General features: G+C 67.9%; 431 protein-coding genes and 4 pseudogenes (2 of these 435 running past the window's edge). 245 read left to right on the forward strand and 190 right to left on the reverse strand.

Annotated elements, in window-relative coordinates; all coding sequences use genetic code 11:
• The 8 genes and pseudogenes from K2W61_RS21560 to K2W61_RS21595 all read right to left on the reverse strand — a co-directional run.
• A protein-coding gene (locus tag K2W61_RS21560; RefSeq protein ID WP_236756522.1) for an FUSC family protein crosses the window boundary here: on the reverse strand, positions 1–503 show its beginning. It extends 1480 nt beyond the left edge of the window; 503 of the gene's 1983 nt are visible here — the first part of the coding sequence; it begins with the start codon at positions 501–503; the stop codon falls past the left edge of the window.
• 134 nt (positions 504–637) lie between these two features.
• Positions 638–1114, reverse strand: a pseudogene (locus tag K2W61_RS21565) (YbaK/prolyl-tRNA synthetase associated domain-containing protein); the annotation flags it as partial.
• Between the two features lie 162 nt (positions 1115–1276).
• Positions 1277–1996, reverse strand: coding sequence for a response regulator transcription factor (locus tag K2W61_RS21570; protein ID WP_175135268.1), 720 nt, complete (start codon positions 1994–1996; stop codon positions 1277–1279).
• A gap of 143 nt (positions 1997–2139) precedes the next feature.
• Positions 2140–3621, reverse strand: coding sequence for an efflux transporter outer membrane subunit (locus K2W61_RS21575; RefSeq protein WP_236756524.1), 1482 nt, complete (start codon positions 3619–3621; stop codon positions 2140–2142).
• Positions 3622–3631: 10 nt separating this feature from the next.
• Complete coding sequence (locus tag K2W61_RS21580) at positions 3632–4777, reverse strand: ABC transporter permease (protein WP_236756525.1); 1146 nt, start codon at positions 4775–4777, stop codon at positions 3632–3634.
• Positions 4774–5736 (reverse strand): ABC transporter ATP-binding protein, encoded by a 963-nt coding sequence (locus K2W61_RS21585; RefSeq protein WP_175135265.1) that lies wholly within the window; start codon positions 5734–5736, stop codon positions 4774–4776. The genes K2W61_RS21580 and K2W61_RS21585 overlap by 4 nt, the downstream gene beginning before the upstream one ends.
• Positions 5733–6701, reverse strand: a complete 969-nt coding sequence (locus K2W61_RS21590) for an HlyD family secretion protein (protein ID WP_175135264.1) — start codon at positions 6699–6701, stop codon at positions 5733–5735. Before K2W61_RS21590 ends, K2W61_RS21585 begins: the two co-directional genes overlap by 4 nt.
• A gap of 2 nt (positions 6702–6703) precedes the next feature.
• Complete coding sequence (locus K2W61_RS21595; RefSeq protein ID WP_175135263.1) at positions 6704–7486, reverse strand: TetR/AcrR family transcriptional regulator; 783 nt, start codon at positions 7484–7486, stop codon at positions 6704–6706.
• Positions 7487–7607: 121 nt separating this feature from the next.
• Here K2W61_RS21595 and K2W61_RS21600 point away from each other — a divergent pair, with 121 nt between their 5' ends.
• The 3 genes from K2W61_RS21600 to K2W61_RS21610 all read left to right on the forward strand — a co-directional run bounded on the left by K2W61_RS21600 (position 7608) and on the right by K2W61_RS21610 (position 10072).
• Positions 7608–8645, forward strand: a complete 1038-nt coding sequence (locus K2W61_RS21600) for an NADP-dependent oxidoreductase (RefSeq protein ID WP_175135262.1) — start codon at positions 7608–7610, stop codon at positions 8643–8645.
• A 9-nt stretch (positions 8646–8654) separates the two neighbouring features.
• On the forward strand, positions 8655–9335 hold the full coding sequence (locus K2W61_RS21605) for a type 1 glutamine amidotransferase domain-containing protein (protein WP_175135261.1): 681 nt from the start codon (positions 8655–8657) through the stop codon (positions 9333–9335).
• Positions 9336–9457: 122 nt separating this feature from the next.
• Positions 9458–10072 (forward strand): HD-GYP domain-containing protein, encoded by a 615-nt coding sequence (locus K2W61_RS21610; protein WP_175139815.1) that lies wholly within the window; start codon positions 9458–9460, stop codon positions 10070–10072.
• A gap of 17 nt (positions 10073–10089) precedes the next feature.
• On the opposite strand, the gene K2W61_RS21615 is transcribed toward K2W61_RS21610, so the two are convergent.
• Together K2W61_RS21615 and K2W61_RS21620 are read right to left on the reverse strand one after the other, a co-directional pair.
• Complete coding sequence (locus K2W61_RS21615; protein ID WP_236756526.1) at positions 10090–11688, reverse strand: glycerol-3-phosphate dehydrogenase/oxidase; 1599 nt, start codon at positions 11686–11688, stop codon at positions 10090–10092.
• A gap of 95 nt (positions 11689–11783) precedes the next feature.
• A complete protein-coding gene (locus tag K2W61_RS21620) occupies positions 11784–12575 on the reverse strand; it encodes a DeoR/GlpR family DNA-binding transcription regulator (RefSeq protein WP_076409667.1) in 792 nt (263 codons plus the stop codon).
• Positions 12576–12804: 229 nt separating this feature from the next.
• Between K2W61_RS21620 and K2W61_RS21625 the strand changes: the two genes are divergently transcribed.
• The 6 genes from K2W61_RS21625 to K2W61_RS21650 all read left to right on the forward strand — a co-directional run bounded on the left by K2W61_RS21625 (position 12805) and on the right by K2W61_RS21650 (position 18833).
• Entirely contained in the window at positions 12805–13890 is a 1086-nt protein-coding gene (locus K2W61_RS21625) for an ABC transporter ATP-binding protein (protein ID WP_236756527.1), read from the forward strand.
• Entirely contained in the window at positions 13890–14978 is a 1089-nt protein-coding gene (locus K2W61_RS21630; protein ID WP_175135257.1) for an ABC transporter ATP-binding protein, read from the forward strand. Before K2W61_RS21625 ends, K2W61_RS21630 begins: the two co-directional genes overlap by 1 nt.
• Positions 14975–15865 carry a carbohydrate ABC transporter permease gene (locus tag K2W61_RS21635; RefSeq protein ID WP_175135256.1) on the forward strand — a complete coding sequence of 297 codons (891 nt, stop codon included), beginning with the start codon at positions 14975–14977 and terminating at the stop codon, positions 15863–15865. The genes K2W61_RS21630 and K2W61_RS21635 overlap by 4 nt, the downstream gene beginning before the upstream one ends.
• The gene (locus K2W61_RS21640; RefSeq protein ID WP_175135255.1) at positions 15858–16670 is read left to right on the forward strand and encodes a carbohydrate ABC transporter permease; all 813 of its coding nucleotides are present in this window, start codon (positions 15858–15860) and stop codon (positions 16668–16670) included. The genes K2W61_RS21635 and K2W61_RS21640 overlap by 8 nt, the downstream gene beginning before the upstream one ends.
• Before the next feature lie 12 nt (positions 16671–16682).
• Positions 16683–16991 (forward strand): DUF2160 domain-containing protein, encoded by a 309-nt coding sequence (locus K2W61_RS21645; RefSeq protein WP_175135254.1) that lies wholly within the window; start codon positions 16683–16685, stop codon positions 16989–16991.
• A gap of 111 nt (positions 16992–17102) precedes the next feature.
• Entirely contained in the window at positions 17103–18833 is a 1731-nt protein-coding gene (locus tag K2W61_RS21650) for an ABC transporter substrate-binding protein (RefSeq protein WP_236756528.1), read from the forward strand.
• 113 nt (positions 18834–18946) lie between these two features.
• Here the strand turns inward: K2W61_RS21650 and catB are convergent, their stop codons facing one another.
• Positions 18947–19597, reverse strand: coding sequence for a type B chloramphenicol O-acetyltransferase (gene catB / locus K2W61_RS21655; RefSeq protein ID WP_175139819.1), 651 nt, complete (start codon positions 19595–19597; stop codon positions 18947–18949).
• Between the two features lie 166 nt (positions 19598–19763).
• Between catB and K2W61_RS21660 the strand changes: the two genes are divergently transcribed.
• The gene (locus tag K2W61_RS21660; RefSeq protein WP_175139820.1) at positions 19764–20723 is read left to right on the forward strand and encodes an alpha/beta hydrolase family protein; all 960 of its coding nucleotides are present in this window, start codon (positions 19764–19766) and stop codon (positions 20721–20723) included.
• 59 nt (positions 20724–20782) lie between these two features.
• On the opposite strand, the gene K2W61_RS21665 is transcribed toward K2W61_RS21660, so the two are convergent.
• Complete coding sequence (locus K2W61_RS21665) at positions 20783–21235, reverse strand: hypothetical protein (protein WP_175135250.1); 453 nt, start codon at positions 21233–21235, stop codon at positions 20783–20785.
• Positions 21236–21324: 89 nt separating this feature from the next.
• Between K2W61_RS21665 and K2W61_RS21670 the strand changes: the two genes are divergently transcribed.
• Positions 21325–21960, forward strand: a complete 636-nt coding sequence (locus K2W61_RS21670; RefSeq protein ID WP_236756529.1) for a DUF2971 domain-containing protein — start codon at positions 21325–21327, stop codon at positions 21958–21960.
• Positions 21961–21990: 30 nt separating this feature from the next.
• Here the strand turns inward: K2W61_RS21670 and K2W61_RS21675 are convergent, their stop codons facing one another.
• Positions 21991–22950, reverse strand: a complete 960-nt coding sequence (locus K2W61_RS21675) for an NAD(P)/FAD-dependent oxidoreductase (protein ID WP_175135249.1) — start codon at positions 22948–22950, stop codon at positions 21991–21993.
• Positions 22951–23043: 93 nt separating this feature from the next.
• Between K2W61_RS21675 and K2W61_RS21680 the strand changes: the two genes are divergently transcribed.
• Both K2W61_RS21680 and K2W61_RS21685 read left to right on the forward strand, forming a co-directional pair.
• Entirely contained in the window at positions 23044–23490 is a 447-nt protein-coding gene (locus tag K2W61_RS21680) for an Rrf2 family transcriptional regulator (RefSeq protein ID WP_175135248.1), read from the forward strand.
• A gap of 127 nt (positions 23491–23617) precedes the next feature.
• A complete protein-coding gene (locus K2W61_RS21685; protein ID WP_175135247.1) occupies positions 23618–24745 on the forward strand; it encodes an acyl-CoA dehydrogenase family protein in 1128 nt (375 codons plus the stop codon).
• A gap of 82 nt (positions 24746–24827) precedes the next feature.
• Here K2W61_RS21685 and K2W61_RS21690 read toward each other — a convergent pair whose 3' ends face one another.
• The 5 genes from K2W61_RS21690 to K2W61_RS21710 form a co-directional block, all read right to left on the reverse strand.
• Positions 24828–26720 carry a tetratricopeptide repeat protein gene (locus K2W61_RS21690; RefSeq protein ID WP_236756530.1) on the reverse strand — a complete coding sequence of 631 codons (1893 nt, stop codon included), beginning with the start codon at positions 26718–26720 and terminating at the stop codon, positions 24828–24830.
• A gap of 93 nt (positions 26721–26813) precedes the next feature.
• Positions 26814–27389, reverse strand: coding sequence for a restriction endonuclease (locus K2W61_RS21695; protein ID WP_175135245.1), 576 nt, complete (start codon positions 27387–27389; stop codon positions 26814–26816).
• Complete coding sequence (locus K2W61_RS21700) at positions 27386–27610, reverse strand: RNA-binding S4 domain-containing protein (protein ID WP_236756531.1); 225 nt, start codon at positions 27608–27610, stop codon at positions 27386–27388. The genes K2W61_RS21695 and K2W61_RS21700 overlap by 4 nt, the downstream gene beginning before the upstream one ends.
• Positions 27611–27646: 36 nt before the next feature.
• Positions 27647–28321: a DUF502 domain-containing protein gene (locus K2W61_RS21705; protein WP_175139823.1), complete on the reverse strand. Its 675-nt coding sequence runs from the start codon at positions 28319–28321 to the stop codon at positions 27647–27649.
• A 109-nt stretch (positions 28322–28430) separates the two neighbouring features.
• Entirely contained in the window at positions 28431–28898 is a 468-nt protein-coding gene (locus K2W61_RS21710) for a winged helix-turn-helix transcriptional regulator (RefSeq protein WP_026383576.1), read from the reverse strand.
• A 135-nt stretch (positions 28899–29033) separates the two neighbouring features.
• Between K2W61_RS21710 and K2W61_RS21715 the strand changes: the two genes are divergently transcribed.
• The 5 genes from K2W61_RS21715 to K2W61_RS21735 all read left to right on the forward strand — a co-directional run bounded on the left by K2W61_RS21715 (position 29034) and on the right by K2W61_RS21735 (position 35665).
• Positions 29034–30335: a D-amino acid dehydrogenase gene (locus K2W61_RS21715; RefSeq protein ID WP_175135243.1), complete on the forward strand. Its 1302-nt coding sequence runs from the start codon at positions 29034–29036 to the stop codon at positions 30333–30335.
• Between the two features lie 185 nt (positions 30336–30520).
• Positions 30521–31651 (forward strand): metallophosphoesterase family protein, encoded by a 1131-nt coding sequence (locus K2W61_RS21720; protein ID WP_175135286.1) that lies wholly within the window; start codon positions 30521–30523, stop codon positions 31649–31651.
• Positions 31648–34275, forward strand: a complete 2628-nt coding sequence (locus K2W61_RS21725) for an AAA family ATPase (RefSeq protein WP_236756532.1) — start codon at positions 31648–31650, stop codon at positions 34273–34275. Before K2W61_RS21720 ends, K2W61_RS21725 begins: the two co-directional genes overlap by 4 nt.
• Before the next feature lie 81 nt (positions 34276–34356).
• Entirely contained in the window at positions 34357–34626 is a 270-nt protein-coding gene (locus tag K2W61_RS21730) for a hypothetical protein (protein WP_236756533.1), read from the forward strand.
• 163 nt (positions 34627–34789) lie between these two features.
• Positions 34790–35665: a DMT family transporter gene (locus tag K2W61_RS21735; RefSeq protein WP_175134622.1), complete on the forward strand. Its 876-nt coding sequence runs from the start codon at positions 34790–34792 to the stop codon at positions 35663–35665.
• A 131-nt stretch (positions 35666–35796) separates the two neighbouring features.
• Here the strand turns inward: K2W61_RS21735 and K2W61_RS21740 are convergent, their stop codons facing one another.
• A complete protein-coding gene (locus tag K2W61_RS21740) occupies positions 35797–36678 on the reverse strand; it encodes a hypothetical protein (protein ID WP_175139827.1) in 882 nt (293 codons plus the stop codon).
• A 488-nt stretch (positions 36679–37166) separates the two neighbouring features.
• Complete coding sequence (locus tag K2W61_RS21745; RefSeq protein WP_175134624.1) at positions 37167–38153, reverse strand: Bug family tripartite tricarboxylate transporter substrate binding protein; 987 nt, start codon at positions 38151–38153, stop codon at positions 37167–37169.
• Positions 38154–38704: 551 nt separating this feature from the next.
• Here K2W61_RS21745 and K2W61_RS21750 point away from each other — a divergent pair.
• The 17 genes from K2W61_RS21750 to K2W61_RS21830 all read left to right on the forward strand — a co-directional run bounded on the left by K2W61_RS21750 (position 38705) and on the right by K2W61_RS21830 (position 55253).
• Complete coding sequence (locus tag K2W61_RS21750) at positions 38705–41620, forward strand: monovalent cation/H+ antiporter subunit A (protein WP_175134625.1); 2916 nt, start codon at positions 38705–38707, stop codon at positions 41618–41620.
• A complete protein-coding gene (locus tag K2W61_RS21755; protein WP_175134626.1) occupies positions 41620–41964 on the forward strand; it encodes a Na+/H+ antiporter subunit C in 345 nt (114 codons plus the stop codon). The genes K2W61_RS21750 and K2W61_RS21755 overlap by 1 nt, the downstream gene beginning before the upstream one ends.
• Positions 41961–43592 carry a monovalent cation/H+ antiporter subunit D gene (locus tag K2W61_RS21760; RefSeq protein ID WP_175134627.1) on the forward strand — a complete coding sequence of 544 codons (1632 nt, stop codon included), beginning with the start codon at positions 41961–41963 and terminating at the stop codon, positions 43590–43592. The genes K2W61_RS21755 and K2W61_RS21760 overlap by 4 nt, the downstream gene beginning before the upstream one ends.
• Positions 43592–44074 (forward strand): Na+/H+ antiporter subunit E, encoded by a 483-nt coding sequence (locus K2W61_RS21765; RefSeq protein ID WP_175134628.1) that lies wholly within the window; start codon positions 43592–43594, stop codon positions 44072–44074. The genes K2W61_RS21760 and K2W61_RS21765 overlap by 1 nt, the downstream gene beginning before the upstream one ends.
• A complete protein-coding gene (locus K2W61_RS21770; RefSeq protein ID WP_175134629.1) occupies positions 44071–44352 on the forward strand; it encodes a K+/H+ antiporter subunit F in 282 nt (93 codons plus the stop codon). Before K2W61_RS21765 ends, K2W61_RS21770 begins: the two co-directional genes overlap by 4 nt.
• A complete protein-coding gene (gene mnhG / locus K2W61_RS21775; protein WP_236756534.1) occupies positions 44349–44690 on the forward strand; it encodes a monovalent cation/H(+) antiporter subunit G in 342 nt (113 codons plus the stop codon). Before K2W61_RS21770 ends, mnhG begins: the two co-directional genes overlap by 4 nt.
• 203 nt (positions 44691–44893) lie before the next feature.
• Positions 44894–45415, forward strand: a complete 522-nt coding sequence (locus K2W61_RS21780; RefSeq protein WP_236756535.1) for a hypothetical protein — start codon at positions 44894–44896, stop codon at positions 45413–45415.
• Positions 45416–45548: 133 nt separating this feature from the next.
• Positions 45549–46397 (forward strand): HAD family hydrolase, encoded by an 849-nt coding sequence (locus K2W61_RS21785; protein ID WP_175139828.1) that lies wholly within the window; start codon positions 45549–45551, stop codon positions 46395–46397.
• 10 nt (positions 46398–46407) lie between these two features.
• Entirely contained in the window at positions 46408–46899 is a 492-nt protein-coding gene (gene tadA, locus K2W61_RS21790) for a tRNA adenosine(34) deaminase TadA (RefSeq protein ID WP_175134690.1), read from the forward strand.
• Positions 46896–47945, forward strand: a complete 1050-nt coding sequence (locus K2W61_RS21795) for an LD-carboxypeptidase (RefSeq protein ID WP_236756536.1) — start codon at positions 46896–46898, stop codon at positions 47943–47945. Before tadA ends, K2W61_RS21795 begins: the two co-directional genes overlap by 4 nt.
• A 145-nt stretch (positions 47946–48090) precedes the next feature.
• Positions 48091–49695: an ABC-F family ATPase gene (locus tag K2W61_RS21800; RefSeq protein WP_175134633.1), complete on the forward strand. Its 1605-nt coding sequence runs from the start codon at positions 48091–48093 to the stop codon at positions 49693–49695.
• A 108-nt stretch (positions 49696–49803) separates the two neighbouring features.
• The gene (locus tag K2W61_RS21805; protein ID WP_236756537.1) at positions 49804–51021 is read left to right on the forward strand and encodes an MFS transporter; all 1218 of its coding nucleotides are present in this window, start codon (positions 49804–49806) and stop codon (positions 51019–51021) included.
• Between the two features lie 111 nt (positions 51022–51132).
• A complete protein-coding gene (locus tag K2W61_RS21810; protein WP_175139832.1) occupies positions 51133–51903 on the forward strand; it encodes an ABC transporter ATP-binding protein in 771 nt (256 codons plus the stop codon).
• A gap of 71 nt (positions 51904–51974) precedes the next feature.
• On the forward strand, positions 51975–52973 hold the full coding sequence (locus K2W61_RS21815; protein ID WP_175134636.1) for an ABC transporter substrate-binding protein: 999 nt from the start codon (positions 51975–51977) through the stop codon (positions 52971–52973).
• Positions 52974–52990: 17 nt separating this feature from the next.
• Positions 52991–53746 (forward strand): ABC transporter permease, encoded by a 756-nt coding sequence (locus K2W61_RS21820; RefSeq protein ID WP_419761653.1) that lies wholly within the window; start codon positions 52991–52993, stop codon positions 53744–53746.
• An 8-nt stretch (positions 53747–53754) separates the two neighbouring features.
• Complete coding sequence (locus K2W61_RS21825) at positions 53755–54570, forward strand: transporter substrate-binding domain-containing protein (RefSeq protein ID WP_419761613.1); 816 nt, start codon at positions 53755–53757, stop codon at positions 54568–54570.
• A 95-nt stretch (positions 54571–54665) separates the two neighbouring features.
• Positions 54666–55253, forward strand: a complete 588-nt coding sequence (locus K2W61_RS21830; RefSeq protein WP_175139833.1) for an IMPACT family protein — start codon at positions 54666–54668, stop codon at positions 55251–55253.
• Between the two features lie 33 nt (positions 55254–55286).
• Here K2W61_RS21830 and K2W61_RS21835 read toward each other — a convergent pair whose 3' ends face one another.
• Together K2W61_RS21835 and K2W61_RS21840 are read right to left on the reverse strand one after the other, a co-directional pair.
• Positions 55287–55661: a thioredoxin family protein gene (locus K2W61_RS21835; protein ID WP_175134640.1), complete on the reverse strand. Its 375-nt coding sequence runs from the start codon at positions 55659–55661 to the stop codon at positions 55287–55289.
• A gap of 185 nt (positions 55662–55846) precedes the next feature.
• A complete protein-coding gene (locus K2W61_RS21840) occupies positions 55847–56869 on the reverse strand; it encodes an LLM class flavin-dependent oxidoreductase (RefSeq protein ID WP_175134641.1) in 1023 nt (340 codons plus the stop codon).
• 239 nt (positions 56870–57108) lie between these two features.
• Here K2W61_RS21840 and K2W61_RS21845 point away from each other — a divergent pair, with 239 nt between their 5' ends.
• Positions 57109–57900, forward strand: a complete 792-nt coding sequence (locus K2W61_RS21845; RefSeq protein WP_236756538.1) for a helix-turn-helix domain-containing protein — start codon at positions 57109–57111, stop codon at positions 57898–57900.
• An 82-nt stretch (positions 57901–57982) separates the two neighbouring features.
• Entirely contained in the window at positions 57983–58339 is a 357-nt protein-coding gene (locus tag K2W61_RS21850) for a VOC family protein (protein WP_175134642.1), read from the forward strand.
• Between the two features lie 34 nt (positions 58340–58373).
• Here K2W61_RS21850 and K2W61_RS21855 read toward each other — a convergent pair whose 3' ends face one another.
• Positions 58374–59666: an NCS2 family permease gene (locus K2W61_RS21855; protein ID WP_175134643.1), complete on the reverse strand. Its 1293-nt coding sequence runs from the start codon at positions 59664–59666 to the stop codon at positions 58374–58376.
• A gap of 108 nt (positions 59667–59774) precedes the next feature.
• Between K2W61_RS21855 and tsaD the strand changes: the two genes are divergently transcribed.
• Positions 59775–60806 carry a tRNA (adenosine(37)-N6)-threonylcarbamoyltransferase complex transferase subunit TsaD gene (gene tsaD, locus K2W61_RS21860; protein ID WP_175134644.1) on the forward strand — a complete coding sequence of 344 codons (1032 nt, stop codon included), beginning with the start codon at positions 59775–59777 and terminating at the stop codon, positions 60804–60806.
• Between the two features lie 80 nt (positions 60807–60886).
• Here the strand turns inward: tsaD and plsY are convergent, their stop codons facing one another.
• On the reverse strand, positions 60887–61528 hold the full coding sequence (plsY, locus tag K2W61_RS21865; protein ID WP_175139834.1) for a glycerol-3-phosphate 1-O-acyltransferase PlsY: 642 nt from the start codon (positions 61526–61528) through the stop codon (positions 60887–60889).
• A gap of 217 nt (positions 61529–61745) precedes the next feature.
• Here plsY and surE point away from each other — a divergent pair, with 217 nt between their 5' ends.
• From surE to rlmD, 7 genes are all read left to right on the forward strand, one after another.
• Positions 61746–62504: a 5'/3'-nucleotidase SurE gene (surE, locus tag K2W61_RS21870; RefSeq protein WP_175134646.1), complete on the forward strand. Its 759-nt coding sequence runs from the start codon at positions 61746–61748 to the stop codon at positions 62502–62504.
• Positions 62489–63313 carry a protein-L-isoaspartate(D-aspartate) O-methyltransferase gene (locus tag K2W61_RS21875; protein WP_236756539.1) on the forward strand — a complete coding sequence of 275 codons (825 nt, stop codon included), beginning with the start codon at positions 62489–62491 and terminating at the stop codon, positions 63311–63313. Before surE ends, K2W61_RS21875 begins: the two co-directional genes overlap by 16 nt.
• 17 nt (positions 63314–63330) lie before the next feature.
• Positions 63331–64176, forward strand: coding sequence for a peptidoglycan DD-metalloendopeptidase family protein (locus K2W61_RS21880; RefSeq protein WP_175134647.1), 846 nt, complete (start codon positions 63331–63333; stop codon positions 64174–64176).
• Positions 64173–64952: a 3'-5' exonuclease gene (locus K2W61_RS21885; RefSeq protein ID WP_175134648.1), complete on the forward strand. Its 780-nt coding sequence runs from the start codon at positions 64173–64175 to the stop codon at positions 64950–64952. The genes K2W61_RS21880 and K2W61_RS21885 overlap by 4 nt, the downstream gene beginning before the upstream one ends.
• Before the next feature lie 161 nt (positions 64953–65113).
• Positions 65114–65722: a DNA recombination RmuC family protein gene (locus tag K2W61_RS21890; RefSeq protein ID WP_175134649.1), complete on the forward strand. Its 609-nt coding sequence runs from the start codon at positions 65114–65116 to the stop codon at positions 65720–65722.
• Between the two features lie 329 nt (positions 65723–66051).
• A complete protein-coding gene (locus tag K2W61_RS21895; RefSeq protein WP_175134650.1) occupies positions 66052–66804 on the forward strand; it encodes a TorF family putative porin in 753 nt (250 codons plus the stop codon).
• A 164-nt stretch (positions 66805–66968) separates the two neighbouring features.
• On the forward strand, positions 66969–68462 hold the full coding sequence (rlmD, locus tag K2W61_RS21900; protein ID WP_236756540.1) for a 23S rRNA (uracil(1939)-C(5))-methyltransferase RlmD: 1494 nt from the start codon (positions 66969–66971) through the stop codon (positions 68460–68462).
• Positions 68463–68539: 77 nt separating this feature from the next.
• Here the strand turns inward: rlmD and cueR are convergent, their stop codons facing one another.
• Together cueR and K2W61_RS21910 are read right to left on the reverse strand one after the other, a co-directional pair.
• Complete coding sequence (gene cueR, locus K2W61_RS21905; RefSeq protein WP_175134652.1) at positions 68540–68932, reverse strand: Cu(I)-responsive transcriptional regulator; 393 nt, start codon at positions 68930–68932, stop codon at positions 68540–68542.
• The gene (locus tag K2W61_RS21910; protein ID WP_236756541.1) at positions 68929–71235 is read right to left on the reverse strand and encodes a heavy metal translocating P-type ATPase; all 2307 of its coding nucleotides are present in this window, start codon (positions 71233–71235) and stop codon (positions 68929–68931) included. Before K2W61_RS21910 ends, cueR begins: the two co-directional genes overlap by 4 nt.
• Before the next feature lie 163 nt (positions 71236–71398).
• On the opposite strand from K2W61_RS21910, the gene K2W61_RS21915 reads away from it, so the two are divergent.
• The 3 genes from K2W61_RS21915 (at position 71399) to K2W61_RS21925 (ending at position 74138) form a co-directional block, all read left to right on the forward strand.
• Positions 71399–71599 carry a heavy-metal-associated domain-containing protein gene (locus K2W61_RS21915; RefSeq protein ID WP_175134654.1) on the forward strand — a complete coding sequence of 67 codons (201 nt, stop codon included), beginning with the start codon at positions 71399–71401 and terminating at the stop codon, positions 71597–71599.
• Between the two features lie 168 nt (positions 71600–71767).
• Complete coding sequence (locus tag K2W61_RS21920) at positions 71768–72496, forward strand: glutathione peroxidase (protein WP_175139838.1); 729 nt, start codon at positions 71768–71770, stop codon at positions 72494–72496.
• Between the two features lie 205 nt (positions 72497–72701).
• Positions 72702–74138 (forward strand): dihydrolipoyl dehydrogenase, encoded by a 1437-nt coding sequence (locus tag K2W61_RS21925; protein WP_236756542.1) that lies wholly within the window; start codon positions 72702–72704, stop codon positions 74136–74138.
• Between the two features lie 104 nt (positions 74139–74242).
• Here K2W61_RS21925 and K2W61_RS21930 read toward each other — a convergent pair whose 3' ends face one another.
• Positions 74243–75133 carry a 23S rRNA (adenine(2030)-N(6))-methyltransferase RlmJ gene (locus tag K2W61_RS21930; RefSeq protein WP_175134657.1) on the reverse strand — a complete coding sequence of 297 codons (891 nt, stop codon included), beginning with the start codon at positions 75131–75133 and terminating at the stop codon, positions 74243–74245.
• Between the two features lie 12 nt (positions 75134–75145).
• The gene (gene ugpQ / locus K2W61_RS21935) at positions 75146–75895 is read right to left on the reverse strand and encodes a glycerophosphodiester phosphodiesterase (RefSeq protein WP_175139840.1); all 750 of its coding nucleotides are present in this window, start codon (positions 75893–75895) and stop codon (positions 75146–75148) included.
• A gap of 288 nt (positions 75896–76183) precedes the next feature.
• Between ugpQ and K2W61_RS21940 the strand changes: the two genes are divergently transcribed.
• Positions 76184–78151 (forward strand): SurA N-terminal domain-containing protein, encoded by a 1968-nt coding sequence (locus K2W61_RS21940; RefSeq protein ID WP_236756543.1) that lies wholly within the window; start codon positions 76184–76186, stop codon positions 78149–78151.
• Positions 78152–78191: 40 nt separating this feature from the next.
• On the opposite strand, the gene K2W61_RS21945 is transcribed toward K2W61_RS21940, so the two are convergent.
• Positions 78192–78854 (reverse strand): arylesterase, encoded by a 663-nt coding sequence (locus K2W61_RS21945; protein WP_175134660.1) that lies wholly within the window; start codon positions 78852–78854, stop codon positions 78192–78194.
• Here K2W61_RS21945 and K2W61_RS21950 point away from each other — a divergent pair.
• Positions 78853–79524, forward strand: a complete 672-nt coding sequence (locus tag K2W61_RS21950; protein ID WP_175134661.1) for an ABC transporter ATP-binding protein — start codon at positions 78853–78855, stop codon at positions 79522–79524. The two genes, K2W61_RS21945 and K2W61_RS21950, sit on opposite strands and share 2 nt — an antisense overlap.
• Before the next feature lie 121 nt (positions 79525–79645).
• Here K2W61_RS21950 and fabV read toward each other — a convergent pair whose 3' ends face one another.
• Entirely contained in the window at positions 79646–80842 is a 1197-nt protein-coding gene (gene fabV, locus K2W61_RS21955) for an enoyl-ACP reductase FabV (protein WP_175134662.1), read from the reverse strand.
• A gap of 107 nt (positions 80843–80949) precedes the next feature.
• A complete protein-coding gene (locus K2W61_RS21960; RefSeq protein WP_175134663.1) occupies positions 80950–81909 on the reverse strand; it encodes a DMT family transporter in 960 nt (319 codons plus the stop codon).
• Positions 81910–81996: 87 nt separating this feature from the next.
• Between K2W61_RS21960 and K2W61_RS21965 the strand changes: the two genes are divergently transcribed.
• From K2W61_RS21965 to K2W61_RS21995, 7 genes are all read left to right on the forward strand, one after another.
• Positions 81997–82902: a LysR family transcriptional regulator gene (locus tag K2W61_RS21965; protein ID WP_175134664.1), complete on the forward strand. Its 906-nt coding sequence runs from the start codon at positions 81997–81999 to the stop codon at positions 82900–82902.
• Positions 82903–83318: 416 nt separating this feature from the next.
• Positions 83319–84365, forward strand: a complete 1047-nt coding sequence (locus K2W61_RS21970) for a TRAP transporter substrate-binding protein (RefSeq protein WP_175134665.1) — start codon at positions 83319–83321, stop codon at positions 84363–84365.
• Between the two features lie 82 nt (positions 84366–84447).
• On the forward strand, positions 84448–85068 hold the full coding sequence (locus K2W61_RS21975) for a TRAP transporter small permease subunit (protein ID WP_175134666.1): 621 nt from the start codon (positions 84448–84450) through the stop codon (positions 85066–85068).
• Positions 85065–86348: a TRAP transporter large permease gene (locus tag K2W61_RS21980; protein ID WP_175134667.1), complete on the forward strand. Its 1284-nt coding sequence runs from the start codon at positions 85065–85067 to the stop codon at positions 86346–86348. Before K2W61_RS21975 ends, K2W61_RS21980 begins: the two co-directional genes overlap by 4 nt.
• Before the next feature lie 76 nt (positions 86349–86424).
• A complete protein-coding gene (locus tag K2W61_RS21985; protein ID WP_175134668.1) occupies positions 86425–87108 on the forward strand; it encodes a DUF2848 domain-containing protein in 684 nt (227 codons plus the stop codon).
• 92 nt (positions 87109–87200) lie between these two features.
• On the forward strand, positions 87201–88547 hold the full coding sequence (locus K2W61_RS21990) for an amidase (protein WP_175139843.1): 1347 nt from the start codon (positions 87201–87203) through the stop codon (positions 88545–88547).
• Positions 88548–88602: 55 nt separating this feature from the next.
• Positions 88603–89409 (forward strand): putative hydro-lyase, encoded by an 807-nt coding sequence (locus tag K2W61_RS21995; protein ID WP_175139844.1) that lies wholly within the window; start codon positions 88603–88605, stop codon positions 89407–89409.
• A 126-nt stretch (positions 89410–89535) separates the two neighbouring features.
• Here K2W61_RS21995 and K2W61_RS22000 read toward each other — a convergent pair whose 3' ends face one another.
• From K2W61_RS22000 to K2W61_RS22015, 4 genes are all read right to left on the reverse strand, one after another.
• Positions 89536–90606 carry a porin gene (locus K2W61_RS22000; RefSeq protein WP_175134671.1) on the reverse strand — a complete coding sequence of 357 codons (1071 nt, stop codon included), beginning with the start codon at positions 90604–90606 and terminating at the stop codon, positions 89536–89538.
• A gap of 335 nt (positions 90607–90941) precedes the next feature.
• Positions 90942–92243: a TRAP transporter large permease gene (locus K2W61_RS22005; RefSeq protein ID WP_175139846.1), complete on the reverse strand. Its 1302-nt coding sequence runs from the start codon at positions 92241–92243 to the stop codon at positions 90942–90944.
• Positions 92236–92736 (reverse strand): TRAP transporter small permease, encoded by a 501-nt coding sequence (locus tag K2W61_RS22010; protein ID WP_175134673.1) that lies wholly within the window; start codon positions 92734–92736, stop codon positions 92236–92238. Before K2W61_RS22010 ends, K2W61_RS22005 begins: the two co-directional genes overlap by 8 nt.
• A 7-nt stretch (positions 92737–92743) precedes the next feature.
• Complete coding sequence (locus K2W61_RS22015) at positions 92744–93718, reverse strand: TRAP transporter substrate-binding protein (RefSeq protein ID WP_175134674.1); 975 nt, start codon at positions 93716–93718, stop codon at positions 92744–92746.
• A 278-nt stretch (positions 93719–93996) separates the two neighbouring features.
• On the opposite strand from K2W61_RS22015, the gene nudC reads away from it, so the two are divergent.
• The 3 genes from nudC to K2W61_RS22030 all read left to right on the forward strand — a co-directional run bounded on the left by nudC (position 93997) and on the right by K2W61_RS22030 (position 99143).
• Entirely contained in the window at positions 93997–94767 is a 771-nt protein-coding gene (nudC, locus tag K2W61_RS22020) for an NAD(+) diphosphatase (RefSeq protein WP_175134675.1), read from the forward strand.
• Positions 94768–94924: 157 nt separating this feature from the next.
• The gene (locus K2W61_RS22025) at positions 94925–95434 is read left to right on the forward strand and encodes a winged helix DNA-binding protein (RefSeq protein ID WP_236756544.1); all 510 of its coding nucleotides are present in this window, start codon (positions 94925–94927) and stop codon (positions 95432–95434) included.
• Between the two features lie 85 nt (positions 95435–95519).
• A complete protein-coding gene (locus tag K2W61_RS22030; protein WP_175139847.1) occupies positions 95520–99143 on the forward strand; it encodes a hydantoinase B/oxoprolinase family protein in 3624 nt (1207 codons plus the stop codon).
• A 79-nt stretch (positions 99144–99222) separates the two neighbouring features.
• Here the strand turns inward: K2W61_RS22030 and K2W61_RS22035 are convergent, their stop codons facing one another.
• Positions 99223–99375, reverse strand: coding sequence for a hypothetical protein (locus K2W61_RS22035; protein WP_175139848.1), 153 nt, complete (start codon positions 99373–99375; stop codon positions 99223–99225).
• 166 nt (positions 99376–99541) lie between these two features.
• Entirely contained in the window at positions 99542–100582 is a 1041-nt protein-coding gene (locus K2W61_RS22040; RefSeq protein WP_236756545.1) for a C45 family autoproteolytic acyltransferase/hydrolase, read from the reverse strand.
• Positions 100583–100746: 164 nt separating this feature from the next.
• Here K2W61_RS22040 and glnH point away from each other — a divergent pair, with 164 nt between their 5' ends.
• The 3 genes from glnH (at position 100747) to glnQ (ending at position 103047) form a co-directional block, all read left to right on the forward strand.
• Positions 100747–101499, forward strand: a complete 753-nt coding sequence (gene glnH / locus K2W61_RS22045) for a glutamine ABC transporter substrate-binding protein GlnH (RefSeq protein ID WP_175134680.1) — start codon at positions 100747–100749, stop codon at positions 101497–101499.
• A gap of 166 nt (positions 101500–101665) precedes the next feature.
• On the forward strand, positions 101666–102322 hold the full coding sequence (gene glnP, locus K2W61_RS22050; protein WP_175134681.1) for a glutamine ABC transporter permease GlnP: 657 nt from the start codon (positions 101666–101668) through the stop codon (positions 102320–102322).
• On the forward strand, positions 102319–103047 hold the full coding sequence (gene glnQ / locus K2W61_RS22055) for a glutamine ABC transporter ATP-binding protein GlnQ (RefSeq protein WP_236756546.1): 729 nt from the start codon (positions 102319–102321) through the stop codon (positions 103045–103047). The genes glnP and glnQ overlap by 4 nt, the downstream gene beginning before the upstream one ends.
• A 140-nt stretch (positions 103048–103187) precedes the next feature.
• Here the strand turns inward: glnQ and K2W61_RS22060 are convergent, their stop codons facing one another.
• From K2W61_RS22060 to K2W61_RS22080, 5 genes are all read right to left on the reverse strand, one after another.
• On the reverse strand, positions 103188–105482 hold the full coding sequence (locus K2W61_RS22060; protein ID WP_175134682.1) for a RelA/SpoT family protein: 2295 nt from the start codon (positions 105480–105482) through the stop codon (positions 103188–103190).
• 23 nt (positions 105483–105505) lie between these two features.
• Entirely contained in the window at positions 105506–105709 is a 204-nt protein-coding gene (gene rpoZ, locus K2W61_RS22065) for a DNA-directed RNA polymerase subunit omega (RefSeq protein ID WP_006219679.1), read from the reverse strand.
• A gap of 46 nt (positions 105710–105755) precedes the next feature.
• Positions 105756–106388: a guanylate kinase gene (gene gmk, locus K2W61_RS22070; protein WP_175134683.1), complete on the reverse strand. Its 633-nt coding sequence runs from the start codon at positions 106386–106388 to the stop codon at positions 105756–105758.
• A 166-nt stretch (positions 106389–106554) separates the two neighbouring features.
• Positions 106555–107484 (reverse strand): c-type cytochrome, encoded by a 930-nt coding sequence (locus tag K2W61_RS22075; RefSeq protein ID WP_175134684.1) that lies wholly within the window; start codon positions 107482–107484, stop codon positions 106555–106557.
• On the reverse strand, positions 107481–108197 hold the full coding sequence (locus tag K2W61_RS22080; RefSeq protein WP_175134685.1) for a c-type cytochrome: 717 nt from the start codon (positions 108195–108197) through the stop codon (positions 107481–107483). The genes K2W61_RS22075 and K2W61_RS22080 overlap by 4 nt, the downstream gene beginning before the upstream one ends.
• 225 nt (positions 108198–108422) lie before the next feature.
• Here K2W61_RS22080 and K2W61_RS22085 point away from each other — a divergent pair, with 225 nt between their 5' ends.
• The 4 genes from K2W61_RS22085 (at position 108423) to K2W61_RS22100 (ending at position 114357) form a co-directional block, all read left to right on the forward strand.
• Positions 108423–109193 (forward strand): SDR family oxidoreductase, encoded by a 771-nt coding sequence (locus K2W61_RS22085; protein WP_175134686.1) that lies wholly within the window; start codon positions 108423–108425, stop codon positions 109191–109193.
• A 297-nt stretch (positions 109194–109490) separates the two neighbouring features.
• Positions 109491–112010 carry a hemagglutinin repeat-containing protein gene (locus tag K2W61_RS22090; RefSeq protein ID WP_336885401.1) on the forward strand — a complete coding sequence of 840 codons (2520 nt, stop codon included), beginning with the start codon at positions 109491–109493 and terminating at the stop codon, positions 112008–112010.
• A gap of 485 nt (positions 112011–112495) precedes the next feature.
• Positions 112496–113479, forward strand: coding sequence for a hypothetical protein (locus tag K2W61_RS22095; RefSeq protein ID WP_236756547.1), 984 nt, complete (start codon positions 112496–112498; stop codon positions 113477–113479).
• The gene (locus K2W61_RS22100) at positions 113440–114357 is read left to right on the forward strand and encodes a hypothetical protein (RefSeq protein ID WP_236756548.1); all 918 of its coding nucleotides are present in this window, start codon (positions 113440–113442) and stop codon (positions 114355–114357) included. The genes K2W61_RS22095 and K2W61_RS22100 overlap by 40 nt, the downstream gene beginning before the upstream one ends.
• A gap of 160 nt (positions 114358–114517) precedes the next feature.
• Here K2W61_RS22100 and K2W61_RS22105 read toward each other — a convergent pair whose 3' ends face one another.
• The 3 genes from K2W61_RS22105 to K2W61_RS22115 form a co-directional block, all read right to left on the reverse strand.
• On the reverse strand, positions 114518–115111 hold the full coding sequence (locus K2W61_RS22105; protein ID WP_236756549.1) for a C40 family peptidase: 594 nt from the start codon (positions 115109–115111) through the stop codon (positions 114518–114520).
• Between the two features lie 206 nt (positions 115112–115317).
• Positions 115318–117399, reverse strand: coding sequence for a TonB-dependent receptor (locus K2W61_RS22110; protein ID WP_236756550.1), 2082 nt, complete (start codon positions 117397–117399; stop codon positions 115318–115320).
• A 57-nt stretch (positions 117400–117456) separates the two neighbouring features.
• Positions 117457–117753 carry a hypothetical protein gene (locus K2W61_RS22115; protein WP_236756551.1) on the reverse strand — a complete coding sequence of 99 codons (297 nt, stop codon included), beginning with the start codon at positions 117751–117753 and terminating at the stop codon, positions 117457–117459.
• Positions 117754–118014: 261 nt separating this feature from the next.
• Here K2W61_RS22115 and K2W61_RS22120 point away from each other — a divergent pair, with 261 nt between their 5' ends.
• A complete protein-coding gene (locus K2W61_RS22120) occupies positions 118015–119514 on the forward strand; it encodes an AMP nucleosidase (RefSeq protein WP_419761614.1) in 1500 nt (499 codons plus the stop codon).
• A gap of 159 nt (positions 119515–119673) precedes the next feature.
• Positions 119674–121257, forward strand: a complete 1584-nt coding sequence (locus K2W61_RS22125) for an amino acid permease (protein WP_272909334.1) — start codon at positions 119674–119676, stop codon at positions 121255–121257.
• Positions 121258–121335: 78 nt separating this feature from the next.
• On the opposite strand, the gene K2W61_RS22130 is transcribed toward K2W61_RS22125, so the two are convergent.
• On the reverse strand, positions 121336–122265 hold the full coding sequence (locus tag K2W61_RS22130; RefSeq protein ID WP_175131989.1) for a YicC/YloC family endoribonuclease: 930 nt from the start codon (positions 122263–122265) through the stop codon (positions 121336–121338).
• Positions 122266–122442: 177 nt separating this feature from the next.
• Here K2W61_RS22130 and rph point away from each other — a divergent pair, with 177 nt between their 5' ends.
• Positions 122443–123177: a ribonuclease PH gene (rph, locus tag K2W61_RS22135; protein WP_236756552.1), complete on the forward strand. Its 735-nt coding sequence runs from the start codon at positions 122443–122445 to the stop codon at positions 123175–123177.
• 148 nt (positions 123178–123325) lie between these two features.
• Here the strand turns inward: rph and K2W61_RS22140 are convergent, their stop codons facing one another.
• Together K2W61_RS22140 and K2W61_RS22145 are read right to left on the reverse strand one after the other, a co-directional pair.
• The gene (locus tag K2W61_RS22140) at positions 123326–124690 is read right to left on the reverse strand and encodes an MmgE/PrpD family protein (RefSeq protein WP_236756553.1); all 1365 of its coding nucleotides are present in this window, start codon (positions 124688–124690) and stop codon (positions 123326–123328) included.
• Positions 124691–124692: 2 nt separating this feature from the next.
• Positions 124693–125853, reverse strand: coding sequence for an acyl-CoA dehydrogenase family protein (locus K2W61_RS22145; RefSeq protein ID WP_175131992.1), 1161 nt, complete (start codon positions 125851–125853; stop codon positions 124693–124695).
• Positions 125854–126086: 233 nt separating this feature from the next.
• On the opposite strand from K2W61_RS22145, the pseudogene K2W61_RS22150 reads away from it, so the two are divergent.
• A pseudogene (locus K2W61_RS22150) lies at positions 126087–127520 on the forward strand (methyl-accepting chemotaxis protein); the annotation flags it as partial.
• 141 nt (positions 127521–127661) lie between these two features.
• Here the strand turns inward: K2W61_RS22150 and K2W61_RS22155 are convergent.
• The gene (locus tag K2W61_RS22155) at positions 127662–129518 is read right to left on the reverse strand and encodes an EAL domain-containing protein (protein WP_236756554.1); all 1857 of its coding nucleotides are present in this window, start codon (positions 129516–129518) and stop codon (positions 127662–127664) included.
• A 126-nt stretch (positions 129519–129644) separates the two neighbouring features.
• Between K2W61_RS22155 and rdgB the strand changes: the two genes are divergently transcribed.
• The 5 genes from rdgB (at position 129645) to ntrC (ending at position 135890) form a co-directional block, all read left to right on the forward strand.
• Complete coding sequence (rdgB, locus tag K2W61_RS22160) at positions 129645–130268, forward strand: RdgB/HAM1 family non-canonical purine NTP pyrophosphatase (RefSeq protein ID WP_175131993.1); 624 nt, start codon at positions 129645–129647, stop codon at positions 130266–130268.
• Positions 130269–130307: 39 nt separating this feature from the next.
• A complete protein-coding gene (hemW, locus tag K2W61_RS22165; RefSeq protein WP_175131994.1) occupies positions 130308–131531 on the forward strand; it encodes a radical SAM family heme chaperone HemW in 1224 nt (407 codons plus the stop codon).
• A 184-nt stretch (positions 131532–131715) separates the two neighbouring features.
• Positions 131716–133128, forward strand: coding sequence for a type I glutamate--ammonia ligase (gene glnA, locus K2W61_RS22170; RefSeq protein WP_175131995.1), 1413 nt, complete (start codon positions 131716–131718; stop codon positions 133126–133128).
• A gap of 189 nt (positions 133129–133317) precedes the next feature.
• The gene (gene glnL / locus K2W61_RS22175; RefSeq protein ID WP_175131996.1) at positions 133318–134382 is read left to right on the forward strand and encodes a nitrogen regulation protein NR(II); all 1065 of its coding nucleotides are present in this window, start codon (positions 133318–133320) and stop codon (positions 134380–134382) included.
• Entirely contained in the window at positions 134382–135890 is a 1509-nt protein-coding gene (gene ntrC, locus K2W61_RS22180) for a nitrogen regulation protein NR(I) (RefSeq protein WP_175131997.1), read from the forward strand. The genes glnL and ntrC overlap by 1 nt, the downstream gene beginning before the upstream one ends.
• Positions 135891–135939: 49 nt before the next feature.
• Here the strand turns inward: ntrC and K2W61_RS22185 are convergent, their stop codons facing one another.
• Positions 135940–136854 carry a LysR family transcriptional regulator gene (locus K2W61_RS22185; protein WP_175139861.1) on the reverse strand — a complete coding sequence of 305 codons (915 nt, stop codon included), beginning with the start codon at positions 136852–136854 and terminating at the stop codon, positions 135940–135942.
• A 183-nt stretch (positions 136855–137037) separates the two neighbouring features.
• Between K2W61_RS22185 and K2W61_RS22190 the strand changes: the two genes are divergently transcribed.
• From K2W61_RS22190 to K2W61_RS22200, 3 genes are all read left to right on the forward strand, one after another.
• Positions 137038–137736 (forward strand): pirin family protein, encoded by a 699-nt coding sequence (locus tag K2W61_RS22190; RefSeq protein WP_175139862.1) that lies wholly within the window; start codon positions 137038–137040, stop codon positions 137734–137736.
• Between the two features lie 147 nt (positions 137737–137883).
• The gene (locus K2W61_RS22195; protein ID WP_236756555.1) at positions 137884–138789 is read left to right on the forward strand and encodes a pirin family protein; all 906 of its coding nucleotides are present in this window, start codon (positions 137884–137886) and stop codon (positions 138787–138789) included.
• A 121-nt stretch (positions 138790–138910) separates the two neighbouring features.
• Positions 138911–139888: a Bug family tripartite tricarboxylate transporter substrate binding protein gene (locus K2W61_RS22200; protein ID WP_175132001.1), complete on the forward strand. Its 978-nt coding sequence runs from the start codon at positions 138911–138913 to the stop codon at positions 139886–139888.
• Between the two features lie 108 nt (positions 139889–139996).
• Here K2W61_RS22200 and K2W61_RS22205 read toward each other — a convergent pair whose 3' ends face one another.
• From K2W61_RS22205 to K2W61_RS22215, 3 genes are all read right to left on the reverse strand, one after another.
• Positions 139997–140773, reverse strand: coding sequence for an ABC transporter ATP-binding protein (locus K2W61_RS22205; protein WP_175132181.1), 777 nt, complete (start codon positions 140771–140773; stop codon positions 139997–139999).
• A gap of 5 nt (positions 140774–140778) precedes the next feature.
• Positions 140779–142449 (reverse strand): ABC transporter permease, encoded by a 1671-nt coding sequence (locus K2W61_RS22210; RefSeq protein ID WP_236756556.1) that lies wholly within the window; start codon positions 142447–142449, stop codon positions 140779–140781.
• Positions 142450–142601: 152 nt separating this feature from the next.
• Entirely contained in the window at positions 142602–143645 is a 1044-nt protein-coding gene (locus K2W61_RS22215; protein ID WP_236756557.1) for a Fe(3+) ABC transporter substrate-binding protein, read from the reverse strand.
• Positions 143646–143922: 277 nt separating this feature from the next.
• On the opposite strand from K2W61_RS22215, the gene K2W61_RS22220 reads away from it, so the two are divergent.
• Positions 143923–144699, forward strand: coding sequence for a ferredoxin--NADP reductase (locus K2W61_RS22220; protein ID WP_175132004.1), 777 nt, complete (start codon positions 143923–143925; stop codon positions 144697–144699).
• Positions 144700–144797: 98 nt separating this feature from the next.
• On the opposite strand, the gene K2W61_RS22225 is transcribed toward K2W61_RS22220, so the two are convergent.
• From K2W61_RS22225 to K2W61_RS22235, 3 genes are read right to left on the reverse strand one after another with little or no spacing between them, the layout of a single operon-like run.
• Entirely contained in the window at positions 144798–145775 is a 978-nt protein-coding gene (locus K2W61_RS22225; protein WP_236756558.1) for a Bug family tripartite tricarboxylate transporter substrate binding protein, read from the reverse strand.
• A 45-nt stretch (positions 145776–145820) separates the two neighbouring features.
• Complete coding sequence (locus tag K2W61_RS22230) at positions 145821–146204, reverse strand: AtuA-related protein (RefSeq protein ID WP_175132006.1); 384 nt, start codon at positions 146202–146204, stop codon at positions 145821–145823.
• Positions 146201–147559, reverse strand: coding sequence for an acyclic terpene utilization AtuA family protein (locus K2W61_RS22235; RefSeq protein ID WP_175132007.1), 1359 nt, complete (start codon positions 147557–147559; stop codon positions 146201–146203). The genes K2W61_RS22230 and K2W61_RS22235 overlap by 4 nt, the downstream gene beginning before the upstream one ends.
• Before the next feature lie 92 nt (positions 147560–147651).
• Between K2W61_RS22235 and K2W61_RS22240 the strand changes: the two genes are divergently transcribed.
• From K2W61_RS22240 to K2W61_RS22310, 16 genes and pseudogenes are all read left to right on the forward strand, one after another.
• Complete coding sequence (locus K2W61_RS22240) at positions 147652–148554, forward strand: LysR family transcriptional regulator (protein ID WP_175132008.1); 903 nt, start codon at positions 147652–147654, stop codon at positions 148552–148554.
• 135 nt (positions 148555–148689) lie between these two features.
• Entirely contained in the window at positions 148690–149076 is a 387-nt protein-coding gene (locus K2W61_RS22245; protein ID WP_175132009.1) for a Rid family detoxifying hydrolase, read from the forward strand.
• Between the two features lie 33 nt (positions 149077–149109).
• Positions 149110–151200, forward strand: coding sequence for an ATP-dependent DNA helicase RecG (gene recG / locus K2W61_RS22250; protein ID WP_175132010.1), 2091 nt, complete (start codon positions 149110–149112; stop codon positions 151198–151200).
• An 83-nt stretch (positions 151201–151283) separates the two neighbouring features.
• Positions 151284–152234 (forward strand): LysR substrate-binding domain-containing protein, encoded by a 951-nt coding sequence (locus K2W61_RS22255; RefSeq protein WP_175132011.1) that lies wholly within the window; start codon positions 151284–151286, stop codon positions 152232–152234.
• Positions 152235–152356: 122 nt separating this feature from the next.
• Positions 152357–152857, forward strand: coding sequence for a Dps family protein (locus K2W61_RS22260; RefSeq protein ID WP_175132012.1), 501 nt, complete (start codon positions 152357–152359; stop codon positions 152855–152857).
• A gap of 169 nt (positions 152858–153026) precedes the next feature.
• Positions 153027–153236 (forward strand): annotated as a pseudogene (locus K2W61_RS27910) (autotransporter outer membrane beta-barrel domain-containing protein); the annotation flags it as partial.
• On the forward strand, positions 153227–153445 hold the full coding sequence (locus K2W61_RS22265) for an autotransporter outer membrane beta-barrel domain-containing protein (protein WP_272909523.1): 219 nt from the start codon (positions 153227–153229) through the stop codon (positions 153443–153445). The pseudogene K2W61_RS27910 and the gene K2W61_RS22265, both read left to right, overlap by 10 nt.
• 642 nt (positions 153446–154087) lie before the next feature.
• On the forward strand, positions 154088–155347 hold the full coding sequence (locus tag K2W61_RS22270; RefSeq protein WP_236756560.1) for a nucleotide sugar dehydrogenase: 1260 nt from the start codon (positions 154088–154090) through the stop codon (positions 155345–155347).
• A 39-nt stretch (positions 155348–155386) separates the two neighbouring features.
• Positions 155387–157867, forward strand: a complete 2481-nt coding sequence (locus K2W61_RS22275) for a hypothetical protein (RefSeq protein WP_236756561.1) — start codon at positions 155387–155389, stop codon at positions 157865–157867.
• Complete coding sequence (locus K2W61_RS22280) at positions 157864–159933, forward strand: glycosyltransferase (protein ID WP_175139868.1); 2070 nt, start codon at positions 157864–157866, stop codon at positions 159931–159933. The genes K2W61_RS22275 and K2W61_RS22280 overlap by 4 nt, the downstream gene beginning before the upstream one ends.
• A 38-nt stretch (positions 159934–159971) precedes the next feature.
• On the forward strand, positions 159972–161126 hold the full coding sequence (locus tag K2W61_RS22285) for a polysaccharide biosynthesis/export family protein (RefSeq protein ID WP_175132015.1): 1155 nt from the start codon (positions 159972–159974) through the stop codon (positions 161124–161126).
• A gap of 7 nt (positions 161127–161133) precedes the next feature.
• Positions 161134–162474 carry an ABC transporter permease gene (locus K2W61_RS22290; RefSeq protein WP_175132016.1) on the forward strand — a complete coding sequence of 447 codons (1341 nt, stop codon included), beginning with the start codon at positions 161134–161136 and terminating at the stop codon, positions 162472–162474.
• 9 nt (positions 162475–162483) lie between these two features.
• Positions 162484–163197: a P-loop NTPase family protein gene (locus K2W61_RS22295; protein ID WP_175132017.1), complete on the forward strand. Its 714-nt coding sequence runs from the start codon at positions 162484–162486 to the stop codon at positions 163195–163197.
• A 121-nt stretch (positions 163198–163318) separates the two neighbouring features.
• The gene (locus tag K2W61_RS22300) at positions 163319–164350 is read left to right on the forward strand and encodes a KpsE/RkpR family capsule polysaccharide export protein (RefSeq protein ID WP_175132183.1); all 1032 of its coding nucleotides are present in this window, start codon (positions 163319–163321) and stop codon (positions 164348–164350) included.
• Positions 164343–166295: a tetratricopeptide repeat protein gene (locus tag K2W61_RS22305; RefSeq protein WP_236756562.1), complete on the forward strand. Its 1953-nt coding sequence runs from the start codon at positions 164343–164345 to the stop codon at positions 166293–166295. Before K2W61_RS22300 ends, K2W61_RS22305 begins: the two co-directional genes overlap by 8 nt.
• A gap of 50 nt (positions 166296–166345) precedes the next feature.
• Positions 166346–167545, forward strand: a complete 1200-nt coding sequence (locus K2W61_RS22310; protein ID WP_419761654.1) for a pectate lyase family protein — start codon at positions 166346–166348, stop codon at positions 167543–167545.
• A gap of 26 nt (positions 167546–167571) precedes the next feature.
• Here the strand turns inward: K2W61_RS22310 and K2W61_RS22315 are convergent, their stop codons facing one another.
• Positions 167572–168177, reverse strand: a complete 606-nt coding sequence (locus K2W61_RS22315) for an RBBP9/YdeN family alpha/beta hydrolase (protein ID WP_175132019.1) — start codon at positions 168175–168177, stop codon at positions 167572–167574.
• Positions 168178–168445: 268 nt separating this feature from the next.
• On the opposite strand from K2W61_RS22315, the gene K2W61_RS22320 reads away from it, so the two are divergent.
• The 5 genes from K2W61_RS22320 to K2W61_RS22340 all read left to right on the forward strand — a co-directional run bounded on the left by K2W61_RS22320 (position 168446) and on the right by K2W61_RS22340 (position 174022).
• Positions 168446–169573: a branched-chain amino acid ABC transporter substrate-binding protein gene (locus K2W61_RS22320; RefSeq protein WP_175132020.1), complete on the forward strand. Its 1128-nt coding sequence runs from the start codon at positions 168446–168448 to the stop codon at positions 169571–169573.
• Positions 169574–169774: 201 nt separating this feature from the next.
• A complete protein-coding gene (locus K2W61_RS22325; RefSeq protein WP_175132021.1) occupies positions 169775–170476 on the forward strand; it encodes a response regulator in 702 nt (233 codons plus the stop codon).
• Positions 170469–171761, forward strand: coding sequence for an ATP-binding protein (locus K2W61_RS22330; protein ID WP_175139871.1), 1293 nt, complete (start codon positions 170469–170471; stop codon positions 171759–171761). The genes K2W61_RS22325 and K2W61_RS22330 overlap by 8 nt, the downstream gene beginning before the upstream one ends.
• Positions 171762–171954: 193 nt before the next feature.
• Positions 171955–173058, forward strand: a complete 1104-nt coding sequence (locus tag K2W61_RS22335) for a serine hydrolase domain-containing protein (RefSeq protein WP_175132023.1) — start codon at positions 171955–171957, stop codon at positions 173056–173058.
• A gap of 64 nt (positions 173059–173122) precedes the next feature.
• Entirely contained in the window at positions 173123–174022 is a 900-nt protein-coding gene (locus tag K2W61_RS22340) for a MipA/OmpV family protein (protein ID WP_175132024.1), read from the forward strand.
• Between the two features lie 52 nt (positions 174023–174074).
• On the opposite strand, the gene K2W61_RS22345 is transcribed toward K2W61_RS22340, so the two are convergent.
• The 4 genes from K2W61_RS22345 to ugpB form a co-directional block, all read right to left on the reverse strand.
• A complete protein-coding gene (locus K2W61_RS22345; RefSeq protein WP_236756564.1) occupies positions 174075–175163 on the reverse strand; it encodes a sn-glycerol-3-phosphate import ATP-binding protein UgpC in 1089 nt (362 codons plus the stop codon).
• A 62-nt stretch (positions 175164–175225) separates the two neighbouring features.
• The gene (gene ugpE, locus K2W61_RS22350) at positions 175226–176077 is read right to left on the reverse strand and encodes a sn-glycerol-3-phosphate ABC transporter permease UgpE (protein WP_175132026.1); all 852 of its coding nucleotides are present in this window, start codon (positions 176075–176077) and stop codon (positions 175226–175228) included.
• An 18-nt stretch (positions 176078–176095) separates the two neighbouring features.
• On the reverse strand, positions 176096–176977 hold the full coding sequence (gene ugpA / locus K2W61_RS22355; protein WP_236756565.1) for a sn-glycerol-3-phosphate ABC transporter permease UgpA: 882 nt from the start codon (positions 176975–176977) through the stop codon (positions 176096–176098).
• Between the two features lie 226 nt (positions 176978–177203).
• Complete coding sequence (ugpB, locus tag K2W61_RS22360; protein WP_175132028.1) at positions 177204–178517, reverse strand: sn-glycerol-3-phosphate ABC transporter substrate-binding protein UgpB; 1314 nt, start codon at positions 178515–178517, stop codon at positions 177204–177206.
• A 194-nt stretch (positions 178518–178711) separates the two neighbouring features.
• Between ugpB and proC the strand changes: the two genes are divergently transcribed.
• The 7 genes from proC to K2W61_RS22395 all read left to right on the forward strand — a co-directional run bounded on the left by proC (position 178712) and on the right by K2W61_RS22395 (position 185429).
• Positions 178712–179545, forward strand: coding sequence for a pyrroline-5-carboxylate reductase (proC, locus tag K2W61_RS22365; RefSeq protein ID WP_175132029.1), 834 nt, complete (start codon positions 178712–178714; stop codon positions 179543–179545).
• Positions 179546–179571: 26 nt separating this feature from the next.
• Entirely contained in the window at positions 179572–180096 is a 525-nt protein-coding gene (locus K2W61_RS22370) for a queuosine precursor transporter (protein ID WP_175132185.1), read from the forward strand.
• A gap of 398 nt (positions 180097–180494) precedes the next feature.
• Entirely contained in the window at positions 180495–181610 is a 1116-nt protein-coding gene (locus K2W61_RS22375) for a branched-chain amino acid ABC transporter substrate-binding protein (protein ID WP_175132030.1), read from the forward strand.
• Positions 181611–181801: 191 nt separating this feature from the next.
• A complete protein-coding gene (gene livH / locus K2W61_RS22380) occupies positions 181802–182728 on the forward strand; it encodes a high-affinity branched-chain amino acid ABC transporter permease LivH (RefSeq protein ID WP_175132031.1) in 927 nt (308 codons plus the stop codon).
• Positions 182728–183963: a high-affinity branched-chain amino acid ABC transporter permease LivM gene (locus K2W61_RS22385; protein ID WP_175132032.1), complete on the forward strand. Its 1236-nt coding sequence runs from the start codon at positions 182728–182730 to the stop codon at positions 183961–183963. The genes livH and K2W61_RS22385 overlap by 1 nt, the downstream gene beginning before the upstream one ends.
• Positions 183960–184727, forward strand: a complete 768-nt coding sequence (livG, locus tag K2W61_RS22390; RefSeq protein WP_175132033.1) for a high-affinity branched-chain amino acid ABC transporter ATP-binding protein LivG — start codon at positions 183960–183962, stop codon at positions 184725–184727. The genes K2W61_RS22385 and livG overlap by 4 nt, the downstream gene beginning before the upstream one ends.
• Positions 184728–185429, forward strand: coding sequence for an ABC transporter ATP-binding protein (locus tag K2W61_RS22395; protein WP_175132034.1), 702 nt, complete (start codon positions 184728–184730; stop codon positions 185427–185429).
• A 196-nt stretch (positions 185430–185625) separates the two neighbouring features.
• Here K2W61_RS22395 and cuyB read toward each other — a convergent pair whose 3' ends face one another.
• The 3 genes from cuyB to K2W61_RS22410 are packed head-to-tail and all read right to left on the reverse strand — an operon-like array spanning position 185626 to position 188853.
• Positions 185626–186369, reverse strand: coding sequence for a cysteate racemase (gene cuyB, locus K2W61_RS22400; protein ID WP_236756566.1), 744 nt, complete (start codon positions 186367–186369; stop codon positions 185626–185628).
• Positions 186362–187861, reverse strand: coding sequence for an N-acyl-D-amino-acid deacylase family protein (locus tag K2W61_RS22405; RefSeq protein ID WP_236756567.1), 1500 nt, complete (start codon positions 187859–187861; stop codon positions 186362–186364). The genes cuyB and K2W61_RS22405 overlap by 8 nt, the downstream gene beginning before the upstream one ends.
• A gap of 8 nt (positions 187862–187869) precedes the next feature.
• Positions 187870–188853, reverse strand: a complete 984-nt coding sequence (locus K2W61_RS22410; RefSeq protein ID WP_236756568.1) for a Bug family tripartite tricarboxylate transporter substrate binding protein — start codon at positions 188851–188853, stop codon at positions 187870–187872.
• A 119-nt stretch (positions 188854–188972) separates the two neighbouring features.
• On the opposite strand from K2W61_RS22410, the gene K2W61_RS22415 reads away from it, so the two are divergent.
• Positions 188973–189926 (forward strand): LysR family transcriptional regulator, encoded by a 954-nt coding sequence (locus K2W61_RS22415; RefSeq protein ID WP_175132038.1) that lies wholly within the window; start codon positions 188973–188975, stop codon positions 189924–189926.
• A 71-nt stretch (positions 189927–189997) separates the two neighbouring features.
• Here the strand turns inward: K2W61_RS22415 and K2W61_RS22420 are convergent, their stop codons facing one another.
• On the reverse strand, positions 189998–190612 hold the full coding sequence (locus K2W61_RS22420; RefSeq protein WP_236756569.1) for a glutathione S-transferase family protein: 615 nt from the start codon (positions 190610–190612) through the stop codon (positions 189998–190000).
• Positions 190613–190729: 117 nt separating this feature from the next.
• Between K2W61_RS22420 and K2W61_RS22425 the strand changes: the two genes are divergently transcribed.
• A complete protein-coding gene (locus tag K2W61_RS22425) occupies positions 190730–191899 on the forward strand; it encodes a PQQ-dependent sugar dehydrogenase (protein ID WP_419761615.1) in 1170 nt (389 codons plus the stop codon).
• Between the two features lie 5 nt (positions 191900–191904).
• Positions 191905–192543 (forward strand): glutathione S-transferase family protein, encoded by a 639-nt coding sequence (locus K2W61_RS22430; protein WP_236756571.1) that lies wholly within the window; start codon positions 191905–191907, stop codon positions 192541–192543.
• A 170-nt stretch (positions 192544–192713) separates the two neighbouring features.
• Here the strand turns inward: K2W61_RS22430 and K2W61_RS22435 are convergent, their stop codons facing one another.
• From K2W61_RS22435 to K2W61_RS22450, 4 genes are all read right to left on the reverse strand, one after another.
• The gene (locus tag K2W61_RS22435) at positions 192714–193202 is read right to left on the reverse strand and encodes a GlcG/HbpS family heme-binding protein (protein WP_175132042.1); all 489 of its coding nucleotides are present in this window, start codon (positions 193200–193202) and stop codon (positions 192714–192716) included.
• Between the two features lie 121 nt (positions 193203–193323).
• Complete coding sequence (locus K2W61_RS22440) at positions 193324–193938, reverse strand: response regulator transcription factor (RefSeq protein ID WP_236756572.1); 615 nt, start codon at positions 193936–193938, stop codon at positions 193324–193326.
• A complete protein-coding gene (locus K2W61_RS22445; RefSeq protein ID WP_175139881.1) occupies positions 193935–195374 on the reverse strand; it encodes a sensor histidine kinase in 1440 nt (479 codons plus the stop codon). The genes K2W61_RS22440 and K2W61_RS22445 overlap by 4 nt, the downstream gene beginning before the upstream one ends.
• A 90-nt stretch (positions 195375–195464) precedes the next feature.
• Positions 195465–196361 (reverse strand): LysR family transcriptional regulator, encoded by an 897-nt coding sequence (locus K2W61_RS22450; protein ID WP_236756573.1) that lies wholly within the window; start codon positions 196359–196361, stop codon positions 195465–195467.
• Between the two features lie 134 nt (positions 196362–196495).
• Between K2W61_RS22450 and argC the strand changes: the two genes are divergently transcribed.
• Positions 196496–197440 (forward strand): N-acetyl-gamma-glutamyl-phosphate reductase, encoded by a 945-nt coding sequence (argC, locus tag K2W61_RS22455; protein ID WP_236756574.1) that lies wholly within the window; start codon positions 196496–196498, stop codon positions 197438–197440.
• 81 nt (positions 197441–197521) lie between these two features.
• Here argC and K2W61_RS22460 read toward each other — a convergent pair whose 3' ends face one another.
• A complete protein-coding gene (locus tag K2W61_RS22460) occupies positions 197522–198403 on the reverse strand; it encodes an MBL fold metallo-hydrolase (protein WP_236756575.1) in 882 nt (293 codons plus the stop codon).
• A gap of 97 nt (positions 198404–198500) precedes the next feature.
• Positions 198501–199433, reverse strand: coding sequence for a LysR family transcriptional regulator (locus K2W61_RS22465; RefSeq protein WP_236756576.1), 933 nt, complete (start codon positions 199431–199433; stop codon positions 198501–198503).
• 139 nt (positions 199434–199572) lie between these two features.
• Here K2W61_RS22465 and K2W61_RS22470 point away from each other — a divergent pair, with 139 nt between their 5' ends.
• Genes K2W61_RS22470 through K2W61_RS22485 form a run of 4 tightly spaced genes read left to right on the forward strand, consistent with a single transcriptional unit; the run spans position 199573 to position 203978 of the window.
• On the forward strand, positions 199573–201156 hold the full coding sequence (locus K2W61_RS22470) for an ATP-dependent acyl-CoA ligase (RefSeq protein WP_236756577.1): 1584 nt from the start codon (positions 199573–199575) through the stop codon (positions 201154–201156).
• Between the two features lie 31 nt (positions 201157–201187).
• On the forward strand, positions 201188–202501 hold the full coding sequence (locus K2W61_RS22475) for an MFS transporter (protein WP_236756578.1): 1314 nt from the start codon (positions 201188–201190) through the stop codon (positions 202499–202501).
• The gene (locus K2W61_RS22480; RefSeq protein WP_236756579.1) at positions 202498–203640 is read left to right on the forward strand and encodes a thiolase family protein; all 1143 of its coding nucleotides are present in this window, start codon (positions 202498–202500) and stop codon (positions 203638–203640) included. Before K2W61_RS22475 ends, K2W61_RS22480 begins: the two co-directional genes overlap by 4 nt.
• Positions 203637–203978 carry a zinc ribbon domain-containing protein gene (locus tag K2W61_RS22485; RefSeq protein ID WP_236756580.1) on the forward strand — a complete coding sequence of 114 codons (342 nt, stop codon included), beginning with the start codon at positions 203637–203639 and terminating at the stop codon, positions 203976–203978. The genes K2W61_RS22480 and K2W61_RS22485 overlap by 4 nt, the downstream gene beginning before the upstream one ends.
• Positions 203979–204029: 51 nt before the next feature.
• On the opposite strand, the gene K2W61_RS22490 is transcribed toward K2W61_RS22485, so the two are convergent.
• Positions 204030–204854 (reverse strand): TlpA family protein disulfide reductase, encoded by an 825-nt coding sequence (locus K2W61_RS22490; RefSeq protein ID WP_236756581.1) that lies wholly within the window; start codon positions 204852–204854, stop codon positions 204030–204032.
• 342 nt (positions 204855–205196) lie between these two features.
• Here K2W61_RS22490 and K2W61_RS22495 point away from each other — a divergent pair, with 342 nt between their 5' ends.
• The 3 genes from K2W61_RS22495 (at position 205197) to K2W61_RS22505 (ending at position 207537) form a co-directional block, all read left to right on the forward strand.
• The gene (locus tag K2W61_RS22495; RefSeq protein ID WP_236756582.1) at positions 205197–205988 is read left to right on the forward strand and encodes an amino acid ABC transporter substrate-binding protein; all 792 of its coding nucleotides are present in this window, start codon (positions 205197–205199) and stop codon (positions 205986–205988) included.
• Between the two features lie 117 nt (positions 205989–206105).
• Positions 206106–206759, forward strand: coding sequence for an amino acid ABC transporter permease (locus tag K2W61_RS22500; protein WP_175132055.1), 654 nt, complete (start codon positions 206106–206108; stop codon positions 206757–206759).
• Positions 206760–206784: 25 nt separating this feature from the next.
• Entirely contained in the window at positions 206785–207537 is a 753-nt protein-coding gene (locus tag K2W61_RS22505; protein ID WP_175132186.1) for an amino acid ABC transporter ATP-binding protein, read from the forward strand.
• A 60-nt stretch (positions 207538–207597) separates the two neighbouring features.
• Here the strand turns inward: K2W61_RS22505 and K2W61_RS22510 are convergent, their stop codons facing one another.
• The 12 genes from K2W61_RS22510 to K2W61_RS22565 all read right to left on the reverse strand — a co-directional run bounded on the left by K2W61_RS22510 (position 207598) and on the right by K2W61_RS22565 (position 222273).
• Positions 207598–208422 (reverse strand): ABC transporter ATP-binding protein, encoded by an 825-nt coding sequence (locus K2W61_RS22510; protein WP_175139891.1) that lies wholly within the window; start codon positions 208420–208422, stop codon positions 207598–207600.
• The gene (locus K2W61_RS22515) at positions 208401–209459 is read right to left on the reverse strand and encodes a FecCD family ABC transporter permease (protein WP_236756583.1); all 1059 of its coding nucleotides are present in this window, start codon (positions 209457–209459) and stop codon (positions 208401–208403) included. Before K2W61_RS22515 ends, K2W61_RS22510 begins: the two co-directional genes overlap by 22 nt.
• Positions 209456–210493 carry a FecCD family ABC transporter permease gene (locus tag K2W61_RS22520; RefSeq protein WP_236756584.1) on the reverse strand — a complete coding sequence of 346 codons (1038 nt, stop codon included), beginning with the start codon at positions 210491–210493 and terminating at the stop codon, positions 209456–209458. Before K2W61_RS22520 ends, K2W61_RS22515 begins: the two co-directional genes overlap by 4 nt.
• Positions 210493–211608, reverse strand: coding sequence for an ABC transporter substrate-binding protein (locus tag K2W61_RS22525; protein ID WP_175132058.1), 1116 nt, complete (start codon positions 211606–211608; stop codon positions 210493–210495). Before K2W61_RS22525 ends, K2W61_RS22520 begins: the two co-directional genes overlap by 1 nt.
• 39 nt (positions 211609–211647) lie before the next feature.
• Positions 211648–213852, reverse strand: a complete 2205-nt coding sequence (gene fauA, locus K2W61_RS22530) for a TonB-dependent alcaligin siderophore receptor FauA (RefSeq protein WP_419761655.1) — start codon at positions 213850–213852, stop codon at positions 211648–211650.
• Positions 213853–213968: 116 nt separating this feature from the next.
• Positions 213969–215198 (reverse strand): multidrug effflux MFS transporter, encoded by a 1230-nt coding sequence (locus tag K2W61_RS22535; protein ID WP_276512706.1) that lies wholly within the window; start codon positions 215196–215198, stop codon positions 213969–213971.
• 131 nt (positions 215199–215329) lie between these two features.
• The gene (locus tag K2W61_RS22540; RefSeq protein ID WP_236757063.1) at positions 215330–216244 is read right to left on the reverse strand and encodes a helix-turn-helix transcriptional regulator; all 915 of its coding nucleotides are present in this window, start codon (positions 216242–216244) and stop codon (positions 215330–215332) included.
• A gap of 207 nt (positions 216245–216451) precedes the next feature.
• Positions 216452–217618 (reverse strand): aromatic ring-hydroxylating oxygenase subunit alpha, encoded by a 1167-nt coding sequence (locus K2W61_RS22545; protein WP_175132062.1) that lies wholly within the window; start codon positions 217616–217618, stop codon positions 216452–216454.
• 39 nt (positions 217619–217657) lie between these two features.
• Positions 217658–218407, reverse strand: a complete 750-nt coding sequence (locus tag K2W61_RS22550; protein WP_175132063.1) for a siderophore ferric iron reductase — start codon at positions 218405–218407, stop codon at positions 217658–217660.
• A complete protein-coding gene (locus K2W61_RS22555; protein WP_272909337.1) occupies positions 218404–220257 on the reverse strand; it encodes an IucA/IucC family protein in 1854 nt (617 codons plus the stop codon). The genes K2W61_RS22550 and K2W61_RS22555 overlap by 4 nt, the downstream gene beginning before the upstream one ends.
• The gene (locus K2W61_RS22560) at positions 220254–220859 is read right to left on the reverse strand and encodes a GNAT family N-acetyltransferase (RefSeq protein ID WP_175132064.1); all 606 of its coding nucleotides are present in this window, start codon (positions 220857–220859) and stop codon (positions 220254–220256) included. The genes K2W61_RS22555 and K2W61_RS22560 overlap by 4 nt, the downstream gene beginning before the upstream one ends.
• A gap of 16 nt (positions 220860–220875) precedes the next feature.
• A complete protein-coding gene (locus K2W61_RS22565) occupies positions 220876–222273 on the reverse strand; it encodes a lysine N(6)-hydroxylase/L-ornithine N(5)-oxygenase family protein (RefSeq protein ID WP_236756585.1) in 1398 nt (465 codons plus the stop codon).
• 387 nt (positions 222274–222660) lie between these two features.
• Between K2W61_RS22565 and K2W61_RS22570 the strand changes: the two genes are divergently transcribed.
• Entirely contained in the window at positions 222661–223683 is a 1023-nt protein-coding gene (locus K2W61_RS22570; RefSeq protein WP_236756586.1) for a tyrosine-type recombinase/integrase, read from the forward strand.
• Here the strand turns inward: K2W61_RS22570 and K2W61_RS22575 are convergent.
• The 32 genes from K2W61_RS22575 to K2W61_RS22725 all read right to left on the reverse strand — a co-directional run bounded on the left by K2W61_RS22575 (position 223643) and on the right by K2W61_RS22725 (position 249326).
• Positions 223643–224434 (reverse strand): DNA adenine methylase, encoded by a 792-nt coding sequence (locus K2W61_RS22575; RefSeq protein WP_236757066.1) that lies wholly within the window; start codon positions 224432–224434, stop codon positions 223643–223645. The genes K2W61_RS22570 and K2W61_RS22575 overlap by 41 nt on opposite strands.
• A 134-nt stretch (positions 224435–224568) precedes the next feature.
• A complete protein-coding gene (locus tag K2W61_RS22580; RefSeq protein ID WP_236756587.1) occupies positions 224569–224928 on the reverse strand; it encodes a phage tail protein in 360 nt (119 codons plus the stop codon).
• Positions 224929–225699: 771 nt separating this feature from the next.
• Complete coding sequence (locus tag K2W61_RS22585) at positions 225700–226536, reverse strand: phage tail protein (RefSeq protein ID WP_236756588.1); 837 nt, start codon at positions 226534–226536, stop codon at positions 225700–225702.
• A gap of 21 nt (positions 226537–226557) precedes the next feature.
• Positions 226558–227151: a YmfQ family protein gene (locus tag K2W61_RS22590; protein ID WP_236756589.1), complete on the reverse strand. Its 594-nt coding sequence runs from the start codon at positions 227149–227151 to the stop codon at positions 226558–226560.
• On the reverse strand, positions 227148–228200 hold the full coding sequence (locus K2W61_RS22595) for a baseplate J/gp47 family protein (protein WP_236756590.1): 1053 nt from the start codon (positions 228198–228200) through the stop codon (positions 227148–227150). The genes K2W61_RS22590 and K2W61_RS22595 overlap by 4 nt, the downstream gene beginning before the upstream one ends.
• A 1-nt stretch (position 228201) precedes the next feature.
• Positions 228202–228684, reverse strand: coding sequence for a phage GP46 family protein (locus K2W61_RS22600; RefSeq protein WP_236756591.1), 483 nt, complete (start codon positions 228682–228684; stop codon positions 228202–228204).
• A gap of 53 nt (positions 228685–228737) precedes the next feature.
• Positions 228738–229283 carry a phage baseplate assembly protein V gene (locus K2W61_RS22605; protein ID WP_054437594.1) on the reverse strand — a complete coding sequence of 182 codons (546 nt, stop codon included), beginning with the start codon at positions 229281–229283 and terminating at the stop codon, positions 228738–228740.
• Positions 229280–230407 carry a phage baseplate assembly protein gene (locus K2W61_RS22610; protein ID WP_236756592.1) on the reverse strand — a complete coding sequence of 376 codons (1128 nt, stop codon included), beginning with the start codon at positions 230405–230407 and terminating at the stop codon, positions 229280–229282. Before K2W61_RS22610 ends, K2W61_RS22605 begins: the two co-directional genes overlap by 4 nt.
• Positions 230407–231657, reverse strand: a complete 1251-nt coding sequence (locus K2W61_RS22615; RefSeq protein WP_336885402.1) for a DNA circularization protein — start codon at positions 231655–231657, stop codon at positions 230407–230409. Before K2W61_RS22615 ends, K2W61_RS22610 begins: the two co-directional genes overlap by 1 nt.
• A 1-nt stretch (position 231658) precedes the next feature.
• Entirely contained in the window at positions 231659–233836 is a 2178-nt protein-coding gene (locus K2W61_RS22620; protein ID WP_236756593.1) for a phage tail tape measure protein, read from the reverse strand.
• Between the two features lie 139 nt (positions 233837–233975).
• Positions 233976–234275, reverse strand: a complete 300-nt coding sequence (locus K2W61_RS22625; RefSeq protein ID WP_236756594.1) for a hypothetical protein — start codon at positions 234273–234275, stop codon at positions 233976–233978.
• 30 nt (positions 234276–234305) lie between these two features.
• Complete coding sequence (locus tag K2W61_RS22630; protein WP_236756595.1) at positions 234306–234659, reverse strand: phage tail tube protein; 354 nt, start codon at positions 234657–234659, stop codon at positions 234306–234308.
• Positions 234660–234671: 12 nt separating this feature from the next.
• Positions 234672–236144: a phage tail sheath subtilisin-like domain-containing protein gene (locus K2W61_RS22635; protein WP_236756596.1), complete on the reverse strand. Its 1473-nt coding sequence runs from the start codon at positions 236142–236144 to the stop codon at positions 234672–234674.
• A 17-nt stretch (positions 236145–236161) separates the two neighbouring features.
• On the reverse strand, positions 236162–236407 hold the full coding sequence (locus tag K2W61_RS22640) for a DUF2635 domain-containing protein (protein ID WP_236756597.1): 246 nt from the start codon (positions 236405–236407) through the stop codon (positions 236162–236164).
• A 15-nt stretch (positions 236408–236422) separates the two neighbouring features.
• Positions 236423–237046 (reverse strand): DUF1834 family protein, encoded by a 624-nt coding sequence (locus K2W61_RS22645; RefSeq protein ID WP_236756598.1) that lies wholly within the window; start codon positions 237044–237046, stop codon positions 236423–236425.
• Entirely contained in the window at positions 237036–237626 is a 591-nt protein-coding gene (locus K2W61_RS22650) for a phage virion morphogenesis protein (protein ID WP_236756599.1), read from the reverse strand. The genes K2W61_RS22645 and K2W61_RS22650 overlap by 11 nt, the downstream gene beginning before the upstream one ends.
• Entirely contained in the window at positions 237626–238132 is a 507-nt protein-coding gene (locus tag K2W61_RS22655; protein WP_236756600.1) for a gp436 family protein, read from the reverse strand. Before K2W61_RS22655 ends, K2W61_RS22650 begins: the two co-directional genes overlap by 1 nt.
• Before the next feature lie 144 nt (positions 238133–238276).
• Positions 238277–238540, reverse strand: a complete 264-nt coding sequence (locus K2W61_RS22660; protein WP_054485808.1) for an HI1506-related protein — start codon at positions 238538–238540, stop codon at positions 238277–238279.
• 56 nt (positions 238541–238596) lie between these two features.
• Entirely contained in the window at positions 238597–239487 is an 891-nt protein-coding gene (locus K2W61_RS22665; protein ID WP_033454029.1) for a Mu-like prophage major head subunit gpT family protein, read from the reverse strand.
• Between the two features lie 36 nt (positions 239488–239523).
• Positions 239524–239937, reverse strand: a complete 414-nt coding sequence (locus tag K2W61_RS22670) for a hypothetical protein (protein ID WP_236756601.1) — start codon at positions 239935–239937, stop codon at positions 239524–239526.
• 40 nt (positions 239938–239977) lie between these two features.
• A complete protein-coding gene (locus K2W61_RS22675) occupies positions 239978–241081 on the reverse strand; it encodes a phage protease (RefSeq protein ID WP_236756602.1) in 1104 nt (367 codons plus the stop codon).
• A 111-nt stretch (positions 241082–241192) separates the two neighbouring features.
• Positions 241193–242467, reverse strand: coding sequence for a phage head morphogenesis protein (locus tag K2W61_RS22680; RefSeq protein ID WP_236756603.1), 1275 nt, complete (start codon positions 242465–242467; stop codon positions 241193–241195).
• A gap of 1 nt (position 242468) precedes the next feature.
• Positions 242469–244088, reverse strand: a complete 1620-nt coding sequence (locus K2W61_RS22685; protein WP_236756604.1) for a DUF935 domain-containing protein — start codon at positions 244086–244088, stop codon at positions 242469–242471.
• Positions 244089–244108: 20 nt separating this feature from the next.
• The gene (locus K2W61_RS22690) at positions 244109–245911 is read right to left on the reverse strand and encodes a hypothetical protein (protein WP_236756605.1); all 1803 of its coding nucleotides are present in this window, start codon (positions 245909–245911) and stop codon (positions 244109–244111) included.
• Positions 245912–245951: 40 nt separating this feature from the next.
• Positions 245952–246530, reverse strand: a complete 579-nt coding sequence (locus K2W61_RS22695; protein ID WP_033454020.1) for a DUF3486 family protein — start codon at positions 246528–246530, stop codon at positions 245952–245954.
• Positions 246531–246533: 3 nt separating this feature from the next.
• Positions 246534–246842 (reverse strand): hypothetical protein, encoded by a 309-nt coding sequence (locus K2W61_RS22700; RefSeq protein WP_033454018.1) that lies wholly within the window; start codon positions 246840–246842, stop codon positions 246534–246536.
• Complete coding sequence (locus K2W61_RS22705) at positions 246832–247224, reverse strand: hypothetical protein (protein WP_236756606.1); 393 nt, start codon at positions 247222–247224, stop codon at positions 246832–246834. Before K2W61_RS22705 ends, K2W61_RS22700 begins: the two co-directional genes overlap by 11 nt.
• Positions 247221–247352: a hypothetical protein gene (locus K2W61_RS27760; RefSeq protein WP_272909338.1), complete on the reverse strand. Its 132-nt coding sequence runs from the start codon at positions 247350–247352 to the stop codon at positions 247221–247223. The genes K2W61_RS22705 and K2W61_RS27760 overlap by 4 nt, the downstream gene beginning before the upstream one ends.
• A complete protein-coding gene (locus K2W61_RS22710; protein ID WP_236756607.1) occupies positions 247336–247770 on the reverse strand; it encodes a hypothetical protein in 435 nt (144 codons plus the stop codon). Before K2W61_RS22710 ends, K2W61_RS27760 begins: the two co-directional genes overlap by 17 nt.
• Positions 247767–248399, reverse strand: a complete 633-nt coding sequence (locus tag K2W61_RS22715) for a transglycosylase SLT domain-containing protein (protein ID WP_236756608.1) — start codon at positions 248397–248399, stop codon at positions 247767–247769. Before K2W61_RS22715 ends, K2W61_RS22710 begins: the two co-directional genes overlap by 4 nt.
• The gene (locus tag K2W61_RS22720) at positions 248399–248770 is read right to left on the reverse strand and encodes a putative holin (RefSeq protein WP_236756609.1); all 372 of its coding nucleotides are present in this window, start codon (positions 248768–248770) and stop codon (positions 248399–248401) included. Before K2W61_RS22720 ends, K2W61_RS22715 begins: the two co-directional genes overlap by 1 nt.
• 139 nt (positions 248771–248909) lie before the next feature.
• Positions 248910–249326, reverse strand: coding sequence for a hypothetical protein (locus K2W61_RS22725; protein WP_236756610.1), 417 nt, complete (start codon positions 249324–249326; stop codon positions 248910–248912).
• A 150-nt stretch (positions 249327–249476) separates the two neighbouring features.
• On the opposite strand from K2W61_RS22725, the gene K2W61_RS27765 reads away from it, so the two are divergent.
• The 21 genes from K2W61_RS27765 (at position 249477) to K2W61_RS22830 (ending at position 260458) form a co-directional block, all read left to right on the forward strand.
• Positions 249477–249602 (forward strand): hypothetical protein, encoded by a 126-nt coding sequence (locus K2W61_RS27765; RefSeq protein ID WP_272909566.1) that lies wholly within the window; start codon positions 249477–249479, stop codon positions 249600–249602.
• A 512-nt stretch (positions 249603–250114) separates the two neighbouring features.
• Positions 250115–250366 carry a helix-turn-helix domain-containing protein gene (locus K2W61_RS22735; RefSeq protein WP_236756611.1) on the forward strand — a complete coding sequence of 84 codons (252 nt, stop codon included), beginning with the start codon at positions 250115–250117 and terminating at the stop codon, positions 250364–250366.
• Entirely contained in the window at positions 250363–250668 is a 306-nt protein-coding gene (locus tag K2W61_RS22740) for a helix-turn-helix domain-containing protein (protein ID WP_033454010.1), read from the forward strand. Before K2W61_RS22735 ends, K2W61_RS22740 begins: the two co-directional genes overlap by 4 nt.
• Before the next feature lie 26 nt (positions 250669–250694).
• A complete protein-coding gene (locus tag K2W61_RS22745; protein ID WP_236756612.1) occupies positions 250695–250895 on the forward strand; it encodes a hypothetical protein in 201 nt (66 codons plus the stop codon).
• Positions 250896–250900: 5 nt separating this feature from the next.
• A complete protein-coding gene (locus K2W61_RS22750; RefSeq protein ID WP_236756613.1) occupies positions 250901–251782 on the forward strand; it encodes a DUF3102 domain-containing protein in 882 nt (293 codons plus the stop codon).
• Positions 251783–251792: 10 nt separating this feature from the next.
• Positions 251793–253598, forward strand: coding sequence for a DDE-type integrase/transposase/recombinase (locus K2W61_RS22755; protein ID WP_236756614.1), 1806 nt, complete (start codon positions 251793–251795; stop codon positions 253596–253598).
• Between the two features lie 9 nt (positions 253599–253607).
• Positions 253608–254798 (forward strand): ExeA family protein, encoded by a 1191-nt coding sequence (locus K2W61_RS22760; protein ID WP_236756615.1) that lies wholly within the window; start codon positions 253608–253610, stop codon positions 254796–254798.
• Positions 254789–255091, forward strand: a complete 303-nt coding sequence (locus K2W61_RS22765) for a hypothetical protein (protein WP_236756616.1) — start codon at positions 254789–254791, stop codon at positions 255089–255091. The genes K2W61_RS22760 and K2W61_RS22765 overlap by 10 nt, the downstream gene beginning before the upstream one ends.
• Positions 255081–255362, forward strand: a complete 282-nt coding sequence (locus K2W61_RS22770) for a hypothetical protein (protein WP_236756617.1) — start codon at positions 255081–255083, stop codon at positions 255360–255362. The genes K2W61_RS22765 and K2W61_RS22770 overlap by 11 nt, the downstream gene beginning before the upstream one ends.
• Before the next feature lies 1 nt (position 255363).
• Positions 255364–255738 (forward strand): hypothetical protein, encoded by a 375-nt coding sequence (locus K2W61_RS22775; RefSeq protein ID WP_033453994.1) that lies wholly within the window; start codon positions 255364–255366, stop codon positions 255736–255738.
• Complete coding sequence (locus tag K2W61_RS22780; RefSeq protein WP_236756618.1) at positions 255735–255923, forward strand: hypothetical protein; 189 nt, start codon at positions 255735–255737, stop codon at positions 255921–255923. The genes K2W61_RS22775 and K2W61_RS22780 overlap by 4 nt, the downstream gene beginning before the upstream one ends.
• Entirely contained in the window at positions 255920–256552 is a 633-nt protein-coding gene (locus tag K2W61_RS22785) for a DUF3164 family protein (protein WP_236756619.1), read from the forward strand. The genes K2W61_RS22780 and K2W61_RS22785 overlap by 4 nt, the downstream gene beginning before the upstream one ends.
• A 2-nt stretch (positions 256553–256554) precedes the next feature.
• A complete protein-coding gene (locus K2W61_RS22790) occupies positions 256555–256776 on the forward strand; it encodes a hypothetical protein (RefSeq protein WP_236756620.1) in 222 nt (73 codons plus the stop codon).
• 167 nt (positions 256777–256943) lie between these two features.
• Positions 256944–257336 carry a Mor transcription activator family protein gene (locus tag K2W61_RS22795; protein ID WP_058665320.1) on the forward strand — a complete coding sequence of 131 codons (393 nt, stop codon included), beginning with the start codon at positions 256944–256946 and terminating at the stop codon, positions 257334–257336.
• Positions 257337–257403: 67 nt separating this feature from the next.
• Positions 257404–257772: a hypothetical protein gene (locus tag K2W61_RS22800; RefSeq protein ID WP_236756621.1), complete on the forward strand. Its 369-nt coding sequence runs from the start codon at positions 257404–257406 to the stop codon at positions 257770–257772.
• Entirely contained in the window at positions 257765–258454 is a 690-nt protein-coding gene (locus tag K2W61_RS22805) for a DUF7168 domain-containing protein (protein ID WP_236756622.1), read from the forward strand. The genes K2W61_RS22800 and K2W61_RS22805 overlap by 8 nt, the downstream gene beginning before the upstream one ends.
• Before the next feature lie 195 nt (positions 258455–258649).
• A complete protein-coding gene (locus K2W61_RS22810) occupies positions 258650–259264 on the forward strand; it encodes a gp16 family protein (RefSeq protein WP_236756623.1) in 615 nt (204 codons plus the stop codon).
• Positions 259261–259548: a hypothetical protein gene (locus tag K2W61_RS22815; RefSeq protein WP_236756624.1), complete on the forward strand. Its 288-nt coding sequence runs from the start codon at positions 259261–259263 to the stop codon at positions 259546–259548. The genes K2W61_RS22810 and K2W61_RS22815 overlap by 4 nt, the downstream gene beginning before the upstream one ends.
• Positions 259541–259753, forward strand: coding sequence for a hypothetical protein (locus K2W61_RS22820; RefSeq protein ID WP_236756625.1), 213 nt, complete (start codon positions 259541–259543; stop codon positions 259751–259753). Before K2W61_RS22815 ends, K2W61_RS22820 begins: the two co-directional genes overlap by 8 nt.
• Positions 259746–259946: a hypothetical protein gene (locus K2W61_RS22825; protein ID WP_236756626.1), complete on the forward strand. Its 201-nt coding sequence runs from the start codon at positions 259746–259748 to the stop codon at positions 259944–259946. Before K2W61_RS22820 ends, K2W61_RS22825 begins: the two co-directional genes overlap by 8 nt.
• Complete coding sequence (locus K2W61_RS22830; RefSeq protein ID WP_236756627.1) at positions 259943–260458, forward strand: hypothetical protein; 516 nt, start codon at positions 259943–259945, stop codon at positions 260456–260458. Before K2W61_RS22825 ends, K2W61_RS22830 begins: the two co-directional genes overlap by 4 nt.
• A 125-nt stretch (positions 260459–260583) precedes the next feature.
• Here the strand turns inward: K2W61_RS22830 and K2W61_RS22835 are convergent, their stop codons facing one another.
• Positions 260584–260880 carry a hypothetical protein gene (locus K2W61_RS22835; protein ID WP_236756628.1) on the reverse strand — a complete coding sequence of 99 codons (297 nt, stop codon included), beginning with the start codon at positions 260878–260880 and terminating at the stop codon, positions 260584–260586.
• A gap of 303 nt (positions 260881–261183) precedes the next feature.
• Between K2W61_RS22835 and K2W61_RS22840 the strand changes: the two genes are divergently transcribed.
• The 3 genes from K2W61_RS22840 (at position 261184) to K2W61_RS22850 (ending at position 263346) form a co-directional block, all read left to right on the forward strand.
• Positions 261184–261798 (forward strand): ABC transporter ATP-binding protein, encoded by a 615-nt coding sequence (locus K2W61_RS22840; RefSeq protein WP_236756629.1) that lies wholly within the window; start codon positions 261184–261186, stop codon positions 261796–261798.
• The gene (locus K2W61_RS22845; protein ID WP_175139897.1) at positions 261789–262589 is read left to right on the forward strand and encodes an ABC transporter permease; all 801 of its coding nucleotides are present in this window, start codon (positions 261789–261791) and stop codon (positions 262587–262589) included. Before K2W61_RS22840 ends, K2W61_RS22845 begins: the two co-directional genes overlap by 10 nt.
• A 115-nt stretch (positions 262590–262704) precedes the next feature.
• Positions 262705–263346 (forward strand): VTT domain-containing protein, encoded by a 642-nt coding sequence (locus K2W61_RS22850; protein WP_236756630.1) that lies wholly within the window; start codon positions 262705–262707, stop codon positions 263344–263346.
• 141 nt (positions 263347–263487) lie between these two features.
• Here K2W61_RS22850 and K2W61_RS22855 read toward each other — a convergent pair whose 3' ends face one another.
• Positions 263488–265716 (reverse strand): NADP-dependent isocitrate dehydrogenase, encoded by a 2229-nt coding sequence (locus K2W61_RS22855; RefSeq protein WP_236756631.1) that lies wholly within the window; start codon positions 265714–265716, stop codon positions 263488–263490.
• Between the two features lie 443 nt (positions 265717–266159).
• Between K2W61_RS22855 and K2W61_RS22860 the strand changes: the two genes are divergently transcribed.
• Complete coding sequence (locus tag K2W61_RS22860; RefSeq protein ID WP_236756632.1) at positions 266160–267683, forward strand: winged helix-turn-helix domain-containing protein; 1524 nt, start codon at positions 266160–266162, stop codon at positions 267681–267683.
• 222 nt (positions 267684–267905) lie between these two features.
• Positions 267906–269486 carry a threonine ammonia-lyase, biosynthetic gene (ilvA, locus tag K2W61_RS22865; protein ID WP_175139899.1) on the forward strand — a complete coding sequence of 527 codons (1581 nt, stop codon included), beginning with the start codon at positions 267906–267908 and terminating at the stop codon, positions 269484–269486.
• A 24-nt stretch (positions 269487–269510) separates the two neighbouring features.
• On the opposite strand, the gene kdgD is transcribed toward ilvA, so the two are convergent.
• Positions 269511–270425, reverse strand: a complete 915-nt coding sequence (gene kdgD / locus K2W61_RS22870) for a 5-dehydro-4-deoxyglucarate dehydratase (RefSeq protein WP_175132071.1) — start codon at positions 270423–270425, stop codon at positions 269511–269513.
• Positions 270426–270676: 251 nt separating this feature from the next.
• Here kdgD and garD point away from each other — a divergent pair, with 251 nt between their 5' ends.
• Positions 270677–272251 (forward strand): galactarate dehydratase, encoded by a 1575-nt coding sequence (gene garD / locus K2W61_RS22875; RefSeq protein ID WP_236756633.1) that lies wholly within the window; start codon positions 270677–270679, stop codon positions 272249–272251.
• A 153-nt stretch (positions 272252–272404) separates the two neighbouring features.
• On the opposite strand, the gene K2W61_RS22880 is transcribed toward garD, so the two are convergent.
• A complete protein-coding gene (locus K2W61_RS22880; RefSeq protein WP_175132073.1) occupies positions 272405–273046 on the reverse strand; it encodes a ProQ/FinO family protein in 642 nt (213 codons plus the stop codon).
• A gap of 136 nt (positions 273047–273182) precedes the next feature.
• Here K2W61_RS22880 and K2W61_RS22885 point away from each other — a divergent pair, with 136 nt between their 5' ends.
• The 3 genes from K2W61_RS22885 (at position 273183) to copD (ending at position 275018) form a co-directional block, all read left to right on the forward strand.
• Entirely contained in the window at positions 273183–273611 is a 429-nt protein-coding gene (locus K2W61_RS22885) for a hypothetical protein (protein ID WP_175132074.1), read from the forward strand.
• 161 nt (positions 273612–273772) lie between these two features.
• Positions 273773–274129 carry a copper homeostasis periplasmic binding protein CopC gene (gene copC / locus K2W61_RS22890; RefSeq protein WP_175132075.1) on the forward strand — a complete coding sequence of 119 codons (357 nt, stop codon included), beginning with the start codon at positions 273773–273775 and terminating at the stop codon, positions 274127–274129.
• A 1-nt stretch (position 274130) separates the two neighbouring features.
• On the forward strand, positions 274131–275018 hold the full coding sequence (copD, locus tag K2W61_RS22895; protein ID WP_175132076.1) for a copper homeostasis membrane protein CopD: 888 nt from the start codon (positions 274131–274133) through the stop codon (positions 275016–275018).
• A gap of 31 nt (positions 275019–275049) precedes the next feature.
• Here copD and K2W61_RS22900 read toward each other — a convergent pair whose 3' ends face one another.
• The 3 genes from K2W61_RS22900 to K2W61_RS22910 form a co-directional block, all read right to left on the reverse strand.
• The gene (locus tag K2W61_RS22900) at positions 275050–276510 is read right to left on the reverse strand and encodes a hypothetical protein (protein ID WP_236756634.1); all 1461 of its coding nucleotides are present in this window, start codon (positions 276508–276510) and stop codon (positions 275050–275052) included.
• A gap of 67 nt (positions 276511–276577) precedes the next feature.
• Entirely contained in the window at positions 276578–277291 is a 714-nt protein-coding gene (locus tag K2W61_RS22905; RefSeq protein ID WP_175139905.1) for a glutamine amidotransferase, read from the reverse strand.
• A gap of 155 nt (positions 277292–277446) precedes the next feature.
• Positions 277447–279570 (reverse strand): LamG-like jellyroll fold domain-containing protein, encoded by a 2124-nt coding sequence (locus K2W61_RS22910; protein ID WP_236756636.1) that lies wholly within the window; start codon positions 279568–279570, stop codon positions 277447–277449.
• A 211-nt stretch (positions 279571–279781) separates the two neighbouring features.
• Here K2W61_RS22910 and K2W61_RS22915 point away from each other — a divergent pair, with 211 nt between their 5' ends.
• The 4 genes from K2W61_RS22915 to K2W61_RS22930 all read left to right on the forward strand — a co-directional run bounded on the left by K2W61_RS22915 (position 279782) and on the right by K2W61_RS22930 (position 284968).
• Positions 279782–280180, forward strand: a complete 399-nt coding sequence (locus K2W61_RS22915) for a DUF2946 family protein (protein WP_175132083.1) — start codon at positions 279782–279784, stop codon at positions 280178–280180.
• 91 nt (positions 280181–280271) lie between these two features.
• A complete protein-coding gene (locus tag K2W61_RS22920) occupies positions 280272–282344 on the forward strand; it encodes a TonB-dependent copper receptor (protein WP_236756637.1) in 2073 nt (690 codons plus the stop codon).
• A 105-nt stretch (positions 282345–282449) separates the two neighbouring features.
• Positions 282450–284123: an NAD(P)/FAD-dependent oxidoreductase gene (locus K2W61_RS22925; RefSeq protein WP_236756638.1), complete on the forward strand. Its 1674-nt coding sequence runs from the start codon at positions 282450–282452 to the stop codon at positions 284121–284123.
• A 218-nt stretch (positions 284124–284341) separates the two neighbouring features.
• Positions 284342–284968: a dihydrofolate reductase family protein gene (locus tag K2W61_RS22930; protein WP_236756639.1), complete on the forward strand. Its 627-nt coding sequence runs from the start codon at positions 284342–284344 to the stop codon at positions 284966–284968.
• Positions 284969–285013: 45 nt separating this feature from the next.
• Here the strand turns inward: K2W61_RS22930 and K2W61_RS22935 are convergent, their stop codons facing one another.
• Positions 285014–285934: an AraC family transcriptional regulator gene (locus tag K2W61_RS22935; protein WP_217467953.1), complete on the reverse strand. Its 921-nt coding sequence runs from the start codon at positions 285932–285934 to the stop codon at positions 285014–285016.
• A 279-nt stretch (positions 285935–286213) separates the two neighbouring features.
• Here K2W61_RS22935 and K2W61_RS22940 point away from each other — a divergent pair, with 279 nt between their 5' ends.
• The 16 genes from K2W61_RS22940 (at position 286214) to K2W61_RS23010 (ending at position 302209) form a co-directional block, all read left to right on the forward strand.
• Positions 286214–287593, forward strand: a complete 1380-nt coding sequence (locus tag K2W61_RS22940) for an NAD-dependent succinate-semialdehyde dehydrogenase (RefSeq protein WP_175132087.1) — start codon at positions 286214–286216, stop codon at positions 287591–287593.
• 205 nt (positions 287594–287798) lie between these two features.
• Positions 287799–289007 carry an amino acid ABC transporter substrate-binding protein gene (locus K2W61_RS22945; RefSeq protein ID WP_236756640.1) on the forward strand — a complete coding sequence of 403 codons (1209 nt, stop codon included), beginning with the start codon at positions 287799–287801 and terminating at the stop codon, positions 289005–289007.
• A gap of 49 nt (positions 289008–289056) precedes the next feature.
• Positions 289057–289920, forward strand: coding sequence for a branched-chain amino acid ABC transporter permease (locus K2W61_RS22950; protein WP_175132089.1), 864 nt, complete (start codon positions 289057–289059; stop codon positions 289918–289920).
• Positions 289917–290864 carry a branched-chain amino acid ABC transporter permease gene (locus K2W61_RS22955; protein ID WP_175132090.1) on the forward strand — a complete coding sequence of 316 codons (948 nt, stop codon included), beginning with the start codon at positions 289917–289919 and terminating at the stop codon, positions 290862–290864. Before K2W61_RS22950 ends, K2W61_RS22955 begins: the two co-directional genes overlap by 4 nt.
• On the forward strand, positions 290861–291595 hold the full coding sequence (locus K2W61_RS22960; protein WP_175132091.1) for an ABC transporter ATP-binding protein: 735 nt from the start codon (positions 290861–290863) through the stop codon (positions 291593–291595). Before K2W61_RS22955 ends, K2W61_RS22960 begins: the two co-directional genes overlap by 4 nt.
• A complete protein-coding gene (locus K2W61_RS22965) occupies positions 291592–292314 on the forward strand; it encodes an ABC transporter ATP-binding protein (RefSeq protein ID WP_175132092.1) in 723 nt (240 codons plus the stop codon). The genes K2W61_RS22960 and K2W61_RS22965 overlap by 4 nt, the downstream gene beginning before the upstream one ends.
• A gap of 126 nt (positions 292315–292440) precedes the next feature.
• Entirely contained in the window at positions 292441–293757 is a 1317-nt protein-coding gene (locus K2W61_RS22970; RefSeq protein WP_236756641.1) for a DUF2254 domain-containing protein, read from the forward strand.
• 54 nt (positions 293758–293811) lie between these two features.
• The gene (locus K2W61_RS22975; RefSeq protein WP_236756642.1) at positions 293812–294213 is read left to right on the forward strand and encodes a DUF2946 domain-containing protein; all 402 of its coding nucleotides are present in this window, start codon (positions 293812–293814) and stop codon (positions 294211–294213) included.
• A gap of 231 nt (positions 294214–294444) precedes the next feature.
• Complete coding sequence (locus K2W61_RS22980; RefSeq protein WP_175139917.1) at positions 294445–295230, forward strand: helix-turn-helix domain-containing protein; 786 nt, start codon at positions 294445–294447, stop codon at positions 295228–295230.
• A 131-nt stretch (positions 295231–295361) separates the two neighbouring features.
• Positions 295362–295625, forward strand: a complete 264-nt coding sequence (locus K2W61_RS22985; protein WP_236756643.1) for a FeoA family protein — start codon at positions 295362–295364, stop codon at positions 295623–295625.
• Positions 295618–297441, forward strand: a complete 1824-nt coding sequence (gene feoB / locus K2W61_RS22990) for a ferrous iron transporter B (RefSeq protein WP_236756644.1) — start codon at positions 295618–295620, stop codon at positions 297439–297441. Before K2W61_RS22985 ends, feoB begins: the two co-directional genes overlap by 8 nt.
• Positions 297441–297740: a DUF6587 family protein gene (locus K2W61_RS27915; RefSeq protein ID WP_419761616.1), complete on the forward strand. Its 300-nt coding sequence runs from the start codon at positions 297441–297443 to the stop codon at positions 297738–297740. The genes feoB and K2W61_RS27915 overlap by 1 nt, the downstream gene beginning before the upstream one ends.
• Positions 297741–297900: 160 nt before the next feature.
• The gene (locus K2W61_RS22995; RefSeq protein ID WP_175139920.1) at positions 297901–298326 is read left to right on the forward strand and encodes a universal stress protein; all 426 of its coding nucleotides are present in this window, start codon (positions 297901–297903) and stop codon (positions 298324–298326) included.
• Between the two features lie 173 nt (positions 298327–298499).
• Complete coding sequence (locus K2W61_RS23000) at positions 298500–299291, forward strand: L,D-transpeptidase (RefSeq protein ID WP_236756645.1); 792 nt, start codon at positions 298500–298502, stop codon at positions 299289–299291.
• Positions 299288–301681, forward strand: a complete 2394-nt coding sequence (locus K2W61_RS23005; RefSeq protein ID WP_236756646.1) for a phosphoketolase family protein — start codon at positions 299288–299290, stop codon at positions 301679–301681. The genes K2W61_RS23000 and K2W61_RS23005 overlap by 4 nt, the downstream gene beginning before the upstream one ends.
• Positions 301682–301750: 69 nt before the next feature.
• Positions 301751–302209, forward strand: a complete 459-nt coding sequence (locus K2W61_RS23010) for a universal stress protein (RefSeq protein ID WP_175139923.1) — start codon at positions 301751–301753, stop codon at positions 302207–302209.
• Here the strand turns inward: K2W61_RS23010 and K2W61_RS23015 are convergent, their stop codons facing one another.
• Positions 302210–303583, reverse strand: coding sequence for an MBL fold metallo-hydrolase RNA specificity domain-containing protein (locus K2W61_RS23015; protein WP_236756647.1), 1374 nt, complete (start codon positions 303581–303583; stop codon positions 302210–302212).
• A gap of 184 nt (positions 303584–303767) precedes the next feature.
• Here K2W61_RS23015 and K2W61_RS23020 point away from each other — a divergent pair, with 184 nt between their 5' ends.
• From K2W61_RS23020 to K2W61_RS23045, 6 genes are all read left to right on the forward strand, one after another.
• On the forward strand, positions 303768–304235 hold the full coding sequence (locus K2W61_RS23020) for a CBS domain-containing protein (RefSeq protein ID WP_236756648.1): 468 nt from the start codon (positions 303768–303770) through the stop codon (positions 304233–304235).
• On the forward strand, positions 304232–304753 hold the full coding sequence (locus tag K2W61_RS23025) for a flavodoxin family protein (RefSeq protein ID WP_236756649.1): 522 nt from the start codon (positions 304232–304234) through the stop codon (positions 304751–304753). The genes K2W61_RS23020 and K2W61_RS23025 overlap by 4 nt, the downstream gene beginning before the upstream one ends.
• Before the next feature lie 146 nt (positions 304754–304899).
• Positions 304900–305988 (forward strand): PAS domain-containing sensor histidine kinase, encoded by a 1089-nt coding sequence (locus K2W61_RS23030; protein ID WP_175139927.1) that lies wholly within the window; start codon positions 304900–304902, stop codon positions 305986–305988.
• Positions 305985–306638 (forward strand): response regulator, encoded by a 654-nt coding sequence (locus tag K2W61_RS23035; RefSeq protein WP_175139928.1) that lies wholly within the window; start codon positions 305985–305987, stop codon positions 306636–306638. The genes K2W61_RS23030 and K2W61_RS23035 overlap by 4 nt, the downstream gene beginning before the upstream one ends.
• A 172-nt stretch (positions 306639–306810) precedes the next feature.
• The gene (locus K2W61_RS23040) at positions 306811–307542 is read left to right on the forward strand and encodes a helix-turn-helix domain-containing protein (protein ID WP_236756650.1); all 732 of its coding nucleotides are present in this window, start codon (positions 306811–306813) and stop codon (positions 307540–307542) included.
• Between the two features lie 66 nt (positions 307543–307608).
• Positions 307609–308091, forward strand: coding sequence for a hypothetical protein (locus K2W61_RS23045; protein ID WP_175139929.1), 483 nt, complete (start codon positions 307609–307611; stop codon positions 308089–308091).
• Here K2W61_RS23045 and K2W61_RS23050 read toward each other — a convergent pair.
• Entirely contained in the window at positions 308076–309308 is a 1233-nt protein-coding gene (locus K2W61_RS23050) for an MgtC/SapB family protein (RefSeq protein WP_175139930.1), read from the reverse strand. The genes K2W61_RS23045 and K2W61_RS23050 overlap by 16 nt on opposite strands.
• Before the next feature lie 194 nt (positions 309309–309502).
• Here K2W61_RS23050 and K2W61_RS23055 point away from each other — a divergent pair, with 194 nt between their 5' ends.
• Complete coding sequence (locus K2W61_RS23055) at positions 309503–309961, forward strand: universal stress protein (protein ID WP_175139931.1); 459 nt, start codon at positions 309503–309505, stop codon at positions 309959–309961.
• Between the two features lie 214 nt (positions 309962–310175).
• On the opposite strand, the gene K2W61_RS23060 is transcribed toward K2W61_RS23055, so the two are convergent.
• Complete coding sequence (locus tag K2W61_RS23060; protein WP_175139932.1) at positions 310176–311225, reverse strand: CHAD domain-containing protein; 1050 nt, start codon at positions 311223–311225, stop codon at positions 310176–310178.
• Between the two features lie 241 nt (positions 311226–311466).
• On the opposite strand from K2W61_RS23060, the gene K2W61_RS23065 reads away from it, so the two are divergent.
• Entirely contained in the window at positions 311467–312114 is a 648-nt protein-coding gene (locus K2W61_RS23065; protein WP_236756651.1) for a BON domain-containing protein, read from the forward strand.
• A 137-nt stretch (positions 312115–312251) separates the two neighbouring features.
• Here the strand turns inward: K2W61_RS23065 and K2W61_RS23070 are convergent, their stop codons facing one another.
• From K2W61_RS23070 to K2W61_RS23085, 4 genes are all read right to left on the reverse strand, one after another.
• The gene (locus K2W61_RS23070; RefSeq protein ID WP_419761617.1) at positions 312252–313235 is read right to left on the reverse strand and encodes a zinc-binding alcohol dehydrogenase family protein; all 984 of its coding nucleotides are present in this window, start codon (positions 313233–313235) and stop codon (positions 312252–312254) included.
• A 24-nt stretch (positions 313236–313259) separates the two neighbouring features.
• Positions 313260–313907, reverse strand: coding sequence for a BON domain-containing protein (locus tag K2W61_RS23075; RefSeq protein ID WP_175139935.1), 648 nt, complete (start codon positions 313905–313907; stop codon positions 313260–313262).
• A 63-nt stretch (positions 313908–313970) separates the two neighbouring features.
• Positions 313971–314396: an Hsp20/alpha crystallin family protein gene (locus K2W61_RS23080; RefSeq protein ID WP_175139936.1), complete on the reverse strand. Its 426-nt coding sequence runs from the start codon at positions 314394–314396 to the stop codon at positions 313971–313973.
• A gap of 96 nt (positions 314397–314492) precedes the next feature.
• Positions 314493–315110 carry a TetR/AcrR family transcriptional regulator gene (locus tag K2W61_RS23085; RefSeq protein ID WP_175139937.1) on the reverse strand — a complete coding sequence of 206 codons (618 nt, stop codon included), beginning with the start codon at positions 315108–315110 and terminating at the stop codon, positions 314493–314495.
• Between the two features lie 131 nt (positions 315111–315241).
• Here K2W61_RS23085 and K2W61_RS23090 point away from each other — a divergent pair, with 131 nt between their 5' ends.
• The 9 genes from K2W61_RS23090 (at position 315242) to K2W61_RS23130 (ending at position 324335) form a co-directional block, all read left to right on the forward strand.
• A complete protein-coding gene (locus tag K2W61_RS23090) occupies positions 315242–316333 on the forward strand; it encodes an MBL fold metallo-hydrolase (RefSeq protein WP_236756653.1) in 1092 nt (363 codons plus the stop codon).
• Between the two features lie 110 nt (positions 316334–316443).
• Complete coding sequence (locus K2W61_RS23095; protein WP_175139938.1) at positions 316444–317400, forward strand: hypothetical protein; 957 nt, start codon at positions 316444–316446, stop codon at positions 317398–317400.
• A 234-nt stretch (positions 317401–317634) separates the two neighbouring features.
• Positions 317635–318960 carry an MFS transporter gene (locus tag K2W61_RS23100; protein ID WP_175139939.1) on the forward strand — a complete coding sequence of 442 codons (1326 nt, stop codon included), beginning with the start codon at positions 317635–317637 and terminating at the stop codon, positions 318958–318960.
• A complete protein-coding gene (locus K2W61_RS23105) occupies positions 318957–319976 on the forward strand; it encodes a histone deacetylase family protein (RefSeq protein WP_175139940.1) in 1020 nt (339 codons plus the stop codon). The genes K2W61_RS23100 and K2W61_RS23105 overlap by 4 nt, the downstream gene beginning before the upstream one ends.
• 61 nt (positions 319977–320037) lie before the next feature.
• A complete protein-coding gene (locus tag K2W61_RS23110; RefSeq protein ID WP_236756654.1) occupies positions 320038–321009 on the forward strand; it encodes a LysR family transcriptional regulator in 972 nt (323 codons plus the stop codon).
• Positions 321010–321183: 174 nt separating this feature from the next.
• Positions 321184–321810, forward strand: coding sequence for a glutathione S-transferase family protein (locus K2W61_RS23115; RefSeq protein WP_175139942.1), 627 nt, complete (start codon positions 321184–321186; stop codon positions 321808–321810).
• Positions 321811–321968: 158 nt separating this feature from the next.
• Positions 321969–322499, forward strand: a complete 531-nt coding sequence (locus K2W61_RS23120) for a GbsR/MarR family transcriptional regulator (protein ID WP_236756655.1) — start codon at positions 321969–321971, stop codon at positions 322497–322499.
• A gap of 109 nt (positions 322500–322608) precedes the next feature.
• On the forward strand, positions 322609–323865 hold the full coding sequence (locus K2W61_RS23125; protein WP_236756656.1) for an SDR family oxidoreductase: 1257 nt from the start codon (positions 322609–322611) through the stop codon (positions 323863–323865).
• Positions 323862–324335 carry a DUF2269 family protein gene (locus tag K2W61_RS23130; protein ID WP_175139945.1) on the forward strand — a complete coding sequence of 158 codons (474 nt, stop codon included), beginning with the start codon at positions 323862–323864 and terminating at the stop codon, positions 324333–324335. The genes K2W61_RS23125 and K2W61_RS23130 overlap by 4 nt, the downstream gene beginning before the upstream one ends.
• Before the next feature lie 68 nt (positions 324336–324403).
• Here the strand turns inward: K2W61_RS23130 and K2W61_RS23135 are convergent, their stop codons facing one another.
• The 10 genes from K2W61_RS23135 to K2W61_RS23180 all read right to left on the reverse strand — a co-directional run bounded on the left by K2W61_RS23135 (position 324404) and on the right by K2W61_RS23180 (position 333143).
• Positions 324404–325384, reverse strand: a complete 981-nt coding sequence (locus tag K2W61_RS23135) for a Bug family tripartite tricarboxylate transporter substrate binding protein (protein ID WP_175139946.1) — start codon at positions 325382–325384, stop codon at positions 324404–324406.
• A gap of 97 nt (positions 325385–325481) precedes the next feature.
• Positions 325482–326282 (reverse strand): 2-oxo-hept-4-ene-1,7-dioate hydratase, encoded by an 801-nt coding sequence (gene hpaH, locus K2W61_RS23140; RefSeq protein WP_236756657.1) that lies wholly within the window; start codon positions 326280–326282, stop codon positions 325482–325484.
• A gap of 49 nt (positions 326283–326331) precedes the next feature.
• Positions 326332–326739 (reverse strand): nuclear transport factor 2 family protein, encoded by a 408-nt coding sequence (locus tag K2W61_RS23145; RefSeq protein WP_236756658.1) that lies wholly within the window; start codon positions 326737–326739, stop codon positions 326332–326334.
• Between the two features lie 18 nt (positions 326740–326757).
• Entirely contained in the window at positions 326758–327987 is a 1230-nt protein-coding gene (locus K2W61_RS23150; RefSeq protein WP_175139948.1) for an NAD(P)/FAD-dependent oxidoreductase, read from the reverse strand.
• A complete protein-coding gene (locus K2W61_RS23155) occupies positions 327984–328304 on the reverse strand; it encodes a non-heme iron oxygenase ferredoxin subunit (protein ID WP_175139949.1) in 321 nt (106 codons plus the stop codon). The genes K2W61_RS23150 and K2W61_RS23155 overlap by 4 nt, the downstream gene beginning before the upstream one ends.
• 2 nt (positions 328305–328306) lie before the next feature.
• Positions 328307–329575 carry an aromatic ring-hydroxylating dioxygenase subunit alpha gene (locus tag K2W61_RS23160; protein WP_236756659.1) on the reverse strand — a complete coding sequence of 423 codons (1269 nt, stop codon included), beginning with the start codon at positions 329573–329575 and terminating at the stop codon, positions 328307–328309.
• A gap of 22 nt (positions 329576–329597) precedes the next feature.
• Positions 329598–330089: an aromatic-ring-hydroxylating dioxygenase subunit beta gene (locus K2W61_RS23165; RefSeq protein WP_175139951.1), complete on the reverse strand. Its 492-nt coding sequence runs from the start codon at positions 330087–330089 to the stop codon at positions 329598–329600.
• 28 nt (positions 330090–330117) lie between these two features.
• Positions 330118–331218: a cupin domain-containing protein gene (locus tag K2W61_RS23170; RefSeq protein WP_175139952.1), complete on the reverse strand. Its 1101-nt coding sequence runs from the start codon at positions 331216–331218 to the stop codon at positions 330118–330120.
• A gap of 64 nt (positions 331219–331282) precedes the next feature.
• Entirely contained in the window at positions 331283–332275 is a 993-nt protein-coding gene (locus K2W61_RS23175) for an ornithine cyclodeaminase family protein (RefSeq protein WP_236756660.1), read from the reverse strand.
• 16 nt (positions 332276–332291) lie between these two features.
• A complete protein-coding gene (locus K2W61_RS23180; protein WP_236756661.1) occupies positions 332292–333143 on the reverse strand; it encodes a fumarylacetoacetate hydrolase family protein in 852 nt (283 codons plus the stop codon).
• Between the two features lie 217 nt (positions 333144–333360).
• Here K2W61_RS23180 and K2W61_RS23185 point away from each other — a divergent pair, with 217 nt between their 5' ends.
• The gene (locus K2W61_RS23185) at positions 333361–334095 is read left to right on the forward strand and encodes a GntR family transcriptional regulator (RefSeq protein ID WP_175139955.1); all 735 of its coding nucleotides are present in this window, start codon (positions 333361–333363) and stop codon (positions 334093–334095) included.
• A gap of 68 nt (positions 334096–334163) precedes the next feature.
• On the opposite strand, the gene K2W61_RS23190 is transcribed toward K2W61_RS23185, so the two are convergent.
• Positions 334164–334511 (reverse strand): hypothetical protein, encoded by a 348-nt coding sequence (locus K2W61_RS23190; RefSeq protein ID WP_175139956.1) that lies wholly within the window; start codon positions 334509–334511, stop codon positions 334164–334166.
• A 108-nt stretch (positions 334512–334619) separates the two neighbouring features.
• On the opposite strand from K2W61_RS23190, the gene K2W61_RS23195 reads away from it, so the two are divergent.
• The 10 genes from K2W61_RS23195 (at position 334620) to K2W61_RS23240 (ending at position 345485) form a co-directional block, all read left to right on the forward strand.
• A complete protein-coding gene (locus K2W61_RS23195; protein ID WP_236756662.1) occupies positions 334620–335765 on the forward strand; it encodes an NAD(P)/FAD-dependent oxidoreductase in 1146 nt (381 codons plus the stop codon).
• A gap of 10 nt (positions 335766–335775) precedes the next feature.
• Entirely contained in the window at positions 335776–336153 is a 378-nt protein-coding gene (locus tag K2W61_RS23200) for a RidA family protein (protein WP_175139958.1), read from the forward strand.
• A 64-nt stretch (positions 336154–336217) separates the two neighbouring features.
• Positions 336218–337663, forward strand: a complete 1446-nt coding sequence (locus K2W61_RS23205) for a M81 family metallopeptidase (protein ID WP_236756663.1) — start codon at positions 336218–336220, stop codon at positions 337661–337663.
• 50 nt (positions 337664–337713) lie between these two features.
• Positions 337714–339291, forward strand: coding sequence for an ABC transporter substrate-binding protein (locus K2W61_RS23210; RefSeq protein ID WP_175139960.1), 1578 nt, complete (start codon positions 337714–337716; stop codon positions 339289–339291).
• Positions 339292–339383: 92 nt separating this feature from the next.
• Entirely contained in the window at positions 339384–340319 is a 936-nt protein-coding gene (locus tag K2W61_RS23215; protein ID WP_175139961.1) for an ABC transporter permease, read from the forward strand.
• Positions 340320–340331: 12 nt separating this feature from the next.
• Positions 340332–341207, forward strand: coding sequence for an ABC transporter permease (locus tag K2W61_RS23220; protein WP_175139962.1), 876 nt, complete (start codon positions 340332–340334; stop codon positions 341205–341207).
• 8 nt (positions 341208–341215) lie between these two features.
• Positions 341216–342229 (forward strand): ABC transporter ATP-binding protein, encoded by a 1014-nt coding sequence (locus tag K2W61_RS23225; protein WP_236756664.1) that lies wholly within the window; start codon positions 341216–341218, stop codon positions 342227–342229.
• Positions 342226–343218 (forward strand): ABC transporter ATP-binding protein, encoded by a 993-nt coding sequence (locus K2W61_RS23230; RefSeq protein WP_236756665.1) that lies wholly within the window; start codon positions 342226–342228, stop codon positions 343216–343218. Before K2W61_RS23225 ends, K2W61_RS23230 begins: the two co-directional genes overlap by 4 nt.
• Before the next feature lie 85 nt (positions 343219–343303).
• Complete coding sequence (locus tag K2W61_RS23235) at positions 343304–344758, forward strand: N-acyl-D-amino-acid deacylase family protein (RefSeq protein ID WP_236756666.1); 1455 nt, start codon at positions 343304–343306, stop codon at positions 344756–344758.
• A gap of 76 nt (positions 344759–344834) precedes the next feature.
• The gene (locus K2W61_RS23240; RefSeq protein WP_175139965.1) at positions 344835–345485 is read left to right on the forward strand and encodes a helix-turn-helix domain-containing protein; all 651 of its coding nucleotides are present in this window, start codon (positions 344835–344837) and stop codon (positions 345483–345485) included.
• A 76-nt stretch (positions 345486–345561) separates the two neighbouring features.
• Here the strand turns inward: K2W61_RS23240 and K2W61_RS23245 are convergent, their stop codons facing one another.
• The 6 genes from K2W61_RS23245 to K2W61_RS23270 form a co-directional block, all read right to left on the reverse strand.
• A complete protein-coding gene (locus K2W61_RS23245; RefSeq protein ID WP_236756667.1) occupies positions 345562–346710 on the reverse strand; it encodes a zinc-binding metallopeptidase family protein in 1149 nt (382 codons plus the stop codon).
• A 24-nt stretch (positions 346711–346734) separates the two neighbouring features.
• Complete coding sequence (locus K2W61_RS23250; protein WP_175140115.1) at positions 346735–347673, reverse strand: S66 peptidase family protein; 939 nt, start codon at positions 347671–347673, stop codon at positions 346735–346737.
• Positions 347674–348070: 397 nt separating this feature from the next.
• Positions 348071–348856 (reverse strand): RNA pseudouridine synthase, encoded by a 786-nt coding sequence (locus K2W61_RS23255; protein ID WP_236756668.1) that lies wholly within the window; start codon positions 348854–348856, stop codon positions 348071–348073.
• Between the two features lie 212 nt (positions 348857–349068).
• Positions 349069–350163, reverse strand: coding sequence for an AI-2E family transporter YdiK (gene ydiK, locus K2W61_RS23260; RefSeq protein ID WP_236756669.1), 1095 nt, complete (start codon positions 350161–350163; stop codon positions 349069–349071).
• A gap of 83 nt (positions 350164–350246) precedes the next feature.
• Entirely contained in the window at positions 350247–351329 is a 1083-nt protein-coding gene (locus K2W61_RS23265; protein WP_175139969.1) for a DNA-binding protein, read from the reverse strand.
• A gap of 213 nt (positions 351330–351542) precedes the next feature.
• Positions 351543–354167, reverse strand: coding sequence for an autotransporter family protein (locus tag K2W61_RS23270; RefSeq protein WP_236756670.1), 2625 nt, complete (start codon positions 354165–354167; stop codon positions 351543–351545).
• 224 nt (positions 354168–354391) lie between these two features.
• On the opposite strand from K2W61_RS23270, the gene K2W61_RS23275 reads away from it, so the two are divergent.
• The 6 genes from K2W61_RS23275 to K2W61_RS23300 all read left to right on the forward strand — a co-directional run bounded on the left by K2W61_RS23275 (position 354392) and on the right by K2W61_RS23300 (position 365542).
• On the forward strand, positions 354392–358531 hold the full coding sequence (locus tag K2W61_RS23275; protein WP_236756671.1) for an autotransporter domain-containing protein: 4140 nt from the start codon (positions 354392–354394) through the stop codon (positions 358529–358531).
• Between the two features lie 168 nt (positions 358532–358699).
• On the forward strand, positions 358700–360118 hold the full coding sequence (locus K2W61_RS23280) for a 3-deoxy-D-arabino-heptulosonate 7-phosphate synthase (protein ID WP_236756672.1): 1419 nt from the start codon (positions 358700–358702) through the stop codon (positions 360116–360118).
• A gap of 175 nt (positions 360119–360293) precedes the next feature.
• Positions 360294–361298 (forward strand): site-specific integrase, encoded by a 1005-nt coding sequence (locus tag K2W61_RS23285; protein ID WP_175140116.1) that lies wholly within the window; start codon positions 360294–360296, stop codon positions 361296–361298.
• A gap of 95 nt (positions 361299–361393) precedes the next feature.
• On the forward strand, positions 361394–362956 hold the full coding sequence (locus K2W61_RS23290) for a GGDEF domain-containing protein (RefSeq protein ID WP_236756674.1): 1563 nt from the start codon (positions 361394–361396) through the stop codon (positions 362954–362956).
• A 128-nt stretch (positions 362957–363084) separates the two neighbouring features.
• On the forward strand, positions 363085–363549 hold the full coding sequence (gene soxR / locus K2W61_RS23295) for a redox-sensitive transcriptional activator SoxR (RefSeq protein WP_236756675.1): 465 nt from the start codon (positions 363085–363087) through the stop codon (positions 363547–363549).
• Between the two features lie 229 nt (positions 363550–363778).
• Positions 363779–365542: a GGDEF domain-containing protein gene (locus tag K2W61_RS23300; RefSeq protein WP_236756676.1), complete on the forward strand. Its 1764-nt coding sequence runs from the start codon at positions 363779–363781 to the stop codon at positions 365540–365542.
• 207 nt (positions 365543–365749) lie between these two features.
• On the opposite strand, the gene K2W61_RS23305 is transcribed toward K2W61_RS23300, so the two are convergent.
• Entirely contained in the window at positions 365750–365899 is a 150-nt protein-coding gene (locus K2W61_RS23305; RefSeq protein ID WP_175139975.1) for a hypothetical protein, read from the reverse strand.
• Positions 365900–366213: 314 nt separating this feature from the next.
• Positions 366214–366543, reverse strand: a complete 330-nt coding sequence (locus tag K2W61_RS23310; RefSeq protein WP_175139976.1) for an Rdx family protein — start codon at positions 366541–366543, stop codon at positions 366214–366216.
• 100 nt (positions 366544–366643) lie between these two features.
• Here K2W61_RS23310 and K2W61_RS23315 point away from each other — a divergent pair, with 100 nt between their 5' ends.
• Entirely contained in the window at positions 366644–367849 is a 1206-nt protein-coding gene (locus K2W61_RS23315; RefSeq protein WP_175139977.1) for a multidrug effflux MFS transporter, read from the forward strand.
• Positions 367850–367873: 24 nt separating this feature from the next.
• On the opposite strand, the gene K2W61_RS23320 is transcribed toward K2W61_RS23315, so the two are convergent.
• Positions 367874–368347, reverse strand: coding sequence for a DMT family transporter (locus tag K2W61_RS23320; protein WP_175139978.1), 474 nt, complete (start codon positions 368345–368347; stop codon positions 367874–367876).
• An 83-nt stretch (positions 368348–368430) separates the two neighbouring features.
• On the opposite strand from K2W61_RS23320, the gene K2W61_RS23325 reads away from it, so the two are divergent.
• Together K2W61_RS23325 and K2W61_RS23330 are read left to right on the forward strand one after the other, a co-directional pair.
• On the forward strand, positions 368431–369327 hold the full coding sequence (locus tag K2W61_RS23325) for a LysR family transcriptional regulator (protein ID WP_175139979.1): 897 nt from the start codon (positions 368431–368433) through the stop codon (positions 369325–369327).
• 89 nt (positions 369328–369416) lie between these two features.
• Positions 369417–370211, forward strand: a complete 795-nt coding sequence (locus K2W61_RS23330) for an enoyl-CoA hydratase (RefSeq protein WP_175139980.1) — start codon at positions 369417–369419, stop codon at positions 370209–370211.
• Positions 370212–370257: 46 nt separating this feature from the next.
• Here K2W61_RS23330 and chrA read toward each other — a convergent pair whose 3' ends face one another.
• Positions 370258–371517, reverse strand: coding sequence for a chromate efflux transporter (gene chrA, locus K2W61_RS23335; protein WP_236756677.1), 1260 nt, complete (start codon positions 371515–371517; stop codon positions 370258–370260).
• 255 nt (positions 371518–371772) lie between these two features.
• Between chrA and K2W61_RS23340 the strand changes: the two genes are divergently transcribed.
• A complete protein-coding gene (locus K2W61_RS23340; protein ID WP_236756678.1) occupies positions 371773–373083 on the forward strand; it encodes an ATP-binding protein in 1311 nt (436 codons plus the stop codon).
• A gap of 16 nt (positions 373084–373099) precedes the next feature.
• Here K2W61_RS23340 and K2W61_RS23345 read toward each other — a convergent pair whose 3' ends face one another.
• Positions 373100–374665, reverse strand: a complete 1566-nt coding sequence (locus K2W61_RS23345) for a TerC family protein (protein ID WP_175139983.1) — start codon at positions 374663–374665, stop codon at positions 373100–373102.
• A 724-nt stretch (positions 374666–375389) separates the two neighbouring features.
• Here K2W61_RS23345 and K2W61_RS23350 point away from each other — a divergent pair.
• The 4 genes from K2W61_RS23350 to K2W61_RS23365 all read left to right on the forward strand — a co-directional run bounded on the left by K2W61_RS23350 (position 375390) and on the right by K2W61_RS23365 (position 379243).
• Positions 375390–375749 carry a hypothetical protein gene (locus K2W61_RS23350; RefSeq protein ID WP_175139984.1) on the forward strand — a complete coding sequence of 120 codons (360 nt, stop codon included), beginning with the start codon at positions 375390–375392 and terminating at the stop codon, positions 375747–375749.
• A 97-nt stretch (positions 375750–375846) separates the two neighbouring features.
• A complete protein-coding gene (locus K2W61_RS23355) occupies positions 375847–376560 on the forward strand; it encodes an MgtC/SapB family protein (protein ID WP_175139985.1) in 714 nt (237 codons plus the stop codon).
• A 69-nt stretch (positions 376561–376629) separates the two neighbouring features.
• Positions 376630–377034 carry a DUF2946 family protein gene (locus K2W61_RS23360; protein ID WP_236757107.1) on the forward strand — a complete coding sequence of 135 codons (405 nt, stop codon included), beginning with the start codon at positions 376630–376632 and terminating at the stop codon, positions 377032–377034.
• Positions 377035–377083: 49 nt separating this feature from the next.
• Positions 377084–379243: a TonB-dependent receptor gene (locus K2W61_RS23365; protein WP_236756679.1), complete on the forward strand. Its 2160-nt coding sequence runs from the start codon at positions 377084–377086 to the stop codon at positions 379241–379243.
• 1 nt (position 379244) lies between these two features.
• Here the strand turns inward: K2W61_RS23365 and K2W61_RS23370 are convergent, their stop codons facing one another.
• The 3 genes from K2W61_RS23370 to K2W61_RS23380 form a co-directional block, all read right to left on the reverse strand.
• Positions 379245–380348: a DUF748 domain-containing protein gene (locus K2W61_RS23370; protein ID WP_236756680.1), complete on the reverse strand. Its 1104-nt coding sequence runs from the start codon at positions 380346–380348 to the stop codon at positions 379245–379247.
• Positions 380349–380465: 117 nt separating this feature from the next.
• Positions 380466–380648: a hypothetical protein gene (locus K2W61_RS23375; protein ID WP_175139989.1), complete on the reverse strand. Its 183-nt coding sequence runs from the start codon at positions 380646–380648 to the stop codon at positions 380466–380468.
• Positions 380649–380729: 81 nt separating this feature from the next.
• A complete protein-coding gene (locus tag K2W61_RS23380) occupies positions 380730–381635 on the reverse strand; it encodes an EAL domain-containing protein (RefSeq protein WP_175139990.1) in 906 nt (301 codons plus the stop codon).
• A 346-nt stretch (positions 381636–381981) separates the two neighbouring features.
• Here K2W61_RS23380 and K2W61_RS23385 point away from each other — a divergent pair, with 346 nt between their 5' ends.
• Complete coding sequence (locus K2W61_RS23385; RefSeq protein WP_236756681.1) at positions 381982–384093, forward strand: FUSC family protein; 2112 nt, start codon at positions 381982–381984, stop codon at positions 384091–384093.
• Between the two features lie 118 nt (positions 384094–384211).
• Entirely contained in the window at positions 384212–385051 is an 840-nt protein-coding gene (locus tag K2W61_RS23390) for a universal stress protein (protein WP_175139992.1), read from the forward strand.
• 15 nt (positions 385052–385066) lie between these two features.
• On the opposite strand, the gene K2W61_RS23395 is transcribed toward K2W61_RS23390, so the two are convergent.
• Positions 385067–386008, reverse strand: a complete 942-nt coding sequence (locus K2W61_RS23395; protein ID WP_175139993.1) for a 2-hydroxyacid dehydrogenase — start codon at positions 386006–386008, stop codon at positions 385067–385069.
• A 111-nt stretch (positions 386009–386119) separates the two neighbouring features.
• On the opposite strand from K2W61_RS23395, the gene K2W61_RS23400 reads away from it, so the two are divergent.
• Positions 386120–387298, forward strand: a complete 1179-nt coding sequence (locus K2W61_RS23400; protein WP_236756682.1) for a PepSY-associated TM helix domain-containing protein — start codon at positions 386120–386122, stop codon at positions 387296–387298.
• 29 nt (positions 387299–387327) lie between these two features.
• On the opposite strand, the gene K2W61_RS23405 is transcribed toward K2W61_RS23400, so the two are convergent.
• Both K2W61_RS23405 and K2W61_RS23410 read right to left on the reverse strand, forming a co-directional pair.
• Positions 387328–387480 (reverse strand): DUF3309 family protein, encoded by a 153-nt coding sequence (locus K2W61_RS23405; protein ID WP_175139995.1) that lies wholly within the window; start codon positions 387478–387480, stop codon positions 387328–387330.
• A gap of 44 nt (positions 387481–387524) precedes the next feature.
• A complete protein-coding gene (locus K2W61_RS23410; RefSeq protein WP_175139996.1) occupies positions 387525–387686 on the reverse strand; it encodes a hypothetical protein in 162 nt (53 codons plus the stop codon).
• Between the two features lie 261 nt (positions 387687–387947).
• Between K2W61_RS23410 and K2W61_RS23415 the strand changes: the two genes are divergently transcribed.
• Positions 387948–388289, forward strand: coding sequence for an ElaB/YgaM/YqjD family protein (locus K2W61_RS23415; protein ID WP_175139997.1), 342 nt, complete (start codon positions 387948–387950; stop codon positions 388287–388289).
• Between the two features lie 78 nt (positions 388290–388367).
• Here the strand turns inward: K2W61_RS23415 and K2W61_RS23420 are convergent, their stop codons facing one another.
• Entirely contained in the window at positions 388368–388955 is a 588-nt protein-coding gene (locus K2W61_RS23420) for a hypothetical protein (RefSeq protein ID WP_236756683.1), read from the reverse strand.
• A gap of 95 nt (positions 388956–389050) precedes the next feature.
• Positions 389051–389347 carry a hypothetical protein gene (locus K2W61_RS23425; protein ID WP_175132094.1) on the reverse strand — a complete coding sequence of 99 codons (297 nt, stop codon included), beginning with the start codon at positions 389345–389347 and terminating at the stop codon, positions 389051–389053.
• A 142-nt stretch (positions 389348–389489) separates the two neighbouring features.
• Here K2W61_RS23425 and K2W61_RS23430 point away from each other — a divergent pair, with 142 nt between their 5' ends.
• On the forward strand, positions 389490–389873 hold the full coding sequence (locus K2W61_RS23430) for a hypothetical protein (protein WP_236756684.1): 384 nt from the start codon (positions 389490–389492) through the stop codon (positions 389871–389873).
• 13 nt (positions 389874–389886) lie between these two features.
• On the opposite strand, the gene K2W61_RS23435 is transcribed toward K2W61_RS23430, so the two are convergent.
• Positions 389887–391254 carry a sigma-54-dependent transcriptional regulator gene (locus tag K2W61_RS23435; protein ID WP_175140000.1) on the reverse strand — a complete coding sequence of 456 codons (1368 nt, stop codon included), beginning with the start codon at positions 391252–391254 and terminating at the stop codon, positions 389887–389889.
• A 190-nt stretch (positions 391255–391444) separates the two neighbouring features.
• On the opposite strand from K2W61_RS23435, the gene K2W61_RS23440 reads away from it, so the two are divergent.
• Both K2W61_RS23440 and K2W61_RS23445 read left to right on the forward strand, forming a co-directional pair.
• Entirely contained in the window at positions 391445–392365 is a 921-nt protein-coding gene (locus tag K2W61_RS23440; protein WP_175140119.1) for a sigma-54 interaction domain-containing protein, read from the forward strand.
• A 169-nt stretch (positions 392366–392534) separates the two neighbouring features.
• Positions 392535–393974 (forward strand): RNA polymerase factor sigma-54, encoded by a 1440-nt coding sequence (locus K2W61_RS23445; RefSeq protein ID WP_236756685.1) that lies wholly within the window; start codon positions 392535–392537, stop codon positions 393972–393974.
• Between the two features lie 133 nt (positions 393975–394107).
• Here K2W61_RS23445 and K2W61_RS23450 read toward each other — a convergent pair whose 3' ends face one another.
• From K2W61_RS23450 to K2W61_RS23460, 3 genes are all read right to left on the reverse strand, one after another.
• Positions 394108–394464 (reverse strand): hypothetical protein, encoded by a 357-nt coding sequence (locus tag K2W61_RS23450; RefSeq protein WP_419761618.1) that lies wholly within the window; start codon positions 394462–394464, stop codon positions 394108–394110.
• A 173-nt stretch (positions 394465–394637) separates the two neighbouring features.
• Positions 394638–397616: a GAF domain-containing hybrid sensor histidine kinase/response regulator gene (locus K2W61_RS23455; RefSeq protein ID WP_175132098.1), complete on the reverse strand. Its 2979-nt coding sequence runs from the start codon at positions 397614–397616 to the stop codon at positions 394638–394640.
• A gap of 374 nt (positions 397617–397990) precedes the next feature.
• Positions 397991–398704 carry a DUF2325 domain-containing protein gene (locus tag K2W61_RS23460; RefSeq protein ID WP_175132099.1) on the reverse strand — a complete coding sequence of 238 codons (714 nt, stop codon included), beginning with the start codon at positions 398702–398704 and terminating at the stop codon, positions 397991–397993.
• A gap of 316 nt (positions 398705–399020) precedes the next feature.
• Between K2W61_RS23460 and K2W61_RS23465 the strand changes: the two genes are divergently transcribed.
• Positions 399021–399317 (forward strand): flagellar transcriptional regulator FlhD, encoded by a 297-nt coding sequence (locus K2W61_RS23465; RefSeq protein WP_175132100.1) that lies wholly within the window; start codon positions 399021–399023, stop codon positions 399315–399317.
• A 67-nt stretch (positions 399318–399384) separates the two neighbouring features.
• Here K2W61_RS23465 and K2W61_RS23470 read toward each other — a convergent pair whose 3' ends face one another.
• Positions 399385–399774, reverse strand: coding sequence for a VOC family protein (locus K2W61_RS23470; RefSeq protein ID WP_236756686.1), 390 nt, complete (start codon positions 399772–399774; stop codon positions 399385–399387).
• 31 nt (positions 399775–399805) lie between these two features.
• A complete protein-coding gene (locus K2W61_RS23475) occupies positions 399806–401098 on the reverse strand; it encodes an MFS transporter (RefSeq protein WP_236756687.1) in 1293 nt (430 codons plus the stop codon).
• A gap of 104 nt (positions 401099–401202) precedes the next feature.
• Between K2W61_RS23475 and K2W61_RS23480 the strand changes: the two genes are divergently transcribed.
• Together K2W61_RS23480 and K2W61_RS23485 are read left to right on the forward strand one after the other, a co-directional pair.
• Positions 401203–402105 (forward strand): LysR family transcriptional regulator, encoded by a 903-nt coding sequence (locus K2W61_RS23480; protein WP_175140003.1) that lies wholly within the window; start codon positions 401203–401205, stop codon positions 402103–402105.
• Between the two features lie 146 nt (positions 402106–402251).
• Positions 402252–403895, forward strand: coding sequence for a mucoidy inhibitor MuiA family protein (locus K2W61_RS23485; protein WP_236756688.1), 1644 nt, complete (start codon positions 402252–402254; stop codon positions 403893–403895).
• Between the two features lie 24 nt (positions 403896–403919).
• Here the strand turns inward: K2W61_RS23485 and K2W61_RS23490 are convergent, their stop codons facing one another.
• The gene (locus tag K2W61_RS23490; protein ID WP_236756689.1) at positions 403920–405146 is read right to left on the reverse strand and encodes an EAL domain-containing response regulator; all 1227 of its coding nucleotides are present in this window, start codon (positions 405144–405146) and stop codon (positions 403920–403922) included.
• 263 nt (positions 405147–405409) lie between these two features.
• Here K2W61_RS23490 and K2W61_RS23495 point away from each other — a divergent pair, with 263 nt between their 5' ends.
• Complete coding sequence (locus K2W61_RS23495) at positions 405410–406537, forward strand: 3-deoxy-7-phosphoheptulonate synthase (protein ID WP_236756690.1); 1128 nt, start codon at positions 405410–405412, stop codon at positions 406535–406537.
• A gap of 40 nt (positions 406538–406577) precedes the next feature.
• On the opposite strand, the gene K2W61_RS23500 is transcribed toward K2W61_RS23495, so the two are convergent.
• On the reverse strand, positions 406578–407816 hold the full coding sequence (locus tag K2W61_RS23500; RefSeq protein ID WP_175132104.1) for an NAD(P)/FAD-dependent oxidoreductase: 1239 nt from the start codon (positions 407814–407816) through the stop codon (positions 406578–406580).
• 116 nt (positions 407817–407932) lie between these two features.
• Here K2W61_RS23500 and K2W61_RS23505 point away from each other — a divergent pair, with 116 nt between their 5' ends.
• The 8 genes from K2W61_RS23505 (at position 407933) to K2W61_RS23540 (ending at position 416584) form a co-directional block, all read left to right on the forward strand.
• Positions 407933–408559: a GNAT family N-acetyltransferase gene (locus tag K2W61_RS23505; protein ID WP_175132105.1), complete on the forward strand. Its 627-nt coding sequence runs from the start codon at positions 407933–407935 to the stop codon at positions 408557–408559.
• 126 nt (positions 408560–408685) lie between these two features.
• Positions 408686–409186, forward strand: coding sequence for a hypothetical protein (locus tag K2W61_RS23510; protein ID WP_175132106.1), 501 nt, complete (start codon positions 408686–408688; stop codon positions 409184–409186).
• Positions 409187–409543: 357 nt separating this feature from the next.
• The gene (locus tag K2W61_RS23515) at positions 409544–410263 is read left to right on the forward strand and encodes a response regulator transcription factor (protein ID WP_175132107.1); all 720 of its coding nucleotides are present in this window, start codon (positions 409544–409546) and stop codon (positions 410261–410263) included.
• Positions 410264–410275: 12 nt separating this feature from the next.
• Positions 410276–411160 (forward strand): HpcH/HpaI aldolase/citrate lyase family protein, encoded by an 885-nt coding sequence (locus K2W61_RS23520; protein WP_217467950.1) that lies wholly within the window; start codon positions 410276–410278, stop codon positions 411158–411160.
• Between the two features lie 175 nt (positions 411161–411335).
• Positions 411336–412970 (forward strand): ATP-binding cassette domain-containing protein, encoded by a 1635-nt coding sequence (locus tag K2W61_RS23525; RefSeq protein ID WP_054419566.1) that lies wholly within the window; start codon positions 411336–411338, stop codon positions 412968–412970.
• Positions 412971–413142: 172 nt separating this feature from the next.
• A complete protein-coding gene (asd, locus tag K2W61_RS23530) occupies positions 413143–414027 on the forward strand; it encodes an archaetidylserine decarboxylase (RefSeq protein ID WP_175132108.1) in 885 nt (294 codons plus the stop codon).
• A 71-nt stretch (positions 414028–414098) separates the two neighbouring features.
• Complete coding sequence (locus K2W61_RS23535; RefSeq protein WP_175132109.1) at positions 414099–415313, forward strand: alpha-hydroxy acid oxidase; 1215 nt, start codon at positions 414099–414101, stop codon at positions 415311–415313.
• Positions 415314–415420: 107 nt separating this feature from the next.
• A complete protein-coding gene (locus K2W61_RS23540; protein ID WP_236756692.1) occupies positions 415421–416584 on the forward strand; it encodes a metallophosphoesterase in 1164 nt (387 codons plus the stop codon).
• Between the two features lie 14 nt (positions 416585–416598).
• On the opposite strand, the gene K2W61_RS23545 is transcribed toward K2W61_RS23540, so the two are convergent.
• Positions 416599–417054, reverse strand: coding sequence for an Lrp/AsnC family transcriptional regulator (locus K2W61_RS23545; RefSeq protein ID WP_175132111.1), 456 nt, complete (start codon positions 417052–417054; stop codon positions 416599–416601).
• A gap of 92 nt (positions 417055–417146) precedes the next feature.
• Here K2W61_RS23545 and K2W61_RS23550 point away from each other — a divergent pair, with 92 nt between their 5' ends.
• On the forward strand, positions 417147–418358 hold the full coding sequence (locus K2W61_RS23550) for an MFS transporter (protein WP_236756693.1): 1212 nt from the start codon (positions 417147–417149) through the stop codon (positions 418356–418358).
• A gap of 7 nt (positions 418359–418365) precedes the next feature.
• Here the strand turns inward: K2W61_RS23550 and K2W61_RS23555 are convergent, their stop codons facing one another.
• Together K2W61_RS23555 and K2W61_RS23560 are read right to left on the reverse strand one after the other, a co-directional pair.
• Positions 418366–419337 (reverse strand): GGDEF domain-containing protein, encoded by a 972-nt coding sequence (locus K2W61_RS23555; RefSeq protein ID WP_175132112.1) that lies wholly within the window; start codon positions 419335–419337, stop codon positions 418366–418368.
• A 135-nt stretch (positions 419338–419472) separates the two neighbouring features.
• Entirely contained in the window at positions 419473–420294 is an 822-nt protein-coding gene (locus tag K2W61_RS23560; RefSeq protein ID WP_236756694.1) for a MetQ/NlpA family ABC transporter substrate-binding protein, read from the reverse strand.
• A gap of 153 nt (positions 420295–420447) precedes the next feature.
• Here K2W61_RS23560 and rocF point away from each other — a divergent pair, with 153 nt between their 5' ends.
• Complete coding sequence (gene rocF, locus K2W61_RS23565) at positions 420448–421386, forward strand: arginase (RefSeq protein WP_175132114.1); 939 nt, start codon at positions 420448–420450, stop codon at positions 421384–421386.
• Between the two features lie 7 nt (positions 421387–421393).
• Here the strand turns inward: rocF and K2W61_RS23570 are convergent, their stop codons facing one another.
• Positions 421394–422134 carry an IclR family transcriptional regulator gene (locus K2W61_RS23570; RefSeq protein WP_175132115.1) on the reverse strand — a complete coding sequence of 247 codons (741 nt, stop codon included), beginning with the start codon at positions 422132–422134 and terminating at the stop codon, positions 421394–421396.
• Between the two features lie 187 nt (positions 422135–422321).
• Here K2W61_RS23570 and K2W61_RS23575 point away from each other — a divergent pair, with 187 nt between their 5' ends.
• From K2W61_RS23575 to K2W61_RS23590, 4 genes are all read left to right on the forward strand, one after another.
• Positions 422322–423554: an ABC transporter substrate-binding protein gene (locus K2W61_RS23575; protein ID WP_236756695.1), complete on the forward strand. Its 1233-nt coding sequence runs from the start codon at positions 422322–422324 to the stop codon at positions 423552–423554.
• A gap of 25 nt (positions 423555–423579) precedes the next feature.
• A complete protein-coding gene (locus tag K2W61_RS23580) occupies positions 423580–424641 on the forward strand; it encodes an alcohol dehydrogenase (RefSeq protein WP_175140010.1) in 1062 nt (353 codons plus the stop codon).
• Between the two features lie 148 nt (positions 424642–424789).
• Positions 424790–425167, forward strand: coding sequence for a DUF423 domain-containing protein (locus K2W61_RS23585; protein WP_175132118.1), 378 nt, complete (start codon positions 424790–424792; stop codon positions 425165–425167).
• 78 nt (positions 425168–425245) lie between these two features.
• Positions 425246–426172 (forward strand): DMT family transporter, encoded by a 927-nt coding sequence (locus K2W61_RS23590; RefSeq protein WP_175140011.1) that lies wholly within the window; start codon positions 425246–425248, stop codon positions 426170–426172.
• Positions 426173–426253: 81 nt separating this feature from the next.
• On the opposite strand, the gene K2W61_RS23595 is transcribed toward K2W61_RS23590, so the two are convergent.
• Complete coding sequence (locus K2W61_RS23595) at positions 426254–427087, reverse strand: DUF4189 domain-containing protein (RefSeq protein WP_175132120.1); 834 nt, start codon at positions 427085–427087, stop codon at positions 426254–426256.
• Between the two features lie 307 nt (positions 427088–427394).
• Here K2W61_RS23595 and K2W61_RS23600 point away from each other — a divergent pair, with 307 nt between their 5' ends.
• The 4 genes and pseudogenes from K2W61_RS23600 (at position 427395) to K2W61_RS23615 (ending at position 431828) form a co-directional block, all read left to right on the forward strand.
• Complete coding sequence (locus tag K2W61_RS23600) at positions 427395–427961, forward strand: hypothetical protein (RefSeq protein WP_175140013.1); 567 nt, start codon at positions 427395–427397, stop codon at positions 427959–427961.
• A gap of 233 nt (positions 427962–428194) precedes the next feature.
• Entirely contained in the window at positions 428195–429748 is a 1554-nt protein-coding gene (locus K2W61_RS23605; protein ID WP_236756696.1) for a hypothetical protein, read from the forward strand.
• Between the two features lie 20 nt (positions 429749–429768).
• Positions 429769–430428, forward strand: a pseudogene (locus K2W61_RS23610) (LysR substrate-binding domain-containing protein); the annotation flags it as partial.
• Positions 430429–430652: 224 nt separating this feature from the next.
• Positions 430653–431828, forward strand: coding sequence for a hypothetical protein (locus K2W61_RS23615; RefSeq protein WP_175132125.1), 1176 nt, complete (start codon positions 430653–430655; stop codon positions 431826–431828).
• 76 nt (positions 431829–431904) lie between these two features.
• On the opposite strand, the gene K2W61_RS23620 is transcribed toward K2W61_RS23615, so the two are convergent.
• Positions 431905–432789 (reverse strand): LysR family transcriptional regulator, encoded by an 885-nt coding sequence (locus K2W61_RS23620; protein ID WP_175132126.1) that lies wholly within the window; start codon positions 432787–432789, stop codon positions 431905–431907.
• 107 nt (positions 432790–432896) lie between these two features.
• Between K2W61_RS23620 and K2W61_RS23625 the strand changes: the two genes are divergently transcribed.
• Both K2W61_RS23625 and K2W61_RS23630 read left to right on the forward strand, forming a co-directional pair.
• On the forward strand, positions 432897–434021 hold the full coding sequence (locus K2W61_RS23625) for a muconate/chloromuconate family cycloisomerase (RefSeq protein WP_175140018.1): 1125 nt from the start codon (positions 432897–432899) through the stop codon (positions 434019–434021).
• Positions 434022–434102: 81 nt separating this feature from the next.
• Positions 434103–435089: a tripartite tricarboxylate transporter substrate binding protein gene (locus tag K2W61_RS23630; protein WP_175132128.1), complete on the forward strand. Its 987-nt coding sequence runs from the start codon at positions 434103–434105 to the stop codon at positions 435087–435089.
• Between the two features lie 109 nt (positions 435090–435198).
• Here K2W61_RS23630 and K2W61_RS23635 read toward each other — a convergent pair whose 3' ends face one another.
• From K2W61_RS23635 to araD, 3 genes are all read right to left on the reverse strand, one after another.
• A complete protein-coding gene (locus tag K2W61_RS23635) occupies positions 435199–436188 on the reverse strand; it encodes a Bug family tripartite tricarboxylate transporter substrate binding protein (RefSeq protein ID WP_236756697.1) in 990 nt (329 codons plus the stop codon).
• 64 nt (positions 436189–436252) lie between these two features.
• Positions 436253–436963: a ribonuclease activity regulator RraA gene (locus K2W61_RS23640; RefSeq protein WP_175140122.1), complete on the reverse strand. Its 711-nt coding sequence runs from the start codon at positions 436961–436963 to the stop codon at positions 436253–436255.
• Between the two features lie 53 nt (positions 436964–437016).
• On the reverse strand, positions 437017–438747 hold the full coding sequence (araD, locus tag K2W61_RS23645) for an L-arabinonate dehydratase (RefSeq protein ID WP_175132130.1): 1731 nt from the start codon (positions 438745–438747) through the stop codon (positions 437017–437019).
• 177 nt (positions 438748–438924) lie between these two features.
• On the opposite strand from araD, the gene K2W61_RS23650 reads away from it, so the two are divergent.
• Entirely contained in the window at positions 438925–439614 is a 690-nt protein-coding gene (locus K2W61_RS23650; RefSeq protein ID WP_236756698.1) for a GntR family transcriptional regulator, read from the forward strand.
• A gap of 11 nt (positions 439615–439625) precedes the next feature.
• Here the strand turns inward: K2W61_RS23650 and K2W61_RS23655 are convergent, their stop codons facing one another.
• Positions 439626–441011, reverse strand: a complete 1386-nt coding sequence (locus K2W61_RS23655) for a beta propeller repeat protein (RefSeq protein ID WP_236756699.1) — start codon at positions 441009–441011, stop codon at positions 439626–439628.
• A 164-nt stretch (positions 441012–441175) separates the two neighbouring features.
• On the opposite strand from K2W61_RS23655, the gene K2W61_RS23660 reads away from it, so the two are divergent.
• The gene (locus K2W61_RS23660; protein ID WP_236756700.1) at positions 441176–441742 is read left to right on the forward strand and encodes a surface-adhesin E family protein; all 567 of its coding nucleotides are present in this window, start codon (positions 441176–441178) and stop codon (positions 441740–441742) included.
• A 49-nt stretch (positions 441743–441791) separates the two neighbouring features.
• Here K2W61_RS23660 and K2W61_RS23665 read toward each other — a convergent pair whose 3' ends face one another.
• From K2W61_RS23665 to narI, 11 genes are all read right to left on the reverse strand, one after another.
• Entirely contained in the window at positions 441792–443087 is a 1296-nt protein-coding gene (locus K2W61_RS23665) for an O-acetylhomoserine aminocarboxypropyltransferase/cysteine synthase family protein (RefSeq protein WP_236756701.1), read from the reverse strand.
• 78 nt (positions 443088–443165) lie between these two features.
• On the reverse strand, positions 443166–443603 hold the full coding sequence (gene ubiT, locus K2W61_RS23670; RefSeq protein ID WP_236756702.1) for a ubiquinone anaerobic biosynthesis accessory factor UbiT: 438 nt from the start codon (positions 443601–443603) through the stop codon (positions 443166–443168).
• Complete coding sequence (locus K2W61_RS23675) at positions 443600–444496, reverse strand: U32 family peptidase (protein ID WP_419761619.1); 897 nt, start codon at positions 444494–444496, stop codon at positions 443600–443602. Before K2W61_RS23675 ends, ubiT begins: the two co-directional genes overlap by 4 nt.
• A complete protein-coding gene (gene ubiU, locus K2W61_RS23680) occupies positions 444487–445503 on the reverse strand; it encodes a ubiquinone anaerobic biosynthesis protein UbiU (RefSeq protein ID WP_175140022.1) in 1017 nt (338 codons plus the stop codon). Before ubiU ends, K2W61_RS23675 begins: the two co-directional genes overlap by 10 nt.
• An 82-nt stretch (positions 445504–445585) precedes the next feature.
• Complete coding sequence (locus tag K2W61_RS23685; protein ID WP_175132137.1) at positions 445586–446257, reverse strand: response regulator; 672 nt, start codon at positions 446255–446257, stop codon at positions 445586–445588.
• A gap of 12 nt (positions 446258–446269) precedes the next feature.
• Positions 446270–448207: a type IV pili methyl-accepting chemotaxis transducer N-terminal domain-containing protein gene (locus tag K2W61_RS23690; protein ID WP_175140023.1), complete on the reverse strand. Its 1938-nt coding sequence runs from the start codon at positions 448205–448207 to the stop codon at positions 446270–446272.
• Between the two features lie 93 nt (positions 448208–448300).
• On the reverse strand, positions 448301–448825 hold the full coding sequence (mobB, locus tag K2W61_RS23695) for a molybdopterin-guanine dinucleotide biosynthesis protein B (RefSeq protein ID WP_175132139.1): 525 nt from the start codon (positions 448823–448825) through the stop codon (positions 448301–448303).
• Entirely contained in the window at positions 448822–449481 is a 660-nt protein-coding gene (locus K2W61_RS23700) for a carbonic anhydrase (protein WP_175132140.1), read from the reverse strand. The genes mobB and K2W61_RS23700 overlap by 4 nt, the downstream gene beginning before the upstream one ends.
• A gap of 3 nt (positions 449482–449484) precedes the next feature.
• A complete protein-coding gene (gene moaA / locus K2W61_RS23705) occupies positions 449485–450528 on the reverse strand; it encodes a GTP 3',8-cyclase MoaA (RefSeq protein ID WP_236756703.1) in 1044 nt (347 codons plus the stop codon).
• Positions 450525–451295 carry a peptidylprolyl isomerase gene (locus K2W61_RS23710; protein ID WP_175132141.1) on the reverse strand — a complete coding sequence of 257 codons (771 nt, stop codon included), beginning with the start codon at positions 451293–451295 and terminating at the stop codon, positions 450525–450527. Before K2W61_RS23710 ends, moaA begins: the two co-directional genes overlap by 4 nt.
• A 17-nt stretch (positions 451296–451312) precedes the next feature.
• Positions 451313–451508, reverse strand: partial view of a respiratory nitrate reductase subunit gamma gene (narI, locus tag K2W61_RS23715; RefSeq protein WP_175140024.1) — the 3' portion only. 488 nt of this gene lie beyond the right edge of the window; the window shows 196 of its 684 coding nt (coding positions 489–684); its start codon lies beyond the right edge, outside the window; its stop codon occupies positions 451313–451315.

The following is a 451508-nucleotide window of genomic DNA, read 5'->3' on the forward strand; positions in this document are numbered from 1 at the left end:
AGCGCCAGTCCGAACAGGCCGCCCGCGCCCACCAGGGCGGGTGGCACCCAGGCGGGCAGCGGCGAGCTCAGGCTGGCGCCCACGATCACGTAGGTGGCGAATTGCAGGGTGGCCACGGCGGCGATGTTGTTGAAAGTGCCGAGCAGGCTGGCGATCAGCACCAACACGGTCATGCCGACACTGCCGAGCAGGCCGTGGCCGGCCAGGAGCGTGCCCAGGAAGTAGCCGAACGCGCCGCCGAACACCGTGCTGCCGATCGACAGCGCGCGGTTGCGGTAAGGGCCGCCGTTGTCGCCCGTGATGGCCGGCAGGGCGCCCAGCGCCACCAGTGCCGCCGCCGCGCTCTGGTCCAGCAGCAGGCCGGCGGCGGTCGGCAGGCCGAGCGCCAGCGCGGCGCGCAGGGCCACCCAGCGGCTGACCGGCGACGGCTCCATGTGCGCCAGGCTCATCAGCCAGCGCATATTGGTGCTGCGGGCGCGGCGGGCGGCGGGGAGATCGGGCAAGGGAACCTCGCTGACGGAAAGCGGGAGCCTGTTGATACTACCGGGCGCCTTGGTCACTCACTGGGGCGTTCATTGGGGAGCTCATGCGAGGCGCCTTCCTGTGCCGGCTGGCTCGCACGCGCGCCGTCCTGGCGCTTGATCAATGGTGCTTCCTGTGGCGCGGCCAGGCGGAAGTAATCGGCGGTGGCCATCAGGATGGAGGCGTCCAGCCGGCCGGCGTTGAACACGATTTCATCGTGCCGTAGGCGCAGGCTCGGATCCACCAGCAAATGCAGATCGGGATTGAAGCTGAAGGGCGGAATCGCGCCGATCTCGCAGCCGGTGAGTTCGCGCGCCAGATCCTGCGAGGCCAGCGATGCTTTCTTGCCACCGGCGGCGCGGGCGATGGCGTCCAGGTCGGCCTGTTGGTCGGCGGGAAACACCGCCAGCACGTTTCTGCGCTGGTTGGATGAGATCTTGACGCGGCAGACCAGCGCCTTGGCGCCCTGGCTGACGGCGGTGCCGCGCACGGCGGCGACTTCCACCGAGCGGCCGGCGGCGGGATGGGAAATGAGGCGGTAGCGGGCCCGGTGCTCGTTCAACAGGGCTTGCAGGCGGTCGTAGACGTGCATGATGAGGGCAAAGGGTCGTGGCGGGGGGCCGGCAGGCACGCCGGCCATGCCGCATGATACGTCGGCCGGCAGCCATCCGCGATGGCGCGGCCGGCGCGCCCCGCTCGCGGCCGCCGTGGCGCGGCGGGGGGCGCCCGCCATTGCGTGCGCGCGATGCGTTGGTCAAATGTCGCCGGTGAAGGCGTAGCCCCATCCCCAGACGGTGCGGATCGGCAATTCCATATTGGTTTCCTGGGCCTTGCGCCGCAAGCGGCTGACCACCACATCGGTGCGCCGCAGCGATTCGCGGCCGGTTTGCGGATCGCCGGCCAGCACGTCGCCGCGCGGCATGCGCTTGTCGGGACTGGCGGTCAGCTTGAGCAGGAAATCGCGTTCGGCCTGGGTCAGGGCCAGGCGCTTGCCGCGCGGGCTGACCAGGGTCCAGGCGGCGTCCTGGAACTGCCATTTGCCGTTGGGTTCGGCAGGCGGGGCGACGCTGGCGCGGGAGTCGGCCTCGGCCGGCCGCCGGCCGCTCAGCGGCACGCGCCGCACCAGCGCCTGCAATGCCGCGGCGATCTCGGCGCTGGCCACGTCGGGCGGAAAGCAGGCGTCGGCGCCGCAATGCAGGCCGAGGATGCGGTTTTCGGGGGAGTCGAAGGTGGACACCGCGACGATGCCGGCGGTGGTGTCCATGGCGCGCAGGCCGGCGACGGCCATGCACAGGTCGGTCAGTTCGGCTTCCATTACCAGTAGCGGTGTGCGGCGAGCCTGGAACAGGCGGAACAGGCCATTGGAGTCCTCGCAAGCGCGCGGCGAGAACCCCATGCCCGCCAGCGCGTCGCTGCGCAGCGCGCGTTGGCGGGAGTCGGGTGAGAAGACGATCAGGTCTAGTAGGTCATTCATGAATCGTTGTCGAGATCAGTGCAGCTTGAGCGCATGCATGATGCATCGGATACAACGGATTCCTAAACGTCGCACAACACCATTTTCTGACCCGAATTCTCGGACATGATGCGGGATCGCTTGCCCTGGCGCGGCCTCGCGGGCTATGGCGCGCCGCGTGTCGGGTCTGGCGCCGGGGTGTTCCACCACCCGCCTCCGAGCGCCTGCAGCAGGGCGGCGGTGTCGGCATAACGGGCGGCATCGGCCGCGCCGCGGGCAATGCGCGTCTGCAGCAACTGGCGCTGGCTGTCCAGCATCTCCAGGTGGCTGATGCCGCCGGCCTGGTAGCGGGCGCTGGCGATGCGCGCGGCGTCGTCGGCGCGGCGCCAGGCGGTGTCATACGCATCGTAGGCCTGGGCATCGGTCTGCAGCGCGCGCAGGGCGTCGGCCACCTGACGGAAACCGTCGAGCACGGTCTGGCGGTAGGCTGCGGCGGCGGCCTCGTAGGCGGCTTGGGCCGAGCGCGTGCGGGCGCGCAGCTCGCCGCCACGGAACAGCGGTTGCACCAGCCCCAGCCCGAGGTTCCAGACATTCACGCCATCGGTGATATCGCCGGCCCGGGTGCGTTGCGACCCGAAGCTGGCGGTCAGGGTGAACCGCGGGTACTGATTGGCGGTGGCTACCCCGACCTGGGCGGAGGCCTGGTGCAGCAGGGCTTCGGCGGCCAGGATGTCGGGCCGCTGGCGCGTCAGCGCCGAGGGCACGCCGGTGGGAATTTCGGCCGGCAGCGTCAGGTCTGCCAGGCGCAGCGGCGGCGTCTGCCAGGCGGCCGGCGGCAGGCCCAGGTAGGTGGCCAACTGGTGGCTGGCCTGAGCCAGTTGGTATTGCAGCGGCGGCACGCCGGCCTCGGTCTGCGCCAGCAGCAGTTCCTGGTTGCGCAGATCGGCCTCGGCGATGCCGCCGGCCCGCAGGCGTTGCGCCATGATGTCGCGCTGGCGTCGTTGCGCGCGCAACAGCTCGCGGGTGTCGGCCAGGCGGGCGGCCAGGTCGGCCTGGCGGATGGCGGTGGTGACCACGTTGGCGGCCAGCGTCATGCGCGCGGCCTGCAACTCGTGCGACTGGTAGTCCACCTGGGCCGCCAACCCTTCCAGCGCGCGGCGTTCGCCGCCGGACACATCCAGTGTGTAGGACACGTCGATCGAGGCGTTGTAGAGCGTGAACGGCGGCGGCTGCTCGGCCACCGGCACGCCAAAGGCGGACGGGTCGACTTTCTGGCGCGCGGCCGACAACTGGGCGTCGACTGCCGGCAGCAGGCGGCCGCCGGTCTCCGCGTTCAGGTCTTCGCTGGCCTGGCGCAGGCGCGCGCGGGCCTGTTCCAGCGTCGGGCTGGCCTCCAGCGCCTGGCGCACCAACGCGTCCAGCGCATCGGAGCGGAACAGATGCCACCATTGCGCCGGAATGTCGGCGGCGGTCAGGCGCGGCTGTGAGGGGCTGGCGTTGGCCGCCTGCGGCGTGGCGTAGGCGGCGACCGGCGGCGCGGCCGGCCGGCTGAAGTCAGGGCCGACGGCGCAACCCGGCAACAGGGCGCAGGCGGCCAGCCAGGCGCTGCGGCGGACTAGGCGAGGGCGAACGGGCGGAAGGGGCATGGGCGGGCCTTCAATCCAGGGTACGGCGGTAGAACTTCACGGCGGCGGCCATCACAACCACGGTTAACAGCAGCATGGGCCAGATGGTGGGCCACAGGTCCCACCAGCCGTTGCCTTTGAGCAGGATGCCGCGGATCAGACGGTTGAAATGCGTCAGCGGCAACAGGTTGCCCAGGTACTGGGCCCACTTGGGCATGCCCAGGAATGGGAACATGAAGCCGGACAGCAGCATGTTGGGCAGGAAATAGAACATCGTCAGCTGCATCGCCTGCAACTGGTTCTGCGCCAGCGACGACAGCGTGATGCCGACGGTCAGGTTGGCGGCCACGAAGATCAGCGCGCCCAGGTACACCGTCACCAGGCTGCCCAGGAACGGCACATGGAATACGAAATACGCCGCCAGCAGGATGATGGTGGACTGGATCAGGCCGATGGCGATGTAGGGCACGATCTTGCCGGTCATCACCTCCAGCGGCCGCACCGGCATGGCCAGCAGGTTCTCCATGGTGCCGCGTTCGCGTTCGCGCGTCATCGCCAGGCCGGTCATCATCACCAGCGTCATGGTCAGGATCACGCCCATCAGCCCCGGCACGGTGTTGTATTGCGAGATCTGTTCTTCGTTGTAGAGCTGGTGCACGCGCACATCGAAGGGCGGCTGGCCGCCGGCCAGGTGCGCCAGCGGACCGGTCAGGTCCTTGCGCGCCACCGCCTGCGCCAACTGCGTGGCCGAGCCGATCGCCAGGCCGGTCGCCATCGGGTCGGTGGCGTCGGCCTCGATCAGCAGGGCCGGGCGTTCGCCGCGCAGCAGCCGGCGCGAGAAATCCGGCGGTATCGTCAGCACGAACAGCACCCGGCCCTGCGCCAGCGCGGCGCGGCCCGCCTCTTCGTCGGGCAGGGTCTCGACGATGTCGAAGTAGTCGGACGCGGTCATCGCCGCCAGGAAACTGCGCGTGAACGGGCTGTGGTCGGCCACGATCACGGCGGTCGGCAACTGCTTGGGGTTGGTGTTGATGGCGTAGCCGAACAATGCCAGCTGCATGATCGGAATGCCGACGATCATGCCGAAGGTGATGCGGTCGCGGCGCAGTTGCAGGAACTCCTTGAGCACCATGCTCCACCAGCGCGACCACGAGAAACCCTCCAGGTAGCGCCTCATGCCGGACTCGCGTAGTTGTCGTCGGAGCGATTCATCAGGTAGATGAAGACGTCTTCCAGGCTGGTGTCGATGCGTTCCAGGCGCAGGTCCTGGCCGGCCACCACCTGGCGCAGCGTGTGTTCGAGCACGGCGGCGTCGCGGCCGCTGATGTGCAGCGCGGTGCCGAAGGCCACGGTCTGGTCCACCCCTGGCGCGCCGCGCAGCCGCTGCGCCAGCGGCACCAGGTTATGGCCGTGGATGGCCCAGGTGCTCAGGCGTTGCTGCGCGATGACTTCGTCGGCGGTGCCCTGGACCAGCAGCTTGCCGTAAGAGATGTAGGCCAGCTTGTGGCAGCGTTCGGCCTCGTCCATGTAGTGGGTGCTGACCAGCACCGAGATGCCGCGCGCCGCCAGTTCGTGCAGTTGCTCCCAGAAGTCGCGCCGGGCGGTCGGGTCGACGCCGGCGGTGGGTTCGTCCAGCAACAGCAGGCGCGGCTGGTGCAGCAGGCAGGCGGCCAGCGCCAGGCGTTGCTTCCAGCCGCCCGACAGGGCGCCGGTGAGCTGCTTGGCGCGGGTCTGCAGCCCCAGGTCCTCGAGCGCGCGGTCGACGGTCTCGCGGCGGTCCGGCATGCCGTACATGCGGGCCACGAAGTCCAGGTTCTCGCGGATGGTCAGGTCGTCCCAGTACGAGAATTTCTGCGTCATGTAGCCGACGTGGCGCTTGATCTGGGCGCTGTCCTTGAGGATGTCGTAGCCCAGGCAGGTGCCGCTGCCCGAGTCGGGCGTGAGCAGCCCGCACATCAGGCGGATGCTGGTGGTCTTGCCGCTGCCGTTGGGGCCGAGAAAGCCGAAGATCTCGCCTTCGCGCACCTGCAGCGAGACGTCGTTGACCACGTGCTTGTCGCCGAAATGCTTGTTCAGGCCGTGCACGTCGATGACGTAACCGGCCTCGGCGTTGGGGCGGGAGACGGCGCCATTCATTGCAGCGCCGCCTCGACCGGCTGGCCGGGATGCAGCCGCGTGGCCGCATCCGGCGCCGGCCGCGCCTCGACCATATAGACCAGCTTGCCACGGGTCTCGCGGCTGTAGATCACCGGCGGCGTGTACTCGGCCTGCGGCGAGATGTAGTCGATGCGCACCGGCACCGGCTCGCCACAGCCGTCGCAGCGCACCGTGGCCTGCTGTCCGGGCTTGAGCGCGCCGGCCACGGTTTCCGGCACGAAGAAGCGCACCTTGATGTTGCCGGGCGGCAGCAGGCTGACCACCGGACTGCCGGCCGGCACCCATTCGCCTACGCGGTACAGCGTGTCGAACACCAGGGCGGCGGTGGGCGCGGCCAGGCGTTTCTGCGCCAGGGTCCAGTCGGCCTGCGCCAGCGCGGCGCGCGCCGCCTCGACCTGGGCGGCCTGGGCGCGGCGCTGTTCCTGGCGGCCGGGCAGGTTGGCCACTTCCACCTGGGCGCGCAACTCGCGTACGCGGGCGGCGTCCGACCGGGCCTGTTCGCGGCTGTCGTCCAGCTGCGCGCGGGCCACGCCGCCGGCGCGGAACTGCGCGGTATCGCGCGCCAGTTGCGCCGCCGAGCGCCGGCTGGCGGCTTCGGCCTGGGCCAATTGGGCGCGGCTGACATCGACCTCGGGCGCGCGCTTGCCGGTGGCGCTGTCCTCCAGCTGGGCCGTGGCCGCGGCCAGTTGCGCCGCGGCCTGCTCGCGCGCGGCGTTCTCGCGCGCCGACTCCAGCGCGAACAGGGGCGCGGCGGCCGCGACCTGCTGGCCGCGCCGCACCGTCAGCGTATCGAGCCGCCCGGCCTCGGGCGAGGCGATGTAGAGATACTCGCCTTCGACGTAGCCCTGGTAGACAGCGTCGTCCTGCCGGCCGCAGGCGGCCAGTAGCAGCAGGCCGAGGGCGGCGGCGGGGCGCGCGAAACGCGTAAGGGAATCGGTGCGCATGGTCAGCGTCCTGTGGCGGGCGGATCGGTTTTCGCGGAGGCGACGCCCGCGCCGGCGCGGCGGCGTGGGCGGGCTGGAGGCGGAGCCGGCGGCACCCCAGCCTGGGGTGAAAACAAGCCGCCGGTCAGCATGGCGGTGGCATGGGCGGCGATGGCTTCGTGGTCGATGGCGCCGACCCGCGGGTCGGCCTGCCAGATGCGGCGCCACAGGCTCGAGGTGGCCAGCGGCAGCAGTGTCAGGCCGAGGATCGACAGGAACACCAGCCGCGGCTCCACGCCCGGCGTGATGGCGCCGGCCCGCTGGCTGTCGGCGATCAGGCCGGCGAACACCTGCAGCCGCTGCGTTGGCAGATGGCGCAATACTCGCTCGCGCAACTGGCCGCCCTCGTTGACGACCTCGTGCATCCACAGCGCCGGCAGCCAGGGCCGGTCGGTGGCGCAACGCACCAGTCGCGCCACGATCTCGCCAATGACCGCGCGCGCATGGTCGACCGATCCGTCGAGCCGCCGGGCTGTCTGCGGCACCGGGCTCCAGACGAAGGCAATGACCGGCACCACGCGCTCGTGCACGACGGCATCGAGCAACTGATCGCGGCTTTTGAAGTAGTAGTGCAGCATCGCCGGCGTCACCCCGGCGCGCGCGGCGATATGGGCGATGCGGGTAGCGGCCACCCCCTGGGTGGCGAACAGGTCAGTGGCGATGTCCAGCAGTTGGTCGCGGACGGCGGCGCTGTCGGGCCGCGCCGGGCGGCCCGGGCGGCGTGCGGGGGAAGTCTTGGCAGGCATGGCGCAGATTCTAATTAAATATTTAATTAATTAAAAGTGGCGCCACCACAAGGGTCTGCCGGCGGCCGCCCAGCCATCAGTGGTGTAATGCCAGAACCGGAATAGAAGGAGTCAGCACGCCATGCCGCAATCGTCCTCCCTCAATCGCCGTATCGTCCTGGCGGCCCGGCCGCGGGGCGAGCCCGCCGACAGCGATTTCCGCCTGGAAACCGGCGCGGTGCCCGAACCCGGCCCCGGCCAGCTTCTGCTGCGCACGGTCTATCTTTCCCTCGACCCCTACATGCGCGGCCGCATGAGCGACGCGCCTTCGTATGCCGAGCCGGTGCAGGTCGGCCAGCCCATGGTGGGCGGCACCGTGGCGCGGGTGGCGGCCTCGCGCCACCCCGACTACCCGGTGGGCGAGTGGGTGCTGGCGCAGTCCGGCTGGCAGGACTATGCCGTTTCCGATGGCAGCGGCCTGCTCAAGCTGGGGCCGGCGCCCGAACACCCTTCGTATTCGCTGGGCGTGCTGGGCATGCCCGGTTTCACCGGCTACATGGGCTTGCTGGACATCGGCCAGCCCCAGGCCGGCGAAACCGTGGTGGTGGCCGCCGCCAGCGGCGCGGTGGGCGCGGTGGTGGGCCAACTGGCCAAGATCCATGGCTGCAGGGCGGTCGGCATCGCCGGCGGCCCCGACAAGTGCCGCTATGTGGTCGAGGAACTGGGCTTTGACGCCTGCATCGACCACCGCGATCCGGCCATGGCCGACCTGCTCGCGAAGGCCGTGCCGCAGGGCATCGACGTGTACTTCGAGAACGTCGGCGGCGCGGTGTTCGACGCGGTGCTGCCGCTGCTCAACGCACGCGCGCGGGTGCCGGTCTGCGGCCTGATCTCGGCCTACAACGCCACCAGCCTGCCGGACGGCCCGGACCGCCTGCCGCTATTGATGCGCACCATCCTGACCAAGCGCATCAAGATGCAGGGCTTCATCATCTTCAACGAATACGCGCCGCGCTTCGGTGAGTTCCGCGCCGCCATGCAGGAGCTGTTGCGCGGCGGCCGCATCAAATACCGCGAAGATGTGGTCGAGGGCCTGGAAAACGCGCCGCGCGGCCTGATGGGCCTGCTCAAGGGCGAGAACGCGGGCAAGCGCATCGTGCGCGTCGGCCCGGATGCATAGGAGCGCAACATGAATATCCTGATCGTGCTGACTTCCCACGACACACTTGGCGACACGGGCCGCAAGACCGGCTTCTGGCTGGAGGAGTTTGCCGCGCCGTACTACGCTTTCCTGGACGCGGGCGCCACGCTGACGCTGGCCTCGCCGCAGGGCGGGCAACCGCCGCTCGATCCCAAGAGCGACGATCCCGACGCGCAGACCGACGCCACGCGCCGTTTCCGCCAGGACGCCGAGGCGCAGCGGCGCCTGGCGCACACGCGCCGGCTGGCCGAGGTGCAGGCCACCGATTACGACGCGGTGTTCTATCCCGGCGGCCATGGCCCGCTGTGGGATCTGGCCGAGGACCCCAAGTCCGTCGCGCTGATCGAGACCATGCTGGCCGCCGGCAAGCCGGTGGCCGCCGTGTGCCACGCGCCGGGCGTGCTGCGCCACGCCAAGACCGCCGACGGCAAGCCGTTGGTGCAGGGCCGCCAGGTCACCGGTTTTTCCAACGCCGAAGAGGCGGCGGTGCAATTGAGCGCGGTGGTGCCGTTCCTGGTCGAAGACGAACTGGTGGCGGCGGGCGGCCTTTACAGCAAGGGCGCCGACTGGCAACCGCACGTGGTCGCCGACGGCCTGCTGATCACGGGCCAGAATCCGGCGTCGTCGGTCGGCGTGGCAGAAGCGTTGCTCGCGCGCCTGAAGGCCTGAGCGCGAGGCTGCGCGGGCCGTTGGACAGGCCGGCGGCGCGTCGAAACGCTACGCGCTTGTGTCAGAATTGACACTTTCTGACACAAGCGCGCCGTTCCGTTGCAACCGCGCGCGCCAAGACCATGCCTCCAGATGTTCCCCCCAGCGCGTCCAGCGCGCCCGCACCCGGCTCCTGCGAAGCGGCGCTGTTCGCCGCCATGCAGGCCCGCGACGCCGCTACCGGCCGCCATTGCCACCGCGTCGTCGCCCTGAGCGTGGCGCTGGCGCGGGCCTGCGGCCTGAACGAAGACGAACAACAGGCCGTGGCGGTGGCCGCCCGGCTGCACGATGTAGGCAAGGTCGGCACGCCGGACCGCGTGCTGTTCTCGCCCAAGCGGCTTGAAAAAGACGACTGGGAAATCATGAAGTCGCACGCCACCGTGGGCGCCGACATCATTCTGCAAAGCGACATCCCCCAGCGCGAGCGGATCGCGCTGGCGGTGCGCCACCACCATGAGCATTTCGATGGCTCGGGCTACCCCGACGGACTGGCGGGGCATGACATCCCGCTGCCGGCGCGCATCATTTCGCTGGCCGATTCCTATGACGCGCTGGGCGATGCGCGGCCCTACCATCCGGCGCGCACGCACGCCGAGATCATGCGCATCCTCAACCTGGAGGCGGGGTCCAAGTGCGATCCCGACCTGCTGCGCGTATTCGAGACGATGATCCAGGCCAGCGCGCTGCGTGTGCCGTAGCGCGCCGCTTCAGCGAATCACTTCAGGCGGTAATGCGCCGCCACCGTGGCCAGTTCCTGCAGGGTGCGCTGCTGCCAGGCGGCGTCGTGGCCCAGTTCCTCGGCCAGGATGCGCGCCACTTCGGGCGCGGCCAGCATGGCCGCCTCGGCATCCAGGAACAGCGCGCGGTTACGGCGCGCCAGCACGTCCTCGGCGCTGCGCGCCAGTTCGAAGCGCGCGGCGAAGCGCACGTGCGCCTCCGACAGGCCGCTGCTCTTGACCAGCATGCGGTCGGCGCCGGGCAGGGCCTTGAGCGTGGGCAGATCGCTGCCGTAGTAGCTGTCCGGCGTGCCGGCATGTTCCTGCGACGGCGCCAGGCCGTTGGCGCCGTGCAGCGCCAGCGACTCGGTGCGGCAACTGGCCTGCGTCAGCAACTGGTGCTGGATGGCGGTGTCGACCACGTCCTGCGCCATGCGCCGATAGGTGGTCCACTTGCCGCCCGTGACCGTCACCAGGCCAGCCTGCGACACCAGGATGGTGTGCTCGCGCGACAACGATTTGGTGGAGGCATCGCCGGTGGCCTTGACCAGCGGCCGCAGGCCGGCCCAGACACTGGTGACGTCGTCGCGCGTGGGCTTGCGGCTGAGGTAGCGCGCGGCCGTGCCGAGGATGAAGTCGACGTCCTGGGCGCCGGCTTCCGGGTCCAGCGGCAGATCGTTGCGGGGCGAGTCGGTGGTGCCGACGATGGTGTGGCCGTTCCATGGCACCACGAACAGCACGCGGCCGTCGTCGGTCTTGGGAATCAGGATGGCGCGCTTGCCGGGCAGGAAGTCGTGCGGCAGCGTCAGGTGCACGCCCTGGCTGGGCGCGACCATGGTCGGCGCGTTCTTGTCTTCCATGCGGCGCACGCTGTCGACCCAGACGCCGGTGGCGTTGACGACGCAGCGCGCCCGCAGCGTGAAATTGGCGCCGCCCAGCGCGTCCTGCGCGGTGACGCCGTCGACCTTGCCGCCGGTCATGGTCAGGCCGGTGGCGCGCACGTAGTTGACCGCCGTGCCGCCCAGGTCGAACAGGGTGCGCATCAGGCTCAGCGCCAGGCGCGCGTCGTCGAACTGGCCGTCGTAGTACAGCACGCCGCCCTTCAGGCCGCGGCCGTTGACGCTTTCGGCCAGCGTGGGCGCGTTGGCCAACGTCTCGCGGCGCGACAGCCAGCGGCTGGGCGACAGGTTGAGCTTGCCGGCCAGCATGTCGTACATCTTCAGGCCGATGCCGTAGAAGGGCTGGTCCAGCAGGTTGTAGGCCGGCACCACGAAGCCCAGCGGCCACACCAGGTGCGGCGCGTTGCGGTTGAGCAGGCCGCGTTCGTGCAGCGCCTCGCGCACCAGGCTGATGTTGCCCTGCGCCAGGTAGCGCACGCCGCCGTGCACCAGTTTGGTCGCCTTGCTGGAGGTGCCCTTGGCGAAGTCGGCGGCTTCGATCAACAAGGTGCGGTAGCCGCGGCTGGCGGCGTCGACGGCGGTGCCCAGGCCGGTCGCGCCGCCGCCGATGACGATCACGTCCCAGGCGGGCGTGTTGTCCAGTTGCGCCAGCAGGCGGTTGCGGTCGGGCGGGGTGACGGTGGCGAGCGGTTGGTTCATATGCATGGGGCGGCGGGGCCGCTAGGGTTCGGTGCGGTGGTTCGTTTCGTTTCGTGCCGGCTGGGCGGGACGCAAGCGCCGTGCCCGCGGCCGGGTCAAGCGGGAGCCTTGGCCGCGTTCGGCGCGGCGGCCACTTCGCAGCGCACGCCGGCGTCCAGCAGCACTTGCGCCAGCGGTTCCTGCGGATGCGCGTCGGTGAAGAAGCGGTCGATCTGCGAGATGTGCGCCAGTTCCACCATGGCCTGGCGCTTGAATTTGCTGCTGTCGGCGGCCAGCCACACTTCACGCGATTGTTCGATGATGGTGCGGGCCACGCGCACTTCGCGGAAGTCGTAGTCGCGCAGCGTGCCGTCGGCCTCGATGCCGGAAATGCCGATCAGGCCGATGTCGACCTTGAACTGGCGGATGAAGTCCATGGTGGCTTCGCCGACGATGCCGCGGTCGCGCGAGCGCACCACGCCGCCGGCGACGATGACCTCGCAATCCGGGTTGTCGGAGAGGATGTCGGCCACGTGCAGGTTGTTGGTGATGACGCGCAGGCCGCGGTGGCGCAGCAGGGCGCGGGCGATGGCCTCGGTGGTGGTGCCGATGTTCAGGATCAGCGAGCAGCCGTCGGGCACGGCGCGGGCCACGGCCTCGGCAATGCGTTGCTTGCCGGCCGCGTGCAGCCCCTGGCGCTTGCGGTAGGCGATGTTCTCGATGGTGGAGGCTTCGATGCGCACGCCGCCATGGAAGCGCGACAGCAGCCCGGCTTCGGAAAGAATATTGACGTCGCGCCGCACGGTCTGCAGCGTGACGTCGAAACGCTTGGCCAGCTCTTCGATCGTGGCCGAGCCCTGGGCTCGGACCATTTCGATCAAGGCGCTTTGTCTGGGATTGAGTGTCATGTTGGCAAAGTGAGTGTCACGTTCGCATCATAAAACAACAAAAGCGAAAAATAATGACGCAGTGCAAGATTGTTTTTTGTTCGCTTCTTCGGTAAAACGCACAAAAAACGAAAGCTATCTGAAAGAAGAACCCGAACCGGCGCGTTCCCGCGCGTGGCAAGGGCCGCTGTACCGATGTACCGACGCCCGGTCAAAGAACCGGGGACGTATTAGAGGTAGAGGAGACCAGATGCAGCTGACCCTGGACAGGATAGGTTTGCGAGCCGGCTCGCAGACGCACCTGTATCCGATGAGCCTGGCCCCGGTGCCGGGCGCCATGACCGTGTTGCTGGGGGCGACCCTGGCGGGCAAGACTTCGCTGATGCGCATCATGGCCGGCCTTGACCGGCCCACCGAAGGCCAGGTGCGGGTAGACGGCGCCGATGTGACCGGGGTGCCGGTGCGCCAGCGCAACGTCGCCATGGTGTACCAGCAATTCATCAACTATCCGTCGATGACGGTGTTCGACAATATCGCCTCGCCGCTCAAGCTGCGCGGGGTGCCAGGCATCGCCGACAAGGTGGCGGCCATGGCCGCGCGCCTGCACATCGACCACCTGCTGGGCCGCCATCCGTCGGAACTGTCGGGCGGCCAGCAGCAGCGGGTGGCGCTGGCGCGCGCGCTGGTCAAGGAGGCGCCGCTGATCCTGCTGGACGAGCCGCTGGTCAACCTGGACTACAAGCTGCGCGAGGAACTGCGCGACGAGCTGTCGGCCTTGTTCGCCGAGGGGCGTTCGACCGTGGTCTATGCCACCACCGAGCCGGGCGAGGCGCTGTTGCTGGGCGGCCACACCGCGGTGCTGGATGCCGGCGAACTGCTGCAATACGGCCCGACCGCCGAGGTCTTCCACCACCCCAATTCGATCCGCGTGGCGCGCGCTTTCAGCGATCCGCCCATGAATCTGTTCGCGGCGCAGCGCGGCGCCCGCGGCTTCACGCTGCAGGGCGGCATCGAGGTGGCGCGGCAACTGCCTCCGGACGGCGGCGCCGCGCTCACCGCCGGTCTGCGCGCCGGCGCGCTGGATGTGGCGCCGCGCCCCGGCCACATCGGCCTGGACGGCGTGGTCAAGCTGGCCGAGATTTCCGGGTCCGACACCTTCGTGCACGCGGCAACGGCCGCCGGCGACGTGGTGGCGCAATTGCCGGGCGTGCACCGCTACACGTTGGAGCAGCGCCTGGCGCTGTACTTCGATCCGGCCCAGACCTATGCTTTCGCCGCCGACGGCGCCTTGCTGGCCGCGCCTGTGCGTTCCACGACCGCCGGGGGGATGGCCTGATGGCACAGATCGAGCTGGACCTGTCCCATTCCTACGTCGCCCATCCCCAGGCCGACGAGGACTACGCGTTGCTGCCGCTCAAATTCACCTTCCAAGACGGCGGCGCCTATGCCTTGCTGGGGCCGTCGGGCTGCGGCAAGACCACCTTGCTCAATTGCGTCTCGGGCCTGCTTCGGCCGTCGCATGGCCGCATCCTGTTCGACGGCCAGGACGTCACCGGCAAGTCGCCGCAGGCGCGCAACATCGCCCAGGTGTTCCAGTTCCCGGTGGTGTACGACACCATGACGGTGGCCGAGAACCTGGCGTTCCCGCTGCGCAACCGCGGCGTACCCGCCCGGCAGATCCGCGACCGGGTCGGCCGCATCGCCGAGATGCTGGAGATGTCGCAGGTGCTGGACCGGCGCGCCAGCGGCCTGACTGCCGACGCCAAGCAGAAGATCTCGCTGGGGCGCGGCCTGGTGCGCAGCGATGTGTCGGCGGTGCTGTTCGATGAGCCGCTGACCGTGATCGACCCGCAGCTCAAGTGGGAATTGCGCCGCAAGCTCAAGGAAATCCACCACGAATTCAAGCTGACGCTGATCTACGTCACCCACGACCAGACCGAGGCGCTGACGTTTGCCGATCAGGTGATGGTGATGGCGCGCGGCCGCGCGGTGCAGGTGGGCGGCGCCGACGACTTGTTCGAGCGGCCGGCGCACACCTTCGTGGGCCACTTCATCGGCTCGCCCGGCATGAACTTCCTGCCGGCGCAATGGCGCGACGGCGGCCTGATGGTGGGGCAGCGGCGCGTCGACGGCGCACCCGCTGCGATGGCCGCCAGGCTGGCCGACGCCGGTCCCGTCAAGCTGGGGGTGCGGCCGGAGTACCTGCGCCTGGCCGATGCCGGGACGCCCGGCGCCGTCCCGGCCGTCGTCCAACGGGTGCAGGACGTGGGCACCTACACCCTGTTGCTGGCCGACTTCGAGGGCACGCCGCTGCGCGCGCGGCTCGGCACCGATGCCGCGGCCATCGCGCCCGGCGCCACGGTGTGGCTGTCGGTGCTCAATCCGCACACCTGCTTTTACCGCGACGAGGAACTGATCCGATGAAACCGATAGATCACCGGGCCTGGTTCCTGGTCCTGCCCGTGGTGCTGTGCGTGGCGTTCTCGGCCATCCTGCCGCTGATGACCATCGTCAATTATTCGGTGCAGGACATCATCGCGCCCGATCGCCGCGTATTCGTCGGCACCGAATGGTTCGCCGCCGTGCTGCAGGACGAGGAACTGCACGGCGCGCTGCTGCGCCAGATCGGCTTCTCGCTGGCGGTGCTGGCCATCGAGATCCCGCTGGGCATCCTGCTGGCGCTGTCGATGCCGGCCAGCGGCTGGCGCGCCTCGGCGGTGCTGGTCGTCATCGCGCTGTCGCTGCTGATCCCGTGGAACGTGGTGGGCACCATCTGGCAGGTGTTCGGCCGCACCGACATCGGCCTGCTGGGCGCGGCGCTGTCGTGGCTGGGGGTGGACTACAACTATACCGGCAACGACCTCGACGCCTGGGTCACGGTGCTGGTGATGGACGTCTGGCACTGGACGCCGCTGGTGGCGCTGCTGTGCTATGCCGGCCTGCGCGCCATTCCCGACGCCTACTACCAGGCCGCGCGCATCGACGGCGCCTCGCGCCTGGCGGTGTTCCGCTACATCCAGCTGCCCAAGATGCGCGGCGTGCTGATGATCGCGGTGCTGCTGCGCTTCATGGACAGCTTCATGATCTACACCGAACCGTTCGTGCTGACCGGCGGCGGTCCCGGCAACGCCACCACCTTCCTGTCGCAGTACCTGACGCAGAAGGCGGTGGGGCAGTTCGACCTGGGACCGGCGGCGGCGTTCTCGATCATTTATTTCCTGATCATCCTGCTGCTCTGCTTCATTCTGTACAACTGGATGCAGCGCGCCGGCACCACCGGCGGTTTCGACGAGGAGCGCGCCAATGCGTGAGCAATCGACCTGGTGGCGCGGCGCCTTTCTGGCGCTGTACCTGGTGTTCGCCATCCTGCCGCTGTACTGGATGCTGAACATGTCGTTCAAGACCAATACCGAGATCGTCAGCACCCTGACGCTGTGGCCGCGCGATTTCACGCTGGAGCACTACCGCACCATCTTCACCGATCCGGCCTGGTATTCAGGCTACATCAACTCGCTGATCTACGTGATCATCAACACGGTCATCTCGCTGGCGGTGGCGCTGCCGGCGGCCTACGCGTTCTCGCGCTACCGCTTCATCGGCGACAAGCACGTGTTCTTCTGGCTGCTGACCAACCGCATGACGCCGCCGGCGGTGTTCCTGCTGCCGTTCTTCCAGTTGTACAGCTCGTTCGGGCTGATGGACACGCACCTGGCGGTGGCGCTGGCCCACCTGGTGTTCAACGTGCCGCTGGCGGTGTGGATCCTGGAAGGCTTCATGTCCGGCGTGCCGCGTGAGATCGATGAGACCGCGTATGTGGACGGCTATTCGTTCCCGCGTTTCTTCCTGACGATCTTCCTGCCGCTGATCAAATCGGGCGTGGGCGTGGCGGCGTTCTTCTGCTTCATGTTCAGCTGGGTCGAGCTGCTGCTGGCGCGCACGCTGACTTCGGTCAACGCCAAGCCCATCGTCGCCACCATGACGCGCACGGTGTCGGCCTCGGGCATGGACTGGGGCGTCCTGGCCGCCGCCGGGGTGCTGACCATCGTGCCCGGCGGCATCGTCATCTGGTTCGTGCGGCACTACATCGCGAAGGGCTTCGCGATGGGCCGGGTCTGAGGGGGGCTGCGCATGTTCAGCTGGATGGTATGGACCACGCCCGTCGCCGTGTTCTTCTCCTGCATCGTGCTGATGCTGGTGGGCATGACGATCTGGGAACTGAAATCGCCCACGGTCGAGCGCAAGGGCTTGCTGCCGCTGCGCACCACCCGGGGCGACCGCCTTTTCATCGGCCTGATGGCCGCGGCCTGGCTCAACCTGGCGTTCCTGGGGTTGGGGCAGAAGGCGATGGAATGGTTTTCGCTGGACGAGCCGCCATCGGTGTGGATCAGCTTCGTGCTGTCCATGCTGTTGCTGGCCTTCATCATGAGAAAAGGCTGAAGGGGCGCAGACCCCGCGCGATATCAGCGGTATGGAAGGACGATCGGCCAGTGTCTTCCCCGGCCAGAAGTCCGCAGCACCCATGGGGAGGACTTATCGAGGAGACAGGTCATGAAATTGCGCATGCACGCCATGGCGGCCGCCATCGCCCTGATCGGTACGTCGGGCGCCTGGGCCGGCGAGCCGGAAGCGAAAAAGTGGGTCGATTCGGAGTTCCAGCCGTCGACGCTGTCCAAGGACCAGCAGATGGCCGAGATGAAGTGGTTCATCGAGACCGCCGCCAAGCTCAAGGCCAAGGGCGTCGATGAAATCAACGTGGTGTCGGAAACCATTACGACCCACGAGTACGAATCCAAGGTGCTGGCCAAGGCCTTCACCGAGATCACCGGCATCAAGGTCAACCACGATCTGATCCAGGAAGGCGACGTGGTCGAGAAGCTGCAGACCTCGATGCAGTCGGGCAAGTCGATCTACGACGGCTGGATCTCCGATTCCGACTTGATCGGCACCCATTACCGCTACGGCGCCATCCTGCCGTTGTCCGACTACATGGCCGGCGCCGGCAAGGAATGGACCAACCCCGGCCTGGACCTGAAGGACTTCATCGGCACCAAGTTCACCACCGCGCCGGACGGCAAGCTCTACCAGCTGCCCGACCAGCAATTCGCCAACGTCTACTGGTTCCGCGCCGACTGGTTCGCGCGCCAGGACCTGAAGGACAAGTTCAAGGCCAAGTATGGCTACGAGCTGGGCGTGCCGACCAACTGGTCGGCCTACGAGGACATCGCCGACTTCTTCACCAACGACGTCAAGGAAATCGATGGCAAGAAGGTCTATGGCCACATGGACTATGGCAAGAAGGACCCGTCGCTGGGCTGGCGCTTCACCGACGCGTGGCTGTCGATGGCCGGCGCCGCCGACAAGGGCCTGCCCAACGGCATGCCGGTGGACGAGTGGGGCATCCGCGTGGCCGACGACAAGTGCACGCCGGTGGGCGCCTCGGTGGCGCGCGGCGGCGCCACCAACAGCCCGGCCGCGGTCTACGCCCTGACCAAGTACATCGACTGGATGAAGAAGTACGCGCCGCAGCAGGCCATGGGCATGACCTTCTCGGAATCCGGCCCGGTGCCGGCGCAGGGTCAGATCGCCCAGCAGATCTTCTGGTACACGGCCTTCACCGCCGACATGACCAAGAAGGGCCTGCCGGTGGTCAACGAGGACGGCACGCCGAAGTGGCGCATGGCGCCGTCGCCCTACGGCCCGTACTGGAAGGACGGCATGCAGAACGGCTACCAGGACGTGGGCTCGTGGACCTTCTTCAAGTCCACCAACCCCGACAAGATGGCGGCCGCCTGGCTCTACGCCCAGTTCGTCACGGCCAAGACGGTGTCGTTGAAGAAGTCGATCTCCGGCCTGACCTTCATCCGCGACAGCGACATCCACAGTGACTACTTCAGCAAGAACGCGGCCAACTACGGCGGCCTGATCGAGTTCTACCGCAGCCCGGCGCGCGTGGCCTGGACGCCGACCGGCAACAACGTGCCGGACTACCCCAAGCTGGCGCAGTTGTGGTGGAAGAACGTCGCCACCGCCGTCACTGGCGAAAAGACGCCGCAGGCCGCGATGGACAACCTGGCCAATGAAATGGACCAGGTCATGGCGCGGCTGCAACGCGCCGGCATGGCGCAATGCGCGCCCAAGCTGAACGCCAAGAGCGATCCGAACAAGTGGCTGTCGGATCAGCACGCGCCGTGGAAGAAGCTGGCCAATGAAAAGCCCAAGGGCCAGACGGTGGCTTATGAGAAGCTGCTGGAAGCCTGGAAGGAAGGGAAGGTGAGGTAAGCCGCGCGATCGCGCGAGGGCCTCGAAGCGCCACGGTTGCCGTGGCGCTTTTTTTTCTGGGCGCCGCGATGCGGGCGCCTCGCAAGGTTGGACGGGACCTTCGCGGGATGGCCTCAGGCGGGGCGCGGCGCCGCGGCCTGGCTGTCGCGCCAATATCGGTACAGTTGCTTGATATCGCCCGAGCACAGCAAGGGCATGGCGCCGGCCAGCCTGTCGTCCGGCCAGTCCCACCACTGCATCTCCAGCAGCAGCGCGATGTCGTCATCGGCAAAGCGCTTCCTGATCGGCTTGGCGGGATTGCCGCCCATGATCGTATAGGGCTCCACGTCCTTGGTGATGAGCGCGCGGCTGCCGATCACGGCGCCGTGTCCGATGGTGACGCCCGGCATGATCATGGCTTCGGAGCCGATCCAGACGTCGTTGCCGACGACGGTGTCGCCGGCCTTCTGGTAGGCATCGCGCGCTTGCGCGAAGGCCGGCGCTTCGCTCATGTAGAAGAACGGGAACGACGATGCCCAGTCGTACCGATGGCCCTGGTTGCCCGCCATGATGAAGGCGGCGCCGGAGCCGATGGAGCAGAAGCTGCCGATGATCAGCTGGTCGACGTCGTCGCGGTCCGGCATCAGGTAGCGGGCGCAGTCGTCGAAGCAATGGCCATGGTAATAGCCGGAGTAGTAGCTGTAGCGGCCCACCTTGATGTTCTTGTTGGTGACGTCCTCGGACAGCAGCTTGCCCTTGAAGGGGCTTTCGAAGTGGTTAGTCATGGATATCCTGGTGCGTGCCCAGAGCCGCGTGGCGTCATGGCGATTCGTGGGCGGGCTGCGGGCTTCGATGATCGCACAATCGTGTGGGGACGCTCCAGACCGTACGGTATGCTGGCGCTTTTTCCAGCATCGGCCGCCGGGGCTGGCCCAACTTTTCTTCGATGCCATGTTCAAGCCCTTCTTGCGTTCCTGCCTCGCCCTGTCATGCCTCATCGCCGGCGCTGCGCACGCGGCCGGGTTCCAGCGCTTGAGCCTGCCCATGGACATGAACGGCCCGGCGTTGCAGGGCGGCGTCTGGTATCCGTGCGCCGCGCCGGCGCGCGAGGTGGCCATCGGCCGCGTCACCCTGGCGGCGACGCCGGACTGCCCGATGACCGCAGGCCCCAAGGCGCTCATCGTCATTTCGCATGGCTCGGCCGGGTCGTACCTGAGCCACCATGACACCGCTGCGGCGCTGGCGGATGCGGGCTTCGTGGTGGCGGCAATCAATCACGTCGGCGACAACGCGCTGGACCGTTCGCGGCAGGGCTATCTGTCGATATTCTCGACCCGGCCGCGCGAGATCCGGCGGCTGATCGACTACCTGACCGGTGTGTGGCCGCAACGGGCGCAACTGGATGGCGCGGTGGGTTTGTTCGGCTTCTCGCGCGGCGGTTATACGGGGCTGGTGCTGGCGGGCGCGGCGCCGGACTTCAGGCTGGGACTGGACATCTGCGCCGATCAGCCCACGCTGCCGATGTGCCGTGACATCCGCGACGGCAAGGTGCCGGCGCAACCCTATGTGAAGGATGCGCGTATCAAGGCGCTGGTCATCGCCGACCCGCTCAACGTGTTCAGCGCGGACGCGCTCAAGGCGGTGTCGATGCCGGTGCAGTTGTGGGCCTCGGCGCAAGGCGGCGATGGCGTGACGCCGGCCCGTGTCGACGCGCTGCGCCAGGGCCTGGCATCCGCCGAGTTCCATCGGGTCGCCGGCGCCGGGCATTTCGCCTTCCTGGCGCCGTGTTCCGCCGCGCAGGCCGAGGCCGTGCCGGCGATCTGCCAGGATGCGCCCGGTTTCGACCGGGCGGCATGGCACCGTGATTTCAACGCGGCGGTGGCCGCGTTTTTCAAGACGGCGTTGCGCTGACCGACCACCTGGGGCGCGGCCTTCAAGGCAGGCCGCCGCGCCTGCCGGCGTGCGCGGCGCTAGCGACCCACCTGTCCGGCGGCCCGCCGCCTGGCGGCCGCTTTGGGCGCATCGCGCAGGTGAACGTAGTTGCAGTAGTGCTCGAAGTCTTTTCCCGCCAGGGCCAGATACAGCCCCGTGGCCACCATGAAGCCGCTGAACACATAGACGTGCGCCCAGAGACTGGCGGAGTAGCCGATCAGCGAGGACGCCATGTACATATTCCACGCGCCAAAGCCCAGCAACAAGGCCATCAGCAACCAGCGGGCGCTGCTGCTGCCGCGATAGAGCCAGGCCAGCAGCGCCCCGGGGATCAGCAGTTTCTTCAAGGCCGACAGGTCGCCCTGCAGGAGCGGCAAGAGGTCATAACCGAGGGCGGCCAGCGTGCCTGCCAGGACGATGAACCAGAACCGCCGGCTGGTGGGCGCGTGGCGCCGTGGCGCCGGTCTTTCTTCACCATTGTGCTGCTGCATGGGGTCTCCTTGTGGCAAGCGGCCAGTGTAACGTCGTGGCGGCGGCGTTGCGGGTAGACTGGCAACTGGATAGACACCGGAGCACCGCCTTGGCCACCTCGTTGCGCAGATACACCGAGCTTCCCTACCTGATCGACTACCTGCATACGGGCGAACTGGCGCTGCTCAACCCGAAGGCGTGGGACGACCGCAACGACTCGTTCTACATCGAGGAATACGCGCGCGCCAAGCGCCTGCAGGGCATTTATGCGCTGTGCATGGCCGAGGCCTCCGAGACCTATCACCACTGGCGCGTGTTCTCGCACGGCAGCGGCGGGGTCTGCGTCGAGTTCGACAAGGAAAAGCTGGTGGCGCAGGTGCGCGGCGTGCCCGACCTGCGGGCCGAGACGGTGCAGTACCGCACCATCAAGTCGCTGCGCGAGCAGCCGCCGGCTGAGGCCGACCTGCCGTTCCTCAAGCGTCATGCCTTCCGCGACGAAAAGGAGTTCCGCCTGTTCGTCTGCCGCAGGACCCGCGATACCCCGGTGCTGCGCATCCCGGTGGCGCCGGCGACCATCAAGCGCGTCACGCTCAGCCCGTGGCTGCCGGCCACGGTGTGCGATCAGGTCAAGAAGGTGCTCAAGTCGATCAAGGGCTGCGAAAAGCTGCGTGTGTTCCGTTCGACCCTGGTCGAGAACGAGGATTGGAAGAAATTCGCCAGCGCGGGCCGCAAGGCGCTGCCATGACAGACCCGCGCTAGCCGGACGCGCGTTTTCTCATGCCGGCCGGCTGGGCGGTGCAGGCCAGCACTTGACCGGGCCTTCGCGCACCAGCGATTGATGCACGCCGAAGCCGGCCATCACCCCCGAGGCGCTGGCCAGCGTGGCATTGCCCATCGCCATGCTCGCATCGCCCGCCGCATGGACGCCGGGCACCGTGGTCTGCTTGAAATCATCCACCCGCAGGTAGGGCCCCAGCGGTCCCTCGTCGAAGGCGCAGCCCAGTTGCATGGCCAGCGGGCTGGCCATGTGCACGCGGCTGGCGACGAACAGCGCATTGACCAGCAGGCGGCGGCCATCGGCCAGTTGCACCGCGTCGATGCGTGGCGCCGGGCCCAGCAACTGTGTCACCGGGGTGCGCTCGATGCGCACGCCGCGGGCGGCCAGTAGCGCGGCCTGTTCGGCATCCGGCTCGAACTGCCCCTGCGTGAAATAGGTGGTCGGCCCCCAATCGGGCAGCAACGCCGCCTGGTGCGAAGACATGGGATGGGCGGCCAGCACGCCGAGCGGCTGGTCGGCCACTTCATAGCCGTGGCAATAGGGGCAATGCAGCACCGAACGGCCCCAGCGTTCGGCGAGGCCGGGCAGGGCGGGCAGTTCGTCGCGCACGCCGATGGCCAGGATCAGGCGGGCGCCGCGCAGTTCGCGGCCGTCTTCCAGGGTGATGCGGAAGCGTCCCGATTCGCCGCTGGCGCTGGCGGCGGTGCCGTCGATGCAATCCACCGTGCGGTAGGCGGCCAACTGGGCGCGGCCCACGGCCACGATCCCGGCCGGCGTATTGCCGTCCTGGCCCAGGAAACCATGCGAATGGGCCGCGAATCGGTTGCGCGGCTGGCCGGCGTCAACCAGTGCGATGCGGCGTCGGGCACGGGCCAGTTGCATGGCGGCCGACAGGCCGGCGAAGCTGCCGCCGATGATGATGGCGTCGTAGCAGAGGGGCGGTTTTGCGGGCGACATGACTTTCTCGATACTTTAAAAGTTGCATGATACGGCGGGCGGCGACAGTCATGCAACTTATAATGTTTCAAACCATGAATCAGGAGTCTTTCCATGCGCAGCGATAACCGTCTGTCCCGCATGCTGCATGTGCTGCTGCACATGGCGGAGCAGGATGCGCCGCTGACCTCCGAGACCATCGGCAAGATGCTCAACACCAATCCCGTGGTGGTGCGGCGCATGATGTCCGGCCTGCGCGACCGCGGTTACGTGCAATCGGAGAAGGGCCACGGGGGCGGCTGGGTGCTGACGCGCCCGTTGTCCGGGCTGACCTTGCTGGATGTCTACCAGGCGCTGGGCGAGCCGCCGATCTTCGCGCTCGGGCTGGACCAGAGCGAACCGAAATGCCTGGTGGAGCAGGCCGTCAACGCCGGGCTCGAGGGCGCGATGGCCGAATCTCGCCGCCTGCTGCTGGAACGCTTCGCGACGATCCGCATGGACCAGCTGGCGCAGGACTTCCATCGACGGCTCAAGCGGCATCCGCACTGCGGCGAACGCTAGGGCGCCCGCCGCCGGTGTATCCTCGCAAGCGTGCCGCGCCCGCATCCCGGGCCGCCGGCCCGCGCAAGAGAACATGGACGGCGCTCACCCGCGCCAGTCCGGCACTGCCCGACCAGGAGACATCGACATGCTTTTGACCGAAGAACAACTCAGCGTCCAGGACATGGCGCACCGTTTTGCGCAGGAACGCCTGGCGCCGAATTCGGAGCGCTGGGACCGCGAACACCACTATCCGGCCGATGCCATCCGCGAAATGGCCGAGCTGGGCTTTTTCGGCATGCTGGTGCCGGAGGAATGGGACGGCAACGCCAGCGGCTACCTGTCGTACGCCGTGGCGCTCGAAGAGATCGCGGCCGGCAACGGCGCCTGCTCGACCATCATGAGCGTGCACAACTCGGTCGCCTGCATGCCGATCCTGAAGTACGGCACCGACGCGCAGAAAGACCAGTTCCTGCGGCCGCTCGCCAGCGGTGCGTCCATCGGCGGCTTCGCGCTGACCGAACCGCAGGCTGGTTCCGACGCCAGCAGCCTGCGCACCCGCGCGGTGCGCGATGGCGACCACTACGTGCTCAACGGCGCCAAGCAGTTCATCACCTCGGGCCGCACCGGGCAGTTGGTGATCGTGTTCGCGGTGACCGACCCGCAGGCCGGCAAGCGCGGCATCTCGGCCTTCATCGTGCCGACCGACACGCCGGGCTATCAGGTGGTGCGGGTCGAAGACAAGCTCGGCCAGCATCTGTCGGATACCTGCCAGATCGCCTTCGAGGACATGCGTATTCCCGCCGCGTGGCGGCTGGGCGAGGAGGGCGAGGGTTACAGGATCGCGCTGTCGAACCTGGAGGGCGGGCGCATCGGCATCGCCGCCCAATCGGTCGGCATGGCGCGCGCGGCGTTCGAGTGCGCGCGCGACTATGCGCGCGACCGCCAGGCTTTCGGCAAACCGATCATGGAGCACCAGGCGGTGTCGTTCCGGCTGGCGGACATGGCCACGCAGATCCACGCGGCGCGCCAGATGGTGCTGCACGCGGCCGCGTTGCGCGAGGCCGGCCGGCCGGCGCTGACCGAGGCCTCGATGGCCAAGCTGTTCGCTTCAGAAATGGCCGAGAAGGTCTGCTCGGCCGCCATCCAGACGCTGGGCGGCTATGGCTACCTGGCCGACTTCCCGGTCGAACGCATCTATCGCGATGTGCGCGTGTGCCAGATCTACGAAGGCACCAGCGATATCCAGCGGTTGGTGATCGCGCGCGCGCTGTAAGCGGAGGCGCCGTTTGGCGGCCGCCCGCGCCGGCGGCGCGCTGGACGTGGCGGGCAGGGCAGAACGCCGCGCCCGCCGGGTCTCAGTCCAGCAGGGCCTGCACCGCGGCCTGCGCCGGCGCCGCCAGTGGCTGCTCGCGTTGCAGCCGCGCGATCTTTTCCTCGAACTCGCCGGCTACGTCGGGCCGTACCGTCTTCATGGCGCGCACCGTCTGCGCCAGCAGCAGGCGCGCGTTGACGCTGTGCGGAAAATCCAGGCACTGGCGCAGGTTGCCGTCCAGGATCTCGCGTTCGCCATTGAGCTGCCCGGGCTGGTCCGGGTTGGCGCCGTTGCAGCGCACCGCCAGCAACTGCTCCAGGCGCAGCAGGTAATACGGGAAGGCCGCGCCGTCCGGGACCGTATAGTGGGCCGGGGCCGTCAACGGCGGCCGCGCGGTGACGCGGCCTGCCAGCGCCACCAGCTCCTCGGTCAGGCGCTGAATCGCGGCGGTCGGGTCGGCCATCGGGAATTCGGCCGACAGGGCGCCGACGCACTCGGCGTCTTCGGTGCGCACCATGCGCACCTCGGCGCGCCACGGCTCGGCGGTGGTGACCAGGTGCGAGATCACTACGAAATCGCTTTGCGCCTCGCATTGCTGCGCGTAGCCGACGGCATCGGTGTCGTCCCAGGCCGCGCCGCTGAGCAGGAAGCCGGGATGGGGTTCGGTCAGCCACGGCACCAGCGTCTGCGTGCGCAGGCCGCAGCGCAGCGCCAACTGCTCGTTGAAGTACAGCGGCAGCGCGCGGCTCAGGCGGCCGGTGGCGTCGGCCAGTTGCCGCTCGGCGCGCTCGGGCGCCGCGCCGATCTCGGCCGAGCCGCCCAGGAACGACACCAGTGGACGGTCGGGCGTCACCGGTGTGAACAGTGCCGCCGCGGGCGACTCGGGCGTCAGCCACACCGGGCCGCGACCCAGCAGCATCGCCAGCCGCATCTGCGCCGGTTCGGCCGCGCCGTCGCCCAGCGCGGCGCGCGCCAGTTCGGTGTCCCAATAGGCCAGGTTGTCCTTCCAGTCGGGGCGCTGCTGCGCGTAGAGCTGGTCGAGGATGGCGCGGGCCTGGTCGGGCCGGCCCAGTTCGACGTAGGCGCGGATCAGGTTGTTGCCGACCTGGATGCCGTGCACGGCGGCATCGAAGCGCGGCCCGGCGAGCTGCACGATCGGCTCGATCGCGCCGGCGTTGCCCAGATCGCCGCTCATCTGCGCCAGCAGGTCGGCGGGCGCGGGCGTGCCGGCGCGCGTCAGCGCTTGTTGGTACATGGCGAGCGCGCCGGACAGGTTGTGCGCGCCCAGTTCGCCGTGCGCCAGCCACAGCTGGGCGCGCCAGCTGCCGGGCAGCGCGGCGACCTTGCGCATGGCGGCCACGCCGGCCGCATCGCCGCCGTGCTCGCGGTGGATGGCCTCGTACCAGCCCAGGCCGTTGTCCTGGTTCGGGTCCAGCTCCAGCGCGCGCCACAGCGTTTCCAGGGCGGCGGCCTCATCGCCGCGCTCGTCCTGGATCTTGGCCAGGTTGGTCAGGACGACACCGGTTGCGCCATGTTGGCCGATGAAGTCGCGCAGGGCACGCTCGGCCTGGTCCAGGCGGCCGGTTTTCATGTGGACGATGGCCTGCAGCACCACGCCGCGCTCGACGCCGGGCTGCAGTTCGACCAGACGGTCGGCGGGCTTGAGCATTTCATCGATGAAACCGTCGCCAAGCGACTGGATGATCAGGCCGGCCAGGGAATCGGCGTCATCCCAGTGGCGCTCGATGGCGCCGGCCAGCACGTTGTCGCGCCATTGGTCGCGCGGCACGAAGATCTCGCGGCCGTAGGCGTCGTAGGCGCGGATCATGCCGGCCTGTTCGTCCGGTCCGGCAACCGGCACGGCGTCAGTCGCGGGCGAGGCGCCGTCAGCGGCGGGGGCGGCTTGCGTGCCAGGCTGTTTCTTCAGGAAGCTCATGGGATGTGGTTTCCAGGGTTCAGGCGCCAAGCGCGCGGGCGCGGCATTCGCGGCGGCTGGGATCGGCGCGGGCGTCCGGCCCGGCGCCGGCGGTCAGGGTTTCAGGTCGCGCAGCAGCTTGGCCAGTTCCGGCGCCGTCATCAGCGACACGCCCTGGGCGCGGGCGTACTGCAGTGCGTTGTCGGATACCTCGCCCAGGGCGATATAAATGGCTTCGCGCGCGCCGCGCTTTTCGCGCGCGGTCTGCAGTTCGCGCAGGGGCTCGACGCCGACGCGCGCGGCCTTCCAGCGCTTGGCGCCGACCATCGCGACGTGGCCGTCCTTGGTCAGGGCGAAATCGGCGCCGGGTCCTTGCAGCCGTTCGACCTCGCAGCCGTCGCGGCGAAAGCCGGCTTCGACCGTGGCGGCGAATTGCTGCCAAGACATGGCCGCGGCGGCTTGCGCCACGGCCTCGACGCGGGCGCCCGAGGGCGCGCGCAGTTGCTTGTAAGCCGCCATGATGGCGATCACCGCGAACGGCACCGCCGCGAACACGCCCATGGCCGCGTACTCCAGCGGCAGGACGGCGAAACCGCCCGCCGACAGCAGCAGCGCCACGCCGGCGCTCATCCACCAGGGCGAGCGCAGCAGCACCGCGAAGATGGAATTCTGCGACATCTTGAACTTCATGATGCGCGCACCACGATACGCGTGTCGCCGCAGGTGACGATCTGGCCGGGCCGGATCTTGGCGGTCTTGCGGTGTTCAACCACGCCGCCCACGCTCACGCGGCCGGCGGCCACCAGCATCTTGCCGGCGCCGCCGCTGTCGCAGACGCCGGTGGCCTTGAGCAGCTGGTTGACTTCAATAAAAGGGCTGCCTTCGGCAAGCGTGAATTCGATGATGGGCATGGAAAGAACGGCTGTTGAAAGAAAGGCGGGCGGCGCTCAGCCCTGGCCATCCGGCACATTGCCGCCGGCGGGGGGCACGGGCGGGCCGGGCGGCGCGTCGGCCGGCGCCACCGGACGGCCATTGGGGGCTTCGGCGCGCGCCATCCAGGCAATCAGCGACGAGCGCATGGCTTCCTCGACCGACATCTGGATCGGCTGCACCCATTCCTGCGGCACGAACACGGTGTACCCCCCGATCATATAGCCCATCGGCAGATAGACGGCGACCCGGTCGCCCTGGGAGAAACCTTCCGGCAGGCCTTCCAGGCTGCGGCGCGTCACCAGGCCGACCAGCTCCAACTGCTGGCCCGGGATGCGCAGGATCACCACCTGCTGGGCGGTGGCCTTGGAGCTGGGCGAGAAGTAGTCGGCGAAGCTCTTGAGCGACGAATAGATGCTCTTGACCACCGGCAGGTTGGTGAAGGGCATTTCCAGCAGCGTCATGACGCGCTTGACGCGCTCCTTGGACACCAGGTAGCCGATCGCCAGGATGCCCAGGATGCCCAGCAGCAATCCCAGGCCCGGGAAGTAGAAGCCGCCGATGAAGGGGCGCAGGAAGGTCAGCGCCACTGCCTCGGTCCAGGCCAGGAAGATGTACAGCAGGTAGATCGTCAGCGCCAGCGGCAGGACGGTGATCAGTCCACGGAAAAAGTACTTGTAGAGACGGGTCATAGTCGTAAAGCCAGGAAATCGGGGTCGGGCTCGGCGCGTCGCGCGAACCGGAAGGGCCGCCAGCATAGCAGCAGGCGGCGCAAGGTCCGGTAACAAGACGCGGGAATTGCTACCGGTCGACGGGCAGGTACAGGGTCTCCTTGATTTCCTCCATCACCACATAGCTGCGTGATTCGGCCGACGCGGGCAGGCGCTTGAGGATCTCGCCCAGAAGACGGCGGTACTCGTTCATCTCGGTCAGGCGGGCCTTGACCAGGTAATCGAAATCGCCCGACACCAGGTGGCATTCCATGACTTCGGGCACATACAGCAGCTCTTTCTTGACCTTGTCGAACACGTCGCCCGACTTGGCAGAGAGCTTGATCTCCAGGAACACCAGCAGGTTCTTGCCGAGCGCCGCCGGATTGACGCGCGCATGGTAACCGGAGATCACACCCTCGCGCTCCATGCGCTTGATGCGGTCCGAGCAGGGGGTGGCCGACAGGCTCACCCGCTCGGCCAGTTCCGTCACGGAAATACGGCCTTCGCGCTGCAGGATATCCAGGATTTTGAGGTCGATACGGTCGAGGTCGCGCATTTCACTTTTGGCGGTCGAAAAAGGAGGTCTGTCCGGGAAAAAGCACTGCCGAATGAAAATAATCAGTGTTTTTCACTGCGATCAGGCTCTTAGACTACCGAAATTCCCGACCAAATCCAAACTTCGGAAAGAATCATGCACGTCATCGTCCTCGGCAGCGGCGTCATCGGCACCACCACCGCCTATTACCTGGCCCGTCAGGGCGCCAAAGTGACGGTGCTGGAGCGCCAGCCCGGCTCCGCCCTGGAGACCAGCTATGCCAATGCCGGCCAGGTCTCGCCGGGCTATTCCACGCCATGGGCCGCGCCTGGCATTCCGCTCAAGGCCATCAAGTGGCTGTTCAAGAAGCACGCGCCGTTGGCGATCCGCCTGGATGGCAGCCTGTATCAGCTGAAATGGATGGCGGCGATGCTGGCCAACTGTTCGGCCGAGCGCTACGCGGTCAACAAGGAACGCATGCTGCGCCTGGCTGAATATAGCCGCGACTGCCTGCGCGAACTGCGCGCCGACACCGGTATCCATTATGAAGAGCGCGCCCGCGGCACGCTGCAACTGTTCCGCACCGAGGCGCAGATGGAAGCCGCGCGCCGCGATATCGCGGTGCTGGAAGAAGTGGGCGTGCCCTACGAACTGCTGGACCGCAACCGCCTGGTGACCGCCGAACCGGCCTTGGCGCGTTCGCTGCACAAGCTGGCCGGCGGCCTGCGCCTGCCCAACGACGAGACCGGCGACTGCCGCCTGTTCACCACCCGCCTGGCCGAAATGGCCGCGGCGCTGGGCGTGGAGTTCCGCTACAACCAGTCGGTGAGCGGCCTGAACACCGCCGGCGGCCAGGTCACTGGCGTGCGCGTCGGCAACGACGTCCTGACGGCCGACCGCTACGTCGCCGCCTTCGGCAGCTACACCCGCGACTTTCTGGCGCCGCTCGGCCTGGAACTGCCGGTGTATCCGGTCAAGGGCTACTCGCTGACCATCCCCATGAAGGACGACGCCGCCGCGCCGGTCTCGACCATCCTGGACGAGACCTACAAGATCGCCGTCACCCGCTTCGACGACCGTATCCGCGTCGGCGGCATGGCCGAGTTGTCGGGCTTCGACCTGCGCCTGAAGGACGCCCGCCGCAAAACCCTGGAACTGGTGGTCGACGACCTGTTCCCGGGCAGCGGCGACGTGGCCCGCGCCGAGTTCTGGACCGGCCTGCGCCCCATGACGCCGGACAGCACGCCCGTGGTCGGCCCGACCCGCTATGGCAACCTGTTCCTGAATACGGGGCACGGCACGCTGGGTTGGACCATGGCCTGCGGCTCGGGCAAGCTGGTGGCCGACCAGGTGCTGGGCCAGCGTCCGCAGATCCGCACCGACGGCCTGGCGCTGTCGCGCTACGACCGCCACGCGTCGGCTGAACGGCCGTTGGTGCTGGGCGGCAAGGGCGCCTGATCCGCGGTCGATCCCTCCCATCCATTTTTCCCCCGGCGCCGGCCATAAGCCGGCGTCCCGACGGCCCGGCCGGCACACAATGCCCGCCGGGCCGTTGTTCCGTGCGAATCCGGGCGGATGTTTCTGCGACAGCGCCACGCGTGCGGATGTCCCTGGCGGCCGGCCTGGGCCTCTACAATCCCGGCATGACCCATTTCCTGCATACCGCCGATTGGCAGATCGGCCGTCAGTACGGCCAGTTCGACACCGATGACGCCGCCTTGCTGGCCGAGGCCCGCATCGATGTCGTCACGCGCATCGCCGCGCTGGCCGCCGAGCGCCAGGTCGACGCGGTGCTGGTGGCTGGCGACGTGTTCGACACCCAGGCCGTGTCCGACCGCACCATCCGCCGCCTGTTCGCCGCGCTGGCCGGCTACACCGGCCCCTGGGTCATGATCGCCGGCAACCACGACGCGGCGCTGGCCGACAGCGTCTGGAGCCGCGCCGCGCAACTGGGCTGCATTCCGCCCAATGTGCAGGTGCCGTTGCGTGCGGGCGTGGTCGACCTGGCGCCGCAGAACCTCGCGGTGCTGGCCGCGCCGCTCACGCAGCGCCATACCTACGACGACGTCACCCAGGCCTTCGACGCCATGGAATCCCAGGCCGGCCGTGTCCGCGTCGGCCTGGCCCACGGCAGCGTGGCCGGACGCCTGCCCGACACGATCGACGCCACCAACCCGATCGCGCCCGACCGCGCCGCCCGCGCGCGGCTCGACTACCTGGCGCTGGGCGACTGGCACGGTTGCCTGTCCATCGACGAACGCACCTGGTACGCCGGCACGCCCGAGCAGGACCGCTTCCGTGGCAACGAACCCGGCTATGCGCTGGACGTGCGCATCGCCGCGCCCGGCGCCGCACCGCAGGTCGAACGCGTGGCCACCGGCAGGTACCGCTGGTCGGCCTGGACCGAAACCCTGAGCCTGCCGACCGACGCCCAGGCGCTGGCCGAACGCCTGGCGGCGCTGCGGGCCGATGACGTGCTGCGGCTGGAATTGCAGGGCCACGTCAACGTGCCGACCTGGGAGGCGCTGCAACGCGCCGTCGCTCAGGCTGCCGCGCAGGCCAGGGCCGTGCTGGCCGATTTTTCCGGCCTGTTGCTCGAACCCGACGAGGCCGATCTGGCGCAACTGGGGGCCGCCAGCGGTTATGTCGGCGAAGTGGCCGCGCAGTTGCGGGCCATGCAGGCCGATCCCGATCAGGCGGCGGTGGCTGGCGAAGCGTTGCGGCTGCTGCTGCGGTTCCAGCGCGAAGGCACGGCCGCGGGAGGCGCGCAATGAAGCTCACGCGCATCGCCCTGGAAGAGTTCCGCAAGTTCCGCCAACCGCTGGTGCTGGATGGCCTGCAGGATGGCCTGAACCTGTTCGTCGGCCCCAACGAAGCCGGCAAGAGCACCGTGGCCGCGGCCATCCGCGCCGCGTTCCTGGAGCGCTACAGCACCCGCACCGTGTCCGACCTGGCCCCACGGGGCGAGAGCGGCGCGCGGCCCGGCGTCGAGCTGGCGTTCAGCCATGACGGCCATGATTACCAGCTGAAGAAATACTTCCTGTCGCGGGCCCGCTGCGAGCTGCTGGTCGACGGCGGTGCGCAGCGCCTTGAAGGCGAGGAAGCCGAGAACACGCTGGCCGCGCTGCTCGGTTTCGAACTGGCCACGCGTGGCCAGAGCAAGCCCGACCTGGCCGGCGTGCCGGGCCTGCTGTGGATCCAGCAGGGCGAGGGCCAGAACCTGCAAACCGCCGCCGGCCATGCCGGCAGCCATCTGCGCGAAGCCCTGACGCAATTGTCGGGCGAGTTGGCCTCCGGCGACGGCGACCGGCTGTACGAGCGCGTGGCCGCAGAACGCGCCACCTTGCTGGACGCGCGCAATGGCCGTCCCAAGGGCATCTACAAAGACGCGGAGGACGCGCTCGCCGCCGCCCAGGCCGAGCGTGACAGTTGCGCCCAGGCCAAGGCCCAGCTCGATGCCGACGTCGACCGGCTGGCGGCGCTGCGCGCCGAGCATGCGCGCGCCGAGGCCGGCCAACCGTGGAAGGACTTCGAGGCCCGCGCCGCCGAGGCGCGCGCCCGGCTGGCCGCCGTGGCCAAGGAACGCGAGGCGTTCGAAGGGCTGCAACGCGAACAACGCCAGGCGGCGCAGACGCTCGCGGTGCTGCAGGAACAGGTGCGCCGCGACCAGCAGGATGAAGCCGAATTCCAGGCCCTGGCGGCGCAGGCCCGGGCTGCGCGCGCGGCGGTCCATGAGGCGCAGGCGCCGTTGGCCCGTGCCCGCAAGCTGCGCGACACGCACGCCGCCGCCGCCGAAGCGGCGCGCCAGCGGGTCGCGGCCGTACAGGCCGTGGCCGACCGCCGCGACCTCGAACACCAGCTCGAGCAGTTGGCGCGCGACATCGAACGCCTGGATGGCGCGCTCGAGGAAGCCACCCGCCTGATCGAGCAGGGCTCGACCTTGAAGGCCGAATCCGTGCGCATCGAGATCGCCGACGCCGACATCCAGGCCTTGCGCAAGAGCGAACGCGCATTGGGCGACTTGCAATTGCGCCAGCAGGCCATCGCCACGCGCCTGTCATACGCGCTGGAGGCGGGCCGCGAGGCGCGGCTGGACGGCGCCGCGCTGGCCGGCAGCGGCGAGTTGCTGCTGACCGCCGCGGCCGAACTGGAACTGCCCGGACTGGGCCGCCTGCGCATCGAGCCGGGTGGCCAGGACCTGCCGGCGCTCAAGCGCGAGCTGGCCGAGATGCAGGCGGCCAGCGCCGCCTTGCTGTCGCGCCTGGGCGTGGCCCACGCGGCCGAGGCCGAGGAACGCCATGCGCGCGGCATCGCCTTGCAGCGCGAGCTGGAAGCCATGCGCAAGACACTGGCGATCCACGCGCCCAAGGGCGTGGACGCATTGCGCGCCCAGCGCAATGAGGCTCAGGCACGGCGCACGCAGCTGGCCGACAGGCTGGCGCTGCTGCCGCCGGCGGCGGCTGCAGGTGACGCCGATGCGCCCGCCGCGCGCCAGGCGCTGCGCGATGCGGAAGCCAGCGCGGCGCAAGCCGAGCAGGCGCTGGCGGCGGCCCAGCGCGCCTTGGATGCCGACAGCGCCCGCGCCCAACTGCTGGAGACCCAGGCCGGCGCGCGCGGCGCCGAACTGCAGTCGCCCGAGCGCGCGGCGCAGCGCCAGGCCCGCGCCGGCCGGCTGGCCGAAGCGCGCAATGGCCATGACCTGCTCGAACAACGCCTGCGTCAGGCGCAAGCCGCTTTGGAGGCGCTGCGCCCGGAATTGCTGGAACAGGACGCCCAGCGCTACGAGAAATCCGCCGCGATCGAACGCGACGCGCAGCACAAACGCCATAGCGAGATCCAGCAACTGCTGGGCAAGCTGGAACAGGCCGGCGCGCAAGGCCTGGGCGAGCGCCTGTCCGAAGCCGAGGCCGCCTGCGAACGCCTGCAGCGCCGCCGCGACGAATTCCAGCGCCGCGCGCAGGCGCTGGATCTGCTGTCGACCCTGCTGGCGAGCAAGCGCGATGCCGCCACCCAACGCCTGCAGGCGCCGCTGGCGCGCCGCCTGGGTCACTACCTGGCGCTGCTGTTCCCCGATTCCGCGCTGCGCCTGGACGAGGCCTTGCTGCCTGCGGCCTTGCAACGCGCGGGCGGCGAGGACCCGCTGGACGCGCTCAGCTTCGGCACGCGTGAGCAATTGGGCATCCTGGCGCGCTTTGCCTATGCCGACCTGCTGCGCGAGGCCGGTCGGCCGACGCTGTTGTTGCTGGACGATGCGCTGGTGCACACCGACGATGGCCGCCGCGACCTGATGAAGCGTGCGTTGTTCGATGCCGCCACGCGCCACCAGATCCTGATGTTCACTTGCCATGGCGAAGCCTGGCGCGACCTGGGCGTCGAACAGCGCCGCATCGGCGGTTGACGCATCGGCGCCAAGCCCAAGCCCGGTGCGGACCGGTGCCGGCAAGCGCGTGGGCGGCGGCGTGTGCAGGCGCCGGTCAGCTTGACGCCGCTTTCCGGCGTCGGTAGCCTATGCGGGTTCCTCTCCGAACCTGACGCCTTCCACATGCCCAACTTCACGCCCTCCGCCGAATCTGCCTTGGCTGCCCTCGCAGCCGGCGCCGGCCTGCGCGCGAGCCTGCGGCATGGCGTGCAGTCTCCCGTGGTTTCTCCTGTCGTCTCGACGGTCGTGTCGCCGCCGGCCGCGCCGCCGTGCGATGTCGTCGTCGGTGTCGCGGGCGCCTATCCGCCCGTGGCCACCGTCGCCGGCTGACCGCCGCAAACTTCCCGCTCCCGCTTTACCGCCTGGATCCGCCGCGCTGATGCGCCGACGCGTTCGCGTCCGCCCGCCGCGAGTCCTGGCCTGATCCGTCCGCGCATCGCAAGGCGCGCGGCGCCGCGGGAGCCTGTTCCATACCCGACAGGTAGAAATTCTCATGTCTTCAAATCGCAATGCGTGGGCCGCCTACGGCTCCACCACGTTGTTCGTGCTGCTGTGGAGCGGCGGCGCGATCTTCGCCAAATGGGGCCTGGCGCATGCCTCGGCCTTTGGCTTCCTGCTGCTGCGCTTCGTCCTGGCCCTGGCTGTCCTGCTGCTGATCTGCGCGGGGCGGCGGCGCTGGCTGCCAGCGCCGGGCACGCGCGGCATCGTCGCGCTGACCGGGCTGCTGTTGATCGGCAGCTATTCCATCTGCTATCTGCTGGCGCTGGACCACGGCATCACGCCGGGCGTGCTGGCCACGCTGCTGGGCGCGCAACCCATCCTGACCCTGGCGCTGCTGGAGCGCCGCTTTGCGCCGCGACGGCTGGCGGGCCTGCTGCTGTGCCTGGGCGGATTGGGCATGGTGATGTTCCAGAGCATCGGCATGGCGCGTTTCTCGCTGGTCGGCATGGCCTTCGCTTTCGCGGCGCTGCTCAGCATGACGGCCGGCGCCATCCTGCAAAAGCGCGTGCGCCAGGCGCCCATGGACGTCATGCCGCTGCAGTACGTGGTGAGCCTGGCGCTGTGCCTGCTGTTCGCGCCGTTCCAGCCGCTGCGCGCGGATTGGAGCCCGGGCTTCATTCTGCCGCTGCTGTGGATGGGCCTGGTGATTTCGGTTGGCGCGACACTGCTGTTCTACCGCATGATCCAGTCCGGCAACCTGGTCAACGTCACCAGCCTGTTCTACCTGGTGCCGGCCGGCACCGCGGCGCTGGATTACCTGGTGCTGGGCAACCGGCTGTCGCTGCTGAGCCTGGGCGGCATGGCGGGAATTCTGCTGGGGTTGATGCTGGCGCTGCGCGCGCCGGCGGCGGTGCGCTCGGGCGGCTGACCGGGGGGGCGTCGCGTGGGGCGGGAGTCTCTCCGCGCCGTGCACGCGGGGTGCCGCGTTGCGCATGGGCATCGCGGCGGCGCCAGCCGCGCCACGCGGGTGTCCACGCGTGGCCTGTCGTTTCGTCCGTGCTACGCGTGCGCGGCTTCTTCCTGGCCGGCCCAGTGTCCGCTGACCAGTTGCAGCGGCCGTTCGCGGGCCTGGACGCGGGCGCAGACCGCCCAGGCGTCCAGGCGCACGTTCAGGCCGGCGTAGACGCCATGGCCGTCGCCGGCCTCGATTCGGCCGTCGGCCTGCACGCCTTCGCCGGCGCGGATCGCGCCGTCGGCGCGGATGTCTTCGCCGGCGATCAACCCCCAGCCGGCGGCCAGGTGGCCGCCGCAGGCGATCGTGGCGCCGGCCTGGATGCCGCAGGCGGCGTTGATGTCCTTGGCGGCCTGGACGTTGCCGCCGGCTTTGATTCCTTGGCCGCACTTGAGGCCGCCTTGCACCTGCACGTCCTGGCCGGCCCGCAGGTGACCGGTCACGGCCAGGTCCTGGCCGGCGCAGATGTCCCACTTGGCGCGCACGTTGCCGCGGCAATCCAGCATCGTGGCGACCTCGATGCCCCATTCGGCGGCAATGTCGCCGCCCGCGCGCAGGTCGCCGGCGCTGGCGATATTGGCGCCGGCGGCGATGTTCTCTCCGGCGACGATCGACTCGCCGGCGCGGATGCCGCCGCCGGTGACGATGCTGCGTCCGGCGCGCACCACGCTGTCGACGTTGATGCCCATGCGCACTTCGAGCGTGCCGGCGAAGACGATGGCGTGGGCATCCAGCGTGTCCAGCTTCAACACCGCATCGGTAGGGCCGAACTGGTCCAGCAGCCAGCAAGCGTCACCGACGCGCCCGTCGGCCACCAGGGCATCGAGGACTGCCTGGTAGTCCCCCTGGCCGTTGTGGTCGCGCAGGAACCATTTGTAGCCGCCCGCGCAGGGGTTCTTGGCTTTGACGAATTTCTTGGTGAGTTGCATGGCGTTCGGTGGCAATCGAGGCGTGGCGCCGCCCGCCGGGCTGGGCCGGCGCGCGGACGAAACAGGGAGCAAAGACCGCCTGGCCATAAAGCGAGGCGGCGGTGCCGGCCGGCCGGGCGCCAGACCGTGCGGTACGTCATCGGGACGTACGGACGTGCGGGCGGCCGGCGGCGGGCCGGGGAGGGCGAGACGGAAGGGAGAGGGAGCGGGCGCTTAGCCGGGCTTGGAACGCGCGTAGGCGCGGCGCGCGGCGACTTCCTGCGAGCTCAACAGGGTCGAGCGCAGGGCGCAAAGGACGCAGGCGGCGTCGGCGGGAGGAGAAAAACGGGTTCGCACGGCCGAGATGGTATCAGAGCGCGGCCGGCGCCGGCGACCCTTGCGGCGCCGGGGCGGCCCTGAATGGTCCGAGTTTCATGCGCCGGGGCCGTTGAACGGGCCGCCGGCCGGCGGCGGCCGGCAACGACGGCCACCGCCCCGCAGCGCGCGGATCAGTTGGTCGACTGGATATGGCGTTCCTTGGCGATGCGCTGGCGCAGTTCCAGTTCACGCTTGATCTGCGCGGCGTACTCGGCCGGCGTGTTGCCGTCGATCAGTGAACCGCCGTCGGCCAGGCGCTGGACGATCTTCGGATCCTTCAGCGCCTTGACGGCGGCGTCGTGGACGCGGTCGATCACGGCCTGCGGCGTGCCCGCGGGGGCCACCAAGCCGTACCAGGCCATGTTGTCCATTTCCGGCAGGCCGCCTTCGGCGAAGGTGGGCACGTCGGGCAGGGCGGGCAAGCGCTTGGGCGCGGCCACGGCCATGGCGCGCAGCTTGCCGGCCTGGATGTGGGGCATGGACGAGGGCAGATTGTCGAACTGGGCGTTGACCTGGCCGGCGATCACGTCGTTGAGCGCGGGACCCGAGCCGCGGTAGGGCACATGCACCATATCCGTCTTGGTCAGCGATTTGAACAGTTCGCCGTCCAGGTGGCCGATGCCGCCGGCGCCCGACGAGGCATAGCTGTACTTGCCGGGATTGGCCTTGAGCAGGGCGATGAACTCGGCCAGCGACTTGGCCGGCACCGCCGGATTCACCGTCAGCACATTGGGCACGTTCACCAGATTGGTGATGGGCGCGAAGTCCTTGATCGGGTTGTACGGATTCTTGGGATTGGTGGCCGGGTTGGTGGCCATGGTGCTGACCGTGGCCACGCCCAGGGTGTAGCCGTCCGGCGTGGCGCGCACCAGCGCATCCGCGCCGATCGAGCCGCCGCCGCCGCCGCGGTTTTCCACCACCACGGGCTGGCCGAGTTCACGGCCCAGGCCTTCGGCCACGATGCGCGCGACGATGTCGGTGGTGCCGCCGGCCGCAAATGGCACGATCAGTCGGATGGGCTTGTTGGGGTAGGCGTCGGCGGCATGCGCGGTGCCGCTGAGGCAAAGGCCGGCGAGGGCGGTGGCCAGGATGGCCTTGGCTTGGGATAGCACGGTCAAGAGTCTTCTCCATATTATTGAATCCGAGCCGGCCGGCTTCGTTGGCCGGCGTCGGCGAAGCGCGCCCGGCTCGGGTTCTGGCCAGGCCGACGCTTCGTGGGCGCCATTGCACACAGTTACAGATCGCGGGTCAATCGGGATTCCCCCTGGCCGGCATGGGGGTATTTGCGCGCGGCAAGAAGGCGCCCGGATCGCCGACGTTGTTGCAAAAAAACGCATGCTGACAATAACTTGAATCGATGTCCGGGCATCTCGCCTGCGTAACGATTGCGCATCGAACATGCCGTCATCGCCTCGGTACATGCATAAATTTCTGCATAACTTACAAGAATCTGATATTTTTCGGATGAGATTCCTGGCCGGTCCTGCAAGAAAGTTATTGCGCTTGTTTCTGTCTGCGCCGTTCAATGGGGCGTTGGTCGATGTCCCCGCGGGGCAACGTGTAGTGCTGCGACGCACCGGGCCAGGGTTCCGTCCGTTTTTCAATCCCCGGTCCGTTTCGTCTCTCGCTGCCGCGCTGGCGGGAGGGGCCCGGACACTCTCGGAACGCCATGTCGCTGATACTGATCCTCGCTCTGCCGTTTGCCGGCAGCCTGTGCGCCGCGCTGTTGCCGTCCAACGCCCGCAATGCCGAGGCCTGGTTGGCGGGCATCATCGCGCTGGTCTGCGTGGTGCTGGTGGCGAGCCTCTACCCCGAGGTCGCAAACGGCGGGGTGATCCGCGTGGACATGCCCTGGGCGCCGGCGCTCGGACTGCAATTCACGTTGCGTATGGACGGGTATGCCTGGCTGTTCGCCCTGATCGTCTCGGGCATGGGCGGGCTGGTGGTCCTGTACGCCCGCTACTACATGTCGCCGGAAGATCCGGTGCCGCGGTTTTTCTCGTTCTTCCAGGCCTTCATGGCCGCCATGCTCGGCGTGGTGCTGTCGGGCAACCTGATCCAGCTGGTGATGTTCTGGGAAATGACCAGCTTGGCCTCGTTCATGCTGATCGCCTACTGGCATCACCGCCTGGATGCCCGCCGCGGCGCGCGCATGGCACTGACCGTGACCGGCGCCGGCGGCCTGTGCCTGCTGGCCGGGGTGCTGATCCTGGGCCACATCGTCGGCAGCTACGACATGGACCGGGTGCTGGCCGCTGGCGACCTGGTGCGCGCCGATCCCTGGTATCCCGCGGTGCTGCTGCTGGTGGCGCTGGGCGCGCTGACCAAAAGCGCGCAATTCCCGTTTCATTTCTGGCTGCCCAACGCCATGGCCGCGCCCACGCCGGTGTCGGCCTATCTGCACTCGGCCACCATGGTCAAGGCCGGGGTGTTCCTGCTGGCGCGCTTCTGGCCGGTGCTGGCCGGCACTGATGAGTGGTTCTGGGTCATCGGCGGCGCGGGGCTGATCACGCTGGTGCTGGGCGGCTATGCCGCCATCTTCCAGCAGGACATGAAAGGGGTGCTGGCGTATTCGACCATCAGCCACCTGGGCCTGATCACATTGCTGCTGGGACTGAACAGCTCGCTGGCGCTGGTGGCGGCGGTGTTCCACATGGTCAACCACGCTACCTTCAAGGCCTCGCTGTTCATGGCGGCCGGCATCGTCGACCACGAAACCGGCACGCGCGACCTGGGCCGCCTGTCGGGCCTGTACAAGGCCATGCCGATCACCGCCACGCTGGCCATGGTGGCGGCGGCCTCGATGGCCGGGGTGCCACTGCTCAACGGCTTCATTTCCAAGGAAATGTTCTTCGCCGAAACCACCTTCGTCAGTGGCGATGTGGTGACGAAGGTGGGGCTGCCGCTGGCGGCCACGGTGGCGGGCGCCTTCAGTGTGGCCTATTCGTTGCGCTTCATCCTGCAGGTGTTCTTCGGCCCGCCGGCCACCGACCTGCCGCGCGCGCCGCATGAACCGCCCGGATGGATGCTGGTTCCCAGCGGTTTGCTGGTGCTGATGTGCCTGGTGGTGGGTATTTTGCCGGGCGTGACCCTGGGGCCATTCCTGGCCACGGCGGCGCAGAGCATCCTGGGCGCCGACATGCCCCAATACAGCCTGTCGGTGTGGCATGGCGTCAATCTGCCGCTGGTGATGAGCTTCGTGGCCATGGCCTCGGGCGTGATCCTGTACCTGGCGCTGCGCGCGCACCAGCGCGCCAACCCGGGCCGGGTGCCGTTCATCTACCGCCTGGACGGCCGCCGTTCGTTCGAGGCGTTGCTGGATGGCTCCAGCGTCGCCGCCGCCTGGCTGTTGCGCTGGCTGGCCTCGTCGCGCCTGCAGGTGCAGATGGGGCTGATCGTGCTGGGCACGCTGTTCGTGGCCTGGCTGCCGCTGCGCGGCGGCGGCTGGCTGGACGGGACCGGGCGCGCCAGCGCGGTCGATCCGGCGTTCGCGCTGCTGTGGCTGGTGGGCGGCGTCTGCGCCGTGGCCGCCGCCTACCAGGCGAAATACCACCGCCTGGCATCGCTGGCGCTGGCCGGCGGCGCGGGGCTGGTGACCTGTCTGACGTTCGTCTGGTTCTCCGCGCCCGACCTGGCCCTGACGCAGCTGTCGGTGGAAGTGGTGACGGTGGTGCTGCTGCTGCTGGGCCTGCGCTGGTTGCCGCGCCGTATCGCGCTGGACGAGGACGAAGGCCTGGGGGCGACGCTGCGGGCCCGCGGCCGCCGGCTGCGTGACCTGCTGCTGGCGACCGCCGCCGGCACCGGCATGGCAGCGCTGGCCTACGCGGTGCTGGTGAGGCCGCAGACCGACACCATTTCTTCGTATTTCGTCGATCGGGCGCTGCCCGACGGCGGCGGCACCAATGTGGTCAACGTGATTCTGGTGGACTTCCGCGGATTCGATACGTTTGGCGAGATCACGGTGCTGGGCGTCGTGGCGCTGACGGTCTATGCGCTGCTGCGCCGCTTCCGGCCGGCGCCCGAGAGCGCCGACCTGCCGCGCCAGCAGATCGACCAGGACGGCCCGGTGCCGGCCGCCCCCGACATCAAGTCGGCGGTGCCCAGCGGTTCGATGATGGTGCCCACGGTGCTGGTGCGCCTGCTGTTGCCGACGGCGGCCCTGATCTCGGTGTATTTCCTGCTACGTGGCCACAACCAGCCCGGCGGCGGCTTCGTCGGCGGTCTGGTCTTTGCCACCGCGGTGATCCTGCAATACATGGTGGGCGGGGTCTACTGGGTCGAATCGCGCAGCCGTCTGAACCCGCAGAACTGGATCGGCATCGGCCTGCTGTTCGCGGGCTCGGCGGCCCTGGCCGCCTGGCTGGCCTACAAGCCGTTCCTGGCGGCGCTGGCCTGGGATATCTCCTTGCCACTGGTGGGCCACGTGCATTTGTCCAGTGTGCTGCTGTTCGACCTGGGGGTCTACATGCTGGTGGTCGGGTCCACCGTGCTGGTGCTGGTGGCGCTGGCTCACCAATCGCTACGCGCGCAACGCAAGGCAGCCGCCGACAGCCAGGCGGCCGCCGCACAACCAGGGGAAGCCTGATGGAATTGATTTACGCCGTCGCGATCGGCGTCCTGGCGGGCTCGGGGGTCTGGCTGCTGCTGCGGCCGCGCACCTTCCAGTTCATCATGGGCCTGTCGCTGGTCTCCTACGCGGTCAACCTGTTCATCTTCGGCATGGGCCGGCTGAACTCGGGCCGCCCGCCGGTGATCGATCCGGCCACGGCCCATGATCCTTCCTGGTATGCCGATCCGCTGCCCCAGGCCCTGGTGCTGACGGCCATCGTGATCGGCTTCGCCACCACCGCGCTGTTCCTGGTGGTGCTGCTGGCTTCGCGCGGTTTGACGGGCACCGACCACGTCGATGGACGGGAGTCCCAATCTTGAGTTTCTGGCTGCAACATCTTCCCATCCTGCCCATCATCACGCCGCTGCTGGCCGGCGCCGCGATGCTGCTGCTGGGCGACACCCGGCGCTACACGCGCGGCGCCATCGCCATGGTGTCCACGCTGGCCCAATTGGCCGCCGCCATTGCGCTGCTGGCGGTCGCCGGAGGCGTGGTGCCAGGCGTCTGGCCGGAGGGCGTCGGCGTCTATCTCGTGGGCGACTGGCCCGCGCCGTTCGGCATCGTGCTGGTGGTGGACCGCCTGGCCGCGGTCATGCTGACCCTGACTGCGGTGCTGGGCCTGGCCACGCTGACCTATGCGCTGGCGCGCTGGGACCGGGCCGGGGTGCATTTCCATTCGCTGTTCCAGTTCCTGCTGATGGGCCTGAACGGCGCCTTCCTGACCGGCGACCTGTTCAATCTGTTCGTGTTCTTCGAGGTGCTGCTGGCGGCGTCCTATGGCCTGCTGCTGCATGGCTCGGGCGTGGCGCGCGTCAGCGCGGGCCTGCAGTACATCGCCGTCAACCTGGTGGCCTCGTTCCTGCTGCTGATCAGCATCGCGCTGATCTATGGCGTGAGCGGCACGCTCAACATGGCCGACCTGGCCTTGCGCGCCGGCAACCTGACCGGGTCGGACCGCATGCTGTTCGAGGCTGGCGCCGCCATCCTCGGCGTGGCCTTTCTGGTGAAGGCGGGCGCCTGGCCGCTGAATTTCTGGCTGGTCAAGGGCTATGGGTCGGCCGGCGCGCCGGTGGCGGCCATGTTTTCGATCATGACCAAGGTCGGCATCTACGCCTTGCTGCGCATCGGCTCGCTGCTGCTGCCGAGCGGCGCGCCCGCCGCTTTCAGCCTGGACTGGATGTTCGCGGTCGGCCTGGCCACGCTGCTGTTCGGCGCGCTCGGGCTGCTGGCCACGCAGCAGCTGGAGAAGATGGTGGGCTATTGCGTCATCGTCTCGGCCGGCACCTTACTGACGGCGCTCGGCATGCCCGGGGTGACGCTGACCGGCCCGGCGCTGTTCTACCTGATCAGCTCGGTGCTGACCACGGGCGCCTTCTTCCTGCTGGCCGAACTGATCGAGCGCACGCGCAGCTTCGGCGCCAATGTGCTGGCGGTCACGCTGGATGCGTTCGACCTGGACGACCCGGCCTCGGTCAATCGCTCGGATGACGTGGTCGGGGTGGCGATTCCGGCGGCGATGGCATTCCTTGGGCTGGCATTCATCAGTTGCGCCCTGTTGGTGACCGGATTGCCGCCCTTGTCCGGCTTTGTCGCCAAGCTGTCGCTGTTGTCGGCGGCGGTTTCGGCGGCCACCGAGTCGGCGCCGCCGATGGACGCCTGGGTGCTGGTGGCGGCGGTGCTGGTGTCGGGCCTGGCCGGGCTGATCGGCCTGGGCCGCACCGGCATCCGCGTGTTCTGGGCCAGCGACGAGCGCAGCACGCCGCGCCTGCGGGTGATCGAGGCCGGACCGGTCGCGGTGCTGGTGCTGCTGTGCGTCGGCCTGGCCGCCGGGGCCGGGCCGGTGTCGGCCTATCTGGACGACGCCGCCCGCTCGCTCGACCAGCCCAGGAGTTATATCGACGCCGTCATGTCGGCGCAGACGGCGCGCGCCGCGCAAGGGGGACATTGATGCGCCGCCTGTATCTGCTCTTCCTGCCGGTATTCCTGTTCCTGCTGTGGTTGGTGCTGAACCAGAGCCTGTCGGCCGGCCAGATCGCGCTGGGCGCGGCGCTGGCGCTGTGGTTCACCTGGGCCGCTTCGCGCCTGCGTCCGCTGCGGGCGCGGCCGCATCGCCTGTGGAAGGCGATTCCGCTGTTCCTGCATGTCACGCTGGATATCATCAAGTCCAATATCGCGGTCGCCAAGCTGATCCTGAACCCGCGGCGCAATGATTTTTCGCCCGGTTTCATCCGCATCCCGCTCACCATGCGAGATCCGCACGGACTGGCCCTGCTGGCTTGCATCGTGACCTACACGCCCGGCACGGTCTGGGTCGAACTGACCGATGACCACCGCCTCAAGCTGCATGTGCTCGACCTGCAGAACGAGGACTACTGGGTGCGCCTGGTGCAAGACCGCTACGAGCGTCCCCTGATGGAGATATTCGAATGAACGCCATACTGTATTGGTCGGCTTCCTTTGCCCTGGTGTGTTTCGCGCTGGGCATGGTGTTCGCCACCGTCCGCCTGTTGCGCGGCCCCACCGCGCAGGACCGCGTGCTGGCGCTGGACACGATCTATATCAACGGCATGCTGATGATGCTGGTATTTGGCATCCGCTCGGGCACGCCGGTGTATTTCGACATCGCGCTGCTGATCGCGCTGTTCGGTTTCGTCGGGTCCACCGCGATGGCCCGCTTCCTGTTGCGCGGCGAGGTGATCGAGCCATGATCGATACCGCCATTCCGCTGTGGGCCGGAATTCCCGCCAGCATCCTGCTGGTACTGGGCGGCCTGCTGACGCTGACCGGGTCGGCCGGGCTGCTGCGCTTTCGCAGCTTCTATGCCCGCATCCACGCGCCGACGCTGGGCAACACGCTGGGCTGCGGCTGCGTGCTGGCCGCCTCGATGCTGGTGTTCTCGGCGTTGTCGGCGCGTCCGGTGTTTCACGAAGTGATCATTACGCTGCTGTTGATCGTGTCGTCGCCGGTGACGGCGATGCTGCTGATGCGCGCGGCAGTGTACCGTAACCGTTTGACCAAGGCCGATGCCGATCTGGATGCGCGCTGACGGGGACGGAGCAGCGCAAATCCGGGGACGAGTTGCGCTGGCGCAATGAATATTGCGCCGCGGCATCGGAAACTTCGGCTTACGATTGCACGTTGCTGGACATGTCCCCGAAGCCTCATCGTGGGATAGTGGTATCAAGCAGATGGCCGCGGCCTCCAGGCCGCGCCGTCCGGGTTCAATCCTCTTTCTCCAAGGAGCTGGCCATGAATGTACGTCCCATGCACCCCAAACGCCTTGCCGCATCCCTTTGCGCGGCGGGCCTGCTGCTGGCCGCGGGAGCGGCCCAGGCGGCCGACCCGATCGGCCGCGCCGGCATCCAGGCGCAATACGAACAGGATGTGGCGGCTTGCAAGAGCGGCAGCACCGGGCAGGAGCGCACCGCTTGCATGCGCGAGGCGGGCGCCGCTCGCCAGGAAGCCAACCGTCAGCACCTGAGCGATGGCACCGCCGAACAGCACCGCCAGAACATGCTCAACCGCTGCAACCGCCTGCCGGCCGCTTCGCGCCAGGATTGCATTACGCAGATGACTTCGCCGACGCAGGTGCGCGGCAGCGTCCAGGGCGGCGGCGTGCTGCGTGAAACCGTGATTCAGGTGCCGGCCGCCGGTATGCCGCCGCCCCCGCCTGCGCCCGGCATGGCGCCGGCTCCTGGTACGGCGCCCGCCCCGGGCATGGCACCCGCTCCCGGCATGGCGCCACCGCCGCCCGCGCCGATGCGTCAGTAAAGGCGAGCCGCGGGCCAGGAGAGGGCGGCCGCGTCCTTTCCCCGCGCCCCGGGGCGCGGCCGCCGCCACAATCAGGCAAAATGGCGGCTGTTCCCTTCAGGCTGCCGCCTTCACTCACGCATCACGCATAGCCATGTCCGATGTCATCGCCCTGATTTTCGACTTCGACGACACGCTGGCCTCGGACAGCACGTCCGGTTTCCTGGACAGCATCGGGGTGGACACGGCGTCGTTCTGGAAAGACCAGGTCGACCCGCTGCTGTCCAACCAGGACTGGGACCCGGTTCCCGCCTATCTCTACCAGATGATCCAGCTCTCGCGCGAGGGCAGGCACGGCCTGATCACGCAGCAACGGCTGCGCGACTGGGGCGCGCGGCTCGAACTGCATGACGGCGTGACGACGCTGTTCCAGCGGCTGCGCGCGGCGGTACGGGCCGCGCAGCCGCAGGTACAGCTGGAGTTCTACCTGATCTCCAGCGGCATCGGCGACGTGGTCCGGTCCACGCCTATCGCCCACGAATTCACCGAGATCTGGGCATCCGAATTTACCTATGGCGCCGACGGCGGCATCGAGTTTCCGCGCCGCATCGTCAGCTTCACCGACAAGACGCGCTACCTGTTCCACATCCAGAAGGGCATCATCGGCCGCGATTTCCGCAACAAGCCGTTCGAGGTCAACCGCAAGGTGCCCGAGGACCGGCTGCGGGTGCCGTTCGACCAGATGGTGTTCGTCGGCGACGGCTACACCGACATCCCGTGCTTCTCGCTGATCCGGCGCGCCGGCGGTTACGCCTTCGGCGTCTGGGACCCCAAGCACCGCGACAAGCGCAGCCGCGCCTGGGGCTTCATCGAGGAGGGCCGGGTGTCGAACCTGAACCAGGCCCGCTACGACGAGAACGCCGAGCTCTACCAATGGCTCGAAGAGGCCGTGACCAGCCTGGCCGGCCGCATCGCGCTCAAGTCGCGGGTGTACCGTGGTTGAGCCGCTCGCCATGGCGGCGGTGCCGCCCTGGACCGCGCAGGATGCCGATTTCATGACCCAGGCGCTGGCGCAGGCGCAGGCGGCCTATGACCTCGGCGAGGTGCCCGTGGGCGCGCTGGTGGTCTCGGCCCAGGGCGACATCCTGGGGCGCGGCTACAACCGCACCATCATCGACCACGACCCCACCGCGCACGCCGAGATCGTGGCCTTGCGCGGCGCCGCCCGCGCGCTGGAAAACTACCGGTTACCGGGCATCACCGTGTACGTCACGCTGGAGCCCTGCGTCATGTGCATCGGCGCCATGCTGCACGCGCGGCTGGCGCGGGTGGTGTTCGGCGCCTACGACCCCAAGACCGGGGCTTGCGGCAGCGTGCTGGACGTCGGCTCGGTGCCCAAGCTCAATCATCACACTTCAGTCACCGGCGGCGTGCTGGCGGAACCCTGCGGCGAGCTGCTGCGCCGGTTCTTCCGCGAACGCCGCGCCAAGGAATCCATCGCATGAGCAATACCCGAGGCGCCAAGGCGCGCGGCGCCAAAGCGGCCGCCGCCCCGGCCCAACCGCACGCCAGCGGCGCGCACGACCCCGATCACGAATGCGGCGAGGCCTGCGGTCATGATCACGGCCACGAGCCGGGCCATGTCCACGGCCTGCCGGACGCGCGCGGCATCTACCTGATCTCGCCGTCGTCGGCGGTGCGTGATCCGCGGACCGTCGAATTGGCGCGCGAGCGCCTGGCCGCGCAGGGCTTCAAGACCGCGCTGGACCGCAGCGCGCTGGCCCAGCACCAGCGCTTTGCCGGCACCGATGCGCAGCGCCTGGCCAGCCTGACGCGCGCCACCAAGCAGAAGCTGCCGATCGTCATGGTCACGCGCGGCGGCTACGGCATGGGCCGGCTGCTGCACATGGTTGACTGGAAGGCCATGGCCGACAGCGGCAAGCGCTTCGTCGGCATGAGCGATTTCACCGCCTTCAACCTGGCGCTGCTGGCGCAGACTGGCGCGGTCAGCTACACCGGCGCCACTGCCATCTACGACTTCGGCGGCAAGAAGGTCGACGACCTGACCGAAGCGCTGTTCGGCGAAGTGATGCGCGGCGAGCTGGAGATCCTCAGCTTCGAGACCCAGGACGCCGACCCGGTCGATTGCCGCGGCATCCTGTGGGGCGGCAACCTGGCCATGCTGACCTCGCTGGTGGGCACGCCTTACCTGCCCAAGGTGCGCGGCGGGATCCTGTTCCTGGAAGACGTGGCCGAGCATCCCTACCGCATCGAACGCATGCTGATCCAGCTGTGGCAGGCGGGCATCCTGGCCAAGCAGAAGGCCATTGTGCTGGGCCGCTTCTCCGACTACAAGCTGGCGCCGCACGACCAGGGTTACGACCTGCACGAGGTGGTGGCGTGGCTGCGCAAGACGGTCAAGGTGCCGGTGGTGACCGGCCTGCCGTACGGCCACGTGGCCACCAAGGCAACACTGCCGATCGGCCAGAAGGTCGGCATCGCCACCGAGAAGGGCCTGGCCCACCTGGTGCTGGACGAGCACCACCATTGAGGGCTCCGCCCGCCTGGTTTTTCCAGCCGCCCGGCCCGTGCCGGGCGGCATGCCATCCGGGCTTGGTACACTATCAGGTTTCGCCGCATGCCGGCGTTGTCGCGCCATCCTGGCGCCACATCCATTCTCCCGCTGCTAAAACACTGTGATATCCACCGCCAATCTCACCATCCAGTTCGGTCCCAAGCCCCTTTTCGAGAACGTCAGCGTCAAGTTCGGGGAAGGCAACCGCTACGGGCTGATCGGGGCCAACGGGTCCGGCAAGTCGACGTTCATGAAGATCATCGGCGGCGACCTGGAGTCGTCGGCCGGCAACGTTTCGCTGGAGCCGGGCGTGCGCCTGGGCAAGCTGCGCCAGGACCAGTTCGCCTTCGAGGACCTGCGCGTGCTGGACGTGGTGATGATGGGCCACACCGAGATGTGGGCCGCGATGTCCGAGCGCGACGCCATCTACGCCAACCCGGAAGCGACCGAAGACGACTACATGCGCGCGGCCGACCTGGAGGCCAAGTTCGCCGAATATGACGGCTACACCGCCGAAGCCCGCGCCGGCGAGCTGCTGCTGGGCCTGGAGTTGGGCGTCGACCAGCACAACCTGCCGATGCGCGAAGTGGCCCCGGGCTGGAAGCTGCGCGTGCTGCTGGCGCAGGCGCTGTTCTCGAACCCGGACGTGCTGCTGCTGGACGAACCGACCAACAACCTGGACATCAACACCATCCGCTGGCTGGAAAACGTGCTCAACAGCTACCAGAGCACGATGATCATCATCAGCCACGACCGCCACTTCCTGAACCAGGTCTGCACCCACATGGCCGACCTGGACTATGGCGAGATCCGCATCTATCCGGGCAACTACGACGACTACATGCTGGCCTCGACCCAGGCGCGCGAGCGCCTGGTGGCCAACAACGCCAAGGCCAAGGAGCGCGTGGCCGAACTGCAGGACTTCGTGCGCCGCTTCGCCGCCAACAAGTCCAAGTCGCGCCAGGCCACCTCGCGCCTGAAGCAGATCGACCGCATCAAGGCCGAGCAGGTGGTGGTCAAGCCGTCCTCGCGCCAGAACCCCTACATCCGCTTCGAGCAGAACAAGGTCATGCACCGCCTGGCGGTGACCATCGAGAACCTGTCCAAGGCCTACGACGCGCCCGTGATCCGTAATTTCTCGGCCATGATCGACGCCGGCGAGAAGATCGCCATCATCGGCGCCAACGGCGTCGGCAAGACCACCTTGCTGCGCCTGCTGGCCACCGACCTGGCGCCGGATGCGGGCTCGGTCAAGTGGTCGGACAATGCCGATCTGGGCTACATGGCGCAGGACGTCTCGGATCAGTTCCTGCAGACCGACATCAACCTGCTCGACTGGATGGGCGAGCACCGCCAGCCGGGCGACGACGACCAGTCGATCCGTTCGGTGCTGGGCCGCCTGCTGTTTTCGGCCGATGACCTGCCCAAGGCGCCCAAGGTGCTGTCCGGCGGCGAAAAGAACCGCATGACCTTCGGCCGCCTGATGCTGGGCCGCCACAACGTCATGCTGCTCGACGAGCCGACCAACCACCTGGACATGGAATCGATCGAATCGCTGCAGTTCGCGCTGGAAAAATACGAAGGCACGCTGTTCTTCGTCTCGCACGACCGCGAATTCGTCTCCGGCCTGGCCACCCGCGTGATCGAAATCCTGCCCTCGGGCGAGATCGTCGACTACCGCGGCGGCTACGAAGACTACCTGTCCTCGCGCGGCATCGAGGCCTGATACCCGCCTCGGGGCGGCTGGCTGGCTCCCTTTCAGCCAGCCGCAATCCTGCTGGGCTATCATCCGGGTAAACCCTGGCCTGTCGCGCCAGGTTCCACCCTGTCAGCCATGCCTCCCACACCGCATACCACGCCCGACGGCCAGCCCATCGGGACGTTCGCATTGACCGCGCGCATTGTCGCGATCGCCTTCTTCACCTTCATCTGCTATCTGGCCATCGGCCTGCCGCTGGCCGTGTTGCCGGGCTATGTGCATGGCCAGCTCGGCTACGGCTCCGTACTGGCGGGGCTGGCCATCAGCGTGCAGTACGTGGCGACGCTGCTGAGCCGCTCGCACGCCGGCCGCATGGCCGATACCGTAGGACCGAAGCAGACCGTGGTGATCGGCATGGCGGCCTGCGCCGCCAGCGGCGTGTTCCTGCTGCTGGCCTATGCCTTCGAGCGCAGCGCCTGGCTCAGCCTGGGCGCCATCATCGTCAGCCGGCTGGCGCTGGGCTTTGGCGAAAGCTGGGTTGGCACCGGTTCGGCCACCTGGGCAATTGCCCGGGTCGGCCCGTTGCACACGGCGCGGGTGATCTCCTGGAACGGCATCTGCACCTATGGCGGGCTGGCGCTGGGGGCGCCGCTCGGCGTCTACCTGGAAACCGAATGGAGCCTGGGCGCGCTGGGCGGCGCGGTGCTGCTGTTGGGGCTGGCCGGGCTGGGGCTGGCGCTGGCGCGCACGGCGGTGGCCATCGTCGGCGGCCATCGCATGGCGTTCAAGAGCGTGGTGCTGCGGGTGTTTCCGCATGGCATGGCGTTGGGGCTGGGCTCGGTCGGCTTTGGCTCGCTGGCGGCTTTCGTGGCGTTGTACTACGCCAGTTTCTCGTGGGACGGGGCGGCGCGCGCGCTCAGCGCCTTTGGTTGCGCCTTCATTGGCGTGCGCCTGCTGTTCGCGGGCACCATCACGCGCTATGGCGGCTTCAAGGTGGCGCAAGTGTCGTTCCTGGTGGAAGCGGCCGGCCTGGCGCTGTTGTGGCTGGCGCCCAATCCCACCGCCGCGCTGTTGGGCGCGGCCCTGACCGGCTGCGGCTTCGCGCTGGTGTTCCCGGCCATCGGGGTCGAGGCGGTGGCGCGCGTGCCGGCCGGCAGCCGCGGCGCGGCGTTGGGGGCTTATTCGGCGTTCCTGGACCTGGCGCTGGGCGCCACCGGGCCGGTGGCGGGCTACATCTCGGGCGGCTTCGGCTATCCGGCGATCTTCCTGTCGGCGGCGGTGGCGGTGCTGTTCGGCTTCCTGATCGCGCTGGGCCTGCAGCGCCATGCCGGCCGCCAGGCGGTCGTAACCTGAAGACGTTTCATATAACCAAGAGACGTAAGAACATTCGATATTTATCGTTGGGGTTCATATAGCGAATTGTTAGATTAGGCCCGTTTCCCACGCGCGCCCACGATTCCTTCCATGAACCTGACCTTTGACCACGTCCACAAGCAATTCGGCGACCTGCCGGTCGTCGACGGCTTCCGCGGTGAATTCAAGACAGGCGAACTGGTCGCGCTGGTGGGGCCGTCGGGTTGCGGCAAGTCGACCCTGCTGCACCTGGCCGCCGGCCTGGAAAAGCCCACGCAAGGGCAGGTGCTGGCCGACGGCAAGGCCGTGACCGGCCCGCACCCCAGCCGCACGCTGGTGTTCCAGGAGCACGCGTTGTATCCGTGGCTGACGTTGGAAGACAACGTGGCGCTGGCGCTGGAGTTCCAGAAAACCCCGAAGAAGCGCGCGCGGGACGCGGCGCGCGAGTGGCTGGCGCGCGTCAGCCTGGCGGGTTTCGAGCACTATTACCCGCACCAGGTCTCCGGCGGCATGCGCCAGCGGGCGGCGCTGGCCCGCGCCTTCATCGCGCAGCCGCAGACCATGCTGATGGACGAACCCTTCGGCGCGCTCGACGCGCTGACGCGCCTGGCGCTGCAGGATGTGCTGCGCCAGCTGATCGCGCAGGAAAAGCCCACCGTGCTGCTGGTGACCCACGACGTCGACGAGGCGCTGTTCCTGGCCGACCGCATCGTGGTGTTCAGCCCGCGCCCGGCGCGGGTGCTGCGCGAATTCAACCTGGCGCACCGCGCCAAGAGCCACGACCTGTCCGACCTGGCCGCTGAAAAGCGCGAGATCCTGCGCCTGCTGGGCATCGCCGTGGATGGTTCGTCCGCGCACGCCGACCTGGCGCTGGCCGCCTGATTTCCCCGATTCCGCGCTTTCCGGACGGCGCCGCCGGCGCCCCCCATCCCCGATTCCCTGGAGCTTTTCCCATGAAATTCAAGCAATGGCTGTCCCTGCCGCTGGCCGCGGCGCTCCTGGCCGCGGCGCCCGCCATGGCCGCCGAGAAATTCCGCGTCGGCTACCTGCGCGTGATGGACGACGCGCAGGCCATCGTGGCGCAGGAAGGCGGCTACTACCAGAAAGCCGGGCTCGATTCCGAATTGATCGAGTTCAAGTCGGGCACCGACTTGATCAAGGCCATCGTCGGCGGCCAACTGGACATCGGCGTGCTGGGCTTCACCAATGCCGTGGCCTGGGCTTCCAAGGGCGCAGACCTGAAGGTGGTGGGCGGCGCGCAGCAGGGCTACCACTCGCTGGTGGTGCGCGATGATTCCGGCATCAAGGACATCGCCGGCCTGAAGGGCAAGACGCTGGCCTCGCAGGCCGAAGGCAGCACGGCGGATGTGGTGCTCAAGGGCGTAGTGCTCAAAGAGGGCAAGCTGACGGCCGATGATGTCAACGTGATGGGCGTGAGCCCCGCCGTGGCGGTGCAGTCGCTGGTGGGCAAGCGCGTCGACGCGGCTTTCCTGTTCGAGCCGTACGACCGTATCGCGCAGTTGGTGGCGCCGGTCAAGCAGATCTACGAAGTGGGACAGGCCTGGCCGTTTCCGTGCATGGTGGTGATCACCTCGGGCGAAACGCTGGCCAAGCGCAAGGACGACGTCTGGAAGGCGCTGGACGCGCAGAACCAGGCCATCGCGCTGCTGCAGCAAGAACCGGCCCAGGCTTCCAAGCTGATCGCCTCGTACTTCATCGCCGAACCCACCCTCAAGACCCTGAGCCGCGGCGAGCTGCCGCGCGAAACGGTGATCGCCGAAGCCATCCGCACCCAGGTCTTCACGCCCAAGCTGACCACGAAAGACACGGCGCGCATGCAGGAAATCGCCGATATCCTGCAGGCCCAGGGTTCGCTCAAAACGCGCGACGGCAAGCCGTATGACGTGTCCAGCATCATCGACCTGTCCTGGCAGGAGGCTCGCAAGCTTTGAGCGCGTCGACCACCCGTGTGACCGGCGCCCGCAAGCATCTGGCGGGTGTGCTGGGCGTCCTGTTCATCCTGGCGCTGTGGCAGGCGGCGGCGTTCTCGCTGCCGGACTTCCTGATGCCCGGCGTGCCCGCGGTGCTTGAGCGCCTGTTCGAGGACCTGGGTAAACAGTCGTTCCATCAGAGCCTGCTGGGCACGCTGGGCCGGCTGGGCGCGGGCTACGGCCTGGCGCTGGCGGCGGGCATCGGCTTCGGGCTGGTGGCGGCGGTGCTGTTTTTCTTCCGTGAAGTGCTGCGCAGCGCCATCGTCATCCTGCAATCGATTCCATCCATCGCCTGGGTGCCGCTGTTCCTGATCGTGATGGGGTTCGGCAGCACGCCGATCATTGTCGTGGTGGCGTTGGCGGCCTTCTTCCCGGCGGCCCTGAGCGTGATGAACGCGACCGAGTCGGTGCAACGCGTGCATGTGTCGGCCGCCCGTGTGATGGGCGCCACGCCGTGGGGTCTGGTCAAGCGGGTGTACCTGCCGGCCGTCATGCCCGAGCTGATCACCGGCGCCCAGCTGGCGTTCGGCAACGCCTGGCGCGCGCTGATCTCGGCTGAGATGCTGATCGGCTTCGGCAAGGGGCTGGGCCGCTCGCTGGCCTATTCGGGCGAGATCGCCGACATGACTGGCGTGATGACCAATATCCTGGTCATCGCGGTGCTGGCGGCGCTGATCGACCAGTTCGTGCTCGAGAACCTCAAGCACCGGCTGCTGCGTTACCAGTACGTGTGAGGCCGGCGATGCGACGCGGCTTTCATCTCCTGGCCCTGATGGCGGCTTTGCTGTCCGCCTCCAGCGGTGCGGCAGCGGCCGACCGCCTGGCTGCCGCGCGCCAACGCGGCGAGCTGGTGGTGGGCGTGCCGTACCTGGCGCCCGCGCCGGCGGCCGGCGCCAAGATCCGCACCCCGGAAGGGCTGGACATCGCCATGGCCGAGCGGCTGGCGCAGGACCTGGGCCTGCCGTTGCGCCTGCGGCAAGTGGCGGCCGGCGATGCCGCCCGGCTGCTGGGCGCGGGCGAGGTCGATGTGGTGCTGGCGGACCGCTCCCCCGCGGCGCAGGCGCTGCCCGACAATCTGGCTGCGGTGGCCACGGGCTACGCCGCGCGCCCCAAGGCTGTGATCCGCAGCGATACCGGCATGCGCCAGGGGGCCGATGCCCGCGGCCGCAGCGTCTGCATGGCCGAGGCCGCTACTGGCGCGCAGGCATTGGCGCACAGCTGGGGCGCGCGGGTGCGCACCTTTCGGGTGCCATCCGACGCGCTCGTGGCGGTGCGCGAAGGCAACTGCGATATCGGTCTGGTCGATGACGCGGTATGGGAGCCGCTGATGCGCTTTCCCGAATGGAAGAAGTTCTCGGCCACGCTGCCCGCCGATGGCGCCCGCCATGAGCGCGTCTGGCTGCTGCCGGCGGCCGACTCGGCCACGCGCTCCTGGCTCGATGCCCGCATGCGCGAGTGGGCGCGAGCCGGCGCCTGGCAAGCCCTGCCGGCCAAATGGGCGCGCGACGTGGCCTTCGACGTCTACCTGGACCAGGAAGTGCCGGACTGCCACGGCTGACGGCTGACGGCTGACGGCTGACGGCTGCGCAGCAGGCCCCGGCGCGGCCCATGTCGGACCCTTGGCCGCCGGCCTGGCCCTTACAATGCCGGGCTATGACCTCCACCCTGACTGCTGTCTGCTCGCACGAGGAAGACATCAAGAAAAGCCGTTTTGTCGCTCACGCCGCGCCCGTCGCCTCCATCGATGAAGCGATGGCGTTCTTCGCGGCGCACAGCGATCCCGAGGCCACCCACAACTGCTGGGCCTACCGCATCGGCCAGGAATACCGCTTCAATGACGACGGCGAGCCCGGCGGCACCGCCGGCCGCCCGATTCTGCAGGCGATCGAAGGGCAGGACATGGACCGCGTGGCGGTGCTGGTGGTGCGCTGGTTTGGCGGGGTCAAGCTGGGAGCGGGCGGACTGGTGCGCGCCTATGGCGGTTGCGCGGCCAATTGCCTGCGCAACGGACCGCGCGCCCAGATCGTGGATCTGGCCACGGTGGCATGCGTCTGCGGCTTTGCCGAATTGCCCCTGCTCAAGTCGCGCTTGGCGCAGGCCGGCGCGGTGATCGTGCAAGAGGACTTTGGCCCGGCGGGGGCGGCGCTGCGCTTCACGGCGCCGCGCGGCGCCTTGGCCGAGCTGGAGATGACGGCCGCCAACATCACGCGCGGCCGTTCGGCCTGGGAACAGTTGGCCTGACGAATCACAAGGGCCCCGCGGGGCCCTTGTGGTTTACGCGTCCTGGCCGTCCTGGGCCGCCGCGATCTCCTGGTGGACTTTTTCCATGTCCACTTCCTTGATCTTGGTGAGCAGCTCGTTGAGCTGGCCGCCCGACAGGGCGCCCGGTTGCGAGAACAGCAGCACTTTTTCGCGGAACACCATCAGCGTGGGAATCGAGCGGATGCCCAGTGCGCCGGCCAGTTCCTGTTCGACATCGGTGTTGACCTTGGCAAAGGTGACGTCGGGATGCTCGGCGGCGGCCTGTTCGAACACCGGCGCGAAGCCGCGGCAGGGGCCGCACCAGGGCGCCCAGAAGTCCACGATCAGGGTGCCGTCCGGCGTGATGGCGTCCTGGAAGCTGTCTTTGGTGAGTTCAACAATACTCATTTTGGATCCTTGCCGCTGGCGCGGCGCAAAGTGTCGGTATCGGCGGCACGGGGAGAATGGCCCGGGCCGGATTCGGCGACGCGGTATTGCCGGTCCATAGTAGAGCGAGGACCGGCCGGGTCGCAATGGTTGGCGCTATGGCGAGCGCAGTCTGCGGCGCAACGAGGCTGTGGCGGCGCCGGGCCTCAGGCCGTGGTTGTTGTGGATACCCCTTCGCCCTGTTTGAGCGAGGCGACGATCTCGAAGGAACGCAGGCGGTCGGCGATGTCGTAGAAATCCGAGACGATCATCACTTCATCGGCCTCGGTCTCGGCCACCAGGGCTTCCAGCTTGCGCTTGACGGTGTCGGGGCCGCCCACGATGGCGGCGCCCAGGCGCTGGTTCACGGCCTCGCGCTCCCATTCGTTCCACAGGCCGTCCATGCTGTCGACCGGCGGTTGCAGCTGCAGGCGGTTGCCGCGCACCAGCGACAGGAACTTGAGCTGCTGTGTGGTCGCCAGGTGACGGGCCTGGTCATCTGTCGGCGCGGCCACCACCGGCACGCCGATCATGGCGTAGGGACGCGCCAGCGTCTCGGACGGCTTGAACAGGTGACGATACAGCCGCATCGCCGCCATGCCCTCGGGCGAGAAGTGCCCGGCGAACGAGAACGGCAGGCCGAGTTCGGCGGCCAGGCGGGCGCTGAAGTCGCTCGAACCCAGCAGCCAGATCGGGATGTCCAGGCCTTCGCCGGGAATCGCGCGCACCGGCTGACCAGGGCGCGACGGCGCGAAAAAGCCGCGCAACTCGTCGACCAGCGCCGGGAATTCGAGGCCACTGCGCGGACCGCGCCGCAGCGCGTGCTGGGTGGCGCCATCGCTGCCCGGCGCGCGGCCCAGGCCCAGGTCGATGCGGCCGGGGTAGAGGGTTTCAAGCGTGCCGAACTGCTCGGCGATGATCAGCGGCGCATGGTTGGGCAGCATCACGCCGCCCGAGCCCACGCGCAGGGTCGTGGTGTGCGAGGCGACATGGCCGATCAGCACCGCCGTGGCGCTGCTGGCCACGCCGTTGATGTTGTGGTGCTCGGCCAGCCAGAAGCGCTTGTAGCCCAGCCGCTCGACGTGCTGCGCCACCGCCACGCTGTTGCGGAAGGCGTCGGCGGCATCGCGGCCCTGCACGATCGGGGCCAGGTCCAGCACCGAGAAGGGGATGCGGGCGAGGGGGCTCATACGCGGCGCTCGATGTGGCGGCGGAGGCAGGAGGAATGCGGGGTGTGGCGAGACAAGGTCGGCTCCATAGTCTTATATACATGGGGAGTGTATCGGCGAAATCAACCGCTGCCGCCAGCAACCATGCGGGCCGGCGGGTTGATAGCGGAGCTCAATGGCGGCGATTGGCCGCACGGCCGGCGAACCCCTGACAGCCGTACCGGTATAGTGGTCATTTCGGCTTCGCAGGCACCGTTCCCATGGTCGTTGGCCCGACCCCCGATCCCGCCACGCCCGCCGTCGCGGGCATGACCGGCAGCTATCACGAGACCTCGCCGGCGGCGCTGTTGCGTCCGCATTTCCTGTGCGCGTGGCGCAGCGAACTGGCGCCGGGCCAGCCCGCCGATGTGGCGGTGCTGCCCGACGGCTGCGCCGACATCCTCTGGACCGATGGCCGCCTCAGCGTTGTCGGCCCCGACGTGGTTGCCGCGCGGCCGCAGCTCGCGCCGGGCGCGCGGGTGCTGGGCCTGCGCTTCCAGCCGGGCGCCGCCCGCGGCTGGCTGGGCGTGCCGCTTTCCGAGTTGGTGGGGCGCCGGGTCGAGCTGGGCGCGCTGTGGGGCGACGGCCGCGCCGGGCGCGTCGCGCGGCGCGTGCGCGAGGCCGCCACGCCCGAGGCCCAGATGCTGGCCCTGCAGCAGGCGCTGGCGGGCGAAGCGCCACGCCACGCGTCACCCGCGCCACGGGCCGCTGCCTTGTTCCACTGGCTCGCGGCCGCGCCCCAGCCCGGCGGGCGCGGTCTCGAAGACCGCCTCGAGATGAGCGAACGCAGCCTGCGCCGCCTGAGCCACGACCATTTCGGCTATGGCCCCAAGATGCTCGAACGTATCCTGCGGCTGCAACGCTTCATCGCGCTGCTGCGCGGTCCGGCGGACATCCCGCTGGCCATGCTGGCCGCGGACGCCGGCTACGCCGACCAGGCCCACCTGAGTCGCGAGGTGCGGGCGCTGTGCGGCTTGACGCCCTCGGCGCTGCGTGGGCAGGCGCAGGGCTAGTGGCGCATGGCCGTTTCGTTCAAGACGCGGCCGTGCGAATCGGGGATGATGCGGTTTTCTTCGATATTCGCGGGAGACACGCATGGGCGCCACCGGCAACAACCACCAGATCGACAACATCGAGTTCAACGTCGCCGACATCGCGCGCAGCAAGCGCTTCTATGGCGATGCATTCGGCTGGTCCTGCACCGACTACGGGCCGACCTACACCGAATTCACCGATGGCCGCCTCAAGGGTGGCTTCACCACTGGCGAGCCGGTGCGTCCGGGCGGCCCGCTGGTGATCCTGTATGCCGATGACCTGGCCGCCGCCCAGCGCCGGGTCATCGCGGCGGGCGGCCGTATCAGCCGCGAGGCCTTCGATTTCCCCGGCGGCCGGCGCTTCCATTTCACCGACCTGGACGGCTACGAGCTGGCGGTCTGGACCGCAGTGGCCTGATGGCGGGTTCGCGGAAAGGTGCGCCTGGCGGGCGTTATTCCGGGAAGAACGCGTAGCGGATCACGAACAGGATCGCCACCAGCCAGGTGGCCGGGTGCACGTCGCGCACGCGGCCGGTCGCGGTCTTGAGCACCACGTAGCTGATGAAACCGAAGGCAATGCCGTTGGCGATGGAGTAGGTGAACGGCATCACCAGCGCGGTCAGCGCGGCCGGCGTGGCTTCGCAGACGTCGTTCCAGTCGATGTCGATCAGTTCGCGCATCATCAGGCCGGCCACGTAGAGCAGGGCGGGCGCGGTCGCGTAGGCAGGCACGGCGCCGGCCAGCGGCGAGATGAACAGCGCGGCCAGGAACAGCAGCGCCACCACCAGCGCGGTCAGGCCGGTGCGGCCGCCGGCCTGCACGCCCGAGGCGCTTTCGACGTAGGCGGTGGTGCTGCTGGTGCCCAGCATCGAGCCGGCGACGATGGCGGTGCTGTCGGCGAACAGGGCGCGGCCCAGGCGGTTGGGGCGGTTCTCCGGCACCAGGCCGGCGCGCTTGGCCACGCCCACCAGGGTGCCGGTGGCGTCGAACACTTCGACCAGCACGAACACCAGGATCACGTGCACGAAGCCGGTGTGCAGCGCGCCCAGGATGTCCAGCTTGAACAGCGTCGGCGCCAGGCTCGGCGGCGCGGCGAACACGCCCTTGAATTCGTTGTAGCCCAGCGCCATCGACAGCACCGTGACCACCAGGATGCCGATCAGGATGGCGCCGCGCACACGCAGGGCATCCAGCGCGGCAATGATGAAAAAGCCCAGGATGGCGAACAGCGGCCCCGGCGCGGTCAGGTTGCCCAGCGTGACCTTGGTGACCGGATGCGCCACCACGATGCCGGCGCTGGACAGCGCGATAATGGCCAGGAACAGGCCGATGCCGGCGGCGATGGCGCTGCGCAGCGAATGCGGGATGCCCTTGACCAGCCAGACGCGGATGCCCGAGATCGTCAGGATCAGGAAGATCACGCCCGAGATGAACACGGCGCCCAGCGCCTGCTCCCAGGTGTAGCCCATGGTCTTGACCACGGTGAAGGCGAAGAAGGCGTTCAGCCCCATGCCCGGCGCCATGCCGATCGGCCAGTTGGCGATCAGCGCCATGACCAGCGAGCCCAGCGCGGCGGCCAGGCAGGTGGCGACGAACACGGCGTTGCGGTCCATGCCGGTGGACGACAGGATGTCCGGGTTGACGAAGATGATGTACGACATGGTCAGGAATGTCGTCAGGCCGGCCACGATTTCGGTTCTCGCGGTCGTGCCGTGTTCACGCAGGTTGAATAGCTTCTCCAGCATTCTTATCCCCAGGGTGCTTGCAGGCTCGGGTTGTCGGGAGAGGGCGTGGGCGCCCTCGATCATTTTGTAAACGGGCGTATTTTCGCATCAGTTGTAAACTCTGCCGCCATGATTATTCTCGGCTTTGAAAGCTCCTGCGATGAAACGGGTGTCGCAGCCGTCTGTACGGAACGCGGCCTGCTCGCGCACGCCTTGCATACCCAGATCGCCATGCACCAGGAATACGGCGGCGTGGTGCCCGAACTCGCCTCGCGCGACCATATCCGGCGCGTGGTGCCGCTGACCCGCCAAGTGCTGCAAGAGGCGGGCCTGAACATGTCCGACATCGGCGCGGTGGCCTATACGGCCGGGCCCGGCCTGGCCGGCGCGCTGCTGGTGGGCGCCAGCGTGGCGCAGTCGTTCGCCTGGTCGCGGCACCTGCCCGCCATTGCCATCCATCATCTGGAAGGCCATCTGCTGTCGCCGATGCTGGCCGATCCGCGGCCTGACTTTCCGTTCGTGGCGCTGCTGGTGTCTGGCGGCCATACGCAATTGATGCGGGTCGACGGGGTGGGGCGCTACGAATTGCTGGGCGAAACCCTGGACGATGCCGCCGGCGAAGCCTTCGACAAATCCGCCAAGCTGATGGGGCTGGGCTATCCCGGCGGCCCGGCGCTGGCGCGCCTGGCGGAGCAGGGCGATGCCGCGCGCTTCGACCTGCCGCGCCCCATGCTGCACAGCGGCGACCTGGATTTCAGCTTCAGCGGCCTGAAGACCGCCGTGCTGACCCGGGTCAAGGCGGCCGAGCAGAACGGCGGGCTGGACGACCCGACCCGCGCCGACCTGGCGGCGGCCACCCAGGCCGCCATTGTCGAGGTGCTGGCGGCCAAGTCGATCCGCGCCTTGAAGCAGACCGGCCTGCGCCGCCTGGTGGTGGCCGGCGGCGTGGGCGCCAACCAGCTGCTGCGGGCCAGGCTGGCGGCTGCGCTCAAGCCGCTCAAGGCACAGGCCTATTTCCCGCCGCTGTCGTTGTGCACGGACAACGGCGCCATGATCGCCTTCGCGGCGGCCGAGCGGGTCAAGGCCGGGCTGGTGACGCTGGACCCGGACGCGCATGGCTTTACCGTGCGGCCGCGCTGGGACCTGGCCGAGATCGCCTGAGACGGCAATGAAAAAAAGGGGCCTTGGCCCCTTTTTTTACCCCGTATTGCGGCGCCCATGCCGGCCGCGCCCTGCGCGGATCACTTCTTCTTGCCGCCGCCGATGCGGCTTTCGGTGCCCTGCACCAGGCGCGCGATGTTGGCGCGGTGGCGGTAGAACAGCAGCACGCCGATGATGGCCAGGGCGATGCCCATGGCCGGCTGGGCGCGCCAGGCCAGACCGGAGCCGAACACGTAATAGACCGGCGCGAAGAACGCGGCCACCAGCGAGGCCAGCGAGGAATAGCGGAAGAACACCGCGATGATCAGCCAGGTGGCCGCGGTGGCGAGCGCCAGCCACGGCTGGATGGCGACCAGCACGCCGAGCGCGGTGGCCACGCCCTTGCCGCCCTTGAAGCCCAGGAAAATCGGGTACAGATGGCCCAGGAAAGCCGCCACGGCCACCGCCGCCAGCGGGCCGGGGGTGATGCCGGGCGCCAGGCGCTGCGCCAGCCAGACCGCGAACCAGCCCTTGGCGGCGTCACCCAGCAGGGTCAGTGCGGCGGCGGTCTTGTTGCCGGTGCGCAGCACATTGGTGGCGCCGGGGTTCTTCGAGCCATAGCTGCGGGGGTCCTGCAGCCCCATCAGTTTGCTGACCACCACCGCGAAGGGCACGGAGCCGATCAGGTAGGCCAGCAGGATGAGCGCCGCGGAGAACGCCAGGGAGGGTTCGGTGATCGCCATATGGAGGAGGTCCGTTGTTGTCGTGTTGTTGTCTCGATGGCTGCGGATTCTACCCCGCCTGCCGCGACGGCGAACACGGCGGCGGCCGGCGCGCGGGCCGGACAGGGGGGGCGCGGCGGCTCATCCGACACCGGTTCCAGGTCGGACATGCCGCTGTCGCCCGCGGACGGTACAATCCAGCCGGTCCACCCGCGTTTTATTTTCTTTCGGATGCACAATGCGAATTCTGGTTTCGAACGATGATGGTTACTCGGCCCCCGGGCTCGAAGCGCTGGTCAAGGCGCTGCAAGGCCTGGGCGACCTGACCGTCGTCGCGCCCGAGACCAACCACAGTGGCGCGTCCAACTCCCTGACGCTGAACCGCCCGCTGTCGGTGCGCACCGCCGCCAACGGCTTCATCGCCGTCAGCGGCACGCCGTCCGACTGCGTCCACGTCGCCCTGACCGGGCTGATGGACACCCGCCCCGACCTGGTCGTGTCCGGCATCAACAACGGCGCCAACATGGGCGACGACACGCTTTATTCGGGCACGGTGGCCGCCGCCAGCGAAGGCTACCTGTTCGGCATCCCGGCCATCGCCTTCTCGCTGGCCGAGAAGGGCTGGGAACACATCGAGTCGGCCGCCCGCGCCGCACGCCTGGTGGTCGAGCGCCATCTGGCGCAGCCGCTGGCCGCGCCGGTATTGCTGAACGTCAACATCCCCAGCCGCCGCTTCGAGGACATGCATGGCTTCCAGGTCACGCGCCTGGGCAAGCGCCATCCGTCGCAGCCGGTGGTGCGCACCACCACTCCCTACGGCGACGAGGTCTACTGGATCGGCCCGGTGGGGCAGGCGGCCGACGCCACTCCCGGCACCGACTTCCACGCGGTGGCGCAGGGCATGGTGTCGGTGACGCCGCTGCGCCTGGACCTGACCCAGCACAGCCAGCTCGACGAAATCCGGACCTGGGCGGAGCCGCTATGCGCCGACGCATAAGCCAGCCAGACGTCTCGCAAGCCGTGCCCGGGCGCCCCAGCCCGGTGCGCTACGACTCCGGCCGGCTCAGCCCCGGCGTCACGCCGGCCAACAGCAATACCCGCATTTCCGCCGCCACCCTGCAAAGCCAGGCCAAGACGCCGGCGCCCGCCGCCGGCGGCAATCTCGGGCTCAATTCCGACCGCCTGCGCCAGGCCATGGTGCAGCGCCTGCGGACCCAGGGGGTCTCGGACGAGCGTGTGCTCAACGCGATGGCGGCGGTGCCGCGCCACCTGTTCGTCGACGAGGCGCTCGCCAGCCGTGCCTATGAAGACGCGGCCCTGCCCATCGGCCATTCGCAGACCATCTCGCAGCCGTGGGTGGTGGCACGCATGATCGCCGCCATCTGCGAAGATCGCAGCCCCACTCGGGTGCTCGAAGTGGGCGCCGGCTGCGGCTACCAGGCTGCGGTGCTGGCGCAATTCGTGCGCGAAGTCCATTCGATCGAACGCATTCGCGGGCTGTACGAACTGGCGCGCGAACACCTGCGCGCCTTGCGGCTGACCACCCGGGTCCGCTTGATCTATGGCGACGGCATGCTGGGCCTGCCCGGCGTGGCGCCTTTCGATGCTATCGTTGTGGCTGCCGCCGGCCTGGCCATCCCGCAGGCGCTGCTGACGCAGCTCGCGCCGGGTGGTCGCCTGATCGCTCCCGAGGGGGGCGCCAACCAGCGCCTGGTGCTGATCGAACGCACCGGCGCAGCCAGCTGGAAACGTACTGAACTAGAGGCCGTGCGCTTTGTGCCGCTGCGTGCCGGAATACAATCTTGAGCAAACAGGAGAAACGTATGCTCAACGGGCAGTTGCAACTGACCGATATGAACCTTGGCGTGTCCATCACGCGCCTGCGCCGCCCGGTATTCGTGGCCGGCGTCCTCAGCCTGGCCATCCTGGCTGGCTGCGCATCCAAAGGCACGCGTGCCCCGGTCGTGGACCTGACCGGTGGCCAGCCGTCCGCCGTCCAGTCCGGTGGCAGCTATGTCGTCAAGCCGGGTGACACGCTCTACAAGATCGCCCGCGCCAACAACGTCGATGTCGAGAACATCAAGCGCTGGAACAACCTCAGCGATCCCAACCAGATTTCAGTCGGCCAGGTGCTGAAGATGTCGGGCGCGTCCGGTAGCGCCGCGCAGCCGGCGCCGATCGCCAGCTCCAAGCCGCAGCCGCGTCCGCTGGACCAGCCGGACGACACCTCGGCCACCGCCACGGCCTCCCTGCCGCCGCCCGCGCCGGCCGAGACCAAGCCCACCACGCGCGCGGCCGATGCCGGCGTGATCAACTGGACCTGGCCGGCCAACGGCCAGATCATGCAGGGCTTCAACAACAACAGCAAGGGCATCGACATCGTCGGCGCGCTGGGCGACCCGGTCAACGCCGCGGCCGACGGCAAGGTCATGTACAGCGGCAACGGTGTGCGTGGCCTGGGCAACCTGATCATCGTCAATCACCAGAACGGCTTCATCACGGCCTACGCGCACAACCGCACGCTGCTCGTGAAGACCGGCCAGGACGTCAAGCGTGGCGCCAAGATCGCCGAGATCGGCCAGAGCGACACCACCTCGCCGCGCCTGCATTTCGAGATCCGCCGCCAGGGCACCCCGGTTGACCCGATGCAATACCTGCCCGCCAAATGACGCCCACCCTGGTATTCGACCTCGAGACCATCCCCGACGCGGATGGCCTGCGCAAGCTCAACGGCTGGAGCGCCGACGTTCCCGATGCCGAGGTGGTCGAGCGGGCGTTGACCGCGCGTCGCGAAGCCGTGGGACACGACTTCCTGCCGCTGCACCTGCACAAGGTCGCGGTGGTGGGGTGCGTATTCCGCGACGACCAGGGGTTTCGCGTCAAGACCCTGGGCCAGGCCGATGACCCCGAAGCCGCCTTGCTGGCGGGCTTCTTCAAGACCATCGAGCGCTATACGCCCCGGTTGGTGAGCTGGAACGGGTCGGGCTTCGACCTGCCCGTGCTGCACTACCGCAGCCTGATCCAGGGCGTGCCCGCGCCGCGCTATTGGGACATGGGCGAGGAAGATCGCGATTTCAAGTTCAACAACTACATCTCGCGCTATCACAACCGCCACATCGACCTGATGGACCTGCTGGCCAAGTACAACGGCCGCGCCAATGCGCCGCTGGACGAACTGGCCAAGCTGTGCGGCTTTCCCGGCAAGCTCGGCATGGACGGCAGCAAGGTCTGGGAGGCCTGGAGCCAGGGCCGTGCCGACGAGGTCCGCGCCTATTGCGAAACCGACGTGGTCAACACCTGGCTGGTGTATTGCCGCTTCCGTTTCCTGCGGGGCGAGCTGGACCGCACCGCCTACGATGCCGAGATCGCGCTGGTGCGCGAGACGCTCGCGGCCAGTGACGCGGCGCATTGGCAGGAATACCTGGCGGCCTGGGACGCCAACTGAGCGGGCGCGTCCCGCCGCTGATCCACAACGGGGCCTGCGGGCCCCGTTGTCATGCCGGCAGAGGGCGCAATCGACTGAAACATAGCTTGCGGGGGCGAAACCTGAATGAAACCGGGCAAATCGCACAATGGCCTCGCTTTCTTCACTTTCAGGAGACCTACATGTCCCGATTCGCACTCCGCACCAACCTGGCCGCCCTGGCCATGGTCGCCGCCACCGGCGGTCTGCTGGCAGGTCCCGTCATGGCGGCGGCGCCCGCCGACGGCGGCCCGGCCGCCATGCACCAAGGCCAACGTGGTGGCGGTTTCCACAAGGGCATGCGCGATGGCCTGTGGATCCCGGGGCTGGGCCCGGTGTCCAAGGCGCAACTCGATCAGCTCAAGCTGGATCAGAAGCAGCAGGCCCTGGTCAAGACCGCGCAGGACGGCCAGCGCGGCCTGCATGAAGCCATGCGTGCCGCCGGCGGCCAGCGTCACGATCTGCTCAAGGCGCAACTGGACAGCGGCAAGCTGGACCCGCGCGCGCTGCTTGAACAATCCGACAAATCGCGTGACCAGTTCAGCGCCCAGGCCAAGCAGGTGCGCGACCAATGGCTGGCGGTGTGGGACAGCATGAACGACGCCCAGCGCACCCAGCTGACCCAGATGCTGAAGGAGCGCCAGGCCAAGATGCAGGACCGCCACGCCAAGATGGAAGGCCGTCATGGCAGGGGGCCGGGTAATGCACCCGGCGCGGTGCCGCCGCCGCCCGCGCCGCCCGCCGCCAACTGACCTGCCGTCCTGCCGCCGCCCGGCGGCGGGCCGTCCAGCCCCGTTCCGCATACCCGCGGGCCGGGGCTTTCTTTTGTGCGTCGGGGGCCGCCATGGCGCGCCAGGCCCCATATTGAAGCACCGCCTGCCTGCCGGCGCGGCGTGGCGCACCGCGATGGTGCGCAAAGGGCGTGGCGCCAGGGCATCGCCAGCGCGCTGACACGTGAATGAAACCTGGCACGGACATTGCTTCAAAGACGGTGAGCCGGTTACCTGCCGTTGCAAGACCGGCCTGACGGATGCGCCCCCGGCCTTCCTCCTCCTCGTTAAATCCGATCAGGACACGCACCATGAAGAAGACGTTGCTAGCCTTGCCCGCCGTGCTCGCCGCTTGTTTCGTTGCAACGGCACAGGCCGAACCCACTGACCTGGGCGGCGGTTTTTCGCTCAGCGGCAATGCCACGATCGTCAGCGACTACCGTTTCCGCGGCTACTCGCAGACCGACTTCCGTCCGGCCGCCCAGCTGGGCTTCGATCTGACCCACAGTTCCGGCTTCTACCTGGGCAACTGGAACTCGAATGTGTCCAACTTCGTCTTCACCGACGGCAATCTGGAAATGGACTTCTATGGCGGCTGGAAGGGCGACGTGGGCGGCGGTTTCTCGCTCGACGCCGGCGTGCTGCATTACTACTATCCGGGCTCCAGCTCGCCCAAGGGCGGCAACTACAACAACACCGACCTGTACCTGGGCGCGACCTACGGCAACTACACCCTCAAGTATTCGTACACGCCCAGCGATTTCTTCAGCACGCCCGACAGCAAGGGCACCTGGTACCTGGACGGCACCGCCAATTTCGATCTGGGCGATGGCTGGGGCCTGGTCGGCCACGTCGGCTACCAGAAGCTCAAGAACCAGGTCAACATGAACGGCGATTCCATCAGCCACTACGTCGATTACAAGCTCGGCGTGACCAAGGACCTGAAGGGCTGGGTGCTGGGCCTGGCGGCGGTCGGCGCCACCAAGGACAACTGGCTGCCGACCAAGTACGGCCATCCCTCGGGGCGCCTGGGGGCGGTGTTCTCCGTATCGCGTTCGTTCTGATACCCATCCGTGGCGGCGTCCTGACCGGCGCCGGCTTTTGGGGGGCTTGATGGAGACTGCCCGGCGGGCCGTCTCCGGCAAGTCCCCCCTTTTTTTGGCGCAGGCGGGGCGCCGCCGAATCCTCATACAATGCCGGGTTGCGTGAATTTTCTGGACTGCGTGAGATGTCTGACGTTTTGAGTATCGAATCCCTGGACCTGGAAGCCCGGGGCATTGCCCGCCGCGACGGCAAGGTCGTGTTCGTGGAAGGCGCCCTGCCGGGCGAGCGGGTCACCACCACGACCGTGCGCCGCAAGCCGTCCTATGAAATCGCGCGGGTGGATCAGGTGCTGCGTCCGTCGTCGCAGCGCGTGGTGCCGCGCTGTCCGCATTTCGGCGTCTGTGGCGGCTGCGCCATGCAGCATCTCGAACCCACCACGCAGGTGGCGATCAAGCAGCGCGCGCTGGAAGACACCTTCTGGCATGTCGGCAAGCTGCGCCCGGCGCGCATCCTGGCGCCGCTGCACGGCCCGACCTGGGGTTACCGCTACCGTGCCCGCCTGTCGGTGCGCGTGGTGCCGAAAAAGGGCGGGGTGCTGGTGGGCTTTCACGAGCGCAAGAGCAGCTACGTGGCCGACATGCGCGAATGCCATGTGCTGCCGCGCCACGTCAGCGACCTGCTGATGCCGCTGCGCGCCATGATCGCGTCGATGTCGGCGCCCGATCGCCTGCCGCAGGTGGAAGTGGCCCTGGGCGAGGGCGTCACGGCACTGGTGCTGCGTCACCTGCTGCCGCTGACCGACCACGACATCGCCGTGCTGCGCGCCTTTGCCGACAAGCACGACGTGCAATGGTGGCTGCAGCCCAAGGGCCCGGACACGGTGCACCCGCTGGTGCCCGAGCACCGCGATGCGCTGACCTACACCATGCCCGAGTTCGGCCTGCGCATGCCGTACCGGCCGACCGACTTCACCCAGGTCAACCACGCCATCAACCGCGCGATGGTGTCGCGCGCGCTCACGCTGCTGGAAGTGCAGCCGACCGACCGCGTTGCCGACCTGTTCTGCGGCCTGGGCAACTTCACGCTGCCGCTGGCCACCCAGGGACGCGAGGCCGTGGGCGTGGAGGGCAGCAAGGCCCTGACCGACCGCGCCCACGAGGCCGCCGCGCGCCACGGGCTGGGTGAGCGCACGAGCTTCGCCACGCTCAACCTGTTCGAGGTCGACGTCGAATGGCTGCGCGGCCTGGGCTTTTTCGACCGCATGCTGATCGACCCGCCGCGCGAAGGCGCGCAGGCGGTGGCGCAGGCGCTGTCGCAACTGACGGTCCAGGAGCGCCCGCGTCGCATCGTCTACGTATCCTGTAATCCCGCCACGCTGGCGCGCGACGCGGCCATCATGGTGCACGAGGGCGGCTACCTGCTCAAGAGCGCCGGGGTCATCAACATGTTCCCGCACACCGGGCACGTGGAGTCGATCGCGGTATTCGAATCGCTGGACGCCGAGGGCGTGCGCGAAGTGCAGGAGCGCGCCCGCCAGCGCGCCTTGCAGCAGGCCGCCGAGGCCCTGGCGGCGGAAGCGGAAAAGGCGGCCGCGGCCGCCGAGAAGGCCGCGGCCAAGCAGGCGGCGACCGACGCCTACCACGCCCGTGTCGCGGCCGAAGGCGAAGCGTCGGCGTAACGCCAGGCGTGAGACTTGCGGTCGGCATACCCCCGGCCCCATGCACGAAGGGCAAGCCAGCTGGCTTGCCCTTTTGCTTACGGGGCGCGCCCCAGGTTTTCCAGGATGGGGCAATCGGGCCGGTCGTCGCCGTGGCAATGGTGCGCCAGGTGCTTGAGCGTGGCCGCCATGTCGCGCAGGGCACAGGCCTTGCGTTCCAGTTCGGCCACGTGTTCGAGCGCGATGCGTTTGACGTCGGCGCTGGCGCGGCTGCGGTCGCGCCACAGCGCCAGCAGCTCGTTCATCTGCTCCACCGAAAATCCCAGGTCGCGCGCGCGCCGCACGAAACGCAGCGTGTGCAGGTCGTTCTCGCTGTAGACGCGATAGCCCGAGTCCTTGCGCAGCGCCGGGCCGATCAGGCCGATGCTCTCGTAGTAGCGGATCATCTTGGCCGAGATGCCGGATTCCTGCGCGGCCTGTCCGATGTTCATGCGTGGTCTCCCAGAGAGGCGGCGCCTGGGCGCGCGGCGCGCGGCGGACGGAAGGTCTTCAGGCGCAGCGCATTGCCCAGCACGAAGACGCTGGACAGGGCCATGGCGCCGGCCGCGAAGATCGGCGACAGGGACAGGCCGTAGGCCGGGTACAGCGCGCCCGCCGCCAGCGGGATCAGCGCGGCGTTGTAGGCGAAGGCCCAGAACAGGTTCTGGCGGATGTTGGCCAGCGTGGCGCGGCTGAGCGCGATGGCGTTGGGCACGCCGTGCAGGTCGTCGGCCATGAGCACCACGGATGCGGCCTCGATGGCGACATCGGTGCCGGTGCCGATGGCGATGCCGGTATCGGCGGCCGCCAGCGCCGGCGCGTCGTTGATGCCGTCGCCCACGAAGGCCAGCTTGCGGCCGTCGGCGCGCAGCGCGGCGATGGCCTCGACCTTGCCGTCGGGCAGGACCTCGGCGCGCACTTCGTCGATGCCCAGTTGCCGCGCCACGGCCTGCGCCGTGTGGCGGTTGTCGCCGGTGATCATGGCGATCTTCAGGCCTTGCGCGTGCAGCGCCGCGATGGCGTCCGCCGCGGACGGCTTGACCGGGTCGGTCACGGCCATCATGGCGGCGGCCTGGCCGTCAATGGCGACGTAGATGGGTGTCTTGCCCTCGTTGCCCCATTGCTCGGCGCGCTGGCCGAAGGCGCTGACGTCCACGCCACGTTCGGCCATGAGGCGATCGGCGCCGGCCAGCACGTGCTTGCCGGCCACGCTGGCCTCGACCCCGGCGCCGGTGATGGCGGCGAAGCCTTCGACCGGCGGCAGTTCGATCTTGCGTTCGGCGGCGGCCGCCACGATCGCCAGCGCGATCGGATGTTCCGAACGCGCCTGCACCGCGGCGACCCATTGCAGCACGTCGCGGTCATCGAAGCCGGCGGCCGCTTGCAGATCGGTCAGGGTGGGCTTGCCCAGCGTCAACGTGCCGGTCTTGTCGAATGCCACCACCTGCACGTCGCGCAGCGTCTGCAAGGCATCCCCCTGGCGGAACAGCACGCCCATGTCGGCGGCGCGGCCGGTGCCGACCATGATCGAGGTGGGCGTCGCCAGGCCCATGGCGCACGGGCAGGCGATGATCAGCACCGCCACCGCGTTGACCAATGCGTGCGACAGCGCCGGCGACGGGCCCAGGAAGAACCAGGCCAGGAAGGTCAGCAGCGCCATGCCCATCACCGCCGGCACGAACCAGGCGGTGACCTGGTCCACCAGGGTCTGGATCGGCAGGCGCGCGCCCTGGGCCGCTTCGACCATGCGGATGATGCGGGCCAGCATGGTGTCGGCGCCGGTGTGGGTGATGCGCAGCGTGAAGCTGCCCGAGGTATTGAGCGTGCCGCCCGTGGCCTGCATGCCCGGCTGCTTTTCGACTGGCACGGGTTCGCCGGTCAGCATCGATTCGTCGACGTACGAGCTGCCTTCGATGATCTCGCCGTCCAGCGGGATCTTCTCGCCCGGGCGCACCATGACGATGTCGCCCTTGCGCACCAGTTCGATGGCGATGTCCTGGGGCTGGCCATCGCGCAGCACGCGCGCGGTGCGTGGCTGCAGGCCGATCAGGCGCTTGATGGCGGCGCCGGTCTTGCCCTTGGCGCGCGCTTCCAGCGTGCGGCCCAGCAGGATCAGCGTGACGATGACGGCGGCGGCTTCATAGTAGACGTTGCGGGCCGCCTCCGGCAGCCAGCCGGGCGCGAAGGTCGCCACCACCGAGTAGCTCCAGGCGGCGCCAGCGCCCAGCGCCACCAGCGAGTTCATTTCCGGCGCGCGGCGCCACAGCGCGGTCAGGCCCTTGGTGAAAAAGTGGCGGCCGGGCCAGGCCAGCACGGCGGTGGTCAGCGCGAATTGCAGCAGCCAGCTGTTCTGCTGGCCAAGGGACGTCATGACCCAGTGATGCATGGCGAGAACCAGGTGCGAGCCCATCTCCAGCGCGAACACCGGCAGCGTCAGCACCAGCGCGGCGATGAAAGCCTGACGCAGGCGCTGCGCCTCGGCGTCGCGCGCTTCGGACTGGCGCTCGGCGTGATCGTCCTGGGCTGCGATGGGGCGGGCCTCGTAGCCCATTTTGACGACCGCCTCGACCAGCGCGCCGGGCTGTGCCGCGGCCGGGTCGTAGGACACCAGGGCGCGTTCGGTGGCCAGGTTTACCTGGGCCTGGGCCACTCCCGGCACGCGGGTGAGGGCCTTTTCCACGCGCTTCACGCAGGACGCGCAAGTCATGCCTTCGATGGCAAGTTCAAGCTCGACGGAAGGGTTGGCAGCGCTCATGGCAGTCTCGGTTGAGGTAGGAAGACCTCAGTGTCGACCTTCCTATCGTGGGAAGGTCAAGGATTATTCGACGCTTGACCTTCCTATGATAGGAAGGTTTAAGCTGGGTACCAGATCGCACCGGAGGCGGCGCGACCATCCTTGATTCACTCGGAGAAACACCATGAGCATCGAATTCAACGTGCCCGACATGACCTGCGGCCATTGCGTCAAGACCATCACCGGCGCGGTGACGGCGGCGGCGCCGGGCGCCAGCGTGGCGGTGGACCTGCCCACGCATCGCGTCACCGTCAGCGGCACCGACCAGGCCGACAAGGTCGAGGCCGCGATCCGCGATGCCGGCTACGAGCCGCAACGCGTGTGAGGGGCGGCCGCCGCGAGCGTATGATAGATAGCGCCTCGCGGCCGCTCACGTGATATTGCTAAAAACTATTAATCAATTAAGTTAATTAAATTTGATTAATTGATAGCTGGGATTTATCATTCTTTCCATGGTGGTTGATCAGACCCCGCTACCCCAAGGAGAGATTGCATGCTGCAAAACCGTGAAGGCCAACGTGTTCCCAACGTAACGTTCCCCGTTCGCGAGGGCAACACCTGGAAGAAGGTCACGACCGACGACCTGTTCAAGAACAAGACGGTCGTGGTCTTTTCGCTTCCCGGCGCTTTCACGCCGACCTGCTCGTCGACCCATCTGCCGCGCTACAACGAACTGGCCCCGGCCTTCGCCGCCGTCGGTGTCGACAGCATCGTCTGCGTGTCGGTCAACGACACTTTCGTCATGAACGAATGGGCCAAGGACCAGGAATCGTCCAACATCACGCTGCTGCCCGACGGCAACGGCGAATTCACCGAAGGCATGGGCATGCTGGTCGACAAGAGCGACCTGGGCTTCGGCAAGCGCAGCTGGCGCTACTCCATGCTGGTCAAGGACGGCGTGGTGCAGAAGATGTTCATCGAGCCCGAAAAGGAAGGCGACCCGTTTGAAGTGTCGGACGCCGACACCATGCTGGCTCACGTCGCTCCGACGGCCAAGAAGCCCGACCAGGTGGTGGTGTTCTCCAAGCCCGGTTGCCCGTTCTGCGTGGAAGCCAAGGCGCTGCTCGAAGACAAGGGCTACGCCCCGATCGAGATTCCGCTGGAGAACAAGGTGCGCGGCCGCGTGATCGGCGCCGTGTCCGGCAAGGGCACCGCTCCGCAGGTGTTCATCAACGGCTCGCTGATCGGCGGCCTGGACGACCTGAAGGCGCACTTCGCCTGATGCCGGCCGGGAAAGGGGCCGCGCCTCTTTCCCTCGCCGTGGCCGCGCCGACAGGACGCGGTCCGGCGCACCGGTTTCCCTTGTTCCGCATCTTCGCGCGGCCCCGACCGGGCGCCGCGGGACGGCTTTCGTCCCGAGGGTGCGCAACAAGGCGGAACCGCCTTTGACAATATCTGCGCCACGCTACACCCGGGGGACCCCACTGATGAAGACTCTGCACACCGATATCGCCATCCTCGGCGCCGGCACCGCCGGCCTGGCCGCCTACCGTGCCGCCAAGGCCGCCGGCAAGCGCGCGCTGCTGATCGAGGGCGGTCCTTACGGCACCACCTGCGCCCGGGTCGGCTGCATGCCGTCCAAGCTGCTGATCGCGGCCGCCGAAGCCGCGCACCAGGCGGCACACACCGCGCCGTTCGGCGTGCACGTCGAAGGCGAGGTCACCGTCAATGGCGAAGAAGTGATGGACCGCGTCAAGCGCGAGCGCGACCGTTTCGTCGGCTTTGTGCTCGAGGGCGTGGAGAACATCCCGGCCGAAGACAAGATCCGCGGCTATGCCCGCTTCGAGTCGGATACCGTGCTGCGGGTCGACGACCATACCGAGATCCACGCGTCGCGCGTGGTCATCGCCACCGGTTCGCGGCCCTCGGTGCCGCCGCCGTTCCGGGCGCTGGGCGACCGCCTGGTGATCAATGACGACGTGTTCGCCTGGGATGACCTGCCGCGGCGCGTGGCGGTGTTCGGCCCCGGCGTGATCGGGCTGGAATTGGGCCAGGCGCTGGCGCGGCTGGGCGTGCAGGTGCGCGTGTTCGGCGTCAGCGGCAGCCTGGGCGGCATCAGCGATCCGCAGGTGCGCCATAGCGCCCGCAAGATCTTCCAGCGGGAGTTCTACCTGGACCCGGATGCGCGCGTGCTGGAAACCCAGCGCGTCGGCGACGAGGTCGAGGTGCGCTACGTGGCGCTGGATAACAGCGAACGCACCGAGCGTTTCGATTACGTGCTGGTGGCTACCGGGCGCCGTCCCAATGTGGACGGCCTGGGCCTGGAGAACACCTCGCTGCAACGGAACGCGCAGGGTGTGCCGCTGTTCGACCGCGACACCATGCAGGCGGGCGAGTCGGCCATCTTCATCGCTGGCGATGCCAACGCCGACGCGCCGCTGCTGCACGAGGCGGCCGACGAAGGCCGCATCGCCGGCGAGAACGCGGCGCGCTATCCGGAAGTGCGCCAGGGCCTGCGCCGCACGCCGTTGGCGGTGGTGTTCTCGGACCCGCAGATCGCGCTGGCGGGGCAGGGCCACGCCCGCCTGACGCCGGGCACCTTCGTGACGGGCGAGGTCGATTTCGGCGACCAGGGCCGCTCGCGGGTGATGCTGAAGAACCGCGGCCTGCTGCACGTGTACGCCGACATTGCCAGCGGCCGCTTCCTGGGTGCGGAAATGGTCGGCCCCAGCGCCGAGCACATCGGCCACCTGCTGGCCTGGGCCGTGCAGCAGGAACTGACCGTGGCGCGCATGCTGGAAATGCCGTTCTACCATCCAGTCATCGAAGAAGGCCTGCGCACCGCGCTGCGCGACGCTGCCGCCAAGCTGGCGCGGGCGCAGGAGGCGCTGCGCCAGGTGGAGGCGGAGGACGCCGAGGCCTGAGCGCCGGTGGTGATTGAATGCAAAAAGGGCTGCCCCGGTGTGGGGCAGCCCTTTTGCTTGCCGCGGCGCTCGCGAGCCCGGCCGCGATGTCAACGCGGCCGGTATCAGTCGTCCGACTGCTTCTTGGGCGCGGGGAAGGGATTCTCGCGGAATTGCAGCGTGAAGCCGGCGCGCTCGTCCTGGCCCAGTTCACGCGCCAGGTAGGGCATGGCCTGCTTGAGGGCGTCATGCAGCGTCCAAGGCGGGTTGATCAGGAACATGCCGCTGCCGTGCAGGCCGTAGCCGTCGATGGTGGCCTTCTTGACCGTGAGGGTGGCGTGCAGCCAGCTCTTGACCTTCAGGTTCTCGAAGTGGCGCGCCATTTCGCTGGCCTCGCGCCGCTGCACCAGCGGATACCAGACGGCGATGGTGCCGGTGGCGAAGCGCTTGACGCATTCCTTGACGGTGATCAGCGTGCGGCGGTAGTCGTTCTTGTCTTCATAGGACGGGTCGATCAGCACCATGCCGCGGCGCGTCGGCGGCGGCAGCAGGGCCTTGACACCCTCGAAGCCGTCGTCGCCGTAGATGGTGGTCTGGCGCTGGGCGGCGCGGTCCATGTGTTCGAGATTGCCGACCAGGGTGTCGATCTCGGTCGGGTGCATCTCGAACAGGCGCAGGCGGTCGGACGGACGCAGCGCGTCCAGCGCCAGCCAGGGCGAGCCGGGATAGCGCTTGAGGCGGCCGTTGGTGTTGAAGGCGCGAATGCGGGCGACGTAGTCGGCCAGCAGCGGCGGCAGGTCGTCGCGTTCCCACAGGCGGCCGATGCCGTCGGCGAATTCCGAGGTCTTGGCGGCCCAGTCGCTGTCCAGGCTGTAGAGGCCGGCGCCGGCATGGGTGTCGATGACCCAGTAGGGCGCGTCCTTGCGGTTGAAGTAGTCCAGGGTGTGGACCAGGATGGCGTGCTTGAGCACGTCGGCGTGGTTGCCGGCGTGGAAGGCGTGGCGATAGCTGAACACGGGGCGGGGGCCTCAGGCGGCCGGCCGGATGGCGGCCAGTTCGTCGGTGAAGATGCCGTCGATGCCCCAGTCGAGCAGCAGACGCGCGCGCTCGGGGTCGTTGACGGTCCAGGCGGCGATGCGATAGCCGGCTGCGTGCACGGCATCGATCAGTTCGCGCGTGGCGTCCTTCTGGTTGATATTCAGGGCGACGCAGTCGTACTTGACCAGGCGGTCGAGCCAGTCGGCCGGCACCTTTTCGACCAGCAGGGCGCGCGGCAGCTCGGGCGCGGCGTCCTTGGCGGCCTGCAGGGCTTCCTCGGCGAAGGAGGACAGCAGCGGCGCGACGGCGGCGCCTTGCCAGAGCGCGCGGGCGGCCAGGGCGACGGCGGTGCCGGTCTCGGCCTCGCGGCCGGGGCAGGGCTTGATCTCGACGTTGCTGGCGATGCCGTTGGCGACGGTGTAACGGGCCACGGCGGCGAAGGTGGGCAGCGGCTCGCCGGCGTAGGCGGCGGAGTGCCAACTGCCGAAGTCCAGTTGCGCCAGTTCGCTGAAGGTCTTGGCGGCGGCGGGGCCGTGGCCGTTGGAGGTGCGGTCGACGTCGTCGTCATGCATCAGGACCAGGACGTTGTCGCGGCTGAGCTTGACGTCGTATTCGAACATCGTGAAGCCGTGTTCGGCGCCGACGCGCATGGCGGCAAGCGTGTTCTCCGGGGCCAGGCGGCCGCCGCCGCGGTGGGCGATGTGGCGGGAATAGGGCCAGGAGGGGAGGGATGCGGACATTTCTTTTGATGCTTTTGGGGTTCTTTGGGATAGGGTGGAAGGATACTCTGTTCTGAGGGTTCTTTCCCTGTGGCGCTTGGCGGGCGCGCGCGGGTTCTTTCGGCGCGGCGGCGGGGACCGGCCGGGCCGATGTAAGCAGACGCTGCGGGACGAATGAGAAATGCTAAAATCCGCCCGCTGACCCGGTTTGACCGGTATGGGAATAGGGCGAATCAGATTCGCCTTTTTTTATGCGTTTTCGTGCGGCCCGGGCGGAAGTCTCCGTCCGAGTGCGGCAACAGGGATTCCATGTTCGAATTTATTCGCAGCCACCGGCGCTGGATGCAGCTGATCCTGCTGCTTCTGATTGTGCCGTCCTTCTTCCTCGTCGGGATCCAGGGCTATGAGAGCTTCATGCGCAAGGAGCCGGAATTGGCGACGGTCGCCGGCCAGCCGATTTCCCGCGCGGAATTCGACCAGGCGCACCGCAATCAGCTGGAACAGTACCGCCAGCGTCTGGGCGCGCAGTTCGACCCGGCCGTGATCGACACGCCGCAGCTGCGCGAAGCGCTGCTGAACCAGCTGATCAACCAGCGCCTGTTGGCGAACGTGGCGGTCGACAACCGTTTCTCGGTGTCCGACGCCACGCTGCGCAACACCATCGCCGCCATTCCGGAAGTGCAGGACAACGGCCGCTTCTCGCCTGAACGTTATCGCCAGGTGCTGGCTGCCCAGGGCATGTCGCCGACCTCGTTCGAGGCCGGCCTGCGCCGCGATCTGGCCGTGGCCCGCGTGCTCGAGCCGGTCGGCCAGTCGGCCCGCGCGCCGGCCGAGGTGGTGGCCTGGCTGGAAACCGCCCTGACGCAGCAGCGCACGGTGCAGTTGCGCCGCTTCGCGGCCGCCGATTTCCGTTCGCAGGTGACCGTCACGCCGGCCGACATCCAGGCCTGGTACGACGCCAACAAGCAGCAATTGCAGATCCCCGAACAGGTGCAGGTGCAGTACCTGGTGCTGAACGAAGCCGCCGCCACCGAAGGGGTGCAGGTCAAGGACGAAGACCTGGCCGCTTATTACGCACAGAACAAGAACCGCTTCGGCCAGCCCGAGCGCCGCCGCGCCAGCCACATCTTGATCGAAGTGCCCGCGAGCGCCTCGGAAGAGGCCCGCAAGGCCGCGCGCGCCAAGGCGGAAGACCTGGCCAGGCAGGCCGCCGCCAATCCGGGGCAGTTCGCCGAGCTGGCTCGCAAGAACTCGCAGGACGCCGGTTCGGCCGCCAAGGGCGGCGACCTGGGCTGGCTGGCGCCGGGCATGCTGTCCGGTCCGCTGGAAAAGGCCATTTTCAGCCTGTCCAAGGACCAGGTGTCGGGCGTGGTCGAAAGCCCGGCGGGTTTCCACGTGGTCGAGGTCACCGAGATCCAGCCGGCCTCGATCAAGCCGCTGGCCGACGTCAAGGAGCAGCTTACCGCCGAAGTCCGCAAGCAGCTGGCCGCTGTCCATTTCTCGGAAATGGCCAGCCAGTTGAACAAGCAGGTCTACGACCAGCGTGACAGCCTGCAGCCGGCCGCCGATGCGGTGGGCCTGAAGCTGCGCACCGCATCGGGCGTGACGCGCGAAGGCCTGCTGCCGGCCAATGAGGCCGGTCCGGGCGCCGCCGCGAGCAGCCCCGACGCCGCGCTGCTGGACAATCCGCGCGTGCGCCAAGTGCTGTTTTCGCCCGACGTGTTGCGCGAAAAACAGAATTCCGGCGTGATCGAGCTGTCGCCCGACACCATGCTGGCGGTGCGCGTGGCCGCGGTCGAGCCGGCCCATGTGCCGGCGCTGGCCAAGGTCAGCGAGTCGATCCGCGCCAAGCTGCTGGACGAGCGCTCGGCCGCGGCGGCCAAGAAAGCGGGCGAGGCCGCGCTGGCGGCCGACCAGGCCAATCCGGCCGCGGCGCCGGAAGGTTTCGGCGATCCGCTGTTGGTGTCGCGCCAGGATCCCAAGAACCTGCCGCGCCCGGTGCTGGATGCCGTGATGCGCCTGCCGGCCGGCAAGCTGCCGGCTTATGCCGGGGTGCAGTCGGGCGCCGATTACACCTTGGTGCGGCTGGAGAAGATCGAGCCCGGCAAGGTCGAGGCTGAAGACAAGGAACGCCTGGCGCAGCAACTGGCTGGCGCCTGGGGCCAGGCCGAAAGCGACGCAATGGTGCGCATGCTGCGCGAGCAATACAAGGTTCAAGTGCTGCCGGGGGCCGCCGAGGTCATCCGCGGCGATGCCGAGCAGCAGGCGGCCGGCTGATCGGCCAGTTCGTGCCGCGCGGGCCGGCCAGGCCCGCGCGTCAGCGCAGCAGTGGCCGCAGCACCGGCCAGACATTGTCCAGCAAGCGGGCCTGGGCATCCTCGTTGGGATGGATGCCGTCGGCCTGGAACATCGCCCGGTTCGTTGCGATACCTTCCATCAGGAAGGGCACGAGCCGGGCGTTTTCGTCTTTGGCGACGGTGGGAAATACCTGGGCGAAACGCTGGGTGTAGTCGCGGCCGTAGTTGGGCGGGATCTGCATGCCGACGATGACCACCTCGGCGTCGGCCTTGCGGGCCGCCTGCGCCATGGTGCGCAGGTTCTGTTCCGTCATGGTCAGCGGCAGGCCGCGCAAGGCATCGTTCGAACCCAGTTCCAGCAGCACTACCGCGGGCATGTGCTGGCGCAGCAGCGCCGGCAGGCGCGCCACGCCGCCGCTGGTGGTATCGCCGCTGATGCTGGCGTTGACCACCTTGTACTTCGGGTATTGTTCGGTAAGCCGCTCGGCCAGCAGCGGCACCCAGCCGGTGCCGCGCTTGATGCCGTATTCGGCGGCCAGGCTGTCGCCCACCACCAGCACGGTACGCGGCTGCGCGGAACCCTGGGCCGTGGCGGTGGTCTGAGCGTGGGCGGGCGCCATCAGGCCGGCCGCCGCGAGCGCGGGTATCAGTAGCAAACGGGGAATCAGGGGAATCAGGCGCATGGATAGCAAGAATTCGATCGAGGTGAAAGGGCTGGGCAAGCGGGTGGCCGATGCCGGCGGGACGCTGTCTATCCTGGAAGACATCGATTTTACGGTGGCGGCCGGCAGCGCGGTGGCCATCACCGGCAGCTCCGGCTCGGGCAAGTCCACGTTGTTGGGACTGCTGGCGGGGCTGGATGTTCCCAGCGCGGGCAGTGTGCGCCTGGCGGGCCAGGACCTGTTCGCGCTGGACGAGGACGGCCGTGCGCGCCTGCGGGCCAACCATGTGGGGTTCGTGTTCCAGTCGTTCCAGCTACTGCCGAACCTGACGGCGCTGGAAAACGTCATGCTGCCGCTGGAACTGGCCGGCCAGCCGGCGCGCGAGGCGGCCCAGGCGATGCTCGAACGCGTCGGCCTGGGTGCGCGGCTGCACCACTATCCGCGCACCCTGTCGGGGGGCGAGCAGCAGCGCGTGTCGCTGGCGCGCGCCTTCGTGGTGCGGCCGGACCTGTTGTTCGCCGATGAGCCCACCGGCAGCCTGGATGCCGCCACTGGCGTGACGGTGATCGACCTGATGTTCGACCTGCACCGCGAGCACGGCACCACGTTGGTGTTGGTGACGCACGATCCGCAACTGGCGGCGCGCTGCGGCCGCCAGGTGGTGCTGGCGGCGGGGCGCATGGCCTCGTAGCACGGTGACGCCGTGCCCACGTCCGCGCGGCTTGGGCCGGCACGGGAACGCCACCCTAGGGTGGCGTTTTGCATTGCACGGGCCCCGCGGTTCACGCGGCGCGGGCCGCCGCGATCCCGCCTCAGGCGCTGATCAGGCCGGGAATCTTCACGTCCGGATCGACGTCGGCGTCGTAGTCGACGCCGTCGATCTCGAACCCGAACAGGCGCAGGAATTCCTGCTTGTAGCCGGCGAAGTCGGTCAGCGCATAGAGGTTGGCGTCCGTCACCTGGTGCCACAAGGCCTGTACCCGCGCCTGCACGGACGGGTCCAGTTCCGGGTAGTCGGCGCGCAGGCGGCCCTCGCCATCCAGGATGGGCGCCGATCCGCACAGGCTGTCGCGGTACAGGCCGTAGACCTGCTCGATACAGCCCTCGTGCGTGCCTTGTTCCTTCATGACCTTGAACAGCAGCGACAGGTACAGCGGCATCATCGGGATCGCCGAGCTGGCCTGGGTCACGACCGCCTTGAGCACGGAGACGCGCGCATCGCCGCCCTGGGCGGCGAGCTTGGCGCGGATGTCCAGCACCTTCTGGTCCAGATCCTTCTTGGCGGCGCCGATCGAGCCGTTCCAGTAGATGTCGTGAGTGATCTTCTCGCCCAGGTAGGTGAAGGCCGTGGTGGTGGCGCCCGGGGCCAGCACGCCGGCCTCGAGCAGGGCGTCGATCCACATCTGCCAGTCCTCGCCGCCCATGACCGCCACCGTGGCGTCGATTTCTTCCTGGGTGGCGGGTTCCAGCACCGATTCCTTGATCACTTCCTTGTCGGTGTCCAGGCCGCGCAGGGTGACCGCCTGGCCGACCGGCTTGAGGGTCGAGTTGAAAACCGCGCCGCTGACCGGATGGGTGCGGCGCGGCGCGGCCAGGCTGTAGATCACCTGGTCGACCTGGCCCAGGTCCTGGCGGATGGCGGCAATGGCTTGCGCCTTGACCGCGTCGGAAAAGGCGTCGCCGTTGATGCTCTTGGCGTACAGGCCCTCGGCGCTGGCGTATTTGTCGAAGGCGGCGCTGTTGTACCAGCCGGGAGTGCCGGCCTTGGCGGCATCGCCGGGGCGTTCGAAGAAGATGCCCAGGGTCTGGGCGCCGCAGCCGAATGCGGCGCTGATCCGGGCGGCCAGGCCATAGCCGGTGGAAGCGCCGATCACCAGCACGCGCTTGGGGCCGCCGGCGAGCGGGCCCCGGGCGCGGACGTAGTCGATCTGGTTCCTGACGTTGGCGTCGCAGCCGGCGGGATGGGTGGTCACGCAGATGAAGCCGCGCACGCGGGGTTTGATGATCATGGAGCCCTCGTTCCGGGAATGGCGGGAGACCGCCCGCATGGGCGGGCGGCGCCGGGCATTGTACGGGAGGCCGGCGCGCAGGCCGCCCGGCGCCGGGCGGCCAAGCTTCAGCGCGCCTGGGCTACCGCGGCGGCGGCCGCCAGGGCGCGGCCGCGGCGCCATTCGACCAGGCCGATGCCGATGCCGCTGGCGCAGATGATGGCGATGCCGAGCCAGGTCAGGGGATCGGGGAAATGCCCCCAGACCAGCCAGCCGACCGTGCTGGCGCTGATGATCTGCAGATAGATGAATGGCGCCAGCGTGGAAGCCGGCGCGCGGCGGTAGGCGGCGATCTGGAACAGGTGCCCCAGGCCGCCGGTGAGGCCGGTGGAAATCAGCAGGGTCCAGTCCAATGGCGTCAGCGACTGCAGCACCGGCAGCGCGGGCGGCAGGATGAAGGGCAGGGCCAGCGTCAGGCAGCCGGTGCCCACCGCGCCGCTCCAGATGAGAGAGGTGAACGGGTCATCGCCGGCCACGCGGCGCGTGGCGATGAATTGAGCCGCGAAACAACAGGCGGTCAGCAGGCCGAAAATGGTGCCGACCGGGTGCAGCCCGCCGCCCGGGCGGATGACGATGATGACGCCGATGAAGGCGATGCCCGCGGCGACGAAACGCGACATCCGGGCCGGTTCCTTGAGGATCCAAGGCGCCAGCGACAGCACCAGCAACGGCGCCAGGAAGTTGATGGCGGTGGCCTCGGCCTGGGGGATATAGCTGAGCGTGGTGAAGAACATCAGCGTGGCCAGGAACATCGAGCCGCCGCGCAGCAGCTGTTCGCGCGGCTTCCTGCTGCGCAGGATGCCGATTCCGCGCGTGGGCAGCACCAGGGCCAGCACCAGCACCAGATGCACCGCGTAGCGGAACCAGGACAGCACCAGCAGCGGCACCCCGGCATTCATGACCCACTTGCCACTGGCGTCCAGGCATGACAGCGTCCACATCGACAGCACCAGCAGCAGGATCCCCACGAGGGGGCCGCTGGTGGCGGGCGCGCCTGGGCGCGGGCGACCCGTATCGGCCGGGGGCATGGACAGACTCCTTGTGCGGGATCAAACCCGGGCAGGGCCCCGGGGGCGGCTGACATGATACGCTCATCGAGGCAGAGGGAACGGTTCATGATCGAACTACGCAACATCGAAACATTTTTCTGGGTCGCCACGCTGGGCAGTTTCCGCGCGGCTTCCGACAAACTGAACACGACGCAGCCGGCTGTGTCGCAGCGCATCGCCTCGCTCGAGGCCGATCTGGGCGTGCGCCTGTTCGAGCGCGATGCCCGTGGCGTCAAGCTCACCGCCAAGGGCCATGAGCTGCTTTCGCACGCCGAACGCATGCTGCAGGTGCGGCGCGACATGTTCGAGGCCGCGCGCGAACAGAACGTCATGACCGGCACGGTGCGCATCGGCGTGGCCGAGACCATCGTGCAGACCTGGCTGCCCGCGCTGATCGAACTGGTGCATGCCTCGTATCCGGCGCTGGTGCTGGAGATCGAGGTGGACACCACCCACGTGCTGCGTTCGCACCTGATGTCACGACAGATCGACCTGGCCTTCCTGATGGGGCCGGTGCTCGAGGCCCGGGTCGAGAACCTGCCGCTATGCGCCTATCCGCTGGCCTGGGTCGCCAGCCCCCTGTTGGAACTCGGGCCCGAACCGCTGACACTCGAACGCATCGGCCGCCTGCCGATCATTACCTATCCCTCCAACAGCGCGCCGTACCGCGTGGTGCGCGACATGCTGACGCGGGCCGGGGTGGGATCGCCCCGCATGTATGGCAGCGCTTCGATGTCGATGGTGGTGCGGATGACGCAGGATTGCATCGGTACCAGCGTGATCGCGCCGGTGTTCCTGGGCAAGGAACTGGCGCGCGGCGAGTTGCGCATCCTGCGGGTCGACGCCGATCCGTTGCCCGAACTGAGCTTCACGGCGACCTGGGTCCAGGGGCCCGACAGCCATGCGGCGCGCCTGATCGCGCAGATGGCGCAGAAGGTCGCGGCGCAGGCCAGCGATGGCGTGCCGCCGTAGTCGCGCCATCGCCGGCCTGCGCGCTCCGGCGGGCCGAATGGCGTTTCAGAGCAGGCTTGGCGTCTAGGTGTTTTCCCGAGCAAGGCCGCGGCGGGCGGTCTGGCGGCGATGCCGCCCGGACCGGGTGCGGGACCGTCCGCCTGCGCGCCAGCCCGCATGGTTGCTGGATCTACGATGCCCGGGCCGGCGCGCCGCGGCCAGACCAAAGAAAAATTTATACCCCCATATCGCAACATACGATTGGACGCTGGGCGGCCCTGGGGCTGCAATGGCGGCACATCAAGAAGATCGCCTGGTTCGACAGGCCCCGGGGGAAAATTTCCGCTCCTCTGACGTTTCGATTTCTACCCACGCGCTCAAAGGGGTAACGGGGACCCGCGCGTGCCAGACCATCCCGCCAGCCTGGAGTTTTGACCATGAAGAAGTCGCTCGCTCTCGCCGCCGTTGCCGCCAGCCTGTTGGCCGGTGCCGCGCAGGCCCAGGACCTGCCCAAGACCCACCTGAAGGTGGTCGGCGGCCTGTCCAACCTGACTGCCTACAACGATTACGAAAAGCCGTTCTGGACCAAGACCATCCCGGAACTGTCCAAGGGGCAGGTCACCGCGGACATCAAGGGTTTCAACGAAATGGGCCTGAAGGGGCCGGAACTGCTGCGTCTGATGTCCACTGGCGTGGTCGAGTTCGGTACCGCCACGCTGTCGTACTTCGCCAGCGACAACCCGATCAATGAAGCCATCGACCTGGCCGGCCTGGCGCCGGACGTGAAGACGGCGCGCGAAGTGACCAACGCGTTCGAGCCGGTCTACGCCCGTCTCTACGGCGAAGGCAGCAACGTCAAGCTGCTGGGGATCTCCACGTATCCGGCGCAGGTGCTGTTCTGCAACGCCGACATCAAGGGCCTGGCCGATATCAAGGGCAAGAAGGTCCGCACCAGCAGCCGTACCACAGCCGAGTTCGTCGAGGCGCTGGGCGGCTCCAGCGTCACCATGGCGTTCGGCGAAGTGGTGCCGGCGCTGCAGAACAAGGTGGTCGATTGCGCCATTACCGGTTCGCTGTCGGGCTATTCGGCCAAGTGGTACGAAGTGTCGACCCACCTGGTGGCGCTGCCGATCAACTGGAACCAGCAGATCCATGCCGTCAACCAGAAGGCCTGGGATAAGCTCGACCCCAGCGTGCGCACCTTCCTGCAGGCCAACATCAAGACGCTGGTCGACAACATCTGGGACGCCGCGGCGCGCCAGACCCAGGAAGGCTATGACTGCAACACCGGCGCGGCGGCGTGCCCGTTCCCGGTCAAGGGCAAGATGGTGCTGGTGCAGCCTTCGCAGGCCGACCGCGACCTGCTCAAGAAGGTGACGCAGGAAGCCGTGCTGCCCAAATGGGCCGCGCGTTGCTCGGCGCAGTGCGTGAAGGACTTCAACGCCACGATCGGCAAGACGCTGGGCGTGACCGCCAGCAAGTAAGCGTGTCGGCGCGCCGCCGTTCGCGGCGGCGCGCCCGCGAATCATCATCCGGGCCGCGATGCCGGCCCCAGAGGTTTTCCCAATGACCCGATCCGAACACTTCCGCCTGCTGGGCGGGTTGCTGCGGCGCGCTGAGACGTTTTCGCGCGTGGCGGTGTGGGCGGGCGGCGCGCTGACCATCGCCAGCGTGCTGCTCATTTCCTTCGACGTGCTGGCGCGCAAGTTCCTGGGCTTCAATACCGGCGGCGCGGACGAGCTGTCCAGCTATGCCTTCGCCATCAGCACCTCGTGGGCGCTGGCATTCGCCACCTTGCAGCGCGCCAATGTGCGGGTGGATGTGCTCTACCAGAAACTGCCGGTGCGCGTTTCGGCCGTGCTCGACTGGCTTTCCATGGTGGCCCTGGCGGTCTTCATGGTGTTCGTGACCTACTACGCCTTTGAAGTGGTGCAAATGTCGTGGGCGCAGAAGTCCACGGCGAATACGCCGCTGGCCACGCCGCTGTGGATCCCGCAGGGCCTGTGGCTGCTGGGCCTGGCCTGGATGTGCATCACCGTGGCCTTGATGCTGGCGCGCGCCTCGGCCGCCCTGGTGACGGGCGACATCGCGCTGATCAAGGAAATCTGCGGCGTGCGCTCGGCGCAGGAAGAGGCCGAAGAGGAAGCCGCCTCGGGTGAACGCATGGTCAAGGGAGCCGCAACATGATCGCCACCGCCCTGACGCTCCTGCTGGTCCTGATCGGCCTGTCGATTCCGGTGGGCGCCGCCCTTGGCGTGCTGGGCTTGATCCTGGACCCGATGTTCTCGATGCTGCCGCTGTCGCGCGCGATCGGCGAGATATCCTGGAGCACCAACAACGAATTCCTGCTGGTCGCCATTCCCTTGTTCATCATGCTGGGCGAGGTGCTGCTGCGGGCCGGTTTCGCCGAACGCATGTACGGCGCCATGAGCCTGTGGCTGTCGTGGCTGCCGGGCGGCCTGATGCACGCCAACATCGGCGCCTCGACGCTGTTCTCGGCCACGTCCGGCTCCAGCGTGGCGACCGCCGCCACGGTCGGCACGGTGGCGATTCCGCAGATCCGCAAGTACGGCTACAACGAACCGCTGTTCCTGGGCAGCCTGGCCGCCGGCGGCACGCTTGGCATCCTGATCCCGCCGTCGATCAACCTGGTGATCTACGGCGTGCTGACCAACTCGTCGGTGCCCAAGCTGTATCTGGCCGGCATCATCCCCGGCTTCGCCATGGCGGCGCTGTTCATGCTGATGGTGGTGATCGCATGTGTCGTCAAACCCTCCTGGGGCGGCAAGAAGATCCAGGCGACCTGGGGCCAGCGCTTGGCCAGCCTGGTGCACCTGGCGCCGCCCATGGGCATCTTCCTGCTGGTGGTGGGCTCGATCTACGCCGGCCTGGCCACGCCGACCGAGGCCGCCGCGCTGGGCGTGCTGGGCGCGCTGATCCTGGCCGCCTGGTTCCGCCGCCTGACCTGGACCATGCTGCGCGAGGCGATGGAAGGGACGATGCGCTCGACCGCGATGATCATGCTGATCGTGGTGGCCGCGAGTTTCCTGAACTTCATCATGTCGGCCACCGGCCTGACCGATGCGCTGACGCAGTCCATCACCGGACTGGGCCTGTCGCCCGGCTGGATGCTGCTGATCGTGGTGGTGTTCTACCTGGTGCTGGGCTGCTTCATGGAGACGCTGTCGATGATGATCACGACCATCCCCATCGTCGCGCCCATCATGATCGCGCTGGGCTTCGACCCGATCTGGCTGGGCATCGTCATCATCATCCTGGTCGAGGCCGCGTTGATTACGCCGCCGGTCGGGTTGAACCTGTTCGTGGTGCAGAGCCTGCGCAAGAGCGGTTCGATGGGCGCCGTGATCATCGGCAGCCTGCCGTTCGTGCTGGCCATGTTCCTGATGCTCGCATTGCTGGCATGGTGGCCCGACCTGGCCTTGTGGCTGCCGCGGGTGTTCGGCTAGCGCGCCGCGTTCGCAGTTGTTGCGGGCGCGGCCGGGGCCGCGCCCATTTCCCCGTTTTCCTCAGCAGGATTTTTTCATGAAAGCCGTATTCCAGATCGAAGCCGATATCCCCCGCCAGATCGAGGTGGATTTCAATACCCTGATCGTGGCTGGTTGGGCCGGCCGCGATATCGCGGCCATCGAGCACCATATCGAGGAACTGGCCGCCATTGGCGTGCCGCGTCCCAGCAGCGTGCCGCTGTACTACCGCATTGCCGACAACCAGTTGACCCAGGCCGCGCGGGTGCAGGCCGTGGGCGGTGACTCCTCCGGCGAGATCGAGACCTTCGTGTTTGCCGCCGGCGGCGAGATGTACGTCAGCATCGCCTCGGACCACACCGACCGCAAGCTGGAGACGGTCAGCGTGGCCATGTCCAAGCAGGTCTGCGTCAAGCCGGTGGCATCGTCGGCCTGGCGCCTGGCCGATGTGGCCGATTACTGGGACGAGCTGGTGATCCGCTCGCATATCGTCGAGAACGGCATCGAAGTGCTGTATCAGGAAGGCCCGCTGTCGTCGCTGCGCACGCCCCAGGAACTGATCGCCGGCTATACCGGTGGCGCCGCGGTGCTGCCCGAAGGCGCGGGCATGACCTGCGGCACGGTGGGCGCCATTGGCGGCATCCGGCCGTCGGTGGAATTCAGCATGGAGCTGTACGATCCGCGCCGCCAGCGCAGCCTGCGTCACCGTTATCATGTCGAGGTCCTGCCGGTGGTGGCCTGACCGCCGGCGGATCGGTTGATCGCCACGGCGCGCCCGGGCAGGGCGCGCCCATTCATGCCTCTCTTGCGCCGCCCGGCGGCACCTGGAACCGTATGTACCCGACCCTGAACGACCTGACCGCGGCTCTGAACGACGGCCGCACCACTTCCGTTGAACTGACCGAAGCCGCGCTGGCGCGGGCTGCCGATCCGGCGGGCGAGGGCGCTCGCGCCTTCACCCGGTTGTATGCCGATGCGGCGCTGGCGCAGGCGCGCGCCTCCGATACCCTGCGCGCTGCCGGCATCGTGCGCTCGGCCATCGAGGGCCTGCCCATCAGCATCAAGGATTTGTTCGACGTCGAAGGCGAAACCACCATGGCCGGTTCGGTGGCGCGCGAAGGCGAGCCCGCGGCCGACGCCAATGCCGAAGTGGTGCAGCGCCTGATCGCGGCCGGCGCGGTGATCGTCGGCCGCACCAACATGACCGAATTCGCCTATTCCGGCCTGGGCATCAATCCCCACTACGGCACGCCGCTGAATCCCTGGGACCGCGCCACCGGCCGCATTCCCGGCGGCTCTTCATCGGGCGCGGCGGTATCGGTGGCCGATGCCATGGCGGTGGCCGCCATCGGCTCGGACACCGGCGGTTCGGTGCGCATTCCGGCCGCGCTGTGCGGCCTGACCGGCTTCAAGCCCAGCGCCTGGCGCGTGTCCATGGAAGGCGTGCTGCCGTTGTCGGCCAATCTGGATTCCATTGGCCCGATTGCCGCCAGTGTGCGCTGCTGCGCCGAGCTCGATGCCATTCTGTCGGGCGAGGGCGGTCCGGTGCCCGAGGCGCTGCCGCTGCGCGGCCTGCGCCTGGCGGTGCCCAAGACGCTGGCGCTGGACGGCATGGACAAGCACGTGTCCGAGACCTTCGCCCGCGCCGTGGCGCGCCTGAAGGAAGCCGGCGCGCTGGTCGACGAGATCGCCATCCCGGAATTCGCCGAACTGGCCAACATCAACGCCAAGGGCGGCTTCACTGCCGCCGAGGCCTGGGCCTGGCATCGCGACCTGATCGCCCGCGCCGGCAAGCGCTACGATCCGCGAGTGGTCTCGCGCATCCTGCGCGGCAAGGACATGAGCGCCGCCGACTACCTGGATCTGCTGGACGCACGCGAAGCCTGGGTGGCGGCGGTGGACCGCCGCATCGCCGGCTACGACGCCCTGATCATGCCGACCACGCCGATCGTGGCGCCGGCGGTGGCCGACCTCGAGGCTTCTGACGAGGCTTACTACGCCGCCAACGGCCTGATCCTGCGCAACCCGACGCTGATCAACTTCCTGGATGGCTGCGCGCTGTCGCTGCCATGCCAGGCCGCGGGCACCGGGCCGGTCGGCCTGATGATCGCGGGCAGCAATGGCGCCGACCGCCGCATCCTGGCCATCGGCCTGGCGGTCGAGGAATTGCTGGCGGCTTGACGCGATTGCGGGCCTGCGTTGCGCGGGCCCCGTTTTTTTGAAGAAGGACACTCACATGGTTTTCGATCCGGTGGCGCGCGCCAGCGTGGCGCTGGCGCGGCAGGCGCGGCTCGATGCGCGCAGCGGCAAGCTGACCGGCCCCACGGCCAATCTCGCGCCTGGCCACGTGCAGGCCAACCTGGCGATCCTGCCGCGCGCGCTGGCGGCGGATTTCCTGCATTTCTGCCAGCGCAATCCCAAGCCTTGCCCCTTGCTGGCGATGTCCGAGCCGGGCGATCCGGCCTTGCCCGAACTGGGCCAGGACATCGACATCCGTACCGATATCCCGCGCTATCGCGTATGGCAGAACGGCGAGCTGGTGGCCGAGCCGACCGACGTGCGCGCGTTCTGGCGCGATGATCTGGTGTCGTTCCTGATCGGTTGCTCGTTCTCGTTCGAGGAAGCCATGCTGGACAATGGGCTGCCGGTGCGCCATATCGAGCAGGGCTGCAATGTGCCGATGTACCGCACCAACATTGCAACGCAGGCCGCTGGCGTGTTCGGCGGTCCGTTGGTGGTGTCGATGCGCCCCTTGAAGGCCGCCGATGCCATCCGCGCCATCCAGGTGACATCGCGTTTTCCGTCGGTGCATGGCGCGCCGGTCCACTTGGGCGATCCGGCGCTGATCGGCATCGCCGATATCGATCGGCCGGACTATGGCGATCCGGTGGAGATCCGGCCCGGCGAGATCCCGGTCTTCTGGGCCTGCGGCGTCACGCCGCAGTCAGTGGTGGCGGCCGTGCGCCCCGATTTCTGCATCACGCACGCGCCTGGCCACATGCTGGTCACGGATCTGGTCAACAGCCGCATGGCGGTCATGTAGGCGCCAGGGACGCGTCCCTGGCGCTGCAAACGGACAGCCCCGGCACGCGCAAGTGATAAAAAAACCCATCGCGCGCGATGGGTTTTTTGCGCGATGGCCCGGTGCGGGCCGTTCGCGGCGGCATACTCAGAAAATGTGGCGGATGCCCACGCCGGCGCCGATCTGGCTGGTGCGACCGGCGATTTCGCCCGTGGCGGCGTCGCGGACCTTGTTGTAGTCCACGGTGCCGTACACCTGGGTGCGCTTGGACAGCGCGTACTCGGCCACGGCCACCAGGGCGTAGCGCTTGCCCTTGTCGCCGTCTTCCACGATGTTCTTGCTCTGGTCGTAGTAGGCGGCGCCGGTGATGGCCCAGCGCGGGGTGGCCTGCCAGGTCACGCCGGCGAAGTAGCCGTTGTCCTTGCGGTCGAGCTGGGCTTTGGTGGTGCCGCCCATGATCATGTTGACCCAGCCGGTCTGGTCCTTGCCGTTGAAGTAGCCGGCGAAGATCTTGGCGCTGTCGAACTGGTACGAGGCGCTCAGGTTCCACACTTGCTGGCGCAGATCCGAGTTATTGCCCTCGTAGGTCTTCATGAACGCGCCGCCCAAGCCGAGCTGGCCGACGGTGTAGCGCAGGCTGATGCCCATCTGCTGGCCCGCCTTGCGATCCGACCACTTGTCGCCATTGGCCCACGAGGCGATCACGGCCAGGTCGCCGATCGTGTTCGAGTAGCGGACGGTATTGTCGTTGCGCACGCGGCCCATGGCGGCGGGCAGCCAGGAGTTCTCGGCATAGTTACCGACGGTCAGCGGATCGAAGTAGTCCGCCATCAGGTCCTGGATCACCGTGTTCTGCAGGCCCAGGGTCAGCGCGCCGATGCTGCCGCCATCCAGGCCGACGTAGGCCAGGCGGTTGAAGGTCTTGCCGGAGCTGGACGATTGGCCATTCTGCACGTTGAAGCCTTGCTCCAGGCGGAAGAAGGCGCGGTTGCCGTCGCCCAGGTCTTCCGAGCCGCGCAGGCCCCAGCGGCTGTTGGAGATGGCGCCGTTTTCCATCGAGATGCGGCTGCCGTCCACGCCGGTCGAGCCCGAGCTGGTGTTGACATAGCGCATGCTGACATCGGCGATGCCGTACAGGGTGACGCTGGTTTCGGCGCTGGCGGCGCCCGCGGCCAGGCCGAGGCCGGCAGCGGCAAGCGTAAGGGTAATGCGTTTCACGAAGGCTTCTCCTAATGTTTCTGTTTTTAGCGTGAACCGGACTTGTGGCCCGGCTGGATGCGCCGGGCGGTTCGCCTGGCGCTGGGCCGCAGCACCGACGCCAGGGTTGGCGCGGGTCCGGAGCATAGGCCCAGTGGTGGATTCCATGCGCCAACTTGGTGCGCAATGAAATGCCTCGCCGATTCTAGAAAAGTTACGACGGGGAGTGGAGGGTTCTCGTTTTCGTGTTTTCCCTGGGTTTACAGAACCGCAAAAAAGGGGCCGCCCTGAAGCGATCGCCGTGGCGGGCCAAAAAAAACCCCGTTGCGAGAACGGGGTTTCGGCAGGCCATGGCGTCACAGCTTCATATGCAATGGCAGCCAGGTCGCGATGCCCGGCACCAGATACAGCAGCAGCACCGCAACGATCATCAACAGGAACATGGGCATCGAGGCGCGCGCGATATACGGCAGCTCGCGGCCGCTCATGCCTGACAGCACGAACAGATTGAAGCCCACCGGCGGTGTGATCTGTGCCATTTCCACAACGAACACGACGAAGATGCCGAACCAGATCAAGTCGATGCCGGCGGCCTGCACGGTCGGCAGCAGCACGCCCATGGTCAGCACCACGATGGAAATGCCGTCCAGGAAGCAACCCAGCACCACGAAGAACACCATCAGGGCCACGATCAACCAGAACTGCGACAGGCCCAGTCCGCCGATCCATTCGGCCAGCGCACGCGGCAGGCCGATGTAGCCCATCGCCAGCGTCAGGAACTGCGCGCCCGCCAGGATCAGGGCGATCATGCAATACAGCCGGGTGGCGCCCAGCAGCGATTGCATGAACGTGGCGCGGCTGAGCGACCCTTGCAGTCCCGACAGAACCAAGGCGCCAACCACGCCCACGGCCGCCGCTTCGGTGGCGGTCGCCACGCCGCTGTAGATCGAACCCAGCACCGCGCCGATCAGCAGCATCACCGGGATCAGGTGGCGCGAACGCGACAGCTTTTCCTTGAGCGTCAGGCCGGGGTCGGCCGACGGTACCTGCTCCGGATTACGCAGCGCCCACCAGGCGATGTAGCCCATGAACAACAGAGCCAGCAACAGGCCGGGCAGAATGCCGGCGATGAACAGCTTGGCGATGGACACGTCCGCCGCCACCCCGTAGACGATCATGATGATCGACGGCGGGATCAGCAGCCCCAGCGTGCCTGCGCCCGACAGCGTGCCCAGGATCTTCTCCTCGGGGTAGCCGCGGCGCGTCAGCTCGGGGATGGTCATCTTGCCCACCGTGGCGCAGGTGGCCGCGGACGAGCCCGACACGGCCGCGAAGATGGCGCAACCGATGACGTTGGTGTGCAGCAGCCGGCCCGGCAGGCGGTTGAGCCAAGGCGCCAGGCCCTTGAACAGGTCTTCGGACAAGCGGGTGCGGAACAGGATTTCGCCCATCCACAGGAACAGCGGCAGGGCGGTCAGCGTCCAGCTGGACGAGGCGCCCCAAATGGTGACGGCCATGGCATCGCCGGCCGGCCGGCTGGAGAAGATCTCCATGCCGATCCAGGCGGTGCCGGCCAGTGTCAAACCGACCCAGACGCCGCATCCGAGCAGCGCGAAGATCGAGATCAACAGCAGGGTAATGACGAGAAGTTCATTCATGGGTTTGCTGCGAGTTGGCGGCGGCCAGGCCGCGCGAACGGCGGACCAGCTCATCGAGCAGGGCGACCAGGAAAAGGACCGTGCCCACCGCCATGGTGAGCTGCGGAATCCACAACGGCGTGGCGTCGTTGGACGTGGAGACGTCGTTGAATTGCCAGGAGTCGTAGGCGAGCTTGACGCTGAAGAAAGCGAAGGCGGCGGCCATCAGGCTGCCCGCCGCCAGCGCGAAGATATCCAGGCGGCGGCTGCCGGCCGGCGGCAGCGCGTTCAGCAACAGCGTTACGCGAATGTGTTCGCCGTGCTTGAACGTGCTGGCCAGCGCCAGGAAACCGGCGGCGGCCATGAAATACCCGGCATAGGCATCGGTGCCGGGGATGTTCAGGCCGAGCTGGCGCGCGATGATCGCGGCCAGCACTGCCACCAGCACGCCGATGGTGCACAGGCCGGCCAGCAGGCCGGCCGCGCCGTAAAGTCCATCCAGAAAGCGGCGCATGGCGATATCACTGCTTCCGGTAGGCGTCGATCATGGCCTGGCCATCGGCGCCGGCCTTTTTGAGCCAGTCATCCAGCATGCGCTTGCCGATCACCGACAGGCCTTCCTTGAGTTCAACCGTCGGCTTGATGGTTTCCATGCCGTTCTTGGCCAGCTCTTCCTGGTACCACTTGTTCTTCTCCTGCGACAGCTTCCAGCCGCGTTCCTCGGCTTGGGCGCCGGCCTTCTTCAGGGCTTCCTGCGTGGCCGGATCAAGCGCGTCGAACGCCTTCTTGTTGACGATCACGGCGTTCTTGGGCAGCCAGGCCTGGGTGTCGTAGAACTTCTTGATGTACTCATATGTCTTGGTGTCGTAGCCGGTCGAGGCCGACGACATGTACGAGTTGATCACGCCGGTGGCCAGGGCCTGCGACAGCTCGGCCTGCTGCACCGTGACGGGTTGCGCGCCGACCAGTTCGGCGATCTTGGCGGTCACCGGGCTGTAGGCGCGCCACTTCAGGCCCTTCATGTCGCTGATCTGCTTGATGTCCTTGTTGGCGAAGATGCCCTGGGGCGGCCACGCCACCGCGTACAGCAGCATCATGCCTTGCGAGTTCAGTTTCTTTTCCAGGAACGGCTTCTGCGCCTGGTAGAGCTTGAAGGACGCATCGTAGCCGGTGGCCAGGAAGGGCAGGCCGTCCAGTTCGTAGACCGGGTCTTCGTTGGCGAAGTTGGTCAGCAGGATTTCGCCGATCTGCGCCTGGTTGCCTTGCACCGCGCGCTTGATTTCCGGCGCCTTGTACAGCGAGGCGTTGTTGTGCAGGGTGATCTTGAGCTTGCCCTGCGAGAGGGTGTCGACGTCCTTGATGAAGGTGGCCAGGTTTTCGACGTGGAAGTTGCTGGCGGGGTAGGCGCTGGGCAGGTCCCACGTGGTCTGGGCCTGGGCGCCGGCGCTGAACGCCAGGACGATGGAGCCGGTCAACAGCGAGAGCTTCTTGATCATGATGGTCCTTCTTTGCGAATGAGGAGTGCGGAACGGGCCCGATAGACAGTGCGAAAAAGCGGGCTGCGCCGAATGCCGCGTTGCGGAAAAGCCGTGCCATTCTATGTTGCCGGACCGCCGCAATGTGCCCGGAACGGCGCGTTTACGGGTAATTCCTAGGCTGACGCGGGCCGTTTGCTTGAAGATTGAAATAGTGTGCCCACAGGCCGGACGCCGCATTGCGCCGACGCTTTTTTCTTCTAAGATCTTGTCATCGCAGTCGTATCGCAGAGGGTCGTGTGAATTTCGTTTTTCGTCGTGACGAGTTGCTGGTCGAGGAAGCGACCAGCGTGTTGCCGGACCTGGACGCCTGTGTGCGCGCCGGACTCGCAGCCGAGGCCTTGCAGCCGGTCTGGGCCGCGCCCGAATCGCCGGCCCGCGCCGCCCATGTCGAGCCGGGCATCGAGGCGCCGCACGGCTACGCGTTCAAGAAGCTGCGCTCGCTGTTCGGTGTGCTGGACGAGGAACGCATGGCGCTCGCCGGGCGCGCTTACCAGATCGCCGAATGGGCCCGCACCCACCGTTTCTGTGGCGCCTGCGGCACGCCCACCACGCGCGTCAACGGCGAGTTCTGCCAGCGCTGCCCGGCCTGCGGCTTCTCGGCCTATCCGCGCATCTCGCCGGCCATGATGGTGCTGATCCGCAAGGGCGACAGCATCCTGCTGGCGCGCCACACCGCCAATGCCGCCGGACGCTACACCGCGCTGGCCGGCTTCGTCGAGCCGGGCGAGAGCATCGAGCAGACGGTGCATCGCGAAGTGCTGGAAGAGGTCGGCCTGAAGGTCGGCAACCTGAAGTACTTCGGCAGCCAGTCATGGCCGTTTCCGCATTCGCTGATGGTGGCCTACACCGCCGAGTACGTGTCGGGCGACATCCGCGTGCAGGAAGACGAAATCGCCGACGCGCGCTGGTTTGGCCCGGGTGACCCGATGCCCGAGATCGCGGCGCGCATCTCCATCGCCGGCGCGTTGATCCGCGCCCACCTGCCGGCGGGCTGGGACGCGCCGTAGTCACCGCCGGCCGCCTTGTTCCGGCCGGGGCGCGGCGCGCGGCCCTAGGGTATTCCCTCGAAATGAGGGTTTTTTTCCGTCCCTCAATTATTTTTTATTGATGAAATATAGATAAATTATTAGTATTTCGCACAGATAAACTTGTTGCGCGGCCTCTATGACCTCCACGTTGATCGCCTCGTCGGCCCACTTGGCCGGCGGCAGCGCGCCGGACCTGTCCGAAGTCGAATTCGGCCTGATGATCGCCAGCCATGCCTTCGATCGCTGGACCGTGCGCTGCATGGCCGCGGCCGGCCTGCCCGACCTGACGCCCACCGACGTCATGGTGTTCCACCACGTGTTCCACCGCCAACGCCCCAAGAAGCTGGCCGACATCTGCTTCACGCTCAATATCGAGGACACGCACATCGTCAACTACGCGCTGAAAAAACTCGACCGTCTGGGCGCAGTCAAGGGCGAGCGCGCTAGCAAGGAAGTGTTCTACAGCGTCACGCCCGAAGGCGCGGCCATCATCAAGCGCTATGGCGAAATCCGCGAGCAATGCCTGACCGCCGGCCTCGATGCGCCGGGCGGGGGTGGCCTGGAATTCAGCCGCCAACTGGCGCACACGCTGCGCGCCCTGTCCGGCCTGTACGACCAGGCCGCGCGCGCCGCGACGTCCCTGTAACCCGATACGCGGGATCGTTCCCGTACCGCAACCCGCACGCCGCGGCCGGCAGCGCCGTGGCGGCTTCTTGTACCCGAGGATAGTTATGAAGTGGCAATTCTGGATTGATCGTGGGGGCACCTTCACCGACATCGTGGCGCGCCGCCCCGATGGCACCACCACCACCGCGAAGATGCTGTCGGAGAACCCGGAGCAGTACCGCGATGCGGCGGTGGCGGGCATCCGCAAGCTGCTGGGCATCGCGCCCGGCCAGCCGGTGCCGGCCGAGCAGGTCGAATGCGTCAAGATGGGCACCACGGTCGCCACCAACGCGCTGCTCGAACGCAAGGGCGAACGCACGCTGCTGGTGACCACGCGCGGTTTCCGCGACGGCCTGCGCATCGCCTACCAGAACCGTCCGCGTCTGTTCGACCGCAACGTGCTGCTGCCGGAAATGCTCTACGAGGCCGTGGTCGAGGCCGACGAGCGCGTGGCCGCCGACGGCCAAGTGATCCGCGCCCTGGACGAAGCCGCGTTGCGCCGCGATATGCAGGCGGCCTACGACCGCGGCATCCGCACCGTCGCCATCGTGTTCCTGCACGCCTGGCACGCCACGGACCATGAACAGCGCGCCGCCCGTATCGCGCGCGAGATCGGCTTCACCCAGGTGTCGGCCTCGCACGAGGTCAGCCCGCTGATCAAATACGTCTCGCGCGGCGACACCACGGTGGTCGACGCCTACCTGTCGCCCATCCTCAAACGCTACGTTGACCAGGTGGCCGGCGAACTGCCCGGCATCCGCCTGATGTTCATGCAGTCGAGCGGCGGCCTGACCGATGCGCACCGCTTCCGCGGCAAGGACGCCATCCTGTCCGGCCCGGCCGGCGGCATCGTCGGCATGGTTCGCACCAGCGAACAGGCTGGCTTCGACAAGATCATCGGCTTCGACATGGGCGGCACTTCGACCGATGTATCGCACTATGCCGGCGAATTCGAGCGCGAGTTCGAAACCCAGGTGGCCGGCGTGCGCATGCGCGCGCCCATGATGAGCATCCACACGGTCGCGGCCGGCGGCGGCTCGATCCTGCATTTCGACGGCGCGCGCCTGCGGGTCGGCCCGGATTCGGCCGGCGCCAATCCCGGCCCCGCCTGCTACCGCCGGGGCGGCCCGCTGGCCGTGACCGACTGCAACGTGCTGCTCGGCAAGATCCAGCCTGACTTCTTCCCCAAGGTGTTCGGCCCCGACGCCAACGAGCCGCTGGACCGTGATGCCGTGGTGCAGCGGTTTCAGGCCATGGCCGACGAGGTCCGCGCCGCCACCGGCCGCGACATGACGCCGGAACAACTGGCCGAGGGCTTCCTGGAAATCGCCGTCGGCAACATGGCCGAAGCGATCAAGCGCATATCCGTGCAGCGCGGCCACGATGTCACCGAGTACGCGCTGACGGTGTTCGGCGGGGCCGGCGGGCAGCACGCCTGCCTGGTCGCCGACGCGCTCGGCATGACCACCGTGTTCGCGCACCCGCTGGGCGGCGTGCTGTCGGCCTACGGCATGGGCCTGGCGGACCAGACCGACATGCGCCAGAAGACTGTCGAGAAGGTGCTCGATGCCGCGCTGATGGCCGAATTGCAAGGCGAGCTGGATACGCTGGCCGAGCAGGCCGTGGGCGAACTGCGCCGCCAGCACGTCGCCGACAGCGACATCCGCGTGCTGCGCCGCCTGCACCTGAAGTACCGCGGCACCGACACCGCGCTGGAAGTGCCGTATTCGGACCTGGAGCAAGCTCGCCAGGATTTCGAGGCGGCCTACCGCCAACGCTATTCCTTCCTCATGCCCAACCGCGAACTGGTCGTGGAAACCATTTCGGTGGAAGCCACCGGCGGCGGCGAGCGCGTCACCGAGACGCCCGCTTCGCGCAGCCGCGACGGTGCGCTGGCGCCGCGCCGCACGGTGCGCATGTACAGCGGCGGCGCCTGGCGCGACACGCCCTTGTTCGTGCGCGAGGACATGGCCGGCGGCGACCGCGTGGCGGGCCCTGCCATCATCTCCGAGCCGAACCAGACCACCGTGGTCGAACCCGGCTGGCAGGCCGAGTTGACGCCACAGGACCACTTCGTGATCCGCCGCGTCGAGGCCCGCCCGCAGCGCCGTGCCGTCGGCACGCAGGCCGACCCGGTGATGCTGGAGGTGTTCAACAACCTGTTCATGTCGATCGCCGAGCAGATGGGCTACCGCCTGCAGAATACGGCGTACTCGGTCAACATCAAGGAACGCCTGGACTTCTCCTGCGCCATCTTCGACGCCCAGGCCCGCCTGATCGCCAACGCGCCGCACATGCCGGTGCACCTGGGTTCCATGGGCGAGTCGGTGCGCACGGTCATGAATGCCAACGCCGGCCGCATGCAGCCGGGCGACGCCTACGTGGTCAACGACCCGTACCACGGCGGCACCCACCTGCCGGACGTCACGGTGATCACGCCGGTGTTCGACCGCAAGGGCAGCGAAATCCTGTTCTACGTCGGCTCGCGCGGCCATCACGCCGACATCGGCGGCACCACCCCGGGTTCGATGCCGCCGGATTCCAAGACGGTTGAAGACGAAGGTGTGTTGTTCACCAACTTCCAGCTGGTCAAGGGCGGCGAGTTCCGCGAGCAGGCCGCGCGCGACATCCTCGGCTCGGGCCGCTGGCCGGCGCGCAATCCGGACCAGAACATCGCCGACATGCACGCGCAGATTGCCGCCAACGAAAAGGGCGTGCAGGAACTGCTGCGCATGTGCGATCACTTCGGCCTGGATGTGGTGCGCGCCTACATGGGCCACGTGCAGGACAACGCCGAAGAAGCGGTGCGCCGCGTGATCTCGGTGCTCAAGGATGGCAGCTACGAGTACCCGCTGGACAACGGCGCGGTGATCCGTGTTGCGGTGCGGGTCGACCAGCAGGCGCGCAGCGCCGTGGTCGACTTCACGGGTACCTCCGACCAGTTGGACAACAACTTCAACGCGCCGGGCGCCATCGCCGTGGCCGCGGTGCTGTACGTGTTCCGCACCCTGGTCAACGACGACATCCCGCTCAACGATGGCTGCCTGGTGCCGCTGTCGATCATCCTGCCGGAAGGCTCGATGCTGCGCCCGAACCCGCCGGCCTCGGTGGTGGCGGGCAACGTCGAAACGTCCATGTGCATCGTCAACGCGCTGTACGGCGCGCTCGGCGTGCTGGCCGCCAGCCAGGGCACGATGAACAACTTCACCTTCGGCAATGCGCGCCACCAGTACTACGAGACCATCTCGGGTGGCACCGGCGCCGGTCCCGTGCGCATCGACGCCGCCGGTCCGCACGACGAGGGCTTTGCGGGCACCTCGGTGGTGCAGGCGCATATGACCAACTCGCGCCTGACCGACCCCGAAGTGCTGGAGTTCCGTTTTCCGGTGCGGTTGGAGTCGTACGAGATCCGCCACGGTTCGGGCGGGGCGGGGCGCTATCCGGGCGGCAATGGCGGCATCCGCCGCATCCGCTTCCTGGAAGACATGACCGCCGCGATCCTGTCCAACAACCGCCTGCACGCGCCGTTCGGCCTGGCCGGCGGCGCACCGGGCGCCATGGGCCGTAACTACGTCGAGCGCGCGGATGGCTCGGTCGAGGAACTCGGCCCGCAGGACAGCGCCCAGTTGCATCCGGGCGACGTGTTCGTGGTGGAAACGCCGGGAGGCGGGGGCTACGGCGCCCGTTGAGTCGGCGACTTCAATGCGGGGCGATCCGGATGATCATCAGGGGTCGCCCCGTTTGCGCAGGAGCCATGGGATTCGTTTCTCAGCCGAAAAGCCAATTTCGAATAGCGGCGATCGCGACGAGGATGAGAGCGATCACGATCGCCACGATTTGAACCAGGTCAACGATAAACGCGCCCGTTCCCGGGTCGTTCCACTGTATCGAACGCAAGTAGTTGAGTATCTTGTCGCGCATGAGACTTTCAAAAAAAGAGTCTCATTCTATGCAGTGTTGCCCCATTTTCAGCTGGCGATTGATCCGAGATTTGTCGGCGGCGCGTAGGGATCGAGTCCCAATCGACGCGCGGGAGCATCAATCAATGCGAAGGTTGTGCGGTCCGCGTGGAACGATCCGCGTCCCCTCACTCCGGATCGTTCATTACATCCAGCACGATGTCCGCCTTCGGCCTGCGGTCGTAGACCCGCAGCGTCACCTCGCCATCGCCGATCTCGAAGACCGCGGTGGCGAGCGTGTTTTCGCCGTCCGGATCATTGCGGTCGGTGCGCAGGATCGGCAGCTCGCCTTCGGTATCATGCAGCGCCTTCAGCAGGTCGTCGCCGGTGGTGGCGGGCGACCAGGTATCGACGATGCCCTCGATGCGGCGCTGACGTTCGCGCGACGAATCGGTGATGACCTGCGCCTGGTCGCGGCTGGCCTGGTGCACCATATGATTGGCGTGACCATAGCGGGTGCCGATTTCCTGCGCCGAGACGGCGCCGGGCGTGGCCTCGACGCTGAAGATGCGCGCATCGGCGGCCGAGCCCAGCGTATGGTGGAAGCCGCCGGCGCGCGAGGCGTCACTCAGCAGCGTCACGGCCTCGTCCAGCGTGGCGCAGTCGAGCACGGCGCGGGCCAGCAGCATGCGCGGCACGCCGGGCTGGCGCTGGCGGGTGCGCAGGTTGTTGATGGTCTGCACCAGGCCGGCGCGGTTGGCGCCGAAGGTGTGGCCGGGCAGCGAGCCCGGGTAATAGAAGCTCAGGTAGCCGGGCGCGTCCTCCAGCGCCACGTCGACCAGATGGCAGCGGCCATACAGGAACGGATCGCCGTCCTCGTTGTGGCCGATCCAGCGGGTGCCATCGGCCGCCTTCAGCGCCACCGAGGTGCAGCCGTCGCCGCTGCCGCTGCTATGCAGCAGGTCGCCACGGCAATTCCACAGCAACACGTCCGACAGCGGCATGTCCAGCCCCTCGGCCAGCCCCTCCAGTTCCTCCCAGAGCGCGGGCAGGGCAGCTTGGGCCTGTTGGCCCAATTCCTCCAGGTAAGGATGGCCGCGCCAGGGGCGCAGCGCCTTCCAGGTGGCGCTCTGGTCCAGGTAGGTTGGCATCAACGGGCGGGCCAGCCGGCCGAGCGCCACGCCGGTCTGGCGCCGGTTGCCTGCGATGCGTACATACTTGTAGGGCATGGGGATTCTCCGGGTGTCATGCGGATTGTAATTTTTCTAAGCTCTGTCGGGTGGGGACGGATGCGTTAAGATTCCCAGTAAGTTGCTCCGGCGATCCCGGCGCGGCCCGCGCATCATGTTCCAACTGCAACCCCGGGTGCTATCGGCCCCAAGAGGAGAGTTTCATGATTAAACGTAAAGTCGCCGCCGCCCTGGTCGGCCTGTCCGTGGCCATGTTTGGCGCCGCCTCCGGCGCCTACGCTCAAGGCAAGGAATTGGTGGTGGCCACCGACACGGCATTCGTGCCGTTCGAGTTCAAGCAGGGCAACACCTATACCGGCTTCGACATCGACCTGTGGGCGGCCATCGCCAAGGAACTGAACGTCAAGTACAAGCTGCAGCCGATGGACTTCAACGGCATCATCCCCGGCCTGCAGACCAAGAACATCGACGTGGCGCTGGCCGGCATCACCATCCGTGACGACCGCAAGAAGGTGATCGACTTCTCCGATCCCTATTACGAAAGCGGCCTGGCCATCCTGGTCGGCGACAAGAACACCGACATCAAGGACGCCAAGTCGCTGGCCGGCAAGACCGTGGCGGTCAAAACCGGTACCGCCACCGTGGACTTCCTCAAGGCCCAGGTGCCGGACGCCAAGCTCAAGCTGTTCCCCAACATCGACAATGCCTACCTGGAACTGGCCACCGGCCGGGTCGATGCCGCCGTGCACGACACGCCCAACGTCCAGTACTACGCCAATACCGCCGGCAAGGGCCGCGTCAAGGTGGTCGGTACGGTCAAGAGCGGCGACTTCTATGGCATCGCCTTCCCCAAGGGCAGCGAGCTGGTGCCGCAGGTCAACAAGGCCCTGGCCACGCTCAAGTCCAACGGCCAGTACGACGCCATCTACGAGAAGTGGTTCGGCAAGAAGCCCTGAGCTTGACCGCCGGATCGATACGGCATTTCGGGGCCGCCCGGCAGTCTGGGGCCCTGGCGCTTCGCTACGGCGGCGCCGGGCCCGGGACGGGGCGGCCCCGAGCCGCTTGCGGCGCCGGGCGTTCCCGCCATGAGGCGGCGCCCAGGCGCGCCATTGAGGGGTAATCGTGGATTTTGACTGGAAAGTAGTGATGGACGCGCTGCCCAACCTGTGGGTGGGCACGCAGATGACCATCAAGATCACCTTTTGGGGCCTCGTCGGGGGCTTCCTGTTGGGCGCGCTGTCCGGGGTGGCGCGGGCCTACGGGCATCCGATACTGTCGGGCATCGCGCAGGTATATGTCGCGGTGATCCGCGGCACGCCGATCGTGGTGCAGGTAATGTTCATCTATTTCGCCTTGCCGCTGCTGGCGAATATCCGGGTGGATGCCGAGTGGGCGGCCATTGTCACCCTCATCATCAATTCGGGCGCCTATATCTCCGAGATCGTGCGCGGATCGTTGCTATCGGTGCACAAGGGCCTGAAGGAAGCCGGGCAGGCGATGGGCCTGCCGTTTCACAAGATCCTGTTCCACATCATCGGGCCGGTGGCGTTTCGCCGCATGATTCCTCCGCTGGGCAACCAGTGCATCATCAGCCTGAAGGATTCATCGCTGTTCATCGTGATCGGCGTCGCGGAACTGACCCGCCAGGGCCAGGAAATCATGGCCAGCAACTTCCGCGCGGTCGAGATCTGGTCGGCGATCGCCATCGTCTACCTGATCCTGACGGGCACGATGGCGCTGATCCTGCACCTGGTGGAAAAGAGGATGCGCATACTATGAGCATGGTTGAATTTCACGACGTCACCAAGACGTTCGGCGAGTCCACGGTACTGGATGGCATCTCGCTCAATATCGATGCCGGCGAGGTGGTTGTGGTGGTCGGGCCGTCCGGCTCCGGCAAATCCACCTTCCTGCGCTGCATCAACGTGCTGGAGACCATCAACGGCGGCGACCTGCTGGTCGATGGCCTGAGCGTCAATGGCCCGCCCGCGCAGATCCGCGAGATCCGCCGCGAGGCCGGCATGGTGTTCCAGCAGTTCAATCTGTTCCCGCAGATGACCGCGCTGCAGAACGTCATGTTCGGGCCGGTCCACACGCGCGGACAAAGCCGCGACGAGGCGCGCGAACTGGCCGAACAATTGCTGCGCAAGGTCGGGCTGGCCGAGCGCATGAACCACTATCCGTCCGAACTGTCCGGCGGCCAGCAGCAGCGCGTGGCGATTGCCCGCGCCCTGGCGATCAAGCCCAAGCTGATGCTGTTCGACGAGCCCACCTCGGCGCTCGATCCAGAGCTGCGCCACGAAGTGCTGAAAGTGATGCGCGATCTGGCCGAAGAGGGCATGACCATGGTGGTGGTCACGCACGAGATGGAGTTCGCGCGCAAGGTCGGCAGCCGGTTGATTTTCATCGATGGCGGCAAGATCGCCCATGACGGTCCGCCAGCCGAGCTGCTGGAGAATCCCCCCAGCCAGCGCCTGAAGGACTTCCTGCAGCACGTGGCCTGAGCGCGGATCGCCCCACGCTTCAAAGGCCGGAATGAAAGCGCCCCAAGCGGGATGTCACGGATCCGGCTCCGCCGGTCCGTAGACATGCCCCCTTGAGGGGAAAGCGCGCAGCGCTTCGGGGGTGGGCTTCCTCCCCCCGCTCAGCCCTTCACGCGCACGATCTTCTGCACTTGCGGCACGTGGCGGATGGCGCGGATCACCTGCGCCAGATGCTTGCGGCTGTCGACCTGGATGGTCAGGTGCAACGAGACCGTAGCGACCGCGTCATCGTGCATGGTGACATGCATGATGTTGGCGTCGGCCGCGGTGACTTCCGCCGCCAGCCGGCCCAGCACGCCGCGCTCGTTGCGCGTGACGATGTCCAGGCGCGTGGCCAGGTGCTTGGCGGTGTGGGTATCCCAGGCCACGTTGATCCAGCGTTCCGGTTCGCGCAGGCGCTGGCGCATGGCCACCGGGCAATCGGCGGTGTGCACCACCAGGCCGTGGCCCATGCGCATGCCGGCGATGATCGGGTCGCCCGGCAGCGGGCCGCAGCAGGGCGCCAGTTGCACCGCCTGGCCTTCGTTGCCCTGGATAAGAATCGGCGCGCTGCGTGCCGAGGTCAGCTCGTCGACCGCCGCGGCGGTGGTGGCCACCAGTTGGTGCTCGGGCGCGAAGCGGCGCGCCACGACGGCGGCCAGGCGCTTGCCCAGGCCGATGTCGGCCAGGATTTCCTCGCGCGAGCTGGCGCCGGTGCTGCGCGCCAGCTTCTGCCAGGCCGGATCGTCGGTGGCCGGCAGCGGCATGCGCAGTTCCTGCAGGGCCTGGCCCAGCAGGCGCTCGCCGAAGGCGACCGATTCCTCGTACTTGACGGTGCGCAGGTAGTGGCGGATCTCGGAGCGGGCGCGGCCGGTGCGCACGTAGTTGAGCCACTGCGCGTTCGGCCGCGAAGCCGGCGAGGTGACGATTTCCACCGTGTCGCCGCTGTTCAGTTCGGTGCGCAGCGGCACGAACTCGCCGTTGACCTTGGCCGCCACGGCCTGGTTGCCGATGTCGGTATGGATGGCATAGGCCAAGTCCACCGGCGTCGCGCCGCGCGGCAGGGAAATGATCTTGCCGCGCGGGGTGAAGACGTAGACCGCGTCGGGGAACAGGTCGACCTTGACGTGTTCCAGGAACTCGCCCGAATCGCCGGTCTGGCTCTGGATGTCCAGCAGCGATTGCAGCCACTGGTGGGTGCGCTTTTGCAGGTCGTTCAGCGTCAGGTCGGCGCCCTTGTACAGCCAGTGCGAGGCCACGCCTTCCTCGGCCACGTGATGCATGTCGCGGGTGCGGAACTGGAATTCCACCGGCGTGCCATAGGGTCCCACCAGCGTCGTGTGCAGCGACTGGTAGCCGTTGACCTTGGGGATCGCGATGTAGTCCTTGAACTTGCCGGGGACCGGCCGGTACAGCTGGTGCAGCGTGCCCAGCGCCAGGTAGCACTCGGGCAGCGTATGCACGATGACCCGAAAGCCATAGATGTCGAGCACGTCGGAGAACGACTTCTTCTGGTCGACCATCTTGCGATAGATGCCATACAGGGTCTTCTCGCGGCCCGTGACCTCGGCCTCGATGCCAGCGGCGGGCAGGGCGGCGCGCACCGAGTCGGCGATCTTGCCGATCACTTCGCGGCGGTTGCCGCGCGCGGCCAGCACCGCTTTGTACAGCACCTGGTAGCGGTTCGGATACATGGCCGCGAAGCACAGGTCCTGCAATTCGCGGAACAGCAGGTTCAGGCCCAGCCGGTGGGCGATGGGCGCGTAGATGTCGAGCGTTTCACGCGCGATGCGGCGGCGCTTCTCGGGGTTGACCGCATCCAGCGTGCGCATGTTGTGCAGGCGGTCGGCCAACTTGATGAGGATGACGCGCACGTCGCGCGCCATCGCCAGCAGCATCTTGCGAAAGCTCTCGGCCTGCTGTTCGGCCTTGGTGGCGAAGTCGAGCCGGTCCAGCTTGGACAGGCCATCGACCAGTTCGGCGACTTCAGGGCCGAATTTCTCGGCCAGCTCGTGCTTGGCGATGCCCTGGTCTTCCATCACGTCGTGCAGCAGGGCGGCGGACAACGCGTTCGCGTCGAGCTTCCAGCCCGCGCAGATTTCCGTGACGGCGATGGGATGCGAGATGTAGGGCGAACCGCTGGCGCGGAACTGGCCCAGGTGCGCCTGGTCGGCGAAGCGGTAGGCTTCGCGCACGCGTTCTACATCTTTCTTTTCGAGATAGCTGCCGATGATTTCGGTCAGCGGCGCCAGCGAGGCGACCGGCGAGGCGGTCGCTTCCGCCGCCTCTTGGGCGGCGACGGCGGATGGCGTGGAGGAGTGCTTGTCTTTCTTGCCCGTGCGGCGCCCAAGGCGGGAGCCGGCACGTAGCGCGGCAAGCAGACCAGATGAAGCGTATTTCAGCCCGGGAAAAGCCATTGCTTGCCGCCCCCCGGGGAATGTCAGGTGGGAACTTTACGCAGCATTTCCACGCCGGTGAGGCCGCCCGCGATCTCGCGCAGGGCAGTGACCGTGGGCTTGTCTTTGCTGTCCAGGCGCGGGGCATGGCCTTGCGCCAGCTCGCGGGCGCGGTAGGTCGCGGCCAGCGTGAGCTTGAAACGGTTGGGAATCTGGTTCAGACAGTCTTCGACGGTAATGCGAGCCATTAGGACACCTGGTGCTGACGGAGGATAGGGAGAACGCGGTTTCGTTTCAGTGGGCCGCCGGGATGCCGAGTTGCGCGAACAATTCGGCATGGCGGACGGCCTGAGACGAAAAGCGCAGCCGCGCCGCGCTGACGATTTGAGTCAGTTCCGACAAGGCCACGCTAAATTCTTGATTAATAATAACATATTCGCATTCCGGCGCGTGTGCGATTTCGCCGCCGGCGGCCATCAACCGGCGCGCGATCACTTGCGGCGCATCCTGGCCGCGCGCCTTCAGCCGGCTTTCGAGTTCTTCGATGGACGGCGGCAGCACGAAAATGCCGATCGCGGCGGGGAAGCGCTGGCGCACCTGGCGCGCGCCTTGCCAGTCGATCTCCAGCAGGACGTCGTGGCCGTCGCGGGTGGCTTCGTCGATGCGGTCGCGCGGCGTGCCATAGAAATTGCCGTGCACTTCGGCCCACTCCAGCAGGCGCTGCTCGTCGCGCATCTGCTTGAATTCGTCGGTGCCGATGAAACGGTATTCGCGGCCATCCTCTTCGCCGGGACGCGGCGCGCGGGTGGTGCAGGAGACGGACAGGAGGATAGACGGGTCTTGCTGCAGCAAGGCCTTGACCAGACTGGATTTGCCGGCCCCGCTGGGGGCGACAACCATGAAGACATTGCCGGAAGTGGCGTGCATGAATGTGACGAGCGTGTGATGCCAAGACCCGAAGAATAGCAAATCGCGCGGCGCGGCAGGGGAAAACCCCTTCGTGTCCGGCCGCCGCGGGCAGTCCGGCAGGCGGCGCCGGGGCCGGCGAACGGCGCCATGCGCCCGCCGGTCCGCGGTTGCCTGGGGCGCGGGGTCAGCGCGCCGCCGCCTGTGTCAGCTTGCCGCCGGAGGGCGGCGCATCGCTGCCGAGCAAGTGGCCATTGACCTCGATGCCATACAGCGAATCGGCGGAATCGTGGTACTTGGCGCGGGTCTCGGCCACCGACCCGGTGTAGCGCGGGTCCTGCGGGCGCTCGTGGGCGTTCATGAAATAGGCCACGTCCCAGGCTTCCTGGTCGCTCAGCATGCCGGCCTGGCTCAGCGGCATGTTGGCCTTGATGAAGCCGGCGGCGTTGCCGATCTGGTGCATGCCGGCGCCCCAGTTGAACGAGTCCGGTCCCCACAGCGCGGGGAAGACCCAGTGCTGGCCGTGCTTCTGGCCCTTGCCCTCGGCGCCGTGACAGACGGCGCAGTATTGGGCGTAGACCTCGCTGCCGCGGACATAGTCGGCCTTCTGGGCCGGCTTGGGCAGCTTGGGGTAGCCCTGGCCCTTGAGCGGCACGCCGGTGGGCGCCTTGCTGGCCAGCCAGAACATATAGGTCTGCAAGGCGGTCAGCACCGGATCGTCGGCCGCCGGCGGCTTGCCGTTCATGCTGAAGCGGAAACAGCCCTGCAGACGCTCGGCCAGCGTGTTGACGTGGCCGTTCTTGGCCCGGTAGGCCGGGTACAGCACGTAGGCGGCCCACATCGGCGCCGAATCCGGGCGACGGCCGGCGTCCAGGTGGCAACTGGCGCAATTCAGGTCATTGCCGACGAACTTGGCGGCATTCTGCGGGGTGTGCAGGAAGATCTGCTCGCCCTGGCGCACCACCTTGCCGAATTCCGTGTCGGGCAGCGAGGCGGCGCTGGGCGGCGTGAAGTCGGGACGCGCGTCGGCGGCGAAGGCCGGCGCGCTCGATAGCAACGCAGCGGTTCCTGCCGTGGCGAGCAGGGCATGGGCGATTCGGTGGCGGATCGGGGTCATTGCTTGGCTCCCGCGGCGTTGGCTTGCGCGGCAAGCAGGTCGGCGGCCTTGGGCAGGCCGGCGTAGTAGGCGGATACGGCGTCGATCTCGGCGTCGGTCAGGCGGGTGGCGACGGCCGGCATCAGGCCGAGCGGTCCGGGCGGACGCTGGCCCTGGCGCCAGGCGCGCAATTGGCCGGCGATATAGGCAGCGGGCTGGCCGGCCAGACTGGGGAAATTGGCGCCCACGCCGATGCCGCCGGGACCGTGGCACTGATTACAGGCAGGGACGTTCTTGTCCCAAGCGCCGCGCGTGGCCAGCCAGGCGCCGGTATCGTCGGGCTTGACCGGATGCCGGGCCGTGGCGGCCAGCCGGTCGATGTTCAGGGGCGACGGCAGGCCGGCGTAGTATGCCGCGACCGCCTGCCGTTGCGCCGGGTCCAGGGCCTTGGCGGTGGCGGCCATCACCGGACTCACGCGCGAGCCGTTGGCCATGGCCTCGAGCTGTTCGGCGAGGTAGGCGGCGCCCATGCCTGCCAACTGCGGAAAGCCGGCGGCGGGGTTGCCCTCGCCATTGGCCCCGTGGCAGGTCATACAGGCGGGCGCGCCATTGACGCCCTGCGTGGTGATCTGGCGTGCGTCGGGCGCGGCGTGGACTGGCAGCGCGCCCAGCGTGCCGGCCCCCAAGGCCAGCGCGCTTGCCCAGCGGACAGCGGAAAAGGGCCGTAGTGCCATGGTGTGGACTCCCTGGGTTGGCGGGTTTGGTAATAAGTTAATTTCCAGAAATTATAAGAAAGTTTGTGACATATCAACGCACCCGTTGCGTATTTGCGCCGGCATAACCTGCAACCCTGCCGTTGCCGACGGCGGTAAACCGCAAGTAGCGAATGGAACGTTCGCTTGCACCACGCCCAGATCGATTCGGGTAGCATTTCGCCGATCGATAACAAGGAGCATCCGATGCACACGAACGAGATCGAACCGCCGCGCGTCGCGCTGGTCACGGGCGCCGGTACCGGCATAGGACGAGCGGTCGCGCTGGAATTCCTGGCGCAGGGGTATCGCGTGGTGCTGGCCGGCCGCCGGCGCGAGCCGCTCGAAGCCACGCGCACGGCGGCGGGCGAAGACGGCGTGCGGGCCCTGGTGGTGCCGACGGACGTGTCCGATGAGCAGGCGGTGCGTGAGCTGTTCGACACCACGCAGCGCGAATACGGCCGGCTCGACGTGCTGTTCAACAACGCCGGCCGCGGCGCCCCGGCCATGCCGATCGAGGAACTGCCGGTCGCGGTCTGGCGCGAGGTGGTCGATACCAACCTGACCGGCATGTTCCTGTGCGCGCAGGCCGCGATCCGGGTCATGAAGGCGCAGACGCCGCAGGGCGGCCGCATCATCAACAACGGTTCGATTTCGGCGCATGCGCCGCGCCCGTTCTCGATCGCCTACACCGCCACCAAGCACGCGGTCACCGGGCTGACCAAATCGATCTCGCTCGATTGCCGTCCCTACCATATCGCCTGCGGCCAGATCGACATCGGCAATGCCGCCACCGAGATGACCGAACGCATGGCCGCCGGCATCCTGCAGGCCGACGGCAGCACCAAGGTGGAGCCGCGCATGGACGTGGCCCACGTCGCCCAGGCGGTCGCCGCCATGGCACGCCTGCCGCTGGAGGCCAACGTCCAGTTCATGACCATCATGGCCACCAACATGCCGTTCGTCGGACGCGGCTGAACGGGGCTGCGCCGGCACCCAAAAAAGCGCCTTCTGAACTGCCCCCCGAAGGTTGGATTTAAGTCCAACTTTCGGGGGGCAGTTCATTCGGGCGCTTTTTTGTTGATTGCCGCTTTCCCGTGCCGGGCATGAAGCCTGAGGCGCTGCCGCCGTTCACCGTCAATAGGTTATGTGATCCGAGATCGCGAGTGACGGCTAACGGGTGGTCCGACAAGCAGGCTCTCCGCATCCTAATGTCCGCGCTACCGCCATCCAATCCCGAAGCATGACTGCGCACGGATATGTAGGAGGGAGAGGATGGTCGGGGAGGTGTGGCAGCGGGCATGGATCTCGTTCAGCCTGCTGCTGTTCATGGTATCGGCGTCCGCACAGACGCAGGCTGGCGCCGCGCAGGAGCTGCTGCGTCAGCAGGAGCGCGAGCGGATACTACGCAAGCAGCAGGAAGCGACGCCGAGTGTACGGGCGCAGCCGGCGCGCGCTCCGTCGCCGGATCTGTTGCCGCGCGACGAGACGCCATGCTTCCCGATTGGCCGCATCCGCCTCGATGGCGAGGATGCCCGGCGGTTTGTCTGGGCCCTGAACGCCGCCGATCCCGACAACGATGCCGCCACGGGGCGCTGCCTCGGCGCCGAGGGCATCAGCGTGGTCATGACGCGCGTCCAGAACGCCGTCGTGGCGCGGGGGTTCGTCACCACCCGTATCCTCGCCGCGCCCCAGGATCTGACGGGCGGCACGCTGACGCTTACCGTCGTGCCCGGCCGCATCCGCGCCATTCGTTTCGCGCCCGGCACGTCGCCCCGGGCCACGGCCTCGAACGCCGTGCCCGTCGGGCGCGGCGACCTGCTCAATCTGCGCGACATCGAACAGGCGCTGGAAAACTTCAAGCGCGTACCGACGGCGGAGGCGGACATCCAGATCGTCCCCGCCGATGGCGAAGACGCCCGCCCCGGCGAGAGCGACCTGGTCATCGCCTGGCGGCAGCGCTCGCCCCCGATCCGCGTGTCCGCGTCCCTGGATGACGCCGGAAGCAAGGCGACCGGCAAGCTCCAGGGTGAGTTGACCGTCTCCCTTGACGATCTCCTCATGCTGAACGACCTGTTCATCGTGGCGCGTGACGATCTGACGCTCCAGGCCGCCACGGAAACCAGCAAGGAAAGCCACTTCAAGGAAATCCGCAATAACGGTTTTCTCTATAACGGCGGGCTGGCCTTCACGATCGGCAGCCAGATGCAAAGCGGCGACCGCCAGGACGTCAGTACCCGCGCGGCCGCCGCGACCGTGGGCGCCACCGGCGGCGGCGTGACGCTGGCGGCGGGCAATCAATACCAGCAGGCCGGCAGCCAGGTGCTGGCGCCGCAAGGCGATATCGACATCCATGCCCAAAAAGTGGACATCGTCCAAGCGCAGGAAACCGGCCAGCGCGTGGAACAGAGCAAGTTCCGCCAGTCCGGCCTGACCGTGGCGCTCTCCGCGCCGGTGCTGTCGGCCATCGAGACCGCCGGGCAGCTCAAACGCGCCGCCAGCCAGACGACTGACGGGCGTATGCAGGCGCTGGGCGCCGCAGCCACGGGGCTGGCGGCCAAGAATGCCTACGATGCCGTCCAGGCCGACCCGCAGGCGGGCGGCGGGGTCAGTATCTCCATCACCGTGGGCGCCAGCAAAAGCGACAGCAAATCCACTGCCACCTATGAGACCGCGGCCGGCTCCACCGTGGCCGCGGGGGGCGACGTGCGCATCCGCGCGACCGGCGGCGGGGGGGATTCCAACCTGACGGTACGCGGCAGCAACATCCGCGCCGGCGGCGATGCCGTGCTCAAGGCCGATGGCGATATCAACCTGTTGGCGGCAAAGAACACCGTCGAAACCGACCGCAAGAGCAGCAGCGTCAGCGCGGGGGTAGGCGTGGCGATATCCGTGGGGCAAGGCGGCGCGTCGTTCGGCGTGACCGCCAATGCCAGCGGGTCCAGAGGCAAGGGTGAAGGCCGTGACGTGACCTGGAGCAACAGCCACGTCACGGCCGGCGAACGCCTGACCCTTGAATCCGGCAACGACACCCGCTTGCGCGGCGCGGTAGCCAGCGGCAGGCAGGTGGTGGCCGATGTGGGCGGCAACCTCGATATCGAGAGCCTGCAAGACACCAGCGCCTTCAAGAGCAAGGATCAGAGCATCGGCGGCAGCGTGACGGCGGGGTTGCCGGAGGCGGCCGATCGTATGCGGCGCTACACGATTGCGGATTCGGAGAAGTTCGCCGGTATTACCGATGGCGAGACGACGTTGGATAACAAGAGCGGGGAAAGCGCGGGTATTCGTGGCGATGGATTCAAGACGGCGGGGACGCGGGTGGAGTTGGACACACTGTGCGGCGATGTGAATGAAAGGTGCAAGACTCAGCTCGACGCGAACGGCATTCCGAAACTTGAGTTGGATGGAAACGGGTTCGTTCGGTTTGATCCATCCAAGGCTGGAATGTCGTTGGCCAAGTTTCTTGAATCCGACCGAGGCAAGGACATGGCCGGGCTTACTGGCGGAAACCAAGGCGGACCGGGAACACTCTTCGGTTTTCCGTATTCGCCTGGGGGGATTCTTGATCTGGTGCACGAGGCTTATGGCGGTTCACATGACTTTATCAGCGGCACGCTGAGCGGCTATTACGACGAGCAGGGCAATGCCCGGCGCGGTCTGACGCCCGTGCAGAAAGGTCTGTACGAAGTCTGGACCGACATTGCGCTCGTGCCAGCCACTCCATTTGCGCTGTCGGAAGCGCTGCCGCCCCAGGCATGGAAAGCGCTGGATATTTTGTTGAGGATGAAGCGATGAAAACGACGATAAGACTATTTTTTGCTTCTGCTTTCTTGCTATTAGCGGCGGGCTGCTGCCTCACATCTCCGCGATATATGTGCAGATCGCCCACAGCACAAGCCTGGAGTTTGTATTGGGTCCACCCGATGGAGATGTATTGGCCGTTGAGTGGACAAACAGAGGAAACCCGTTGGACGGATTGGAAGGAATGCGGCGGAAGTGAAGACGGATACTACGAGGTTAAGAACCAGAACAAGCTTACTGACAAACAGTATATGAGCGAGTCAAAGGCATTGTTCGCTGAGCTTAAAGGCTGCATGCTGAAGAAGAGCTACCAGTTCGTTCCCCAGTGCAACGAACTAGAGAAGTGCGGCCCCGCCCCCCCTGCGCCAAACGGCGGATCGTGGCCGACATGGGCGTCGGCAGTGTGGCCGCCTAAATCGCTGGGGGATCGCCCGCCGCCGCGGCATTTTTCACCGCCGCGGCAAGGAACGCCTTGAGCAATGGCGCGCACCGGCAAGACCGCCGACCAGGTGCTGGCGATGCTGGATCGAAACATCCTGAGCGGCGCGGCAAGCAGCAGCCTGACAAAAAAATGGGACGGCGACAAGCTGCGCGAGCAAGTCCAGGCCGAAGCGCAAATGGTCGCGGCGTTCGGCCAGCAGGCCGGCGCGGCCATCGAGCGCCACGCGGAACAGAAACGCGCGGACCTGCGCCAACAGATCAAGGCCACGCAAGACCCAGAAAAGATCAAGGCGCTCCAGGCGCAAATCAACGAGATCAATACACAGGAGCGGCTGCTGAACGTGGCGGTGGGCGCGCTGAGCGGCTCGGGCGGCGTGGCGGCGGTGCAGGCGGGGTTGTCGGAGGCGGCCGATCGTATGCGGCGCTACACGATTGCGGATTCGGAGAAGTCCGCCGGTATTACCGATGGCGAGACGACATTGGATAACAAGAGCGGGGAAAGCGCGGGTATTCGTGGCGATGGGTTCAAGACGGCGGGGACGCGGGTGGTGTTGGACAAACTGTGCGGCGATGTGAATGAAAGGTGCAAGACTCAGCTCGACGCGAACGGCATTCCGAAACTTGAGTTGGATGGAAACGGGTTCGTTCGGTTTGATCCATCCAAGGCTGGAATGTCGTTGGCCAAGTTTCTTGAATCCGACCGAGGCAAGGACATGGCCGGGCTTACTGGCGGCAACCAAGGCGGACCCGGAACACTCTTCGGTTTTCCGTATTCGCCTGGGGGGATTCTTGATCTGGTGCACGAGGCTTATGGCGGTTCACATGACTTTATCAGCGGCACGCTGAGCGGCTATTACGACGAGCAGGGCAATGCCCGGCGCGGTCTGACGCCCGTGCAGAAAGGTCTGTACGAAGTCTGGACCGACATTGCGCTCGTGCCAGCCACTCCTTTTGCGTTATCGGAAGCGCTGCCGCCCCAGGCATGGAAAGCGCTGGATATTTTGTTGAGAATGAAGCGATGAAAACGACGATAAGACTATTTGTTGCCTCTGTTCTTTTGCTGTTGGTGACTGGCTGCTATATCAATAAGAGGGGGTACTTGTGCGGCATTACCCTGGGGGAATATATGTGCGACCCGGTGCTGGATGCCTGGTTGAGCAGGGGACTCCTTCCAATAGACACGTATTGGCCGCTCAGCAACCAAACCAAGGAAACCCGTAAAGAAGATTGGGTGGAATGCGGCGGATCCCCATACGGATATGTTGATCTCAAGCCGCTTCCTGACGGGCAAGCGCGTACAAGGGAACAAAAGAATAGGGAATGGGAGCGACTGTCGGGGAAGGTTGCCATCTGCATGCAGAAGAAAGGCTACCAGTACATTCCCCGGTGCTTCTCCTTGGAGGATTGCGGCCCGCCGCCACCCGCGCCAAACGGCAGTTCGTGGCCGGCATGGGTGTTGCGGGAGGCGTGGCCGCCGAAAGCGATATGGCAAGGATACCGCCTCCCCAAGAAGGGATATGTTTGCGACCCGGTGTTGGACGTTTGGCTTACCAGCGGAATTTTCCCGATACATAGGTATTGGCCGCTGAATAACCAAACCGAGCAAACCCGTAGGGAAGATTGGGTGGAATGCGGCGGCTTCCCTGACGGAATGCTTGCTATCGAGCCGCTTGCTGACGGGCAAACGCGTACCAGGGAGCAATCCGATCGGGAGTGGGCGCGAATTTGGGATAAGGTTGACCTTTGCATGCAGAACAAGGGCTACCAGTATTTTCCCATATGCTTCACGCTGGACGAGAAGTGCGGCCCGCCGCCGCCTGCGCCAAACGGCGGATCGTGGCCGGCGTGGCTGTTGCGGCAATCATGGCCAGAGAAATCACTGTGTCTAAGAATGCGTTGAAGCATGGCGCACCGGCAAGCCCGCCCATCAGGTGCCGGCGGTGCTGAATCGAAGCGTGCTGGCGGGCGATGGCGCCGGCGGCCTCGCGACAAGGCAGCTCCCTCGGGGGCGGGGGAGGCTGCAAGCGCGCAGCGCGCGGCGGCGGCCCTTACTCAGGGTCTTACTGCTGCGCCAGCATCTGGCCCTTGGCCGTATCGATGTAGCTGCGCGCGCCGAGATAGCGCTTGGACCAGTACGGATTCTTCATTTCGTCCACGCGCACCTTGGCGCCACGGCGCGGCGCATGCACGAACTTGTCCTGCCCGATATAGATGCCGACATGCGAGGTGATGCCGCGGCCGCGGGTGGCGAAGAACACCAGATCGCCGGGCTTGAGCTGTTTCTTGTTGCGCACCGTGTCGCCGCGCGTGCGTTGCTGACGCGCGGTGCGCGGCAGTTCGAGGCCGGCGATCTCACGGTAGACGTACAGCACCAGGCCGCTGCAGTCGAAGCCTTCGGCGGCGTCTTCGCCGCCCCAGCTATAAGGGGTGCCGATGGCGGCCAGGCCGGCTTGCACCACGCGTTCGCGCAGGGTGGGCACGGTGGGTTCCTGCGCCAGGCGCAGGCCGGACAGGGAGGCGCGGGCCTGTTCGGTGGGGAGGGACGCCTGGGCGGCGCCGGGTAACCAGGAGAACGTCAGGGCCAGCAGGGGCGCTGACAACAAAGCGGGAAGGCGGAAAAAGGCAAAGCGGGCTTTTCGCGTGGGCGGCGTCATTACGTCACTTCAGGCATCGGAGTGGGCGGCATGGCTTTGTTTCAGGGAACAAGCCGGCGGAAAGGGGCAGGGGAGGCTTGAGCTTCACGAACTGCCACCGCATTGTAATGGAATAAAGTTTCATTACATTTGTAGTGCATTGCAGCATTCAAACGCTGCGCCCATCGCCTCTCGCCCGGCCGGGCGAGGGGCGATGGGGTTCAGGCTCAGAAGCTGCCGCGCAACCCCACCATGACGGCGCGGCCGCCTTCAGGGGCGACATCGCGCAGCACCGAGGTGGCGTAGCGGATCTCCTGGTTGGTCAGGTTGATGCCGCGCACATAGGCCTGCCATTGCACGGCGGCAACCTTGAAGCGGTAGCCGGCGTTGGCGTCCAGGCTGTAGTAGCCAGGGGTGGCGGTATCGTTGTCCGGGTGGCTGTGCTGGGCGAAGGCCTTGGACACGCTGAGGCCGGCGCTGTACGGGCCGAAACCGTAGTCCAGCGCGACGCGCAGGCGCAGCGGCGGAATGCGTGGCAGCGAGCGGCCGGTGTCATTGTTGCGGGCCACCGTGTAATCGCCCGACAGGCCCAGGTCGAGTTTGTGGCCGCCCCGTTGCAGCACGCGGGTGCGGCTTTCGGCCTCCACCCCATACAGGCTTGCGGACACGCCCTGGTAGCGGGCCTCGGGCAGGGCGTCGTCATCGCCCGCCGCCACCAGGCCGCCGTCATCGTCGCGGAAGCGGCCGGTGTTCATCTCGGCCAGGTAGTTGGAGAAGCGGCTGTAGAACACGCCGACGCTGGCGCTGTCGGTGTCCTTCTTGTAGCGCAGCGACAGGTCGCCGGACCAGGCGCGTTCCTTGGCCAGGTTCTGGTCGCCCACCAGGTATTGGCCGGTGGCGGCGTGCGGGCCGTTGGCATACAGCTCGTAGAAGGTCGGCGCGCGCTCGGTGTAGGCGGTGTTGGCGGCCACCGACCAGGCGCTGTCCAGTTTGTAGATGCCGCCCAGCGAGAAGCTGCCGGCGGTGAAGGCGCGGCGGGTGGCGCCGTCGAAGCGTTCATTGCCGCCGCCGCCCGGGGTCAGGCGGGTGTGCTCGGCGCGCGCGCCGGCGCTCAGCGTCAGGCGGTCGTCGATCTTCCATTCCTCCAGCGCGAACAAGGCGGCCGAGTCGGTGTCGGTGGTGGGCACCAGGGCTTCCTCGCCCAAGGCCGAGAAGCGCGTCTGGCCCAGTTGCAGGCCGACCACGCCGCGCAGCGGACCGATGTCGGCGTGGCGCGCCTCGATACGGGCCTCGTAGCCGCGGTTCTTGAAGATCGTGCCGGTCTCGCCGTCCTCGATTTCCTTGTGCTGGTAATCGGTATAGGCGAAGTTCAGTTTGACGCTGGTGAACAGGCCGTCCAGGTCGCGCAGCTCGCTGGCGAAGCCGAAACGCTCCTGGCGCATCTTGATGCGCACGTCCGGCTCGGCCACCGAGCCATAGTTCGAGTCATAGCCGCTGTAGGACAGTCCGGCATAGCCGCGGTCGCCGGTCCAGGACATGCCGAGCGCGCCGCCGCTGGCCTGGCCATCGCTGTTGGGCAGTTTGCCGCGCGGCTGGTCCTGGTCGGGGCCGTCGGCCGCGCGTTGTTGCGCGGTGCGGGCGTAGCCGGGGATACGCAGGTCGCCGGTCTTGCGGCTGAAGGCGTCGGCGTGGATGGCGAAGGCGCCGTCGCCGCCTTCGAGCTGGATCGCGCCGTTGCGGTCGTTGTTGGCGCCGCCATAGCTGCCGGCCACGTCGCCGTGGATGCCGTCGATGGGTTCGGTGGGGATGCGGTTGTCGATGGTGTTGACCACGCCGCCGATGGCACTGCCCCCATACAGCAGGGCCGCCGGACCGCGCAGGATCTCGACCCGGTTGGTCGACAGCGGGTCCTGCGGCACCGCGTGGTCGAACGACAGCGACGAGGCATCGAGCGAGCCGACGCCGTTGTTCAGCAAGCGGATGCGGTCGCCGTCCATGCCGCGGATGATGGGGCGGCCCACCATCGGGCCGTAGGTGGTGGTGGACACGCCTGGCAGGCCGTTGAGCGTTTCGCCCAGGTTCGAGGCGCGCCGCAGGTCCAGGGCGGTGCCCTGCACCACGGTCGATGGCGAGGTCAGCGCTTCGCTGCCCAGGGGATTGGCGGTGATGATGACGGGCGACAGCGTGGGGGCGTCGGCCTGGGCGCGGGCGGCTTGCGGCAAGGCGAGCAGGCAGGCGAGGGCGAGCGGGCTCAGGGAAAAGGCGCGAACGGACGAACGCGTCCCCGCGTGGGAAGAAGCAAAAGACATGGTGGCAATCCTGGTTGCGGCCGGCGGGCGGCGGCGGTTGAAATCGGGTGGCGGATTTCAGGCCGCGACGGGCGGGGCGCGCGATTGGAACCAGGGCAGGACGGCGATGGTGGCGCCGCGCGGGGCCGGCGCAGGCGGCGCGATGCGCGGCGCGCTGCCGGTGATGGGGACAAAGGACACCGGCAGCGTGGCGTCCAGCAGGTCCCAGATATGGCACAGGTCGCAGTGCCCCAGCTTGTCCGGCGTGTGGGCATCGTCCTGGCTGGAGGCGGGAGCGCCGGGCAGGTGCGACAGCGCATGCCGCACGCCGCCCAGCGGTGACAGCAACAGGCAGGCGCACAGCCAGCCCAGCATTGCCCATCGGGCAAGGCGCGCATCGGAGCGGGGACGAGGGGCCGGCGGCATGGACGAGGTCGGAATCGCAAAAAAACGGAATGATATATTGTTTCTAATGTTGTGGCGATCCACGTCGGCCGTGCCACGCCGCGCAACGCGGCCGAATATGACACTTCATGGCGCCCCGGGGTCGGGCATAATCGTCGGCATCGGCCCTCCCGGCTAGATCGCCGAGAGCAGCCGCTGAAAGAAGACCATAAGAAAGCGGAGTCAAGCTCAATGATGAACGCAGTACACCCTTTGTCCTCGATGAACCGGCCCGAGGCGATGCCTTTCGAGCCCTACCACGACGCGGTGGCGGCGGTGGACCGGTTGGCCGAAATCTATGCGCGCAATACCGCTTTCCTGCGCGCGGCATTCCGCGATGTCCTGAAGGGGGCCACCAGCGGCCGCGAACGGGCCCGCGCCTACTACCCCGCCATCCGCATCCTGGTCGAGACCTACGACCCCATCGACACGCGCCTGTCGTACGGCCACGTGGCCGAGCCCGGCATCTACCAGACCACCGTCACCCAGCCGGCCCTGTTCCGCGACTACCTGATCGAGCAGGTCGGCCAATTGCTGCAGAACCACCGCGTGGCGGTGGAGGTCGGTGAATCCGATTCCCCGATTCCGTTGCACTTCGCCTTCCCCGAGGGCGCCTATGTCGAAGGCGAGCACCTGGAGGCGCTCAAGCGCCCGCTGCGCGACCTGTTCGACGTGCCCGATCTGGCGGTGACGGACGACGCCATTGTCAATGGTTCCTGGCGCGGCAAGGACGGCGAACCCAAGCCGCTGGCGCCCTTTACGGCGCAGCGGGTGGATTATTCGCTGCACCGCCTGCAGCACTACACCGCGACGGCGCCGGCGCATTTCCAGAATTTCGTGCTGTTCACCAATTACCAGTTCTACGTCGACGAGTTCTGTGCCCGCGCCCGGGCGCTGATGGCCAGCGGCAACGAAGACTACGAGATGCTGGTGGAACCGGGCAACCGCATCACGCGGCGCGGCGAATCCGGGCCGGCCGATGACGGCCAGGCGCAGCGCCTGCCGCAGATGCCGGCCTACCACCTGGTGCGCGGGGACCATTCCGGCATCACGCTGGTCAATATCGGCGTGGGGCCGTCCAACGCCAAGACCATCACCGACCACATCGCGGTGCTGCGCCCGCACGCCTGGCTGATGCTGGGCCACTGTGCCGGACTGCGCGATTCGCAGCGGCTGGGCGACTATGTGCTCGCCCACGGCTACGTGCGCGAGGACCACGTACTCGACGACGACCTGCCCACCTGGGTGCCGGTGCCGGCCCTGGCCGAGGTGCAGGTGGCCCTTGAGCAGGCGGTGGAAGAGGTCGCGGGGCTGTCCGGCTGGGATCTGAAACGCATCATGCGCACCGGCACCGTGGCCACCATCGACAACCGCAACTGGGAGCTGCGCGATCACGTCGAACTGGTCGAGCGGTTCGCGCAGTCGCGCGCCATCGCCCTGGACATGGAGTCGGCCACCATCGCCGCCAATGGCTTTCGCTTCCGCGTGCCATACGGCACGCTGCTGTGCGTGTCGGACAAGCCGCTGCACGGCGAGCTGAAGCTGCCTGGCATGGCCAGCGCCTTTTACCGGCGCCAGGTCAATCAGCACCTGGAAATCGGCATCCGGGCGCTCGAGCGCCTGCGCGGCATGCCGCCCGAGCGGCTGCATTCGCGCAAGCTGCGCACGTTCATGGAAACGGCGTTTCAATAGCGCCGTAGCCGATATCCCCCGAGGGGGACGGACCCCCGACTGCCCCTGGCCGTTTCCACGGCCGGGGGCAGTTGCGCTATGCTCGCGCGTTGCGTGGAAATCCCACGGCGCCCGGGGACACAATCCGCGGGGGCCTTTTCGCTCTGAAGGAACTCGACTTTGGCATTACCGGAACACGACCAGCACCGCGACGGCGGCAAGCAAGGGGCGTCAGAATCGTCCGAATTGCGCCGCGCGCTGTCGGCGCGCCACCTGACGATGATCGCGGTGGGCGGCTCCATCGGGACCGGCCTGTTCGTGGCCTCCGGCGCCACCATCGCCCAGGCCGGCCCCGGCGGCGCGCTGCTGGGCTACGTGCTGATCGGCGTGATGGTCTATTTCCTGATGACCAGTCTGGGCGAGCTGGCCGCGGCCATGCCGGTGTCCGGGTCGTTCTCGACCTACGGCGCGCGCTACGTCGAAGACGGCTTCGGTTTCGCGCTGGGCTGGAACTACTGGTACAACTGGGCCGTCACGGTGGCGGTGGACCTGGTGGCGGCGCAGTTGGTGATGGCGTACTGGTTTCCGGATGTGCCGGGGGTCTACTGGAGCGCCTTGTTCCTGGCCATCACCTTCGGCCTGAACGCCCTGTCGGCGCGCGGCTTTGGCGAAGCCGAATTCTGGTTCGCCCTGATCAAGGTGATCGCGGTGCTGGCGTTCGTCGCCATGGGGGTGATGATGCTGCTGGGGATCATCCGCGGCGGCGAGGGCGGCGGCGTGGCCAACTGGACGGTGGGCGACGCCCCGTTTGCCGGTGGTTTCGCGGCGCTGATCGGCGTGGCCATGGTGGTGGGATTTTCCTTCCAGGGCACCGAACTCATCGGCATCGCCGCTGGCGAATCCAAGGACCCCGCGCGCAACCTGCCGCGCGCCGTGCGCCAGGTGTTCTGGCGCATCCTGCTGTTCTACGTGATGGCGATCCTGGTGATCGGCCTGTTGATTCCCTACACCGACCCGCACCTGCTGCGCAACGACGTCACCGACGTCAGCGTCAGCCCGTTCGCGCTGATCTTCGAGCGCGCCGGGCTGCTGGCGGCGGCGTCGATCATGAACGCGGTGGTGCTGACCTCGGTGCTGTCGGCCGGCAATTCCGGCATGTACGCGGCCACGCGCATGCTCTACAGCCTGGCGCGCGACGGCAAGGCGCCGCGCATCTTCGGCCGGGTGGCGCGCAACGGCGTGCCGCTGTGGGCGCTGCTGGCCACCACCGTGGTGGCGGCGCTCTGTTTCTTTTCGTTCATCTTCAGCCCCAAGGCGGTCTACATCTGGCTGCTGAACACCTCGGGCATGACCGGCTTCATCGCCTGGCTGGGCATCGCGATCAGCCATTACCGCTTCCGCCGCGGCTACGTCAAACAGGGCCGCAACCTGGCCGACCTGCCGTATGTGTCGCCGTTCTTCCCGTTCGGCCCGATCTTCGCCTTCGTGCTGTGCCTGGTCATTACGCTGGGCCAGAACTACCAGGCCTTCCTGGAACACCGCATCGACTGGGGCGGCGTGGCCGCCACCTATATCGGCATCCCGCTGTTCCTGCTGATCTGGCTGGGTTACCGCCTGACCAAGGGTTCGCGCTTCGTCAGCTACAAGGACATGACGTTCCCCGACGCCCGGGCGCGCAGCGCCTATCTGGATTCGGCCCTGCGCGGCGAACCGGCCACGGTCGGGCCGCAGACGGCCCCCGCGCCCGGCACGGGCGGGCAATGAAAAAAGGCCGCGGATGTCCGCGGCCCCTGCATCCGGCCCAGGCCGCCGCGGCAACGCGGCGGCCTTGTTGTTTCCGGGTCACTCGATGTTCTGCGCCTGTTCGCGCATCTGCTCGATCAGCAGCTTCAGGTCCATGGCGGCGCGGGTGACGTCCATGCTGCCGGCCTTGGAACCGAGCGTATTGGCCTCGCGGTTCATTTCCTGGAACAGGAAGTCCAGGCGCTTGCCGGCGCTGCCGGCGTTCTTCTTGCCCGCGGGCTTGCCGCCGCCGTCGGTCAGCAGGTGGCGCAGTTCTTCCAGATGCGAGCGCAGGCGCGACAGTTCCTCGGCGACATCGATGCGCAGCGCGAACAAGTTGGCTTCCTGCGACAGGCGCTCGGACAGCTCGGCGCCCGAAATATGCGTGAAGCCGCCCGGAAAAGCGGTTTCGACGCTTTCGCGCAGCTTGGCGGCGAGCTTGTCGCGGTGGTCGGCGAGCAGTTGCGGCAGATGGTGCTGTACCTGGTCGACGATGGTCGCCACGCCGTCGGCGCATTCGCGCATCATACCGGCCAGGCGTTCGCCCTCGCGCGCGCGGCCATCCTGCAGTTGCTTGAGCGCTTCCTGCGCGGCCTGCATGCAAGCCGCGCCCCACACTTGCGGGTCGAGCGCGTCATTGGCGCGCTGGCCGGGCCAGTTGAACAGTTCGACCAGGCGCGGCGCGGCGATGTCGGGCAGGATGCGGCGCGCGGCCTGCAACTGTTCGGCCAGGCTTTCGAGCCAGGCCGGCTCCAGTTTCGACAGGTCGGTGCTGGTGTTGCGGGTGTAGGACACGCGGATCTCGACCTTGCCGCGCGCCAATTGCGCCGTCAGCAGTTCGCGCAGCGGCGTTTCCACATGACGCAGCTCGTCGGGCAGGCGGAAATAGAGGTCGAGGAAGCGGCTGTTGACGCTGCGCAGTTCCAGCGCCAGCGTGCCTTGCTCCAGGTCAGCCCGGGCGTTGCCGAAGGCGGTCATGCTGCGAATCATGGTGTCGGTATCCTGTTGCTTGTCTTGGATCGGGCCGCGCCGGTTCCGCCGGTCCGCCGAAGCGGGCGAGGGCGGGTATATGCGGCCCGTCTATCGCGGCAGGATACTCCAAACCCGGGCGGGGCCGCGACCGCAGCCCGTACAATGCCGCCATCCGAATCTGATTGGAGTCTTGCAATGACCTCTGCCAACGCCATCGCCCGACCTTCGGGCCGCGCCGTCGACGAACTGCGGCCGTTCAGCCTGGAGCGCGGTTTCACGCGCTACGCCGAAGGGTCGGTGCTGGTGAAGGCCGGCAATACCCATGTGCTGTGCACCGCCAGCGTGCTGGAAAAAGTGCCGCCGTTCCTCAAGGGCAAGGGCGAGGGCTGGGTGACGGCCGAATACGGCATGCTGCCGCGCGCCACCCATACACGCGGCGACCGCGAGGCCGCGCGCGGCAAGCAGAGCGGCCGCACCCAGGAAATCCAGCGCCTGATCGGCCGCAGCCTGCGCGCCGTATTCGACATGCGCGCGCTGGGCGAGCGTACGCTGCACCTGGATTGCGACGTGCTGCAGGCCGATGGCGGCACGCGCTGCGCCAGCATCACCGGCGCCTGGGTGGCGGCCTCCGACGCGGTCGCGCTGCTGATGCGGCGTGGCGACCTGGCGGTCAACCCGATCCGCGACGCGGTTGCGGCGGTGTCGGTCGGGCTGGTGCAGGGCCGTCCGGTGCTGGATCTGGACTACGAGGAAGACTCGGCCTGCGATGCTGACGTCAACGTCATCATGACGGGCGGCGGCGCCTTCGTGGAAGTGCAGGGCACGGGCGAGGGCGCCACCTTCACGCGCGCAGAACTGGATGCCATGCTGGGCCTGGCCGAAAGCGGCATCGCCGGCCTGGTGCGGGCGCAGCGCGCGGCGCTGGCGTAAGCGGCAGGCGCGCTTCGGCCCGATAGCACATCGCGGCACGAGGCGGACATGGCGCGCTCTGCGCGCCAAACAGAACGGGATCACGGCCGTGGGCGGCGTGATCCCGTTTTGGTTTGTCGGCCCGCGCCGATGGCGCGGGGGCAGCGTTTCAGGGCAGCAGGGCGCCCAGCTTGTCGGCCCGCTCCAGGTTCCAGATCGCGCCGATCAGGCCGCGCAGCTCGGCTTCGGTGGCGGCGTCGGCATAGCGGCCCAGGCTCAGCGCCTTGGCCTCGATCTCGTCGCGCGACAGCGTATTGCCCGGATCGCCCTTGGGTTCGTCGACGCGACCGTGCAGCACGCGGCCGTCGCGAGTGTGCACCGTGACCTTGCCGATCCAGCGCTGCGGATAGGCGGCGTCGACCTCCGGATCCAGTTCCATCGTGACCCGGCCGCGGAAATCGGCCACCGCCGGATCGTCCAGCGCGGCATCGAATTCCGGCAGGCCGGCGCGGCCCTGGCGCGCGATCAGGCCCAGCACCGTGCCCATCGAGAACTTGGACTGGTGCACCGTGCGCGGATCGACCACTGGCCCCAGCACGTCGATGGCGCCCTGGTGCACATGCGCCACCACGCGCGCGATATCGCCTTCGGCCAGGTCGTGTTCGCGCAGCACCTGCTGCAGCGCATCGGCCGCCGGATGGGTGTGGCGGCAGGAGGCATGGAACTTGAACGAGGTTTCGGCCAAGGCCCAGCGCGTGCCCAGGCGATCGGTCAGGCGCGCCGGATCGGCATCGCTCGACATGCCGGCGGCCATGCCCTGCGGGCCTTCAAGGATGTGGCGCGCGCCGGTGAAGCCTTCCCGCGCCAGGTAGGCCGCGGCGATGCCGTTGGCGGCGGCGCGGGCGGTGTGCAGTTGCTTGGAGTCGGCGGCGTCGCGCAGGAATTCCCACAGGCCGGCGGCCTGGGTGCCGGCCGAGCCGAAGGCGTCCAGCATGGCGGCCGGCGACAGGCCCAGCAGGCGGCCGGTGGCGGCGGCGGCGGCCAGGGTGCCGGCCGTGCCGGTGGTGTGGAAGATCTTGTAGTGCGAGCGGCCGAGAAATTCGCCGACGCGGATGCCGACCTCGTAACCGGCCACGGCCGCCACCAGCGCGTCGCGGCCGCAGCGGCCCAGCGCCTGGGCCACCGCCAGCACCGGCGGGAACACCACGGCGGCCGGGTGGAACACCGAGCCGTTGTGCACGTCGTCCTGCTCGACCACGTGGGCGGCGGCGGCGTTGACCATGGCGGCGAACACGGGCGAGGTGCGGCGCCGGTTGATCAGGATTTCGCTGGGGCCGTCGGCCGGCCCCATGAGGGCGGCATAGCGGTCGATGGCCAGCACCGGGCGCGACGCGGCGCCCGCCAGGATCGAGGCCAGACAGTCCAGCAGCAGGTCTTCGGCGCGGCGCAGCACCGGCGCGGGGATGTCCTCGAAGCGCAGGTTGGCGGCGAAGGCGGCAAGGGTGGCGCTCGGGGGGGAGATGTCGGAGGTCATGGTCAGAAGGAGCGCGGCAGGCCCAGGATGTGTTCGGCGACGTAGGACAGGATCAGGTTGGTAGAGATCGGCGCGACCTGGTAGAGGCGGGTTTCGCGGAACTTGCGCTCGACGTCGTATTCGGTGGCGAAGCCGAAGCCGCCGTGGAACTGCAGGCAGGCGTTGGCTGCTTCCCAGGAGGCGTCGGCGGCCAGCAGCTTGGCCATGTTGGCCTGCGCGCCGCACGGTTCGTGGGCGTCGAACAGGCGGCAGGCCTCGTAGCGCATCAGGCTGGCGGCCTCGACGTTGATGTGGGCGCGGGCGATGGGGAACTGCACGCCCTGGTTCTGGCCGATGGGGCGGCCGAACACCATGCGTTCCTTGGCGTAGGCGGTGACCTTGTCGACGAACCAGTAGCCGTCGCCGATGCACTCGGCGGCGATCAGGGTGCGTTCGGCGTTCAGGCCGTCCAGGATGTACTTGAAGCCCTTGCCTTCCTCGCCGATCAGGTTGTCAGCGGGGATTTCGAGGTTGTCGAAGAACAACTCGTTGGTCTCGTGGTTGACCATGTTGGGGATCGGCCGGATCGACATGCCGTGCTTGACCGCTTCGTGCAGGTCGACCAGGAAGATCGACATGCCCTCGGACTTGCGCGTGACCTGGTCCAGCGGCGTGGTGCGCGCCAGCAGGATCATCAGGTCGGAATGCTGCACCCGCGAGATCCAGACTTTCTGGCCGTTGATGACGTAGCGGTCGCCGCGGCGCACGGCGGTGGTCTTGATCTTGGTGGTGTCGGTGCCGGTGGTGGGCTCGGTCACGCCCATGGACTGCAGGCGCAGCTCGCCGGCGGCGATCCGTGGCAGGTAATCGCGCTTCTGCGCCTCGGAACCATGCCGCAGCAGGGTGCCCATGTTGTACATCTGGCCGTGGCAGGCGCCGGAATTGCCGCCGCTGCGGTTGATTTCCTCCATGATGACCGAGGCTTCGGTCAGGCCCAGGCCCGAGCCGCCGTATTCCTGCGGGATCAGCGCCGCCAGCCAGCCGGCCTCGGTCAGGGCGCGCACGAAGGCGTCGGGGTAGCCGCGTTCTTCATCGACCTTGCGGAAGTATTCGGCGGGGAACTGGGCGCACAGGTCGCGGACGGCTTCGCGGATGTCCTGGTAGGCGTGGGAGGCTTGAGACATGGGATGGGCTGCGGTGTCGATGGGAAAGTGGAATTCGGGACAGGATCGAATGTGCCGCAAGGGGCCGCGCCTGCCAATTCACAATTCATTAATACGGGGTTCCTGTTCGCAAAAGCGCATTCATGTGACGGCCGTTCGTCATGGACCGGCCGGGGTTGTGTCAAGAAATTGCCAAACTGCATCCCCATAATCGGCCGCATACGCCCCGGTGGCGATGCAACAGATGGATGGATATGCGGAAAAATATCAGAGTGACGACGGCGGTTTCCGCCATTCTGGCGCTGTTCGTGGTGCTGTTCGCGCTGGCCGCGGCGGCCGGCGTCTTCGTGCTGCGGGAGAACCGCGCCGACATCGAGGCGCTGGGCCGGGGCAGCATCGAGCGCGCCAGCGACCTGTCGGACATGACCAGCCGCCTGTTCCAGGCGCGCGCCGCGCTGACCGATGCCAAGACCGCCATGGAAAGCGGGCTGGAGCAAGGCCGTGACCAGTCGCTGGCACACGCCGATGCGCTGCTCAAGCAGGCTGCCGCCAGCCTGGCGCGGCTGCGCGCCAATCCCGATACCAGCGCCCAGGGCGCGCCGCTGTTCGATCAGGCGCTGGCAGCCTACGCCGCCTTTGCCGACCAGACGCTGGCGCCCATGTTCAAGGCCATCAAGGGCTGGAACGGCATCGAGGTCAACCGGCTGGTCGACAACGTGCTGCCGGTGTCGGGCTCGGCCTACGTCAAGCAGGCCGACGCTTATCAGGCCTACGCGCGCCAGCAGGGTCAGGCGGCCGTAGCTGGCGCCAGCCAGACCATGCAACGGGTGACGATGGTGGCGGCGGCGGTGCTGGCATTCGTGCTGGCGCTGGCGGTGCTGATCCGGCTGGCGTTCCGCCGCCGTATCCTGCGGCCATTGAACGAGGCCGGCGCGCACTTCGACCGCATCGCCGACGGCGACCTGACCGGACAGATCGCGGCGCATGGCGATAACGAGATCGGCGTGCTGTATTCGGCCATGCGCCGCATGCAGACCGGCCTGTCGGCGGCGGTGGCGTCGGTGCGCCGCGGGGTCGAGGAAATCCATGCCGGCTCGGGCGAGATCGCCGCCGGCGGCGCCGACATGTCGGACCGCACCGCGCGCCAGGCCGGCTCGCTGCAGGAGGCCGCGGCCAACATGACACAACTGGCGCACACGGTGCAGACCACCGCTGGCAACGCCGACCTGGCCAGCCGTCAGGCCCATAGCGCCACCCAGCTGGCGCAGCGCGGCGGCGCCGCGGTGCAGGAAGTGGTGACCAGCATGCAGGGCATCGCCGACAGCGCGCGCCGCATCGGCGAGATTGTCGGCGTGGTGGACAGCATCGCGTTCCAGACCAACATCCTGGCGCTGAACGCGGCGGTGGAGGCGGCGCGCGCGGGCGAGCAAGGCAAGGGTTTCGCGGTGGTGGCGGGCGAAGTGCGCTCGCTGGCGCAGCGCAGCGCCCAGGCGGCCAAGGAAATCAAGGGCCTGATCGAGGATTCGGCCGCGCGCGTCGAGGCCGGCGTGCGCCAGGTGAGTCTGGCCGGAGACACCATGCGCGACATGCTGGCCTCGGTCGATCGCGTCACCCAGATCGTGGCGGAGATCTCCAGCGCCACCGCCGAGCAGGCGGCGGGCATTGCGTCGGTCAACGACGCCGTGGCCGACATCGAGCGCAGCACTCAGGAAAACGCCGCCATGGTCGAGCAGACCGCCGCCGCCGCGGCCGCGCTGGAGCAGCAGGCCCAGGGCCTGCGGCGCGCGGTATCGGTGTTCCAGATCGTCCCGGCGGCCGCCGGGCTGGCGTCAGGGAGCGAGTTGCGGCAGGGCGGCGCCGCTGTAGCGCTCGGCCACCAGCGACAGGTTCCCATGCTTGACCTTGTGCTTGACATGGGCGGCGGCCGACGCGATGTCCTCCGGGCGGATGCGCTCGCATAGCGAAGGCGTGACGGTGAGCGCGCCGACGCCCAGCGTCACGAACGGGAAGAAGCGCGGCACGCCGTAGCGGTCCTCGGCCTCGATGCCGCCGTTGCGGCGGCCTTGATCGTCGTACAGATCGACGGCGCGCTCATTGAATTCGGCGATGATGCGCTGGATGCGTTCGCGCCAATCGGCGCTGCGCAGCAGCACCACGAAGTCGTCGCCGCCGACGTGGCCGACGAAATCGCGCAGCGGATCGCAATGGCGCTTGATGACTTCGGCGGTCAGCATGATCATGTCGTCGCCGCGCCAATACCCATAGACGTCGTTGAACGGCTTGAAATTATTCAGGTCGCCATAGCAGATGGTGAAATCCGCGGCGTCCTCCAGCAGCGTGGCGATGTGCCGGCTGATGGGGATGTTGCCCGGCAGCGAGGTCAGCGGATTGGCGTAGCGCGCGGCTTCGATGCGCATTTCGGTCACCGAGCGCACCAGCGTCTCGCCGGTGGCCAGACCGTCGTAGCGGCCGTCGCGGGTGATGATCAGGCCGTCCATCAGGTAGCGCTGGTCTTCCGAGATCAGCACATGGCTCAACTGGTCGATCGACACGTCCAGGTCGACCAGCACCGGCTCGGCATTCATGAACGTGGAGCAGGTATCGCGGCCGAACAGCTCGCGGGTGTAGCGCTGCGCATAGTGTTCGGAGAAATCGCGGCGGTTGATGATGCCCACCGGCCGATTGTCGCCATCGACCACCGCCACCGCGTGCAGATTCTTGTGCTCGATGAAGAGGCGGTGCACGTCGTCGTTGGTGTGCTGGTTCAGCAGCGCGGCCGGCGCTTCGACCCGCAGGCTGGCGGCGGTGCCGCCCGCCGAGCGCTGCGACAGCGGGGCGGGCGTGCGCACCCGCAGCGAATCGCGCAGCGGCGGGGTCAGCTCGGTCAGCAGGGCTTCGTCGGGGCGGCCCAGCAGCCAGCCCTGGGCGTAGCGGATCTCCAGGTCGCGCACCACCGCCAGGTCCTCGGCGGTCTCGATGCCTTCGGCGACGATGGCGGTGCCCAGATACTGCGCCACCTTGAGAATGGCGCGCACCATGTTCTGCTTGCGGTCGTCGTGGCCGATGCCGTTGAAGAAATAGCGGTCGATCTTGACCAGGTCGGGCTGCATCTCGGCCCACAGCTGCAGGTTCGAATTGCCCACGCCGTAGTCGTCCAGCGCGATGCGCATGCCGAATTCGCGCAGGCAGGCGAAGGCGCTGCCCAGCGTCGCCATGTGTTCGGACAGCGGGTCCTGTTCGGTCAGCTCGACAATGATGCTGGAGGGCGCCAGCGTGCAATCCTTGAGCAGGCGCAGCGGCATTTCGTCGCCCCACAGGGTCCAGTAGTGGATCAGCGCCGAGCCCGACAGGTTCAGGAACAGCTTGCCGGCGGCGGCGTGCTGGTGGAAGCCCTGGGCGCCGGCGCGAAAGCTGGCCAGCTCCAATTGGGGATGCACGCCCTGGCGGCGGGCCTCGGCGAACAGGGCGTCGGGAAAGTGCAGGGGGGTGTCGACCGGGCCGCGGATCAGGCTTTCATGGCCGTAGATGCGGCTGTGCGACAGGTCGATGACCGGCTGAAAGCGGGGCCTTAGCAGCCGTTCGCGCAGAATGCCGGCCAGGCTGACCGGGACGGGCGCGGCGGCGCTGACGGAAAGAGGGGACGCGCTGGCCGCGGCCGGCCGGGGCAGAGCGTGAAGTGGGTTCATCGCCGGGACATTCAGATACGATCAGTGACAAGATCGGCCATATTGACAATGAAATATGTCGGTGTTGTTGCGCCGCGGACAGGGTTGCTCCCTGACCGCGGCGCCGCGCCCTATACAATTTCGGCCATGACCTCTCCCAAGATTCCCGAATCCCTGCGCCGCGTCGTGCTGGCCTCCAACAACCCCGGCAAGCTGCGCGAGTTTTCCGCCTTGTTCGCGCCGCTCGGTATCGAGTTGGTGCCGCAGGGTGAGCTTGGCGTGCCCGAAGCCGAGGAACCCCACGTCACTTTTGTCGAAAACGCCCTGGCCAAGGCGCGCCACGCCAGCCGCCTGACCGGCCTGCCGGCGCTGGCCGACGATTCCGGCCTGTGCGTGGCCGCGCTGGACGGCGCGCCTGGCGTGTACTCGGCCCGCTACGCCAAGATGCATGGCGGCGAGAAGTCGGACCCGGCCAACAACGCGCTGCTGGTCGAGAAGCTGGCCGCGGCCACCGACCGCAGCGCCTGTTACGTGGCGGTGCTGGCGCTGGTGCGCGCCGAAAACGATCCGCGCCCGCTGATTGGCGAGGGCCTGTGGCAGGGCGAGATCATCGACCAGCCGGAAGGCGCCAATGGCTTCGGCTACGACCCGCACTTCTTCTTGCCTGACCAGGGCCTGACGGCGGCCGCGCTGGAACCCGAGGAAAAGAACCGCATCAGCCATCGCGCCCGCGCCCTGCGCGAACTGTTGAGCAAGCTGAACCAGGCTTGACCACCGCGCGCATACGCGCCGCCCGCCGGAATATCTCGAATGTCCATCACCATCCCCATCCGCAACGACATGGGCGCGGCGCGTCCGCGCCTGGTCACGCCGGCCGGCGCCAGCCTGACCAGCCTGCCGCCGCTGTCGGTCTACGTGCACGTGCCGTGGTGCGTGCGCAAATGTCCCTACTGCGACTTCAATTCGCACGCTACGCCCGACGGCGGGATTCCCGAGCGCGCCTATCTGGACGCGCTGCGCAGCGACCTGGAACAGGCGCTGCCCTCGATTTGGGGCCGCCAGGTGGTGTCGGTGTTCATCGGCGGCGGCACCCCCAGCCTGCTGTCGGCGGCGGGCCTGGATGAGCTGTTGGCGATGCTGCGCGCCTGTCTGAACGTGTGGCCGGACGCGGAAATCACCATGGAAGCCAACCCCGGCACCGCCGAGGCCGGGCGGTTCCGCGATTACGCCGCCAGCGGCGTGACCCGCTTCTCGCTGGGCATCCAGAGCTTTGACGACGCGCAGTTACGGCAGTTGGGCCGCATCCACGACGCGGCCCAGGCCCGCGCCGCCATCGACATGGCGCAGCGCGCCGCGCCGCGCGTCAACCTGGACATGATGTTCGCGTTGCCGGGGCAGACCCTGCAAGCCTGCGTGCGCGACCTGCGCCAGGCCATCGGGTTCGGCACCGAACACCTGTCGCTCTATCACCTGACGATGGAACCCAACACCGTCTTCGCCAAGTTTCCGCCCGAGGACTTGCCGGACGACGACACCAGCGCCGCCATGCAGGACGCAGTCGAGGCCGAATTGGCGGCGGCCGGCCTGGCGCGTTACGAGGTCTCGGCCTACGCCAGGCCGGGTGCGCGCTGCCGCCACAACCTGAACTACTGGGAATTCGGCGACTACCTGGGCCTGGGACCGGGCGCCCACGGCAAGCTGTCGTTCCATGACCGGATCGTGCGCGAGGCCCGGCTGCGCAGTCCCGACTCCTGGATGCGGGCGGCGGCCGCGCGCGACGGCAGCCATCTGGCGGAAAGCCGCCAGGTCGGCCCGGACGAACTGCCGTTCGAGTTCATGTTGAACGCGCTGCGCCTGAAGGACGGCGTGGCGGCCACCCTGTTCAATGAACGCACCGGCCTGTCGCTCGCGGCGATCGCGCACCAATTGGAGGCAGCCGCCGACAAGGGCCTGCTGGACGCCGATCCCACCCGCCTGCGGGCCACGCCGCTGGGCTGGCGCTTCCTGAACGATCTGCAGGAAATGTTCCTGTAGCAATCAGGCACCACAATGGGGCAATCATGCCCCATTATTTGCACCAGAATGGTGCTACATTTTCCCATCGCCTTGTCGCCTCCCCCGGGCAATCCCGGGGGTAAAACCTGGCACGCTTATTGCTTCCCTCTTTTATGCCAGTCGAGCGGCACAGCCCTCGACCCTTTTATCTAATGGAGATGACATGGCAAGCCCGAAAGACGTCCTGAAACAGATCGCCGACAACGAAGTCAAATTCGTGGATTTCCGCTTTACCGATACGGTTGGCCGCGAGCACCACGTGTCGGTGCCCACGAGCGCGATCGATGAAGACAAGCTGGAAAGCGGACAGGCCTTCGACGGTTCGTCGATCCCGGGCTGGAAGGGCATCGAAGCCTCCGACATGCTGCTCATCCCCGACCTGTCGACCGCCAACCTGGACCCGTTCCGCGAAGAGCCGACCCTGATCCTGTCGTGCGACGTGGTCGAACCGTCCGACCTGAAGGGCTATGACCGCGACCCGCGCTCGCTGGCCAAGCGCGCCGAAGCCTACCTGAAGTCCTCCGGCCTGGGCGACACCGCCTACTTCGGTCCGGAACCCGAATTTTTCGTGTTCGACGGCGTGACCTGGAACACCGACATGTCCGGCACCTTCGTCAAGATCAAGTCGGAAGAGGCCTCCTGGTCCACCGGCCTGGAATTCGAAGGCGGCAACACCGGCCATCGTCCCGCGGTCAAGGGCGGCTACTTCCCGGTTCCCCCGGTCGACTCGTTCCAGGACATGCGTTCGGAAATGTGCCTGCTGATGGAACAGATGGGCGTGCCGGTCGAAGTGCACCACCATGAAGTGGCCGGCGCTGGCCAGCTGGAAATCGGCACCAAGTTCAGCACCCTGGTGCAACGCGCCGACTGGACCCAGATCGTCAAGTACATCGTGCACAACGTGGCCCACGCCTACGGCAAGACGGCCACCTTCATGCCCAAGCCCGTCGTCGGCGACAACGGCTCCGGCATGCACGTGCACCAGTCGATCTGGAAGGACGGCCAGAACCTGTTCGCGGGCAACGGCTACGCCGGCCTGTCGGAATTCGCGCTGTACTACATCGGCGGCATCATCAAGCACGCCCGTGCCCTGAACGCCATCACCAACCCGGGTACCAACTCGTACAAGCGTCTGGTGCCGCACTTCGAAGCCCCGGTCAAGCTGGCCTACTCGGCCCGCAACCGTTCGGCCTCGATCCGCATTCCGTACGTGGGCAACCCGAAGGGCCGCCGCGTCGAAGCGCGCTTCCCGGACCCGCTGGCCAACCCGTACCTGGCGTTCTCGGCCCTGATGATGGCCGGCCTGGACGGCGTGCAGAACAAGATTCACCCCGGCGATCCGGCCGACAAGAATCTGTACGACCTGCCGCCGGAAGAAGACGCCAAGATCCCGACCGTGTGCTCTTCGCTGGAGCAGGCGCTGGAATCGCTGGACAACGACCGCGAGTTCCTGACCCGCGGCGGCGTGTTCAGCAACGACATGCTCAACGCCTACATCGACCTGAAGATGGCCGACGTGAGCCGTCTGCGCATGACCACGCACCCGGTCGAATTCGACATGTACTACAGCCTCTGATCGTCAGAGGCCGTGGCTGGGGGAGCGCGATGATGTAGGCAGAAACCAGGGCCGACACCACGCGCACCGCCAGGTCGCCGACCGACAGTTTGCCCCGCCGGCCCCGTGCCGGCGGGCAGGGCGCCGCAGATGAGCGCCGCCGGGCCGGTGTGCCGATTTCCCCCTTGTAGTCATTCGGGTACGTTGAAAATGAATGTAGAAGCTCTCGATCTGCTTGCCACGTCCGTTTTCCTGGTCAACGAACGCGGGCACATCGAATACGCCAACGCGGCCGCCGAGGATCTGTTCGGCCGCTCCCGCAAGCAGCTGTGCGGCCATTCCGCCGCCACGCTGTTCGATAATCCGGAAAACATCCAATCGTCCATCGACCGCGCCGCGGCCGGCAGGTATGCCGACGTCAGGCAACTGGCGTCTTTGCGCCGCGCCACCGAATCGGTGGAAGTGGCGGTGACCACGGTGGGGTTGAGCGGCCAACGCTGGCCCGCCCTGATCGAGACGCGCGAGATCGAACAGCGCGTGCTGGCCGACCGCAACCACCGCCTGGTCGATGAGATCGAGGCGCACCGCGAGTTGCTGCGCAACCTCGCGCACGAAGTCAAGAATCCCCTGGGCGGCCTGCGCGGCGCCGCGCAACTGCTGGAAGCCGAGCTGCCGAGCGCGGCGCTGGCGGAGTACACCCAGGTCATCATTTCCGAAGCCGATCGCCTGCAGGCGCTGGTGGACCGCCTGAGCGGCCCGCAGCGCGTGCCGCTGAACGCGCGGCCGGTGAACATCCACGAGATCTGCGAGCGCGTCTGCGCCCTGATCCAGGCCGAATTCCGCAACGACGTCACGCTGGTGCGCGACTACGACGCCTCCATGCCCGACCTGAAAGGCGATGCCGCGCGCCTGATGCAGGCGGTGCTCAACGTGGCCCGCAACGCCGCCCAGGAACTGGTGGCGCGGCCGCAAGTGCCCGGCCTGGCGCCCGGCGTGGTGACGCTGCGCACCCGCGTCGCCCGGCAGGTCATGCTGGCGCACCGCCAGCATCGGCTGGCGCTGGAGTTGTCCATCATCGACAACGGTCCGGGCGTGCCCGAGCACATCCGCGACCGCATTTTCCATCCCCTGGTCACCGCGCGTGCTGGCGGGACCGGCCTGGGCCTGAGCCTGGCCCAGGATTTCGTGCAGCAGCACGGAGGCATCATCGAATTTGAATCCCGACCCGGGCGCACCGAGTTCCGCCTGGTCCTACCGATGGAGCCCGCAAACTGATGAAACCCGTATGGATCGTCGACGACGACCAGGCCATCCGCTGGGTCCTCGAAAAGGCCCTGGCCCGAGCCGGAGTCCCCACCCGTAGTTTCTCCCAGGCGGCCGACGTGCTTGAAGCGCTGTCGCACGACACGCCCGTCGCCCTGGTTTCCGATATCCGCATGCCCGGTGGCAATGGCCTGGAGCTGTTGCGCCAGTTGAAAGAGCGCCATCCCGGCCTGCCGGTCATCGTCATGACCGCCTTCGCCGATCTCGACAGCACCGTGTCCGCCTTCCAGGGCGGCGCCTTCGACTACCTGGCCAAGCCCTTCGACGTCAACGAGGCGGTGGCGCTGATCCAGCGCGCCATGCAGGAATCGGCCCAGCCCGAAACCCCCGAAGGGCAGGGCGAGGCCCAGAACAACGAGCGCTGGATGATGACGCAATCGTCGTCCACCGCCATGCAGGAAGTGTTCCGCGCCATCGGCCGGCTGGCGCAGTCCAAGGTCACCGTGCTGATCACCGGCGAGTCCGGCACTGGCAAGGAACTGGTGGCGCGGGCGCTGCACGGCCATGGCGTGCGCGCCAGCGGCCCGTTCGTGGCCCTGAACGCCGCCGCCATCCCGCGCGACCTGCTCGAAGCCGAACTGTTCGGCCATGAGCGCGGCGCTTTCACCGGCGCCAACACGCTGCGCCGCGGCCGCTTCGAGGAAGCGCACGGCGGCACGCTGTTCCTGGACGAAATCGGCGACATGCCGATCGAATTGCAGACGCGTCTGTTGCGGGTGCTGGCCGAAGGCAGCTTTTATCGGGTCGGCGGCGCGCAACCGGTGCGGGTCGACGTGCGCATCGTCGCCGCCACCCACCAACCGCTGGAGCAGCGGGTGGAGCAGGGCCTGTTCCGCGAAGACCTGTTCCATCGCCTGAACGTCATCCGGCTGCGCCTGCCGCCGCTGCGCGAACGGGTCGAGGACATTCCGGCGCTCGCCAACCATTTCCTCACCGCCAGCGCCCGCGCGCTCGGTGTCCCGGTCAAGCGCCTGACGCCGGAAGCGCTGGCCGTGCTGACCAAGTTCGACTTTCCCGGCAACGTGCGCCAGCTGGAGAACTTCTGCCACTGGTTGACCGTCATGGCGCCCGGGCAGACCGTCGAACCCGCCGACCTGCCGCCCGAGATCCGCGCCATGGAGCACGCGCCGGCGGCCAGCGCCTTTGCCGCGCGTGCGCAGGCCGGCAGCGCGGTGCCCGCCATCGGCACCGTGGTGCAGCAGGCACCCGTCGGCGCGCTGGCGGCCGACGACGGCGCCCCGCGCAATTGGCAGGACTCGCTGCTGCGCGATGCCCAGTACCGCCTGGAACGCGGCGAACCCGCCGTCATGGCCACGCTGACGCGCCAGTTCGAGAAGATCCTGCTGCAAAGCGCGCTCGATGCCAGCCGTGGCCGGCGCGTCGAGGCGGCCTCGCGCCTGGGGATCGGCCGCAATACCATCACGCGCAAACTGCGCGAACTGGGCATCGAAGACGAGTAGGGCGCGCTTGCCTGGAACACGCGGGCGGCGCAGCGCCGCCCGCGCGCGCTCAGGCCATGCCGAGTAGCCCCTCGCACAGGCGCGGCGACTTCAACTTCTGCAGCCACCACTTCAAGGCCTCTCCCGGCGCCTCCGCGCGCCAGGCGTACGCCACGTGCTCGGTCAGCGACATGCCTTCGTCTGTCTCGCATATCACCAGCATCCCCTGCGCCAGATAAGGCGCCGCCAGGGTCAGCGGCAGATACCCGCATCCCAGGCCGCGGATCTGCGCTTCGATCTTGGCCTGCATGGTCGGCATCACCAGGGTGGGCTGTTCCGCCAGGATGCCACGCGACTGGGGCGGCAGATTGCGCGATGTATCGGCCACCACCACCGCGCAATAGCGCGTGATGTCGGCGCGGCTCAAGGGTTGGGGCAGCGATGCCAGCGGATGATGCGCCGCCACGCAGAAGCCGAACTGCGCCTGCCCCATCGTCTGCGAACGGTAGGGTCCGGTCGGCTCGCCCGCCGCGCCCGCGCCGATCACCAGGTCGGCGCGGTTCGAGGTCAACGCATCCCAGTTGCCGCTCAACACCTCGGTCGAAAAGCGCAGCGTGGTGGCGCTGCCCAGCGCCTGGAATTCTTCGACCAGGTCGTACAACGGCCGCCAGGGCAGCACCGCGCTGACCGCGATGCGCAGTTCCACCTCCCAGCCCGTTGCGATGCGCTTGACGCGGCACGCCAGATCGTCCAGCGACTGCAGCACATGGCGCCCATCCTTGAGCAGGGCCTCGCCGGCCGGCGTCAGCAGCGCCCGATGGCCAGAGCGGTCGAACAGCAGCACATCCAGCCCGTCCTCCAGCTTGCGGATCGCATAGGTCACGGCGGAGGGTACCTTGTCCAGCTCGCGCGCCGCTTTGGCGAAGCTGCCGTGGCGCGCGATCGCATCCACCAGGACGAGCAATTCGGGGGTGATCGGCTGCATGGAGGCGCTCCGGAAAATATCGTTCAAATAATTTGAATGGTTTCTTCAAATCATAGCGTCAAACCGGTCTCGGAGTCCGCGCACAATGTCACTCATGCCGGTTGAGCAGCGAGGCTTTCAGCAAGAACGCAAAGAAAGCCAGAGACCGCCAGACCATTCATTTATTTGAAACAGGAGTCCACCATGCTTACCCTTCGCCGCAGCGCCGAACGCGGTCACGCCAACCACGGCTGGCTCGATTCGTTCCACACCTTCTCGTTCGCCAACTACTACGATCCCGCCCACATGGGCTTCGGCGCGCTGCGCGTGATCAACGACGACCGCATCGCCGCCGGCCGCGGCTTCGGCACCCACGGCCACCGCGACATGGAGATCATCACCTACGTGCTGGATGGCGCCATCGCGCACAAGGACAGCATGGGCAGCGGTTCCACCATCCAGCCCGGCAACGTGCAACGGATGAGCGCGGGCCGCGGCGTGATGCACTCCGAGTTCAACCCGCGCGCCGACCAGGAAACGCACATGCTGCAGATCTGGATCGAGCCGAATGTCACCGGCATCGCGCCGGAATACGAAGAAAAGGCGTTCAGCGACGCGCAAAAGCGCGGCCGCCTGCAGGCCCTGGTGTCGGGTGACGGCGTCGATGGCTCGATGACGATCCATCAGGACGTGCGGCTCTACGCCGGCCTGTTCGACGGCGACGAGGCGGCCGCGCTGGAGCTGGCCCCGGGCCGCCGCGCCTGGGTGCATGTGGCGCGCGGCAGCCTGACGGTCAATGGCGTGGCGCTGTCGGCCGGCGACGCGGTCGCCATCAGCGATGAAACGCGGGTGGCGCTGTCCGGCGGCGACAACGCCGAGGTGCTGGTATTCGATCTGGCCTGACGGCCCGCGCCCGGGCGGACCAACGGTCCGTCCGGCCTGGTTTTCGATACGCGTGGCCGGCCCGCCCGCCATCGGGCGGCGGCGCGGCAGGCGATTCCACAAAGCCCTAACATGGCCCTGAGACGGCCAACCTACAGGAGCAATTCCATGTCCACCTTGTCCCAACCCGGCGACAGCCAGATCGAAACCGTGGTGGTGCCGCGCACCAGCGACCTGGGCGGTTTCGAAGTCCGCCGCGCGCTGCCTTCGGCGCAGCGCCGCACCGTCGGCCCGTTTGTATTCCTGGACCACATGGGTCCGGCCGAATTCGCGGCCGGGTCGGGCATCGACGTGCGCCCGCATCCGCACATTGGCCTGTCCACCGTGACCTACCTGTACGAAGGGTCGATGGTGCACCGCGACAGCGCCGGCAACACCCAGACCATTCTGCCCGGTGAAGTGAACTGGATGACCGCCGGCCGCGGCATCGTCCACTCCGAGCGGTCTTCGCCCGAAAGCCGCCAGGCCGCGCAGCGCCTGGCTGGCTTGCAGATCTGGGTCGGCCTGCCCAAGGCGCACGAGGAAACCGATCCTGGCTTCACCCACTACGGCCTGGACGCCCAGCCGGTGGTCGAAGGCGAGGGGGTGCGCGCGCAGGTCGTGGCCGGCTCGCTGTTCGGCAAGACCTCGGCCGTCAAGACCCATTCGCCGCTGTTCTACGGCGACATGCAGTTGCGCGCCGGCGCCGTCACCGTGCTGCCCGCCGAACACGAAGAGCGCGCCGCCTACGTGGCGATCGGTTCGGTCGAGGTCGATGGACAGGTGTTCGAGAGCGGCCGCCTGGTCGTGTTCGCGCCGGGCCGTCCGGTGCAGATCCGCGCCTGTACCGACGCGCGCTTCGCCGTGCTCGGCGGCGAGCCGCTGGAAGGCCCGCGCTTCATCTGGTGGAACTTCGTCTCCAGCAGCAAGGACCGCATCGAGCAGGCCAAGGAAGAATGGCAGCGCAACCGCTTCGGCCAGACCGTGCCGGGCGACGAGACCGAGTTCATACCGCTGCCCGAGCCGCGCGCCTGACACGGCGCCGGGGCCAGGCCCGCGCCCCGGTGTCCATGGGCTGGAACGCGCCGCGCCGTCCTGGCCGGCGCGGCAGTATGATGCGCATCCCTAACGTGATAACAATCGGGATGGAGACATCATGCAACGCTTTTCCCTGAACGCGCTGCGCGGCCTGGCCGCGCTGGCGCTGGTCCAAGGCGCCGCCGTGGCGCAGGCCGCCGGCTATCCGGCCAAGCCCATCGTATTCATCGTGCCGTACACCGCCGGAGGCACCACCGACCTGGTGGCGCGCACCGCCGGCGCCAAGGTCGCCGAGAAGCTGGGCCAGCCCGTCATCGTCGAAAACCGCCCGGGCGCCGGCGGCAACATCGGCATGGACGCCGTGGCCAAGGCCGCGCCGGACGGCTACACCATCGGCTTCGGCGCGATTTCCACCAACGCGCTCAATCCCTTCGTCTACCCGTCGATGCCGTTCGATCCAACCAAGGATTTCACCGGTATCAGCATGCTGGGCGCGTCCTCGGTGGTGCTGGAAACCGGGCCGGCGCTCAAGGTGGGCAGTGTCAAGGAACTGGTGGCGTACGCCAAGCAGCATCCGGGCACGGCCTTCGGCACGCCCGGCACCGGCACCTCGATGCACCTGGCGGGCGTGATGTTCGAGCAGGTGACGGGCGCCGGCATGCAGCACATTCCCTACAAAGGCAGCGCGCAGGCGCTGAACGACCTGCTTGGCGGGCATCTGCCGGTCATGTTCGACAACCTGCCGGCTTCGCTGCCGCACATCAAGTCGGGCAAGGTCCACGCTTTGGCGGTCACCGGCAGCAAGCGCGCGCCGGCCTTGCCGGACGTGCCGACGCTGGCCGAGCTGGGCTATGGCGGGGCGGTGGTGGACCCGTGGTTCGCGGTCTATGGCCCGGCCGGGATGTCGCCGGAAGTCACGGCCGCGCTGAGCGAGGCGTTCCAGGCCGCGCTGGCGATGCCCGAGGTCAAGGACAAGCTGGAGCAGGCCGGTTTCATGCCGTATGGCTCGACGCCCGCCGAGGTGGAGCGCCTGACGCGCAGCCAGCATGAGTCGTTCAAGGCGCTGTCGCAGAAGGTGAAGCTGTCGGCCGATTGAGCGGCGCACGCCAGTGCCAGCGGCGTGGTCCACCGCGATCGCCGGCCGGGGGCGTGGTCACTGCGGGCCCCGGCCGCGCCGCGGGCGCGCCGATCCGGGGCCGGTGGCTCAACGGCCGCGCGCGAACACCTGTTCGCGCTGCTCGACCAGCGCTTCGCGGCGGATGAAGTCGCGCACGAAGTCGTCGGCCGGGTGGTGATGCAGGTTGTAGGGCGTGTCCCATTGCGCGACGCGCCCGGCCGTCATGACGCCGATGCGATCGGCGATGGCGAAGGCCTCGGCCTGGTTGTGCGTGACAAGAATGGCGGTGTGGCCGGTGGCCTTGAGGATCTCGCGCACCTCGAATGCCAGGCGCTCGCGGGTGTCCACGTCCAGGTTCGAGAATGGCTCGTCCAGCAGCAGCAGGTCGGGCGAGGGCGCCAGGGCGCGCGCCAGCGCCACGCGTTGCTGCTGGCCACCGGAGATCTCGTGCGGATAGCTCTGGGCGACATGCGCCAGGCCGACCAGCGCCAGCATTTCCTCGACCCGGCGGGCGCGTTCGGCGCGTTCCAGGCGGCGCAGGCCGAAGGCCACGTTCTGCGCCACCGACAGGTGCGGAAACAGCGCGTAATCCTGGAACATCATGCCGACCCGGCGCTTTTCCGGGGCGACCTGTTCAGTGGGCGAGGAGATGACCATGCCATCGAGCAGGATGCGGCCGGCGCGCACCGGTTCGAAGCCGGCGATGGCGCGCAGCACCGTGGTCTTGCCGCAGCCGGATTCGCCCAGCAGGCAGCCGATATGGCCGGCGGGCAGGCCCAGCGTCAGGTCCTGCACCACGGGCCGCAGGCCCTTGGGGGTGTCGTAGGCCAGCGAGAGATGATCGAGTTCGAGCAGATCGGGCACGATGTTCAATGTCCCATTTTCAGATTGGTGCGGGCCAGCAGAATGACGGGCAGCAGGCCGGCCAGCACGATGGCCAGCGCGGCCACGGCGCCTTCTTCATAGATCCCTCGCGCCGCCTCGGCATAGAGCCAGGTGGCGAGGGTGTCGAAATTCATGGGCCGCAGCAGCAGCGTGGCCGGCAATTCCTTCATGGCATCGACGAACACCAGCAGGGCGCTGGCCGCCAGCGCCGGGCGCAGCAACGGCAGGTGGACGCGGCGCAAGGTGCCGGCCGAGCTCTCGCCCAGCAGTCGCGAGGCCTGTTCCAGGGAGGGCGGGATACGCGCCAGCCCGGCTTCCAACGCGCCGGTGGAGATGGCCAGGAAGCGGATGACATAGGCGCAGACCAGCGCCGCCATCGAGCCCATCAGGAACAGGCCATTGCCGCCGAACACGGTGGCCACGGCGGTGTCGATCCAGACGAAGGGCGTCAGCAGGCCGATGGCCAGCACGGTGCCGGGCACGGCATAGCCCAGACTGGCGACGCGCGCGCAGGCGCGTCCGGGATTGAAGCCGGCGCTTTCACGCAGCGTGCGGCCGGCCCACGCCACCACCAGGCCGCAGAGCAGGGTGACGAGCGTGGCGCTGAAGGCCACGATCAACGTATTGCCGAGCCCGTTGAGCAGTTGGTTGGAGACGCCGCCCACCAGGTGCAGGCGCTTGTAGGTTTCGACCACCAGGTACAGGGCCGGCGCGACGAAGCCCACCAGCACGGGAATCCAGCCCAGCACCAGCGCCAGCAGCGCGGCCAGGCCGCGCAGCGGGCGCGGCTGCATCGGCCGCATGCGCTGGGTGTTGGCGTAGCGCTGGCGCTTGCGGCCATGGCGTTCCAGCAGGATCAGGCCGATGACGATGGCCAGCATGGTCAGCGCGATCTGCGCCGCCCCGGCCAGGTCCGAGCGCGTGACCCAGGTGGTGTAGACCGAGACGGTCAGCGTCTGCACGCCCAGGAATTCCGAGGCGCCGATATCGTTCAGGGTTTCCAGCAGCGCCAGGCTGACGCCGACCACGATGGCCGGACGCGCCAGCGGCAGCGCCACCCGGAAGAACACGGCGTAGCGGCCGGCGCCCAGCGTGCGCGCCGCTTCCAGCAGGCTGGCGGCCTGCGTCATGAACATGACGCGGGTGCTCAGGTATACGTAGGGATACAGCACGAAGCCCAGCACGAAGATGGCGCCGTAGATCGAGCGCAGGTCGGGCAGGCGGAACTGGCGCGGGCTGTCGTAGCCGAGCAGCGCGCGGATGGCGCCCTGGACTGGGCCGATCGGGTGCAGCAGGTCGAGATAGGCGAAGGCGATGATGTAGGTGGGCACCGCCAGCGGCAGCAGCAGCGCCCACGTCAGCGCGCGCCGCGTCGGGAATTCGTATGCCGTCACCAGCCAGGCCGCGCCGGTGCCCAGCAGGGTCACCAGCACGCCGACGCCGGCCAGCAGCGCGGCGGTGTTGGCCAGTGCCTGCGGCAGGACATAGGTGGCCAGGTGCTGCCAATGCGACAGGTCGCCGCCCAGCGCCCACCAGACCAGGGTCAATACCGGTGCCAGCACCGCCAGGCCGATCAGGGTGGCGCCGGCCAGCCAGCCGGTACCGCGTTCAGCCCAGCGCAAACGTAACGGCCGGGGCAGGGAATCTGTATGCATGCTTCGGGAAAATTGCAGCGAGGAAGACGCCACGTGGGCGGCGCCTATAGTAGCGTCAAGGCCTGCCGCCGCCCGGCCCGGGATTTTCCGGGCGGGCAGGGGCAGGCCTGAATGCCGCGAGACGGCGCCCTCTGGCGCCGTCCTGCCGCGTGTCAGTTGTCGAAACCGACCTTGTCCACCAGTTCACTGGCTTGCTTGCGGTACTTGGCGATCTCGGTCAGGGGCAGGGGATCGACCTTCAGTTCGCCGAAGCTGGCGATGACCGGGTCGAGCTTGACGCCCTTGCGCACCGGGTATTCGTAGTTGGCCTGCGCGTACAGCGCCTGCGCCGGCTCGGACACCAGGAAGTCCAGCAGCTTGATGGCATTGGCCTTGTTGGGCGCATGGGCCGCGACCGCCGCGCCGCTGACATTGACGTGGGTGCCGCCGCTCTTCTCGTTGGCGAAGGTCGGGCGGACCACCTTGATGGCGTCGCCCCACTTGCGGGCGTCGGTGCCGGGTTCGGCGTTCTTCATGTGGCCGACGTAATAGGCGTTGGCCAGGCCGATGTCGCAGATGCCGCCCAGGATGTCGCGGGCCACATCGCGGTCGCCGCCGGCAGCCTTGCGCGCCAGGTTGGCCTTGACGCCGCGCAGCCATTTCTCGGTGGCCTCGGCGCCGTCATGGGCGATCATGGAGGCGACCATGGCGGTGTTGTAGGGGTGCTGGCCCGAGCGGATGCAAACCTTGCCCTTCCATTTCGGATCGGCCAGGTCTTCGTAGCGGAAGGCGTCCAGCTTCAGGTCCTTTTCGACGTACAGCACGCGGTCGCGCAGCGACAGGGCGTACCATTTTCCGTCGGCGCCGCGCAGGTTGGCGGGGATGACCGATTCCAGCGTCTGCGACTTGACCGACTGCGTCACGCCGCCGTCGACCAGGTCGAGCAGGTTGCCGATATCGACGGTCATGAGCACGTCGGCCGGCGACTTGGCGCCCTCGGCCTTGACGCGCTCGAGCAGGCCGTCCTTGACGAACACGGTGTTGACCTTGATGCCGCTTTCCTTGGTGAAGGCGTCCAGCAGCGGCTGGATCAGCTTGGGTTCCCGGGTGGTATAGAGGCTGACTTCGCCGGCCGCATTGGCCGGGACGGCGAAGGCGGCGGCGCCGGCCAGGGCCAGGGCGCGCAGCAGGGTGGTCATTTGGGGACGCATGGACATGAAGGGAACTCCGGCAAGGGAAGCGCGGTGGGCGCAGACGCCGCCGCGGCTCAAAACGGTCTGCTAACGAAAATGATTATCAAGTCAGAGCGGCACGATAACAGGAAGTCTTATCGTATTCAACTACATGTAAGACTGGAGTTAAGACCTTGATTCGATACCGTTGATCCCCATCAATACGGCATAAGGGTATTACGGAATAATGAGAGCAATTATCATCGAGTCCCTGTAGAATAGGGACAACCCTAATACCGGACGCGTCCTTACTAGATACGACATGGCTGCTTTCAATACCGAGCGCGTGCTGAGCGTGCACCACTGGAACGACACCCTGTTTTCCTTTACCACCACGCGTGACGCGGCCCTGCGGTTCCACAACGGCCACTTCGTCATGATCGGCCTGGAAGTCGAAGGCAAGCCGTTGCTGCGCGCCTACAGCATCGCCAGCGCCAACTACGAGGAAAACCTCGAATTCCTCAGCATCAAGGTGCAGAACGGTCCGCTGACCTCGCGCTTGCAGCACCTGAAGGAAGGCGACACCATCCTGGTCAGCCGCAAGCCGGTCGGCACGTTGGTGGTGGACGACCTCAAACCGGGCAAGCATCTGTTCCTGTTCGGCACCGGCACCGGCCTGGCGCCCTTCATGAGCATCATCAAGGACCCGGACGTCTACGAGCGCTTCGACAAGGTCATCCTGGTGCACGGCGTGCGCTGGGTCAGCGAGCTGGCCTACGCCGACTTCATCGAAAACGAATTGCCGAACAACGAGTTCTTCGGCGACGTGGTGCGCGAAAAACTGGTCTATTACCCGACCGTCACGCGCGAGCCGTTCCGCAACCAGGGCCGTATCACCGAGCTCATGGAAAACGGCAAGCTGTGCCAGGACATCGGCATTCCCCAGATCAACCCTGAAACCGATCGCGCCATGATCTGCGGCAGCCCGCATATGCTGGCCGACATCAGCGCCATGCTGGACAAGCGCGGTTTCGTGGTGTCGCCGGGTGTGGGCCAGCCGGGCGACTACGTGGTCGAGCGCGCCTTCGTCGACAAATAAGGCACGGCCGGTCCGCGCCAGCAAAAATCCCCGTCGCGTGCGCGACGGGGATTTTTTTTGCCGGTGCCGCGGGCGAGCGGGTCGCCCGGGGCGGCGCATCATTCCGGCTGGATGCCGGCCTTCTTGATGATCTCGCCCCACTTCTTCGACTCGGCTTGCTGGAACTGCGCCAGTCCGTCGGGCGTGGAAGTGGCCGGATCGGTGCCGGTCTGGGCATAGAACTGCTTGGCCGGCGCGGTCTGGGTGGCCTTGACCAGCAGCTCATTCAGGCGCTTGACCACCTGCGGCGGGGTGCCGGCCGGCGCATAGACCGCGAACCAGTACCCCATCTCGTAGCCCGGCACGCCCGATTCGGCGATGGTGGGCACATCCGGCGCGAGCGGCGAACGGGCCTTGCCGGTCACGCCCAGCGCCCGCAGCTTGCCGGACTTGACCTGGGGCAGGCCGGTAGCGGTGTCGGTGATCATCATGTCGATCTGCCCGCCGAGCAGGTCGGTGACGGCCAGCGGGTTGCTCTTGTAGGGCACATGCAGCAGTTGCACGCCGGCCATCTGCTGCAGCAGTTCCCCGGCGATACGGCTGCTGGAGCTGCCGCTGCCGAAACTCAGCTTGCCGGGCGACTGGCGCGCCAGCGCCAGAAAGTCGCCCACCGATTTGGCACTGGAACTGGGGTTGACCACCATGATCTGGCCGCCCTTGCCGAGCAGCGAGATCGGCGCATAGTCCTTGACCGGATGATAGGTCAGGGTCTTGTACAGGTGCTCATTGGCGGCGTGGGTGGTGTTGGTGGTGATGAGGACGGTGTAGCCGTCCGGGGCCGCGCGGGCGGCGGCCGAGGCGCCGATCATGGCGCTGGCGCCCGGCTTGTTCTCGATCACCACGGCCTGGCCGGTCTGCTCGGTGACGCCCTGGCCGATGGCGCGGCCGATCTGGTCAGTCGCGCTGCCGGCGGCAAATGGCACGATGAAGGTGATGGGTTTGCTGGGGAAGTCCGCGGCCGGATTGGCCTGGGCCAGGGCCGTCAGCGGCAGGGCCGCCAGCAGCAGGGCCAGCCGGCCCTTGAGGGTAAAGCGCATGGTGTGTCTCCTGTTGGGTGTTGTTGTCGTGGTGGGGAAACCGGGTCAGGCCGGAGCCGGCGGGTCGCCGGCGATGTCCGGCAGGCGCGCGGCCAGCGCCGGGCTGACCGCTACCGTCATGTCCAGCAGATGGAAAGACAGGCTCTTGCCGTGGGCGTCCAGATTGAGGGCGTCATTGACGCCGCCATCGAGCACGCCTTCGAGCACGAAATTCATGGCGTGCAGGGTGGGCAGGAGATAGCGGGTGACGCGCACCGGGCGACGGTAGGCGAACCAGTCGGCCACGCGCGCCTCGGTTACTTGCGCCGCCAGCACCGCGTAGCATTCGGGGTCCCAGGCGATGAGGCTGAGGTTGGAGGTGTCGCCCTTGTCGCCGGAACGGCTGTGGCCGAGGCGGTACAGGGGAACGGCGGTCAACGGGTCGGTCATGGCGAGATCTCGTCCAGGAAGCGCCAGCCGCTGGCCACGGCGTCGCGGGGAATGGTGCAGGACACCATGTTCAGGCGCGGGCGCAGCGCGGTGCGGACGCCGCCGCCGCCGGCCGGGCCGCAGGTGTAGAGCGCGGTCACTTCGCGCAGCACGCGCTCGGCCACGGCGCGGTTGGCGTGCTCGCCGGCCACCCGCAGGCGCACGTCGCGCGCGTGGCCGGCGGTGCGAGCCTGGCGCAGGGCGCCTTCGTCGTTGTCGAGAATGCTGACCGCGCCGATCAAGTCGGCGCGCAGGCGCAGCGCGGCGCCCAGGCGCCGATTCACGATATCGGCGGCCAGGCGCGCGCGCGCTTCGGCCTGCACGCCAGCGTAGGAAATCTCGGCCTCGGCCAGCCAGCCGCCGTGGTAGCAGACGTTGACCTTCAGTTCGGCCGGCCGCGCGTGGCCGGTAATGCCGCGCAGCGCCACACGATCGCGGCCCAATTCCTCCACGTGCGCCTGGCTCAGGTCGGCCACCACGTCGGGCGTCAGGTAGCGCGCGGGATCGTGGACTTCGTACAGCAGTTGTTCCTTGACCGTGCGGGCATCCACCATGCCGCCGGTGTCATCGGCTTTGCCGATGACGAATTCGCCGTCGGCCTGGATCTCGGCAATGGGAAAGCCCGCGGCGTGCACGTCCGGCACATCCTTCAGTCCCGGCACGCAGAAATAGCCGCCGCTGACCTGCAGGCCGCATTCGAGCATGTGGCCGGCCATGGTGGCGCGGCCCAGGCGCGGCCAATCGTCCAACTGCCAGCCGAAATGGGCCAGAGCCGGCCCCAGCGTCAGGGAGGGGTCGGCCACACGGCCGGCCACTACGATCTGCGCGCCCGCGGCCAGGGCCTGGGCGATTTCGGCGGCGCCGAGGTAGGCGGTGGCGCTGACCACGTCGACGCCGTCGAGCGCGGCGCCCAGGCGCCGGCGCAACAGTTCGCGTTGGGCTGGGGTGTCGAGCGCATCGCCATGGACCACGGCGATGCGCGGGGCCGGCAGGCCCTGCTGCGCGGCCAGTTCGGCGATGCGGCGCGCCGCACCCACCGGGTTGGCGGCGCCGAAATTGCTGACGATGGCGATGCCGTGGCGCAGGCAGTCGGCCAGCACCGGCGCCACCAGTTCGTCCAGCAGTGGCTCGTAGCCCTGGCGCGGATCGGCGTTGCGCGCCAGTTGCGCCAGCGCCAGGGTGCGTTCGGCCAGGGTTTCGAAGATGAGCGTGCCGCCGCCCCGGGCGATCAGGGATCGCACCACGGCGGCGGCACCGTCGCTGCGGTCGCCGGAAAAACCGGAAGCGCAGCCGATGAACAGGGGACGAGAGGACATAAACATCGCCAGGGGAAAGCCGGAGGCCCACTATAGGCAGCGCCCGATCATCCGTAAAATAGAAATATCGGATCAATTAATCCATAAAACCCATGAATCTATCCGCCCGGCAATTGCGCGCTTTCGTGGCCCTGGCCGACGAGCGGCACTTCACCCGCGCCGCCCAGCGCTGCCACCTGACCCAGCCAGCCTTCAGCGCGCTGATCCGCCAGTTGGAAGACAGCGCGGGACTGCGGCTGTTCGACCGCACGACCCGCAATGTGGAGTTGACGGCGGAGGGGCGCGTGCTGGACGCGTCGGCGCGCCGCCTGTTGGCCGACATGGACCTGGTGATGGAAGACCTGCGCGATCACGCCGCCCGCCGCCGCGGCCGGGTGGCGCTGGCCGCGCTGCCATCGCTGGCGGCCGGCTGGCTGCCGCCGCTGCTGGCGCGGTTCCGCGCCGCGCATCCCGGCATCGCGGTGGACTTGCGCGATGCCTTGCTCGATCCGTGCCTGGACATGGTGCGCGACGGCCAGGTGGATTTTGCGGTGGCCTCGCGGCGCCCGGACATGAGTGAGCTGGACAGCGAGTTCCTGCATGCCGACCGCTATTTTCTGGTGTGCCGGGCCGACCATCCGCTGGCGGCGATGACGCGGGTGAGGCTGCGTGACGTGGCGCGGCACGCGGTGATCCAGCTGGCGCGCAACAGCAGCGTGCGCAAGCACCTGGACGCGGCGTTTGGCGCGGATGCGCCGCCGCCGGTGTTCGAGGTCGAGCACCTGGCCACCGTTACCGGATTGGTACGGGCCGGGTTGGGCGTGGCGGTGGTGCCCGCGATGACGCTGTTCCATTTTGGCGGCCCGGACCTGCGCATCGTGCCGCTGGCGGGCAAGGCCTTGCTGCGGCCGCTGTACCTGGTGTGGCGCCAGGGTCGCAGCCTGCCGCTGGCGGCGCAGGCGCTGTATGACCTGCTGTGGGCCAGCCGCGCCGAGATCGGCGCGGCTTTCCGATGACCAATTGCGGGAAGGCGGCGCCGAAGTGTGGGTAACATGGAAGACTCGGCCGGGCTCGCCTGAACCTTTCGCAAAACCCTATTGCCGATTAAAATCCGATAGTTGTAGCTATCCGTCACCAGAAGGATTCCGCCCATGAGCAAGCAAATCATCCATACCGACGCCGCGCCCGCCGCCGTCGGCCCTTACTCGCAAGCGGTTGCCGTCAATGGCACCAAGACCGTCTACCTGTCCGGCCAGATCGGCCTCGAACCCGGTACCGGCGACCTAGTGTCCGAGAATTTCGACGCGCAGGTGCGCCAGGCCTTCGCCAACATGAAGGCGGTGGTCGAGGCGGCCGGCGGCACGCTCGACAACGTGGTCAAGCTGACCCTGTTCCTGACCGATCTGGGCAAGTTCACCGCCGCCAACGCCATCATGGCCGAGCTGATTCCGCAGCCGTTCCCGGCCCGTTCGACCGTGGGCGTGGCCAGCCTGCCCAAGGGCGCGCAGTTCGAAGTCGAGGCGATCCTGGTCCTGTAACGCCAGCGCGCGTTCGAGCCAGGGGCATCCCATATGCCGGCCGCGGCCGTGGCTACCAAGCGATCCGGCGCCCAAGCCAAAGGCGCCGGCAAAGCCATGACGGATACGGAGCGCAAGCTGCGTAACCTGGGTCTGGTGCTGCCCGAGGACTTCGTGCTGCACCTGCCGCTGCGCTATGAAGACGAAACCCGCGTCATCCCGATCAGCCAGTTGCGGCCCGGCTTTGCCGGCCAGGTCGAGGGCGAGATCACCAAATCCGAAGTCCTGTACCGGCCGCGGCGCCAGCTCACCGCCACCCTGGCCGACGACAGCGGCGAATTGCAATTGCGCTGGCTCAATTTCTACCCCAGCCAGCAGAAGCAGGTCAGTGTCGGCAAGCGCCTGCGCGCGCGCGGCGAAGTGCGCGGCGGCCTGTTCGGACGCGAGATGGTGCATCCGCGGTTGACCAATGCCGATGCGCCGCTGCCGACCGCGCTGACCCCCGTCTATCCCACTACCGAAGGCCTGCCGCAGCTGACGCTGCGGCGCGCCATCGCCCAGGCGCTCGACCGCGCCGACCTGTCCGACACCCTGCCGCCGCAGGCATTGCAGCGTTACGACCTGCCGCCTTTCGCGCCGGCGATCCGCGCGCTGCATACCCCCGCGCAGGGGGAATCGGAGGCGGCGCTGCTGGACCGGGTGCATCCGGCCTGGCGCCGAATCAAGTTCGACGAACTGCTGGCGCAGCAGTTGTCGCTGGCCGCGGCGCGGGCCGCGCGCCGCGTCAAGGAGGCCGAAGCGCTGCCGGCGAGCGACGAGCCGGGCGGGCTGGTGGCGCGGCTGTACCAGGCGCTGCCGTTCAAGCTGACCGGCGCGCAACAGCGCGTGGTGGCCGAAATCTCGGCGGATCTGGCACGGCCGTATCCCATGCACCGCCTGTTGCAGGGCGACGTCGGCAGCGGCAAAACTGTGGTCGCGGCCATCGCCGCGGCCCAGGCCATCGCCGGCGGCGCGCAGGTGGCGCTGATGGCGCCTACCGAAATCCTGGCCGAGCAGCATTTCCGCAAGCTGGTGTCGTGGCTGCAGCCGCTGGGCGTGAATGTCGCGTGGTTGAGCGGCAGCCTGACGGCCAAGGCGCGCCGCGAGGCGGCCGCGGCGGCGGCCGACGGCAGCGTGCAGTTGGTGGTGGGCACCCAGGCCCTGATCCAGGATCACGTCGAATTCCATCGCCTCGGGCTGTCCATCGTCGACGAGCAGCACCGCTTCGGCGTCGGCCAGCGTCTGGCGCTGACGCGCAAAGGCGAAACCGTGCGCGGCCGCATCGTGCCGCACCAGCTCAATATGAGCGCCACGCCGATCCCGCGCACCCTGGCCATGACCTTCTTCGCCGACCTGGATGTGTCGGTGATCGACGAACTGCCGCCGGGCCGCACGCCGGTGCTGACCAAGCTGGTGTCGGACGCGCGGCGCGAGGAAGTCATCGCGCACATCGCGCAGGCCGCGCGGGGCGGCCAGCAGGCTTATTGGGTCTGTCCGCTGGTCGAGGAAAGCGAGGCCCTGGAGCTGCAGACCGCGGTCGATACCTACGAAGGCATGCGGGTGGACCTGCCGGATCTGCGCATCGGCCTGGTGCACGGCCGCCTGCCGCAGGCCGAGAAGGCCGCGGTGATGCAGGCCTTTCGCGAAGGCGAGATCGACCTGCTGGTCGCCACTACCGTGATCGAGGTTGGCGTGGACGTGCCCAACGCCTCCCTGATGGTGATCGAACACGCCGAGCGTTTCGGCCTGGCGCAGCTGCACCAACTGCGCGGCCGGGTAGGGCGCGGCACCGCCGAATCGGTCTGCGTGCTGATCTACCAGACGCCGCTGTCGCAAGTGGCGCGCGAGCGCCTGCGCGCCATGTTCGAGACTTCCGACGGCTTCGAGATCGCGCGCCGCGACCTGGAACAGCGAGGCCCCGGTGAATTCCTGGGCACGCGCCAGTCGGGCATGGCGCTGCTGCGCTTTGCCGACCTGGAAACCGATGCCGAGATCGCCGAGCAGGCGCGCGATGCCGCGGTCTGGCTGCGCGCCGAACATCCCGCCGCCGTCCAGGCGCACCTGGCGCGCTGGATGCGCGGCCGCGAAGACTTCCTGCGGACGTAGCGGACGGACACGCCATGATGAAATTCCCTTTTTCCTGCGCCGTCCGCCGTGCCGGCGCGCAACTCCCGGGGGCCTAGTCCACCATGACTCTGACCGAACTCAAATACATCGTGGCCGTGGCCCGCGAACGCCATTTCGGCCGCGCGGCCGAGGCCTGTTTCGTCAGCCAGCCCACGCTGTCGGTCGCGATCCGCAAGCTCGAGGACGAACTCGGCGTGACGCTGTTCGAGCGGGGCGGGGCCGAGGTGGGCGTCACGCCCATCGGCCAGCGCATCGTGGCGCAGGCGCAGAAGGTGCTGGAGGAAAGCGCCAGCATCAAGGAGATCGCGCGCCAGGGGCATGACCCGCTGGCCGGCCCGCTGCGGGTCGGCGTGATCCACACCATCGGCCCGTACCTGCTGCCGCGCCTGGTGCCGGTGCAGATCGGCCGCACGCCGCAGATGCCGCTGCTGCTGCAGGAGAACTTCACCGTGCGGCTGGTGGAACTGCTGCGCCAGGGCGAGATCGATTGCGCCATCATGGCGCTGCCGCTGCCGGAAGCAGGGCTGGTGATGCAGCCGCTGTACGACGAGCCGTTCGTGGTGGCGGTGCCGCAGGATCATGAACTGGCGCAACGCACGTCGATCGACGCGCAGGACCTGAAGCAGCAGACCATGCTGCTGCTGGGCAGCGGCCACTGTTTCCGCGACCAGGTGCTGGAGGTTTGTCCGGAGCTGTCGCGCTTCTCGGCTGCCAGCGATGGCATCCAGCGCACCTTCGAGGGTTCGTCGCTGGAAACCATCCGCCACATGGTCGCGGCGGGCATCGGCGTGACGGTGCTGCCGGTCACGGCCGTGCCCGAGCAGCCGCCCGCCAACAGCTTGCTGCGCTATCTGCCATTCGAAGGCCATGTGCCGGAACGCCGCGTGGTGCTGGCATGGCGCCGCAGCTTTCCGCGCCTGGCGGCGATCGAGGCGCTGGCGCAGGCTGTCTACGAATGCGAATTGCCGGGTGTGCGAATGCTGTCGGATGAGGCCGCGGCGATGCAGGCCTGAGATCGATATTGCGGGCCGGTTTGCGCGCGGTCAAACCGTGGCGCGCTGACCGGCGCCGGCAACGGATTGCCGCAACCGCGGTGTTATCCTAGTTTTGTCTACCAACCCACAGGGAGCTAGCAATGGCAAAGTCCTCCAAGAAGACCCCCAGCGTTCCGCGCATCAACATCGGCATTTCGGACAAGGACCGCGCCGCCGTGGCCGATGAGCTGTCCAAGTTGCTGGCCGACTCGTACACCTTGTACCTGATGACCCACAACTTCCATTGGAACGTGACGGGGCCCATGTTCAACACGCTGCACCTGATGTTCATGACCCAGTACACCGAGTCGTGGAACGCGCTGGACAGCATCGCCGAACGCATCCGCGCCCTGGGCCACTACGCCCCGGGCACGTACCGCGAGTACGCCAAGCTGTCGTCCATCGCCGAGCCGGACAGCGTGCCGGAAGCGCTGGAGATGGTGCGCCTGCTGGTCAGCGCCAACGAATCGGTCGCCAAGACCGCCCGTGCCGCGTTCGAGAAGGCCGACGCCGCCAACGACCAGCCGACCGCCGACCTGCTGACGCAGCGCCTGGACGTGCACGAAAAGAACGCCTGGATGCTGCGCAGCCTGCTGCAGTAAGCATTGCGAGCGCCGCGCCGCCACCGGCGCGGCCTGGCAGGCGCGAGCCCGCGGCCGTTTTTCCCCCATCCCCCTGCCTAGAATTCTTGATGCGCCTGCCTGTGGCTACCGCATCTGCTTTCACATTTCCGGATGAACTTGTCGGCCGCCGTGGACTGCGGCGGCCGGTGCTCGTATAGGCAGTCATGACCTCCCCTCCGGCTATCAGTCCGGCGGCGATGTGCGGGGTTACCGCGCGGGCCTGTATGGCTCCTGGCGCCAGGACGCCAAAACGTGCAGCGGCTTGTATCTGGACGGTTGGGCGCTCTATAACCGCTTCAACAATACGGTAGCGCGCCGTCGCTGGGCCAGGGCGCCGCCGACACCTTCCTGGAAGTGAATTGGCTGCACACGCCCAAAGCGTATGGCGTGAGCATGGATGACACCCAGGCCCTGATTCAGGGGAGCAAGAACGTGGTGGAACTGAAGGCAGGCGTGGAAGGCAATCTGAGTGAACGCCTGAGCGTATCGGCGAGCGTGACGCGGCAGCAGGGCAGCCTGGGGTTCCGTGACACGCAGGGCTCGCTGAACGTGAAATTCCGCTTCTGAGCACCGCTTCCACGCAGGGCATGACGCAAGCCCCGGGGCGATCCACGTGCGATGATGAACCGCATGCGGATCGCCCGGGAGCTGCGCCGCATCCAGGCCAGGCCGCTCGTGTCATCCGCGGGCCGCAGCGCACCGCAGGGATTTTCCAGGGGCGCGCCTAACATGATATTTCCGGGTATTCAGCGCGTCATCCGTGTCTTGACATTGCAATAAAGACATTTCCCCTGGACGTCCATAGATATTCCAGGCGAATACTCATTCCTTGCAGTTTGATTAAACCAAGATACGAAAACGACTTTATATATCTGCTAACAAGACAAACAATCTCAGTTATTTCAAGTTGTATGGAAAAAGAGATTATTTGAGGGATTTCCCCACGTTTATTACGAACGCGGCGACTTATTTCCACAGCAACGAAAACTTTTAGAAAAAAATTTGCTGTGTACGCGGCCTACGATTCGGTGGCTCGCTACCCCTACGTATGACGGGGTATCAAGTTGTAATCAATTTTGAGTAACGCGTCTGCCTCAGGCGGGAATAAGCCATTTGATCGCGGCATGGCTTCCCGGTTCCTGGGTGTCGGTTTCTAGTGTCTTCGACACGACGAAAACAGTGAGGTCCCCCTTGGTAAAGAGAATCGCAGTGTGCGGTCTTGGATATGTCGGCCTGCCCGTGGCCGTGGCATTTTCCAGGCGTTTTGATGTAGTCGGATTCGATGTGGACAAGCGGCGGATCGCCAGCCTGAAACAGGGAGAGGATTGGACCGGCGAAATCGAGCGTGATGCATTGCTGGCGTCCCCCATGCTGTTCACCGACCAGGTGAGCGAGCTGGTCGGCTGCGATTTCTTTGTGGTCGCCGTGCCGACGCCGGTCGATGAAAAGAACAATCCCGATTTTTCCCTGCTGGTGCGCGCCTGCCGTTCGATCGGCCCGGTGCTGCGCCCCGGCTGCATTGTGGTGTTCGAATCCACGGTGCACCCCGGCGCCACCGAGGAGATCTGCGGCCCCGAGCTGGAAAAGGCATCGGGCCTGCGTTGCGGTATCGACTTCAAGCTCGGCTACAGCCCCGAGCGCATCAACCCGGGCGATCGCGAGCATCCGCTGGAGAAGATCGTCAAGATCGTGTCCGGCCAGGACGCGGCATCGCTGGAGGTCATCGCGGGCGTGTACGAGCAGATCATCGAGGCGGGCGTGCATCGCGCCTCGTCGATCAAGGTGGCAGAAGCGGCCAAGGTGCTCGAAAACACGCAGCGCGAAATCAATATCGCGCTGATGAACGAGATGTCCAAGATCTGCGATCTGGTCGGCATCCGCACCGCGGAAGTGCTGGCGGCCGCGGGCACCAAGTGGAACTTCCTCAAGTTCACGCCCGGCCTGGTCGGCGGCCACTGCATCGGCGTGGACCCGTATTACCTGACCTCCAAGGCGCAGGAGTTGGGCTACCACCCCGAAGTGATCCTGTCGGGCCGCCGCATCAACGACGGCATGGCCAGCCACGTCGCCTCGCGGGTGGTGCAGACCCTGGCCCGCAACGGCCGCCTGAACGCCTCGACCCGGGTCGGCATCCTGGGCATGACGTTCAAGGAAAACGTGCCGGATATCCGCAACTCGAAGGTGGTGGACCTGTATCACGCGCTCGGCGATTACGGCATCACGCCAGTGGCCTGCGACCCGATGGTCGACGCCGACCAGATGCGGCACGAGTACGGCATCAGTCTGGTGGACCGCGACCAGTTCCGCGACATGGACGTGCTGATCCTGGCGGTGCCGCTCCGCGAAACCATGGACAGCATCTGGGAAGACTTGCCCGCGCTGGTCAAGGCCGGTGGCATGGTGTGTGACCTGAAGTCCGTGCTCGATAGCCGCCGCCTGCCGTCCGACCTCTTGTACTGGACGCTCTGAGTCCAGGCCCGCAACCCATCAACCCAGGAGAGGCCCGGAATGACCGCCTTTACCATCGCTCCGATTGGCACCTGCCGCATCCACACGCCGCTGCGCGATGCCGTGGGACGCTATCCGATCAAGCAACAGCTCGGCCGCAATTACGGTTTCGTGCATACCAGCGCCGAGGCGCTGCAGCAGGCCCGCTTCATGTTCGGCCAGGCCGAGATTCCCGTTGACGTGCAGCGCGTGATTTTCCGCCCGTCGAATGGCGAGCAGGCCCGCCGTGGCGTGCACAAGCCGGCCGACCTGTACATGGTCGAGCTGTCTTCGCGCAAGCTGCTGACCGTCGACGGCTATCCGATCCAGTCCAATTACCTGGTGCGCTATTTCAGCGAATTCTTCGCCGACCGCGCGCGCACCCGCGCGTTCTGGTCCCAGGCCAGCGACGAGCGGCTGGCCGAAAGGCGCGCCTGGCTGGACCAGGACCCGGTCTTCAAGAGCCTGTCGGCGGACAATCGCGATCTGCTGGCCCGCATCGTCAAGCGCGAGCAGACGGACGAAGAGATCGAGCAGCAGATGCATGCGCTGGTCGATCTGCTGGGGCGGGACAAGGTCGTGTTCGTCACGCACGTCAATGCCGTGACGCCCGACAATGTGCCGATCGAGCAGCGGGCGCAACTGATTGCGGCGGTGAGCGCGAGCGCACAACGCCTGGGCGTTCCCTGCTATGACCCGACGCCGTTGATGAACAAGATCGGCCAGGCCGAGGCCATGGAAGACGGCGGCCTGGACCTGACCCACTACACCGCGCTGTTCGCCGAGCGGCTGTACACGGAGTGGTACAAGGCCTTCGTGCGGCCACGCATGAGCAATGCCGCGCCGCAGTCCTCCGTGCCCAAACTGGGCGCCGACGAAAGCGCCGAGCGCATCGAGAAGCTCTGGGACGCTGGCGAGCTGCGCGAAGCCTCGCGCCGCCTGCGCGACGTGCTGCGCCGCCATCCGGGCCTGCCCGACCACACGCTGCTGTTCGCGCGCATCCAGGAAGAACTGGGCGACTACGAAGGATCGCTGGCGCTGCTCGGCGGCGCCGACGGCGCGCTGGCCACGGGCAGCAAGGCCGAGCAGATCCTGATGCGCAACCAGTTCAGGCTTGGCCAATACGAGGCGGCGCATTCGCTGGCCGCCGGCCTGCTGGGCGACGAGATCGAGACGCCGGAGATCGTGCGCATCGCGGCGATTTCGGCCGGGCACCAGGGCTTCGTGGACGAGGCCCTGGGCAACTGGAAGCAACTGTTCCGCATTTCTCCGCCGCAGGACGCCACCGCCACGGAAGCGGCCGATACGGTGCTCTCGCTGCTGCAGGCCGGCAGCGACATGGAGGCCATCTTGCGCTGGGTCCATGAAGTGCGCGCCGCCATCCCGTCGCACGGCCGCTGCTTCGCGGTGCTGTGGCGCGACCGCCTGATCGCCGGTGACCGGCCGGGGCTGCGCGCACTGGCGTCGGAAGCGCCCGCGCTCAAGGATGTCGAGGCGTTGGAGCTGGTCAAGGAAGCCACCTGGCGCGGCTGCATCATGGCCGCCGCCGCGCTGGCCGTGTCGTGCAAATTGGCCGACAGCGAGCAGGAAGACATTGCCGCGTGGTTGCGCGGGCAGTCCGCGGCGTGGGCCGAGGAGGGCGCGCAGGCGCTGGAGGAGGGCCGCCTGCGCGATGCCGCCGAGCGCATCTGCGCGCATCGCCTGCTCAACCCCGATGCCCTGGCCGGCGTGCGCGCCCAGCGCGCCTTCGAGCGCGCGATGCGCCTGGGGGTGCGGGCCGCGCTGGTGGCGGGCAATCACAAGGAAGTGATCGACCTGACCGACATCGCGCTCGATACCCAGGTCGAATTTCCCGAGCTGCACGCCATGCGTGGCCGCGCGGCCGATGCGCTGGGCGACAAGCAGACCGCCATGCGGCACCTGGAGCAGGCGGCCGCCAACGAATCCGCGCCGTTCAGCACCCAGTTGCACTTCGCCCGGGTTGCGTTCAACGGCGGCTGGTTCGGCGAGGCCATCGATGCCTACAAGATGGTCCTGGCGCATGCCTCGGCCGACCAGAGCGCCAAAGACGAGGCCGAGCGCCAGCTTGGCAGGCTCGGCCCACGCGCCATCCGCGGCGCCCGGGAAATCCTGTCGGCCGGCGATCCCAAGGCGGCCTGGAACCTGCTCGAACGCGTCGCGCAGTCCTGGCCGCAGATGACGGAAGTGGAGCACGAGAAGCGGCGCATCCTCGCCGTGCTGTACGCGGAATCGCGCGCGCTGGATGCGTCCAGCACCAGCGAGCGGCTGGCGCTGGGCGAGCGGATCCTGCAACTGGTGCCCGACGATCCCATCGGCCTGCGCCTGGCCGCCGTCGGCGCCATGCGCCTGCACCGCTTCGAGCAGGCCTTGCCGTACTGGCGGGCGCTGCAGGAACGTTCGGACAATCCGGCCCAGTACGACCACTACATCCAGCGCTGCCAGGTGTGGATCGACAAGGCCAACCGCAGGAAGGCCGCATGAACCCGCCGCTGACTACCGAACGCAAGCCCGCCGCGTCCGACCTGGCGCAGGTGCAGGCCAGGCTGGAGGAGATCGTCGCGGCGTCGGGGCGGGTCCAGGTCGCGCAGGAGAATCTGGCCGAGGCGCAGGCGCTGGCGCGCGGCCATATGGCCGACTCCAAGGTGCGCTTCCTGCTGCTCAGGTTGAAAGAGGCGGCCGGCCTGAACGAGGGGATGTCCGAACAGTGGGCCACGCTGTTGCGCGAATGCCCCGATGACCTGGAGATCGTCCGTTACTGCGCGACCCGTCTGGTCAAGGAGCGCCGTGTCGAGGACGCCCTGGCGCTGGTCGAGCGGCACCTGCCCGAGTCCACCGACAACCCGTCGCGGCTGTTCGCCCGCGCCAAGCTGTTGAGCGATATCCGGGCGTACGAGCAGTCGGACGAGCTGTTCCGCCGGCTGATCCTGCAGCACACGGACCGCAACATCCGCGTCGAGTTTGCCAAGCGCCTGCGCAAGCGCGGCTTGCTGGCCGATGCCTTCGAGGTGATCGCGCCGGTGGCCAAGCACCTTGCGCCGGGCAGCAAGGCGGCGGAACTGGCCGATGGCCTGGCCAGCGACTATGCCTTCTACCAGCGCCTGGAGCCTGAAACCGCGCTGGCCGGCAAGGACATCCGGATCGTGTCTATGAAGCATGCCATCCTGCATTTCCGCAACCGGCAGATCCCGGAGTATTCGCCCGACAAGCCGGTCTCGGTCGCGCTGGTGACGGGCAGCCTTGGGCCCGGCGGGGCTGAGCGGCAACTGACGCGGCTGGCCGGGGAACTGGCGCGCATGGCGGACACGCCCGACCCGCGCCCGGCCGATGCACCGATGAAGCCGGAGAAGGTCGAAGTGCTGGTCAAGCAGCACAGCGAGCCGGCCGGTTCCAGCAAAAAGCAGGGCCTGGACTTCTTCCTGTCGGTGCTGGTCAAGGCGCGCATTCCGGTCACGGAGATCAACAAGCTGCCGGCGATCTCGGTGGCGCACCAGACCGTGCCGGACGGCAGCCTGGGGCGCTTGCTGGAAAAGCTGCCGCCGCCGGTCCACTATGGCGTGACGCGGCTGGCGCCTGTGCTGCGCGCGAACACGTTCGATGTGGTGAGCCTGTGGCAGGATGGCACCTGCCTGTTCGGTGCGCTGGCGGCTTTGCTGGCCGGGGCGCCGACCATCCATCTGGTGTTCCGCGGCCTGCCGCCAAACATCCGCAAGGACCGCTTCCGCGAAGAGTATCCCGAGCTGTATCAGGCGCTGGCGCAGGTGCCCGGGGTGCACTTCGTCAGCAACAGCCGCAAGGCCGCCGAGGCCTACGCCGACTGGCTCGGCATTCCGATCGTGCGGTTCCACGTGCTGTACAACGGCGTGCCCGACCTGGCCACGGACGCCGCGCAGACCGATCAGGAAAAATGGCGCGCCTTCCAGGAAAGCACGGCCGACGCCACGGAAACCATCGGCGGCGTGTTCCGCCTGGAGCCGGACAAGCGGCCGCAATTGTGGATAAAGCTCGCCGCGCTCTACCTGAAGCAACGCCCGCAGGCGCGCTTCGTGATCGTCGGCGACGGCCGCCTGCACGAGAACATCGTGGCGCTGGCGCAGGAGTTGTGCGTAATGGACCGTTTGCTGCTGGTCGGCCTGTCCAACCACGTGGGCTACTGGTATTCGCAAATGGATGCCAAGGTCCTGTTGTCGCGCTACGAAGGCCTGCCCAACGTGTTGATCGAAGCCCAGCTGCTCGGCGTGCCCGTCGTGTCGACCCCCGCGGGCGGCGCGGGCGAGTGTTTCGAGGAAGGCCAGACCGGACACCTGCTGGGCGATGTCGAGCATCCGGACTTGCACGAGGCCTGCGACAAGGTGGTCTCCATCGTCGACCGGGTGCGGGCCGACGCGAGCCTGAAGGCGCAAAGCCGCGACCGGGCGCAGACCCTGTTCTCGCTGGAGGCCATGCTGGCCAAGTTCCTGAGCCTGTGCATGCCGCTTATGCCGCTCATGCCGCAGTCGGAGAACGACGAGAGCATGGAGTTGCCGCCGATGCGGCTGATGCAGGCCTGAGGCCGCGTCCGACCCTGGTCCTGAAGATAAAGGAAATTATGCAAATGACTGTCCCGGCCGCGGGTCCGCGCCGCCTTGCGGCGCCGGCCCTGCTGCTGATTACCGTGCTCATGCTCGGCGGCTGCCAGCTGCCGCGCTCCGGCCCCATGCTGAGCGAGATGACAGGGGCCCACGACGAGAAGGATGTGATCGTGATGCCGGCCTCGCGCGAGCTTGCGCGCGCGAGCCGGGTGCCCGAAGTCGCCGATTTTCCCGTGCGCTATCGCGACCTGACCCAGGCCGGCTTCGACAGCCTGGTTCCAGGCGACGGCGTCAATGTCAAGGTCTGGGAGCGAGGCGGGCTGGGCGTGTTCGCGGCGGATCCGTCCGGCGTGAGCGATCTGGGCAACCAGCAACTCGACCGCAACGGCAATGTCGTCTTTCCCATCCTCGGCAAATTCCAGGCCGGCGGTATGACGCTGACGCAGTTGCATGACGCCATCGTGGCGCGCCTGAGCCGGCTGGTGGTGGGCGCTGACGTCAGCGTGACGCGCGTGGCCGACGCGCGTGGGCAGATGGTGACGGTGCAGGGCAACCTGACCAAGCCTGGCATGTATCCGATCACTCAGACCTCGCAGCGGCTGAGCAGCGCGCTGGCGCAGGCGGCGCCGGTGCAGACCAATCCCGAACAGCTCGTCATCAGCCTGCGGCGCGACAACCAGGTGGCCTCGGTGCGCCTGTCGGACATCTACCGCAACCAGAATAACGACATTCTGCTGCGCGCCGGCGACGTCATTACCGCGTACGAAGCGCGCGAGTTCCTGACGGTGCTGGGCGCTGCCGGCAACCAGGGGCGCGTGGCCATCAGCAAGCGCAACTACAGTGTGCTGGACGCGCTGGCCGACGCCAGGGGCCTGGACGACAAGACGGCGGACCCGCGCTCGGTGTTCCTGTTCACGCCCGCGCAGGCCGGCGTGGACGGCAAGCCGGATCTGCTGCCGGTGGTGTACCAGTTCGACCTGACCCGTCCGGAGCAGGTGGCGCTGGCGCGCGAATTCAGCGTGCATGAAGGCCAGGCGATCTATATCTCGGATGCGCCGTTCACGCAGGTGCAGAAGGTGCTGTCCGCGTTCCGCGTGACCATGAGCGCCGGCTTCAGCGCCACGCGGGCCATCGACTCGGATTCCGGCTCATCCGGCGGCGTCAGCCAGTGACGTGTCGATGAGTAACGAGGATCGGATCAAGGGGTGGCGCGCGCGCAGGAAAGACAGCCGCTACGCGGTGGGGGCAGGCGTTGCCGCCTGGCGTCTGGACCCTGCCGCGCTGTTCGAGGCCAAGGCCGAGCCGGCCGTCCTGTTCAAGCCTTTGCTGGCGCGCCTGCAAGGCGAACCGCACGATTCCGTGGCCGCCCGGCGGGCGGTCTACGAGGCGGTGCAGGCCGAGTTGGACGCGGAGATCGCGCGCGCCGGAGTCGATGAGACGCTGGCGGATTTCTCCCGGCGGCGCCTGCGCCTTATCGTGCGGCTGCTGGAGCAGGACGTGCGCGCGGGGATCGAGGTCTTCGCGCCCGGTTACATGCCGGCGCGGCTGGTGGCGGAAGACCAGCGCCTGGCCCAGGCGCATGCGCGGCGCGCGGAGCGGCGCCGGCAGGATGAGGCGCGCGATGCGCGGCGCCATGCCTCGCGCAACGATATCGCGCTGCAAATGGCGCTGCCCGCGGGCGAGGCCGGCGATCTGGAGATCCTGCGGGACCGGGTGCGCGGACTGCATGCCGGCCATCATCCGCGCATCGCCGGCCGCGGCTGGCCGGGCGGGCGCACGCTGCTGGCGTTGTTCGTCTACCAGCTGCATGTGATGCATGGCGAGAGCCGGGTGGCGCTGCTGTGGGCGCTGGTCGGGCCGGTGGTGCTGCTGACGCTGATCTCGTCGCTGTACATCCTGATGGGCACGCACTACATCCTGGGCATGGATGTGCAGACCTTCTCGCTGCTGGGCGCCACCACCTGGATCATGTTCCGCCAGATCATTTTCCGCAGCAGCACGGCCTATGTATCGGCCCGCGGCCTGCTGAACTTCCAGGGCGTGTCGCCCTTGATGTGCGCGCTGGTGCAGGCGCTGCTGTATGTGTCGGTGTACCTGGTGGTGTTCGTGGTGCTGATCACTGCCGGCCATGCGCTCGACCTGATCACGCTGCCCCGTAGCTGGCCGGGCTTCATGCTGTATGTGGTGCTGATGGCGTGCTGCGCGGCCGCGATGGGCCTGCTGTTCGGCGCGATCGCGACGTTCTGGCACTTCTTCCTGCGGCTGGCGCCGGTGATCGAGCGCTTCCTGCAGATTTTCTCGGGCGTGTTCTTCGTTTCGGAACAACTGCCCGAGCATCTGCGGCCCTGGATGCTGTGGCTGCCGTTCGCGCACGGCATGCAGTTGTTGCGCTCGGCCTACTTCGACGCCTATACCTCGCACGATGCGAGCCTGGGGTACTTCCTGACCAGCATGGTTTTCCTGATGGTGGTGGCCCTGGCGGCCGAGCGGCTGGCCCGCCCCAACATCCAGCCCATGTGAGCAATGACCATGATCCATCTCAATGGCGTAACGGACAATCCCCTGGCCTTCGGCCACCGGCAGGCGCTGCTAGCCCAGGCCCACCTCGACATTCCGGTCGGGCGCTACGCCTTGCTGTCGCCCGCGCCGGAGCTGCACCGGCAGATCATCGACCTGCTGTGCGGCCTGCGGCCGCCGCGTCAGGGATTTGTGCAGCATGACGGCAACGTGTCCTGGGCAATCGGCCGGCAGGGCTTCATCCGCGGCAAGGCCAGCGGCCTGAGCATGATCGAGCTGGTAAGCCAGATGTACGAGCTTGACGCCGACGCCACCTATGAACTGGTGGCCGACCTGCTCAGCGATCCCAGGATCCTGAGCCGGCCGATGGAGCATTGGCCACTCTATGCGCGGCAGGAGTTTTCGTTCGCGCTGGCGCTGGCGCCGGCGTTCGACGTCTACGTGATCGAAGGGGCCATTCCCTTCGAACCCTGCCGCTTCACCCGTCTGTGGCTGGCGCTGTTCGAAGAACGGCTGGTCGGCCGGACGCTCATTCTTTCCAGTTACCGCCAGAATCAATTGGCGGACTATTGCCTGAAGGGCCTGATTTATGAACGAAGCGCACTCCGCATCGAAGACGACCTCGACCAGTGCATCCAGCAGTTCCCTGCGCGACGATCACGAAGCGAATCCGGAACAGGCGACGACGTTTTCGGCGGCTTCGACGACGGCCAGCTCGGCTTCTGAGCGTGGTTCCGAGATCGAGCGCCGGCGCCATGAGCGGCAGGCCGCGCTGCGCGAACGCCGCCGCCAGCGCTGGATCAATGTCCTCATCGTCATCGCCCCGGTGGTCCTGGCCCTGGTGTATGTGCTCGGCATCGCCACGCCGCGCTATGAAGCGGAATCGCGCTTCTTCGTGCAATCGGGATCGGGCCAGCAGGGCGGCGGCGGCATGGCGGCCAGCCTGCTGACCACGGGAAATTCGGGCGGCATGCTGGGCGGTTTCGTCGACGGCTGGGCGGTCAGTGATTTTCTCAGGTCGCGCGACAGCATGCGACAACTGGACAAGAAGGTTGGCCTGCGCCGCTATTTGCTGAACCAGGGCATGGACCCGGCGAACCATCTGGCCGAGGACTCCAGCGAGGACGATCTTTATCGTGCCTATCGCGCCGCGGTCCAGGTTTCCTTCAACGCACTGGAGCAGATCGACGTGCTGCGCGTGCGCGCCTATTCGCCTGAAGACGCCGAGACCCTGTCCAAGGCCTTGATCGGCCTGGCCGAGGATTTCGTCAGCTCCATGAACGAGAAAGGCGTGGCGGACAAGCTGAAAGTGAGCGAGGAATCGGTCAGGCAGGCCGAACAGAAGGCGCTCGGCGCGCGCGAAGCCTTGACCGCCTGGCGGACCCGGCATGGCAACATCGACCCGACCGCCACGGTGGCGATGCTGCTGAACCTGTCCAGCCAGCTGGAGGCGGAACTGAGCAGCGCCCAGATCAACCTGGACAAGATCCGCGCGATCGGCAACAAGGACCACTTCATGCTCAAGCCCGCCGAAATGCAGGTCGCGGCGCTGAAGAAGCGGCTCGCCAATGTGCGCCAGCGTCTGAGCGGCGAAGGCAACACGGAAGCGAAGCAGCTCAAATCGTACGAAGCGTTGCGCAATATGCAGGCCTTCGCGGATTCGAACCTGACGCTGGCGCAGCAGTCCTACCAGCAGGCCGTGACGGACGCCCTGCGCCTGCAACGTTATCTGTCCATCATCGCCCAACCGGTCTCCACGGACCGGCCCAGCAGTCCGCGCACGGCGGTGCTGCTGCTGCAGGCGCTGGCATTGGGCTTCGTGCTCATGTTCGTGCTGCGCGCGGCGATGGCCTTGCTGAGGGGGTTGCGCCATGGTTGATACGACAATAGAACGCCCCGGCGCCGCCGCGGCGCCGGCTGCCGCAAGCGAAGCCGTCAGCCAGCTGCGCGAGGTGATGGCGCGGCTCCTGGAGGCAGAAGATCCCGCGCCGGCCCTGGCCGCGCTCGGGCCGGCGCTGGCGCGGGTGGAGCAGGGCTGGCGCGATGCGCGCCGCCTGCTGGTGTCGCCGCTCGTGCGGGCCGGCCGCCTGGAGCGGGCGATCGCCGTGCTGGAGCGGCTGGTCGAGGCCTATCCGGCGCGCACCGACGACCGCCGCCTGCTCGCCAGCCTGCTGGGGCGGACCGAGCAGTGGGACCGCGCCATCGCCCAGGCGGATGCCGCCGCCGCGCTGGCCCCCGATGCCGCGCCGTTGCAGGCGGCGCGGATCCAACTGCGCGTGCAGGCCGGCCGTATCGCCGAGGCCGCCAACGTTGCGCGCCAGACCGCCGCCCTGGCGCTGGCCGACCCCGGCGAAGCGCACTGGTGGATGTTGGCCTATTCGCGCCATGGCGATGCCGGCGAGGCCGCCGCCATCGCCACGGCCCTGCGGGCGGACGATCTGCCGAACGCGCGCGTGGCCACCGTGGCGGTGCGCGCGCTGCTCGACGACGACAGGGTCGAGGCGGCGATCCAGCTGGGCAACGCGGCGCTGGACGCGGATCACGACGCCCCGGCGCTGCGCGCGTCGCTGGGGCTGGCGCACCTGCGGCGCGCCAGCGACGACGACCGCAAGCGGCACGCCCTGACGCATTTCGAGGCCGGCCTGAAGGCGGCGCCGGCCGACGTGCGGCTGTTGACGCTGCATGGCGAAACGCTGCTGCGCGCCGGCCGTTACCAGGATGCCGTGGCGCCGCTGCGGCAGGCCATGGAACTGGCGCCAGAACTGGAGCAGACCCGCGCCCTGTACGCGCGGGCACTGCGCTACACGCTGCAGTACGGCGAAGCGGCCGACCAGCTGTTGCGGCTGCTCGATAAATCGCCGGATAAGCCATTGTGGCAGCGCGCCGCCATCGGCGCGCTGTCGCAGGCAGGGCGCAAACAGGAGGCGGAGGCCTTGTTCGCGCGCTATGTGGCGCAACGCGGCCAGGCATTGCCGGCGACATTCCAGCACGCCCTGGAGCAGTTGGAGCATGAGCTCGATACCGCGCCGATACCGCAGGCCCGCCTGGACTGGGCCTGGTCGCTGCGCGGCGACGCCACGGCCGACCGCACGCAATGGGAGCGGCGCGCGCGTTGGGGCCATTTGGTCGACCACCTGCTGTTCGATTGGCTCGAATGCCGTGAAGACCATGTCGAGCAGGCCATGCAGGTGCTGGGCGAGCTGGATACCGGTGAGCGTTTCTTCGCGCCGCTGCTGGCAAGTGGCCGGGGCGTGGTGGTCGCCACGGCGCACGTGGGGCCCATGTATGCCGGCCTGATGGCGCTGGAATTGCTGGGGATTCCCTCGCGCTGGCTGGCGACCGCGCCCAGCATCGCCCAGAGCAGCTATGCCGCCGCTCTGATTTCCACCGCCGACCAGACCGAGGCGCAGGTCGCCAAGGCCTGCATGCGCGCGTTGGCGGCGGGCAATGTGCTGTGCCTGGCCGTGGATGGGGCGGCCAACCCGGCCGCTCCGCGCACTTCCTTCGAAGGGCAGTCAGTGACCTATTCCAGCTTCGCGGCCCACCTGGCGCATCGCCAGGGCGTGCCTTCGGTGTTCTATACGCCGCGCTGGGAAAACGGCCGCGTCGCCTACACGCTGGAAATGCTGCCCGCCGTGGCCCCCGGCGAAGATGCCGATACCTACGCGCGGCGCTGGCAGGCGGCATATTTCAAGCACCTGCGCGCGCATGTGGCCGGCCCGCCGGAAAACCTGCGCCTGAGCGGGGGCATCTGGCGCCACGTACAGCCCGCCGACCGGTCCGCGCAGCCTCAGGGAGTGAAGTTCGCATGCAACCAGGAATGATTTCGAGACAGGCGGCGCCGGACGTGGCGCCGTCCCGGACCCGGCGCGGTCTGTTGCGGGCGCTGGCCTGGCTGCCGGCGCTGGGCGTGCTGTACGGCGGCGCGGCCGGCGCCAGCGCAACCTGCGCGGTGCCGGACGCGCAGTGTGCCTTTGTCTCGGCGCTGTTGCAACAGCGCGAAGGCTACGGCGCCCGGGCCACGGGCGGCCTGGGCGGGCGCTTCATCGAGGTCACCTCGGATCAGGACGCCGGACCGGGCACGCTGCGCGCCGCGCTGGCGCAGGCCAGGAAGGGGCCGGTCTGGATCCGCTTCGCCTCGGACATGACCATCGTGCTCGATTCGCAGCTGCGCGTGCCGTCCAACACGACCATCGACGGCCGGGGCAAGCGCGTGGTCCTGATCGACGACGGCCTGGGCGTGTATGGCAGCACCAATGTGATCCTGACGCATCTGACCATCGATGGCCGCCTGAACCGGCTGACGCAGGCCGTGAACATCGCCAACGACAGCCGCGACGTGTGGGTCGACCACATGGACCTGTCACGCATGTCCGACCGGCTGCTGAACGTCAAGAACGGCTCGACCGACGTCACCATTTCCTGGACCAAGTTCCATAACTCGAACAAGGTCATGCTGCTCAACAACATTACCTCGAAGAACCTGTTCGCGAACTACGATCGTGATTCGATCGCGCGCGTGACGCTGCACCACAATTATTTCTTCAACACGGTGCAGCGCAACCCCAGAGGGCAGTTCGGCACGTTCCATCTGTTCAACAATCTGCTGGAGAACTGGGATTTCTACGGCATGAGTTTCAGCCTCGAAGCCAAGGCGCTGGTCGAAGGCAATATCTTCAAGAATGACGCGCGGCGCCAATGCGTGGAGCCGGCCTTCTTCCCCACGGTGGAAGGCGTGAACGTGAATTACTGCCGTTACATCCCCACGGCCGCCCGGCGCAGCGCGCTGGACAACGGCGCGTCCGACGCGGGCGCCTATCGGGCATTGAAGGCCACGCACGGCTACACCCGCGACTACAAGGCATTCCTGCGCCTGAGGGACAACCTTTACCTGGGGGATGCGAAACCGGTGTTGCAGGACTACCGGCCCGAGGCCGCGCCGACGCCGCCATATTGCTACGGATACGAAAAGCCCTCGGCGGAACTGGCGGACAGGATTCGCAAGTTCGCGGGCAACACGGACGGCGCAACGCCATTGCCGGCGGCGCGGATCGGGGCGGGCTGCGGCGGCTGAGCGGCGGCGGCGGGCCGGCAAGGCCGTCAGGCCGGGTGTTGCCAGGGCCGTTCGGGAATCGGCGCGATGCGCTCGGGCGGCGGCGAGACGCGCCACGAGGCGCGCCGGCGCAGCGCGGCGAACAGCTTGAGGCCTTGCGGCCAATCCGCCAAGCCGCTGTCGGCGTTGAGGTGGCCGCCGCCGGCAATCACGACCAGGCGGCTGCCCCAGTGCTCGGCAAAGGCGCGCGCCCGTTCCAGCCTGCAATAGGGGTCGTTGTCGCTGGCCACCACCACGCTCTGGAACGGCAGCGAATGGCGTGGCACCGGCGCGAATCGACGCAGGCAGTCGGGCGCGTCGGGGCGCTCGACGTCCGCTGGCGCCACCAGCAGCGCGCCGGCAACCTTGGCGCGCAGCGGTACCGGCAGCGCCACGCTGATCAGGCAGCCCAGGCTGTGGGCCACCAACAGCACCGGGCTGCGGGCCTGGTCGACCTGCGCGGCGAGGGCGGCGATCCATTCGGCGCAGACCGGATGCTCCCAATCGCGCTGGCGCACCCGCACGGCGTGGGGCAGCAGGGCGGCCCAGCGCGATTGCCAGTGTTCCGGTCCGGAGTCTTTCCATCCGGGGACGATGATCGGTTGGAGTCTCATGGCGGCCATGATGCCGCGCCGCCTTACCAACGCAAACGAATAAATGCGCTTTTGCATATACCGCGGCGGGTATAAGGGCGATGGCCCGCGATGCGGCGCCGCAATATCGGCGACGGCGCCGCGCGGGTCCTGGAACCCCTGCAAAAGCCGCTATTTTTCAGTGTATGCTTGCCCTGCTAATGCAACGTAACGGGGCGTGACGATTACATTTCCGGCTGTCCGCCCGGTTCATAAACCAACGATTACAAGCCATTAAAGGAGTGCACTCATGAAGCAAGCATTTCGTCTGACCCCGGTCATCGCGGCCCTGGGCGTCGCCGCGGGACTGGCGTTCAGCGCTGGCGCGCAGGCGCAGACCATCAAGATCGCCGTGGTCGGCCCCACCACCGGCCCCGTCACCCAGTACGGCGACATGGTGCGCGAGGGTGTCGACACCGCGGTGGAACGCATCAACGCCGCTGGCGGCGTCAACGGCAAGAAGCTCGAAACCGTGGTCATCGACGACGGCTGCGAACCCAAGCAGGGTCCGGTCGCCGCCAACCGGGTGGTCAACAGCAAGATCGGTTTCGTCGTGGGCCACGTGTGCTCGGGCGCCACCATCGCCGCCGCCGACATCTACAACAACGAAGGCGTGGTCATGATCACGCCTTCGGCCACGTCGCCGGCCCTGACCGACGGCAAGAACTACGAGTTCATCTTCCGCACCATCGGCCGCGACGACCAGCAAGGCCCGGCCGCCGCCAAGTTCATCCTGGACAAGATCAAGCCCAAGAAGGTCGCCGTGCTGCACGACAAGCAGTCGTACGGCCAGGGCATCGCCACCGCCGTCAAGAACGATCTGGAGAAGGGCGGCGTGCCCGTCGCGATCTTCGAAGGCATCAACGCCGGTGACAGCGACTACTCGGCCGTCATCACCAAGCTCAAGGGCGAAGGCGTGGACTTCGTCTACTACGGCGGCTACCACCCCGAAATGGGCCTGCTGCTGCGCCAGGCCGCCGAACAAGGCGTGAAGGCCAAGTGGATGGGTCCGGAAGGCACGGGCAACCCGGACATCAACGCCATTGCCGGGGACGCGGTCGAAGGTATGTTGCTGACGCTGCCGGCCGACTTCACCCAGAACGCCGCCAACGCCGAGATCGTCAAGGCCTTCGCCGCCAAGAAGCGCAATGCTTCGGGCGCGTTCCAGATGACGGCCTACGCCGCCACCCAGGTCATCGCCGACGGCATCAAGGGCGCCGGCAGCGAAGACCCGACCAAGGTCGCCAAGTACCTGCACGCCAACACGTTCGACACCCCGATCGGCAAAGTCAGCTGGAACAAGCAGGGCGACCTGACGAACTTCCAGTTCGACGTGTTCGTGTGGCACAAGGACGGCTCCAAGTCGGTCTACAAGTAAGCGTCCGGCGCGTGCGGCGGGCGCGCCGCGCGCCTGGCGCCAGACTCCCCGGCCGGGCCGGAAGCATCGTCTTCCGGCCCGGCTTTTGCTTGGGCGGCAAGCACCGGGAGCCGGGCCGCCGCCCTGGCGGTCGAGCGCCGCTCGCGCCGTTTTGCGTAGAATGCGGCGAAATCGAATTCCCTTTTCCTGTCCGGACCCCCCATGACCAAGGCCTTGCTAGTCGAAGACGATCCGAAGCTGTCGCGCCTGATCGCGCAGTTCCTGGAACAACATGGATTCCAGGTCGCCCAAGCGTATCGCGGCGACCACGCGGTGGAAGCGTTCCGCCGCCACGATCCGGCCATCACCATTCTCGACCTGATGCTGCCCGGCCGGGATGGGCTGCAGGTCTGCCGCGACCTGCGCGCCTTCTCGGCGGCGCCCATCCTGATGCTGACCGCCCGCGAGGACGACCTGGACCAGATCCTGGGCCTGGAGTCGGGCGCCGATGATTACGTCATCAAGCCGGTCGAGCCGCGCGTGCTGCTGGCCCGCATTCGCGCGCTGCTTCGGCGCCACAGTCAGCTGGATGAACCGCCGGAGCGCCTGGAATTCGGCCCGCTGGTCATCGACCGGCGCACGCGCGCCGTGGTGCACGCCGGCGCCGAGGTCGATCTGACCACCATGGAGTTCGAAATGCTGTGGGCGCTGGCCAGCCAGGCCGGTCAGGTGTTGACCCGCGACGACCTGCTCAACGCCGTGCGCGGCATCGAATTCAACGGCCTGGACCGCAGTGTCGACGTCTGCGTGAGCAAGCTGCGCCGCAAGCTGGATGACGATCCGCGCGACCCGGCGCGCATCAAGACCGTGTGGGGCAAGGGCTATCTGTTCTCGCCCAAGGCGCACGAGGGCCGTGATGATTAAATTCGTCCTGCGGCTCTTCGTGGTGCTGGCGGTGGGGTTCGTGATTTCCAACGAAGTCGTGGACCGCTCGGCCAACTACCTGTTCGAGCCGGTCAGCGACGCCTATACCCGCGAGTCGGTGCGCGGGCAGATGCACAGCCTGGTGCGCGAGCTTTCCCAGGTTGAACCCGGCGCGCGCGCCGCCTACATCGAGCGGGAGCTGGCGCCGTACTACGGCCTGGGCCTGCGGGTCTTCAATGCCTCGGACTACAACGCCAGCGACAAGGAACGCCGCATCGCCGCCAGCGGCGATTTTTTCATCCGCGACAAAATGCAGACCTTCGTGGCCGCTATCCCCGGCCCCGGCGACCAGTGGCTGGAGGTCAGGCTGCCGCCCGACCCCTCGTTCGGCCCCTGGGTGGTAGCGGCGATCTATTCGGCCCTGGGGCTGCTGCTGTGCGCCTTCATGCTGGTGTGGGCGCTGCCGATCTGGCGCGACCTGGAGGCCTTGAAGACGGCGGCGTTGCGCATGGGGCAGGGCGATCTGCGGGCCCGTGCGCGGCTGTCGCGCCATTCCAGCATCGGCAATCTGGGCGACACCTTCAACCAGATGTCCGAGCGCATCGGTGCGCTGATCGGCAGCCAGCGCGAGCTGACCAACGCGGTGTCGCACGAGCTGCGCACGCCGATCGCGCGTCTGTCGTTCGAGCTGGACATGATCGAGCGCGCCGGGGCGCCGGCCGAGCGCAAGCGCCTGATCGAAGACATGAAAAGCGATGTCGCCGAACTCGACAGCATGGCTTCCGAATTGCTGATGTACGCGCGCCTGGAACACAAGGATGACGGCGTCGCGCTGCAGGCGCAGGATGCGCGCGGCTGGCTCGATGGCGCGATGCAGCACGCCAGCTTCCAGGCCGGACAATCGGGTGTGCGCTGCGAAGTGGCGCTGTGCCAGGTGCGCGAAGTGCATCTGCACCAGCGCTATATGACGCGGGCCTTGCTGAATCTGCTGCAGAATGCCATCCGCTATGCCGGCAGCCGCGTGCAGGTCAGCCTGGTGTCGCCCGCGCCGCGCGCCTACGTGCTGATGGTCGATGACGATGGTCCGGGTATTCCGGTGGCCGACCGCGAGCGCATTTTCGAGCCGTTCATCCGCCTGGACGAAAGCCGCGATCGCGGCACCGGCGGCACCGGTCTGGGATTGGCGATCGTCAACCGTGTGGCGCGCTGGCATGGAGGCACCGCCGAGGCCGCCGACAGTCCGCTGGGCGGAGCCCGCTTCATCGTCAGCTGGCAGGCCGCCTGAAACGCGCGCCGTCCCGGCGTAGCGGGCGCGGCGCGTCCGCGGGGCAGGCGTGCCCCTGTCATCCGGCACGCCTTTAACAAACTTCACAATCTGCCCGGCGGTTTTTCACAAACTCGATACAAAGCGGGAAAGATCGGCGCGCAGGCGCTGACTAGCATGACGGCAGTTCTTCAAAGAGGCCGCCGTCCCCGCCATGTTTTCGCTCACCCGCCTGGCCGCCGTCGCCACGCTCCTGATCGCCGTTGGCGGCTGCCAGGGCATGGGCCCGGCCGCGCCGCCCGCCATCGCCCAGGGCGATTACCCGGCGGTGGTGGCCTATCTGAAGCAGCGCATCGCTCACGACCTGGACGCGCAAGGGGTGCCCGGCCTGTCGATCGCCATCGTCGATGATCAGCGCACGGTCTGGAGCAGCGGCTTCGGCTACGCCGATCCGGCGCGCCATCGCAACGCCACCAGCGATACGTTGTACCGGGTCGGCGCGATTTCCAAGATTGTGACCGCCGCCAGCGTGCTGCGCGCGGCCGACGACGGCCGCCTGTCGCTGGACCGGCCGGCGGGGCAGGCGCTGCCGCCCTGGCAGGTCGAGCCGCGCCGCGCCGCCATGCACTGGATGGGCGCCCATCCCTTCACCGCCCGCCGGCTGTTGGCTCTGCGCCCGGACACGTCCGTGGACACCATGGGCCGGGCCCGCGCCGATATGGGCTACGCGCTGCTGGGCGAAATGGTGGCGCATGCCGCCGACGAACCCTTCGAGGCCTACGTGCGGCGCACGCTGCTGCAGCCGCTGAACATCTCGCGCACGGGCTTTCGGCTGGCGGCCGCTGGCGGCGAGGCGCGCGCGTTGCGCGCGGCCGGCTATCGCCGCGGCGTGCCGTGGATCGAGCAACCGCAGACCAATGAGGCGGCCGAGGGCCTGTGGGCCAGCTCGGCTGAGATGGCGCGGTTTTCCAGCATGCTGTTCGCCGGCGGCCTGTACCGGGGACGCCGCGTCCTGAACGAAGATTCCGCGCGGATCCTGCTCGATCTGGAGACCGTGGCGCACGGCATCGGGCTGGAGTGCCGCCTGGCGTTGTCCTGGCTGGCGGCGCCCTGTGACGGGGACGACGTCGCGGGCCTGACGCTGCGCGATCACCGTGGCGCCACCGAGGCATTTCATGCGCGCTGGCTGCTGGACCCGCACGAAAAGCTGGCGGTACTGGTCATGAGCAATGCCGACAGCGCCGAGCCGCTGGTGGCCTCGGTCTCCACCCTGGCGATGGACCTGATGCGCCAGGCCAAGGGGAGCCCGCAAGAGTAGTGGCGCCGCGAGCGGGTCGCGGCGTCTGGCTGTATCCCTCCAACCTCGTTTCCCGGATGCATTTATGAAGCGATATTCCTCCAAGTCCTCGATGCGGCGCCTTGCCGGCGCGGCGAGCGTGCTGGCGTGCCTGCCCGCGTTGTCGTGTGCCGCCGGCGGTCCGCAGGTGGCCGACAATTCGGTCTACGGCTCGCGCGGCGCCAGTTCACGCGGCATCGAGGTGTCGACCGGCGCGCCCAAGCCGGCCGATGAGTGGAAGTTCTATGGCACGCTCGGCGTGGGTTACGCGCCGCGCTACAGCGGTAGCGATGAAAGCGCCGCGTTGCCGATCTTCGGCCTGGGTATCCGTAGTCCGGGCGGCTTTTTCCTGGACACGGAGCGCGGCCTGGGCTGGCAAACCGAGGCCTTGAACAGCACTTTCCGGTTCTACGTGGCTCCCAGCGCCTCGCGCCGAGACCACAAGAAAGGTACCGAAGGCTCGAACCAGCTGCGCGGCATGGGCGATATCAAGAGCCGCGCCGAGATCGGCATGGACGCCGAGACCCAGTTGGGGCCGGTGACGCTGTCGGCAACGGTGGTGCACGCCTTCAAGAAGGGCGATGACCGCGACGTGGGCAGTGCCTACACGTTGTTCAACCTGGGCGCCAGCACCACGGTCTACGAAGGTGCGGCGGGCGCGCTGTCGCTGTCGCTCAGCGGCGATTTCGGCGACGGCAACTACATGCGCACCTGGTATGGCGTCAGCGAGCGCCAGTCGTCGCGGTCGGGGTATCGCCGCTACAAGCCCAAGGGCGGCCTGGAAAGCGTGGGGCTGGGCGCGACCTGGGTATTGCCCTTGAGCAAGGCATGGTCATGGTCGGTGGCGGCCGAGGCGCGCCGCCTGTACGGCGATGCTGCCGACAGCCCGATCGTGAAGGACCGCAACCAGTACTCGATCGGCACCATGATCACGTACACGTACTGAGTTTGACGGGCGCGCTGGCCCGTCCCGGCGCGGGACGGGCAGGGCGCGGCGCTTACAGTCCCAGGACGCGGCGGCCGCTGTCGGCCTCGAACCAGTGCAGCGGATGGCGGCCGTCGGGGCCGACGTTGACGCGGTCGCCGACCTTGGCGGAGGCTTCGGACAGCTGGCGCGTCGTGCAGCGCACCACCAGGGTCGATTTGCCGCAGCGGCAGTGGACCAGTTGTTCGGAACCCAGCGTTTCGACCATTTCGACTTCAGCCGGCACGCCTTGCGTGTTCAGCAGCATGTGCTCGGGGCGCATGCCCATGATGACCTTGCGGCCGCGCACTTGCGACGGCACTTGCAGCGGCGAGATCTCCAGCGCCAGGCCGTCGGTGGTCTGCACGGTGCCGTCGCCGGCCACGTTCACTTCCATCAGGTTCATCGGCGGCGAGCCGATGAAGCCGGCCACGAAGGTGGAAGCGGGCTTTTCGAACACTTCCATCGGCGTGCCGATCTGCTCGGGCACGCCCTGGTACATGACGATCATGCGGTGCGCCAGCGTCATGGCCTCGACCTGGTCGTGGGTCACGTACAGGCTGGTGGTGCCCAGGCGGCGGTGCAGCTTCATGATTTCCAGGCGCATCGCCACGCGCAGCTTGGCGTCCAGGTTCGACAGCGGTTCGTCGAACAGGAACACCTTGGGCTCGCGCACGATGGCACGGCCCATGGCCACGCGCTGGCGCTGGCCGCCCGACAGGGCGCGCGGGCGGCGGTCCAGCAGGTGGCTCAACTCCAGGATCTGGGCGGCGACGTCGACGCGCTTTTTGATCTCGTCCTTGGAGAACTTGCGGATCTTCAGGCCATAGGCCATGTTCTCGAACACGGTCATGTGCGGATAGAGCGCGTAGTTCTGGAACACCATCGCGATGTCGCGTTCGGCCGGTTCGAGATTGTTGACGACCTTGTCGTCGATCACGATTTCGCCGCTGGTCACGGTTTCCAGGCCGGCGACCATGCGCATCAGCGTGGACTTGCCGCAGCCGGAGGGGCCAACGATGACGATGAATTCACCGTCCTTGACATCCATGTCGATGCCATGGATGACCGGCACGTTGCCGGCATAGGTTTTCTTGACGTTGCGAAAGCTGAGAGTAGCCATGAGTTATTCGTATCGGAGTCGTTGTCGTGGGGGCAGCAAGCCGAGGACGCGGCGTGGGGGCCTCATTTTTCAGTGTCGACCAGCCCCTTCACGAACCATTTCTGCATCAGGATGACGACCAGCGCCGGCGGGATCATCGCCAGCATGGCGGTGGCCATGGTGATGTTCCATTCGGTCACGCTGTCGCCGCCGCTGATCATGCGCTTGATGCCGATCACGACGGGGTACATGTCTTCCTGCGTGGTTATCAGCAGCGGCCACAGGTATTGGTTCCAGCCGTAGATGAACTGGATCACGAACAGCGCGGCGATGCTGGTCTTGGACAGCGGCAGCAGCACGTCGCGGAAGAAGCGGATGGGGCCGGCGCCGTCGATGCGGGCGGCTTCGATCAGCTCGTCCGGAACCGTCAGGAAGAACTGGCGGAACAGGAAGGTGGCCGTGGCCGAGGCGATCAGTGGCAGCGTCAGGCCGGCGTAGCTGTTGAGCAGGCCGAGGTCCGCCACCACCTTGTAGGTGGGCGCGATCCGCACTTCTACCGGCAGCATCAGGGTGACGAAAATCATCCAGAAAAAGAACATGCGGCCGGGGAAGCGGAAGTACACCACCGCAAAAGCCGACAGCAGCGAGATCGCGATCTTGCCGATGGAAATCGCCAGCGCCATGATCAGGCTGACGTACATCATGCGGCCCACCGGCGCGCCGGACGAGCCGCCGCTGGAGCCGCCGAACAGCGCCTGCATGTAGTTGTCGACGAAGTGCGGACCGGGAATCAGCGACATCGGCGCGGAGGCCACTTCCTGCGCGGTCTGGGTCGACGCGACGAAAGTGACATAGAGCGGAAAGGCCACCATCGCCACCCCGCACAGCAGGATGACGTGGGCCAGAATATCCAGCCAGGGACGGCGTTCAACCATTGTTATCTGCCTCGAAAATCAATACTGCACTTTGCGGTCGACGTAGCGGAACTGCACGACCGTCAAGGCAATCACGATGAACATCAGCACCACCGACTGGGCCGCGGACGAACCGAGGTCCAGGCCGCGGAAGCCGTCGCTGTACACCTTGTAGACCAGGATGGAAGTCGACGTGCCGGGACCGCCCTGCGTGGTGGTGTCCACCACCGCGAAGGTGTCGAAGAAGGCGTAGATGATGTTGACCACCAGCAGGAAGAAGGTGGTGGGCGAGAGCAGCGGGAACACGATGCTCCAGAAGCGGCGCGACGGGCTGGCGCCGTCGATCGCAGCGGCTTCGATGAGCGAGCGCGGAATCGATTGCAGGCCGGCCAGGAAGAACAGGAAGTTGTACGAAATCTGCTTCCAGACCGCGGCGATCAGCACCAGGACCATTGCCTGGTTGCCGTCCAGGCGCGGGTTCCAGTCGACACCGGCGTGGCGCAGCGCCACCGCCAGGATGCCGACCGAGGGCGAGAACAGGAACAGCCACAGCACGCCGACCACGGCGGGCGCGACGGCGTAGGGCCAGATCAGCAGGGTCTTGTAGAGCCCGGCGCCGCGGATCACGCGGTCGGCCATGACGGCCAGCAGCAGCGACACGCCCAGGCCGACCACCGCAACCAGGATCGAGAACACCGCCGTGACGCGGAAGGAATCGAGGTAGGCCTGTTGAGAGAACAGTTCCATGAAGTTGTCGAAACCGACGAATTCGGACGACAGCCCGAACGCATCCTCCAACCGCATCGACTGCCACATGGCCTGGCCGGCGGGAAGGAAGAAGAAGACCACGGTAATGACGATCTGCGGCAGGAGCAGCAGATAGGGCAGAGTCTTATGCCCGAAGACGACACGTTTTTCCATAGGGGGAACCCAAGGTACGAAAAGCGGCGGTTGGATTAACCGCCGCCTGATGAATCCGCCGCCGGGGTGGGCCGGCCGCCTGCGGCGCGGGGTGCGCCGGTACTCATAAAAACACGATAGGCTTAAAGCCCTTAAATGACCAGGGCTTTAAGCCATCTTTGCAAGTCCCTGCCGCGCAACGGAAATTGTGCGGCGCGGGACCGGCTGGCAAGCTTCGGAATGGGCGTTACTTTACACTTTTCTCGAACTTTTCCAGCAGTTCATTGCCGCGCTTGACGATGTTCTCGGCGCCGTCCTTGGCCGAGACCTTGCCCGCCACGATACGCTCGATTTCGGCGTCCTCGATTTCACGGATCTGCGGCAGGAAGCCCAGGCGCAGGCCGCGCGATTGCGCGGTGGTTTCGACGTTCAATTGCTTGACGCCGACTTCGGTGCCCGGGTTCTTGTCGTAGAAGCCTTCCTTCTTGGTCAGCTCGTAGGCGGCCTTGGTGACCGGCACGTACCCGGTCTGCTGGTGCCAGCGGGCGGCGATTTCGGGGCTGGCCAGGAACTTGAAGAACGCCGTCACGCCCTTGTAGGTTTCCGGCTTCTTGTTGGCGAAGACCCACAGCGAAGCGCCGCCGATGATGGTGTTCTGCGGCGCACCCTTGACGTCGGCGTAGTAGGGCAGGGTCGAGGTGCCGAACTCGAACTTGGCGTTCTTGGCGATGTTGGCGCGCAGGCCCGAGGAACCGGTGATCATGGCGCACTTGCCGCTGATGAACAGCGAGTTCGGCTCGTCGCCGCGGCCGCCGTACATGAAGATGCCTTCCTTGCCCAGCTTGGCCAGGTTTTCCAGGTGGCGCACGTGCAGCGGAGTGTTGATCGCGATGCGGGCGTCCAGGCCGCCGAAACCGTTGTCCTTGGTGGCGTACGGCACGTTGTGCCAGGCCGAGAACGTTTCCAGCTGGACCCACGACGGCCACGAGGTGGTGTAGCCGCATTCCTGGCCGGCGGCCTTGAGCTTCTGGCCGGCGGCGGCCAGCTCTTCCCAGGTCTTGGGCGGATTGTCGGCGTCCAGGCCAGCCTTCTTGAAGGCGTCCTTGTTGTAGTAGAACACCACGGTCGAGCTGTTGAAGGGCATCGACACCAGCTTGCCGTCGGCCGACGAGTAGTAGCCGGCCACGGCGCCGATGAACTGCTTCGGATCGATCGGGTTGCCGACTTCTTCCGACATCTGCTGCACCGGCTTGATGGCGCCCTTGGCGTACATCATGGTGGCGGTGCCGACTTCGAATACCTGGAGGATGTCCGGGGCGTTGCCGGCGCGGAACGCGGCGATGCCGGCGTTCATCGATTCACCGTAGTTGCCTTTGTAGACAGCCTTGACCTGGTAGTCGGGGTTCTTCTTGTTGAACTCATCGACCAGGCCGTTGACGCGGTCGCCCAGCGCGCCTTCCATCGAGTGCCAGAACGTGATCTCGGTGGCCGCGTGCGCGGAAGCGCCGGCGAAGGCCGCCATGACGGCGGCGAAAGTAAGGGCAATTCGGTGGGATCGCATGAGAGGTTTCCTCCAGTTGGTCGTGTCGCGCCGGGGGTTGTCCGGGCGCGGAAAACACGTCACCTTATGAATTGTTTGTGACAAAACCGTGACTTTCACATCACTTAAAACGCCTGTCAAATTGCGCGTTTCAGGCGCGAACGAACATTTTTCCTTTTTTCCCGCAGGGGCCGACCGGTTTACAATCGCATCCCATGAAAAACGAACTTTCGATTGCGTTCATTGGCGGCGGCAATATGGCCGCCGCGCTGGCTTCCGGCCTGGCGGGCAAAGTATGCCCCGCCGGAAGCATTCATGTCATTGACATTAACCAGGATTCGCACGCTGCCTGGCAAGCCCGCGGCATGACCACCGCGAGCGCCCCGGACGAGGCCCTGGCGCGGTGCCGCGTTTGGGTGTTCGCGGTCAAGCCACAGAACATGAAAGAGGTTGTGGCTTCCACGCGTCAGTGGTTGCGCGACGACACTTTGGTGGTAAGCGTTGCGGCCGGCATCCGCGCCGACACCCTGGCTGGCTGGCTCGGCACGCCCGCGGCGCCGTGGCGCCGCCTGGTGCGCTGCATGCCCAACACGCCGGCGCTGGTCGGCGCCGGCATCACCGGCCTGGCCGCGCTCGATGGCGTGGGGCAGGCCGACCGCGACCTGGCCGCCCGCATGCTGGCCAGCGTCGGCGAGGTGGTCTGGGTGGCCGACGACGCCGCCCTGGACGCCGTGACGGCATTGTCGGGCAGCGGCCCAGCCTATGTGTTCCTTTTCCTCGAAGCCCTGATCGCGGGCGGCCAGAAGGTCGGCCTGACGGCCGAACAGGCGCGCCAGCTGGCGCTGGGCACCTTCGCCGGCGCCACCAGGCTGGCGGCCGAATCGTCCGATCCGCCCTCGGTGCTGCGTGAGCGCGTCACCTCCAAGGGCGGCACCACCGCGGCGGCGCTGGCGGCGTTCAATGCCGCCGGCTTCACCGGCATCGTCGAGGACGCCATGGCGGCCGCCGCGCAGCGTTCGCGCGAACTGGCCGAGGAGTTCGGCAAGTGAGCCACGCCGCCACGCGCTTCGCGCCCATGAGCCGGACCCAGTTCGGCATCGCGGTGCTGTGCATGGTGCTGGTGGTGGTGGGGTCGAACATCCTGGTGCAAGTGCCCCTGAACGACTGGCTGACCTGGGGCGGCCTGTCGTATCCGGTGGCGTTTCTGGTCACCGACGTGCTCAACCGCCGCTTCGGTCCGGCGGCGGCGCGCCGCGTGGCCTGGTTCGGTTTCGCCGCGGCGCTGGTGGTTTCGGTGTGGGTGGCCTCGCCGCGCATCGCGCTGGCCTCGGGCCTGGCCTATATCTGCGCGCAATTGGTGGACATCCAGGTGTTCGACCGCCTGCGCGACCAGCGCTGGTGGCGCGCGCCGCTGGTGTCCGGGGTGTTGGGCGCCGCGCTCGATACCGCGGTGTTCTTCAGCGTGGCCTTTGCCGCCACCGGCGCGCCCTGGCTGAGCTGGATGCTGGGCGACCTGGCGGTCAAGCTGGCGGTCAATATCAGCATGCTGGCGCCGTTCCGGGCGTTGATGTGGAATCTCGCCAAACCGGCCAACGCCTGATTTTTTTCGAAAATCGGGCGATTATTATTAACGGGATAATCATTATTCGTAAGACTCGCGTAAGTACTGTATGAAAATGCGAAGTCAAACAATGTATTAATGATTATTCATATAAATCGCCTGCCATCCAATGGTCCGCGGCGCCAGCCGCAATCCCAGGCGCCACGCGGATTTCTTCTGCGTTTTCACATACTTGTCGCGTCTATCCGTCACGATTAAAAGTTGTTCTTCAAATATTGGGGATTACACGCAGTGACAGTATGTCGGCTTGCTTCCAGAATACCGGCCACACAGTGTTTTCGCCCAAGAAGCCGGCGACGGGCGATGCGGGTTTAGGGGAATCCACCCGATACTCCGTATCGAACAGAGCCGCTCAAAACCTCGCTGGAGAACTCCGCATGAAGTTTCTGCATCGCCTTACCCCGGTAGCTATGGCATTCGGGGCGCTCGCCCTGGCAGGTTCCGTGCACGCCGCCGATACCATCAAGATCGGCATCCCGCAGCCCATGACGGGCCCCAACACCCAGTACGGCGACCAGATCCAGGCTGGCGCGCTGACTGCCATCGAGACCATCAACGCCAAGGGCGGCGTCAAGGGCAAGAAGCTCGAACCCATCCTCATCGACGACGGCTGCGAGCCGAAGCAGGCCGTGCCGGCCGCCAACCGCGTGGTCAACTCCGGCGCCAAGTTCGCCGTGGCCCATGCGTGCTCGGGCGTGACCGTGGCGGCCGTCAACGTCTACGAACAGGAAGGGATCGTCGGCATCACGCCGGGCGCCACGTCGCCGCTGGTGACCGACACCATCAAGCCGCACTTCTTCTTCCGCACCATCGGCCGCGACGACCAGCAGGGGCCGTACGCCGCTCGCTATATCGCCAACACCCTCAAGCCCAAGAAGGTCGCCGTGCTGCACGACAAGCAGACCTACGGCTCGGGCGTGGCCACCCAGGTCAAGGACACCCTGGACAAGGAAGGCGTGAACGTCGCGATGTTCGAAGGCATCAACGTCGGGGACAGCGATTACTCGGCCATCATCACCAAGCTCAAGGCGGCCGGCGTCGATCTGGTCTACTTCGGCGGCTACCACCCCGAGCTGGGCCTGCTGTTGCGCCAGTCGCGTGAGCAGGGCCTGAATGTCCAGTTCATGGGTCCGGAAGGCACCGCCAACCAGGATCTGGTGGCGATCGCCGGCCCGGCCATCGACGGCCTGCTGGTGACGCTGCCTGCCGACTTCACCAAGCTGCCGGGCAACGAGAGCATCGTCAAGGCCTTCAAGGACGCCAAGCGCGATCCGGACGGCGCCTTCCAGATGCCGGCCTACGCGGCGGTGCAGATCCTGGCCGACAGCATCAACGCGGTGGGCGAAGACCCCGCCAAGGTCGCCGATTACATGCACAAGACCACTTTCAATACCGGTATCGGCAAGGTCGAGTACGACGCCAAGGGCGATCTGAAGAACTTCGAATTCGCCGTTTACAAATGGGACAAGAACGGCAAGAAGACCCAGCTGTAAACTCCCGCGATTCCGCCGGCGTGGTGCCGGCGCGAGGGCCTGTCGTCGTCGATGTGCCGTAATCCGCGTAGCGATGCGCCAAAAGCGCTGTGCGGCCGGCGCGCGATGAAGACAGGCCCTTAAAATACGCCCAGGTTTCCGGCTCCGGGTCTCTCTACCGGAGCCGGAACTATTTGGAGCATAGAGAAATAATGTCCGACCTCATACCCCAACTTACCCAGCAATTCTTCAACGGATTGTCTCTGGGCGCGATCTACGCGTTGATCGCCATCGGCTACACAATGGTCTACGGCATCATCGGTATGATCAACTTCGCCCACGGCGAAATCTACATGATCGGCGCCTATGTCGGCCTGGTCACCCTGACGGCCATCGGCACCAACAGCGGCTTGCCGGTGCCGTTCATCATCGCCGCCATGCTCCTGGTGGCCATCGTCGTCACCGGCGTCTATGGCTTCAGCGTCGAGCGCGTGGCGTATCGCCCGGTCCGCGGCAGCCCCCGCCTGGTGGCGCTGATCTCCGCCATCGGCATGTCGATCTTCCTGCAGAACTGGGTCGCGCTGGGCCAGGGCGCGCGCGACATGGCGGTGCCATCGCTGGTGTCGGGCGCGGTGCAGTTCCAGATGGGTACCGATTTCGACGTGACGGTGCCGTATTCGCGCATCATGATCATCGTGGTGACCGTGGTGCTGATGGTGGCGCTGACGCTGTTCATCAAGTATTCCCGCATGGGCCGCGCCTCGCGCGCCTGCTCGCAGGACATGCACATGGCCAACCTGCTGGGCATCGACACCAACCGCGTGATTTCCTTCACGTTCGTGATGGGCGCGATCCTGGCGGCGGTGGGCGGCGTGCTTATCGCCATCACCATCGGCAAGCTCAACCCCTTCATCGGCTTCCTGGCCGGCATCAAGGCCTTCACGGCGGCGGTGCTGGGCGGCATCGGCAGCATCCCCGGTGCCATGCTGGGCGGCGTGCTGCTGGGGCTGGCCGAAACGTTCGCGGCCGCCTATATCTCGTCGCAGTACAAGGACATCGTGGCGTTCTCGCTGCTGGTCCTGATCCTGCTGTTCCGTCCCACCGGGCTGTTGGGCAAACCTGAGGTGGAAAAAGTCTGATGTCGAACAACAATCTCAAAAACGCCACCATGGCGGCGGTGCTGACCGCCGTCATCGTCACCCCCATCTTCGGCCTGGAACTGGTGCGCCAGGGGGCCCGGACATCGATGCAATCGCATTGGTCGCTGGTGGCCATCGCCGCCGCGGTCGTGTTCGTGTTCCAGCTGTTGCGGCCATGGCTGACCCGGCCGCTGCGCCAATTCAAGGCAAGCCTGCCGACGCTGCCGTCGGCGCCGGCCAAGAACCACAAGCTGCTGATGCTGTTGCTGTTGGCGGTGGCGGTGACCTGGCCGTTCTTTGCCGGCCGCAGCTCGGTCGACATCGCCACCCTGGTGCTGATCTACGTGATGCTGGGCCTGGGTCTGAACATCGTGGTCGGCTTCGCGGGCCTGCTGGACCTGGGGTTCGTCGGCTTCTATGCCGTCGGCGCCTATACCTATGCCTTGCTGTATCACTGGGGCGGCTGGAGCTTCTGGGAAGCGTTGCCGTTCTCGGGCGCGATGGCGGCGTTGTTCGGTTTCGTCCTTGGCTTCCCGGTGCTGCGGCTGCGCGGCGACTACCTGGCCATCGTGACACTGGGCTTCGGTGAAATGATCCGCCTGCTGCTGATCAACCTGAACACGCTCACGGGCGGTCCGGATGGCATTTCGGGCATTCCCAAACCGTCGGTGTTCGGCCTGGAAATGACCCGCCGCGCCAGCGAGGAGGGCGCCACCACGTTCCATGACTTCTTCGGCCTGACGTTCCAGAACCAGCACATGGTGATCTACCTGTACATGATGGCGCTGCTGCTGGCGCTGATCACGCTGCTGGTGTCCACGCGCCTGATCCGCATGCCGGTCGGCCGCGCCTGGGAAGCCCTGCGCGAGGACGAGATCGCCTGCCGTTCGCTGGGCCTGAATCCCACCCGCATCAAGCTGTCGGCGTTCACGCTGGGCGCAACCTTCGCCGGTTTCGGCGGCGCGTTCTTCGCGGCGCGCCAGGGCATGGTCAACCCCGAGTCGTTCACCTTCATCGAGTCGGCGCTGATCCTGGCCATCGTGGTGCTGGGCGGCATGGGCTCGCAGGTGGGCGTGATTCTGGCGGCGATCCTGCTGACGGTGTTGCCCGAGCTGGCGCGCGAGTTCGCCGAGTACCGGATGCTGATGTTCGGGCTGGTGATGGTGTTGATGATGATGTGGCGTCCGCAGGGGTTGTTGCCCATGAAGCGTCCCCACGTGGAGCTGGCTAAATGAGCGAGGCATTGCTGAAAGTATCCGGGCTGACCATGCGTTTCGGCGGTCTGCTGGCCGTTGACAGCGTGGCGTTCGAAGTCAAATCCGACGAGGTGTTCGCCATCATCGGCCCCAATGGCGCCGGCAAGACCACGGTGTTCAATTGCGTGGGCGGGTTCTATTCGCCGACCGCGGGCGATATCGTGATGGACGGCAAGCCGATCACCGGCCTGCCGAGCCACAAGGTGGCGCGCCACGGGTTGGTGCGCACGTTCCAGAACGTGCGGCTGTTCAAGCAGCTGACGGTGCTGGAGAACCTGCTGGTGGCGCAGCACACGCAGGTGGAATCGCGCCTGTTGCCGGGCCTGCTCAAGACCAAGGCCTATCGCCAGGCGGAAACCGAGGCCTTGTCGCGCGCGGCGCAGTGGCTGGATTTCATGGGGCTGCGCGAGTATGCCAACCGCGAAGCGGGCAATCTGGCCTACGGCCACCAGCGCCGCCTGGAGATCGCGCGCTGCATGATCACCAAGCCGCGCCTGCTGATGCTGGACGAGCCGGCGGCGGGCCTGAATCCGCAGGAGAAGCGCGACCTGCAATCGCTGATCGACCAGCTGCGCCGCGAGTTCGGCGTGGCGGTGCTGCTGATCGAGCACGACATGAGCCTGATCATGGGTATTTCCGACCGCATCCTGGTGATGGAGCACGGCAAGCCCATTACTACCGGCACCCCCGAGCAGGTGCGCAACGACGAGCGCGTCATCAAGGCGTACCTGGGGGAGGAATAAATGCTGAAGCTGGAAAACATCCACACCTACTATGGCGCCATCCAGGCGCTGAACGGCGTGTCGGTGGACGTCAACCAGGGCGAGATCGTGACCCTGATCGGCGCCAACGGCGCCGGCAAGACCACCTTGCTGATGACGGTCTGCGGCAACCCGCGAGCCAAGGAAGGCACGATCACCTTCGAGGGCGAGGACATCACCCACAAGGATACGCACCACATCATGCGCAGTGGCATTGCCATTTCGCCGGAGGGGCGGCGCGTGTTCAAGGATCTGACGGTGGCCGAGAACCTGAAGATGGGCGGCTTTTTCTCCAAGCGCGAGCAGATCCAGGAGGGCATCGACCATGTCTATGGCCTGTTCCCGCGCCTGAAGGAACGGGCCAGCCAGCGCGCCGGGTTGATGTCGGGCGGCGAGCAGCAGATGCTGGCGATCGGGCGGGCGCTGATGACGCGGCCGCGATTGCTGTTGCTGGATGAGCCGACGCTGGGACTGGCGCCGCTGGTGATCGCGCAGATTTTCGACATCATCCGCGAGATCCGCGAGCAGGGCGTGACGGTGTTCCTGGTCGAGCAGAACGCCAACAAGGCGCTGCAGGTGGCGGATCGCGGCTACGTGCTGGAGAACGGGCGGGTCGTGCTGCAGGATACGGGGGCGAATCTGCTGGTCAATGATCAGGTGCGTAAGGCGTATCTGGGCGGGTGATTCGAATTACGGTTTATTCCCCGCGAAGGGAAATTTGGGCGCTACTGCAAGGGGCGCCCTTTTTTTGTCTTGCTGGGCATGCTGCTTTGTAGGTCGCCCGAGGCGGGCGGCGCCCTGGCGAGGCGCGCCAACGACTGCGGTCCGGCGCGCTCGCTCCGGACTGCTGCGTCGTCATCTTGGTCCGCCTTCGGCGCCCCTATGCCGCGATGCGTTGCTCGGGCTGGTCGGCCAGGTAGTGCGCGATGGCGGCGCGGGCCAGGGCGTCGATGGAGTCGGTCAGGGTGATACCGAGGCTGGGGCGCAGGGCGTGGGGCACGGCCAGCGGCAGTTCGGTGCAGCCCAGGACGACGGCATCGGCGCCGCGCGCCTTCAGGCGGGCAATGCCGTCGGCGGCGGGAGCGAAGGCGGCGTCGAGCTGGTTGCCCTTGACGGCGCGGATCGAGGCCATGCAGTAGCGCTCGACCTCCTCGTCGTCGGGGACGATGCATTCGTAGCCCTGGGCTTCGAGGTGGCGCTGGTAGAGACCGAGCTTGAGCGTGGCGGCGGTGCCCATCAGGCCGATGCGGCCCTGGTGCAGGCCGAGGCGGCGCAGGTCGTCGATGACGGCCTGGATGATGTGCAGGACCGGCAGGCGCGTGGCCGCGGCGATTTCGTCGTACCAGAGGTGCGCGGTGTTGCAGGGGATGGCGATGAGCTGGGCGCCGGCGCGTTCGAGGAAGCGCACGCCGTCGACCATGTAGGGCAGGGGATTTTCGCCGCCGGCCATGTAGGCGCTGGAACGGTCGGGGATGCGCGGGTCGTTGCGCAGCAGAGTGGGGATGTGTTGCTGGTCCGCGTCGGCGGGCGTGAGCGCCGCCAGGCGCAGGGCGAAAGCGGCGCCGGCCATGGGGCCCATGCCGCCCAAAACACCCAGGTAACAGCCCTGGGAATAGCTATTCACTTTGTTGACTCCAAGGTATTGCTTCACCGGGTGCCAGTACCTGGCCCGGGCGCTCGGTGCCGGTTCGTTCCCCATCCCACACTTGCCTGCCGTTGACCCATACTGCGCGGATGCCCTGGCTGACCTGAATGGGAGCTGAAAAAGTGGCCGTGTCCGTGACGTTGGCGGGATCGAACAGCACCAGGTCAGCATGATACCCCTGCCGCAGCAGGCCGCGTCCGGACAGGCCGTATTGGGCGGCCGCCAGGCCGGTCATCTTGTGGATGGCGCTTTCGAGCGACAGCAACTGTTGTTCGCGCACCATGGTGCGCAGCACGTTGGTGAAGGTGCCCCATTGGCGCGGATGCGGATGCGGGTCGAAGGGCAGGCCGTCGGAGCCGACCATGGTCAGCGGATGGCTGAAGATGCGGTTGACGTCGGCCGGGTCCATCAGGAAGTAGATGGCGCCGGCGGGCGCCAGGCGGGCGATGGCGGCCGCGTCATCCAGGCCCAGTTCAGCCATGACCTCGCCGAAATCGCGGCCGGTGGCCTCGGGGTATCCCTTGGACCAGGTGATCATGGTGCGGCTGGCCAGGCGGGCCCGGTCCAGCCGCAGCATGGTCGAGGTGGCCGGGTAGGGATGGCAGTCGAGGCAGACGCGTTGCGCGGCGGCGGCGCGGCTGATCAGGTCCAGGGTTTCGCGGCTGCGGCCGTGATTGCGTTCGCCGGCCAGCTTGTGGTGCGAGAACACCACGCGGCAATCCAGCTCGCGGCCGATCAGCAGGGCTTCTTCCATGGCCGGCACGATGTGGTCGGCTTCGTCGCGCAGGTGGGTGGCGTAGATCGCGCCGGCGCGGCCGCGCAGCGGCTGGCAGACATCGATGATCTCGTCGGTGGGCGCGGCGCTGGCGGGGGGGTAGAAGGTGCCGGTGGACACGCCGAACGCGCCGGCCTCGAGCGCCTCGTCGAGCAGGCCGCGCATGGCCTGGCGCTCGGCAGCGGTGGCGGCGCGCCCGGTATCGTCCATCGTCGCCACGCGCAGGGTGGTGTGGCCGACGAGGGGGATCACATTGACGGCCGCGGGCGTGTCGGCCAGGGCCTGGACCCACTCGCGGAAGGTGCCGAAACGGAACAGCGCGGGCGGGCCCAGCAGGTCCAGCGGCTGCGGAATCGCCTGGCGCGATAGCGGCGCCAGGCTGATGCCGCAGTTGCCCGTGACCACTGTGGTGATGCCTTGCGACACCTTGGGCAGCATCCCGGGATGGGCCAGCAGGTAGCCGTCGTCGTGGGTGTGCGAGTCGATGAAGCCGGGCGCCAGGGCCAGGCCGCGGGCGTCGATCACGACGCGCGCGCCGGGCGGGTGGGCGAAATCTCCCAGCGCCGCGATGCGCCCGCCCCGCACCGCCAGGTCGCCCTGGCGGGCGGCGCCGCCACTGCCGTCGATGAGGGTGGCGCCGGCGACGATGAAGTCTGCTTGCAAGGCGTGGGCCGCCGGGGTGCTGCTGTCCGTCATGGCGGGGCTCAATCCAGTTTTTCGATGCCGGCGGTATCGATGATGCGCTTCCATTTGGCGGTTTCGCGATCGATCAACTGCTTGAAGTCATCGGGATTGCCGGTGGCCGGCTCGGCGCCCAGCGTTGCCAGTCCGGTGCGCACTTCGGGGGCCTGCAGCGCCTTCTGGATGGCGCCATTGAGCTTGGCCACCACGTCGGGGGGGGTGCCCTTGGGCGCGACCACGCCGCCCCAGGCCACGGTTTCGTAGCCCTTCAGGCCGGCCTCGTCCAGGGTCGGCACATCGGGCATCAGCGCTAGGCGCTTGAGGCTGCTGACGCCGATGGCGCGCACCTTGCCGCTCTTGACCAGCGGCGTGGCTTCGGAGGTGTTGACGAACATGTAGTCCAGGCGTCCGCCCAGCAGGTCCTGGATGGCGGCGGGACCGCCGTTGTACGGGATGAACATGACATCGACCTTGGCCATGCTCTTGAACAGCTCGCCGCCCATGTGGCCGGTGGTGCCCACCCCCGAGGCGCCATAGGACAGGCGGCCGGGTTCTTTGCGGGCGCGCTCGATCAGGTCCTGCACGCTCTTGATGGGCGAGCCGGCCGGCACGATCAGGGCGTTGTACAGGTCGAACAGGTGCGCCACGGGGGCCAGGTCCTGGTCGACGTCGTAGGGCAGGCGCTTGAACAGCGAGCGGTTCACGGCCAGCGTGTTGATGTTGCCGTAGCCGATGGTGTAGCCGTCGGCCGCGGCGCGCTTGATCAGGGTAATGCCGATGTTGCCGGCCGCGCCGGGACGGTTTTCCACCACCAGGGTGGCGCCGGTGTCCTTGGCCAGTTGCGTGGTGATCAGGCGCGACAATACGTCGGGCGAGCCGCCGGCGGCCGAAGGCACGATGAAGGTGATGGGCTTGTCGGGATAGGTCCCGGCGGCCTGCGCGCCGCTGGCGAGCGTGGTGGCGGCCAGGGCCAGGGCGGCGACGTGGCGCAGGAAGGTGCGTTGCATGCTGGATTCCCCTTGTTTTGTTGTGTGGAGGCGGCCAGATTAGCACCGGGTTTGCGGCACTGCGTCATCGAAAAATGTCGAAAACCTATAATCCGCCGTTATTGATCAAGGGGGTAAAAATGGATGCGCACGACGATGCCGGCGAACGCGCGCCAAGCGCCGGCCGGCCGCTGAACCTGCGCCAGATCGAGGTGTTCCGCGCCATCATGATGGCCGGCTCGATCAGCGGCGCGGGCCGCATGCTGCACGTGTCGCAGCCGGCGGTGAGCCGGGTGCTGGCGCTGACCGAAGACCGGTTGGGCTACCGCCTGTTCGAGCGCGTGCGCAGCCGGCTGTCGCCCACGGCGGAGGCGCGGCGCCTGTATGCCGAAGTCGAGCAGGTCTACGGCGGCATCCAGCGCGTCAATGACCTGGCCGCCAGCCTGGGGCAGTCCGGCGCCGGCATGCTCAGGGTGGTGGCCAGCGCCAGCTATGGCCAGCGGCTGGTGCCGATGGCGCTGGGGCGGTTTCGCGACCGCAATGCGGCGGCGCGGGTGGATTACCGCAGCGTCACGTTCGATGAGCTGGCGGCGTATTTCCTGTCGGGCCAGGCCGATATCGGCATCTCGATGCGGCCGCCGGACCATCCCAACCTGACCTCGGTCAAGCTGGCCACGGTGCCGGTGGTTTGCGTGCTGCCCCGGGACCATCCCCTGGCCGCGCACGAGGTCGTGCATCCGGAGGATTTCGCTTCGGCGGCCTGGATCGGCTATCCGCGCGATACGCCGCTGGGACAGGCCCTGCAGTCGTTTTTCGGCGGCGCGCCGGCCTGCGCGGCGGCGGTCGAGGTGCATTCTCCGGTGACCGCCTGTTCGTTCGTGCAGCAGGGGTTGGGGCCGGCGCTGGTGGACGCCTGGTGCGTGTCGCCGGACCAGGCGGCAAGCGTGGTGCTGCGGCCGATCGCGCCCGCCGCCAGTGTCGAGATCTGGGCGACGCATTCGAACCTGAGCGCGCCGCCCCTGCTGGCGCGGCGCTTCCTGGCGGCGGTCAAGAAGACCCTGGACGTCGCCGCGCCGACGCTGGCCGGCGGCTGAAAATGGCATCGCCCCGGCGCGGGCGGCGGGGCGATCCGACTTGCCGGGCCGTCAAGGCGGCCCTGGCGGCATTACGCCAGGCCTTCGGCCTTGAGCGCGGCCTGGACGCCGGGGTTGTCCTGCATGCGCTTGAAGAACGCGGCCAGGTGATCCTGGTCGGACAGGTCGATCTGCTTGGCGTGGGCCCAGCGCATCACCACGTACAGATAGGCGTCGGCAATCGAAGGCGCGTCGCCGCCCAGGTATGGTTGGTCGATCAGTTGGGCGTCGAGCAGCGCGAACAGGCGCGTCAGCAGCTTGGACGCGGAGGCGGCCAGTTCCTGCTGCGGGGCTTCCTCGCTGAGAAAGCGGCCGGCGCCAAAGATCATCGAAAAGGTCTTGTGGATGTCGGAGTTGATGAAGCCCAGCCAGCGGCGCACGTCGGCGCGCGAGCGGGCCGAACCGTCGCCCAGCAGCTTGGCCTGGGGGGCCTGTTCGGCCAGGTATTCGAGAATCGCAACGTTCTGGGTCAGCTTGAAACCGTCGTCGTCCAACGCGGGCACGGCGCCGAGCGGGTTGACCTTGAGGAACTCGGCGCCCTTGAGTTCGTCGCGGCTGAGCTTGTGGGTCTCGTACGGCTTGCCGATCCATTCCAGCACGATGTGGGAAGCGAGCGAGCACGCGCCGGGCATGTAGTACAGTTTCATGTAAGGGAGTCTCCTGAGAGGATAGGACGGGAGGCCACCCGTCGCTGCGTCTATGGTACGCCACCCGCGCGGCGCCGCCGAGTACCGCCGCGCCCCCCTTAGCCGCCGGAGATGTCCATGCCGTCACGTCCGCCCGCGATCCGTCGCGTCTCGTCCCTGATCGCCTGCGCCGCCTTGTTCTTGTGCGCGCCGGCCTGGGCCTCGCCACAGCAAAGCCCGGACCGGCCACCCGCCGCGCGCGTGCAGGTGACGGCCGTGGTGGGCGGGCTGGACCGTCCCTGGTCGATGGCATTCCTGCCCGACGGCGGCGTTCTGATCACCGAACGGCCCGGCAAGCTGCGCCTGCTGCGCACCCCCGGCGGCCTGTCCGAGCCGCTGGCCGGCGTGCCCAAGGTGGCGGCGCAGGGGCAGGGCGGCCTGCTCGACGTGGCGCTGTCGCCGGGCTTCGCGCAGGACCGCTACGTCTATCTTTCGTATGCCGAATCCGACGGTTCGCGCAGCGGTACCGTGGTCGGCCGCGGCCGCCTGTCGGCCGACGCCAGCGCGCTGGAGGATTTCCAGGTGCTGTTCCGCCAGGCGCCCAAGCTGTCGCAGGGGCTGCACTTCGGCTCGCGCCTGGTGTTCGACGGCAAAGGCTACCTGTTCATCTCGCTGGGCGAGAACAACCAGCGCCCAAGCGCGCAGGACCTGGACAAGCTGCAGGGCAAGGTGGTGCGCCTGAAGGCCGACGGCTCGGTGCCGACCGACAATCCCTTCGCCGGCAAGGCCGGCGCGCGTCCCGAGATCTGGTCGTACGGACATCGCAACCCGCAGGGCATGGCGCTCAACCCCTGGACCGGCGCGCTGTGGGAGAACGAGCACGGCCCGCGCGGCGGCGACGAGATCAACCTGGTGCAGCCCGGCAAGAACTATGGCTGGCCGCTGGCGACCCATGGCATCAACTATTCCGGCCAGCCAATACCCGAAGCCAGGGGCGAGACGCTGCCCGGCATGGCGCCGCCGCTGTACTGGTGGGCCAAGTCGCCGGCCATCAGCGGCATGGCGTTCTATGACGCCGACCGTTTCCCGGCCTGGCGCCGTTCGCTGTTCATCGGCGCGCTGGCCGACCAGGACCTGATCCGCCTGACGCTGGACGGCGACAAGGTGGTGGCCGAGGAACGGCTGCTGGGCGAGCGCAAGGCCCGCATCCGCGACGTGCGGCAGGGGCCGGACGGCTATATCTATGTGCTGACGGATGCCTCGCCGGGCGAATTGCTGCGGCTGGCGCCGGCGCAGCCGGGAGGGTGAGCATCATGAAGACCTACGAACTGATCGGGTCGCCGGGCTGCGGTTCGGCCATCGTCGAGATGGCGCTGGCGCTGGCCGACGTGCCGCATGTGCTGACCGATGTGCCGTATCTCAAGCCCGGGCCGCAGCGCGACCGGCTGCTGCGCCTGAACCCGCTGGGCCAGGTGCCGACGCTGATCACGCCCGATGGCGAAGTGATGACGGAGAGCGCGGCGATGGTGCTGCACCTGCACGACGTCGCGCCCCAGGCCGGCCTGGCCCCGGCGGCGACGCGGCCGGAGCGGCCGCGCTTTCTGAATCTGCTGCTGCGGCTGGTGGCAGCCATCTACCCCACCTTCACCTACGGTGACGACCCGCCGCAGTGGACCACCGCGGGAGCGCCCGCGGAACTATTTCGCGAACGGGTGCATGGCCGCCGCGCTGATCTGTGGCTGGAGCTGGAGCGCCAGGCCGGCGCGCCGCACATGCTGGGCGAGCGCTTTTCGGCCCTGGACCTGTACGTGACGGTGATGACGCACTGGCGTCCCGGGCAGGCCTGGTTCGAGGCCAATTGTCCGGCGCTGACATCGGTGGCGCGCCAGGCGGCGCAAGAGCCGAAGGTGGCGGGGGGCCTCAAGCGCAATTTCCCGCCGCCGACGGAGTAGCCGCGCACAGACCGAGGCGGCAGCGTCCGCACGGCGCATCCGCTGATGCGTCCGATGGCCCCTTCTATGCGGAGCTGGTCGACCCGCCATTTCCCGCAGATGGGACCGGCTCGACGGGGCCGCCATCGCCGCCGACCATCCGGCGGCATTCGAGATCAGCTTCGCCCGCCTTACTTGAACAACGCCGCGTTCTCTTCCAACACCGCATCCGCGCATTGCGCGTCCAGGTTGCCGCCCGGCGCGCCGGCCACGCCGATGGCGCCGATGACGCTATTGCCGGCCTTGATAGGCACGCCGCCGCCCAGCAGCAGATAGCCGGGGATGTCGGTCAGGTTGGCGGCGGCGGGGTTCTTTTGCGCGTTCTCCATGATGGCCAGCGTCGGCGCCTTGGCCGAGGCCGACGTGAAGGCCTTGGCGCGGCTGGCTTCGATAGTGTGCGGGCCGGCGTTGTCGGCGCGCGCGAAGGCCTTGAGCAGGCCGGCGCGGTCGACCACCGAGGCGCTGACGTGGTAGCCCTTGGCCTGGCAGGCGGCGACGGTGGCGCTGGCCAGCTTCTGGGCGTCGGCGCTGGAGATATTGCTTTCGCTGAGCACGGCGGCGTGGGCGGCGCCGCTGACGGCAAGCGTGGCAACCAGGGTGGCGAGCGGGTAACGGGTCATGGTCTGCGTCCTTTCTTCAAGTGGGGATCAGGAGCAGTCAGTGTGGCCAAAATGCCGGCGGCGCGGTATGCGCCCGATTACCCACGGGCCTCCGTAGCGCTACGGAGGTGGCGGGCCGGCGTTAATCCAGCAACGTGGCGTACTGGCGGATCAATTGCGCCAGCGAGTCGGCTTCGAGCTTGGCGAAGACGTTGGCGCGATAGGTTTCGACAGTGCGTGGCGACAGGTCGAATTCGCGCGCGATTTCCTTGTTGCTCATGCCCTGCACGATGCGTTTCAGCACCTCGTGCTCGCGCGCCGACAGGCGCGCCAGGCGGTCGGCGGCGGCTTGGGTCACGGCCAGGCGCTCGCGGCGGGCGATGTGGCCGCGCACGGCGGACTGCACCGCGTCCAGGAAGACGTCGTCGTCCACGGGTTTCTGCAGAAACTCCATGGCGCCGCCCTTGAAGGCGCGTCGGCACAGGTCGACATTGGCGTGGCCCGTGAGCATCACCACCGGCAGGTCCGAGGTGTCGGCCAGCCGCGCCAGCACGTCGAGTCCGCTGATGCCGGGCATGCGGATGTCCAGCACCACGCAGCCGATGGCCTGAGGCCCCAGTTGCGCCAGGAACTGCTGCGGATCGGCATGGCTTTCGCTGCGCAGGCCGACCGTGCGCAACAGCAGCGCGAGCGCGTCGCGCACGGCGTCGTCGTCGTCGACCAGGTAGACCAGGGGCGATTGGGCGGACAGGTTCATGCGGTGTCTCCGGCCAGCGGCAGTACCAGGGTGAAGCAGGCGCCCGAGGGCTGCAGGTTGCGCGCGGCCAGGCGGCCGTCCATGGCGCCCGCCAGCGTTTCGCAGAGCGCCAAGCCCAGCCCCATGCCCTGGGCGCGGGTGGTGTAGAAGGGCGTGAACAGCCGGGGCAAGGCGTCGGCGGCGATGCCCGGGCCGTTGTCGCTGACGCTGAAGACATAGGTGGCGCCCTCGGCGCGCCCTTCGAGCGCGATCTGGCGCGGGCCGGCGGTGGCGGCCAGCGCGTCGGCGGCGTTCTGCACCAGGTTGTGCAGGATCTGTTCCAGGGCGACCCGGTCGCCCAGCGGCCGGGCCAGCGGGCTGGCGTTGCGCCAGTCCAGCTGGATGCCCTGGCGCGCCAGCTCGGGGCCGCGCAGGAAACGCAGCGAGTCCACCAGCGCGTCCGGGTCCAGCGCCTCGCGCCGACCCGGCGCGCTGGGTTGCACCAGGTCGCGCATGCGGCTGATGATGTCGGCGGCACGCTTGGCCTGTTCGGCGCTGGCCAGCAGCGCGCGGCGCACCGCGGGGCGCTCGTCGTCGTCGTCCAGCAGGCGTTGCGCGGCGCGCGTCTGCGCCAGGATCGCGGTCAGCGGCTGGTTCAATTCGTGGGCGATGCCGGCCGCCATTTCGCCCAGCGTGCTGAGCCGCGCCATCGCGGCCAGGCGCGCCTGCTCCTGCCGGCGCCGGGTCTCGGCGCGGGAGCGCCGGGTGGCCGCCACGCCCGCCACCAGCAGCGCGCTGGTCAGGCCCCACAGCAGCCAGGGCAGCCAGGGCCAGGTGGCCGGCGTGAGCGTGCGGGCGCTGTACAGCATGAAGGGCTGGCTGGCCGCGCCCAGCGGCTTGGACAGCGCCAGCGGCCAGCCGGATGGTGCGGGATCGGGCTGGCGTTGCAGCAGCGCCAGCGGCTGTGGGCCGATGGCAAGGGTCAGGTTGGACAGGCCGGCGGGAAAGTCGGCGGCGGCGAGCAGGTCGCGCGCGTCCACCAGCAGACTCCAGCTGGAGGGCGACACCAGCCAGTAGCGGGCGGCGTCCAGCGGCAGCGTGACCGGACGGCCCAGGCTGCGGGCCTGTTGCACTGCGGCGCGCAGGCCGGGCGGCTCGGCGCTGCTGCCGGCCCAGGCGCCGTCCGTCAGGTAACCGAGCGCCCGCAGTTGCGGCATGGCCGGCCGCAGGCTGGGAAACAGCCGTTCCGGCGCGGGGGGATGCGACAGCGCGGCCAGCGTCGCCAGCACCGCCTCGTGCTGCACGGCCTTCTGGCTCAGCATGCGCTGCGCAATGCTGGTGTCCTGGAAAAAACGGTCGTACTGGTCGACGTAGTGCTGGCGGCCGATCCAAAGGGTGCCGAGGCAGAACAGGACCAGCCAGTAGAGGAGGGCGCGGCGGCGCAAGGGGGGATTCACGCTGGGATTATGCCCTGCGGCCTGTCCGCACTGGAATCCGTAGGGCTACGGAGGCGGCGAGCCGTCCGCCGCCGTGGCGGGCAGGCAGGGTCAGGCGCGCGCGGCGGGCGCGCGCAACTGCCATAACGCATCCAGCACGTATTGGGTGGCGCGTTCGATCTGGCCATCGCGATGCGCGATGCCCAGCGGACGCCACAACGCGGGCCGCAATGGCCGCATCGCGATGCGCGGATCGGGTTGCGGCGCGGTGGCCTCATGCGGCAACAGGGTCGCGCCGTAGCCGGCCGCCACCAGGCTCTTGATGGCGTCGTTGTAATTGAGCTGGATGCGCGGACGCGGGTTGAGGCCGGCGCCGGCGAACCATTCGCCGGTCTGGCGCGAGAGCCGGGTGCTGGCGTCGTTCAGGATCAGCGGCCGTTCGCCCAGCCACGCGGGCGTGACGCGGGGCGGCGCGTCCCAGGCGGCGGGCAGGAAAGCCATGATGGGATCGCGCCGCCACGGCCGCAGCACCAGGCCGGGCACCGGCGGCTGCGGCAGCGCCACCAAACCGACATCGAGGGTGCCGTCGCGCAGTTGCTGCAGGGTTTCCTGGGACGTCAGCACGGCGACCTGCACGTCGATGCCGGGATGCTCGCGCCCCAGCGTTTCCAGGGCGCGCGGCAGCAGATGGGCGATGGCGCCGGTGGATGCGCCCAGCCGCACCCGGCCGCCCAGGCCCTGCACCTGCCGCTGCACATCGTCGAGCGCCTGGTCGGCGTCGGCCAGCAGGCGCCGCGCGCGTTCCAGCAGGGTGTCGCCGATGGGAGTGGGCCGCACCTGGCCCCGCGTGCGCGTCAGCAGCGGCGCGCCGATGCGGGCTTCCAGGTCGGCGACGTGCAGGCTGACGGTGGGCGGCGCCAGGTGCAGCGCGCGGGCGGCCTCGGCGAACGAGCCCAGGTCGGCGATGGCGACCAGGGTGCGCAGGCGGTCGAGGTTGATTTCACGCATGGCGGTCTCGTTCAGGAATACTGTATTTCATCGTCATGATATTCGACTTTTCCTATCCCTGGCGTTGCGCAATGATGACGTCCATCAACCCCGTTCCGCCGGCACCGCGCCGGCTTACCCGCAAGGCCACGCACATGACGCATCCTCTCGTATTCATCGACGGCGACCAGGGCACCACTGGTCTGCAGATCCACGAACGCCTGCGCGGCCGCGCCGACTTGCGCCTGCTGACCTTGCCGGAGGCCGAGCGCAAGGACGAGCGGCGCCGCGCCGAGGCCATCAACGCCAGCGACATCGCCATCCTGTGCCTGCCCGACGAACCGGCGCGTCAGGTGGTGGCGTCCATCGTCAATCCCGAAGTGCGGGTGATCGACGCCAGTTCGGCGCATCGCACGACCCCCGGCTGGGTCTATGGATTCCCGGAGATGGAAGCGGAGCAGGCGCGGCGCATCGCCGAGGCCAAGCGCGTCAGCAACCCGGGCTGCTATCCCACCGGCGCCATCGCTTTGCTGCGGCCGTTGGTGCAGGCCGGCCTGGTGCCAGCCGACTATCCGCTGGCCATCCATGCCGTGTCCGGCTATTCGGGCGGCGGGCGCGCCAGCGTCGACGCCTACGAGGCGCCGGGCGCCGCGGGCGGGTTGGCCTTCCAGGTCTACGGATTGGGGTTGGCGCACAAGCACACGCCCGAAATCGAGCGCCATGCCGGCTTGTCGCAACGGCCGGTGTTCGTGCCATCGTACGGGGCGTTCCGCCAGGGCATCGTGCTGACGGTGCCGTTGCAGCTGCGCCTGTTGCCGGCCGGCGTCACGATCGCGCAATTGCACCAATGCCTGGCGCGCCACTACGAGGGCAGCCGCCATGTGCAGGTGATGGCGCCGCAGGACGCCGCCGCGCAGACCCACCTGGATCCGCAGGCGCTCAATGGCACCAATGACCTGCGCCTGGCGGTGCATGGCAATGCGTCGCACGGCCAGGTGCTGCTGAGCGCCGTGTTCGACAACCTGGGCAAGGGCGCCTCGGGCGCGGCGGTGCAGAATTTGGACCTGATGCTGCACGCACTGGCGCTGGCGACGGCCTGAACCAGACGAGGCGCGCCGGCCAGCGCGCCTCGCGGGGGCACCGCGGCCGGGCGCCGTCACGGCTTTGGCCGCTTCACCCGTTCACCACTTCATTTCGCCCTTGGCCACCTTGGCGCTGATTTCGAGCGAGGCGGCCGCGCCCGCCTGCGGGTAGCGCGCGCGCATGGCCCGGATCAGTGCGGCGCTGTCCTTGGCCTGGGCCGCCTCGGCCTCGAAGGCGCGCAGGTAGCCCTGGGTGTAATGCACCGATTCCAGGGTCAGCGGCGCGCCGGGGGCGTAATGGCCCGGCACCACGGTCGTGGGCTTGAGGCTGTCGATACGGGCCAGCGTGGCGAGCCAGTCGGCGCGCGATTGCGGCGTCTGCGTGTCGGCGGTCCACACGTGCAGGTTGCCGAACACCACCACGCCGCCCACCACCGCTTTGCGTGACGGAATCCAGACGAAGCTGCGGTCGGGCTGTGGGCCGTCCAGGCCAGTGATTTTCAGGGCCTGGCCTTCGAGCGTCAGAGTGTCGCCTTGCAGCACCTGCGGGATGACGGCCTTGCGCGGCGCGTCGGCGCCGAGCTTGGGCCCCCAGAACGCCAGCTTGGCGTCGACCGTCTCCTGGATGTGGCGCACGATGGGGGCGGTGGCCACGACCTTGGCCTGCGGGAACGCCGCCAGGACGGTGTCGAGCCCGAAATAGAAATCCGGGTCGCCGTGGCTGATGTAGATGGTGGTCAGCGTCTTGCCGCTGGCGCGTACCAGCGCCACCAACTGCTCGGCCTGCGATTTGCCGAACTGGGCGTCGATCAGGATGGCTTCGCGCGCGCCGCTGACCAAAACGGACGACACCTGGAAGATGGCGTCGTTGCCCGGGTTGTAAGGCGTGATTGTCAGTTCGGTGGCGGCGGCCAGGCCGGGGATGGATAGGGCCAGCGCCAGGGCGGGCAGCAGGCGACGCGGGGAGGACACGGTGAGCATGGCGGTTTCCTGGAAGAGAAAGGGAATGACCGCAGTCTAGTTGCGCCATTCGACCAGATAAACCGCGATTGCGCCGCCAGTCTGTTGCGTATATCGCTCAAATAGAGGCCGCCACTGACGGTTTTCCCGCATCGGCCGGATCCGCCAAGGTCTCCACCACCAGCGTGCGCAGCCAGCGCGTGCCGGGATCGCTTTCGAAGCGCGCATGCCAGTGCACCGTGACGCTCAGGGGCGGCAGCGTCAGCGGCAGCGGCCGGATCTCGAAGGCATTGTCGCGGTTGAACCAGACCGCCGCGCGGTGCGGCAGGGTGACGGTCAGGTCGGTGCGGCGCACGATCTCGGCGGCGGCCGAGAAATGCGGCAGCGTCAGGTAGGGCTGGCGGTGCAGCCCGGCTTCGCCGAGCACGTCGTCCAGCAGCCGGTGGGCGCTGGCGCGCGAGTCCACCAAAATGTGGTCCAGGCGCTTGAACTGGCCGCGCGTCAACCCCACCGACAACACCGGGTGGCCGCGCCGGCCCATGCAGGCATAGCGCTCGCTGAACAGGTCGGCGTGACGCGTATGGCGGCCCAGGCCGGCCAGGTTGCCGATGGCCAGGTCGATGTCGCCGTCCTTGAGCGCCTGCGGCAGTTGCTCCAGCGGCACTTCCACCACCTCCACCTGCAGGCGCGGCGCCAGCGCATGGACGCGCTCCATCAGGCTGGGCAGGAACACCATCTCGCCGATATCCGACATCGACAGCCGGAACCGCCGCGTGCTGCTGGCCGGATCGAAATGCTGCCGCAGGCTGACCGCCTCGGCAAAGCTGTTCATGCCGCGCTCGATCGGGCCGGCCAGCGCGAAGGCCACCGGCGTAGGACGCATGCCCGAGGGGGTGCGCACGAACAACGGGTCGTCGAATTTCTCGCGCAGCCGGGCCAGGGCATAGCTGACCGCGGGTTGCGTCAACTGCAGCCGCTGGGCCGCGCGCGTGACGCTGCGTTCATGCAGCACGGTCAGGAAAACCCGCATGAGATTCAAGTCGAAGTCCATGCCCGCCCTTGTTATCAGTCTGGTTTATGCAATGAATAATACCCATAAATTTGACACATAAATAGTTGATTCCTAGACTAATTTTCACGAGCCGCGGCAGTGACCTTGCGGCCGCCGACAACAAGGGGAAGAGCACGTCATGCATGCATTGACTTTGCCGTCGCTGTTGCGCGACCAGGCGGCACGCCAGGAAACGCGGCCGTGGCTTCAGGCGCCGGGCGGCGCGCTGCGTTACGCCGAGGCGCCCGAACACGCGGCCCGCTGGGCGGCGCTGCTGGCGCGGGCCGGGGTGGCCCGGGGCGATCGCGTCGGCCTGATGGCGGGCAATCGCATCGAGTTCATGTCGCTGGTGCTGGGCTGCGGCTGGCTCGGCGCGGTGGTGGTGCCGATCAACACCGCGTCTCGCGGCATGCAGTTGCAGCACATCGTGGCCAACAGCGGTTGCGTGCTGCTGGTGGCGGATCATGCCTCCTGTCCCGCGCTGGCCGGCCTCGACGCCGCCGGGCTGGCCCTGCGCCAGATCTGGCTGCTGGACGACGGCGCGAATGATACGGGCGCCGCCACGGCCGGCCTGCCGGCGCCCGCCGCCGCGCTGCCGGCCTTGCCGGACACGCTCGCGCCGGAGGCCGATCTTGGCCCGGGCGATACCCTGGCGATCCTCTATACCTCCGGCACCTCGGGCCTGTCCAAGGGGGTGTGCTGCCCCCATGCGCAGTTCCACTGGTGGGGCGTCATCGCTGCGCGCAACCTCGGGATCGGCGCCGACGACGTGCTCTACACCAGCCTGCCACTGTTCCACACGAATGCGCTGAACGCCTGCTTCCAGGCGCTGGTGACCGGCGCGTCGATCGTCTGCGATGCGCGCTTCTCGGTCAGCCGCTATTTCGAACGGCTGGCGGCCAGCGGCGCCACCGTGACCTATCTGCTCGGCGCCATGGTGCCGATGCTGCTGGCGCGCGAGCCGTCGGCCGCTGAGCGTGGCCATCGCGCGCGTATCGCGCTGGCGCCGGGCGTGCCGGAGCGCTTCCACGCCGTCTTCACCGAGCGCAGCGGCATCGCGCTGCTGGAAGGCTACGGTTCCACCGAAACGAACTTCGCGCTGGGCGGCACGCTGGCCGAGCAGCGCCCTGGCACCATGGGCCGCGTGGCGCCCGAGTTCGAGGCCATCGTCGCCGACGAGCACGACGCGCCGCTGCCCGACGGCCAGGCCGGCGAGCTGCTGCTGCGCGCGCGGCCGCCGTTTGCGATTGCCACCGGCTACTTCGGCATGGCCGACAAAACAGTCGAGGCCTGGCGCAACCTGTGGTTCCACACCGGCGACCGCGTGGTGCGCGAGGCCGACGGCTACTTCCGCTTCCTGGACCGCATGAAGGACGCGATCCGCCGGCGCGGCGAGAACATCTCGTCGTACGAGGTCGAGCAGGTGCTGCTGGCGCATCCGTCGGTGGCGGTCGCGGCGGTCTACGCGGTGCGCTCGGAGCTGGCCGAGGACGAAGTCATGGCGGCGTTGGTCTACAAGCCGGGTTGCGCGCTCACGCCCGAGGCCCTGCTGGACTTCTGCCAGCCGCGCATGCCGTATTTCGCCGTGCCGCGCTATCTGCGCGTGCTGGACGACCTGCCGCGCACCGAGAACGGCAAGGTCCGCAAGTTCCGGTTGCGCGATGAGGGCGTGACGGGCGACACCTGGGATCGCGACGCCGCCGGCTACCGCGTGGCGCGTTGAATCCCGTCCATATAAAACAAGGGGCAAGAGCATGACGATGGCATACCAGGGCGCGACGCAGAGCGCCGAGGAGCAGGCCCGCCGCAAGCGCACGCGGCGGGTGGTGATGGCGTCCGTCGCCGGCAACGCGATGGAGTGGTACGACTTTTTCATCTATGGCACGGCGGCGGCGCTGGTGTTCGGCGAGCTGTTCTTTCCCCACGGCACCGACCCGTTGCTGGGCACCATGGGGGCCTTCGCCGGCTTTGCCGTGGGCTTCCTGGCGCGGCCGCTGGGCGGCGTGATCTTCGGCCACATCGGCGACCGCTACGGCCGCAAGCTGGCGCTGGAGTGGACGCTGGGCATCATGGGCGCGGCCACCTTCCTGATCGGGCTGTTGCCGACCTATGAGCAGGTCGGCATCTGGGCGCCGGTGTCGATGGTGGTGCTGCGGGTGCTGCAGGGCGCGGCGGCCGGCGGGGAGTGGGGCGGCGGCGTACTGCTCATCAGCGAGGCGGTGGGCGGCAAGCGCCGCGGCTATTTCTCGTCGTTCAGCCAGTTGGGCGTGGCCGGCGGCTTCGTGCTGTCGTCGGGCGTCTTCATGCTGGCGCAGCAATTGCCGCAGGACGCTTTCATGAGCTGGGGTTGGCGCCTGCCATTTCTGTTGAGCGTGCTGATCTTCGGCATTGGCCTGTACATCCGCAAGCACATCCCGGAAAGCGATGCGTTCGTGCAGGCCAAGAAGACCGCCAAGCGCGGCATGCCGGCGGTGGAAGTGTTCCGCCGCTACCCGCGCCAGGTGTTCACGGCCATGGGGTTGCGCGTGGCGGAGAACGGCGGCTCATACATCTTCCTGGCGTTCGCGCTGGCCTATGGCAAGTTCCTGGGGATTTCCAACGATGTGATGCTGGGCGGGGTGCTGGCGTCCATGTTCATCGAGCTGGGCACGCTGGTGGGGTTCGGCCACCTGTCGGACCGCATCGGCCGGCGCACGGTCTACCTGATCGGCTCGGCCGGGTTGATGCTGGCGGCCTTCCCGTTCTTCTGGCTGGTGCAGACCAAGGAGCCGATGTGGATCTTCCTGGCGTTCTTCCTGGGCAATACCGTGTGCCACGCCGCCATGATCGGCACGCAGCCGGCCTATTTCGCCGAGCTGTTCCCGCCCGAAGTGCGCTACACCGGCCTGGCCCTGGGGCACGAACTGGCCTCGGTGTTCGCCGGCGGCCTGTCGCCGCTGATCGCCATGGCGCTGCTGCGCAAGTATGAATCGGCCACGCCGGTGGCCTGGTTCCTGGTGGGGATGGCGGCGATCACGGTCATCACCTTGCTGTTGACGCGCGAGCCGCCGCGGCAGGAATCGGCATGAACGCCGGCCCCGGTATCGTCGGGGTGGGCGAGACCCCCGCGCTGCGCCATCCCGAGCCCGGCTGCAACACCGCCACCCTGATCGCGCAAGCGGTGCGCCTGGCGCTGGACGATGCCGGGCTGCGGCCGGCGGAGGTGGACGGTCTGGGGCTGGCCTCGTTCACATTGCGTCCCGACCGCGCCATCGACATGGCGTGGCGGCTGGGCCTGACACTGGACTGGTGCATGCAGGACGAGATGGGCGGCGCCAGCGCCATCAACCTGCTGCGTCATGCCTGGCTGGCGCTCCAGGCCGGGCAGGCGCGCACCATCGTGCTGGTGGCCGGCGACCATTTCAGCGGCGCCGATTTCGCCGACCTGGTGGGACGCTACAACCGCAGCGCGCAGGATTACCTGAGCCCGCTGGGCTGCGCCGGGCCGAACCCGCTGTTCGCCATGCTGACGCAGCGGCAGATGGCGCGGACCGGCCTGCGGCGCGAGGACTACGGCGCGCTGTGCGTGGCGCAGCGCGCCTGGGCCGGCGCCAACCCCAACGCCGCCTACCGCCAGCCGCTGACGCTGGCGCAGTACCTGGAGGCGCCGCTGGTGGCCGCGCCGCTGGGCCGGCTCGATTGCGTGCCGGTGGTCAGCGGCGCCTGCGCGCTGGTGCTGCGGGCGCGGCCGCAAGGCGTGCACGTCGCGCTGCGGGCCAGCGGCGCGCGCTACAACGCCGACCAGCAGGAAGGCGACGGCCTGGTGACCGGCATCGCCGGGTTCGCGCCCGCGCTGTGGGCCGAGGCCGGACTGGGGCCGCGCGACATGGACGTGGCCGGGGTCTACGACGATTACCCGGCCATGGCCCTGGCGCAGTTGTGCGACCTGGGCCTGGCGCCAGCGGATGATCTGCCGGGCTTCATTGCGCGCCGCATCGCCACGCGCGCGCTGCCGGTGAACACGGCAGGCGGGCAGTTGTCGGCCGGGCAGGCCGGCACGGCCGGCGGCATGCACGGACTGGCGGAAGTGGCGCGCCAATTGCTGGGCCGCGCCGGCGCGCGCCAGGTGGCGGGCGCGCGTTTCGGGGTGGCGACCGGCTACGGCATGGTGCAGTTGCGCTATGGCATGTGCGCCAACGCGGCGGTGCTGGCCAGGGAGGACGCATGAGTTTCAACGTGATGGAGTGCGCGCAATGCGGGCACCGGGTCTACCCGGCGCGGCTGTGGTGCCCGGCTTGCGGGCACGATGGCGCACACGCGGTGGCGCTGGAGGAGGCCGAGCTGCTGGCGTGGACGCAAGTGCCCGGCAAGGCGGGCGAGAGCGGTAGCGTCTTTGCCACCGTCAATGCGTTGCCGCGCGGGCCGCTGCTGGTGGTGCGCTTGCCTGAGGCGCCGCGGCAGGGAGCGGGGCAACGCCTGCGCCTGCTCGCACACACTTGGCAAGGGGTGACGCTGCCCTGGGCGCAAGCGCCGTCCGACGGGGAAGGCGTCCCGGGCAAGCACTGACGATTCGGCGTGACTGCGCGGGGACTGTCCTGAGCATGTCGGCGGCGCCAGTTAGTGCCTGGCGCCGGCCGTCCGGATCGATTGCAACCGTTGCGCCAGGGTGGCGCTCGACAACTCGCCGACGCGTATGTCCAGCAATCGGCCCTGCGCATCCAGGAACAACGTCGCCGGCAGGCCGCGATTGCTCACCTGGCGCGAGGCCTCGCCGGCCGGGTCGAGCAAGGCGTTGGCCAGCGACGGCGCGTGCGCGCCCAGGTATTGGCGAACGGTGGCCGCCGCCTCGCCCTGGTTGAGAAAGACGAAATGGATGTCGGGATGAGCCGCTTGCGCCTGCTCGAAGGCCGGCATCTCGCGGCGGCACGGCGGGCACCAACTGGCCCACAGGTTCACGACCATGGGCTTGCCATGGAAGGCGCCGAGCGTGGCGGGCGCGCCATCGAGCCGCTGCAGCGACAAGCCGGCCAAGTGGGGTTGCGATGGAGGCGGCCCCGCCAGCAGCCGGCCGCCTCCCAGCCAGACGGCCGTTGCCAGCGCCAGCGCGGCCGCCAGGGCGCGGCGCGGCGCGCGGTCACGCAACAGCGCGTAGAGGCCGTAGGCGAGCGCCGCGGCCAAACCGGCGGCGCCGGTCCAGCCGCCATCGCGCAGGTCCAGGATCTTAATGGGATCCTGCGCGAAGTGATCGCGGTATTGCCACACGAATGCCAGGCGCGCTGCCAGCAGGCCCAGCAGCAGGCAGCGCCACAGCTCGCGGCTTGCGGCTTCGGCGCGGGCGCCGGCCAGCAGCCGGCCGGCGATCAGGCCGATGGCGATGGCGGCCGCCAGCAGCGCGAGTTCGATCGGAAACACCAGGGGGCCGAGACGCAGGGCGGGGGTCATACGGCGCGCTCCCGGCGCGTGGCCGCGCCAGGGCGGCCGGTGTTGCGAAATTCCATGGCATGGGACCCGTCGGGGGGAAGGGCCAAGCCTAGCATGGCGCCGCGCGGTGCCTGGGCGGCCTTCGGTGTCGCCAGAGGCCCGAATTGAAACCGCTGCCTGCGCGCTGACCGGCTGAGCCTGACGCCGATGGCCGGTTGCCGCCTGCCGCGCCTGCGCACCCGGCCGGTCCGATGCAGGGCACGCTGAAACACATATTTCCAGGGGCGTTAAAATAGCCGGCTCGCGGCTTTCGTCGAGCCCTCCGGCCATCTTCATTCCGGCGCCCCGCGCCCTCGATAAAACATGAAAAAACTGACTGCTGTTCTTCTCGTGTCCGCCACCACGATGCTGACCGCCTGCGGCCCGTCCGACAATGCGCCGGCCCCCAGCGCGCAGGCGCCCGCCGCTGCCCGCAAGGTCGTGGTCGGCCTGGACGACAACTTCCCGCCCATGGGGTTCCGCGATGCCAGCAACCAGATCGTCGGCTTCGACATCGACATGGCCAAGGAAGCCAGCAAGCGCCTGGGCCTGGAGGTCGAATTCAAGCCGATCGACTGGAGCGCCAAGGAAGCCGAACTGAACGGCAAGCGCGTCGACGTGCTGTGGAACGGCCTGACCATCACGGAAGAGCGCAAGAAGAACATCAGCTTCACCGCGCCCTACATGGCCAATCACCAGATCATCATCGTCGGCAATGCTTCGCCGGTGAAGACCAAGGCCGACCTGGCCGGCAAGGTGGTCGGCGCCCAGGACGGCAGCAGCGCCACCGACGCCATCGCCAAGGACCCGGTCGCCGGCAGCATCAAGGAAGTCAAGAAGTTCGGCGACAACGTCACCGCGCTGATGGACCTGGCCGCCGGCCGCCTGGACGCCATCGTGGTCGACGAAGTGGTGGGCCGCTACCTGATCAGCAAGCGCGCCGGCGAATACCGTGTGCTGGACGAGAACTTCGGCACCGAAGACTACGGCGTGGGCGTGCGCAAGGACGACACCGAGCTGCTGGCCAAGCTCGACAAGACGCTGGATGCCATGAAACAGGACGGCACCGCCGGCCGCATCGCCACCCAGTGGTTCGGCGCCAACATCATCAAGTAACATCCCGGGAAATGCCCGGACCGCCGCGCGGTCCGGGCATTTTTCAGTCCGGCGGGCCGGCCGCGCCGGCATTTCCGCCCCTGAACCACCCCGCCGGCTAGGCGCTCATCCCTCCGCATGGACTACGTACTCTCCCTTCTGGGGCCCATGGCGCAAGGCGCGAAAGTGACCTTGACGCTGTTCTTCATCACGCTGGCGCTGGCCGTGCCGCTGGGCCTGGTGCTGGCGCTGCTGCGGATCTCCAAATGGGGTTTCGTCAGCCAGCTGGTCAACGGCTATATCTGGCTGATGCGCGGCACGCCGCTGATGCTGCAGATGCTGTTTATCTACTTCGCGCTGCCGTTCGTGCCGGTGGTGGGCGTGCGCCTGCCCGATTTCCCGGCGGCGGTGGTGGCGTTCGCGCTGAACTACGCGGCGTATTTCGCCGAGATCTTCCGCGCCGGCATCCAGGCGGTGGATCGCGGCCAGTACGAGGGCAGCAAGGTGCTGGGCATGACCTACCTGCAGACGCTGCGCCGCATCGTGCTGCCGCAGATGGTGCAGCGGGTGCTGCCGCCCATGAGCAACGAGACCATCACCCTGGTCAAGGACACCTCCCTGATCTACGTGCTGGCGCTCAACGACATCCTGCGCACCGCGCGCGGCATCGTGCAGCGCGATTTCACGACCACGCCGTTCCTGGTCGCGGCCGCCTTCTATCTCATCATGACGCTGGTATTGACGTGGTTCTTCCAGCGTATGGAAAAGCGCTATGCCAAATACGACCAGTAATCCGTCCAACGGCGGTCGCGGCACCATGATCTCGGCGCGCGGCATCGTCAAGTCGTTCGGCGCCAACCGGGTGCTGGACCAGGTCTCGCTGGAACTGGGCAAGGGCGAGGTGGTGGCGGTGATCGGGCCGTCGGGCTCCGGCAAGAGCACCTTCCTGCGCTGCCTGAACCATCTGGAAACCATCGACGACGGCACCATCGAGATCGAGGGCGAAGCCCTGGCCACGGCGGTGCCGGGCGGCCAGAGCCGCTACGCCAGCGATGCCGAGGTGCGTCGCATCTGCCGCAAGATGGGCATGGTGTTCCAGTCGTTCAACCTGTTCCCGCACATGACGGTGCTGCAGAACATCATCGAAGCGCCCATGATCGTCAAGGGCATGCCGCGCGCGGCCATCGTGCCCAAGGCCGAGGAACTGCTGCGCAAGGTCGGCCTGCTGAACAAGCGCGACAACTATCCGACCCGCCTGTCGGGTGGCCAGAAGCAGCGCGTGGCCATCGCCCGCGCGCTGGCGATGGAGCCGGACATCATGCTGTTCGACGAACCGACCTCGGCGCTCGATCCCGAGCTGACGGGCGAGGTGCTGCGCACCATGCGCCAGCTGGCCGACGAGCACATGACCATGCTGGTGGTGACCCACGAAATGGGCTTTGCCCGTGAAGTAGCGCACCGCGTCATCTTCATGGACGAGGGCCGCATCGTCGAAGAGGCGCCGTCGGCCGAGTTCTTCCGCGCGCCGCGGCATCCGCGCAGCCGCGAATTCCTGGCGCACATGCTGTAGCAAGCGGCAACGGCGCCGGCTCCCGCCGTTGGCGCGCGCCCGTGGCCGCCGAGCCCCGGCTCAGCCCTGGCCGCGCCGGGGCACGATCATCGGGCTGCCGGTCTCAGGATCGGGCAGCACCCGGCAGTCCAGGTCGAATACCTGCCGCATCGCGGCCTCCGTCACCACCTGGTGTACTTCGCCCTGCGCCGCGATGGCGCCGGCGCGCATCATGACGACGTGGCCGGCATAGCGGAACGCCAGATTCAGGTCGTGCAGCACCACCACCAGCGTGCGCCCGGCGCGGTGCAGGCGCGCGCACAGTTCCAGCAGGTCGATCTGGTGGCGGATGTCCAGGAAGGTGGTGGGCTCGTCCAGCAGCATGATGCCGGCGTCCTGCGCCAGCACCAGCGCCAGCCAGGCGCGCTGGCGCTGGCCGCCGGACAGTGTGTGAACCGGATGGTCCGCCAGCGCCGCCAGATCGGTGTCGGCCAGCGCCGCGTCGACCGCTTGGGCGTCGGCCGGCGACCATTGCCGCAGCAGGGTCTGGTGCGGATAGCGGCCGCGCGCTACCAGGTCGCGCACCGTGATCATTTCCGGCGCCAACGGGTTCTGCGGCAGATAGGCCAGATGCCGCGCCACCGCTTTGCGCCGCAGGCTCGCCAGGTTGGCGCCGTGCAGCAGCGCCTGGCCCTGGGTGGGCGCCAGTGCGCCGCCCAGCACCCGCAGCAACGTGGACTTGCCGCAGCCATTGGGACCGACCACCGCCGTGAACGCGCCCGGGGCGACCGCCAGCGACAGATCCTGCAGCACGGCCGTGCCGCCATAGGACAGGCAGACCTGCCGCAGTTGCAGGGCCGGCTCGCGGTCGGCCGCAGCGTTCTTCAGGTTGCAGTCTTGCGCCATTCGAGTACCAACAGGAAAGCGAGATAAAGGCCGCCGATGCCGGCGCTCAGGACGCCCACGGGCAGGCCGTTGGGGCCGGCCGCGCGGGCCAGCAGGTCGGCCGCCGCCAGCAGCACGGCGCCGGTCATGGCCGCCAGTAGCGGCTGCGGACCGCTGGCACGCACGCAGCGCCGGGCGATCTGCGGCGCCGACAGGGCGATGAAGGCGATTGGGCCGGCCACCGTGACGGCGGCCGCGGCCGCCAGTACCGCCACCAACGTCGCGGCCAGCCGGCTGCGCGCGGGCGCGGCGCCAAGCGCCTGGGCCAGGTCGTCGCCCATTTCCAGCAGACGCAACCGCGCGCACAGCGCCAGCCCGAGCGGCAGCAAGATCGCGCAGGCCGCGCCGATCACGGCCACGTCGGTCCAGGTCTTGCCGGCCAGGCTGCCGTTGAGCCAGGCGGCGGCCAGGTAGGCCTGTTCGCGCCGCAGGTTGGACAGGCCATACTGCACGAAGGCAAAGGCAATCGCGCCCACCGCGATGCCCGCGATCACCATGCGCTGGGGCGCGGCAAAGCCGGCGCCGGAGCCGAACCAGACGCCGGCCGTGGCCAGCAGTGCGCCCGCCGCCGCTCCCCAGGCCACCGGCATCAGTCCGGGCCAGACCATGGCCACCGCCACCGCACCCGCCGACGCGCCAGCCGTCAGGCCGATGACGTCGGGACTGCCCAGGGGATTGCGGGTAAGGCTCTGGAACAGCGCGCCCGACAGGCCCAGCGCGGCCCCGGCGCCCAAGGCCGCGAGCACGCGCGGCAGGCGCACCGTAAATATCAGCCATTGCGCCACGGCGCCGCCGGTTCCCTGCAGGGTCTGCCACAGCGTGCCCCAGGACAGGCCGGGGTGGCCGACCCGCAAGGCCGCGACGACCAGGGCGCAGGCCAGCGCCAGCAGCAGCGCTGCATAGGCCAGCGCGCGCGGCGCCACGGGCCAGGCCAGCCAGTTGCCGGCGCGCAGCAGGCCTGCGGGCCCTGGAGCGCAAAGAGGCGCGCCGCGATTCATGCCAGGCTCCGCGACCGGCGGCGTAACGCAGCCAGCAAGAAGGGCGCGCCGATGAAGGCCACCACCACGCCCGTGAGGAGTTCCGCCGGCGCCCGCAGCAGCCGCGCCAGGATGTCGGCGATCAACATCAGCAGCGGGCCGAGCACCACACAATAGGCCAGCAGCCAGCGCAGATCGGGGCCGGCGTAGCGGCGGGCAATGTGGGGCACGGCCAGGCCCACGAACGCGATCGGACCCGCGGCGGCGGTGGCGGCCGCGGCCAGAACCGCCACGCACAGCAGGCCCAGCGCGCGATACAGGCCGGCGCGCAGGCCCAGGGCCTGCGCCAGTGTCTGGCCCAGGGCCAACAGATTGAGCGGCCGCGCCAGGGCCGCTGCCACCAGCAGAGCGGCGCCGATATAGGGTGCGGCACGTACCGCGGCATCCAGAGACTGGCCCGCCAGCGAGCCCACCGCCCAGAAACGATAGGCATCGAAGATGTCGTCGCGCAGCAGCGCCACCGCCTGCACATAGGCGAACAGCACCGCGTTGACGGCGGCGCCGGCCAGGATCAGCCGCACCGGTTGCAGTCCGCGGCCGCCAGCCCCGATCAGGTACACGGCCGCCGCGGCCGCCAACGCGCCGGGCAGCGCGGCCCAGAACGGATGCGCCGGCAGGCCGCCCAGGACCAGCGCCGCGGTGACGATGGAGGCGGCCGCGCCGGCATTGACACCCAGCAGTCCCGGCTCGGCCAGCGGATTGCGGGTCAGCGCCTGGATCAGTGCGCCGGCGACCGCCAGGGCCGCGCCGGTCAGCACGGCGAGCACGGTGCGCGGGATGCGTGAGGCGACCACCAGCGCGGCGTGGCTGCCGTCGGGCTGCAGCAGCACGCGCCAGACCGTGGCCGCCGACAGGCCGCGCGAGCCGAACCACAGGCTCGCCAGCGCGGCGGCGGCCAACAGCAGACAGGCGCCCAGCAGCAGCGGCGCGCGCAGGCGCGGCGTGTGGGGCCGCAGGTCTTCGGCGCCTGGCGCGAGAGGCTGGCGCGACGGCATCAGGGCGCGGCTCCGCCGGCTTGGGCGTGGCGCGCCGCCCGCGCCAGTTGCGGCGCGAGCCGGTCCAGCATCCAGGCCACCGCCAGCGGCGTGCCGGAGGACGACGCCATGACCAGCGCCGGATCGCTCAACGCCACGTAGGCGCCGCGCCGTACCGCGGCAATCGAGGCATACAGGGGCAGGGCGGCGGTACGGTCGCGCTCCTCGGGCGAGTAGAACCACGACACCAGGATGTCGGCATCGCCAAGCGCGTCGGCATGCTCGAAGCCCAGGTAGTGGGCGAAGTGCCCGGCGCTGGGCCGCAGGCCGCGTACCGACGGCGCCAGGGTCAGGCCCATGGCCGCGAGCGTATCGACGCGCGGATCGCCGGCCACATAGGCGGCGAAGTTGCCCGACCCCAGGTCGGCGCGCACGTAGGCGAAGGTCTTGCCGGCCAGTTCGGGGTAGCGGCGCGCGGCCTGGGCCAGCGCGCCATGGATGCGGGCCTTGAGCGGCGCGGCCGCCTCGCGCTTGCCGAGCGCCGTGGCGATCAGGTCGATCTGCGTGTCCACCGGCGTCAGGAAGGGCTGATCGGGGTAGGCCACCACCGGCACCAGCCGCGACAGTTGCGCGTAGGCCTCGGGCGTGACGCCGGAAAACGGCGCCAGCACGACGTCCGGACGCAGCGCGATGATCTTTTCGATGTCCAGTTCGGGATACACCGTGATGCGTTCGGGCAAGGGCTGGCCGGCGGCCTCGATGGCGGCTCGCACCCATGGCCAGTAATGATCCGCGTCGCCGCCCCAGTCGGCGCGGCCCACGCCCACCGGCACCACGCCCAGCGCCAGCGTCAGGTCATCGGCGCCCAGGCCGAGGGTGACGACGCGCTTGGGCGGGGCCGCGATCACGGCCTTGCCGAGCGCGCTGTCGAGCGTTACCGGAAAGCCGCTGGCCGGGGCGCCGTGGCGTGGCGCGGGGCCGGCCGGATTCGTGCTGATGGCGGCGGCAGGCGCCGGCGCGGCAGCGGACGGCGCGGGGCGGTCGCACGCCGTCAGGGTCAGGGCCACGGCCAGCGCCGCCGCGCCGAACGCGGCGCGGCGGCGCCAGGGCCGCGCGAAAAGCGGAATCAAGTGCATCGTGCGGGGAATCTCCTTTCTGCGAGACGTGCCGTGGGTTCAATACTGCGCGCGCAGCGTCAGCATGACGTTGCGGGGCGCGCCATACCAGCCCTGGCTGTAGAAGCCGATCTGGTCGTAGTACTTGCGATCGAACACGTTGTTCAGGTTGAGGGTGGCCGACACCTGCTTGCTGAAATCGAAGCGCGCCATCAGGTTGACCAGCGCGTAGCTGCCTTGCTCGACATCCACGTTGCCGCGCGGGCTGGACGCGGACTGGTACATGCGGCTCTGCCAGTCGACCCCGCCGCCCACGGTCAGGCGATGCAGGTCGCCGGGCAGCCGGTAGGTGGTGTAGACCTTGAACAGGCTGCGCGGGTGGTTGGTGTTGATCGGCTTGCCGTCGGCGTCCTTGGCGGTGAAGTGGGTGTAGCTGGCGCCGATGTTCCAGCCCGGCGTGAGCTGCCCGCTGGTCTCCAGCTCGAAACCTTCCACCTTGGCGCCGGAGGCGGCGCGATAGGCCTGGGTGCCGGGCATGCCGATAACCGATTCGCCGGGAATGGCCTGGGCCAGGTTGTTCTGGCGGGTCTGGTAGAGCGCCGCCGAGGCGTTCAGCAGGCCGTCCAGGTAGGCGGCCTTCAGGCCGATCTCATAGCTCTTGCCGTCGATCGGCGGCAGGATCGAGCCGCTGGGCGAGCGCGCATTCTGCGGCTGGAAGATCTCCGTGTAGCTGGCGTAGGCCGTGTAGGTGCTGTTGATGTCGTACAACAGGCCAGCGTAGGGCGTGAACTGGTCGTTGATCTTGTAGGCGCGCTTGCTGCCGAAGTAAGTCTGGTTGGTTTCCCAGTTGCTCCAGCGTCCGCCGATGATCAGATGCAACGGATCGGCCAGCGAGAAACGCCCGACCGCGTAGGCGCCGGTCTGTTTGACACGCAGGTCGTCGGCGGGCGTCTTGTTGCCCGACCAGTTGGGTTCGGCGATGTGGTCCTGGCGCCAATCGAAGAAGCTGCCGATCGCCGGCTTGGCGCCCGTCATCGCGTACTGGCCGATGTTGCTGTGGTCGTTCACGCTCATCCAGCCCAGCGCCAGCTCGTGCTTGCGGCCCAGCAGCTGGAACGGACCCGACACGGTCAGGTGGATGTCGTCGCGCGAGCGGTCGCCATCATAGTTGTTGAACGAGCTGCTCATGCCGGTGCCGGTGACCTTGTCGGGGTAGCCGCCGCGAAACAGCTGCTTCATGCGATAGTCGCCATCGGTGTGGCTGTAGGCGGCGCGCACCTTCCAGTCATTGGCGAAGCGGTGCGTCAGGTCGACGAAGGTGGTGGTGGACTCGGTGTCCATGCGGGCCCAGCGGGTGTTGTTGGCCACCGAACGGTTGAAGTCGGTACGCGAACCGTCGCTGTAGAACAGTGGGAAGCCGCTGCCGAAGCCGTTGCTCTGGTTGCGCGAATACTCGACGCTGGCGGTCAGCACGGTGTCCGGCGTCAGGTCGGCGCTGACCACGCCGTAGAAGGTGCGTCTGCGCGAATCCAGGAAGGTCACGTAGTCGTCGCCCTGGCTGTAGGCCGCCACGAAGCGCGAGCGGATGCGTCCGTTCTCGGTGACCGGCACCGACAGGTCGAGGTCGCCGCCGACATGGTCCCAACTGCCGGCGCTCGCACTGCCGGACAAGGCGAATTCGCGCAGCGGCTTCTTGCGGATGAAGTTCACGGCCGCTGACGGGTTGCCGGAGCCGGTCATCAGGCCGGTGGCGCCGCGCACGATCTCGACCCGGTCGTAGATGGCCGCGTCGATATCGGTGGCGCCGTAGTTCCATTGACCCAGGATGGGCGAGTTCAGGCCGTCGAACTGGAAGTTGTCGATGGAGAACCCACGCGACGAGAACGACAAGCGGTTGCTGTCGCTGCGCGTGACTGAAATGCCGGGCGCGCTGGCCAGGATCGCGCCGGTATCGCGCAGGCCCTGGTCCTCGATCTGCTGGCGCGTCACCACGCTGACCGATTGCGGCGTCTCGCGCGGCGACAGCGTCAGGCCGGTGGCCGTGCTCATGGCGTCGGTGGTATAGGAATGGGTGCCCTCCGTGGTGCCGGGGATGCCCGCGCCGCTGACAATGACGGCGGGCAACTGCGCCACATCGCCGTTATCGGTGGCGGCGGCGCTCTGGGCGCTGGCGTGCTGGTGGGTCAGGGCAGAGCAGAACAGGGCCGTCCGGATCGCGTAGACAAGGGGACGCACCCGGCGCGGACGGGCGGCGGGCGAGGGCATGACGGACAGCATGAGGGCAAGCTCCAGCAGAAAGATTTGGTAATGAGAATTATTGATTTTTACCGTTGTGCTGATGTATGCCGGACGATGCGATGCATATGGAGAATGCCGGCGGGCTACCCCAGGCCCGCCTCGGTCTTGGCCACGGGCGCCGCAAGGCGATGCAGCCACGCCCAGCCGATGGCGCTGGCCGCCACGCAGGCCAGCATGGCCGCCGCCAGCCGCAATGGTTGGCCGTAGACCCATGGCACGCCCCAGCCGCTGGCCACCGAGAACGTCAGCATCTGCATGAAGCCCAGCACCGACGCGGCGGTGCCCGACAGGTCCGGCACATGGCCCAGGATGCGCAGCGTCATGGCGGGCACACCCATGGCCAGGCCGCAGGTGAACAGGCCCGGCAGCAGTACCGCCCAAGGCAGGCGCGGCGCGTCGGCGGCGGCCATGTACAGCACATAGGCCAGGCAGCTGCCGCCCATCAGCAGATAGGACAGCAGCGTGATGCGCCCGTCCGACCAGCGGCCGGCCTTGCGCGCCGCCAGCAGCGCGCCGGCCATGGCGCCAGCCACCAGGGGCACGAACAGATAGGCGAAATCGGTTTCCGGCAGGCCCAGCACGTTGCTGATGAAGTCGGGCGCCGCCCCGATCAGGAATCCCTGGGCGGCGAACAGCAGACTGAACGCCGCGCCAAGCGCGACATAGCGGCGGGTGCCCAGCACGCGCGCATAGTTGCCGCCCAGCGTGCGCCAGGCCAGCGGCTGGCGCCGTTCGGGCGGCAGCGTGTCGGGCAGGCGCCGCGCGCACAGCAGCCAGGCGGCGCCGGCCAGCGCGGTCAGCAGCACGAACACCGCGCGCCAGCCTTGGTGCGCGGCCAGGTAGCCGCCCACGATCGGCGCCAGCGCCGGCGACAGGTTGAACACCAGGATCAGGTAGGACATGGCGCGGCGCGCCACGGCGCCGTCGTAGCAGTCGCGGATGATGGCCTGGCCGACCACGATGCCGGCGCCGGCCGACAGGCCCTGCACCGCGCGTCCGGCCAGCAGCCAGCCGAAGCTGGGCGCCAGGGCGGCCATCAGGGTGCCGCACACGTATACCCCCAGCGCCGTCAGCACCACGCGGCGGCGCCCCAGCGAGTCCGAGAGCGTGCCGTGCAGCAGCAGCATCGACGCATAGCAGGCCATGTAGACGCCCAACGTCAGTTGCACGGTCTCTTGCGGCACGGCGAATTCCCGGCCCAGCGCGCCGAATGCGGGCAGGTAGGCGTCGATGGTGGCGGGAGCGACACAGGACAGCAGGCCCAGCATCAGCACCATGACGGGAAAGGAAGGCAGGGGTTCGCGGCGAGACACAACGGCATCCATGGCGGGAGCCTCCCGGGTTGGGAGGCGCTGCCGCATGGTCGCCTGTGATGGCAGGTTGCAGGAATGGAGAATGCCGCAAGACCAATGGGCGCCGCCGTAAGCCGTGCACGGCGGGGCGCTCAGTTCAGTTCGCTGGGCGCGATGCCGTAGCGTTCGCGGAACGCCGTGGCGAAGTTGGTGGCGTGGCGGTAGCCGACGAAATGCGCCGCCTGCTGCACGCTGCAGCCCTGGGCCAGTTGCTCGCGCGCCACCTCCAGGCGGCGCTCGCGCAGCCAGCTGAAGACCGAGCGCTGGTAGGCGGCCTGGAACTTGGCGCGCAGCGTGCTGGGGCTCATGCAGGCCAGCCGCGCCAGCTCGTCCAGGGTGTGTTCCTCGCCGGGCGCGTGATACAGGCGTTCGCGCACCCGTTCCAACAGCTGGCGGTCGCGTTCGGAAACGGTGGTGTCGGCCGGCGTGCGCTGCGCCAGCGCCGCCAACGCATGGGCCAGCAGTTGCAGGCCCACGCCCTCGCGCAACATGGCCTGCAGCGGGCCGTCCCAACTGCAATCGAGCAGGTGTTCGATGGCCTGCAGCAAATGGCCCTGCGCCTGCCAGCGGCGCAACCGCAGCGACGGCGAACGCAACGCCTTCCAGATCATCTCGCTGGTCTGGTCGTCGCCCGCGCCGTCCGGATCGGACAGCGACAGGTTGACGCTGCGCAGGCGCTGGCCGGGCGCGTGGATGCCGGTCATGGCGACGGTGTCGCCGTACAGCGCGCTGACGCCGCTATGCGCGGCCAGCCTGACGTCGTCGTGGCGGTCGATGCGGGTCTGGGCGTGGCCCTGCAACATGACGATGGCGGAAAAGCGCGGCGACATCATGGAGGTGGCTTCGTAGTGCTGGTGCACGCGCACGTCGGACAGCACCAGTGTCAGGCCAGGTCGGATCGCGTGGGTCTCGACCCGGCCTTCGGCGATGCAGAGGGTTTCCGGGTCGCTGCGCTGGGCGCCGTTCAACTGCGGCAGGCGGTAGCGGAAACCGCTCTGGCTGCCCATGCGGTTGAAGTCGGCGACGGTGAATTGGGCGGGGGAGGGTACTGGGTTCAAGATCGTCACTCGCGTTACGGGATGAGCCCCTACGGCGGCCGTTCATGCGCCGCTCAATGTGAGAATGAGAATAACATATGTTCGCATTGTTGCGGTTGTTTTCATCACTCCGGCACCCTATTGGCGGCGCCGTCCCCGCGCCGCGCCGCCGTTATTTCAAGGCGCCGCGCAGTCGCCCAGGTCATCGCCCATGATGTCGCGGTACCACTCGTGGAAATGCTGCATGCCGTCTTCCATTGGCGACTGGTACGGGCCGCTTTCGGAGGTGCCGCGGCGCAGCAGCGCCAGCCGGCCGGCATCCATGCGTTCGCCGATCTCGTCGTCTTCGACCGCGGTCTCCATGTAGGCCGCGCGCTGCGCCTGGACGAACTCGCGTTCGAACAAGGCGATCTCCTCGGGGTAGTAGAACTCGGCGATGTTGATGGTCTCCTGCGGGCTCTTGGGGTAGAGCGTGGACAGCACCAGCACGTGCGGGTAGAGCTCGATCATATGAGTGGGGAAGTAGGTTACCCAGATCGCGCCGAATTCGGGCGCCGAGCCATCGCGATAGCGCATCAGCGTGTCGTGCCAGTCGCGGTAGACGTCGGAGCCGGGCTTTTCCAGTGAATCGTGCACGCCCACGCGCTGCAGGCTGTGCCGGCGGCCGAATTCCCAGCTCAGGTCGTCGCAGGTGACGAAGCGGCCCAGTCCGGGATGGAACGGGCCGACGTGATAGTCCTCCAGGTAGACCTCGATGAAGGTTTTCCAGTTGTAGTTGCACTGGTGCACCTCGACGTGGTCGAGCACGTAGTCGGAGAAGTCGAACTCCGGCCGCGCGAACAAATGGCCCAGGTCGGCGCGCGGGTCGCGCGGGCCTTCGAACAGCAGGCCATGGCAGTTGTGCAGCGGGAAGCGTGGCAGGTTCAGGCACGGCGTGCTGGGAAACTGCGGCGCGCCCAGGATCTGGCCGCGGTTGTCGTAGGTCCAGCGGTGCAAGGGGCAGACGATGTTGCCGCCGCTGGCGGACAGATTGCCGGCGGGGTTGCCGGGGCCGGTGACCGCGCCGGTCTCGCCCCCCAGGATCAGCGCCTGCCGGTGGCGGCACACGTTCGAGACCAACTCGACGCCATGGGCGTTGCGCACCAGCACACGGCCGCCGTCCTCGTGCGGCAGGCGGCGCCAGTCGCCCGGCTCGGGCACGCCTTTCTCGTGGCCCACGTACAGGGCCGATTGTTTGAATATCCGTTCCTGTTCGCGGGCGAACAGGGCTTGGTCGAAATAGGCCCGAACGTGCAGCGGGCTCAAGGCCTCGCGCACATGCTCAAGGCGGCCAATGTCCGTCATTTCCGACTCCTTGTGCCATCCCGCAAGGCCCGGCCGCCCTCAGGCGGTCACGGCGTGCTCGGCGTCGATCCGGGCCATGCGTTCGGCAAGATCCAATTTGGGGCAGGTGCTGCAGTAATCGCCGTCGCGCCTGCGGAAGTAGTGGCAGCAGACCTGCCGGTCCACCGCGATGGCCGGCTGGTCGGCGCGCTGCCAGGTCAGGTAGCCGCTGCGCCCGCGCAGGCCGAGCAGCGCCATCCATTCGACGGCCTGCCGCTGAGCCCAGTCGTTGGCGGCGGCGCCGTCATCGCGGCGCGCCGCCAGCAAGGCATACAGCACGCAGTCGGCCTGCATGCTCTCGGCGGCGCGCGGGCTGACCCGCAGCACCTGGGTCAGCTCGCGGTAGAAGGTGGCGCAGACATTGCGCAGTTGCGCGGCGGCGGCCTGCATGCGCCGGCCCAGGCAGGCGCGCAGGGGGTCATGGCGCTCCAGCGTGTAGCCGATGATGAAGCCGTCATCCGGCACCGGCTGGTGCATGCGCGACAGGTCGGGCAGGATCGGGCTGCGATGCACGGCGATCACGCTCAGGTAGACCGGCTGCCAGATCAGCAGGCCCCAGCAGCGCAAAGCCAGGTAATGCGGCCCGGCTTCCGGATAGCGCTGGCCCCAGAGATCGCGCAGCCGCGCGATGCTCTGAGCGTTGTCGGCGCCCGGGCGGACGCCCGGGCCGGCCGGCGTCGCGACCTGGCCCGACAGCCCCGGCACCAGGCGGCCGGTCAGGTCCAGCAGATCGTCCAGGTCCCGATTCACGCAAGCGCCCGCGCAGTGTCGGCCTGGCCCTGGCCCAGCCACTCCGGGCGGTAGCGGGCGATGGGGTTGACCAGATTGGGCGCCATCTGGAAGCTGCCGATGGGATCGGCCAGGTTGACCATCTGCAGGTTGTTGGCCAATTGCAGGCGGTTCAGGCACGAATGGATCATCTCGGGCGCGAACAGGTCGTACTGGCGGTACTTTTCCAGGCGCTCGGGGTGGGCGCGCAGGTAGGCATCGATGCGGCCGGCCACCAGTTGCCAGAAGGCATCCTCCCGCATCACGTCGTTATCGACCAGCACTTGCGCCAGGTGGCGGAAGTAGCCTTCGAACACATCGACGAAGATGGTCAGCAGCTTGTACTCCTCGGGCACGTCGGCGGCCAGGCGGCGGGCATTCTCGGGCAGCACGGCGTTGGGGTTGAGGATCGACGATTCTTCGGCGATGTCCTTCATGAAGGCGCGCACCGGCACGTGATCCTCGACCACCAGGATGACGTTCTCGCCGTGCGGCATGAACACCAGGTCGTGGGCGTAGAAGCAGTGCACCAGCGGCGTGAGGTAGGCGTCGACGTAGCGTTCGAGCCACGCGGCCGCGTCCAGCCCCGAGGCGCGGATCAGTTCCGGCAGCAGCGCGCGGCCCTGCGGATCGACGTGCAGCAGCGCCGCCATGGTCATCAGGCGCTGGTTGGCGCCGATCAGCGCGGTCGGGTTTTCGCGCCACAGCGCCGAGAACATCTTCTTGTAGGGGGTGTCGACCGAGATCGCCGCTTCGTAGTAGTAGTTGCGGAATCCCAGCGAGGCCGCTTCGCGCAGGATGGTGAAGCCGTTCTGGCGCAGCCACGGGTCGGCCGAGATCAGCCCGTGCAGGTATTCGTTGATGGCCGGCGTGCCGGACATGTAGTACGGCGACAGGCCGCGCATGAAGCCCATGTTCAGGATCGACAGCGAGGTCTTCACATAGTGCTTGCCGGGCTGGCTGATGTTGTAGAAGGTGCGGATCGACTGCTGCGCCAGGTACTCGTCATCGCCATAGCCCAGGCACACGATCTTGCGCGTGGCCACATAGGGCGCGAACGCCAGCGACAGCTTGTTGAACCACTGCCACGGATGCGAGGGCATGAAGTAATAATCGGCCGGATCCAGTCCCTGGTCGCGCAGGGTCCGGGCGTGGCGCTCGACGGTGTCGGCGCCCAGTTCGTCGCGCAGCAGGCTGTCGTAGTCCATGCTGGACAGGCAGGCAAAATGGGCGTTGTCCTTGTGCACCGCCAGCCACATCACGCGGATCGGGCTGGCGCATTCGGGCGCATAGACGTGGTAGTCCTCGGCGTCAAAGCCCAGCCGGCCATTGTTGGCGACGAAGCTGGGATGGCCTTCGATCATCGCGGTTTCGATGGCCTGGTAGTCGGCCAGCGCCAGCTCGGCGGCAGTCGGCGCGGCGCGGGTGTGCTTGTAGGCGCTGCCGTGCAGCGTGCTGGTGATTTCGTCCAGGTAGATCGGCAGGCGGTCCTCGGGCATGCCGAGCTTGTCGCGGATCTCGATGACGAACTGCAGCGCGTCCAGCGGCGCGGGCGTGCCGGCCATGGTCTTGCTGATGGATTCGGGCGGGATGCGCCAGTGGCGCATGGCCATCAACTGCGCATCGAACTGATATTCGGCGTGGCCGTCGGCCAGCACCAGGCGGTAGCGGTCAAACCCGGACGCCTCGGCGGGGCCGAGCCGTTCGGGTTCGAGCAACCATTCGTGGGCATATTCCGAGATGGCCTTCTTCACCAGCAGGCGGTTCACTTTGTCCCAGACCTCGGGGGCGAGGTGGCTGGCGATCCGGGCGGGATGGGGTTGGGTGCTCATACGGATGACTCCTGGGGTTGGGCCTGTTCGAATTGCTGCCGGGTGCAAAAGGCGATGCTGGCGGTCTTCTCGCGAAAGCGCGCCTGGCCGGCGTAGACAAAACCCATGGCCAGGTTGAGCGCATGGATCTTGCTGTTGTTGCTGTCGGGTTCCACCACCACGCGCCGGGCCTGCAGGCGGTCGAACATGAAGCGCATGACGAAGGCCAGCACGTGGCGGCTGAAGTTCGGGATGCGGACCCGCGGCGGGCCGATGAAGATATGCATGCCCAGATCGCCGGGCTGCACCGGGTAGTGCTCGCCGACCTGGTCGTGGGCCGGGTCGTAGCACTCCACCAGGAAGGCCGGGCGGCCGTCGTGGCTGCCGAGCCAGGCGCCGGCGTGGCCGCTGTCGATCAGGGCCTCGTAGAAGTCGCGCACTTGCGCTTCGGTGAAGGTCTGCATCGACCAGAAGCGGGCGTAGTCCATCGCGAACCACTGGCGCAGCAGGGCGGCATCGCTGGCCGGATCGAGCGGCCGCAGCGCCAGGCCCGCGCCTTCGTCGTAATGGCTGCGCGCCTGGCGGTCAATCTCGCCCAGGAAGGTGGCGGTCATGGTGATCATGGCGGGCTCTCCGGGGTCAGACCGTGGCGGCGCGATGGCCGTCCAGCCGGGGCAGCAGTTCCGTGGCGACACCGCCACGGCATGCCGTGGCGGCTTGCGCCGGGCGATGCGCCAGCACGCCGTTGGCCGGCGGACGGAAGTCCTGCAGCGCGGTGCGCGGCTCGATGGCGTAATGCTCGTGGCCGGTCAGCTCGCGCAGGATCTGCGAATTGCGGTAGCAGCAAAAGCCCAGGTCGGGGTTGGTGACGCCGTGGCTGAGCAGGCCGCTGTTCTGCACGAAGATCTCGTTGCCGCCGTGGTCGATGCTGTAGTTGCGGGCGATCCGGTAGGCGCCGTCCTCGGCCCAGGCGATGCGGTCATGGATCGGGTTGACGCACGCGGGAATGCTGCGGGCGTAGCCGGTGGCCAGCACCAGCCCGTCGGCCGTGTGCGTGAACGGCTGGCCGGTGTCGACGTGACGGAACTCCAGGTGGTAGCGGGCGGCCTGGCGGTCGTAGCGGCTGGCGCGCAGCTCGGCGTTGGTCAGCAGCGTGTAGCGGCGGTCGCCGTTGTGGATCTTCTCGTCCAGCAAGTCGTAGATCTGGTTGATGAGCGAGGCATTGATGCCCTTGTACAGGCTGCTCTGCTCGGCCAGGATATGGCGGCGGCGGGCTTCGGGCAGGTCGTAGAAATAGTCGGTGTAGTCCGGCGAGATCAGTTCCAGTGTGAGCTTGGTGTTCTCCATCTGGAAAAAGCGCGGCGAGCGCGTGATCCAGGCCAGGCTGTAGTCGTGCTCGTCGCTGTCGCGCAGCAGGTCATGGAAGACCTCGGCCGCGCTCTGGCCGCTGCCGATGAGGGTAATCGACGCCTGCCGTTGCAGTTGTTGCTTGTGCCGCAGGTAGTCGGCGCTGTGGATGTAGGGCGCCTCGCGCCGGTCGCAGCAGGCTGGCAACGCTGGCTGCGAGCCCAGGCCCAGCACCAGCTTGCGGCAGCGGACCATGAAGCGCTCGCCATTGACGCTGTGCTGGCCGGTGACCAGGTAGGTATCGGTCTCGGGGTCGTGCAGCACGCTCTGCACGTCGCTGTTGAAGCGCAGGTTGGGCAGGCGCGCGGCCACCCATTTGCAATAGCGGTTGTACTCGGCGCGCGTGAGATAGTGGTTCTCGCGCATGTAGTACGAATAGATGCGGCCGGTCTGCTTGCAGTAGTTCAGATAGCTGTATTCGCTGCGGGGGTCGGCCAGGCTGACCAGATCCGCCAGAAACGGATTCTGCAGCGTGGACGCCTCGATCAGCATGCCGGGATGCCAGTCGAAGCCGGGCTTCCTGTCGAGGAAGAGGGCGCGTACGCCGGGCAGCGGCGCCGTCAGGCAGGCCAGGCTGAGGTTGAAAGGGCCGAGGCCGATCGCGACGAAGTCATGGATTTCACGGTTCATGAGGGTGACGCCTTTTGCTGAGTCTGCGTTGCACAGGCGGCGCCGGGAACGGGCACCGCGGAACAGGTCGGGCCGTGGCGCCTAATCAGGCGGAGCGGGACGCGACTGGCGCGCCTGCCTGCCGGTCGACCGCAATGACAAAGGATTCCCAGCGCCGGTATTGCATGAATCGAACATCTGTATAGGTATGATTTTCATTTGCAATAATGGAACTCTAGCAAATGCTTTTTGGGCGCGAAGCGTCGCCGCGTCCTCCCAGGCGGCGCTCATATGCAGGGTGAAGCGGCGCGCGAAATTTCGGGCGTCTGATGTGAGATAAATGCCCGCTTGCTGATTTACACCAGCAGAAAAGTAATTACAGATTGGGGAATCTGACGGCTTTTGATTATGAGCCGCTGGAAACACAGACCCCAAAATCTCACCCCGACCCTCTCCGATTCTCTGGCCCGATATCTGGCCGAGATATCCCCTCGAAAGAAAGGAACAGCCACCGACATCTCCATCGCAGCGCGCTGGCTGGAGACACGACTGGCCAATCGTCGTCTGGCCTCAATAACGGACACCGACATCAGCGATATCGCCGACGCCTGGTTAAAGGTCCTCGAGCCAGCGACAGTGGTGCGCCGCCTAGCCCTCGTGTCCCATCTATATACAGTGGCCCGGAAGACTTGGAAGTACCGGACCCTGGTCAACCCGCTTCAGTTTGTAGACCGTCCCGCCGTCAACGATGCCCGGGAACGCCGCCTCTACGACAACATCCGCCTTCGAGGCGTCCCGGAAACAGAGTGCCCTAGAAGCGAGATCGAATGGCTGATTCGGTCGACAACCTCGGCCGAGTTGCCAACCATCATGGTCCTGGCTGCCGAGTCCGGCATGCGCCGCTCCGAGCTGATCGTCGCAGCGAAACGAGAGCGTATCGACCTGGCCCACGGCGTGATCTACCTCGACGACACCAAGAATGGTCAACGCCGCGCTGTCCCATTGACTCCCTGGGCTCTGGCCTGGTTGAAACACTACCTCGTCGGCAAGCCCTCCCGAGGACGGATTTTCTCAATCTCGCCCTCGTCAGCCACTCGGGCATTTGCCCGGGCCCGAAAGCGCGCACGAAGGGACTATGAGGCCCTTTGCGCGCGGTATGGGCGTACGCCCAAGCCAGAGTACTTCGCCGATCTCCGGCTGCACGATCTACGCCACGAGGCCACAACCCGCCTTGCCGAGGTATATGACATGCACAAGCTGGCCAAAGTGACTGGGCATCGAGATACTCGGATGCTGCTGCGCTACTACCACCCGTCGGGGCGAGACCTGGCCAAGGAGCTAGCCCGCAGCGATCTTGGTCGCCAACAGCGAGCCCGCTTGGCGGCAGGCCTCACACCAGCCCTGCTGGCTCAGCGTGCACGTCCCAGCTGAATATCACCAGCTCACGCCGTTGGGCGCCAGTGCCACCACCAACGGTGTACGTGATGTCAGTGGACTCAATCGGAAAGCTGGCAAATAGATCACGGATGGCGGGGTGATCGTTCAGGGTCACCATCGCCTTTCCCTTGAGCTTTCCCAACACAGCCGCGAGGCGCTCGTACTGCTCCCAGCCGAATTTCACCCCGTAGCCCTCGGTCTCCCAATACGGAGGGTCCATGAAGAAAAAGGTGTGCGGCCGGTCATAGCGGCGGATGCACTCGATCCACGGCAGATTCTCGACATAGGCGCTGGCCAAACGCAAGTGGGCGGACGAGAGGTTCTCCTCAATGCGCAACAGGTTGAGCCCAGGCGGCGCGGTGGTGGCAGTGCCGTACGACTGACCATCGACGCGCCCTCCGAAAGCGGAATGCTGTAAGTAGAAGAACCTGGCCGCCCGCTGGATGTCGGTCAGTGTCTCCTCGGGCGTTATCTGAAGCCATTTGAACACCTGGCGACTCGATAGCGCCCACTTGAACTGGCGGACGAACTCCTCCAGGTGGTGCTTCACGACCCGGTACAGATTGATCAGCTCACCATTGACGTCGTTGAGCACTTCAACGTCGGCCGCCATGGGCCGCAGGAAGAACATGGCCGCCCCGCCAGCGAACGGTTCGACATAGCACTGGTGAGGCGGGAAGTACGGAAGCAGACGGTCGGCCAAGCGGCGCTTGCCGCCGAGCCACGGAATGATAGGGGATGCCATTTTGTAAATTCGTTTCAAAATGGTAGCCTTGGCGCGCCTGTGCACAGGTGACGCGGCCTTGGCCACGCTGGCAGCTCCTTTCTGCCGGTGAGGGGCATAGTCGGCGTTCCCGCGCCGACTATGCCGCCGCGTCTTTATTCACCCGCCCCGGTTGCCGGGATGGGGGCTGTCGGAGTCAGCCAGGCCGGCACCTTGCCCCAGCCTGGATAGCTTACGGGTTGCCCGTCGACGTCGACGACGCTACCCAGTGAATACTGCGCGCCGCCGTCGACCAGGTAAAACACCTCGCCTCGGTGATCTTCCGCCACTTCCCAACCTGACGTTGCCGGATTCCGCCGCGCGACCTCGCCCGCCGCTACTGCCGGCGGTGCATCCTCGTACGAGCCGAAGGGAATATTGAACACCCCCGGGACCAGGGCCAGCTCATTGGCTTGTGTCGCGAAAAGATAGATCCCGCTGACGGGGTCAGTTTGATAGACAGTCTTGGTAGCCATTTGGCTCTCCTTGGGTTGGAATTAACACTGCAAATGCGCGGGCGCTCGCTTCGCGCCAGGCCGGGGCCACGGAGCGGCATCGCCACTACGCTAGCAACTCGAACCTCTGGGGGCCTGTTGGGACAGCCTCGGGCGGCGCAGTGGCCATTTACAGCCTTGGCTCGCAAAGTGGCTTCGAGACTGGGGACGGCAGCGCGCAGGGTCTGAAATCGGAGACCAGGCCGATGAATGCTGCATTCCATCCCCGAATCCATGCCTGACGTCCGCCTCACTGCAAATGCAAGAGCTATGGCCAGCCGTCAGGACGATGCGTTGCGCCTGCACGGTCACAGGGTGCGCGGCACGAATACAGTAACCCCGTTCTCGACGCTCTACGCTGTGGGTGGCGCTGCAAACACGCTTGCTGGCGGCCAGGCTAGCGGGGACAACTTCTACGAGAAGGGGCCCGCAGGTGGTTCGTTGCCATACATCGAACAGACAGGGGGGGTCGAAACCCGTGGGACGAACGTCGCCTATCACCCTCGGATCCATGCCTGAATTCATGCGTGGATCCGTGGGCAATAGGCGGTGTTTACAGGTCGGGTCTCTTGACCTCCCGTGTCGCCGATGTATGTCGAGCTGGTTCCAGACCCAGAGCCGGTGTTCAGGCCGAACAACCCACCGCCGGTCGGGTTGGCCGACATCAGGTAGCCATATAGCAGGTGCCGATGTGCCTGGAGAGCTCCAGCCTGGCGACTTGCCAGGGCCCGTGCATTTGCAGTGAAGTGGGCATTAAGCATGGATACGTGGGAGGTAAGCAGTGTTCACCGGCCGGGTTTCAGCGCCGCCAGCAGACGTGGTTGATCGACCGATCACAGTGCCCGATGTCCCGCTGGCAGAGCCCATCGACGATGTACCGCTGAAAGCGTCCCAGGTGGCATTGGGCAGCGTGTGCAGATGGCTACGTAGGCTATCGCCTTGTTCGCTGCCGAGCGCCCGCGCATTTGCAGTGTCGAGGTCAGTCCCCGTAAAACGGCGGAACATGTCGCGCAGGTCGGGCACGCGGAACTGCGTGGCCGAGTAGTCCGAGAACCAATGCGCGCCGCGATTGGCCTGCCACACAGCTTCCGTACGAACCAGGCTTTGCTCCTGCGCATAGCCCCACAGGCCCGCGTAGGCTCCGACCTTCGGCAGCAGGCCGCCGACCGCGTCGACCTCGCTGGCCAGCGGCGCGGCGGTGTGACCATCCAAGGGGCGCCCGCACAGCAGCGAGCGGTAGCCGGTGAAAAACGCCGTGTTGGCCCAGGTCCAGACCTCGCTGCATTCGGTCACGATGATCGGGCCCACGTCGGTAGTCGGCAGATCCAGGATCGAGCAGATCAACGGCCGGCTGGTCAGCTTTTCCGCAATGATGCGCAGGATCCCTTGCAGGACCTGTGTGTTGTCGCTGGGATTGAGCGCCACGCCGCCATACTCGGCGACTGCGGCGACCTCTTCCTGCAGGGCGTCGAACCAATCAGCCTCCAGATCCGTTGACACCCTGCCGGCGATCGGATCTCCGTCGGTAAAGCCGTCGCGGCCGGGGCCGAACTTGTTCAGTTCTCGGGTGGGAGTGGATATTCGTCGCATGGTGCACCTGGAAAAGGAAAATCAAAGGGAGTCGACATATCCGACCAGCACGACAGTGTGGGCGGGCTTGTAGCGGGATAGGAGGCACAGCAGCCCCGGATCGCCCCAGGCACGCAGCGGCGCCGTACATTTGCTGGTGGCGGTGGCCTGGACAATGTTTGCCGAGGCGACGACATTCACTCGGAAGGCAAAACGCCAGCCGCCCTGGTTGATCGCCGCGGTGCACTTGCTCGTGGCCCGGAAGGGGCGGAACTCATCGATTCGCGCGTCCGGGTAGCCTAGGCCGATGACCATCTGCCGGAAGTACTCGGGCGTGGCGCCGCCCAGCATGAGGCGGCGCATGTTGACGCGCTGGCGCCGCTGTTCCTTGCCTACCGGGGTATCCAGGCACTCATCGGGCAAGTCATAGAGCTGCTCCCAGTCCTCCAGTACCTCGTCGGCCAGCAATGGGTCGAACTGGGCCACCAGCGACATCGCCAGTCGCTCGACCGCGCGCATTGATGAGCCGAACGCCTCCAGCACGCGAACCAGCACACCGCCAGGCTGGCGGTTGAGCATGGAGCTGGGTGGCAACAGCGCCAGGAGCGCCTCGCGCCAGGCTTCTATGCTCCTCACGCCCACGTCACACCCCCGAACGTGGCCAGCTCGCCAGGCAGGCAGGTCACATTGCCAGCTGGAGACACCAGCACGTGGTCGTTCTCGCCGGCTGCGATCGAGATTGCTTCCCTCATGTGGCTGACCAGCAGCGTGCCCCCTGGGATTGCGTCACGGACGTGCATGTCCTTGAGCTCGGCGACAATCGCGGCCCGGATTTCAGCAGTGTCGGGCTGCAGATCCGAGATCACGTAGGCAACAGGCTTTGCCACCGACAGCGGCACAAACAGCTCGGCGGTGGCCGGCCGTTGCGCCTCGATATGTGCCCGAACCGCTTCGATCTCACCCGCATCCGGGATCGGGTCCTCATCGTCATCCCGGACGAAGCGCACGACAACCGTGCCGGCACCCATGCCGTTGGGCGTGCACCAGGCACGCGTGACGCCAGGGACTTCCTTGGCCCAGGCCACATAGTCATCGCTGTTCCCGCCATGAGGCGGGCGGCGAATCCGCTCCAGGATCCGGGCCCGGAACAGTTCCGGCCGCTCGACATCCGCGCCACCAGAGATCTCGGTCGACGCGACGGCCGTACTGTTGATGCCGACCACTGGGCTGGCCAAGGTGAACTGAACGCCGGCAGCGGTGTTGCCAGCTTGGCCGACTTCGTCTGCGGTGATGGCGACCGTGGCGCTGCTGCCCACAATGGTCACGCCGACGTCGACCGTAAACTGCACGCCGTCGGCACGCTGAAACACAGATCCGGCCATCAGCGATGCCCCGTTCTCTCCGCCGATCAGCAGCGACCCGGTCGCCGGCGCCGCCGTCTTCTGCAGGACGCCCCACCGCGCCCCGTGACCAGGCAACTCGTCCTCGTCACACTGGTCGGGCCAGGCCTGCTTAAACACCCGCTCGAGGAACTTGTAAAGGGCATCCAGACCGCCGGAAAACACGCGTACCAGCACGCCGGCCAGGCTGCGGCGAGCCCGGGGCAGGATCCCTGGCAGGCGGCTCTCCATCTCGGAGGCCAGTTGCTCGATCAGCTTGGGTAAGGAGGGACGGGGAACCGGCATGTCAAGCCTCTGCAGGGGCGAATGACTCGCCTGCCAGGCGCCAGGCCTGGGTCGCGGCGTTCCATTCAAATCGATAGCGGCGGTCTACGCCGTTCAGGGCGAGCGTGATAAGCAGGACGAGCCAGCCCATCCGGGGGACGAAGGCACTTACCCCGACGGAGGTGACCAGGCCGTCTTCCTGCATCCACTTGAGCGCCTCGAGGGCGTAATCACGCGCCCGCTGGACGGTGGATTGCAACTGCTTTTCTCGGGCGAGCAACCACCAGCGGCAGCCGAATTTGTCCTGGGGGGACGAGGCGTAGGCGTCGGCCCACCAGCCGCGACGGTCTTCACCGGCCGCCACCTCGTGCGGTTGCGCCAGGCGGTCGGTGCACAAGCTGAGAATGACCGCCGTCACCAGCGTATCGTCGCCGGCGAAATCCGCGCCGGCCAGGCTCATGTCGAGCAGGCCGGACTCGGGGTCAAGGGAAAGGGAGAAGTCCATGTTCCGCAGTCTCGCGGAACATGGCGGGCAGTGCCATTAAACAGGTTTACCGGCTACGCGACGGGTGTGCCTGAGATGTCGTCGCCTTCTTGCACACCGCCGTGCTTGTGCTGATGGCCGATGTCTGTGCCGTTGTGAGTTGCCTTCCCGCCTCGCAGGTCCACATCACCGTCAACGCGTAGGCCCCGCGTCACGCGCACGAACGAATCCAGCTCGATCTCGCTGGTATCTGTCAAGCGCATGGGCTTGCCGGCGCCCCGTATCACGATGCCATCGCGGGTCAGGTGAACCGACTGCTCCTGGTCGTCGTATATGGCCATTTCACCCGTTTTCAGGCCGCGCATCCGGTAGCGGCGATCATCGACATTGATCACCACCTGGTGGTCGGTGTTCCCGCCCACGGACAAGGTCACGCATTCGGCACCAGCGTGCGGCACCGAGGTCATGCCGTACTGCTGAAACCGCTCGACCTGGTCGCGACCGACGTCGGCCTGGATGCCGATCTGGACGGTCTGCAGGCCGCCACCGTCGCTGACCTGGCCTACCAGGGCCCGGGCGATGGCCAGCCGGATCCGATTCAGGGCCGATGAAATGCTCATTCCTCGCGTCTCCCTGTTCCGGACAGATCCCAGGGGGAATCGTCAGGGTGTTGTTTGCGACGCTTGCGCCGGCGGCGCGGTGACGCGCCCTCCAGATCGAACGCCTCCGGCCGGCAGACGGTGAGCGCGGTGCGCCGGGCATTGGTCTCGTCCAACGTGTACCGGCAGGATGTGATCAGCAGATCAAGGTCCAGGAACATGCGCGGGCTGGTGACCCTCACCAGGGTATTGGGCAGCCACAGGTCGCCAACCTGGCCGTCCTGGCCGGTACGCCAGCCCACCACCACGATCTGAGCGCGCTTGCCACGCCCCATCCGGGTCGAGACTTCCCACTGAGCGCGTTCCTTGGCTTCAGCGTTGCTCAGGCCCTGCTCGGAATGGATGATGAGCGGCCGGTACCGGTCAATCTCCGGATCCGTTGCCTTGGCCTGGATATGGGCTGCCGTGGCGCCGAACTGGTTGTCGTTGCCCGCGACCTGCGCCTTCATGCGGATCTCGGAATGGCGTCGCGCCCAGGTGTGCCGCGCGCTGATTCGCAGGATGTTCAGGCCTTCAATCAGCTTGGTCTCGATTAGCGTCTCGCTGGCACGGGTCAGCACCAATTGGCCGCTCGGCGAGCTGGTCACCAGGATCGCCTTGGACCGCGCAGCACGGTCGATCGCGTCGAACGCCTTCTCACCGTCGTCCAGCGAGAAGCTGCTGATCGCCTCGCCGGTATCCGTTTGCACCTGCACCTCGATGCCAAACGGCTTGCAGATGTCACGCACGATCTGTTCTAGGCGCACGTTTTTCCACTGGCCGCTGCCGTGGATGGCCGAGCTGTCGACCAGGTCGCCCGTCTTGTCGCGTCCGCTGACGTTGAGCCTGCAGGAAGTATCGGTCAGGTCGATATCGATCGTGTCGATGTAGCCGGTGATCAGCAGGTCCTGACCAAACTTCACCTCACACGGCAGGCCCTCGCGCAGACCGATCGGAGCATCTTCGCCCGGCCACCGGTGGGTCAGCGTGAGCTGGAACTCGCCAGCAAGCTGCTCGATGCCGCGCTCGACCTCCAGGCTTTTCCAGCCCCCATAGGCCTGGCCGCCCACCACCAGCGTGATCAGGTTTTCGTTGACCGGAGCCATCAGCGCAGCACCTCCAGGTCGCCCGCCGGCACGAAGAGCGGGTTGCGCACCTGGTTGCGCGTGACCAGTTCGTCGGCCCGTGAGCCATCCTGGTACACCCGCTGGGCGATCAGCAGCGCCGGCAGCATGGCCTGGGTGGAATAGGTGGCCCGCTGCTGCAGGCGGTCGGCTTGCTGGGCCACGTCCCGAACGATAGCGACGCGAAGCGCAATGAGCGCTGCCGCCATCTGCGCCGGTGGGTCGTAGGCCTCGAGCTCGTGATCGATCTCCTCCAGCACCACGTCGGCCTGGTCGCGTGCGTCCTGGGCCGTCGTCACTTCCTTGGCTTCAATGGCGTCGGTCAGAATGCGCGCCTGGGTCGCAATCACCTGGGTGCGGGTGAATTCCTCCATTGCGGCCGCGTTCGCCACCCGGCGAGCGGACGTGGCGCCCTGAGGTGGGGAAACGGATCCAACAGGAGCCGTCCAAGGCGCTGGGTCATTGGATCCGTATTCCGCGCGTAGATCTGCGATCGCTGACTTCGGACGCTTGATTGCCTGACCCAGCTGCTGATACAGCCCCTGCAGTTGCAGAGCGAGCGTCTCGGGCGTACGGATCAGGGTGGACAGCCGGCCGGCGATAGACGAAGCGCCGCGTACGATGTCGCCGGCGATATCGACCAGGCCGTTCAGGCCGACCATCCGTTGCAGGGTGTCCAGGCTGGAGTGGACGCGGCCGATGAGGTCAGAAGCAAGGGCCGAGGCGCCGGCGACATCTACCAGCGAGGCAAAGCGATCTACGGACGCGGTGCCAAGCACGTCGGCCGCATCAAAGACCCCATCCTGAGTGCTGGTGGCCGCCTGCGGAAAGGTGTTCTCACCGGCCTCGGCGAACGTGATCGCAAACCGGGCGATGCCGCCTTCGGTGTGAGACTCCCGGATGCTGACCCGGCCCAGTACGACCACGTTGAGCATGCCGTACTTGGGATGAATCAGCTCGCCTGGCCCGTACGTCTCGAGCGCCTTGATGAGCGCGTCTCGCTCCTGCACGTAGTTCTCGCCCACGACATAGCCATTGACCTGGAACTCGCGCCCGCGGCGTCCCAGGTCATCAGCATAGGGCAGATCCCGCATGGGGTACTCGTGCACCTCGTTGCGCCGTCCGACACCGGTATCCGAGTCGGTCGTGCGAAACGGCACGCCTCGAAAACTTGCGCCCACGGCCATCCCATTGGGATGCGCCACCCTGCGCTGTTCTTCACGCCAGCCCATATCAATCCGTATTCACGTTGGTGCGCCCGACATTTCCCGTCATGCGGGTGCCGTCATTGGGCTGCAGGTCAGCATTGGCTTGAATGCCCGGGGCGGCGGTGATGTTGACGTTGACCTCGCCGCCGATCTTGGTGTTGGCCAGCAGCTCCTGCAGCCGGCGGGTCATGTCATCGCGCGAAGCAGCCAGCGCGTCACGTTCAGCCTGAACGCGACCGATCGACAACGGCGTGTCCCCAGCCTCACGCTTCAACGCAATCATCTGATCGAACTCCTGGATCCTTGCCTCTCGGTCGGCGATGCGCTGGCGGAGTCCACTTTCAGTGTTCGTCATCTGATCGTACGCGTAGGCGCCGACGACCGGCGCCGCAACCAGAAAGCCGGCTGACAACGCGCCGGCGGCACTGATGCCTCCAGCGGCGCCTGCTCCGGCACCGCCCAGTGCGCTTGTGGCACCGGCAGGAGCGGCTGCCGCGGCAGCAGTGGCAGCCGCTCTGGCAGCTCGCGCAGCCCCTATGGAGGTTGCCACCTTTCCGACGCCAAGCGCCGCGCCGCCCACCCCAACAACTCCGGCGGCGACGGCCACGCCCTGCAGGATGGTGGTAGCCCCGCTGATCGCGGCAGCGAACTCTGGAGACGTCTTAGCAAGTTCGGCGAATGAGTCCGCAACTGTCGAAACGGCCGGCCCCAACTTGGTCATGGCGTCGTAGTTTGCAAACTCAGCGGCCTGCTTCGCCCGATTCAGGTCGAAACTTGGAGATGCTTTCACCGTCCACATGTTTCGTTCGATGGAATCCGTTCCGTACAGCAATGATTCCTGGGCGATCTTGTTGGCGTTCGCACGGTCGAGGATATATGCCGCCATGCCGCTGCCGGCCTCTCTATCGGGGAAAATCTTGGAGATCACTTCGCCTTTGGCGATGTTCATGACATCGTCCAATGCTGCCTTGCGCGCACTCCCCTCCGGCGCAACGTTGTAGGCCGTCAACGCCTTCTGGTAGTTCTTGTTTTTGCCAAGGAGGCCTTCGATGAGGTTTGCAGTGACATCCAGAGCATCCAAGCCTTGCATCCGCCCTTCAGCGATCTTCTTGTTGTACGGAATCCCTAGCTTGGCAAAATTGTTCCTAGCGTCCTCCGAACCCATTTTGGCCAAGAGATTCTCGGATAGCGTCGCTGCCTGGTCGGAAGTCCCCGCCACCAGCCGCGTAGCCTGATTCAATGCAGCGATCTTTGCGGCGCCCTCTAGACCTGTAATCCCTACGTTTCGTGCCAAGCCGAACTGCTTGGGTAGCGCCCTAGCCATGTCGCTTACTTCGAAGGGGCCGCTTTGACCAGCATAAGTGGCAATGCCAAACAGCCGCGCCATGTCCTTGGGTGCGATGCCCATGGTTTCTTTGGCAGAAAATGCGATCTTGACGAAGTCGGTCGCTGCGGTCTGGTTGGCTTTTCCAGCGAGCACGGCTTCCTTAAAGATGGCCAGCGAATCATCCGTACCGAACCGACCGGAAGATAGCACTTCGCTAAGTGCCCCCGCCGCCTCTTGTTGAGTGGTGCTATTGGCGTCGACGGCCGCGCGGATTGCCAGGTCCATCGCTTTCATACCCTCAAAGCGCCGCTTTCGGTCCTCGGCGGCGCTGAGAGAGGCGTCTCCGTACGCGGTGTTGGCCATATTCGCGAGCTGATCTCCGTACGAGAACGCCCGATTGACCTTCGGGGCCACCACAGCCGCGCCCGCCATGACGCCTGCCGCCATCAGGCCAGCCTTCTGAGCACCGGCGACCAAGCGCTGCTTTCCGCTGTAGACGCCCATCTCGGCATTCAGCCGTCCGACCGTCTGGCGCATCTGCTCGGCGGCGCGCTGCTGCTCGCGCCATGTCATCGTGCCGCTGTTGGCTAGGCGCTGGTAGGCGGCCTGTGTGCGCAGGATCTCCTGCTGGATTCGATGCTCGGAGCGAATGCCCAGGGTTTCGCGCGCCTGGGCCATGCGGGCGAACTCGCGCTGGGTGCGCGTCGCCATGGTCACGAGCGAGGTTTCGGTCTGCTTGGTGGCACGGCTGATCGCGGTGAGGTCTTTGGCCCCTGCTATGGCCATGTTGTCCAGGGCCTTCTTGGCTTCCAGCGCGGCCTTGGTAAGGCCGGCCGCGGTGCCATCGACACGAACCCCAACGACGAATTCGCTCATTCCCCAGACCTCTTCTTAGTGAGCTGATCTACATAAAACTGCGCTTCCGCCAACGGAAGCGCCAGAATCTCGGCCCGGCTCCAACCCAGCCGGGATGCCAAGAGCATGATCTGCAAGAGCGCGCCCTCCCGGCCGCGCGTCAGTCTTCCCCCAGCTTTTCCGCCTCCTGCATGGCCTCACGGAAGACCGCCCACTGCTTGCCCTTGAGGGCCTTGAACTGCGCCGGCACGAAGGGGCCGGTATCTTCGCCCGCGCGCACCAGCACTTGGCAGGCCAGCGCGACCTGGAAGGCGGTCGGCTGCAGGGCCGGGTTGGCTTCCTTCTCGGCCTCGAGCGAGTCGCCCAACGACGCCTCGCGAACTTCGATCTCGGTGACGGGCTTGCCGCCTACCACCCAGGGCGATGGCAACTTCTTGATAACAGTCAGGGGGTTCTTCATGGTTTTCCTTGAAATGGATTTACAGAGGGGCTAGCTCTCGATGCACTCGACGCCGTTGAAGGCGAGCGTGACCTCGCCGCCACCGCCCAGCACGGGCGGTGCCGCCAACCAGGCACCGCGGATCGTGTAGCCGATGCCGGTGTCGGTCTGGAACCGCATGGTTTCGTCGCGGATCGCGGCCAGGTCAGCCAGGCTCACGCCGGACATGTGGCTGATGGTGCAGTTGACCGCCGGCGCGGTGGTCGATTCCGTGTAGCCATCGACGCCGCTGTCGCTGGTGACGGGATCTCGCCGCACGCCACCGATATCGAGCGTGGCGCCAGGCTTGCTGCGCAGGCGGCGACCGCCTACGCTGATGAATACTCGGCCAGTAACTTGAGGCATGTTCTTGATTCCTTACAGGATGAACTGGATGCTGCCCGCGAACACCCGGAACTGGTTCACCAGGTCAGGCGGGATGACGGCATTGACACGGTCGCGGTCGACCATGCTGCGCTGGACGATGAGGTTCTTCTTGAAGTCCGCGAAGTTCTCCAGAAGGCCCGCCTTCTCCAGGGACTTGGCCGTGGCGATCAGCACGCCGGCGATCATCGACGGCGTCGCGATCGGCTGGGCAGGGTCGAAGTCGGTACCGTCGTCGGCGAGCTTGTGCCGCGGGAAGTTCGTGGCCACGGCCGTGCGGAAGGCATAGCGCATGTAATCTGCCGTCCACACCGTCTCCACGTCCAGATAGGAGACATCCTCGATCCCCCAGGCGTTGGTCTGGTACGTGGTGACCACACGTTCGATCTGGACAATGCCGTCCTGAGACACGGTGAACGTGCTGCAACCATCGTGCAGCAGCAGGTTGCGCTCCTCACGACGGAAGCGATCCTTCGGGCTCGGTGGCAAGAGGCCCGGCAGATCGAGCGTCTGGAACGGACGGGCCGGGTCGATGGCGCCGTTGAACTCGACCACTGCGCCGTGTACGGCCGCCCACAGGTACGGCGCCTGGGGAGGGTTCTTCACACCGATGAACGAGCTGTTCTCGCTGTTGCGAGCCGAGCCATAGGTGCTGAGTTGGGCGTGCGTGCCGGCCACGCCCGTAAAGAGGTGGCCCGTGCGCATGTCCATTCCACCGAACCGACTGGCGAGCTCGGCCTCGATGATCGCCATGTTCGCCGAATCGCTCCAGGGCGAAATGATCGTGTAGAACCACTCGTCGGAGATTGCCGCCACCACGTCCGCGGCATCCGGATTGCCGGTACCGGCCACGCTGTTGGCGATCTCCAGGGTCAGCCCGGCCGGCAGGGACTCGTCGTCATAGAAGTTGACCAGCACACCGATGCCCTGGGTAAAGGCGCCCTTGTGGCGCGCCGTCAACGTCACCACGCCGGCCGTGGCCGCAGCGGTGACCGGGCCGTTCTGGTAGCCATTGACGACCGCAGCGATCGCCGTGGCGACCGCCGAGGCGGCGTCGCCAGCAGCCACACCGATCGAGAGCTTCTGGCCGTTGATGTAGAGCGCGATCGTGCCGGCGGCGGCCGCGGGCCCGGTGACGGTGATGGTCTTGGTGGCGGCCACGCCCGCCACGAGGTCCTCGACGCCCAGCGCCCAGATGTCGCTTGTCTTATTGGCCGAACGGGCCAGGCGCAGCATTTCGTGCAGCACGCTGCCGCGGCCAAAGAGCGTGGCGCCCTCGTCACCGCTGTTCACACGATAGAGGGTCAGCGGGGCCGCGGTGCCGGCGGGCAGTTTGTTGCCCACCACCAGGATGCGGCGGTTGAGCGACGGCAGCCCGCGCAGCGCCTTGGAGTTGTCGATTTCGACATACTGCCCCGGCGTGAGGATGTCGGTCGGGATGGTGTTGAAGATGATGTTGTCCGGCATGGCGGTTCCTTGGAGCGTTACTCGGTAGCGGGCTTGGTGCCCTTGGCCGAGGCGGACTTGGCGGCCGCCGGCGGGGTATCCGCCGGATCGGTGGCTTGCGAAGCGGCGCTGACCTCGGTCACGTCGCCGTCATCGCGGCGGCGGCGCCAGTAGGTGGTCAGCACGATGGGCTCGCCTTGCGTGGCCAGGTAGCCGCCTTGGGGCTTGCGGACCTTGAGCGGCTCGCCATCGACGATGGCGGGTTTGAGGGTGACGGTCTGCATTCGGGATCCTTGATGTCAGTTTTCAGTGCCGGCGCCAGCCAGCGGAATGTCTGCCTGCAAGTCAGGCCGGTCGGTGGAGTAATCGGGCGGCTCGGCGAGCCATTTCTCGTGCTCTTCGCGGCTTGCGTGCGGGGCGATGTCCATGTCCAGATGAACGTGGCGCAGGTCGTCCAAGCCGTCCAGTTCCTCGGAGTCGTCCGGCAGCGCCATCGGCGTGCTTTCCACGGACACGCCAACCACGGTCAACCCGGCAGCCTCGAACACGTCGACGGGCTCCAGGTACTCGGCACGACGGATGTTCCAGCTCGCATCGCCGATGCGCCGGCCATGCAACGCCCGGATCACCAGCGTCAGGAGTTGATCCGCGCTGATGGACTGGCCATCGCCAAGGCGCGCCTGGGTATTGCCGCCCACATTGCGCACGACGATCCCGACGGTGAAAGCCAGTACGCCCATGTCATCCACGATTCGGTACACGCCCTCGGTGACGTACAGGGCAGGAGCGTCCACCAGGTAGCGCTGTAGCAGCTTGGCGTCATCCGGCACAGTGGGCAGGCTGCCCACCGTGCGCGTGGTCTTCTGGATGCCCGGGCGTGCCTTCAGGGCCGCGATCAGGGCCAGTTCATGCTTACCGAGCACCGCCACCTCCCTCCGCCGCCTGGATGGTCTGTACCGTCAGGCGGCCCATCGACCACAGGTCCTCACGATTGACGCCCAAGAACGACCGGGCGGGCATGCGGATCTTGTAAGCAGCAACCTCGTGCCAGCTTGTGCGGGCGCGCTTGTGGCTATCGCGGGCGAATACCGCCAGCTTGCGATTGCCAGGCTGGCGCACCAGGTTGCCGCGGGCGTCCGTACGCAGGCGAATGCGCGTGGAGTGCGCCGCCCGGCTGATATCGCCGCCTGCCTGGTGGATGCGTGCGTAGGCGACATTGCTGCCCCAGGCCGCATACGTATCGCCATAGACATTGGTGATGCTGCGTAGCAGGCGCCGGCTCTTGACGAGCGTCTGTCCACCGGACTTCTGGACCCGGCGGCTGGGCTTCCAGGCCGAGCCATCGGGGCCGCGCTGCCGCTCAAAACGCAGACGGGTCGAGGATTCGCCGTAGTTGGCGATCGCCTTGAAGATCGGCCGGGGCGAGCGGCCAAGCGCGGCCAGGCGAGACAAGGCGGCATCCAGCCCGCGCTGCCCCTCGTAGCGGATCGTGGCCTGCACCATCAGAGAAACCCTCCCGAGGAGCGGCGATCCCAGATGCGGCCGGCGGTGTACAGCTCGGCGCCGGCGCCGCCGGCAGGCTCAACGCCAGATTCTGCGTCCACGCCCAGCTTTACATCGCCCGAGGCCACGCCGATCAGGAATTTGATGTTGGCGTCATAGCGCTGCTTGACGGTCTCGGTGAACTGATCGTCGTAGAGGTAGTAGCGGGCCAACTCGCAGGCGATCCGGATCAGCACCTGCGGCACAGACGACAGCGGCAAGGTGTACCGCCCGGCGATGTAGCTATCGATCGTGTTGCGCGCATCGGTCAACGCACGGTCGACCTTTTCCATGGCCCGCGCGATCGCGGCGCGCTCCTCGGGCGTGAAGCCGCTCAGATCGCCACCGGCGGCCGCGATACGGAGCATCTCATCGGTGACCAGGCGCGGCACCATGCGATCGGCACGCTGGGAGATCTCGTCGGAGTCAAAGCGGATCAGCAGTTCGGTGGCAGTGGCGTAGGACATGGGAAAGACCGTAGAAATGCCGGGACTAGACCAAACCGGTTCCCGCTCTATCCAGCCCCGGCAGAGGTTGGGCGGTAGCGTCTGCAAGGCTCCCCCCATCCATCAGACGCAACAGATGGGGTTCAGCGCCCGTCGCATGAGGTGTCAGGTAGCGCCGGCCTGGCTGGCTTCGTCCGGCGCGCCGGGCAGGTCGATCAGCATCGTCACCAGTTGCGGCTCGGTGGTGAGCTGCTCGAACTGCTCATCGGTCAGCTCGGACAGCGGAATCACCGTCTCGCCGGCGAAGGCGCGGCCGGCACGACGAAAGCCGTCGGTCTTGGGAACGACCTTCAGGGCCTTGGCGCCGTCGGGCTTGACGACGGCAGGTTTTGCGGTGGCCTGGCGGCCTCGGGGTTTGGCGGTAGCCATGTGGGCAATCTCCGGTGAAGCGGGTTGGGTCAGGTGGTGCGGGCGGGGGTTGGTGGTCAGCCCAGGTACGGGCAGACCACGACCTTGGCGGTGCCGCGCATCACGTTGCTTGCGCCGTTGGCCAGGCGGTCAGCCTGGATGACTTCCAGCGCGGCTTGCTCCAGCGACGGCGGCACCCAGAGTTCGGCGGCGCGGATCACCAGCGGCTTGCCGTTGTCGGCCTTCTGGCTCTGCATCGAGGCGCGGGCATCGGAATACGCCTGCAGGTCGAGGCCTTCCTTGGACGCATAGGCCAGTTGCCACAGGCCATAGCCGACGTTGCTGCGGCCATCGGCACCCCAGACGAACTCGTTGCGGTTGAAGACGTTGTCGTCGGTCAGGCTCGTCTTGGCCTGGAAGGCGTAGGGCCGCCGACGCTGGTAGATGATCGGCTTGATCACCTTGGTCGTGTCCACCAGGAACCAGGCTGCGCCCGAGCCGCCTTGGAAGTTGCTCACGCTCACTTCCTTGCCGGGCATGCCGACAGGGTGATCCGTGTCGAAGAAGTACTGGCCGTCGAAGCAGCGCGTGGAGAAGCCCGCCTGCAGGAGTTCGAAGACGAGCTCGTCGGGGTGCGTCGCGGCGTCCTGGCCCAGTTGCTGGATGACGGGCTTGTACACGCCGTATTGGTCGTCCTCGATCTCGTCGCGGCCGACCGACACGGTGTTTTCCCAGGTCTTGTTCTTGATCGAGTAGTCCGATTGCTTCAGGTTCTGATAGACCCGTTCACCCAGCCACTCGCGGAACTTCGTGATGGAGCCCAGCCAAGCGTACTTCTCCGCGCTGGTGGTGCTGGGCACCATCATGGCCAGCTGGTTCCACATGGGAGCCGCGATGGTCAGGCCCGACTGGAAGGCCGCGTTGTAGGCCGTGTTGAGGATCGCCAGGTTGGCGTGATTGATGATCATGTTCGAAATCTCCGAATTCGAGGGACTGGTGGCCGATCAGGCGAAGTCGACCCAGACGCCGTCGGCGTCCACGTCGAACACCTTGCCGGCCACGCTGCGGGTGTTCGTGCCCGAGGTCTTGGCCACCGTCTGGTCGTCGACGATGTAGCAGTCGGTGCCGATGTCGGCCAGGGTGATGAGGTCGGCCGAAGCGCTGTTGGCGAAGCGGTGCGGGCCTTTGCGCAGCCGCACGCGGATCTCGCCCGCGGCGCCCGCGCTGTTGTCGGCGCGATCTTCGGCAACGCCAGCAGCCTTGAGGGTGGTCGAAGTCGATCCCGGCACGGCGTAGCCCGTGGCGGTGTTGATGCACACGATCGAGCCGCCAAAGATCTTGGTGGCAGCCGCCACGGGCGGTTCGATCTGGTGGCCGTCACGGCGCAGTGTGTTGCGATCCTGGGTCAGCGCGGTCATGGAAGTGTCCTGAAGGTGAGAAACGGGGGGGAAGCGGCGATCAGCCGTTGGCCAGGCCTTGGGCTTGCTTGCCGGCCTTGAACTGCTCGGGGGTCAGCCCCATGGCAGCGCAGACGGCGATCTCGGCCTGGCTCAGTTCGCCCGCCTCCTGACCCGGCTGCTTGCCATCGGTCTGGCGTTTGCCGGCCAGGACCGGGTTGGCGGGCGTGGCGGCAACCAGTGCCTTGAGCTGCGCCAGGTCGGCCTTGCCGATGTCGCGCCAGGTCTTCTCGACGACGTCGCTGGCCACCTTGCCCTCGGCCTTGGCCTGATTGAGGACCTGGTCGATCTCGACCTGGGCGTTCTGCGCTCGCAGGGCCGCAAGTTCAGTGTTCAGGTTGGCAACGGCCTCCACCGACACGTACTTGGCCGGGTCGGGTGCCGCCGCCTTGAGCGTTGCGATCTGGGCGTTCAGGCCAGCGATCTGGCTGGCTTGCGCGGCCTGGGACTTCAGGGCGGCCAGGGCGGACACGCCCTGTTCGGTGGTGGCGGTCTCGGGCAGGCCGAGGCCTTCGAGCAGGGCTTTGAGCAGAGGGTTCATGTCGTCCTCGGAGGTGGGGGGAAGGAATTGGCGCGCAAGCTGCGCGCTGAGGGCGGCCAGCTGAGCGCTGGTCAATCCGTCCAGGGCCGGACGGTTGGTGAGCGCAGCGCCAACAATGGCCAGCACATCACCGGTTTCGGGGTGATAGAGGAAGGTGGCGCTCTGGTAGCGGTACTCGTCGTCATCGAGCATCTGCTTGGCGCGTGCCGTCCACCGCACGTCCTGGGCGAAGAGCCCCTCGCCCGGGCGGAAAACGAACTTGGCGCCTGCCATCCACCCAGCCGCCGGCGCGGGCTGGCCGTTCTTGGCGGCCTGTTGCGTCTGGTGCTCGTAGTCGATCGGCAGATCGTTGACGCTCGCACGCGCCAGGGCGATGACCTTCTCCGCGATCTGCGCGTTCATGCGGTAGGTGCCCGACTTGGGCATTTCGCGCGCATCCTCGGCCGCCTGAGGCTTGAATTCGCCATCAGGCAACAGATGCAGCTCAGGGACGGCGCCATCGTCGCCCGTGCGCTTGATCTGCACGGCGAACGCGGCAAGGAGTGGAGTGGTGGATTTAGGCATGGGCGCCAGTCTGACGCCATGCCTTGGAACGCTCTATTAAACGGGTTTACCGCGTTTTCGGGTGCGCACCTGGTGCGGTCGGTGTAGCTGTTGCCTGCCCGCCGTCGTCAGCTATTGCAGCTTGGAGAGACCGGTGCGATCAAACGATGCGGGGTCGATCACTTCCATGGAAACTACGCCATTGCCCCCGGCAGTGCCGCGCGCTTTGCCGGTGAGGTCCACGACGACCTTCACCACGCGCTGCGAATCGGAGGGGGAGGTGCACAGCAGCACCGCGTGGTCGCCGTCCAGCCACGCCTCACCGACCTGGCGCAATAGCGTTGGCAGCTGCGTGACGAGCGCGGCGCTAGCGTCCGCGGCCTGGGCGGGCGCGCGTTGCCCCTGACCCAGCACGTTGCGAAGCCTGGTCATGTCGACATGAATCGTGCCGCGGGCGTCCGCGCCGCGCAGCTGGCCAGCCTCCCGCAATGCGTCGACCTGGTCACTGGAGAATGCGCCGACCACGCGCCGCTGACCGACCGCACGGCGTTCGCCGCGGGTGTAGCGTCCAACGAAGTCATCGAACTCGGCCTGCACCAACGGCGTCCATAGGTCGGCGCCGTCGGCCAACATGCGCGCCGCAGTGCGTGGCTCGGCCGCATCGGCCTTGTCCATCAGCGCCCGGGCAAGGTTTTCGCGCCGCAGACCTGGCCGATAGTTGAAGGCCGGATGCACACCCACCGGCACATCCAGGGTTTCGCCGGTGCGGGTGTTCGTGTATTCGACATACCGCTCAGGCGGCGCTTCGCTGACCTGCAGCCCCATCTGGCTCACCTGGCGCGCGGTCAGCTGCAGCACCCCGCATTTGCAGCCCCATTCCTTGACCGGCATGTGCGACCGCCACCAGGGATCGTCTGCACGCATAACCCGGCCTGCAAAGGCAGCGTGCGACAAGCGAGGATGCTCGCTCGAGCTGCGCAAGTACTGCAGGTAGGGAAACAGCTCGATATTGCGCTCGATCCGCTCGGACTGCCCCTCGGAATACGCGGTGGCCACGTTGGTGTCAAAGATCTTGCGCAACCTGGCATCGCTGCCAAGCTGGGCGTTCACCGTCTCGCCTGTGACGGGGTCGACCATCTCGCGCTTGCCCCACCAGCCCTTGTCCTGCAGCTGCGGGCCGAGCGTGCGCCGAAAGTCCTGAAACGTCGTGCCCTCAGCGATCGCCCGGTCGGTGGCGCCGCGGATGTCCTTTAGCACATCCAGCCGCATCGCCTTGGCCACCGTGAACGCGGCGGCGTGTTCCTGGGCAGGCATGTCCTGCCAGGAGAACGCCATCCGGTAGCCCTTCTGGCGAAAGAACTCGACAGCCTCTCGCGGTGGCAGCGGTTCCAGCTCGATGGCAGCCATGTCAGGTGCGTCCGCCGTTGGTCAGGTTGCCCCAGAGGCGGGCTGCCAGCGTGCCGCGGCTGAGCAGGTCCGCCAACGCCGTGGCGTCCATAGCGGCCAGGCGCTGCTCGACGGCCACCTGGAAGTCCTCGAATGACGTGCTGCTGTCCAGGGCTTCCTGGATCGCCTTCTGGACCGGGTCAGGCTTTCCCTGCCACTCATCGAGCATGGCATCCACCAGGCTGTCGATCGCGTCGGCCGCCGTGTTGCTCGGATCGCCCGGAGCAGCTTTCAACCGCGCCAACTGCGCAGGAGCGGATTGGCGTCGGCCCATCGCAGCCAACCCCGCTAGCCCGCCGGTGTCGTCGCCATTGCCAAACGACGGCGCAATCGGCTGCAGGATCGGATCCTTCTCCTCGGCCATCGGGATCTTGAGCTTGCTGTGCGCCCAGTCCGTTTTGATCCGCATGCCCATGTTCACCAGCTTGGGCAGCGAATCGGAGAGCAGCTTGATGTCCTCGGGCTGCTGTGTGTCCAGCACCAGGCGCGGGCAGCGGTGCAGCGACGTGCGGCCCCGGTTGACCGCCAGGATCGGGTACACCAGCTGGCGAGTCAGGGTGGTAGCGAGCTGGCGCGCGTCGGATTTCTTCAGATCGTGGCGCAGTTCGTTGTGCACCTTGCCCAGCGCCTGCGTGCCGTGCTCGCCCTCGCCGCTGGTGAGCGTGCCGCCTAGCACCGCCTTGCTGGTGCTGCGCTCCATCAGGCCGATCATGCTGTCAAACGGCGTGGACTCGCCCTTGGCGGCCTCTTTGAACTCGATCTTCATGCCCTCGGGCACGATGGCCGCGGCGTCGTGCCCGATGCCGATCACCGCGCGCAAGAGCGTCGCGCGCGCCTTGTCGTCCGAGGTATTGGGGTTGTACGTGCCCAGGCGCAGCGGCAGTCCGTAGATCTCTAGGAATTCGGCCAGGTCGCGCACGGCAAAATTCTTGAACAGCCACGGCCAGGCGAGCACGCGGAAAAGGCCGGTGCGGGCGATGTAGCCGCTGCGCGAGCGGTGCGTGTGCATGATCCAGCCGAACGGCCAGAGCGATTCCCCATCGGCGCTGTTGTCGCGCAGGCGCAGTTCGTTGCGATCCAGTCCTGGGGAGATGGGCGTGCGGAACCAGCCCTGCGGGCGAAACGTTGCCGTGACCGGCATGCGCGCCTTCTCGATCGTGTCCCATCCGAGTTCAATCGGTGAAAAGCCGTGACCGACCGCATCGGTCATGTCAAAAAGGATGTCCTCCATCTCCAGACCCTGCAGCACCTCGGTCACGAAGGCTGCTTCGTCTTGTTCCGCGCTGGTGGCATTCGCAGGCGGCTCGATCGACCAGTCGAGCTGGCTGACCGTCAAGCGGCGCGTCTGCATGACGCTGAAGAGGTGTGCGTCTTTTTCCTCCATGTCCGCGAACATCTCGTGCTGCGCCGTGATGTCGCCCGTCTCGGCCTGTTGCAGGGTCTGCGCCAGCTTGGGCGGCGTGAGGCCGCGCGTGGGGTGATTCTCCCATTCCGATTGAAGGTGCCCGAGCCGAGCGGTCTGCGGCTCCTCCAGTTGCGTGTTGGTGATCGGGCGGCCGAATTGATCAACGATTTGAGCCATGAATCTCTCTCTTTCGGGTCTCAGCCCAGACCTACGACGGTTCCCTGGCGCTCCAAAGCCCCAGAAAGCCGTTTGCAGGCGTTTATAAAGGCCCTTTGGCACGCCGCCGGGGTCAGCGTAGCCACCCACCCGGAAAAACGCCCCAAAACGCCGGAAATTTGAAGTGCTTCACGCCAGGCGCCATCGCCTGCCCATGGGGTGTCGTCATCGACCTCACCAGGAAGCGCATCCCAGCGGCTGGTTTGCCGTGGCACCGCCGTGTAGTCGATAGGCGCGGACAGGTTCATGGTGGCGAACCACAACAGCGCCAGCATCACCGCCGAGTCACCGTGACGGGTCAACTCCGGATCCTTCAGATCCTTGCGCCGCAGCTTCACAACCATGGGTATCCCCTCGACGTCCTCGATCGCACGAAGGTCGGCCGCCACGTTCGCATCGCGCGGCAAGTCGATCATCCCGTCTTCGAACCCCTGGATCAGCTTGGGCATCCAGGTGCCGTACCAGGCCCGGTTGAGCTTGATCTGGTGGACATGGTCGTGCCCGAACTTGTCGGCCGTGTACTCGGCCAAGGTTTCGCCCGAGCCAGTCGCGTCCATGGCGCCGCCGCAGCGACGCGGCAGCTTCTCGATGATGTGCCAGATGACCTGCTCTTGCTGACGGGTCGGAACCTTGTGCATTTCGACGACGAACACCACACGCCGGCGCAGGTTCGGCTCGATCTGACCAACGCCAAAGACCGAGAAGTCGCGGTGGCGTGCGAAGTCCTGGGCGAAAACGCTTTGCAGTTTCGGGTCGACCAGAGTCAGGGCTGGCTCGACCTCGCGCCGGATCCAGTCCTCCACAAAAGACCGGCGTTCGGCTTCGCTCTTGCGCACAAAGTCGTCGTCGAGCGCCAGGCGAACGACCGGCCGCTCTTCGCTCATGGCGTTTTCAATCCAAACACCTGGTAGGCTGACGCCGCTGCCGTCGCGCGGGATGGCATCGAGCTCCTCGCGCATGGCCGCCTTGCGCACACCATAGGCGTTGCGGATCTTGCTGTACCACTCTTTCTTGCCTTCGGCCGTGGCCGGCGTGCCCTTCATGAAACACACGCGCTCGTACAGGCCGTTGGTGACCGCATCGTCGAACGTGACCGTGACCACGGCTGCATCTGCACCATAGCGCCCGGCCTCGATGTCACGGCACAGCTGAGCGAACGGGTTGTTCTTGCCGTTGTGGGAACTGATGATCGTGATCTGGCCGCCCCAGATCAGGAGCGCGGTGGCCGCCTCCAGCACGCCCTGCACGTCCGGATGGAAAGCAGCCTCGTCGATGACGACGTGGCCCTGCAGGCCGCGGATGTTTGCCGGCCGGCTGGACAGGGCACACACCTGAAAGCCGCTAGCGAACCGGATGCGATAAGCGGTGATGTGCTTGGTCTTGCCGCCTTCGTCCTGGTCTTCGAAGAGGAACTCCTCGACGCCCGTGACGCCTTCGCCCTGGGCACGCGCGATCACTCGTGCGAACTTGGCGCAATAGCCGATCGCCTCCAGGCCCTTCTCTTTGGTGTCGCCGATGTAGTAGACGTTGTCGCCGCCTGCGGACTTGCGCGCCGCAGCTACCAGCGTCTTGTTCAGCATCGTGCCGAAGGTGATGCCCGTGCGCCGGCCCTTCGGAATGGCGATGATCGACGCCTTGAGCGCAGCGACCTGGCGCTGGTGCAGCATCAAGATGCCATCGGCCAGCGGGTTGAAGCTGTCGGAAATCGCTCGCACGCTGGCCGGCAGATCGTCCCATTCCAGGACGCGCAGGGTTGAGGCAAGGGGTTTGATGACGGCGGCCATCAGCGATCTCCTGCCGGTGGTGCGATCAGAGAGAGGACGCTCATGGTGCGTTGATCCCCAAGAAGTCGCGACGCCAGAAGTCGACCTGGTCGGCGCTCATGCCTTGGGCCTTGGCGACTTCCTGCAGCTTTGCATCCTGCTGCGCGAGCAGCGCACGCCGGGCCCGCTCTTCTGCCTCGGCCTGGAACTTCTTCAGGTTGACCGAGCTTCGCGCCAGCGTGGCGATGTTCTTGGCGGCCTTGCTCAGCAGCTCCACCCGCTTGCCGGAGTCCGTTTCTTCGTCAGCTTCCTGCAGCTCGATTATGGCTTCGAAGAGCTCCGTCTGTACCAGGGCCGTCAACGCTTCGCTGCGGGCGTCGATCTCATCGCCCGCATGCGCGCGAATGAGCTTGGCCGCTTCGGTGCTGGCCCTGATCGCCGCCAGGCGACGCTCCAGCTTCTGGCCGTAGCGCCCGATGGCACTGCGGCTGGGGAGCGACCCGGCATTGGCCTCGGCCGGAAAGCGCTCGCGCAGATCCTCGATCAGACTATCGAGGGTATGGCAACCGGTGGCTAGCTGCGCCTCGATATAGGTCTTGATCTCTGCCGGCAGGCGGTGAATGCTGCTTTTGCCAGCCATGATTCACCAGTACTTCACGGGCCGAGCAATGCCAGGCTCACAGTCGATCGTGTATTCGGCGACGTCCGTACCGTACCGCGTGAGATCGGCGAACCACTTGCCGTCCGGGCGCTTCTCCAGCTTGACCAGGTCGCGGTCCGACAGGTAGTCGAGCTCGCGGCGCAGTTCCAAGGGCGTGGCGTCCGGATACTCGGATTGCGCTACGGACAGAATCGGGCCTTCGAAAGCGCCGATCGGACGCGCATTGTTGAGGGTCAACAGGATCAGCCAGCGCAGCGATTCGCGGCGCGAGCGGGCCAGGTCAATTTGCATTTTGTTTTCCATCCAGTACTCCCCGCAGCTGCAGGTTTTCGATCTTCACGGCCAACCCATCCAGCTTGGCCTCAACAACGCTCTGGCCGCGGATGTAGTCCTCGCGGCGCACATACTGCAAGGCCATGTCACGCTGCATCTGCAGGAACTCGCGTTCGACACGCTGCCACTCGCCGGCTTCCAGCTTGGCCGACTCCTCGAGTTTTTCGAGGCGGTGCTGGACCTGCTCGTGGTTAGCCGATCGCGCATCTTCCTGCGCACGAAAGCGCAGGTCGATCTGTCGCAACATCTGCGCGAGCAGCAGCCTTCCGGCGCCTGCGCATGCTCCGAAAAATCCGATCAGCAGCGTAATGAGCTGCCAGACTTCCAATTCGATCTTCACCGATCCTTCCCCGGCTTGTTGATGTAGTCCACGGTGTCCACGTGCTTGCCTGCGCAGGTGCCGTACAGGCCGTACATCGCCTCCAAAGCGACGGCGGCCGCGGCGTCCGAATCATCGATCGGGCGCACGACCGGCTGGCACCGCGCGGCCAGTTCCGCTGGCAGCAAGACCGCCGGCCGCCAGGGCATCGGCTCGGTCTGCCGCGGCGCCGAGGATCCGCATGCTGTCAGCATCGAAACGGCACTGAACAGCACCAGTCGGACGAGATTTCGCAATCGCATTTTTGAGTTCCGCACTCGAGGTCTTGTTCTGCTGCTCCAACCCGTTCATGGCCGTGCGCACGTCTTTGTTCAGCACCATGCTGGCCACGACATCCGCGCGAAGCTTGCCCAGTCCATCTGCCAGCGCCTCGACCTGGCGGGCGTCATGAGCGGCCTGGGTTTCGAGAACGCCGCGCTCGTGGCCATTGACGGTGCCACGCCAGTAGCCCAGGCCGGCGGCCACCGCGCCCAGCGCGATCGCCCAGCCCACGATATTGATGTTCACTGACATACGCCTGGCCCCCAGGATGCGGCGACATAGGTCGGCTGATGGTGGTGGATGATGCGGTCGGGATAGGCCCGGTTCTCGCGCCAATTGGCCGCAGATCGGCCAGCATTGACAGTCTCGACCGATCCCCACCAGATGAGCGGATCGAGCCCCGCACCCGATGCTCGTTTCTGGTCACGCGAGATCCAGCCCAGTCCACCGTTGTAGGCGGACAATGTCATCGCCATGCGCTCGCAGTCGTCACGGGCGCGGATGCGGTCGTAGAGGTAACGGTCGTAGGTCACCAGGGCGCGCAGGGCCCAGGACGGATTGAAAGGGGCATGCGGAGCCAGCGCGGGATATAGCCCCGCGATCCAGCTGGAAGTGGCCGGCATGAACTGGGCCATGCCTTGCGCTCCTACGGCAGAGACCGCACCGGGCCGCCAGGCGCTTTCCTGATGGACCTGGGCGGCGAACGTCGCGACCGGTGCGTCCATGCCCCAGACGACACGGGCGTTGCGTACGAGCTCCGAGCGGTACTGCTGGGCTGCACGCGGCACGTCGGCCGCCGGTGCTGGCAGCGCCGTGCAACTGGCCACGAGCAGGACGACTAGGTGTCGGCCGAATCGGATGATCTGCTGGTGCATCACAGCCCCAGCGCGACAGCCAGAATGACCGCGGCGGCGATCACCGTACGGCGGATCGTGGCCACCATGAAGGGGATCTCGTAGCCATCGGCGATCGGGTGGTCAACGCGGTGCGAGCCGATGCATGCGCCGCAGCGCCAATCACGCACCAGATAGCCGTCAGGCCTTGCATAGGGGAACAGTGCGCGGTCGATCCAATAGGAGCCGACGGCCGCCAGGCTAATCAAGCTCAGCTTATAGATGGCGACAGGGACTTGCTGGGGGGAAACGATGCCGATCACGATGATCAGCACCGCGGCGACGATGAGCCAAGTGGTCAGGCGCGGCAGGCGGCGACGCAGGGGAACAGTGGGGTATACGGTACGGACCAAGGCAGCACTCCAGAGCAAGAAAAAGGGCGGCGAGCAGAATGAACCTGCATCGTGCCGCCCGCGTGTCTGAAGCGCTATTAAATGGATTTACTGCGAGTCACCGGATTGGGATCTGTCCTTGCCCTTACCGCCGAAAAGTTCAGTTCAACCCTTCAATCAATGCCTCACAGCGTTGGTAGGCGGCGCCAGCGTGAAAGCTGGTAGATGCTAAATACGTAACCCGATCGGATAAGCGGTCCGCCGCGGCATCTGGTGTTAGCGATTTAATCTGCCATCCTAATGCCGCACGAAATTGTGAGACTGCTGCGATGCAGATGACATAAGGGTTGGGCGTCTTCGACTTATCAGTGAATAGTCTTTTTGCGCGATCTTCCAGTTCCGTGACGGGTTGAATCTGCGATTCAAAGTAAGACTTTTGACGACCGGCGTTAGCCAGCATCTCAACTTTTATCTTTGAGAAATCATCAAGCCAATTATTGGCCGCCTCTCGAGATGGTGCTGCATGAGCATTGAAGGCAAAAGCAAGAGAGAGAACCACTGGCAGCAACCGTTTCATTGAATCGACCTTAGTTGATGAGAGTTGACCTTGACATTGTTAGTGTCGGACTTTTTTAAAGCCAACCATGGTCACGTGCAAGACGACCTGCAACGTCACAGGAGTTGACTCATTGTGAAGACATATCTGGCCGATCAGTGGAGCTCCAGCATGAAACTCCTGGTGCGTGTTACTGCCGCTGTATCGACGCCCCGCTTGCTTGCGCTGTTCGTTCACGACTTCTTCTTCCTCGATAGAGTAGAGACAACCTTCCCGATGACAGGAGCGCCCGCGTGAAACTCTTGATGCGTAGTCGGCCCCAAATACTTCCGCGCCCCGTGGGACCTTGATCGACTGGCCCCCGCGATGGCCGACGCGCCTAGCGCGGTCGCGGCCGCCATTCGTCGGATCGCCTCTTTTCCATCATGGGAACTGGCCTCGTAGTCCGCAATCAAGGTGCGATGCTCCGCAGGTACGGCTGGCGCAGGTGTAAATGAGCGGCTTCCCGTTAGGACGAACAAGACGTCGACGCCCGCATGCGCCGCTGCTGCGAGATATGCCGCGTCAGGAAGTCGATCACCGCTCTCGTAGAGCATCTGCGTCTTCTTTGTGACCCCCCCGATCTCGCCGAAGTCGGTTTGGTTCATGCCAAGGCGCTGGCGCTCCTCCCTCAAGCGGCCTCCAATAGAAACCGTTTGAACCATCTGATCCTCTCTTGACAGGGAACCGAATGGTTCCCATAATTCACCCTCAAGAACCTACCCAGTTCCCGACCCTTAAAACCACACCCCGCGAGGATAGCAGACGCCATGCATCGTGAAATGATCAAGGCCGAGATCCGCATGAAAGGCACCACGCCTACTGCGCTGGCCGCCAAGCTGAAGGTCACTCCCAATACGGTCTTCGAAGTCATCGCTGGCCGCACCCGGTCGGCGCGCATCGAAGGAGCCATCTCCAATCTGATCGGTAAACCCGTATCCGCAATTTGGCCGGACCACGCCCAAGCCAAGGGCATCAATCGTCGTCTGAAGCCCGCCGCCCCGCGCAGGGTGGCCGCATGAGCAAGGAAACCATCAACAGCGCACAACGCGTCTTGCGTGTCATGAAGGCTCTGCGTGGCCGGCGCCTGAATGGCATCTCCAACCAGGAACTGGCCGCGTTGACGGGCGAATCTCCCACGAACGTCACGCGCGCGCTTGCCACGCTGATGGCCGAGGACTTCGCGGTGAAGTTCGACAACGGTCTGTACGCACCTGGCATCGCGTTGCTGCAGATCGCCCAGGCCCATGCCGAAGAGTGCGCGCGGATGACCGCCCGCATCGCCGAGACCAACCAGCGCATCGCCGCCGGGGCCCAACTGTGACCCAGGCCCCGCCTGTCGATCACCACATGACCGTCGATATCTATATCGCGGGCAGGTCGGACTATCGCGTGCGCGTGAACCGCATCCCGACGGCCGAAGCCGATGTGGCGTTCGAGGTGGCCCGCAATGTGTTGCGCGAGCTGCTCAAGCACGCCGGCCGCCCCCATGCCCTGCGCATGGAGCTGGTCGACGTCCAACCCATTCACGAATCCCCGACAAAAGGATAGTCACCATGGCACGTCCGAAGAATTCCCCCGCCGCCGCGCCTGACACCGCCAAGCCCGCCGCCGACGTCGAGGCAGCGCTGGTTCTGGCTGCCGAGCGCTCTGCCTTGATCCTCAAGCAGTTCGGTGACGGCTTGCCGTTTGACCTGCCGCGCTACGAACACGTCATCCGCACCCACCTGGCGCGTAGCGCCGATGAAATGCTCGCGGCCGGCCGCGCGCTGCTGGTTGTGCGCGAGCATGTGCCCCATGGCGAGTGGACTGAAGCCCTGGGCCGGCTTGGTCTGGACGACTCCGTCGCACGCCGCATGACACAGGCCGCCCTGAAGTTCTCAAACCGTGCGACGTCGCACGATTTGGTTGCCGCTGCCGGTAACAAATCGAAACTCTTTGAGCTTCTCGTTCTTGACGACGAGGAGGTCGCTGAACTGAACGATGGCGGCACGGTTGCGGGCATCACGCTCGACGATGTCGCCGCCATGTCCGTGTCGGACCTTCGCAAGGCGCTGCGAGAAGCCCGCGCTGATGCCGAAGCCAACGACAAACTGCTCTCGGAGAAAAACGACCAGATCGACACGCTCAAGAAAGAGCGCGACGCCGCCACTCGACGCATCAAGGCGGAGAAGCCCGATGAGCAGCTGGTAGGCCTGCACACCGAAGTCGAAGCCGAACTGGTCGGCCTGGAGGCTTCAATCGGAGGCAAGCTCCGCGAAGGGCTGGAGAAGCTGTGCGAGGCATATGTCGCGCACGGTCAGGGCGATGCGCAACGCACGCGCCTCATCGCGGCCAGCCTGCGCGCCATCCAGCAGCAGATCGGCGACCTCTTTACCGAGTTCAGCTTGCCCCAGGACGACGGCGACGCAATGCCGGCCTGGGCCCAGGACGAGTAAGGAGGCGACGATGGGAGCCCCCGCCAATGCTGTCATCGCGGAAGAGCTGGCCGACGTTGCCCGTGCCTGGCGCGTTGCGCCGCACGGGCGTAAGGGCGAGATCCTGGCCGGCGCTGCTGCGCGGCTGCAGATGTCACAGGCCCGGCTGTACCGCCTGCTCGGCGACCTGGTCACCAGACCGACTCGCAAGCGCCGGTCGGACGCGGGCAAGACCGCGCTGCCCGTGCAGGAGGCGCAGATGATCGCGGCCGTGCTGCTCGAACACATGCGCAAGCAGGGCAAGATGCTCAAGAGCGTCGAGGCCGCAGTGGAGGTGCTGCGCGCCAACAACATGATCGAAGCGCTGCGCATCAACCCGGCGACGGGCGAAGTTTCTCCCCTGTCGATCTCCACCATCCGTAAGGCGCTGCGCAACTATCGACTGCACCCGAAGCAGCTGCTCGCACCGGCGCCGGCGATGAGCCTGCGCAGCCTGCACCCGAACCATGTATGGCAGATCGACGCCTCGCGCTGCGTCCTGTTTTACCTGCCACGCGCGTCGAAAGGCGACAACGGGCTGCGCATCATGGATCACACCGACTTTTACAAGAACAAGCCGGCCAACGTCATCAAGGTCATCAACGAATCGCTGTGGCGCTACGTGGTCACCGACCACACCAGCGGTTGGAACTATTCCACGTACGTGACGGGCGGTGAGAACGCGACCAACCTGGTCGACGTGCTTATCGACGCCATGCATCGCCGAGAGGGTGAGGCCATGTTCGGCGTTCCTCTCATGGTGATGCTCGACCCGGGATCGGCCAACACCAGCGCCATCTTCAAAAACCTGTGCAAGGCTTTGCGGATCCATGTCCAGATCAACAAGCCAAAGAACCCGCGCGCGAAGGGTCAGGTCGAAAAGGGTCAGGATCTCACTGAGCGCGATTTCGAGTCCACCCTGCGACTGCTGCCGGCAGACAAGGTCGACAGCCTGGAGAAGATCAATGCGCTGGTGGCGCGCTGGCGCCGCTACTTCAACGGCACCCGGATCCACACGCGCACGGGGCGCACCCGCGACTCCGCCTGGCTGCACATCACGCCCGAGCAGTTGGTGACGCCGCCGGCTGCGGAGCTGCTGCGGTCACTCGCGCTCAGCGCGCCCGAATCGCGTGTGGTTTCCACCCACTTGCGCATCAGCTACCGCGGTTCCGACTACGACGTGTCGTCGGTGCCTGGCGTGTGCGTTGGCGAGAAGCTGCAGGTCTGCGAGAACCCCTGGGCCCAGGATACCGTCCAGGTCGTCATGAGCGACGACGAGGGCCACGAGGCCTACCAGGTCGTGCAACGCGTCACCTACGACCAATTCGGAATGGTCGCCGATGCACCCGTGATCGGGGAGAGCTATGCCCGTCACGCCGACACGCCCGCGCAGACCAACGCCAAGGCTCTGGAGTTGATGGCCACGGGGGCCTCGACCGAAACCGAAGCCAAGGCGGCGCGCAAGGCGGGCACCGTCGCCTTCGGTGGGCAGATCGACCCCTTCGCCCACATCGACCAGGCGCTGGAGCATGTACCCGCCACCATGCCGCGTCGCGGCCGGGATCACGACTTGGTCGCGCCGACGGTGCAACTGCCCCCGCTGTCGCACATCCAGGCCGCCAAGCAGCTCAAGCAGCTGTTCGCCGACTGGTCCCCCGATTACTACGCCCGCCTGCAGGCCCTCTATCCGGACGGCGTCCCGGCTGACGCCATTGACGCGGTTGCTCAAGCGTTGCGCGCAGCCATGGCGCCTGCCCCCACCCAATCCCCGATCGTGCAGATCGTGCGCGCCGCATAGGAAGGATCAATGAAACAAGTCCTGAAACTCAAGCAGATCATGACCGACCTCGCACTGTCGCAGAGCCAGTTGGCGGCTCACGTCAGCTTGAGCCCGGCCACGATCGCGCAGCTGATCAACCATTCCTACTGGCCCCGTGCGGCCAAGCAGTACGGGCTGCGCGACAACATCACCGAATTTTTGAAGCGCAACGGCGCGACCGAGGAACAGATCGCCGTTGCCTTTGAAAAAGAAACGCCACCGCAGGTCAGTGCGGTGGCGCCCGAACAACAGCATTCCCCCGTGAATGAGGACGAACACATGTCAATTCGCAAGCAGATTCTACACCCTCAGACCCTGCGCCATTTCAAGCTGACGGGCAATCCCTTCGACGAAGTCGCCAGCAGCGATGAGTTCTATGCCAACGAGCAGCTGCGCTACACGCGTGCCCAGCTTCTGGATGCCTGCAAACGCGGCGGCTTTGTCGCGGTGGTGGGCGAATCGGGCTCGGGCAAGACCACGCTGCGCCGCGACCTGCAGGAGCGCGTGCAGCGCGCGGACATGCCCATCCAGATCATCCGCCCCTACGTGGTGGGCATGGAGGCCGACGACGTCAAGGGCAAGACGCTCAAGGCAGGCGCGATCCTGGACGCCATCATGGCCACGATCGCACCTCATGAGCCCTTGCGGTCGAGCAGCGATGCCCGGTACCGCCAGCTGGAGAATCGCCTCAAGGAAAGCCACCGCACCGGCACGCGCCACGTCGTCCTAATCGAAGAGGCGCACGCCATGCCCAAGGCCACGCTGCGCCACCTGAAGCGCTTCGTCGAGCTCGAGGACGGGTTCTCGCGCCTCTTGAGCGTCATCCTGCTCGGGCAGAACGAGCTCGCCGAAAAGCTCGACCCCCGCGACCCGTCGGTACGCGAAGTGGTCCAGCGCTGCGAGATCATCACGTTGCCGCCGCTGGGCGAGCACCTGGAGGACTACCTGCGGTTCCGGCTCAAGCGGTTCGGTGTGGACCTTGCCAAGATCGTGACCGCCGATGGCCTGCAAGCGCTGCGCGAGCGCTTGTCGCCGCCAGTGCCGCGTGGGCACATCGAGCGCTCGTTCCTGTATCCCCTGGCGGTGCACAACCTGCTCACCGCCGCGATGAACCTGGCTGCAGAAAACGGTGCCCCGGCGGTGAGTGCCGACATCGTCATGGAGACGAAATGGAACTGATCGACAACACCACGGCGCCGAGGGTCTACACCCCGGTGCGCGTTGCGCAGATGGCGGTGGCCAACGCCGCCGTCCGCGCACTGCGTGCGCTGGGCCTGCGCGTGATCGACGAGGACCTGTTCCCAGACGATGCCGGTACTTCCATCCTGTTGGTCGACCTGTGCGGAATGCCTATCGACTACTTGCGCAGCCTGTGCGAGGCCTCGACGCGCCAGGCCGATGGTCGCATCACCGCTCTGTTTCAGGGCGTGCGCCTGGCAATACACCAAGACGAGGTGCGTCATGACGGTTGAATTCATGGCGGGCCCGCCCTTGGCCAACCCAGCGGCCTTTGATTCGGTCGACGAACTGCGAAATGCGCTGCACGGCGCCAACAAGGACCTGGTCAACCTGTTCTTCGAGCACTGCTCGTTGCGCAGTTCTTTCGCCGAGCTGAGCCGGCTTCTCAGCGACATCATGAGCGCCCAACTCGGCAACGACGATGACGCGCTGCGCAAACACATCGCTGCTGCGGTTGAGCGTACGCGATTCGCGCTGACCGACAAACCGGCAACGAGGCACTGACATGGCCCGCGCTCGCGCCTTGATGGTCTTTCAGGTGTCGGTCGCAGGCATGCGGCTGCGCGTTCGACTGCTGCCGAGTGTGGCCGACGTCGACGCGGAGTATCGCGGGGGCCGCAGGCGTAGCGATCGCAAGGTCGTTCACGGCTATTTCCAAGCAGCTGCCCCGGGAGCCCGCGTGATCGGCACAGTCGCCGTTCCGCTTGCTGGCACCAACTTGCGCGAGATCGTGCCGCACGAGGTGTCCCATGCCGTCATCCATCACCTGCAGGGCGTGAGTGCGCGTGACGATGAGGCCGCTGCCAGCGCCATCGGGCTGTTGTGCGCGGCCATTTTTTCCAGGATCGAGGCGTTCGCCGCCTTTCAGGAGACCCCATGAGCAAATCTGACGATGTCGCCGTTGAGGCGCTCATCCGTATCAAGGTCGTGTTGCGCCGCCACCAGGCGCCGGCCAGCACGGTCAGCAAGCACGACGCCATCATGCAGATCTCGGCCATCGTGGACGAGGCCGCGGCCGAGATCGCCGACTCCATCGCCTCGCCCAATATGAAGGAAGCATCATGACCAGCACCACCGCCAACCGCCCCGACATCCCGCCGGGGTTTCGCCTCAAGGCGGACGGTTCGTACGTCCCCGAAGCCCTGGTATCCGATATCGACAAGCTGCGCGACCAAACCATCGAGACGCTCATCGACCAGGCCAAGATCATCAGCACGTTGCTGGCGGATTTCAAGGTCCGCGCGTTTCGCGATATCGAGGCCTTTGTCGAGACGAGCGTTGAGCAGTACGGCGTGAAGTCGCGTAGCGTCAAAGGCAACCAGACGCTGACCTCGTTCAGCGGACGCTACATGATCCGGCTGCAGATCCAGGATCGCCTGGTGTTCGACGAGCGCCTGCATGCGGCCAAGGCCCTGATCGACGAATGCATCACGTCCTGGTCGGAAAACTCGCGTGACGAGATCAAGGTGCTGGTGAACGACGCTTTCCGGGTCGACAAGGCGGGCCAGATCAACACTGCTCGCGTGTTGGGCCTGCGCCGGCACGCCATCAAGGACGAACGCTGGCAGCGCGCCATGGCCGCGATCAGCGACAGCGTGAGCGTGGCCAACAGCAAGCCCTACGTGCGCTTCTATGAGCGGCGTGAAGGCTCGGACGAGTACACGCCGATCTGCTTGGACATCGCGGCGGTTTGACCATGACGATGGCCAGAAATCTGCTCTCGATCGCGCAGTGCGTGGGCTGCGGATGTACCGACAACGAGGCCTGCTGCGACACCAAGGGCACCGATGTGTGCTACTGGCTGCGGGTCGACCGCACCATCGGCAAAGGTGTCTGCAGTGGGTGCGCGGAGTATTTACAGGCCTGGGATGCCGGCAAATACGACAAACGCACCCGCATCGGTCCGATCGATGTATGACCCCGCCGCTCCACACCCCAAGCGATAAGGGGCCGCGCACGGCTAAATGCGCGGGACGTCCCAGCCTGGCCGGGCGGGCTTAGATCGACCCCGGATTTTTTTGACATGCACGCTTTCTTGAACGCCTTGCCCTTGTAGGGCGCTCCGGTAAGCGCCAGGAGCCAGAAATGACCATGCCCCCCGACGATACGCCGTCCGTGCGACGCCGCCACAAGACCCTGCAGGAGATGGCCGAACTGTTCGGCATCTTCCTGGTCGAGCGCCTTCAGCTCACGGCCGAGGACGCGGCCACACTCGGCGATGAGCTGGTCGACCTGGTGCACCGTCATTACAGCGGCCAGAGCCTGTACTTCCCCAAGGATCGCGGCTATGTCCGGCTGGAGCATGACACCTACATCTGGCAGCACCTTCGCCGCGGGAACGCCTCGGAGATCGCCGCCCACCTGGGCGTGAGCTACGTGTATGTCTACCAGCGGTACCGCGTCATGCTGGCCGAGTCTCGTCGCCGCACCCAACCCCAGCTTCCTGGAATGGATTCGCCTGAGACCGACGGTGCGTAGCGCCAGCGGTCTATTTCCGCAACCGTAGAGAGCCCCCATCACCAACGAGAACACCATGGACACAGCCATGAATCCCATTCAACGCATCCGCACAGTGCTGGAAGCCTACAAGACACCGGGCAGCCCGCTGAGCAAGGCAGCTTGCCTTGCTGAAATCGACTCCATCGTCGCCGACGTCGAGCGTATCGACCGCCTGACGACTGTGGACGACAAACTGAAGGTTGATATCTTGCGCGCCAGCATTGTCAACATCGGCCGGCTGCTGCCGGATCGCATGAGCATCGCATTTACGCGGCTGGATGCGGTCACCATGCTCAAGCAGGTTTTCCCGGATGGCGAGAGCCAGGACTGCGTTTTCACTGGCCACACGCCGATCTATGCCGTTCCGGTCGTGCCGGCGCTTCGAAACCTGGCCGAGGATATCCAACATGGATAAAGACGACGTCCTTCGCAAGATCGAGAAGTGCCTGGCGCTGGCGAAGTCCAGCGAGCCGGCCGAGGCCGCCGCAGCGCTGCGTCAGGCGCAGGCGCTGATGCGTGAGCACGGCGTATCGCAACTGGAAGCTCAGGCGATCGGTGCTCGTGAGTGCTCGGTTAAGGCCACCGCACGCACGCCGAGCAGGCACGAAGCCCACCTAGCTGGCCTTGTGGCCGACGCATTCGGCTGCGAGCTCATCCTCGCGAGCGGCAGAATCCTCTCCGGTGGAGCGATGTGGCTGCTGGTCGGCTGCTCGCCCAGTGTCGAGGTGGCACAGTACACCCTGCAGGTGCTGCTGCGGCTGATGGCGCGGGCGCGCGCCGACCATATCAAGGCCAAGTTGAAGCGCTGCGGCCCCAAGAACAAGACGGCCCGTGCCGATGCCTTCTGCCAGGGCTGGGTCGCGGCGATCGCCTCTCTCGTACCTCGCATGGAGTCGTCGGGCGATCAGAAGGCTGCGATCGAGGCCCACATGCAGCTGAATCACCCGAACCTGGGCAATTTCACCCCGCGAAGCCGTGACGCCGGCGCTCGCGGCTGGGCCGACCAGGTCGCAGGCCACCGCGCAGGCGCAGGCGTTCAACTGCACCAGGGCGTGGGCGCGAGCTCGGCGCCGTTGATGCTTGGGAACGGGAGGTAGCATGGCCAGCTCTACACCCAAACAGCTCGCTGGCCGCCAATGCCGCAGTCTGCGCGCCATTCGGGAGAGGCTTCTCAGCATGGCCGAAGCTTGGGATGGCGTCGATCAGTTCAATATGGGCGAACTGACCGATCTCGCCGATCATGCTGAGCGAGTATCCGCCCAAATGGTGGCCGAGGATATCGAGGGCCAGCCATGAGCGCAGCCCCCATACCTCGCGCCGCCGAGCGCCAGCGCCTGATCCGCCTAGTGCATGTTGCCCAACGCGAATTGAAGTTGGACAAAGAGACCTATCGCGCGGCTTTGCTGACGGTCACGGGCGGCAAGAAGGACTCCTGCTCATCGATGAGCGCCGAAGAGCTGCAGCTGGCCCTGGATCACTTCAAGCGATTCGGCTTCAAGGTGCGCCTCAAGCCCCGACCAAGCCGCCCGGTGGACACCGAGGCGACCAGCAAGAAGATTCGCGCCCTGTGGCTTTTGTTGCGCGACCTGGGCGCGGTCAACAACGCATCCGAGGAGGCCTTGGCGGCCTACGTCAAACGGATCACAGGTGTCGAAGCGCTGCAATGGATTGACGGTGCTCATGCCGAGCGCACCATCGAGACCATGAAGAAGTGGGCGATGCGCATCTTGCCTGAGCATGTTCGGCATCTCGTTGATCAGGTGCGCGATCAGCGGCTCGATCCAGCATTGCTCGGCAAGCTGCAGGCCAAGCTCAACCTGGCCTTCACACGCAACACCTTCGAACCGATGCTTGAAGCCTTTGAGGCGTTGCAGGCGACGTTGAAATTCGGGAGCGCCAGGTCATGAAAAGAGTGCCACGCCTCAAGATCGAGACCGAGCTGGGCACTGAGATTCAGTGTTCCCGTTGCAAGGACTTTTGGCCTGCTGACCGAGAATTCTTCTACACGGCCCGCGGCAAGCTGCATCCCTGGTGCAAGGCCTGCTATCTGAGCGACGAGAAGGTCATCCAGAAGACCGAGAGATGGAAGGAAAGCCAGCGCGTAGCCCGCGCGGCGCGCAATCAGATCGGCCCGCTCGGGGCCGTGCCGGCTCGTGCCGGTTATGGCGAAGAGAGGGGCACCAATGGCTGAGCTTCATTCGATTCCGTACCCGTTCGAAGCCAAGGACGTTGAAGGGCGGACCTGGCACCCCTACGAGTTGAGATTCCGAAGCCCGGACGGGACCTATGCCTGCCACATCTACGCAATCAGCGACGACCACGCCCGCCTCCAACTCGATGCCATCAAAGAGAACGGGCACATCGTTGGACGCACGATTGGAGCCTTCGATGCCTAGCGTGACCAGATATCGCGCTTTGCGGCTGATGGGGTGCGGCTGGTTCACGGCGGCGGTGGTGGCAGGCGTGAACCGGCTATTCGGCGCGCCTACGAACGAAGTTCGCTTCATGAACGTTGTCATTGACATCAACGGTTGGGGCACACCGGCGAGCCCCGCCAAGCACGATGTATTGAAGGAGAAAAGCTCATGACCATCTCGAAAGCTGCCGCCGACGTGGCAGGCAAGAATGAAGTCACCGATGCTGATCTGTTGCGCATCTGCCAGTCGTTTAACCCCGGGCAGGATCTCGACCTGGCGAAGGCGGTCCGCGCTGCGGTTGTCAAAGCAGTCGGGATGCACGCCGAGAGTGCGCTCGTAGGCTACGTCACAGCCTCAGCGCTGGAGGCCGGGCTTGACTACCCGGACTGGCGGTCGGAGTTCTTCCGCACTGCCGAAGGGCTGTTGGACTATTTCCCTACGGCTGAACCGGTTGCAGTCTTTACTGCGCCCCAGGCTGGCACCGAGCTGCGCAATGCTGTGATCGAGGAATGCGCACGGGTAGCTGACCGTACGCCATCAGCGGCCAAATGCACGAAGAGTGAATGGCGCCATGTAGAGGCCGCCGCCGATGAAATTGCCGCGGCTATCCGAGCCCTCAAGCGGCCGCAGGCGAACAAGGACGGCGGTCACCTGGTCGGCCATATCGGCAACACCGTTATTTGAGCAACGCCCCGCAATCGCGGCTTACGAAACCACAAAGCCCTATAGGGAAGTGCATCATGAAACAACAAACGCCGACAGTATTCCATGACGAAGACGGGCAAATCTTGGGGGTTATACCAGCGGCCTCAGATCGCCGCCAAGTGCGCCTTGAGCTGTTCAAGGGCAGCGTTCAAGACAAATGCCTCGTCCTTGATATCCAGGCCAAGTGCGCCGTAGTTATGAAAGCGAGCGATGCAATTGGCCTTGATCCGTGCCAATACGTCCTCTTGCAGACCGTCGCCTTTGCGAGCTTGTTCCACCAGGGCCTGGCCGAAGCTAACCAAGGCCAAATTTACCAACGCAAGCTGCGCAGCCTGAAGCTGGCGATCGTGCGCCTGGCGTTCTGGCGCACCCGATAGACGACCCCATAGCCGCTTGAACATTGCTTTGCTCCCTCGTTGCCTTGATTATCAGTGCGTGGTAACACTGCCCGCTTCAGGCCATTGAGCAAATCGTGACGGGCAGCGCTCGACGCCCGTTATACACCGCGAACAGATGAAACGGCCTGAATCTGTAAGGCCGTTTCATTTCCATCCCGAAAAATCCAAGTTTGTCACGGATTATCCCGGATTTATCTCGCCCGCATCCCTGGGTTTATCTCTCTCTCGGTCAGCAGGGTGGCGAAGCGCATAGGGACATGGCCGCCACGCATGTCCATGGCAGGCGCGCGGGTTATGCTTGCCGCCATGTCACCGAAACCTCCCGTGCTCAGGCTGCGCGGCGTCTACAGCGACCGCCTGGCGCCCGTCAGCCTCGATCTCGCGGCGGGCGAGTGCGCCGCCATCACCGGCCCCTCCGGGTCGGGCAAGTCGTTGCTGTTGCGCCAGGTCGCCGACCTCGATCCAGGTCATGGCGAAGTCGAACTGGATGGTGCGCCGCGCGCCGGCATGCGCGGTTGGCAATGGCGTCGCCAGGTGATCTATTGCCAGGCCGAGGCCGGCTGGTGGGACGATCACGTCGCGCCGCATTTCACCGACCGGTCCCTGGCCGCCGCGCTGTTGCAGCGCCTGGGCGTGGCGCCGGAAAAAATGGATGCCCTGGTGCAGGAGCTGTCCACCGGCGAACGCCAGCGCGCCGCCCTGGCGCGGGCCCTGGCGCTGGCGCCGCGGGCCTTGCTGCTGGACGAGCCGACCGCGGCGCTCGACCCCGAAGCCACCGCCCGCGTCGAGGCCGAGCTGCGCCGCTATCTCGACGGCGGCACGGCCATCCTGATGGTCACGCACAACCCTGAACAGGCGCGGCGCATGGCGCGGCGCGGCTGGCGCATGGAGCAAGGCCGCCTGGAGCCGCAATGGACGTGATCAAGCTGCAGGCGCTGGACCTGGTCATCGCCTCCTTGCTGGTGCTGCTGTCGGCCGGCATCTCGTTCGCACTGCGGCTGAACCTGCAGCGCCAGGTGCTGTGGGCGGCATTGCGCACCGTGGTGCAGCTGCTGCTGGTGGGCCACATCCTGCGCCTCGTGTTCGCGCATGCGGCGCCATGGCTGACCGCGCTGGTGGTGGCGGTAATGATGGCGCTGGCGGCGCGCGAGGTCGCGGCCCGGCCCAAGGCGCGCCTGGTCCGCCATGGCAACGGCCACGTCGGTACGCTGGCGGTGGCGGCCACCACCTTGGTGACGGCGCTGTTCATCCTCAGCACGGCGCTGCGGCCCGAACCCTGGTATGACCCGCGCTATACCATCGCCCTGGTCGGCATCGTGCTGGGTAGCGTGCTGAACGCCGCCAGCCTGGCGCTGGACGGCGTGCTGTCCGGCGTGCGCCGCGACCGGCTGGCGATCGAGGCGCGTCTGTCGCTGGGCGCGACCGCGCACCAGGCTTTCGCGGCGCTGCTGCGCGAATCGGTGCGGCGCGGCATCGTGCCGAGCATCAACCAGATGTCGGCGGCCGGCATCATCACGCTTCCCGGCATCATGACCGGCCAGATTATTGCGGGCATGGACCCGATCGACGCGGCCAAGTACCAGATCCTGCTGATGTTCCTGTTGTGCGGCGCCAGCGGCATGGCGGCCATGGGCGCGGCTTACGGCGCCATGCGGCGGCTGACTGACGAGCGCGGGCGGCTGCGGCTGGATCGGCTGATGCCGGGCCGTTGAGCGGCGCCCGCCGCGGCCGGATTTGATGAAATATCGACGCGGCCCCGCGCATACTGCGACCCTTCATCCATAACGAGGCCGGGGCCGCCGGCCGTCAACGAAGGGCGGGAACAGTATGAGCATTACCGGGATGTTTGCGTGGCTGACCAGCGAGCAGGGCCTGATGGCGTTGCTGGCGCAGAACTGGGTGCTGGGCACCTGCATCATCGCCGCCATCGTGTTTGTCGAGACCGGCCTGGTGGTGATGCCGTTCCTGCCGGGCGATTCGCTGCTGTTCGCCGCCGGCGCGTTCCTGGGCCTGGCGGGCATCGATCCGCTGGTGTCGCTGGCGGCCATCACGGCCGCCGCCATCGCGGGCGACGCGCTCAACTATGCCATCGCCGCCTCGCGCTGGGGCCAGCGGCTGGCGCATAGCCGCTGGGTCAGGCCCGAGCATCTGGAACGGGCGCGTGCCTATTTCGCCCGCTATGGCGCCATGACCATCACCGTGGCGCGCTTTGTGCCCATCGTGCGCACGCTGGCGCCGTTCGTGGCGGGGCTGTCGCAGATGCCGCGCCGCACCTTCTTGCTCTACAACATGGTCGGCGCCGTCGCCTGGTGCGGCTCGATGCTGCTGGCGGGCTACTGGCTCGGCTCTATCGCCTGGGTGCGCGCCAACCTGCACTGGGTGTCCGTCGTCATCATCGGGCTGTCGCTGATCCCGGTGGCGCTGCAAGGTTTGCAGATGCGGCGGGCGCGGCGGGCTCCGCAAGCCTAGGGCAAGCCGCGGCGCGGCAGCGGTTCGATGCCCGCCGCCACGGCCATGTGCGCCAAGCAGAACATGAAAAAGCCGGCGGCTCCGTGAGGAACCGCCGGCTTCGACGCGGCCGGGCCGGGCTGGCCCGGGGCGCGGTGGCGCTTAGCCGATGTTGGCCAGCACCTGGTTCAGCGTGGCGCTGGGACGCATGGCGCGGCTGGCCTTGTCTTCGTTCGGCTGGTAGTAGCCGCCGATGTCGACCGGCTTGCCCTGGGCGGCCTTGAGCTCTTCCAGGATCTTGGCTTCGCCTTGGGCGAACGCGGCCGCGGCCGGCGCGAACAGCTCAGCCAGGGCGCGGTCGTCGGTCTGGTCGGCCAGGGCCTGGGCCCAGTACATCGCCAGGTAGAAATGGCTGCCGCGGTTGTCCAGGCCGCCGACCTTGCGGTCGGGCGACTTGTTCTCGTCCAGGAACTTGGCGGTGGCCAGATCCAGCGTCTTGCCCAGCACCAGGGCGCGGGCGTTGTCGTAGGCGCGGCCCAGGTGATCCAGCGAAGCGGCCAGGGCCATGAATTCGCCCAGCGAATCCCAGCGCAGGAAGCCTTCTTCCAGGAACTGCTGCACGTGCTTGGGCGCCGAACCGCCGGCGCCGGTCTCGAACAGGCCGCCGCCGGCGACCAGCGGCACGATCGACAGCATCTTGGCGCTGGTGCCCAGTTCCATGATGGGGAACAGGTCGGTCAGGTAGTCGCGCAGCACGTTGCCGGTGACGGAAATGGTGTCCAGGCCTTCGCGGATGCGCTTGAGCGAGAACTTGGTGGCCTCGACCGGGGCCAGGATGCGCAGATCCAGGCCGCTGGTGTCGTGGTCGTTCAGATACTGCTTGACCTTGGCGATGACCTGGGCGTCGTGGGCGCGCTTTTCGTCCAGCCAGAACACGGCCGGCGTCTGGCTGACGCGGGCGCGGGTGACGGCCAGCTTGACCCAATCCTGGATGGCGGCGTCCTTGGTCTGGCACATGCGCCAGAGGTCGCCGGCCTCGACGGCCTGTTCCAGCAGCACCTTGCCGGCGGCGTCGGTGACGCGCACGGTGCCGGTGGCGGGAACCACGAAGGTCTTGTTGTGCGAACCGTATTCCTCGGCGGCCTGGGCCATCAGGCCGACGTTGGGCACGCTGCCCATCGTGACCGGATTGAAGGCGCCGTGCTGCTTGCAGTCGTCGATGACGGCCTGGTAGACGCCGGCGTAGCAGCGGTCGGGGATGACGGCCTTGGCGTCCTGCAGCTTGCCTTCGGCGTTCCACATCTTGCCCGAGTCGCGGATCATGGCGGGCATGGAGGCGTCGACGATGACGTCGCTGGGCACGTGCAGGTTGGTGATGCCCTTGTCGGAGTTCACCATGGCCAGTTGCGGCAGCGTCTTGTAGGCGGCGTCGATGTCGGCGGTGATCGCGGCCTGCTGGTCGGCGGGCAGCGATTGGATCTTGGCGTACAGGTCGCCGATGCCGTTGTTGGGATCGAAGCCGGCCTGCTTGAGCGCGGCGGCGTGCTTGGCCAGCACGTCCTGGTAGAACACCGACACCACGTGGCCGAAGATGACCGGGTCGGAGACCTTCATCATGGTGGCCTTCAGGTGCACCGAGAACAGCACGCCCTGGGCGCGGGCGTCGTCGATCTGGGCCTGCAGGAAGGTCTTGAGCTTGGCGGTCGACAGCACGGCGGCGTCGATGATCTCGCCGGCCTTGACCGGGGTCTTTTCCTTCAGGACGGTCTTGCTGCCGTCGGCGGCGGTCAGTTCGATCTTGACGTCGCCGGCTTCGGCGATCAGGGCCGATTTTTCGGTGCCGTAGAAGTCGCCGCTGTCCATGTGCGCCACGTGGGACTTGGAATCAGCCGTCCACGCGCCCATCTTGTGCGGGTGCTTGCGGGCGTAGTTCTTGACCGACAGGGGCGCGCGGCGGTCGGAGTTGCCTTCGCGCAGCACGGGGTTGACGGCGCTGCCCTTGACCTTGTCGTAGCGCGCCTTGACGTCGCGTTCGGTGTCGTTGGCCGGGGCGTCCGGGTAGTCGGGCAGTTTGTAGCCCTGGTCCTGCAGTTCCTTGATGGCGGCCTTGAGCTGCGGCATCGAGGCGCTGATGTTGGGCAGCTTGATGATGTTGGCTTCAGGCTGGACCGCCAGGGCGCCCAGCTCGGACAGGGCATCGCCCAGCTTCTGGCTGTCGTCGAGGTAATCGGGGAACAGGGCGATGATGCGGCCCGCCAGGGAGATGTCGCGGGTTTCGACCGTAATGCCAGCGGACTTCGCGAAGGTCTGGACGATCGGCAGCAGGGAACGGGTTGCAAGCGCCGGAGCTTCGTCGGTGAGGGTGTAGATAATCTTCGGAGTAAGGGACATGATCCTTGAATCTGTTCGGCGGTGGCGCTAGGCGCAAACCCGAACATGCTATGCGGCGTCAGCCGGTAGATGTTGTCGAGAGTGGGTTCGTTTGGGCTGACCCGGGCAGGCCCCGATCGGCTCAACATGGCGACGCCCGTCCTTTATGTGCTGGTCTAATTGCCCGACCGCCTGGAAGGTACGACTGCCACGAATCGAACATTGTAATACTGCGCCCCGCCCGGTGTGCGCGGAAATGGGCGCCAATGGTCCAGCGGGTGTTCGGCGGCCGCGAAAAATCGGATTTTGCCCTCAAGAATGGCGCCAAATGCCCATATCCTACTGGCTTCGAGTGGCAAGTTGTGGCTAAATCGCCCTCTGCGCGCGCCGCATCGCGGGCAGGAAAAATGAACGGGGCGCAGGATGACGATGCACGTTGCACAGCCCCGTCGCGGGGAGACACAATGCGGTTTGGCAATCTGTTGTTTGACCCGAAATTCCGCTACGCCAGCCGTATCGATGGCCAGACGATCCACTTCACGCCGGTCGAGAGCGCGGCGCTGGCCTTGCTGACCGGGCACGTGGGCCAGATCCTGCCACGCCAGCGCCTGCTGGATGTGACCCAGCGCGGCCAGGCCGACACGCTCGAGCGCAGCGTTGACCTGCTGATCAACCGCCTGCGCGGCAAGCTGGGCGATTCGGCCCGCGCGCCTCGCTTCATCGCCACCAGCTACGGCCAAGGCTACAGCTGGATCGCCGCGCCCGAACCGGAGCCCGATGGCGATGTCTACGTCGCTGTCGGGCCTGCTGCCGGTCCCGAAGCCTTGCGCGGCGAGCCGCGGGTCAAGGCTTTCCTGGTGGACCTGGCGGACGCCCTGCGAGCCCGCCTGCCGAGCGAACGCGGCGTCAGCCTGCTGTCCCTGGCCGCCGCCGGCGCGGCCAATGCGCCATTCCGCGTCGAGGTCGGCCTGCGCCAGGACGACACCGGCGTGCATTGCGCGGTGGTCTTGCGCGAGGCCGCCAGCGGCCGCGCACTGCGGGCCGAACGCTGGACCATCGCGCCGGCCGACGCGGCCCAGGTCGGCCGCAGCGCCGCGACCGCCTTCGCCGCCTCCATCAAGAGCGAGATCTGGCGCAGCCTGGCCCGCGTCCGTGGCGATGCCGGGCCCACCGACGAACCCATCGAACTGCGCCTGCACCGCGCCGCGTTGCTGCTCTCGCGCAGCCCGCAGAACTGGCTGGACTCCGAGGCCGAACTGGAAAAGCTGCGGGCCGAGCACCCGAACGATCCCCAGACCGCCTTGATGTGGGCGTCGCACCTGTACGCCCGGCTGGTATTGGACCTGTCCAGCGACCCGGCCGCGCTGGAGCCGCAGATCGAGGCGCTGGTGTTCGAGGCGCTGCCGCATGTGCGCGACGATCCGATGCTGGCGCTGGCGGCGGCCAAGCTGCTGTGCTTTGTCGGCCGTGGTCATCTGGAACTGGCCGAAGCGCTGGCCGAGGAGGCGTTCGCCCGCGGCACCGCGTTTGCTTCGGCCTTCGCGGTGCTGGGCCAGTTGCGGCTGAACCGGGGCCGCCTGCGCGAGGCCATCGAGCACTTCGACCATGCCATCGAGCTGGCCGAACCGGGCTCGGAATTCCAGGTGTTCCTGATGGTGCTCAAGTGCACCACGCTGCTGGCATTGGACGACCGCCAGGCCTGCCTGGCCGCCACCGAGGCCCTGTACCGCGCCAAGCCGCTGACGCGCACGCAGATGGGGGTGTTCCTGGCCTCGCCCGACGAGCCATTGCCCGACGATCTGCGGCAGATCCTGCTGGCGCTGGACGCGGACCTGCTGCGGCGGCTGCTGGCGCACTTCGAATACCTGTTCGTGCGGCGGGTGCCGGACGCGGCCAGCAGGAAGAGCATGTTCCGCGGCGTGCTGGCGCAGTTGGCGCGGCACCGGCCGCTGGATGAGCTGCCGGCGCGGGTGCGGGCCTACCTGTAGGTTCGCGTGCCCGGCCACGCCATTTGACAAACGGCGGCACATGCGGGAAGCTACGCTCCATGATTTTCCGCGCCGTCCGCATTTCGCTGATTATTACCATCATTCCTGGAATGGTGGGTTAGCGCGCGACCGCAGTCAGTCAAACAAACCCGCCCCACGAGGCGGGTTTTTTGTTGCCGCCTCTGCCGGGCTCCGCTCCCCGAACCGCCGCAGAGATTACCCATGCAACAGCCGCAAGCCGCCACCAGCACCGATACCGATACCTTCGCCAGGGGCCAAGCCGCGCCCATGGAGTACGTGCGCCAGATCCTGACGGCGCGGGTCTACGACATCGCCCGCGAGACCGAACTGGACCCGGCCCCGGGCCTGTCGCGCCGGCTCGGCAACCGCGTGCACCTCAAGCGCGAGGACAACCAGCCGGTGTTTTCCTTCAAGGTGCGTGGCGCCTACAACAAGATGCGCAACACGCCGCAGGCGGCGCTGGAGCGCGGCGTGATCACCGCGTCCGCCGGCAACCACGCCCAGGGCGTGGCGATCTCCGCCGCCAGGCTCGGGGTGCGCGCCACCATCGTGGTGCCGCAGACCGCGCCGCAAGTGAAGGTGGACGCCGTGCGCGCCTTCGGCGGCCCGACGGTGCAGGTGGTGCTGGCGGGCGACTCCTACAGCGATGCCTACGCCTACGCGCAGACGCTGGCGCGCGAGCAGGACCTGACCTTCATTCCGGCGTTCGACGATCCCTATGTCATTGCGGGGCAGGGCACGGTCGGTATGGAGATCCTGCGCCAGCTTCCGGGGCGGCCGGACGCGGTGTTCGTGCCCATTGGCGGCGGCAGCCTGGCGGCGGGGGTGTCGGTATACCTGAAGGCGGTGGACCCGTCGGTCAAGGTGATCGGGGTGCAGACGGTCGATTCCTGCGCCATGGCGCAGTCGATCCAGGTGGGCGAGCGGGTCAGCCTGGCCGAAGTGGGGCTGTTCTCGGATGGCACCGCGGTCAAGCTGGTGGGTGAAGAGACCTTCCGCCTGTGCCGCCAGTTCCTCGACGAAGTCATCCTGGTGGACACCGACGCCGTCTGCGCGGCCATCAAGGACGTGTTCCTGGACACGCGCAGCGTGCTGGAGCCGGCCGGCGCGCTGGCGCTGGCCGGGCTCAAGCAGTATGTCGAGCGCGAGGGCGTGAGCGGCCAGTCGCTGGTGGCGGTCACCTCGGGGGCCAATATGAATTTCGACCGCATGCGCTTCGTTGCCGATCGCGCCGAAGTGGGCGAGGCGCGCGAGGCCGTGTTCGCCGTCACGTTGCCCGAGGCGCGCGGCAGCTTCCGCCGCTTTTGTGCGGTGATGGGCGCGCGCAGCGTGACCGAATTCAACTACCGCATCGCCGACGCGAACACCGCCCGCATCTTCGTCAGCGCGCAGATCGCGCGCCGCGGCGAGGGAGCCGACATCATGCGCGGCCTGGAGCAGGAGGGCTTCGCGGTCAGCGACCTGACCCACAACGAGGTCTCCAAGCAACACATCCGCTATATGGTGGGCGGGCGTTCGCCGCTGGCGGGCGGCGAGCGGCTGTTCCGCTTCGAGTTCCCGGAGCGCCCGGGCGCGCTGATGAAATTCCTGTCGGCGATGGCGCCGAACTGGAACATCAGCCTGTTCCACTACCGCAACCAGGGCGCCGACTTCAGTTCGGTGCTGGTGGGCATCCAGGCGCCGCTGGCGGACGACGCGGCGCTGGACCGCTTCCTGGCGCAGCTGGGCTACGCGCATTCGGAGGAAACCGCCAACGAGGCCTATCGGCAGTTCCTGATCTAGGCGCTGGCTGCGCCCGCGGCCGGCCTATTGCGGCCCCAGCCTGCGGATCAGGGTGTCGAGCATCGCCATTTCTTCAGGGTGCAGGTCGGTCAGCGGCGCGCGCACCGGGCCGGCGTCGTGGCCGACCAGCCTGGCGCCGGCCTTGACGATGCTGACGGCGTAGCCGGCGCAGCGGTTGCGGATCTCCAGGTAGGGCAGGAAGAACTCGTCGAGCAGGCGATTGGTGGTGTCGTGGTCCTGGGCGGCGATGGCGCGGTAGAACTGCATCGCGGTCTTGGGCACGAAGTTGAAGACCGCCGACGAATACACCGGCACGCCCAGGGCGCGATAGGCCGCGGCGTAGACCTCGGCGGTGGGCAGGCCGCCCAGGTACGAGAAGCGGTCGCCCAGCTTGCGGCGGATGCGCACCATGGCTTCGATGTCGCCGACGCCGTCCTTGAAGCCGACCAGGTTGGGGCAGCGCTCGGCCAGCTGGGCCAGCTTGTCGGCCGACAGGCGCGACTGGGCGCGGTTGTAGACGATGACGCCGATCTGGACGGACTTGCAGACCTGTTCGACGTGGTCGGCGATGCCCTGCTGCGAGGCTTCGGTCAGGTAGTGCGGCAGCAGCAGCACGCCCTTGGCGCCCAGGCGCTCGGCTTCCTGCGCGTAGGCGATGGCCACGCGGGTCGGGCCGCCGGCGCCGGCCAGGATCGGCACCTTGCCGGCGCAGGTGGTGACGGCGGTGCGGATGACGTCGGAATACTCATCGGGCGCCAGCGAAAAGAACTCGCCGGTGCCGCCAGCGGCGAACAAGGCGCTGGCGCCGTAGGGCGCGAGCCATTCCAGGCGCTCGGCATAGGTCCGGGCGTTGAAATTGCCTTGCGCGTCGAAGTCGGTCACGGGGAAGGAGAGCAGGCCTTCCGAAACAATGGCCTTGAGTTCCTGCGGCGTGGTCATGGGCGGATATCCGTCGGTGGCGCACGCGCGGCGGACGGACTACCGCGCGAACATCGGTTGAATAGGCACGTCATCGTACAACATGATTTTCACCGATTCAATCCGAACCCACCCACGTTTTACTGGCTAGATTCTGCATTTATCCGGGAAAATCCGCGCTGCGGACAGCGGTCTGTCCAGGGATAATTTCTTTAGTTGTACGATAACTAGCGAGATGCCGCGAACCGCGGCATCGCTTTCGAGGATGCCACATGCCGCTCGCGCCTGCCCCCGCGCCCGTACTGATCAAGATTCACCCGCAGGACAACGTCGCCATCGTCGCCAACGAGGGCGGCCTGCCAGCCGGCACGGTGTTGCCGGACGGCCTGGTGCTGGCCGAAGCCGTGCCGCAGGGCCACAAGGTGGCGCTGTGCGATCTGGCGCGGGGCGCTCCGGTGCGCCGCTATAACGTGGTGGTGGGCTACGCGGCGCGCGACCTGGCGCGCGGCAGTTGGGTCAACGAACGCGTCACCACCATGCCCGCGGCGCGCACGCTCGACGACCTGCCGGTGGGCACGCGCGCGATCGCGCCGCCGCCGGCCCTGGCAGGCCACACGTTCGAGGGCTACCGCAATGCCGATGGCACGGTCGGCACGCGCAACATCCTGGCCATCAGCACCACCGTGCAGTGCGTGCAGGGCGTGGTGGAACACGCGGTCGAGCGCATCCGCCGCGAGCTGCTGCCGCGCTATCCCAATGTCGACGGCGTGGTGGGTATCGAGCACACCTATGGCTGCGGCGTTGCCATCGATGCGCCGGACGCGGCGATTCCGATGCGCACGCTGCGCAATATCGCCCGCAATCCCAATTTCGGCGGCGCCGCCATGGTGGTCAGCCTGGGGTGCGAGAAACTGCAGCCCGAGCGCCTGCTGGCGCCGGGCGCGATCCCGATCCGCGCGGGGCAGGGCACGGCCGGCGCGGACGGCGTCGAGACCATCGTGCTGCAGGACGACGAACATGTCGGCTTCGAATCCATGATCGCCAATATCATGCGCACCGCCGAGCGCCACCTGGAAACGCTGGACCGGCGCCGTCGCGAGACCTGTCCCGTGTCCGATCTGGTGGTGGGCGTGCAGTGCGGCGGCAGCGACGCCTTCTCGGGCGTGACGGCGAACCCCGCGGTGGGCTTCGCGGCGGACCTGCTGGTGCGGGCCGGCGGCACCGTCATGTTCTCGGAGAACACCGAGGTGCGCGACGGCATCGACCAACTGACCGCGCGTGCCGCCACCCCGGAAGTGGCCGAGGCGCTGGTGCGCGAGATGGCCTGGTACGACGACTACCTGCGGCGCGGCGGCGCCGACCGCAGCGCCAATACCAGCCCCGGCAACAAGAAGGGGGGGTTGTCCAATATCGTGGAAAAGGCGATGGGCTCGATCATCAAGTCCGGCACGTCCAACATCGACGGCGTGTTGGCGCCGGGCGAGCGGCTGACGCGCAAGGGCCTGATTTTCGCCGCCACGCCGGCCAGCGACTTCATTTGCGGCACATTGCAATTGGCGGCCGGCATGAACCTGCACATCTTCACCACCGGCCGCGGTACGCCCTACGGGCTGGCGCAGGTGCCGGTGATCAAGGTCGCCACGCGCAGCGACCTGGCGCGGCGCTGGCACGACCTGATGGACGTGGACGCGGGCCGCATCGCCACCGGCCAGGCCTCCATCGAGGAGGTGGGCTGGGAGTTGTTCCGGCTGATGTTGGACGTGGCCAGCGGCCGGCGCCAGACCTGTGCCGAGCAACTCAAGCTGTACAACGCCCTGGCGCTGTTCAACCCGGGGCCGGTGACCTGACGCGGCATCCGTTCATTACGACAGCAAGCGGGCGCGGGCAGCGCAAAGCGCGGCTACCCGGCGGGAAACCAGCTGCGGGACGTCGCGGCGCCGCAATGACAACGGCCCGTGCGATGCCAGGCACCGCACGGGCCGTTGTCGTTCGCGCGCTGATCAGTCGGCGGCGGGCGTGTCCGCCGATGCCTGCGCCGGCGCGTCCGCTACGGGCGCGGCCGCAGCCTCATCGGGGGCATCGGCCTGGGCCGGCGCCGGTTTGGCGCCATCGGCCGCCGGCTTGCCCGGATTTGCCTTGCCCTTGCCGCCACGGCCACCGCCCGCCTTGGCGTGGCGCCGCGAGGCCATGCGTTTGGCGTGCTGCGCTTCGTTGGCGGTCACGGCGCCGTTGGGTTCGCCGTTCAGGTCGACGCGCGCGGCGCCTTCGACCATGCAATCCCAGTAGCGGCGGCCGTCGCACCAGGTCTTGACGGCCTGCTTGATCTCGTCGGCGCTGAGCTGCAGGGTCTTGGCGTGCTGCACCAGGTCCTCCAGCACCCCCAGTTTGAGCGGCACCTTGGGCGCCGGCTTCTTGGGGAAGGCTTTGGGGAATTGCCGCTGCAGTCGCGAAATGGCGATCAGCACCGGGTCGACCGGCGTCTCGCGCCGCTCGGCGGCGGGCGCGCGCGCAGGCCTGCCGGACTTCTTCTGCGAAGCCGCCTCGCCAGCGTTCGGACGCGGGGGTTTCTTCTTGGAAGCCGCCTCTTCTTGAGCCTGCTTGACAAGCAGTCCTCGGATTGCGGCTAGCTGTTCTAGGCCCATAGTGTGCTGCAAGTTCTGATGTTGAAAGCGTGGAGCATAACAGTTGTGGCGTGTCGGATTGAAGTTGCGGCCCCGCGGCGGCCGTCGTAAGCTGCTCGCCACGATGGGCAAGCACACGCGGTATACGTTCACAAGCATGTCCGCCGCCTCCCGCCGCGCGCGGGCCTGGCTGGCGGCGGGGCTGCTGGTTTTCCAGTCGCTGGTGGCCGCGACGGCGTCCGGCGCGCCGGCGCTGGCGCTGGACGCGAGGGGAGCGTCCGTCATCCTGTGCACGGCCGACGGCCCACGTCTGGTGGCGCTGGATCGCACGGACGTCGCCGGCGCCTCTGGCACCGCGCCTGCCGGTTTCCCTGCCTCCCACGGCGTGGACGGCACGTTGCCGCACTGCTGCGCCGCCCATTGCGCCATGTTCACCGGCGCCGGCCCGCCCGCCTTCGCGGAACTGGCCTGGCGCCTGCCGCTGGCGGCAGCGGCGCTGCCGCGCGTCTCGCCAGCCACGCCATGCCCGCGCGGCGAGGCGCCCTGGCTGCCTCAGCAATCACGCGCGCCACCGCGCGCCGCCTGATTCTTGCGCCCGCATCGTCCCTGTCACCGCGCAGGCGCGATGCGGGCGCGCTCCCGTGCCTGATCCCGTACCGTCCGTCGCCGCGTGCGCGCAATCTTCTTTCGCGCCCGCGGGGTTCTTTTTTCAACGGCTTTGCGCCGTCGCTACCTCGGAGTCCCATCATGTTCAAACCCGTATTCATCGCCGCCACCCTGGCGCTCGCCCCGCAATGGGCCTGGGCCCATGCCCACCTGCGGGATGCGTCGCCGGCCGACAAGGCCGAGGTGACCGCGCCATCCACGGTGACCGCCAGTTTCTCCGAAGGGCTGGAGCCGGCGTTTTCGTCGCTGACCGTGCTGGACGCGGCCGGCCGACAGGCCGTGCCGGCCAAGGCGGCGCCCGCGCCCGGCGATGACAAAACGCTGGTGCTGCCTGTCGCCAAACCCTTGCCGGCCGGCGCCTACACCGTGAAATGGCAGGCCTTGTCCAAGGACGGCCACAAGACCAACGGCGCCTGGACGTTCACGGTCAAACCCTGAAATGGACACGTTGTGGGTCGTGTTTGCGCTGTGCCGGGCCGTGAGCGCCGGCGCGGCGGCGATGCTGTTCGGCGCCAGCGCCATGCTGGCGCTGGGCGGCGCGCCGCGCCTGGGCGTGGCCGCTGAAACCGCGCTGCGGCCGGCCCTGCTGCGCATTGGCGCGGTGGGACTGGTGGCGACGCTGTGCCTGCTGCCGTTGCAGGCCGCCAGCATTGCCGGCGATTGGCGCGCGATGCTGGACGGCGACATGCTGGACACGGTGACGCTGCAGACCCGCTACGGCCAGGCCTGGGTGCTGCGCGCGCTGTGCGCGGCCGCCGTGCTGGGCGTGGCGCTGGGGCTGCGGCCGGGCCGGCCCTCATGGCTGGCCGGGCCAGCGGCGGTGGCGCTGGCGCCGCTGGCGTTCAGCGGCCACGCGGCGATGCATGAAGGTGGCTGGGGCGTGGCGCACGCAATCAACGACTACCTGCACGTGCTGGCCGCCGCGTTCTGGCTGGGGTCGTTGCCGGTGTTCCTGTCGTGGCTTGCGGCCTGGCAGCGTCCGCACGCGCGCGCCGAGGCCACGCGGGCCTTGTTGCGGTTTTCAGCCTGGGGGCATGTCGCGGTCGGGGTTCTGCTGGTGAGCGGCGTGGCCAACGCGGCGCTGATCCTGGGCCCGGCGGTGCTGGATACAGGGTCGGCCTATGTGCGGGTGCTGCTGCTCAAGGTCGCGCTGGCCCTGGCCATGACGGGCCTGGCGCTGGCCAACCGCTATCGCTGGATCGCGCGTATCCGGAAGCAGCCGGTCCGGGCGCTGCGCGCCATCCGGCGCAATACGGTCGCGGAACTGGCGCTGGGCGGCGCAGTGCTGGTGATCGTGGGCGCGCTGGGACTGATGCCGCCGTCGTAACGGGCCGCGCGGGCCATCGCCACGTCAGGCGCTATCCCGCCAGCACCAGCAACAGGGCCAGGGCCAGCAGCAGGCCGAAGGCGGCCAGCGCGGCGGGCAGCAGTTGGGCATACACCAGCCGCTCCTGGCCCTGGCCCTGCGCCAGGCCGGCGGCGATGGACATGCGGACCGGCGAAAAGAACCCCATCGACGTGCCCGCCACGTGCAGCAGCGCCGCAGCCGCGGGCAGGTTCAGGCCGGCGTGCAGCGCCAGCGACAGCTGCGACGGCATGAACAGGCTGTTGGGCGCGTTGCCGCTGTTGGCGAGGATGCCGAAGGCGCCGGCCAACAGCGGCGTGATCAGCAGCGTCCAGTCATCCAGGGCCCGGAACAGGCCGTCGGCGTAGGCCCGCGAAATGCCGGCGCCGGCCAGCACCTCGGCCATCATCGCGAACAGGAACACCGACAGGACCGCGTGCCTGCCGGTGCGCCAGGCGTAGCCCGCGTTGTCCGCCAGCAGTCCCGGCCGGCGGCGCCAGGCCGCGATCAGCAGCGCGCCGCCGATCAGCCAACTGCCGGCATGCAGGAACGGCGCCCACGCCGGCAGGTCGGGGTAGGGGCTGAAATGCGCCAGGCTGGCCAGGCCCTGGTGCAACGCCGGCACCAGCCGCGTGACGACCAGGCAGGCGATCAGCACGATGTATGGCAACGCGCCACGGGCGGCGGCCCGCAATTGCGCCAGGCCGGGCCGGCGATCCAGCACGAACCGCAGCACGATCAGGGGCCCATAGGCCGCCAGCAACGCGGTTTCCGGGCCCAGCAGCGCGGTGGCGGCGGCCAGCAGGGCCAGGCTGACCAGCATCCATGCCGCCTCGCGGGCGCGTTCGGCCATCGTGGCCGGCAGGCCCGCGCGCCGCGCCGTGCGCCAGAACAACGTCATCCAGATGCCCATCAGCAGGGTCACGGGCACCATGCCATACAAAGCCAACTGCGCCGGCGGCACGCGCGCATAGGCGGAGGCCAGCAGCGTGCCGCTGCCCATGGCGCCCCATGGAATCAGCGTCTGACTCAGGAGCGCGAAGACCATCAGTTCGCGCGGCTTGAAACCGAGCGGGCGGATCAACAGCACGGTGCCCAGCATACCGACGCCGAAACCGGTGGCCGATTCGGCGAACGGGCCCACCAGGAAACAGGCGAAGAACAGCAGGCGGCGGCGCGCCAGGGCAGTTGCCGGCGCGCCGGCAGGCTGGCCCGCGGGCGCGCTGCCCCGCGCCGCCATCTGCCAGAACAGCAGGCCGCCCAGGATGTACGGGGTGATGACGCCGCCGATCCAGAGTCCGCGCGCCAGCGCCTGCCCTAGGGCGCCCGCGCCGAAAGCGCCGGGGGCCGCGAACCCTGCCACCGCCATGGCCGCCAGCAGCCCGAGCACGGCGGCCAGCGTGGTGTTGAGACGGCCGCTGGCGATGGCGCCGATCACCACCAGCGCCGGCAACGACCACAGCAGGTACATCATGGCGCGCCGCCCGCCAGGGCGGATGTGCGGCAGGCGTGGCGCGGGCCGGTCAGGCGGGGCGCCACGTTCAGCAGGCCGCCGCGAAACCGCGCAGGATTCCCCGCGCGTGCGGCGTGGGCGCCAGCGCGGCGCGCAGCGCGGCCACGTCATGGCCTGCGGCCGCCAGGAAATCCTGGCGGCGCGCCAGGCAGGCATCCATCAGCCCGGCGGTGAATTCCGGGTGGAACTGCACCGACAGGGCGCGCGGGCCGTAGCGCAGGATCTGGTGCGGATCGTGGCGGCTGGCGGCCAGCACCGTGGCGCCGGCCGGCGGCCGCAGCACGCTCTGTTCGTGCGTCAGGAGGGCCGGGAACGGATCGGGCAGGCCGGCCAGCAGCGGATCCGCCGCGGCGGCGGGCAGGCACCTGACCGCGTGCAGCCCGATTTCGCGGCCGCGCGGATGGTAATCGACCTCGCCGCCGAAGGCGTGGGCCATGAGCTGGTGGCCGTAACAGATGCCGAGCAGCGACAACTGCGCGTCCATCGCTTCGCGCAGCCATTGCGCGGTGCGCTCGCTCCAGGGTTCGCGGTCGGTGACCATGGCCCACGAACCCGTCAGCACCGCGCCGCGCAGCGCGGCCGGGTCGGGCAGGTCGTCGCCGGCGGCCGGATGGATCACGGTCAGGGGCGCGCCCACGTCCGCCAGGGCCGCCATGACCCAATCGGCCTGCTCGCCGTGGGCGGCGCGCAGATCTTCGGGCGGTCTGCCCATTTGCAGGATGGCTAGCGGTCGGAGAGGCATGGCGATGACGGCGTCGGCGAGGCCCCGGACAGGCCCCGCGCAATGATGAGGCCGCCGCGCCCATTCATCAATAGCCCGGCGCCGCTATCTGCCATGAACGGGGTTGATATCGGCCGGGACGCCGGCCGGCATCATCCGCGGCAGGCACGCCGCGTTCAGCTGCCTCGGCGCGCCGTCAGCCATTGCGTCGACGGCAGGGCATGGTCGACGATGCGCACCTCGCCAATGCTGCCGAAGAAGCCGTCGGCGCGGGCGCCATCCCATGAACCGGCGCCGATCACCCAGGGCATGTTGGCGGCCAGCGCCGCCAGCCCCGGCGCGTCGGCGACGTTGCGCAGCACCGGCGCGCCCTCGACGTACAGAATGGTTTCGTGCGTGGTGTCGTCGTTGACGATGGCCACGTGCATCCACTTGTCGGCAATGATTTCGCCAGACCAGTTGGCCTTCGCGCCGCGCGCGCCGTTGACCTCGGGCACCACTTCCCACTGCACTTCGCGCAGGCTGGAAATGGCGAACAGCAACGGCGGGGATTCGGGGTCGCCGCCGTTGAAACCGGCCAGATCGCCGCGCTTGCCGTCGCGCGTCATGATGTTCATCCAGGCATGCTTCTGCGCGCTCCAGTCGCGGTCGATCTTGATGAAGGCTTCCACCGTGTAGCCATTGGGCACCGTCTCGGCGTTCAGCGGCGCCGTGGTGGCGCTGGTGAAGTAGCTCATGCGAGCGGTGTTCTTGTCGGTGTTCAGGAACCGTACCGAACCGGGCGCGGCCGACAGGTAGTGGTGGTCGTTGGACCACACCATGTCCGCGAGCTGCGCGCCGGCCACGCCATCGATGTTCAAGGGCGCGCGGCTGACGGGATTCAAGCCGGCGCGATCCTGGATCACCTGGCCCACCGGCACCGGCTGGCCGTCGGTGCCGCCGAAAAAGCGCCAGTGCGCCAGGGTGCCCGGCACCTGCGGATAGTCGTCGCTGTCGGCAGCGGGCTTCTGCACCGTGGCGGCGGGCTCGGCGTAGTTGGCCAGGATCAAGGCGCGGGCCTGGTCGAGCAGCGGGGGATGCGAGGGCGCGGCGGCCTTGAACGTCTTGTTGAAGCCGCTGAAGCGCCTGGCAAAATCCATCTTGATGGTGAACTGCTCGTTGGCCCCGGTCAGCACCGCCTGGTCGAAGGCGTTGAGCGTGGCCTTTGGCTTTTGCGGCACCCACGGCGAGAACGACAGCACGCGGATCTCGTTGTTGCTCAGGTCGAATTCGTACAGGCGCATCAAGCCATTGCCGCCCTGGTAGGCCATTTGGTAGTCCACCACCATTTCCTCGACCGCGTTGCCGAAGGCGTTGGTCTTGGTCAGGCGCGCCGCGCCATGATAGTGGCCATTGAGCGTCATGAAGATCTGGTCGTTGTCGCGGATCAGTTTGTCCCACAGCATCAGGCCGTAGGGCACCTCCAGGGGGCTGACGCCGTCCTTGTCGATGTTGAGCAGTTGGTGATTGACCAGGATCACCGGCAGCGTCGGATGGGCGCGGATGACCTGGTTGGCCCAGTCCAGCCCGGCATCGGAGATGCGCCACGACAACGACAGCACCATGAATGCCTGGCCCTCGGCCTGGAACACGTGATACTCATGGAAGCCGCTGGGATCGCGGCCGCCGAAGGTGGCCTGCTGGCGCGCGCGGTCGGTGCCGAACGTCTTCAGATACGGCTCGTTCGCCAGGGTGCGCTGCGCGTCGGTGGCGCTGGCCTGGCTGCTGGCGTCGACGTAATCGCGGTCCAGGATCACGTCATGATTGCCGGCCAGGATGGAGTAGGGCACCTTGGCGTCTTCCAGGATCTGCATGGCCGCGCTGGCCACCGTCCACTGGTCGGGTTTGCCTTGCTGGTCGACCACATCGCCCAGGTGGATCAGGAAAGGAATGTCCAGCGCCTTGGCGTGGTCGGCAACCCACTGCGTCTGGGCCTTGTAGGGCTCGCTACCGTACTTGCGCATGAACTGCTGGTTCTCGGCATCGGTGGCGTAGCGCGAGTAGAACTGGGTGTCCGGCAGCACCGCCACGGCGAAGCTGGAGATGTTCACCGGTTGCGGCGGCGCGGCCGTATTGGCCGCCGCTGTGTCCTCGTCGTCGCTGGCGCAGGCCGAAAGCAGCAGCGAGCCGCCGACCGGCAGCAGGGTGGCGCCAAAGCCGGCTTTCAGCAGGCTGCGCCGGCGCGGGTCGGCCGCTATCGGCAGGGGGGTGTTCGTGATCGTGGCAATGTCGTTGCTGCCGTCGTGCTTGTCGTGCGCCATCTGTACCGCCCATCCGTTGAAAAAGGGGGAAGCTTAGAAACGCGGGGTGACGGATTTGTTAAGTCTGCGTGAAGATTGTGCGGCGCCGCGCCGTCGGCTGGCCGCCGGGCGGCCCCTTCGCCGCCCACCTTTCCTAGTGTCCTACTGCGCTTGGCGCGGCCCATTTCTGCGTAAGTAGCGTGCTACCATCCGCCTCTTCAAAAGGATGCGAATGCCCGCCACAGGAGCCCTTTTCAGCAGACGCTGGACCGCGCTGGCCGCGGTGTTCCTGTTCGCCTTCCAGGCGCTGATCGCATCGGCCGCGCTGGCCGGGCCCGGCAGCGCGCCCGGCGCCACCACCATCATCTGCACCGCCAGCGGACCGCGCGTGGTCACGCTGGACGCCGACGGCGTCGCGCAGGATGCGCAGCAGCACAGCGGCGCCTTGCCGCATTGCTGTTTCGCCGGCTGCGCCATGCTGGGCGGCGCCCCGCCGTCCGGGCTGGCCGTACGGGCCTGGCTGCTGCCCGCCACGCCGCCGCTGCTGCCGGCGCCCACCATCGACATCCATTTCTCCAGCGCGCAGGCGCGGTTGCCGCGGCAGCCGCGCGCGCCACCTCTGTCGGCCTGAACCTTCGTTTTTCCCATTTTTTCGCTGGCGCGCATCGATGCGGCCCGCGCGGTCGCGCGCGCGTCCAGCCTGTTCAGATCCAGAGAACCCCATGCGCAATAAAAAAAAGGAAATCCTGCGGGCCGGCTGCCTGGCCACCGCCGTGGCCGCGTCGTTCCCCGCCTGGCCCAACAGCGTCGACGCCGACGGTGTCACGGTCACCGACCCGGTGGTCATCACCGGCGTGGCGCCGAGCGCGCCGCTGACCTTCACCACCGATCCGAAGGTCCCGCGCCAGCCGCTGCCGGCCAGCGACGGCACTGACTACCTCAAGACCATTCCCGGCTTCTCGGCCATCCGCAACGGCGGCACCAACGGCGATCCGGTGCTGCGCGGCATGTTCGGCTCGCGCCTGAACATCCTTACCAACGGCACCTCGATGCCCGGCGCCTGCCCGGCGCGCATGGACGCGCCCAGCTCGTACATCTCGCCCGAGAACTTCGACAGGCTGACCGTCATCAAGGGGCCGCAGACGGTGCTGTGGGGCCCGGGCGCGTCGGCCGGCACCATCAAGTTCGACCGCGACACGCCGCGCTTCAGCGAGCCCGGCGTGCGCTTTGACGGTAGCCTCGTGGGCGGGTCAAACGGCCGCAATGACCAGGCCGCCGACCTGACCGTCGGCAACGACAAGGTCTACACCCGCATCACCGCCAACCATTCGCACGCCCAGGACTACAAGGACGGCGACGGCAACAAGGTGCCGTCGCGCTGGGACAAGTGGAACGCCGACCTGGCGCTGGGTTTCACGCCCGACGCCGATACGCTGTACGAGCTGACCGCCGGCACCGGCGACGGCAACGCCCGCTACGCGGGGCGCGGCATGGACGGTTCGCAGTTCAAGCGCGAAAGCTTCGGCCTGCGCTTCGAGAAGCGCAACCTGGGCGGCGTGCTGGACAAACTGGAGGCGCAGCTCTACTACAACTACGCCGATCACGTGATGGACAACTACACGCTGCGCGCGCCGGATCCGCACGGCATGATGCCGATGGCGATGGCGTCGAACGTAGACCGCGCCACCTGGGGCGGGCGCGTCGCCGGGACCTGGAACCTGGCGCCGGACCTGAGCCTGGTGACCGGCCTGGACTTCCAGCAGAGCCGTCATCGCTCGCGCAACGGCAACGCCATGGTGTCCTACCGCGAACACCGTTGGGTCAAGGACGCCAGCTTCGCCAACACCGGCGTCTTCGGCGAACTGACCTGGCACGCCACCGACGACAGCCGCGTCATCGGCGGCGCGCGGGTCGACTGGGCCTCGGCCAAGGACTTTCGCCGTGCCAATGGCTCGACGATGATGCCCATGCCCAACCCCACGGCCGGCGAGCGCCGCAGCGACACGCTGCCGAGCGGCTTCCTGCGCTACGAGCGCGACCTGGAGGCGGTGCCGGCCACCGTCTACATCGGCCTGGGCCATGCGGAACGGTTCCCGGATTACTGGGAACTGTTTTCTCCGACGAAGGGGCCGGACGGCTCGGTCAACGCCTTTCGCGGCGTCAAGCCTGAGAAGACCACGCAACTGGACTTTGGCGCGCAGTACAAGACCGGCACAATGGACGCGTGGCTGTCCGGCTACGCCGGCTACGTCGACGACTTCATCCTGTTCGACTACGCCCAGGGCGGCATGGGGGGCATGGGGGGGGCCGCGCAGGCCAGCAACGTCAACGCCCGCATCGCCGGCGGTGAGCTGGGGCTGTCGTACCAGGTGGCGCCGCGCTGGAAGCTGGGCGCGACGCTGGCGTACGCCTGGGGCCAGAACCGCAGCGACGGCCGCGCCTTGCCGCAGATGCCGCCGCTGGAGGCCAAGCTCAGCGCCGCCTACGACGATGGCACCTGGTCGGCCGGGGCGCTGTGGCGGGTGGTCGCCGCGCAGCGCCGCTACGCCCTGAACCAGGGCAACGTGGTGGGCAAGGATTTCGGTCCCAGCGCCGGGTTCGGGGTGTTCTCGCTCAACGGCGGCTACGCGGTCAACAAGCAGGTCAAGCTGTCGCTGGGCGTGGACAACCTGTTCAACAAGACCTACGCCGAACACCTCAACCTGGCGGGCGACGCGGGCTTCGGCTTTGCCGCCAACACGGCCTTCAATGAGCCCGGGCGCACCGTCTGGGCGCGCCTGAGCGTCAAGTACTGAGCGCCGTCCGCAACGGTTGGGCTACGGGCGCCCGTAGCCCGCCGGGGCGCATGTTCTAATACGCGCTTTACGAGCCCTTGAACCCTGACACGGTTCCGCTGCCTCATGTTGCGCCTGACCGAAATCATCCTGCCCCTGTCGACCTCCCAGGACGACATCGACGCCACCCTGCGCGCTGCGGCCTGTAGCCGCCTGGGCATCGCTGCCGATGCCCTGCGCGCCCTGACCATTTTCCGGCGCAGCTACGACGCGCGCAAACGCAGCGCCATCACGCTGACCTATTCCGTGGACGTCGAAGTGGCCGACGAGGCCGCCGTGCTCAAGCGCGTCGCCGGCCTGCGCACCGTTATGCCGACGCCGCCCATGCAATACCAGTACGTCGGCCACGCGCCGGCCGACCTGCCCGAGGCCAGCCGCCCCGTGGTGATCGGCTTCGGCCCCTGCGGCCTGTTCGCGGCGCTGATCCTGGCACAGATGGGGTTCCGCCCGATCATCCTGGAACGCGGCCGGGTGGTGCGCGAGCGCACCAAGGACACCTGGGGCCTGTGGCGCAAGAACACCCTGCAACCCGAATCGAACGTGCAGTTCGGCGAGGGTGGGGCGGGCACGTTCTCGGACGGCAAGCTCTCGACCCAGGTCAAGGACCCCAAGCACTACGGCCGCAAGGTGCTGCAGGAGTTCGTGGCCGCCGACGCCCCGCCCGAAATCCTGTACGTCAGCAAGCCGCACATCGGCACCTTCCGCCTGGTCAAGATGATTGAGCAGATGCGTGCGCAGATCGCCTCGCTGGGCGGCGAGTTCCGCTTCGAAAGCCGTGTCGACGACATCGAGATCGAGGATGGCCGGGTGCGCGGCGTGCGCCTGGCGGGCGGGGAGTTCATCGCCGCCAGCCACGTGGTGCTGGCGGTGGGCCACAGCGCCCGCGACACTTTCCGCATGCTGCACAAGCGCGGGGTGTTCATGGAGGCCAAGCCGTTTTCGCTGGGTTTCCGCATCGAGCATCCGCAGTCGGTGATCGACCGCGCCCGCTTCGGCCCGAGCGCCGGCCCCCCGGTGCTGGGCGCGGCCGACTACAAGCTGGTGCACCACGCCGGCAATGGCCGCGCGGTCTACAGCTTCTGCATGTGCCCGGGCGGCACCGTGGTGGCCGCCGCGTCGGAACCGGGCGGCGTGGTCACCAACGGCATGAGCCAGTATTCGCGCAACGAACGCAACGCCAACGCCGGCATCGTGGTCGGCATCGAACCCAAGGACTTTCCCGGCATCGAGGACTCGCCGCTGGCGGGCATCGACTTCCAGCGCCATTGGGAAAAGCGCGCCTACGAACTGGGCGGCGGCGACTACAGCGCGCCGGCGCAACGGGTGGGCGACTTCCTCGCCGGCCGGCCTTCCACTGCGCTGGGCAGCGTGACGCCGTCGTACAAGCCGGGGGTCCGGTTGACTGATCTGTCCGACAGCCTGCCGGACTACGTGATCGCCGCCATTCGCGAGGCCCTGCCGGCGTTCGAACGGCAGATCAAGGGCTTTTCCATGCACGACGCCGTGCTCACGGGCGTCGAAACGCGCACCTCGTCGCCGCTGCGCATTACACGCCGCGACGATTTCCAGAGCATGAACACCAACGGGCTGTTCCCGGCGGGCGAGGGCGCGGGCTACGCCGGCGGCATCATGTCGGCCGCCATCGACGGCATGAAAGTGGCCGAGGCCGTGGCGCTGCATCTGCTGGGCCGCGACGACATCACCGGCGGCAACCGCCGCGGCGTCAGCGACGATTACTAGGGCGGCCGCTACGCGCCATCCTTCGCGCGCAAGCGGGTCGCGTGCCGCCCGGGATGCGGCGCAAGGCAGGACGGCGTCCCCGGGAGGCGCGCGCCGCCGACCGCGCCGCCAGGGGCTGGCACGGCAATGCCGCGGGACTCGCCGGCTCTGTCGATTTCCAATCAAGTCGTTCGTCGTAGTGCCAAGGATCTTCCCGATCCGCTCTCCTGGAGAATGGTATGCGCAGACTCATTGTTTCGATCTTCACCAGCCTCGACGGCGTGGTCCAGGCCCCCGGCGGGCCGAACGAGGACCCGGCTGGCGGCTTTCGCCTGGGCGGCTGGACCGTGCCCTACGCCGATGAGGCCATCGGCAAACATGTGAGCGGCCTGATGGCGGCGCCGTTCGAGCTGTTGCTGGGACGGCGCACCTACGAGATCTTCGCGGGCTATTGGCCGAACGTGCCGGCGGGCTCGGGCAGCCGCGCCCTGGCCGACCGGCTCGACCGCGTGCCCAAACACGTGGCCACGCACCGGCCCGACGGCCTGTCCTGGCGCGGCAGCCGGGCCCTTGGGGGCGAGCTGACCGAGGCAGTGCGCGCGCTCAAGCGCGGGGAGGGCGCCGACCTGTTGACCTTCGGCAGCGGCAACATGGTGCGCCAACTGCTGGCGGCGGGGCTGGTGGACGAGCTGTCGCTGCTGGTCTATCCGGTCATGCTGGGACGCGGCAAGCGCCTGTTCGGCGACGATGCGCGAATTTCCGCCTTCACGCTGGCGCAGGCCGCCCCGACGCCTGGCGGGGTGCTGATCACCCGCTACCTGCGCGCCGGCGAGGTGCGCACGGGCTCGTTCGACGACGCCGGCTGAGCCGCGCCGGCCGTTGCCGGCCGACCAGCCCGACGGCGACGCGGTTCAGTGCGACGACACATAGGTCGACGCCGCGAAGGCCGGCGGAACGGCGAATTCGGCCTTCATGCGCCGCGCTTCCTCGAGCGGACTGCGCCCGAACACGCGCTTGAACTCGCGGCTGAACTGCGACGGGCTGTCGTAGCCGACCGCCGCGCTGGCGGCGGCCGCGGTCAGGCCATTGCGCACCATCAGCAGGCGCGCCTGGTGCAGGCGCGTGGATTTCAGGTATTGCATCGGCGAGGTCTGGGTCACCGCCTTGAAATGCACGTGGAAGGCCGGCACGCTCATGCCCGCCTCGCGCGCCAGCTGCTCGACGCCCAGATCGTCCATATAGGCCGCATGGATGCGGCGCAAGGCCCGCGTGATCTTGCCGAAATGGCCCTGCATCGACAGGGCCGCGCGCATCGATGGCCCCTGGTCGCCGGTGAGTATCTGGAAGTAGATTTCGCGCACCAGCGACGGCCCCAGCACGCGAGCCTCCAGCGGCCGGCCCATCGCCTCCAGGAAGCGCAGCACCGATTCGCACAGCCGCGGGCTCATGGGGCTGGACAGCATGCCCTTTGGCTCGGCGGCCACGAAGCCGCCCAGCGCATCGAGCTGCAGCATGAGGTCCGCCGCCAGCTTGAAATCCAGATGCAGGTAGATGGCGAGCAAGGGTTCGCGTTCGCTCGCGTCCGTTTCCATCGTGAAGGGCACGGGCACCGAGACCACCAGGCACTGCTGCGCGTCATAGCAATAGGTGGTGCCGCCGAAATGGCCACGCTTGCGGCCCTGGCAGACGATAACGATGCCTGGGTCGTAGAGCACCGGCACCGACGTCAACGGACGATTCGAGCGCAGCAGCCGCACGTCGGGCAACGCGGTCAGGTTGTAGCCCTCGTCGGGCGCCAACGCGGCGAGCAGGGCGGCCATCCGCTGGCGCATGGCCGCCGTGGACGCGTCGGCGGGCGATTGTCCGGTCCCGGCCAGGCGGGCGTCCGTGCCTGGAAAGCTGGAAGTTGTCATTTCAATAGATTCAGGCAATGAAAATAGATTCCATGCCATGGTTTGGCATTCACGAGAATCCTATTATGCAATCCATGCCGGTACCGCACCAGTCCCCCCAAAAAAGGGCATGGTGGCCGGGCAGGGCCGTCAGGGCCCGGCTCGCGCGCCAGAAGCCGCGATCCGGCAGTCACCCACTGCATAGGAAACACCGCCATCATGATTGACGTATTCAACCCCGCCGACGGCTCCCGCGTCGGCCAGGCGCCCGAACTGGGCGTTGCCGAAGTCCGGGCTGCCATCGACCGCACCTGCGCCGCCTTTCCCGGCTGGTCGGGCAAGCTGGCGCGTGAACGCGCCGAGCTGCTGCGCGGCTGGTTCGAACGGATGCGCGCCGATCGGCATGTGTTCGCGGAACTGATGGTTCGGGAGAACGGCAAGTGCCTGGCCGAAGCGCTGGGCGAGATCGATTACGGCCTGGGCTTTATCGAGTGGTACGCGGAAGAGGGCAAGCGCATCTACGGCGACATCATCCCGTCGCACGCCGAGCATGCCGAAGTGCTGGTATTCAAGGCGCCGGCCGGCCCGACCGCCGCCATTACGCCCTGGAACTTCCCGTTCATGATGATCGCCCGCAAGGTTGCCACGGCCCTGGCGGCCGGCTGCACCATGATCATCAAGCCGTCGGAACTGACTCCGCTCACGGCTTACCGGATGCTCGACTATGCGCGCCAGGCCGGCATTGGGCCCGGCGTGTTCGAGATGGTGACCGGCGACCCGCGCGCGATCGGCGAACTGTTCACCGGCGACCCGCGTATCCGCAAGCTGTCGTTCACCGGGTCAACCGCCGTGGGCAAGCTGCTGGCCGCCGCCTGCGGCAACGACCTGAAGAAAATGACGCTGGAACTGGGAGGCAACGCGCCGTTCATCGTGTTCGACGATGCCGACGTCGACAAGACCGCCACCCAGTTGGTGATGGCCAAGCTGCGCAACTCGGGCCAGGTATGCATCTCGCCCAACCGCATCTACGTGCACGCGGCGATCCATGACCGCTTTGTCGCAGCCCTGGCCGCGAAGGTGGCCGCGATCCCAGTCGACCAGGGCCTGCGCGAGGGATTCGTGGTGGGGCCGCTCATCAATCAGGCCGGCATCGACAAGGTGGCGGCGCTGGTGGATGACGCGACGCGCCGTGGCGGACGCATCGTGCTGGGCGGCAAGCGCCACGCCAGAGGCGGCCTGTTCTACGAGCCGACCGTGCTGGCCGGCCTGGATGACGGCATGGATATCGCCCACACCGAGATTTTCGGGCCGGTGTTCGCGATTTACCGCTTCGACACCGAAGACGAGGTGGTGCGCCGCGCCAACCAGTCCGAGTACGGGCTGGTGGCCTATGCCTTCACGCGCGACCTGGGCCGTGCGTTGCGCCTGTCGCGCCATATCGAGGCAGGCATGGTGATCCTGAATTCGGGTTCCGTGGGGACGGCATCGGTGCCGTTCGGCGGCGTCAAGCATTCGGGCTACGGCCGCGAAGGCAGCCATTACGGCATCGAGGAGTATGTCGAGGTCAAATACGTGCTGCTGGCCGGGCTGGATCAATGAGCGGCGGGCGGGCCTGGCACGGGATATGGCACTGGGCTGTGCGAAATACGCATAATGTATATTATGTAAAGTAACGCATGCGGGCTGGCCAGGCGCTGCGGCCCACCCGTCCATGATCATCGCGAATTCGCGGCGCCAAGCTTCAGGTCAACGTCAACGTATGGGTCGAGAATGGGCCGCATAAAATCCAAAAGGAGACACCATCATGTCTCGGAGACTATTGCATGCCCTGCCCGCCTTGGCGTTCGTCCTGTATGCAGGCACTTCGGCAGCGGCGGATGCGCCGGAAGTCGTGCTGGGCGCCTCAATTCAGCTGACAGGCCCCGTCGCCAATACCGGGCGCTACTACCGCGATGCCTATCAGATCGCGGTGGACAAGATAAACGCCGCCGGCGGCGTGAAGATCGGCGGCGTACCCCATAAATTGGCGCTCAAGATCTACGACAACCAGTCGGACGTCAATCTCAGTGTGCGCCAGTACACCCAGCTGATCACCCAGGACAAGGCAAACCTGCTGCTCGGCCCCTTCGCCAGCAATTTCGCGCTGGCCGATTCCGCCGTATCGGAAAAGTACAAGGTGCCCATGGTCGAGGGCGGCGGCGCATCCGACCAGATCTTCTCGCGTAAATTCAAGTACATATTCGGCACGCTGGCCCCGGCCAGTAACTATTTCGGCACCACCGTGCAAATGCTCAAGGCGCTCAAGCCCGCGCCAGCCAGCGTGGCGCTGTTGTACGCGGACGATGCGTTTGACGTGTCCGTCGCCGACGGCACCCGCCCGCTGCTGAAGTCGGCGGGACTGCCGATCGCGATGGACGAGCGCTACAGCACCAATGCCACCGATTTCAATTCACTGTTGTCACAGATCAAGAGCAAGAACGTGGACGCCGTGCTGGTGGCCGGCCACGAGACCGAGATATTGAACTTCGTGCGCCAGGCCAAGAGCCTTGCGGTTGCGCCCAAGATGTACTCGTTCACCGTTGGCGTGCCGTCAGAGGATTTCCGCAAGGCGCTGGGCAGCGATGCCGACTATGCTTTCGGCATGACCGCATGGTTGCCTTCGGCGGCGCTGAAGGACCGCTGGTTTGGCGATGCGCAGCAGTTTGCCCAGGCTTACAAGGCAAAGTACGGCTATGACCCGGACTATCACGCGGCATCCGGCGTGGCCGATGTCGAAGCGCTGGTTCACGCCATGGAAACCGCGGGCACCACGGCGCCGCAAAAAGTGCGCGACGCCTTGGCCAAGACCAGATTCGACAGCCTTTACGGCCCCATAGCCTTCAATGCGCAGGGACAGATTGACCTGCCGCAGGTCGTGATACAGGTGCAGGGCGACAAGCTGGCGGAGGTATATGGGGCCAAGGGCTTCATCACCCAGCCGAAGTACCCCATGCCGGCCTGGAACGCGCGCTAGGCCCCGTTCAGGCTGACAAGCGCCCCACTCTTTCTCGGACCTCTACGCGATGGACCTGCTGGCGCAAATCCTCGCCAACGGCATCTTGCTCGGCGGCCTGTACGCCGTGATGGCGCAAGGCCTAGCGCTGGTCTGGGGCGTGCTCAATATCGTCAACCTGGCGCATGGCGCGTTCATCATGCTGGGCGCCTATGCGTCCTGGTATCTGTACACCGACCTGGGCGTGGACCCGTTCCTGGGCCTGCCGCTTACCGCTGCGGCCATGTTCGCACTGGGCTATGCGCTGCAGCGCGGTCTGCTGAACCTGGTGGTGCGCTCGCCGATGTTCAACACGCTGCTCATCACTTTTGGCCTGGAAGTTGTGTTGACCTACCTGGCGCAATGGGTGTTTTCCGCCGACTTCCGCACCATCAATCCGCCCTACGCAGGCAACAGTTATTCGCTCGGCCCGGTGACGCTGCCCGTGGCGCGGCTGGCCGCCTTTGGGGTGGCGCTGGCGTTGACCCTGGGCATGTGGCTGTTCTTGCTGCATAGCCGTCTGGGTCGCGCCATTCGGGCCACCGCCCAGAATCTGGTGGCGGCGCGCCTCTATGGCGTGGAACCGCGCCATCTTTACGCCGTGACCTTCGGCCTGGGGTTGGCGCTGGCCGGCGCCGCGGGCGGACTGTACGGCACGGTGTCGCAGATCAACCCCTACATCGGCGCCACGCTGACGGCGAAGTGCTTCGCCATTGCCATTATCGGCGGCCTGGACAATCCGCTCGGCGTGATGGTCGGCGGGCTGTTCCTGGGCATCGTTGAATCGCTCACCACGCTCTACGTGGGTCCGACGTTCGCCGACGTCGCCAGCTTCGGCACCTTGGTGCTGGTGCTGCTGCTGCGGCCCAGCGGCCTGCTGGGAAAGGCGGCATGAAGACGCTGCGCGCGATCCTGCTGCTGCTGGCGGTGGCCGCGCTGGCCGGCGTGCCGTGGTACGGCTCGGACGTGCTTGTGCAGTTCGGCATCAACACGCTGCTGCTGGCGGTGCTGGCCCAGGGGTGGAACATCATTGGCGGTTACGCCGGCTATGCATCCTTCGGAAATTCTGTCTTTTACGGGCTGGGCAGCTACGGCGTGGCCATCGCCATGGTGCAGTGGGACCTGCCCTTCCCGGTTGGCCTGGCTCTCGGGGTCGCTCTGGCGCTGGCGTTTGCCGTGCTGCTGGGTCTGCCCGTGCTGCGGCTGCGCGGCCATTACTTCGCGATCGCCACCCTGGCGCTAGCGCAGGTCATGACGGCCATCGTCTCCAACATCAAGCTGGCCGGCCAGAATATCGGCCTGGTGCTGCCGCCGCTCAATAACGATCCCATGTTCTATGAGTTGGCTCTGGGGCTGCTGGTGCTGGCGACCTTGACTATCGCCGCCCTGACTCGCAGCAGGTTCGGGTTTGGCCTGATCGCGATCCGCGAAAACGAGGAAGGCGCGGCCGTCATGGGTGTGAACACCACTCTGTACAAGGTGGCGGCCTTCGCCTTGTCGGGCGTGTTCAGCGCGCTGGCCGGCGGCATCCACGCCTACTGGATCACTTTCCTCGATCCGGAAAGCGCCTTCGACATCAGCCTGAACGTCAAGATGATCATCATGGCCGTGTTCGGCGGCGCGGGCACCATTCTGGGCCCGGTGGTGGGGGCCTTTTCGCTGTCGGCGGTGTCGGAACTCCTTTCCAGTGAAATCACCAGCGCCGCCGGCCTGTTTTTCGGCGTGGTCATCGTCGCCGCGGTGGTGCTGATGCCGCGTGGGCTGGCCGACCTGCGGCGCCGCCTGCGCAAGTCGGGCTGGCGCTATTTCGTCGAGAACATCCGGGCGCACAGGCTATGACCGCCATCCTCGACATCCGCAATATGACGCGGCGCTTCGCAGGGCTGGTGGCCGTGGACCAGGTCAGCTTCACGCTGGGCGAGGGTGAAATCCTGGGTTTGATCGGCCCCAACGGCGCCGGCAAGACGACCCTGGTCAGTCTGATCAGCGGTACGCTGGCGCCCAGCCAGGGCGAGATCCTGTACCAAGGCAAGCTGATCAACCAACTGCCGGCCTACCGGCGCGCCCGCTTGGGCATTGGCCGTACCTTCCAGATCATGCGGCCCTTCCCTGGCCTGTCGGTGCTGGATAACGTGGCGGTTGGCGCGCTTTTCGGCCGCGGTGGCGGCCAACCCAAGCTGGCCCTGGCGCGCGAGCAGGCCCGGACCTGCCTGGATTTCGTCGGGCTGGGGCGCGCCGCCGGCCAACGCGCCGACGAACTGGGCGGCCCGGATCGCAAGCGCCTGGAACTGGCCAAGGCCCTGGCCATGCAGCCCAAGGTGCTGCTATGCGACGAGGTCATGGCGGGACTGAACCTGGTCGAGATCGACGAAGTCATCGAGATCATCCGCAAGGTGCGTGATACCGGCATCAGCGTGCTGGTCATCGAGCATGTCATCAAGGCCATCAAGAGTCTGTCGGACCGGCTCCTGGTACTGCACCACGGGGAAAAGATCGCCGACGGCCCGCCGGACGAGGTGCTGGCGAACGCCGAGGTGGTGCAGGCCTATTTGGGCAAGCAGCGCGCATGAAGACCGCCGACGTCCCCGTGTTGAAGGTCGAGGGCCTGAGCGCTGGCTATGGCGAGCTGCCGGTGCTGCACGATATCTCCCTTGAAATACAGCGCGCGGAACTGGTCGCGCTGGTCGGCAGCAACGGCGCGGGCAAGACCACCCTGCTGCGCGCCCTGTCGTGCGTGTTGCCCAGCACGGGCAGCATCCTGATGGAAGGCCGCGCGTTGTCCCGGCCCACGCCGGACGAGGCCTTCGCCCGCGGCATGGTTCAGGTACCCGAAGGGCGGCAACTGTTCGATCGCATGACGGTGCAGGACAATCTGCTGATGGGCGCCTACCGGCGCGCCGATAAGGCGGCCATCGCGCGCGACCTGGACAAAATCTATGGCTTTTTCCCACGCCTGTCGGAAAGGCGCCGGCAACTCGCCGGCAGCATGTCGGGCGGCGAGCAGCAGATGTGCGCCATGGCACGCGCGTTAATGGCCGCGCCGACGCTCATGATGATCGACGAAATGAGCCTGGGCCTGGCTCCGGTGGTGGTCGAGCAGTTGATGGGCGTGCTGGCGGACATCGTGCGCGAAGGCGTCACGGTCCTGCTGGTCGAACAGGATATTCATCTGGCGCTATCGGCGGCCCATCGCGGCTATGTCATGGAAACGGGCCGCATCGTGCATAGTGGCCCCGCGCGAGCGCTGCTGGACGATCCAAGGGTCCGGCAGGCGTACTTGGGAATTTGAGTACGGCATCCGGGTTCCTCGACGCGCTTCCCGGCGCCCAGCCTGCCTTCTCCGCGAGCGAATCCCCGCACGCTTCTGGAGAAACATCATGTACCGTTACACTAGGGTCTTTGCAAGGGGACAGGCGTGGCGCGTTGGCGATGGCTACTTCTGCAATTCACGCGCAAGCTGTGGGTGCGCGCGACACTGATCGGCGCGCTCGGCATCCTGGCGGCGATGGCCGCGACCCTGGCCGAGCGCTACCTGCCATGGGACTTGCCGGGCAGCATCAGCGCCGAAGCGGTCGACAGCATCCTGTCGATCATCGCGTCGAGCATGCTGGCGGTGACGACCTTCTCCCTGAGCATCATGACTTCGGCGTTCGGCGCGGCTACCAACACCGTCACGCCGCGCGCGACGGTTCTGCTGATCCAGGACGGCATCACGCAGAACGTGCTGTCCACGTTCATCGGTTCGTTCCTCTTCAGCATGGTCGCGCTCGTGGTGCTCAAGACTGGCGCCTACGGGCCGCGTGGCCGGCTGGTGCTGTTCGTGGTGACCGTCGGCATCATTGTGCTGATCGTCATCGCGTTGTTGCGCTGGATCAACCACCTGATGCTGCTCGGACGCGTCGGCGAGACCACCGACCGGGTCGAGCGCGCCACGCGCGCGGCGATCGAGGCGCGGCTCGACGAACCCTTTCTCGGCGGTCGCGAATTGCGCGGCGCCGGCCGCGCGGCGCCCCAAGGGGCCGAAGCGGTGCGCGCGGGCACGACCGGCTACGTGCAGTTCATCGACATGGCGGCGCTGCAGGACGAGGGCGAGCGCGCGGGCCGGCCGCTCCATGTGCCCGCGATTCCTGGCACCTTTGTCTATCCGGATACCGTGCTGGCCTGGCTCGGCGCGCCGGACGCCGCGACTGGCACCGAGACGCGGACCGAAGCGCAGAGCGATCCCGAGGCGGACGCGGCGGCGCGCGCCGAGCGGATCCGGCAGGCCTTCAGTGTCGGCACGCGCCGCAGCTACGACCAGGATCCGCGCTTTGGCATCGTGGTGCTCAGCGAGATCGCGATCCGGGCGCTGTCGCCCGCCGTGAACGACTCTGGCACGGCGATCGACGTTATCGGCCGCTGCGCCCGCCTGCTCGCGCTATGGGCCGAGGGAGCGCGCGGCGATTCCGGCCAGTCCCCTAAATTCCCCCGGATCCATGTGGTACCGATCCGGTCGGAGGACCTGTTCGACGACGCTTTCCGGCTGGTGGCGCGCGATGGCGCGGCACAGATCGAAGTGCAATCGCGCCTGCAGAAGGCGCTGCGCGCGTTGCGGCACACCGGCGATCACGCCTTCCGGCAAGCCGCCGCCTATCAATCGCAGCTGGCCTTGCAGCGCGCGGAACAGGCCATGACGATGGACGCCGACAAACAATTGCTGCGGGACATCGTGGCGGATGCGCGCATGCCTTAGAATAATCGCGCCATGGCTACCAGTGTTCACCCGGGCCCTTCCCTCGCGCTCCGCATGCCGCACGCTTATCGCGTGCTGTGGGCGCTGTTGGTGGCGCTGGTCCTGCGCGGGCTCGTTCCCCCTGGCTATATGCCCGACACGGGCGCGCTGGGACAAGGCCGGGTCACCCTGACCCTTTGCACCGCCGCCGGTACGGTCTCGACCGTCATCGTGTCCCTGGCTGGTGAACACCCCGACACCTCGCAGCCCGGCCACCAGGCCGCCACCGGCCTGGATTGTCCCTTTGGCCTGCTGACGCATCTGGTCCCGGCGCTGCCGCTGCCCGCGCTCGCCATGGCGCCGCTGCGGCTGGCGGCCACGCCGGCGCCGGCGGTCACGTCCCGGCAGGCCCTGCCCCCGCTGCCGGCCCAAGGGCCGCCGCTGGGGCCGCGCGCCCCGCCCATCCTGCGCGGCTGATCGCCGCCCGCACGGCACGCCCGCCCGGGCGCGCCGGCGCTGGCTCGCATCGATACCCGAATCCCGGCACCCGTATCAACGGGGCCGCTTGCGTGTCCGCCCGCCCTCGCCCGGCGGCCGTGGCATGCCGGGCGCGATGCCGGCCGCGGTCGCCGTTTCCGCCTCTCGACCATGCCGCGCGCGGCCCCGCCCCGGGCCGTGATTTCCGCCGTTTCCGCGAGCCCGCAGACCATGACAACGACCTTTTTTCTGGCGGCGCAAGACGCCGCCTCCCTTCCCTATCGGCCCACCGCCACGCCGTGCCGCGATTGCCGCCTGCGCGCGGCCTGCCTGCCGCGCCATCTGAGTGAGGCCGAAACCGCCTGCCTGGGCGACGCCATCGATACCCGTATCCGCCTGAAACGCGGCGACGTGCTGTTTGAGCAAGGCGCCAGCCACGACGCGGTCTTCGCAGTGCGTGTGGGCAGCCTGAAAACCCAATGGCGGGCCTGCGGCAATCCGGATCAGGTGGCGGGCTTCCATATTCCCGGCGATCTGCTGGACTTTTCCGGACTGTTCGACCGGCGGCATGCGACGACGGCGCTGGCGCTGGAGAACACCGAGGTCTGCGTGATACGGCTGGAAGCGCTCGACGCGCTCGGGCTGCGGTTCCCGCGGGTGCCGCTGCTGGTGCGCGGACTCATGAGCGCCGAATTGGCGCGCCTGCAGCGCCTGATGGCGCTGGCCCGCTTGCGCGCCGAGCAACGCCTCGCCGCATTCCTATTGGATTTGTCCGACCGCTACGCGGCCCTGGGTTATGCCGCGGACAGATTCTGCCTGCGCATGACCTACGGCGACATCGGCAGCCTGCTGGGCATGACGCTGGCCACTGTCAGCCGGCTGCTGGGGCAACTCGCGCGCGACACCGGCCTGGTCATCCATGCCAGGCAGGTCGAGATCACCGACCGGCAAGCGCTGCGCGCCGTGGCCGGCGGCGCCTGTCTGCAGCCTCGGCCGCACCGCTCCCTGGACGGCTGACGCCGGCCATCGTGACGCGCGGCCCGGGCCGCAAACGTCAGGATGGCTGCTTTTTTCGTCCTGGGCCGCGGTTCCGCCAAATTTGGCACAGGCCCATATATTCTGGAATGATTGGCACTTCGGTTCTTCTTATGATTCAACCTCTACTCCGTCTTTGTGATCTCGCGTTGCAGGAACGCGCCTTCATCGACCATATCGCGCCCGCCCGGGCCGACGATCCCATTGCCGACCGCCTGCGGGAACTGGGCTTCGTCAAGGGCGAGCCCCTGCGGCTCACCGCAAGCGGGCCATTGGGCGGCTCGCCCCTGCTGGTGGCGATCGGTACGACCCGGTTCGCGCTGCGGCGCGACGAAGCGGCGCGGGTGATGGTCACACGCGAGGTGACGCATGACTGATGCCGCGCTGCGACTGGTGCTGGTGGGCAATCCCAATGCCGGCAAGACCGCGCTCTTCAACCAACTGACTGGCGGCCGCCAGAAAGTCGCGAACTACGCCGGCGTCACCGTCGACCGCAAGGAAGGATTCTTCACCACGCCCGCCGGCCGGCGCGCGCGCATCCTGGATCTGCCCGGCACCTACAGCCTGACGGCCGCCAGTGCCGACGAGCAGGTCACCCAGGACGTGCTGCTCGGCCGCCATCCCCGCGAAGTCCGGCCGGACCTGGTGGTGATGGTGATCGATGCCACCAATCTGCGCCTGCACCTGCGGCTGTTGTTGGAAATGCGGCGCCTGGACCTGCCGATGGTGGTGGCCCTGAACATGGCGGACGAGGCGCGCCGCCGTGGCATCGACATCGACGTGCCGGCGCTGTCACGGTGCCTGGGCGCGCCGGTCATCGAGACTGTCGCGGTGCGGCGCGGGGGGGCCGGGGCGCTGCTGGCGCACTTGGACGCGCCGCTCCCGCCACAGTCCCCCCTGCACCCCGTGGCCGATCCCCAGACCGAGCTGCGCCGGATCCTGGCGGACACGGTGCACATGCCGGATACCGCCACCGCCCGCGATGACCACATCGACCGCTGGACCCTGCATCCCGTCTTCGGGCCGTTGATCCTGGCGCTGGTCATGTTCCTGACGTTCCAGGCGGTGTATGCGATTGGCAAGCCGCTCACCGACGCCATCGCCGACGGCATCGCCGCCCTGGGCAACTGGGCCGCCGCGGGGCTGGCCGACGGGCCTTTCAAGAGCCTGCTGCTCGAAGGCCTGTTCGGCGGGCTGGGCACGGTATTGGGGTTCCTGCCGCAAATCCTGGTGCTGTTCCTGTTCATCCTGATGCTGGAGGAATCCGGCTACCTGCCGCGCGCCGCGTTTCTGCTCGATCGCGCCATGGTGGCGGTGGGCCTGACCGGCCGTGCGTTCATCCCCCTGCTCTCCAGTTTCGCCTGCGCCATTCCCAGCATCATCGGCAGCCGCAGCATCCCCGACCGGCGTGACCGCCTGGTCACGATCCTGGTGGCGCCGCTCATGACCTGCTCGGCCCGCCTGCCTGTGTATGCCCTGCTGATCGGCGGCTTCATCCCCGATGTGCCGGTGCTGGGCGTGTTCAACCTGCAGGGCACGGTGCTGTTCGCGCTGTATGCGGGCGGCGTTGTGGCCGCGCTCGGCGTTGCCTATTGCGCCAAGCGCCTGCGGCCGGCCGCGGCGGCGGCGGCCCTGCTGATGGAATTGCCCGCCTACCGCCTGCCCAAGTGGCGCGATATCGCCATCGGCCTCTGGGAGCGGATCTGGATATTCCTGAAGAAGCTGACCGGCGCCATGCTGGCGCTGACCGTGTTGATGTGGTTCATCGCCCATTTTCCGGCGGCCCCGGCCGACGCCGCCGGGCCGGCCATCGAATACAGCTTCGCCAGCACCCTGGGCCAGTGGATGCAGCCCCTGTTCGCGCCGCTGGGCTTCAACTGGCAGATCACGCTGGCGCTGATCCCGGCCTTCGCCGCGCGCGAATCGGCGGTCGCCACGCTGGCCACGATCTACAGCGTGGCCGACGGGCAGGATGCCGCGCTGGGTCATATGCTGGCCGGCAATTTTCCGGTCGCCAGCGCCTTGTCGCTGATGGTGTGGTTCGCGTTCGCGCCGCAGTGCATGTCGACCCTGGCCGTCATCAAGCGCGAAACCGGCGATTGGCGCAATGTGATCCTGTCGTTCGGCTATATGTTCGCGCTGGCGTATTTCGCCACCTTCGCCACATATCGTCTCGCCGGGTGGCTGCTGTGATGCCCGCTGCCCCTGGCCAGGCGTGGCAATACGCGCTCGTGACCCTGGCCGTGGCGGGCAGCGCGCTCGCCACGGCCGCGCACCTGTCGCCAAGGCTGCGGGCCTGGCTGCGCAAGTGGGCGGCGCGGGGCCTGATGCAGCGGCGCCTGCCCACGCCACTGCGCCGTCTTGGCGGACGCCTTGCGGTGACGCGTCCGCGGGCTTGCGGGCAAGGCCGCGGATGTGCGGGCTGCTCGGGGCCGGCGCCGGGCACGGCCCGCGTGTCCATCCAGCCGCCACGTAGCCGGCGCCAAGACTAGCTGCGCCGGTCCGGCGGCGGGCGCTCACCGGGATGCGCGGGTCACCCGGAGGCGGGAAATAAATCGCGCCGGCTTGACCGCGGTCAAGCGCGGCGGCGGCGGCGGCGCGATGATGAGGCATGCGGCATTCCCGCAACGCCCTTCCCCGCCTGGAGGTTCCATGAAAAACGTACTCATCCCCGTCGATGGATCGGCCAATGCCCTGCGCGCCGTGCGCTATATGATCGAGCATATCCGCGAACACGGGCCGTGCAACCTGCATCTGTTGAACGTGCAACTGCCCATCGTCTCGGGCGCGGTACTGGCCTTCGTGTCGAGCGACATGATCCAGCAGTATTACGAAGACGAAGCCAGGACGGCGCTTGCCGACGCCCGGGCGGCGCTGGACAAGGCGGGCATCATGTACCAGTCCAATCTCAGGGTCGGCCAGATTGCCGAGACCATACAGGCCTACGCCGCCGAGCACCAATGCGACCATATCGTGATGGGATCGCGCGGATTGGGCGCCGCCGGCAGCCTGATGCTGGGCTCGGTGGCATTGAAGTTGCTGCATACAGTGCACGTGCCCATCGTCATGGTGAACTAGCGGACGGCGCCCGCGTGGCCGGACCGAAACCTGCGCGGCGCCATGGAGGCTCCATGTTCCCGTTGCGTCTTTGCCCAATGCGGTACCGGCCGCGCGGCGCCGGCGCCTTACCGCCGGTCGCGGTACCCCGCCCCTGCCCCGCCCGCCCGGCCTTGCCTGCCTGGCGCGGGTTCTTGTGCCGCATCGCCCTGGCCGGCCTGCTGCCCTTGGCTGCCGGCCAGCCGGCACAGGCACAGCCGGCCCCCCAGGACGTGGCGCGGGCGTTCAGCGCGGAGGTCTCGCCGGTGCTGGCTCCGCCCGCCGAGGAACAGGCGCGCTATGGCGCACTGGCGGTGGAGGCGCTGCGCGCGGCCGGCATCACGCCGCTCGGCCCGCAGTTCGTCCTGGTGGTGGACCGCGATGTCAACGTCCAGGCAGCGCTGCTGTACTGGCTGTCCCAGCCGCCGGTTTTCCTGGGCGCCGCGCCGGTATCGACCGGCCGCGTCGGCCAGTTCGATCATTTTGAAACGCCCATTGGTGTCTTCACCCACTCGTTGGCCAACCCCGACTTCCGCGCCGAGGGCACCCGCAACGCGAACGGCATCCTGGGCTATGGCATCAAGGGCATGCGGGTCTACGATTTCGGCTGGCAGACCGCGAACAAGGGATGGGGCAACCACGCGCCCGCCACCATGCGGCTGCAGATGCATGCAACCGATCCGTACCGGCTGGAGCAACGCCTGGGCACCGCGCAATCGAAGGGCTGCATCCGCATCCCGGCAACGCTCAACCGGCTGATCGACCGGCTGGGCCTGCTGGATGCCGATTACGAACTGGCGGCGGCGCTGGTGACGCCGCCCTGGGTGCTGCTGCGCGACCGCACGCCGGTGGCCGGCGCCGGCCGCTACCTGATCATCGTCGATACCGTCCGCGCCAACCGTCCACCGTGGGCGGCGCCGGCCAAGCCCGAGCAAGGAAAACCATGACGTCCGTGCCCTCCAGTGCCGAGGTCGACCGCCTGCACGCCTATTGGCAGGCCAGCAACTACCTGTGCGCGGGGATGCTGTATCTGCGCGACAACCCCCTGCTGCGCCGGCCCCTGGCGCCGGATCAAATCAAGCGCCGCATATTGGGGCATTGGGGCACCTGCCCCGGCCAGACCTTCACGCTGACCCACCTCAACCGCCTCATCCGCGAACATGATCTCGACCTGATGTATGTATGCGGCCCCGGCCATGGCGCGGCCGCCGTGCTGGCCCACGCCTATCTCGACGGACACTATTCCGAACGCTATCCCGACTGCTCGCAGGACGAAGTGGGCATGCTGCGCCTGTTCCAGCGGTTCTCCGCGCCGGGCGGCATTGGTTCGCACTGCTCGCCGCATGTGCCGGGATCGATCCATGAAGGCGGCGAACTCGGCTATAGCCTTTCGCATGCCTTCGGGGCCGCGTTCGATAACCCGGCGCTGATCGTCGCCGCGATGGTCGGGGACGGCGAGGCGGAGACCGGGCCGCTGGCCGCCTCGTGGCAGTCGGCCAGATTTGTGAACCCGGGACGCGATGGCGCCGTGCTGCCCATCCTGCACCTGAATGGCTACAAGATCGCCAACCCCTCGCTGCTGGCTCGCATCTCCCATGCCGAGCTGCGGGCGCTGTTCGAAGGCTATGGCTATCGCCCCTGCTTCGTGGAAGGCGACGACCCGCCCGCCATGCACCGGAAAATGGCGCGCGCGCTGGGCCAATGCCTGGCGGAAATCCGCGCGATCCAGGCGCGGGCGCGCGGCGGCGGCTGCGGCTGCGCCAACACCCATATCCGCTGGCCGATGATCGTGCTGCGCACCCCGAAAGGCTGGACCGGACCGCGCCACTTCGACGGCCACGCGGTGGAGAACTCGTGGCGAGCGCACCAGGTTCCCCTACCCGACCCCGCGAGCCGGCCCGATGCGCTGCGCGCCCTGGAAACCTGGATGCGCGGCTATCGGCCCGAGGCCTGCTTCGACACGGCCGGCCGGCTAGTCGCCGACCTGCGCCAGTTGGCGCCAAGCGGAGACCGCCGCATCAGCGCCAACCCCCACGCCAACGGCGGATTGCTGCGGCGCGCGCTCGAACTGCCGCCGGTTGCCGCCTACACCCAGGCCGTGGCCACGCCTGGCGGCGTCGACGCCTCGCCCACGCAGCGGTTGGGCGAGTACCTGCGCGACGTGATGCGGGCCAATCCCGACCGCTTCCGCCTGTTCGGGCCGGACGAAACCGCCAGCAACCGCCTGGAGGCAGTCTACGAGGCCAGCGGCAAGACCTGGATGGCGCAGCGCCTGGACAGTGACGCGGACGGAGGCAATCTGTCGCCCGACGGGCGCGTCATGGAGATCCTGAGCGAACACACGCTGCAGGGTTGGCTGGAGGGCTACACGCTGACCGGCCGGCACGGCCTGCTGGCCACCTACGAGGCTTTCGCGCACGTCATCGACTCGATGTTCAACCAGCACGCCAAATGGCTGGACAAGGCGCGTCACCAGGTGCCCTGGCGCGCGCCGGTGCCGGCGCTGAACCTGCTGCTGACATCGGTGGTCTGGCGCCAGGACCACAATGGCTTCAGTCACCAGGACCCGGGGTTCCTGGATGTGGCCGCCAACAAGCATCCGGACGTGGTGTGCATCTACCTGCCGCCGGACGCCAACTGCCTCTTGCGCGTGGCGGAGCATTGCCTGGCTTCGACCGGCTACGTCAACGTGATCGTGGCGGACAAGCAGCCTCACCCGGTCTACCTGGCCGCGGACGAGGCCACCCGCCACTGCGAGGCGGGAATCGGCGCCTGGGACTGGGCCGGTACCCATACCGAGCACGAGCCGGACGTGGTGATCGCCTGTGCCGGCGATGTGCCCACCGGCGAGGCACTGGCCGCCGTGGCGTTGCTCAAGGCCTTGTTCAGCGGCCTGAAGATCCGCTTCGTCAACGTGGTCGACCTGTTCACCCTGGTGCCCCAAGCGGTGCATCCGCATGGCCTGTCCGATGAGGCGTTCGACCGCCTGTTCACGCTCGACAAGCCCGTGATCTTCAATTTCCATGGCTATCCGGCGCTGATCCACCGGTTGTGTTACCGGCGCCGCAATCATGGAAATTTCCACGTGCATGGCTACCGCGAACAGGGCGACGTCAATACGCCCTTCGAACTGGCCGTGCTCAATGGCATTGACCGCTACACCCTGGCGATCGACGTGCTGGCGCGCGTGCCCCGGCTACACACCAGTGGCGCCGCCGCCCGCGCGCAATTGCTGGCGCGGCGCGACCAGCAGGTTGCCCATGCCCGCGCCGAAGGCATCGACAGCGAGGAGATCCGCAACGGCAGATGGCCCGCGCCTGGCGCGCGCGGCGATTGACGCCGGTCAATGGCCGCGGCGGACGCGGATCGATACTGTCTGTATTTCGCCTATTGAGGGAGACCCGCCGTGTACCAGCGCATTCTCGTGCCCGTTGACGGCAGCGCCACCTCGGCGCTCGGCCTGAAAGAGGCTTGCCAGCTGGCGCGCCTCACCCATGCCAGCCTGCGTCTGATCCACGTCATCGACGAACTGTCGTTCGCCATGGCCTTGCAGCCTGGCGGCCACGACGCGGGCCCGTTGCTCGACATGTTGCGCCAGAACGGCACTGAAATCCTGCAGACGGCCCTGGCGACCGCCCGGGAGCAAGAAATCAAGGCCGACAGCGTGCTGTACGAAAGCCTGGACAAGACCGTGGCGCAGCGCGTGCTGGCCGAGGCGGAGGAATGGAAGGCGGACCTGATCGTCATCGGCACCCATGGCCGCCGCGGCGTGCGGCGCCTGATGCTGGGCAGCAGCGCCGAGGAAGTGCTGCGCAGCGCCGCGATTCCGGTGCTGCTGGTGCATGGTCCGCAGGGCGCGCCGTAGTCAGGCCAGCGTCACACTGTCGTTCTGCTCCACCGCGCGGCAGCGCCAGCCCAACTCGTCCTTGATGCGCAGGCGCAGCGCGTCGGCCGCGCCGGGTTCGCCATGGACGATGAAAGTCTCGCGGGGCGGCCGCTCGAATCCGCCCAGCCAGCGCAGGATTTCATCGGCATCGGCATGCGCCGACAGCATGGCCAGGTTATCGATCTCGGCGCGCACCGGGATATAGCGGCCATGGATCTTGACCGACGCCGCGCCATCCAGCATGGCCGCGCCGCGTGTGCCCATGGCCTGGAAACCCGCGAACAGCACCGTGTGGCGCGGATCGGGCAGGTAGTGCTTCAGATGGTGGATCACGCGGCCGCCGGTGGCCATGCCACTGGCCGACACGATGATCTTCGGCATCGGCGAGGTATCGAGCGCCTTGGACTGTTCTACCTCGGTCACATAGGTCGCCACGCTGAAGGCCGCACGCGCCTCGGCCCGCGTCAGCCGCTGGTCGGCCAGGTGCCGCAGGTAGACGTCCACCGCGCCGCTGGCCATCGGACTGTCCAGGAATACCGGCAGGTCGCGCGGGATGCGCCCTGCCTGCTTGAGCTGCCATAGATAGAACAGCAGCGCCTGCGCCCGTCCCACCGCGAACGAGGGAATCACCAACGTCCCGCCCCGCCTCACGGTGCGCGTGATGATGGCCTCCAGGGCATCCAGCACGCCTTGCTTGCTGTGCGCGCGGTTACCGTAGGTGGATTCGACCACCAGGTAGTCGGCCTGCGCCACGGGCCGTGGCGCAGGCATGAGCGGATCGTCATAGCGCCCCAGGTCGCCGCTGAACACCAGCCGGCCGCCCGGATACTCCAGTTCGACGATGGCGGCGCCCAGGATATGGCCGGCGCGGCGCAACCAGGCCCTGCAGCCGCCGGGCAGGTCGATCGCAGTGTCGATATCGACCGGGCGCAACGCCGCGATCGCGCGCTGGGCGTCCGCCACCGTATAAAGGGGCAGCGCCGGCTGGTGGCTGGAAAGGTGGTGCCGGTTCAGGTAGTCGGCGTCGGCTTCCTGCAGATGGGCGCTGTCGAGCAATAACAGGCGGCACAGGTCGAGCGTGGCGAACGAGCAATGGACCGGGCCGCGAAAGCCGTCACGCACCAGCCGCGGCAGATAGCCGGAATGGTCCAGGTGCGCATGGGATAGCAATACCGCGTCGATCTCGGCGGGCGCCACCGGAAAAGGCGCCCAGTTGCGCAGGCGCAGGGTCTTGACGCCCTGGAACAGGCCGCAATCGAGCAGGACCCGCCGGCCCTCGATTTCCAGCAAATGGCGCGAGCCGGTAACGGTGCCGGCGGCTCCCAGGAAACGCAGCAGCGGACGGTTCGACATGGTTCCTCCTTGCGGATGCGCCGCCAGCATCGCACGACGCGGGCGCGCGGCAAACGACGCTCAGTGCGCGGCTTGACCTAGATCAAGACCGCACGCAGCGGCCGGCTCATGATGGAAACAAGGCAATGCGCCAGCCAGCGTAACGCCTTTTTCCCTGGAGAACAGCATGCGCGCGAGCGAACTCATGACTCCGAACCCATATTGCGTCAATGCCAGAACGCCCGTCTCGCACATCATGCGTGCGATGGTCGAGCGGGAAATCAGCGCCGTCATGGTCCTGGGCGACGACGGCACGCTGATCGGCCTGGTCAGCGAAGGCGACCTGGTGCGCCGGCAGGACTCCGCCCATCAGAAGAAGCTCGACCATTGGCTGGCACTATTGGCCGAGGGCGAAGCCCTGAACCTGGAATTCCTGCACAGCCTGCAACTGAGCGAACGCTCCGCCGCCAGCGTCATGAGCAGCCCCGTCATCACGGTCGAGGAGTCCGCGCCGTTGTCGCGGATTGCCGACCTGCTGCTCAAGCATGCCATCAAGCGCGTGCCCGTCACCCGGGAGGGCAAGTTGGTCGGCGTGGTCAGCCGGCGCGACATTCTGCGCGCCCTGCTGGCCCAGGAAGAGTCCGCCCCATCCTCGCGCACGGAGGCATCATGACCCGCATCGGCATTGTTTTCTATTCCCGCAGCGGCACCGCCCGCGCGGTAGCCGAGCGCCTGGCCGCCATGACCCACTGGCCGGTCCATGAGATCCGCGATCGCCAGCCTCGGGTCGGCTTGCGCGGGGACCTGCGCTGCATCGCCGATATCCTGCTCAAGCGCACCCCGGCGTACCGCTATGACGGGCCGGCCCTCGATGCCTATGACCACGTGGTGCTGGTCGCGCCGGTCTGGCTGCGCGCGCTGGCCGCGCCCATGCGCGCCTTCCTGCTCAATGAGCGCCAGTGGATAAAGACATACTCGGCGGTCTGCGTGATGTCGGGCTATGGCGGCTTTCGCGCCGTCGACGACATGGCCAGCACAGTTGGGGCCAAGCCGCGCTCGATCCTGCTGCTCAAGCAGTTCGACGTGCTGGCGGGCGAAAGCGACGCCTCGCTGTGCCGTTTCAAGGCGCAATTGCAGGCGTTCGGCGGCGCCGGCGACTGGGACGACCCGGTGCTGCCCGCCGTCGACTGAGCATCGCGCGACGACCGAAAAAAGGGGATAGGCCAGCGTCTAGCCCATCTGGCCCCGTGCATCCCGACTATGGCGCAGGTTGGCAAACTGTGCTGCAATGGTTTGAAATCTTCTGCGAGTTCGGTACGTGCACATCCCATCTGCCCATGGAGCCACCGGCCAACACGCCTCCGCTTCTCGATATCATCCAGTCCGCTACGGAACCGATCATCACGGTTGACGCGCGCCAGCGCATCGTGATGTTCAACCCGGCGGCAGAGCGCGTGTTCCTGCGCGAAGCCGGCCAGGCCGTCGGCGCCCCGCTGGATATCCTGATCCCGGCACGCTTTCGCGCCGTCCATGCCAGGCATGTGGAGCGCTTCCAGCAAACCGGCATTTCCGAACGCAAGATGGGCCTGGGCGCGCCGCTGTGGGGGCTGCGCGCCAACGGCGAGGAATTTCCCATGGAAGCCTCGATTTCCCAGACCCGCGGCGCGGCCGGCGTGTTCCTGTCCATCTTCCTGCGCGACATCACCGAACGGCAACGCGTGGAACAGGCCCTGCTGGCCTCGCGCGACGAGCTGACGCGGCTGTCCAACGCCCTGCTGCACGTGCGCGAGCAGGAAAAGAAGCACATCGCGCGGGAACTGCACGACGATCTCGGCCAGGGCCTGACGGCGCTGACCATGGAACTGTCGCAACTGGCCTCGTGCCTGCCGCCGCACGAGCGCGATGCGCATGAACGCGTCGAGGCCATGCGCCGCCTCATCAAGCTCACCTTCACGTCGCTGCGGCGCATCGCCGCCGACCTGCGGCCCGTCATGCTGGACGATCTCGGGCTGGCCGCGGCGATCGAATGGCTGGTGTCGAATTTCGTGTCCCGTTATGGCATTCAGACCGACGCGCGCATCGATGTCGGCCCCGACGAACCATCCAAGCTGGCGGCGACCACCCTGTTCCGCGTGGTCCAGGAAGCGCTGACCAACATCGCCAGGCACGCGCAGGCCAGCCAGGCGCAGGTTCAGCTCACGTGCAGCGCCACCGAGTGCTGTCTGATCGTGCAGGACAATGGGATCGGCGCCTCGCCGGAGAGCCTGACCCGCAAGGTGCCTTTCTCGCTCGGGCTGCAAGGCATCCGCGAACGCGTGCGGCTGCTCAACGGCGAGGTCAGCATCACTACCCGCAAGCAAGGAGGTTTTCGCCTGAAGGCCACGCTGCCGGCGCAGCCGGCCCAGCCGCCGTGGGAGGCGCCATGATTGCCGTCATGCTGGCGGACGACCATACCCTGGTGCGTGAAGGGCTGTGCCGCCTGCTCGAATCGGCCGGCGGCATCTCGGTGCTGGGGCAGGCCAACAATGGCACCGAAGCGCTGCGGCTGCTGGCCGAGCGGCCGTGGGACCTGCTGGTGCTGGACCTGTCGATGCCCGGCCATGACGGCATCGATCTGATCCGCCAGATACGGCGCGACTACCCCGCCGCGCCGATCCTGGTGCTGACCATGCACGGCGAGCCCCAGTATGCGGTCCAGGCGATCAAGGCCGGCGCGGCCGGCTACCTGACCAAGGACAGCGCCGCCACGGAACTGGTGCAGGCGGTGCGTCGGGTGGCTGCGGGCGGCCGCTACCTGAGCCCCTCGGTGGCCGAGAACATCGCCTTCGAGCGGCATGGCGACGGCGACCAGCAGCCACATCTGCTGCTGTCCGATCGGGAAGCGGCGGTCTTCCGTCACCTCGCCCGTGGCCTGAACAATGCCGATATCGGTCGGCTGCTGTTTCTGAGCGTCAAGACGGTCAGCACCTACAAGAGCCGGATCCTGGTGAAGATGCGCTTGCGCAACCAGACCGATCTGGTGCGCTATGCGCTCAAGCATCGCTTGATCGACGACGAGGACAGCCCTGGCGGCTGAAACGTCGGTCTGATGTAGGAATATTCCTACATCTGTAGGCCAGTTCACATAAAAAGCGGCGCGTAGCGCCGATAGCGCCGCCTCCGGCGGCCGTCCATACTGACTAGCGTATGCGTGCCGGTTGCGCGCCGGCCTCCCTGAATGGATGTCTGCCTGCCAAAGAGGTGCAACCATGGATACGACTTTGTTCCCGCTGCCGACTCCCCTGCCGTCCCGCCAGTCGCCGGCCGGCGACTGCATGTCCTGCGTCATGGCCCGGCTGTGCCGCGCGCCGAGCGAAGAAGCATGCCTGGCGCCAGCCGCGCGCAGCCGGCGCAGCGTGCGCCGGGGTGAAGCGCTCTATCGTGCGGGGGATGCGCTGCACAATCTGTATCTGCTGCGCGCCGGCTCCATGAAGATCCGTGTCACCAACACGTCCGGACTCGAACAGATCACCGCGTTTCCCGTGGCCGGCTCGCTGCTGGGCCTGGACGCCATCGAAACCGGCATCCATACCTGCGATGCCATCGCGCTGGAGGATTCGGTCACCTGCGCCCTGCCCTACCGTGAACTGGAGGCCAACTGCGAGCGCGATGCCGATGTGGGACGGCAGTTCCATCGCCTGATCGCGCACGATATGAATCAGTGCCAGCGCCTGTTGTTGACGTTGGGCCGCATGACGACCGACGAGCGTCTTGCCAGCTTCCTGGTCGACACCTCCGAGCAGATGGCCGCGCATGGCTATTCGCCGCGCAAGTTCGTATTGAAGATGACACGCGAAGATATCGCCAACCACCTGGGCATGAAAATCGAAACCGTGTGCCGCGTCTTCTCGCGCCTGCAAAGCGCCTCCCTGCTCCACGTCAGCAAGCGTCACCTGGAGATCCTGGACGTCGAAGCCCTGCGCCGCATGAGCTGCGGCTGATCTGGCCCCCGCGGCGCCCCGCCGGCATGATTGCGTTTGGTCAATGTCGGGCGGCGCGGCGCGCCTATGCTGGAACTTCCTGGCCGCGCGGCACCCGTGCCCGCGCAGTCCCCCATGGAGGATCCCGCCATGCAGCTCGAATACGAACCCCATGCCACGCTGTACAAGTACGGTCTCAATAGCTTCCTGGCCTCGGCCTGCGGCTATTTCGACATGCTGCGGCAGTTGCGCACGCTGCAGCTCAAGACCGACAAGGAGATGCTGGCCTTTGTCGAGAACACCCGCGCCGAAGTCGATGCCGCCGACACCGTGGGCGCCGTACTCGCGCTGCAACAGAAATTCATGATGGAGTTGATGGGCCGCGAAATGGCTTATCTGCGCGATCTGGAGAAGATCGGGCGCGAAGCCTCAGCCGCGACCGTCGCCGCTATCCGCAGCAGCCAGAGCCCCTGGCAGGAGCGCATGGCGCAGATCGCCGAAGGCGCCGCGCAGTTCCTGTCGCAGGGCAACGGGACCGGCGGCGATCGTCACGCTCAGACCAGCGCATAGCCGGCCCAGGCGCCGGCGATCATCAGCAGCAATCCCGGCACCACCTGGGCGGCGAAACGGCGCCCGCCGCTGGCGGCCGCGAACACCGCCTTGCTCACGGTGTTGGCTGACAGCGCCGCCAGCACCGGCACGGCCGCCTGCGCAGGCAGAATCCGCTCGGACGCCACCAGCGTCGCCACCGAGACCGCCGCCGCGTGGGTGTCGGCAAACCCGCCGAGCAGTGCCGCCAACGCGATGCCCTGCTGCCCCAACCACGCGTTCAGCGCCGCCGTCCCGACCAGCACCGCCGCCGCCACCAGCGCCAGGGTCAGCGCCGCCTGCAGCTTGAAGGGCCGTCCGGGTTCCATCGGCGTGGCGGGCGGTTGCCGCATCGCCCTGAAGAGAAACATCCCGCCATAGGCCAATGCCGCCGCGCCGCTGCATGCAAGGGGCACTATCAACGCCTGCAGCGTGGCCGGGCTGACCGCCAGCAGTACCGCGGCCATCAGCATCAGGGTGGAAATCGAGGACAGCACCGCGCCCGCCACCGCGGGCCCCATAAGCGACGGCTCGGCGCGCGCGCGCTGCCCCATGGCCCCGATGGTCACCGTGCTGGAAATGAAGCCGGACGCAAAACCCGCCAGCGGCAATCCGATACGCGGACCGAACAGCCGCAGGGCGACGTGGCCGGCGGCGCTGACCGCCATCACCAGTACGGTGAACTTCCAGACGGTGCGCAGATTCAGGGCCTGAAACGGTCCAAGGTAGGTGTCCGGCAGCATCGGCAAGACCACCAGCGCGGCGGCCGCCAGGATCAGCGCATCGACCAGCTCGTCGCGGCTTAGCACCTTGCGCACGAAGCGATGCAAGCGCGTGCGCGCGGCCAGCACGATCGCGGCCGTGACCGCCAGCCCGGACGCCAACGCCGGGTCATGCAGGCACAGGCTGCCCAGCAGCAGGTTCAACAGCAAGGCCGTCCCGGTGGCCATGCCCTGCCCCGCGCCCGTGGCGCGCTCATGCACCAGCAGCACCAGTCCCAGTCCCACCGCCGCCAGGCCCACCAGCAGCGGCCCCCCCAGGTACATGGCCACCGCACCAACCAGCGATGTCAGCGCGAAACTGCGGACCCCGGCGGCCGGCCGCGCCGACCCGGCGCGCTTGCGCCGTTCACGCTCCACGCCGATCAGCAGGCCGATGCCCAGCGCGATGGCGAACGGGAGGGGAGTCTGCGTGTCCATGATGTCCACAGTGTGTAACAGTGGCGCGGCCACCGCCAGAAACGCCATTGTTGCGCCAAAAGATGCCCTGCGGGAATCGGCAATGCGGCCGATTCCCCGCCGGCGCGCGATTTCCACACCGCTTGACTCCCGTCAACAACAATGCGAGGGGCGGCTCCTACCGTAAAGCCATCCCGCCCTTCCGGAGAACTCGCATGTACCAACGTATTCTCGTCCCCGTCGATGGCAGTCCCACCTCGGACCGCGGTCTGCAGGAAGCCGTCCGCCTGGCGCAGCTTACCCATGCGCACCTGCGCCTGATCCATGTGATCGACGAATTGTCGTTCGCGCTCGGTATCGATGCCTACGGCTATGCCGCGGGCGAGTTGCTGGAGCTGTTGCGCAAGGATGGCGCCGAGATGCTGCAACACGCCACCGCATCGGTGCGCGCCCAAGGGGTGCCGGTCGACAGCGTGCTGTATGAGAACCTGGACAAGACCGTGCAGCAGCGCATCATCGCCGAGGCTGAAATGTGGAAGGCCGACCTCATCGTGATCGGCACGCACGGCCGGCGCGGCGTGCGTCGGCTGGTGCTGGGCAGCAGCGCCGAGAGTGTCCTGCGCACCTCGCCCGTGCCGGTCCTGCTGGTACGCGCGCCGGAAGACGCGGCCTGAACCGCCGCCGCGACCCTACGGAACGCGGCGCGCCGCCGCTTCGTCCCCGCAGGGCGGAACTGCCTCCTGGCACATGAACAATGGCACCTTGACGAACTGGCTTCCCGACAACGACAAGCCGCGGACGATGCGGTCCACCGACAGGATGAAACCGGCGATTGGCGCGATCGCTGGCGCGCGCCACCGCCGCCAAGCCGGGCTGAGAAGCGCCGCGCTACGCCGCCGGCAGGCGTGGCAGCGCGCCTTCCGCCAGTCGGCGCGCCACCGGCCCCTTTTTCGCCTCGGACCAGAACGCGGGCTGTCGCAGCAAGCGCTTGCCGGCCTTGCGCGCCTCGGCATCCGCCTTGCGCCGCAGTCGCCGGCAGGTGTCGACGACGCGTTGCCGCGCCAGCTTTCCGGTGGCAAGGCTGACGCAGGTATCCTGCGCCAGCCGCGCCGCGGTGCGCAGGTCCTGCGAGCTGCCCTGGGCCGATTGCAGGCCGGCCAGGGCCTTGGCATAGCGTTCAAGCCCGCGGCTGGGACACAGCTGCAGCAACGCCTCGCTGGCATAGCGCAGCCGCTTGGCCTGGATACGCGCCTGATGCTGGCGCCGGGCGCCCTGCCCCGCCGTGTCCAGGCGCTCGCGCAGCGCCGCATCCCATTGGCCGAGCCGACGACGCACGGCGCGGTACAGCGCCTTGGGTTCGTGCTCGGCCAGGGCGGCATGCAATTCCTCGCTGCGCTCGCGCAATAATCGCACCATACCGTCGAACCGCTCACTGCGCAGGCTGGCGTACATTTCGGCGTGCGCCAGCGCGGAACGCGCCTGGGCACGGTGCATCGAGACCGGCCGGTCGATATCCGGCTCCGCATCGCATAGCCGCGGCAGGACTTCCGTCACGAAGACGTCCCAATCCCGCGCGCGCGACAGCGGCTGCATGGCCCAGGCCACTTCCCGGCGCAGCATGCGGCGCATAGGTTGTCGGTCGGCCGGGCGTGGCAACAGATCTGACAAGGCGCACAATCGCCGGACATGGATCCGCAGATCATGGATCAGGTCAGCCTCGGCCGGCCCCACCGCCGCTTCGCCCTCGCCCAACCGGCGCACGCGGCTGCGAATCTCGCCGCACCAGATTGTGGCAACGGCCTCCAGCCCGTCATGCAGTGGCGATGGCGATGCGGCTCCGGCATCGCCATCGCCTTTGGCGCGGGCGGGGCGCGTGGCAGCGGGGGATTCCCGCGCGGTGCCACGATTGGCCGGTTTCGGCCGTGTTGATCGTGTCATGACCACACTCCTCCTAATGGGGATTACTGCCACGGTACTCGCCAGCGCGCCAGGCTTGTTGACGCCGGTCAAGCTCGCGGCGCCCACGGGCTTCGCGCGACCCCAATTTTTCGGTTGACCAGACTCAATACGCGCCCTCCCCTGCGCGCGAGACTGGGAATCCGGGACGCCTGGATCGCGCCAGGGTCAAGCCCGCGTGCCGGCCGCTCCGTTTATTCCCAGTAGCCATTGGAGATTCAACATGAAAGACGAAGAACTACGCCGCAATGTCCTGGACGCCCTGGAATTCGACCCACGCATCGACGCTTCAGGCATCGGAGTCGCCGCAGCTGGCGGCGTTGTCACACTGACCGGCCACGTCGGGAGCTACAGTGAAAAGTACGACGCCGAGCGGATCGTCTCGCATCTCAAGGGGGTCAAAGGCATCGCCCAGGACCTTGAGGTGCGCACTGCCCTGCAGCAGGAGAATTCGGATGACGAACTGGCCCGGCGCGCGATCAGCAGCATTGGCTGGAATGTGTCGATCCCGGACGACAAGATCCAGGTCAAGGTCCAGCAGGGATGGGTCACGCTGACGGGCAAGGTCGACTGGCACTATCAGCGCGCAGCCGCTGAAAGCGCCGTGCGCCGTCTTTCCGGCGTCAAGGGTGTGTCCAACCAGATCGCTCTCGAAGCCGCAGTGCCTGCGGGCGACATCAAGGAACGTATCCAGAATGCGCTCAAGCGCAGCGCGGAACTGGAGGCCAATGACATTCAGGTTTCGGTACGCGACCGCAAGGTCACACTGACCGGCAAAGTCAGGAGCTGGGCGGACCGCCACACGGCCGAACTGGCCGCCTGGAGCACCCCCAGCGTGGCGGGCGTGGACGACCGCCTGGAAATCCGCTGACGGTTCCCGCGCTATTGCGCCGTACCACCCGCAGCCGGCGGCACGACAGTATCCTCCGATGCGGCGCTTGCCAGTGGTATCCGGACGCTGCTGGCCCGCCCCCAAGACCCGCGCGCTGGCCCGGAACGAGCCACGCTTCACGGAATCAGCACGGCGGTGGCTTGCAGGCGGCCCTGGCGCAGGTCTTCCAGGGCCGCATTGGCATGCTCGAGCGGATAGGCGCGGACCTCGCAGTGCACCCCCGCCGTGGGCGCGAGCGCCAGGAATTCCCGGCCGTCCGCGCGCGTCAGATTGGCCACCGACACCAGCTTGCGCTCGCCCCACAGCAGGCGGTAGGGAAATGCGGGAATATCCGTCATGTGGATGCCGCCGCAGACCACGCAGCCGCCTTTGCGCACCGCTTGCAGCGCCATCGGCACCAATTCACCGACCGGCGCAAAGATGATGGCCGCGTCCAGCGGTACCGGTGGCGCATCGCCACTGCCGCTGGCCCACACTGCCCCCGACGCGCGCGCATGGTTTTGCGTAGCCGTGTCCCCCGCGCGCGTGAAAGCATACAGGCTGCGCCGTTGCCAGGCGCAAATCCGTGCCAGCACCTGACCCGCCGACCCGAAGCCGTACACGCCGAGCCGCGCCGCCTCGCCCGCCGCGCGCAACGCGCGCCAGCCGATCAGGCCCGCGCACATCCAGGGCGCCATCGACTCGGGCGCGCCCTGCTGCGGCAGCGGATAGAGATAGGCGGCGTCGGCCAGCATGTGCGAGGCAAAGCCGCCGTCCCGCGTGTAGCCGGTGAACGCGGCCGCATCGCACAGGTTTTCGCGTCCGGACAGGCAGAACTCGCAGCGCCCGCAAGTCCACGCCAGCCAGGCCGCGCCCATCCGCCTGCCCAGCAGATCGGGGGAGACGCCCGCTCCTGTTGCCTCGACCACGCCAACCACCTCGTGCCCGGGTGTGACGGGATAGCGCAGGTCCGGCAAGTCGCCGTCCACCACATGCAGATCCGTGCGGCAGACCGCGCAGGCCTCGACCTTGAGCCGCACCTGGCCCGCCGCCGGTTGCGGCGTTGGCCGCCGCTCCAATGCCAGCGCCGCGCCCGGCGCCCGTTGCGACATGACTCTCATGGCACGCCCCGCGCCGTGGCCGCGTCAACCCACCAACAGCCTGTCGGCGACGTCGACCACGCCGGGCGCCGACCAGGCAGCGCGTTCGGCCGCGCCACGCTCGATCCAGCTGTTGACGGTGCCGTTGAGCGTGACCTTGTTGTCCTGGACGCTGACCTGGATGCGGCTGGATTCCAGCTGGGCGCTGCGCAGCAACGCTTCCTCGATGCGGCGCTTGATGTCGCCGGCACGCGCGCTGGGCGCGACTTCGATCGCATTTGAAATGCCGATCACGCCCGAGAGCTTGCGTACCGCGCGTTCGGCGGCGTCGCGCTGGTAGAACCAGTCCACCGTGCCGCTCAGCGTCACCCAACCCTTCTGCACCGTGACTTGCACCTTGCCATCGGGCACGGTGCAATCCCAGGCGATGATGCTCAATGCGCGCGCGGCGATCTGGTCGTCCGCCAACTGCTTGGCCGAAGCCGCGCGTACCTCGATTTCCTGGGCGATCCCGCGCACGCCCTTGACCCGCTGCACGGTGTGCTCGGCGGCCAGTTTCTGCGCATAGCTTTCAACGTGGCCGCTGAGCGTCACCACGCCATTCTCCACGGCCACGCCGATATGCAGTTCGTCGATGCTGGGTTCGAACGCCAGCGCCTGCCGAATCCGCTCCCGCAGTGCTTCGTCACTCATGATGCTCTCCTGGTCATCGGACCAGGCGCCCCCGGTCCACTTATCTTGCGAGGATGCGCGGCGTCATTCGATCTGCAGCGTCTTGCCTTGGCTGCCCGCCATTTTCGGCAGCGTCAGCACCAGCACGCCGTTTTCGCACGCGGCCTTGGCGGCGGACGAATCGATCGGGCTGGCCAGGGTGACCGAGCGCTCGATCTGGCCCCAGTAGCGTTCCTTGCGCAGGACCTTGCCTTCGTCCTTGACCTCGCTGCGCTGTTCCTTGTTGGCGGAAATCATGACGGTGGCCCCGTCGATCTGCACCGAGATATCCTTCTTGTCGACGCCCGGCAGTTCGGCCTTCAGGACATACTTGTCGCTGTCCTCGGTGACGTCGATGTCCATGCGCGGCAATTCGCCATCGGCGCGTTGCCGCATGGGCCGCAGAAAGGCTTGAAAGACGTCCGAGAACGGATCGGCCGAGAGCGGGCTGTAGGAAGTGAGACGGGACATGATGGCTCCTTCGATGGCGGTGTGGACACACCTGTCCCGCCATCTTGAGCCCTCGTCTCCGGTGCTCGTTGACCTTTGTCAAGAAGGCATCGCCATTCAGTCACCGCGCCCGTAGCATCCCAGGAACATCGCCACCGCCGAGTCCACCACCCGCTCGCGCTCGGCCGCGCCCAGCGGCGGCTGCCCCAGCGTGACCTGCGGCCAGAAGGCGAAGCTCTTGATCAGCCCCTGCAATTGTTGGCCGGCGAATTCCGCGTCCTGTGCCGCCAGGCGGCCGTCGGCGATGGCGGCGCGGACCCAGGCGGTTTCACCGCCCTCCTTCGCGCCCATGCGGCAGACGATGGCCTGCGCCCGTTCCGGCGTGTGGATGATCTCGGCCATCGCGACGCGCGCCAGGTCGATGAAGTTCGGGTCGCCCAGCAGTTCCAGTTTCCGCATCAGCAATTGACGCAGTTGCGCCGCCAACGGCTGGTCGGCGCGGTAGACGACCGTGGCGTTGGCGATGCTGCGGTTCCACAGATGCTCCAGCATCCGCCCAAACAGCTCGTCCTTGCTGGGGAAATGGTTGTAGACCGTGCGCTTGGACACGCCGGCCGCGGCGGCGATGCGATCCATGCTGGTGGCTTCATAGCCCGCCGTGCGGAACTCCTCCACGGCGGCGCGGAGGATGGCTTCGCGCTTTTTGTCGGTGAGGCGCTGGGAGGCTTCTGCCATGAGGATGTCCTGATTGGGAGGTGAGGAAAATTCTACACTCAGCGGTGTACTTTCATGGAAAAAGTAATTACACTGGCCAGTGTACTTTTTGACCTCCCCGCCCCCCCCTTTCTCCTGCCAGGAATCGCGCCGTGACCGCTCCGCTGCCCGCCCCCCTCACCCCGCCGGCCGCTGCTCCCGCCGCCTCTTCGACGCATCATCGCGACGGCCGCTTCCACAATGGCCGTCCACGCCCTTCCCTGGGGTTCTGGCAGGGGCTCAAGCTGACCTGGGCCTTCCTGTTCGGCAAGCCGGCGGGCACCGTGCCCGACCAGCCGATTCCGGTGCGGCCGCTGAGCCGCGCCGAACTGAGCGCGGCGCCCGACCGCAGCCTGTTCCGGCTCGGCCATTCGACCATCCTGATGAAGTTGCGCGGCCGCTACTGGCTGACCGATCCGGTGTTCTCCGAGCGCGCCTCGCCGGTGCAATGGGCCGGGCCGGCGCGCTTTCATGCGCCGCCGATCGCCATCGATGACCTGCCACCCATCGCCGGCGTGATCCTGTCGCACAACCACTATGACCATCTCGACCGCGCCGCCGTGACCCGCCTGGCGGCGCGCGCCGGCCGCTTCATCGCGCCGCTGGGCGTGGGCGACCAACTGATCGCGTGGGGCATCGATCCGGCCAAGGTGGAACAGTTGGACTGGTGGCAATCCACCGAGGTCGAAGGCCTGCGCCTGACCGCCACGCCGGCGCAGCATTTCTCGGGCCGCGGCCTGGCCGACAGCGACCGCAGCTTGTGGGCCTCGTGGGTCATCGACGACGCCGGCATGCGCGTGTTCTTCAGCGGCGACAGCGGCTATTTCGATGGCTTCAAGGCCATCGGCGATGCCTTCGGCCCGTTCGACCTGACGCTGATGGAAACCGGGGCCTATGACAAGCGCTGGGCCTTCGTGCACATGCAGCCGGAGGAGACCCTGCAGGCCCACCTGGACCTGCGCGGGCGCTGGCTGCTGCCGATCCACAACGGCACCTTCGACCTTGCCATGCATGCCTGGCAGGAACCGTTCGAGCGCATCGCCGCGCTTGCCGCCGAACGCGGGGTGGCGCTGGCCACGCCCGAGATGGGCGAGCGGCTGGACCTGGAGGCGCCGCATCCGGGGTCGCCCTGGTGGCGGGCGGTTGTCGCGCGCCAGCCGGCGGCCGGTACGCGCCGCTACCTGGCGCCTTGCCGGGCCCGGTGAGCCGGCAAGACCGGTCACCGCGGCGGCGCGTGGGGGCCTTCTCTGGCCGTCGAGCCGTATGGCCCCTTGTGCTAAGGTGCCCCATCGGCAACCGGCTAATGACAAGAAACATGCGGAATCCCCAGATCTGCCCGCGGCCGTTGCTGGCCGCCGCCCTGGTGGCGCTGGCCCTGGCCGGCCCATTGCAGGCGCGCACCGTCTACAACGAAAAGGGGCTGCGGGTCGAAGAGACCGACATCGGCTTTCAGGATTACCTGGAAGGCAAGCGGCGCAATGCCAGCCAATACACCCTGACCTACCAGCGCCAGCCGCTCTGCGGCAAGGGCGTCAAGCTGGGCGAACGCTTCCTGCCGCCGGGCGATCCGCGCCGCGCGCGCGACTATTTCTGCGGACCGGCCAAGGCAATCAATGGCCATGGGGTGCTGGCCTTTGTCACACGCACCGCCGGCCACGGCAACCTGCTGTACCTGGATGTCGGCGGCGGCGACCTGCGCATCACCGACATCCCCGTGCAGAAGGAAGGCGATGGCGACGGCATCGGCGGCCTGGTGTTCCTGAATGCCGGAGTACCCGGCTGGACGCGCTACGAGAACGGCGGGTACGAGACCACGCTGATCCGCCACGAGCCGTTCCAGGCCGTGAAGCTGGGACGCGGCCGCCTGTTGGATATCGACAATGGCGTGGCCTTCCTGCTGGTGCCGCGCGACCAGGAAGTGCAGACCGTCAAGCCGGCGAGCGTGGGCCAGACGGCCAATGGCACGCCGGTGGTGATCGCGGCAGCGCTGCGCCAGCGGCCGACGCCCGTGCGCTTTCGGGCGGTGGACCTGGCGACGGGCCGCGAGCTGGCCAGCGTGGCGGCGCGCGATGCCTGCCTGGATGCGCCGAGCATGGATTTCTGGGGCACCGGCGGCGCGTCGTCGGCGCAGGTGCCGTTCGCCGAATTGGCCGTGTGGCGGGCGCGCAACCTGGTCTACGTGGCCGGGGCCAAGCCAGCCTTGCGCCTGGCAGCGGCCAATGAATTGCGCCCGGTGGCCAACTGCCAGCGCGATTGGCGGCCGGCGCGCTGAGGCGCCCCACCCCGCTTCGATCTTCTCGGCCACGGCGCGGCGCGAGGTCTGTCCAGGCGCGGTCGCGCCGGCAGGCCGCACCGCGGCATCCTGCGCGCATCGTCGGCCAATACTAGGGTTTCCACTCATAAATCCGCTGAATTTCGCGGATAAGAATTCAGAATTTTTCTTATGGGCGAGGCCCGCGTATAACGATCACGCAGCAACCTCAACCCATACACAGAGAGAGAATTCATGAGGGGAAATACCAAGACGGGCCACCAGCCGGTGCGCGCGTCGACCGCCGCATTCATCGGCACGATGATCGAGTGGTACGACTTCTATATTTACGCCACCGCGGCCGCGTTGGTGTTCGGCAAACTGTTCTTTCCGTCCGCCACCGGCTTCTACGGTACGCTGGCGGCCTTCGGCACCTTTGCCGTGGGCTTTTTCGCGCGCCCGCTGGGTGGCGCGCTGTTCGGTCATATCGGCGATCGCATCGGCCGCAAGAAATCGCTGGTCATCACCCTGCTCATGATGGGCTCGGTGACCGTGCTGATCGGGCTGTTGCCGACCTACGCCTCGATCGGTGTCTGGGCGCCGGTGCTGCTGGTGCTGCTGCGCATCGTGCAAGGCGTGGCGGTGGGCGGCGAATGGGGCGGCGCCGTTCTGATGGCGGGCGAGCATTCGCCCGACAAGAACAAGCGCACCTTCTTCGCCTCCTTCGCGCAGTTGGGCAGCCCGGCCGGCCTGATCCTGTCGATGCTGATGTTCAAGCTGGTGACCGGGCTGGACGACGCCGACTTCCTGAGCTGGGGCTGGCGCGTGCCGTTCCTGTTCTCGGCCGTATTGCTGTTGGTGGGCTTCCTGATCCGCCTGAGCGTGAATGAATCGCCCGACTTTCTGGAGGAAAAGCAGGCCCAGGCGCAACGCGCCAAACCCGCCCGCGCGCCGCTGGCACAGGTGCTGACCGGCGCCCCGCGGCTGCTGGCGCTGGCCGTGGGCGCCAACGTGCTGGGCATTGCCGGGTTCTATTTCACCAGCACCTTCATGATCGCCTACACCACCCAGTACGTGGGCCTGAGCCGCGCCGTCATCCTGGACTGCCTGCTGGTGGTGTCGATCATGCAGTTCTTCATCACGCCGCTGGCGGCCCATCTCGCCGGCCGCGTCGGCAACCTGCGCTTTCTGGCCACCATGGCGCTGGCATCGGTCTTCACGCCCTACGCCATGTTCAACCTGGTGGATGTCGGTTCGCTGGGCGCGATCACGCTGGGCATCGGCGTGGCGGTGCTGTTCATGGGCGCCTATTATGCGGTGATCGCCGGCTTCGTCAGCGACAGCTTTCCGACCGCGATCCGCTATACCGGGATTTCCATGGCCTATCAGCTGTCGGGCGCCATCTTCGGCGGCCTGACGCCGATGCTGGGCACGGTACTGGCCGAGAACTTCAAGGGCCAATGGTGGCCGCTGGCCGTGCTGTTCTCGGTGATTTCGCTGCTTTCCCTGGTATCCGTGCTGGCGCTGGGCGCCCACGGCCGGCGCCAGGTCCAATTCCAACCAGAGGGTCATCGAGCATGAAGGCGTACTTTCACGACGATCAGAAACTGCACCATCCGCAGACCTATTTCTCACGCGGCAAGATGCGCACGCCGCAGGAAGTGCCGTCGCGCCTGGACGCGCTGGCGCAGGCGGCGCGCAACCTGGGCTTCGACGTGCAGGCGCCGCCCGACCACGGCAGCGCCCCGCTCGAAGCGGTGCACTCGCCGGCCTATCTGCGTTTCCTGCGGGAGGCGCATGCCGAATGGAAGAAGCTGCCCGATGACTGGGGCGACGAGGTGGTCTCCAATGTCTTCGTGCGCGAACCCAATGCCCTGCGCGGGGTGCTGGCGCAGGCCGCGCGCTATCTGGCCGACGGCAGTTGCCCGGTGGGCCCGAACACCTGGCAATCGGCCTATTGGTCGGCGCAGTGCGCCATTGCCGGCGCCGACCGCCTTGCCGCTGGCGACCGCCACGCCTATGCCTTGTGCCGGCCGCCCGGCCACCACGCGCGCCGCGACGCAGCCGGCGGCTTCTGTTACCTGAACAACGCCGCCATCGCCGCGCAGCGCCTGCGCGACACGTTCGGCCGGGTCGCCATCCTGGACACCGACATGCACCACGGCCAGGGCATCCAGGACATCTTCTACGAACGCGGCGACGTGCTGTACGTGTCGATCCATGGCGATCCCGAGAACTTCTATCCGGTGGTCGCCGGTTTCGAGGACGAGCGCGGCGCCGGCGAAGGCGAAGGCTGCAACCTGAACCTGCCGATGCCGCACGGCTCGCCCGAGTCGGTGTTCTTCGACCGGCTGGCCGAAGCGCGCGCCGCGATCGAACGGTTCCAGCCGGACGTGCTGGTGCTGTCGCTGGGTTTCGACATCTTCGAGAAAGACCCGCAGGCCATGGTGGCGGTATCGGAAGACGGTTTCGAACGGCTCGGGCGCGAGGTCGCCGGGCTGAAGCTGCCGACCTTGATCGTGCAGGAAGGCGGCTACTATATCGAGGGCTTGGAATCGAACGCCGCGCGCTTCTTCGCGGGGCTGGCCGGCACTTGAATAGGGGGCTGGCGCGGCGGACGGATACCGGCCCTGTCCTTTCGCCGGAATCCGCCCTGTCATGTGCCCTGCCCCTGCCCGCCCCGCCCACCCCCTGTCGCTCGCGCCCGAGCGCATGGACTGGAACCTGCTGCGCACCTTCATGTTCGTGGTGCAGGCGCGCGGCGTGGGCCGGGCGGCCCAGGCCCTGCACTTGAGCCAGCCGGCGGTCAGCCAGGCATTGAAGCGGCTGGAGGACGCGGTCGGCGGCATGCTGCTGCACCGGCGCAACGGTGAATTCCGCCTGACCGGGCTGGGTGAGGAGATCTACGCCGTCGCCCGCGACATGTACGGCGCCATGGCCCGCATCGAAACCGCCGCGCCGCAAGACCGGCACGAGGTCGCCGGCACGCTGCGGCTGCTGGTCATGAGCCGCATCCAGAGCACAGCCTACGACGACTTCCTGGCCGATTTCCACCAACGCCATCCGCGCATCGAATTCCACATCGAGGTGCTGCCCAGCGCCGACATCCTCGATGCCCTGTCCAAGCGCGTGCCGGCGCTCGGCCTGTGCCTGTGCCGCAAGCCGGTCGAGGCGCTGGAGCGCCGCCTGTTCCTGCGCCACCACTACGCGGTGGTCTGTGGCCGCCGCCATCCGCTGTTCTCGCAGCCGCGGGTGAGCCTCGAGGACCTGATGGACCAGGACTTCGTCTGCTTCGCCAGCGACCAGATCGGCGACACCCTGTCGCCGCTGACCATCTTCCGCGATCAGCAGGGGTTCACCGGCCGCATCGTGGGCACATCGCCCCACATCGAGGAAGTGCGGCGCATGGTGGTGGCCGGCATCGGCCTGAGCTTCCTGCCCGAACACTTGATCGTGCCGGACGTGGTCAACGGCGAGTTGCGCCGCCTGCCGCCCAACGAGAGCGTGGCCGAGATCGACGTGTTCCTGGCCTGGCACCGGCAGCGCAAGCTGAGCGCGCCCGAGGTGGCCTATCTGGAGGCATTCGAACGCTTCCTGGCGCGCACGCCGCTGGCGGCCCGGGCCCGTTGAACCGGCGCTTATCCAGCGCGCCAGCGCTTGCCGTGGAGGCCCTGGCATTGCCGGGTCCGATTGCCTGGTCCGTCGGCGCGGGCCGTGCGCGCGGCGCCGCCCGTAGGCGGCGCTGGCGGTTCTGGCGATAATGGCCGCTTCGCCCCTTTCACCCTTATTGATCAAGAGGACGCCATGTCTCGTTGGACCTTCTACACCGCGCCGGGCACCTGCGCCCTGGCCACCCACATCGCCTTGCAGGAAGCCGGCGCCGACTTCGAGGTCGTCAAGCTGGATTTTGGCGCGGGACAGCAGCAGAGCCCGGAATTCCTGCGGGTCAATCCCAAGGGCCGGGTGCCGGCCCTGGCCACCGAGCACGGCGTGCTGACCGAGACGCCGGCGCTGCTGGCCTTCGTCGCGCAGCGCTTCCCGGCGGCAGGGCTGGCCCCGTTGGACGATGCGTTTGCGTTCGCGCGCCTGCAGGAACTGAACAGCTACCTGGCATCCACCGCCCACGTGGCGCATGCGCACAAGCGGCGTGGCGCGCGCTGGGCCGACGATCCGGCGGCGCACGAGTCCATGCGCGCCAAGGTGCCGGAAACGATGTCGGCGGTGGCTGCCTACCTGGAATCGCAGATCGCCGGTCCCTGGGCGCTGGGCGAGCGCTTCAGCGTGGCTGACGCCTATCTCTACACCATCGGCAGCTGGCTGGAGGGCGACGGCGTGGATATGGCGCGCTTCCCGGCGCTGACCGCCTACCTGGCGCGGGTCGCGGCGCGGCCGGCGGTGCAGCGCGCCCTGGCGCAAGCCAAGGCCGAATAAGGCGCATCCGGACAAGGCGCGCGGCGCGCCGAGCGGCGCCGCGTCCGCCGACAGGCTGCGCGGCGTGGTCGTGCCGTCGCCCGCATCCGTATCGCGATCGGCTAAATTTCTGTTATTTCTGCATTGACAGAAATAACAGAAATACCTACAGTGACCCCATGAAACTGACTCCGATCGCCGAACGCTTCATCCTCCATTGGGGCGAAATGGGCTCGCGCTGGGGCGTGAACCGCACCGTGGCGCAGATCCACGCCCTGCTCTACCTGCTGGGCCGGCCCGCGCCCGCCGAGGAAATCGCCGAAACACTGGGCGTCGCGCGCTCGAACGTCAGCAACAGTCTCAAGGAGCTGCAGGCGTGGCGCCTGGCCAGGGTGGTGCACGTCATGGACGACCGCCGCGACCATTTCGAGACGTCCACCGACATCTGGGAATTGTTCAAGCTGATCGTCGAAGGCCGGCGCCAGCGCGAGATCGATCCCACCCTGTCGATGCTGCGCGACACTCTGGCCAGTCCCGAGCTGGCCGAGGAACCCCCGCTTACCGCGCAGCGCGTGCGCGAGACGCTGGCGTTTCTGGAAATCCTCACCACCTGGTCGGACGAAATGCTGCGCATGAAGCCCGAGACGCTGATGAGGACGCTCGGCATGGGGGCCAAGATCAGCAAGACGATGCGCCGCACCAAGGCATGATGGCGAGGCGGGACCGCGCGTCCCGCCTTTTTTTATCCTGTTATTTCTGTCTGTACAGAAATAACAGAAAGCAAAGAAAAATGAATCGACACGACCGGAGGCGGATCACATGAATATCCTGGTATGCGGTGCCAACGGCTTCATCGGCCGCGCGTTGTGCCAGGCGCTGGCGCGCGACGGGCACCGCGTGCTCAAAGGCGTGCAGCAGGCGCGGCACGCCGACGAGATCGCCGTGGATTACCGCTTCGACACGACGCCGGCCGCCTGGGCCGACCGCCTGCGCGGCATCCACGTCGTGGTCAACGCGGTCGGCATCTTGCGCGAGGGCGACGGCGGCGATTTCGACCGGATCCACCACCGTGCCCCGGCCGCGTTGTTCGACGCTGCCGCGCAGGCCGGCGTCAGGCGGGTGCTGCAGCTGTCGGCGCTGGGCGCGCAGAGCGGCGCCACCGCCTATTTCCGCAGCAAGCGCGCCGCCGATGACCATCTGCGGGCGCTGCCGGTCGCGCATCACATCCTGCGGCCGGCGCTGGTGTATGGCGCCCAGGGCGCGTCGGCGCGTTTTTTTCGCGCCCTGGCATCGCTGCCGCTGCACGCCCTGCCCGCCGGCGGCCGCCAGCCGCTACGCCCGATCCATGTGGACGAACTGGCCGAGATCGTGGCGCGGCTGGTCAACCGCGTGGCCGATGCGCCGCCGGTGCTGGACCTGGTGGGCGGCACCGAGGTCTCGTTCAGGCAGATGCTGGCGGTCTACCGTAAGGCCATGGGTTTTGCGCCGGCATGGACGCTGGCCGTGCCCGGCGCGCTGGTCGGCGCGGGCGCGGCGCTGTGCGACCGCCTGCCCGGCTCGATCCTGACGCGAGACACTTGGCGCATGCTGCGCGCCGGCAACAGCGGTGATGCGGCGGCTACCGCCCGGGCGCTGGGCCGCGCGCCCGCCGGCATCGATACTTTCATTCGGCCGCCCGAGGCGCCCGCGCTGCGCCAGCAGGCGCTGGCGGCCTGGCGCCCCGCCCTGCTGCGCGGCACGCTGGCGCTGATCTGGCTCTGGACCGCGCTCTGCAGCGCATTCATCTACCCGGTGGCCGACAGCCTGGCGCTGCTGGCGCGCGTCGGCCTGCATGGGCCGGTCGCCCTGGCGGCCCTGTACCTGGCCGCCGCGCTGGATGCCGGGTTCGGCCTGGCCACGTTGTGGCGCCCCGGCCGGCGGCTATGGGCAGCGCAGCTCGCGCTGGTGCTGGGCTATTCCGCGGTGATCGCGGTGGCCCTGCCGGAATTCCTCTGGCATCCCTTCGGCCCGCTGCTCAAGAACGCCGCCGTCATCGCACTCCTATTCATTCTGTTCAGCGAGGAAACCCGGTCATGAACGCCTATCTCACCATCAAGACCCTGCACATCCTGTCATCGGTGCTGCTGGTCGGCACCGGCTTCGGCACGGCCTTCTACCTGTTCTTCGCCAACCGCACCGGCTCGGTGCCGGCGATCGCGGCCGTCTCGCGCCTGGTGGTGCGGGCCGACCTGTGGTTCACCACGCCGGCCGTGGTAGTGCAGCCCCTGACCGGATTGTGGCTGGCGCACACCGCCGGCTGGGGCTGGGCCACGCCGTGGATCGTCGTGTCGATCGGGCTGTACCTGCTGGCCGGCGCCTGCTGGCTGCCGGTGGTGTGGCTGCAGTACGAAATGGCGAAGATGGCCGCCAGCGCCCACGCGGCCGGCGCCACGGCACTGCCGGCACGTTACTGGCGCTTTGCGCGCCGCTGGGAATGGCTGGGCTACCCGGCGTTCCTGGCGATGGTGGCGGTGTATTTCCTGATGGTGGTCAAGCCGGCGTTGTAGTTCCCGGCGCCGACCTGCGCCGCCGCCGGCCAGGGGCCGCGCCGGCTGGCGACGGCCCCCGCGGCGGCTCAGTCGATGGCCGCGCCGGCGGTCTTCACGACCTTGCCCAGGCGCGTGTACTCCTCGGCGCCGAACTCGGCCAGCGCCTTGCGTGAAGTCGGCGACGGAATCGCGCCGCGCGATTCCAGCGCCTGCTTGACTTCCGGCCGCTGCAGCGCGCGGTTCACGGCGGCGTTGAGCTTGTCGAGGATGGCGGCGGGCGTGCCCTTGGGCGCGTACAGCCCATCCCAGGCGAAAAATCCATACCCCTTGACGCCGGCCTCGTTGATGGTGGGAATATCCGGATTCGATGCCACCCGTTGCGGCGTCGTCACGCCCAGCGCCCGCAACTTGCCCGCGGCGATCTGGCCCGACACGTTCGGCATCACGTCGATCAGCAACGAGATGCGCCCGCCCAGCAGGTCGGTCATGGCCGCGCTGCCGCCCTTGTACGGAATGTGCATGATCCTGACGCCGGCCATCTGGTTGAGCAGCTCGCAGGCCAGGTGCGACGAGGTGCCGTTGCCGGCCGAACCACAGGTCAGCTCGCCCGGGTGCGCCTTGGCGTATGTCAGCAATTGCGCCAGCGACTTGAAGCGCTCGTCGGCGGCGTTGACCACCAGCGCGGCGGCAATGACGGTAAAGCGCGAGACCGGCTCGAAATCTTGCGGCGTGTAGCCCGGCGACTTGTAGAGCCAATGGTTGGTGGCCTGGGTGCCATTGGTGCCGTACGACAGCGTGTAGCCATCGGGATTGGCGCGCGCGACGATGGCGGTGCCGATGTTGCCGCCGGCGCCGGGCCGGTTCTCGATGATGATGGACTGGCCGAGTTCGCGCGACAGCGGGTCGGCCACCAGGCGCGCCAGCGTATCGCCGCCGCCGCCGGCGGCGAACGGCACCACCAGCGTGATCGGATGCGCGGGCCAGTCGGGGCCCTGCGCCAGCGCGGCGCCGGACGCCAGCGCCAGGCATGCGGCCGCGAGGCGGAGCGGGGTCTTGAAGGGGGTCATGGTTTGTCTCCTTGGGGGGCGGGACGCGTCCGCGGGTTATGGTGTATCGGACGCGTGGGATGGCAAAAGCGTAGCGCCGGAAAAGTCTTGCGGGGTGTCACACGAAACGGCAACTGACCGCGCCAAGCCGGCCATAATCGACGTGGAAGGTGTCGCCGCGTTCGGCGTACACCGGCCGCGTGAACGAACCGCTCAGGATGATCTGGCCGGGCTCCAGCGCAACGTCATAGCCGGCCAGCTTGTTGGCCAGCCACACCACGCCGTTGGCGGGATGGTTGAGCACGCCCGCGGCCAGGCCGGTTTCCTCGATCACGGCGTTGCGCGACATCAGGGCGCCGACCCAGCGCAGGTCCACCTCATCGACCCGCACCGGCCGGCCGCCCATCACCACGCCGGCGTTGGCGGCGTTGTCGGCGATGGTGTCGAAGACCTTGCGCGGCCGCTTGGTGTCGGGGTCGACCTGGTGCGAGCGCGCGTCGATGATCTCCAGCGCCGGGATCACATAGCGCACCGCGTCCAGCACATCGAACAGCGTCACGCCGGGGCCCTGGAGCCGGCGCTCCAGGATGAAGGCCAGTTCGACCTCGACCCGTGGCACGATGAAGCGGTCGCGGGGGATCTCGGCACCGTCGTCGAACAGCATGTCATCGAGCAAGGCGCCGTAATCGGGTTCGTCGATCTGCGAGGACAACTGCATGGCGCGCGAGGTCAGGCCGATCTTGTGGCCGACCAGTTGGCGGCCGGCCGCGATCTTGCCCGCCACCCATTCGCGCTGGATGGCGTAGGCGTCGGCGATGGTGATGTCGGGGTATTCCAGCGACAGTTGGCGGACCTGGGTTCGGCCGCGTTCGGCCTGGTCCAGGCGCTGGGCCAGCATCTTGAGGGTCGCGGCATCCATGGAGTTTCCTTGGGGTGTCATGGGAGTTTCCGGCAGGGTTTCGGGGAAATCATTCGGGTGGCAAATGGCGCCGGCTGCGTTTTTCCGCCAGCCGCCAATCCTGGCCGCTGGCGACCAGCCGGTCCTGGCAGTCGCGGATGGCGACCAGGCGCGGCGTCCCATCCTGCGCTTGCGGGTCGCTGTCGTAGGCGGTCAGGAAGTAACCCACCGTGGCTTGCGATCCCCTGTGTTCGAGCAGGCGCAGGTTGGTGATGACGTGGCAGGTGGTGCGCTGCGGCGGCCGCGCCTCCAGCGCCGCCAACACTTCGGCCGGCCCCGTCAGCAACCGGCCCTGGCGCAGCCAGGTGCCGTCCGGCGCCATCAGCGCGGCGGCGGCCGGGTGGCGCCGGGTATCCAGCGCATGGAAGAAGGCCAGGACCACCGCCTCGCAGGCGGCCTTGACGTGTTCGGTCTGCATACGGTTCTCCATGTGGGATCAGCCGATCCGGGCGCTGGACAGCGGCGCGTCGGCGCGCGCCAGTTGCACGGGGTCCACCCGGGTGCCCTGGGCGATCCATTGGCGCAGCTGGCGCAGTTCGCGTGCCGCGTTCACCGCCACCGCGCCGATGACCCGGCCGTCTTCATCCAGCGCCACCGACAGCAGCGCCCGCGCATCGGCCTGGGGCCGCAGCACTTCGCGCCCGGCCCGCGCCGGAAAGCCAGCGATCTGCACCATGGCCTCGTATTGTTCCGACCAGACCGCGCCGCTGGGCAGGTAGGGTTGGCCGGCGTCCAGCGCCGACAAGGCCGCCGCTGCGCCCTGATCCTGCGCGTTCTGCCAGGATTCCAGGCGGATCGGGCCGCCGCCGCCGGCGGGCCTGGCCACCGCCACATCGCCGGCTGCCAGCACATCGGGCGCCGACGTGCGGCAGTATTCGTCGACCAGCACGCCGCGTTCGCAGGCGATGCCGGCCTGCCGCGCCAGGGCGTCGTTGGCCTGCATGCCGACGCCGAGCACCACTGCGTCCGCTTCCAGGCGGCTGCCGTCCGCCAGCTCGGCCACGCAACCGCCCTCGGGCCGCGCATGCACCGCGGCCAGGCTGGTATTCAAGCGCAGCGACACGCCCTGCGCGGCGTGCAGCGCCGCCAGATGGGCCGAGACGCCGGACGGCACGCTGCGGGCGCACAGGCGCGGCGCCTGCTCCAGCACCGTGGCGGCACAGCCCGCCTGGCGCGCGGTGGCGGCCACTTCCAGGCCGATCCAGCCGCCGCCGGCGATGACGATGCGGCGGCCGGGGCCCAGCCGGGCCCGCAGGCGCAATGCATCGTCGCGGGTGCGCAGCACATGGACAGCGGGGCCGTCGACGCCGGGCAAGGCCGGCACGATGGGACGGCCGCCGGTGCACAGGATCAGCTTGTCGTAATCGATCACGGCGCCTTCGCAGGTCTCGACCTGGTGGCGCTCGGGCCACAGCCGCGTCGCCGCGACGCCAGGCCGGAACGTGATCTCCAGCTCGGCCAGCCGTTCACGGGAAAACAGCTCGGTGCTTTCCGGCCCGGCCTGGCCGCCCAGCACCGCCTTGCTCAGGGGCGGCCGCTCGTACGGCGCATGCGGCTCGTCGCCCAGCAGCACGAGGCGGCCGCGATAGCCGCGCCCGCGCAGCGTGGCCGCGGCCCAGCCGCCCGCCTGCCCCGCCCCGACGATGACGATGGCGCCCGCGCTCACGCGGCCTCCGGGCTCAGGTAGATGGTGCCGGCCTCGACCCGCACCGCGTAGCGCCGCAGGTCGGTGGTGACGGGCGGACATTGCGGCTTGCCGCTGCGGATGTCGAACACGCCCTGGTGCAACGGGCATTCGATGGTGCCGTCTTCCAGATAACCGTCGGCCAGGCTGGCGTTGCCGTGCGGGCAGCGGTCCTGGGTGGCGCAGATCTCGCCCTGCAGGTCGTACAGGCACACGGCCTCGCCGTCGAGCGCCACGCGCAGGGTGCCGGTGTCGGGGGAAATGTCGCCCACCTGGGCGACCGGAGTCCAGGTTGCCATGGTCACAGCCCCATTGCGTTGCGGTAGTAGTCGTAGAACGAGCGGATCAGCACTTCGGTCACCATGTAGTCGGCCGGCTCGGTGTCGCGCCCGCCCATCTCGACGATGCCGCGTGCCTCGGGGTAGCCGGTGACGCCGATCTGCACCTGGTTCAGCATCTCGCTGTCGTCCATCGAAACGAACCCGGCCGGGCCGAGCAGGTTGGCGTGCTTGAGCCGCAGGCGCGTCATTTCCTCGTCATCGTCTTCGTAGCCGTAATAGGTGAACACCAGCTCGTGCTCGGTCGGGCTGCGCGGAATCACGTGGCGGGTCTTGAGCGAATTGGCCTGGATGCCGAACTGCGCGGCGGGAAAGACCCACGCGCCGCCGACCCGGCCGCGGTTGAATTCGGCGCGCGGGGTCACGGTTTCCAGATCGAGCAGCTCCAGGTCGTCGCGGAAGCGGCTCATTTCGCTGGTGGCCTCGGTCTTCTTCTTGCCCTCGTTGTGCGACACCATCACGCTGTGCGCGCCGCCGCCGGTGGGAATGCACTCGGACTTGGAATCCGCGCGCCACAGGCCGAAGGTGATGTAGAAGGTGTGCAGCAAGGTGGCGTGGTACGGGTCCTTCAGGTTCTCCAGGTACATCTTCCAGTTGCTGGGAATCAGCTGGCGGCTGTAGCCCAGCAGCTTGAGCTTCTTGCCCGGCAGCATGTGGTCGATCTCGGCCAGCACCTCGGAGCCGCAGTATTGCTCGAAACTGGGCGCATCCTCGGCGAACGTCGCCCAGATCGAACCACCGCGGTTGACGCTGCGCAGCTTGCGGATGCCGTTCTGCTTCGGATCGAAATCGCGCGGCATGCCGCCCTTGCCCATGGCGCCACGGCGGAACGGCACGCCCTGCAAGTTGCCGTCCAGGTCATAGTTCCACTGGTGATACGGGCAGGTGAAGTCGGCCACCTTGCCGGTGTTCTGCCAGCAGATCTGCGCGCCGCGATGGGCGCAACGGTTCTCCAGCACATTGATCTCGCCGCTTTCGGTGCGCACCATGATGACCGGGCGGTTGCCGATCCAGTTGCGCTTGTAGCAGCCGGTCTCGGGCACTTCGCACTCCAGGCCGACGTAGTTCCAGGTGCGGCCGCCGAAAAACACGTCCATTTCCTTCTGGAAGATGGCCGGATCGGTGTAGACCCAGTTGGGAATGCGCGTGTAGCCCTCCTTGGGCCAGCGGCGCTCGATATGGATGGGGGCCGCGGCGGGAGTGTCCAGCACGGCGGAATCGGGACAGGTCATGGCGGGTTTCCTGGCAGCGGGATCAAAGGGGAACGATGAGCGAGGTGCGCACGCGGTAGTTGTCGTAGACGCAATCGCGGCGGGTCAACCGCGGGCCTTGCGGCGTCAGGCGCAATTCGTCCAGGTAGCGGCCCACCATGTTCAGCGTGGGTTCGCGGTCGGACAGCGACTCCATCACGGCGAAGTTGGCCTGGGCCACGACGCGGTCGTCCTGCGCCTCGATCACGCGCACGCCGCTGATGAAATGGCGCAACGAACGCGGCTCGAACATGGTGGTTTCGCGCAGCGCGGTGACACGGTCGCGCAGCATGTTCTTGTTCATGCAGTAGATCAGGCCGAGCGGCAGGCCGGCGTCGTGGTTCTCGCGCGACAGCACGCGGTAATGGCAGTCCTCGGTGAAGAAGTCGGGCCATTCCTCCAGCCGGCCTTCGTCCAGGCAGTAGGCGTAGTCGTCGTAGAAGTCGCGCAGGCGGGCGCGCAGCGAGGTGTCGTCGGGCAATGGGATCTGGGTCATGGAAATTTCCGGGATGCGATGGGCGCGCTCAGGACGCGGCGGCCAGTTGCGCCAGGTTGCTTTCGAAGCCGCTCTGGCTGCCAAGCGCCAGGATCGGTTCCTGCATGCGCTCCTGCCAGATCAGCGATTCCATGGCGATCTGCAAGGGATGGTCTTGCACCGTCAGGGCCGAGGTGGTTTCGGTGCCCGAGTGATGCGAATGCATGGCCCAGCCGGGCGCCGACAGGATCAGGTCGCCGGCCTTCCAGTCCAGCCGCACGCCGTTGACCTTGCTGTAACCGTTGCCGCGCAGGTAATAGTTAATGGCCGACGAGCTGTGGCGGTGCGGCACGTGGTGGTTATCCGGCGGCGACGACGAGATCGTGGCGAAGAAGCTGTGGGTGGTGCCAATGCGGCGTTCGGTGGCCGGGTTGTACAGCACGAACAGGCGGCGGCCGTTGTAGCCGCGCGCCATGTCCTCGACGCTGGGCAGGTGGCGCGAGACGGCCGCCCAGGGCCAGTGCAGCGCCTTCGATTCCAGCACGTCGATGTCGATCAGCCACTCGTAGCCCATCAGCCAGGCGCCTTCCGGGGTGATCTGCTCGCGCAGCGCCAGGTCGCGGGCACGCGCCGCCTGGGGCGAGCGGGCGGGCGCCGGCCGGGTGTTGGCGTCGGCCGGCGGCACGTCGCCCTCGAACTCCTCGACGTAGTGGATCTCCAGCTTTTCCAGCAGTGGCGCGTTGGAATACGACAGGCGCACCCAGGGCGTCTTGCCGTCATTGCGGTACGAATGCACCTGCATCGCCGGCGTGTTCCACACGTCCCAGCGGCCCACCGCGATGTCGCGGCCGGCCACCGTGGCCACGCCCTCGCCGCTGATACAGATCTCCAGCATGTTGGAGTTCTTGCGCAGGTTGAAGGTGCGTTCGCCAGGGTTGACGACGTTGATGGTGACGTCCGTGCCGGGGGCCAGGCCCAGGCCGGGCGCGGTGGCCTGCGGATGCGCGATGAGCGCGGCGCGGCGGCCGTTGGCCGGGCGCGGCGCGTCGATCAGGCGGGCGATCTCCAGGTCGATCTCCTCCTTGGGAATCACGATCGATGGCCATTTGTTCTGTTCGCGGGGCGCGGCCCCGCTGACGTCGATGAACATGTCAGTCTCCTGTGGCCGGCGGCGGCACGCCGGCGTCATGATGGTGGAAAGGCGATGCTTGGAATCAGGGTTGCGCCAGCAGCAGGTTTTCGCGGGTCTGGGGCGGCAAGGCGACGCCCAGCCCGTGGTCGCTGGCATGTTCATACGCCACTTGCGCCATCGCCAGGTCCGACAGGCCCATGCCCATGCCCTTGAACAGGGTCAGGCGCGCGTCCGGCGCGCGCGTCTCGCCGCGCGCCAGCAGTTCGCCCAGCACGGCCACGCCATCCCAGGGCGCGCCGTCGGCGCCATAGCGTTCGCGCAGCTCGCGCGAACCGCGCCGGGCGTTCTCCAGGTCGTCCACCACCACACGGTCGGCGCGCTCGAACACGTCCTGGGCGAATTCGGCCTTGGCCGGCAGGATCGCGCCCACCGCGTTCAGGTGGCGGCAATCGGCCAACAACGCGGCGTCGACGAAGGGCTCGACGGCGCGGGTGATCAGGGTGACGATCTCGGCGCCGGCCAGCGCCTGTTCCAGCGTCGGCGCTTCCTCGACCGCGAAGTCGTACTTGCCGGCCACCGCCTCGACGAAGGCGCGGCGCTTTGCCGGCGTCGGGCTGTAGATCCGCACGCGCCGCAGCGTGCGCACCGCGGCCAGCGCCGCCAGTTGCGTCACTGCCTGCGGCCCGGTGCCGATCAGCGCCGCCTGCGTGGCGGTCTCGGGCGCCAGGGCGCGGGTAGCCACGCCGCTGATGGCGGCCGTGCGCAGCATGCCCAGCGCGCGCGCCTCGATCACCGCCCGCAGCAGCCCGGTGTCGGCATCGAACAGGCTGAACAGCGAACCGCCGCCCGCCTTGGTGTGGACCCAGGTCTTGAAGCCGGCATAGCCGCCGGGCTGCACCGAGCCCAATGCATGCATCGAGCTGCCGTCGCCCCAGGTGGCCAGCGCCTTGGGCACGTTGCGCGCGCCGTCGCGGGCCTGCGCCACCAGCATGCGCTGCAGCGCGTCGATGGCGCGCGGGATGGTCAGCGCCGCCACCACGTCCTTTTCGGTGAGATACCGCAGTGCTTCGGTCATGCGTGTGTCCTTCGGTTCATTGGGGGTGGACGGGTTCGTCCGCCACCGTGTTGCGCAGCGTGCCGATCCCCGGCACCTCGATCTCGAGCGTGTCACCAGCGGCCAGGAAGCGCGGCGGCTGGCGGCTGGAGCCGACTCCCTCGGGGGTGCCGGTGGCGATCACGTCGCCGGGGGCCAGCGGGGTGAAGGCGCTGATGTAGGCGATCAGTTCGGGAATCGGGAAGATCAGGTCGGCCAGCTCGCCCTGCTGCACGGTCTCGCCGTTCAGGCGCGTCTCGATCCGCAGGCGCGCCGGGTCGCCGATCGCGTCGGCGGTGACCAGCCAGGGGCCGATCGCGCCGCTGCGCTCGAAGTTCTTGCCGGGCGTGATCTGGGCGTTGTGCTTCTGGAAGTCGCGCACCGAGTTCTCGGCCATGCAGGTGTAGCCGGCCACATGGGCCAGGGCGTCGCGCGCCGCGATGTGGCGCCCTGCCCGGCCGATCACCACCGCCAGTTCCCCTTCGTAGTCAAAGCGATCGGAAGCGCGCGGCTTCCAGACCGGCGCCTCGTGGCCGACGAAACTGTCGGGATAGCGGGCGAACAGCGAGGGATGGCGCGGCAGTTCGCGGCCGGCCTCGGCCACGTGACGGCCGTAGTTCAGGCCGACGCAGAGGATCTTGCGCGGCGCCGGCACCGGCGGCAGCCATTGCAGGCCGGCCAGCGGGATGCCGGGGCCGTCGTGGCCGCGGACCGCTTGTGCGATGGCATGCGCGCCCGCCGCCAGCGCGGTGGCCAGGTCGGGCCAATGCCGTGTCAATGGCACCACCTCGGCATCGCGCAGCACGCCCCAGGCCGGTTGGCCCGCGTGTAGGAAGCTGATCAGCTTCATGTTGTCTCCTGTCCTGTGGGCGGTCTTTCTGGCATGCAATTGAGTGACGCATTGCATGCATTCGTTGGCTTTTACTGGCCCATACCGCTGTTTTTCCGAATTATTGCATGCAATTTTGATAAATCGCAAGGCCGGATTGTTTTTTTCATGTGCGATTGCATGCAATTTTGTAGGTACACTGGAGGGCCTTCCAGACACGTTTCCGCCTAAGCCCGCTATGGCCGCTCAGATCGACAAAGTGATTTCCGAACTCCGGGACATGGTGCTTTCAGGCGCCCTGCAACCCGGCGAACGCGTGGTGGAACTGCAGTTCTCGGCGCGCCTGGGCGTGTCACGCACGCCGCTGCGCATCGCCCTGACCGAGTTGGAAAAGGAAGGCCTGCTTGAGCGGCTGCCCTCGCGCGGCTTCCGCGTGCGCGCCTTCACCGTGGACGAGATCGGCGATGCGGTGGAAGTGCGCGGGGTGCTGGAAGGCATGGCGGCGCGGCTGCTGGCCGAGCGCGGCGCCAGCGCCGAAGTGCTGGAACAACTGTCGCAGGCGGTCGAGGAAGGCCGCGCCCTGCTGGCGCCGGCACGGCGCGATCCCAAGGCCACGGTGGATGCCCGCGCCTGGGGGCAGATCAACCGCCGCTTCCACGAGATCCTGTGCGAAGCGGCCGGCAACCGCGCCCTGCTGTCGGCGCTGGAACACAACAACAAGACGCCGCTGGCCGGGCCGGCCGCGCTGACCCTGCCGTCCACGCCGTCGCAACTGGAAACGCCCTTCGTGCTACGGGCGCAATCGGATCATGAGGACCTGCTGCGCGCCATCACGCGGCGCGAGGCCGCGCGCGCCGAGAACCTGATGCGCGAGCACGCCTACCGCAGCCGCGAAAACAAGCGCGTGCTGCTGGAGTCGCTGCGCGGCGGCGTGGCCGGGCTGGCGGTGGCGGCCGACAACCCCGCGGCCTAGGGGCCGGGCCGCCGGTTTTTGCGGCAGGCGGCGGGGAAAATGGCGCCTCGCCCCGGGCGGGGCCGCATTCAGAACCCGCGGCGAACGCGCGCGCGGATGGCGCCGGCATACGCCCAGCACCACACCGCCAGCGCCAGCATCGCCACCGTGAAATAGGCGCGCGCTTGCAGCGGCACGGGATTCAGGCGCGACAAAGTGGGAAACGGCTCGTAGCCGATGAAATCGCTGGCCGCCAGCGCGCTGAACAGCAGCGCCAGCACCGGGCCGGTGAAATGCGGGCGTTCGCCGCGGCTCTGCGGATCGGCCCGGAAACGCCAGTGGAACAAGCGCAGCAGCTGGATCACGACGGCGGCCAGCGGAACGACCAGGGCAAGCTGCAGCACGAGCAGCGCAACGATGACTTGAGTGGGAAGCATGGCCGCGATTTTACGCGGCCCCGGGACAACCCCTATTACCCGCTCCACGCCAAGCAACTATCGTATTCGAGAATTATCAAATAAGAGAATTCTCGCTTCAGACAAAACATGGCCGCAGACCCGATTTACGATTACGCCGTCATCGGCGCCGGCATCGCCGGCGCCTCCGTGGCCTACCGCTTGAGCCCGACCGCCTCGGTGGTGGTGCTGGAACGCGAGGCGCAGCCCGGCTACCACTCCACCGGCCGCTCGGCGGCCATGTTCATGGAGACCTACGGCACCGCCCAGATCAAGGCGCTGACGCGCGCCAGCCGCGATTTCTACGAACATCCGCCGCAGGGCTTCTGCGAGCATCCCCTGCTCAGTCCGCGCGGCGTGCTGTACATTGCCGCGCCCGGCCAGCAGGACCTGCTGCGCGAGGTCTACGACGACTTCCGCAGCCAGTCGCCCAACGTCACGCTGATCGACGCAGAGCAGGCGCTGGCGCGAGTGCCGTGCCTGCGCCCCGACCAGTTGTGCGGCGCGATCGAAGAACCCGATGCCCGCGACATCGACGTGCACGCGCTGCACCAGGGCTTCCTGCGCGGCATGACGCGCCAGGGCGCGGTGCTGCGCAACCAGGCCGAACTGGTGGCGGCCCGTCACGAGGACGGCGCCTGGACGTTGACGTTGGCCGGCGGCGGCTCGCTGCGGGCGCGCGCGCTGGTCAATGCCGCCGGCGCCTGGGCCGACCACACCGCCGAACTGTGCGGCGTGCGGCCGGTGGGCTTGCAGCCGTGCCGCCGCACCGCCTTCACCTTCACCGGCCCGGACGACGTCGACTTCGCGCACTGGCCGGCCGTGGTCGGCGTGGACGAGAGTTTCTATTTCAAGCCCGACGCCGGCCAATTGCTGGGCTCGCCCGCCAATGCCGATCCGGTGCCGGCGCACGACGTGGTACCCGAGGAACTGGACGTGGCCACGGGCATCTACCGCATCGAATCGGCGACCTCGCTGACCATCCGCCGTCCGCGCCACACCTGGGCCGGCCTGCGCTCATTCGTGTCCGATGGCGACTTCGTGATCGGCTGGGACTGCGCCACGCCCGCCTTCTTCTGGCTGGCGGCCCAGGGCGGCTACGGCATCCAGTCCGCCGCCGGCGTCTCGCGCCTGGCCGCCGACCTGCTGCAGGACCTGCCGCTGCACCCCAGCCTGGCGGCCCAGGGCGTCGACCCCGCGCGCCTGTCGCCCGCCCGCTTCACCCAATCCCAATAGGAGCCATGCCATGAGCCAAGCCATCGAACGCCTGCCCAGCCCCCTGCCGTTCCCGTTCTCGCGCGCCGTGAAGGCCGGCGGCTTCCTGTTCCTGTCGGGCCAGGTGCCGATGAATGCCGCCGGCGAGGTGGTGCGCGGCGATATCCAGACCCAGACCCGCGCGGCCTGCGAGCGCATCGTCGAAAGCCTGGCGGCCGCCGGCGCGCGCCTGGACCAGGTGGTCAAGGCCACCGTGTGGCTGTCGGACATGAGCCACTTCGCGGGCTTTAACGAGGTCTACAAGGAATGCTTCGGCGCGGCGCTGCCGGTGCGGTCGACGGTGGCGTCGGCGCTGGCCCTGAACGTTGACGTCGAGATCGAAGTGCAGGCGTATATCGGGCAGAACTGAGGCGGGCAGGACTGAAGTCGACACGGCAACACGAACGGACAACCATTCAGAATGGAGTGATCGCATGAAGATTTTTTCCGGGTCCCTGGCAACCGAAACCAATACCTTCTCGCCCATTCCGACCGGCCTGTCGGCCTATCGGTCGCGCGGCTACTACCCGGCCGGCCAGCACCCGGACCGCATGCAGATGTTTTCGGGCCCGTTGTGGGCCGCGCGCCAGCGCGCCCAGGGCAAGGACTGGACGCTGATCGAGGGCATGACGGCGGGCGCGACGCCGGCCGGCCCCACTACTCGCCACGCCTATGAGACGCTGCGCGACGAATTGCTGGACGACCTGCGCCGCGCCGGCAAGGTCGACATTGCCCTGTTCGGCCTGCATGGCGCCATGGTGGCCGACGGCTACGACGATTGCGAGGGCGACCTGTTGCGGCGGGCGCGCGAGATCGTCGGCCCGGACACCGTGATCGGCGCCGAACTGGATCCGCATTGCCACCTGACCGACGCCATGGTCGACAGCGCCGATTTCCTGGTGTGCTTCAAGGAATATCCGCACACCGACATCCTGGACCGCGCCTACGACCTGGTCGACCTGTGCGTGGCGCGCGCCGCAGGCCGCATCCAGCCGACGCGCGCGGTCTTCGACTGCGAAATGATCTCCATCATGCACACCAGCCGCGAGCCGATGCGCGGCTTCGTCGACCGCCTGCTGGCGATGGAAGGCAAGGAAGGCGTGCTGTCGGTGTCGATCGCGCACGGCTTCCCCTGGGGCGACACCCCCGACATGGGCTCCAAGGTACTGGTCTACACGGATGGCGACGCCGCCCAGGCCGAACGGCTGGCGCGCGCGCTGGGCGAAGAGATCATCGGTTTCCGCGACCAGCTGGCGCCGCCCTACCCTGGCGCCGACGCGGCCTTGGACCAGGCGCTGGCGCTGGCCGACTTCCCGGTGGTGCTGGCCGATTCGGCCGACAACGCCGGCGGCGGCGCGCCCAGCGATGCCACTTTCATCCTGGAACGCGTGCTGGCGCGGGGCATCCGGGACGTGGCGACCGGCCCGTTCTGGGACCCGGTGGCGGTGCAGCTCTGTTTCGAGGCCGGCGAAGGCACGCGGATCAAGCTGCGTATTGGCGGCAAGGTGGCGCCGGTGTCGGGCCAGCCGCTGGACCTGGACTGTGAGATCGTCGCGCTCAAGCGCGATGCCGTCATGACCGGCCTGGCCGGCACGCCCGCGCTGCTGGGCGACGTGGCCGTGGTGCGCAGCCAGGGCGTGACCATCGTCATGACCACCCACCGTACCCAGGCCATGGACACCGACCTCTTCACCCAATTCGGCGTCGACCTGGGCGCGATGAAGCTGGTCATCCCGAAGTCGTCGCAGCACTTCTACGCCTCATACTCGAAGATCGGCCGCCACGTCATCTACGTCGAGACGCCCGGCGCGATCACGCAGGACTACAACGCGCTGCCGTTCACCAAGCGCAAACTGCCGAAATGGCCCTTCAAGGGCTGATATCCAACCATTTGCCCACGCAGGCAACCGGAAAAGACAAGGGGATGACCATGATGAAACGATTCAGCCTGCTGGGCGCCGCCGCCCTGCTGGCCTGCGGCCTGGCCGCGGGCCAGCCCGCCCAGGCCCAGACCAAGACGCTGCGGATGGTGCCGCACGCCGACCTGAAAACGCTGGACCCGCTGTTCAACACCGCCTACATCACCCGCAACCACGGCTACATGGTGTTCGACACCCTGTTCGCGCAGGACAGCCACGGCCAGCCCAAGCCGCAGATGGTCGAGAGCTGGACCGCTTCGCCCGATGGCAAGGCCTGGACCTTCAAGCTGCGTGCCGGCCTGAAGTTCAATGACGGCACGCCGGTCACGGCCGAGGATTGCATCGCCTCGCTGCAGCGCTGGGCCAAGAAAGACACCATGGGCCAGGCGCTGATGGCGGCTGGCGCCGAACTGGCCGCGACCGGCCCTGACAGTTTCTCGCTGACGCTCAAGCAGCCTTTCGGCCTGGTGCTGGACGCGCTGGCCAAGCCTTCGGGCATGCCGCCTTTCATCATGCCCAAGCGCCTGGCCATGACCGACCCGAACACGCCGATCACCGAGATGGTCGGCTCGGGGCCGTTCCTGTTCAAGCGCGACGAGTGGGTGCCCGGCAACAAGGTCGTGTACGTCAAGAACCCGGGCTATGTGCCGCGCAACGAACCGGCCGACGGCCTGGCCGGCGGCAAGGTCGCCAAGGTCGACCGGGTCGAATGGGTCTACATCCCCGACGGCAATACCGCCACCGCGGCGCTGATGAACGGCGAAGTCGACATGATCGAACAGACCACGCCGGACTTTCTGCCGGTGCTGGAAAGCAACCCGGACATCACCCTGAACACTTCCGTGGCGACCCAGGGCATGGCCATCGTCAACGCGCTGCATCCGCCGTTCGACAAGCCGCAGGCGCGCCAGGCGCTCTACCACCTGATCAATCAGAAGGAAATGCTGGCGGCCATCGGCTACCCCGAGAAGTACCGCGTCGACTATTGTCCGACGCTGTACATCTGCGGCTCGCCGCTGGCCACCGATGCCGGCGCGGCGCCCTATGCCAAGCCGGACCTGGCGCGCGCCAAGCAACTGCTGCAGGAAGCCGGCTACAAGGGCGAGAAAGTCGTGGTGCTGTACCCCACCGACCACATCAGCGCGCCCGCCGTCATGGTATTGACGCAGAACATGAAGAAGGCCGGCATCAAGGTCGATCTGCAATCGATGGACTGGGCCTCGCTGGCGGCGCGCCGCCTGAAGAAGGACCCGCCCGAGCAGGGCGGCTGGAACCTGTTCCTGACCTGGGGCGGCTATTTCGACGCCAGCACGCCGCTGACCAACCCCTGGCTGTCGGCTGCCTGCGGCAACAGCCTGCCCGGCTGGCCCTGCGACAAGGAACTGGACGCGTTGCGCACGCAATGGATCCGCGAGCCGGACGCGGCCAAACGCAAGGCGCTCGCGGTGCAGTTGCAGGCGCGCGCTTACCAGTCGGTGCCTTACGTCATGTGGGGCGAGTTCAAGCCGGTCTCGGCGTTCCGCGGGTTGAGCCATACCGAGCTGCTCAAGACCGGCATCCCGGTGATGTGGAACATCGAGAAACCGTAACCCGGCGGCGGGCCGCGCGCCCGCCCGCCGTGCACTGTCAGGCCGCCGCCGCGCCTAGTGCGCGCCGCGTCCGGCCAGGGGGGACCGCCAGCGTGAAAACCATCCTGCGCCGCATCGCGGCCGTCATTCCCGTCATGGCCGTGGTCGCGGTCGTGGTGTTCCTGTTGATCCACCTGTCGCCGGGCGACCCGGCGGCGGTGATCGCGGGCGACAACGCCACCACCGAGGACGTCGAAAGGATCCGCCAGAACCTGGGACTGGACAAACCGCTGCTGACGCAGTTCGGCATCTGGGTCGGGCACCTGGCCACCGGCGACCTGGGGACGTCGATCGCCACCCAGATGCCGGTGGCGCAGCTGATCGGCCAGCGCATGGGGCCGACCCTGTCGATCGCCGTTTTCACCATGCTGTTCGCGGTGCTGGCCGCCGTGCCGCTGGGCGTGCTGGCCGCCTGGAACGCCGGACGGCTGCTGGACCGGCTGGTGATGATCGGCGCGGTCTGCGCGTTCTCGGTGCCGGTGTTCCTGATCGGCTACAGCCTGGTGTACGGCTTTTCCATCAAGCTGGGCTGGCTGCCGGTGCAGGGCTACAAGCCGCTGGCCGATGGCCTGGTGCCCTACCTGCGGCATCTGGTGCTGCCCTGCCTGTCGCTGGGGCTGGTGTACATGGCGCTGCTGACCCGTATGACCCGCGCCACCATGCTGGAGGCGCTGTCGGAAGACTACATCCGCACCGCCCGCGCCAAGGGTCTGGCGGCCGGCCCGATCGTCTGGCACGCGCTCAAGAACGCCGCCAACCCCATCGTCACCACCATCGGGGTGGGCGTGGCGCTGCTGATCGGCGGCGTGGTGGTCACGGAAACCGTGTTCGCCATTCCCGGCCTGGGCCGCCTGACCATCGATGCCGTGCTGCGCCACGACTATCCGGTGATCCAGGGCGTGCTGCTGGTGGCCTCGGGCATCTACGTGCTGATCAACCTGCTGGTCGACCTGAGCTACCGCCTGTTCGACCCGCGCATCCGCTATTGAGAGGGGCAAGCCATGACCACCACCACCCTGCCCCTGGCCGTGCCGCGTCCGCGCTGGCGCCGCGCCGTCCGCTCGCTGCGGCGCCATCCGATGCTGTATGTCGGCGGCGCGATCCTGCTGGCATTGGCCGTGATCGCGCTGGCCGCGCCCTGGCTGACCTCGGTCGATCCCCAGGACATCAACCCGATGGCGCGCATGAAGCCGCCGTCGGCCGAGCATTTCTTCGGCACCGACGCGCTGGGCCGCGACGTGTACGCGCGCACCCTGTGGGGCGCGCGGGTATCGCTGCTGGTCGGGGTCGTGGTCGCGCTGGTGTCGACCGCGGGCGGCGTCATCCTGGGCATGCTGGCCGGCTACTTCCGCCGCCTGGACGGCCTGATCATGCGCATCATGGACGGCCTGATGGCGATTCCCGGCGTGCTGCTGGCGATCGCCCTGATGGCCACGCTCAAGGGCGGCCTGGGCACGGTGATCGTGGCCATCGTGGTGCCGGAGGTGCCGCGCGTGGTGCGGCTGGTACGCGCGTTGGTGCTGACCATACGCGAGCAGCCTTATATCGAGGCGGCCGTGGCGGCCGGCACCCGGGTGCCGGCCATTCTGCTGCGCCACATCCTGCCCAACCTGTTCGCGCCGCTGATGGTGCAGGCCACCTTCATCGCCGCCTCGGCCATCCTGACCGAAGCCGTGCTGAGTTTCCTGGGCGTGGGCATCCCGCCGCAGATCCCGAGCTGGGGCAACATCATGGCCGAGGGCCGCAACTTCGTCGCGGTCGCCTTCCACATCATCCTGTATCCGGGCCTGTTCCTGGGCGTGGCCGTGCTGGCCGTCAATCTGGTGGGCGACGGGCTGCGCGACATGCTCGATCCGCGCCTGGCGAAAAAGCTGTAGGAGCGCGCATGCCAACCCAACCCGTATTGCAAGTGCATGACCTGACCACCTGTTTCGACGGCGACGAAACCACGGTGCTGGCCGTGGACGGCCTGTCGTTCGACCTGATGCCAGGCGAGACCCTGGGCCTGGTGGGCGAATCCGGCTGCGGCAAGAGCGTCACCTCGCTGTCCATCATGCGGCTACTGCGGGCGCCCGGCCGCGTGGCGCGCGGCAGCGTCGAATTCGACGGCCGCGACCTGCTGGTGCTGCCCGAGAAAGCCATGCGGGCGGTGCGCGGCAACCAGCTGTCGATGATTTTCCAGGAGCCGATGACCTCGCTCAACCCGGTGTTCACGATCGGCCGCCAGATCAGCGAGCCGCTGATGCTGCACCAGGGCCTGTCGCGGCGCCAGGCCATGAAGCAGGCCGAGGCGCTGCTGGAACTGGTGCAGATCTCCGACCCGGCGCGGCGCGTGCACGAATACCCTTACCAATTGTCCGGCGGCATGCGCCAGCGCGCCATGATCGCCATGGCGCTGGCCTGCCAGCCCAAGGTGCTGATCGCCGACGAGCCGACCACTGCGCTGGACGTCACCATCCAGGCCCAGATCCTGCACCTGCTGCGCGACATCCAGGCGCGGTTGGGCACGGCGATCGTGCTGATCACGCATGACCTGGGCGTGGTGGCGCAGATGTGCCAGCGCGTGATCGTCATGTACGCCGGCCGCAAGGTCGAGGAAGGCAGCGTCGACGACGTGCTGGACCACGCCGCCCACCCCTATACCCAGGCACTGATCCGCTCGCTGCCTGACTTCATCGACGGCCAGGACCATAGCGCCCGCCTGGCCGAACTGCCCGGCATCGTGCCGGTGATGACGCCCGAATCGCGCGGCTGCGCCTTCGCCGCGCGCTGTCCGCAGGCGCTGCCGCGCTGCGCCGACCAGGCGCCGCCCGAAGTCGTCACCCGCGACCGCCACCGCGTCTGGTGCTGGGCGCGCCAGGCCGCGCCGGCCGCCCTGATGGAGCAAGACCCGCGATGAATCTGCACGACGCCCCCTTTCCCGGCGCCGCCGTCGACGCGACGGCCGCCGCCCCCCTGCTGCAAGTGACCAATCTCAAGAAGCACTTTGCGCTGGAAGGCGGCAAGGTGCTGCGCGCCGTGGACGGCGTGTCGCTGTCGGTGGCGCGCGGTCAGACCCTGAGCCTGGTGGGCGAGTCCGGCTGCGGCAAGTCGACCACCGGCAAGTGCCTGATCCGCCTGACCGACCCCACCGAGGGCCGCATCCTGCTCGAAGGCGCCGACCTGGCCGCGATGGGCAGCCGCCAGCTGCGCGCCATGCGGCAACGCATGCAGTTCATCTTCCAGGATCCGTTCTCGTCGATGAATCCACGCATGCGGGTGCGCGACATCATCGGCGAACCGCTGCGCAACGCCGGCCATGGCCGCGAGGCCATCCGCCAGCGGGTGGCCCATCTGCTGGCGCGCGTCAGCCTGCGGCCGGACGCGGCCGAGCGCTACCCGCACGAGTTCTCAGGCGGCCAGCGCCAGCGCATCGTCATCGCGCGCGCCCTGGCGCCCGAGCCGGATCTGATCGTCTGCGACGAGCCGGTCTCGGCGCTGGACGTGTCGGTGCAGGCGCAGGTCATCAACCTGCTGATGGACCTGCAGCGCGACCTGGGCCTGACCTATGTGTTCATCTCGCACGACCTGAGCGTGGTGCGGCACATCAGCCACCAGGTGGCGGTCATGTACCTGGGCCGGATCGTCGAGAGCGGCAGCCGCGACCAAGTATTCAGCCGCCCGGCGCACCCCTACACCCGCGCCCTGCTGGCGGCGGTGCCCTCGGCGCGGCGGGGCGAGCGCGCCCCGGTGGCGGTGCTCAAGGGCGAAATTCCCAGCCCGCTGGCGCCGCCGTCAGGCTGCGCCTTCCGCACCCGTTGTCCGCTGGCCCAGGCGCGCTGCGCCCAGGAAGCCCCGGTCGCGCGGCCCGTCGGTCCGGGCCAACTGGCCGCCTGCCACTTCGCCTAGCAGGCTCGCTGTAATGCCGATACCCCCAAAGCGCCCGCGTAAAGCGCTTTATCCCTGCCAACAGGCCTCGTCGCCGGAGCATGCCATGTCCCCATCCGATTCCCTGCCTTTCGATCTCGTACTCGCCGGAGGCACCCTCATCGATGGCAGCAACTCGCCCGGGCGGCGCGCCGATCTCGGCGTGCGGGGCGACCGCATTGCCGCCATTGGCGATTTGTCGGGCGCCGCCGCGCATAGCCGCCTCGATGTCACCGGCCTGGTGGTGGCGCCCGGCTTCATCGACTCCCACACCCACGACGACAACTACCTGCTGCGGCGCCGCGACATGACGCCCAAGATCTCGCAGGGCGTGACTACCGTGGTCACGGGCAATTGCGGCATCAGCCTGGCGCCGCTGGCGCACGCCAATCCGCCGCCGCCGCTGGACTTGCTGGACGAAGGCGGCTCTTACCGCTTCGAACGCTTCGGCGACTACCTGGACGCGCTGCGCGTCACCCCGGCCGCGGTCAATGCCGCCTGCATGGTGGGCCACTCGACGCTGCGCGCCGCCGTCATGCCCGACCTGCAGCGCGCGGCCACGAGCGAGGAAATCGCGGCCATGCGGGCCCTGGCCGAGCAAGCCATGGACAGCGGCGCCATCGGCATCTCGACCGGCGCGTTCTATCCGCCCGCCGCCCACGCCACCACCGAGGAAATCATCGAAGTCTGCCGGCCGCTGCGCACCCATGGCGGCATCTATGCCACCCACATGCGCGACGAGGGCGAGCACATCGTGGCCGCGCTGGAGGAAACCTTCCGCATCGGCCGCGAACTGGACGTACCCGTGGTGATCTCGCACCACAAGCTCATGGGCCAGCCCAACTTCGGCCGCTCGCGCGAAACGCTGCCGCTGATCGAGGCCGCCATGGCGCGCCAGGAAGTGTCGCTGGACGCCTACCCCTACGTGGCCGGCTCGACCATGCTCAAGCAGGACCGCGTGCTGCTGGCCGGCCGCACCCTGCTCACCTGGTGCAAGCCCTTCCCCGAGCTGAGCGGGCGCGACCTGGACGAAGTGGCCGCCGAGCGCGGCAAATCCAAGTACGACGTGGTGCCCGAACTGCAGCCTGCCGGCGCCATCTACTTCATGATGGACGAGCCCGACGTGCAGCGCATCCTGGCCTTCGACCCCACCATGATCGGGTCCGACGGCCTGCCGCACGACGAACGCCCGCATCCGCGCCTGTGGGGGACTTTCCCGCGGGTGCTGGGCCATTACTCGCGCGATCTGGGGCTGTTCCCGCTGGAAACGGCGGTCTGGAAAATGACCGGCCTGACCGCCGCCCGCTTCGGCCTGGCCGGGCGCGGGCAACTGCAACCCGGCTATTTTGCCGACCTGGTGGTGTTCGATCCGGCCACGGTGGCCGATACCGCCACCTTCGAGCAGCCCACCGGCCGCGCCGCCGGCATCCATGCGGTGTACGTCAATGGCGCCCCGGTCTGGCGCGAGCAGGCGTTCACCGGCGAGCATCCCGGCCGGGTCCTGGCGCGCACGGCGAGCTGAGCCGGGCCTGCCTTTACAATCCGGCCTGAACGGGGCGGGTTCCGCCCCTTTGCCAACCCAGGACCCAGACCGCGACATGGCCCCTCCCTCCGCTCGCAACACCGCTCCCCCCGATATCGTGGGCAAGGAAGCCATGGGCGCCCGGCTGCGCGCCGAGCGCAAGGCCCGCAAGATGACACTGCAGGCGCTGTCGCAGGCCAGCGGCATCGCGGTATCGACCCTGTCCAAGGCCGAGCTGGGCCAGATCGCCCTGAGCTACGAGAAATTCGCGGCGCTGGCGCGGGCGCTGGACATCGACATGACGCGCATGTTCATGCTGCGCGACACGGCCCCGGCCGAGGTGGCGCCCACCTACGTCAAGAACACGCTCAGCGACGCGCGCGACTACGCCACCGAGAACTACCACTATCGCCTGCTGATGGGCGAATACCCGGGCAAGAAGATGATGCCCATGCTGGCGCTGATCGACTCGCGCAAGGTCGTGGAGTTCGAGGACTACATCCGCCATCCCGGCCAGGAGTTCGCCCTGGTGCTGTCCGGCAAGGTGCGCATCCAGTTCGAGAACGGCGACAGCGTGGTGCTGAACCGCCTGGAGTCGGCGTATTTCGATAGCGGCATCGGCCACGTCTACCTGTCATTGAGCAAGAAGCCGGCCGAAGTGCTGGCGGTCTGCAGCGACCTGGACGAGGTGCCCTCGCGCCTCAAGCCGGCGCCCCGCAAAGCCTGAGGCCGCGCCGCCCCACCTGCCCGCCCGGACAGCCGGCGCCGAACCGGGCGCGCCATGCCGTTCCCGCGCCAAGGAATCAGCGGCCGGCGCCCCGGATCACCCGGTGCACGAATTGCAGCTTGCCGACCACCACGGCCGGCAGCACGAACGGGTAGAAATCGCGCTGCCCCATGCTGCGCGACAGCTCGTTGAGCACGCCGGTCAGGGCCACCCAGGCATTGACCAGGTCGAGAAAGCCCTGCCCTTCGGGGTCCTCCGGGTCGTACAGCGAGGCCCGGGTAAAGGGTTCGCCCGCCTGCTCCACACCCACGCGGGCAACGCCGAAACTGATGGCGGTGTCCAGCGTATCCATCATGTGCAGGTAATGGGCCCAGGTCTCGGCCCAATCTTCCCAGGGATGGCAGGCGGCATAGGTGCTGATGAAGCGCTGCGCCCAATCGGCCGGCGCGCCCGCCTCGTAGTTGCGCCGCAGCGCCTGCGCATAGTCGGCGCGCTCGTCGCCGAACACGTTCCGGAACGGCTCCAGCCAGGGGCCGCCGGCCACCAGCCGGTCCCAATAGAAATGGCCGATCTCGTGCCGGAAATGCCCCAGCAGCGTGCGGTAGGGCTCGCGCATCGCCTCGCGCACCTGGACGCGGTAGGCATCATCGGCCTCGCGGATATCGAGGGTGATCAAACCGCCGCCGTGTCCGGTCACCGGCGGCGTGCCATCGGCCGCCGGCGCCAGCAGATCGAACGCCAGGCCGCCGTCGCCCTGCGCGTGCGCGCGCCGGATCGGCAGGCCCAGGGTCAGCAACTGCGCCACCAGCTGGCGCTTGGCGGCTTCGACCTTGCCCCACAGCACACCGTTCTCCGCGCAGGACAGGTCGGGAATGGTGCGGTTCAGGCCGCAGGCCAGGCACAAGCCGCTGGCGGAAGCGGCCGGCAGCAGCCAATTGCAGGCTGCCGGGCTGGCGAAATTGGCACAACGCTTGAAGGTGCGGCCGCGCGCGCGGCCCGCTTCGGTCCAGGTGCCAGCGGCCTTGCCCGGCGCCAGCGCCAGGACGTGGCCGCGCCTGGGATCGAAGCCCAACTGCCGATGGCAGTGCAGGCATTCGCTGTTGTTGAAGAAGATGCGCTGACCGCAGACGCACTGGAACGCCTTGGCGCGGGCGTGGCGAGGACGCGCGCGCGACCCCTGCGGGGTTCTCAACTGGCGCCCCAGGGCCTGGAAGAAGTCGTTCATGGGTCGGGCTCCGGAGACGGCGGCCTAGACCGCCACCGCCTGTTCCAGCCGCAGGCCGCGGCGTTGCGTATCGAGCGTCACTCGCGCGCCCAGCGGCAGCGTCAGATTGGGGTCGCCATGGCCGCTGGGCCACGCAGCCAGTACCGGAATATCGCGCCCATCGAACTGCTCGCGCAGCAACGGAAACAGCTGGCTTTGACCCAACTCATCGCCCATCGGCAGCCCCAGCCGGGTGAAATTGCCCACCAGCACGCCCTTGAGGTGGTCGAACTTGCCGGCAGCGCGCAGTTGCGACAGCAGCCGATCGATGCGCGGCAGCGCCTCGTTGACATCCTCGATGAACAGGATTGCGTCGCGCGTGGCAATGTCGTGGCGCGAACCGATCATGGCGGCGATCAGCGCCAGGTTGCCCCCCACCAGCCGGCCGCTGGCGCTGCCGGGCGCCAGCACCACCGGATTGGAACCCGGCGGCGCGTCGATCCAGGCTCCCGCCCCGATCTGGCCGCCGACCATGGCCAGCACGTGGCTGGCGGTGGGCTCCTGCTTGCCGGCCAGCAGGTCCTGCGCCAGCATCGGTCCGTGGAAGGTGACAAAGCCGGCGTGGCGCTGCATCGCCAGGTGCAGCGCCGTAATGTCGCTGTACCCGATGAAAGGCTTGGGATGTTGGCGCAGCAGCGCGAAATCGAGCCGGTCCGCCAGCCGCCACGAGCCGAAACCGCCCTGCAGGCACCAGACCGCGTCGACGGTCGGATCGGCGAACGCCGCATGCAGGTCGGCCAGCCGGGCGGCATCGTCGCCGGCCAGATAGTCGAAAGGCGCATCGCTGCGCGTCAGGGCCGCCGGCATGATACGGGCGTCATACCCGCGCGCCCGCAGCCAGTCAGCCGCCTCGAAGGCCGCGCCATCCGCGGCCGAGGCGGGCGCGACGATCGCCACGCATCCTCCCGCACGCAAGGCCGGCACGGCAATGTCGCGGCCTGGCGCCAGGCTGGCCGGCGGGCCGCCGCCGTCCCCGGCAGCGGGGTCCCGGCCCGCGACCCGGCTGGCGCATCCGGCCAGCGCCAGACCCGACAGCCCCAGCGCGCCCGCCGCCTTGAGCAGGCCACGGCGCGCCGAATCAATCTGAGGCAGAGGTGCGCGAGGCCGTGTCGCCATATATTATTCCGAATAAATTATTAACTTTATCAATGCCTTGGAAGATATTTAAAGAAACAACTTTAAAATCAACCAAGCCGCCCCGCACGCCAGCGCACGTGCACCGTGCGATTCCAGAATTTACTTTAAGTTATTCCAGAATCCACGTTAACTTGCCTGGCGCGGCGACCACAGAAATCACCCCGTGGAGCCGCCCCGCGCCACGTCAGAACCGCTCGTATCCGAGCCGATAGCGCCACTGCCCCACGGCCAGGCCCGCCATCGGCAGGCGGCCGATGCGGATACGGCGCAAGGCCTGCAATTGCAGGCCGACACTGTCGCAGGCGTACTCGATGAACCCCAACGCCGGTGTCTTGAGCGCGAAGCGCAGGTGGGTTTCATTCTGCCAACTGACCTTCATCGGCACGGCCGGGCGGCCCTCGTACGGCAGCCCGCGTTGCAGTCGGGCCAGACCGGCCGCGTCCAGCGTGCCGCGCACCTGCGCGATGTACTCCTGCTCGACGTCGCGCCCTTCCTGCACCAGCTTGCGCGTGACCGCATATTCCTGCGAGTAGACCACCAGGCCGCTCGCGGCACGTTCGAGCGGCGTGGCCAGCGCCAGGCCGTGGAACATGCGCTTCAGGTAGCGCTGGCCCGAGCGGTCGCCCGGCATCAGGTTGTCGGGCAGGATCAGATCCAGCGCCGAACGCGCCGGGCCAGACCTTGGCAGATCCGCCGCAGGGCCGGACGCCAGGCTTGCCGAGAGGCTCGCCGACAGGCTTGCCGACAGGCCCGCCGGTTTGTGCACCAGCACGGTCACGGGGCGTATCTCTTCCAGGCGCGCTCCCGGCAGCAGGCGCACCTCCTGGTCCGGACGAACCCGGAAACCCGGCTCCTCGACGACCTTGCCATTCACGGCGACCCGGCCGCCCTCGACATAGCGCTCGGCGTCGCCACGCGAACAGGATTGCTCGACGGCCAGCCGCTTGGCCAGGCGGACGCTGTCACTCATGGCTGCCCCCCCACGACAAGGCAGGATCGGAAACAGGCGGGGCGGGCAATCGGCGGCAACATCGTCATCTGGAATACGGCATCGAAAGGCGGAACAGGAACGGCCCTGGCGGCGCGCCGAGGCGCGCGCAAATGGCCTGGAGCGAGATGTTACGCGCATTCCCCGCGCCCTTCCCGTCCCTTGCCGGCGCGGCCATGACCAGGGCGCGCCGCTCAGGTATCGCTGGAACGCGTGCCGGCCTCCGGCGCCGGGACTTCGTCGACCCAGGCCTTGAGCAGCGTGGAGGTCACCGCCAGGATCACCGGGCCGATGAACAGCCCGACGATTCCGAATGCGAACATGCCGCCCAGCACCCCGGCCAGGATCAGCAGCATCGACAGGTCCACGCCACGCTTGATCAGCAGCGGCCGCAACAGATTGTCGAGCATCGTAACGAGCACCGCCCATACCAGCAGCAGCACCGCCGCCACCTTCATGTCGTTCTGGAACAGCCAGATGACGCCGCCCAGCAGCGGCAGGAACGGCCCCAGCTGGGCCAGGCACAGCATCAGCATCAGCGCCGTGATGATGCCGGCGGCCGGCACCCCGGCGACCCACAGTCCCAGGGCGCCCAGCGCCGATTGCACCACCGCCGTCACCACGATGCCCAGCGCCACCGCGCGGATCGACAGCCCGGCCAGGCGAATGGCCGCCACGCCCCGGTGCCCCGCCAGGCGGTTGGCGAAGCGCTGCATGAAATTGGCCGCCACATCACCCTGGCTATAGAGAATGCCGGCGATCACGATCGTGATCAGCATGTGCATCACGAACACCCCGACGATGGCGGCATTGCTCAGCAGCCATTTGGCCGCCATGGTGACATAGGGTTCGAGCCGCGCCAGCAGGCCGCCGGCGCCGGCATCGGCCAGGGCTTGCCATTCGTGCGCGACGCGCTCGCCGGCCAGCGGGATCGCGCGCACCCAGCCAGGCGGGGCCATCAAGGCGTAATCAGGCAGGCCCTTGATCGCCGCCATGATGGTCCCGCCGTGCAAGGCCAGCGTCGAAATCGCCTGATACAGCGGCAGCACGATCACCACCAGCAACACGATCAGCATGACCGCCGTGGCCAACCAGCGGCGGCCGCCGCAACGCCGCTGCACCGCCAGCATCACCGGCCAGGTCGCCACCACGATGGTCGAGGCCCAGATCAGGCCAAACAGAAATGGCTTGAGCACATAGAGGCTGCCAATCATCAGCGCAGAAAGGATGACGACGACCAGCAGATTGCGCGCGAGATCCGCGGGCGGACGGGGGGCATTCGGATTCAAGCGGGGCTCCAGGCGGCAGCAAATGGGTCTTGTGCGACTTTATCCGAACTTCGCCGGACGTGACGCGGTGAACACGGCGCGCCTCAGTTGCCCCGGGCCGGCGCGCGCGCCGCCGGATCATCGCCACCGTCTTGCGCCGCCACCGGCGCGCCGGACCCTGCGGCAACGCGGGTGGCGATCAGGTGGCGCGTCATTTCCAACAGTTGCGCATCGCGGTCCTGCTGCTGGGCCAACAGGTCGGCCTGCCGCGACTCGGCTGCCGCCAGGCGCTCGGCCAGTTCCTGCTCGCGGCGGCGCGAAGCCTGCAACGCCTCCTGGGCCGCGGCCAGTTCCGCCAGCCGCCTGCCCTGCTCCGCCTGGGCATCGGTTTGCACGCCACGAATGCGGACGGCGGCTTCGGCTTCGGCCGCGCGCAGGCGTTCGGCCGCCTGCGCCAAAGCCTGGCGTGACTGCTCGGCCTGTTGCTGCGCGGCCGCCTGCAGCGCCTCCACGCGGGCCAGCAGCCGCTTGGCCTGGCCCCGTTCCGCGTCCAGGTCGTTGAGCCAGCGACGTTCGTGCGCGGCATGGCGCGCATGCGCCGCCGCCAGGGCCTCGGCCTGCTCCTGGCGCCCGCGTTCGGCATCGGCCACCTGGGCCAGCAGCGCGGCGCGGGCATCGGCCAATTGCTGCTGCGCCAGGGCCGCGGCCTCGTCGCGCTGGCGCAACTGGGATTCGGCCGCGCGCAGGCGAGCCTCGGTGGCCGCCAGTTGTCCGGTCGCCACCTTCAGCCCCTCTTCCAGGTCGCGTTCGCGGCTGGCCAATTGCGCTTCGCGCTGGCGTAGTTGCTCGGCTTGCGCAGCCAGGCGCTCGCCCGCCTGACGCAGCGCCTCGGCTTGTTCGCGGCCGGCCTCGGCCTGCTCGGCGCGGGCCACCGCCAGCGCACTTTCCCAGAAGTGCGCGGCAGCCTGCGCGACCGGTTCGGGCACCGCCGCCGGCGCGGCAAAGGCGCCGGGGTCCTGGATGCGGGCGCCCAGCGCGCGGAACCAGGTTTCCAGATGCGGGCTGACGGTGTTGGGCGAGCCGCGCCCGATCTTCTGGCGGACGCGCTCGATGGTGGGCCGCGCGCCCTCCAGCAATAGCGCGTCGGCGGCGCGCCAGACATCCTGTTCGGTGATACCGCTGGCCATGGCTCGGATTCCTGGATCGATTGGCAAGAATTACCCACGATAATGGAATCTTATCGTGAGTAATTATTTATAAGTGTTTTATATCATACAGCGTATGTATGATTTATTAGAATATCACTTGCCACGCATTGCGGCTATCCAATCGTCGGGTCATCCGCGCTCAAGCCGCGCGGCGCTGGCCAGCGCCGTGCCAGCCACAGGCACGCTTGCCGCCTACCAGTGGTAGGCCAGGTTCACCGCGCCGCCCAGGCCGGACTGGCCATTGCCGTCGAGATTGCCGATGACCTGCCCGGACACCTGCAACGCGGGCGTGGCCCATCCCAGCACGCCCAGCTTGAGCTCCAGGCTGTCACGCGAGGCCGCGGCCTCGAATCGGTTCGGCCCCATGCGCACGGACGGTATGTCGAAACTGTGCAGCCAGTCCGCCTCGAAGAACGGGCGCACTCCCCGGCTGCCCGCGGCCGGTCGGGGATACACCCGCACGCCCGCGCGAGTGCGCCAGGTGTCGCTGGCGCCCGTGCGCATGCGGGTTCCCTGGAGCGAGGCCTGCCGGGCCTCGTAATGACTGTAGAGCACTCCGGCATGCGGCTCGACGACAAGCGGCGCGAGCGCGGTCGATGCGCCGAAGGGCGCCAAGGCATAGCCGGCGTCGAGCGACCCGCTCAAGACGGACGATTGATAGCGCGCACTGCCCAGTTCACTGCTGACCTGGTTCGAATAGCGCCCATACTGCACCCAGGTGTCGGCATACGCACCGAGCCGGGTGGCATCGTTCTGATAGGCCGTGCCGTATACGCCGGCCGAGTATCCCGAGACCTTGCCGCGCGCCCGCGCGCGCAACGTCTCGCCACCGGGAAGGACCAACCCGGAGGTCGAGGTGCTGCGGGCTTCCCCGTAGCCGGCCATCGGCCCCAGATGCAGCGCGCCATTGGCGCCCAATGGCGCTTGCCAGAGGTCGCCGCCAAACTGGAGCACATAACGCTCGCTGTCGAGCGTGACGCGCCCCTGGGCCATGCGCAGGCCGCGGTCCCGACGGCCCTGCACGCGCGTCCAGACATTGCGGCTCGCCGTCGGCGCCTCGCCCGGACCCAAGGGTTCCGCCACACCGCCCTTGGACGGCATGCGATCGTGCATGCCGTGAATGAACAGCGCGGCACTCATCATCTGATTCGAGAGATAGGCGCCACCCTCGGGCGAAACATTGCGCGGCCCATCCTGGCCTGCCGTGGCGCTCGAGGCGGCACGTTGCTGGGAACCGGCCGGAGCGGGCGTGGGCGTGGGCGCGGCGCGCTCCGAGGTCAAGTACCAATCCTGCGCCGCCCCGCCTCGGCCGCCGCGCAGCAGGCTGTATTCGTAGCCATTGACCGCCAGGGTGCGGGAGCTGGCGCGAAAGCCGGACGACCCGGCATCCAGCGTGAATGCGTCCGGCGCCGTACTGCCGCCATTGATCGTCTGCACCACCCGGATGCCCTGCGCCGTCAGGGCGCCATTGCCGCCGGCGTTGATGATGCGCAAGGCGCCGCGTCCGCTGGCCTTCCCCGCGTTGATGACCAACCTGTCCGTTGGGGAAGCGTCATCCCCCAGCCGGGTGTGCAGCACCAGCACGCCTTTGCCCGTGTAATTATCGACGGTGAGTGTTTTGAAATCACCGGGAGCTTTCGGCGCTGCGAACGCCACCGTGCCGCCGTTATCCAGCGCGGCCAGCGACGAATCTCCGCGGACGATCCAGCTGCTGGCGCCGTCCAATGTCATCGACTTGACCCGGCCGCCATTGCGTTCGATCAGGGCGCCGGTCAACGACGACCCGCCCTTGAGCGCAATGTCGGCCTCGCCGCTTTCCATCAGCACATCGCCCACCAGGCGCGAACCGGTGGCGTCCAGCGTGATATGCCCGGTCGCGATATCGGGCGCTGCGCCACCGCCATTGGGAGCTCGCACGCCACGGGTATTGCCGGTGGACAGCGAATGCAGTAATCGACCCGCTTCGACCGCGCCGCCGGCACGGCCGACGATATCGGCGTCATTCAGCGAAAACCGGTGATCTCCGCCCGCGGCGACCAGGGCCGCGCCATCCTGCGTCTGCACCTGACTGCCACGGCTCAAGACGACGGTATTGCTGCTGTTGGCCTGCGTGGCATAACTGGCGATACCCCAAGCGTTCTTGCCGGTGGCGCTGACCCGCATGTTGGCAAGTTCGAGCAGGCCGCCATCGACCACTTCCGCACCGTGCGCAGCGTTGCCCGACGTGCTGACGCTGCCATCCGCGGCCGACAGGCGCGCGCCGGCTGTCTGCACGAACAGGCCGCTGGCGGTATCGCCATGCGTGGTCACGCGGGTTCGGGCCAGCGTGATCGTGCCGCCCGGCAGGTTCGCGACTGCGCCCATGGCATCCGCGCCAAACGTTTCGATGCGCGTGTCGCTTGCCTCGATCGTGGCCCGGGTCGCATTGACCGGATCGGCTTGCAGGCCCACCCCCTGGAAACCATGGGTTGTGATGGCGCTTTGCTGCAGGATGACCGACCCGCCGCGCACATGTACGCCCATGGTGTTGTTCTGGGTATTCGCGCCGGCCTGGATCGTGATCTGCCGTCCGCTCAGAGCGCTGGAATCGCCAGAGACGATGACGGCGGCGCGGCCCGGGCCGTCATACGTGATCGTATCGCCCGGATTGAGCACGCGATCGGCGTTCGTGACGATGACGCCGCCCACCTCGGCGCTGTTGCCACAGGCGGGAATGGCGGCAAGAGCGGCGCCGACCAGCGCCAGCATGTAAGAAGGTCGAAATCTGAACATGGCGGCGATGATGCGCGCCAGGCCAGCCCCTGCGACATCAGACAATTCCGAAACTACTTCAACTGTCTTACCCCCTGATCGAAGGCCGTTGTTTTCGCTCGGCCAGCGGCATGCCTTCATCTCCCGCGGGATCGGGCCAAACCGGGGATACACGGCGCGGTATCGCGCTCATGCCGACGCTAGGACGATTCTGAAAGTGTCCGCGGAGTATGGCGATCCGCTGACACCCGGACCCACAATTCACGCGCTGTACCGAGAAAGCCAATCGATTGCGGACATCGCACCGTACGGCCGGCGGGCGCCGCCGCGCCCGGACGACAAGCGATGCCGACCCACAGGGGAAACACGTGAAGAAAAAAAGCTCACAGCATTACCTCGGCCTCGCATCCAGGTTGCGGTCGCGGCCACGCGGAACCGCGACACACCTGGCCATTTTGACCCTATGCCAACTTACGGCGGGCAACGCGCAGGCGCAGCCCTATGTCAATTACGACGGCACCCGCACGCATGATCTGAAGGCCGCCGTCGCGACCTGGGCCGACAACCCCGAGTTCAAGGCCGACTGGGGCCTGGCCGCGATGAACGCCCAGTACGCCTACGCGCGGGGCTTCAGCGGCGCCGGCATAAAACTGGGCTCGGTGGATTCCGGCTATCAGCCGACGCATCAGGAGTTCGCCGGCCGCCACTTCACCAGCATCCGGGTCAATGGGCAATACCTGAACGATGGCAGCCAACTGGACGGAAACGGGCTGGCCTGGCATGCCGGCGATGCTTTCGACCGGGACGGAATCTATATCAATCGGTCCGACAGCGCGAAATTGATCAGCGCGAACGACAACCACGGCAACCATGTATCCGGCACCATCGCCGCGGCCCGCAATGGCAAGGGAATGATGGGCGTGGCATTCAACAGCATCTACTACACCTCGAATACCAACGGCACGGACGGCTCGATCTACGGATCGAACATGGACTATAACTATTTCAAGGCGGCTTACGGCAACCTCGCCGCCGCGGGTGTGCGCGCGATCAACAGCAGTTGGGGCAGCCCCCCTTCTGCCGACGACTACGACTCGATCTCGGGTTTTTCCAGGGCTTACCTGCGCATAAACGGCGCCGGCAAGAAAACGTGGCTGGATGCCGCGGCCGATGTCGCGCGAGACGACGGCGTGCTGCACGTCTGGGCCAATGGCAATGCCGGCGCGGCAAACAGCTCGATTCGTGCCGGCGTGCCGTACTTCCGTCCGGACATCGAACGATTCTGGATCGCCGTGACCGGCCTGGATCAACGCGGTGGCCAAAACTTCAACCGATGCGGCGTGGCCAAATATTGGTGTGTTGCCGCGCCGGGCGTTGATATCGACAGCGTGAGCGACAAAGGCAACGACCAGTACGTCCGCTATAGCGGCACGTCCATGGCGGCGCCGCACGTAACCGGCGCGCTGGGCGTTTTGATGCAGCGGTATCCGTATCTGGGAAACGAGGAGATACGCACGATACTGCTGACCACCGCCTCCCATCGCGGCGCCGGCCCCGCCGATGTGCCCGACGCCACCTATGGCTGGGGCGTGCCGGATCTGAAAAAAGGCATGGAGGGCCCTTCGCAGTTCCTCGGGCGTTTCAACGCCAACCTGCCGGCGGGTGTGTCTGACACCTGGAGCAACGGTATTTCAGAGGCCGCACTGCTTCAGCGCAAGCAGGAAGAAAAGTCGGAGATTGCCGGCTGGACAGCCGAGGCGGCCATGCTGGCGCGTCGAATCCAGCCGGTCCCCGATGCCGCCACGCCGACCGAGGAAATGCGCCAGGGAATGGCACGGGCCCGCGCGTTGCTCCAGCGAGTCATCACCAGCAATCTGGAACCGAACTTCACCTATTCCGAATACCGGGCCGCGGTGCGTGCCGCGAAGGCTGACCCCTACGGGGCGCAGTTGCTCAGTATGTATGATGCCGCGCATCCGGGCTGGGCCGCCGGTTACAGTTTGCCGACCGACTACGATGCCTTCCTGGCCGGCCGCACGGACGAGGAGCTGGCGCACGCGGCGATAAACGCACCGCGAACCAATGTCATCGCGACCAATGCGTCCACGCGATCCGAAATCGACCTGCGCCAGCGCAGGGTCTCCGGCTTGGCGGCCAAGCCCGATTCAAGCTACCAGGGCAGCCTGGTGAAGACCGGAATGGGCACGCTGATCCTCACGGGCAACAACAGCTACTCGGGCGGCACGCAGCTGCGGGAAGGCACGCTGGGGCTGGGACACGACAACGCCCTGGGTACCGGCCTGCTCGCCATCTCGAACGGCGCGACCCTGTTGGCCGCGGCCGACGGCCTGAACGTGCGCAATACGCTCACCCTGGCCGGTCTGGCCAATGTCGACACGGCAGGCCATACGCTGACACTGTCCGGCTCGATCCGCGATGACGCCATTCGCGGCGGCCTGGTCAAGGCCGGGGCCGGCACGTTGGTGTTGGCCGGCGCAGGCGCTTATTCCGGGCCCACCCTGCTGCAGGCGGGCGTGCTGCGCGCGGGCGTGGCCAATGGTTTCTCGTCCCGCAGTGCGTTTCTGTTGAATGCCGGCACGCAACTCGACCTGGCCGACCTGGACCAGACCGTCGGCTCGCTGGCGGGGCGTGGCGACGTCGCGCTGGGCAAAGCCACCCTGACCACGGGCGCGGACAACCGGCACACGCTCTTTGCCGGCCGCATCAGCGGCCAAGGCGGCCTGACCAAGATCGGCGCCGGCACCCTGGAATTGAGCGCCGACAATAAGGCCTATACCGGCAAGGTTACGCTGGCGGGCGGCGGCCTGTGGCTTGGCCAGGGCGCGCGGCTGGGTGGCCGCGTACTCGCGCAGAGCGGCACCCTGCTCGGTGGCGAGGGCAGCCTCGGCGGCGCCACGATCGCCGCCGGCGCCGTGCACGCGCCGGGCAATCCCCTCCGCACGCAGCAGATCAATGGCGACTACGTCAACCACGGCACCTTGCGCATCAGCGGCGCGCCTTCCGCCGTCAGCCGTATCAATGCCGCCGGCGCGGTGGACATCGCCGGCGGCACCCTGGAACTGCGCCTGTCACCGGAGGATGCCGCGTCCTGGCAGCCTTTGAACGGGCCTTATACGCTGATCGCCAAACAAAGCGCGGGCGCGGTTGCCGGCACATTCGCCAGCATCCGCAACCCGCTGCTGTTCCTGAACGCGCCGGTCAGCACGAGCGGCGGCGATGGCAACGACGTCACGCTCTCGCTCGAACGCAACGACCGCAGCATGGCCAGTCTGGCCGCCACGCGCAACCAGGCCGCGGTCGCCTCGGCCATCGACGCGCTGCCGCAGACTCACGAGGTCTGGCGCAACATTGCCTTGAGCAACGATGCCGCCGCCCTGGCGCCCGCGTTGACCCAATTATCGGGCGACACCCATGCCAGCGTGGCCACCGCGTTGGCGAACATCGCGATGACGCCTGCATCGCTGAACGGATTGGTCGCGTTGCGCCAGAACCTGTCGATGCGCATGCTGCCCGGCGCCCCCATGGCTGCGCTCGACAATGGAGAGCCGCCGCCGGCGGCGGCGTTGCCGCGGCGCGACGCGGCGCCTCTTTGGGTGCGGCTCGGCGGACAATCGCGTCGCCTGGCCGGTGACGGCAGCGCCCCGGGCGTGAGCGAGCAGAGCACCGATCTCACGTTGGGCGGGGATGTGGCCGTTGGCGCGGGTTGGCGGCTCGGCGGCGCGTGGGGATACACGGACGCGCGCCTGGGCACATCTTCGCGCCAGGCCAGCGCCACCCTGCATAGCTACACCGCGACCGTGTACGGCGGCAAGGATTATGCGCTTGGCGCCGGCACGCTCACGCTGACGGCCGGCGGCGCCTATGCCTGGCACCACGTGGATTCGCGACGCGCCGTGCGCTACGGCAGCCTGGACCAGACCCTCACCGCGGGCTATCGCGGCGCGACCACCCAGGTCTTCGCCGAAGCGGGGTATGCCTTGGCGCTGTCGGACACGGCCGTACTCGAACCGTTCGTGAACCTCGCCTGGAATCAGCTGCGCATGCAGGGCTTCTCGGAGTCGGGCGGCTCGGCGGCCCTTGCCAGCGACGGCCAGCGCCAGCGCAACCTCAGCAGCCTGACAGGTGTGCGCGGTGGCTGGCAGGTCCCGGGGACGGCCATCGCCCTGCGCGGCATGCTGGGATGGCGCCATGTGTATGGCAACACCCGACCCAGCGTGGCGCTGTCTTTCAGTCAGGGACCGACGTTCGATACGGGCGGCGCACCCATCGCACGCGACGCGGCGCGCATCGAGCTGGGCGCCGACATCGTCGCCATCCGCAACATGACCGCCGGCCTGAACTATGGCGGCGAGTTCGGCGGCGGCAACCGCCAGCATGCCGGATCGCTGGAGATGCGTTGGCGCTTCTGATCGGCATCTCGCGCCATCGGCATCCGCGAAACGGGCACGGGATGCGGATACGCCAATCCGCCGGGGGGAGCCAGCGTTTATGATTGGCGCGATTGCGCCCGTCGGGTCGCGGCCGTGGGACAGGCCTGCCGCCGGGCGCATTGCACCGCATCCCGTGCCAGGCCGCCCATGCTCCTTCCCTCCCCGCTCCGTGCCCTCCTGGACGCCGTGCCGCGTCGCTATCGGCTGGCTGGCGCCGTCGGCGCGGTCGGCACCGCTGCAGCCGGCAGCCACGCGGGCGCGCTGGCGCGGGCGATAGAGCGCCTACAGGCCACGCTGGCTGGCGGCCACGAGCCCGGCTTGCCGCTGCGCGATGCCTTCGTCGTCGCCCTCGACGGGCTCATCCGCGAGGCCCTGCGCCCGCAGGACGGCGACCCGGCGTTCCAGGCGGCCGTGCTGGCCTACCGCCTGCCCGTGGTGCGCGAGTACCTGGCGCTCAATGGCGGCGCGACGGCCGACCGGCGCAGGGTACAGGCCGTGGTCGACGCGCTGGCACATCCCGCCAAGCCCGCGCGCCTGCCGCCCGGCCAGGCGCGGACGCGGCTGGCGCGGCTGCATGCCGCGACGATGGCGGCAGACTGGGGGCTGGTGGCGCATCTCGCGCACGCGTTGCCGGCCCTGCCGGAGGTGGCTCTGGCCGACGGCCTGGCCTCGACCTTGCGCGCCCTGGCCGACGATCCCGCGCTGGCCCGCCTGTGCCGGATCGAGGCGCTGGGGCGGGATCCGGCGGTATGCCGCTATCGAGAGATCCGCGCCCGGCTCGGGCCGCGCGCCGGCAGTGCCGAAGCCACCGCCCAGGCCCGGCTCGCCCGGCAACGCGGTATCGCGGTCGAAACGCAGGCGGCGCGCGCGCTGCGGGCCGTGGCGCACTACCTGGACCGCATTGAAGGCGCCGCGACGGCGGGCATGACCCCGCGCCACCAGGTCGTGACGTCGCTACGGGTGCCGGCCAGCCTGGCGGCCGCCACGGACCGGGCCAAGACCGAATGGGATGCGGTCCTGCTCAGGCGCGCCGACCCGGCGCCCGCCGATGCGGTGCCTCTCTGGGATATCTGTCTGGTGATCGAGGCCAAGGCCTCGGTGGAGGCCGCCACCACCGACCTGCCACGGCTGTTGCGCGGGCTGCGCCTGCTGGCGCGCGCACAGCCGGACCAGGCGTATGCATTTTCCACCCAGCAAGGCGTGATCCAGGTGCGCGGGACATCGCTGGCGGCGTTGCCGGTAGCGGAAGCCACCCTGGCGGAGCAGGTGCTGTACTGCAGCGACGCGCCAGCCGATGCTCCCCAAGCGGGACTGCACGCGGCCAGCCGGATGCAATTGCTGTCCGCGCCGACCTGTCTGGCCTATGCCGCCGCGTTGGGCGAGGGCCAGGCCGTGGACCAGGACATGCTGGCGCCGCTCTGGCAGGCGTTGTGGCGCGAGGCCCGCTGGCAGCCGGTGTTGAACCTGGCCGCCATGCGCCAGCTGGCACGGTCCCTGATGGTGCACCCGGACGACCTGCTGGCGACCGTGGCGCAACGGTCCGCGCCTGCAGGCGCGTCAGCTTGAGCGCGGCCGGAACAATCCGCCGACCGGATCGGGCACAATGAGGCTTTTGCCCCGCCCTCACATGCGCCCGCCCGTCCCGCCCTCCTCCCGCGCGCTGCCCGCCACGCCGGCGCGGCCGGTCGCGCCGCTGGACCCGTCGGCCCTGGACGCGGCCACCGAGGCCGCGGTGCGTGCCCTGCTGCGCGAAGGCAGTTCGGCCAACACCGAGACCGCCTATCGCGCCGCCATGCGCTACTGGGCCGCCTGGTATGCCCTGCGCTTCGGCCAGCCGCTGGCCCTGCCGGTGGCGGCGCCCGCCGTGGTGCAATTCGTGGTCGACCATCTGCAGGTCCAGGGCGCCGATGGCCTGCGCCACGGCCTGCCGGAGCAGATCGACCAGCGGCTGATGGCGCAAGGCGTCAAGGCGCGCCCCGGGCCGCTGTCGCTGAACACGGTGCTGCACCGGGTGGCGGTGCTGTCCAAGGCGCACGCCTTGCAGGAACTGATCAACCCCTGCCGCCACGAACAGGTGGCGACGCTGCTGTCGCGCGCCCGGCGCGCCTATGCCCGGCGCGGCGACCTGCCCGTGAAAAAACCGGCGCTGACCCGCGCGCCATTGCAGGCGCTGCTGGGCACCTGTGACGATTCGCTCGAAGGCCTGCGCGACCGCGCCTTGCTGCTGTTCGCCTGGGCCAGCGGCGGGCGGCGGCGCTCGGAGGTGGTGCGCGCCACCACGGCCAATACGCTGCGCACGCCGCAGGGCTATCTATATGCGCTGGCGCACTCCAAGACCAACCAGGAGGGTTCGGCGCGCGCGGACAACATCAAGCCGATCGTCGGCGCCGCCGCGCTCGCGCTCGACGCCTGGCTGGCCGCGGCGGGGATCACCGAGGGCCCCCTGTTCCGGCGGGTGCGGCGCGGCGGCGTGATCGGCGAACCGCTGGCCGCCGCCGCGGTGCGCGATATCGTCGTCAAGCGCAGCCGCCTGGCCGGGCTGGAGGAGCCGTTTTCAGCCCACAGCCTGCGCTCGGGTTTCGTCACCGAGGCTGGGCGCCAGAACGTGCCGCTGGCGGAAACCATGGCCATGACAGGACACGCCAGCGTGGCCACGGCGATGAGCTACCACCGTGCCGGCGCCGTGATGCAGTCGCGCGCGGCGCGATTGCTCGATGCCGCCGACGAGGCACTGCCGGACGCCTGAAGCGGCGCGCCGGTTCCGGGTCCGCGCACACTTGAATACAATGGCGGCTGCCGGCGCCGGGGCGCGCCGCGCGTGCCCCGAGGTCCAAGCCTGCTGTGTCTTCCCTGCGAATCAATCTGCGCGGCCTGGTGCTCGCGCTCACGGTGTTCAGCGCCGTTGCCGCCACCGCCAATGCCCTGTATGCCAGCTATCGGCTGCAACGCGAACAACTCATTGCCAACACGCTGGAGGCGAACCGGGTCTATGCGGCCAAACTGGCCGAAAGCGCCAGCAGCTTCCTCAAGGCCGCGCAGCGCCAGTTGGGCTACAGCGCGCGCCACATCGCCGGCCAGATGGACGTGCCCGGGTTGCTGGCGGCCGAAGTGCTGCGGATACAGGAGCAAAGCGACAGCTTCAACTCGGTGGGCGTGGTCGGGGCCGACGGGCTGATCCTGGCCACCACGCAAAGATTCCGCAGCTTCCTTGGCGCCCGCGTCGACAGCCCGGGCAGCCGCGCCGCGCTGCAATCGCGCCAACCGGAAATCAGCAAGCCCTACGTGTCGATCGCGGGCAATCTGCTGATCAACCTGTCCTATCCGATCATCGCGGCCGATGGCCGCTTCCTGGGCTACATCGCGGGCACCCTGCACTTGCGCAAAGATAGCGCTCTGGAAGATCTGTTGGGCCGCCATCACTACACCGACGGGTCATACATCTATGTGGTGGACGGGGACGGCCGGCTGATCTATCACATCAATCCGGAACGGATCGGCGAGGTGGTAACGGGCAACCCGGTAATCGATGCGGTGGTCAAAGGCCAGGCCGGCGCCCGGCGCCTGGTCAATTCGCAAGGCGTGGACATGCTGGCCGGCTACGCGCCGGTGCCCACCAGCGGCTGGGGCGTGGTGGCGCAGCGCTCCACCACGGTGACGCTCACGCCGCTGAACGACCTGCTGTGGGCCTTGCTGGGTTATGCCGCGCCCCTGGCCGTGGTGTTCCTGTTGGCGCTTTGGTGGTGCGCGCGGCAGATCTCGCTGCCGCTGTCGCAACTGGCCACCAATGTCGAACACCACGACGTCGCGGTGGCGATGCAGCGCGTCAAGTCCGTCAAGGCCTGGTATTTCGAGGCGGAACGCCTCAAGCGCGCGGTGATCTGGAGCTTCACCAGCCTGCAAGAAAAAATCGGCAAGCTGAACCTGGCCAGCATCACCGATCCGCTGACCGGGCTGCGCAACCGGCGCGGCACCCAGGACGCGGTGGATCAACTGCAGGCCAGCGGCACGGCGTTCTCGGTGGTGGCGCTGGACATCGACCACTTCAAGCGCGTCAACGACACGCACGGTCACACTGCCGGCGACAAGGTGATCCAGAACGTGGCCCAGCTGATGCGCGACAGCTCGCGCCCCGGCGACATCCTGTGCCGCAATGGCGGCGAGGAATTCCTGATCCTCCTGCCCGGGGTCGGCCCGGCCGAGGCAATGATCGTGGCCGAGCGACTGCGCCAGCGCATCGCCGAGCGCGACATCACCCCGGTGGGCAGCGTGACCGTGTCGGCCGGCGTGGCGCAGTGGCCGGCCTGTGGACCGGATGTGTTGCAGGCGTTCCATGCCGCCGACGCCGCCCTGTACAGCGCCAAGCAGCAAGGCCGCAATCGGGTGGTGCTGCACGGCGCGGCCTAGCCGCGCGCCAACAGCGCGCCAGGCGGCGTCGGGGCGGCGGACCCCAAGGCATGGCCGGCCGCGCAGGCGCGGTTGCCAAATCCCGCGCGACGAACTATAAGACCTCGACCTAACTTGAGGTCAACACCATGGCGGCCGACAAGCCGATCGATATCACACGCGTCATGACCGTGGGCGAAGTGGCCCGGCGTAGCGGCGTGCCGGTCTCCACGATCCACTTCTACGAATCCAAGGGGCTGATCCACAGCTCGCGCAGCGACGGCAACCAGCGGCGCTTTCCCGGCATCGTGCTGCGCTACATCGCCATCATCAAGGTGGCGCAGCGCACCGGCATACCGCTGGAGGAAATCCGCGAGGCCATGGCGCGCTTTCCGCAGGACAGCCAAAAGCTCACGCCGGCGCAATGGAAAGCCCTCTCGTCGCAGTGGCGCGCCAACCTGGACGAGCGCATCCGCAAGCTGACCCGGCTGCGCGATGAACTGGACAGTTGCATCGGTTGTGGCTGCCTGTCGCTGCGGGACTGCCCGCTGCGCAATCCCGACGACGTGCTGGGGCGCGACGGGCCGGGTCCGCGCATTCTGGAACGCCCCTAGCCGCCGGGCCGGGCGCGCCGGCACGATGCCAAGCCGCGCCTTCAGCGTGATCGGGCGGGGCAACATTACGCATCAATTGCGGCCGGCGGCGCAATCAACGACCTTCGATTGCAATAGTGTTGCGCAATCCGCCGAGATACTTGCGGCCCGGCGCGCCGCCGGAGTCGCAGGCCTGGTAATTACAGTATCCTGCGCGCTCTGACACATCGCATCAGGCCGGCCCACCCGTATGTTGCGCAGTAGATTTTCCATCAAGTCGCTCGAGCGCTATTTCTTGATATTGGCGGCCGGCGTATTGCTGCCAATGTCGGTCTTGACCGCAATCCTGCTGATCCAGAGCCGCGCGGCCTACCTTTCCACCACCGATGCGTTGCGGGCATTCCAGGAAGTGCGGGCCACGCTTCTCGCGATGGAAAGGGTATCGGCCGAACGCGGCCCGATGAATGCCGCGCTGGGCTCGACCCGCCCGGTCAACCAGCGCCTGCTCGATGCGCTGCAGGCAGCCCGTGTCCGCAGCGACACCAGCATCGCCAACCTGCTGGCCCTCTACCGCGCCCCGCGGCATCCGGACGGCGCCAGGGAGTTCAACAACATCCAGCGCATCCGCTACGCCCTGCTCCAGGCGCGCGCGGATGCCGATGCCTTGATCATGTCGCCGCGCGCCACGATGTCGGGCCAGCGCGTGCTCGAAGCGGTCGACGGCATGGTCGCGTTGGTCCCGGCATTGCAGTTGACCATGGCCGACAGCGTCCGCGTGGTGGTGCAACACGAGCTCGACGCCCCGCACCTGTTGACCCCGGCCCTGCTGGCCAGCGATCTGCGCGAACAAGCCGGCCTGCTGGGCTCGACCTTCACCCCCGCGCTGACCAAGCAGCGCCGCCTGACCGAGACGGATCAGTTTCGCATGGAGCGGGTGCTCGGACGCATCGACCAGTTGCGCGACCTGCTCGAAGCGCGGCTGGCGCCCAGGCCGGACCTGCGCGCCTCGCGGCTCTATGCCGAAATGCGAAGCTTGTATTTCGGCGAGGCGCTGCGCTACCTGGCGCGGGTGCGGGATACCGCCGCACTGCGGCCGGAAGGCGCCGACGTCACCGCGGCCGAACTGGCCGCGACCTATGTGCCGCTGATGCAGACCATTACCCAGTTCCGCGACCTGATGCTGGACGAGATGGAACAGAGCATTCACGCACATCGTACCGAGGCGATCCGCCTGTTGGTGACCACCCTGGTCGCCGCCGCCGCGCTGACGGCCGCGCTGATGCTCGCGCTGCGGCAATTCCGGCGGCGCGTGATCCGACCGTTCGTGCAGGCGACCCGCATCATCGGCGCCATTGCCGACGGCACGACGGCCGCGCCGATTCCCGTAGGCAAGTACCGTGGCGAGGTCGATGGCATGTTCGCGGCCTTGAGCGTGCTCAAAGACAATGCCGCGGCGCGCCGCCAGGTGGAGCGCGAACGCGACCGGCTGATCGTCGATCTGGCCGTGATGGCCGAAACCGATTTCCTGACCGGCCTGCTCAACCGCCGCGCGTTCGAGAGCCGCTTCGAACAGACGCTGGAACAATGGCGCGGCTCGCACGCCGTGCTGGCGTTCATCCTGTTCGATATCGACGATTTCAAGGGCATCAACGACACCTATGGCCATGCCAGCGGCGATGCGGCCCTGAAGGTCGTGGCCGACCTGTGCCGCCAGACCTGGCGCCACAGCGACGTGGTGGCCCGCGTCGGCGGCGAGGAGTTCGCGGTGCTCTGCCACGCGCCGACCTCCGACCAGGCGGTCGACGCCGCCGAACGGATGCGCCTGCGCATCGCCCAGGCCAGCGTGCGCGCAGAGGGCGGCGCAGTGTTCGCGTTGACGGCCAGCTTCGGCGTGGCCTGCGTGCAATGGCGCCATGCCACCGCGGCCGACACGCTGTTCCGGCGCGCCGACGAACTGCTGTACCGCGCCAAGACCGGAGGCAAGAACCGCGTGGTGCGGGGCGATGTGGTGTGAGGCCGGTTCGACCGGCCTACCCGCGCATACCGGCCGGCATCAGGCGGCGCAGCCGTTAGCGACCACCGCCAGGGTCGCATCGAACGCAAAGCAAAAGGCCCGGGCCCGGCGCAATACCGGGCTCGGGCCTTGGGGCTCCGCTTCCAACCGTCCAACTACCCGGGCAGGCAGTTCACGATCGATGCGGCGCTTTTTTGCTGGCTGGGGTCAGGCCGGCGTGCGAGCGGCGTTGCGCTCCTGAGCCGGTTCGGCGGGCGCCGGGCGGGAGGTGGTTTCAGGATCCGGACGGGTGTCGGGTGCCTTCCAGTTCAGCGGCGGAATCTCGAAGCGCGTCTTCTTGCTGATTGGTTGGGACATGTGCGTACTCCTGTGTGCGGTGTCGGCCTGCCCCGCGCAGGCGCACGACTCGGGTAACCAGCGCGCCCGGGGATGCTGGCGGAAAAATGCGGGAAAAGCATCAGGAACGGGCGCCAGGGCGTGGCCCTGGGGTCGTCGGCGTAGGCGTGCTGCCAACCGGCAGCGCGGCGCGGGGTCGCGCAGAAAAATGCCGGATTGTTGCACGACGAATCAATCATTTTAGTCTTAAATGACTGATATTGCAAGCACTTTGAATGCTTGCAATGTATCCGGATGGGCCCGGCAGAGGCTCGGCGCCCCTCCGCGGGGCCTGACTATTCTGGTGACGCGGCGCCGGCATCGCCCGGCGCCGCGCCATGGCCATCGATATGGCCCAACGGCCGACCTGGATCGAGCCGGTCGCGCACGCGCTGCTTGAGCACCTTGGCCTCGGGAAAGCCGCCGTCGCGCTTGCGATCCCAGATCAACTCGCCCTCGTAGGTAATCTGGAAGACGCCGCCGGTGCCGGGCTGCAGCGCCACTTCGCCCAGGTCGGTGGCGAACGTGGACAGCAGTTCCTGGGCCATCCAGCCGGCGCGCAGCAACCATTGGCATTGCGTGCAGTAGAGGATGACGATGCGAGGACGGAGCGTGGCGGTGGACATGACGCGGATCATTCCAGGCCCGCCATGCCTGGGCGGCGGCGGGCGATAGTGGTGGATAATGCCAGGTTTTTCCGGGCGCGCATGCGCCTTGAGCCTGCCAATGAAGTCTGCATTATCGCCCCAAGGCCAACGCTGGCTGATCGGCCTCCTGATGGGCCTGGTCACCCTGACGCCGATGGGCATCGACATCTACCTGCCTTCCCTGCCCGCCATGGCGGCCGGATTTGGCCAACCGATCAATGCGCTGCAAAGCAGCATCACTCTGTTCATCTTTTCGGTCGGCATCGGCCAGATCCTGATCGGTCCGTTGGCCGACCGTTACGGCCGCCGACCGGTGGCGCTGGGCGGCGCGCTGGCCTACCTGGCCGGTTCGGCGCTGGGTGCCGCGGCCGCTTCGCTGGAGCTGTTCTACGTGGCGCGCGTGATCCAGGGCCTGGGCGCTTGCTCGGCATCGCTGGTGGCCTTCGCGGCGGTGCGCGACCGCTTCAGCCCCGCGGTGGGCGCGCGGGTGTACAGCTACCTGAATGGCGCGCTGTGCACCGTGCCGGCGCTGGCGCCGATGCTGGGCGGCGCGCTGGCGCTGCACGCGGGCTGGCGCAGCACGTTCGTCTTCATGGCGCTGTTCGCCCTGGCGCTGACCTTCCTGCTTGCCTGGCGCTTTCGGGAGACCCGCGCCGCCGCGCCCGCCGTGGGCACCCCCTTGTATAGCGCCAGCCGCTACGCGCCGATCGTCGCCAGCGGCCGCTTTCTGTATTTCGCCGTGTTCGGCATGGCCGGCATGGCGATGATCCTGGTGTTCGTGTCCGCCGCGCCGGTGGTGCTGGTGCAGCAGCTGGGTTATGGCGAGCTGGGCTTTTCCGCCTGGTTCGGCGGCAACGCCGCCATCAACATCGCGGCGTTCTTCCTGGCTCCCGTATTCATCGCCCGTTTCGGCCGCTACGCCATGCTGCGGGTCGGCATGGCGGCGCTGCTGCTGGCCGCGCTGCTCCATCTGGCCGCGTGGCGCTGGGCCCCGGCGGCCGCCTGGATATTCATGCTGCCGGTGGTGGTGCTGACGGTCGGCTTCTCGCTGGCGCTGGGCTCGGCGCTGAGCCTGGCTCTGGAACCCTTTGCGCAACGCGCCGGCACCGCCGCTGCGGTCTACGGCCTGTTCCAGATGAGCGGCTCGGCCGTCATCGCCACCGCCCTACTGGATCGGGGCGTGGCGCCACAGGCGGCGATGGGCCTGATTGGCGTGCTGATCGTGGCGCCGCTGCTGTGCCTGTCGGGCGTGATGGCGCGGCGTGTGGCCGCGTCCGCGCGCTGAAGCCGGTCCTGGCGATCCTGCGCCTCAGGCCGGCGCGCGCGGCGCGCTCGACAGGTGCATCAGCCAAGCGCCGCCGACGATCAGGGCGGCGCCCATCACGCGTCCGGGGTTGAGCGCGCTACCCGCGAAGCCCACCAGCGCATAACGATCCAGTAGCAACGCCGCCAGCATCTGGCCAGCGATCACCGCCGCCAGGAAAGCGCCGGCCCCCAGGCGTGGCGCCAAGATCAGCGCCGCCGTGATGTAGAACACGCCGGCCAACCCGCCACTCCAGCCCCACCAGGGCAGTTGCCCGATGTCGCCGAAACTGGGCGCGGGCACCCGCAGCAACGCCATCACCACCATGGCCGCGACCGCGCTGATCGCCAGCGATGCCATGGTGGCCCACAACGGATGGCCCAGATGACGCCCCAGCGCGGCATTGGCGCCGGCCTGGACCGGCACCAGCGCACCGGCCAGGACCGCGGCGGGGATGGCAAAAAGCGTCGAGGAATTCATGGCAAGACTCCGATTCATGAGGAATTGGCGTTATTCTCATATTCGCAAAACGTTTAATCCAATTCGATTTTTGCCTATTCAACATGCAGCCAACGAATAATTTGCGGGCCATCGACCTGAACCTGCTTGTCGTGCTCGATGCCCTGCTGCATGAACGCCACCTGACCCGCGCGGCTGCCCGCCTCCCGATGAGCCAACCGGCCATGAGCCACGCGCTGGCGCGGCTGCGGCTGTTGCTGGGAGATCCCCTGTTCCATCGCGCCCGTGGCGGCCTGCGGCCAACGCCGTATGCGCTGGCGCTGGAAGCCCCGCTGCGCGAGGTGCTGGCCCAGGTGCGTCGCCTGCTGGCGGGCGCGGTTTTCGAGCCGGCGGCCAGCCGACGCGCCTTCCGGCTGGCGATGTCCGACTACGGCGCCAGCGTGACGCTGCCGCCGCTGATGCGGCGCCTGCGACGCGAGGCCCCCGGCATCGACCTGGAGATCAGTTACGCCAGCCGCGGCGGCATGATTGCCGGCGTGGCCGATGGCCAGCTCGATCTGGCGCTGTCGGTATTCGGCGAAACGCCGGCCGACATCCGCCGCGCCGTGCTGTTTCACGAGGGGTTCGTGTGCGCGGCCGATGCCGGCCGGGGCGTGCCGGCCACGCTGGAAGACTATCTGGCGCGGCCACACGTGCTGGTTGCCGCCAGCCAGGACCAGCGCGCCGCGGAAGTGGATGCCGCGCTGGCGCGGCTGGGCCACGCGCGCCGCGTTGCGTTACGCCTGCCGCATTGGACCGCGGCGCCCGCCGCGCTGGCCGGCACCGACCTGGTGTTGACGGTGGCGCGGCGCACGCTCGACCTGGCGCCGCCGGGCGTGGCCGTGGCGCCGGTGCCCTTCCCGATCGAGCCGCTGGCGTTCGAGATGATCTGGCACGAACGCGCCGATGGCGATGCCGGCCTGGGGTGGTTGCGCGGCCTGTTGAGCCAGATGCTGGCCTGACCGCTGATTCCGGCGCCGGCGAACGACCGCCCGCGCGCCGCCTCGCCATTGGCCTACTATCGAGGCATCGCCCTTTTCCCGGAGATGTCATGGCCCTCGATTCCCCGGCGCAAGCCCCCCTGTTGACGCGTACCTTGAGCGACGGCGTCGCCACGCTGTGCCTGAACCGTCCTGCCCAGTTCAATGCCCTGTCCGAAGGCCTGCTGGACGCGTTGCGCGCCGAGATCGACACGCTGGCGCGCGAGCCGTCGCTGCGCTGCGTGGTGCTGGAAGCCGCCGGGCGCGCCTTCTGCGCCGGCCACGACCTGCGAGAAATGCGCAGCCAGCCATCGTTCGACTATTACCTGGCGCTGTTCCGCAAGTGCGGCGGCGTGATGCAGGGCCTGCAGGCATTGCCGGTGCCGGTCATCGCCAAGGTGCGCGGCATCGCTACCGCGGCGGGCTGCCAACTGGTGGCCAGTTGCGACCTGGCGGTGGCCGCCGACGATGCGCGCTTTGCCGTGTCCGGCATCAACGCCGGCCTGTTCTGCTCGACCCCCGCGGTGGCGCTCAGCCGCAACGTGTCGGCCAAGCGCGCCTTCGAGATGCTCGTCACCGCCCGCTTCATCGACGCGCCGCAGGCGCTGGACTGGGGCCTGCTGAACGATGTGGCTCCCGCCGCCGAACTGGACGCGCGCGTGCGGGCCCTGGTCGACGTCATCGTGGCCAAGAGCCCGGCTGCGATCCGCTACGGCAAGCGCATGTTCTACGCCCAGCGCCAGATGCCGCAAGCGGAGGCCTATGACTACGCGGCCGAGGTCATGGCGCGCAACATGATGGAGGAAGACGCCGCTGAAGGCATCGATGCCTTCCTGCAGAAGCGCGCGCCGCGCTGGCGCCAGTGAGGGCGGCTGCGGCATGCGCCCGCCGCGTGACGGCGCGCTGGCGGGTTCACGCCAGCCAGCCCAGCCCCCAGCCTGCCGCCGCCGCGGCCAGCACCACCCACAGCGGCGACCAGCGCGCATAGACCAGCAGGCCGAACAACGCCAGCGCCAGGCCGAAATCCGCCTTGGTCAGGACCGCCTGGGTCCAGACCGGGTCGTATAGCGCCGCCAGCAAGATGCCCACCACCGCCGCATTCACGCCCGCCACCATGTTGCGCACACCCGGGCGCCGCCGCAGGCTCTCCCAGAACGGCAGGGCCGCCGCCACCAGCAGCGCGCCCGGCAGGAAGATCGCCACCAGCATGAGCACGCCGCCGGCCCACCCCGCCACCGGGCCGGACGATGCCGCGCCGAGAAAGGCGGCAAAGGTGAACAGGGGCCCCGGCAGCGCCTGCGCGATGCCGTAGCCCGCGAGAAATTCCGCCCCAGGCACCATGCCCCCGCCGACCGCGGCCGTTTCCAGCAAGGGCAGCACCACATGGCCGCCGCCGAACACCAGCGCGCCGGCGCGGTAGAAGCCCGCCAATTGTGCCGCCAGCGGCGTGCCCGACAGATGGGCCCATAGCGGCAGCGCCGCCAGCGTCAGACCGAACAGCGCCAGGCAGACATAGCCAGCGGTACGCGAAGCGCCCTGCGTCCGGTTCGACAGCAGCGGCCGCGGCGGCACTTGCAGCAGCACGGCGCCGGCCACCGCACCCAACAGGATGGCCCCCATCTGCCCCAGCGCGGTCGGCAATGCCACGCAGATCAAGGCAGACACGATGGCCAGCGCCGCGCGCGGCCGGTCCGGACAGAGTGAGCGCCCCATGCCCCACACCGCCTGGGCGACGATCGCCACTGCCGCCACTTTCAGTCCATGCACCGCCGGCGCGCCCGCCAGCCCGCCGAACCGGGCCAATCCCAGGCCCAGCAGAATCATCGCCAGCGCCGAAGGCAGCGTGAACGCGAGCCAGGCGGCCGCCATGCCGGTCCATCCGGCCCGCCGCAGGCCCAGCGCCATGCCGACCTGACTGCTGGCCGGCCCCGGCAGGAATTGGCATAACGCGACCAGGTCGGAAAACGCATAGTCGTCAAGCCAGCGGCGCCGCTCGACGAATTCCTCGCGGAAGTACGCCAGGTGGGCCACCGGTCCGCCAAAGGCGGTCAGCCCCAGCCGCAGGAAGGCCAGGAACACCTCCGCGCAGGAACCGCGCGCGGCCGGGATGGTTTCACTGGCGGCCGGCCTGCTGGCGACGCGTTCATCATGGAAAGGCGGTGGCTGCGACATGAAGGAAAGCACTCGAAGACAGCGGCGGCCCCGGGATCGTGGCGCGCCATTCCCAAGCTTATAGCCGGGCAGCGCGGGCGTTTCAATCGTCCGGTCGGACCGATTCGGGCAAATCACTACAAGAATTTTCACAAATTCAATACAAAATCCGTCGGATCGGCGACTGGGCGATCTGTAGCATCTGCCGGCCCACCACGATGGATCGAAGCGCCCGGCTGGCGGATGTGCGGCCCTCGCGCCCACAGGAATACCCGCATGCTCAAGTTCACGATCCGCATTTTCGTGGTCGCCGCCATTGCCTACATCGCCGCTTCACAACTGGTGAACCGCAGCCTGGGCTATCTGCTCGAATCGATCAGCGCCGACCTCTCCTATCAGGCCGTGCGGGGACAGATGTATGCCCTGCACAAGGAACTCGATCCGGTAGAGCCCGAATCCCGCGCCGCCTTCATCCGCGATTCGCTGCGGCCGCACTACGGCCTGGAACTCCGACTGCTGACGCCGGAGCGCGTCGATGCCACCGACCAGGAACGGCGGGACCTGGCCACGCGCGGCTTCATCATGCGCGACGAATACAACACCTATCTGGCGCCCTTGCCGGGGGACCCGCCCCAATGGCTGGAAATGCGCCTGCCGGACGAACCGGCCCTGGAAAAATGGATCACCTGGGGTGCCTGGCTGGCGCTCAGCATGGTGCTGGCGGTCGTGCTGCTGTTGTTGTGGGCCCTGCCGGTATGGCGCGACCTGGACGCGCTGCGCAACGCCACGCTGCGCATGGGCCAGGGCGATCTCGGCGTGCGCGTGCGGCTGTCGCACTTTTCCGGTATCCGCCACGTCGGCGAGAGCTTCAACCAGATGGCCGAGCGCATCGCCGCGCTGGTCGACAACCAACGCAGCATGACCAACGCCGTGTCGCACGAACTGCGCACGCCGCTGGCGCGCCTGTCATTCGAGGTCGACATGCTGGGCCAGGCGCAATTCCAGTCCCGCCGCGCGCACATCCTGCAGGATATGCGCGCCGACATCGGCGAACTCGAAGCCATGGTCGACGAGTTGCTGGTCTATGCGCGGCTGGAACGGCCGACCGACGACATCGTCAAGCAGGAGACCGTGGATGTGCGCGACTGGCTGGGCGAGGCCCTGGCGCAGGTGGCGCACCAGGCCGATGCCCGCGGCGTACGCTGCCACGTGCGCGAGGGCTTGCCGGCCCACGTGCAGTTGCATCCCCGCTACATGAGCCGGGCCCTGCTGAACCTGGTACAGAACGCGGTGCGCTACGCCAGCGGGCGCATCGAGATCTCGTTGCGCAGTTGCCCGGTCGGCGGCTATGAGCTGATCGTGGACGACGACGGCCCCGGGGTCGCGCCGGCCGACCGCGAACGAATTTTCGAACCCTTCATCCGCCTGGACGAGAGCCGCGACCGCGGCACCGGCGGCGCCGGCCTCGGGCTGGCCATCGTCAGGCGCGTCGCGCTCAGCCACCGGGGCACAATCGAGGTGCAGCACAGCCCGCTGGGCGGGGCGCGCTTCGTCCTGCGCTGGCTGTCGACGCCGGCGGCGGACTGATCCGGTCCGCGCGGCGCTAGGCGGCGGCCTCGGACCGCCGGGCATGGATCTGGTCGATGCGCAGGCCGTCGCGCCGCGTGATCTCGAAACGCCAGTCGCGCCACGCAATCACGTCGCCGCTCTCGGGAATGCGGCCCTCGGCCCGCAGCAGGCGGCCGGCCAGCGTGGCATCGCCCGCGTCATCGGCCAGCTCCGCCGCCTCCAGCAGCCGCGCCGCCTCGGCCAGCGCCAGGCGGCCGTCGAGCAGCCACGAGCCATCCGACAATTGCAGCGCCTCGGGCGGGGCCTCGGCATGTTCCGGCAGCTCTCCGGCCACCGCGGTCAACACGTCCATCGGCGTCACCAGACCCTCGCACACTCCGTGCTCGTCGACCACGATCAGCATGTGGTCGCGCGAGGCGCGCAATTCCTCCAGCACCTTGAGCACCGGCGTGGTTTCCATGACATAGCGCGGCTCGCGCGCCAGTTCCACCAGGTCGATCGGCCCCGGGTTCTGCAACAGCGGCAGCACGTCCTTGAAATGCAGCACGCCCAGCACATTGGCCGGATCACCCGCGCACAAGGGCAGGCGCGAGTGGCCGGAGGCGAACTTGCGCACGATAAGGTCGGGCGTGTCGGCCACATCCAGCCACACCATGTCGCCGCGCGACACCATGATGGCGCGCACGTCATGGGCGCCGATCGCCAGCACGCGCTCGATCATCGAGCTTTCTTCGGGCGCGAAAGCCGGCTCCCCCTCCGCGCTGTCGACCAGCGCCACCACTTCGTCGGCCTGCTGCGGCGCCGGGCCGCCCCGGCCGGCGCGCAACAGCCGCAGCACGGCCTGCGCGGTGCGCTGGCGGCGGCCCAGGGCGTGCGTGCCCTTGGCCCGATTGCGGCGCGCCAGCTGGTTGCACAGCTCGATCAGGATCGAGAAGCCGATCGCGGCATACAGGTAGCCCTTGGGCACGTGGAAACCCAGGCCTTCGGCCACCAGGCTGAAGCCGATCATCAGCAGCAGGCCCAGGCACAGGATCACCACGGTCGGGTGGCGCGCCACGAAGCCCATCAGCGGCCGGCTGGCCAGCATCATCACGGCCATCGCCACCACCACCGCGATCATCATGATGCTCAGATCCTGCACCATGCCGACCGCCGTGATCACCGAGTCCAGCGAGAACACCGCGTCCAGCACCACGATCTGCAGGATCACCTGCCAGAACACCGCGTGCTGGACCTTCTGGCCCGTGTCGTGGCCGCTGCTGCCCTCGACCCGCTCATGCAGTTCCATGGTGCCCTTGAACAGCAGGAACAGGCCGCCCAGGATCAGGATCAGGTCGCGCCCCGAGATCTCGGCGCCCAACAGCGTGAACAGCGGCGCGGTCAGCGTCACCACCCAGGCGATGCTGGCCAGCAGGCCCAGCCGCATCACCATCGCCAGCGTCAGGCCGATCAGGCGGGCGCGGTTGCGCTGCGCCGGCGGCAGCTTGTCGGCCAGAATGGCGATGAACACCAGGTTGTCGATACCCAGCACGATTTCAAGAATGACCAGCGTTGCCAGGCCAAGCCAGGCGGTCGGGTCGGACATCCAGTCAAAGATCATCAACATTCCACAAAAAGGTTCGGGCGCGGACAGGCGCCCGGCAGGCGGGGTCCGTCGCCAGCGACGAAGGGCAAGAGAGCGGGCGGGATCGCCAGGCCGCGAGGGGCTGGCGCACAACGGGGGGCGGCGCCCGGCCGCCTATGCGCGGCGTGGGCGCGGCGCCGGGCGCGGGGGCAGACGGCCGCAAACGGCCGGAAGCCGGAAGCCGGCTGAAGGGAAGACAGGGGCGCCGCTGCGGCAGCGGCGCCTTGGCAGGAGGAGGCTCGTCGGTCATAGATGGCGAAACCGTCGGTGCTGGCGGGCAAGCACCGGGCGGGTTCCGCCTTGCTCTCATTCTTTCAACAAGCTGAATAATACCTGAACCGTAGTCACGGCCAACGCGTGGCGCGCGCAGCCGTCGCACAGTCTGATTTTCTTCTTGGTGTTTTCCCTAGTTCCTTTTTATAATCGCGGCACTTTCAACCCCCAGAGACCATTGTGGACAACGACGGATGTAGTCGATACACGACTGCTTGCGCCGCTTGACGCAGGAACCTCCGCAGCCTTGCCTGCCGGGTCCTGCGTAAAGCCAGGACGCGGCCTCCGGCTCCGGCAGCCCCGCTGCCCCGGTCCGGACCCATCCCCTAACCCGCTTGCCGATGCCGCCGCGTGCCTTGCCACGCGCCGCCCGGCCCTGCGGCGCACGCATGTGGACCTTCCACCGTACTCCCCCAAGGAGACGATCATGCGCATCAAGAAATTCCTGCCCTTCCTGGACGGCGCCGCCACCGTGCGCGATGCCGGCGCGGCACGCCCGGCGGCCGTGACCTACCAGTTCACCATCGTCAGCCTCGCCGACACGCTCAACGTACTGCGCAAACAGCTGTACCGCGAATTGCAGGCACTGGACCTGCGCGTGCTGAGCGTACGCATCTCGCGCCAGGAGGCCGGCCAGCTCGCCAGCACCACCGTCACGCTGCATTGCCCGCCGCCCCTGCGCGGCCCGCTCAACGCCATTGCCCTGCGCCTGGGCCAGAGCCCCGATGTGCGCCGGATCCATTGGGAAAGCGCGGACGGCGCCCGCATCGCCGTGCTGCCGGCCTGAACCACGGCAAAGCGCCTGTCATGTAAGGCCCGTACAAATGCCTGCTCATCGCGCGCGTGGCGGCCTTGCTGCTGCGCTGGCCGATTGCGAGAACAAAATGAAGAACTTCGAAAACATCCAACTGCTGACGCTGGCCAATACCCTCATCAGCCTGGCCGCGGCCTTCGTGCTGGGTTCCATCGTCGGCTTCGAGCGCCAATACCGCCAACGCACCGCCGGGCTGCGCACCAACGCGCTGGTGGCGGTGGGCGCGGCCATTTTCGTGGACATGGCGTTCCGCGTCGGCGGCGCGGACGGCGGCGCGCGCGTCATCTCGTATGTGGTGTCGGGCGTCGGCTTCCTGGGCGCGGGCGCCATCATGCGCGAAGGCGGCAGCATCCGCGGCCTGAATACCGCGGCCACGCTGTGGGGCTCGGCCGCCATCGGCGCCTGCGCCGGCGCCTCGCTGCTTCTGGAAGCGCTCGCGGCCACCGGGTTCGTGCTGGCGGCCAACACGCTGCTGCGCCCCGTGGTCAGCTACATCAACCGCCAGCCGGTCGACGCGCAGACCACGGAAGTGACCACCGTGATCCACGTCATTGCCCACCTCGACCAGCGCCAGGCCGCCATGGCCGTGCTCGAGGACGTGCTGGAAGCCGAGCAATTGCCGCTGTCGGAACTGAAGATCGACCAGTTCGGCGAGAACGAAGTCGAGATCGAGGCGGCCTTGAGCGAAGCCTCCGTCGACGAGCTCGACCTGGACCGCGTCACTGCCCGCATCGCCGCGGCGCCGGGCGTGCGCACCGCGTTCTGGGCCGCTCGCACGGTGTAGCCCCGCCCGTTGCCGCCGCCGCGCGCCGGTTTCCTTTGGCGGCGACTGGCCCTAGAATGGGCGCCGATCATGCGCCGCCCATTCCCCTGCCTCACTCGTCATGCCGCCTGCCTCTGGCTGGTGGCGGCGCTGTTCGCCCTCAAGGCGCTGGTGCCGCCGGGCTTCATGCCGGCGGCGCAGCCCGGCGGCACGCTGATCCAGCTGTGTTCGGCCGCCGGCCCCATCTGGGTGGCGGGTCCGTCCAAGCGCGACGGCGCGCCGGACGAACGCCACGCGGCGCAGGCAGCGACCTGCCCGATGGGCGCGCTGCTGGCGACGGTGGCCTTGCCGCCGGCGCTGACGCCCCTGCCCGGCCCCGCTGCGGTTATGACGCATCCGCTGGCCGCGCGCGCGCCGCCAGCGGTGGCCGACGGCTCCCCGCCCGGCCCCCCACTAGGCGCCCGCGCGCCCCCTCTCTTCCCGGTATCCCGCTGATCGTTGCGCCGCGCCCGCGCGCGGCTCCCTTGGCTTACCGAGAATATCCATGTTTCCTTCCAACGCCGGGACGCGACGCGTCCTGCCGCGGCGTGTCGTCGTCTGCGCCGCGCTCGCCTTCGCTCCCGCCCTGCACGCCCAATCCGTTCCCGCCACGCCCGCGCCGGCCGGGGTCGCCACCCTGCCCGCCATTTCCGTCAGCGGCAGCGCCGCGCCAACCACCCTGCTGGACCCGGCCAGCACCGGCACCTTGCTGGACCTGACGCCCCGCGAAACCCCGGCCAGTATCGATATCATCGACAACCAGCAACTGCGCGCGCGCGGCGCCGTGACCGTCACCGACGCCATCACCCAGGCCGCCGGCATCAGCACCATGCGTCACCCCGGCAACGGCGGCTCGTCGCTGTCCTCGCGCGGCTTCACCGACTCCAATTCGGTGGCCATGCTGTACGACGGCGTGCGGCAGTTCGGCGGCGTCGGCCAGACCTTCATCTATGATCCCTGGGCGGTCGAGCGCATCGAAGTGCTGCGCGGTCCGGCCTCGGTGCTGTATGGCGAAGGCGCCATCGGCGGCGTGGTCAACGTGATCCCCAAGCAGCCCACGCGCGGCCCGATCGAGAACGAGATCCAGATCACCGCCGGCACCCATGACACGCAGCGCCTGGGTCTGGGCAGCGGCGGCGCGCTGGACGACAAGTGGTCGTACCGGCTCGACGTCAGCGGCAACCACAGCGATTCGGGCATCAGCCTGGGCGATTCGCGCGACGTCGCGGTCACCGCGGCGCTGCGCCTGGACGTATCGCCCGAGCTGAACTTCACCCTGACCCAGGCCTATGCCTGGCAGGAACCGACGCGCTACTTCGGCACGCCGCTGGTCGATGGCGACATCGACTACAGCCTGCGCGGCAAGAACTACAACGTGGCCGACAGCAAGATCATCTACCGCGACAGCCGCACCGAACTGAAGGCCGAATGGTCGCCCAACTCCGGCACGCGCGTGCGCAGCCGCCTCTACTACATCGGCAGCGACCGCGACTACCGCGATGCCGAGAACTACACCTGGCAGCCGGCCAGCGGCCTGATCCAGCGCAGCGCCTATACCGACATCCGCCACGACCAGGAACAGGTCGGCAACATCACCGATGCCACTTTCGACGGCCACCTGTTCGGCCTGGCCAACAAGGTGGCGGTGGGCGTCGAACTGAACCGGGCCACGCTCAAGCACACCAACAACTCGCCCTACTCGGGCACCTCGCTGGTCGATCCCTACGATGTCGACCATGGCCGCTTCATCAACGTCGCCGGCACCACGCCCCGCTATCGCAACACCGCCGAGCAATACGCGCTGTTCGCCGAGAACCGGTTGATGCTGACCAGCCGCTGGTCGGTCCTGGGCGGCGTGCGCTACGACCATATCGACCTGAAGCGGCGCGACCTGGTGGCTGGCCAGACAGCCTTCGACACCCGCTTCAACAACGTCGGCTGGCGCATCGGCACGGTCTACGACCTGATGCCCAATCTGTCCGTCTATGGCCAATACGCCGAGGCGGCCGACCCCATCGGCAGCCTGTTGCTGCTGTCCCCCGCCAACAAGGATTTCGAGCTGTCCAAGGGACGCCAGATCGAGATCGGTCTCAAGCAGACCTTCTGGGACAACCAGGGCCAGTGGACCCTGGCCGCCTACCATATCCGCAAAAACAACCTGGTGACGCGTGACCCGAACGACCCCGCGCTGCGCATCCAGGTGGGCGAGCAATCATCGCGCGGACTGGAAGCGACGCTGGCGGTCGCGCTGACGCCGGCCTGGCGGCTGGACTTGAACGCCGCCGTGCTGCGGGCGCGCTATGACGACTTCAGCGAGTCGGTCAACGGCGCCGCCGTGTCGCGCGCGGGCAATGTGCCGGCCGACGTGCCGCAGCGCCTGGCCAATGCCTGGGTCAGCTGGAAGTTCGCGCCGCAATGGACGGCCAGCGCCGGGCTGCGCTATGTCGGCAAGCGCTATGCGGATGCCGCCAACCGGCTCGAAATGGCCGGCTACACGACCACCAACCTGGCCCTGCAGTGGGATCCGCGCCGCGACCTGACCCTGGCGCTGCGCGCCTTCAACGTGTTCGACCGCAAATACGCTGAAACCGCCTACTACAACCAGACCCAGTGGCTGCTGGGTGAAGGCCGGCGCGTGGAACTGAGCGCGAACTACCGCTTCTGATTCACGGATCGAAGAGATCGGAGATCGCGTCGCCCAGGTCCTTGACCGCGCCGGCCACGCCCCCCGCCGCGCCTTCGGCGCCCACGCCGATGGCGTGGCCGAAGCCGCGCGCGATCTGGGCGGCGAACCCGCGCGACGCCGAGAACTTGGGATCGTCGAGGCTGCCGGAAAGCTTGAATGCCATGCGCAACGTGCCGTGGCGATTCTCCAGCGCGGCCAGTACCGCCTTGCGCGGCAGCGAGAACAGCGACCCATCACCGCTGAATCGCAGGTCGCGCAAGGCCACCGTGCCGCTGGCATTCAACTGCCGCCCGGTGACGCGGGTGCGCATGTCCAGGTCCATCGTGCCGCCCGCGAGCGAGCCGGCGCCGTTATCGGCGAGGTATGGCGCGGCATAGCGGATGTCCATGTTGCGCACCGCCACGGTCATGTCGGCATCGCTGCCGCCCACCACCAACGAGCCGCGCGCCCGCACCGTGGCTGCGCCGGCGCGATTGTCGCGCACGGAGCCCTGGAATTGCATCGCGCTGGGCTGCCCCGCGGCCGGCAACGCCAACGGCCGCAGGCTGGCCGACACATTGTCGAAGGGGATGCGGTGCGCGGGGGTGGAAATAGCCTCGTCGACGAATTCCAGGCGGCCACCGTCCAGGATGACTTCGTCGGCCCGCAGCGGCGATCGGGGATGGGCGGCATCGCCGGCGTCATCGGCCGCGCGCAGCGAGGCCTGCAATGCGGGCGAAATCCGCATGTCGCCATCGCGGCCACGCACCACGGCAAAGTCGAATTGCTCGATCCTGATACGGCGCAGCACCGTTACGCGCCGCAGCAGGGAGCCCCATTCGGGTTCAGCCACCACGCGCCGCGCGCTGGCCGCGGCCATGCCCTCGGCGCCCTCGACCTTCACATCGGTCAACACGACCTGCCCGAACCCCAGGCTGACCTGCCCCACATGCGCCCGCGGACCCAGCAGGCCGGCGATGCGCCGCTCCGCCACATAGCGGCCGAGGCCGGCCAACGCCGCCAGCGACACCACGATCGCCAGCGCGATCAGGGGCCATTTTCCCTTGATCGAACGGCGTCGCGGCGCTGCGCGGGAATCGCTCATGTCGTATTCCGTTGACACCGCCCGCGCGCGGGAAAAGCCGCGCGGGCAGCATCGTCATTCACCCCTTGCGCCCGCGTAAGGGTCGATACGCAGGCCGGGCAAGGAGCCGTCAGCGCGTCAACGCTGCGTTTGCGGACGTTGGGCCTGACCGGGTTGCTGGCCCGGGTTGCGGTCCTTGTCCATTTGCTGGCCGCCCTGGCCAGGTTGCTGCTGATCCGGCTGGTTGCGGTGCGCCGGATTTTCCTGCGACTGCTGTTTCTGCGGCTGCTTCTGCTGATCGGGCTGATTGGGGTTCGTCATGGCAAGTCTCCTAAAGGGCGGAACCATTCCGCCAGAAATGCCTGAGCAATTGCCGTGCCCGGGTAGGCGCCGAACCGGCCCCTATTGTGTGGTGACGTGCGCGGGCAGGAGGGTTTCGGCGTCCTGAGGGTCAAAGGCGTCGAGCCAGGCCGAGGCATAACTGGCCGGCGCCGCCAGCGGCTCGCCACGGTCGCGCTGAATCCGCAAACGCATCAGCAGGTCATCCAGCGCCATGGGCCGGCCCAGCGCGTAGCCTTGGCCATAACGGCAGCCGGCGGCACGCAGGGCGGGAATGTCGGCCACGTTTTCGACCCCTTCGGCCACCACCCGCCAGCCCATCCGGGTAGCCAACTCCGCCGCGGTGCGCAGCACCTCGAAAGCGACCGCGCTGCGGCGCATGCGGGTGACGAAATATTGGTCGATCTTGACCTCGGACAGCGGGATCGCCGACAGCAGCTTGAGCGATGCATGCCCCGTGCCGAAATCGTCCAGACTGACCTCGCAGCCGGCCTCTTCGAGCTTCATCAAGGTAGTACGCAGGACGTCCAGTTCCTGGATCGGCTGATCCTCGGTCAGTTCCACCCGCAGCAGCGAGGCCGGCAGCTCGGCGGCGCGGATGCGCGCCAGCAGGAAGGCGACCGCGCGCTCGTCGGACAGTGTCGAAGCCGGCGCGTTGATGGCGATGGGAATCGCCATGCCGGCGCGCCGCATGGTTTGCAGCATGTCGATCACCCGCTGCGCGACCCGTTCGAACAGCGTGCGATCCAGGGCAAGACGGTTGACCGCGGGGATGAACTCCGCCGGCATCACGATGCCCAGCCGGGGATGCTGCCAGCGCGCCAGCGCCTCGGCCGCGACAATGCGCCCGGTCAACAGATCGACCTGCGGTTGCAGCAGCACGCGCAGGCCGTCTTTGCCGGTAATCATGGCAGCGACTTCATCGTCGCTCACCACCGAGCTCGTGGATGCCTCGTGGATTGGCGTCATGTCTTCGCTCCTGGAGCGCCTCGATCTGTGGTCCGCGCTGTCCGGGCGCGGAGCGAGGCACGTTGGACATGAGTGTTCACAATCGATGGCGGCATTTCTGCCCGCCGCCCCGTGCACTACCCAGCGTATACGATCGCCACTCTTTTTTTAGGCGATTTTGCCTGTTTACTCCAGGCAATTGTGCGCGCATGCGGCGCCAAAGTCACACAGATGTAACCAGCGGTATTTATGCGCTGAAATTCATGAAAACCGCAGGATTCGGACGCTCTGATAAATTGCCGCGTTTTTGCCTTGTCGACATGGTAGCGTTGCGGCTTTTCCGCCTCATCGCCCGCTCCATTTCCGCGTGACTACCCTGCTTTCCCGCTGGCGCCTGCTGTCGCGCCACGTCCTCTGGCTGGACGCCCTGCAAGCCGCCGCCATCAGCGCCGCGCCCGTCATCCTTGCCGTCCTGGCGCACGAGCCACGGCTGGGCTGGACCGCCATCGCCGCCTTCTGGGCCTGTTTTGGCGATCCCGGCGGCCCCTTGCGCCAACGCGCCGGATCGATGCTGGCGCTGGGCCTGATCGGCGCGCTGTTCTGCTTTCTGGCCAGCGCCAGCGCCCACCACCTGTGGCTGCTGCTGCCGCTGACCTTCGCGTGCTGCACGTTCGGCGGCCTGCTGCGGGTGCTCGGCCCGGCCGCGGCGATTGTCGGCACGCTGTTGTCGGCCGGCTTCGTGGTGGCGGCCGAACTGCCGGCGCCGACCCTGGCGGCCAGCCTTTCGTACACCCTGTTCTTCGTGGCCGGCGCGCTCTGGGCCATCCTGATGACCGCGCTGGTGTGGCGGCGGCGCCCCTGGAAGGATGCCACCCATGCTGTGGCGCACTGCTATCGCGGGCTGGCCGACTTTGCCGATGCCCTGGCGCGCATGTATTCCGGCCTGGCGCCCACGGCCGGTCCGCAGGCCTGGAGCGCCGTCACCCGGCCCCAGCGCAGCGCCGTACGCGCCGCGCTGGAAGCGGCCCGCGCGCGCATCCGCGAAGTGCAGGATGCGCGGCCGTCGCGCCGCGCCCGCGCCCAACAGTTGTTCTATCTGCTCGACAGCGCCGAAGACAGCTTCATCGCACTGGTGGCGGCGGCCGACCTGCTCGAAGCGAATGCGCCGCGCTGGCTGGGACGGGGCGCCGGCGCCCATCTGTCGCATGCCCTGCATCGCTATGCCAGCGTTGCCAACGCCATCGCCAGCACCTCCGATGTCACCGATATCCGGCAGGCCGACTGCCTGCGCGAACGTCTGGCCCATTTCGCCGCCGGGCTGCACGCGCTGCGCGGCGGCGCCATGGCCCACGCCCCCGATCTGGCGACCATGGTGCCGGTGCTGGACCGGCTGCAGCAGACCGCCCAGGCGGTCAAGCAGGCATTGTTCGACGAAGCGGGCACCCCGGCGGCGCCGGCCCGGGCCGCGCGGGCGGTCTCGCCCGCCCGGCAGGCCTGGCGCAGTTTGCGGCAGAACCTGCGATTCGAGTCCGACGCTTTCCGTCACGCGCTGCGTGTCGGCATCGGCGCCACCATCGCGGTGGCGCTCTCGAAGACCTTCGCGGTCAATCATGGCTACTGGATGTCGCTGACCCTGGTATTCATTCTGCAGCCCTACTTCGCCACCACCTGGCGGCGCACGGTCGAGCGCGTGATCGGCAGCGTTGCCGGGGCCATCGGGGCATCGCTGCTGGGGTTGCTGCTGAGCACGCCGCTGTCGGTGGCGCTGGCGGTACTGCCGATCGCCCTGGGGACTTTTGCCGCGCGCACCATCCATTACGCGCTTTTCACGTTCTTCCTGACCTCGCAGTTCGTGCTGGTCAGCCACATCCAGCAGCCCGACATCTACGAGCCGATGCTGGCGGCGCTGCGGGCCCTCAACAGCGTGCTGGGCGGCGTGCTGGCCTTGCTGGTGGGGTTTCTGGTGTGGCCGGAGAAGGAGCCGCGTCAATTGGCCGGCGCGCTCAGCCGCGCGCTCGAGCGTCACGCCGCCTACATCCTGGCGCTGACCCGCGCCAAGAGCGGCGCTGGCGCGGACCAGGACATCGTTGGCCTGCGGCGCCAGGCGTGCCTGTCGGCGGACAATGCCGAGGCCTCATTGCAGCGCCTGCAGCAGAATCCCGTGCATCGCGACCGCAAGGTGGATACCGCCGTCAACCTGCTCAATGCGATGCGTCGCGTCACCGCCGCCGGCACCGTGCTCGAAATCCAGCCGGCGCTGCCGGCCGACAGCGCCGCCGCGCCGGTCCTGCGCCACTACGGCCTGGCGCTGGCGCATGCGCTGCATCCGCAGGCCGGCGCGCCGGCCATCGACATCCGCCGGCTGGCGCTGCCGGCGGCGCTCGCCAGCGGCGCGCCGGCGCTGGCCGGCCCGCTGGAGCGCATCGCGCTGCAGGCGCGGCAGGTGGGTCAACTGCGCGATCGGGTGCAACAGGCCTGAAAGGCCCGTCTCCTTGCGGCAACCCCGGTAAACTGCGGGGGACTTGATGTGCATCAAGGGTACTGACCCCGGAACGCGCAACGATGACGGGGTACCGAGCTCAATAAAGGAGGCCGCCATGTACCGCCGCATTTCCGTTCACCTCGATCACGGATTCGATTGTGCCCGCCGCACCCAGGTCGCCCTGGCGCTTGCCAGGCGTCACCAGGCCGAACTGGTCGGCCTCTACGCCACTTCGGCCCCCCCGCAGTACTACTACGGCGAATCGGTGTTGCTCTCGCGCACCCTCAGCGTCATCCGCGATTTGCAGACGCAAAATCGTGATGCCGTGCACAAAGCCTTCCTGGAAGCGGCCGCCGCGCTTGACGTGCCCGCCGCGGTGCGCAGCGTCGACAACGGCTCGCCCAGCGCCTGCGTGGCGCTGCTCGGCCGCACCAGCGACCTGATCGTCGTAAGCCAGGAAAACCCTGACGACATCGAGGCCGCGCACGAGATCGAATTCGTCGAGCAGACACTGCTGACGGCTGGCCGGCCGGTGCTGGTGGTGCCCTCCAGCGGCGACTTCCCCGTCATCGGCGAACGCGTGCTCTATTGCTGGGACGGCAGCCGCGAAGCGGCGCGCGCGCTGGCCGACGCCGCGCCCTTGCTGCGCGCGGCCTCGCATCTGGTGGTGCTGACCATGGACGAAGGCGCGGCCTCGCGCAAGGGAGCGGCGGTGCCGTTCGCGGACCTGGCGAGCTATTGCGTTGCCCAGGGCATGCCGGCGCCCGAACACGTGTGCCGCGACATCAAGGGAGTGGGCGTGGGCAGCACCATCCTGAATGCCGCGGCCGACCATAGCGCCGACCTGATCGTGATGGGGGCCTATGGCCACAGCAAGCTGCGCGAATGGGCCATGGGCGGCGCCACCGCGTCGATCCTCGCGAGCATGACCGTGCCGATCATGTTCTCGCACTGAGACGAAGGCGGCCGCTCAGTCCTGCGGCACCGGCGTCAGCAGCGGCCTGCCGGCGAAATGCGCGGTGGCGTTGTCCAGGAACAGCGCCACCGTTGCCGATATCGCCTCCGGCGAGCGGCCCGCGCTGTGGGGCGTCAGCACCACGTTGTCCAGCGCGAACAGCGCCGGCGGCACGGCCGGTTCGCCTTCGACCACATCCAGGCCGGCACCGGCGATCCGGCGCGCGGCCAGCGCCGCGATCAACGCCTCGGTATCGACCACGCTGCCGCGCGCGATATTCACCAGATAACCCTGCGGCCCAAGCGCTTCCAGCACCGCCGCGTCCACCAGGTGGCGGGTTTCGCTGCCGCCGGGGGTGGCCACCACCAGGAAGTCGCTGGCTTCGGCCAGCGCACGCGGACTATCGTAGTACGCATAGCCGCAATCGGGACGCGGCCGCCGGTTGTAGTAGCCGACCGTCATGCCGAAGCCTTGGGCCCCGCGCCGGGCGATCTCGCGTCCGATGGTGCCCAGTCCCAGGATGCCCAGGCGCTTGCCCGAGACCTGCGGTCCCATGAAGCCACTCCAATGGCCCTGGCGCACCCAGGCGTCGGCCTGCGGCAGGCGGCGCGCCGCGCCCAGCAGCAGCGCCATGGCATGGTCCGCCACCGAGGTGGCATTGGCGCCGGGGCCGTAAGTCACGCGCAGGCCACGCGCGCGGGCCGCGGCCAGATCGATGTTCTCGAAGCCCACTCCCAGTGAACAGACCAGTTCCAGCGCGGGGAGCGCCGCCATTTCGTCGCCGCGCAAACCGGTGGCGCCGCGCGTCAGCACGGCCCGGATCTCGCCCCCGTGCTCGCGGATGGCCCGGGCGCGGGCGTCAGCGCTGGTGGCGGTGATGCAGCGAAAGCCGCGCTCTTCGATGGCGGGCAGAAAATCCTGCACGCTGTCTATCAGTATCAGGAGGGGAATTTTCATGTTGCAGCGGGTTGGAGACGGCAAAAACAGCTGGCACCCAAAAAGATGCCGCCAGATCTTACGCCTCGGTACAATTGCGCGCCACTCGCCTGTCCCGCTGTCGACCACGCCATGAAAGCCAAGTTGCGCAAGTCCCTACGCACCGCCGTGTCATTCCTGCACCGGTGGATGGGATTGGTCCTGGGGGGGGTGCTGGTGCTGGCCGGCCTGAGCGGCAGCCTGCTGGCTTTCGACCATGAGCTTGACGCCTGGCTCAACGCGTCCATGCTGCGCAACACCGCCGGCGCTTGCGCGTCCCCCCTGCCTGCCTCGGCGGCCGCGCGCGCGCTGCAACAGGCCTGGCCGGGCGCGGCTCTGACGGCCATCACCTTGCCCCAGGCTGCCGGCGATGGCTACCGGGTCCAGTTCACGCATGCCGGGACGGCCGCTAACGAGGCCGGCGTGGACGCCTGCACCGGTCTGCTGCTGGGCACCCGCGACCGCGACGCCGTGGCCCTCGACCGCGCCCATCTGATGCCGCTGCTGTTGCGCTGGCACAAGACCCTGCTGCAGGGCAAGACCGGCCGCGCGGTGTTGGGATGGCTGGCCCTGGCCTGGCTGGCACTGCTGCTCGGCGGCGTGTATCTCGCCTGGCCCAGGCCGGGCCACTGGCGCCGTTCGGTCACGGTGACGCGCGGCGCCAGCGCCTTCCGCACCAGCTATGAGTTGCATCGCGCCGCCGGCCTGCTGTCGGCGCTGCTGCTATTGATGGTGGCCGGCACGGGGTTTTTCATGGGTCTGCCCCAACTGGGCCGGGAACTGGTGGCCAGCGTCGCGTCCGTGCCGCCCGATGGGCGGGCCGCGGCCCGCGCGCCGCTGGCCGCGGGCGAGCCGGAGATCGGCTGGGACGGCGCGGCAGCCCGCGCGCGGGCGCTGGCCCCCGCCGGCGCGAGCCTGGTGATGTTGCGGCGCGATCCGGCGCGCGGCGTCTACCAGGCGCGGATGCGGCGGGCCGACGACTGGCAGCCGGTCGGCACCCTGCGCCTGTTCATCGACATGCGCGACGGCGCGCCCGTGTCACGGGCCGATCCCCTGTCCGGCACCCCGGCCCAGCGTTTCCTGGCGCTGATGTACCCGCTGCATGCCGGCAGCCTCTACGGTCTGCCGACGCGTATCCTGACCGCGATTCTCGGGCTGTTGCCGCTGCTTTTCTTCGTCACCGGCGTGATCTTCTGGGTCAACCGGCGCCGCCTGCAGCATCGCGGGCGGCAGGCGGCGCAGGCCCGCGCGCGCGCCGCGCCCCAGGACTGAAGCCGTCCACCCGCGGGCGGCGCGCGCCGCTACAAGCGCCCGGTCAGCAGCAACACGATCAGCACGATGAGCACGATGCCCAGCAGGCCGCTGGGGTAATAGCCCCAGCCACGGCTGTAGGGCCAGGCGGGCACGGCGCCGATGAGCAGCAGGATGAGGATGATCAGCAGAATGGTAGACATGATTGCTCCGATTGTTCTTGGTGTGGGCGGGCCGTCACTGCCAGTCAGTCGGCCTGGGAGACTTTTTCCTTGTCGGGAGGATCGAGCGGCGGCAGGTCGACCTCCGGCTCATCGGTATCCGGATCGACCGGCAGGTCGCCGGGAGGCGACCCCGGCGGTATCGGTTGCGGCTTGGGCGGAACATGCATATGCAGTTGGTCTGGCATGGCGTTCTCCTTTAGATGCGATGCTGCGACGTTTCCTTCAGCAAGCCGCGTGCCCGGCCCGGCAAGGCACCGGCCGGCCAAATTGCAAGCGGATGTGGCAATCACGGCAGGGGCGCGCGTTCCTGGGTAAAACGAACGTTCACAACGTGATGCAATGCCAGACCCGCGTGGCGCGCAAACATGCGAGCCTGTTTTCACCTGTGCCGCGGCCGCCAACGCCCGCGCCACGGTTTTTCCAACGCAGACTCCAGGAGTTCCCCCATGGCCAACAACCATACTCCCCTGCCCTCGGACTTCCCCGAAAACGGCCCTGACGATCACGCGGCGCGCCGCCGCCGGCGCCATCCGGAAAGCTGGATCGACGAACTGGAGGCCACCCTGAGCGATGCCTCGGCCACCGATCTGGAGGCGCTCAAGGCGCGCCTGGCCGAGCAATTGCGCGACACGCGCCACAGCCTGCGGGAGGCCTCCGACAGCGCCCAGGACATGGTGCGCGAGACCATCGATTGCACCGAACAGTACATTCACGCTCGCCCCTGGCAGGCGATCGGCCTGGTGGCCGGCGCCGCGTTCCTGTTCGGCGTGGTGGTCGGCCGGCAATAGGCGCGAGGTGACATCACCTGGGCGCGGCGGCCGGCCCGTCACTGCCCGCTGCGACGCGCCCACCCGGCATGGCGGTCATCACGGCGTTACCGACGGCGCCTCGACGTGGCGCGGTGGCTTGAGCGGATCGAAGTCCTGCCACTTGCCTTCCAGCCAGCGGCCCTGGGCCCGCTCGATATCGTGGCCGCCCGCCTCGCGCAGCACCTGCCTGGCCAAGGTTTCCTGTGGCGGCGAAACGGGCAAGGCCAGCATCACTCCGGCCTGCCGCAACGGGGGATGCCCCTCGTGCGCGTCTGCGGCCGCCGGCAGGCGCTTGCGCCTGCCCGCCACCCCCAGGGCTCCGGCCAGCGCGCCGATATAGGCGCCGACGCCGGCCGCCGAGACGACTACCAGCGTTGCCGCGCCCGACCACAATGCCACCAGCCCGCCCACCGCGGCGAACACCAGCCCCACCAGCGCCGCCCCGCCAAGCGCGCCCACCTGCGCGCCACGCGCGTCCGGATCCGCCTTGCGGTCGCCGCCAAGCGGATAGCGGGCATGTTCGCCCGCGGTATTGATGTAGAACGTGTGGATATCGCCTTCGGAGAAACCTGCCTGGCGCAATTGGCGGGCAGCCTGGCTCGCTTCATCAAAGGTGTGAAAGCGCGCGGCGACAATCAGGGACATCGCAACCTCCTCGTGAATCGGCCTGCCGGCGGCCATGCCCATCGCGCAGCAACCGGCGTGCCCGCGCGAAGTCCCGACGGCCGATCGAACGGCGCTCAATGCTGCGAGCCAGGCTCGCGGGCGCCGGGATAGCGGCCGCCTTCCTCATATTCCGGCCCTTGCGGATGGGGCGCGTCATCGGCCCGCCGCTTGGCGGGCCCCGGTTTGCCGGAAGCGGGCCGGTCGGCGCCGAACTGACCGCTGCGGCGGGCGGCCTGCGCGTCATCGCGCGGTGTGTCGGCCTGCCCGCCGCCGTCGTGCGCGGGCGTGACGGCATCGTCGCGCGCCGCCGGCGAGCCGGCCGGGCGGGACGGCGCTGCGTTGCGGGTGTTGTCATGGTCGGACGAATTCATCTTGCTCTCCTGATCCACGGCGCCACTGCCAGCGCCCTTGCCCCGTGCCGAGCAAGCGGCGTGCCCGGCGGGAACGCCACTTGCTCGGCAAGGACGGCGCAACGGCAGAACCTGCTGCCGCCGCCACGCCAAGGAGTCATCCATGTATCGGTTTCCCATCACGCTGTCCCGCGCCTTGATCCCGGCCACGGCCTTGTGCCTGTCCGCACTGGCCTTGCCCACCCACGCGCAGACCATGTCTGTGCGCAGCGATGCGCAGGTCGACCATCAATACGAAAAGGACAAGAAGCAATGCGACGCCATGAAAGGCAACCAGAAAGATGTCTGCCTGCGGCAAGCCGAGGCCACGCGCGACAAGGCCAAGGCCGACGCCAAGGCCGCCGTGGAAAAGGCCGAAGCCAACCATGACGCGGCCAAGACCCGCAACGAGGCAGACTACAAGGTCGGCAAGGAGAAATGCGATGCCCTGTCGGGCAACGCCAAGGACGCCTGCATGGCTGATCTGAAGACGCGCCACGGCAAGTAGCGCGCCACCGGCATCAGCGCGGCGCGTCCGGCCACTCGCCCGGCAGGGGGTCACCGGACGCAGCGTATTCCTCGAGCCGGTTGTAGAGGGTCTTGGGACTGATGCCCAGCAGCGCCGCGGCCTGCTTCTTGACCCCCTTGCACCGCGCCAGCGTGGCCAGGATCAGGCGGCGGTCGGCCTCCGCCAGGGTTTCGCCGACCGGCACGCTGACCTCGGCGCCCCCGGCCGCCCCGCCCGGCGACACCTGCGGCGTCAAATGATCGGCCTCCAGTTCGTCGCCTTCGGCCATGATGAATGCGCGCCGCACGAAGTTCTTCAGTTCGCGCACATTACCCGGCCATGCATACTGCGCCAGCGCGGCCGTGGCCCGGGGCGAGAACACCTTGTGGGCGCCGCTTTCCTCGTTTTGCGTGCGCAGGAAGCGGTCGGCCAGCAGCTCGATGTCCGCGCCGCGTTCGCGCAAGGGCGGCAGCGCCAGGGGAAACACATTGAGGCGGTAATAAAGATCCTCGCGCAGCTTGCCCTCCTGCACCGCCTGCTCGGGGCTGCGGTTGGTGGCGGCGATGACACGGATGTCGCAGCCGATCTCGCGATGCGTGCCGACCCGCATGAAATGCCCTGTCTCCAGGACCCGCAACAATTTCACCTGCAGGTCCAGCGGCATTTCGGTGACTTCATCCAGGAACAGCGTGCCGCCATCGGCACGCTCGAAATAGCCCTTGTGCTGACGGTCGGCGCCGGTGAAGCTGCCGCGCTCATGGCCGAACATCTCGCTTTCGATCAGGTGAGGCGAGATGGCGCCGCAGTTGACGGCGATGAAGGGCCGCTGGCGGCGCGCGCTCAATGCGTGGATCGCGTGGGCCGCCAGTTCTTTGCCCGTGCCGCTCTCGCCGACCAGCAGGACAGTGACGTCGGTCGGCGCCACGCGCCCGATATGGCGGTATAGCTCGCGCATCGGCGGCGAGTCGCCATACATCTTGCCGAAGCGCCCCGGCGCTTCGAACGGCACGCCCGGCGGCGCGTCGCCGGCGCTGGAAACAATGCGCGCCAGAATCGCATTGAGGCGCTCCATGCAGATCGGCTTGACCAGATAATCGGTGGCGCCCAGCCGCAGCGCTTGCACCGCATTGTCCAGCGTGCCGTGGCCGGTCATCACCACCACCTCGGCACTGGCCGCAGCCACATTCTTGAAGATGTCCATGCCGCTGCCCTCCGGCAGCCGCACGTCGGTCAGCACCAGGTCGGGCGCCCGGCGCTCGAGCTGGATCCACGCATCGCGCACGCTGGCGGCGAGCGCGACGGTGAAGCCGCTTTCGCGGCCGATTTCGGCCAGGGTCTCGCGGATGGCGTCATCATCATCGACGATCAGCAGGTGGGGCATGCTCTCTCTCGGGGCCGTTGCCGGACCACGCGCCCGGCCTCCATCGAGCATAGCCAAGCCAGCGCGGCGTGGCGCAAAAATTCGACAAGATGCACCAAAGTTTTCGATTGCTTGCAACTGGACGCATACTCGCGGCGGCACGCCCCCTACCATGGTCATCACCATGGACGTCTCCAGCCTGTCCCCCATCATGCAGAAGCTGGCCGCGCAGGTGCGCTTGGCCGCCGCGTCCGATGCCAGCGTGTTCATCGTCGGCGAAAGCGGCGCCGGCAAGGAAGTGGTGGCGCGCGCCATTCACGCGGCCAGCGGGCGCGCCGACCAGCCGTTCGTGGCCGTCAACTGTGGCGCCATCAGCGGCTCGTTGGCCCATGCCGAGTTGTTCGGCCACGAGAAAGGCAGTTTCACGGGCGCCGTGGCGCAGAATGCCGGCTACTTCGAGTCGGCCAGCGGCGGCACCCTGTTTCTGGATGAAGTCACCGAAATGCCGCCGGACATGCAGGTGCATTTCCTGCGGGTGCTGGAGAGCGGCACGTATCAGCGCGTGGGCGGTTCCGACCTGCTGCGCGCCAACGCCCGCATCCTGTGCGCCAGCAACCGGGATCCGGCCGCCGCGGTGGCCGCCGGCCGCCTGCGCCAGGACTTCCTGCATCGCCTGCTGGTGATCCCCCTGCGCGTGCCGCCGCTGCGCGAACGCGCGGGCGATGCCGCGGTACTGGCGCAGCAATGCCTTGACGAATTGAACCAGCGCCACGCCACCGCCAAGAAATTCTCGGCGCGCATGCTGCAGGCCATCGCCCGCCATGACTGGCCCGGCAATGTCCGCGAACTGCGCAATGCGGTGCAGCGCGCCTACATTCTTTGTGACGACCAGCTCGACGCCGCGCTGCCACAGGCCCGCGCCGCCGCGCGAACCGAACTCAAGGACGGCGTGTTCAGCGTTGCCGTCGGCACGGCGCTGGACAACGCGCAACGCGATTTCATCCTGGCCACGCTGGCACACCACGGCGGCGACAAGCGCCTGGCGGCCGCAACGCTCGGCGTGAGCCTGAAAACCCTCTACAACCGGCTGGATGTGTACCAGCAGGAAGCCGGCGGCCCGGCCCCCGCCTGAGCGCCCGGCCGGCCGGCAATATTTACCGTCCCCTTGTAATCCTGAATCGCCGCCCAGCGGCGCCCGGTCCGTGTGCGCCCGCGGCGCGGGCAGGCATGATCCTTGCATCAATCCAGGGATGCGCCGCCCTTCCGGCGGCTGCCGTTGGGAGAATTTCTTGGTATATCCGATGCAAGAACTGCGCCTGCGCCAGCAGATGACCCTGGCGCCGCGCCTGCAGCAATCGGTCAAGCTGCTGCAGATGTCGGCGCTGGAATTCACGACAGCGGTGGAACTGGCGCTGGCCAGCAACCCTTTCCTGGAGGAGGCGGAAACTCCTGCCGATACGCAGGCAGCGGGTCCGCACGGGGCCAATGCCAGCGCCACGCAGGCGGCGCCGGACGGCGGCGCGGAATCCGCCGCCGCCCCGGCCATGGCCGCGGACGCGCCACAGCCCCCGCGCGAATATGCCGGCGACTACCCGACCTCGGCGCATGCCGATGGCCCGGAGCGCGATCTGGGCCAATGGGCCAGCGCGCCGGTTTCGATGCGGGAAAAGCTGTCGCTCGAACTGGGCAATTACCGGCTCGGCCCGCGCGACCGGCTGCTGGCCGAATTCATCATCGACTCGCTGGACGAGGACGGCTACCTGCGCACGCCCCCGGCCAGCCTGTGCGATGACTTGAGCCCGGACTTCTCGCCGCCGCCCGATGACGGCGAATGGCTGGCGGCTTTGCGGCTGGTGCAGCAACTGGACGCCCCCGGACTGGGCGCGCGCGACCTGCAGGAATGCCTGGCCCTGCAGTTGGAGGCCGCACCCGGCCTGAACGCGCCGCTGCGGGCGCTGGCGCTGCGCATCGTGCGTGAACAGATCGAGCGGCTGGCCCGCAATGACTTCGCCGCGATGCGCCACGCGCTCGATTGCGATGACGAGGCGCTGCGTGCCGCCTGCAGCTTGATCCGCGGCCTCGATCCCAAGCCCGGACGCCGCTACGACGACCAGACGCCGGCCTACGTGGTGCCGGACGTCTTCGTCGACAAATGGCGCTCGCGCTGGCGTGTGCAGCCCAACCGCGGCGCCATGCCGCAGGCCCGTCTGCATGAGGTGTATGCCGAATTGTTCCGGCGCGCGCGCCTGGACGACCGCAGCCCCATGGCCCAGGAACTGCAGGAAGCGCGCTGGCTGGTGCGCAATGTCGAACAGCGCTACAGCACCATCCAGCGTGTGGCCGAAGCCATCGTCAAGCGCCAGCAGACATTCTTCGAGTACGGCGACGTGGCGCTGCGGCCATTGATGCTCAAGGAAGTCGCCGACGACCTGGACATGCATGAGTCGACCGTGTCGCGCGCCACCGTTGGCAAATACATGGTCACCCCGCGCGGGGTCTTCGAGTTCCGCCATTTCTTCTCGCGTGAGCTGCCCACCGATTCCGGTGGCACCTGCTCGGCGGCGGCGGTGCGCGCGCTGATCAAGGAACTGATCGAGGCCGAGGACCCCGCCATGCCGCTTTCGGACGTGGCGCTGGCGCAGCAACTGGCCGCCAATGGCATCGTCCTGGCGCGCCGCACGGTGTCGAAGTACCGCGGCCAATTGCGCCTGCCGCCGGCCGAACTGCGGCGCGTACATTGAGGCGGCGTCGACGCGCCACGCGTGTTCGAGGCGACGCATCCCCGCAGGCACACGGGTGCCGGGCGGGGATGCGCATGGAAACGAGGGCCGCCCTGACGCGGGCCGCCCTGACGTGGGCCGCCCGCGATTCCATTTACTTGCTGCCGCCCGTGTTCGGATAGCCCGGCGGCGGCGTGGCGCCGCCGGCCGGCGTGCGCGGCACATTCTCATTGGCGCCGCGCGGCTTTTTCGACATCCCGCTTTTCGACATCTCGCCAGAATGCTTACCGCCCGGCGCGGCCTTGTTCTTGTGGTCCAGGTTCGGTGCCTTGCCCGGCGTGCTGGGCGGCGCGTTGGGCGCCGGCGCGGCCTGACCTGGAGGCACCGGGCGGTTCGGCGGCACCGCGGTGCCGTCGTTGGGCGTGTTGGACGGGCTCGAAGGGCTGGCTGACTGCGCCCAGGCGGCGCCGGTTCCACCGAGGCTGGCGGCGACGACGATGGCATAGGTCAAAGCACGGATTTTCATAAGTTCACTCCTTGTGTGAGTTGCCCTGCCCCTGTCGCAACCCCCGTGCCTGCCCTCGACGCCCCCTGGCAAAGGCGGCTGCCGGCAATTTTTACCGACGCTTGAATAGGGTGCGCATCCGCCCAGGCGCGCTCATCAGCGCGGGCACCGCGCGAGGTTCAATCGGCCCCGGCCGGTTCCAGCATCCTTTGCACACGCTCGGCCAGAACGTCCAGTGCAAAGGGTTTGACGATCAGCGCCATGCCACTGTCGAGAAAGCCGGAGCCGCGCGCCGCGCTTTCGGCATAGCCGGTCATCAACAGGACTTTCAGGCCAGGATGGATGGCGCGCGCGGCGTCCGCCAACTGGCGGCCGTTCAAGCCCGGCAGGCCGACATCGGTGACCAGCAGGTCAAGGCTGGCGGCGCTGCGCAGTTGCTCCAGGCCGGCATCGCCGTCACCGGCGGCCAGCACCCGCATGCCCAGTTCCGCCAGGCTCTCGCACACCATCTCGCGCACATTGGCTTCGTCCTCCACCACCAGCACCACGGCCTGGCGCGCGGCGCCGTGCCTGGCGCCGGCGGCCGGCGCGGGCGTCGTGGCGCCGGCCGCCGTGCCCTGGTGGCGTGGCAGGAAGATCCTGACCGAGGTGCCCACCTTCACCTTGCTCTCCAGCGTTACGACACCGCCGGCCTGCTTGGCGAAGCCGTAGATCATGGAAAGTCCCAGCCCCGTGCCCTCGCCCAGCGGCTTGGTGGTGAAGAACGGATCGAAGGCGTGGGCCAACACATCGGGCGACATGCCGCAACCGGCATCGGTGACGCGCACTTCGACGAAGTCGCCCGGTTGCGCGCCCGGATAAGGCCGCAGGAACGCCGGATCCAGGCGCGTGTTGAACGCGGCCACGGTCAGCTTGCCGCCATCCGGCATGGCATCGCAGGCGTTGATCACCAGGTTCAGCAACGCGTTCTCGAACTGATTGCGGTCGCAGCGCACCGGCCACAACCCGCTCTCCAGGTCGAAGGCCAGCGTGACCCCTTCGCCGGTATAGCGATGGAACAGATCGACCATCGACTGCAGCGTGGCGGCGACCGAGAACGGCTGCGGATCGATCGGCTGGCGCCGCGAGAACGTCAGCAGCCGTTGCGTCAGGTGGGCCGCGCGGTTGGCCGAGTCCATGGCCACGCCGACAAAGCGCTCGGCCTGTTCCGGCACGCCGGCGGCCAGCTTGCGCTGGATCAGGTAGAGCGCCCCGGTGATGCCCTGCAGCATGTTGTTGAAATCGTGCGCGATGCCTCCCGTCAGGCGTCCGACCGCCTCCATCTTCTGCGCCTGGCGCAAGGCGTTTTCGGTCTCCGCCAGCGTCTCGGCCTGCGATTTCAAATCGGTATCGTCGCGTCCCGCCAGATACAGGCTGTCCTGCGCCCAGGACATGCTCCAGGTGATCCAGGCATAACCGCCGTCGCGCTTGAGCACGCGGTTCTCCAGATGGCGCGCGCCCTGCGGCGCGTCAACGCGGCGCGCCTGCGCCAGGGCATCGCGGGTGGCCTGGTAGTCCTCCGGGTGGATCAGCTGGCTCAGCCTCATGGCCAGGAACTGCTCCTGGGTCCAGCCCAGGATCGGCCGCACCGCCGGGTTGACGCTGGCATAGCGCCCCTGCGCATCGATCACGGCCAGCAGTTCCGGCGACATGCGCCAGATGCGGTCGCGCTCGGCAATAGCGTGCTCGACCCGCTGCTCCAGCATGCGCGCGTATTGCGAGCGCTCGACCGCGCCGCACAGCCGCTCGGTCACGTCCTCGATACAGGCCACGTCGCCGCGCTTGAGCCGCGAATCCGCCGCCGTCCGCACCACCAGCGCCCCGCCGCGCCGGCCCCAGCGGTCCATCGGCACGACAATGGTGGAAGGCTGGACATCGCCATCGGACTGCGCCAGCAACGGCTCCAGGAAGACCGTGCGGCCGGCGTCCAGCGCATCATGGATCCGGGCCAGCAATGCCGGTCCCAGGCAGTGGCCGGACGGGTCGCCGGGTGGATGCCAGCGCGTCGATACGACAGGCCCGGCGTCCTGCGCCGGCCAATCGACCACCGCCACCAATCCCAACGCCAGATGCTGCCCCAAGCTCTCGCATGCCAGTTGCTCGATCGCCGCCTGCTGCTGCAATTCACGCATGCGGTCGCCCAGCGCCAGCACGAAATTCTTGCGGTATTGCCCCTCCCAGAGTTCCGCTTCGGCTGTCTTGCGCGCCGTCACGTCCAGGAACAACGCCATCATCCGGTTATCGCCTTCGCGCCGCGCGCGGGCCTCGTACCAGGCCGCCCGGGGCTCGGGCACCGCGAACTCGAACTGCGCCGGCTCGCCGGTCTCGACCACCTGCGCGAAAGCGTCCAGGATCCCGTCCGGCACCCCGGGAATCATCTCGCGCAAGGTATGGCCGAGCGTATCGCCTTCTTTCATGCCGCTCTGGCGCTCGAACGCGGGGTTGACCTCGATGAACCGGAAGTCGACGATACGGCCCGCCGCGTCGCGCAGCGCTTCGCTCAGGAAGAAGGCCTCCTGCATGCCGTCGAACATGGCGCGCCAGCGTTCGCCACTGCGGCGCAGCGCAGTCTCGGTCAAATGCCGTTCGATCGCCAGCGCCGCGCTGCGCGTGATCACGGCAATCGCGTCGATGTCCTCGGCCGAGGGCGCGCGTGGCGTCCCATAGTAGTTGGAGAACACGCCCAGCAATCGGCCGTCGGGAGCCTTGATGGGCGTGGACCAGCAGGCGCGCAGGCCATGTGACAACGCCTGCTCGCGCCAGCAGGCCCAGGCGGGATGGGTGGCGATGTCTTCGACGTAGACCGGGCTACCCGAATCCGCCGCCATGCCCCATGAGGCCATATCCGGCCCGATCGGCGCATGATCGACGGCGGCATTGAACTGCGCCGGCAGGCTGGGCGCGGCCCCATGGCGCAAGAAGCCGCCGTTGTCCTCGACCAGCGCGATCGAGGCGCGCAGCCCGACACTGGACTGCGCCTCGATCGCGTGCAGCATATGCCCCAGCACGTCAGCCAGCGGCACGCCGGCTGCGATCCGCTGCAACATGACGCGCTCGTCCTCCAGCCGTGCAAGCGTATCGGTCCAGGAATGGGTTACGCGGTCTCGCCGGGTCAGCATGGCGTCTCCTGCGGTCGTTCCACCATGGACTGTATTGCGGCGACGGCGCCAGAGCCGCAACCCTAGGTAACGCGGCATTACGCCTTGCCGCCCGCGACCATGCCGCCCATAGTGCGAGCGAATCCCATTAACGACAAACCGCTGCCTCATGGCCCCCCGCCTCCGCCTTGTCCGCCCCCTGCTCCGAACGCAACGTCGACGAGGTACACCATGCTCGACGGTCCCGCGCTCGAATGGAGCCACGGACCCTGCTCGCGGGCGCGGCGCGGCCCTGCGCCGGCCGCAGTCTTGGGGGTGCGTGAGCACGCCCGCCTGACCGAGACCCAGCAAGCCGGACGGCGCAGCCGCGGCCGAGGCCGGCGGGTGATTCCGAGTCAGCGCGGCAATTCGGCGCTTTCGCGCGCCAGTCCCAGCGCGGTCAGCGCCTCGGGCTTGTCAACCAGCACGCACTGCTTGCCGGTGCGGGTGCAGTGGTCCTTGACGCGCCAGTAGGCGCCATGACTGACGCAACCGGTCTGGCAGATGACCAGGTCGGCCGCCACCAGGCTGGCCTCAAGGGTCTCGGCGTCGGCGTTCTCGCCGCCGCAATGGCCGAGGTAGCGCCCGCCGGCCATTTCCACCACCTTGCGTGTCAGCATCAGGGCCATGGCGTCCTCGCCCACGCACAGCACCGATTTTTCGCGCAGCGCAGTGGCGGCGATGACCGCGGCGGGCGCTGGCGGCTCGACCGCGCGGTCGCGCGACCGCTCGCGCGCCTGGGCCGCGCGGTCCTGCCAGGCCAGGCGTTCGCGCATCAGCCCCTGCACCCGCTCCACCAACTGGCTCACGCGCCGCGCCAGCGCGATGCGGGGGGCAAGCCCCGGGATCGTGCCCTCGAGCGCGGCCCGGTCCTGCCGCGCCCAGGCCAGCGCGGTATCCCGCTGGATCACCTGGGCCCGCAACTTGAAGACCTCGGCCTCGAGATGTGCGATGCGCTGCGCCTGCGCGCTCAGCAGACGGCTGCAACGCGCCTGGGCCTGGCCGTAGGCGGCCAGCAATGCCGCATGCTCGCGCTGCAGCGAATTGGGCGCCTGGAATGCTAGGGTCATCTTGAGCCTCTCGGGTGGCGGAACGCGGCGGTGCATGGGATTGGCGCCTTCAGGTTGGCGCCGTTCGGTTGGCGCGTTTCCGCATGCCGGGCATTATAAATGAGAATAGGTCTTTTTTACCATTTTGACGAAATGACCCTTCCCCGCTCGGGAAATCCACTACTGACGGCCCCGGGACCACTTAAATATGATGAACAGGCAATGCCGGCAGGCAAGCCTTTACCGGCTCGATCAAGCGCCTTCAGGATGCGCGCGTCATGCCTGTTCCCGGCCCGGCACCCGCCCGGCCGCGATTCAGTGAAGTGAGGGGCGACCAATGCCGCAATCCACCGAACTTCTGCGCGACATCCACGAGACCAATCTCATGTACCTGCTGCTGTTGCAGCGGATCGCCCGCAGCGGCAACCTGTCGGCGTTGACGGGTATGCAGGTGTCGGTCCAGGCCTGCGAGTGGCTGGCCCGGCAGGAACTCGACGATCTGACCCGCTTGTCCCGATGCAGCGTGATGCTGGCCCAGTTGTCTCTCGAGCCCCGCCTGCTGCTGGCGGCGCTCAGCCAGGGCATGGAAGCGCCCCTGGCGGCCGGCGCCGCGCCGACCCGTACCCCAGCCTAGCGCCCGCGCCGATCAAAAGCAGCCTGGCGCCGGCCGGCGGTGGGATCCTGCGCGATCAGCGGACGCCTCAGGGCGCGTGGCAGACCACGCACAGCTTGTTGCCGTCGGGATCGCGGAAATAGGCGCCGTAGTAGTTAGCGTGGTAGTGCGGGCGCAATCCCGGTGGGCCTTCGCAGCAGGCGCCATGCGCCAGCGCCAGGGCATGGCAGCGATCCACGGTGGCGCAATCCTGTGCCAGGAAGGCCGTCATCTGCCCATTTCCCGGCGAGGCCGGGTTACCGTCGTGGGGCGCGCCGATGACCAGCAGCGGCCGCCCGCCGCCCGCCGGCTGCCAGCCCGCCCAGGGCTGTTCGCGTTCGAGAAAGCGCGGCTCCAGGCCGAGCGCCTCCGCCAATACGGAATAGAAGGCATAGGCGCGATCAAAATCGCCCACGCCCAGGCACACATGCGAAAACATAAACAGCCCCTTCAGTGGATTCCCGGCCCGATTATGACGCGCCCTGCTCCACCGTGGCAGCCGGCAAGCGCGCGCTGCGCCAGTACAGCACGGCGCTGATGGCCAGCGCCAGCCCCAGCAGGCTGCCGGTCATCGCCGCCACGCCGGGCCAGCCAGCGTCGGTCCAGAACCGGCCGCCCAGCGATCCCAGCACGCTGGAGCCGACGTAGTACACCAGCAGGTACAGCGAGGCCGCCAGCGCCTTGTAGCCGCGCGACATCTGGCCGACCCAGCCGCTGGCCACTGCGTGCGCCGCGAAGAAGCCGAAGGTGAACACCACGATGCCGGCGATCAGCACAGGCAGGCTGTCCGACAGTGTCAGCAGCAGCCCGGCCAGCGCCAGGGCGGAGCCCGCCGTCAGCATCGCGCCGCGCCCGTGGCGATCGGCCAGGCGGCCGCAATACGTGGAGGCGAAGATGCCCACCAGATACACCACGAAGATGAAGCCGATGAAGGTCTGGCTCAGCGAGAACGGCGGCGCCAGCAGGCGAAAGCCGACATAGTTGTAGACCGTGACGAAGGCCCCCATCAGCAGGCCGCCGAGGGCGAACAGCCCGCACAGGGGGCCATTGCGCAGATGCGCGCCGATACCCGCGCGCACATCGGCGGCAACGCCGGCCCAGCCGCGCGAACGTTGCGGCGTGAAGCGGCGCGAAGCCGGTAGCAGCCACACGAACAGCACGGCCGCGGCGATACCCAGCAGGCCCAGCGTGCCCAGGGCCGCGCGCCAGCCGAAATGATCCGACACCAGTCCCGTGATCACCCGGCCCGACAAGCCGCCGAAGGCGCTGCCGCTGATATAGAGGCCCATGGCGAACCCGAGGGTGCCGGGCTCGACCTCTTCGGCCAGATAGGCCATGGCCACCGCTGGTACGCCCCCCATGGCCAGGCCCTGCAGCGCGCGCAGCGCCAGCAGGCTGTGCCAGTCGGGCGCCACCGCCGCCGCCGTGCCCAGCACGGCCGAGGCGAACAGCGACAGCGCCATGACGCGCTTGCGCGGCAACGCCTGCGAAAACAGGCCCACCAGGAAGATCGCCACGGCCAGCAGGCCGGTACAGAGCGACAGCACCAGGCTGCTCTGCGCCGGCGACACCCCGAAACCCTGCGTGAACAGCGGCATCAGCGGCTGCACGCAGTACAGCAGCGAAAAGGTCGAAAACCCCGCCGCGAACAGGGCCCACTGCGCGCGCCGCAACGCCGGGGTGCCGCGCGCCAGATAGCCGGTCGGAGGCACCGGCGCGGTGGCGCCAGCGGTGGAGGCAACAAGAACGGAGGGGGTGGACATCGGAAATCTCGAAAAGCACCGGGCAAGGACCCGTGCATCCAAGGTAGACTTTTGCCCTGCATATGTCCAATATATGAAACCGGCACTCGCTATATTTAATAACGATGGAACTGAGACACCTGCGCTATTTCACGGTGGTCGCCGATGAACTCCACTTCACCCGCGCCGCCGCCCGGCTCGGCATAGGCCAGCCGCCATTGAGCCAGCAGATCCAGCAGCTGGAACGCGAGATCGGCACCCCGCTGTTCCTGCGCCTGCCCCGCGGCGTCGAGCTGACCGAGGCCGGCGCCCAGTTCCTGGAGGACGCGCGCGCCATCCTGGCCAGCGCGGACCGCGCCATCGACACCGCGCGCCGCCTGGGCCGCGGCGAGCGCGGCGCCATCACCGTGGGTTTCACTGCGTCGGCGGTATTCCATCCCTACCTGCCGCGAGCCATCCGCGCGTTCCGCGACCGCTATCCGGACGTGCGCGTCAGCCTGACCGAAAGCAATACCATCAGCCTGCTGCGCGGCCTGCGCGAGAACGCCGTGGACGTGGCCTTCGTGCGCCCGCCGTATATGCTCGATCCGGAATTCGAATCCGAGCGCGTGCTGGACGAGCCGATGCTGATCGCCCTGCCCCCGGACCACCCCCTCAGCCGCCGGCGCAGCGTGCCCATCGCTGCGCTGGCGAACGAGGACTTCGTACTGTATCCGCGGCCGATCGGCGCCGGCCTGTACGACGCCATCCAGGGCGCCTGCCTGCGCGCCGGCTTCTCGCCACGCGTGATCCAGGAAGCCCCGCAAATGGCATCGATCGTCAGCCTGGTGGCGGCCGGTGTCGGCATCTCGATCGTGCCGGCGGCGATGCGCCACATGGGCGCCCAGGGCATCGAGTACCGCCCCATCAAGGGCGATGCGCCGCATGCCTTGCTGGACATGGCCTACCGCCGTCACGACCGTTCGATCGCGGCGCACAACGCGGTCGAGATGCTACGCCGGCTGGCGCACCCGGACCCGCCGGCCTGAGGGCGGGCCGCCCAGACGGTATTGGTCTGTCGCGTTTGTCATCTTCTGTAAACCCGGCGCCGGCCAGCGCCTGTAAATTGGCGCGCAATCGCCTCAGCCGGCTCCGCGATGGGGCCCGCCGGCGCAATCTGCCCAAAGGTGTTCCCGTGCAACGTACTCTACTGGCTGTGGCGCTTGCCACGCTTCCCGGTCTGGCCGCGGCGGCCGGACTGGCGTCCTCCATCGGCGCCGTGACGGTCTACCAGGACCGCGCCGTCGTCACCCGCGCCGCCAGCAGCGAGCTGGCGGCGGGCGAGCATGAACTGGTGCTGGAAAAGCTGCCCGCCAGCCTGCAAGAGAACTCGTTGCAGGTATCGGCCAGAAGCTCCGGCCAGGCGACCTTGCTGGACGTGCGGGTGCGCGATGCGTATCAGGCCGACACCGCCAACGAGCGCGTCAGGCAGCTGGAAGAACAGATCCGCAAGCTGACCGGCCAGCAGGCGGCATTGGACGACGAGGCCGCGGTACTGGACAACCAGCGCGAGCTGGTGGCGATGATGCAGCGTGGCGCCACCGAGCCGGCCAAGGATGGCCCGCGCCCCACGCTCGACGAACTGAAGGCGATCCAGGCGCTCAGCGCCGATACGCTGACCCGCGCCCTGGCCGGCCTGCGGCAGGTGGCCGAGCGGCGCGAAGACCTGGCGCGCCAATTGACCGCCGCGCAAGGCGAACTGGGGCGCTTGCAGGGCCAGCTCAATCGCCGCACCAAGACCGTCACGCTGCGCGTCAACCTGGCGCGCGCCGGCAAGCTGGACCTGAACGTGTCGTACGCCGTGGCCGGCGCCCGCTGGACGCCTTCCTACGATGCGCGGCTGCGCCGGGCCGACCGCAGCATCGACCTCGGCTACTTCGGCGTCATCCGCCAGAACACCGGCGAAGACTGGAACAACGTCAGGCTCACGCTGTCGACCGCGCGGCCGGCGCTGGGCGGCGGCGCGCCCAAGTTGACGCCCTGGATCATCGACGTGGCGGCCCCCCGGCCGCCCATGCCGATGCCGGCCGCCGCCCCCTCGCCGTTGACGCGCGGCGATGCGCGCGCGCGCATGAGCGCCAAGGCCAGCGCCGAGATGACGGCGGTCGAGGCGGCGGCCCCGCTGGAAGAGGCCGAGGTTTCGACCGCCGCGGTGCAGGCCGAGGCCACCAGCGCCTCGTTCCAGATCCGCTCGCCCGCCACACTGCCCTCGGACAATAGCGCGCAGCGCGTCGCCATCACCACCGCCAAGCTGCCGGCCACGCTGCAATACCAGTCCACCCCGGCGCTGCGCGAGGCGGCGTTCCTGACGGCCCTGGCCAGCAATGGCACCGACTATCCGTTCCTGGCCGGCACGCTCAATACCTTTCTGGACGACGCCTTCGTCGCCGCGTCGTCCTTGAAAACCGTAATGCCCGGCGAGAAACTCGAACTGGCGCTGGGCGCCGACGACGGCATCTCGATCAAGCGCCAGCTGGTCAATCGCTTCACCGAAAGCACGGGCTTTTCGGGCAGCGGCAAGCGCGTGACCTACGAATACAAGATCACCGTCACGAACAACAAGACCACCAAGGAACAGGTCACGTTCAAAGACCGGCTGCCCCTCTCGCGCAACGAGAAAATCGAGGTCAAGCTGCTGTCGCCGGCCGAGCGCGACATCAAGCGCGAGGATGATGGCGTGCTGGTCTGGAACTGGGACCTGGAGCCGGGCAAGTCGCGCGAAACCGTATTGAAGTTCTCGGTCGACTATCCAGGCGACATCGACGTGGCCGGCCTCTGACCGCCTTGGCGCCGCCGGAGGCCTTCACTGCCGGCGGCAGAAGGCAATGAAATCTTCCGGGGATAGCGGTACCGAAATGCCGTACCCCTGCGCCACCTTGCAACCGAGCTCGCGCAGCAACTGGATATCGCGCTCCTGCTCGACCCCTTCGGCCACCACCAGGCGGCCCAGCGCCCGTCCCATTTCGATGGCTGCCGCCACCACCGCGCGGGACGCCGGCTCGCGGTGCATGTGCACGATGAAATCGCGGTCGATCTTCAACTCGGTGAACGGCATGGCGGAAAACAGCCGCATCGAGGCAATGCCCGCGCCGAAATCATCCATGGCCAGTTCGAAGCCCCGCACCCGCAGCAGGTTCAGCGCCGACGACAGGGCCAGCCAGTCGATGACCGGCTCGTCCTCGGTCAGTTCGATCTTGACCAGATGCGCCGGCAGGCCGGCGCGCGCCACCCGTTGCTCCAGCGCGCCCGGCAGGTCGGGCGCGCACAGCGTCGAGGCCGAGGCGTTGATCGCGATCGGCACCGCGATGCCTTCGGCGTGCATCGCCACCAGCACCTCGACCACGCAATCGACGACGCGGTTGAACAGTATGCGGTCCAGTCCCAGCCGATGCGCGGCCGGCACGAAATCGGCGGCGGCGATGGCGCCCAGCGTCGGATGATCCCAGCGCGACAGGGCCTCGGCGGCGATCGCGCGGCCGCTGTCCAGGTCGACCTGCGGTTGCAGCACCACGCGCATGCCCTCGCCCGACGCCAGCGCCTGCCCCAGCTCGGCCTCGATCAGATCGCGCCGCACTGAGATCTGGCGTGGCGAACGCGTGTCGTCTTCCACGCTGTGCAGGGCCGCTTTGATGGCATGCTGCAAGGCGGTGCGCGACACGGGCTTGGCCAACGCCTGCGATGACGGGCAGCCCGCCTGCATGGCCAGCCGCACATGCGATTGCAGCAGTTCGTCGGCCAGGCTGCTGATCCAGATGATGGGGGGCATGGTCTTGATACGGCCGCTGTCGACCAGCCGCCGCAACTCATTGGGCAGGCGGGTGCCATCGCCCTCGCCCATGGCGATGTCGCTGACCACCACGTCGTAGCTCTGCCGCGCCAGCGCGGCGATGGCCTCGACGCTGCTGCTCACGCCGGCCACGCGCCGGTACCCCAGTGCCAACAGCATGTTCTGCAGGTAAGCACGCTCCACCGGATGGTCCTCGACCAGCAGGATCCTCCGGGTAGCGGCGCCAGCGTCGGTTTTGGGCATCGCGCAAGTCCTCGGATGTGTCGGCATTCGAACAGGCTGGCGGCGCCGGTGACAGGCCCCCGGGCCGGACGCGATCGCGGGAGCGCGTTGCGTCAATGCTAAGGCATCTTCGCCGGCAGCGGCGCGGCGAGAAAGCCCTAGGCCCGATTAGGGCGATGCAGGCGCCAATCGGGCGAGATCAAGGGGGGACGTAGCCCGGACGGACGACGCCCGCGGGTGCGATAATGGCAGCCCTTTCCCGCATCTACGGCACGGAGCTTCCCTTGACCCGCATTGACGATCCCCTGCATGACCGCGAGGTCGGCACGGCCGACGCCACCCAGGACAACACCCGCACGGACGACACCCGCATCAGCGCGGTGCGTCCCCTGATCTCGCCCGCCCTGCTGCAGGACGAATTGCCGGTCTCGGCGGCGATCCAGACGCTGGTGGAGGACAGCCGCGCCCGCATCGCCGACGTGCTGCATGGCCGCGACGACCGCCTGGTGCTGGTGGTGGGCCCCTGCTCCATCCATGACCACGGCCAGGCCATGGAATACGCGCGCCAGCTGCGTGCCGCCGCCGACCAGTACCGCGACGACCTGCTGGTCGTGATGCGCGTGTATTTCGAAAAGCCGCGCACCACCGTGGGCTGGAAGGGCTACATCAACGACCCGCGCCTGGATGGCAGCTTCCGCATCAACGAAGGCCTGCGCCGCGCCCGCGAACTGCTGCTGGACATCAGCGGCCTGGGCCTGCCGATCGCCACCGAATTCCTCGACCTGCTCAGCCCGCAGTACATCGCCGACCTGATCGCCTGGGGCGCCATCGGCGCGCGCACCACCGAGAGCCCCAGCCACCGCCAACTGAGTTCGGGCCTGAGCTGCCCGCTGGGCTTCAAGAACGGCACCGACGGCGGCGTGCAGATCGCGGCCGACGCCATGGTCGCGGCCAGCGCCAAGCACGCCTTCATGGGCATGACCAAGATGGGCATGGCCGCGATCTTCGAAACCCGCGGCAACGCCGACACCCACGTGATCCTGCGCGGCGGCAAGCAAGGCCCCAACTACGACGCCGCCAGCGTCGACGCCTGTTGTGCCGTGTTGCGCGCGGCCGGCCAGCGGGAACAGGTCATGATCGACTGCTCGCACGCCAACTCCAACAAGTCGCACCTGCGCCAGGTGGACGTGGCCCGCGACATCGCCGCGCAGTTGGCCCAGGGCGATACCCGCATCACCGACGTGATGATCGAGAGCCACCTGGAGGAAGGCCGCCAGGACCTCAAGCCAGGACAGCCGCTGCGCCCGGGCGTGTCGATTACCGACGCCTGCCTGGGCTGGACCCAGACCCTGCCGGTGCTCGACATGCTGGCGCAGGCGGTGCGCGAGCGCCGCGCCAAGGCCCGCGCCTGACGCGGTCGCGGCCTGCCTGGCCGGCCCGCTGCGCGCCGGCCTAGCGGTTCAGCGCATACGGCGCCGGGTCCATGTCCGGCGTCTCTCCGGTCACCAGGCAAGCCAGCAGCTTGCCCGTCACCGGCCCCAGCGTGAAGCCGTGATGCGCGTGACCGAAGGCCAGCCACAGCCCGGGATGGCGCGGCGCCGGGCCGATCACCGGGCGCATGTCCGGCATGCAGGGCCGGCACCCCATCCACGGCGTCTTCTCGACCGCCTCGCCGAGCGGCAGCAACTGGGCCGCCAGCAGGCGCGCACGCGCGACCTGCACCGGCGACGGCGGCGCATCGCGCGGCGCGAATTCGGCGCCCGTGGTCAGGCGCAAGCCCAGCGTCATCGGCGACATCACGAAACCGCTGTCGATATCGGCCACCGGCCGCGACAGCGCGGCGCCATCCTCCAGCGCGAAGTGCTGGTGGTAGCCGCGCTTGACCGCCATCGGCACCCGGTAGCCCAGCGGCCGCAACACGTCGGACGACCACGGCCCCAGCGCCACCACCACGTCACGCGCCTCCAGCGGCCCGGTCACGCCGCGCACGCGCCAGCCGCCGCCGGCCACCGCTTCCAGGCTGCGTGCGTCGCCGCGCGCCAGCGTGCCGCCGCGTTGCTGGAACAGGGCCGCGTAGCCGCGCGCCACGGCGCCCGGATCGGACACATTGACGGGGTCACGCCAATGGATGGCGCCCACCAGATTGGGCGACAGGGACGGCTCCAGCGCCGCCAGCGCCGGCCGGTCCAGCACCTGGTAGTCCAGCCCGTAGCAGGCCAATGCCACCGCGTCGGCCGCGGCACGATCCAGGCTGGCCTGGCTGCGCATGCCGTCGATCCAGCCATTGCGGCGGAACAGATGGGAGATGCCGGCCGCGTCCTTGAGCACGTCGTGCTCGGTCACGCTGCGTTCGATCAATGGCAGCATGGCGGCCGCGGCGCGCGCCAGCCGCGACGGCGCCGAATGCCACCAATAGCGCAGCAGCCAGGGCGCGATGCGCGGCAGGAAACGCGGGTGGTAGCGGACATCGGGCCGGCGGTTGCCGGCATAGCGCAGCAGGCTGCGCCAGTCGCGCGGAAAGGCATAGGGAATGACACTGGCGCGTTCGATCAGCCCGGCATTGCCATAGCTGGTCTCCTCGCCCGGGCCTCGGCGGTCGAACAACGTCACCGAGCGTCCGCGCGCCTGCAGATGCAGCGCCGCGCTCACGCCTATGATGCCCGCCCCCAGGACCACCACGTCTGTTTTCATGCTGCGCATTCTGCCCCCGGGGCATCGCCGCGGCAAGCCCGCGCGCGGGCGTAGAATCGACCATCGCCCGCCGCCGGTCGCCCGCCGCCGGCCATGGCGCCGCACGCCCGGCCGCGATGCGTTTTTCAGGAGCCCTGCCCTTGCCCGCCCTCGCCCCCCTGCAACCCGTTACTCTGGAAGGCGACATCGTGCGCCTGGTGCCTTTGACAGCCGCCCATGCCGGCCCCCTGGCCGAGGTCGGCCTGCACCCCGAACTCTGGCGGCTGCAGCCGGAACCGATCGACAGCGCCGCAGACATGCGCCGCTATGTCGAGCGCGCGCTGGCCGGCCAGGCCGCCGGCGACTGCCTGCCCTTTGCCATCGTGCGGCGGGCCGACGGCCAGGTCATCGGCACCACCCGCTACATGGATATCGCCCTGGCGCACAGGCGCCTGGAGATTGGCGCCACCTGGCTCACCCCGGCCAGCCAGCGCAGCGGCGCCAACACCGAGGCCAAGTATCTTTTATTGCAGCACGCCTTTGAAACAATTGGTATCATGCGGGTCGTGTTCAAGACGGAGGCGGCCAATCTGCAATCGCGCCAGGCCATTCTCCGCATCGGCGGCGTCGAGGAAGGGGTATTCCGCAAGCACCTGATCGCGCAGTCGGGACGCACCCGCGACATGGCCTATTTCGCCATCCTCGAAGAGGACTGGCCCGCCGCCAGGACGCGCCTGCTGGCGCGCCTGCGCCGCGCAGCGTGATGGCCGGCGGGGCTTGCTCTTTGTCTTTCATCGTGGCCTGCGCTCAAGTTCCCGCAACCGGAGGCCGTTAATGCGGTACCCGGGGCAGGCTCGCCGTCCGAGCGCCCCGCTCATTTCAAGTCAGGTATGGATCGTTCTCCCCTCGCCCCGCCCGCGCCGGTCGGGCACAATCGTCCCAGTATCTTCATCTACACCGAAGAACAGCGGGGCAACCAGTTGGTCGAATCGCCGGTGATCGGCATGCTTTCGGACGTTTCAGGTTCGGACAAGCTCGTCGTGGTGCAGGACCCGTTCAGCGGCATCAAATTCATCTATCGCGTCGACCACGAAAGCAGCAACCTGGACGCGGCGGCGATCACCGAGCAGGACGAGTCCGCTTTCAACGGCAGGAATTCGGTACAGATCAACGCCATCTCCTACAAGTTGGGAACGGCCGACAGCGCAATGAAGTTGCTGCGCGGCAAAAGTCAATGGATCCAGGACAAGGGTGCCGTACTGTCGGTGCTGTTGCAGAACGCGGCGGCCCGCAAGACGCGCTTCGCGCCGCCGCGCATCGAACGCGACCGCGTGCGCAAGGTGCCGCCCGGCGTGCCGGTGGAATATCTGGCCGCCGCGCCAACGCCCTGAACCGACCTGGCGGTGTACAACTTTCGCACGACTTTCTTATCCACAGAAACTGTGGATAAGAAACTGACGCAGGCAGGCGGGCCGGCCTGCGCGGCGACACCGCAGGGGCTGCTCATTTTTTGACCACCCGGTGCCGCGCCAGCGGCTGCCCTGCGCAACATGCTGCGCCGCCACAACGGCGATAATGATATTCTCCGCGGGAGCGCCTCGAGGGGATCTCATCGGCTGGCGCATCCCGGCCCTGCGCCCCAGCCAGGCGGACCCATCCACACCAATAAAAAGCCGTAGCATGAAAGGAGCGGAAAGCGTGTTTGCCCATGGAGCGCCCCGCGCGCAACCGCCTGCTCGTCCGGCGCCGTGACCATCATCATCGTCGACGATCACGGCGACTGGCGCGACACCATCGCCGAATTCATCCACGACCTCGGCCTGGGCGAAGCCATCCTCACGGCGGGCTCGCTCTCCGAACTGGATCAATTGCTGCTGAACGTCACTCCCGGCATCCTGGTGCTGGACGCCATGCTGCCCGATGGCGACGGGCTGACAAGGGTCGCGCATCTGCGCACCACGTATCCCTCGATGGGCATCATCATGCTCACCGGCCGGCTGCTGAGCGAAGACAAGGTGTCGGGGCTGAGTCTGGGCGCCGACCACTACCTGACCAAGCCCGTCAATCTGGCCGAACTCGGCGCGACCCTGGTGTCGCTGTCGCGGCGCCTGCGTGTCGTGCCCGCGGCCGACCCCGAAGCGCCAGCCACCGAGATCTGGCGCTTCGATCCCGCGCGCCGCAGGCTGGTGTCGCCCAAGCGCGTCCACGTCGACATCACCGACACCGAAAGCCGCCTGATCGGCGCCTTGATCCAGGCCGCGCCGCTGCCGCTGTCGCGCGGGCGGCTGGTCGAGGCGCTGGGCGCCAGCACCGAGGCCTATGACACCCATCGTCTCGATGCGCACATGCACCGGCTGCGCCGCAAGCTGCGCGCGCAGGCCGGCGGCGACATGGGCATACGCACCGTTTATGGCGTCGGCTATGTCTGCACCATGCCGGTGCAGATCGTCGGCAACAGCAAGCACTGAATTTTCCCCGACATGGCACTGACCGATACCCGCCCCCGCCGTTCCGTCCTCTACATGCCGGGCGCCAACGCGCGCGCGCTCGACAAGGCGCGCAGCCTCGATGCCGACACGCTGATCCTCGATCTCGAGGACGCGGTCGCACCCGACGCCAAGGCATTGGCGCGCGAGCAGGTGGCCGCGGCCCTGCGCGCCGGCGGCTACGGCCGGCGCGAATGCGTGGTGCGCGTCAATGCGCTGGACACGCCGTGGGGCCTGGACGACGTGCGCGCGATCGCGCGGGCCGGCGCCGATGCGGTGCTGCTGCCCAAGGTGCAATCGGCTGCTGAACTCGACGCGCTGGCGCGCGCCCTGGATGCGGCTGGCGCGCCGGCCGCATTGCCGCTGTGGGCCATGGCCGAAACGCCCTTGGGCTTTCTGCGGCTGGACGCGATTGCCGGCGGCCACGCGCGCCTGGCGGCCATCGTGGTGGGCACCTCCGACCTGGTCAAGGACCTGCGCGCGCGCCATACGCCCGAGCGCCACGAGACGCTGCTGGCGCGCTCGCTGGCAGTGCTGGCCGCGCGCGCCCATGGCCTGGCGGTGCTCGACGGCGTGCACCTGGACCTGGACGATGAGGCCGGCCTCGCGGCCGCCTGCCGCCAGGGACGCGACCAGGGCTTCGACGGCAAGACACTGATCCATCCGAAGCAGATCGCCGCCGCCAACGCCGCGTTCGCGCCGTCCGCCAGCGAATTGGCCAATGCCCGCAAGCGGCTCCAGGCCTGGCGCGCGGCGCAGGCGGCGGGCCAGGGCGTGGCGGTGGTGGACGGCATGCTGGTCGAGAACCTGCATGCGCGCGAAGCCGAACGCCTGCTGGCAATGGCCGCCGCCATCGAGGCCGGCCCGGCCGGCGCCTGAACTACAATACCCCCCGCGATCCCGGAGCGGCCCCGCCGCTTCCGCCCGCCGCGCCCGGCGCGGCCCGCATGTCGCGCCGCCGGCGCGATGTCTTCCCGGTTCCGTTTTTTTCGCCGCTGCCTGTGGCGGGAACCTTGCCGCGCGTTCGTCGCGCCCCCCCCCTGCCACACGATTCATGATCCGCTTCCAACAAGTTTCACTCATGCGCGGCGTCAAGCCCTTGTTCGACAAGGTCGACCTGCTGCTGAACCCCGGCGACAAGATCGGCCTGATCGGCGCCAACGGCGCCGGCAAGTCGAGCCTGTTCGGCCTGCTTCGCGGCACGCTGCACGCCGACCAGGGTGACCTGGATTATCCCGCCAGCTGGCGCATGGCCTATGTGGCGCAGGAAACCCCCGCGCTCGATCGCCCCGCCATCGAATACGCCATCGACGGCGACGTCACGCTGCGCAAACTGGAGGCGGAGCTGGCCGCGCTCGAAGCCGAGCCGGAAAGCGCCGAGAACGGCCTGCGCATGGCCGACATCTACGCCGCGCTGGCCGACGCCGACGCCTATACGGTGCACTCGCGCGCCGAGCAACTGCTGACCGGCCTGGGCTTCACGCAGGCGCAAATGCAGTTGCCGCTGACCAGCTTCTCGGGCGGCTGGCGCATGCGGCTGAACCTGGCGCAGGCGCTGATGTGCCCGTCCGACCTGCTGCTGCTGGACGAGCCCACCAACCACCTGGACCTGGACGCCATCATCTGGCTGGAAGACTGGCTCAAGCGCTATCCGGGCACGCTCATCGTGATCTCGCACGACCGCGACTTCCTGGACGGCGTGGTCAACGTCATCGTCCACATCGACGAGCGCAAGCTCAAGCGCTACTCGGGCAACTACTCGTCGTTCGAACGCCAGCGCGCCGCCCAGTTGGAACTGGCGCAGGGCATGATGGAAAAGCAGATGCGCCAGCGCGCCCACCTGCAATCCTTCATCGACCGCTTCAAGGCCCAGGCCAGCAAGGCGCGCCAGGCGCAGAGCCGCATCAAGGCGCTGGCCCGCATGGAAGAAGTGGCGCCGCTGCGCGCCGCCGCCGAGTTCTCGTTCGAGTTCCGCGAGCCGCTGCGCGCGCCCAATCCGCTGCTGACCATGGACAAGGTCAGCGCCGGCTACCGCAACACCGACGAGGACAGCGGCGTCACGTCCGACAAGATCATCGTGTCGGGCATCGACTTCTCGCTGCAGGCGGGCCAGCGCCTGGGCCTGCTGGGCATCAACGGCGCCGGCAAATCGACCTTCATCAAGACCATTGCCGGCGAGCTGCAATCGCTGGCGGGCGAGACCCAGTTCAACAAGGGCCTGTCGATCGGCTACTTCGCCCAGCACCAGGTCGAGATGCTGCGCCATGACGAATCGCCGCTGTGGCACATGACCAAGATCGCGCCGACGGTGCGCGAGCAGGAGCTGCGCAACTTCCTGGGCAGCTTCAATTTCAACGGCGCCATGGCCACCAGCTCGATCGCGCCATTCTCCGGCGGCGAGAAGGCGCGCCTGGCGCTGGCGCTGATCGTGTGGCAGCGCCCCAACCTGCTGTTGCTGGACGAGCCCACCAACCACCTGGACCTGGAAACCCGCGAGGCCCTGACCACCGCGCTGGCCCAGTTCGAGGGCACGCTGGTGCTGGTATCGCACGACCGCCACCTGCTGCGCGCCACCACCGACCAGTTCATCATCGTCGCCGACGGGCGCTTCAGCCCCTTCGACGGCGATCTGGACGACTACAAGGACTGGCTCTACAAGACCAAGCTGTCGGCCAAGGCCGCGGCCTGACCGCGCGGCCGGAGCCCGGCGGCGATGCGCTTCGCGGCATGGTCCATTCGCGTTCGAACGCGCTACAATCCCGCGAATTGCCCGCCCGGGCCCGCCATGCGCGGCGGTCCGCGCGCGACAACCGACAACCACGTCCCGCTGTACGCGGGACGCGTTTTTTTAGCGCTCCTAGATGCCGATCAAAGACCAACTTTTCCTCGCCAGCCAGTACCTGGCGCCGCATCACCTGGTGTCGCGTTTCTTCGGATACGCCTCGGACTGCCGGGAACCCGCGGTCAAGAACTGGATGATCTCGCGCTTCGTGCGCAAGTACGGCGTGGACATGCGCGAAGCCGTGCAGGAAGACGCGCTGGCCTACGATTGCTTCAACGACTTCTTCACCCGCGCCCTCAAGCCGGACGCGCGCCCGCTCGACGATGAACCCGGTGGCGTGCTCTGTCCCGCCGACGGCGCCATCAGCCAGATGGGCGCCATCGAGCATGGCCGCATCTTCCAGGCCAAGGGCCACAGCTATGGCCTGACCGACCTGCTGGGCGGCGATGCCGAGCGCGCCGCGCCGTTCCAGGGCGGGGAATTCGCCACCATCTACCTGTCGCCCAAGGACTACCACCGTGTCCACATGCCGGTGGCCGGCACGCTGCGCGAAATGATCCACGTGCCGGGCCGGCTGTTCTCGGTCAATCCGCTGACGGCGCGCAACGTGCCGCGGCTGTTCGCCCGCAACGAGCGCGTGGTCTGCATTTTCGACACCGAGCACGGCCCCATGGCGCTGGTGCTGGTGGGCGCCATGATCGTCGCCTCGATCGAAACCGTCTGGGCTGGCCTGGTCACGCCGTACAAGCGCCGCGTCAAGGCAGTGCGCTACGACGACGCGGCGCGCGCGCCGATCCATCTGGCCAAGGGCGCCGAGATGGGCCGCTTCAAGCTCGGCTCGACCGCCATCGTGCTGTTCGGGCCGGACAAGGTGCGCTGGGCCGATACGCCGTCGGTGCGCGGTCCGGTGCGCATGGGTGAACTGCTGGCGTTGCCGCGGACCTCGTTTCCGCAAGGCGAATGATCCCGTACGGATTTATTCGCTTTATGCAATGAGGCGGCCTGGGTAGATTGGCGGTTTTTCTCTCCGCCGCCATGTCCGCCTCCTCCCTGCCCGCCACCACGCCCGCCGCCACCGCTCGCCCCGCCGACCGCCCTTCGCGCGCCCTGGCGCGCATGCTGTCGCTGGATGATTTCGAGGCCGCCGCGCGCAAGCGCCTGCCGCGCCCCATCTTCGGCTACGTGGCCGGCGCTGCCGAGGACAACCAGTCCCTGCGCGCCAATCGCGACGCCTTCGGCCGCTATGCTTTCCAGCCGCGCGTGCTGGTCGACGTGTCGCGCCGCAGCCAGCACATCGAACTGTTCGGACGACGCTACGAATCGCCGTTCGGCATCGCGCCGATGGGCATCAGCGCGCTGTCGGCCTACCGCGGCGACATCGTGCTGGCGCGCGCCGCGCACGAACAGGGCATCCCGGCCATTCTCAGCGGCACTGCGCTGATCGCGCTCGAAGACGTGATCCGCGAAGCGCCTGGCACCTGGTTCCAGGCCTACCTGCCCGGCGACCCGGCCCGCATCGACGCGCTGGTGGCGCGCGCCGCACGCGCCGGCTATGAAACCCTGGTGCTGACCGTGGACATTCCGGTGTCCGCCAATCGCGAGAACAATGTGCGCACCGGCTTTTCCACCCCGCTCAAACCCAGCCTGCGGCTGGCGTGGGACGGCTTGACGCGGCCGCGCTGGCTGGCCGGCACCTTCCTGCGCACCCTGCTGGCCCATGGCATGCCGCATTTCGAGAACTCGTTCGCCACGCGCGGGGCGCCCATCGTGTCGGCCTCGGTGTTGCGCGACTTCAGCGCGCGCGACCACCTGAACTGGCAGCACGTGGCCCGCATCCGCGCGCAATGGCGCGGCACGCTCATCATCAAGGGCATCCTGCATCCGCAGGACGCGCGGCTGGCGCGCGAACACGGCGCGGACGGCATCATTGTCTCGAACCACGGCGGCCGCCAGCTCGACGGCGCCATTCCGCCCCTGCGCGCGCTACCCGGCGTGGTGGCCGAGGCCGGCGCCATGCCGGTCATGATGGACAGCGGCGTGCGCCGTGGCGGCGATGTGCTCAAGGCGCTGGCGCTGGGCGCGCGCTTCGTGTTCGTGGGCCGTCCGTTCAACTACGCCGCCGCCGTCGGCGGCCAGGCGGGCGTGGCGCATGCCATCGGCTTGCTGCGCGCCGAGGTCGACCGCAATATGGCCATGCTGGGCATCAACCGCCTGGACGAACTGGACGCCAGCCTGCTGGCCGCGGCCTGAGACCGCCGGGGCGCCGCCTGGCCGCCGCCCCGGCGGCACAGCATAGAATGACGGTTCCTCCGCTTGCGCCGGGCCGGCCTTCGCGCCGCCCACCTGCTCCGTCGACCGTGTCGCTACGCCAATCCTCGTTCTTCCTGCGTTTTCTGACCCTGGGCGCGCTGGCCCATGTCTATGTCGGCGCCCGCCTGATCGGCGATGCCGGCCTGGCCGGGTCCGGCGCCGCCAGCGCCATCCTGCTGCTGATCCTGTCTTGCGTCCTGATCCCGCTGGGGATGCTGGCGCGCTCGTCGGTGCATCCGCCCTGGGGCGATCGCATCGCCTGGGTCGGCCTGATCGCGATGGGCCTGTTCTCGTCATTATTTGTGCTGACGGTGCTGCGCGACGCGCTGCTGCTGGCGCTGTGGCTGGCCGACCTGGCCACCGGCCTGGCGCCGCCCTGGCCCGCGCTGCGGCGCGCCAGCGCCCTGGCGGTGGCGGCGCTGGCGCTGGCGGCGACGCTGGTCGGCTTCTACAACGCCCGCCGCCGCGCCCGCGTGGTCAAGGTGGACGTGCCGGTGCGCGGCCTGCCGGCCGACCTGGACGGCTTCACCATCGCGCAGATCAGCGACATCCACGTCGGTCCGACCATCAAGCGGCGCTACGTCCAGGCCATCGTCGACGCCGTCAACGGACAGGCGCCAGACATGATCGCCATCACGGGCGACGTGGTGGACGGCAGCGTCGAGCAACTGGCGCCCCAGGCCAGCCCCCTGGGCGAGCTGCGCGCGCCGTTCGGGGTGTACCTCGTGACCGGCAACCATGAATACTATTCGGGCGCGGCGCCCTGGGTGGCGGAATTCCGCCGCCTGGGCCTGCGGGTGCTGATGAACGAGCACGCGGTCATCCACCCCGCCGGCCTGCCGCTGGTCGTGGCCGGCGTTACGGACTACAGTGCCGGCGCCTTCGATCCGCATCAACGCAGCAATCCGGCGGCGGCCCTGGCAGGCGCCCCGGCCGACGCCGCGGCGCGCATCCTGCTGGCCCACCAGCCGCGCAGCGCGGCCGCCGCCGCGCCGCTGGGCTATACCCTGCAATTGTCCGGCCACACCCACGGCGGGCAGTTCTTTCCGTGGGGCTTTTTCGTGCGCTTCCAGCAGCCGTACACGGCCGGACTGCACCGCCTGGGGCAGATGTGGATCTATGTCAGCCGCGGCACGGGCTATTGGGGACCGCCCAAGCGCCTGGGCGCCCCGTCGGAGATCACCTGCCTGCGGCTGCGGCCGGCGCCTTGAGCGGCCGGCGGCGCTCAGGCCGCTTCCGGCAGCGGGCCGCGCTCCAGGTAGCTGGTCAGCGCGATATCGCTGGTGGTGTTGGTAATCCCCTCGATCTGGTGAATGCGCGCCAGCAACGCCTCCAGCGCCTGGGTGTCGCGCACCCGCACCTTGAGCAGCATGGCGCTTTTGCCGGTGATGGTGTGGATCTCCTCGACCTCGGTCAGTTCGGCCAGCCCCAGCACCTGCTGGGTGATGCTCCAGTTGTTGGTGTCGACGTGCACGAACGCCAGCAGCGGGCGGCCGATGCGGGCACCGTCGAGCTTGGCGGCGATCCCCTTGATCAGGCCGTCGCGCTTGAGGCGCTTGACCCGCTCGTGTACCGCCGGCGCCGACAGATTCAGCACTTTGCCCAGTTCGGCATAACTCGGCGAGGCGTCGTCCGCCAGCAGCGTTAATAATTTTCGGTCGCGGTCGTCGAGATCTGGCATCGGAATCTGGTTCTGCCTAACGGCATTCGAACTTTTACGGGATTAAGGAATATCGGTGTTAACCCTTATTTTATTCCAATAAAATCCCCATCATGCAGAACCGCGATACCGTTGGCGCGCCCTCGCGCCGCCAGCCGCTTCCCCCCGCCATTGCCGCCTTGATGTTCGCCGTCAGCGTCGTCGGCTCCAACGGCCTGGCCCTCAGTCCCATCCTGTCCGACGTGGCGCGCGCGTTCGCCGCCACCCCGCTCACCGTCAGCAGCGCCATCTCGGCCTATGGCGCGGCGACCGCCGCCAGCGCCTTCCTGCTGGCGGCGCGCATCGATCGCTGGGGCATCCGCCGCTCGCTCCTGGCCGCGATGGCGGCGTTGATCGCCGCCTTGCTGATGTCGGCCGCCGCGCCGCACTGGATCATCCTGACGGCGGCCCAGGCCCTGGCCGGCGCCGCCGCCGGCGTCATCCTGCCCGCCGCCTACGGCTCGGCCTCGCTGGTGGCGGCCAGCGGCCAGGAGACCCGGGCCTTGGGCCGCGTGATCTCGGGCTGGTCGGTGTCGCTAGTGGCCGGGGTGCCGCTGTCGGCGCTGATCTCGGACGCCATCGGCTGGCGCGCCACGTACGGCGTGCTGGCGCTGTGCGCCGCGGTAGCCTTGACCGGCCTGCGCAGTCTGCCCGAGCGCCGCGGCGTCAATGTCGCCGCGCCCCCCCTGGCGCGCCTGCTGGCGCCGCTGTCCTATCGCGACGTGCCCGTGCTGCTGCTGGCCTGCCTGGCGTTTTCGTCCGCGTTCTACGGCGTCTATGCCTTCCTGGCCGACCATGTGCGCACCGTGCTGGGCCTGACCGCGGGCCAGGTGGGCCTGATCGCCTTTGCCTACGGGGCCGGCTTCCTGCTGGCCGGCCTGGCTGGCGCGCCGCTGATCGAGCGGCTGGGTCCGCGCCGCGCCCTGCCGCTGGCGCTGGCCGCCATCGCCCTGGTCTATGTGGCCCTGCTGCCCGCGGCGCATGCGCTGCCGGCGGTGCTGGCGATCGCATTGCTGTGGGGCGGCGCCTCGCAATTGAGTCTGAACCTGCTGGTGCTGCTGTTGTCGCGCGCCCGGCCCGATGAGCGGGGCGCGGTGCTGGGGCTGAATACCTGCACCACCTATCTGGGCGCCAGCGTGGGCACGGCCGTGGCCGGCGCGCTCTATACCCACGCGGGCTTCGCAAGCCTGGGACTGGCCGCGGCCGCGGCCGTGGCGCTGGCGGCGTCGATGCTGCACTGGCGCCTGAATGGCCGCCGCGCCGGCGAACGCCGCGCCGCCGCCTGACACCGTCTCAGCCCGGCAGCACCACCGCGCAATCCCGGCCGGCGCGCTTGGCCTGGTACAGCGCCTGATCGGCGCGCCGCAGCACGTCGGATATGCTGGCATCGGTCTCCAGGAAGCGGGTGATACCGCCGCTGGCCGACAGCATCAGGGCGTGGCCGTCGATCTGGGCGGGATGCTGGCGCAAGCTGGCCCGCAGGCGGTCGCAGACCGCCAGCGCCACGTCCTTGTCCGCGTCCTGCAGCAACACCACGAATTCCTCGCCCCCCAGACGCCCCACCGAATCGCCTTCGCGCAGACACGTGCGCAGTTGGTCGCAGAAATGGCGCAGCGCGGCGTCGCCGCCCAGGTGCCCGTGGCGGTCGTTGACCTGTTTGAAATAATCCAGGTCGAGCATCAACGCCGTATGACAGGCGCCGCGCTTGGACGCTTCCAGCAGCCCTTTCATGCGTTGCAGGACCTCGGCCCGGGTCCAGCATCCGGTCAGGCCGTCGACCTTGGCCAGGCGCGCCAGCGCGGCTTCGTTGCGCCGGTTCTCGGTCATGTCCATGCCGATGTTGACGACGCTGCCATCCGGCAACCGCACGTTGGACCACAACACCGACAGGCGTTCGCCATCGCGCGCCAGCGGCTGCCATTCGCGGAATGACGGGTGCGGCGCGCGTGCGACGCTGTCGATGACACGGGCGCGGATCTCGGGGTCGGGATAGAACAACGCCAGCGGCTCCGCGTGGCGATTGATCTCTTCGCGGGTCCAGCCGAAACGGCGCTCGCACGCCGCGTTCCAGAGCAGGCACTTGCCCCGCTCGTCAAACGCGTTGATCAGCACCGGCGCATTCTGGAACAGCGCCTGGTACTGCGCCACCACCGCGCGCAGATGGGCCAGTTCGGCATCGCGCGGATCCGGCAGGCCGGCGCTGTCGCGATCGGCGTCCGGCGGGTGCGGCGCAATCAGGGCGTCATTCGAGAAGTCGAGTCGCATGGGCAGGCAGACGGGAAAAGCGGCGCGGCCCGGCCGCGTCTCGGACCGGGGCGAAGAGAGCGCGGCCAGTATACGTTCAAGCCCGCGCCGCGAATGCCAAGAAACGTCAATTCGCGCCGGCGCGGCGCCGCGGCGCTACCAGGGGAAGGTGATCAGGTCGCCATACAGGCTGCGCAGCTTGGCCTTGACCTCGGGCGAGTGCTGGTAGATCGAGATGAATTTGAGCAAGCGCGGATCCTGCGCGTGGTCGGGCCGCGTGACCCAGCGGATGGCGTAGCGGCGCACATTGGCCGGATCGGTATTGTCGAACGCCAGGCCGTCTTTCTCGTTCAGGCCGGCCTGCTTGGCGAAGGTGGTGTAGGTGACCGATGCCGTCACGTCGTCGAAGGCGCGGGCCGATTGCGAGCCTTCGATCTGCACCAGTTTCAGGTGCTTGGGATTGTCGGTCACGTCCTCCAGGGTGGCCTGTTGCGCCACGCCCGGCTTGAGCTTGATCAGGCCTATGGATTGCAGCAACAGCAGGGCGCGGCCGGTGTTGACCGGATCATTGGGAATCGCGATGGTGGCGCCATCCGGCAGCGGCTCGCCCTTGCCGAGCTTCTTGGAGAACAAGCCGATGGTGGTGGAATAGCCGTAGGCGATGGGCGTCAGGTGGGTGCCGCGCCGGGCATTGAACAGTTGCAGGAAGGGTTCGTGCTGGAAGAAGTTGGCGTCGATCGAACCGTCGGCCACGGCGATGTTGGGCAATACCCAGTCGTTGAACTCGACCAGTTCGACCGCCAGGCCGGCCTTGCGCGCCTCGGCCACCGCCAGTTCGGTGGCGGCGTTGGCCACGCTGGGAATCAGGCCGATGCGCAGCGGCTTGTCGGCCGCCAGCGCCGGCGCGGCGCTGGCCACGCCCAGGGCGGCCACGGCGGCGGCGCGCGCCAGGGTCAGGAACAGGGAATGCAAAGACATGGAATCACCCGGTGAAAAACGCGTGGTATGACTATTGTGCCGCAGCCCGGCGCCGGCGTGGCCAAAGGCCCTTGGGAGCGTGATGGCGATCATGCCGCGCCGTGGCGCTACACTCAATCCCGGCACTGCAACACCGCATCACGGAGGCCGACCTTGCAAAACACCGCCACCCTGCCCACCCACGTCACCTTGATCGGCGCGCCCACGGACATCGGCGCGGGCGCGCGCGGCGCCTCGATGGGTCCGGAAGCCCTGCGCGTGGCGGGCATCGGCCCGGTCATCGAGGCCCAGGGGTTCACGGTCATGGACCGCGGCAACCTATATGGCCCGGCCAATCCGTGGCAGCCGCCGGTGGACGGCTACCGCCATCTGGACGAAGTGGCCGCCTGGAACCAGGCGGTGCACGACGCCATGTACGCGGCGCTGGCCCAGGGCTCGCTGCCGATCCTGCTGGGCGGCGATCATTGCCTGGGCATCGGCTCGATCAGCGCGGTGGCGCGCCATTGCCGCGCCACGGGCAAGAAGCTGCGCATCCTGTGGCTGGACGCGCATACCGATTTCAATACCAACGCCCTCACGCCCACTGGCAACATCCATGGCATGCCGGTGGCCTGCCTGTGCGGCCACGGCCCGGCGCCGATCGTCGGCATGTCGGGGCAGACGCCCGACATCGACCCGTCCTGGGTGCGCCAGATCGGCATCCGCAGCGTCGACGAAGGCGAGAAGCGCCTGGTCCACCAGGCTGGCCTGGAAGTCTTCGACATGCGCTACCTGGATGAAATGGGCATGCGCGCAACGATGCAAGCCGCCTTGGCCGGACTGGACCAGGACACCCACCTGCACGTCAGTTTCGATGTCGACTTCCTCGATCCCGAGATCGCCCCGGGCGTCGGCACGACCGTGATGGGCGGCCCGACCTATCGCGAGGCGCAGTTGTGCATGGAGATGATTGCCGACACCGGCCTGATGCGCTCGCTCGATGTGGTGGAATTGAACCCGGCCTTCGACGTGCGCAACAAGACCGCCGATCTGGCGGTGGACCTGATCGAAAGCCTGTTCGGCAAATCGACGCTGGTGCGCCGGGGCGCCTGAAACCGCGTCAGCCCTCGCCCTGCTGGCGGATCGCCGCGGCCGTTGCCGTCAGGCTGCGCACATGCTGCTCGCGCCGCGCCCGCACGCGCGGCGTCGGCCCCGCCAGGCACAACGCATACCATTCGCCGGCGCGCTCCAGCGCCACTGCCAGGCCGGTCAGGTCCGCCACGCTTTCCCCCGCGTTCTCGGCCCACCCTTGCGCCTGGACCCGCGCCACGTCTTCCAGCAAGGCGGCGCGCGTGACATGCGTGCGCTCGGTGTAGCGGCGGTAGTCGGCCGCCGCCAGCACCGCCTCGCGCTCGGCCGGCGCCAGGCGCGCCAGGATCGCCTTGGCCACCGCGCTCGTATGCAGCGGCCGGCGTTCGCCCGGCCTGGTCGCGTAATGCACCGGCTGGGCCGATTCGGCCACTTCCAGGAACAGCACGCCCGCATCCTGGATCTTGCCCAGCATCACGGTTTCATCGCACTGGTCGCGCAGCGCGCGCAAGAGCGGCCGCGCCCGCTCCAGCCACGGGTCGCCCGCCTGGATCAGGCCGCACAGCGCCTGCAGCCGCGGCGTCGGGTAGTAGCCGCCACGGCGCCGGACTTCGTAGAGATAGCCGCGCCCGACCAGGGTGCGCACCAGCGCCAGGCAGCTCGACATGGGCGCGCCCAGCCCCTGGGCCAGGTCAGTGAGCGACAGCGGCCGACGCGCCTGCGCGTACAACTCGATCAGTTCCAGCGTGCGGACGACCAGTTTCACTTCCATGGTGCGGCGGCCTCGACGAACGGCGTTGACTTTTCGTAATCGTGAACATAAATTCTTGCACAGGAATTTTTATTCACCAATAAGAATAAATTTTCAGCCGGATGGAGAACCGGCGCCCCGGCCCAGCATTCGCGTCACCCAAGAAAACCGATATTCGGCTCGCCCGACGGGCCGTGGAGACAAACCGATGCGTATCCCTCCCCTATGGACGGCCGTGGCCGCCACGCTGGCCGCCTGCGCCATGCATACCCCGGCCGCGCTGGCCCAGACCCCTGCCGCCGACATCGTGCGGCTGGGCGTGTCCAACGACCGTTCGGGCATCTATTCCGACCTGGGCGGGCTCGGCTCCGAAACGGCCGTGCGCATGGCGGTCGAGGACTTCGGCGGCAAGGTCGCCGGCAAGACCGTGGAAGTGATCGGCGCCGACAACCAGAACAAGGCCGACGTGGCCTCGGCCCTGGTGCGGCGCTGGTTCGATACGCAGGCGCTGGTGGCGGTGGTCGACGGCGGTGCCAGTTCGACCGGCCTGGCGGCCCAGGGCGTGGCGCGCGAGAAAGGCGGCACCGCCCTCATCAGCGGCGGTTTCGCCGGCGATTTCAGCGGCAAGCAATGCAGCCCCCTCAGCACCCAATGGGCGCCCGATACCTATGCCCTGGCCAATGCGGTGGTCAAGAGCGTGGTCGAAGGCGGCGGCAAATCCTGGTATTTCATCACCACCGACTACGTGTTCGGCAAATCGCTCGAAGCCAATGCCAGCCGCTTCGTGGAAGGCGCCGGCGGCAAGGTGCTGGGCAGCACACGGCATCCGCTCGGCGCCATGGATTTCGCCTCGTTCCTGCTGCAGGCGCAGGCCTCCCAGGCCAATGTGGTGGGGCTGGCCAGCGCCGGCGGCGACCTGGTGAACCTGATCAAGCAGGCCCAGGAATTCGGCCTGACCGGCGGCAAGCAGCGCCTGCTGACCTTCCTGACCTTCATCAACGATGTACAGGCCATGGGCCTGCCGGTGGCGCAGGGCCTGGCCTTTCCCACCGGCTTCTACTGGGACGCCGACGACGACACCCGCGCCTGGACCCGGCGCTGGCAGCAGAAAATGGGCGTGACCCGGCCGCCATCGATCGTGCAGGCATTGAGTTACGTCGCCACCACGCATTACCTGCAGGCCGCGCAGGCCGCCGGCACCTTCGACGGCGCCGCCGTCAACCAGAAGATGCGCGAGTTGCCCATTACCACCAAACTGATCAAGAATGCCCGCATACGCCCCGAAGATGGGCGCGTCATCATGGACCTGTATCTGGTGGAAGTGAAAAAGCCCGCGGAGTCCAAGTATCCCGGCGACTTCTACCGCATCCTGTCCACGGTGCCCGGCGATAAGGTGTTCGTTTCGCTGGCCGATAGCGAATGCCCCTTGATCAAGAAATAAATCCGCTTTCCCGAGGAGACATCCCATGAAGTGCTATTGCGTCGTCAACTTCCGCGAACCGCTGCAGCAGATGGAGCAGGCCACGCCCACCCCACAAGGGTCGCAAGTGCTGCTGAAGGTGCGCGCCGCGGGCGTTTGCCACAGCGATATCCACTTGTGGGAAGGCGGCTACGATCTCGGCCAGGGCCGCACCCTGTCGCTCAAGGAGCGCGGCGTCTCGCTGCCGCTGACGATGGGCCACGAGACCGTCGGCAGCATGGTGGCGGCCGGCCCCGACGCCACCGGCATCGAGCCGGGCCGCAACTATCTGGTCTACCCGTGGATCGGCTGCGGCGCCTGCCCGACCTGCCTGGCGGGCCAGGAGAACCACTGTACCGCGCCCGCCTGCCTGGGCGTGCATCGCGCCGGCGGCTATGCCGACCACATCCTGGTGCCGCACCCGCGTTACCTGATCGACATCGGCGACCTGGATCCGGCCCGCATCGCGCCCTACGCCTGCTCGGGGCTGACGACCTATTCGGCGCTCAAGAAGATCGGCGAAGCCGTCTACCGCGAGCACCCCGTGGTCATCTTTGGCGCCGGCGGGCTGGGCCTGATGAGCCTGACCCTGATCAAGGCGCTCGGCGGCAAGGGCGGCATCGTGGTGGATATCGACCCGGCCAAGCGCCAGGCCGCGCTGGAGGCCGGCGCCCTGGCCGCCATCGACGGCGCCGCGCCCGACGCCGCGCAGCAGATCATCCAGGCCGCCGGCGGCAAGCCGCTGCAGGCCGCCATCGACCTGGTCGGCGCGCCTTCCACGACCTCCCTTGCCTTCGATTTCCTGACCAAGGGCGGCAAGCTGATCATCGTCGGCCTGTTCGGCGGCGCCTCGTCGTGGCCGATCGCGTTGATTCCCATGAAGGCCATGTCCATCATCGGCAGCTACGTCGGCAACCTGGCCGAACTGCGCGAACTGATGGACCTGGTGCGGACCGGCAAGGTGCCGCCGATGCCGGTGCACCGTTATGCGCTGGACGAGGCCGACAGCGTGCTGGCGTCGCTGCGCGCCGGCAAGGTGCTGGGCCGCGCGGTACTGACGGTGGATTGAGCCGCCGGCCGGGCGATTCGGGGCGGACACGAGCGCATCCGGCGCCGCCCCGGTCTGCGATGGCGCGGCCAAGGGCGGCCGGGCAAGGCGATTCGGCCTATCATAGGCACCTGCCTTCCTATTTCTCCGCCTGTACAAAGGACCTCGCATGACCGACCGCCAGCTCACCATCCTCGCGGCCATCAACCTCCTGGTCGCCGTCGGCGCCGGCGCGTTCGGGGCGCATGGCCTCAAGCGCCTGGTGACGCCCGAGTTGCTGTCGGTATGGCAGACCGGCGTCCTGTACCATCTGATCCACGGGCTGGGCCTGTTCATCATCGCGCTGCTCGGGGCGCGCTATGGCTCGCCGCTGCTGTCGGCGGCCGGCCTGACGATGTTCGCGGGCATCGTGCTGTTTTCAGGCAGCCTGTACCTCCTGACCCTGACCGGCACCCACTGGCTGGGCGCCATCACGCCCCTGGGCGGCGTCGCCTTCCTGGCCGCCTGGGCCATGGTGGCGCTGGCCGCGTACCGCGCCCAGGGCTGAGTCCGCGCCGGGCATCCCCCGGCCTTCCCCGCATTACCCCCATCTGGCGGCCGCGGCCGCCTTTCCCGCTGGACCCCGATGTCGTCTCCCACCGTTTTCCCCGCCCTGCGTGACCGCTCCGCTTTCGCGGGCATTGCCTGTGTCGCCGGCGGCATCTTCTTTCTGACGCTCAGCGACGCCAACGCCAAATGGCTGGGCGCCTCCTACAACCCGCTGCAGATCCTGTTCCTGCGCGCCTTGATCGCCCTGCCGTTCGTCACCGCGCTGGCGCTCTGGCTGGGCGGGCGGCGCGTGCTGCGCACGGCCCATCCCGGCCTGCACCTGACGCGCGGCGCCATCAACGTGGTGTCGGCCTGTTTCTTCTATCTGGGATTGCGGGCGCTGCCGCTGGCCGAAGCCACTGCCATCGCGTTCGCCGCCCCCCTGTTCGTCACGGCGCTGTCCGTGATGATCCTGAAGGAACGTGTCGATGGCCGGCGCTGGCTGGCGGTGCTGGCCGGCTTCGCGGGGGTGCTGATCATCGTGCGGCCCGGCACCAACGCCTTCCAGGCCGCCACCCTGCTGCCGCTGACCACCGCCTTCCTGTATGCCGTCATGATGATCACGGCGCGCAGTATCAGCCGCGCCGAAGGCATGCTGACCACCACGTTCTACATCGTCGCCGGCCAATTGGCGTGCAGCGCCTTGCCCCTGGCGTGGGTCTGGCAGACGCCGGCCATCGCCGACCTGCCCTATTTCGCCGCGGTGGCGCTGTTCAGCACGCTGGGGCTGGCGCTGATCACCCAGGGCTTTCGCATCGCGCCGGCTTCGGTGGTGGCGCCGTTCGACTACACCGGCCTGATCTGGGCCACGCTGCTGGGCTGGATCTTCTGGCGCGAGGCGCCGGACGCCTATGCGTACCTGGGCGCGCTGTTCATCGCCGGCAGCGGCGTCTATATCGCGTTGCGCGAGGCGCGCGGCGGCGGCCGGGGTTCGCGCCAGCCCCGCGCCGGGGTGAAAAGATAGGGCGGCCTGCCGTTCCTGGTCCGGACCGGCAGCCCCCTGTCCGCCTCCCGGGCGGTCCGGCGGACCGGCGCCGCTGCGGCCTCAATTGGCCTTTTCGTCCTCGCCGGCATAGCCGCTGATGTAGGGCCGGCCCGAGCAGCGCACCATCGCCACGCAATTGGGCCGGCCGCTCTTGGCGCTGCAGGTGTCGCGGGCCGCGTCACGCGCCGTCTTCGGGTCTGGATCGAGCGCGGTATAGCTGGTGCCGCGGCCTTTCACGCCCTTGGGCCAGGCCAGGCCGACGCAGCTGTCGCGGTAGGTCAGCACCTTGGTGCAGCCGCTGCACTCCTCCCATTCCAGCAACTTGTTGATGGCGTCCTTTTCATTGGGGTAGCCATCCGAATACGTCAGGTCGCCCGAGTCCTTTTCGGCGACGGCGCCCCAATACTCGCGATCGTTCAGCCTGGCCGCCAGTGCCTCCAGCTCGGCTGGCGTCGCGGTCCTGGCCGCCTGCAGGTCCTGGGCGCTATAGCCCGGCCCGACGCATAACGGCATCGTGGTCAGCCAGCACTTGCCGTCGGGGCTGCCGGCGGTGCAGCGGCGGATCGCCTTCCTGGCCGCCATTTCCGGCGACACGCTGTTGCCGGGGAACAGGTCGTTGGAGGTGTTGCGGGCATAGGTCATGCAACTGTCCGAAAACCAGCTCAGTGATTTGCAGTCCTTGCCGCCGCCCCGGCGGCACTCGGCCAACGCCGCCGACGCGGCCGCCTTGGAGGAATCTTCCGGCAGCGCCCAATAGATCCTGGCGTGTTTGCCGTCCGTCGCGATGCCGCCATACAGCGCATCGGCGTGAGCCTGCGGCGCGAACAGGCTTGCCGCCAGTGCCAGCGCGCCGAGCGCCGCGCGGATCATCCGGGAAAAGCGGGCAAATATCATCGTCGGGTTCCAGATCGAGAGGAATTCAGCGGCACCGATCTTAGCAAAGCGCCTGGCAGGTCCGTCCCCTTTCCGGGAATCGGTCAGGCATATTGCGTAACAAATTTCACGGTTGGCGGCAGGATGCCGGCCCCATTTTCCGGTAAAAATGGCGGACCTTGCGCAAGCAGGCTGTCAATCTGCAATCAGCCGTCCGCCGCAGGCCAAGTTGGCCTGCGCTGTCACGAAGAGAAACAAAACGCCTGGCGCGCCCGGACCAAGATCGCCGCCGTCCCGCCTGGCCGCCACGGAGCACCGACCGCAAGCCATGACGTTCCTCGCGCCCCCTTCCCTCCGCCGCATGCCGCTGCGCCTGGCGAGCAGCCTGATCGCCGCCGCCAGCCTGGCCGGCTGTGCGCCGATGCCCACTGGCGGCAGCTCTTCCCTGCCATCCTTGAGCCGGGTCTTTTCGGAAGGCCTGTCGTTCTCCCCCAGCGTCAATGTGGCCCGCAACATGCAGGGCCGCTCGATCAACGATGCCATTGCCGCGCTGGGCGAACCCTCAAGGAAGCGCGCCGTCGGCAACACCCTGGAATTGGAGTGGTCCGATTACCAGGCGGCGCCTTATCAGGAATGGGTGACGACCGGCACCAGCCAGCAGGTGGTCGGCATGATCCCGGCCACCCGCGGCAGCGCCGCGACACCGGTATTCCAGCAGAGCAGCTCCGGTTACTACCAGAACCGCACGCGGGTCTATGAATGCAAGGTGCTGATGCGCATGCAGGACAGCGTCATCGTCGACGCCACCGTCGATGGCAACGTCTGCCCGGAATTCATCGCCGCGTTGCGTAAATGGGCCGGCGAAAACGAAGCGAAGAATTATGTCGTGAAATAAGGCGCGGACCTCGTCGCGTAAACCGCGCCGGGCCACGCAAGGATTATTCCGGCGGGGTTGTCGACATTGTTTTTTCGATGCGCCAATACTGTCGAAAAGGCGAATCGATATTCTGAAAAGATGGCGAAATTAATGGGCGCGCGATTAAGTTTCCGGCCGCGCCTGCCGTTACCGGTCTGATACTTCCCCGGCAAGCCTCATGGGCAGTGATTGCCCGCCAGGAATACGCAGACATGACCACGATTTCCGCCTACACGCCGCCGCTCGTCATCGCCCCGCGGACGCCGGCATCAGGCGTGTCCCCCGTCGCCACCGTCAACCGCAGCCCCGACATCCCGGCCTCCACCTCGGTGACGCTGGGCCAGCAGACGGCCAACGTGCTGACCTACTCCCCCGACACGATCGCGGCCAACGCCGCCGGACAGGCGCAGGAACCCGACGCGCTGTCGTCGCTGATGTCCGACAACATCCGCGCCTCGTCGCTGACCGGTCAGTTCAAGGGCCTGGCGGCTGCGTTGCTGGGCCGCCTGCAGGCCGATGGCGGCAACTATTCGCTGTCGCTTGCGCGCGCCGGCGCCAGCACAGCCATCGATGGCGTCGCCGCGGCCCAGGGCCCGGCGCAGGCCGACAACTCGGTGTCGCTGCGCGTCACCACCGCCAGCGGCACCAAGGTCACCGTCACGCTGGAAAGCAACGAAAAGGGCCTGGGCGTGCAGATCGACGTGGGCGACGCCAGGCTCACCGAACAGGAACGCAACGCCATCGCGGGCCTGTCCAAGTCGTTCCAGGAAGCCGTCGACGGCCTGTCGGCCGTGCCGCCCAAGCTGGCGCTGGGCGCGCTGGCCAGGTTCGACGGCAGCGTGCTGTCGTCGGTGTCGCTGCAAGCCACGGTGGGCGCCGAAGGCCCCGACCGCGTCAGCTTCGATTTCCAGGCCGATGCCGGCCAGCGTTCGCTGAGCGTCAAGACGGTGGCCGGTTCCGCGCAGATCAGCGTCGACGCCAGCAACCCCGGCCAGTTCGGCAGCGCCCAGCAGCAATCGGCCGCCATCGCCAACTACCTGTCCCGCTTCGACAGCGCCCAGAAGCGCGGCGAAGGCGATGCCAACCTGATGGCCCTGTTCAAGTCGGGCTTTGCCGACCTGCACAAGAGCTATGGCGACTGGGCGCCGCAAGGCACGGCCACCACGCGACTGGGCCTGCCCGCCGACGTGCATCGCACGATGCTGTCCGGCCTGGCCGACTTCTCGGCCTCGATCAACCAGACGCCGATCGCCTCCAACCCGCTGCAGCCGCGCGAACTCGACAGCTTCTCGTACGAGACCTCGCAGAACACCCGCAGCAGCGGCAGCCCGCGCCTGGACCTGGCGATCTCGCAGCAACAGCAATCGTCCCTGGCGGCCAGCTACCATCGCGCGCTCACGCCCGGCCAGCAGTTGAACCTGACCGCTGACCCCAAGACGCAGAACTACGCCTTTCACCAGATCCGCGACACCAGCAGCAACCAGACCGACATCGCCTACGAAGACGGCGAACTGGCCAAGGCCTCGTTCACCGAATCCAGCACGATGTCGACCCTGGTGAGCAAGTTCGTCAAGGGCAAGCTGGTCGACCAGAGCAGCATCACGCCCATCACCCAGACGCGCACGCAGGACCTGATGACCCTGCTGCGCGCCGCCGACCTGAAGGCGCCGCTGCAGGACACCGCCACGCCGCGCGACCAGGTCGAGGCCGCCCTGATCCGCAAGCAGGAAAACCTGGCGCAAGCCGTGGCGCGCCTGCGCGGCTGATCCGGCACCACGGCAAACCCCTGCGGGTCGACGTGCCCAGCCCGCTGGCGCGCATGATCCTGGTGCCCGCCCTGCCCGCCTTCCATGCGCGCTACCCGGACATTCAGCTCGACATGGGCGTCAGCGACCGCATCGTCGATGTGATCGGCGAGACCGTCGATTGCGTGGTGCGCGGCGGCGAACTGACCGACCAGTCGCTGGTGGCGCGCCGCGTCGGCGACCTGCAATTGCGCGTCTACGCCGCGCCCGCCTATCTGCGGCGCGCCGGCGCGCCCGATCATCCGCGCGACCTGGAAGACAGCCACCACCGCATCGTCGGCTTTCTCTGGTCGCGCAGCGGCAAGCCGCTGCCCTACGCCATGCGGCGCGGCGACGAGAACCTGCACGTGCACGGCCGCTACGTGGTGGCAATGGATGACGGCAACGCCTATCTGGCCGCGGGGCTGGCCGGCATGGGGGTGCTGTGGCTGCCGGACTACATGGCGCGTGACCACGCCGAGCGCGGCGAACTGGTGCCGCTGTTCGAGGACTGGCAGCTCGATGCCATGCCCCTGTACCTCGCCTACCCGCCCAACCGCCACGTCAGCGCCAAGCTGCGGGTATTCATCGACTGGGTGGTGGAACTGATGGCGCGGCATGCGCCGGTAGCCATGCCGCCCCCTGGCGGCGTCCCGGCCTGACCCCCGGGGCCGGCGGCGGCCGTGCGCCACGCGCCCCGGACACGAAAAATTAAAGCGGATATTAAGGCCGCGCCCCTACAATCGACCCCGCCTTCGTGGCATTTCCCTGCCCCCCGCGCAGACCCGGCAGGGAAACCGTTGTCCATGTCCGCTTGCGGCCGAAAGGCCCTCTCCCGGCTGGGCAACCCTCGTAATCGGGTCCGCCGCTTTCCGGTTCGCCTCCCATGCCGTCTACCCTGCAATCGCCGCCGCATCCCGACCCAGGCGGGGTCCTCATCGCTAGCCCCGATCCGGCCGGGACGGCCGTCGCGCTGGAGGCCGCGCAGCGCCTGCTGGCCGACCTGGGCTTGCGCACCGCCGCCCATTGCGAGGTTCGCGGCGAGGCCGCGCCGTTCATCCACGCCGCCCTCACCCCCGGTTTCGCCGCCAGCTACCTGCCCGAGCACGACACCACCGGCGTGGCGCGGGCGCTGAGCCTGCGCACCGACGCGGACGACGCCGACCTCGATCGCGAAATCATGCTGGCGATGCTGGCCAGCCCGGTGGCGTTCGACTTTCCCTCGGTCGCGGAGCTGGAATCGGCCGTGCGCATCCGCCGCTATATCGTGCGCGCGGCCGGCAAGACGGCGCTGGCCTTTGACACCGAGCATGCCGAACGCCCCGAGGACTACTGGACCTACGACGAGGCGCGCGGCTTCACCATACTGCCGGGACGCTCGCTGATCGACGGCCTGCGCAAGGCCACGCAACCCGAGGCGTCCGGCCAGCTGTATGCGTTTTCCTGCTACCGCGCCACCGAATACGTCACCGTGCTCGGCATTGCCCAGGAGCTGCGCGAGGCCAATCCCGAGCTGGGCGAGCGGCTGCAACGCCAGTGGGAAACGCGCGCGGTCATGTCCGGCAGCTTCCACGACACGTTCCTGCGGGAGTACGGCACGCTGGCGGCGCCGCTGCCGCAACGCTTCTATGTGCCGGGCGACCGGCTCTGGTTCCGCAACCCCGATGCCGCGTCTTCGGATGTGGAGGGTTACGAGGGCTCATGGGTGTTCTACCTGGGCGGCGGCCTGTTCAACAATTTCTGGGAACGCGGCGCGCCCTACACGCTGACCGCCAAGTGCGTCGAGATCTACCACTGGCGCCACGGCCTGCGCACCGACGCCGCCGGCAAGCGCTACATCGACGAAGCCATCGTCAAGGACCGCATGCAGCAGACCCTGGCCGACCCAGCGGCCTGCGCCGACATCCTGGCGCGCATGATGCGGATCCGCGACCCCCAGGGCGTCTACGCCGAAGGGGGCTGCATCGATGCCACGCGCGAGCGGGTGCGCTGGGTGCGGGCCGGCCATAGCGATATCGCGTTGCCCGATTTCCCCGCCGCCGCGGGCGCCCGCGCCGCCTAGGCATCCCGGCGCGAGCCGGCGGCGCGTCGACACGACCGGCAGCGTGCGGCGCGCGATCGCGCGCGTCCATACCTGGTCATGCCTGCGCCAGGCGCGCCGCCAGGGCCAGCGCCCGCGCCAGAAAGGGCGAGCCATCGTCCTTGCGATAGCTGGCGATCACCGGCGACACGAACGTGGCCGCGTCGATCCGCACGTGGACCACGTCGCGCCGCTGCAAGCGCTGCACCGAGGCCGGCACCACCGTCACCCCCAGTCCGGCCGCCACCAGACCGATCGCGGTCTGCAATTCGTTGGCTTCCTGGACCACCTTCGGCGCGTGGCCTGCGGCGCGGAACAGGTCCAGCACGTGATCGGCGAAATTGGGCCGCGGCCGCGCCGGATACAGCAGGAACGGCTCGCGCGCCAGCCGGTCGACCGAGACGCTGGCGCAAGCGGCCAGCGGATGATGCCGCGGCACCGCCGCCATCAGCGGCTCGGTCATCAGCACGCGGCGCTCGATCGCGGGATCGTCCAGCAGGATGCGGCCGATGCCCAGGTCGATGCGGCCGGCCTTGAGCGCCTCCAGTTGCGGCAACGTGGTCATCTCGGCCAGGCCGACCTCGACCTTTTCGTCCGCGCCCCGCAGTTGCCGGATCAGTTCGGGCACGAAACCGTACAGGGTCGACGGCACGAAGCCGATACCGAACCAGCGGCGCCGCGCCTGTCCCAGGCGCCGGGTGCCTGCCAGCACTTCGTCCAGGCGCGCCGTCAGCGACAGTGACTGCTCCAGCAAAAAGCGCCCCGCTTCGGTCAGGCGCAGGGCCCGGGTCGTGCGCTCGAATAGCGCCACGCCCAGTTCTTCTTCCATCTGGCGGATCTGGCGGCTCAGCGGCGGCTGGGCCATGTGCAGGGCCTCGGCGGCGCGGGTGAAACTGCCTTCGCGCGCCACCGCCTGGAAATATCGCAGATGCCGCAATTCCATGATCTATTCGGACCCAAAAGGTATCAATATAGACTCATATAGTCTTGGACTTGAGGACTTTTAGCAAGCGATACTGCGCCTTATCTGATCAACCTGCCTTGGAAAGTATGAATCCGGTAACGATAAACGCGGTCGAAGCGATCCTGGTGGATCTGCCGACCATCCGCGCCCACCAGTTGGCCATGGCGGTGATGCAGCGCCAGACGCTGGTGATCGTGCGCCTGCGCTGCAGCGACGGCATCGAAGGCATCGGCGAAGCCACCACCATCGGCGGCCTGTCGTATGGCGAGGAAAGTCCGGAAGGCATCAAGCTGGCCATCGACACCTATCTGGCGCCGGCCCTGGCCGGCCTGGACGCCAGCAACATTCACGCCGCGATGCGGCGCCTGGAAAGCGTGGCGCGCGGCAACCGGTTCGCCAAGTCGGCGCTGGAGAGCGCGCTGCTCGATGCCCAGGGCAAGCGCCTGGGCGTGTCGGTTTCGACCCTGCTGGGCGGCGCCGTGCGCGATCGCCTGCCGGTGCTGTGGACCCTGGCCAGCGGCGACACCGCGCGCGATATCGAGGAAGCCGAAGCGCTGCTCGCCAGCCGCCGCCACAACACCTTCAAGCTCAAGGTCGGCCGCCGCGCGGTGGCCGACGATGTGGCCCACGTGTCGCGCATCAAGCAGGCGCTGGGTGACCGCGCCCGCGTCACGGTGGACGTGAACCAGGCCTGGAACGAGGCCGATGCGGCCGGCGCCATCGCGCGCCTGGAAGCGGCCGGCGTCGACCTGATCGAACAGCCGATCCCGCGCGCCAACCTGGCCGGCATGGCGCGGCTGGCGGCGCGCTTCGTGGTGCCCATCATGGCCGACGAAGCCGTCAACGGCCCCGAGGACGCGCTTGCCATCGCGCGCCAGGGCGCGGCCGACGTGCTGGCGCTGAAGATCGCCAAGTCCGGCGGCATCCATGAAATGCTGCGCACCGCGGCGGTGGGCGATGCCGCCGGCCTGTCGCTGTATGGCGGCACCATGCTGGAAGGCTCGGTCGGCTCGATCGCCTCGGCCCACGGGTTTGCCTGCCTGCCGCGGCTGTCGTGGGGCACCGAGCTGTTCGGCCCGCTGCTGCTCAAGGACGACATCGTCGCCAGCGCGCCGCGCTACCGCGATTTCGAAATGGAGATCCCCACCGGCCCCGGCCTGGGCCTGGTGCTGGATGAAGACAAACTGGCTTTCTACCGCAGGGACCGCTGACGCGCCCTGCCCCACGTTGGTCCCGCGCGCCGCCCCGCACCGGCGCGCGGACAGAATAATTCAAGCACACGGAGACACGCTATGGCTTTGCGCTACGCCTTCAAACACCTCGCCCGGGCCTGCATGGGCCTGGCCCTGCTCGGCGCCGCCGGCACCGCCCTGGCCGAGGGCTACCCCGACCGCCCGGTCAAATGGATCGTGCCGTTCCCGCCGGGCGGCGCCATGGACAGCATCGCCCGCACCCTGGGCGAATCCATGGGCAAGCAGCTCAATACGTCGTTCATCATCGAGAACCGCGCCGGCGCGGGCGGCAATATCGGCGCGGCCAGCGTGGCGCGCGCCAAGCCCGACGGCTATACGATCCTGATCGTGGCCAACGGCATGGCGGTCAACCCGGCGTTGTACGCCGACCTGAACTACGATCCGATCAAGGATTTCGCGCCCATCTCGCTGCTGGCGGTGGTGCCGAACGTGCTGGTCACCAACCCGGCGCGCAATGATGTCAAGAGCGTCAACGAGGTGATCGCCAAGGCCAAGGCGCAGCCCAATCACTACACCTATGCCTCGGCCGGCGTCGGCACTTCGATCCATCTGGCCGGCGAGCTGTTCGTGTCGATGGCCAAGATCGACATGCTGCACGTGCCGTACAAGGGCAGCGGCCCGGCCATCGCCGATCTGCTGGGCGGACAAGTGGACTACATGTTCGACAGCATCACCTCGGCCAAGCCGCACATCGAAGCCGGCAAGCTGCGCGCGCTGGCGGTGACCACCGCCAAGCGCTCGGCCGCACTGCCCGACGTGCCCACCGTGGCGGAAAGCGGCCTGCCCGGCTACGAACTGATGCCCTGGTTCGCCGCTTTCGCGCCGGCCGGCACGCCGCCCGAGGTGGTGGCCAAGCTCAACACCGCCATGCGCGAGGCCTTGAACGAACCCAAGGTCAAGGCGACGCTGGCGTCGATCGGCGCCGAATCCATCGGCGGCACGCCCGACGAGCTGCGCGACTACCTGGCCAAGGAAACCGCGCAGTGGAAGGTGTTGGTGAAGGAACGCAACATCAAGATCAACTGAGTCCGTGGCGGGTCCGGTCGGGCCCGCACAACCGGAAACCCCGGCCCAGGGCCGGGGTGGCAATCAGGTCTTGCATGATGCGCCGCGGGCTTGCGCCCATGCGCGGCCATCACTCCACCGTCGCCCCCGACTTCTTCACCACCTCGGCCCAGCGCGGGATCTCGGTGGCCATCAGGGCGCGCAGTTGGTCCGGCGTGCTGCCGACCAGTTCCATGCCCATGGTCTTGCCGAGCTTTTCCCGCACATCGGGTTCCTTCAGGATCACCGCGATCTCGGCGGCAAGCTTGTCCAGGATCGGCCGGGGCGTGCCCTTAGGCGCGTACACTGCCTGCCACGACGCCATCTGGAAGCCCGGCACGCCGGCCTCCTGCATGGTCGGCACGTCCGGCGCCAGCGCGATGCGGTCCTTGGTGGTGACGGCCAGCAGCTTGAGCTTGCCGCTCTGCAACAGCGGCAAGGCGGCGGTCATCTGGTCGAACATGAACGTCACCGCGCCCGAGGACACATCCACCATGGCCGGCGGCGTGCCCTTGTACGGCACGTGCGTCAGCGGCACCCCGATCATGCTGGAAAACAACTCGCCGGCCAGGTGCGTGGACGTGCCGGCGCCGGACGAGGCAAAGGTGCGCTTGGACGGGTCCTTCTTGAGCAGCGCAATCAGGTCGGCCACCGAGTTCACGCCCAGGTTCGGATCGACCAGCAGCACATTGGGCAGGTAGGCGATCAGCGACACCGGCTCGAAGTCCTTGACCGGGTCGTACTTCAGGTTCTTGTAGAGGCTGGCGTTGATGGCGTGGGTGCTGATGGTGCCGCCGAACAGCGTGTAGCCGTCGGGCGCGGCCTTGGCCACGTAGGTCGCGCCGATGCCGCCGGCCGCGCCCGGCTTGTTCTCGACGATGACGTTCTGGTGCAGCCGCTCGCCCAGTTTCTGCGCCAGCATGCGGCCGACCACGTCGGTCGAGCCGCCGACGGTGAACGGCACCACGTAGGAAATCGGCTTTTGCGCGGGCCAATCGGCGGCCGTGGCCGCCATTGCCCAGGTGCCCAGCAGCGGTCCTGCCAGCAGCGCGGCCAGCGCGCTGCGACGTTGTCTGTTCATGCTTGTCTCCTGCCCTCTTTGTTTTATAGGCATGGGTCGCCGGCCGGATGGCCGGCGCCAGGGCTCAACGGCCCTGTTCTTTGCGCCAGGCGGCGAACTTGTCCTTGCTGGCCGGGTCGGTGGGCGGATACAGGCCCAGGATTGACGCGCCCTGCCGCACCTGGCTGGTGACGAAGTCCTCGAACGCGGTCATCTCGACCGCTTCGTCCGCGATCTCGTCGGCCAGGTGCGCCGGGATCACCACCACGCCCTCGCGGTCGCCCACGATGATGTCGCCGGGGAACACGGCCACGTCGCCGCAGCCGATCGGCGCGTTGATGTCCAGCGCCTGGTGCAGCGTCAGGTTGGTCGGCGCCGACGGCCGGTTGTGGTAGGCGGGATAGCCGAGTTCGGCGATCTCGGGCGAATCGCGGAAACCGCCGTCGGTGACCACGCCGGCCACGCCGCGCTGCATCAGGCGGGTCACCAGGATCGAGCCGGCCGAGGCGGCGCGCGGGTCCTTGCGGCTGTCCATCACCAGCACCGCGCCCGGCGGGCAGGTCTCGACCGCGGCGCGCTGCGGGTGGGCGCGGTCCTCGAATACCTTGATGGTGTTCAGGTCCTCGCGCGCCGGGATGTAGCGCAGCGTGAAGGCCGGCCCCACCATGTTGGGCAGCGTGGCGTTCAGCGGCCGCACGTCCTGGATGAACTGGTTGCGCAGGCCGCGCTTGAACAAGGCGGTGCACAGCGTGGCGGTACTGATGCCGGCCAGCTTGGCGCGGGTGGCGGGATTCATGTCGGACACGGAAAGCTCCAGGGGTCGTCAGGATAGGGACGCAAGCGTCGGGTTCAGAAGATTTCCGGTTCCGGCACCGGCGCGCCGAAGCCGGTTTCGAGGAAGTCGAAGTCGCAACCGTCATTGGCCTGCAGGATGTGCTGCGAGTACATCCAGCCGTAGCCGCGCTCGTAGCGCTTGGGCGGCGGCGTCCAGGCGGCGCGGCGCGCGGCCAGTTCCTCATCGCTGACGTTCAGGTGGATGGTGCGGGCCGGCACGTCGACGGTGATCAGGTCGCCGGTCTTGACCAGCGCCAGCGGGCCGCCGATATAGGCCTCGGGCGCGGCGTGCAGAATGCAGGCGCCGTAGCTGGTGCCGCTCATGCGGGCGTCGGACAGGCGCAGCATGTCGCGCACGCCCTGCTTGACCAGCTTGGTGGGGATCGGCAGCATGCCCCATTCCGGCATGCCGGGGCCGCCCTGCGGGCCGGCGTTGCGCAGGATCATGATGTGATCGGCGGTGACGTCCAGGTTCTCGTCGTCGACCGCGGCCTTCATGCTGGGATAGTCGTCGAACACCAGCGCCGGGCCGGTGTGCCTCAGGAATTGCGGCGCGCAGGCGCTGGGCTTGATGACACAGCCGTCCGGCGCGATGTTGCCGCGCAGCACCGCCAGCGCGCCCTCGTCGTAGATGGCGGTTTCCACCTTGCGGATGACGTCGTCGTTGTAGACCTCGGCGCCGGCGATGTTCTCGCCCAGCGTCTTGCCGGTGACGGTCATGGCCGACAGGTCCAGATGGCCTTCCAGGCGCGACATCAGCGCCGGCAGACCGCCGGCGTAGAAGAAGTCTTCCATCAGGTACTTGTCGCCGCTGGGCCGGATGTTGGCGATGACCGGCACCTTGCGGCTGGCGGCGTCGAAGTCGTCCAGGCCGACCGGGTGGCCGGCGCGACGCGACATAGCCACCAGATGGATGATGGCGTTCGTGGAGCAGCCCATGGCCATGGCCACGTTGATGGCGTTGTGGAACGAGGCCGGGCTCAGGATGCGCTGCGGCGTCAGGTCGTCCCAGACCATCTCGACCACGCGGCGGCCGCAGTCGGCCGACATGCGCATGTGGTTGACGTCGGCCGCCGGAATCGACGAGGCGCCCGGCAGCGTCATGCCGATGGCCTCGGCGATGGCGGTCATGGTGCTGGCCGTGCCCATGGTCATACAGGTGCCGTAGCTGCGGGCGATGCCGCCTTCGACCTCGGTCCATTGTTCCTGCGTGATCTTGCCGGCGCGGCGCTCGTCCCACAGCTTCCAGGCGTCCGAGCCGGAGCCGAGGATCTTGCCCTTCCAGTTGCCGCGCAGCATCGGGCCGGCGGGCACGTAGACACAGGGCAGCCCGGCGCTGATGGCGCCCATCAGCAGACCCGGCGTGGTCTTGTCGCAGCCGCCCAGCAGCACCGCGCCGTCCACCGGGTGGCTACGCAGCAGTTCCTCGGCCTCCATCGCCAGCATGTTCCGGTACAGCATGGTGGTGGGCTTGACGAACGATTCCGACACCGAAATGGCCGGCAGCTCCACCGGAAAGCCGCCGGCCTGGAACACACCGCGCTTGACGTCCTCGACGCGCTGCTTGAAGTGGCTGTGACAGGGGTTCAGGTCGGACCAGGTGTTGATGATGGCGATGATGGGGCGGCCGGCCCAATCGTCGGGGCCGTAGCCCATCTGCATCATGCGGGAACGATGGCCGAACGAGCGCAGGTCGTCCTTGGCCATCCAGGCGGCGCTGCGCAGGCTTTCGTAGGTGCGTTTCATAGGCGGGTGCGGGTCCTGGGTGCGGTGCAATGTGAAAGAGACGAATGCGTTGACGGGATCATTTAAACACTAATACATTAGTGCGTCAGCTAGGTGGAAACCCGCTACACTCCGCTTCCAGGATCGCTCCGTACCGGGGCGTTCCGTCACCACCAGCCCTTACCGAACCACGCTCCGATGCCCAGCCCCAAGCTCAGACTGGACCGTTCGCGCCACGCGGCGCCCCAGGTCTTCGAACATCTGCGCGACCAGATCATGTCCCTGGATCTGGCGCCGGGCACGCCGCTGTCGCGGGTGACGCTGGCCGAGACCTATGGCGTAAGCCAGACGCCGATCCGCGACGCGCTCATGAAACTGGCCGAGGAAGCGCTGGTCGAGATCTATCCGCAGCACACCACCGTGGTCAGCCGCATCGACATCGCCGCGGCGCGCCAGGCGCATTTCCTGCGCCGCTCGATCGAGCTGGAAATCGTGCACCTGCTCGCGCAGAAGCCTGACACCCTGTTGATCCAGCGGCTGCAGGCCAGCATCGAGCGCCAGCGCGTCTGCCTCGCCGCCGGCCAATACCCGCAGTTCATGGCGGCCGACCAGGCCTTCCACCGCGACATGCACGTGGCCGCCGGCGTCAGCGCGCTGTGGGACATGGAGCAACGCTACAGCGGCCACGTCGACCGCCTGCGCCGCCTGCACCTGCCCGAGGCGGGCAAGGCCGCGCGCATCATGGACGACCACCAGCGGGTGCTGGATGCCATCGCGGCCGGCGACGCCGCCCGCGCGCAGCAGGCCCTGCGCGAGCACCTGTCGGGCACCCTCAACCAGGTGGCCGACATCTGCAAACGCTATCCGGACTACGTGCTGGCCGATTGAGCCGGCGACACTCAGTCCAGCCCGTAGCGCAGGATCACGGTCCTGCCGTCGCGCTCGGCGTGCACCAGCACGCCCTCGCCAGCCGCGTCCAGTCCCAGCAGGCCGCGCTCCTGGTCCGGCGACAGCTGGAAGGGCCGCCAGGTGCGGCCCTGGTCATGCGTATGGAAATAGGTCCGGGTCCGTTCGCCAAAATCGAACAGGCGATCGGCATAGGTCTGCACCATCCAGCCCTTGCGGCCAAACCAGGCCTGGCCGATCGACGACGGCTGGCCCCGCACCTTGGGCGTGGCGGCCAGTTCGTGCCAATTGCCCTGGTCCGTATCGAGGCGAAAAATGCGATTGCCTTGCGTGGCGTATACCGGCATGCCCAGCACCGGCCGCGACATCGGGTCCTGTTGCGGTACCGGCGCCACGCCATGGGTAATACGGAACGCCGGCGATGCGCCCGCCTGGAACCGCACCTCGAAACGCCGGGTCTCGATACGCCGCGCGGCGCCGTCGGCCCCGACCCGGTCGCGCCAACTCCAGCCCACCGCCCGGTCGGCCGCCACCGGATACAGCGACCAGCCATAAGCCAGGCGCGCGTCTGCGGCGCCGCGCTGCGGGCCCGCCTGATCGGCAAGCGCCTTGCCGTAGCTGCCGGCATCGGGCCAGACCTGCTCGTCCAGCCGCAGCGCCGACCAATGCCGGGCGCCGTCTTCGCTCACCAACAGGCGCGCGCCATCGGCCGCCTCTTCGAGCGCCACGACGCGCGCCTCGGTCAGGAACATGGCGTGGCGCTGGGCCGGGCCCAGCGTCACTTCGGGCGCGTAGCGCCAACTGGCGCCCTGGTCATCCGAGCGCCATGCCCCGCCCACGGCCGGCGCGCCACGCTGGCGCGCCTGGCGCAAGGGGCCGGCGACCAGGTACAGGGTCTGGCCCGGGGTACTCAGTAGCGTCACGCCGGCATCGCCAGCGACGGAACCGAGCAGCGCGTAGCGCCCGTTGTCGCGGCCGCCGTAGACCAAATTGCGCACCTCGCGCGCGGCCGCGGCCGCCCGCAGCAGGTCTTGGGCCAGGGCGGCCTGGCGGATGGCCGCCTCGTCCTGCGGCATGGGCGGCATGGGCCCGAACTCGCCCGGCTCATGCTGCGCCGGCACCAGCGCCTCCAGCACCGGCGCCTGCTCCAGCCCGCCCTGGACCCGCCCTGCCACGATCAATTGGCCGGTCAGGTATTGGTAGTCGCCAAAGCGGTACAGGCGCGTGCGCGAATAGCCCGCCAGCGGCGGCCCGTCGAGCTGGCCGATCACCTCGCTGCGCACCAGCGGCTGGCCTTGCGGCGCCAACTGGTACAGGCCATAGGCCAATAGCCCGGCCACGGCAATCGCGGCCGCGCCGGCGTACCCCCTGATATCCATTCCTGCGTTTCCCCTCGAAACCTGCCGCTGCCGCCCTGCATTGTGGCGGCATCCGGACCGACGAGACTATACCCTTGCGCCGGGCCGGCCGGCGGGATGCGGCCATGACCGGATCTTTCTCTATACTGGGTGACTTACCTTGATGCCGCTCTGGAAACGCCCTCATGATTGCAAGGCAAGCGCTACCTACCCTGATCCTGGCCACGCTGGCGGGCGCGGCCTGGGGCCAGCCGGCCCCCACGCCGGCCGACGCCTGCGCGGCCCAGGCCGCGCACCAGGACAAGCCGGCGCCGGGCGGCGCCTGCGCCAGCGAAGTCGCGGCGCGTCAGGACGACAGCGCCGCAACGGTGTCGGGCAACGGGTCTGACTGGCAGCCGCTGGCGCCGCAGAGCATGCCGGGCGTGTTCTATGACGGCGCCTCGATCACGCAGCTGTCCGAACGGCCCGTGGTGATGCTGGCCACGGTGGCATGGTTCTACGCCCAGCCTCGGGTTTCCGAGACCAACGGCCAGCCCTATGGCTCGGTGACGCAGGCCGTGATCATGGACTGCAGCGCCAATACCTATACGGTCACCGAGACGCAGCACTATACGGGTCCCAATGCCACCGGCAGCCTGGTGGAATCGCTGCCGGTGGCCGGCGTGAACAACGCGCCGGTGGTGCGCGATCCGGTGCAGCGTTCGCTGCGCACGGTAATCTGCCCGGCCGACGGCGGCCGCGCCCGGCGCTGAGGCGCAGCGGTCCTGCGCCGATCCGCCCCGCGCGCCGCCGGCGCGCCGGTCACACCTGGGCCAGGGCCTGGTCCAGGTCGGCCAGCAGATCGTCGATGTGCTCGATGCCAATCGACAGGCGCACGGTTTCCTCGCGCACGCCGGCCTTTTGCAGCTCTTCGGGATTGAGTTGGCGGTGGGTGGTGGATGCGGGATGGGTGGCCAGCGACTTGGCATCGCCGATATTGACCAGGCGGGTGAACAGTTGCAGCGCGTCCTGGAAGCGCGCGCCGGCCTCGCGGCCGCCCTTGACGCCAAAGGTGAACAGGCCGGGCGCCTTGCCGCCCAGGTACTTGCGCACCAGTGCGTGGTCGGGATGGTCCGGCAGGCCGGCGTAATTGACCCAATCGACCTTGGGATGCTCGCGCAGGTAGTTGGCCACCTTGACCGCGTTCTCGACGATGCGGTCGACCCGCAGCGCCAGCGTCTCGATGCCTTGCAGGATCTGGAACGAATTGAACGGCGAGATCGCCGCGCCGGTGTTGCGCAGCGGCACCACGCGGGCGCGGCCGATGTAGGCGGCCGGGCCGAAGGCTTCGGTATAGACCACGCCGTGGTAACTGACGTCGGGCTCGTTCAGGCGCTTGAAGCGGGTCTTGTGCTCGGCCCACGGGAACTTGCCCGAGTCGATGATGGCGCCGCCCAGGCTGGTGCCGTGGCCGCCCAGGTACTTGGTCAGCGATTGCACCACGATGTCGGCGCCGTGCTCGATCGGACGCAGCAGGTACGGCGACGGCACGGTGTTATCGACGATCAGCGGCAGGCCGTGGCGGTGGGCCAGCTCGGCCAGCGCGGCGATGTCGGTGATGTTGCCCAGCGGGTTGCCGACCGATTCGGCGAAGATGGCCTTGGTGCGCTCGTCGATCTGCGCCTCGAAAGCCGCCAGGTCGCCCGGATGGGCAAAGCGCGTGGTGATGCCGTATTGCGGCAGCGTGTGGGCGAACAGGTTGTACGTGCCGCCGTACAGCGTGCTGGACGAGACGATGTTGTCGCCCGCCTCGGCAATGGTCAGGATGGCGTAGGTCACCGCCGCCTGGCCCGAGGCCAGCGCCAGCGCGGCGATGCCGCCTTCCAGCGCCGCCACGCGCTGTTCCAGCACGTCGGTGGTCGGGTTCATGATGCGGGTGTAGATGTTGCCCGCCACCTTCAGGTCGAACAGGTCGGCGCCGTGCTGGGTATCGTCAAAGGCATACGCCACGGTCTGGTAGATCGGCACGGCCACCGCGCGCGTGGTCGGGTCCGGCTTGTAGCCGCCGTGCACGGCGATAGTCTCCAGCCGCCATTCGGGTTTCTTCGCTTCGGTCATCGCTGTCTCCTTGTGGGTACTGGGAGGCGATACTACCCGCAGCTCATGCCCGCGTAAACCGCCGTGGCGCGGCGGTTTTCATTGGCTGCCGCGCGCCTCCCAGCGCCGCAACCATGCCGGCCGCGGCGCCGCGTCCAGCCAGTTCTTGACGATCAGGCCCAGTTCGGTGTCGCCGGAAATGCGCAGCCGGCGCTGAAAGAACAAGGTGTCGGCGTCGGTTTCGCCCCGCATCAGGGCCAGCAATTCGGCCACACCCGCGCCCAGTTCGAGTTCGCAGGCCTGGCGGCGCCACAACGGCCGAAAGACGCCGTCCCGCACCGTGAAGCGGCTGCACAGACCCAGGTCCTCGACGGTGATGGCGAAGCTGCGGCCCTCCAGTTCGGGCGGCGGGCTGAGCCAGTTCAGGCGCCGCGCCAGCTCCAGTCCCGCGACGAAATGCAGCGACACCAGCGGCGCCGGCAGGCGGCGGCCCAGGCGCGCGACCACGCCGGGCGCGGCGAATCCCGTGCCGCTCATGGCCGCTCCTGCCAGGCGATGCCGGACTGGCCATGGAAATAGCCATTGCAGCGGCCGATGCCGGCCGGCGGACTCACCGTGCCCTGCGCGCGGCCGCCGCGCACCGCGTCGAGCGCGCCAATCGCCGCCAGCGTGCCGCTGGACTGCGGGCTGACGCGCAGCACCTCGGCGCCCATGTCCGCCAGACGCGCCGCCTGGTCCAGCAAGTCGAGACAGGCGGCCGACTGCACCTGGATGCCGTTGATCGCCAGGAATTCGCGCGATTCCCGTGTGCGCATGTCCAGGCCATCGGGGTGTTCGATGCAGCGAAAGCCGCAGTCGTCCTTCTTCAAGCGGAAATGGCGCGCGGTGAAACAGCGCGCCGAGAACGCCAGGGCCATACGGCCCCACACCATGACCTCGGCCTGCAATCCGGCCGGCCGCTCGTCCAGCAGCCGCGCCAGCGTATTGACGTGCATTTCCAGCGGCGCCACGAAGCGGACGGCGCCGCGCGCGGCCAGCCATTCCAGCGTGCCGCCATGATAGGCGTTCATGTGCGGACCGGCCACGAACGGCCGCCCGTCCAGATGGCGCAGGGCGCCGGCCTCGCCGGCCTCGACCATGAAGTCCGTCTGCTCGCACAGGCGCCGCAGGGCCGACGCCTCGGCGCCGGTTTCGATCAGGGTGCGGCCGGACAGCACCACGTCCTTGCCGCTGGCGGCAAGGTCGCGCGCCAAGTCGAGCCAGTCGTCGGCGCGCAGCTCGTGGCGCCGGCTGCAGACGGTCTCGCCAATATAAAGAATGTCGGCCGCGCTGTCGGCCAGTTCCGCGTAGAACGCCAGCGTGCGCTGGCGCGGCCAGTAATACAGTAGCGGGCCGACGGAGATGCGGAAAGGCTGGGGATTCATTTCCATGGACGTTCGAATGCGCCTTGCGTGACTTGGGAACCCTCGGCATGGCGCGCCAGCATGGCGTTCCATTCGGGGCGGGGGGAATAGCGGTTGGCATCGGCGTGGGCGCTGTCGAGCGCGGCGCGCAGCGTGGACACCACCTGGGTGACATAGGCCGGGCTGCGCTGGCGTCCTTCGATCTTGATGGCCGCCACACCCATCTCGGCCAGCCTGGGCAGCAGGCCGATGGCGTTCAGGCTGGTGGGTTCCTCCAACGCGTGGTCGGCGTGGCCCTCGACCTCGAAGCGGCCCTTGCACAGGGTCGGATAGGCCGCGGCCTCGCCCGGCCCGTAGCGGTCGATCAGGATGCCGTTCAGGCGCGCGTCCAGGTGGCCATCCGCCTCGACCCAGCGCACCGCGCTGGCGGGCGAACAGACGCCCTTGTTGTTGGGCGAGTCGCCGGTGGCGTACGACGACAGCAGGCAGCGGCCCTCGGCCATGACGCACAGGCTGCCGAAGCCGAACACTTCGACTTCGACGCTGACGTTGGCGCAGATGCGGGCGATCTCGGCCAGGGTCAGCACGCGCGGCAGCACCACGCGCTGAATGCCGAACTGTTCCTTCATCAGTTCGATGGCATCGCTGTGGGTGGCCGAGCCCTGCACCGACAGGTGCAGCCGCAGATCGGGATAGCGGTCGCGGGCATAGGCCAGCAGGCCGGCGTCGGCCATGATGACCGCGTCCGCGCCCAGCCCATGCGCGGCGTCGACCGCCGCGCGCCATTCCTGGCCGCGGCCCGCCTGCACGAAGGTGTTGATGGCGAACAGCACCTTGCGCTGCCGGCTGTGCGCCAGTTCGACGCCGGCGCGGATGTCGCTTTCGGTGAAGTTGAGCCCGGCGAAGTTGCGGGCGTTGGTGGCGTTCTTCAGGCCCAGGTAGATGGTGTCGGCGCCTGCCTCGATCGCCGCCTTCAGCGCGGCCAGGCTGCCGGCCGGCGCCACGAGTTCCAGGGGGGAGGTTCGGGTTTGCATGCCGGCCAGTCTAGGGGCCGGCGCCGCGCGGGGCCTTGTCGCAGATCAAACCGCGCGGCGGCCGCGCGCCCGGGCGGTCAAGTCAGACCGGATCGTCGCCGTGCAGCCCGTGTTCGACCGCGTAGACCGCCACTTGCACGCGGCTGGTCAGGTTGAGTTTCTTGAGCACGTTCTGCACGTGGATCTTGACCGTGCTTTCGCTGACGTCGAGCTCGCGCGCGATCACCTTGTTGCTGGCGCCACGCGCCAGGCACTGCACGATCTGGCGCTCGCGTGCGGTCAGGCGATGGCGTTCGGCCTGCCCGGCCGGGGCCTGCGCCGCCAGGTTGGCCTGGTCGCGGAATTGCGCCACCAGCTTGGCCGTCATGCCGTCGGCGATCACCGGCTCGCCGCCGGCGGCGCGGCGGATGGCGGTGGTCAGCGCTTCGGCGTCGATGTTCTTGAGCAGATACCCGCGGGCGCCATCGCGCAGCGCCTGGCCGAGTTCGTCGGCCTCTTCCGAGACGGTCAGGATGATGACCGCACAGGACGGCAGGTCCTGCGTCAGCAGTTGCAGCGTTTCCAGGCCGGACAGGCCCGGCATGTTCAGGTCCAGCAGCACCACGTCCGGCTTGAGTTCCTTGGCGCGCTTGAGGCCTTCGACACCGTCGCCGGCCTCGGCCACCACCTCGAAATCCGGCTGGCGCTGCAGCAGCAGGCGCATGCCCGAACGGAACAGGGTGTGGTCGTCGACAAGCAGGATACGGATGGGCATGGTCTGGAAGAATCAGGCGGCCTGGCGCTCAGCCCCGGGCAGTGTCAGCGCGATGCGCGTGCCGGCGCCGGGCCGGGATTTCATTGTAATCGTGGCATGCATGCGAGCCGCGCGTTCGCGCATGATGTGCAGGCCGACGTGGGCCTCGCCGCGCTGCGACACCTCATCCGGATCGTAGCCCTGGCCGTTGTCGGCGATCAGCAGGCTGAAATCGCGCTCGTTGCGCACCACCACGTCGACCCGGTCCGCCTCGGAATGCTTGCGCACGTTGGACAGCGCTTCCTGCAGGATGAACAACACCTGCAGTTGCTGTTCCGGCGCCAGCGGCGCGCCCAGGCCCTGGCTGAAGGCCAGCTCGGTGCGCACACCGGTCTGGCGGCGGAAACGCTCGACTGTATCGTGGATGGCGGTCTTCAGGTCGCCCTGCCCCAGCTTGTCGCGAAAGTTGGTGAGCAGCTCGCGCACGTCCTGGTAGCTTTCGTCCACGCCGGTGCGCAGCAGCGGCAGGATTTCCTGGATCTCGGCCTGGTCGCCGCGCCTGACCGCCGCGTCCAGCAATTGCAATTGCAGATTCAGGAAGTTCAGGCCCTGCGCCAGGCTGTCGTGCAGGCCCTGCGCCACCAGGCCGCGTTCCTGCACCACCGCCAGCTGGCGCGCCTGGGCGCCGAGACGGCGGTTGTCCAGCGCCACGCCCAGGTGCTGCCCCAGGGTTTCCAGCAGCTGCGATTCGGACGCGGTCAGCTTGCGCGGCTCGCGGAAATGCAGCGAATACGAGCCCAGCACCTCGTCGCGCGTGACGATGCGGAATACCGCCACGCTGGCGAAGCCGTCGCGCTGGCAGTTCAGGTCGGGCTGCGCCGGCGCCTGGCGCAGGTCCTGGATCACGATGACGCCGGCCTGGCGCGTGGCCACGCCGCAATAGCAGTCATCGACCTGCATGCAGTGTTCGGACTCGACCAATTCCTCCGACAGCCCCACCGACACCACCAGGTTGAGCTTGTCGTTGTCCGGGTCGAGGGCGCGGATGCTGCCCCCCTCGGCGTCGAACTGCAACATGACGCGGCGCAGGAAGCCCTGGCACATCGCCTCGATGTCGTTGGGCTGGTTCAGGAACGCCGCCATGTCGTAGAGCGCGCCGATGTCGCGGTTCTGCGCCGCCAGTTGCGCGGTCTTCTCGCCCACGCGCTGTTCCAGGCCGGTATACAGGCTTTGCAGTTCGTCGGCCATGCGGTTGAAGCCGCGCGCCAGCACGCCGAATTCGTCCTGGCTCTCGACCGGCAGGCGGGTGCTGAATTCGCGCGCCGCCATGCGCTGCAGGCCGTCGCGCAGGCGCAGCACCGGCGCGATGATCCACAAGTACAGCAGGTAGATCATGGCCAGCGTGCCGGCGCTGGCGATGGCCGCCAGCACGCCTTGCGACAGCCGCAGCGAGGTGGTCTTGCCGGCGTTGTCCTGTTCGATCATGCGCACCAGTTCGTCGGCGCGGGCGACGAAATCGGGCAGCGTGTCCAGGTACTCGGCCGCGTCATGGCGGGCGATCGCGCGCATGGCGGCCGGCCGCATGATGTCGCGCCAGTAGTCGGCCACGCCTCGCCAGTGCTGGCGGATGAGCGGGTCGTTGGGAATGAACAGCGGCCGCGCCGGGTTGCCGCGCGCCAGTCGCGCGATGGTGTCATCCATCAGCCGCACCTGTTCCTCGGTGCGCGCCTGGCTGCCGGCCTGGGGCCGCATCAGCTCGACCGCGACCCGGTTGGCGCGCATGCGCAGGCTGCCGGTATCGTTGATGGCTGCGCCCGCCCCTTCCAGTTGCCACGACAGCCACAGCGTCAGGCCGATCATGCCCAGCACCACGATCAGCGCCACCAGCGAACTGGCGACGATGCGCGTGGACAGCCGGTGGCGTGGCGAGGGCAGCGCCTGGGCAGCGGTGCAGGGATCGGGCGGCGTCATCAGCAAAGGTTTGCGGTGGGACAGGCGTGCGGGCGGGGCGGGGATTGTCGCGCGCGGCGCGGCTTGGGCCGGGATTGCCGCGCGCGGCGCGGCTTATCCGGTCGAGTGTAGTCCTTTCGCCCAGCCCCGCACCACCGCGTGGACGATGAAATCCGCCACCGCCGCCGGGTTGTTCAGCGGCAGGCAGGGTAAGTCCGTGTCCAGCACGGCGTCGCTGACGATCGCCAGGAAACTGGCGTCCTCGGCATGCAGCGGCGGCTTGCCCAGCGCCGGACGGTACACCTCGATGCGAGGGATGGCGACCTGCTTGAAACCTTCGACCAGCACCAGGTCGGCCGGCGCCAGGCGCGCCACCTGATCCTGCAGCGACGGTTCCGGCGCGCCGCGCAGCTCGCGCACGATGGCATAGCGGAACGGCGAGGCCACCATCACTTCCTGCGCCCCGGCCTGCCGAAAGCGCGCGCTGTCCTTGCCGGGCGGCTCCATCTCGAAGTCGTGATGGCTGTGCTTGATGACGCTGACCTTCAGGCCATGCGCGCCCAGCAGTGGCAGCATGGCCTCGATCAGGGTGGTCTTGCCGCTGCCCGAGCGGCCAGCGATACCGAAAACAGGGGTCATGCGGACTCCGTGAACAAAGGACAGACAATGGGCAGGAACGCATCCGCCCGCGCCGAGTATGCCAGCAAAGCGCCGGCCACCAGGTCGAAATACCAGCCGTGCAAAGTGAGGTCGCCGGCCCGCAGGCGCCGCTGCACGCACGGCAGCGCCTCCAGGTTGCGCAGCGAGATCAGGATCGACGCCTGCTCGCAGGCCCGCCGGCGCTCGGCCGCCGACGCCGCCGGCATCTGGTTCAGCACCCGCTGGCGCGCCGGTTCGGCGATATCCATCCAGCGGTTCAGGTAATCCGGCTCGCCGTCGGCGCGCGCCGGCCGTTCCATCAGCGCGCGGATGCCGCCGCACTGGGCATGGCCCAGCACGATGATGCGACTGACCTTCAGTTGCTCGACCGCGAACTGGATCGCGGCCAACACCCCATGGTGGCCCTGATCGCGGTCTGGCGGCGGCACCAGGTTGGCGACATTGCGCACGGTGAAGATGTCGCCCGGATCGCAGCCCAGCAGCATGGCCGGATCGACCCGCGAATCGCAGCAGCCCACCAGCAGCGTGCTGGGGTGCTGGCCATCGCGCAGGTTGCGGTAGAGGGACGGCGCCGCTTCGTAATACTGGTGCTGGAAGCGTTGAAAGCCGTCCACCAGCCGTTCCAGGTCGCGCATGGTTCAGCCTCCGGTCTGCGACATGAAACGCACGATGCGTTCGGGCCGGGCGGTGAATTCGTGGCGTTCCGGCTTGGCGGCGATGCCGGCCCGGATCGCCTGTTCCAGTTCGGCGTCGCTGGCGCCGGCGCGCAGCAGCCGGCCCAGCGGCACCTGGTCCTCCTGGCCCAGGCACAGATACAGGGTGCCGTCCACGCCCAGCCGCACGCGGTTGCAGGCGGCGCAGAAATGGCGCGACATGGGCGTGATGACACCCAACACCGGCGCGCCGCCGCCGTCGCTCCAGTAACGCGCGGGTCCGCCGCCCTGCCCGGCCAGCGCCGGCACCAGCCCGGCGGCGGCCGCCAGCCGTGCGCCCAGGGCGCCAAGGTCGGCATGGGCATAGCGGCGGCCGCAATCGCCCACCGGCATCGGCTCGATCAGGCGCAGAATGAAACCCTGCGCCAGGGCGTAGTCCAGCAGCCGGCGCACGTCGGCCTCGGGCGTGGCGGCGTGTACCACGCTGTTGAGCTTGATCGGGGCGAAGCCGGCATCGCGCGCGGCGCGCAGCCCGGCCAGCACCGCGCCGAGGCAGTCGCGGCCGGTGATGCGGCCGAATTCGGCCGCGTCCAATGTGTCCAGGCTGATGTTCAGGCGGTCTACGCCCGCCGCGCGCAAGGACGCGGCATGGCGCGCCAGTTGGGTGCCGTTGGTCGACAGCGACAAGTCGTCCACGCCCGGCAGCGCGGCGATGGCGGCGGCCAGGCCGGCCACGCCCCGGCGCAGCAGCGGTTCGCCGCCCGTCAGCCGCAAGCGGCGCACGCCCAGGCCGGCGAACAGGCCCGCCAGGCGCGCCATTTCGTCGTGGCGCAACCAGTTGGCGGGCTCCTCGAAGCCCTTGAAGCCCTTGGGCATGCAATAGCCGCAACGCAGGTCGCAGCGGTCGGTGACCGAGACCCGCAGGTAGTCGATGCGGCGGCCGAAGCCGTCGACCAGGCCGCGCGGCGTGGCGGGTATGGCGCGCCCGGTGATCACCGGAGCCGCCGCCAGGGCCGGCGCGCGGCTCATGACGGGCTCCCGAACACCCGGTCGGCCTCGGCCGCGCCCAGATCGATGCCGCGCACGTCGGCGCGCTCCACCAATAGCCTGGCGTACTGGCGCCAGGCGGTGTCGCGGCTGGCGGCGCCCAGGGCCGTGGCGATCGACTCGCGCACCTGCTCGAACGGCAGCAGCCGTCCTTCGATGCGCCGCGTCACCCGCACGATATGCAGGCCGTGGCGGGTTTCCAGCACATGGGGCAGCAGGCCGCCGGCCGGCAAGGCGAACACCGCCTTCTCGAATTCCGGCACGGTGTCGCCGCGCCCCAGCTGCCCCAGGTTGCCGCCCACCGCCGCCGACGGGCAGTTGGACTGCCGCCGCGCCACCTCGGCGAAAGCGGAGGGATCGGCCAGCAGGTCGGCCAGCACGGCGCTGGCATGGGCCCGCAGCATGTCCAGGTTGACCCCGGGGGTGACCTGGAACAGGATGTGGTCGGCCTCGATCAGTTCGCCCACGATGAAGCGCTGCGAATTGGCCTGGTAATAGCGGCGGCAGGCCGCCTCATCGGCCTCGGGGGCCTGCGCCTGGCGGTCCAGCAAGGCGCCGATGGCATCGTCTTCGGACAAGGGGTCCGATTCCGACCCCAGCCCCAGCCGCGCCGCCTCGTCCAGCAGCACCCGGCGCAGCACCAGCGCGGTGGCGGCGGCGCGCATCGGGTTGGGTGCGTCCGCGTGCAGCGGCAGTTCTTGTTCCATATCCGCGTCGGTCAGTTCGACGCCATTGACGGTCACAGGCATGTCGGCCTCCGGATCGTTCAGCGCGGGCGCACCAGTTGCCAGGCGCGGCCCAGGTAGCCGACCGAGGCGAAGCCGCTCCAGACGTGCACCAGGCGCGTGAACGGGAAGATCAGGAACAGGGTCAGGCCCATGAACAGGTGCGCCTTGAACAGCGGCGGCACATCGGCCACGAAGTCGGCGGCGCCGCTGCGCAAGGTAATGATGTGCTGCGCC

It is taken from the genome of Achromobacter pulmonis (assembly GCF_021733725.1).
GTDB lineage: Bacteria > Pseudomonadota > Gammaproteobacteria > Burkholderiales > Burkholderiaceae_B > Achromobacter > Achromobacter pulmonis.

Bases quoted from the DNA above. Each gene is read 5' to 3' on its own strand.
- K2W61_RS23390 (WP_175139992.1), top strand. From the start codon at position 384,212: ATGTACCGCCGCATTTCCGTTCACCTCGATCACGGATTCGATTGTGCC.
- K2W61_RS21620 (WP_076409667.1), bottom strand. From the start codon at position 12,575: ATGACACTCAATCCCAGACAAAGCGCCTTGATCGAAATGGTCCGAGCC.
- K2W61_RS23490 (WP_236756689.1), bottom strand. From the start codon at position 405,146: ATGCCCAAAACCGACGCTGGCGCCGCTACCCGGAGGATCCTGCTGGTC.
- K2W61_RS22600 (WP_236756591.1), bottom strand. From the start codon at position 228,684: ATGGACTTCTCCCTTTCCCTTGACCCCGAGTCCGGCCTGCTCGACATG.
- K2W61_RS22085 (WP_175134686.1), top strand. From the start codon at position 108,423: ATGCACACGAACGAGATCGAACCGCCGCGCGTCGCGCTGGTCACGGGC.
- K2W61_RS21660 (WP_175139820.1), top strand. From the start codon at position 19,764: ATGTTCAAGCCCTTCTTGCGTTCCTGCCTCGCCCTGTCATGCCTCATC.
- K2W61_RS23690 (WP_175140023.1), bottom strand. From the start codon at position 448,207: ATGACGCCGCCCGATCCCTGCACCGCTGCCCAGGCGCTGCCCTCGCCA.
- K2W61_RS21625 (WP_236756527.1), top strand. From the start codon at position 12,805: ATGCAGCTGACCCTGGACAGGATAGGTTTGCGAGCCGGCTCGCAGACG.
- K2W61_RS22500 (WP_175132055.1), top strand. From the start codon at position 206,106: ATGGACTACGTACTCTCCCTTCTGGGGCCCATGGCGCAAGGCGCGAAA.
- K2W61_RS23190 (WP_175139956.1), bottom strand. From the start codon at position 334,511: ATGCTTCCCACTCAAGTCATCGTTGCGCTGCTCGTGCTGCAGCTTGCC.
- K2W61_RS21725 (WP_236756532.1), top strand. From the start codon at position 31,648: ATGAAGCTCACGCGCATCGCCCTGGAAGAGTTCCGCAAGTTCCGCCAA.
- K2W61_RS22750 (WP_236756613.1), top strand. From the start codon at position 250,901: ATGGCACGTCCGAAGAATTCCCCCGCCGCCGCGCCTGACACCGCCAAG.
- K2W61_RS21850 (WP_175134642.1), top strand. From the start codon at position 57,983: ATGGGCGCCACCGGCAACAACCACCAGATCGACAACATCGAGTTCAAC.
- K2W61_RS23040 (WP_236756650.1), top strand. From the start codon at position 306,811: ATGGATACGACTTTGTTCCCGCTGCCGACTCCCCTGCCGTCCCGCCAG.
- K2W61_RS23035 (WP_175139928.1), top strand. From the start codon at position 305,985: ATGATTGCCGTCATGCTGGCGGACGACCATACCCTGGTGCGTGAAGGG.
- K2W61_RS23200 (WP_175139958.1), top strand. From the start codon at position 335,776: ATGAGCCAAGCCATCGAACGCCTGCCCAGCCCCCTGCCGTTCCCGTTC.
- K2W61_RS21710 (WP_026383576.1), bottom strand. From the start codon at position 28,898: ATGCGCGACCTCGACCGTATCGACCTCAAAATCCTGGATATCCTGCAG.
- K2W61_RS22810 (WP_236756623.1), top strand. From the start codon at position 258,650: ATGAGCGCAGCCCCCATACCTCGCGCCGCCGAGCGCCAGCGCCTGATC.
- K2W61_RS23440 (WP_175140119.1), top strand. From the start codon at position 391,445: ATGCAGAAGCTGGCCGCGCAGGTGCGCTTGGCCGCCGCGTCCGATGCC.
- K2W61_RS21805 (WP_236756537.1), top strand. From the start codon at position 49,804: ATGCCTCCCACACCGCATACCACGCCCGACGGCCAGCCCATCGGGACG.
- argC (WP_236756574.1), top strand. From the start codon at position 196,496: ATGACGCATCCTCTCGTATTCATCGACGGCGACCAGGGCACCACTGGT.
- K2W61_RS22410 (WP_236756568.1), bottom strand. From the start codon at position 188,853: ATGCAACGCACCTTCCTGCGCCACGTCGCCGCCCTGGCCCTGGCCGCC.
- K2W61_RS22035 (WP_175139848.1), bottom strand. From the start codon at position 99,375: ATGCGCGACAAGATACTCAACTACTTGCGTTCGATACAGTGGAACGAC.
- glnA (WP_175131995.1), top strand. From the start codon at position 131,716: ATGGCAAGCCCGAAAGACGTCCTGAAACAGATCGCCGACAACGAAGTC.
- K2W61_RS23480 (WP_175140003.1), top strand. From the start codon at position 401,203: ATGGAACTGAGACACCTGCGCTATTTCACGGTGGTCGCCGATGAACTC.
- K2W61_RS22015 (WP_175134674.1), bottom strand. From the start codon at position 93,718: ATGATCAAGAAGCTCTCGCTGTTGACCGGCTCCATCGTCCTGGCGTTC.
- K2W61_RS22025 (WP_236756544.1), top strand. From the start codon at position 94,925: ATGACCTCCACGTTGATCGCCTCGTCGGCCCACTTGGCCGGCGGCAGC.
- K2W61_RS22385 (WP_175132032.1), top strand. From the start codon at position 182,728: ATGTCGAACAACAATCTCAAAAACGCCACCATGGCGGCGGTGCTGACC.
- K2W61_RS21810 (WP_175139832.1), top strand. From the start codon at position 51,133: ATGAACCTGACCTTTGACCACGTCCACAAGCAATTCGGCGACCTGCCG.
- K2W61_RS21815 (WP_175134636.1), top strand. From the start codon at position 51,975: ATGAAATTCAAGCAATGGCTGTCCCTGCCGCTGGCCGCGGCGCTCCTG.
- K2W61_RS21780 (WP_236756535.1), top strand. From the start codon at position 44,894: ATGAATGTACGTCCCATGCACCCCAAACGCCTTGCCGCATCCCTTTGC.
- K2W61_RS21845 (WP_236756538.1), top strand. From the start codon at position 57,109: ATGGTCGTTGGCCCGACCCCCGATCCCGCCACGCCCGCCGTCGCGGGC.
- K2W61_RS23635 (WP_236756697.1), bottom strand. From the start codon at position 436,188: ATGAACAGACAACGTCGCAGCGCGCTGGCCGCGCTGCTGGCAGGACCG.
- K2W61_RS23575 (WP_236756695.1), top strand. From the start codon at position 422,322: ATGCGTATCCCTCCCCTATGGACGGCCGTGGCCGCCACGCTGGCCGCC.
- K2W61_RS22820 (WP_236756625.1), top strand. From the start codon at position 259,541: ATGGCTGAGCTTCATTCGATTCCGTACCCGTTCGAAGCCAAGGACGTT.
- K2W61_RS23195 (WP_236756662.1), top strand. From the start codon at position 334,620: ATGGCCGCAGACCCGATTTACGATTACGCCGTCATCGGCGCCGGCATC.
- K2W61_RS23210 (WP_175139960.1), top strand. From the start codon at position 337,714: ATGATGAAACGATTCAGCCTGCTGGGCGCCGCCGCCCTGCTGGCCTGC.
- K2W61_RS23685 (WP_175132137.1), bottom strand. From the start codon at position 446,257: ATGCCCATCCGTATCCTGCTTGTCGACGACCACACCCTGTTCCGTTCG.
- K2W61_RS21610 (WP_175139815.1), top strand. From the start codon at position 9,458: ATGCCTCCAGATGTTCCCCCCAGCGCGTCCAGCGCGCCCGCACCCGGC.
- K2W61_RS22650 (WP_236756599.1), bottom strand. From the start codon at position 237,626: ATGGTGCAGGCCACGATCCGCTACGAGGGGCAGCGCGGGCTGGATGCC.
- K2W61_RS21680 (WP_175135248.1), top strand. From the start codon at position 23,044: ATGCGCAGCGATAACCGTCTGTCCCGCATGCTGCATGTGCTGCTGCAC.
- K2W61_RS22830 (WP_236756627.1), top strand. From the start codon at position 259,943: ATGACCATCTCGAAAGCTGCCGCCGACGTGGCAGGCAAGAATGAAGTC.
- K2W61_RS22510 (WP_175139891.1), bottom strand. From the start codon at position 208,422: ATGGCGCAAGACTGCAACCTGAAGAACGCTGCGGCCGACCGCGAGCCG.
- K2W61_RS22800 (WP_236756621.1), top strand. From the start codon at position 257,404: ATGAATCCCATTCAACGCATCCGCACAGTGCTGGAAGCCTACAAGACA.
- K2W61_RS22470 (WP_236756577.1), top strand. From the start codon at position 199,573: ATGCATGCATTGACTTTGCCGTCGCTGTTGCGCGACCAGGCGGCACGC.
- K2W61_RS21895 (WP_175134650.1), top strand. From the start codon at position 66,052: ATGAAGAAGACGTTGCTAGCCTTGCCCGCCGTGCTCGCCGCTTGTTTC.
- K2W61_RS23070 (WP_419761617.1), bottom strand. From the start codon at position 313,235: ATGAGAGTCATGTCGCAACGGGCGCCGGGCGCGGCGCTGGCATTGGAG.
- K2W61_RS21880 (WP_175134647.1), top strand. From the start codon at position 63,331: ATGCTCAACGGGCAGTTGCAACTGACCGATATGAACCTTGGCGTGTCC.
- K2W61_RS21945 (WP_175134660.1), bottom strand. From the start codon at position 78,854: ATGCGCCTGATTCCCCTGATTCCCCGTTTGCTACTGATACCCGCGCTC.
- cueR (WP_175134652.1), bottom strand. From the start codon at position 68,932: ATGAACATCGGACAGGCCGCGCAGGAATCCGGCATCTCGGCCAAGATG.
- K2W61_RS23085 (WP_175139937.1), bottom strand. From the start codon at position 315,110: ATGGCAGAAGCCTCCCAGCGCCTCACCGACAAAAAGCGCGAAGCCATC.
- K2W61_RS22625 (WP_236756594.1), bottom strand. From the start codon at position 234,275: ATGAAGAACCCCCTGACTGTTATCAAGAAGTTGCCATCGCCCTGGGTG.
- K2W61_RS22595 (WP_236756590.1), bottom strand. From the start codon at position 228,200: ATGCCGGTTCCCCGTCCCTCCTTACCCAAGCTGATCGAGCAACTGGCC.
- K2W61_RS22855 (WP_236756631.1), bottom strand. From the start codon at position 265,716: ATGTCCCTTACTCCGAAGATTATCTACACCCTCACCGACGAAGCTCCG.
- K2W61_RS23025 (WP_236756649.1), top strand. From the start codon at position 304,232: ATGACCCGCATCGGCATTGTTTTCTATTCCCGCAGCGGCACCGCCCGC.
- K2W61_RS23500 (WP_175132104.1), bottom strand. From the start codon at position 407,816: ATGAAAACAGACGTGGTGGTCCTGGGGGCGGGCATCATAGGCGTGAGC.
- K2W61_RS22320 (WP_175132020.1), top strand. From the start codon at position 168,446: ATGAAGCAAGCATTTCGTCTGACCCCGGTCATCGCGGCCCTGGGCGTC.
- K2W61_RS23380 (WP_175139990.1), bottom strand. From the start codon at position 381,635: ATGACGCCAATCCACGAGGCATCCACGAGCTCGGTGGTGAGCGACGAT.
- K2W61_RS23245 (WP_236756667.1), bottom strand. From the start codon at position 346,710: ATGAACGACTTCTTCCAGGCCCTGGGGCGCCAGTTGAGAACCCCGCAG.
- K2W61_RS22275 (WP_236756561.1), top strand. From the start codon at position 155,387: ATGACCGCCTTTACCATCGCTCCGATTGGCACCTGCCGCATCCACACG.
- K2W61_RS22630 (WP_236756595.1), bottom strand. From the start codon at position 234,659: ATGCCTCAAGTTACTGGCCGAGTATTCATCAGCGTAGGCGGTCGCCGC.
- K2W61_RS21830 (WP_175139833.1), top strand. From the start codon at position 54,666: ATGACCTCCACCCTGACTGCTGTCTGCTCGCACGAGGAAGACATCAAG.
- K2W61_RS22695 (WP_033454020.1), bottom strand. From the start codon at position 246,530: ATGGCTGGCAAAAGCAGCATTCACCGCCTGCCGGCAGAGATCAAGACC.
- K2W61_RS22305 (WP_236756562.1), top strand. From the start codon at position 164,343: ATGGTTGATACGACAATAGAACGCCCCGGCGCCGCCGCGGCGCCGGCT.
- K2W61_RS23050 (WP_175139930.1), bottom strand. From the start codon at position 309,308: ATGGACACGCAGACTCCCCTCCCGTTCGCCATCGCGCTGGGCATCGGC.
- K2W61_RS23470 (WP_236756686.1), bottom strand. From the start codon at position 399,774: ATGTTTTCGCATGTGTGCCTGGGCGTGGGCGATTTTGATCGCGCCTAT.
- K2W61_RS22980 (WP_175139917.1), top strand. From the start codon at position 294,445: ATGACAACGACCTTTTTTCTGGCGGCGCAAGACGCCGCCTCCCTTCCC.
- mobB (WP_175132139.1), bottom strand. From the start codon at position 448,825: ATGACCCCTGTTTTCGGTATCGCTGGCCGCTCGGGCAGCGGCAAGACC.
- K2W61_RS22090 (WP_336885401.1), top strand. From the start codon at position 109,491: ATGGTCGGGGAGGTGTGGCAGCGGGCATGGATCTCGTTCAGCCTGCTG.
- K2W61_RS23120 (WP_236756655.1), top strand. From the start codon at position 321,969: ATGAAACTGACTCCGATCGCCGAACGCTTCATCCTCCATTGGGGCGAA.
- K2W61_RS23475 (WP_236756687.1), bottom strand. From the start codon at position 401,098: ATGTCCACCCCCTCCGTTCTTGTTGCCTCCACCGCTGGCGCCACCGCG.
- K2W61_RS23020 (WP_236756648.1), top strand. From the start codon at position 303,768: ATGACTCCGAACCCATATTGCGTCAATGCCAGAACGCCCGTCTCGCAC.
- K2W61_RS22230 (WP_175132006.1), bottom strand. From the start codon at position 146,204: ATGACCGACCCGTTGACCGCCGTTCCCCTGTACCGCCTCGGCCACAGC.
- K2W61_RS22475 (WP_236756578.1), top strand. From the start codon at position 201,188: ATGACGATGGCATACCAGGGCGCGACGCAGAGCGCCGAGGAGCAGGCC.
- K2W61_RS21675 (WP_175135249.1), bottom strand. From the start codon at position 22,950: ATGTCGCCCGCAAAACCGCCCCTCTGCTACGACGCCATCATCATCGGC.
- K2W61_RS23030 (WP_175139927.1), top strand. From the start codon at position 304,900: ATGGAGCCACCGGCCAACACGCCTCCGCTTCTCGATATCATCCAGTCC.
- hpaH (WP_236756657.1), bottom strand. From the start codon at position 326,282: ATGGATGCCGCGACCCTCAAGATGCTGGCCCAGCGCCTGGACCAGGCC.
- rlmD (WP_236756540.1), top strand. From the start codon at position 66,969: ATGTCTGACGTTTTGAGTATCGAATCCCTGGACCTGGAAGCCCGGGGC.
- K2W61_RS22565 (WP_236756585.1), bottom strand. From the start codon at position 222,273: ATGAACCGTGAAATCCATGACTTCGTCGCGATCGGCCTCGGCCCTTTC.
- K2W61_RS22735 (WP_236756611.1), top strand. From the start codon at position 250,115: ATGCATCGTGAAATGATCAAGGCCGAGATCCGCATGAAAGGCACCACG.
- ugpA (WP_236756565.1), bottom strand. From the start codon at position 176,977: ATGGAAAAACGTGTCGTCTTCGGGCATAAGACTCTGCCCTATCTGCTG.
- K2W61_RS22225 (WP_236756558.1), bottom strand. From the start codon at position 145,775: ATGCGCTTTACCCTCAAGGGCCGGCTGGCCCTGCTGCTGGCGGCCCTG.
- K2W61_RS22405 (WP_236756567.1), bottom strand. From the start codon at position 187,861: ATGACGGACAGCAGCACCCCGGCGGCCCACGCCTTGCAAGCAGACTTC.
- K2W61_RS23180 (WP_236756661.1), bottom strand. From the start codon at position 333,143: ATGAAGCTGATCAGCTTCCTACACGCGGGCCAACCGGCCTGGGGCGTG.
- K2W61_RS23465 (WP_175132100.1), top strand. From the start codon at position 399,021: ATGCCGCAATCCACCGAACTTCTGCGCGACATCCACGAGACCAATCTC.
- K2W61_RS22655 (WP_236756600.1), bottom strand. From the start codon at position 238,132: ATGTCCTACGCCACTGCCACCGAACTGCTGATCCGCTTTGACTCCGAC.
- K2W61_RS23425 (WP_175132094.1), bottom strand. From the start codon at position 389,347: ATGAATTCGTCCGACCATGACAACACCCGCAACGCAGCGCCGTCCCGC.
- K2W61_RS22690 (WP_236756605.1), bottom strand. From the start codon at position 245,911: ATGGCCGCCGTCATCAAACCCCTTGCCTCAACCCTGCGCGTCCTGGAA.
- K2W61_RS21665 (WP_175135250.1), bottom strand. From the start codon at position 21,235: ATGCAGCAGCACAATGGTGAAGAAAGACCGGCGCCACGGCGCCACGCG.
- K2W61_RS23430 (WP_236756684.1), top strand. From the start codon at position 389,490: ATGTATCGGTTTCCCATCACGCTGTCCCGCGCCTTGATCCCGGCCACG.
- K2W61_RS21875 (WP_236756539.1), top strand. From the start codon at position 62,489: ATGCGCCGACGCATAAGCCAGCCAGACGTCTCGCAAGCCGTGCCCGGG.
- K2W61_RS21685 (WP_175135247.1), top strand. From the start codon at position 23,618: ATGCTTTTGACCGAAGAACAACTCAGCGTCCAGGACATGGCGCACCGT.
- K2W61_RS22640 (WP_236756597.1), bottom strand. From the start codon at position 236,407: ATGCAGACCGTCACCCTCAAACCCGCCATCGTCGATGGCGAGCCGCTC.
- tsaD (WP_175134644.1), top strand. From the start codon at position 59,775: ATGATTATTCTCGGCTTTGAAAGCTCCTGCGATGAAACGGGTGTCGCA.
- K2W61_RS22795 (WP_058665320.1), top strand. From the start codon at position 256,944: ATGACCATGCCCCCCGACGATACGCCGTCCGTGCGACGCCGCCACAAG.
- K2W61_RS22740 (WP_033454010.1), top strand. From the start codon at position 250,363: ATGAGCAAGGAAACCATCAACAGCGCACAACGCGTCTTGCGTGTCATG.
- K2W61_RS23165 (WP_175139951.1), bottom strand. From the start codon at position 330,089: ATGACCCAGATCCCATTGCCCGACGACACCTCGCTGCGCGCCCGCCTG.
- chrA (WP_236756677.1), bottom strand. From the start codon at position 371,517: ATGTCGCAGCCACCGCCTTTCCATGATGAACGCGTCGCCAGCAGGCCG.
- K2W61_RS21700 (WP_236756531.1), bottom strand. From the start codon at position 27,610: ATGCCCATCATCGAATTCACGCTTGCCGAAGGCAGCCCTTTTATTGAA.
- K2W61_RS23160 (WP_236756659.1), bottom strand. From the start codon at position 329,575: ATGACCTGTCCCGATTCCGCCGTGCTGGACACTCCCGCCGCGGCCCCC.
- K2W61_RS23135 (WP_175139946.1), bottom strand. From the start codon at position 325,384: ATGACCCCCTTCAAGACCCCGCTCCGCCTCGCGGCCGCATGCCTGGCG.
- K2W61_RS22715 (WP_236756608.1), bottom strand. From the start codon at position 248,399: ATGCACCAGCAGATCATCCGATTCGGCCGACACCTAGTCGTCCTGCTC.
- ilvA (WP_175139899.1), top strand. From the start codon at position 267,906: ATGCAACAGCCGCAAGCCGCCACCAGCACCGATACCGATACCTTCGCC.
- recG (WP_175132010.1), top strand. From the start codon at position 149,110: ATGCCGGCCGCGGCCGTGGCTACCAAGCGATCCGGCGCCCAAGCCAAA.
- K2W61_RS22540 (WP_236757063.1), bottom strand. From the start codon at position 216,244: ATGGGCAGCCAGAGCGGTTTCCGCTACCGCCTGCCGCAGTTGAACGGC.
- K2W61_RS22210 (WP_236756556.1), bottom strand. From the start codon at position 142,449: ATGCATACAGATTCCCTGCCCCGGCCGTTACGTTTGCGCTGGGCTGAA.
- K2W61_RS23535 (WP_175132109.1), top strand. From the start codon at position 414,099: ATGTCCGCCTCCTCCCTGCCCGCCACCACGCCCGCCGCCACCGCTCGC.
- K2W61_RS21765 (WP_175134628.1), top strand. From the start codon at position 43,592: ATGCGCCGCCTGTATCTGCTCTTCCTGCCGGTATTCCTGTTCCTGCTG.
- K2W61_RS23370 (WP_236756680.1), bottom strand. From the start codon at position 380,348: ATGAGCGATTCCCGCGCAGCGCCGCGACGCCGTTCGATCAAGGGAAAA.
- K2W61_RS23615 (WP_175132125.1), top strand. From the start codon at position 430,653: ATGCCGTCTACCCTGCAATCGCCGCCGCATCCCGACCCAGGCGGGGTC.
- K2W61_RS22620 (WP_236756593.1), bottom strand. From the start codon at position 233,836: ATGAGCGAATTCGTCGTTGGGGTTCGTGTCGATGGCACCGCGGCCGGC.
- feoB (WP_236756644.1), top strand. From the start codon at position 295,618: ATGACTGATGCCGCGCTGCGACTGGTGCTGGTGGGCAATCCCAATGCC.
- K2W61_RS23355 (WP_175139985.1), top strand. From the start codon at position 375,847: ATGAAGAACTTCGAAAACATCCAACTGCTGACGCTGGCCAATACCCTC.
- mnhG (WP_236756534.1), top strand. From the start codon at position 44,349: ATGATCGATACCGCCATTCCGCTGTGGGCCGGAATTCCCGCCAGCATC.
- K2W61_RS23445 (WP_236756685.1), top strand. From the start codon at position 392,535: ATGCAAGAACTGCGCCTGCGCCAGCAGATGACCCTGGCGCCGCGCCTG.
- catB (WP_175139819.1), bottom strand. From the start codon at position 19,597: ATGACTAACCACTTCGAAAGCCCCTTCAAGGGCAAGCTGCTGTCCGAG.
- K2W61_RS22775 (WP_033453994.1), top strand. From the start codon at position 255,364: ATGGCCCGCGCTCGCGCCTTGATGGTCTTTCAGGTGTCGGTCGCAGGC.
- araD (WP_175132130.1), bottom strand. From the start codon at position 438,747: ATGAAACGCACCTACGAAAGCCTGCGCAGCGCCGCCTGGATGGCCAAG.
- K2W61_RS21575 (WP_236756524.1), bottom strand. From the start codon at position 3,621: ATGCCCCTTCCGCCCGTTCGCCCTCGCCTAGTCCGCCGCAGCGCCTGG.
- K2W61_RS21985 (WP_175134668.1), top strand. From the start codon at position 86,425: ATGAAAGCCGTATTCCAGATCGAAGCCGATATCCCCCGCCAGATCGAG.
- K2W61_RS23595 (WP_175132120.1), bottom strand. From the start codon at position 427,087: ATGATATTTGCCCGCTTTTCCCGGATGATCCGCGCGGCGCTCGGCGCG.
- K2W61_RS22985 (WP_236756643.1), top strand. From the start codon at position 295,362: ATGATTCAACCTCTACTCCGTCTTTGTGATCTCGCGTTGCAGGAACGC.
- K2W61_RS22670 (WP_236756601.1), bottom strand. From the start codon at position 239,937: ATGACCGCGCTGACCCAGGATCGCAACACACTGCGCCGTGACGGCCAC.
- rpoZ (WP_006219679.1), bottom strand. From the start codon at position 105,709: ATGGCTCGCATTACCGTCGAAGACTGTCTGAACCAGATTCCCAACCGT.
- K2W61_RS22435 (WP_175132042.1), bottom strand. From the start codon at position 193,202: ATGACCCGTTACCCGCTCGCCACCCTGGTTGCCACGCTTGCCGTCAGC.
- K2W61_RS22285 (WP_175132015.1), top strand. From the start codon at position 159,972: ATGCAAATGACTGTCCCGGCCGCGGGTCCGCGCCGCCTTGCGGCGCCG.
- glnL (WP_175131996.1), top strand. From the start codon at position 133,318: ATGAATGTAGAAGCTCTCGATCTGCTTGCCACGTCCGTTTTCCTGGTC.
- surE (WP_175134646.1), top strand. From the start codon at position 61,746: ATGCGAATTCTGGTTTCGAACGATGATGGTTACTCGGCCCCCGGGCTC.
- K2W61_RS22785 (WP_236756619.1), top strand. From the start codon at position 255,920: ATGACCAGCACCACCGCCAACCGCCCCGACATCCCGCCGGGGTTTCGC.
- K2W61_RS22680 (WP_236756603.1), bottom strand. From the start codon at position 242,467: ATGGCTGCCATCGAGCTGGAACCGCTGCCACCGCGAGAGGCTGTCGAG.
- K2W61_RS22370 (WP_175132185.1), top strand. From the start codon at position 179,572: ATGAGCCGGACCCAGTTCGGCATCGCGGTGCTGTGCATGGTGCTGGTG.
- K2W61_RS23080 (WP_175139936.1), bottom strand. From the start codon at position 314,396: ATGTCCCGTCTCACTTCCTACAGCCCGCTCTCGGCCGATCCGTTCTCG.
- proC (WP_175132029.1), top strand. From the start codon at position 178,712: ATGAAAAACGAACTTTCGATTGCGTTCATTGGCGGCGGCAATATGGCC.
- K2W61_RS22110 (WP_236756550.1), bottom strand. From the start codon at position 117,399: ATGTCTTTTGCTTCTTCCCACGCGGGGACGCGTTCGTCCGTTCGCGCC.
- K2W61_RS23340 (WP_236756678.1), top strand. From the start codon at position 371,773: ATGCTCAAGTTCACGATCCGCATTTTCGTGGTCGCCGCCATTGCCTAC.
- K2W61_RS22465 (WP_236756576.1), bottom strand. From the start codon at position 199,433: ATGGACTTCGACTTGAATCTCATGCGGGTTTTCCTGACCGTGCTGCAT.
- K2W61_RS22425 (WP_419761615.1), top strand. From the start codon at position 190,730: ATGCCGTCACGTCCGCCCGCGATCCGTCGCGTCTCGTCCCTGATCGCC.
- K2W61_RS23015 (WP_236756647.1), bottom strand. From the start codon at position 303,583: ATGTCGAACCGTCCGCTGCTGCGTTTCCTGGGAGCCGCCGGCACCGTT.
- soxR (WP_236756675.1), top strand. From the start codon at position 363,085: ATGGCGGCCGACAAGCCGATCGATATCACACGCGTCATGACCGTGGGC.
- K2W61_RS22840 (WP_236756629.1), top strand. From the start codon at position 261,184: ATGTCACCGAAACCTCCCGTGCTCAGGCTGCGCGGCGTCTACAGCGAC.
- K2W61_RS22930 (WP_236756639.1), top strand. From the start codon at position 284,342: ATGCGCAGACTCATTGTTTCGATCTTCACCAGCCTCGACGGCGTGGTC.
- K2W61_RS22665 (WP_033454029.1), bottom strand. From the start codon at position 239,487: ATGATCATCAATCACGCCAACCTGGCGATCCTCAACACGGCCTACAAC.
- K2W61_RS21910 (WP_236756541.1), bottom strand. From the start codon at position 71,235: ATGAGCGCTGCCAACCCTTCCGTCGAGCTTGAACTTGCCATCGAAGGC.
- K2W61_RS23675 (WP_419761619.1), bottom strand. From the start codon at position 444,496: ATGGAAATGAATCCCCAGCCTTTCCGCATCTCCGTCGGCCCGCTACTG.
- K2W61_RS23265 (WP_175139969.1), bottom strand. From the start codon at position 351,329: ATGGCCAGCGGTATCACCGAACAGGATGTCTGGCGCGCCGCCGACGCG.
- K2W61_RS21605 (WP_175135261.1), top strand. From the start codon at position 8,655: ATGAATATCCTGATCGTGCTGACTTCCCACGACACACTTGGCGACACG.
- K2W61_RS23525 (WP_054419566.1), top strand. From the start codon at position 411,336: ATGATCCGCTTCCAACAAGTTTCACTCATGCGCGGCGTCAAGCCCTTG.
- K2W61_RS22235 (WP_175132007.1), bottom strand. From the start codon at position 147,559: ATGTCCTCTCGTCCCCTGTTCATCGGCTGCGCTTCCGGTTTTTCCGGC.
- K2W61_RS22860 (WP_236756632.1), top strand. From the start codon at position 266,160: ATGCGGTTTGGCAATCTGTTGTTTGACCCGAAATTCCGCTACGCCAGC.
- K2W61_RS23620 (WP_175132126.1), bottom strand. From the start codon at position 432,789: ATGGAATTGCGGCATCTGCGATATTTCCAGGCGGTGGCGCGCGAAGGC.
- K2W61_RS21570 (WP_175135268.1), bottom strand. From the start codon at position 1,996: ATGAATGACCTACTAGACCTGATCGTCTTCTCACCCGACTCCCGCCAA.
- K2W61_RS22315 (WP_175132019.1), bottom strand. From the start codon at position 168,177: ATGAGACTCCAACCGATCATCGTCCCCGGATGGAAAGACTCCGGACCG.
- K2W61_RS22120 (WP_419761614.1), top strand. From the start codon at position 118,015: ATGATGAACGCAGTACACCCTTTGTCCTCGATGAACCGGCCCGAGGCG.
- K2W61_RS22770 (WP_236756617.1), top strand. From the start codon at position 255,081: ATGACGGTTGAATTCATGGCGGGCCCGCCCTTGGCCAACCCAGCGGCC.
- K2W61_RS21950 (WP_175134661.1), top strand. From the start codon at position 78,853: ATGGATAGCAAGAATTCGATCGAGGTGAAAGGGCTGGGCAAGCGGGTG.
- ubiU (WP_175140022.1), bottom strand. From the start codon at position 445,503: ATGCAAACCCGAACCTCCCCCCTGGAACTCGTGGCGCCGGCCGGCAGC.
- K2W61_RS22675 (WP_236756602.1), bottom strand. From the start codon at position 241,081: ATGCCTAAATCCACCACTCCACTCCTTGCCGCGTTCGCCGTGCAGATC.
- K2W61_RS23630 (WP_175132128.1), top strand. From the start codon at position 434,103: ATGGCTTTGCGCTACGCCTTCAAACACCTCGCCCGGGCCTGCATGGGC.
- K2W61_RS23315 (WP_175139977.1), top strand. From the start codon at position 366,644: ATGAAGTCTGCATTATCGCCCCAAGGCCAACGCTGGCTGATCGGCCTC.
- K2W61_RS22960 (WP_175132091.1), top strand. From the start codon at position 290,861: ATGACCGCCATCCTCGACATCCGCAATATGACGCGGCGCTTCGCAGGG.
- K2W61_RS21635 (WP_175135256.1), top strand. From the start codon at position 14,975: ATGAAACCGATAGATCACCGGGCCTGGTTCCTGGTCCTGCCCGTGGTG.
- K2W61_RS22755 (WP_236756614.1), top strand. From the start codon at position 251,793: ATGGGAGCCCCCGCCAATGCTGTCATCGCGGAAGAGCTGGCCGACGTT.
- K2W61_RS23205 (WP_236756663.1), top strand. From the start codon at position 336,218: ATGAAGATTTTTTCCGGGTCCCTGGCAACCGAAACCAATACCTTCTCG.
- K2W61_RS23625 (WP_175140018.1), top strand. From the start codon at position 432,897: ATGAATCCGGTAACGATAAACGCGGTCGAAGCGATCCTGGTGGATCTG.
- copD (WP_175132076.1), top strand. From the start codon at position 274,131: ATGGACACGTTGTGGGTCGTGTTTGCGCTGTGCCGGGCCGTGAGCGCC.
- kdgD (WP_175132071.1), bottom strand. From the start codon at position 270,425: ATGACCACGCCGCAGGAACTCAAGGCCATTGTTTCGGAAGGCCTGCTC.
- K2W61_RS23225 (WP_236756664.1), top strand. From the start codon at position 341,216: ATGCCAACCCAACCCGTATTGCAAGTGCATGACCTGACCACCTGTTTC.
- K2W61_RS23280 (WP_236756672.1), top strand. From the start codon at position 358,700: ATGCTCCTTCCCTCCCCGCTCCGTGCCCTCCTGGACGCCGTGCCGCGT.
- K2W61_RS22295 (WP_175132017.1), top strand. From the start codon at position 162,484: ATGATCCATCTCAATGGCGTAACGGACAATCCCCTGGCCTTCGGCCAC.
- K2W61_RS21595 (WP_175135263.1), bottom strand. From the start codon at position 7,486: ATGCCTGCCAAGACTTCCCCCGCACGCCGCCCGGGCCGCCCGGCGCGG.
- K2W61_RS22885 (WP_175132074.1), top strand. From the start codon at position 273,183: ATGTCCGCCGCCTCCCGCCGCGCGCGGGCCTGGCTGGCGGCGGGGCTG.
- K2W61_RS22245 (WP_175132009.1), top strand. From the start codon at position 148,690: ATGAGCAAGCAAATCATCCATACCGACGCCGCGCCCGCCGCCGTCGGC.
- K2W61_RS22415 (WP_175132038.1), top strand. From the start codon at position 188,973: ATGGATGCGCACGACGATGCCGGCGAACGCGCGCCAAGCGCCGGCCGG.
- ubiT (WP_236756702.1), bottom strand. From the start codon at position 443,603: ATGAGCGGCACGGGATTCGCCGCGCCCGGCGTGGTCGCGCGCCTGGGC.
- K2W61_RS23545 (WP_175132111.1), bottom strand. From the start codon at position 417,054: ATGCCAGATCTCGACGACCGCGACCGAAAATTATTAACGCTGCTGGCG.
- K2W61_RS23305 (WP_175139975.1), bottom strand. From the start codon at position 365,899: ATGTCCCAACCAATCAGCAAGAAGACGCGCTTCGAGATTCCGCCGCTG.
- K2W61_RS22155 (WP_236756554.1), bottom strand. From the start codon at position 129,518: ATGAACCCACTTCACGCTCTGCCCCGGCCGGCCGCGGCCAGCGCGTCC.
- K2W61_RS22610 (WP_236756592.1), bottom strand. From the start codon at position 230,407: ATGGCTCCGGTCAACGAAAACCTGATCACGCTGGTGGTGGGCGGCCAG.
- K2W61_RS23155 (WP_175139949.1), bottom strand. From the start codon at position 328,304: ATGGCAACCTGGACTCCGGTCGCCCAGGTGGGCGACATTTCCCCCGAC.
- K2W61_RS23510 (WP_175132106.1), top strand. From the start codon at position 408,686: ATGGATCGTTCTCCCCTCGCCCCGCCCGCGCCGGTCGGGCACAATCGT.
- K2W61_RS22240 (WP_175132008.1), top strand. From the start codon at position 147,652: ATGAATCTATCCGCCCGGCAATTGCGCGCTTTCGTGGCCCTGGCCGAC.
- K2W61_RS21580 (WP_236756525.1), bottom strand. From the start codon at position 4,777: ATGAGGCGCTACCTGGAGGGTTTCTCGTGGTCGCGCTGGTGGAGCATG.
- K2W61_RS23415 (WP_175139997.1), top strand. From the start codon at position 387,948: ATGGCCAACAACCATACTCCCCTGCCCTCGGACTTCCCCGAAAACGGC.
- K2W61_RS23460 (WP_175132099.1), bottom strand. From the start codon at position 398,704: ATGACCCTAGCATTCCAGGCGCCCAATTCGCTGCAGCGCGAGCATGCG.
- K2W61_RS21735 (WP_175134622.1), top strand. From the start codon at position 34,790: ATGTCTTCAAATCGCAATGCGTGGGCCGCCTACGGCTCCACCACGTTG.
- K2W61_RS23320 (WP_175139978.1), bottom strand. From the start codon at position 368,347: ATGAATTCCTCGACGCTTTTTGCCATCCCCGCCGCGGTCCTGGCCGGT.
- K2W61_RS22790 (WP_236756620.1), top strand. From the start codon at position 256,555: ATGACGATGGCCAGAAATCTGCTCTCGATCGCGCAGTGCGTGGGCTGC.
- K2W61_RS23360 (WP_236757107.1), top strand. From the start codon at position 376,630: ATGCGCCGCCCATTCCCCTGCCTCACTCGTCATGCCGCCTGCCTCTGG.
- K2W61_RS21960 (WP_175134663.1), bottom strand. From the start codon at position 81,909: ATGCCCCCGGCCGATACGGGTCGCCCGCGCCCAGGCGCGCCCGCCACC.
- K2W61_RS23125 (WP_236756656.1), top strand. From the start codon at position 322,609: ATGAATATCCTGGTATGCGGTGCCAACGGCTTCATCGGCCGCGCGTTG.
- K2W61_RS23640 (WP_175140122.1), bottom strand. From the start codon at position 436,963: ATGAATCCCGCCACCCGCGCCAAGCTGGCCGGCATCAGTACCGCCACG.
- K2W61_RS23115 (WP_175139942.1), top strand. From the start codon at position 321,184: ATGTCTCGTTGGACCTTCTACACCGCGCCGGGCACCTGCGCCCTGGCC.
- K2W61_RS23375 (WP_175139989.1), bottom strand. From the start codon at position 380,648: ATGACGAACCCCAATCAGCCCGATCAGCAGAAGCAGCCGCAGAAACAG.
- K2W61_RS21650 (WP_236756528.1), top strand. From the start codon at position 17,103: ATGAAATTGCGCATGCACGCCATGGCGGCCGCCATCGCCCTGATCGGT.
- K2W61_RS23710 (WP_175132141.1), bottom strand. From the start codon at position 451,295: ATGCCTGTGACCGTCAATGGCGTCGAACTGACCGACGCGGATATGGAA.
- K2W61_RS21970 (WP_175134665.1), top strand. From the start codon at position 83,319: ATGAAGAAGTCGCTCGCTCTCGCCGCCGTTGCCGCCAGCCTGTTGGCC.
- K2W61_RS22490 (WP_236756581.1), bottom strand. From the start codon at position 204,854: ATGACCCCCGCCCTGCGTCTCGGCCCCCTGGTGTTTCCGATCGAACTC.
- K2W61_RS21690 (WP_236756530.1), bottom strand. From the start codon at position 26,720: ATGAGCTTCCTGAAGAAACAGCCTGGCACGCAAGCCGCCCCCGCCGCT.
- rdgB (WP_175131993.1), top strand. From the start codon at position 129,645: ATGACCTCTCCCAAGATTCCCGAATCCCTGCGCCGCGTCGTGCTGGCC.
- K2W61_RS22805 (WP_236756622.1), top strand. From the start codon at position 257,765: ATGGATAAAGACGACGTCCTTCGCAAGATCGAGAAGTGCCTGGCGCTG.
- K2W61_RS23520 (WP_217467950.1), top strand. From the start codon at position 410,276: ATGGCACTGACCGATACCCGCCCCCGCCGTTCCGTCCTCTACATGCCG.
- K2W61_RS22440 (WP_236756572.1), bottom strand. From the start codon at position 193,938: ATGAACCTGTCCGCCCAATCGCCCCTGGTCTACCTGGTCGACGACGAC.
- K2W61_RS23045 (WP_175139929.1), top strand. From the start codon at position 307,609: ATGCTGGAACTTCCTGGCCGCGCGGCACCCGTGCCCGCGCAGTCCCCC.
- fauA (WP_419761655.1), bottom strand. From the start codon at position 213,852: ATGCCCTCGCCCGCCGCCCGTCCGCGCCGGGTGCGTCCCCTTGTCTAC.
- K2W61_RS22140 (WP_236756553.1), bottom strand. From the start codon at position 124,690: ATGACCTCCGACATCTCCCCCCCGAGCGCCACCCTTGCCGCCTTCGCC.
- ugpB (WP_175132028.1), bottom strand. From the start codon at position 178,517: ATGCGATCCCACCGAATTGCCCTTACTTTCGCCGCCGTCATGGCGGCC.
- K2W61_RS22345 (WP_236756564.1), bottom strand. From the start codon at position 175,163: ATGGCTACTCTCAGCTTTCGCAACGTCAAGAAAACCTATGCCGGCAAC.
- K2W61_RS23665 (WP_236756701.1), bottom strand. From the start codon at position 443,087: ATGACCGAAGCGAAGAAACCCGAATGGCGGCTGGAGACTATCGCCGTG.
- K2W61_RS21975 (WP_175134666.1), top strand. From the start codon at position 84,448: ATGACCCGATCCGAACACTTCCGCCTGCTGGGCGGGTTGCTGCGGCGC.
- K2W61_RS23005 (WP_236756646.1), top strand. From the start codon at position 299,288: ATGACGTCCGTGCCCTCCAGTGCCGAGGTCGACCGCCTGCACGCCTAT.
- K2W61_RS22815 (WP_236756624.1), top strand. From the start codon at position 259,261: ATGAAAAGAGTGCCACGCCTCAAGATCGAGACCGAGCTGGGCACTGAG.
- K2W61_RS22835 (WP_236756628.1), bottom strand. From the start codon at position 260,880: ATGTTCAAGCGGCTATGGGGTCGTCTATCGGGTGCGCCAGAACGCCAG.
- K2W61_RS21835 (WP_175134640.1), bottom strand. From the start codon at position 55,661: ATGAGTATTGTTGAACTCACCAAAGACAGCTTCCAGGACGCCATCACG.
- K2W61_RS22450 (WP_236756573.1), bottom strand. From the start codon at position 196,361: ATGCGTGAAATCAACCTCGACCGCCTGCGCACCCTGGTCGCCATCGCC.
- K2W61_RS22480 (WP_236756579.1), top strand. From the start codon at position 202,498: ATGAACGCCGGCCCCGGTATCGTCGGGGTGGGCGAGACCCCCGCGCTG.
- K2W61_RS21785 (WP_175139828.1), top strand. From the start codon at position 45,549: ATGTCCGATGTCATCGCCCTGATTTTCGACTTCGACGACACGCTGGCC.
- K2W61_RS22525 (WP_175132058.1), bottom strand. From the start codon at position 211,608: ATGCACTTGATTCCGCTTTTCGCGCGGCCCTGGCGCCGCCGCGCCGCG.
- gmk (WP_175134683.1), bottom strand. From the start codon at position 106,388: ATGCACGCCACTTCCGGCAATGTCTTCATGGTTGTCGCCCCCAGCGGG.
- K2W61_RS23580 (WP_175140010.1), top strand. From the start codon at position 423,580: ATGAAGTGCTATTGCGTCGTCAACTTCCGCGAACCGCTGCAGCAGATG.
- K2W61_RS23505 (WP_175132105.1), top strand. From the start codon at position 407,933: ATGCGTTTTTCAGGAGCCCTGCCCTTGCCCGCCCTCGCCCCCCTGCAA.
- K2W61_RS21840 (WP_175134641.1), bottom strand. From the start codon at position 56,869: ATGAGCCCCCTCGCCCGCATCCCCTTCTCGGTGCTGGACCTGGCCCCG.
- K2W61_RS22965 (WP_175132092.1), top strand. From the start codon at position 291,592: ATGAAGACCGCCGACGTCCCCGTGTTGAAGGTCGAGGGCCTGAGCGCT.
- K2W61_RS22520 (WP_236756584.1), bottom strand. From the start codon at position 210,493: ATGCCGTCGCGCCAGCCTCTCGCGCCAGGCGCCGAAGACCTGCGGCCC.
- K2W61_RS23435 (WP_175140000.1), bottom strand. From the start codon at position 391,254: ATGCCCCACCTGCTGATCGTCGATGATGATGACGCCATCCGCGAGACC.
- K2W61_RS22080 (WP_175134685.1), bottom strand. From the start codon at position 108,197: ATGGCACTACGGCCCTTTTCCGCTGTCCGCTGGGCAAGCGCGCTGGCC.
- K2W61_RS22570 (WP_236756586.1), top strand. From the start codon at position 222,661: ATGAGCCGCTGGAAACACAGACCCCAAAATCTCACCCCGACCCTCTCC.
- K2W61_RS22115 (WP_236756551.1), bottom strand. From the start codon at position 117,753: ATGCTGGGCTGGCTGTGCGCCTGCCTGTTGCTGTCACCGCTGGGCGGC.
- K2W61_RS23230 (WP_236756665.1), top strand. From the start codon at position 342,226: ATGAATCTGCACGACGCCCCCTTTCCCGGCGCCGCCGTCGACGCGACG.
- K2W61_RS23185 (WP_175139955.1), top strand. From the start codon at position 333,361: ATGGCCGCTCAGATCGACAAAGTGATTTCCGAACTCCGGGACATGGTG.
- K2W61_RS22005 (WP_175139846.1), bottom strand. From the start codon at position 92,243: ATGAATGAACTTCTCGTCATTACCCTGCTGTTGATCTCGATCTTCGCG.
- K2W61_RS21940 (WP_236756543.1), top strand. From the start codon at position 76,184: ATGTTCGAATTTATTCGCAGCCACCGGCGCTGGATGCAGCTGATCCTG.
- K2W61_RS23055 (WP_175139931.1), top strand. From the start codon at position 309,503: ATGTACCAACGTATTCTCGTCCCCGTCGATGGCAGTCCCACCTCGGAC.
- K2W61_RS21615 (WP_236756526.1), bottom strand. From the start codon at position 11,688: ATGAACCAACCGCTCGCCACCGTCACCCCGCCCGACCGCAACCGCCTG.
- K2W61_RS23420 (WP_236756683.1), bottom strand. From the start codon at position 388,955: ATGTCCCTGATTGTCGCCGCGCGCTTTCACACCTTTGATGAAGCGAGC.
- K2W61_RS22910 (WP_236756636.1), bottom strand. From the start codon at position 279,570: ATGGCGCACGACAAGCACGACGGCAGCAACGACATTGCCACGATCACG.
- K2W61_RS22375 (WP_175132030.1), top strand. From the start codon at position 180,495: ATGAAGTTTCTGCATCGCCTTACCCCGGTAGCTATGGCATTCGGGGCG.
- K2W61_RS23060 (WP_175139932.1), bottom strand. From the start codon at position 311,225: ATGACACGATCAACACGGCCGAAACCGGCCAATCGTGGCACCGCGCGG.
- K2W61_RS23145 (WP_236756658.1), bottom strand. From the start codon at position 326,739: ATGCAGACCGAACACGTCAAGGCCGCCTGCGAGGCGGTGGTCCTGGCC.
- K2W61_RS23560 (WP_236756694.1), bottom strand. From the start codon at position 420,294: ATGTCTTTGCATTCCCTGTTCCTGACCCTGGCGCGCGCCGCCGCCGTG.
- K2W61_RS22290 (WP_175132016.1), top strand. From the start codon at position 161,134: ATGAGTAACGAGGATCGGATCAAGGGGTGGCGCGCGCGCAGGAAAGAC.
- K2W61_RS22950 (WP_175132089.1), top strand. From the start codon at position 289,057: ATGGACCTGCTGGCGCAAATCCTCGCCAACGGCATCTTGCTCGGCGGC.
- K2W61_RS22040 (WP_236756545.1), bottom strand. From the start codon at position 100,582: ATGCCCTACAAGTATGTACGCATCGCAGGCAACCGGCGCCAGACCGGC.
- K2W61_RS23110 (WP_236756654.1), top strand. From the start codon at position 320,038: ATGTGCCCTGCCCCTGCCCGCCCCGCCCACCCCCTGTCGCTCGCGCCC.
- K2W61_RS23405 (WP_175139995.1), bottom strand. From the start codon at position 387,480: ATGTCTACCATTCTGCTGATCATCCTCATCCTGCTGCTCATCGGCGCC.
- K2W61_RS23310 (WP_175139976.1), bottom strand. From the start codon at position 366,543: ATGTCCACCGCCACGCTCCGTCCTCGCATCGTCATCCTCTACTGCACG.
- K2W61_RS23455 (WP_175132098.1), bottom strand. From the start codon at position 397,616: ATGCTGACCCGGCGAGACCGCGTAACCCATTCCTGGACCGATACGCTT.
- K2W61_RS22195 (WP_236756555.1), top strand. From the start codon at position 137,884: ATGTCCACCTTGTCCCAACCCGGCGACAGCCAGATCGAAACCGTGGTG.
- K2W61_RS23555 (WP_175132112.1), bottom strand. From the start codon at position 419,337: ATGCGACTCGACTTCTCGAATGACGCCCTGATTGCGCCGCACCCGCCG.
- K2W61_RS22545 (WP_175132062.1), bottom strand. From the start codon at position 217,618: ATGACGGACATTGGCCGCCTTGAGCATGTGCGCGAGGCCTTGAGCCCG.
- K2W61_RS22605 (WP_054437594.1), bottom strand. From the start codon at position 229,283: ATGAGCATTTCATCGGCCCTGAATCGGATCCGGCTGGCCATCGCCCGG.
- garD (WP_236756633.1), top strand. From the start codon at position 270,677: ATGCCGCTCGCGCCTGCCCCCGCGCCCGTACTGATCAAGATTCACCCG.
- K2W61_RS21630 (WP_175135257.1), top strand. From the start codon at position 13,890: ATGGCACAGATCGAGCTGGACCTGTCCCATTCCTACGTCGCCCATCCC.
- rph (WP_236756552.1), top strand. From the start codon at position 122,443: ATGACCTCTGCCAACGCCATCGCCCGACCTTCGGGCCGCGCCGTCGAC.
- K2W61_RS23570 (WP_175132115.1), bottom strand. From the start codon at position 422,134: ATGGAAGTGAAACTGGTCGTCCGCACGCTGGAACTGATCGAGTTGTAC.
- K2W61_RS22505 (WP_175132186.1), top strand. From the start codon at position 206,785: ATGATCTCGGCGCGCGGCATCGTCAAGTCGTTCGGCGCCAACCGGGTG.
- K2W61_RS23235 (WP_236756666.1), top strand. From the start codon at position 343,304: ATGTCCCCATCCGATTCCCTGCCTTTCGATCTCGTACTCGCCGGAGGC.
- K2W61_RS22780 (WP_236756618.1), top strand. From the start codon at position 255,735: ATGAGCAAATCTGACGATGTCGCCGTTGAGGCGCTCATCCGTATCAAG.
- K2W61_RS22560 (WP_175132064.1), bottom strand. From the start codon at position 220,859: ATGATCACCATGACCGCCACCTTCCTGGGCGAGATTGACCGCCAGGCG.
- K2W61_RS21885 (WP_175134648.1), top strand. From the start codon at position 64,173: ATGACGCCCACCCTGGTATTCGACCTCGAGACCATCCCCGACGCGGAT.
- plsY (WP_175139834.1), bottom strand. From the start codon at position 61,528: ATGGCGATCACCGAACCCTCCCTGGCGTTCTCCGCGGCGCTCATCCTG.
- K2W61_RS23220 (WP_175139962.1), top strand. From the start codon at position 340,332: ATGACCACCACCACCCTGCCCCTGGCCGTGCCGCGTCCGCGCTGGCGC.
- K2W61_RS23075 (WP_175139935.1), bottom strand. From the start codon at position 313,907: ATGAGTGACGAAGCACTGCGGGAGCGGATTCGGCAGGCGCTGGCGTTC.
- K2W61_RS21925 (WP_236756542.1), top strand. From the start codon at position 72,702: ATGAAGACTCTGCACACCGATATCGCCATCCTCGGCGCCGGCACCGCC.
- K2W61_RS21990 (WP_175139843.1), top strand. From the start codon at position 87,201: ATGTACCCGACCCTGAACGACCTGACCGCGGCTCTGAACGACGGCCGC.
- K2W61_RS22395 (WP_175132034.1), top strand. From the start codon at position 184,728: ATGCTGAAGCTGGAAAACATCCACACCTACTATGGCGCCATCCAGGCG.
- copC (WP_175132075.1), top strand. From the start codon at position 273,773: ATGTTCAAACCCGTATTCATCGCCGCCACCCTGGCGCTCGCCCCGCAA.
- K2W61_RS22995 (WP_175139920.1), top strand. From the start codon at position 297,901: ATGAAAAACGTACTCATCCCCGTCGATGGATCGGCCAATGCCCTGCGC.
- K2W61_RS23325 (WP_175139979.1), top strand. From the start codon at position 368,431: ATGCAGCCAACGAATAATTTGCGGGCCATCGACCTGAACCTGCTTGTC.
- K2W61_RS23365 (WP_236756679.1), top strand. From the start codon at position 377,084: ATGTTTCCTTCCAACGCCGGGACGCGACGCGTCCTGCCGCGGCGTGTC.
- K2W61_RS21855 (WP_175134643.1), bottom strand. From the start codon at position 59,666: ATGCTGGAGAAGCTATTCAACCTGCGTGAACACGGCACGACCGCGAGA.
- K2W61_RS21915 (WP_175134654.1), top strand. From the start codon at position 71,399: ATGAGCATCGAATTCAACGTGCCCGACATGACCTGCGGCCATTGCGTC.
- K2W61_RS23330 (WP_175139980.1), top strand. From the start codon at position 369,417: ATGGCCCTCGATTCCCCGGCGCAAGCCCCCCTGTTGACGCGTACCTTG.
- K2W61_RS22185 (WP_175139861.1), bottom strand. From the start codon at position 136,854: ATGCAGCCGATCACCCCCGAATTGCTCGTCCTGGTGGATGCGATCGCG.
- K2W61_RS22975 (WP_236756642.1), top strand. From the start codon at position 293,812: ATGCCGCACGCTTATCGCGTGCTGTGGGCGCTGTTGGTGGCGCTGGTC.
- K2W61_RS22945 (WP_236756640.1), top strand. From the start codon at position 287,799: ATGTCTCGGAGACTATTGCATGCCCTGCCCGCCTTGGCGTTCGTCCTG.
- K2W61_RS21695 (WP_175135245.1), bottom strand. From the start codon at position 27,389: ATGAAGTTCAAGATGTCGCAGAATTCCATCTTCGCGGTGCTGCTGCGC.
- K2W61_RS22145 (WP_175131992.1), bottom strand. From the start codon at position 125,853: ATGTCTCAAGCCTCCCACGCCTACCAGGACATCCGCGAAGCCGTCCGC.
- K2W61_RS23585 (WP_175132118.1), top strand. From the start codon at position 424,790: ATGACCGACCGCCAGCTCACCATCCTCGCGGCCATCAACCTCCTGGTC.
- K2W61_RS22485 (WP_236756580.1), top strand. From the start codon at position 203,637: ATGAGTTTCAACGTGATGGAGTGCGCGCAATGCGGGCACCGGGTCTAC.
- K2W61_RS23395 (WP_175139993.1), bottom strand. From the start codon at position 386,008: ATGAAAATTCCCCTCCTGATACTGATAGACAGCGTGCAGGATTTTCTG.
- K2W61_RS22760 (WP_236756615.1), top strand. From the start codon at position 253,608: ATGAAACAAGTCCTGAAACTCAAGCAGATCATGACCGACCTCGCACTG.
- K2W61_RS22555 (WP_272909337.1), bottom strand. From the start codon at position 220,257: ATGAGCACCCAACCCCATCCCGCCCGGATCGCCAGCCACCTCGCCCCC.
- K2W61_RS22335 (WP_175132023.1), top strand. From the start codon at position 171,955: ATGTTTTCGCTCACCCGCCTGGCCGCCGTCGCCACGCTCCTGATCGCC.
- K2W61_RS23655 (WP_236756699.1), bottom strand. From the start codon at position 441,011: ATGGATATCAGGGGGTACGCCGGCGCGGCCGCGATTGCCGTGGCCGGG.
- K2W61_RS22660 (WP_054485808.1), bottom strand. From the start codon at position 238,540: ATGGCTACCGCCAAACCCCGAGGCCGCCAGGCCACCGCAAAACCTGCC.
- K2W61_RS23100 (WP_175139939.1), top strand. From the start codon at position 317,635: ATGAGGGGAAATACCAAGACGGGCCACCAGCCGGTGCGCGCGTCGACC.
- K2W61_RS22725 (WP_236756610.1), bottom strand. From the start codon at position 249,326: ATGAAACGGTTGCTGCCAGTGGTTCTCTCTCTTGCTTTTGCCTTCAAT.
- K2W61_RS23105 (WP_175139940.1), top strand. From the start codon at position 318,957: ATGAAGGCGTACTTTCACGACGATCAGAAACTGCACCATCCGCAGACC.
- K2W61_RS22765 (WP_236756616.1), top strand. From the start codon at position 254,789: ATGGAACTGATCGACAACACCACGGCGCCGAGGGTCTACACCCCGGTG.
- K2W61_RS21585 (WP_175135265.1), bottom strand. From the start codon at position 5,736: ATGAATGGCGCCGTCTCCCGCCCCAACGCCGAGGCCGGTTACGTCATC.
- K2W61_RS21590 (WP_175135264.1), bottom strand. From the start codon at position 6,701: ATGCGCACCGATTCCCTTACGCGTTTCGCGCGCCCCGCCGCCGCCCTC.
- K2W61_RS21645 (WP_175135254.1), top strand. From the start codon at position 16,683: ATGTTCAGCTGGATGGTATGGACCACGCCCGTCGCCGTGTTCTTCTCC.
- moaA (WP_236756703.1), bottom strand. From the start codon at position 450,528: ATGAGCCGCGCGCCGGCCCTGGCGGCGGCTCCGGTGATCACCGGGCGC.
- K2W61_RS22220 (WP_175132004.1), top strand. From the start codon at position 143,923: ATGGCTGCTTTCAATACCGAGCGCGTGCTGAGCGTGCACCACTGGAAC.
- K2W61_RS21740 (WP_175139827.1), bottom strand. From the start codon at position 36,678: ATGCAACTCACCAAGAAATTCGTCAAAGCCAAGAACCCCTGCGCGGGC.
- K2W61_RS21770 (WP_175134629.1), top strand. From the start codon at position 44,071: ATGAACGCCATACTGTATTGGTCGGCTTCCTTTGCCCTGGTGTGTTTC.
- K2W61_RS23350 (WP_175139984.1), top strand. From the start codon at position 375,390: ATGCGCATCAAGAAATTCCTGCCCTTCCTGGACGGCGCCGCCACCGTG.
- ugpQ (WP_175139840.1), bottom strand. From the start codon at position 75,895: ATGTCCGCATCCCTCCCCTCCTGGCCCTATTCCCGCCACATCGCCCAC.
- K2W61_RS22915 (WP_175132083.1), top strand. From the start codon at position 279,782: ATGCCCGCCACAGGAGCCCTTTTCAGCAGACGCTGGACCGCGCTGGCC.
- K2W61_RS23300 (WP_236756676.1), top strand. From the start codon at position 363,779: ATGTTGCGCAGTAGATTTTCCATCAAGTCGCTCGAGCGCTATTTCTTG.
- K2W61_RS21980 (WP_175134667.1), top strand. From the start codon at position 85,065: ATGATCGCCACCGCCCTGACGCTCCTGCTGGTCCTGATCGGCCTGTCG.
- K2W61_RS23410 (WP_175139996.1), bottom strand. From the start codon at position 387,686: ATGCCAGACCAACTGCATATGCATGTTCCGCCCAAGCCGCAACCGATA.
- asd (WP_175132108.1), top strand. From the start codon at position 413,143: ATGCCGATCAAAGACCAACTTTTCCTCGCCAGCCAGTACCTGGCGCCG.
- K2W61_RS21890 (WP_175134649.1), top strand. From the start codon at position 65,114: ATGTCCCGATTCGCACTCCGCACCAACCTGGCCGCCCTGGCCATGGTC.
- K2W61_RS21705 (WP_175139823.1), bottom strand. From the start codon at position 28,321: ATGACCCGTCTCTACAAGTACTTTTTCCGTGGACTGATCACCGTCCTG.
- K2W61_RS23345 (WP_175139983.1), bottom strand. From the start codon at position 374,665: ATGATCTTTGACTGGATGTCCGACCCGACCGCCTGGCTTGGCCTGGCA.
- K2W61_RS21750 (WP_175134625.1), top strand. From the start codon at position 38,705: ATGTCGCTGATACTGATCCTCGCTCTGCCGTTTGCCGGCAGCCTGTGC.
- K2W61_RS23240 (WP_175139965.1), top strand. From the start codon at position 344,835: ATGGCCCCTCCCTCCGCTCGCAACACCGCTCCCCCCGATATCGTGGGC.
- K2W61_RS22850 (WP_236756630.1), top strand. From the start codon at position 262,705: ATGAGCATTACCGGGATGTTTGCGTGGCTGACCAGCGAGCAGGGCCTG.
- K2W61_RS22585 (WP_236756588.1), bottom strand. From the start codon at position 226,536: ATGCGACGAATATCCACTCCCACCCGAGAACTGAACAAGTTCGGCCCC.
- K2W61_RS21920 (WP_175139838.1), top strand. From the start codon at position 71,768: ATGCTGCAAAACCGTGAAGGCCAACGTGTTCCCAACGTAACGTTCCCC.
- K2W61_RS22460 (WP_236756575.1), bottom strand. From the start codon at position 198,403: ATGCTCACCGTGTCCTCCCCGCGTCGCCTGCTGCCCGCCCTGGCGCTG.
- K2W61_RS21715 (WP_175135243.1), top strand. From the start codon at position 29,034: ATGCACGTCATCGTCCTCGGCAGCGGCGTCATCGGCACCACCACCGCC.
- K2W61_RS22575 (WP_236757066.1), bottom strand. From the start codon at position 224,434: ATGGCATCCCCTATCATTCCGTGGCTCGGCGGCAAGCGCCGCTTGGCC.
- tadA (WP_175134690.1), top strand. From the start codon at position 46,408: ATGGCGGCGGTGCCGCCCTGGACCGCGCAGGATGCCGATTTCATGACC.
- K2W61_RS22280 (WP_175139868.1), top strand. From the start codon at position 157,864: ATGAACCCGCCGCTGACTACCGAACGCAAGCCCGCCGCGTCCGACCTG.
- K2W61_RS21995 (WP_175139844.1), top strand. From the start codon at position 88,603: ATGGTTTTCGATCCGGTGGCGCGCGCCAGCGTGGCGCTGGCGCGGCAG.
- K2W61_RS22060 (WP_175134682.1), bottom strand. From the start codon at position 105,482: ATGGCTTTTCCCGGGCTGAAATACGCTTCATCTGGTCTGCTTGCCGCG.
- K2W61_RS22215 (WP_236756557.1), bottom strand. From the start codon at position 143,645: ATGTCCATGCGTCCCCAAATGACCACCCTGCTGCGCGCCCTGGCCCTG.
- K2W61_RS22010 (WP_175134673.1), bottom strand. From the start codon at position 92,736: ATGCGCCGCTTTCTGGATGGACTTTACGGCGCGGCCGGCCTGCTGGCC.
- K2W61_RS22420 (WP_236756569.1), bottom strand. From the start codon at position 190,612: ATGAAACTGTACTACATGCCCGGCGCGTGCTCGCTCGCTTCCCACATC.
- K2W61_RS22325 (WP_175132021.1), top strand. From the start codon at position 169,775: ATGACCAAGGCCTTGCTAGTCGAAGACGATCCGAAGCTGTCGCGCCTG.
- K2W61_RS22330 (WP_175139871.1), top strand. From the start codon at position 170,469: ATGATTAAATTCGTCCTGCGGCTCTTCGTGGTGCTGGCGGTGGGGTTC.
- K2W61_RS22515 (WP_236756583.1), bottom strand. From the start codon at position 209,459: ATGAATCGCGGCGCGCCTCTTTGCGCTCCAGGGCCCGCAGGCCTGCTG.
- K2W61_RS23605 (WP_236756696.1), top strand. From the start codon at position 428,195: ATGACCACGATTTCCGCCTACACGCCGCCGCTCGTCATCGCCCCGCGG.
- K2W61_RS21755 (WP_175134626.1), top strand. From the start codon at position 41,620: ATGGAATTGATTTACGCCGTCGCGATCGGCGTCCTGGCGGGCTCGGGG.
- K2W61_RS23130 (WP_175139945.1), top strand. From the start codon at position 323,862: ATGAACGCCTATCTCACCATCAAGACCCTGCACATCCTGTCATCGGTG.
- K2W61_RS23660 (WP_236756700.1), top strand. From the start codon at position 441,176: ATGATTGCAAGGCAAGCGCTACCTACCCTGATCCTGGCCACGCTGGCG.
- livH (WP_175132031.1), top strand. From the start codon at position 181,802: ATGTCCGACCTCATACCCCAACTTACCCAGCAATTCTTCAACGGATTG.
- K2W61_RS22130 (WP_175131989.1), bottom strand. From the start codon at position 122,265: ATGATTCGCAGCATGACCGCCTTCGGCAACGCCCGGGCTGACCTGGAG.
- K2W61_RS22430 (WP_236756571.1), top strand. From the start codon at position 191,905: ATGAAGACCTACGAACTGATCGGGTCGCCGGGCTGCGGTTCGGCCATC.
- ntrC (WP_175131997.1), top strand. From the start codon at position 134,382: ATGAAACCCGTATGGATCGTCGACGACGACCAGGCCATCCGCTGGGTC.
- K2W61_RS22825 (WP_236756626.1), top strand. From the start codon at position 259,746: ATGCCTAGCGTGACCAGATATCGCGCTTTGCGGCTGATGGGGTGCGGC.
- K2W61_RS23590 (WP_175140011.1), top strand. From the start codon at position 425,246: ATGTCGTCTCCCACCGTTTTCCCCGCCCTGCGTGACCGCTCCGCTTTC.
- K2W61_RS22030 (WP_175139847.1), top strand. From the start codon at position 95,520: ATGAAGTGGCAATTCTGGATTGATCGTGGGGGCACCTTCACCGACATC.
- K2W61_RS23175 (WP_236756660.1), bottom strand. From the start codon at position 332,275: ATGACCGAAGCACTGCGGTATCTCACCGAAAAGGACGTGGTGGCGGCG.
- K2W61_RS21965 (WP_175134664.1), top strand. From the start codon at position 81,997: ATGATCGAACTACGCAACATCGAAACATTTTTCTGGGTCGCCACGCTG.
- K2W61_RS22260 (WP_175132012.1), top strand. From the start codon at position 152,357: ATGGCAAAGTCCTCCAAGAAGACCCCCAGCGTTCCGCGCATCAACATC.
- K2W61_RS27915 (WP_419761616.1), top strand. From the start codon at position 297,441: ATGCCCGCTGCCCCTGGCCAGGCGTGGCAATACGCGCTCGTGACCCTG.
- K2W61_RS22905 (WP_175139905.1), bottom strand. From the start codon at position 277,291: ATGCCTCTCCGACCGCTAGCCATCCTGCAAATGGGCAGACCGCCCGAA.
- K2W61_RS22495 (WP_236756582.1), top strand. From the start codon at position 205,197: ATGAAAAAACTGACTGCTGTTCTTCTCGTGTCCGCCACCACGATGCTG.
- K2W61_RS23600 (WP_175140013.1), top strand. From the start codon at position 427,395: ATGACGTTCCTCGCGCCCCCTTCCCTCCGCCGCATGCCGCTGCGCCTG.
- K2W61_RS22100 (WP_236756548.1), top strand. From the start codon at position 113,440: ATGGAAAGCGCTGGATATTTTGTTGAGAATGAAGCGATGAAAACGACG.
- glnH (WP_175134680.1), top strand. From the start codon at position 100,747: ATGATTAAACGTAAAGTCGCCGCCGCCCTGGTCGGCCTGTCCGTGGCC.
- livG (WP_175132033.1), top strand. From the start codon at position 183,960: ATGAGCGAGGCATTGCTGAAAGTATCCGGGCTGACCATGCGTTTCGGC.
- K2W61_RS23550 (WP_236756693.1), top strand. From the start codon at position 417,147: ATGCAGAACCGCGATACCGTTGGCGCGCCCTCGCGCCGCCAGCCGCTT.
- K2W61_RS22190 (WP_175139862.1), top strand. From the start codon at position 137,038: ATGCTTACCCTTCGCCGCAGCGCCGAACGCGGTCACGCCAACCACGGC.
- K2W61_RS22095 (WP_236756547.1), top strand. From the start codon at position 112,496: ATGGCGCGCACCGGCAAGACCGCCGACCAGGTGCTGGCGATGCTGGAT.
- K2W61_RS22880 (WP_175132073.1), bottom strand. From the start codon at position 273,046: ATGGGCCTAGAACAGCTAGCCGCAATCCGAGGACTGCTTGTCAAGCAG.
- K2W61_RS27765 (WP_272909566.1), top strand. From the start codon at position 249,477: ATGAAACTCCTGGTGCGTGTTACTGCCGCTGTATCGACGCCCCGCTTG.
- K2W61_RS21720 (WP_175135286.1), top strand. From the start codon at position 30,521: ATGACCCATTTCCTGCATACCGCCGATTGGCAGATCGGCCGTCAGTAC.
- K2W61_RS22745 (WP_236756612.1), top strand. From the start codon at position 250,695: ATGACCGTCGATATCTATATCGCGGGCAGGTCGGACTATCGCGTGCGC.
- K2W61_RS23095 (WP_175139938.1), top strand. From the start codon at position 316,444: ATGCGGAATCCCCAGATCTGCCCGCGGCCGTTGCTGGCCGCCGCCCTG.
- K2W61_RS23650 (WP_236756698.1), top strand. From the start codon at position 438,925: ATGCCCAGCCCCAAGCTCAGACTGGACCGTTCGCGCCACGCGGCGCCC.
- hemW (WP_175131994.1), top strand. From the start codon at position 130,308: ATGTCCATCACCATCCCCATCCGCAACGACATGGGCGCGGCGCGTCCG.
- K2W61_RS23065 (WP_236756651.1), top strand. From the start codon at position 311,467: ATGAAAGACGAAGAACTACGCCGCAATGTCCTGGACGCCCTGGAATTC.
- K2W61_RS22105 (WP_236756549.1), bottom strand. From the start codon at position 115,111: ATGACGCCGCCCACGCGAAAAGCCCGCTTTGCCTTTTTCCGCCTTCCC.
- K2W61_RS22845 (WP_175139897.1), top strand. From the start codon at position 261,789: ATGGACGTGATCAAGCTGCAGGCGCTGGACCTGGTCATCGCCTCCTTG.
- K2W61_RS22685 (WP_236756604.1), bottom strand. From the start codon at position 244,088: ATGGCTCAAATCGTTGATCAATTCGGCCGCCCGATCACCAACACGCAA.
- K2W61_RS22935 (WP_217467953.1), bottom strand. From the start codon at position 285,934: ATGCGCCAGCGGATGGCCGCCCTGCTCGCCGCGTTGGCGCCCGACGAG.
- K2W61_RS22340 (WP_175132024.1), top strand. From the start codon at position 173,123: ATGAAGCGATATTCCTCCAAGTCCTCGATGCGGCGCCTTGCCGGCGCG.
- K2W61_RS22955 (WP_175132090.1), top strand. From the start codon at position 289,917: ATGAAGACGCTGCGCGCGATCCTGCTGCTGCTGGCGGTGGCCGCGCTG.
- K2W61_RS21640 (WP_175135255.1), top strand. From the start codon at position 15,858: ATGCGTGAGCAATCGACCTGGTGGCGCGGCGCCTTTCTGGCGCTGTAC.
- K2W61_RS22580 (WP_236756587.1), bottom strand. From the start codon at position 224,928: ATGGCTACCAAGACTGTCTATCAAACTGACCCCGTCAGCGGGATCTAT.
- K2W61_RS23700 (WP_175132140.1), bottom strand. From the start codon at position 449,481: ATGCGCGACCTGGAACGGCTGGTGGACGGCTTTCAACGCTTCCAGCAC.
- K2W61_RS22920 (WP_236756637.1), top strand. From the start codon at position 280,272: ATGCGCAATAAAAAAAAGGAAATCCTGCGGGCCGGCTGCCTGGCCACC.
- ugpE (WP_175132026.1), bottom strand. From the start codon at position 176,077: ATGGTTGAACGCCGTCCCTGGCTGGATATTCTGGCCCACGTCATCCTG.
- fabV (WP_175134662.1), bottom strand. From the start codon at position 80,842: ATGATCATCAAACCCCGCGTGCGCGGCTTCATCTGCGTGACCACCCAT.
- K2W61_RS22615 (WP_336885402.1), bottom strand. From the start codon at position 231,657: ATGGGCTGGCGTGAAGAACAGCGCAGGGTGGCGCATCCCAATGGGATG.
- K2W61_RS23400 (WP_236756682.1), top strand. From the start codon at position 386,120: ATGAAAGCCAAGTTGCGCAAGTCCCTACGCACCGCCGTGTCATTCCTG.
- K2W61_RS22635 (WP_236756596.1), bottom strand. From the start codon at position 236,144: ATGCCGGACAACATCATCTTCAACACCATCCCGACCGACATCCTCACG.
- K2W61_RS21600 (WP_175135262.1), top strand. From the start codon at position 7,608: ATGCCGCAATCGTCCTCCCTCAATCGCCGTATCGTCCTGGCGGCCCGG.
- glnQ (WP_236756546.1), top strand. From the start codon at position 102,319: ATGAGCATGGTTGAATTTCACGACGTCACCAAGACGTTCGGCGAGTCC.
- K2W61_RS21825 (WP_419761613.1), top strand. From the start codon at position 53,755: ATGCGACGCGGCTTTCATCTCCTGGCCCTGATGGCGGCTTTGCTGTCC.
- K2W61_RS23255 (WP_236756668.1), bottom strand. From the start codon at position 348,856: ATGAGTGACAGCGTCCGCCTGGCCAAGCGGCTGGCCGTCGAGCAATCC.
- K2W61_RS21795 (WP_236756536.1), top strand. From the start codon at position 46,896: ATGAGCAATACCCGAGGCGCCAAGGCGCGCGGCGCCAAAGCGGCCGCC.
- K2W61_RS22200 (WP_175132001.1), top strand. From the start codon at position 138,911: ATGCAACGCTTTTCCCTGAACGCGCTGCGCGGCCTGGCCGCGCTGGCG.
- K2W61_RS23170 (WP_175139952.1), bottom strand. From the start codon at position 331,218: ATGTTCATCGACGTCAGCGGGGCCGCGCCCCGCGAACAGAACAAATGG.
- K2W61_RS22255 (WP_175132011.1), top strand. From the start codon at position 151,284: ATGACTCTGACCGAACTCAAATACATCGTGGCCGTGGCCCGCGAACGC.
- K2W61_RS22700 (WP_033454018.1), bottom strand. From the start codon at position 246,842: ATGCAAATTGACCTGGCCCGCTCGCGCCGCGAATCGCTGCGCTGGCTG.
- K2W61_RS22940 (WP_175132087.1), top strand. From the start codon at position 286,214: ATGATTGACGTATTCAACCCCGCCGACGGCTCCCGCGTCGGCCAGGCG.
- K2W61_RS22925 (WP_236756638.1), top strand. From the start codon at position 282,450: ATGTTGCGCCTGACCGAAATCATCCTGCCCCTGTCGACCTCCCAGGAC.
- K2W61_RS22075 (WP_175134684.1), bottom strand. From the start codon at position 107,484: ATGACCCCGATCCGCCACCGAATCGCCCATGCCCTGCTCGCCACGGCA.
- K2W61_RS22900 (WP_236756634.1), bottom strand. From the start codon at position 276,510: ATGATGTACCTGCTGTGGTCGTTGCCGGCGCTGGTGGTGATCGGCGCC.